The organism is Bauldia sp. (assembly GCA_037200845.1).
Classification (GTDB): domain Bacteria; phylum Pseudomonadota; class Alphaproteobacteria; order Rhizobiales; family Kaistiaceae; genus DASZQY01.
This window is the reverse complement of sequence record JBBCGQ010000001.1, coordinates 1140403-1591594: the sequence shown is the minus strand read 5'-3', so window position 1 is coordinate 1591594 and position 451192 is coordinate 1140403. Positions and strand designations below refer to the sequence as shown.

General features: G+C 67.0%; 423 protein-coding genes, 6 tRNA genes, 20 pseudogenes and 1 riboswitch (2 of these 450 running past the window's edge). Of the genes and pseudogenes, 191 read left to right on the top strand and 258 right to left on the bottom strand.

Annotated features, from left to right (window positions below):
* A pseudogene (gene radA, locus WDM94_07700) lies at positions 1 to 1212 on the top strand (DNA repair protein RadA); it begins 175 nt to the left of the window's first position.
* Positions 1213 to 1270: 58 nt separating this feature from the next.
* Complete coding sequence (locus tag WDM94_07695) at positions 1271 to 1615, top strand: hypothetical protein (GenBank protein ID MEJ0012495.1); 345 nt, start codon at positions 1271 to 1273, stop codon at positions 1613 to 1615.
* Here WDM94_07695 and WDM94_07690 read toward each other — a convergent pair.
* A complete protein-coding gene (locus tag WDM94_07690; GenBank protein ID MEJ0012494.1) occupies positions 1612 to 1968 on the bottom strand; it encodes a hypothetical protein in 357 nt (118 codons plus the stop codon). The genes WDM94_07695 and WDM94_07690 overlap by 4 nt on opposite strands.
* Before the next feature lie 211 nt (positions 1969 to 2179).
* Here WDM94_07690 and WDM94_07685 point away from each other — a divergent pair, with 211 nt between their 5' ends.
* From WDM94_07685 to WDM94_07675, 3 genes are read left to right on the top strand one after another with little or no spacing between them, the layout of a single operon-like run.
* Positions 2180 to 2824, top strand: a complete 645-nt coding sequence (locus WDM94_07685) for a CvpA family protein (GenBank protein ID MEJ0012493.1) — start codon at positions 2180 to 2182, stop codon at positions 2822 to 2824.
* Positions 2825 to 2837: 13 nt separating this feature from the next.
* A complete protein-coding gene (gene purF / locus WDM94_07680) occupies positions 2838 to 4313 on the top strand; it encodes an amidophosphoribosyltransferase (protein ID MEJ0012492.1) in 1476 nt (491 codons plus the stop codon).
* Between the two features lie 4 nt (positions 4314 to 4317).
* Positions 4318 to 5049: an SDR family NAD(P)-dependent oxidoreductase gene (locus WDM94_07675; protein ID MEJ0012491.1), complete on the top strand. Its 732-nt coding sequence runs from the start codon at positions 4318 to 4320 to the stop codon at positions 5047 to 5049.
* 45 nt (positions 5050 to 5094) lie between these two features.
* Here the strand turns inward: WDM94_07675 and der are convergent, their stop codons facing one another.
* The 3 genes from der to panB all read right to left on the bottom strand — a co-directional run bounded on the left by der (position 5095) and on the right by panB (position 8126).
* The gene (gene der, locus WDM94_07670; protein ID MEJ0012490.1) at positions 5095 to 6456 is read right to left on the bottom strand and encodes a ribosome biogenesis GTPase Der; all 1362 of its coding nucleotides are present in this window, start codon (positions 6454 to 6456) and stop codon (positions 5095 to 5097) included.
* A 53-nt stretch (positions 6457 to 6509) separates the two neighbouring features.
* Positions 6510 to 7241, bottom strand: a complete 732-nt coding sequence (locus WDM94_07665) for a tetratricopeptide repeat protein (GenBank protein ID MEJ0012489.1) — start codon at positions 7239 to 7241, stop codon at positions 6510 to 6512.
* Positions 7242 to 7307: 66 nt separating this feature from the next.
* Positions 7308 to 8126, bottom strand: coding sequence for a 3-methyl-2-oxobutanoate hydroxymethyltransferase (panB, locus tag WDM94_07660; GenBank protein MEJ0012488.1), 819 nt, complete (start codon positions 8124 to 8126; stop codon positions 7308 to 7310).
* A 198-nt stretch (positions 8127 to 8324) separates the two neighbouring features.
* Between panB and WDM94_07655 the strand changes: the two genes are divergently transcribed.
* Positions 8325 to 8747 carry a L,D-transpeptidase gene (locus WDM94_07655; protein ID MEJ0012487.1) on the top strand — a complete coding sequence of 141 codons (423 nt, stop codon included), beginning with the start codon at positions 8325 to 8327 and terminating at the stop codon, positions 8745 to 8747.
* 138 nt (positions 8748 to 8885) lie between these two features.
* Positions 8886 to 9226: pseudogene (locus tag WDM94_07650) on the top strand (L,D-transpeptidase).
* Positions 9227 to 9251: 25 nt separating this feature from the next.
* On the opposite strand, the gene WDM94_07645 reads toward WDM94_07650, so the two are convergent.
* From WDM94_07645 to WDM94_07635, 3 genes and pseudogenes are all read right to left on the bottom strand, one after another.
* On the bottom strand, positions 9252 to 9731 hold the full coding sequence (locus tag WDM94_07645; protein ID MEJ0012486.1) for a DUF2938 domain-containing protein: 480 nt from the start codon (positions 9729 to 9731) through the stop codon (positions 9252 to 9254).
* A 100-nt stretch (positions 9732 to 9831) separates the two neighbouring features.
* A pseudogene (guaA, locus tag WDM94_07640) lies at positions 9832 to 11388 on the bottom strand (glutamine-hydrolyzing GMP synthase).
* 49 nt (positions 11389 to 11437) lie between these two features.
* A pseudogene (locus WDM94_07635) lies at positions 11438 to 11956 on the bottom strand (cation transporter).
* Between the two features lie 37 nt (positions 11957 to 11993).
* Between WDM94_07635 and WDM94_07630 the strand changes: the two are divergent.
* Complete coding sequence (locus WDM94_07630) at positions 11994 to 12566, top strand: zinc-binding dehydrogenase (protein MEJ0012485.1); 573 nt, start codon at positions 11994 to 11996, stop codon at positions 12564 to 12566.
* Positions 12567 to 12569: 3 nt separating this feature from the next.
* On the opposite strand, the pseudogene WDM94_07625 reads toward WDM94_07630, so the two are convergent.
* The 4 genes and pseudogenes from WDM94_07625 to guaB form a co-directional block, all read right to left on the bottom strand.
* Positions 12570 to 12959, bottom strand: a pseudogene (locus tag WDM94_07625) (MAPEG family protein).
* A 26-nt stretch (positions 12960 to 12985) separates the two neighbouring features.
* Positions 12986 to 13165, bottom strand: coding sequence for an IMP dehydrogenase (locus WDM94_07620; GenBank protein ID MEJ0012484.1), 180 nt, complete (start codon positions 13163 to 13165; stop codon positions 12986 to 12988).
* Complete coding sequence (locus tag WDM94_07615; GenBank protein ID MEJ0012483.1) at positions 13102 to 13332, bottom strand: hypothetical protein; 231 nt, start codon at positions 13330 to 13332, stop codon at positions 13102 to 13104. The genes WDM94_07620 and WDM94_07615 overlap by 64 nt, the downstream gene beginning before the upstream one ends.
* Positions 13263 to 14467 (bottom strand): annotated as a pseudogene (gene guaB, locus WDM94_07610) (IMP dehydrogenase). The gene WDM94_07615 and the pseudogene guaB overlap by 70 nt, the downstream one beginning before the upstream one ends.
* Positions 14468 to 14790: 323 nt before the next feature.
* Here guaB and WDM94_07605 point away from each other — a divergent pair.
* From WDM94_07605 to WDM94_07595, 3 genes and pseudogenes are all read left to right on the top strand, one after another.
* Positions 14791 to 15099 (top strand): MFS transporter, encoded by a 309-nt coding sequence (locus WDM94_07605; GenBank protein MEJ0012482.1) that lies wholly within the window; start codon positions 14791 to 14793, stop codon positions 15097 to 15099.
* Positions 15087 to 15188 (top strand): annotated as a pseudogene (locus WDM94_07600) (hypothetical protein). The gene WDM94_07605 and the pseudogene WDM94_07600 overlap by 13 nt, the downstream one beginning before the upstream one ends.
* A 142-nt stretch (positions 15189 to 15330) precedes the next feature.
* Complete coding sequence (locus WDM94_07595; GenBank protein MEJ0012481.1) at positions 15331 to 16095, top strand: MFS transporter; 765 nt, start codon at positions 15331 to 15333, stop codon at positions 16093 to 16095.
* Here WDM94_07595 and WDM94_07590 read toward each other — a convergent pair.
* The 3 genes and pseudogenes from WDM94_07590 to WDM94_07580 form a co-directional block, all read right to left on the bottom strand.
* Positions 16092 to 16776 (bottom strand): annotated as a pseudogene (locus WDM94_07590) (RlmE family RNA methyltransferase). The gene WDM94_07595 and the pseudogene WDM94_07590 sit on opposite strands and share 4 nt — an antisense overlap.
* Positions 16769 to 17788, bottom strand: a pseudogene (locus WDM94_07585) (Ppx/GppA phosphatase family protein). Before WDM94_07585 ends, WDM94_07590 begins: the two co-directional pseudogenes overlap by 8 nt.
* A gap of 327 nt (positions 17789 to 18115) precedes the next feature.
* Positions 18116 to 19897 carry a hypothetical protein gene (locus WDM94_07580; GenBank protein ID MEJ0012480.1) on the bottom strand — a complete coding sequence of 594 codons (1782 nt, stop codon included), beginning with the start codon at positions 19895 to 19897 and terminating at the stop codon, positions 18116 to 18118.
* Positions 19898 to 20060: 163 nt separating this feature from the next.
* Between WDM94_07580 and WDM94_07575 the strand changes: the two genes are divergently transcribed.
* Positions 20061 to 20134, top strand: a tRNA-Gln gene (locus WDM94_07575).
* A 12-nt stretch (positions 20135 to 20146) separates the two neighbouring features.
* Here the strand turns inward: WDM94_07575 and WDM94_07570 are convergent.
* Positions 20147 to 21037, bottom strand: a complete 891-nt coding sequence (locus WDM94_07570; protein MEJ0012479.1) for a peptidase — start codon at positions 21035 to 21037, stop codon at positions 20147 to 20149.
* Between the two features lie 532 nt (positions 21038 to 21569).
* Between WDM94_07570 and WDM94_07565 the strand changes: the two genes are divergently transcribed.
* From WDM94_07565 to WDM94_07555, 3 genes are all read left to right on the top strand, one after another.
* A complete protein-coding gene (locus WDM94_07565; protein MEJ0012478.1) occupies positions 21570 to 27308 on the top strand; it encodes a hypothetical protein in 5739 nt (1912 codons plus the stop codon).
* A gap of 378 nt (positions 27309 to 27686) precedes the next feature.
* Positions 27687 to 31805: an autotransporter outer membrane beta-barrel domain-containing protein gene (locus WDM94_07560; protein ID MEJ0012477.1), complete on the top strand. Its 4119-nt coding sequence runs from the start codon at positions 27687 to 27689 to the stop codon at positions 31803 to 31805.
* A 186-nt stretch (positions 31806 to 31991) separates the two neighbouring features.
* Complete coding sequence (locus WDM94_07555; protein MEJ0012476.1) at positions 31992 to 32723, top strand: invasion associated locus B family protein; 732 nt, start codon at positions 31992 to 31994, stop codon at positions 32721 to 32723.
* Between the two features lie 3 nt (positions 32724 to 32726).
* On the opposite strand, the gene WDM94_07550 is transcribed toward WDM94_07555, so the two are convergent.
* The 6 genes from WDM94_07550 to WDM94_07525 form a co-directional block, all read right to left on the bottom strand.
* Positions 32727 to 33782, bottom strand: a complete 1056-nt coding sequence (locus tag WDM94_07550; protein MEJ0012475.1) for a hypothetical protein — start codon at positions 33780 to 33782, stop codon at positions 32727 to 32729.
* Positions 33783 to 34838: a hypothetical protein gene (locus tag WDM94_07545; GenBank protein MEJ0012474.1), complete on the bottom strand. Its 1056-nt coding sequence runs from the start codon at positions 34836 to 34838 to the stop codon at positions 33783 to 33785. It abuts the gene before it with no gap.
* Positions 34839 to 35037: 199 nt separating this feature from the next.
* The gene (locus WDM94_07540; protein MEJ0012473.1) at positions 35038 to 36111 is read right to left on the bottom strand and encodes an ABC transporter ATP-binding protein; all 1074 of its coding nucleotides are present in this window, start codon (positions 36109 to 36111) and stop codon (positions 35038 to 35040) included.
* A 5-nt stretch (positions 36112 to 36116) separates the two neighbouring features.
* Entirely contained in the window at positions 36117 to 36905 is a 789-nt protein-coding gene (locus WDM94_07535; GenBank protein ID MEJ0012472.1) for an ABC transporter permease subunit, read from the bottom strand.
* Positions 36902 to 37741: an ABC transporter permease subunit gene (locus WDM94_07530; protein ID MEJ0012471.1), complete on the bottom strand. Its 840-nt coding sequence runs from the start codon at positions 37739 to 37741 to the stop codon at positions 36902 to 36904. The genes WDM94_07535 and WDM94_07530 overlap by 4 nt, the downstream gene beginning before the upstream one ends.
* Before the next feature lie 94 nt (positions 37742 to 37835).
* Complete coding sequence (locus WDM94_07525; protein ID MEJ0012470.1) at positions 37836 to 38930, bottom strand: ABC transporter substrate-binding protein; 1095 nt, start codon at positions 38928 to 38930, stop codon at positions 37836 to 37838.
* A gap of 442 nt (positions 38931 to 39372) precedes the next feature.
* Between WDM94_07525 and WDM94_07520 the strand changes: the two genes are divergently transcribed.
* Both WDM94_07520 and WDM94_07515 read left to right on the top strand, forming a co-directional pair.
* Positions 39373 to 39672, top strand: a complete 300-nt coding sequence (locus tag WDM94_07520) for a PilZ domain-containing protein (GenBank protein ID MEJ0012469.1) — start codon at positions 39373 to 39375, stop codon at positions 39670 to 39672.
* A gap of 24 nt (positions 39673 to 39696) precedes the next feature.
* Positions 39697 to 40605: a dihydrodipicolinate synthase family protein gene (locus tag WDM94_07515; protein MEJ0012468.1), complete on the top strand. Its 909-nt coding sequence runs from the start codon at positions 39697 to 39699 to the stop codon at positions 40603 to 40605.
* On the opposite strand, the gene puuE is transcribed toward WDM94_07515, so the two are convergent.
* On the bottom strand, positions 40602 to 41516 hold the full coding sequence (puuE, locus tag WDM94_07510; protein ID MEJ0012467.1) for an allantoinase PuuE: 915 nt from the start codon (positions 41514 to 41516) through the stop codon (positions 40602 to 40604). The genes WDM94_07515 and puuE overlap by 4 nt on opposite strands.
* 131 nt (positions 41517 to 41647) lie before the next feature.
* Here puuE and WDM94_07505 point away from each other — a divergent pair, with 131 nt between their 5' ends.
* The gene (locus WDM94_07505) at positions 41648 to 41851 is read left to right on the top strand and encodes a hypothetical protein (protein ID MEJ0012466.1); all 204 of its coding nucleotides are present in this window, start codon (positions 41648 to 41650) and stop codon (positions 41849 to 41851) included.
* On the opposite strand, the gene WDM94_07500 is transcribed toward WDM94_07505, so the two are convergent.
* From WDM94_07500 to WDM94_07480, 5 genes are all read right to left on the bottom strand, one after another.
* Positions 41848 to 42558, bottom strand: coding sequence for a phosphatidylserine decarboxylase (locus WDM94_07500; protein MEJ0012465.1), 711 nt, complete (start codon positions 42556 to 42558; stop codon positions 41848 to 41850). The two genes, WDM94_07505 and WDM94_07500, sit on opposite strands and share 4 nt — an antisense overlap.
* Before the next feature lie 208 nt (positions 42559 to 42766).
* Complete coding sequence (locus WDM94_07495) at positions 42767 to 44674, bottom strand: ABC transporter ATP-binding protein/permease (GenBank protein ID MEJ0012464.1); 1908 nt, start codon at positions 44672 to 44674, stop codon at positions 42767 to 42769.
* A gap of 124 nt (positions 44675 to 44798) precedes the next feature.
* Complete coding sequence (locus tag WDM94_07490; GenBank protein MEJ0012463.1) at positions 44799 to 45626, bottom strand: glycosyltransferase family 25 protein; 828 nt, start codon at positions 45624 to 45626, stop codon at positions 44799 to 44801.
* Between the two features lie 134 nt (positions 45627 to 45760).
* Positions 45761 to 46132: a hypothetical protein gene (locus WDM94_07485; GenBank protein ID MEJ0012462.1), complete on the bottom strand. Its 372-nt coding sequence runs from the start codon at positions 46130 to 46132 to the stop codon at positions 45761 to 45763.
* 7 nt (positions 46133 to 46139) lie between these two features.
* Positions 46140 to 47609, bottom strand: a complete 1470-nt coding sequence (locus WDM94_07480; protein MEJ0012461.1) for a LysM peptidoglycan-binding domain-containing protein — start codon at positions 47607 to 47609, stop codon at positions 46140 to 46142.
* 159 nt (positions 47610 to 47768) lie between these two features.
* Here WDM94_07480 and WDM94_07475 point away from each other — a divergent pair, with 159 nt between their 5' ends.
* The gene (locus WDM94_07475) at positions 47769 to 48383 is read left to right on the top strand and encodes a TIGR00730 family Rossman fold protein (GenBank protein MEJ0012460.1); all 615 of its coding nucleotides are present in this window, start codon (positions 47769 to 47771) and stop codon (positions 48381 to 48383) included.
* A 193-nt stretch (positions 48384 to 48576) separates the two neighbouring features.
* Here the strand turns inward: WDM94_07475 and cimA are convergent, their stop codons facing one another.
* The 6 genes and pseudogenes from cimA to cysS form a co-directional block, all read right to left on the bottom strand.
* Positions 48577 to 50175 carry a citramalate synthase gene (gene cimA, locus WDM94_07470; GenBank protein ID MEJ0012459.1) on the bottom strand — a complete coding sequence of 533 codons (1599 nt, stop codon included), beginning with the start codon at positions 50173 to 50175 and terminating at the stop codon, positions 48577 to 48579.
* 133 nt (positions 50176 to 50308) lie between these two features.
* Complete coding sequence (locus tag WDM94_07465; protein ID MEJ0012458.1) at positions 50309 to 50797, bottom strand: GFA family protein; 489 nt, start codon at positions 50795 to 50797, stop codon at positions 50309 to 50311.
* Positions 50794 to 51273: a GFA family protein gene (locus tag WDM94_07460; protein MEJ0012457.1), complete on the bottom strand. Its 480-nt coding sequence runs from the start codon at positions 51271 to 51273 to the stop codon at positions 50794 to 50796. The genes WDM94_07465 and WDM94_07460 overlap by 4 nt, the downstream gene beginning before the upstream one ends.
* Positions 51274 to 51284: 11 nt before the next feature.
* On the bottom strand, positions 51285 to 51674 hold the full coding sequence (locus WDM94_07455; protein ID MEJ0012456.1) for a VOC family protein: 390 nt from the start codon (positions 51672 to 51674) through the stop codon (positions 51285 to 51287).
* A 74-nt stretch (positions 51675 to 51748) separates the two neighbouring features.
* A pseudogene (locus WDM94_07450) lies at positions 51749 to 52123 on the bottom strand (VOC family protein).
* Positions 52124 to 52450: 327 nt separating this feature from the next.
* Positions 52451 to 53926 carry a cysteine--tRNA ligase gene (gene cysS, locus WDM94_07445; GenBank protein MEJ0012455.1) on the bottom strand — a complete coding sequence of 492 codons (1476 nt, stop codon included), beginning with the start codon at positions 53924 to 53926 and terminating at the stop codon, positions 52451 to 52453.
* Positions 53927 to 54147: 221 nt separating this feature from the next.
* Between cysS and WDM94_07440 the strand changes: the two genes are divergently transcribed.
* The 8 genes from WDM94_07440 to WDM94_07405 all read left to right on the top strand — a co-directional run bounded on the left by WDM94_07440 (position 54148) and on the right by WDM94_07405 (position 61297).
* The gene (locus WDM94_07440; protein MEJ0012454.1) at positions 54148 to 54492 is read left to right on the top strand and encodes a hypothetical protein; all 345 of its coding nucleotides are present in this window, start codon (positions 54148 to 54150) and stop codon (positions 54490 to 54492) included.
* Complete coding sequence (locus WDM94_07435) at positions 54492 to 55724, top strand: lytic murein transglycosylase (GenBank protein ID MEJ0012453.1); 1233 nt, start codon at positions 54492 to 54494, stop codon at positions 55722 to 55724. The genes WDM94_07440 and WDM94_07435 overlap by 1 nt, the downstream gene beginning before the upstream one ends.
* 9 nt (positions 55725 to 55733) lie before the next feature.
* Positions 55734 to 56429, top strand: coding sequence for a VIT1/CCC1 transporter family protein (locus tag WDM94_07430; GenBank protein MEJ0012452.1), 696 nt, complete (start codon positions 55734 to 55736; stop codon positions 56427 to 56429).
* A 284-nt stretch (positions 56430 to 56713) separates the two neighbouring features.
* Entirely contained in the window at positions 56714 to 57583 is an 870-nt protein-coding gene (locus tag WDM94_07425) for a zinc ABC transporter substrate-binding protein (protein ID MEJ0012451.1), read from the top strand.
* Positions 57580 to 58389, top strand: coding sequence for an ATP-binding cassette domain-containing protein (locus tag WDM94_07420; protein ID MEJ0012450.1), 810 nt, complete (start codon positions 57580 to 57582; stop codon positions 58387 to 58389). Before WDM94_07425 ends, WDM94_07420 begins: the two co-directional genes overlap by 4 nt.
* Before the next feature lie 133 nt (positions 58390 to 58522).
* Positions 58523 to 59326, top strand: coding sequence for a metal ABC transporter permease (locus WDM94_07415; GenBank protein ID MEJ0012449.1), 804 nt, complete (start codon positions 58523 to 58525; stop codon positions 59324 to 59326).
* A gap of 111 nt (positions 59327 to 59437) precedes the next feature.
* Positions 59438 to 60487, top strand: a complete 1050-nt coding sequence (locus tag WDM94_07410; GenBank protein ID MEJ0012448.1) for a DUF2865 domain-containing protein — start codon at positions 59438 to 59440, stop codon at positions 60485 to 60487.
* Between the two features lie 84 nt (positions 60488 to 60571).
* A complete protein-coding gene (locus WDM94_07405; GenBank protein ID MEJ0012447.1) occupies positions 60572 to 61297 on the top strand; it encodes a L,D-transpeptidase in 726 nt (241 codons plus the stop codon).
* Positions 61298 to 61523: 226 nt separating this feature from the next.
* On the opposite strand, the gene WDM94_07400 is transcribed toward WDM94_07405, so the two are convergent.
* Positions 61524 to 62618 (bottom strand): AAA family ATPase, encoded by a 1095-nt coding sequence (locus tag WDM94_07400; protein MEJ0012446.1) that lies wholly within the window; start codon positions 62616 to 62618, stop codon positions 61524 to 61526.
* A gap of 44 nt (positions 62619 to 62662) precedes the next feature.
* Between WDM94_07400 and WDM94_07395 the strand changes: the two genes are divergently transcribed.
* Both WDM94_07395 and WDM94_07390 read left to right on the top strand, forming a co-directional pair.
* Positions 62663 to 62977, top strand: coding sequence for a BrnT family toxin (locus tag WDM94_07395; GenBank protein MEJ0012445.1), 315 nt, complete (start codon positions 62663 to 62665; stop codon positions 62975 to 62977).
* Positions 62978 to 63008: 31 nt separating this feature from the next.
* Positions 63009 to 63224: a CopG family antitoxin gene (locus WDM94_07390; GenBank protein ID MEJ0012444.1), complete on the top strand. Its 216-nt coding sequence runs from the start codon at positions 63009 to 63011 to the stop codon at positions 63222 to 63224.
* Here WDM94_07390 and WDM94_07385 read toward each other — a convergent pair.
* The 11 genes from WDM94_07385 to WDM94_07335 all read right to left on the bottom strand — a co-directional run bounded on the left by WDM94_07385 (position 63221) and on the right by WDM94_07335 (position 76332).
* Positions 63221 to 64888 carry an NAD+ synthase gene (locus WDM94_07385; GenBank protein MEJ0012443.1) on the bottom strand — a complete coding sequence of 556 codons (1668 nt, stop codon included), beginning with the start codon at positions 64886 to 64888 and terminating at the stop codon, positions 63221 to 63223. The two genes, WDM94_07390 and WDM94_07385, sit on opposite strands and share 4 nt — an antisense overlap.
* 36 nt (positions 64889 to 64924) lie before the next feature.
* The gene (locus WDM94_07380; protein MEJ0012442.1) at positions 64925 to 65602 is read right to left on the bottom strand and encodes a dienelactone hydrolase family protein; all 678 of its coding nucleotides are present in this window, start codon (positions 65600 to 65602) and stop codon (positions 64925 to 64927) included.
* A 69-nt stretch (positions 65603 to 65671) separates the two neighbouring features.
* A complete protein-coding gene (locus WDM94_07375) occupies positions 65672 to 66625 on the bottom strand; it encodes an ABC transporter permease subunit (GenBank protein MEJ0012441.1) in 954 nt (317 codons plus the stop codon).
* Positions 66615 to 67568: an ABC transporter ATP-binding protein gene (locus WDM94_07370; GenBank protein ID MEJ0012440.1), complete on the bottom strand. Its 954-nt coding sequence runs from the start codon at positions 67566 to 67568 to the stop codon at positions 66615 to 66617. The genes WDM94_07375 and WDM94_07370 overlap by 11 nt, the downstream gene beginning before the upstream one ends.
* Entirely contained in the window at positions 67565 to 68791 is a 1227-nt protein-coding gene (locus tag WDM94_07365; GenBank protein ID MEJ0012439.1) for an NEW3 domain-containing protein, read from the bottom strand. Before WDM94_07365 ends, WDM94_07370 begins: the two co-directional genes overlap by 4 nt.
* Before the next feature lie 186 nt (positions 68792 to 68977).
* On the bottom strand, positions 68978 to 70366 hold the full coding sequence (locus WDM94_07360; GenBank protein ID MEJ0012438.1) for a 3-deoxy-7-phosphoheptulonate synthase class II: 1389 nt from the start codon (positions 70364 to 70366) through the stop codon (positions 68978 to 68980).
* Positions 70367 to 70592: 226 nt separating this feature from the next.
* Complete coding sequence (gene gor / locus WDM94_07355; GenBank protein ID MEJ0012437.1) at positions 70593 to 71990, bottom strand: glutathione-disulfide reductase; 1398 nt, start codon at positions 71988 to 71990, stop codon at positions 70593 to 70595.
* A 14-nt stretch (positions 71991 to 72004) separates the two neighbouring features.
* The gene (locus WDM94_07350) at positions 72005 to 72508 is read right to left on the bottom strand and encodes a DUF2059 domain-containing protein (protein ID MEJ0012436.1); all 504 of its coding nucleotides are present in this window, start codon (positions 72506 to 72508) and stop codon (positions 72005 to 72007) included.
* 30 nt (positions 72509 to 72538) lie between these two features.
* On the bottom strand, positions 72539 to 73255 hold the full coding sequence (gene rpiA, locus WDM94_07345) for a ribose-5-phosphate isomerase RpiA (protein ID MEJ0012435.1): 717 nt from the start codon (positions 73253 to 73255) through the stop codon (positions 72539 to 72541).
* Positions 73252 to 74700, bottom strand: a complete 1449-nt coding sequence (locus WDM94_07340; protein MEJ0012434.1) for an NAD-dependent succinate-semialdehyde dehydrogenase — start codon at positions 74698 to 74700, stop codon at positions 73252 to 73254. Before WDM94_07340 ends, rpiA begins: the two co-directional genes overlap by 4 nt.
* 39 nt (positions 74701 to 74739) lie before the next feature.
* Positions 74740 to 76332, bottom strand: a complete 1593-nt coding sequence (locus WDM94_07335) for an alginate lyase family protein (GenBank protein MEJ0012433.1) — start codon at positions 76330 to 76332, stop codon at positions 74740 to 74742.
* Positions 76333 to 76344: 12 nt separating this feature from the next.
* Between WDM94_07335 and WDM94_07330 the strand changes: the two genes are divergently transcribed.
* From WDM94_07330 to WDM94_07315, 4 genes and pseudogenes are all read left to right on the top strand, one after another.
* A complete protein-coding gene (locus WDM94_07330; GenBank protein MEJ0012432.1) occupies positions 76345 to 76683 on the top strand; it encodes a hypothetical protein in 339 nt (112 codons plus the stop codon).
* Positions 76684 to 76798: 115 nt separating this feature from the next.
* Positions 76799 to 76921: pseudogene (locus WDM94_07325) on the top strand (DUF2214 domain-containing protein).
* A gap of 40 nt (positions 76922 to 76961) precedes the next feature.
* Positions 76962 to 77252 carry a DUF2214 family protein gene (locus WDM94_07320; protein ID MEJ0012431.1) on the top strand — a complete coding sequence of 97 codons (291 nt, stop codon included), beginning with the start codon at positions 76962 to 76964 and terminating at the stop codon, positions 77250 to 77252.
* A gap of 61 nt (positions 77253 to 77313) precedes the next feature.
* Positions 77314 to 77919 (top strand): HAD-IA family hydrolase, encoded by a 606-nt coding sequence (locus tag WDM94_07315; GenBank protein MEJ0012430.1) that lies wholly within the window; start codon positions 77314 to 77316, stop codon positions 77917 to 77919.
* Positions 77920 to 78095: 176 nt separating this feature from the next.
* Here the strand turns inward: WDM94_07315 and WDM94_07310 are convergent, their stop codons facing one another.
* Both WDM94_07310 and WDM94_07305 read right to left on the bottom strand, forming a co-directional pair.
* A complete protein-coding gene (locus WDM94_07310) occupies positions 78096 to 78533 on the bottom strand; it encodes a site-specific integrase (GenBank protein ID MEJ0012429.1) in 438 nt (145 codons plus the stop codon).
* A 99-nt stretch (positions 78534 to 78632) separates the two neighbouring features.
* A complete protein-coding gene (locus WDM94_07305; protein MEJ0012428.1) occupies positions 78633 to 79100 on the bottom strand; it encodes a hypothetical protein in 468 nt (155 codons plus the stop codon).
* Positions 79101 to 79612: 512 nt separating this feature from the next.
* On the opposite strand from WDM94_07305, the gene WDM94_07300 reads away from it, so the two are divergent.
* The 3 genes from WDM94_07300 (at position 79613) to WDM94_07290 (ending at position 81005) form a co-directional block, all read left to right on the top strand.
* Positions 79613 to 79753: a hypothetical protein gene (locus WDM94_07300; GenBank protein MEJ0012427.1), complete on the top strand. Its 141-nt coding sequence runs from the start codon at positions 79613 to 79615 to the stop codon at positions 79751 to 79753.
* 147 nt (positions 79754 to 79900) lie between these two features.
* Entirely contained in the window at positions 79901 to 80455 is a 555-nt protein-coding gene (locus WDM94_07295) for a hypothetical protein (protein ID MEJ0012426.1), read from the top strand.
* Positions 80445 to 81005 (top strand): MltR family transcriptional regulator, encoded by a 561-nt coding sequence (locus tag WDM94_07290; GenBank protein ID MEJ0012425.1) that lies wholly within the window; start codon positions 80445 to 80447, stop codon positions 81003 to 81005. The genes WDM94_07295 and WDM94_07290 overlap by 11 nt, the downstream gene beginning before the upstream one ends.
* Before the next feature lie 64 nt (positions 81006 to 81069).
* Here the strand turns inward: WDM94_07290 and WDM94_07285 are convergent, their stop codons facing one another.
* From WDM94_07285 to WDM94_07235, 11 genes are all read right to left on the bottom strand, one after another.
* Positions 81070 to 81255 (bottom strand): hypothetical protein, encoded by a 186-nt coding sequence (locus WDM94_07285; GenBank protein MEJ0012424.1) that lies wholly within the window; start codon positions 81253 to 81255, stop codon positions 81070 to 81072.
* A gap of 69 nt (positions 81256 to 81324) precedes the next feature.
* Positions 81325 to 81636: a hypothetical protein gene (locus WDM94_07280; protein ID MEJ0012423.1), complete on the bottom strand. Its 312-nt coding sequence runs from the start codon at positions 81634 to 81636 to the stop codon at positions 81325 to 81327.
* Positions 81636 to 81965 carry a hypothetical protein gene (locus tag WDM94_07275; GenBank protein ID MEJ0012422.1) on the bottom strand — a complete coding sequence of 110 codons (330 nt, stop codon included), beginning with the start codon at positions 81963 to 81965 and terminating at the stop codon, positions 81636 to 81638. The genes WDM94_07280 and WDM94_07275 overlap by 1 nt, the downstream gene beginning before the upstream one ends.
* A 6-nt stretch (positions 81966 to 81971) precedes the next feature.
* Positions 81972 to 82163 (bottom strand): hypothetical protein, encoded by a 192-nt coding sequence (locus tag WDM94_07270; protein MEJ0012421.1) that lies wholly within the window; start codon positions 82161 to 82163, stop codon positions 81972 to 81974.
* A 508-nt stretch (positions 82164 to 82671) separates the two neighbouring features.
* Positions 82672 to 83007: a recombinase family protein gene (locus WDM94_07265; GenBank protein MEJ0012420.1), complete on the bottom strand. Its 336-nt coding sequence runs from the start codon at positions 83005 to 83007 to the stop codon at positions 82672 to 82674.
* On the bottom strand, positions 82985 to 83365 hold the full coding sequence (locus WDM94_07260) for a recombinase family protein (protein MEJ0012419.1): 381 nt from the start codon (positions 83363 to 83365) through the stop codon (positions 82985 to 82987). The genes WDM94_07265 and WDM94_07260 overlap by 23 nt, the downstream gene beginning before the upstream one ends.
* A gap of 502 nt (positions 83366 to 83867) precedes the next feature.
* Positions 83868 to 84950, bottom strand: coding sequence for a hypothetical protein (locus tag WDM94_07255; GenBank protein MEJ0012418.1), 1083 nt, complete (start codon positions 84948 to 84950; stop codon positions 83868 to 83870).
* 79 nt (positions 84951 to 85029) lie between these two features.
* Entirely contained in the window at positions 85030 to 85791 is a 762-nt protein-coding gene (locus tag WDM94_07250) for a hypothetical protein (protein MEJ0012417.1), read from the bottom strand.
* 159 nt (positions 85792 to 85950) lie between these two features.
* A complete protein-coding gene (locus WDM94_07245; protein ID MEJ0012416.1) occupies positions 85951 to 86733 on the bottom strand; it encodes a hypothetical protein in 783 nt (260 codons plus the stop codon).
* Positions 86734 to 87063: 330 nt separating this feature from the next.
* The gene (locus WDM94_07240; GenBank protein ID MEJ0012415.1) at positions 87064 to 87483 is read right to left on the bottom strand and encodes a hypothetical protein; all 420 of its coding nucleotides are present in this window, start codon (positions 87481 to 87483) and stop codon (positions 87064 to 87066) included.
* A 165-nt stretch (positions 87484 to 87648) separates the two neighbouring features.
* Positions 87649 to 88095 carry a hypothetical protein gene (locus tag WDM94_07235; GenBank protein ID MEJ0012414.1) on the bottom strand — a complete coding sequence of 149 codons (447 nt, stop codon included), beginning with the start codon at positions 88093 to 88095 and terminating at the stop codon, positions 87649 to 87651.
* 97 nt (positions 88096 to 88192) lie between these two features.
* Here WDM94_07235 and WDM94_07230 point away from each other — a divergent pair, with 97 nt between their 5' ends.
* On the top strand, positions 88193 to 88537 hold the full coding sequence (locus tag WDM94_07230) for a hypothetical protein (GenBank protein MEJ0012413.1): 345 nt from the start codon (positions 88193 to 88195) through the stop codon (positions 88535 to 88537).
* Positions 88538 to 88559: 22 nt separating this feature from the next.
* Here the strand turns inward: WDM94_07230 and WDM94_07225 are convergent, their stop codons facing one another.
* Both WDM94_07225 and WDM94_07220 read right to left on the bottom strand, forming a co-directional pair.
* Positions 88560 to 88754, bottom strand: a complete 195-nt coding sequence (locus tag WDM94_07225) for a hypothetical protein (GenBank protein MEJ0012412.1) — start codon at positions 88752 to 88754, stop codon at positions 88560 to 88562.
* Positions 88738 to 88914 carry a hypothetical protein gene (locus WDM94_07220; GenBank protein ID MEJ0012411.1) on the bottom strand — a complete coding sequence of 59 codons (177 nt, stop codon included), beginning with the start codon at positions 88912 to 88914 and terminating at the stop codon, positions 88738 to 88740. The genes WDM94_07225 and WDM94_07220 overlap by 17 nt, the downstream gene beginning before the upstream one ends.
* Positions 88915 to 89674: 760 nt before the next feature.
* Between WDM94_07220 and WDM94_07215 the strand changes: the two genes are divergently transcribed.
* Both WDM94_07215 and WDM94_07210 read left to right on the top strand, forming a co-directional pair.
* A complete protein-coding gene (locus WDM94_07215) occupies positions 89675 to 90514 on the top strand; it encodes a tape measure protein (protein ID MEJ0012410.1) in 840 nt (279 codons plus the stop codon).
* Positions 90399 to 92897, top strand: a complete 2499-nt coding sequence (locus WDM94_07210) for a phage tail tip lysozyme (GenBank protein ID MEJ0012409.1) — start codon at positions 90399 to 90401, stop codon at positions 92895 to 92897. Before WDM94_07215 ends, WDM94_07210 begins: the two co-directional genes overlap by 116 nt.
* Positions 92898 to 93149: 252 nt before the next feature.
* On the opposite strand, the gene WDM94_07205 is transcribed toward WDM94_07210, so the two are convergent.
* Positions 93150 to 93224 (bottom strand) — tRNA-Val (locus WDM94_07205).
* 268 nt (positions 93225 to 93492) lie between these two features.
* Here WDM94_07205 and WDM94_07200 point away from each other — a divergent pair.
* From WDM94_07200 to WDM94_07175, 6 genes are all read left to right on the top strand, one after another.
* Positions 93493 to 94575 (top strand): acyltransferase, encoded by a 1083-nt coding sequence (locus tag WDM94_07200; protein MEJ0012408.1) that lies wholly within the window; start codon positions 93493 to 93495, stop codon positions 94573 to 94575.
* A gap of 132 nt (positions 94576 to 94707) precedes the next feature.
* Entirely contained in the window at positions 94708 to 96258 is a 1551-nt protein-coding gene (locus WDM94_07195) for a sugar ABC transporter ATP-binding protein (protein MEJ0012407.1), read from the top strand.
* Complete coding sequence (locus WDM94_07190) at positions 96255 to 97253, top strand: ABC transporter permease (protein MEJ0012406.1); 999 nt, start codon at positions 96255 to 96257, stop codon at positions 97251 to 97253. The genes WDM94_07195 and WDM94_07190 overlap by 4 nt, the downstream gene beginning before the upstream one ends.
* Before the next feature lie 72 nt (positions 97254 to 97325).
* A complete protein-coding gene (locus WDM94_07185) occupies positions 97326 to 98273 on the top strand; it encodes a substrate-binding domain-containing protein (protein MEJ0012405.1) in 948 nt (315 codons plus the stop codon).
* Between the two features lie 640 nt (positions 98274 to 98913).
* Positions 98914 to 99687 carry a ThuA domain-containing protein gene (locus WDM94_07180; GenBank protein ID MEJ0012404.1) on the top strand — a complete coding sequence of 258 codons (774 nt, stop codon included), beginning with the start codon at positions 98914 to 98916 and terminating at the stop codon, positions 99685 to 99687.
* 4 nt (positions 99688 to 99691) lie between these two features.
* The gene (locus tag WDM94_07175) at positions 99692 to 100738 is read left to right on the top strand and encodes a Gfo/Idh/MocA family oxidoreductase (GenBank protein MEJ0012403.1); all 1047 of its coding nucleotides are present in this window, start codon (positions 99692 to 99694) and stop codon (positions 100736 to 100738) included.
* A gap of 185 nt (positions 100739 to 100923) precedes the next feature.
* On the opposite strand, the gene WDM94_07170 is transcribed toward WDM94_07175, so the two are convergent.
* Positions 100924 to 101286, bottom strand: a complete 363-nt coding sequence (locus tag WDM94_07170) for a DUF971 domain-containing protein (protein MEJ0012402.1) — start codon at positions 101284 to 101286, stop codon at positions 100924 to 100926.
* A gap of 114 nt (positions 101287 to 101400) precedes the next feature.
* Here WDM94_07170 and WDM94_07165 point away from each other — a divergent pair, with 114 nt between their 5' ends.
* Complete coding sequence (locus tag WDM94_07165; GenBank protein ID MEJ0012401.1) at positions 101401 to 102852, top strand: peptidoglycan-binding protein; 1452 nt, start codon at positions 101401 to 101403, stop codon at positions 102850 to 102852.
* 134 nt (positions 102853 to 102986) lie between these two features.
* Entirely contained in the window at positions 102987 to 103895 is a 909-nt protein-coding gene (locus WDM94_07160) for a DMT family transporter (protein MEJ0012400.1), read from the top strand.
* A gap of 9 nt (positions 103896 to 103904) precedes the next feature.
* On the opposite strand, the gene WDM94_07155 is transcribed toward WDM94_07160, so the two are convergent.
* Both WDM94_07155 and WDM94_07150 read right to left on the bottom strand, forming a co-directional pair.
* Complete coding sequence (locus WDM94_07155) at positions 103905 to 105305, bottom strand: di-heme oxidoredictase family protein (GenBank protein MEJ0012399.1); 1401 nt, start codon at positions 105303 to 105305, stop codon at positions 103905 to 103907.
* Positions 105306 to 105317: 12 nt separating this feature from the next.
* Positions 105318 to 106619, bottom strand: a complete 1302-nt coding sequence (locus tag WDM94_07150; protein ID MEJ0012398.1) for an imelysin family protein — start codon at positions 106617 to 106619, stop codon at positions 105318 to 105320.
* Positions 106620 to 106799: 180 nt separating this feature from the next.
* Between WDM94_07150 and WDM94_07145 the strand changes: the two genes are divergently transcribed.
* On the top strand, positions 106800 to 107462 hold the full coding sequence (locus WDM94_07145; protein ID MEJ0012397.1) for a Fe2+-dependent dioxygenase: 663 nt from the start codon (positions 106800 to 106802) through the stop codon (positions 107460 to 107462).
* On the opposite strand, the gene WDM94_07140 is transcribed toward WDM94_07145, so the two are convergent.
* Positions 107459 to 108058: a carbonic anhydrase gene (locus WDM94_07140; GenBank protein ID MEJ0012396.1), complete on the bottom strand. Its 600-nt coding sequence runs from the start codon at positions 108056 to 108058 to the stop codon at positions 107459 to 107461. The genes WDM94_07145 and WDM94_07140 overlap by 4 nt on opposite strands.
* Before the next feature lie 6 nt (positions 108059 to 108064).
* The gene (locus WDM94_07135) at positions 108065 to 109228 is read right to left on the bottom strand and encodes an Mrp/NBP35 family ATP-binding protein (protein MEJ0012395.1); all 1164 of its coding nucleotides are present in this window, start codon (positions 109226 to 109228) and stop codon (positions 108065 to 108067) included.
* A 75-nt stretch (positions 109229 to 109303) separates the two neighbouring features.
* Between WDM94_07135 and WDM94_07130 the strand changes: the two genes are divergently transcribed.
* From WDM94_07130 to WDM94_07110, 5 genes and pseudogenes are all read left to right on the top strand, one after another.
* Positions 109304 to 109804, top strand: coding sequence for a TspO/MBR family protein (locus tag WDM94_07130; protein MEJ0012394.1), 501 nt, complete (start codon positions 109304 to 109306; stop codon positions 109802 to 109804).
* A 387-nt stretch (positions 109805 to 110191) separates the two neighbouring features.
* Complete coding sequence (locus WDM94_07125) at positions 110192 to 110974, top strand: transporter substrate-binding domain-containing protein (protein MEJ0012393.1); 783 nt, start codon at positions 110192 to 110194, stop codon at positions 110972 to 110974.
* A 79-nt stretch (positions 110975 to 111053) separates the two neighbouring features.
* Positions 111054 to 111773, top strand: coding sequence for an ABC transporter permease (locus WDM94_07120; GenBank protein MEJ0012392.1), 720 nt, complete (start codon positions 111054 to 111056; stop codon positions 111771 to 111773).
* Positions 111770 to 112597 (top strand): ABC transporter permease, encoded by an 828-nt coding sequence (locus WDM94_07115; GenBank protein MEJ0012391.1) that lies wholly within the window; start codon positions 111770 to 111772, stop codon positions 112595 to 112597. Before WDM94_07120 ends, WDM94_07115 begins: the two co-directional genes overlap by 4 nt.
* Before the next feature lie 42 nt (positions 112598 to 112639).
* Positions 112640 to 113518 (top strand): annotated as a pseudogene (locus WDM94_07110) (NAD(P)-dependent oxidoreductase).
* 5 nt (positions 113519 to 113523) lie between these two features.
* Here the strand turns inward: WDM94_07110 and WDM94_07105 are convergent.
* The gene (locus WDM94_07105) at positions 113524 to 114483 is read right to left on the bottom strand and encodes a hypothetical protein (GenBank protein ID MEJ0012390.1); all 960 of its coding nucleotides are present in this window, start codon (positions 114481 to 114483) and stop codon (positions 113524 to 113526) included.
* Positions 114484 to 114568: 85 nt separating this feature from the next.
* On the opposite strand from WDM94_07105, the gene WDM94_07100 reads away from it, so the two are divergent.
* Positions 114569 to 115267 (top strand): DNA alkylation repair protein, encoded by a 699-nt coding sequence (locus WDM94_07100; GenBank protein ID MEJ0012389.1) that lies wholly within the window; start codon positions 114569 to 114571, stop codon positions 115265 to 115267.
* On the opposite strand, the gene WDM94_07095 is transcribed toward WDM94_07100, so the two are convergent.
* The gene (locus WDM94_07095; GenBank protein MEJ0012388.1) at positions 115264 to 115761 is read right to left on the bottom strand and encodes an Lrp/AsnC family transcriptional regulator; all 498 of its coding nucleotides are present in this window, start codon (positions 115759 to 115761) and stop codon (positions 115264 to 115266) included. The genes WDM94_07100 and WDM94_07095 overlap by 4 nt on opposite strands.
* A gap of 169 nt (positions 115762 to 115930) precedes the next feature.
* Here WDM94_07095 and WDM94_07090 point away from each other — a divergent pair, with 169 nt between their 5' ends.
* Complete coding sequence (locus WDM94_07090; GenBank protein MEJ0012387.1) at positions 115931 to 117466, top strand: ATP-binding protein; 1536 nt, start codon at positions 115931 to 115933, stop codon at positions 117464 to 117466.
* Here WDM94_07090 and cobT read toward each other — a convergent pair.
* Positions 117463 to 118491, bottom strand: coding sequence for a nicotinate-nucleotide--dimethylbenzimidazole phosphoribosyltransferase (cobT, locus tag WDM94_07085; protein ID MEJ0012386.1), 1029 nt, complete (start codon positions 118489 to 118491; stop codon positions 117463 to 117465). The two genes, WDM94_07090 and cobT, sit on opposite strands and share 4 nt — an antisense overlap.
* A 105-nt stretch (positions 118492 to 118596) precedes the next feature.
* Here cobT and cobS point away from each other — a divergent pair, with 105 nt between their 5' ends.
* Genes cobS through WDM94_07070 form a run of 3 tightly spaced genes read left to right on the top strand, consistent with a single transcriptional unit; the run spans position 118597 to position 120316 of the window.
* Positions 118597 to 119397, top strand: a complete 801-nt coding sequence (gene cobS, locus WDM94_07080; GenBank protein MEJ0012385.1) for an adenosylcobinamide-GDP ribazoletransferase — start codon at positions 118597 to 118599, stop codon at positions 119395 to 119397.
* Between the two features lie 8 nt (positions 119398 to 119405).
* Entirely contained in the window at positions 119406 to 119585 is a 180-nt protein-coding gene (locus tag WDM94_07075; protein ID MEJ0012384.1) for a DUF1289 domain-containing protein, read from the top strand.
* Entirely contained in the window at positions 119582 to 120316 is a 735-nt protein-coding gene (locus WDM94_07070) for a TIGR02281 family clan AA aspartic protease (protein MEJ0012383.1), read from the top strand. The genes WDM94_07075 and WDM94_07070 overlap by 4 nt, the downstream gene beginning before the upstream one ends.
* Here the strand turns inward: WDM94_07070 and WDM94_07065 are convergent.
* The 4 genes from WDM94_07065 to WDM94_07050 are packed head-to-tail and all read right to left on the bottom strand — an operon-like array spanning position 120313 to position 125623.
* On the bottom strand, positions 120313 to 121134 hold the full coding sequence (locus WDM94_07065; protein ID MEJ0012382.1) for a sulfite exporter TauE/SafE family protein: 822 nt from the start codon (positions 121132 to 121134) through the stop codon (positions 120313 to 120315). The genes WDM94_07070 and WDM94_07065 overlap by 4 nt on opposite strands.
* On the bottom strand, positions 121134 to 122126 hold the full coding sequence (dusA, locus tag WDM94_07060; protein ID MEJ0012381.1) for a tRNA dihydrouridine(20/20a) synthase DusA: 993 nt from the start codon (positions 122124 to 122126) through the stop codon (positions 121134 to 121136). Before dusA ends, WDM94_07065 begins: the two co-directional genes overlap by 1 nt.
* 41 nt (positions 122127 to 122167) lie before the next feature.
* A complete protein-coding gene (locus WDM94_07055) occupies positions 122168 to 123397 on the bottom strand; it encodes a crosslink repair DNA glycosylase YcaQ family protein (protein ID MEJ0012380.1) in 1230 nt (409 codons plus the stop codon).
* Positions 123398 to 123442: 45 nt separating this feature from the next.
* Positions 123443 to 125623: a bifunctional diguanylate cyclase/phosphodiesterase gene (locus WDM94_07050; protein MEJ0012379.1), complete on the bottom strand. Its 2181-nt coding sequence runs from the start codon at positions 125621 to 125623 to the stop codon at positions 123443 to 123445.
* Between the two features lie 409 nt (positions 125624 to 126032).
* Here WDM94_07050 and WDM94_07045 point away from each other — a divergent pair, with 409 nt between their 5' ends.
* The 3 genes from WDM94_07045 to WDM94_07035 are packed head-to-tail and all read left to right on the top strand — an operon-like array spanning position 126033 to position 128875.
* Entirely contained in the window at positions 126033 to 127019 is a 987-nt protein-coding gene (locus WDM94_07045) for a hypothetical protein (protein ID MEJ0012378.1), read from the top strand.
* Positions 127000 to 127416, top strand: a complete 417-nt coding sequence (locus WDM94_07040) for an SET domain-containing protein (protein ID MEJ0012377.1) — start codon at positions 127000 to 127002, stop codon at positions 127414 to 127416. The genes WDM94_07045 and WDM94_07040 overlap by 20 nt, the downstream gene beginning before the upstream one ends.
* Before the next feature lie 10 nt (positions 127417 to 127426).
* A complete protein-coding gene (locus tag WDM94_07035; GenBank protein MEJ0012376.1) occupies positions 127427 to 128875 on the top strand; it encodes an MFS transporter in 1449 nt (482 codons plus the stop codon).
* Here WDM94_07035 and ade read toward each other — a convergent pair.
* The 7 genes from ade to WDM94_07000 all read right to left on the bottom strand — a co-directional run bounded on the left by ade (position 128872) and on the right by WDM94_07000 (position 140108).
* On the bottom strand, positions 128872 to 130584 hold the full coding sequence (ade, locus tag WDM94_07030) for an adenine deaminase (protein ID MEJ0012375.1): 1713 nt from the start codon (positions 130582 to 130584) through the stop codon (positions 128872 to 128874). The genes WDM94_07035 and ade overlap by 4 nt on opposite strands.
* A gap of 49 nt (positions 130585 to 130633) precedes the next feature.
* Positions 130634 to 133639, bottom strand: coding sequence for an L-glutamate gamma-semialdehyde dehydrogenase (locus tag WDM94_07025; GenBank protein ID MEJ0012374.1), 3006 nt, complete (start codon positions 133637 to 133639; stop codon positions 130634 to 130636).
* Positions 133640 to 133822: 183 nt separating this feature from the next.
* Positions 133823 to 134992 (bottom strand): Gfo/Idh/MocA family oxidoreductase, encoded by a 1170-nt coding sequence (locus WDM94_07020; GenBank protein ID MEJ0012373.1) that lies wholly within the window; start codon positions 134990 to 134992, stop codon positions 133823 to 133825.
* A gap of 22 nt (positions 134993 to 135014) precedes the next feature.
* Complete coding sequence (locus tag WDM94_07015) at positions 135015 to 136253, bottom strand: TIM barrel protein (GenBank protein ID MEJ0012372.1); 1239 nt, start codon at positions 136251 to 136253, stop codon at positions 135015 to 135017.
* A 39-nt stretch (positions 136254 to 136292) separates the two neighbouring features.
* Positions 136293 to 137606 carry a xylose isomerase gene (gene xylA, locus WDM94_07010; protein MEJ0012371.1) on the bottom strand — a complete coding sequence of 438 codons (1314 nt, stop codon included), beginning with the start codon at positions 137604 to 137606 and terminating at the stop codon, positions 136293 to 136295.
* Positions 137603 to 139060, bottom strand: a complete 1458-nt coding sequence (xylB, locus tag WDM94_07005; GenBank protein MEJ0012370.1) for a xylulokinase — start codon at positions 139058 to 139060, stop codon at positions 137603 to 137605. The genes xylA and xylB overlap by 4 nt, the downstream gene beginning before the upstream one ends.
* Positions 139061 to 139082: 22 nt before the next feature.
* Positions 139083 to 140108, bottom strand: coding sequence for a LacI family DNA-binding transcriptional regulator (locus tag WDM94_07000; GenBank protein ID MEJ0012369.1), 1026 nt, complete (start codon positions 140106 to 140108; stop codon positions 139083 to 139085).
* A 202-nt stretch (positions 140109 to 140310) separates the two neighbouring features.
* On the opposite strand from WDM94_07000, the gene pepN reads away from it, so the two are divergent.
* Complete coding sequence (pepN, locus tag WDM94_06995; GenBank protein MEJ0012368.1) at positions 140311 to 142941, top strand: aminopeptidase N; 2631 nt, start codon at positions 140311 to 140313, stop codon at positions 142939 to 142941.
* 4 nt (positions 142942 to 142945) lie between these two features.
* Here the strand turns inward: pepN and WDM94_06990 are convergent, their stop codons facing one another.
* Positions 142946 to 143122 (bottom strand): hypothetical protein, encoded by a 177-nt coding sequence (locus tag WDM94_06990; protein MEJ0012367.1) that lies wholly within the window; start codon positions 143120 to 143122, stop codon positions 142946 to 142948.
* Positions 143123 to 143229: 107 nt separating this feature from the next.
* Between WDM94_06990 and WDM94_06985 the strand changes: the two genes are divergently transcribed.
* Together WDM94_06985 and WDM94_06980 are read left to right on the top strand one after the other, a co-directional pair.
* Entirely contained in the window at positions 143230 to 144246 is a 1017-nt protein-coding gene (locus WDM94_06985) for a LysR substrate-binding domain-containing protein (GenBank protein ID MEJ0012366.1), read from the top strand.
* A gap of 105 nt (positions 144247 to 144351) precedes the next feature.
* A complete protein-coding gene (locus WDM94_06980) occupies positions 144352 to 146697 on the top strand; it encodes an ATP-binding protein (protein MEJ0012365.1) in 2346 nt (781 codons plus the stop codon).
* Between the two features lie 120 nt (positions 146698 to 146817).
* Here WDM94_06980 and WDM94_06975 read toward each other — a convergent pair whose 3' ends face one another.
* The 23 genes and pseudogenes from WDM94_06975 to WDM94_06865 form a co-directional block, all read right to left on the bottom strand.
* Positions 146818 to 149742, bottom strand: coding sequence for a bifunctional [glutamine synthetase] adenylyltransferase/[glutamine synthetase]-adenylyl-L-tyrosine phosphorylase (locus tag WDM94_06975; protein ID MEJ0012364.1), 2925 nt, complete (start codon positions 149740 to 149742; stop codon positions 146818 to 146820).
* Positions 149743 to 149746: 4 nt separating this feature from the next.
* A complete protein-coding gene (locus tag WDM94_06970) occupies positions 149747 to 151132 on the bottom strand; it encodes an ATP-binding protein (GenBank protein MEJ0012363.1) in 1386 nt (461 codons plus the stop codon).
* Positions 151129 to 151797 (bottom strand): response regulator transcription factor, encoded by a 669-nt coding sequence (locus tag WDM94_06965; protein ID MEJ0012362.1) that lies wholly within the window; start codon positions 151795 to 151797, stop codon positions 151129 to 151131. Before WDM94_06965 ends, WDM94_06970 begins: the two co-directional genes overlap by 4 nt.
* A gap of 121 nt (positions 151798 to 151918) precedes the next feature.
* Positions 151919 to 153448: a Do family serine endopeptidase gene (locus tag WDM94_06960; protein MEJ0012361.1), complete on the bottom strand. Its 1530-nt coding sequence runs from the start codon at positions 153446 to 153448 to the stop codon at positions 151919 to 151921.
* A 132-nt stretch (positions 153449 to 153580) separates the two neighbouring features.
* The gene (locus WDM94_06955) at positions 153581 to 154018 is read right to left on the bottom strand and encodes a cytochrome c-type biogenesis protein (GenBank protein MEJ0012360.1); all 438 of its coding nucleotides are present in this window, start codon (positions 154016 to 154018) and stop codon (positions 153581 to 153583) included.
* Positions 154019 to 154119: 101 nt separating this feature from the next.
* The gene (locus tag WDM94_06950; GenBank protein ID MEJ0012359.1) at positions 154120 to 156096 is read right to left on the bottom strand and encodes a heme lyase CcmF/NrfE family subunit; all 1977 of its coding nucleotides are present in this window, start codon (positions 156094 to 156096) and stop codon (positions 154120 to 154122) included.
* Between the two features lie 146 nt (positions 156097 to 156242).
* Complete coding sequence (ccmE, locus tag WDM94_06945; GenBank protein ID MEJ0012358.1) at positions 156243 to 156746, bottom strand: cytochrome c maturation protein CcmE; 504 nt, start codon at positions 156744 to 156746, stop codon at positions 156243 to 156245.
* Entirely contained in the window at positions 156743 to 157777 is a 1035-nt protein-coding gene (gene ccmI / locus WDM94_06940; protein MEJ0012357.1) for a c-type cytochrome biogenesis protein CcmI, read from the bottom strand. Before ccmI ends, ccmE begins: the two co-directional genes overlap by 4 nt.
* Before the next feature lie 89 nt (positions 157778 to 157866).
* Positions 157867 to 158328: a glycine zipper domain-containing protein gene (locus WDM94_06935; protein ID MEJ0012356.1), complete on the bottom strand. Its 462-nt coding sequence runs from the start codon at positions 158326 to 158328 to the stop codon at positions 157867 to 157869.
* Positions 158329 to 158407: 79 nt separating this feature from the next.
* Entirely contained in the window at positions 158408 to 158872 is a 465-nt protein-coding gene (locus tag WDM94_06930) for a type II toxin-antitoxin system HicB family antitoxin (GenBank protein MEJ0012355.1), read from the bottom strand.
* The gene (locus tag WDM94_06925; protein ID MEJ0012354.1) at positions 158873 to 159061 is read right to left on the bottom strand and encodes a type II toxin-antitoxin system HicA family toxin; all 189 of its coding nucleotides are present in this window, start codon (positions 159059 to 159061) and stop codon (positions 158873 to 158875) included.
* Positions 159062 to 159179: 118 nt separating this feature from the next.
* Complete coding sequence (locus tag WDM94_06920; GenBank protein MEJ0012353.1) at positions 159180 to 160550, bottom strand: ATP-binding protein; 1371 nt, start codon at positions 160548 to 160550, stop codon at positions 159180 to 159182.
* Positions 160540 to 161211, bottom strand: coding sequence for a response regulator transcription factor (locus tag WDM94_06915; protein ID MEJ0012352.1), 672 nt, complete (start codon positions 161209 to 161211; stop codon positions 160540 to 160542). Before WDM94_06915 ends, WDM94_06920 begins: the two co-directional genes overlap by 11 nt.
* A 13-nt stretch (positions 161212 to 161224) precedes the next feature.
* Entirely contained in the window at positions 161225 to 161512 is a 288-nt protein-coding gene (locus tag WDM94_06910) for a hypothetical protein (GenBank protein MEJ0012351.1), read from the bottom strand.
* A gap of 68 nt (positions 161513 to 161580) precedes the next feature.
* Complete coding sequence (locus tag WDM94_06905; GenBank protein MEJ0012350.1) at positions 161581 to 161994, bottom strand: hypothetical protein; 414 nt, start codon at positions 161992 to 161994, stop codon at positions 161581 to 161583.
* A complete protein-coding gene (locus tag WDM94_06900) occupies positions 161994 to 162203 on the bottom strand; it encodes a hypothetical protein (protein MEJ0012349.1) in 210 nt (69 codons plus the stop codon). The genes WDM94_06905 and WDM94_06900 overlap by 1 nt, the downstream gene beginning before the upstream one ends.
* Before the next feature lie 15 nt (positions 162204 to 162218).
* Entirely contained in the window at positions 162219 to 162452 is a 234-nt protein-coding gene (locus tag WDM94_06895; GenBank protein ID MEJ0012348.1) for a hypothetical protein, read from the bottom strand.
* A gap of 175 nt (positions 162453 to 162627) precedes the next feature.
* Positions 162628 to 162762 (bottom strand): hypothetical protein, encoded by a 135-nt coding sequence (locus WDM94_06890; protein ID MEJ0012347.1) that lies wholly within the window; start codon positions 162760 to 162762, stop codon positions 162628 to 162630.
* Positions 162763 to 162905: 143 nt separating this feature from the next.
* Complete coding sequence (locus WDM94_06885) at positions 162906 to 163091, bottom strand: hypothetical protein (protein MEJ0012346.1); 186 nt, start codon at positions 163089 to 163091, stop codon at positions 162906 to 162908.
* A 116-nt stretch (positions 163092 to 163207) separates the two neighbouring features.
* On the bottom strand, positions 163208 to 163717 hold the full coding sequence (locus WDM94_06880; protein MEJ0012345.1) for a hypothetical protein: 510 nt from the start codon (positions 163715 to 163717) through the stop codon (positions 163208 to 163210).
* Positions 163714 to 164514, bottom strand: coding sequence for a hypothetical protein (locus WDM94_06875; GenBank protein ID MEJ0012344.1), 801 nt, complete (start codon positions 164512 to 164514; stop codon positions 163714 to 163716). The genes WDM94_06880 and WDM94_06875 overlap by 4 nt, the downstream gene beginning before the upstream one ends.
* A 222-nt stretch (positions 164515 to 164736) precedes the next feature.
* Positions 164737 to 165045 (bottom strand): annotated as a pseudogene (locus tag WDM94_06870) (phage portal protein).
* 663 nt (positions 165046 to 165708) lie between these two features.
* Positions 165709 to 166915: pseudogene (locus WDM94_06865) on the bottom strand (phage portal protein).
* A 118-nt stretch (positions 166916 to 167033) separates the two neighbouring features.
* On the opposite strand from WDM94_06865, the gene WDM94_06860 reads away from it, so the two are divergent.
* A complete protein-coding gene (locus tag WDM94_06860) occupies positions 167034 to 167396 on the top strand; it encodes a DUF423 domain-containing protein (protein ID MEJ0012343.1) in 363 nt (120 codons plus the stop codon).
* Between the two features lie 55 nt (positions 167397 to 167451).
* Here WDM94_06860 and WDM94_06855 read toward each other — a convergent pair.
* The 5 genes and pseudogenes from WDM94_06855 to WDM94_06835 all read right to left on the bottom strand — a co-directional run bounded on the left by WDM94_06855 (position 167452) and on the right by WDM94_06835 (position 171633).
* Positions 167452 to 168432 (bottom strand): annotated as a pseudogene (locus WDM94_06855) (aldo/keto reductase).
* Between the two features lie 36 nt (positions 168433 to 168468).
* Positions 168469 to 169794 carry a terminase family protein gene (locus WDM94_06850; GenBank protein ID MEJ0012342.1) on the bottom strand — a complete coding sequence of 442 codons (1326 nt, stop codon included), beginning with the start codon at positions 169792 to 169794 and terminating at the stop codon, positions 168469 to 168471.
* Positions 169733 to 170284, bottom strand: coding sequence for a hypothetical protein (locus WDM94_06845; GenBank protein MEJ0012341.1), 552 nt, complete (start codon positions 170282 to 170284; stop codon positions 169733 to 169735). Before WDM94_06845 ends, WDM94_06850 begins: the two co-directional genes overlap by 62 nt.
* Before the next feature lie 228 nt (positions 170285 to 170512).
* Positions 170513 to 171202 (bottom strand): RES family NAD+ phosphorylase, encoded by a 690-nt coding sequence (locus WDM94_06840; GenBank protein MEJ0012340.1) that lies wholly within the window; start codon positions 171200 to 171202, stop codon positions 170513 to 170515.
* Positions 171199 to 171633 carry an MbcA/ParS/Xre antitoxin family protein gene (locus tag WDM94_06835; GenBank protein MEJ0012339.1) on the bottom strand — a complete coding sequence of 145 codons (435 nt, stop codon included), beginning with the start codon at positions 171631 to 171633 and terminating at the stop codon, positions 171199 to 171201. The genes WDM94_06840 and WDM94_06835 overlap by 4 nt, the downstream gene beginning before the upstream one ends.
* 140 nt (positions 171634 to 171773) lie before the next feature.
* On the opposite strand from WDM94_06835, the gene WDM94_06830 reads away from it, so the two are divergent.
* Positions 171774 to 171962: a hypothetical protein gene (locus WDM94_06830; GenBank protein ID MEJ0012338.1), complete on the top strand. Its 189-nt coding sequence runs from the start codon at positions 171774 to 171776 to the stop codon at positions 171960 to 171962.
* A gap of 627 nt (positions 171963 to 172589) precedes the next feature.
* Here the strand turns inward: WDM94_06830 and WDM94_06825 are convergent.
* From WDM94_06825 to WDM94_06810, 4 genes are all read right to left on the bottom strand, one after another.
* Positions 172590 to 172901 (bottom strand): SelT/SelW/SelH family protein, encoded by a 312-nt coding sequence (locus WDM94_06825; GenBank protein MEJ0012337.1) that lies wholly within the window; start codon positions 172899 to 172901, stop codon positions 172590 to 172592.
* A 40-nt stretch (positions 172902 to 172941) separates the two neighbouring features.
* A complete protein-coding gene (locus tag WDM94_06820; protein ID MEJ0012336.1) occupies positions 172942 to 175719 on the bottom strand; it encodes an EAL domain-containing protein in 2778 nt (925 codons plus the stop codon).
* 42 nt (positions 175720 to 175761) lie between these two features.
* Positions 175762 to 176718 carry a FecR family protein gene (locus WDM94_06815; protein ID MEJ0012335.1) on the bottom strand — a complete coding sequence of 319 codons (957 nt, stop codon included), beginning with the start codon at positions 176716 to 176718 and terminating at the stop codon, positions 175762 to 175764.
* Between the two features lie 196 nt (positions 176719 to 176914).
* Complete coding sequence (locus WDM94_06810) at positions 176915 to 177415, bottom strand: YcgN family cysteine cluster protein (GenBank protein ID MEJ0012334.1); 501 nt, start codon at positions 177413 to 177415, stop codon at positions 176915 to 176917.
* Between the two features lie 267 nt (positions 177416 to 177682).
* Between WDM94_06810 and WDM94_06805 the strand changes: the two genes are divergently transcribed.
* The 4 genes from WDM94_06805 to WDM94_06790 are packed head-to-tail and all read left to right on the top strand — an operon-like array spanning position 177683 to position 181468.
* Positions 177683 to 178186, top strand: coding sequence for a L,D-transpeptidase (locus tag WDM94_06805; GenBank protein MEJ0012333.1), 504 nt, complete (start codon positions 177683 to 177685; stop codon positions 178184 to 178186).
* Between the two features lie 21 nt (positions 178187 to 178207).
* Entirely contained in the window at positions 178208 to 180364 is a 2157-nt protein-coding gene (locus WDM94_06800) for a penicillin-binding protein 1A (GenBank protein ID MEJ0012332.1), read from the top strand.
* Positions 180348 to 180923, top strand: coding sequence for a DUF1214 domain-containing protein (locus WDM94_06795; protein ID MEJ0012331.1), 576 nt, complete (start codon positions 180348 to 180350; stop codon positions 180921 to 180923). Before WDM94_06800 ends, WDM94_06795 begins: the two co-directional genes overlap by 17 nt.
* Positions 180920 to 181468, top strand: a complete 549-nt coding sequence (locus WDM94_06790) for a DUF1254 domain-containing protein (protein ID MEJ0012330.1) — start codon at positions 180920 to 180922, stop codon at positions 181466 to 181468. The genes WDM94_06795 and WDM94_06790 overlap by 4 nt, the downstream gene beginning before the upstream one ends.
* A gap of 6 nt (positions 181469 to 181474) precedes the next feature.
* Here the strand turns inward: WDM94_06790 and WDM94_06785 are convergent, their stop codons facing one another.
* Complete coding sequence (locus WDM94_06785; protein MEJ0012329.1) at positions 181475 to 181687, bottom strand: hypothetical protein; 213 nt, start codon at positions 181685 to 181687, stop codon at positions 181475 to 181477.
* 152 nt (positions 181688 to 181839) lie between these two features.
* On the opposite strand from WDM94_06785, the gene WDM94_06780 reads away from it, so the two are divergent.
* Entirely contained in the window at positions 181840 to 182949 is a 1110-nt protein-coding gene (locus WDM94_06780; protein ID MEJ0012328.1) for a DUF2336 domain-containing protein, read from the top strand.
* A 45-nt stretch (positions 182950 to 182994) separates the two neighbouring features.
* Here WDM94_06780 and WDM94_06775 read toward each other — a convergent pair whose 3' ends face one another.
* Together WDM94_06775 and WDM94_06770 are read right to left on the bottom strand one after the other, a co-directional pair.
* Positions 182995 to 183345 carry a DUF1491 family protein gene (locus WDM94_06775; GenBank protein ID MEJ0012327.1) on the bottom strand — a complete coding sequence of 117 codons (351 nt, stop codon included), beginning with the start codon at positions 183343 to 183345 and terminating at the stop codon, positions 182995 to 182997.
* Positions 183346 to 183352: 7 nt separating this feature from the next.
* Positions 183353 to 184228, bottom strand: coding sequence for a peptidoglycan-binding domain-containing protein (locus WDM94_06770; protein MEJ0012326.1), 876 nt, complete (start codon positions 184226 to 184228; stop codon positions 183353 to 183355).
* 297 nt (positions 184229 to 184525) lie between these two features.
* On the opposite strand from WDM94_06770, the gene WDM94_06765 reads away from it, so the two are divergent.
* Both WDM94_06765 and WDM94_06760 read left to right on the top strand, forming a co-directional pair.
* Entirely contained in the window at positions 184526 to 184882 is a 357-nt protein-coding gene (locus WDM94_06765; GenBank protein ID MEJ0012325.1) for a DUF5330 domain-containing protein, read from the top strand.
* Between the two features lie 136 nt (positions 184883 to 185018).
* Positions 185019 to 185456, top strand: a complete 438-nt coding sequence (locus WDM94_06760; protein MEJ0012324.1) for a SufE family protein — start codon at positions 185019 to 185021, stop codon at positions 185454 to 185456.
* Here the strand turns inward: WDM94_06760 and WDM94_06755 are convergent.
* The gene (locus tag WDM94_06755) at positions 185435 to 186142 is read right to left on the bottom strand and encodes a DUF6456 domain-containing protein (protein MEJ0012323.1); all 708 of its coding nucleotides are present in this window, start codon (positions 186140 to 186142) and stop codon (positions 185435 to 185437) included. The genes WDM94_06760 and WDM94_06755 overlap by 22 nt on opposite strands.
* Positions 186139 to 186507 (bottom strand): helix-turn-helix domain-containing protein, encoded by a 369-nt coding sequence (locus WDM94_06750; protein MEJ0012322.1) that lies wholly within the window; start codon positions 186505 to 186507, stop codon positions 186139 to 186141. Before WDM94_06750 ends, WDM94_06755 begins: the two co-directional genes overlap by 4 nt.
* Positions 186508 to 186652: 145 nt before the next feature.
* Between WDM94_06750 and WDM94_06745 the strand changes: the two genes are divergently transcribed.
* Positions 186653 to 186967: a DUF6477 family protein gene (locus WDM94_06745; GenBank protein ID MEJ0012321.1), complete on the top strand. Its 315-nt coding sequence runs from the start codon at positions 186653 to 186655 to the stop codon at positions 186965 to 186967.
* A 4-nt stretch (positions 186968 to 186971) separates the two neighbouring features.
* On the opposite strand, the gene WDM94_06740 is transcribed toward WDM94_06745, so the two are convergent.
* The gene (locus WDM94_06740) at positions 186972 to 187385 is read right to left on the bottom strand and encodes a MucR family transcriptional regulator (GenBank protein MEJ0012320.1); all 414 of its coding nucleotides are present in this window, start codon (positions 187383 to 187385) and stop codon (positions 186972 to 186974) included.
* Between the two features lie 323 nt (positions 187386 to 187708).
* On the opposite strand from WDM94_06740, the gene WDM94_06735 reads away from it, so the two are divergent.
* Together WDM94_06735 and WDM94_06730 are read left to right on the top strand one after the other, a co-directional pair.
* Positions 187709 to 189829 carry a S9 family peptidase gene (locus WDM94_06735; protein ID MEJ0012319.1) on the top strand — a complete coding sequence of 707 codons (2121 nt, stop codon included), beginning with the start codon at positions 187709 to 187711 and terminating at the stop codon, positions 189827 to 189829.
* Between the two features lie 68 nt (positions 189830 to 189897).
* Entirely contained in the window at positions 189898 to 190236 is a 339-nt protein-coding gene (locus tag WDM94_06730; GenBank protein ID MEJ0012318.1) for a hypothetical protein, read from the top strand.
* A gap of 193 nt (positions 190237 to 190429) precedes the next feature.
* On the opposite strand, the gene WDM94_06725 is transcribed toward WDM94_06730, so the two are convergent.
* Positions 190430 to 191035 carry a superoxide dismutase gene (locus WDM94_06725; GenBank protein MEJ0012317.1) on the bottom strand — a complete coding sequence of 202 codons (606 nt, stop codon included), beginning with the start codon at positions 191033 to 191035 and terminating at the stop codon, positions 190430 to 190432.
* 192 nt (positions 191036 to 191227) lie between these two features.
* A complete protein-coding gene (locus tag WDM94_06720) occupies positions 191228 to 192850 on the bottom strand; it encodes a helicase HerA-like domain-containing protein (protein MEJ0012316.1) in 1623 nt (540 codons plus the stop codon).
* A gap of 134 nt (positions 192851 to 192984) precedes the next feature.
* Between WDM94_06720 and WDM94_06715 the strand changes: the two genes are divergently transcribed.
* A complete protein-coding gene (locus WDM94_06715) occupies positions 192985 to 193425 on the top strand; it encodes a cytochrome c (protein MEJ0012315.1) in 441 nt (146 codons plus the stop codon).
* A 3-nt stretch (positions 193426 to 193428) separates the two neighbouring features.
* Here WDM94_06715 and WDM94_06710 read toward each other — a convergent pair whose 3' ends face one another.
* Entirely contained in the window at positions 193429 to 194802 is a 1374-nt protein-coding gene (locus WDM94_06710) for a dipeptidase (protein ID MEJ0012314.1), read from the bottom strand.
* 47 nt (positions 194803 to 194849) lie between these two features.
* Between WDM94_06710 and WDM94_06705 the strand changes: the two genes are divergently transcribed.
* Positions 194850 to 195194, top strand: coding sequence for a DUF2267 domain-containing protein (locus tag WDM94_06705; GenBank protein ID MEJ0012313.1), 345 nt, complete (start codon positions 194850 to 194852; stop codon positions 195192 to 195194).
* Here the strand turns inward: WDM94_06705 and WDM94_06700 are convergent.
* Entirely contained in the window at positions 195191 to 195892 is a 702-nt protein-coding gene (locus WDM94_06700; protein MEJ0012312.1) for a helix-turn-helix transcriptional regulator, read from the bottom strand. The two genes, WDM94_06705 and WDM94_06700, sit on opposite strands and share 4 nt — an antisense overlap.
* A gap of 320 nt (positions 195893 to 196212) precedes the next feature.
* Here WDM94_06700 and WDM94_06695 point away from each other — a divergent pair, with 320 nt between their 5' ends.
* From WDM94_06695 to WDM94_06685, 3 genes are all read left to right on the top strand, one after another.
* Positions 196213 to 197466, top strand: coding sequence for a methylmalonyl-CoA mutase family protein (locus WDM94_06695; GenBank protein ID MEJ0012311.1), 1254 nt, complete (start codon positions 196213 to 196215; stop codon positions 197464 to 197466).
* Complete coding sequence (gene scpA / locus WDM94_06690; GenBank protein ID MEJ0012310.1) at positions 197463 to 199634, top strand: methylmalonyl-CoA mutase; 2172 nt, start codon at positions 197463 to 197465, stop codon at positions 199632 to 199634. The genes WDM94_06695 and scpA overlap by 4 nt, the downstream gene beginning before the upstream one ends.
* 93 nt (positions 199635 to 199727) lie before the next feature.
* Positions 199728 to 201086 (top strand): TIGR03808 family TAT-translocated repetitive protein, encoded by a 1359-nt coding sequence (locus WDM94_06685; GenBank protein MEJ0012309.1) that lies wholly within the window; start codon positions 199728 to 199730, stop codon positions 201084 to 201086.
* A gap of 153 nt (positions 201087 to 201239) precedes the next feature.
* On the opposite strand, the gene WDM94_06680 is transcribed toward WDM94_06685, so the two are convergent.
* The 5 genes from WDM94_06680 to WDM94_06660 form a co-directional block, all read right to left on the bottom strand.
* On the bottom strand, positions 201240 to 202265 hold the full coding sequence (locus WDM94_06680) for an asparaginase (GenBank protein MEJ0012308.1): 1026 nt from the start codon (positions 202263 to 202265) through the stop codon (positions 201240 to 201242).
* Positions 202250 to 203410 (bottom strand): aminotransferase, encoded by a 1161-nt coding sequence (locus tag WDM94_06675; GenBank protein ID MEJ0012307.1) that lies wholly within the window; start codon positions 203408 to 203410, stop codon positions 202250 to 202252. The genes WDM94_06680 and WDM94_06675 overlap by 16 nt, the downstream gene beginning before the upstream one ends.
* Positions 203411 to 203569: 159 nt before the next feature.
* Positions 203570 to 204145 carry a fasciclin domain-containing protein gene (locus WDM94_06670; protein MEJ0012306.1) on the bottom strand — a complete coding sequence of 192 codons (576 nt, stop codon included), beginning with the start codon at positions 204143 to 204145 and terminating at the stop codon, positions 203570 to 203572.
* A 182-nt stretch (positions 204146 to 204327) separates the two neighbouring features.
* A complete protein-coding gene (locus WDM94_06665) occupies positions 204328 to 205023 on the bottom strand; it encodes an anti-sigma factor (protein ID MEJ0012305.1) in 696 nt (231 codons plus the stop codon).
* Positions 205013 to 205564 carry a sigma-70 family RNA polymerase sigma factor gene (locus WDM94_06660; protein ID MEJ0012304.1) on the bottom strand — a complete coding sequence of 184 codons (552 nt, stop codon included), beginning with the start codon at positions 205562 to 205564 and terminating at the stop codon, positions 205013 to 205015. Before WDM94_06660 ends, WDM94_06665 begins: the two co-directional genes overlap by 11 nt.
* A gap of 286 nt (positions 205565 to 205850) precedes the next feature.
* Here WDM94_06660 and WDM94_06655 point away from each other — a divergent pair, with 286 nt between their 5' ends.
* The 3 genes from WDM94_06655 to WDM94_06645 all read left to right on the top strand — a co-directional run bounded on the left by WDM94_06655 (position 205851) and on the right by WDM94_06645 (position 211478).
* Positions 205851 to 206975, top strand: coding sequence for an efflux RND transporter periplasmic adaptor subunit (locus WDM94_06655; protein ID MEJ0012303.1), 1125 nt, complete (start codon positions 205851 to 205853; stop codon positions 206973 to 206975).
* Positions 206972 to 210136, top strand: coding sequence for an efflux RND transporter permease subunit (locus WDM94_06650; protein MEJ0012302.1), 3165 nt, complete (start codon positions 206972 to 206974; stop codon positions 210134 to 210136). Before WDM94_06655 ends, WDM94_06650 begins: the two co-directional genes overlap by 4 nt.
* Before the next feature lie 103 nt (positions 210137 to 210239).
* Positions 210240 to 211478: a multidrug effflux MFS transporter gene (locus tag WDM94_06645; GenBank protein ID MEJ0012301.1), complete on the top strand. Its 1239-nt coding sequence runs from the start codon at positions 210240 to 210242 to the stop codon at positions 211476 to 211478.
* On the opposite strand, the gene WDM94_06640 is transcribed toward WDM94_06645, so the two are convergent.
* Both WDM94_06640 and WDM94_06635 read right to left on the bottom strand, forming a co-directional pair.
* Positions 211479 to 214649: an efflux RND transporter permease subunit gene (locus WDM94_06640; GenBank protein ID MEJ0012300.1), complete on the bottom strand. Its 3171-nt coding sequence runs from the start codon at positions 214647 to 214649 to the stop codon at positions 211479 to 211481.
* Positions 214650 to 214664: 15 nt separating this feature from the next.
* A complete protein-coding gene (locus WDM94_06635) occupies positions 214665 to 215972 on the bottom strand; it encodes an efflux RND transporter periplasmic adaptor subunit (protein ID MEJ0012299.1) in 1308 nt (435 codons plus the stop codon).
* 266 nt (positions 215973 to 216238) lie between these two features.
* Between WDM94_06635 and WDM94_06630 the strand changes: the two genes are divergently transcribed.
* The gene (locus tag WDM94_06630; protein ID MEJ0012298.1) at positions 216239 to 217681 is read left to right on the top strand and encodes a bifunctional heptose 7-phosphate kinase/heptose 1-phosphate adenyltransferase; all 1443 of its coding nucleotides are present in this window, start codon (positions 216239 to 216241) and stop codon (positions 217679 to 217681) included.
* On the opposite strand, the gene WDM94_06625 is transcribed toward WDM94_06630, so the two are convergent.
* The gene (locus tag WDM94_06625; protein MEJ0012297.1) at positions 217678 to 218412 is read right to left on the bottom strand and encodes a FadR/GntR family transcriptional regulator; all 735 of its coding nucleotides are present in this window, start codon (positions 218410 to 218412) and stop codon (positions 217678 to 217680) included. The genes WDM94_06630 and WDM94_06625 overlap by 4 nt on opposite strands.
* 318 nt (positions 218413 to 218730) lie before the next feature.
* Here WDM94_06625 and WDM94_06620 point away from each other — a divergent pair, with 318 nt between their 5' ends.
* Together WDM94_06620 and WDM94_06615 are read left to right on the top strand one after the other, a co-directional pair.
* Entirely contained in the window at positions 218731 to 219639 is a 909-nt protein-coding gene (locus WDM94_06620) for a DUF3800 domain-containing protein (GenBank protein MEJ0012296.1), read from the top strand.
* A gap of 58 nt (positions 219640 to 219697) precedes the next feature.
* Positions 219698 to 220825: an FRG domain-containing protein gene (locus WDM94_06615; GenBank protein ID MEJ0012295.1), complete on the top strand. Its 1128-nt coding sequence runs from the start codon at positions 219698 to 219700 to the stop codon at positions 220823 to 220825.
* 53 nt (positions 220826 to 220878) lie between these two features.
* Here WDM94_06615 and WDM94_06610 read toward each other — a convergent pair whose 3' ends face one another.
* The 10 genes from WDM94_06610 to WDM94_06565 form a co-directional block, all read right to left on the bottom strand.
* On the bottom strand, positions 220879 to 221607 hold the full coding sequence (locus WDM94_06610; GenBank protein MEJ0012294.1) for a sigma-70 family RNA polymerase sigma factor: 729 nt from the start codon (positions 221605 to 221607) through the stop codon (positions 220879 to 220881).
* Between the two features lie 162 nt (positions 221608 to 221769).
* Complete coding sequence (locus tag WDM94_06605) at positions 221770 to 222114, bottom strand: capsid cement protein (GenBank protein ID MEJ0012293.1); 345 nt, start codon at positions 222112 to 222114, stop codon at positions 221770 to 221772.
* 58 nt (positions 222115 to 222172) lie between these two features.
* Positions 222173 to 224110, bottom strand: a complete 1938-nt coding sequence (locus WDM94_06600; protein MEJ0012292.1) for a head maturation protease, ClpP-related — start codon at positions 224108 to 224110, stop codon at positions 222173 to 222175.
* Positions 224110 to 224379: a hypothetical protein gene (locus WDM94_06595; GenBank protein MEJ0012291.1), complete on the bottom strand. Its 270-nt coding sequence runs from the start codon at positions 224377 to 224379 to the stop codon at positions 224110 to 224112. Before WDM94_06595 ends, WDM94_06600 begins: the two co-directional genes overlap by 1 nt.
* 583 nt (positions 224380 to 224962) lie before the next feature.
* Entirely contained in the window at positions 224963 to 226666 is a 1704-nt protein-coding gene (locus WDM94_06590) for a hypothetical protein (protein ID MEJ0012290.1), read from the bottom strand.
* Positions 226653 to 227591, bottom strand: a complete 939-nt coding sequence (locus WDM94_06585; GenBank protein ID MEJ0012289.1) for a bifunctional DNA primase/polymerase — start codon at positions 227589 to 227591, stop codon at positions 226653 to 226655. Before WDM94_06585 ends, WDM94_06590 begins: the two co-directional genes overlap by 14 nt.
* Positions 227588 to 227956 (bottom strand): hypothetical protein, encoded by a 369-nt coding sequence (locus WDM94_06580; protein MEJ0012288.1) that lies wholly within the window; start codon positions 227954 to 227956, stop codon positions 227588 to 227590. The genes WDM94_06585 and WDM94_06580 overlap by 4 nt, the downstream gene beginning before the upstream one ends.
* Positions 227956 to 228171 carry an AlpA family phage regulatory protein gene (locus WDM94_06575; GenBank protein MEJ0012287.1) on the bottom strand — a complete coding sequence of 72 codons (216 nt, stop codon included), beginning with the start codon at positions 228169 to 228171 and terminating at the stop codon, positions 227956 to 227958. Before WDM94_06575 ends, WDM94_06580 begins: the two co-directional genes overlap by 1 nt.
* Positions 228172 to 228484: 313 nt before the next feature.
* A complete protein-coding gene (locus WDM94_06570; GenBank protein MEJ0012286.1) occupies positions 228485 to 229654 on the bottom strand; it encodes an integrase arm-type DNA-binding domain-containing protein in 1170 nt (389 codons plus the stop codon).
* A 145-nt stretch (positions 229655 to 229799) separates the two neighbouring features.
* Positions 229800 to 229874, bottom strand: a tRNA-Gln gene (locus WDM94_06565).
* 105 nt (positions 229875 to 229979) lie between these two features.
* On the opposite strand from WDM94_06565, the gene WDM94_06560 reads away from it, so the two are divergent.
* Positions 229980 to 230056 (top strand) — tRNA-Pro (locus WDM94_06560).
* 84 nt (positions 230057 to 230140) lie between these two features.
* Here WDM94_06560 and WDM94_06555 read toward each other — a convergent pair.
* Complete coding sequence (locus WDM94_06555) at positions 230141 to 230923, bottom strand: DUF1499 domain-containing protein (protein ID MEJ0012285.1); 783 nt, start codon at positions 230921 to 230923, stop codon at positions 230141 to 230143.
* A gap of 168 nt (positions 230924 to 231091) precedes the next feature.
* Here WDM94_06555 and WDM94_06550 point away from each other — a divergent pair, with 168 nt between their 5' ends.
* Entirely contained in the window at positions 231092 to 231268 is a 177-nt protein-coding gene (locus WDM94_06550) for a hypothetical protein (protein ID MEJ0012284.1), read from the top strand.
* Here WDM94_06550 and WDM94_06545 read toward each other — a convergent pair.
* Both WDM94_06545 and WDM94_06540 read right to left on the bottom strand, forming a co-directional pair.
* On the bottom strand, positions 231265 to 231903 hold the full coding sequence (locus WDM94_06545; protein MEJ0012283.1) for a LysE/ArgO family amino acid transporter: 639 nt from the start codon (positions 231901 to 231903) through the stop codon (positions 231265 to 231267). The genes WDM94_06550 and WDM94_06545 overlap by 4 nt on opposite strands.
* Positions 231896 to 232576, bottom strand: a complete 681-nt coding sequence (locus WDM94_06540; GenBank protein MEJ0012282.1) for an SOS response-associated peptidase — start codon at positions 232574 to 232576, stop codon at positions 231896 to 231898. Before WDM94_06540 ends, WDM94_06545 begins: the two co-directional genes overlap by 8 nt.
* 48 nt (positions 232577 to 232624) lie before the next feature.
* Here WDM94_06540 and WDM94_06535 point away from each other — a divergent pair, with 48 nt between their 5' ends.
* The 4 genes from WDM94_06535 (at position 232625) to WDM94_06520 (ending at position 234676) form a co-directional block, all read left to right on the top strand.
* On the top strand, positions 232625 to 233020 hold the full coding sequence (locus tag WDM94_06535) for an NUDIX hydrolase (GenBank protein ID MEJ0012281.1): 396 nt from the start codon (positions 232625 to 232627) through the stop codon (positions 233018 to 233020).
* Positions 233013 to 233426 carry a TIGR02301 family protein gene (locus tag WDM94_06530; protein MEJ0012280.1) on the top strand — a complete coding sequence of 138 codons (414 nt, stop codon included), beginning with the start codon at positions 233013 to 233015 and terminating at the stop codon, positions 233424 to 233426. Before WDM94_06535 ends, WDM94_06530 begins: the two co-directional genes overlap by 8 nt.
* Positions 233427 to 233584: 158 nt before the next feature.
* The gene (locus WDM94_06525) at positions 233585 to 233854 is read left to right on the top strand and encodes a hypothetical protein (GenBank protein ID MEJ0012279.1); all 270 of its coding nucleotides are present in this window, start codon (positions 233585 to 233587) and stop codon (positions 233852 to 233854) included.
* 123 nt (positions 233855 to 233977) lie between these two features.
* On the top strand, positions 233978 to 234676 hold the full coding sequence (locus WDM94_06520) for a hypothetical protein (GenBank protein MEJ0012278.1): 699 nt from the start codon (positions 233978 to 233980) through the stop codon (positions 234674 to 234676).
* A gap of 180 nt (positions 234677 to 234856) precedes the next feature.
* On the opposite strand, the gene WDM94_06515 is transcribed toward WDM94_06520, so the two are convergent.
* Positions 234857 to 236197, bottom strand: coding sequence for a dihydroorotase (locus tag WDM94_06515; protein ID MEJ0012277.1), 1341 nt, complete (start codon positions 236195 to 236197; stop codon positions 234857 to 234859).
* Positions 236198 to 236270: 73 nt separating this feature from the next.
* Between WDM94_06515 and WDM94_06510 the strand changes: the two genes are divergently transcribed.
* From WDM94_06510 to WDM94_06495, 4 genes are read left to right on the top strand one after another with little or no spacing between them, the layout of a single operon-like run.
* Positions 236271 to 237143: a folate-binding protein gene (locus WDM94_06510; GenBank protein MEJ0012276.1), complete on the top strand. Its 873-nt coding sequence runs from the start codon at positions 236271 to 236273 to the stop codon at positions 237141 to 237143.
* Positions 237143 to 237763, top strand: coding sequence for an HD family hydrolase (locus WDM94_06505; protein MEJ0012275.1), 621 nt, complete (start codon positions 237143 to 237145; stop codon positions 237761 to 237763). Before WDM94_06510 ends, WDM94_06505 begins: the two co-directional genes overlap by 1 nt.
* 47 nt (positions 237764 to 237810) lie before the next feature.
* Positions 237811 to 238335, top strand: coding sequence for a tyrosine phosphatase family protein (locus WDM94_06500; protein MEJ0012274.1), 525 nt, complete (start codon positions 237811 to 237813; stop codon positions 238333 to 238335).
* Positions 238332 to 239285 (top strand): NAD regulator, encoded by a 954-nt coding sequence (locus tag WDM94_06495; protein MEJ0012273.1) that lies wholly within the window; start codon positions 238332 to 238334, stop codon positions 239283 to 239285. Before WDM94_06500 ends, WDM94_06495 begins: the two co-directional genes overlap by 4 nt.
* A gap of 191 nt (positions 239286 to 239476) precedes the next feature.
* Here WDM94_06495 and WDM94_06490 read toward each other — a convergent pair whose 3' ends face one another.
* Together WDM94_06490 and WDM94_06485 are read right to left on the bottom strand one after the other, a co-directional pair.
* Entirely contained in the window at positions 239477 to 240091 is a 615-nt protein-coding gene (locus WDM94_06490) for a cyclic nucleotide-binding domain-containing protein (protein ID MEJ0012272.1), read from the bottom strand.
* Between the two features lie 75 nt (positions 240092 to 240166).
* Positions 240167 to 240625, bottom strand: coding sequence for a hypothetical protein (locus tag WDM94_06485; protein ID MEJ0012271.1), 459 nt, complete (start codon positions 240623 to 240625; stop codon positions 240167 to 240169).
* Between the two features lie 482 nt (positions 240626 to 241107).
* On the opposite strand from WDM94_06485, the gene WDM94_06480 reads away from it, so the two are divergent.
* Entirely contained in the window at positions 241108 to 242142 is a 1035-nt protein-coding gene (locus WDM94_06480; GenBank protein MEJ0012270.1) for a cell wall hydrolase, read from the top strand.
* A 251-nt stretch (positions 242143 to 242393) separates the two neighbouring features.
* Entirely contained in the window at positions 242394 to 242627 is a 234-nt protein-coding gene (locus WDM94_06475) for a hypothetical protein (GenBank protein ID MEJ0012269.1), read from the top strand.
* Positions 242628 to 242636: 9 nt separating this feature from the next.
* Here the strand turns inward: WDM94_06475 and nadC are convergent, their stop codons facing one another.
* The 3 genes and pseudogenes from nadC to nadA form a co-directional block, all read right to left on the bottom strand.
* Positions 242637 to 243482 (bottom strand): carboxylating nicotinate-nucleotide diphosphorylase, encoded by an 846-nt coding sequence (gene nadC, locus WDM94_06470; protein MEJ0012268.1) that lies wholly within the window; start codon positions 243480 to 243482, stop codon positions 242637 to 242639.
* Positions 243479 to 245054 (bottom strand): annotated as a pseudogene (locus tag WDM94_06465) (L-aspartate oxidase). The gene nadC and the pseudogene WDM94_06465 overlap by 4 nt, the downstream one beginning before the upstream one ends.
* Positions 245055 to 245201: 147 nt before the next feature.
* The gene (nadA, locus tag WDM94_06460; GenBank protein ID MEJ0012267.1) at positions 245202 to 246269 is read right to left on the bottom strand and encodes a quinolinate synthase NadA; all 1068 of its coding nucleotides are present in this window, start codon (positions 246267 to 246269) and stop codon (positions 245202 to 245204) included.
* A 219-nt stretch (positions 246270 to 246488) separates the two neighbouring features.
* Between nadA and WDM94_06455 the strand changes: the two genes are divergently transcribed.
* Entirely contained in the window at positions 246489 to 247745 is a 1257-nt protein-coding gene (locus tag WDM94_06455; GenBank protein MEJ0012266.1) for an MFS transporter, read from the top strand.
* Between the two features lie 109 nt (positions 247746 to 247854).
* A complete protein-coding gene (locus tag WDM94_06450) occupies positions 247855 to 248847 on the top strand; it encodes an MDR family oxidoreductase (protein MEJ0012265.1) in 993 nt (330 codons plus the stop codon).
* On the opposite strand, the gene WDM94_06445 is transcribed toward WDM94_06450, so the two are convergent.
* Positions 248844 to 249008: a DUF3096 domain-containing protein gene (locus WDM94_06445; protein MEJ0012264.1), complete on the bottom strand. Its 165-nt coding sequence runs from the start codon at positions 249006 to 249008 to the stop codon at positions 248844 to 248846. The two genes, WDM94_06450 and WDM94_06445, sit on opposite strands and share 4 nt — an antisense overlap.
* Before the next feature lie 164 nt (positions 249009 to 249172).
* Between WDM94_06445 and WDM94_06440 the strand changes: the two genes are divergently transcribed.
* Positions 249173 to 249565: a PRC-barrel domain-containing protein gene (locus tag WDM94_06440; GenBank protein ID MEJ0012263.1), complete on the top strand. Its 393-nt coding sequence runs from the start codon at positions 249173 to 249175 to the stop codon at positions 249563 to 249565.
* A gap of 122 nt (positions 249566 to 249687) precedes the next feature.
* On the opposite strand, the gene WDM94_06435 is transcribed toward WDM94_06440, so the two are convergent.
* The 8 genes from WDM94_06435 to WDM94_06400 all read right to left on the bottom strand — a co-directional run bounded on the left by WDM94_06435 (position 249688) and on the right by WDM94_06400 (position 258882).
* Positions 249688 to 250086 carry a hypothetical protein gene (locus WDM94_06435; protein MEJ0012262.1) on the bottom strand — a complete coding sequence of 133 codons (399 nt, stop codon included), beginning with the start codon at positions 250084 to 250086 and terminating at the stop codon, positions 249688 to 249690.
* 52 nt (positions 250087 to 250138) lie between these two features.
* Entirely contained in the window at positions 250139 to 252370 is a 2232-nt protein-coding gene (gene glyS / locus WDM94_06430; GenBank protein ID MEJ0012261.1) for a glycine--tRNA ligase subunit beta, read from the bottom strand.
* Positions 252371 to 252554: 184 nt separating this feature from the next.
* A complete protein-coding gene (locus tag WDM94_06425) occupies positions 252555 to 254105 on the bottom strand; it encodes a hypothetical protein (protein MEJ0012260.1) in 1551 nt (516 codons plus the stop codon).
* Between the two features lie 39 nt (positions 254106 to 254144).
* Complete coding sequence (locus tag WDM94_06420) at positions 254145 to 254639, bottom strand: hypothetical protein (protein MEJ0012259.1); 495 nt, start codon at positions 254637 to 254639, stop codon at positions 254145 to 254147.
* Positions 254640 to 254641: 2 nt separating this feature from the next.
* Complete coding sequence (locus tag WDM94_06415; GenBank protein MEJ0012258.1) at positions 254642 to 255592, bottom strand: glycine--tRNA ligase subunit alpha; 951 nt, start codon at positions 255590 to 255592, stop codon at positions 254642 to 254644.
* Positions 255593 to 255597: 5 nt separating this feature from the next.
* A complete protein-coding gene (locus WDM94_06410; protein MEJ0012257.1) occupies positions 255598 to 255777 on the bottom strand; it encodes a hypothetical protein in 180 nt (59 codons plus the stop codon).
* A gap of 51 nt (positions 255778 to 255828) precedes the next feature.
* Complete coding sequence (locus tag WDM94_06405) at positions 255829 to 257604, bottom strand: autotransporter domain-containing protein (protein MEJ0012256.1); 1776 nt, start codon at positions 257602 to 257604, stop codon at positions 255829 to 255831.
* Between the two features lie 420 nt (positions 257605 to 258024).
* Positions 258025 to 258882 carry a S49 family peptidase gene (locus tag WDM94_06400; GenBank protein MEJ0012255.1) on the bottom strand — a complete coding sequence of 286 codons (858 nt, stop codon included), beginning with the start codon at positions 258880 to 258882 and terminating at the stop codon, positions 258025 to 258027.
* 171 nt (positions 258883 to 259053) lie between these two features.
* On the opposite strand from WDM94_06400, the gene WDM94_06395 reads away from it, so the two are divergent.
* Complete coding sequence (locus tag WDM94_06395) at positions 259054 to 259434, top strand: VOC family protein (protein ID MEJ0012254.1); 381 nt, start codon at positions 259054 to 259056, stop codon at positions 259432 to 259434.
* Between the two features lie 25 nt (positions 259435 to 259459).
* Here the strand turns inward: WDM94_06395 and WDM94_06390 are convergent, their stop codons facing one another.
* Both WDM94_06390 and WDM94_06385 read right to left on the bottom strand, forming a co-directional pair.
* On the bottom strand, positions 259460 to 260254 hold the full coding sequence (locus WDM94_06390; GenBank protein ID MEJ0012253.1) for a methyltransferase: 795 nt from the start codon (positions 260252 to 260254) through the stop codon (positions 259460 to 259462).
* The gene (locus WDM94_06385) at positions 260251 to 260487 is read right to left on the bottom strand and encodes a DUF2007 domain-containing protein (GenBank protein ID MEJ0012252.1); all 237 of its coding nucleotides are present in this window, start codon (positions 260485 to 260487) and stop codon (positions 260251 to 260253) included. The genes WDM94_06390 and WDM94_06385 overlap by 4 nt, the downstream gene beginning before the upstream one ends.
* A 285-nt stretch (positions 260488 to 260772) precedes the next feature.
* Between WDM94_06385 and WDM94_06380 the strand changes: the two genes are divergently transcribed.
* From WDM94_06380 to moaB, 4 genes are all read left to right on the top strand, one after another.
* On the top strand, positions 260773 to 261792 hold the full coding sequence (locus WDM94_06380) for a polyprenyl synthetase family protein (GenBank protein ID MEJ0012251.1): 1020 nt from the start codon (positions 260773 to 260775) through the stop codon (positions 261790 to 261792).
* 90 nt (positions 261793 to 261882) lie between these two features.
* Positions 261883 to 263751 (top strand): tetratricopeptide repeat protein, encoded by a 1869-nt coding sequence (locus WDM94_06375; protein MEJ0012250.1) that lies wholly within the window; start codon positions 261883 to 261885, stop codon positions 263749 to 263751.
* An 8-nt stretch (positions 263752 to 263759) separates the two neighbouring features.
* Positions 263760 to 264689 (top strand): 4-(cytidine 5'-diphospho)-2-C-methyl-D-erythritol kinase, encoded by a 930-nt coding sequence (locus tag WDM94_06370; GenBank protein ID MEJ0012249.1) that lies wholly within the window; start codon positions 263760 to 263762, stop codon positions 264687 to 264689.
* 197 nt (positions 264690 to 264886) lie between these two features.
* Complete coding sequence (gene moaB / locus WDM94_06365; GenBank protein MEJ0012248.1) at positions 264887 to 265459, top strand: molybdenum cofactor biosynthesis protein B; 573 nt, start codon at positions 264887 to 264889, stop codon at positions 265457 to 265459.
* Here the strand turns inward: moaB and WDM94_06360 are convergent.
* Positions 265392 to 265904 carry a glycosyltransferase gene (locus WDM94_06360; protein MEJ0012247.1) on the bottom strand — a complete coding sequence of 171 codons (513 nt, stop codon included), beginning with the start codon at positions 265902 to 265904 and terminating at the stop codon, positions 265392 to 265394. The two genes, moaB and WDM94_06360, sit on opposite strands and share 68 nt — an antisense overlap.
* Positions 265905 to 265993: 89 nt before the next feature.
* On the opposite strand from WDM94_06360, the gene WDM94_06355 reads away from it, so the two are divergent.
* From WDM94_06355 to WDM94_06345, 3 genes are all read left to right on the top strand, one after another.
* Positions 265994 to 267133, top strand: a complete 1140-nt coding sequence (locus WDM94_06355) for a PA0069 family radical SAM protein (GenBank protein MEJ0012246.1) — start codon at positions 265994 to 265996, stop codon at positions 267131 to 267133.
* Positions 267134 to 267429: 296 nt separating this feature from the next.
* Positions 267430 to 268068 carry a LysE family translocator gene (locus WDM94_06350; GenBank protein ID MEJ0012245.1) on the top strand — a complete coding sequence of 213 codons (639 nt, stop codon included), beginning with the start codon at positions 267430 to 267432 and terminating at the stop codon, positions 268066 to 268068.
* 39 nt (positions 268069 to 268107) lie between these two features.
* Complete coding sequence (locus WDM94_06345) at positions 268108 to 268764, top strand: ribonuclease HII (GenBank protein ID MEJ0012244.1); 657 nt, start codon at positions 268108 to 268110, stop codon at positions 268762 to 268764.
* Positions 268765 to 268956: 192 nt separating this feature from the next.
* Here the strand turns inward: WDM94_06345 and WDM94_06340 are convergent, their stop codons facing one another.
* The 5 genes from WDM94_06340 to WDM94_06320 are packed head-to-tail and all read right to left on the bottom strand — an operon-like array spanning position 268957 to position 271470.
* Positions 268957 to 269442 (bottom strand): F0F1 ATP synthase subunit B, encoded by a 486-nt coding sequence (locus tag WDM94_06340; protein ID MEJ0012243.1) that lies wholly within the window; start codon positions 269440 to 269442, stop codon positions 268957 to 268959.
* Between the two features lies 1 nt (position 269443).
* Positions 269444 to 270040 carry a F0F1 ATP synthase subunit B gene (locus tag WDM94_06335; GenBank protein ID MEJ0012242.1) on the bottom strand — a complete coding sequence of 199 codons (597 nt, stop codon included), beginning with the start codon at positions 270038 to 270040 and terminating at the stop codon, positions 269444 to 269446.
* 35 nt (positions 270041 to 270075) lie between these two features.
* Positions 270076 to 270300, bottom strand: a complete 225-nt coding sequence (locus tag WDM94_06330) for a F0F1 ATP synthase subunit C (GenBank protein MEJ0012241.1) — start codon at positions 270298 to 270300, stop codon at positions 270076 to 270078.
* A 28-nt stretch (positions 270301 to 270328) separates the two neighbouring features.
* Positions 270329 to 271075: a F0F1 ATP synthase subunit A gene (locus tag WDM94_06325; protein ID MEJ0012240.1), complete on the bottom strand. Its 747-nt coding sequence runs from the start codon at positions 271073 to 271075 to the stop codon at positions 270329 to 270331.
* Between the two features lie 11 nt (positions 271076 to 271086).
* A complete protein-coding gene (locus WDM94_06320; protein MEJ0012239.1) occupies positions 271087 to 271470 on the bottom strand; it encodes an AtpZ/AtpI family protein in 384 nt (127 codons plus the stop codon).
* Positions 271471 to 271671: 201 nt separating this feature from the next.
* Here WDM94_06320 and WDM94_06315 point away from each other — a divergent pair, with 201 nt between their 5' ends.
* From WDM94_06315 to WDM94_06295, 5 genes are all read left to right on the top strand, one after another.
* On the top strand, positions 271672 to 272175 hold the full coding sequence (locus WDM94_06315) for a DciA family protein (GenBank protein MEJ0012238.1): 504 nt from the start codon (positions 271672 to 271674) through the stop codon (positions 272173 to 272175).
* A 328-nt stretch (positions 272176 to 272503) separates the two neighbouring features.
* On the top strand, positions 272504 to 273175 hold the full coding sequence (locus WDM94_06310; protein MEJ0012237.1) for a DsbA family protein: 672 nt from the start codon (positions 272504 to 272506) through the stop codon (positions 273173 to 273175).
* A 45-nt stretch (positions 273176 to 273220) separates the two neighbouring features.
* Entirely contained in the window at positions 273221 to 276676 is a 3456-nt protein-coding gene (smc, locus tag WDM94_06305; GenBank protein ID MEJ0012236.1) for a chromosome segregation protein SMC, read from the top strand.
* 106 nt (positions 276677 to 276782) lie between these two features.
* Entirely contained in the window at positions 276783 to 277880 is a 1098-nt protein-coding gene (gene mutY, locus WDM94_06300; protein MEJ0012235.1) for an A/G-specific adenine glycosylase, read from the top strand.
* Complete coding sequence (locus WDM94_06295; protein ID MEJ0012234.1) at positions 277881 to 278492, top strand: HAD family phosphatase; 612 nt, start codon at positions 277881 to 277883, stop codon at positions 278490 to 278492. It begins immediately after the preceding gene.
* A gap of 6 nt (positions 278493 to 278498) precedes the next feature.
* Here WDM94_06295 and clpS read toward each other — a convergent pair whose 3' ends face one another.
* From clpS to WDM94_06280, 3 genes are all read right to left on the bottom strand, one after another.
* Positions 278499 to 278804, bottom strand: coding sequence for an ATP-dependent Clp protease adapter ClpS (gene clpS / locus WDM94_06290; GenBank protein ID MEJ0012233.1), 306 nt, complete (start codon positions 278802 to 278804; stop codon positions 278499 to 278501).
* Positions 278805 to 278978: 174 nt separating this feature from the next.
* A complete protein-coding gene (locus WDM94_06285) occupies positions 278979 to 279875 on the bottom strand; it encodes a CehA/McbA family metallohydrolase (GenBank protein ID MEJ0012232.1) in 897 nt (298 codons plus the stop codon).
* Positions 279876 to 280023: 148 nt separating this feature from the next.
* Positions 280024 to 281130, bottom strand: coding sequence for a site-specific DNA-methyltransferase (locus WDM94_06280; protein MEJ0012231.1), 1107 nt, complete (start codon positions 281128 to 281130; stop codon positions 280024 to 280026).
* Positions 281131 to 281305: 175 nt separating this feature from the next.
* Here WDM94_06280 and WDM94_06275 point away from each other — a divergent pair, with 175 nt between their 5' ends.
* On the top strand, positions 281306 to 281980 hold the full coding sequence (locus WDM94_06275; protein MEJ0012230.1) for an HAD-IA family hydrolase: 675 nt from the start codon (positions 281306 to 281308) through the stop codon (positions 281978 to 281980).
* A gap of 123 nt (positions 281981 to 282103) precedes the next feature.
* On the opposite strand, the gene gcvPB is transcribed toward WDM94_06275, so the two are convergent.
* The 5 genes from gcvPB to WDM94_06250 all read right to left on the bottom strand — a co-directional run bounded on the left by gcvPB (position 282104) and on the right by WDM94_06250 (position 287860).
* Positions 282104 to 283666, bottom strand: a complete 1563-nt coding sequence (gcvPB, locus tag WDM94_06270) for an aminomethyl-transferring glycine dehydrogenase subunit GcvPB (GenBank protein MEJ0012229.1) — start codon at positions 283664 to 283666, stop codon at positions 282104 to 282106.
* Between the two features lie 151 nt (positions 283667 to 283817).
* Positions 283818 to 285161: an aminomethyl-transferring glycine dehydrogenase subunit GcvPA gene (gene gcvPA, locus WDM94_06265; GenBank protein MEJ0012228.1), complete on the bottom strand. Its 1344-nt coding sequence runs from the start codon at positions 285159 to 285161 to the stop codon at positions 283818 to 283820.
* Positions 285162 to 285172: 11 nt separating this feature from the next.
* On the bottom strand, positions 285173 to 285550 hold the full coding sequence (gene gcvH / locus WDM94_06260) for a glycine cleavage system protein GcvH (protein MEJ0012227.1): 378 nt from the start codon (positions 285548 to 285550) through the stop codon (positions 285173 to 285175).
* A 106-nt stretch (positions 285551 to 285656) separates the two neighbouring features.
* A complete protein-coding gene (gene gcvT, locus WDM94_06255) occupies positions 285657 to 286832 on the bottom strand; it encodes a glycine cleavage system aminomethyltransferase GcvT (GenBank protein ID MEJ0012226.1) in 1176 nt (391 codons plus the stop codon).
* A 212-nt stretch (positions 286833 to 287044) separates the two neighbouring features.
* Positions 287045 to 287134: riboswitch (glycine riboswitch) on the bottom strand.
* A gap of 108 nt (positions 287135 to 287242) precedes the next feature.
* On the bottom strand, positions 287243 to 287860 hold the full coding sequence (locus WDM94_06250) for a hypothetical protein (GenBank protein ID MEJ0012225.1): 618 nt from the start codon (positions 287858 to 287860) through the stop codon (positions 287243 to 287245).
* A 163-nt stretch (positions 287861 to 288023) separates the two neighbouring features.
* On the opposite strand from WDM94_06250, the gene thrC reads away from it, so the two are divergent.
* From thrC to ispH, 5 genes are all read left to right on the top strand, one after another.
* The gene (thrC, locus tag WDM94_06245; protein MEJ0012224.1) at positions 288024 to 289430 is read left to right on the top strand and encodes a threonine synthase; all 1407 of its coding nucleotides are present in this window, start codon (positions 288024 to 288026) and stop codon (positions 289428 to 289430) included.
* Positions 289431 to 289435: 5 nt separating this feature from the next.
* Entirely contained in the window at positions 289436 to 290713 is a 1278-nt protein-coding gene (locus WDM94_06240) for a pitrilysin family protein (GenBank protein ID MEJ0012223.1), read from the top strand.
* A gap of 2 nt (positions 290714 to 290715) precedes the next feature.
* Complete coding sequence (locus WDM94_06235) at positions 290716 to 291303, top strand: GNAT family protein (protein ID MEJ0012222.1); 588 nt, start codon at positions 290716 to 290718, stop codon at positions 291301 to 291303.
* Between the two features lie 127 nt (positions 291304 to 291430).
* Entirely contained in the window at positions 291431 to 294316 is a 2886-nt protein-coding gene (locus tag WDM94_06230; GenBank protein ID MEJ0012221.1) for an EAL domain-containing protein, read from the top strand.
* Between the two features lie 38 nt (positions 294317 to 294354).
* Positions 294355 to 295317 carry a 4-hydroxy-3-methylbut-2-enyl diphosphate reductase gene (ispH, locus tag WDM94_06225; protein MEJ0012220.1) on the top strand — a complete coding sequence of 321 codons (963 nt, stop codon included), beginning with the start codon at positions 294355 to 294357 and terminating at the stop codon, positions 295315 to 295317.
* A gap of 57 nt (positions 295318 to 295374) precedes the next feature.
* Here ispH and WDM94_06220 read toward each other — a convergent pair whose 3' ends face one another.
* On the bottom strand, positions 295375 to 296268 hold the full coding sequence (locus WDM94_06220) for a DMT family transporter (protein MEJ0012219.1): 894 nt from the start codon (positions 296266 to 296268) through the stop codon (positions 295375 to 295377).
* A gap of 86 nt (positions 296269 to 296354) precedes the next feature.
* On the opposite strand from WDM94_06220, the gene WDM94_06215 reads away from it, so the two are divergent.
* Together WDM94_06215 and rnhA are read left to right on the top strand one after the other, a co-directional pair.
* Entirely contained in the window at positions 296355 to 297320 is a 966-nt protein-coding gene (locus WDM94_06215; GenBank protein MEJ0012218.1) for a homoserine kinase, read from the top strand.
* Positions 297317 to 297742 (top strand): annotated as a pseudogene (rnhA, locus tag WDM94_06210) (ribonuclease HI). The gene WDM94_06215 and the pseudogene rnhA overlap by 4 nt, the downstream one beginning before the upstream one ends.
* Positions 297743 to 298099: 357 nt before the next feature.
* On the opposite strand, the gene WDM94_06205 reads toward rnhA, so the two are convergent.
* Positions 298100 to 298582, bottom strand: a complete 483-nt coding sequence (locus WDM94_06205; GenBank protein ID MEJ0012217.1) for a peroxiredoxin — start codon at positions 298580 to 298582, stop codon at positions 298100 to 298102.
* A gap of 67 nt (positions 298583 to 298649) precedes the next feature.
* Entirely contained in the window at positions 298650 to 299411 is a 762-nt protein-coding gene (locus WDM94_06200) for a protein-disulfide reductase DsbD domain-containing protein (GenBank protein MEJ0012216.1), read from the bottom strand.
* A gap of 137 nt (positions 299412 to 299548) precedes the next feature.
* On the opposite strand from WDM94_06200, the gene WDM94_06195 reads away from it, so the two are divergent.
* Positions 299549 to 300169 carry a YqgE/AlgH family protein gene (locus tag WDM94_06195; protein MEJ0012215.1) on the top strand — a complete coding sequence of 207 codons (621 nt, stop codon included), beginning with the start codon at positions 299549 to 299551 and terminating at the stop codon, positions 300167 to 300169.
* On the opposite strand, the gene WDM94_06190 is transcribed toward WDM94_06195, so the two are convergent.
* From WDM94_06190 to coxB, 8 genes are all read right to left on the bottom strand, one after another.
* Positions 300160 to 301086 carry an SURF1 family cytochrome oxidase biogenesis protein gene (locus tag WDM94_06190; GenBank protein MEJ0012214.1) on the bottom strand — a complete coding sequence of 309 codons (927 nt, stop codon included), beginning with the start codon at positions 301084 to 301086 and terminating at the stop codon, positions 300160 to 300162. The two genes, WDM94_06195 and WDM94_06190, sit on opposite strands and share 10 nt — an antisense overlap.
* On the bottom strand, positions 301083 to 301466 hold the full coding sequence (locus WDM94_06185; GenBank protein ID MEJ0012213.1) for a DUF983 domain-containing protein: 384 nt from the start codon (positions 301464 to 301466) through the stop codon (positions 301083 to 301085). The genes WDM94_06190 and WDM94_06185 overlap by 4 nt, the downstream gene beginning before the upstream one ends.
* A 184-nt stretch (positions 301467 to 301650) precedes the next feature.
* Entirely contained in the window at positions 301651 to 302493 is an 843-nt protein-coding gene (locus WDM94_06180) for a cytochrome c oxidase subunit 3 (protein ID MEJ0012212.1), read from the bottom strand.
* An 18-nt stretch (positions 302494 to 302511) separates the two neighbouring features.
* Entirely contained in the window at positions 302512 to 303126 is a 615-nt protein-coding gene (locus tag WDM94_06175; protein MEJ0012211.1) for a cytochrome c oxidase assembly protein, read from the bottom strand.
* Entirely contained in the window at positions 303126 to 303290 is a 165-nt protein-coding gene (locus tag WDM94_06170) for a hypothetical protein (protein MEJ0012210.1), read from the bottom strand. The genes WDM94_06175 and WDM94_06170 overlap by 1 nt, the downstream gene beginning before the upstream one ends.
* Positions 303287 to 304219, bottom strand: coding sequence for a heme o synthase (locus WDM94_06165; protein ID MEJ0012209.1), 933 nt, complete (start codon positions 304217 to 304219; stop codon positions 303287 to 303289). Before WDM94_06165 ends, WDM94_06170 begins: the two co-directional genes overlap by 4 nt.
* Before the next feature lie 128 nt (positions 304220 to 304347).
* The gene (ctaD, locus tag WDM94_06160; protein MEJ0012208.1) at positions 304348 to 305955 is read right to left on the bottom strand and encodes a cytochrome c oxidase subunit I; all 1608 of its coding nucleotides are present in this window, start codon (positions 305953 to 305955) and stop codon (positions 304348 to 304350) included.
* Positions 305956 to 305998: 43 nt separating this feature from the next.
* On the bottom strand, positions 305999 to 306934 hold the full coding sequence (gene coxB, locus WDM94_06155; protein MEJ0012207.1) for a cytochrome c oxidase subunit II: 936 nt from the start codon (positions 306932 to 306934) through the stop codon (positions 305999 to 306001).
* Positions 306935 to 307264: 330 nt separating this feature from the next.
* On the opposite strand from coxB, the gene WDM94_06150 reads away from it, so the two are divergent.
* Positions 307265 to 307984 carry an invasion associated locus B family protein gene (locus WDM94_06150; GenBank protein MEJ0012206.1) on the top strand — a complete coding sequence of 240 codons (720 nt, stop codon included), beginning with the start codon at positions 307265 to 307267 and terminating at the stop codon, positions 307982 to 307984.
* A gap of 242 nt (positions 307985 to 308226) precedes the next feature.
* Positions 308227 to 309645, top strand: a complete 1419-nt coding sequence (tldD, locus tag WDM94_06145; GenBank protein ID MEJ0012205.1) for a metalloprotease TldD — start codon at positions 308227 to 308229, stop codon at positions 309643 to 309645.
* A 3-nt stretch (positions 309646 to 309648) separates the two neighbouring features.
* Here the strand turns inward: tldD and WDM94_06140 are convergent, their stop codons facing one another.
* Positions 309649 to 309945, bottom strand: coding sequence for a hypothetical protein (locus tag WDM94_06140; GenBank protein ID MEJ0012204.1), 297 nt, complete (start codon positions 309943 to 309945; stop codon positions 309649 to 309651).
* Positions 309946 to 310082: 137 nt separating this feature from the next.
* On the opposite strand from WDM94_06140, the gene WDM94_06135 reads away from it, so the two are divergent.
* Positions 310083 to 311933, top strand: a complete 1851-nt coding sequence (locus tag WDM94_06135; protein MEJ0012203.1) for a monovalent cation:proton antiporter-2 (CPA2) family protein — start codon at positions 310083 to 310085, stop codon at positions 311931 to 311933.
* On the opposite strand, the gene WDM94_06130 is transcribed toward WDM94_06135, so the two are convergent.
* Positions 311930 to 312925 carry an aldo/keto reductase gene (locus WDM94_06130; protein ID MEJ0012202.1) on the bottom strand — a complete coding sequence of 332 codons (996 nt, stop codon included), beginning with the start codon at positions 312923 to 312925 and terminating at the stop codon, positions 311930 to 311932. The two genes, WDM94_06135 and WDM94_06130, sit on opposite strands and share 4 nt — an antisense overlap.
* A gap of 23 nt (positions 312926 to 312948) precedes the next feature.
* Positions 312949 to 313542, bottom strand: coding sequence for a pyridoxamine 5'-phosphate oxidase (gene pdxH / locus WDM94_06125; protein ID MEJ0012201.1), 594 nt, complete (start codon positions 313540 to 313542; stop codon positions 312949 to 312951).
* A gap of 185 nt (positions 313543 to 313727) precedes the next feature.
* On the opposite strand from pdxH, the gene WDM94_06120 reads away from it, so the two are divergent.
* Complete coding sequence (locus WDM94_06120) at positions 313728 to 314051, top strand: RT0821/Lpp0805 family surface protein (protein ID MEJ0012200.1); 324 nt, start codon at positions 313728 to 313730, stop codon at positions 314049 to 314051.
* Positions 314052 to 314129: 78 nt separating this feature from the next.
* Positions 314130 to 315071, top strand: a complete 942-nt coding sequence (locus WDM94_06115) for a DnaJ C-terminal domain-containing protein (protein MEJ0012199.1) — start codon at positions 314130 to 314132, stop codon at positions 315069 to 315071.
* A 151-nt stretch (positions 315072 to 315222) separates the two neighbouring features.
* Here WDM94_06115 and WDM94_06110 read toward each other — a convergent pair whose 3' ends face one another.
* On the bottom strand, positions 315223 to 316176 hold the full coding sequence (locus tag WDM94_06110) for an L-threonylcarbamoyladenylate synthase (protein ID MEJ0012198.1): 954 nt from the start codon (positions 316174 to 316176) through the stop codon (positions 315223 to 315225).
* A 199-nt stretch (positions 316177 to 316375) separates the two neighbouring features.
* Between WDM94_06110 and WDM94_06105 the strand changes: the two genes are divergently transcribed.
* The 13 genes from WDM94_06105 to WDM94_06045 all read left to right on the top strand — a co-directional run bounded on the left by WDM94_06105 (position 316376) and on the right by WDM94_06045 (position 327751).
* Positions 316376 to 317125 carry an enoyl-CoA hydratase-related protein gene (locus WDM94_06105; GenBank protein ID MEJ0012197.1) on the top strand — a complete coding sequence of 250 codons (750 nt, stop codon included), beginning with the start codon at positions 316376 to 316378 and terminating at the stop codon, positions 317123 to 317125.
* A 47-nt stretch (positions 317126 to 317172) separates the two neighbouring features.
* On the top strand, positions 317173 to 318099 hold the full coding sequence (locus WDM94_06100; GenBank protein ID MEJ0012196.1) for a histone deacetylase family protein: 927 nt from the start codon (positions 317173 to 317175) through the stop codon (positions 318097 to 318099).
* An 8-nt stretch (positions 318100 to 318107) separates the two neighbouring features.
* Positions 318108 to 318359, top strand: a complete 252-nt coding sequence (locus tag WDM94_06095) for an exodeoxyribonuclease VII small subunit (protein ID MEJ0012195.1) — start codon at positions 318108 to 318110, stop codon at positions 318357 to 318359.
* Between the two features lie 26 nt (positions 318360 to 318385).
* Entirely contained in the window at positions 318386 to 319261 is an 876-nt protein-coding gene (locus tag WDM94_06090) for a glycosyltransferase family 25 protein (protein ID MEJ0012194.1), read from the top strand.
* 75 nt (positions 319262 to 319336) lie between these two features.
* A complete protein-coding gene (locus WDM94_06085; protein MEJ0012193.1) occupies positions 319337 to 320254 on the top strand; it encodes a pirin family protein in 918 nt (305 codons plus the stop codon).
* A 72-nt stretch (positions 320255 to 320326) separates the two neighbouring features.
* Entirely contained in the window at positions 320327 to 322249 is a 1923-nt protein-coding gene (gene dxs / locus WDM94_06080; protein MEJ0012192.1) for a 1-deoxy-D-xylulose-5-phosphate synthase, read from the top strand.
* 22 nt (positions 322250 to 322271) lie between these two features.
* Positions 322272 to 323558: an MFS transporter gene (locus WDM94_06075; protein MEJ0012191.1), complete on the top strand. Its 1287-nt coding sequence runs from the start codon at positions 322272 to 322274 to the stop codon at positions 323556 to 323558.
* Complete coding sequence (locus WDM94_06070) at positions 323555 to 324007, top strand: copper chaperone PCu(A)C (protein ID MEJ0012190.1); 453 nt, start codon at positions 323555 to 323557, stop codon at positions 324005 to 324007. The genes WDM94_06075 and WDM94_06070 overlap by 4 nt, the downstream gene beginning before the upstream one ends.
* A gap of 1 nt (position 324008) precedes the next feature.
* Complete coding sequence (locus WDM94_06065) at positions 324009 to 324599, top strand: SCO family protein (GenBank protein ID MEJ0012189.1); 591 nt, start codon at positions 324009 to 324011, stop codon at positions 324597 to 324599.
* Positions 324596 to 324754, top strand: coding sequence for a hypothetical protein (locus WDM94_06060; GenBank protein ID MEJ0012188.1), 159 nt, complete (start codon positions 324596 to 324598; stop codon positions 324752 to 324754). Before WDM94_06065 ends, WDM94_06060 begins: the two co-directional genes overlap by 4 nt.
* A gap of 4 nt (positions 324755 to 324758) precedes the next feature.
* Entirely contained in the window at positions 324759 to 325493 is a 735-nt protein-coding gene (locus WDM94_06055) for a TlyA family RNA methyltransferase (protein MEJ0012187.1), read from the top strand.
* Complete coding sequence (locus WDM94_06050; GenBank protein MEJ0012186.1) at positions 325486 to 326712, top strand: TRAM domain-containing protein; 1227 nt, start codon at positions 325486 to 325488, stop codon at positions 326710 to 326712. The genes WDM94_06055 and WDM94_06050 overlap by 8 nt, the downstream gene beginning before the upstream one ends.
* A 40-nt stretch (positions 326713 to 326752) precedes the next feature.
* Positions 326753 to 327751 carry a YbhN family protein gene (locus tag WDM94_06045; GenBank protein ID MEJ0012185.1) on the top strand — a complete coding sequence of 333 codons (999 nt, stop codon included), beginning with the start codon at positions 326753 to 326755 and terminating at the stop codon, positions 327749 to 327751.
* Here WDM94_06045 and ribB read toward each other — a convergent pair.
* From ribB to fabI, 5 genes are all read right to left on the bottom strand, one after another.
* Entirely contained in the window at positions 327697 to 328788 is a 1092-nt protein-coding gene (gene ribB / locus WDM94_06040; GenBank protein MEJ0012184.1) for a 3,4-dihydroxy-2-butanone-4-phosphate synthase, read from the bottom strand. The two genes, WDM94_06045 and ribB, sit on opposite strands and share 55 nt — an antisense overlap.
* A 175-nt stretch (positions 328789 to 328963) precedes the next feature.
* On the bottom strand, positions 328964 to 330049 hold the full coding sequence (gene aroC / locus WDM94_06035) for a chorismate synthase (protein ID MEJ0012183.1): 1086 nt from the start codon (positions 330047 to 330049) through the stop codon (positions 328964 to 328966).
* Between the two features lie 129 nt (positions 330050 to 330178).
* Positions 330179 to 330766 carry a histidine phosphatase family protein gene (locus WDM94_06030; protein MEJ0012182.1) on the bottom strand — a complete coding sequence of 196 codons (588 nt, stop codon included), beginning with the start codon at positions 330764 to 330766 and terminating at the stop codon, positions 330179 to 330181.
* A gap of 2 nt (positions 330767 to 330768) precedes the next feature.
* The gene (locus tag WDM94_06025) at positions 330769 to 331110 is read right to left on the bottom strand and encodes a helix-turn-helix transcriptional regulator (protein MEJ0012181.1); all 342 of its coding nucleotides are present in this window, start codon (positions 331108 to 331110) and stop codon (positions 330769 to 330771) included.
* A gap of 56 nt (positions 331111 to 331166) precedes the next feature.
* Positions 331167 to 331985 carry an enoyl-ACP reductase FabI gene (gene fabI / locus WDM94_06020; protein MEJ0012180.1) on the bottom strand — a complete coding sequence of 273 codons (819 nt, stop codon included), beginning with the start codon at positions 331983 to 331985 and terminating at the stop codon, positions 331167 to 331169.
* Between the two features lie 187 nt (positions 331986 to 332172).
* Here fabI and WDM94_06015 point away from each other — a divergent pair, with 187 nt between their 5' ends.
* The 3 genes from WDM94_06015 (at position 332173) to WDM94_06005 (ending at position 334795) form a co-directional block, all read left to right on the top strand.
* On the top strand, positions 332173 to 332580 hold the full coding sequence (locus WDM94_06015) for a hypothetical protein (protein ID MEJ0012179.1): 408 nt from the start codon (positions 332173 to 332175) through the stop codon (positions 332578 to 332580).
* A 103-nt stretch (positions 332581 to 332683) separates the two neighbouring features.
* On the top strand, positions 332684 to 334102 hold the full coding sequence (locus tag WDM94_06010) for an FAD-binding oxidoreductase (protein ID MEJ0012178.1): 1419 nt from the start codon (positions 332684 to 332686) through the stop codon (positions 334100 to 334102).
* A 153-nt stretch (positions 334103 to 334255) separates the two neighbouring features.
* Positions 334256 to 334795 (top strand): DUF6101 family protein, encoded by a 540-nt coding sequence (locus WDM94_06005; protein ID MEJ0012177.1) that lies wholly within the window; start codon positions 334256 to 334258, stop codon positions 334793 to 334795.
* A 190-nt stretch (positions 334796 to 334985) separates the two neighbouring features.
* On the opposite strand, the gene ubiA is transcribed toward WDM94_06005, so the two are convergent.
* Complete coding sequence (ubiA, locus tag WDM94_06000) at positions 334986 to 335921, bottom strand: 4-hydroxybenzoate octaprenyltransferase (protein MEJ0012176.1); 936 nt, start codon at positions 335919 to 335921, stop codon at positions 334986 to 334988.
* 43 nt (positions 335922 to 335964) lie between these two features.
* On the opposite strand from ubiA, the gene purD reads away from it, so the two are divergent.
* From purD to WDM94_05980, 4 genes are all read left to right on the top strand, one after another.
* A complete protein-coding gene (purD, locus tag WDM94_05995; protein ID MEJ0012175.1) occupies positions 335965 to 337221 on the top strand; it encodes a phosphoribosylamine--glycine ligase in 1257 nt (418 codons plus the stop codon).
* A 76-nt stretch (positions 337222 to 337297) separates the two neighbouring features.
* Positions 337298 to 337648, top strand: a complete 351-nt coding sequence (locus WDM94_05990) for a hypothetical protein (protein MEJ0012174.1) — start codon at positions 337298 to 337300, stop codon at positions 337646 to 337648.
* A 130-nt stretch (positions 337649 to 337778) separates the two neighbouring features.
* Entirely contained in the window at positions 337779 to 339530 is a 1752-nt protein-coding gene (gene mutL / locus WDM94_05985; protein MEJ0012173.1) for a DNA mismatch repair endonuclease MutL, read from the top strand.
* Positions 339531 to 339548: 18 nt separating this feature from the next.
* Complete coding sequence (locus WDM94_05980) at positions 339549 to 339770, top strand: DUF2093 domain-containing protein (protein MEJ0012172.1); 222 nt, start codon at positions 339549 to 339551, stop codon at positions 339768 to 339770.
* A 146-nt stretch (positions 339771 to 339916) separates the two neighbouring features.
* On the opposite strand, the gene lpxK is transcribed toward WDM94_05980, so the two are convergent.
* The 8 genes and pseudogenes from lpxK to WDM94_05940 all read right to left on the bottom strand — a co-directional run bounded on the left by lpxK (position 339917) and on the right by WDM94_05940 (position 347124).
* A complete protein-coding gene (gene lpxK / locus WDM94_05975; protein MEJ0012171.1) occupies positions 339917 to 340951 on the bottom strand; it encodes a tetraacyldisaccharide 4'-kinase in 1035 nt (344 codons plus the stop codon).
* Positions 340948 to 342240 (bottom strand): 3-deoxy-D-manno-octulosonic acid transferase, encoded by a 1293-nt coding sequence (locus WDM94_05970; protein ID MEJ0012170.1) that lies wholly within the window; start codon positions 342238 to 342240, stop codon positions 340948 to 340950. The genes lpxK and WDM94_05970 overlap by 4 nt, the downstream gene beginning before the upstream one ends.
* On the bottom strand, positions 342233 to 343045 hold the full coding sequence (locus WDM94_05965) for a lysophospholipid acyltransferase family protein (GenBank protein ID MEJ0012169.1): 813 nt from the start codon (positions 343043 to 343045) through the stop codon (positions 342233 to 342235). Before WDM94_05965 ends, WDM94_05970 begins: the two co-directional genes overlap by 8 nt.
* Positions 343046 to 343267: 222 nt before the next feature.
* Positions 343268 to 344008 (bottom strand): lysophospholipid acyltransferase family protein, encoded by a 741-nt coding sequence (locus WDM94_05960; protein ID MEJ0012168.1) that lies wholly within the window; start codon positions 344006 to 344008, stop codon positions 343268 to 343270.
* Positions 344001 to 344255 (bottom strand): DUF4170 domain-containing protein, encoded by a 255-nt coding sequence (locus WDM94_05955; GenBank protein ID MEJ0012167.1) that lies wholly within the window; start codon positions 344253 to 344255, stop codon positions 344001 to 344003. The genes WDM94_05960 and WDM94_05955 overlap by 8 nt, the downstream gene beginning before the upstream one ends.
* A 55-nt stretch (positions 344256 to 344310) precedes the next feature.
* Positions 344311 to 345654 (bottom strand): TldD/PmbA family protein, encoded by a 1344-nt coding sequence (locus WDM94_05950; protein MEJ0012166.1) that lies wholly within the window; start codon positions 345652 to 345654, stop codon positions 344311 to 344313.
* A gap of 29 nt (positions 345655 to 345683) precedes the next feature.
* Entirely contained in the window at positions 345684 to 346250 is a 567-nt protein-coding gene (rsmD, locus tag WDM94_05945) for a 16S rRNA (guanine(966)-N(2))-methyltransferase RsmD (GenBank protein ID MEJ0012165.1), read from the bottom strand.
* Between the two features lie 97 nt (positions 346251 to 346347).
* Positions 346348 to 347124, bottom strand: a pseudogene (locus tag WDM94_05940) (pseudouridine synthase).
* Between the two features lie 55 nt (positions 347125 to 347179).
* On the opposite strand from WDM94_05940, the gene WDM94_05935 reads away from it, so the two are divergent.
* Positions 347180 to 347608: a nucleoside deaminase gene (locus WDM94_05935; protein ID MEJ0012164.1), complete on the top strand. Its 429-nt coding sequence runs from the start codon at positions 347180 to 347182 to the stop codon at positions 347606 to 347608.
* Between the two features lie 9 nt (positions 347609 to 347617).
* On the opposite strand, the gene WDM94_05930 is transcribed toward WDM94_05935, so the two are convergent.
* The 3 genes from WDM94_05930 to WDM94_05920 form a co-directional block, all read right to left on the bottom strand.
* Positions 347618 to 348220, bottom strand: coding sequence for a hypothetical protein (locus tag WDM94_05930; GenBank protein ID MEJ0012163.1), 603 nt, complete (start codon positions 348218 to 348220; stop codon positions 347618 to 347620).
* A 138-nt stretch (positions 348221 to 348358) separates the two neighbouring features.
* Entirely contained in the window at positions 348359 to 349357 is a 999-nt protein-coding gene (locus WDM94_05925; GenBank protein ID MEJ0012162.1) for a bifunctional riboflavin kinase/FAD synthetase, read from the bottom strand.
* An 80-nt stretch (positions 349358 to 349437) separates the two neighbouring features.
* The gene (locus WDM94_05920; GenBank protein MEJ0012161.1) at positions 349438 to 350310 is read right to left on the bottom strand and encodes a TIGR01459 family HAD-type hydrolase; all 873 of its coding nucleotides are present in this window, start codon (positions 350308 to 350310) and stop codon (positions 349438 to 349440) included.
* A gap of 165 nt (positions 350311 to 350475) precedes the next feature.
* Between WDM94_05920 and WDM94_05915 the strand changes: the two genes are divergently transcribed.
* Positions 350476 to 351834: a sigma-54 dependent transcriptional regulator gene (locus WDM94_05915; protein MEJ0012160.1), complete on the top strand. Its 1359-nt coding sequence runs from the start codon at positions 350476 to 350478 to the stop codon at positions 351832 to 351834.
* A gap of 71 nt (positions 351835 to 351905) precedes the next feature.
* Positions 351906 to 352499: a hypothetical protein gene (locus WDM94_05910; protein ID MEJ0012159.1), complete on the top strand. Its 594-nt coding sequence runs from the start codon at positions 351906 to 351908 to the stop codon at positions 352497 to 352499.
* Between the two features lie 7 nt (positions 352500 to 352506).
* Here the strand turns inward: WDM94_05910 and WDM94_05905 are convergent, their stop codons facing one another.
* Positions 352507 to 355293, bottom strand: coding sequence for a pilus assembly protein TadG-related protein (locus WDM94_05905; GenBank protein MEJ0012158.1), 2787 nt, complete (start codon positions 355291 to 355293; stop codon positions 352507 to 352509).
* A gap of 299 nt (positions 355294 to 355592) precedes the next feature.
* Between WDM94_05905 and groES the strand changes: the two genes are divergently transcribed.
* The 3 genes from groES (at position 355593) to WDM94_05890 (ending at position 358191) form a co-directional block, all read left to right on the top strand.
* Positions 355593 to 355910 (top strand): co-chaperone GroES, encoded by a 318-nt coding sequence (groES, locus tag WDM94_05900; protein ID MEJ0012157.1) that lies wholly within the window; start codon positions 355593 to 355595, stop codon positions 355908 to 355910.
* Positions 355911 to 355954: 44 nt separating this feature from the next.
* A complete protein-coding gene (gene groL / locus WDM94_05895; GenBank protein MEJ0012156.1) occupies positions 355955 to 357595 on the top strand; it encodes a chaperonin GroEL in 1641 nt (546 codons plus the stop codon).
* A 215-nt stretch (positions 357596 to 357810) separates the two neighbouring features.
* Positions 357811 to 358191, top strand: coding sequence for a DoxX family protein (locus tag WDM94_05890; protein ID MEJ0012155.1), 381 nt, complete (start codon positions 357811 to 357813; stop codon positions 358189 to 358191).
* A gap of 3 nt (positions 358192 to 358194) precedes the next feature.
* Here WDM94_05890 and sbmA read toward each other — a convergent pair whose 3' ends face one another.
* The gene (sbmA, locus tag WDM94_05885; GenBank protein ID MEJ0012154.1) at positions 358195 to 359439 is read right to left on the bottom strand and encodes a peptide antibiotic transporter SbmA; all 1245 of its coding nucleotides are present in this window, start codon (positions 359437 to 359439) and stop codon (positions 358195 to 358197) included.
* A 183-nt stretch (positions 359440 to 359622) separates the two neighbouring features.
* Between sbmA and hisS the strand changes: the two genes are divergently transcribed.
* From hisS to hisG, 3 genes and pseudogenes are all read left to right on the top strand, one after another.
* Complete coding sequence (gene hisS, locus WDM94_05880; protein MEJ0012153.1) at positions 359623 to 361137, top strand: histidine--tRNA ligase; 1515 nt, start codon at positions 359623 to 359625, stop codon at positions 361135 to 361137.
* A gap of 112 nt (positions 361138 to 361249) precedes the next feature.
* The gene (locus WDM94_05875; protein ID MEJ0012152.1) at positions 361250 to 362407 is read left to right on the top strand and encodes an ATP phosphoribosyltransferase regulatory subunit; all 1158 of its coding nucleotides are present in this window, start codon (positions 361250 to 361252) and stop codon (positions 362405 to 362407) included.
* Positions 362404 to 363024: pseudogene (gene hisG / locus WDM94_05870) on the top strand (ATP phosphoribosyltransferase). Before WDM94_05875 ends, hisG begins: the two are co-directional and overlap by 4 nt.
* Before the next feature lie 115 nt (positions 363025 to 363139).
* Here the strand turns inward: hisG and WDM94_05865 are convergent.
* Positions 363140 to 363808 (bottom strand): DNA-3-methyladenine glycosylase I, encoded by a 669-nt coding sequence (locus WDM94_05865; GenBank protein MEJ0012151.1) that lies wholly within the window; start codon positions 363806 to 363808, stop codon positions 363140 to 363142.
* A 116-nt stretch (positions 363809 to 363924) separates the two neighbouring features.
* Here WDM94_05865 and WDM94_05860 point away from each other — a divergent pair, with 116 nt between their 5' ends.
* The 3 genes from WDM94_05860 to WDM94_05850 all read left to right on the top strand — a co-directional run bounded on the left by WDM94_05860 (position 363925) and on the right by WDM94_05850 (position 367031).
* Complete coding sequence (locus tag WDM94_05860) at positions 363925 to 364659, top strand: L,D-transpeptidase (GenBank protein ID MEJ0012150.1); 735 nt, start codon at positions 363925 to 363927, stop codon at positions 364657 to 364659.
* Between the two features lie 96 nt (positions 364660 to 364755).
* Entirely contained in the window at positions 364756 to 365403 is a 648-nt protein-coding gene (locus WDM94_05855) for a L,D-transpeptidase (GenBank protein ID MEJ0012149.1), read from the top strand.
* A 158-nt stretch (positions 365404 to 365561) separates the two neighbouring features.
* Positions 365562 to 367031, top strand: a complete 1470-nt coding sequence (locus tag WDM94_05850) for an MDR family MFS transporter (GenBank protein MEJ0012148.1) — start codon at positions 365562 to 365564, stop codon at positions 367029 to 367031.
* Positions 367032 to 367204: 173 nt separating this feature from the next.
* On the opposite strand, the gene aceB is transcribed toward WDM94_05850, so the two are convergent.
* Positions 367205 to 368806 carry a malate synthase A gene (aceB, locus tag WDM94_05845; GenBank protein ID MEJ0012147.1) on the bottom strand — a complete coding sequence of 534 codons (1602 nt, stop codon included), beginning with the start codon at positions 368804 to 368806 and terminating at the stop codon, positions 367205 to 367207.
* Positions 368807 to 368853: 47 nt separating this feature from the next.
* Positions 368854 to 370155: a glycolate oxidase subunit GlcF gene (gene glcF, locus WDM94_05840; protein MEJ0012146.1), complete on the bottom strand. Its 1302-nt coding sequence runs from the start codon at positions 370153 to 370155 to the stop codon at positions 368854 to 368856.
* 159 nt (positions 370156 to 370314) lie between these two features.
* On the opposite strand from glcF, the gene WDM94_05835 reads away from it, so the two are divergent.
* Positions 370315 to 370695, top strand: coding sequence for a hypothetical protein (locus WDM94_05835; protein ID MEJ0012145.1), 381 nt, complete (start codon positions 370315 to 370317; stop codon positions 370693 to 370695).
* A 283-nt stretch (positions 370696 to 370978) separates the two neighbouring features.
* Here the strand turns inward: WDM94_05835 and WDM94_05830 are convergent.
* Both WDM94_05830 and WDM94_05825 read right to left on the bottom strand, forming a co-directional pair.
* A pseudogene (locus tag WDM94_05830) lies at positions 370979 to 371290 on the bottom strand (FAD-binding protein).
* 56 nt (positions 371291 to 371346) lie between these two features.
* Positions 371347 to 372792, bottom strand: a complete 1446-nt coding sequence (locus tag WDM94_05825) for an FAD-linked oxidase C-terminal domain-containing protein (GenBank protein ID MEJ0012144.1) — start codon at positions 372790 to 372792, stop codon at positions 371347 to 371349.
* A 77-nt stretch (positions 372793 to 372869) separates the two neighbouring features.
* Here WDM94_05825 and WDM94_05820 point away from each other — a divergent pair, with 77 nt between their 5' ends.
* The 3 genes from WDM94_05820 to WDM94_05810 are packed head-to-tail and all read left to right on the top strand — an operon-like array spanning position 372870 to position 375744.
* Positions 372870 to 373649, top strand: coding sequence for a (Fe-S)-binding protein (locus WDM94_05820; GenBank protein MEJ0012143.1), 780 nt, complete (start codon positions 372870 to 372872; stop codon positions 373647 to 373649).
* Positions 373649 to 375076, top strand: a complete 1428-nt coding sequence (locus tag WDM94_05815; GenBank protein MEJ0012142.1) for a LutB/LldF family L-lactate oxidation iron-sulfur protein — start codon at positions 373649 to 373651, stop codon at positions 375074 to 375076. Before WDM94_05820 ends, WDM94_05815 begins: the two co-directional genes overlap by 1 nt.
* The gene (locus WDM94_05810) at positions 375073 to 375744 is read left to right on the top strand and encodes a lactate utilization protein (GenBank protein MEJ0012141.1); all 672 of its coding nucleotides are present in this window, start codon (positions 375073 to 375075) and stop codon (positions 375742 to 375744) included. The genes WDM94_05815 and WDM94_05810 overlap by 4 nt, the downstream gene beginning before the upstream one ends.
* Here WDM94_05810 and WDM94_05805 read toward each other — a convergent pair.
* The 3 genes from WDM94_05805 to WDM94_05795 are packed head-to-tail and all read right to left on the bottom strand — an operon-like array spanning position 375741 to position 378120.
* Complete coding sequence (locus WDM94_05805; protein MEJ0012140.1) at positions 375741 to 376556, bottom strand: amino acid ABC transporter permease; 816 nt, start codon at positions 376554 to 376556, stop codon at positions 375741 to 375743. The genes WDM94_05810 and WDM94_05805 overlap by 4 nt on opposite strands.
* 24 nt (positions 376557 to 376580) lie before the next feature.
* Positions 376581 to 377369: a transporter substrate-binding domain-containing protein gene (locus WDM94_05800; protein MEJ0012139.1), complete on the bottom strand. Its 789-nt coding sequence runs from the start codon at positions 377367 to 377369 to the stop codon at positions 376581 to 376583.
* 49 nt (positions 377370 to 377418) lie between these two features.
* Positions 377419 to 378120, bottom strand: a complete 702-nt coding sequence (locus WDM94_05795) for a type 1 glutamine amidotransferase (GenBank protein MEJ0012138.1) — start codon at positions 378118 to 378120, stop codon at positions 377419 to 377421.
* A 47-nt stretch (positions 378121 to 378167) separates the two neighbouring features.
* On the opposite strand from WDM94_05795, the gene WDM94_05790 reads away from it, so the two are divergent.
* Positions 378168 to 378881 carry a metallophosphoesterase gene (locus WDM94_05790; protein MEJ0012137.1) on the top strand — a complete coding sequence of 238 codons (714 nt, stop codon included), beginning with the start codon at positions 378168 to 378170 and terminating at the stop codon, positions 378879 to 378881.
* Between the two features lie 2058 nt (positions 378882 to 380939).
* Here the strand turns inward: WDM94_05790 and WDM94_05785 are convergent.
* Together WDM94_05785 and WDM94_05780 are read right to left on the bottom strand one after the other, a co-directional pair.
* Positions 380940 to 381602, bottom strand: coding sequence for a peroxiredoxin (locus WDM94_05785; protein ID MEJ0012136.1), 663 nt, complete (start codon positions 381600 to 381602; stop codon positions 380940 to 380942).
* Between the two features lie 476 nt (positions 381603 to 382078).
* A complete protein-coding gene (locus WDM94_05780) occupies positions 382079 to 382957 on the bottom strand; it encodes a LysR substrate-binding domain-containing protein (protein MEJ0012135.1) in 879 nt (292 codons plus the stop codon).
* Between the two features lie 183 nt (positions 382958 to 383140).
* Between WDM94_05780 and WDM94_05775 the strand changes: the two genes are divergently transcribed.
* Positions 383141 to 383437: a DUF1127 domain-containing protein gene (locus WDM94_05775; GenBank protein ID MEJ0012134.1), complete on the top strand. Its 297-nt coding sequence runs from the start codon at positions 383141 to 383143 to the stop codon at positions 383435 to 383437.
* Between the two features lie 310 nt (positions 383438 to 383747).
* Here WDM94_05775 and WDM94_05770 read toward each other — a convergent pair whose 3' ends face one another.
* Positions 383748 to 385118 carry a glutamate--cysteine ligase gene (locus tag WDM94_05770; protein MEJ0012133.1) on the bottom strand — a complete coding sequence of 457 codons (1371 nt, stop codon included), beginning with the start codon at positions 385116 to 385118 and terminating at the stop codon, positions 383748 to 383750.
* Positions 385119 to 385135: 17 nt separating this feature from the next.
* On the opposite strand from WDM94_05770, the gene WDM94_05765 reads away from it, so the two are divergent.
* Positions 385136 to 386005 (top strand): NAD(P)-binding domain-containing protein, encoded by an 870-nt coding sequence (locus WDM94_05765; protein ID MEJ0012132.1) that lies wholly within the window; start codon positions 385136 to 385138, stop codon positions 386003 to 386005.
* Between the two features lie 215 nt (positions 386006 to 386220).
* Here WDM94_05765 and WDM94_05760 read toward each other — a convergent pair whose 3' ends face one another.
* Positions 386221 to 386973, bottom strand: a complete 753-nt coding sequence (locus WDM94_05760; protein MEJ0012131.1) for a 16S rRNA (uracil(1498)-N(3))-methyltransferase — start codon at positions 386971 to 386973, stop codon at positions 386221 to 386223.
* Positions 386974 to 387236: 263 nt separating this feature from the next.
* Between WDM94_05760 and WDM94_05755 the strand changes: the two genes are divergently transcribed.
* Entirely contained in the window at positions 387237 to 387713 is a 477-nt protein-coding gene (locus WDM94_05755; GenBank protein MEJ0012130.1) for a c-type cytochrome, read from the top strand.
* 328 nt (positions 387714 to 388041) lie between these two features.
* On the top strand, positions 388042 to 389469 hold the full coding sequence (gene xseA, locus WDM94_05750; protein MEJ0012129.1) for an exodeoxyribonuclease VII large subunit: 1428 nt from the start codon (positions 388042 to 388044) through the stop codon (positions 389467 to 389469).
* A gap of 218 nt (positions 389470 to 389687) precedes the next feature.
* On the opposite strand, the gene WDM94_05745 is transcribed toward xseA, so the two are convergent.
* The 3 genes from WDM94_05745 to WDM94_05735 form a co-directional block, all read right to left on the bottom strand.
* Entirely contained in the window at positions 389688 to 390227 is a 540-nt protein-coding gene (locus WDM94_05745; GenBank protein MEJ0012128.1) for a GNAT family N-acetyltransferase, read from the bottom strand.
* A gap of 126 nt (positions 390228 to 390353) precedes the next feature.
* Positions 390354 to 392009, bottom strand: coding sequence for a thiamine pyrophosphate-binding protein (locus tag WDM94_05740; GenBank protein ID MEJ0012127.1), 1656 nt, complete (start codon positions 392007 to 392009; stop codon positions 390354 to 390356).
* A gap of 1 nt (position 392010) precedes the next feature.
* Positions 392011 to 392385 (bottom strand): hypothetical protein, encoded by a 375-nt coding sequence (locus WDM94_05735; GenBank protein MEJ0012126.1) that lies wholly within the window; start codon positions 392383 to 392385, stop codon positions 392011 to 392013.
* A 126-nt stretch (positions 392386 to 392511) separates the two neighbouring features.
* Here WDM94_05735 and WDM94_05730 point away from each other — a divergent pair, with 126 nt between their 5' ends.
* On the top strand, positions 392512 to 393441 hold the full coding sequence (locus WDM94_05730; GenBank protein MEJ0012125.1) for a hypothetical protein: 930 nt from the start codon (positions 392512 to 392514) through the stop codon (positions 393439 to 393441).
* On the opposite strand, the gene WDM94_05725 is transcribed toward WDM94_05730, so the two are convergent.
* The 5 genes from WDM94_05725 to WDM94_05705 all read right to left on the bottom strand — a co-directional run bounded on the left by WDM94_05725 (position 393438) and on the right by WDM94_05705 (position 398148).
* Complete coding sequence (locus tag WDM94_05725) at positions 393438 to 393572, bottom strand: hypothetical protein (GenBank protein MEJ0012124.1); 135 nt, start codon at positions 393570 to 393572, stop codon at positions 393438 to 393440. The genes WDM94_05730 and WDM94_05725 overlap by 4 nt on opposite strands.
* A 17-nt stretch (positions 393573 to 393589) precedes the next feature.
* Positions 393590 to 393736: a hypothetical protein gene (locus tag WDM94_05720; GenBank protein ID MEJ0012123.1), complete on the bottom strand. Its 147-nt coding sequence runs from the start codon at positions 393734 to 393736 to the stop codon at positions 393590 to 393592.
* Between the two features lie 240 nt (positions 393737 to 393976).
* Positions 393977 to 395710 carry an EAL domain-containing protein gene (locus WDM94_05715; GenBank protein ID MEJ0012122.1) on the bottom strand — a complete coding sequence of 578 codons (1734 nt, stop codon included), beginning with the start codon at positions 395708 to 395710 and terminating at the stop codon, positions 393977 to 393979.
* 45 nt (positions 395711 to 395755) lie between these two features.
* On the bottom strand, positions 395756 to 396181 hold the full coding sequence (locus tag WDM94_05710; GenBank protein ID MEJ0012121.1) for a response regulator: 426 nt from the start codon (positions 396179 to 396181) through the stop codon (positions 395756 to 395758).
* A gap of 2 nt (positions 396182 to 396183) precedes the next feature.
* A complete protein-coding gene (locus tag WDM94_05705) occupies positions 396184 to 398148 on the bottom strand; it encodes an ATP-binding protein (protein MEJ0012120.1) in 1965 nt (654 codons plus the stop codon).
* Between the two features lie 252 nt (positions 398149 to 398400).
* Between WDM94_05705 and WDM94_05700 the strand changes: the two genes are divergently transcribed.
* Entirely contained in the window at positions 398401 to 399027 is a 627-nt protein-coding gene (locus WDM94_05700; GenBank protein ID MEJ0012119.1) for a tRNA-uridine aminocarboxypropyltransferase, read from the top strand.
* An 18-nt stretch (positions 399028 to 399045) separates the two neighbouring features.
* Positions 399046 to 399999 (top strand): cytochrome c, encoded by a 954-nt coding sequence (locus WDM94_05695; protein ID MEJ0012118.1) that lies wholly within the window; start codon positions 399046 to 399048, stop codon positions 399997 to 399999.
* Here WDM94_05695 and WDM94_05690 read toward each other — a convergent pair.
* The gene (locus WDM94_05690; protein MEJ0012117.1) at positions 399996 to 400790 is read right to left on the bottom strand and encodes an RNA methyltransferase; all 795 of its coding nucleotides are present in this window, start codon (positions 400788 to 400790) and stop codon (positions 399996 to 399998) included. The genes WDM94_05695 and WDM94_05690 overlap by 4 nt on opposite strands.
* A 49-nt stretch (positions 400791 to 400839) precedes the next feature.
* Between WDM94_05690 and WDM94_05685 the strand changes: the two genes are divergently transcribed.
* Positions 400840 to 401634: a TIM barrel protein gene (locus tag WDM94_05685; protein MEJ0012116.1), complete on the top strand. Its 795-nt coding sequence runs from the start codon at positions 400840 to 400842 to the stop codon at positions 401632 to 401634.
* 9 nt (positions 401635 to 401643) lie between these two features.
* On the opposite strand, the gene WDM94_05680 is transcribed toward WDM94_05685, so the two are convergent.
* Positions 401644 to 401994 (bottom strand): RidA family protein, encoded by a 351-nt coding sequence (locus tag WDM94_05680; protein ID MEJ0012115.1) that lies wholly within the window; start codon positions 401992 to 401994, stop codon positions 401644 to 401646.
* Positions 401995 to 402129: 135 nt separating this feature from the next.
* Between WDM94_05680 and WDM94_05675 the strand changes: the two genes are divergently transcribed.
* Complete coding sequence (locus WDM94_05675) at positions 402130 to 403152, top strand: LLM class flavin-dependent oxidoreductase (protein MEJ0012114.1); 1023 nt, start codon at positions 402130 to 402132, stop codon at positions 403150 to 403152.
* Between the two features lie 135 nt (positions 403153 to 403287).
* The gene (locus WDM94_05670) at positions 403288 to 404598 is read left to right on the top strand and encodes a GGDEF domain-containing protein (GenBank protein ID MEJ0012113.1); all 1311 of its coding nucleotides are present in this window, start codon (positions 403288 to 403290) and stop codon (positions 404596 to 404598) included.
* A 73-nt stretch (positions 404599 to 404671) separates the two neighbouring features.
* Here the strand turns inward: WDM94_05670 and WDM94_05665 are convergent.
* Positions 404672 to 404747 (bottom strand) — tRNA-His (locus WDM94_05665).
* Between the two features lie 166 nt (positions 404748 to 404913).
* On the opposite strand from WDM94_05665, the gene WDM94_05660 reads away from it, so the two are divergent.
* Together WDM94_05660 and WDM94_05655 are read left to right on the top strand one after the other, a co-directional pair.
* On the top strand, positions 404914 to 405723 hold the full coding sequence (locus WDM94_05660; GenBank protein ID MEJ0012112.1) for a TIM barrel protein: 810 nt from the start codon (positions 404914 to 404916) through the stop codon (positions 405721 to 405723).
* A gap of 33 nt (positions 405724 to 405756) precedes the next feature.
* A complete protein-coding gene (locus WDM94_05655) occupies positions 405757 to 407613 on the top strand; it encodes an aldehyde dehydrogenase family protein (GenBank protein ID MEJ0012111.1) in 1857 nt (618 codons plus the stop codon).
* 80 nt (positions 407614 to 407693) lie between these two features.
* Here WDM94_05655 and WDM94_05650 read toward each other — a convergent pair whose 3' ends face one another.
* Entirely contained in the window at positions 407694 to 408341 is a 648-nt protein-coding gene (locus tag WDM94_05650; protein ID MEJ0012110.1) for an RraA family protein, read from the bottom strand.
* Positions 408342 to 408480: 139 nt separating this feature from the next.
* On the opposite strand from WDM94_05650, the gene WDM94_05645 reads away from it, so the two are divergent.
* Positions 408481 to 409446 (top strand): LysR family transcriptional regulator, encoded by a 966-nt coding sequence (locus WDM94_05645; GenBank protein ID MEJ0012109.1) that lies wholly within the window; start codon positions 408481 to 408483, stop codon positions 409444 to 409446.
* 54 nt (positions 409447 to 409500) lie between these two features.
* Here the strand turns inward: WDM94_05645 and WDM94_05640 are convergent, their stop codons facing one another.
* The 10 genes from WDM94_05640 to WDM94_05595 all read right to left on the bottom strand — a co-directional run bounded on the left by WDM94_05640 (position 409501) and on the right by WDM94_05595 (position 419758).
* Complete coding sequence (locus WDM94_05640) at positions 409501 to 410220, bottom strand: GntR family transcriptional regulator (GenBank protein ID MEJ0012108.1); 720 nt, start codon at positions 410218 to 410220, stop codon at positions 409501 to 409503.
* Positions 410221 to 410281: 61 nt separating this feature from the next.
* On the bottom strand, positions 410282 to 411136 hold the full coding sequence (locus WDM94_05635; protein ID MEJ0012107.1) for an amidohydrolase family protein: 855 nt from the start codon (positions 411134 to 411136) through the stop codon (positions 410282 to 410284).
* 90 nt (positions 411137 to 411226) lie between these two features.
* Entirely contained in the window at positions 411227 to 412096 is an 870-nt protein-coding gene (locus WDM94_05630) for a TauD/TfdA family dioxygenase (protein MEJ0012106.1), read from the bottom strand.
* Between the two features lie 77 nt (positions 412097 to 412173).
* The gene (locus WDM94_05625) at positions 412174 to 413916 is read right to left on the bottom strand and encodes an iron ABC transporter permease (protein MEJ0012105.1); all 1743 of its coding nucleotides are present in this window, start codon (positions 413914 to 413916) and stop codon (positions 412174 to 412176) included.
* Positions 413917 to 413921: 5 nt separating this feature from the next.
* Positions 413922 to 414959, bottom strand: a complete 1038-nt coding sequence (locus WDM94_05620) for an extracellular solute-binding protein (GenBank protein ID MEJ0012104.1) — start codon at positions 414957 to 414959, stop codon at positions 413922 to 413924.
* Positions 414960 to 415010: 51 nt separating this feature from the next.
* Positions 415011 to 416132 (bottom strand): ABC transporter ATP-binding protein, encoded by a 1122-nt coding sequence (locus WDM94_05615; GenBank protein ID MEJ0012103.1) that lies wholly within the window; start codon positions 416130 to 416132, stop codon positions 415011 to 415013.
* Positions 416133 to 416216: 84 nt separating this feature from the next.
* Positions 416217 to 417056, bottom strand: a complete 840-nt coding sequence (locus WDM94_05610) for an MBL fold metallo-hydrolase (GenBank protein MEJ0012102.1) — start codon at positions 417054 to 417056, stop codon at positions 416217 to 416219.
* The gene (locus tag WDM94_05605; GenBank protein ID MEJ0012101.1) at positions 417053 to 417907 is read right to left on the bottom strand and encodes a hypothetical protein; all 855 of its coding nucleotides are present in this window, start codon (positions 417905 to 417907) and stop codon (positions 417053 to 417055) included. The genes WDM94_05610 and WDM94_05605 overlap by 4 nt, the downstream gene beginning before the upstream one ends.
* An 84-nt stretch (positions 417908 to 417991) precedes the next feature.
* Positions 417992 to 419020 carry a phosphoglycerate dehydrogenase gene (locus tag WDM94_05600; GenBank protein ID MEJ0012100.1) on the bottom strand — a complete coding sequence of 343 codons (1029 nt, stop codon included), beginning with the start codon at positions 419018 to 419020 and terminating at the stop codon, positions 417992 to 417994.
* A 135-nt stretch (positions 419021 to 419155) separates the two neighbouring features.
* The gene (locus tag WDM94_05595) at positions 419156 to 419758 is read right to left on the bottom strand and encodes an HD domain-containing protein (protein ID MEJ0012099.1); all 603 of its coding nucleotides are present in this window, start codon (positions 419756 to 419758) and stop codon (positions 419156 to 419158) included.
* Positions 419759 to 419994: 236 nt separating this feature from the next.
* On the opposite strand from WDM94_05595, the gene WDM94_05590 reads away from it, so the two are divergent.
* Complete coding sequence (locus WDM94_05590; protein ID MEJ0012098.1) at positions 419995 to 421497, top strand: MFS transporter; 1503 nt, start codon at positions 419995 to 419997, stop codon at positions 421495 to 421497.
* Here WDM94_05590 and WDM94_05585 read toward each other — a convergent pair.
* The 5 genes from WDM94_05585 to WDM94_05565 all read right to left on the bottom strand — a co-directional run bounded on the left by WDM94_05585 (position 421494) and on the right by WDM94_05565 (position 427087).
* Positions 421494 to 422249 (bottom strand): aldolase/citrate lyase family protein, encoded by a 756-nt coding sequence (locus WDM94_05585; protein MEJ0012097.1) that lies wholly within the window; start codon positions 422247 to 422249, stop codon positions 421494 to 421496. The genes WDM94_05590 and WDM94_05585 overlap by 4 nt on opposite strands.
* Positions 422250 to 422464: 215 nt before the next feature.
* Positions 422465 to 423250, bottom strand: a complete 786-nt coding sequence (locus WDM94_05580; protein ID MEJ0012096.1) for a CoA ester lyase — start codon at positions 423248 to 423250, stop codon at positions 422465 to 422467.
* 37 nt (positions 423251 to 423287) lie between these two features.
* A complete protein-coding gene (locus tag WDM94_05575; GenBank protein MEJ0012095.1) occupies positions 423288 to 424154 on the bottom strand; it encodes a MaoC family dehydratase N-terminal domain-containing protein in 867 nt (288 codons plus the stop codon).
* Positions 424155 to 424199: 45 nt separating this feature from the next.
* The gene (locus WDM94_05570; GenBank protein MEJ0012094.1) at positions 424200 to 425861 is read right to left on the bottom strand and encodes an acyl-CoA dehydrogenase family protein; all 1662 of its coding nucleotides are present in this window, start codon (positions 425859 to 425861) and stop codon (positions 424200 to 424202) included.
* Positions 425858 to 427087 carry a CoA transferase gene (locus tag WDM94_05565; GenBank protein ID MEJ0012093.1) on the bottom strand — a complete coding sequence of 410 codons (1230 nt, stop codon included), beginning with the start codon at positions 427085 to 427087 and terminating at the stop codon, positions 425858 to 425860. The genes WDM94_05570 and WDM94_05565 overlap by 4 nt, the downstream gene beginning before the upstream one ends.
* Before the next feature lie 189 nt (positions 427088 to 427276).
* Here WDM94_05565 and WDM94_05560 point away from each other — a divergent pair, with 189 nt between their 5' ends.
* Positions 427277 to 429856, top strand: a complete 2580-nt coding sequence (locus tag WDM94_05560) for a 2-oxoglutarate dehydrogenase E1 component (protein ID MEJ0012092.1) — start codon at positions 427277 to 427279, stop codon at positions 429854 to 429856.
* Positions 429857 to 429860: 4 nt separating this feature from the next.
* On the opposite strand, the gene WDM94_05555 is transcribed toward WDM94_05560, so the two are convergent.
* The 4 genes from WDM94_05555 to WDM94_05540 form a co-directional block, all read right to left on the bottom strand.
* A complete protein-coding gene (locus WDM94_05555; GenBank protein ID MEJ0012091.1) occupies positions 429861 to 430643 on the bottom strand; it encodes an IclR family transcriptional regulator C-terminal domain-containing protein in 783 nt (260 codons plus the stop codon).
* Between the two features lie 99 nt (positions 430644 to 430742).
* Positions 430743 to 430824: transfer RNA gene (locus tag WDM94_05550), tRNA-Asp, on the bottom strand.
* 133 nt (positions 430825 to 430957) lie between these two features.
* Positions 430958 to 431455, bottom strand: a complete 498-nt coding sequence (locus WDM94_05545) for a phasin (protein MEJ0012090.1) — start codon at positions 431453 to 431455, stop codon at positions 430958 to 430960.
* A 252-nt stretch (positions 431456 to 431707) separates the two neighbouring features.
* Entirely contained in the window at positions 431708 to 432085 is a 378-nt protein-coding gene (locus tag WDM94_05540; GenBank protein ID MEJ0012089.1) for a phasin family protein, read from the bottom strand.
* A 210-nt stretch (positions 432086 to 432295) separates the two neighbouring features.
* Here WDM94_05540 and WDM94_05535 point away from each other — a divergent pair, with 210 nt between their 5' ends.
* On the top strand, positions 432296 to 435424 hold the full coding sequence (locus WDM94_05535) for an ATP-binding protein (protein MEJ0012088.1): 3129 nt from the start codon (positions 432296 to 432298) through the stop codon (positions 435422 to 435424).
* Positions 435425 to 435844: 420 nt separating this feature from the next.
* Here the strand turns inward: WDM94_05535 and WDM94_05530 are convergent, their stop codons facing one another.
* Positions 435845 to 437401: a TadE/TadG family type IV pilus assembly protein gene (locus WDM94_05530; GenBank protein MEJ0012087.1), complete on the bottom strand. Its 1557-nt coding sequence runs from the start codon at positions 437399 to 437401 to the stop codon at positions 435845 to 435847.
* A 201-nt stretch (positions 437402 to 437602) separates the two neighbouring features.
* Entirely contained in the window at positions 437603 to 439561 is a 1959-nt protein-coding gene (locus WDM94_05525; protein ID MEJ0012086.1) for an acetoacetate--CoA ligase, read from the bottom strand.
* A 115-nt stretch (positions 439562 to 439676) separates the two neighbouring features.
* On the opposite strand from WDM94_05525, the gene WDM94_05520 reads away from it, so the two are divergent.
* The 7 genes from WDM94_05520 (at position 439677) to WDM94_05490 (ending at position 445000) form a co-directional block, all read left to right on the top strand.
* Positions 439677 to 441488: an AsmA family protein gene (locus WDM94_05520; protein MEJ0012085.1), complete on the top strand. Its 1812-nt coding sequence runs from the start codon at positions 439677 to 439679 to the stop codon at positions 441486 to 441488.
* Between the two features lie 107 nt (positions 441489 to 441595).
* On the top strand, positions 441596 to 442183 hold the full coding sequence (locus WDM94_05515; protein ID MEJ0012084.1) for an EF-hand domain-containing protein: 588 nt from the start codon (positions 441596 to 441598) through the stop codon (positions 442181 to 442183).
* 42 nt (positions 442184 to 442225) lie between these two features.
* Positions 442226 to 442909, top strand: coding sequence for a sigma-70 family RNA polymerase sigma factor (locus tag WDM94_05510; GenBank protein ID MEJ0012083.1), 684 nt, complete (start codon positions 442226 to 442228; stop codon positions 442907 to 442909).
* On the top strand, positions 442906 to 443328 hold the full coding sequence (locus WDM94_05505) for a hypothetical protein (GenBank protein MEJ0012082.1): 423 nt from the start codon (positions 442906 to 442908) through the stop codon (positions 443326 to 443328). Before WDM94_05510 ends, WDM94_05505 begins: the two co-directional genes overlap by 4 nt.
* Entirely contained in the window at positions 443325 to 443765 is a 441-nt protein-coding gene (locus WDM94_05500) for a periplasmic heavy metal sensor (GenBank protein ID MEJ0012081.1), read from the top strand. The genes WDM94_05505 and WDM94_05500 overlap by 4 nt, the downstream gene beginning before the upstream one ends.
* A 379-nt stretch (positions 443766 to 444144) precedes the next feature.
* Positions 444145 to 444510 carry a metalloregulator ArsR/SmtB family transcription factor gene (locus WDM94_05495; protein MEJ0012080.1) on the top strand — a complete coding sequence of 122 codons (366 nt, stop codon included), beginning with the start codon at positions 444145 to 444147 and terminating at the stop codon, positions 444508 to 444510.
* A complete protein-coding gene (locus WDM94_05490) occupies positions 444488 to 445000 on the top strand; it encodes an SRPBCC family protein (protein ID MEJ0012079.1) in 513 nt (170 codons plus the stop codon). The genes WDM94_05495 and WDM94_05490 overlap by 23 nt, the downstream gene beginning before the upstream one ends.
* Positions 445001 to 445145: 145 nt before the next feature.
* Here the strand turns inward: WDM94_05490 and WDM94_05485 are convergent, their stop codons facing one another.
* The 4 genes from WDM94_05485 to WDM94_05470 form a co-directional block, all read right to left on the bottom strand.
* The gene (locus WDM94_05485) at positions 445146 to 445964 is read right to left on the bottom strand and encodes an ABC transporter permease subunit (GenBank protein ID MEJ0012078.1); all 819 of its coding nucleotides are present in this window, start codon (positions 445962 to 445964) and stop codon (positions 445146 to 445148) included.
* Positions 445965 to 446052: 88 nt separating this feature from the next.
* Positions 446053 to 446964 carry an ABC transporter permease subunit gene (locus tag WDM94_05480; protein ID MEJ0012077.1) on the bottom strand — a complete coding sequence of 304 codons (912 nt, stop codon included), beginning with the start codon at positions 446962 to 446964 and terminating at the stop codon, positions 446053 to 446055.
* Between the two features lie 12 nt (positions 446965 to 446976).
* Positions 446977 to 448131 carry an ABC transporter ATP-binding protein gene (locus WDM94_05475; protein MEJ0012076.1) on the bottom strand — a complete coding sequence of 385 codons (1155 nt, stop codon included), beginning with the start codon at positions 448129 to 448131 and terminating at the stop codon, positions 446977 to 446979.
* Between the two features lie 32 nt (positions 448132 to 448163).
* Positions 448164 to 449255, bottom strand: a complete 1092-nt coding sequence (locus tag WDM94_05470) for a polyamine ABC transporter substrate-binding protein (GenBank protein ID MEJ0012075.1) — start codon at positions 449253 to 449255, stop codon at positions 448164 to 448166.
* A gap of 224 nt (positions 449256 to 449479) precedes the next feature.
* Between WDM94_05470 and WDM94_05465 the strand changes: the two genes are divergently transcribed.
* Both WDM94_05465 and WDM94_05460 read left to right on the top strand, forming a co-directional pair.
* Positions 449480 to 450883, top strand: a complete 1404-nt coding sequence (locus tag WDM94_05465) for a glutamine synthetase family protein (GenBank protein MEJ0012074.1) — start codon at positions 449480 to 449482, stop codon at positions 450881 to 450883.
* Positions 450884 to 450987: 104 nt separating this feature from the next.
* A protein-coding gene (locus tag WDM94_05460; protein MEJ0012073.1) for a cupin domain-containing protein crosses the window boundary here: on the top strand, positions 450988 to 451192 show its start. 272 nt of this gene lie beyond the right edge of the window; 205 of the gene's 477 nt are visible here — the first part of the coding sequence; the start codon lies at positions 450988 to 450990; its stop codon lies beyond the right edge, outside the window.

Here is a 451192-nt window from a genome sequence, read left to right as displayed (position 1 = left end):
TCGTCGCCCTTACTTCCCTCACCGGCGCCAACGACGAAGCGCCGCGCACAAAGTCGGGCATCGCCGAGTTCGACCGCGTCACCGGCGGCGGCTTCGTCCGCGGCTCGACGCTGCTGGTCGGCGGCGATCCGGGCATCGGCAAGTCGACCCTGCTGCTGCAGGTCGCCGGCGCGCTCGCCAATTCGGGCGAGTCCGTCGTCTACATCTCCGGCGAGGAGGCCGCGGCGCAAATTCGCCTGCGCGCCGACCGCCTCGATCTCAGCGCCGCGCCGGTGCGGCTCGCGGCCGAGACCAGCGTCGAGAACGTGCTGGCGACGCTCGCCGCCGAGCGCCCGCCCGCGCTCCTGATCATCGATTCGATCCAGACGCTGTGGACCGACATGGTCGATTCGGCTCCCGGCACGGTTACGCAGGTGCGCAGTTCGGCGCAGGCGCTGATCCGCTACGCCAAGCAGTCGGGCACCTCGGTCGTCTTCGTCGGCCACGTCACCAAGGATGGCCAGATCGCCGGCCCGCGCGTCGTCGAGCACATGGTTGACGCGGTGCTCTACTTCGAGGGCGAAGGCGGCCACCATTTCCGCATCCTGCGCGCGGTGAAAAAACCGCTTCGGCCCGACCGACGAGATCGGCGTCTTCGAGATGACCGGCGCGGGGCTGACCGAGGTCGCCAACCCGTCCGAGCTGTTCCTCGGCGAGCGCAACGCCAACACGCCCGGCGCCGCCGTCTTCGCCGGCATGGAGGGCACGCGGCCGCTGCTGGTCGAGATCCAGGCGCTGGTCGCGCCGACCCCGCTCGGCACGCCGCGCCGTGCCGTCATCGGCTGGGATTCCTCGCGCCTCGCCATGGTGCTGGCGGTGCTGGAAGCCCATTGCGGCGTGCGGCTCGGCGACTGCGATGTCTATCTCAACGTCGCCGGCGGATTGCGCATCAACGAGCCGGCCGCCGATCTCGCGGTCGCCGCGGCGCTGGTCTCCTCGCGCCTCAACGTGCCCCTCCCCTCCGATACCGTCTATTTCGGCGAGGTCAGCCTGTCCGGCGCGGTCCGGCCCGTCGGCCACGCGCCGGCGCGGCTCCGCGAAGCGCAGAAGCTCGGCTTCGCCCGCGCCGTCATTCCCGCCGGCAAGGAGAGCGAGCCCGGTGCGGCCGCGATCGCCCAGCTTGCCGATCTGGTCGCCACCATCGCGGCGCGGGCGCGCAGCCGCGAGGATTGATTGCGACGCGGTCGCGGCGTTATTTTAGCCGCGAGGGCAAGGCCGGAGATCGTCGACCATGAACGGTTTTACGAAAATTGTCGCTGTCGCGCTTCTCGCTGCAACCACGGTTCCGCTGATCGCGGCGCCTTCCGAGGCGGCGACCGTGCGCCGTCATCTGCATTGTTCGATCGGCGCCAGCGTCTCGCTGCCCGGACTTTTCATCCTCGGCAACGTCACCGCAACCCCGTTCGTGGTGACCAACCAGTGGTCCTTCGCGATCCCGGCCAACACGACCTATACGCTCAGCGTCGGCAGCCATTCGTGGACGGTGAAGAACAAGAATGCGCTCGCTGCCGGCGCAAGCTTTGGCACCAACACCAACTATACCAGCGGCGCCTGCAACGTCTCGGTGCCGGGCTAGCGGAACAGACCGAGCGTCCACGGCAGGCGGCGATAGATGTTCGCCTCGGCGGCGGAGACTTCGCCGTCGTGGTTGGTATCCATCGCCGAAAATGTCGCGCCGTGGATCAGCGCGAATTCGTCCTCGCTGATGTTGCCGTCCTTGTCGCTGTCGAGCGCCGCAAACGTGCGGTCGCCGGCGACGTGCCACTCGGCCTGATCGACCGAGCCGTTTTCGTTGGAGTCGATGCCGGCGATCGACTGGGTGATCTGGTCGTTCACCGGGGTCGGCAGGGCGGCGGTGGCGGCGTGGGCCAGCGCGAGGCCGGCGGCAAGGGTGAGAGTGAGGCTCAGCAGGTTGGCTGTTTTGGCCATGTTTTCCTCCCTATGCCCCGACCATACGCCTTGCCGGTGAGTCGAGCGTTAGCGGCCGGAAAGCCGTTCCGCGCCAACGGCTTACCGCAGCCATCGTGGCGGCGAACGGGCCGCACCCGGCGGCTCGCACGCCGGTATCAGAATCGTGCTAGGAAACGGCCGCCGTGGCCGGCTTCGACCGGTCACTCCCAGCCAGGAATTCGCGCCGCGCATGCCGCTCACCATCCTCGACCTGATCGTCATCGTCGTCGTGCTGATTTCGGCGACGCTTGCCATGGTGCGCGGCTTCGTCCGCGAGGTCCTCTCGGTCGCCTCGTGGCTGGCCGCCGTCGCCGCAGCCTATTTCCTCTACAAGCCCCTGGTGCCGATGGTGAAATCGTACGTCACCAGCCCGACGGTGGCGACCATCATCGCGGCGGCGGTCATCTTCGTCGTCGCGCTGATCGTGGCGAGCTACGTCACCACCAAGATTTCCGACTTCGTCATCGACAGCCGCGTCGGCGCGCTCGATCGCGGCCTCGGCTTCCTGTTCGGCGCGGCGCGCGGCATCCTGCTTCTGGTCATCGCGCTGCTCTTCTTCTCGTGGCTGGTGCAGACGCCGCCGTCGTGGGTCGCCAACGCCAAGTCGAAGCCGCTGCTTTCCAATCTCGGCGAGAAGCTGATGGCGGCGCTGCCCGACGACGTCGAGGCGGCGCTGCTCAAGCGCTTCCGCAACAACGGCGCCGATGCGCCCGCCAACGGCACCGACACGCCGCCGGCCGACGACAGCGGGGCGGCAAATCCGCCGGCGGACACTACATACGGCAACGATACGCGGCAGAATCTCGATACGCTTATCCAGAACAGCGGCAACTGACGGCGCCGCCGACATGGAAGACGCGGCCATGCACGACCTGACGACCAACCCGTTCGCCGACGACAAGCTGCACGAGGAGTGCGGCGTGTTCGGCGTCTTCGCCCACACCGGCGCCGGCGCGCTCACCGCGCTCGGCCTGCACGCCCTGCAGCATCGCGGGCAGGAGGCGGGCGGCATCGTCTCCTTCGACGGCGACGGCTTCCATTCCGAGCGCCACGTCGGCCTGGTCGGCGACACCTTCACCAAGCGCTCGGTCATGGACCGGCTGACCGGCGACCGCGCCATCGGCCACGTGCGCTACGCCACGCACGGCGGCAGCGGCACGCGCAACATCCAGCCGCTGTTCGCGGAATTCTCCGGCGGCGGCTTCGCCATCGCCCACAACGGCAACCTCACCAACGCGCTGGCGCTGCAGACCCTGCTGCAGAAGCGCGGCTCGATCTTCCAGTCGACGTCGGATACCGAGGTAATCCTCCACCTCATCGCGACCAGCACGAAGACGCTGCTGGTCGACCGCGTCGTCGATGCCCTGAAGCGGGTCGAGGGCGCCTATTCGCTGGTGTGTCTCTCGACCAAGAAGATGATCGGCGTGCGCGATCCTCTCGGCGTGCGCCCGCTCGTCCTCGGCGACCTCGACGGCGCTGCGATCCTCGCCTCGGAGACCTGCGCGCTCGACATCATCGGCGCGCGCTTCGTGCGCGACATCAAGCCCGGCGAGATGATCGTCGTCACGCCTGAGGGGATCGAGAGCACGTTCCCGTTCCAGCAGGAGAAGCCGCGCTTCTGCGTCTTCGAGTACGTCTATTTCGCGCGGCCCGATTCCTCGGTCGAGGGGCGAGGCGTCTACGAGGTGCGCAAGCGCATCGGCGCCGAGCTCGCGCGCGAAGCGCCGGCCGATGCCGATCTCGTCGTGCCGGTGCCGGACTCGGGCACGCCGGCGGCGATCGGCTATGCCGCGGCCGCCGGCCTTACCTTCGATCTCGGCATCATCCGCAACCACTACATCGGCCGCACCTTCATCGAGCCGTCCGACGCGATCCGCCATATGGGCGTCCGCCTCAAGCACAACGCCAACCGCGACGTGCTCGCGGGCAAGCGCGTCGTGCTGGTCGATGACTCCATCGTGCGCGGCACGACCTCGCAGAAGATCGTGAAGATGATCCGCGATGCCGGCGCCAGCGAGGTGCACATGCGCATCGCCAGCCCGCCGACGATGCACTCGTGCTTCTACGGCGTCGATACGCCGGAGGAATCGCAACTGATCGCGCACCGCATGTCGATCGCCGACATGGCCAACTACATCCAGGTCGATAGCCTCGGCTTCCTGTCGATCGACGGGCTCTACCGGGCTGTCGGCGAGGCGCAGCGCGACAGCGGGCAGCCGCAGTTCTGCGACGCCTGCTTCACCGGTGCCTATCCGACGCGGCTGGTCGACCGCGAGGCGGCGAACAACGTGCGCGCCTTCCCCAAGCTCGCCGAGGCGCGCTAGCCGCATGGTCGATCTCTCCGGCCGCGTCGCGGTCGTCACCGGCGCCTCGCGCGGCATCGGCTACGCCGCCGCCCTCGGCCTCGCCACCGCCGGCGCGCACGTCGTGGCGGTAGCGCGCACCGTCGGCGGCCTCGAGGAACTCGACGACGCGATCAAGGCGAAGGGCGGCGCGGCGACGCTGGTGCCGCTCGATCTCACCGACTACGCCGGCATCGACCGGCTCGGCGCGGCGCTCCACCAGCGCTGGGGCAAGGTCGATATCGTTCTCGGCAATGCCGGCGTGCTCGGCGTGATAACGCCGCTGTCGCACCTCGACCCGAAGATTTTCGAGGCGACGATGGCGATCAACGTCACGGCCAACTGGCGCGTGATCCGCTCGCTCGACGTGCTGCTCCGCCAGTCCGATGCCGGCCGCGCGCTGTTCCTCACCTCCGGCATCACCAGGGCGTATCTGCCCTACTGGGGCGTCTACGCCGCGTCGAAGGCGGCGCTGGAGGCTCTGGTGCGCACCTACGCCGCCGAGATACGCATGACCAAGGCCACCGCCAATCTTTTCAACCCGGGCCCGATGCGGACGCGCATGCGGGCGCAGTCGGCGCCGGGCGAAGACCCGGCACGGCAGACGCCGCCCGAGGCGGCGGTGCCGGACATCCTGCGCATGGTTTCGCCGGACTACGTCGCCAACGGCGTGCTGTTCGATTTTCCGACGGACAGGACCGAGGCGCTGTTGCGGTAGCCATGCTCCGCTCTCCCGCGAACGCGGGGGAAGCGGTGGATCTGGCTACCTGATCCCCCGCCCCTTCTCGAACGGGTTGTCGCCCTTGCGCAAAATCAGCCGGATCGGCGTGCCGGGCAGATCGAAATCCTTGCGCAGCGCGTTGACCAGGTAGCGCTTGTAGGCGTCCGGCAGCACGTCCGGCCGCGAGCAGAACACCACGAACGTCGGCGGGCGCGACTTGGTCTGCGTCAGGTAGCGCAGCTTGAGGCGACGGCCGGCGACCGCGGGCGGCGGGTGGCGCTCGACCATTTCGCCGAGCCAGCGGTTCAGCTTCGCCGTCGAGGTGCGCCGGTTCCACACCGTGTGCGCCTTGACCACCGCCTGCATCAGCTTGTCGAGGCCCTCGCCGGTCACGCCCGACACCGGCACGAGTTGGACGCCGGCGATCTGCGGCAGCAGTCGCTCTGCCTTCTCGATCAGATCGGCGCGCGTCTTCTGGCGATCCTCGACGATGTCCCACTTGTCGAGGGCGATGACGATGGCGCGGCCTTCCTGCTCGACGAGGTCGGCGATCTGCAGGTCCTGCTTCTCGAAGGGCGCGGCGACGTCCACCACCAGCACGACGACCTCGGCGAACTGGATGGCGCGCAGCGCGTCGGCGACCGCAAGCTTCTCGACCTTGGCCTCGACGCGCGCCCGCCGGCGGAGGCCGGCGGTGTCGAACAGGCGGAAGGTGTGGTCGCGCCATTTCCAGTCGACGGCGATGGAGTCACGGGTGATGCCGGCTTCCGGTCCGGTCAGCATGCGCTCCTCGCCGATGAGGGCATTGACCAGCGTCGACTTGCCGGCGTTCGGCTGGCCGACGATCGCGACCTTCACCGACTTCGCGGTCTCGGCTTCCTCTTCCTCCTCCGCCAGCGGCGCGTACTCGGCGAGCGCGTCGTGGAGGTCGCCGAGGCCGGTGCCGTGCTCGGCGCTCAGCGCGATCGGCTCGCCGAGGCCCAGCGCAAACGCCTCGGTGACGCCGGCCTCCCCTGCCCGGCTCTCCGCCTTGTTGGCGACCAGCACGATCGGCTTGCCGGTGGTGCGCAGCATCGCGGCGAAGTGCTTGTCGAGCGGCGTCACGCCGGCGCGGGCGTCGATGATGAACACGGCGACGTCGGCGGAGCGCACCGCCGCGATGGTCTGTTCGCGCATACGCCCGGCGAGCGATTCCGGCGCCGCCTCGTCGAGGCCGGCGGTGTCGATGGCGGTGAATTCGAGGAAGGCGATGCGCGCGTCGCCCTCGCGGCGGTCGCGGGTGACGCCCGGCATGTCGTCGACCAGCGCCAGGCGCTTGCCGACGAGGCGGTTGAACAATGTCGATTTGCCGACGTTCGGGCGGCCGACGATGGCAACGCGAAGGGGGCGATGCGGCGACGGCATCGGGCGTGCTCCTCGGGGCAGTCGTCGCCGGACCCGCCGCGGGTCCGCCGGCGCTACGGCGTCGCGGGCGCCGGGGTGGCGTCCGGTGGCGTCGGCGTCGCCGGCGTGATCGAAGCGGCATCGGCGGGCGGCGTCACGCCCAGTTTCGCATCGATCAGCGCCAGCATCAGGCGGGCGCGCTGGTGGACCTCGTCGGGCGCATCGGTGTCGGCGTCGAGGTCCGAGTAGAATTTCTGGGCCGTCGTGTAGTCGCCGGTCCGCCACGCGGCGAGGCCGAGGATCTCGCGGGCGGTGTGGCGCCAGATATTGCCGGTGGTGGCAAGGTCGCCGACACGCGCGCTGAGGTCGGCGAAGCTGGCGGTATCGACCAGCAGGAAAGCAGCGCGCAGCCGCGCCATGTTCTTGATCTCGGCCGGCGCGTTGCCGGCGGCGATGGCGTCGAAGTCGGCGACGGCGCCGGCGTCGTCGCCCTTGGCGGCCTTCTCGCCGGCGATGCGGAACTGCGCCAGCACCGGATAGCCGCCGCTGCCGTCCTTGACGATCGCCTGCAGCGCGGCGATGGCATCGTCGTGCTTGCCGGCGGTGGCGAGCTGGATGGCGGTGGCGAAGCGGTCGCCCGAAGCCTGCGCCTGCCGCTCCTGCCAGTACTCCCAGCCGCGGTAGCCGGCGGTGACGAGGACGATGAGCACGGCGACGCCAAGGATGTAGGGCCCGAACCGGTCCCACAGCTTGTGGAGCTGCTCGCGGCGGATATCCTCGTCGACTTCCTTAAAGATATCAGACATTTCGCCTTCCAGAGGTCGCCTCAGGGTGGCAACGCGGGCGCACCATATAGACGCCGGGGTGGGGTTTCAACGCTTCGGCTTGTAGACGTTGGCCTCGCCCGGGAAGGCACGCGAGCGCACGTCCGCGGCGTAGGCGGCAACCGCCTCGGCGATATGGTCGGCGAGCTTGCCGTAGCTCTTGACGAACTTCGGCACGCGCGGCGAGAGGCCGAGCATGTCTTCCAGCACCAGCACCTGCCCGTCGCAGGCGGCCGATGCGCCGATGCCGATGGTCGGGATGGGCACAGCCGGCGTGATCTCGCGGGCCAGCGGCTCGACGATGGCTTCCAGCACGACGGCGAAGGCGCCGGCCTCGGCGACGGCGATGGCGTCGTGCTTGATCGCCTCGGCCGCGGCGGGATCGCGGCCCTGCACCCGGAAGCCGCCGATGGTGTTGACGCTCTGCGGCGTCAGCCCGACGTGGCCCATCACCGGGATGCCGCGCTCGGTGAGGAAGCGGATCGTATCCGCCATGCGCAGGCCGCCCTCGAGCTTGACGGCGCCACAGCCGGTTTCCTTCATCACGCGCGCGGCGCTACGGAAGGCGGCGGCCGGGCTCTCCTCGTAGCTGCCGAACGGCAGGTCGACCACGACCAGCGCGCGCTTCGAGCCACGCATCACCGCCTGCCCCTGCAGGATCATCATGTCGAGCGTCACCGGGATCGTGGTCTCGAAGCCGTGCATGACCATGCCGAGGGAGTCGCCGACGAGGATGAAGTCGACCAGCGGGTCGATCAGCGCCGCGGTGTGGGCATGGTACGAGGTCAGCGACACGATCGGGTCGCCGCCCTTCTTGGCGCGAATATCGTTTGCGGTCAGGCGTTGCGTGTCGACGGCTATGGACAAGGTTCTGCTCTGTCTCTCAAGTGGGCGTTCCGTCTAGCATTTTTTGCGGCGCGGCACGACCGCAGGCCTCCTCACGCAATTTTGCATGGCCGGCGCCGCTTACGCGTTGTTCACCCCGCCGTGGCTATGTAGGGTTCTTGCCGCGAGGAGGCTCGCGCGACCGCTTGGCGGCCGGTCGCAAGAGGGGGCTGGGTTTACATGAAGGCGATACTCATCGCGCTGGCGGCGGCTGCCCTGATGGCAGTTGCGCCGGCAAAGGCTTCTTCGATCCTCGCGCGGGTCGATCTTTCCGAACAGCGCATGCAGGTCTTCGTCAACGGCTGGCCGCGCTATTCGTGGCCGGTGTCGACCGCCCGCGCCGGCTACGTCACGCCGGTCGGCAACTACAAGGCGCAGCGGCTGGCCGTGATGTGGTACTCGCGCAAGTACGACAACTCGCCGATGCCGCACTCGATCTTCTTCAAGGGCGGCTACGCCATCCACGGCACCGGCTACATCAAGAATCTCGGCAAGCCGGCTTCGCACGGCTGCGTCCGCCTCCACCCCGACAACGCGACGACGCTCTTCTCCCTCGTCAAGGATAACGGGATGGAGAACATGCAGGTCGAAGTCGTCCAGTGACACGGCTCGGCATCGCACTCTTCGGGCTGGCGACGATCGCGGTCGCCGGCAATGCGCACGCCACCGAGGCGACCGCGCCGCTGCCCGTGCTCGCGACGGCCGTCGAGGCTGCGCCGACGACGTTCGTCTTCGCGCGCAATCGACATCTCCGATCAGACGATGACGGTCTACGTCGCCGACCGCATCACCTACACCTTCAAGGTCTCGACGGCGCGCGCCGGCTACATCACGCCGGCCGGCTTCTACGGCGTCGAGTGGCTGTCGCCGAAGCACCGCTCGCGCAAGTACGACAACGCGCCGATGCCGTGGGCCGTGTTCTTCCACGGCGGCTACGCCGTGCACGGCACGACCGAGATCCGCAACCTCGGCCGCCCCGCCTCGCACGCTGCGTCCGCCTCCACCCCGACAACGCCAAGGCGTTTTTCTCGCTGGTCAAGCAGGCGGGGATGGAGAACACGCAGATCGTCGTGGTGAACTAGGCGGGCTGCGTGACGGCTCAGCGGGTCAGCCGTGCCAGAATCCATGCGGCGACGAAAAGGCCGACACCGAATGCGGCGTGGGTGGCGAGCTGCGCAAGCGTGCGGCGCTCGGGTTTGGTGCCCGCGACGACGCGATACCGAGGCCCATGCCCGGCTGCATCAGCAGGAAGGGCGCCGCGACGGTGATAATGCCCAGCAGCAGCGCAGGAACTAGCGATGGATGACGGAGCCAGTCTTCGCCGCATATCACAACCAGCAGTGCCGCGAACACGATCCCCGTCGCATAGTGCGCGATCCATCCGATAATGCGCTCACCTTGAACCGGAGGCGCGGCCCGGATCGACGCATGGACGAAACGCCCGGCGGGCATGTAGCCGAGCCAGCGGCCGACCGTCGCGTAATCGGATAGCGGCACGCCGAACGCCACGTTGAGAAACACGCCCCACAGATCGAGCAACAGTGTTGCCCCGATCCCGATCGATACGGCGGCGGCAATCATTTCCATGCGCGAGCCTTCGGCAGCGGATTCACGCCGGTCGATAGATCTGCCGCGCGGCTTCTGCTCAGCGTGGTGCCGGCCCAACGACAGGCCAGATCCAATTCCCTCACTCCCACTCGATCGTGCCGGGCGGCTTCGAGGTCACGTCGTAGACGACGCGGTTGATGCCCTTGACCTCGTTGATGATGCGCGTCGCCGCCGCGCCGAGGAAGCCCATGTCGAAGGGGAAGAAATCCGCCGTCATGCCGTCGTTGGAGGTGACGGCGCGGAGCGCGCAGACGAAATCGTAGGTGCGGCCGTCGCCCATGACGCCCACCGTCTTCACCGGCAGCAGCACCGCGAACGCCTGCCAGATGGCATCGTACAAGCCGGCCTTGCGGATCTCGTCGAGGTAGATCGCGTCGGCCTTCCTGAGGATCGCGAGCTTGTCGCGCGTGATGTCGCCGGGAATGCGGATCGCGAGGCCGGGACCGGGGAAAGGATGGCGGCCGACGAAGGCTTCCGGCAGTCCGAGCTCGCGGCCGAGCGCGCGCACCTCGTCCTTGAACAATTCGCGCAAGGGCTCGACGCATCTTCATGCGCATGCGCTCGGGCAGGCCGCCGACGTTGTGGTGCGACTTGATGGTCACCGACTGGGCCGCCGAGCGCCGAGACGCTTTCGATGACGTCGGGATAGAGCGTGCCCTGCGCCAGGAAATCGGCGCCGCCGACTTTGTTCGCCTCGATCTCGAACGTCTCGACGAACAGGCGGCCGATGATCTTGCGTTTCTCTTCCGGGTCGGACTTGCCGGCGAGCGCGCCGAGGAAAACATCGGCGGCGTTTAACGTGGACCAGCGGAATGTTGTAGTGGCCGCGGAAAAGCGACACGACCTCGTCGGCCTCTGCCTCGCGCATCAGGCCGTGATCGACGAACACGCAGGTGAGCTGGTCGCCGATCGCCTCATGCAGCAGCAGCGCCGCGACGGATGAATCGACGCCGCCGGAAAGCCCGCAGATGACGCGGCCCTTGCCGACCTGCTCGCGATGCGCCGGATCGCCTCGACGCGGAAGGCCGCCATCGTCCAGTCGCCCTTCAGGCCGGCGACCTGTGGACGAAATTGGAGAGCAGCTTTGCGCCGTCCGGCGTGTGCACGACTTCCGGGTGGAACTGGATCGCGTAGAACTTGCGCTTCTCGTCGGCGATCATCGCGAAGGGCGCGCCGTCCGACTTGCCGACGATCTCGAAGCCGTCGGGGAGTTTCGTCACGCGGTCGCCGTGGCTCATCCACACCTGATGGCGCTCGCCCGGCTTCCCAGATGCCGTCGAACAGCGCCGCCTGACGCACGACCTCGACATAGGCGCGGCCGAATTCGCGATTGTGCTCGCTCTCGACCTTGCCGCCGAGCTGGTGGGCCATCGCCTGCTCGCCGTAGCAGATACCGAGGATGGGCACGCCGGCGTCGTAGATCGAGGGCGGCGGCAGCGGCGCGTCTTTATCGAGGACGCTCGCCGGGCTGCCCGAGAAGATCACCGCCTTCGGCTTCAGCCGGGCGACGGCTTCCTCGGCTTTGTTGTAAGGCGCGACCTCGGAATACACGCCCGCCTCGCGGACGCGCCGGGCGATCAGTTGCGTCACCTGGCTGCCCGAAATCGACGATCAGAACCGTGTCGGTGGCTGTCATGGCGAGGCCTTAAAGGCCCGGCCTCGATTCCGCAAGGTGGCGGAGCGCCCTAGTGGGCGTGCTCGTGGACGTGGCCGGGCGCGTGATCGTGGCCATGATGATCCTCGCCGCCGTGCCGATACTCCGCCCAGGCGTGGCGCAGTATCTTGATCGACGAATTGAAGAACAGGCCGCCGAGGATCGCCGCCACGATCAGGTCCGGCCAGCCGGTCATCGTGCCCCAGACGCCCAGCGCCGCGACCATCACGGCGACGTTGCCGATGGCGTCGTTGCGCGAGCAGATCCATACCGAGCGGACGTTGGCGTCGCCGTCCTTGTAGGCCATGAGGATGACGACGCTGGCGACATTGGCGGCGAGCGCCAGGAAGCCGACGGCGCCCATCACTTCGGCCGACGGCGTGCCCAGCACGAAGACGCGATAGATCGTGGACCCCAGCACCCACAGCGCCATCAGGAACAGGCTTCCGCCCTTAGCGAGCGCGACCAGCGAACGCGTGCGGAGCGCCATGCCGATGACGGCAAAGCTCGCAGCGTAGGTGACGCTGTCGGCGAAGAAGTCGAGCGCATCGGTGTACCGCATCGCCAAGCTGACGCCGGCCGACACGGTGCTGGTCACCGGCGCCAACGGCGGGCGTCGGCACGGCGATGCTGAACTCCTGCGCCTCAACGGCAACCGGACACTCGCGGCGGCCTCCTCTCGCGCTCACGATCTGGTGCGCTCGCTGGGCGCCACCGCCGTGGAAAGCCGGGCGCAGGCGATCGACGTCGGCGTGCACAAGATCATACCCGGCGGCGTCGACATCACCCTCGATAATCTCGGCGGTCCGTTCACGCCGGCGGTCATCCGCGCGACGCGCAAGGGCGGGCTTGTCGTCGGCATCGGCTTTTGCCGGAACCAAGAAACGATTTCTTTGCCGTGCCGCTGTCGCTCGGCCGCCTTTTCGGCGGCGCGATGCTGGCCGGGCGGAAGGCAAAATTCTTCGGTGTCACCCAGCTTTACAAGAAGGACCCGGCGCCGCTTCGCCAGGATCTCGCGACGCTCTTCCTGCTGGCCCCGCGACGGCAAGATCCATCCGCGCATCGCCGCGCGCCTGCCGCTGCTTGCGGCGCGCAAGGCGGCGGAGATGATGGAAAAGGGCGGCGTCGACGGGAAGATCGTCCACCTCGCCGGGCTGTGAGGCTCAGGCCAGCGCGACAGCGAGGGCGAACAGCACCCACATCAGCATGAGATCGGCGAGGCCGACGCAATAGGCGGCGAACCGCTGCGGCACGTTGTTGGTCGTGGCGTGGATCGCGGCGTGCACGATGCGCGACAGGACGAACAGCCACGCGAGGCCGATCAGGATCGCGGTGACGTGACCGGTGACCAGCACCAGCGCGACCAGCGCGTAGAACAGCACCGGCAGCTCGAACTGGTTTTCGTACGCGTTCTGGATGCGCGCGATTTCCGGCGGCCAGTTGGGCTCGCCGAGCGCCACGTCGCGGATGTTGAGCCGCTTCTCGCGCAGCGCCGCGATGCGCGCCCTGCCCATCCACAACAACAGTCCGAAGGTCAGCGCAATCTGGACAAAGACCGCCGCGAGGATGGCGGCGGGCACTACACCCCGCCCGGGTAGTTCGGGCTTTCGCGCGTGATCGTCACGTCGTGCACGTGGCTCTCGCGGAGCGCCGCCGACGAGATGCGCAGGAACTGCGCCTTCTCGCGCAGCTCCGTCAGGTTGGCGGCACCGACGTAGCCCATGGCGGCGCGCAGGCCACCGGCCAACTGGTGCAGCACGCCGGCGACCGGGCCCTTGTACGGCACCCTGCCCCTCGATGCCTTCCGGCACCAGCTTCAACTGATCGCGCACCTCGGCCTGGAAGTAGCGGTCGGCCCGAGCCGCGCGCCATGGCGCCGATCGAGCCCATGCCGCGGTAGGATTTGTACGAGCGGCCCTGGTGCAGATAGACCTCGCCGGGCTTTCGTCGGTGCCGGCGAGCAGCGAGCCGATCATCGCGCAGGCGGCGCCCGCGGCGAGCGCCTTGGCGAGGTCGCCGGAAAATTTGATGCCGCCATCGGCGATCGCCGGGATGCCGGCTTTGTCCGATGCCTCGACCACGTCCATGATCGCGGTGAGCTGCGGCACGCCGACGCCGGCGACGATACGCGTCGTGCAGATCGAGCCCGGGCCGATGCCGACCTTTACCGCGTCGGCTCCCGCATCGATCAGCGCCTTGGCGCCGTCGGCGGTGGCGACGTTGCCGGCGATGACCTCGACGCGGTTCGACAATTTTTTCACGCGCGTCACCGCGTCGAGCACGCGCTGCGAATGGCCATGCGCCGTGTCGATGACGACGAGATCGACGTCGGCGGCGATCAGGCGCTCGCTGCGCTCGAAGCCGTTGTCGCCGACGCTGGAGGCTGCGGCGACGCGCAGCGGCCCTGCTCGTCCTTCGTCGCGTTCGGATTCAGCCGGCTTTTCTCGATGTCCTTCACCGTGATCAGGCCGACGCAGCGGTAGACCTCGTCAACTACGATCAGCTTCTCGATGCGGTGCTGATGGAGCAGCCGCTTGGCTCCGTCCTGGTCGACGTTTTCGGTGACCGTGACCAGCTTCTCCTTCGTCATCAACTCGGCGACCTTCTGCGACGGATCGGTGGCAAAGCGCACGTCGCGGTTGGTCAGGATGCCGACGAGGCGCCCGCCGGTTTCGACCACCGGAATTCCCGAAATATTCGATCGCTTCATCAGCGCCAGCGCCTCGGCGAGCGTCGCGCCGGGATGGATAGTCACCGGGTTCACGACCATGCCGGACTCGAACTTCTTCACCTGGCGCACGGCCTCGGCCTGTTCGTCGGGCGTCAGGTTGCGGTGGATGACGCCGATGCCGCCGGCCTGGGCCATGGCGATCGCCAGGCGGGCTTCGGTGACGGTGTCCATGGCCGCCGAAATGATGGGGAGATTCAGCGATATCTGGCGGGTGAGCCGCGTCCCGACGTTGGCATCGCCGGGCAGCACGGCAGAGTAGGCCGGCGCCAGCAGCACGTCGTCAAAGGCGAGCGCTTCGCGCCCGGTGGAATGCTCGATAAGGCGCGCCATGCCAACCTCCGGAATAAAGCTAAAGCGCCGGCCGCCCCTCTGTCGGGGTGGCGGTGCCTGTCGCGGTGAATGAAGTTGACGCGGGTCAATATCACGCCACGGCGGATTCGCAAGTGCGACGCCAGTCCACGCAAGTCCGCCCTTGGCGGGGCGGCCGATAGGTCTATGTTGCGCAGGCACCCTTTCGACTCCCGCCGCCCCTCCCCATCCGATGCCCGACCGCATTCTGGTCCCCCTGATCGTCGCTTGCGCGCTGTTCATGGAGAACCTCGACTCGACCATCATTTCGACCCGCGCTGCCGACCATCGCGCGCGATTTCGGCGTGAGCCCGATCCACCTCAAGCTGGCGCTGACCAGCTACCTGCTCACCATCGCCGTCTTCCTGCCCGCCTCCGGCTGGCTCGCCGATCGCTTCGGCGCGCGCGTCATCTTCCGCCTCGCCATCGCCATCTTCACGATCGGCTCGATCCTCTGCGGCTTCTCCAACTCCATCCCGGCGATCGTGTTCGCGCGCGTGCTGCAGGGCATCGGCGGCGCCATGATGGTGCCGGTCGGGCGGCTGGTGATCCTGCGCACGGTGTCGAAGCAGGAACTGGTCGGCGCGCTCGCTGGTTCACCGTGCCGGCGCTGATCGGGCCGCTGATCGGCCCGCCGGTCGGCGGCTTCATCATCACCTACGTCGACTGGCCGTGGATCTTCTGGATCAACATTCCGGTCGGCGTGCTGGGCTTCATTCTCGCCACCCTCTACATTCCCGACGTGCGCGGCGAGGCTCGCGTCGTTTTCGACCGCTTCGGCTTCTGCTCTCCGGGCTGGGCCTTGCCACGTTCATGGCGGTGCGACGACGCTCGGCCTCGGCCTCTTGCCGCTGCCGCTGGTGCTGTCGCTGATCGTTTTCGGCGCCGCGCTCCTCATCGCCTTTGTGATGCACGGACGGCGGATTGCGAACCCGATCCTCGACCTGACGCTCCTGAAGATTCCGACCTTCCGCCACAGCCTGACCGGTGCGCTGCTCTTCCGCATCGGAATGGGCGCGACGCCGTTTCTGCTGCCGCTGCTGCTGCAGGTGGGCTTCGGCATGACGCCGTTTCAGTCGGGCCTCATCACTTTCGCCGCGGCGATCGGCGCCCTGGCGATGAAGTTTGTTGCGCCACCCGTGCTGCGCCGGTTCGGCTTCCGCAACGTGCTGCTGTGTAACACGGTCATCTCCGCAGGCTTCGTCGCCATGCCGGCGCTGTTCACGCCGGCGACGCCGGTGATGCTGATGACCGGCCTGCTGCTCATTGGCGGGTTCTTCCGCTCGCTGCAGTTTTCGTCGATCAACGCGCTGTCCTACGCCGACATCTCGGCGCTGCGCATGAGCCGCGCCACCACGCTGACCAGCGTGGCGCAGCAGTTGTCGCTCTCCGTGGGCGTGTCGACCGGGGCCCTCGTGCTGGAAGCCATGACGCGGATTTCCGGCAACGAAATCGTGGCCAGCGATTTCTGGGCTCCGTTCACGATTGTCGGGCTGATCTCGCTGTCGTCACTGATACCGTTCTGGCGCCTTGCCAAGGATGCCGGCGACGAAATGTCGGGGCGGCAGCGCGCCCTCCCCGATCCGGTCACGATCATGCGCGAGCGCTAGCCGCGGAAGCCTTTGGCGACCAGGTAGAGCTCGACCGACTCGGCGCGGCTCGCCGGCGGCTTGACGTGATGCACGACGGCGAAATCCCGCTTCAGCCGCGCCAGCAATTCGCCCTCGGTGCCGCCACGGAAAACCTTGGCGACGAAATCGCCGCCCGGTTTCAGGATCGTGCCGGCGAATTCCGCCGCCGCCTCGACCAGCGCGATGGTGCGCAGATGGTCCGTCTTGCGGTGGCCGGTCGTCGGCGCGGCGAGGTCGGAGATCACGACGTCGGCCTTGGCACCCAGCGCATCGCGGATGGCGTCGGGCGCGGCGGCGTCGAGAAAATCCTGCTGCAGCACGATCACGCCGGGCAGCGGATCCATGCCGAGATAGTCGATCGCGACGATCAGCGGCTTGCTGGACGTCGACTTCACCCGATCGACCGCAATCTGCGACCAGCCGCCGGGGGCGGCGCCGAGATCGACGACGCGCTTGCCGGGCGCCAGCAGCTTGTAGCGGTCGTCGAGCTCGACCAGCTTGAAGGCCGAGCGCGCGCGGTAGCCTTCGGCCTGGGCGCGGGGCGACATACGGATCGTTGAGCTGGCGCTCGAGCCAGCGCGTCGACGACGCCTTCCGCCGCTTCGCCGTCTTGACGTGGACCTTGAGCGAGCGCCGGCCCGAACCGCGTTTCTCAACCATGCAGCCGCTCCCCGGCGCGACGGCCCGAGCGCGAGCGCCAGACGCCGTCAGCCGCCATCATCTCGACCAGTACGCCTTCGCGCAGGCCGCGGTCGGCGACGCGCAGCCGCTCGCACGGCCAGCGCCGGCGGATGGCCTCGAGGATGGCGCAGCCGGCGATGACCAGATCGGCGCGCTCGCGCCCGATGCACGGGTTGGCGATGCGCTGATCGTAGTCCATCGCGACCAGCTCCTCGATCAGGGAGGCGACGCGCTCGCCGGCGAGCCAGACGCCATCGACCCGCCGGCGATCGTAGCGCGGGAGGCCTAGATGTATGCCGGCTAAGGTCGTCACCGTGCCCGAGGTGCCGAGCATGTGGACGCCGCCGCGCTTTACCGCCGCATCGAGCTCGGCGCCTTGCGGAAAGTCCGCGACCATCGCGGTCACCTCGTCGACCATCGCGGCAAACTGAGCCGGCGTAATATGCTTGCCGCCGTGGCGCTCGCTGACGTTGACGACGCCCACCGGCAGCGACATCCACGTGCGGATGCGGTCGGCCATGCGGCGCTTGCGCCCGTCGGGCGACGGCGCGAGGTCGATCCACACCAACTCCGACGAGCCGCCGCCGATGTCGAACAGGATGACGCCCGAGGCCCGCGTATCGACCAGCGAAGCGCAGCCGGCGACGGCAAGCCGCGCCTCGGCCTCGCGCGACACGATCTCGATAGCGAGCCCGGTCTCATCAAGGACGCGGGCGATGAACGCTTCGCCGTTCTCCGCCGCCCGGCAAGCCTCCGTCGCGATCATGCGGACGCGCGCGACGTTGCGCTCCGCAAGCTTGGCGCCGCAAATCTTCAGGGCCTCGATGGCGCGGGTCATCGCCGCTTCGCTGAGGCGTCCGTTGGCGCCGATGCCCTCGCCCAGCCGCACGATGCGCGAGAAGGCATCGACGACGCGGAAGCCGTGTTCGCGCGGCGTCGCGATCAGGAGGCGGCAGTTGTTGGTGCCGAGGTCGAGGGCGCCGTAGAACGGACCGACATGCTCCGCCGCCACGGCGGCCATCGGCGCGGGGGCAAGCGCGACCGGCAGCGAGGCCACGCCTTCGGGAGCGCGGGCATAGACCGGCCCGCGGCGCCGCCGACGGCGTCCCCGTCGCTGCGCCTTCGCAGTGCTGCCGCCGCCACGCGCAACGGCGGTGAGGTCCGCATCCTGCGGACCGTCGCCCGACGCCAAATGTCACCTCGACCGAGCGCGGCCAGCCGGCCCGTACTCAAGGGCAGCGGCGCGCTTCACTGGTTTCTTTTCGAGGCGCAGTCTAACAGCCGACGGCGGGGTTACAAGGCAACGCGGATTCCGGCGCTATCTGGCGACGGCGTCGATGTCGACCTTGTCGAGCAATGACGTCGGATCGTCCTGTGCGGCGCGCAGCGCATCGAACGACACGCCGGCCGGGTCCTTGGCAGCAACGGTGACCGACAGCGACTGCTTGCCCTTGATGAAGTCGGCGACGGCGGTGGCGACCTTCTCCGAATTCGCGGCCGAGCCGAGAAACAGGATGATGGTGCCCTGCGTCATCGAGGCAACCGCCGAGCGCAGCGCCGCGGCGTCCTTGTGGGCCTCCTCGGCCGCCGCGCGCAGGATGATGTCGGCGAGGCCGGCGTCCTTGATGTCGACCTTGACGCGCTTCAGCGTCAGGGCGAGCGAGGTCGCGAGCGCCACCGTCGGGTCGGCCGAGAACAGGTCGCGGGTCGCGCCGCCGATGACGCTTGCCGCCACGATCGAACCCATGTCGACGCCGGTCACCGAGAAGCGGTCGAGCCGCAGTTCCTGCGCCGCCTCATTCCAGTTGAGGCCGAGGTCGAAGCCGACGTCGAACTTGTCGATGCCGTAGTCGAGCAGCGCCTGGATCTGCCGGTCCGAAGTCTTGTCCGGCAGCGTGGCGACGATGTGCGACGCCGAGGTCGCGACATCGGTCGGGATGGCGTTGATCCAGTCTTTCAGCGTCAGGTCGAATTTCGCGATCTGCGCCTTGAAGCGTTCGCCGGGATTGTCCGGATCGGGAATATCCATCGCGAACTTCGCGAGGCTGGCGCCGTCGAAGGCCGGCACCAGCGCGCGGTAGTTCGCCTTGAACCAATCCTCGTCGATGTTGCCGGCCGCGGCCTTCAGCGTCGCCAGCGGGCCGGACATATCGAAGCCCTTGAAGCGGAACTCGCCGAGGCTCATCGACCCGTCGCCGGGCACATCGACCGCGAGGTCCTTGACGGTGAAATCGGGATAGCGGCCGCGTGCGAAGGCGCCGGCGGTGATCGAGCCAAGCTTGATCGCGATCGGCTTGCCGTCGTTGTCGATGCCGGTGCACGCGAAGCCGCCGAGCTTGACCGGCGAGACTTCGACCGCGTCGAAGATGTCGACGAAGAAATCGACCATCGTCGCGATGTCCTGCTTGGAAGGCTTGGTGTCCTTGTCTTCGCCGACCTTCTTCATCAGCGCAAACATGTCGACCAGCGATACCTTCAGCGGCCGCACGCTGACGCGCATGACACTGGAGGGACCGAGCGTACAGTCAGCCTTCGGCCCGCTCACCGTGCCGCCGTTGGTCCTGAGGTCGCGGTAGAGCGCCTTGCGCGGGCTTGTCGGATCGCCCTTCACCAGGCCAACGAAGGCGAGCAGCCCGCCGATGTCGAAATCCTCCGCCGATATCTTGCCGAATTTGGCGGTGGCGCCCTGGCTACTCGTGGTCTCGTAGCTGCCGATGATGATCGCCTGCGCGACGCCCTTGGCGACCTTGTTCAGCCGCACGTCGCGCAGCACCACGGAACCGGTCTCGGTGACGCCCTGCACCTCGGGCGTCGCATAGTCGATGCGGATTTCCGGCACGCGGATGCTCGCCGCCTTCAGCGCCGCCAGCTCGTCGGCGTGGCCGGCGACGTCGCCCATGAAAATCGAACGCAGGGTCGTTTCGTCGATCGACGAATTCACGACCTGCACGGTCGGTATGGAGAGCCCGACCTTCGGCGATGTCGCCGCGGACGCATGGCCGGCCGCACCGGCCGCGTCTTCGGCGCTCGCCGGCAGGCTAAGCGCCAGGCAGGTCGCCAGCGCCAGGGGAACAATTCGCACGACGGAGCCCCAGCGCATATTCGCCTCCTGACACGACACGGAACGATGCCCGATTAGTGCCATGCCGCGGCGGCGGAGCATAGCCCCGCGGTTGACGTTGCGAAGCGCGCTGCCTATAGCATCAGCCAAATTCCGGCGGGTTCCCAGGCGCGGCTTTCGGCCGGGAAACCACGGACGGGATTGGGGAATCGTTCAACGGTAGGACAGCGGACTCTGACTCCGTCAATCTAGGTTCAAATCCTAGTTCCCCAGCCACCCTCACCTTCATCAATGCGCCTTCAGGAATGCCTCGACGTAGGGCGCCCACGCGTCCGGGGCTGCGATGAGGGCGTGGCCCTCGCGCGGTATCGCCGGCACCAAGTGGTACTCGACGTTGCCGCCGGCGGTCCGGTACGCGTCGGCCATGCGGCCGGAAAGATCCGGCGGGAAGTATGTGTCGTTGGCGGCGTAGAGCCACAGCGCCGGCAACCGCGCGGTGGCGCCGAAGGTGCCGGCAGCGGCCACCAGGCGATCCGGTGCGCAGTTGTTGAGCTTGCGGCCGCCGTTGTGCCCGCCCCGCCCGCCGGCGAAATCAATGATGGCGCGCACGCCCTGCGGCTTGCGTGCCGTCAGCGCCAGCAGGCCCCACGCCCCGGCCGAGTTTCCGACCAGTACGACTCCCGTCGGCCTGACCGAGGGAAGCATGGGCACGTAGGCGAGAGCGGCGGCGATGGAATCGGCGGCGCCGTTTCCGGCCGCGACGTAGTCGGCGCCATCGCAGGAGCCCTGGTCCTCGAGATAGCGCCCGCCGGTCTTGCCGTGCCCGGGCCGCTCGGGAATCAGCACCGCGTATCCGTGCGCGAGGAACCACGCCGTCGCCGCGGGGAACGACGGCAGCGGCGCAAGCGCGCGCTGGTTGGCGTCCTGCTCGGAACCGTGGTTGATCAGCGCCAGCGGATAGGGCCCGGCACCCGACGGCCGGTAGAACGTCGCGCGCATCAGCAGGCCGGCCACCGGCGAGGGGATCAGCCAGAGCTCGCCGCCGTCGGGCGTCTTCTGTCCCTGCGGACCGGCGGCGGCTCCGACGAAGCCGACCCGGAGGTCCGGCTGTACGGAATTCGAGACGCAGGCGGACAGCGCCAGCGCCACGACAATCATGAGAAGGGAGAGCGCGCGCATCGCGGCGAGCCTACCGGGCGCGGCGCCGACTCGCCACGCGCCGTCCCCAGGAATCGCCGAATCGAAACGTGGCGTCGGTACAACCTTGGCGGCAATTTCCAGGCTGTGGCGGAAACGACACAAGTACAAGAATAGCGCGAGCCCGGCACCTGACACGCTTCGTCTCCGCAATCGTAACCATTTGATTAAATTGCGCTATTTGCTCAATTTCGTCGCCGGGGTGGGGCCGCTATCGCCTTGGTGCCACAGCGCTTTTCCGGCTTGCGGCCACAGCGCGCCGTGTCAGAGTGCGGATGGCACGATTCACTTGGGCCACAAGCGAATCGTGCGTCAAATGCGGCACACGGGCGGGAAACAGCGGTCCCGCCTACGAGGGGGTTACATGGCTATCGTGAAGGCTCGCGGAGCAATCCGCGCTGGACGTCGTTCTGAATCCAAGCGGCTGCTGATCAAGCCGGCCAAGTCCCGCAGGGGGCTACTCCTCGGATCATCGTTTGCCGGCGGCGCACTCATGGTGCTCGGGGCGACGTTGATGATGCCAAACGCGGCGCAAGCAGCGTGTACGCTCGATATCACCGGCAACCCGGACGTCCTCACCTGTACCGGCACGACCGTCGGCGGGAATACCCTCACCAACAACAACGTGAACGCCGATGACGCGTTGGTGAACGTGGGGAATTCTCCCGGTACCAACCTCACCGTTACCAGCACTGTCGGCGTTACGTTGAACGGCAATACCGCCACCAATGGCAGCGGCGGCATCGCCGTGAACGTCACCGGTGGCCCGACGAACACGGTGCTGATACAGCCGACTCTCACCAACACCGACGCGATTTCAATCACGGCGAGCGCCAACACCCGCTCCAAGGCGATCACCGTCAATACGAGCACCTATACGACGCTCGATACGCAGAACGGTTCGAGCAGCGTCGCGCGCGACGGCATCCGCGTGATGGTCACCGGCACGACCGCTGTCTCGAGCCCGGTCACGATCACTTCCGCCTCGACGATTTACGCCCGTCAGGATGGCGTGCACGTCGAAGAGCACGACGACGGTTCCTCCGGGAAGCTGACCGTTACAAGCACGGGCGCGATTACGGCAGGCTACGCCCCCTATACCAACACGGGCACGGCGACCGACGGGGCGGACTTCGCCGACTGGAACGGCATCTCCGTCGAGGGCTACGGCTCCAACGTTGAGATCAACACCTCCGGCGCTGGAACCATCACCATGCAGTCGGGCAACCAGGCGGCGATCTGGTCGAAGACCATCTCCGGCACGACGACAATTAACGTCGGGGCAAACATCACCGGCACGGCGCAGACCTCCGACGGAACATATGGCGCCGGCGTCATGGTCGTTTCGGGTGGTGTTGGCGCGATGGGCGGCGACGTGGCCGTTACGCTTAAAGACGGCGCAGCCATCAATACCGCGGGCAACGGCATCTTCGTCGGCCAGTACGTTACCAGCAGCCAGGTGGTCGATAACAAGATTGAAATTACCAGCTCCGGGGCGGTCACGAGCGTTCACGGCAACGGCATTCAGATCGCCGGCTTCGTCGGAACCACTACTGGCCCCGGAAACAACGCCGACGGCGCAAGCGTCTGGCACACATCGCAGATCACGGGCGCCGCTGCCGACTCCAACATCACCATCACGACCAAGGACGGCGGCACGATCACGGCTGACGGCACCGGCGGCATGGGCATCACTCTCAGCACCCGTGGCGGCGCGGACGATAACACTGCCGGCAAACGGGCCGACATCAAGGTCACCGTCGGCGACGCTGTTCACTCGGCCGGCAACGGCGTGGACCTCACAACCGTCAACGGCAACATCACCGTGGAGACGAAGGCGGCGGACCCGTCCAACCTGAACGCGTTGGCCGGCACCACAGGCGGCAAGATCACGTCGACGGCGGGCGATGCCATTCATATCGTCAACGGCACCGGCGCTACGACCGTCAATGCAAACGCCGACATCACCGCGACCAGCGGCGCGGGCGTGTTCGTGTCGGCAAACAACGCCGCCGCCAACAACGCGATCAACGTCACGACGCACGGCGCCATCTCGGCCAAGGGCGACGGCGTCCACGTCGAGGAAACGACTGCAGGCAGCACGGGCGCCGTCACGATCAAGCACTACGGCTCCAATGCCTCGGGCACCGGCGGCGGCATTAACGCCGACGATAACGGCATCTCGGTCGAGACTCGCGGCGGCAACATCTCGATCGAGACCAGCGAGTCGGGCACGATCGACATGGCCCACGGCGCGCAAGCCGCCATCTGGGCCAAGACCTTCACCGGCACTGCAACGGTCGATGTCGGCGCCAGCATCGGCACCTCCGGCGAGGACAACGGCGGCAGCGGCGTGATGGTGCTGACCGGCTCCGACGCGGGCCTGGGCGGCGCGGTGAACGTGACGCTGCACAAGGGCAGCAACATCTACGCGAACGCCGGCACTACCGGCGCCAGCGGCATTCTCGTCGGGCAGAACACGCAGGCGAGCGGCAGCGGCGTCCTGGATCCCGACGCGGCGATCAACATCACCAGCGCCGGCCTCATCCGCAGCGGCGGCAACGGCATCATGGTGGGCGGCTTCACAGGCAGCCCGTACGAGAGCGCGAACGTTACCGGTCTCGCGGCCGACTCGAACATCACGATCAAGACCATCGACGGCGGCAAGATCGATGCGACGTCATACTCGACGTTCGTGGGCGGCTACGGCATCAATGTTGCGACGCGCGGCGGCGGTTCGACCCGTGCCAACGCCAACATCACGCTGGGCGACTCGCTGACATCCGAGTCGGATGGCGTGCACGTCGTTTCGACATCGGGCAACGTCAGCCTGTTTACATATGCCGGGGATCTGAACACGAACTCCAGCGAGGGTGGCGACGACGCCAGCGAGTCCGGCGGCAGCATCATCTCGCTGAATGGATACGGCGCGTTCCTCAACGCCGGCGGCACGATCACCGTCACCAACAATAACCACATCGAAGGCGCGACCGGCGGTGTGATGGCGGAGAACGGTACGGCCGTCAGCATCACCAACAACAGCCTGCAGTCGATCCTCGCCAGCGGCACCGGCGCCATGGGCGTCGAGGCGGCGAACGACACTCAGGTCTACTTTGACAACACCGGGGCGCTGACCGCCGCGCTTGTGGGCACCGGCGCCTCCATCCACGATATCAGCGGCGCCAATTTCGACGTCACCGAGGGTGACGACACCGTGGATGTCGACAACTACGACGGCGGCGTCATCGCCGGCGCTCTCGACGGCCTTTCCATCGACCAGATCGGCGTGCCGAGCGAAGGCGGCGGCGACAGCGTCTATATCGACAACGCCGGCTACTGGCAGAGCGGCAAGCAGCCGGGCGGCCTCATCATCGGCCTGAGCGGCAAGGGCGTCGGCATCACCAACACCGAGGGCGATGTCTATATCGACAACAGCCTGACCCGTAACTGGGGCTTGAGCGACCTCGCGGCGATCGACGAACGGGTGTCGACGGAAGGCGGCCTGCTGGAGCAGGTGGTGACCGGTCTCTCCGAGGCCGATGTCGGCCTCGGCGGCGAGTTCGCCGAAGGCACGGGCATCTGGGGCGGCACGCATGGTGTCTACGGTGCGGACATCGACGGCCACTTCGGCCTCGACAACAGCCGCGGCATCATCGTCGGCATGCAGTCCGGCAGCTACGGCATCCAGCTCGATGGCGTCGGCAAGGGCGTGACCATCGACAACGCCGCGATCAACCTCGCGATCGCCGGCCAGACGAGCAAGTACAGCCTGATTCTCGGCAGCAAGTTCGGTGCCGGCATCAGCGACGTGAGCGGCGACGTCGACTACTACAACACCCTCGGCATCACGTACGGTCACGGCGACGACGGCCTCAAGATCGTGGGCGTGAGCGAGGGCGGCGTCAACATCACCAACGCGGCCGGCATCATCGAAAGCTATCTCGCCGACGCGGTCGCGATCGACAACGTCGAACGGCACGTGCAGATCGACAACAAGTGGAGCGAGGGCGGCGACTGGTACGGCGGCGACATCATCGGCGGCGGTTCGGCGATCGCCATTGGTGACAGCAGCGACAACTTCGGATCGGAGTCGGCCGAGATCAACAACGGCTCCTCCTGGTACGACTGGACCTCGCACTCCGTGCAGGGCGGCCTCATCGCGAGCCGCGGCGGCGCGGAAGGCACCCTGCCGGTCATCTTCCTCAACACGTCGGACGGCGAAAGTGGCGGCACCGTCATCAACAACAGCGGCATCATCGCCAGCCTCGGCGTGAACCCCTACCCGACCTTCACCGGCGACAATGAGAGCGATTCATTCGCCTCGAACCTCGACGGGATCGGCATTGTCGGGAGCCTGTCGCAGACCCCCGGCGACCTCAACCCGATCTACTGGGATGCGTGGCACATCGCGCAGGCGACGACCAACAGCGAAGACGGCAGCATCGCCAGCATCGAGGAATACCGGAAGGCGGCCGAGGCTCTCGCGGTGCAGGCGCCGAGTGAATCCGGCTCGGTGGTCATCAACAACAACAGCGGCTGGAGCGCCTACTCCGGCATCATCTTCGGTCGCCTCGATCTGCGCGGCGTCAACGAGGACGGTGAAGGCGACGACACCATCGGCAACGTGCTGCGGAATGACGGCAAGTGGTTCACCAGCGGTGACAACTACCTGACCTCGGCGGGTGTCGATGAGGTCCGCAACGACGGCCTCGTGCAGACTTCCTTCGGCAGCGAGAGCGGCGCGACCACCATCCACGTCGACGACTTCTACAACGACGGTGATTCCTCGCCCACGGTCGGCGTCCTGAGCATGCTGGACGATTTCACCGGCAGCCACACGACGATCGACGGCAAGTTCACAGGCCAGGCATCGGAAAGCGGCCTGAGCTACCTGTCGATCGACGCCTTCCTCAGCGGGGACGGCGGCGGCGCCGCGGGCGACCTGCTGACGATCACGGGCAAGACCTACGGCACCACCGGCATCATCGTTCACAACACCAATCCGGACCCCTCCACCACGTCGAACGCGCTGGGTATCTTGGTGGTCGAGGCCGAGGGCGGCGTGTTCGCCAAGGACGGTTACGGCGGCAACTGCACGACCTCCAGCGATGCGTATTGCCTCGCCGGCGATGCCTTCTTCATCGACCAGAGGACGGCCGGATACCAGGAGGTGCAGGGCTACGGCACGATCCGCGACGGCCTCTACTCGTGGTTCCTGCAGGAGCGGCCGGGCGACAGCGGCAGCGAAAGCGAAAACTTCTACCTCACGAGCCACTTCAACTCGGACAGCGCCGGGCTGGTCCCGACGACATCGATCATTCAGACGGTTTCGTACGAGGGCCTGGATTCGCCCGGAGAGAACAACTCGGGCAACGAGTACCCGCTTAACAAGCCGAACCAGAACAACGGCGGCGCCGATCCTTCCGGCGCGACGACAGGGCAGAGGGGCGCCCTCTGGGGCCGCATCAACGGCACCTGGGCACGCCGCACGACGAGCGTGACGGACGTCGTCACCTACGACACCAGCTCGAGCCAGAACGTCTACAGCATCATGGGCGGCCTGGAAGGGCGGCCACAGGGTGGCGACACCGGCTTGCGGCTGGGCATCTACGGCGGCTACGTTTCGACCTCGGCTACACTCGACGGCGTCGCTGGCGAGACCAAGGCGAGCGGCGGTTCGGTCGGCGGCTACGTCGCGTTCAACGACGACCGCGGCTGGTACGCCGATGGCGAGGTGAAGGCCGACTTCCTGGGGATCACCTACGCGTCCCCGACGACCTCGCTATCGACCCACGGCACCAACGTCGCGACGCAGTTCAACACCGGGTTCCGCATGGAGCAGGGTCGCGGCTTCTTCGAGCCGATTGCCTCCTTCACGTACGCGGTGACGTCCATCGCCGATGCCACCGACGGGGTATCGACCGTGACCTACGGCGAGGGCAAGAGCATCCGAGCCGGTCTCGGTGCCCGCACCGGCATCGAGCTCGGAAAGCCCGGCGGCGTGCAGGGCCAACTCGATATCCTCGGCAAGGTCTGGGACGAGTTCGGCGGTCCGAACACCGTCACGATCAACGACGGTGGCCCGGGCCTCACGGCCAGCGACAACATCGCCGGGATCTCGGGCGAAGTGGTCGGCCGGGCGACGATCTACAACGCGGAGCGCACGACCTCCGGCTTCGTGTCGGTCGGCGGCAAGTTCAGCTCCAACGCCAGCAGCATCAGCGCCAAGGCTGGCCTGCGCAAGAACTTCTAATTCTCTGACCTGACTGCCAACCTTGACGGGCCGGTCCTTGGACCGGCCCGTTTCTTTTTCAGGCGCCGTCTGGGGCGCCTGAGTCGCGCCATACTCCGGCCCTGCCGCGTTGCGGCAAAGGCACAGGCCACCGGTTTTGCCGCCGGAGGCACAGTACACCACCGTACAAAAGCGATAACTAGCTGAATTTACAGCGATTTCTCCTTGTCGCCGCGTGACCGCGCCCGGCGAGAACCTGTGCACCGCGGGTGGCCGACCCCTTGTGGGAGAAATGCGGTGTGTCAGAGTGCGTACGGACGGGAGTTGCCAGATGCGGTACTCCCGAGACGAAGGCGCACAAGGGCGGAGCAACGGCTCCTGCCCGCGAGGGGGTTTGCCATGACTATTACGAAGACTCGCGGCTCGATCCGTTTTTCGCGGCGTACCAATGCAGCGCGGCTGCTGCCGATGCCCTCCAGGTATCGCGCGCGGCTCCTGTCTGGAACGGCGATCGTGGGCGGCGCGCTGATCGCGGTTGGCACCCTTATCGTGATGCCGAGGCCGACGCTGGCCGAGACCATCACGGCGGCCTGCGGAAAGACAGGCAACAACTACACCTGCAACACCACTACCAACGATCCCATCGTGCTTGAGCCCGGCGGGCCCTTCAGTGTCAACATGGGTGGGGACCTGAACCTTCCATTAATCTGGAACGGCTCGAACGCGCTGCCGGCAGTAACGATCCACGCTGGCGGCTTCAGCACCTCCACCACCCCGCCGTTCACTTACGGGATTCACCTGAACCCCGGCTCCTCTATCACTAACGGCAGCGGCGAAGGGCTCTACGTCACCGACGTCGGCACCGTCGTGATCAATATCGATGCCGCAACCACGACGCCGGAAGCTCACACCGCCGCGAGCATCGCCGGCACGCAGGGCATCCACGTCGACGGCCAAGGCTTTAGCGAGGGGGGCGAAGGCGACGGGTCGATCGGCACTTCCGTCACCATCAACGTCAACGGGCACGTCAGCGGCTCAAGCGGCGCCGGTGTCGAAGTGACGAATGTCAGCACGGTCACCGTCAACAGCAAGACTTTCAAGTCGATACTGGGTAGCGGCAACCTCGCCGGCATCTACGCCCACGATGACGATCAGGTGTTCGTCTACAACGAAGACGGCCTGACCGCCGGCGTGCTCAGCACTACCGACGGTATCTGGATCACGGAAATCAGCGGCCTCGACAAGGGGTCCGGCAACGCCGTCTACATCGCAAACACCTCGGGACCGCTCAAGCACGGCGCGGTGATCGTAGGCGGATCAGACGGCGTGCGGGTCAGCGGCCTTTTCGGCGTTTCGTCGGAGGGCGACGCAAACGACCTGGCCATCGATAACTTCGCCATTCCGACCTTGGCCGGAGATGCGATCACCTGGGCGCCCGGCGGCCTGATCGCCGGCATGGGATCCGACGGCATCTACGCGGCCGATATAAACGGTAATACCACGATCGATAACCGCTTCACCCGGGAAGGCTCGATCGACTTCTCCACGCTCGATTCCGCAGTGTGGGGAAGCGAGGGAGATCTGCTTGGACCTACCGGTTCCAGCGTGCCGGGTACCACCGGGTTCAGCACCGGCATCTACGGCAGGCTGGACGGCATCATCGGAACCGGTATCGACAAGAAGGTGACCATCCGCAACCGGGATGGCCGGATCGCAGGCGCCACGGCCGACGGCATATTGCTTACCGACATTGGCGGCAGCGACGTCGCCATTCGCGGCGTCGAGGTCGACAACAGCGGCGGCAACATCCTTGACCTCGGCCGTTTCGCCTTCGGCGGCACCATCTGGGGCGCCAGGGACGGCGTCACCATCAGCAACGTCGACGGGGTATTCGTAACCGCCCTCGGCCTCTCGCCGGTAACTCCGTCGTTCACCTACGGCGTCGGCGTCTATAACGACGACGGAGGGTCGATCTTCGGCGGCGAAAGCGGCGTGAGCGTCACCCAGTCCTTGAGCAACGTCCTGGTGTCCAACTATGGCGGCATCATCGAAGGCTTCACCGAGGAAGGCGTCCATCTCTCCACCGCATACGACCACGGGGTCGTCGTCCTTAACGGCTACGGCAGGTTTAGCCAAACCTCGGCCAGCGAAGGCAGGATCATCGCAGACGACACCGCACTCAACCTGACGTCCGGCACGGCGTTCGTATGGAACGCGATGGGCGGGTCCGTCATCGGCAGCGGTGCGGATGTTGCGCCGGTGATCACCTTGAGCACCGACCCAGCCGTCTCCTTCGCCTCGGGCATTTCCGGCAACATCGTCGATGAAAATGAAGGTGGCGGCGAGCCCGTCGAATATCTCGATGAGCTTGCGCGGGTCGGCTCGCTGATCGTGAACGGTGGCGTGCTTACCAGCACGGAGAACCCGCATTTCGAACGCGGCGTTCTCAATGTCGCGTCGCAGGTCAACCAGTTGCCGAACGACACGGTCGCTACCCAGGCGATGTTCGACGACACCGCCCTGTTCGCCGACTACGCGGCGACAGGCGGCGCGTTCGGCAGCCTCAGCAACGGCTCGACCGATCTCAACGACTACGCCGCGACCGCCGAAGACCTGCTGATCCAGTCGGAGTCGGGCGCCGTGACGGTGTTCAACGGCGACATCCTCAGGGCGTTCCAAACCGAGAGCGACGTCGGTATCGCGGATGGGCTGATGTTCGGCCGCGTCAACCTGACCAGCTCGACCTTCGTGGACTACACCGACAGCGAGAGCCCCGACGGCACGGTCGGCAATACGCTGGTCAACCTCGGCAAGTGGTTCACGACAAACCGCGACGGCGAGTCCGGCAGTGAGTTCGGCAACGTGATGAACAGCGATGCCGGCGAGGACGCGATCTTCAACTTCGGCCTCGTGCAGACGGCGTTCCACGGCGAGAGCGGCGACACCACGACGTTTGTGCTGGACGATTTCTACAACGGCGATCCGCTGGGGGTCATCACCACCGAAGCTGCCGACGATACCGACAATACCTTCAGCGGCCTCGTCAGCATGATCGACGACGGCGCCGACGACCGGACGTTCATCTACGGCAACTTCCATGGCGCCGCGACGGGCTCGACGGCCAGAAGCTACCTCGGCATCGATGTCTTCTTCGCGGATCCGAACGAAGGTGGCGTCTCGGACACGCTGCAAATCGGCAGCGAGGGCGACTTGGTCGATGTCACCGGCACCACCGGCGTCATCGTGCACAAGCTAAACACGGCGACCGATGCGAGCACCAAGATCGGCGACCGCATTGTCGTCGTCTACGCCTACACCGGCGACCAGTTGGAAGATTTTACGTGCACCGCTACCTGGTGCCAGGACGGCGATTCGTTCTTCGTGTCCGACCATTCGCCGGACTACGTCCAGGTCAACGGCGCCGGCTTCGTCCGCGATGGCCTGTTCATGTGGGGCATGAAGCAGTTCGAGGTGCCGAACGACCCCCAGACCGACCTCGTGGCTACCTGGGGGCCGGATGCGGCGCAGCAATCCTCGCTCGGTCCGAGCCTGACGCGCCTGTGGAACGACACCGCCGGCCACGCCGAGGACAACGTCTACGGGCTTGTCTATCCGCAGACGAACACGGCTACCGGCGGCGCGGGCGCGGACCTTTCCGCGATCCCCGATACGATCGTGGCTCCGCCCGAGGCGACGCCGCAGAAGAGTGCCCTGTGGGGCCGGCTCACCGGGAGCTGGACGTCGCGTGACACGACGATCAGCCAGTCGGCACCGCCGTCGACGTTCAACAGCAGCCTCGACCAGAGCACGTACGGGTTGACCGCCGGCGTCGAGTTCCGTCCGAACGGCGGCGACAGCCAGAGCCGCTTCGGTCTCTACGGCGGGTACCTCGCCTCGAACCTCTCGTTCGACACCTTCACTGCCGCCTCGCATTCGAGCGGCGGTACGGTCGGTGGCTACGCCGCCCTCATCAAGGGCCCGTGGTACATCGATGCGGAGGTCAAGGCGGACTTCCTGTCGCTGGACTACACCTCGCCGTCGGTCTCGCTCAGCACCCACGGCACGAGCATCGGCGTGCTGGCCAACACCGGCTACCGGATGGAGAACGGCAAGTCGTTCTTCGAACCGATCGCCTCGTTCTCGTTCGTGAATTCGGCCATCGGCAACACCAGTGGCGGCGGTGGGTCGATCACCTACAGCGGCACCCAGAGCATCCGGGGTGGCCTCGGCGCGCGCGTGGGCGTGACGCTCGGCGCTGCCGGCGGCACGCAGACGGAACTCGACGTGCTCGGCAAGGTCTGGGACGAATTCGGGCCGGCGAGCACCGTGACGGTGAGCGACGGCGTGAATACCACGACCTTCACCGACAGTTTCTCGGGCATCAGCGGGGAAGTCGTCGGACGGGCCACGATCTATAACGCGGACCGCTCGAGTTCAGGCTTCGCCTCGGTCGGCGGCAAGTTCGGTACCGGCACGACCTCGGTCAGCGCCAAGGTTGGCGTGCGGAAGAACTTCTAGCCGCACCTGCAATTTCTGCCAGAACAGGCCGGTCCTCGACCGGCCTGTTTCTTTTTCGACAGTCGCCCTGCCCGCCGAAATCAAGCCGCATTTTCTGGGCAAACGGCCATCCGCCGTACGGATTCTACTGACCGCGCCGCCTGGCCGTTGTAGGGTCCCCACCAACGAGAACAGAGAGGCTAGCCGGTGAGCGACTGGGAACCGCATACAGACGATAGCGACCGCGAGCCGCCGCCGGTGGAACGCAAGAAGTCCGGACAGGGCATCATCCGCTTCCTGTGGGCGGTGATCGCGCTCCTGGTCGTGGTCAGCGCCGGGCTCGGCATCTCCTTCTTCACCGGCGCCATATCCATCGCCCAGCCGACGGCCGCCGTGCCGACGCCGACGCTGCGGCCTGCCGCGGTGCCGCCTGTCGCGCAAGGCGCCGCCGCGCCCGCGGCGCAGGGCGCTGCCGTCCAGGCGGCAGCCGAGCCGCCGAAGCCCATCGTCACCAAGACGCAGACCTACGGCGACTGGATCTACACCTGCGTGAAGCGGCTGGAGACCGACCCGACGGCGCAGTGCTCGATCGTGCAGCAGCTTTCCGATACGGAGACGAAGGCGCCGCTGTTCATGTGGCGCATCGCGGCCGCCGACAAGGGCGCGCTGGTCGGCGAATGGCAGACGCGTACCGGCATCATGGTCGATCGCGGCATCACGCTCGACGCCGGCACGGAGAAGCCGATCGTCATCCCGTTCCAGCTCTGCACGCCGACCGGCTGCCAGGCGGTCGCCAACCTGGCGCCTGACTTCATCGACACGCTGAGCAAGGCGCAGAAGGCGAGCGCCACGGTGTTCCCGATCGGCGCCAAGGGCATCCAGCTCACGCTGAGCGTCAAGGGCCTGCCCGATGCGCTGGCGGCGCTGAAGCAGCCCTAAGGGCTAGATCGCGTCGGCGTTGGTCTTGCGCACGTAGACGCGCGCCGCGGTGCGGAGCGCGTCGAACTGCGTCAGGCGCTTGTGCTCGAACTCGGCGCCGTTGGCGTCGCGGTTTCTCGCCTCGAACGACGACGAGAAGTGCCAGGTGTTGCCGCCGGCGTTCAGCTCGATGATGTAGAGCCGCCCGGTCTTGCCGTCGCGGACGATATCGACACCGGTCAGCGGTATCTCGGGCGTGGCGGCATGCGCCGCCCGCGCCAGCGCGACCTCCTCCGGAGCATCGACGATCTCGCGCTCGCGCGTCTCGGTGGTCAGCAACTGGTGCGCCACCGGCAGGTTCTCGATGGCGTCGTCGGGCAGCGTCAGATCGACGACAGGTTGCCGGCTGCGATTGCGGACGGCGTAGAGCGGCTCGCCGAACAGGGTTAGCACGCGGTAGACGCCGACGTGGCCGTCGTCGTTGATGTATTGCTGCACCAGCATCGGTCCGAGACGGCCGGGGTGGCCCGCGGGATAGTCCCGTGGCGCGATGTAGCGGACGCGCTCGGTGCGCATCAACTGGATGCCGGCGCCCTTCGACGACGTGCCGATGTCGGTCGGCTTGATGATGACGAACTCGCCCCACGCGGCCGGGTCGAGCTTCAGCTCCGGCGTCAGGATCTCGGTGCGCGGCACCGGCAGGCCGGCGAGCTCGAGCCGCCGTACTTCCTCGACCTTGGGGATAGGCCAGCCCTGGTAGACCTTGCCGCGCAGCGGCGTGAACGCCAGCATCCGCCCGTTCGAGACGACCAGCGTCGGGCGCGTCGCGGCCTCCTTGCGGCTCACCGTGTTGCGGTGGGTGGTCGGCATGATGAACGTGCGGATGGTCGGATCGAACTCGCGGACATGCGCGGCGATCGTGTTGAGGTCCTCGATCGACTGCCAGCCAGGGCGATAGGCGAGCACCAGGTGGCGGGCGAACGCGGAGGCGCGCGCCGGGACGGCCGCGCGCCCGCTGACGCTCGCGATGAAGCGCGCGTCGGTCGGCACGCCACGGATATTCAGGCCGGCGGCGGTCATCTAGACGGCCTCGGCCCGCGTCCTGGCGACGAGCACGCGGGCGGCGGTGCGGAAAGCGTCGAACTGGGCGTGGCGGCGCATCTCGAACTCGCGGCCGTTCAGCGCGCGCTCGCGGGCCTGCTGGCCGGACGAGAAATGCCAAGTGTTGCCGCCCATGTTCAGCTCAAGGACGTAGAGCTTGCCGCTGGCGGCTTCGCGGACGATGTCGATGCCCTTCAGCGGCGCCTCGGGCACCACGGCCGCGGCGGCGCGGGCGAGCGCAAGGATGCGCTCCTCCTGGACGAAGTAGCTCTCGTGCCGCACCGCCGCCTGACTGGCGATGACCGTCGCCTCGATCTCGGCGTCGGGCGCGGTCAGCGGCGCCCGCCGATCGGCGGCGCGGTCGACCATGGCGTAGAGCGGCTCGCCGAAGAAGGTGAGGACGCGGCAGACCGTGATGTTCTCGCCGGTGTCGATGAACTGCTGGACCAGCATCGGCGCGACGCGGCCGGGGTGGCCGGCGGGATATTCCTCCGGCGCACGGTAGGCGACGCGGGCGGTGCGCATCAGCGCGATGCCGGCGCCCCGCGAGGACGTCTTCCGGTCGGTCGGCTTGAGGATGACGAATTCGCCCCAATCGGCCGGATCGAGTTTCAGGTCCGGCGTCAGGAGGGCGGTGCGCGGCACCGGCAGGCCGGCGGCCTCGAGGCGCCGCACCTCCTCGATCTTGGGAATGACGATGCCCTGGTAGACGTGGCCGCGGAGCGGCGTGAACGCCGGCATCACGGCGTTCGAGACGACCAGCGTCGGCCGGGTCGCGGCCATCTTGCGGGTCACGCTGTTGCGCGACGTCGTCGGCACGATATAGGTCGCGATCGTCGGGTCCATCTCGCGGACATGGCGGGCGATCGCCTCGAGATCGGCAGGCGCCTGGAAGCCCGGCCGGAAGGCGAGGATGAGGTTGCGGGTCGCCCGGGTCGCGGCCGGCCGCGACGCCGCCTTTGCCGCCGCGCTCTGCGCCACGAGCAACTGGCCGCGCGCCCGGCCATGCCAGGTGGTGCCGATGGCCATCGTCATCAGGTTGTCTCCGCGCCGGTCGGCGCCAGGGCGGAAGAGAAATGCGGGGTATCGCCGCGACGGTTCAAAGCCCGGGCGTCACAGGTGCGGCCAGCGTGCGCCCCTGGCGCAGCTTCGGTCCGCAAACCCGCCGCGTTTATCGCCTCTGCCACCCATGCCTCCGCCGTCCGAGGCCGCCGTGGCCCGTTCCGGCTGGAGACTACCCCGCCCCTTCGAGCATGAGAACGTCTTCCGGCGCGAAACTCACTGTTGCTGCGTCGCCGCGGCGCGGCGGGGGGGTGTTCGGGCTGTTGAAGGTGTCGATGGAGACCGCGTTGTCGCGGAAGCGGACATGCACGCGCACGATGGCGCCGAGGAAGTTGACCTCCTCGATGGTGCCCTGGAGGTGGTTGCCCTGCCCGTTCGGCCGGTTGAGGGCGAGCGCCTCGGGGCGGAGCGCCAGCGGCCTGGTGTCGCCTTTGGTGGTGTTGGACACGCCGCGTGCCGCGATGATCTCCTGGCCGTCGATCGAGACGCGGCCGGCGGAGGGATCGACCACCGTGGCGTTGACGATGTTGAGGGTGCCGACGAAGGAGGCGACGAAGCGCGTCTTCGGGAAGTTGTAGACCTCGAACGGGGCGCCGACCTGCTCGACGTGACCGGCGCTCATGACCACGATGCGGTCCGACATCGACAGGGCTTCTTCCTGGTCGTGCGTCACGAAGATCGTGGTGATGCCCAGCTCGCGCTGGATGGCGCGGATTTCTTCGCGCAGCGACACGCGGATCTTGGCGTCGAGCGCCGACAGCGGCTCGTCGAGCAGCAGCATGCGCGGGCTCGGCGCAATGGCGCGGGCGAGTGCGACGCGCTGCTGCTGGCCGCCCGACAGCTCGAACGGGAAGCGGCTGCCGTAGCCCGGCAGGCCGATCAGCTTGAGCATCTCGTCGACGCGGGCGCGCGCCTGCTCGCGCGGCATGCCGGCAAGCTTGAGGCCGAAGCCGATGTTGCCGGCGACGTTCATGTTGGGGAACAGCGCGTAGGCCTGGAACACCATGCCGATCTTGCGCTTGTTGGGCGGCAGGCTGGTGATGTCGTTGCCCTCGACGAAGATCGAGCCGGAGCTCGGCTGCTCGAAGCCGGCGATCATGCGCAGGATCGTCGTCTTGCCGCAGCCGGACGGCCCGAGCAGCGTTACCAGTTCGCCCTTGCCGAAGGTGAGATTGGCACCCTTCACGACGGTGTTGCCGTTGAAGGTCTTCACCAGATTCTCGATGCGGAGGAACTCTTCGGCCACTTCGATCAGCTCCTTGCCGCGGTGCGTGGCGCGAAACGGGCGAGCAACTGGATCATGCCCATCGCGCCCCAGGTTATCACGAAGGCGATGATGGCGAGCGCCGCGGGCTCGTAAGACTTCACCATGCCGATGCGCTGAAGGTATGTGCCGAACACCGGGCGGGCCAAAAGGCTCGCGATGGTGAACTCGCCGATGACGATGGCGAAGGTGAGGAAGGCGCCGGAAAGGACCGCGACCAGGATATTCGGGAAGATGACGCGGGCAATAATGGTCACCTGGTTGGCGCCGAGAATGGTCGCCGCTTCGGTCAGCGTCTGCACGTCGATGGTGCGCAGGCCGGTATCGACCGCGCGGTACATGTAAGGCAGGCCGAGCGCCGCGTAGGCCAGGATCAGCAGGATGTTGGTGCCGAGCGTGCTGCCGGTCAGCGGCAGCCACGAACTCGTGTTGTACATGCGCAGGTAGCCGAACACGAGGATCAGCGGCGGGATGATGAGCGGCAGCAGCGTCACGAACTCGACGAAGGGACGAAGCTGCGGCAGGCGCAGGCGGACGAGATAGGCTGCCGGCACGACGATGACGGCGCCGACGACGATCGTTAGCAGGCTGACTATGAGCGAATAGATGAAGGTCGCGTGGAAGTCGGGGTCCTGGATGACCGACCAGTACGCATCGAGCGACAGGTAGTCCCGGCGAATGCGCAGCGAGAAGACGACGGTCGCGATGAGCGGGACCATGAAATAGACCACGGTCAGCGCGAAGATCAGCCACGCCCAGGGCTTGCCGCGGTTCATTTCAGCCACCTCTCCGCGCGCGTGCGCACGACGAGGTAGATGATGTTGGCCGATCCGGTGATGACCACCATGCCAAGGGCCAGCGCGGCGCCGAGGCCGGGGCTATGCAACACGTCGCCGCTGATCTGCGCGTAGAGAAGGATCGGCACGATGTTGAGCGAGGAGCCGGTCAGCGCGTAGGCGGTGGCGACGGCGCCGAAAGCATTGGCGAATAGCAACGACAGCGTGCCCAGGAGATTGGGCCACAGAACCGGCAAGCCGACATACCGCCAGAACTGGAACGGCGTGGCGCCAAGGGTGGAGGCCGCTTCGCTCCATTCGCGCTTCAGGCCGTCGACGGCCGGCGCGATGATCAGGATCATCAGCGGAATCTGGAAATAGAGATAGGTGACCGTGAGGCCCCAGAACGACAGCAGGTTGAAGCCGCTGCGATAGATGTCGACGCCGAGAAACTTGAACAGCAGCGTTATCATGCCGAGCCGGCCGAGGCTGGCGACGAAGGCGAACGCCAGCGGTATGCCGGCGAAGTTCGAGGCGACGCCCGAGAAGGTCATGAGCGAGGCGCGGATCCATTCCGGCAGGCGGCCGCGGATGACGGCGAGGACGATGATCAGGCCGATGACCGCGCCGAGCGCGGCGGAGGCCGCCGACACCTTGATGGAAACCCAGTAGGCCCTGAGGATCTGGGGCTGGCCGAGATCGACGATATTCTGGATCGTCAGGTGGCCGGTCTCGTCGAAGAAGGCGCTGACCACCAGGTTGATGGTCGGGACGATAAGAAACAGAACGGAAAAGACGATGAACGGCGCGATGCCGAGGATCTGACCGAGCGACATTTCCCGCCACCAGCGGCGGGGCGGCCCGAAGCTCGCCGTGGCCGACCCGGAAACCGGGTCGGCCATCGGCGCCATTTCGGCAGCGATAGGGCTGCTACTTGACATTCGCTCCCACGGTGCTGTCCCAGCCTTCGGAGATGGCCTTCTTGAAGACCGCCTGCTGGTCGAGCGTCGGGAAGACAGCCTTGGCGTAAAGCGCCGGGTCCGGCAGCTTGGCCAGGAGGTCGGCCGGGACGGCGTTGCGCTTCACGAGATCGTTGAAGCGGATCGGGTGGCAATAGCCGGCGAGGTAACCGATCTGGCCTTCGTCGGAGTAGAGGTACTCCATCCACAGCTTGGCCGCGTTCGGGTGCGGCGCGTAGGCGCTGATCGCCTGCACGTACACACCGGCAACGACGGCATCCGACGGCACGATGACCTGAGCCTTCGGGTTGCCCGCGAAGCCATCCTTCCAGGCAAGCGTGTTGTAGTCCCACGAGGCGATCACGCCGGCGGTGCCGGCCGCGATGTCCTTGGCGCGGGCGTTGACCGGCACGAAGTTGCCCTTGGCGTTCAACTGCTTGAAGTAGTCGAGACCGGCCTGGGCCGCCTTGGTGGCGTCACCGCCGGCAGCCGCGAGGCCAGCCGCGTAAACGCCGAGGATGCCGACGTTGTCCTTGCGCGGATCGCCGCCGAGGGCGAACTGCGGGGCGCCGTCCTTGAGCAGGTCGGCCCACGACGTCGGCGCATTCGGAACGAGGTCGTTGTTCACGAGGAACGCCAGCACGCCGTAATAGTCGCCGTACCAGAAGCCGTCGGCGTCCTTCGCCTCGTCGGGGATCGAATCCCAGGTCGAGACCTTGTAGGCCTGGATGATGCCATCGGCCTTCGAGGAGGGACCGAAGCCGAGGCCGACGTCGATGACGTCCGGCGCCTGCGGGCCGGTGTTGCCCTTGTTGGCCTTGACCGCCTCGACTTCGTCGGCCGAGCCGCCTTCCGGGTTCAGCTCGTTGATGGTGATGCCGTACTTGGCGGTAAACTTGGTGAGCAGGTCGCCGTAACCGCACCAGTAGTGCGGCAGCGCGATCGTGGTGAGCTGGCCTTCCTTCTTCGCCGCGTCGATCAGTTCCTGCGACGGCTCGGCGTAGGCAATCGTCGTCGATGCGGCAATCGCCAGCACCGAGACGGACAGCAGAAGTTGCTTGATCATTCTTGTTCCCCTTGTTGGGTCAATTTTGAAAATATTGCCGGCGCACTAATCGGCCGTCGGCCGCTGCTAGCACCGGTTCATAACGGTTCCATGTCAGGCGAGCCGGATCCCCCTCGCGCCGCATCTTGCCTCGGCGACCGGTCCGGCGACCGGCGACGCCCGAAGCGCAAGGTTAAGGCCAAACGCGCCGGCTCGCCAGCGCCCTCGGGCGATTTTCGAAAGGCGGCGGCGTTTCGCCTGCGGCAGATTATCCACAGCGAAAAGATGAGCCGGCTTAATGCCTTGGCCATGCGCCCACGAAACGAGCACGATTTTGTGACCGGCAACAACCCGTAATATGCGTCCGTAATTCCTACATTTGTGCGGATCGGCTTCACCAGCCGGAAAGAAGTGAAGCGCAGTTTGATGGGTCGAAGGGGCGCCTTCCCCTGAGGTTACGACCATGGAAGTTCAGGTTACACCAGCCACTGCCGCCGACGACCCGGCCAACCGGCGCGTCGCCCGGCGCATGCGTACGCTGAAGAAGGCCACCATCGTCATTCAGGGCGGCTACTCGGTGTTCGATTGCGTCATCCGCAACATCTCCGAGACCGGCGCCCTGCTGCAGGTCGGCGGGCTCGGCATCCCCAGCCATTTCGAGCTGAAGTACGACGCGCCTGTACCGCGCCATCCTTGCACGGTGCGGTGGCGGACCGAAAACGCCATGGGCGTCTCCTTCGACGACGTGCCGCAGGCCGCCTGAAATAAAATCTGATATTCAGGGGCAATGTCGCTCTCGCCCCTCACCGGCCTCTGGCCGCCTGCCGCCACGCCCTTCAACGAAACCGGAGCGGTAGATACCACGCGCCTCGTCGCGCACGGCCGCGCGATGATCGCCGACGGCGCGAAGGGCCTCGCCATCCTCGGCACCACCAGCGAAGCGAATTCCCTCGGCCTCGACGAGCGGCGGCGCGTCATCGACGCGTGCGTCGCCAGCGGCATCGCGGCATCACAGTTGTTGCCGGGCACCGGCTCCGCGTCGCTCGCCGATGCGATCGCGCTGACGCGCCATGCCGCGGCACTGGGCAGCGCCGGCGTGCTGCTGCTGCCGCCGTTCTACTACAAGGGCGTCACCGACGCGGGCGTCTTCGCCTTCATCGCCAAGCTGATCGAGGGATGCGGCGCGCAGGTGCCGCGCGTGCTGCTCTATCATATCCCGCAGCAGACGGCGGTCGGCTTCTCGCTCGAGCTGATCGCGAAACTGATCGCGGCGTTTCCGGGCGTCGTCGTCGGCATGAAAGATTCCTCCGGCGACTTCCCGCGCATCAAGGGCATCATCGAGGCGTTTCCCGGCTTCGCGGTTTTCCCGGGCGCGGAGACGCACGCGGTTGCCGCGATGGCGGCGGGCGCCGTCGGCTGCATCTCGGCGACCGCCAACATCAACGCGCGGGCGATCGCGACGCTGGTGCGCGAGTGGCAGGCACCGGACGCCGGACGCCGGCAGGACGACGTCAACGCCGTCCGCCGCGCCGCCGAGGCGCGCGGGCTGATCTCTTCGGTCAAGGTCGTGCTGGCGGAGCGCTATCGCGATCCGGCGTGGCGGAGCGTGCGGCCGCCGCTGCTGCCGCTCGACGAGGCGGGACGCGCGGCGCTGCTGGCCGATCCCGCCATCGCCGGACTGTTCGCCGCCGCCTAGGCCCTCGGCTTGTGGTGGGCGTGCCAGTGCCAGGCGATGTCGATGCGCCGCGGCAGCCAGACCTTTTCCTTCGACTGGACGTAGTCGATGAAGCGGGCGAGCGCCGCCGCCCTGCCCGGCCTTCCGACCAGGCGGCAGTGCAGGCCGACCGACATCATCTTCGGACTGCCGCGCTCGCCTTCGGCGTAGAGCGTGTCGAACGAGTCCTTGAGATAGGCGTAGAACTGGTCGCCTGAATTGAACCCCTGCGGCGTGGCGAAGCGCATGTCGTTGGCGTCGAGCGTGTAGGGGATGATCAGGAACGGACCGTTCGGCCCGGCGATCCAGTAGGGCAAATCGTCGGCGTAGGCGTCGGAGGAATAGACGAAGCCGCCCTCCTCCGCCGCCAGCCGGATCGAGTTGTTGGACGAGCGACCCTGGTACAATCCGAGCGGCCGCTGGCCCGTGATCTCGGTGTGGATGCGCACCGCCTCGGCGATGTCGCGGCGCTCCTCGGCCTCGGTCTTGTCCTTCATCTCGACCCACTTCAGGCCGTGGCTGGCGATCTCCCAGTCGGCTTCCTTCATCGCAACAACGACGTCGGGGTTGCGCGCCATGGCGGTGGCGACGCCGTACACCGTCACCGGCACCTGGCGCTCGGTGAACATGCGCCACAGCCGCCAGAAGCCGGCGCGCGAGCCGTACTCGTAGATCGACTCCATGTTGGCGTGGCGCATGCCGGGCCAGGCTTGAGCGCCCACAATCTCGGACAGGAACGCCTCCGACGCGGCGTCGCCGTGGAGGATGTTGTTCTCGCCGCCCTCTTCGTAGTTGACGACGAACTGCACCGCGACGCGCGCCTCGCCCGGCCACTTGGCGTCGGGCGGATTGCGCCCGTATCCGATCATGTCGCGCGGATATTTCTCAGCCATTTTCCCCTCTCCTTCGCACGCCTCATGATGGCCCAGAGGCGGCGCGGATGCGAAGCCCGTCTTTTAAGCGAACATTAACCGTAACCGCCCAAGCTGGCCCATGGGCTGGCTTGAGATTGGGACGTTGTGCCATGGGTAAACCCCACTTGCGGCTGACAACCGCCGACGACGAAAAAGTCAGCGAGCAGATCGACATCCAGATTGCGCGGCTCCGCCAGATTCTCGTGCTGATGGCGCCGGAGACGGGCTCGTCGGCGCTCGGAGCGATGCGCAAGGCGGCGCCGAACATTCCACTCGCCGACCGCGTCAAACTGCTCACCGAGTATCGCCGCTAGTCGATCCTGACGCGGCGGTCGGCATTGCCGCCGCCGAAGCGCGCGATCACCGTCTCGCCCGCGATCGCCGTCTGCCCCTCGGCAACGACGATGCCGGCGGCGACGGGCAAATACAGATCGACCTGCGAGCCGAAGCGGATGAGGCCGATGCGCTCGCCCTGCGCCAGCGGATCGCCGGCGGCACGGAAGCCGACGATGCGCCGCGCCACCAGCCCTGCGATCTGCACGACGCCGACGGGGCCGTTCGGCGTCTCGATGACGAAGCCGTTCCGCTCATTGCCGGGGCTCGCCCGGTCGATGTCGGCGCTGCCGCGCCGGCCCGACGTGTAGACGACGCGAAGGACGCGGCCGGCGACCGGCGAGCGGTTGACGTGGCAATCGAACAGACTCATCACGATGGAAACGCGCCGGCGCGTCTGCTCGCCCATCGCCAGTTCCTTCGGCGCGACGCCGAGCGATACCTCCACAATACGGCCGTCGGCAGGGCTGATCACCAGCGCCTCGTCCTGCGGCGTCACGCGCGCCGGGTCGCGGAAGAAATACGCGCACCAGAAGGCAAGGATCAGCCCTACCCACAGCACCGGCTGCCAGTACCAGCCGAAGAACAGCGCGACGACGGCGAGGATGGCGATGAACGGGTAGCCCTCGGGCCGCACCGGCACGAGCATCTTGCGGATCGAGACGATGATGGTTTCCGCGGTGGTCATGACGGGACGGAAGCACGGCGGCCGGTGGATGTGAAGGGAGGTGGCCGTCTCCCCTCTCCCGCGTCACCCCGGCGAAAGCCGGAGGTCCGGCGCTGGCATCAATCCCGGCCGCTAGTGGTGCGCTGGATTCCGGCTTTCGCCGGAATGACGAACGTGGGGAGGCGGCCCTGCAGGTCCGCCACCTCCGCTCATCCCTGCGGGAAGAGTGCTACTTCTCGAACGCCGCCTCGTCGATGAACGGCTTCGTCTCCTCAGGCCCGATAAGCCGGGCGGCGTCGCCGGCCGCCGTCTGCTGGAGGATGGCCGCCGCCTCGGCCGCCTGGCGCTGGCGGTTCCACATCGAGGCGTAGAGGCCGCTCTGGCCGAGCAGACCCTCGTGCGTGCCGCGCTCGACGATCTCGCCGTCGTCGAGCACGAGAATCTCGTCGGCGTTGACGATGGTCGACAGGCGATGCGCGATGACCAGCGTCGTGCGGTTGGCCGAGACGCGGTCCAGCGCCGCCTGGATCTCGCGCTCGGTATGGATATCGAGCGCCGACGTCGCCTCGTCGAGGATCAGGATCGCGGGACCTTTCAGCACCGTGCGCGCGATGGCGACACGCTGCTTCTCGCCGCCGGAAAGCTTCAGGCCGCGCTCGCCGACTTCGGTGGCGTATTTCTGCGGCAGCTCCTCGACGAACTCGGCGATCTGCGCCGTGGCCGCGGCGGCGACGATGTCGGCTTCGGTCGCGTCCGGGCGGCCGTAGCGGATGTTGTAGGCGATGGTGTCGTTGAACAGCACCGTGTCCTGCGGGACCATGCCGATGGCGGCGCGGAGCGACTCCTGCGTCACGTCGCGGATGTCCTGCCCGTCGATGGCGATGCGCCCGCCGGTGACGTCGTAGAAGCGGAACAGCAGCCGTGACAGGGTCGACTTGCCGGCGCCCGACGGGCCGACGATCGCCACCGTCTTGCCGGCCGGCACGCGGAAGGTGACGCCGCGCAGGATCTCGCGGTCCGGGTCGTAGTGGAACTTGACGTCCTCGAAGCGCACCTCGGCGCCGGCGACCTGCAGCGGCTTCGCGCCCGGCGCGTCGACGATCTCGGGCTTGACCTCGAGGAGATCGAACATCGCCTCGATGTCGATCAGCCCCTGCTTGATCTCGCGGTAGACCATGCCGATGAAGTTGAGCGGGATCGACAGTTGCAGCAGCAGGGCATTGATCAGCACGAAATCGCCGATGGTCTGCGTGCCGGCGGTCACCGCCTGCGCCGACATGACCATGCACACCGTGGTGCCGATCGAGAAGATCACGATCTGGCCGATGTTGAGCCACGCGATCGACGTCCAGATGCGGACGGCGGCCTTTTCGTAACGCTCCATGGCGCCGTCGTAGCGGCGCGCCTCGAGCTTCTCGTTGCCGAAGTATTTCACCGTCTCGAAGTTGAGCAGCGAGTCAATCGCCTTGGAATGCGCGTCCTGGTCGGACTCGTTCATGTCGCGGCGGATCTTGATGCGCCAGTCCGACACCTTCACCGTGAACCAGACGTAGACGATGATCGTGACGACCACGACGACGAGATATTTCCAGTCGAACTGGTAGGCGATGATGCCGGCGGCGAGCGCGAACTCGATGAAGGTCGGCAGCGTATTCAGGATCGTGAAGCGGACGATCGTCTCGATGCCGTTGACGCCGCGCTCGATGACACGCTGCAGGCCGCCGGTGCGGCGCTGCAGGTGATAGCGCAGCGACAGCTCGTGCATGTGGACGAAGGTGACGTAGGCGAGGTTGCGGACGGCGTGCTGGCCGACGCTGGCGAACAGCGCGTCGCGGAGGTTGTTGAAGACGTTGGCGAGGATGCGGCCGACGCCGTAGGCGATGACCAGCATCACCGGCACGGTGAGCAGCGTCGTGACGCTGACGGTGCCGTTCACCGGCTTGGCGGTCAGCGCGTCGGTCGTCCACTTGTAGATGTAGGGGACGAGCACCGTGATGATCTTGGCGGCGACGAGCACGCCGAGCGACCAGATCACGCGCATCTTGAGGTCGGGGCGCGAGGCCGGCCACATGTACGGCCACAGCCGCACCAGCGTCATCAGCATCGTTTCGCGCTTCAAGGGAACCGGCGCCGGCATAGGCACGTCGTCAACGGCGCTCATGAGCAGATATGGGGGTGAGTAAGGGGATCGGGGCGCATCGGTGCAGCCGAGATAGCCCTAAACTGGAAGAATTCAAGAAATCTGTCGCAGCCCTGCCCGTCTAGCGCGGCCGGAAGCGCGATGAAATGCAGAATTTCAGCAGGTCGGCGATGAAATCGAGCTGATCGTCGGCCGGCAGTTGCCCGCCCAGCCAGTTGCGTGCGGTCCGCGCCGCGGCCTTGAACTCGGCGTCAATGAAGAATGCGCGGCGCAACATGAGCATGACGCTGTCGGTCGCGCTTTGCGCCGATATGGTCGACGCCTCGTCCGCGACGGGGCACGTCACGAAGGGGAAGAGGCAGCCGGCCTTCAGCGCGCCGCGACTGACCTGTTCGCGGAGATAGATGTCGATGGGCACGGTCGGCCCGCGCGCCACCTCGCCGGCGAGCAGCGACGCGATCCGGCCGAGCGACTTCGGATTGACCAGATAGGACGTCGTGCCGCCCAGCGGAATTCCCTTGAGATCGATGAATTGCAGCCGGCCGTCGGCGAGAAACTTGTCGAACGATCCCTTCAGAAACCGAAGAAAATTGACGTTGTCCTGCAGGTATGTGTCGGTGAAAACGATGTCGTAGGCCTCGATCGCCTCGCTGCGAATGGCGGTCTTGAGCGCATCGGCGATGTGACGCGAGAGCATGACGTCGTCTTCGAGGATGTGCACGAAGCGACCGTCGCGCGGGGCAGCCTGCAGGGCGCCGGCGTGCGAGTGCCAGCACCCCAAAGCTCCGGCGCTGATCGAGCGCGAGGCGGGAAGCGCGGTTCCATCCACCGCAACGAACCGTCGATAGGGGGCGCCGAGGCAGGCGGCCGCCAGGCGCCGTTCCATGGCGCGACGCCGATTAGCCGACCGTTCGAGATTTATGTACGCGCCCGCCCACGAGACCTCCACGGTCCTGCACCCTGTCGCCCGCCCACGTAGCAGCCTCCAGCGGCAATATAACTACTGATTGTTGAAAAGCAAAAATACATGCAATAGTGGCAGCAACCGGCGATCATGCGCGTCCGGAAAACTGCGGGCGAGCCTCAAAGCTTCGCGATTTCGGCGGTCAGGTCGCGGACCAGCGCCTCGGCCTTCGCCTTGTCCAGGCCGTACCAGCGCAGCACGCGGTTGTCGCCGAGGCCGAGGCCCAGCGTCACGATCTTCTCGTTGTTGACCGTGGCCATGCCGATCTGGTGGCCGTCGGCGATCTCGACGCGCATCAGCCCGCCCGACCCGGACGCGCCGCCGCGCGACATGGTGAAGACGAGCTGCTCGAGCGCCGAGACAAGCTGATCCAGTTGTTCGGCCTTCGCCTGCAGCGCGACGTCGCCCTTGTTGGTGCGAATGGTGAGCGAGCCGGTGGCGCGATCGGCGAGCGCGGCGTCGCCGACACCGGTGACCTTGTAGGTGTTCATCGCGGGATCAATCGGTCCAGGTGACGCTGCCCTTGGGCATGATGAAAACCTGGCCGGGGTAGATCCAGTGCGGGTTGCGGATCTGGTCGGTGTTGGCCTGGTAGATCGTCGACCAGCGGATGCCCTTGCCCCAGGCGCCGCGCGCGATGTGCCAGAGGTTGTCGCCGCGCTTGATGATCACCGTCTCCATCTCCGGCATGGCGCCGGTGAGCGTGGCGCCGCCGGCGCCCGCGGCTGTTCCGGCTTGGCCGGTCGGCTTCAGGATGGCGACCTCGACCTCGCGCTCGAACGGCACCTCGGAGCGCGCGATGACCGCGCCGCTGGTGTCAACCTGATCGGCGCGCACCGTGTACTTGCCGGCCGGCAGGTCCTTCTTGGTCTCGATCAGCCACGTGCCCGACGGCGACGGCTGGGCCTCGCCGAGCGGCTTGTCGTCGAGGTAGACGCGCACCGTCTCTCCGGTCTTGGTCGTGCCGGCGATGTAGACCGAGCCCGAGGTATCGGCCTCGACGGCGGCGACGGCCACTTCCGGCTTCGGCGGCTCGGCCTTGGCGAGTTGCTGGTCGCCGGTCGCGATCGGCGGCTCGGCCTTGATCGGCGCGTCGGTGGTCACCGGCGCCTCGGCCGCAATCTGCGGCTCGCCGGCGATCGGCGCTTCGCCCGCAATCGGCGCCTCGGCGGCGACCGGCGGCTCGGCAGCGGCGACTTGCTCACCCGCGGACGGCGGAGGCGATGTCGTCGTGCCGGCGTCGCTGGCCGGCGGCGCCGCGGCGACCGCAGTCTGCGCGCCCGGCTCCTCGGTGGTGGTGGGCGATGCGTCGGCGGTGGCGCCCGGTGCGGGTTCCGTCGCAGACGGCGGGGCGGCAGCGACCTGTTCGCCACCGGCAACGGGTGCGCCGGGCGCGGCCGTGGCGGCGGGCACCTGCAGAATCTTGCTGGCCCCGTCCGGCGTATTCATCACGACCAGCACGTCCTTCGATCCCTTCTCGGGCACCGAGACGGTAACGCGCTGATCGGAAAGCGTCTGCGTCGCGCTGTCCTTCGAGGTCATGCGGACGGCGACGTCGTGCGTGCCGGGCGCCAGCGGCTTGTCGACCGCGATTGCCCATTCGCCGTTCTGGTCGGCCTCGGCGGTCGCGATCGGCGCGGTGCCGTCGAGCACCTCGACCTTCGACTGCGGCTCGGCCTGGCCGGCAATCACCGCCTCGCCGCTCGGCTCGACGCGAACGACGTCGAACGACGGCAGGGGCGGCGCGGCCTCGACGGCGGGAGCGCCCTTGCCGGGCGGCTGGACATCGGTCGGGTTGACCGCCGCAACTTCGGGCTTGGCCGGCGGTGTTGCGGCCGGCGGCTCAAGCTGCGCCGTGGCGCCTTCCTGGGAACGATGGATCGACGAGATTTCGTAGGCCGTCAGCCCGCCGACGAGAACGACGAACAGGACGATGCCAAGGAACCTCGCCGGACCACGGTCGTTCATCTACGCGCACCCGAATCCACGAATTTACCTCGTGATTTCAACTACTATACGCCGCCCGCGAAGGGCCACAAGCAATCGTCATCGTGGTTTCCTACTTCATGAGCGTGCAACTAGCGCGCCAAACTTGACGCCCGATCCCACCGAATGCCACATCAGATCATGGCCGAACTGAAAAGCCTCTGCGTCTATCTCGGTGCCAACAAGGGTGCCGCGCCCGTCTATGCCGACGCGGCGCGCGACCTCGGCACGTCGCTGGCGAAGAACGGCGTCCGCCTCGTCTACGGCGGCGGCGCCGTCGGCCTGATGGGCATCCTGGCGCGTGCCGTCATGGAAGGCGGCGGCGAGGTCACTGGCATCATCCCGCAGTTCCTCAAGGACCGCGAAGTGATGCTGCGCGAGGTCGACGACCTGATCGTCACCGCCGACATGCACGAGCGCAAGCGCATCATGTTCCAGCGCGCCGACGCCTTCGTGGCGCTGCCCGGCGGCATCGGCACGCTCGAGGAAGTCGTCGAGGTGATGACCTGGGCGCAGCTCGACCAGCACGCCAAGCCGGTACTGATCGTCAACATCAACGGCTTCTGGGATCCGCTCGTCGCGCTCTTTGAGCGCATGACGCAGGAAGGCTTCCTGCACAAGGCCTTCCTCGGCAACCACACGGACCTGCCGGTGAGCTTCGTCAACACGGTCGAGGAAGTGATCCCGACGATCCGCGCCAAGATCGCGGCCCTGCCAAGGGCGGAGCTGGACGAGCCGGTGGACGCCAGGCTTTAGCCACCGGCGGGGAGGACAGACACCACTCCCCAAAACGCCTTCGGCGTTTTGACCCTCCCACAAGGGGAGAGTTCATCCTTGTTGAAACTCCACGCTCCGACAAACTCCGCTTGAGCCCTCCCCTTGGGGGAGGGCCAAAATCGCGCAGCGGTTTTGGGGAGGGGTGTGCCTCAGAAGCGCAAGGCCGGGGAGGCTAGGCCGCCTTCGCCCCTGCCCTGAGCAGCTTGTACACGATGGCATCGTTCAGCGCCTCGAACGAGGCATCGACGATGTTCTCCGACACGCCCACCGTGAACCACGAGTCTCCCGACGCATCGGTCGACTCGATCAGCACGCGCGTCACCGCCTCGGTGCCGCCGTTCAGGATGCGCACCTTGTAGTCGATGAGCGCGAGGTCGGCGATGGCGTCGCGATAGGCGCCGAGGTCCTTGCGCAGCGCCTGGTCGAGCGCGTTGATCGGGCCGTTGCCCTCGCCGACGTTGAGCAGGCGCTCATTGCCGACGACGACCTTGACCACGGCCTCCGACACCGAGACGAGCACGCCCAGCGCGTTGTGGCGCTGCTCGGTGGTGACGTGGAAACCTTCGACGGCGAAGTATGCCGGCACGCCGCCGAGCAGCCGCCGCGCCAGCAGCTCGAACGAGGCGGCGGCGCCCTCGTAGGCGTAGCCGCGCGACTCGCGCTCCTTGACCTCGCGAAGCAGCGTGTCGAGGCGCTGGTCCTCCCTCGCCACCGTCAGGCCCATGCGCGACAGCTCGGCGATGAGGTTCGCCTTGCCGCCCTGATCCGACACCAGCACGTGGCGTCGGTTGCCGACCGTCTCGGGCGAGACGTGCTCGTAGGTCTTCGGGTCGCGCGCCAGGGCCGAGGCATGGATGCCGGCCTTGGTGGCGAAGGCGCTGGCGCCGACGTAGGCCGCCTGCCGGTTCGGCGCGCGGTTCACCAGTTCGTCGAAGCGATGCGACAGCGCGGTGAGGTTCGCCAGCCCCTCGGCGGTGACCCCGGTCTGGAAGCGGTCGGCATACGCCGGCTTCAGGAGCAGCGTCGGGATGATCGAGGTGAGGTTGGCGTTGCCGCAGCGCTCGCCGATGCCGTTCAGCGTGCCCTGGATATGGCGCACGCCGGCGCGCACGGCGGCCAGCGAATTCGCCACCGCCTGCTCGGTGTCGTCGTGGGCGTGGATGCCGAGGTGATCGCCGGGGATCGACTGCGCCACCTCGCGCACGATCGCCTCGATCTCTTCCGGCATGGTGCCGCCGTTGGTGTCGCAGAGCACGACCCAGCGCGCGCCGGATTCATATGTCGCCATGGCGCAGGCCAGCGCATACTGCGGGTTGGCCTTGTAGCCGTCGAAGAAATGCTCGCAGTCGAGCAGCACTTCCCTGCCCGCCTGGCGCGCCGCGGTCACCGACTGGCGGATGCCGTCGAGATTCTCGGCCTCGGTCGTCTGCAGCGCGACGCGCACCTGGTAGTCCCAGGTTTTGCCGACGAAGCAGATCGCGTCCGCCTCGGCGTCGAGCAGGACGCGGAGGCCGGAATCGTTAGACAGCGAAACGCCGGCGCGCTTGGTCATGCCGAAGGCGGTGAATTTTGCGCGGCTCGTCCGCTTGCCTTGGAAGAAGGCGGTGTCGGTCGGGTTGGCGCCGGGGTAGCCGCCCTCGACGTAGTCGACGCCGAGCTTGTCGAGCATGGCGGCGACCGCGATCTTGTCCTCCAGCGTGAAATCGACACCGCTCGTCTGCGCACCGTCGCGCAGAGTCGTGTCGAACAGGTAGAGGCGTTCCTTGGTCATTTCCGGCTCGTTTCGAGGGCGACACATGCCTCTGTGGTCGTGCCCGCGAAGGCGGGCATCCAGCACACACCGAAGGTGCAACGTTTACTGGGTCCCCGCCTGCGCGGGGACGACAGTGCGAGGAGGCACCTGTTCATTTCGTCACCCACGCTGTCGTGTCGTGGTCTGGATGCTGGTTGCTGCTTGCCTTGATGGCGGCGGCCCACGCCTCCGACTCCTGCTCGGTCGTCGTCTGTGTCTCGATTTCGTGGAGCGCGTTGAAATACGGCAAGCGACCCTCGATGCCGTCCTGCGCATGGGGCGGGAAGAGCGCGGGACGATCGAACGAGCCGATAGTCAGCGCGATGCGCTTGCTGTCGACGGCGTTGTAGAACAGCGGCGTGCCGCAATGGGCGCAGAAGCCGCGCTCGACGTTGGCCGAGCTGCGGAAGGTCGTCGGCTCGCCGCGCGTCCAGGTCAGCGCATCCTTCGGCACGCCGACCAGAGCCGCGAAAAAATTTCCGACCGCCTTCTGGCACATGCGGCAGTGGCAGATGTGGGCGTTGTCCATCGCCGCGGTGATGTGATAGCGCACCGCGCCGCACTGGCAGCCGCCGCTCGCCTCGATCGCGTATTGCCTCATGGCCGCGCCTCCGGCGGCCACACCGCGGTGTCGTGGTCCGGGTGCTGGTTGCTGATGACGCGCGCGTTGAAGGCGTCCTGCTTCGGGCTGTCGCCCGGCAGGCGCGTCGACAGCTTGTGCAGCGTGTCGGTAAACGGCTGCTTGTTGCCCGGGTTCACCTGCAGCACCGGCGCGGCCAGCACGGGATTGTCGAACGAACCGATGGCGAGCTCGTAGTTGCCGTCGATCTCCTGGTAGACCATCGGCGTGCCACAATCGGCACAGAAGCCGCGGCGGGCGAGATTGGAGCTCTGGAACCACTTCGGCTCGCCGCGCGTCCACGTCACCTCGAAGCTGGTGACGAACGGCGCATAGAAATGCCCGAACTGCTTCTGGCACATGCGGCAATGGCAGAGCGAGCCGCGCCCGAGGCGGCCGACGCGGAAGCGCACGGCGCCGCACTGGCACCCGCCGGTCAGTTCCTGCATCTCGCTCATGGCTCCGCTCCTCACGCCTTGCGGCAGACCGCTTCGATATTGTTGCCGTCGGGATCGAACACGAAGGCGGCGTAGTAATTCGGATTGTAGTGCGCGCGGATGCCGGGCGGGCCGTTGTCCCTGCCGCCTGCGGCCATCGCCGCGGCGTAAAAGGCATCGACCTCGGCGTGCGTGTCCGCTTTGAAGGCGACGTGGATGTGCGGCGTCGCCTTGCCGCCGCCGCCGATGACGAAGATCGAGCCCGCGGCGGTGCCGTAGAGCGCCACGTCGAAGTCGCCCGTCTGCGCCTTCGGGAACTCCGTGCGCATCGAAATGCCGAGCGGCTTCAGCGCAGCGTCGTAGAAGCGGCGCGCCGCCGCGTAGTCGGAGACGCTGAGGCCGGTGTGGTCGATGCCGCTCATTTGGGTTTCGTCTTTTTTACGGCGACCTTCTTTGCCGGCGCTGCTTTTTTCGTCGCCGCCGCCTTCTTCGCCGCCTCGGGCGTGTGCGTCACGGCCTCGATGTTGTGGCCGTCGGGGTCGAGCACGAAGGCGGCGTAGTAATTCTCGTGATACTCCGGTCTCAGACCCGGCTCGCCGTTGTCGCGCCCGCCCGCTTTCATCGCCGCCTTGTAGAAGGCGTCGACCGACGCGCGCGACTCCGACCCGAACGCGAAGTGGACGTGCGGCGCGGTCTTGCCGCCGGTGGAGATCCACAGGAAGGGCTTGCCGCCGGTGCCGTAGCCGGCCGTGCTGCCGCCGTCCCACTTGAACTCGCGCAGCCTCTTCCAGCCGAGCGGCTTCAACGCCGCCGTGTAGAACTTCACGCTGCGGTCGTAGTCGCTCACCTGCCAGCCGACGTGATCGATCACCGGACCCTGAGCCATCTCACTCTCCCGTTGCACCGGACTCTGGCGTCCCAACCCGGCTGTGCCGTGGCCCTCGCGCCTCATGCCCACACAACAAGACAGCGGGCATGGGTACAAGTGCGGTGGTGACCGGCGGTGGCAGGAGTGTGTTGGCGTTCACAGGCGGCGGGGAGGCGAGCGCGGTGTTGCCGCGAAGCGGGCGCGACGCGGCGCGAGCGTCAGGTCGTCCCTCGGTGTCATGCCCGCGCAGGCGGGCATCCAGTACGCGTCGATGCGTCGGCGGGTACTGAGTCCCCGCCTGCGCGGGGACGACAGCGTGGGGATGCGGGCTCACCGCTTCACCTCCCACGTCGTTACGAGTTCGCCGGAGTTGGGGTCCTTCGAGTCTTTCAGGACGATGCCCATCGCGTCGAGTTCCTTGCGGATGCGATCGGCCTCGGCGAAGTTTTTCGCGGCGCGCGCCGTCTTGCGGGCGTCGACGAGCAATTTGATTTGCTCCGATCTGCCAACGTTAACGCTGCTGATAGCCTTCAACTGCTGTTGATGTGCGTCGAGGTCCAATCCCACAAACTGACAGTCTGCAAGCAACTGAGCGGCTGCCGTCGCTGCCTCGGCAGTGGCCGAACCAATAGTATCGGCGGAGAGCCGGCTCGCTTTCGAGGCAAGACTAAAGAGATGCTTCAGCGCGGCCGAGGTGTTCAGGTCGTCACATAGCGCGGCCACCAACTCTGCTGAAGGTTTTGGCGGGTTTGCACTTGGGTCGACATATTCAGTGAGACGCATCCAGTCGTCGAGGCGGTCCTCCATCTCAAGCGACCTTTCAAAAGTCCAGTCGATCGGCTTCGTATAATGCGTGGTCATCATCGCGAGACGCACTGTGGGACCGGTCCACGCTCGTCCTCCAAAAGCCTTCGTTTGCAGAAGGTCATGGATCGTCACAAAATTCCCCGTGCTCTTCGACATCTTCTCTCCCTCCACCTGGAGGAAGCCGTTGTGCAGCCAGTAGTTGGCCATCACGTCGGTGCCGTGGGCGCAGCGCGATTGCGCGATCTCGTTTTCGTGGTGCGGGAAGATCAGATCGATACCGCCGCCGTGGATGTCGAAGGTGTCGCCGAGCAGTGCGCCGGCCATCGCCGAGCACTCGATGTGCCAGCCCGGGCGGCCCATGCCCCATGGCGACGACCATGCCGGCTCGCCCGGCTTCGACGGCTTCCACAAGACAAAATCCATCGGGTCGCGCTTGTAGGGCGCGACCTCGACGCGGGCGCCGGCGATCATGTCATCGAGCGTGCGGTTGGAGAGCTTGCCGTAGTCGGGCATCGAGGGCACGTCGAACAGGACGTGGCCCTCGGCGGCGTAGGCGTGGCCGTTGGCGATGAGGTCGGCGATGAGGCGCAGCATGTCGGTCGGCGCCCTCTCGCGCTCGACGTAGTCGGTGGCGCGCGGCTCGTGCGTCGGGCGCAGGCAGCCCAGCGCGTCGACGTCGGCGTGGAACTGCGCCGTGGTCTTCTCCGTCACCTGCCGGATGGCGTCGTTCAGCGGCAGCCGCGGATATTCCTCCGCCGCGCGCGCGTTGATCTTGTCGTCCACGTCCGTGATGTTGCGGACGTAAGTGACGTGCTTCTCGCCATAGAGATGGCGGAGCAGACGGAACAGCACGTCGAAGACGATCAGCGGCCGGGCGTTGCCGATGTGGGCGAAGTCGTAGACCGTCGGGCCGCAGACGTACATGCGCACGTTGGCAGCATCGATCGGGACGAAGTCCTGCTTCGTCCGTGTCAGCGTGTTGTGGAGCCTGAGGCCCATAGACAAAATCCCTCGCCCGCCGGCCGGGCGATCGTCTCGTCTTCAGATGGGCAAAGAGAGGACGGCCTCAGCCAGCGCGTTGCTAGCCGGTAATAATGTTCGCCGAGATACAAATCGTGCGACGTGCCGTCATGGGCACCCCAATCGCCGATTTGGCGACAAAGGTCAAGATTTCGACATTGGCTTGCGTGAATTGATCCTTAGCGGCCATCTTCGGCGTGATGAGCGAATACCGCACCGACCAGCAGCGATTCCTCGATCCCGGCATCCGGAAGTTCTGGCCGAACTTCGTGGTCGCCGCGGTGCTGACGCCGCTGATGTGGGTGCTGCTCGTCGGCCTCACCCTGCCCGACGATGCGATCGGCTTCTACATCGTGGTCATCATCGCCGTGCCGCTGGCGCTGGCGCTGGTGCTGCTGCCGGCCTGGCGGCTGATCCGCAGGGAAGCCAGCAATGCCATCCGCGTCGCCGTTGCCGTGCTGGCGCTGCCGGCGCTCGGCATCTTTTTGTGGGGCGCGTACTGCGCGCTGTTGCTCGTCTCTCTCATCCTGACGGGCGACCTCTGATGGCGGCGCGCCTCGCCGCCTTCCTGCTCGCGGCGCTGTTCGCGCTGCCCGCGTATGCGGCCGTGGATCGCGCGGCGGTCGAGGTGCAGTTCCAGAACTGGATCGTCGCCACCGCGTGGCCCGAGGCAAAGGCGGCGAAAGTCTCGCGCGCCACCTTCGACCGCGCGTTCGCCGGCGTTACGCTCGACTGGACGATGCCCGATCTCATCCCGCCCGGCACCGAGGCCAAGCCGCCGGCGGTGGAGTGGCAGAATGAGTTCCGGTCGCCCGGCAACTATTTCGGCGAAAAGAATCTCGCGTCGCTCGCCGCCGTCGGCAAGGCGCGGCTGGAGCAGTGGAAGGACACACTGGGAGGAATCGAGAAGCAGTACGGCGTGCCGCGCGCGATCCTGCTCGCGATCTGGGCGAAGGAGACCGGATATGGTGCGGAGGCCCTGCCCCGCCCCGCCGTCCGCGCGCTCGCGACGGAAGCCTTCATGGGCCGGCGCGCCGATTTCTTCCGCGCCGAGCTCATCGCGGCGCTCGTCATCCTCGAAAACGGCGACATCGGCGTTGCCGGCATGCGCTCGTCGATGGCCGGCGCGCTCGGCCAGCCGCAGTTCATGCCGTCGCAGTTCCTGAAATTCGCGGCGGACGGCGACGGCGACGGGCATCGCGATATCTGGAAATCGGTGCCCGACACGCTCGCCTCCATCGCCCGCTATCTCGCGGGCAACGGCTGGGAGGGCGGGCGCGGCTGGGGCCTCGAAGCGAAAGTGCCGGCAGGCGTCGCGTGCTCGCTCGAGGGGCCGGAACAGTTCAAGCCGATGTCGGCGTGGGCGAAGCTCGGCATTACGCAGGTCGATGGCGCGCCGCTGCCGCGTGGCGACAGGCCGGTCGGGTTGCTGATGCCGGCCGGCCGGTTCGGCCCGGCGTTCATCGTCACGCCGAATTTCTACGTGCTGAAGAGGTACAACAACTCCGACCTCTACGGCCTCTACATCGGCAACCTCGCCGACCGTATCGCGGGCGTCGGTGCGGCCTTCGTCGCGCCGTGGGGCAGGGTCGGCGGGTTCGAGCGCGGCGACGTCAAGGCCATGCAGGATGCGCTGGTGCGCGACGGTTACGACGTCGGCAACGCCGACGGCCTCGTCGGCTTCAAGACGCGCATTGCTATCGGCCTCTGGCAGGCGAAGCATGGCGAGGCCGAGACCTGCTTTCCCGACGCCAACCACGTAAAGAACATCCGGTAGGAGCGGAAGATGCCCGCCACACCCCACGCCGAATCCCATTTCGCCGGCTCCGAAAGCGTCCGCGACGTCGTCATCGGCATGGCCGACGGCCTGACGGTGCCCTTCGCGCTCGCCGCCGGCCTCACCGCCGCGGTCGCCTCGACGCAGATCATCGTCACCGCCGGCCTCGCCGAAGTCGCGGCCGGCGCCATCGCCATGGGCCTCGGCGGCTATCTCGCGGCGCGCACCGACCAGGAGCACTACGCCACCGAAGAGGCGCGCGAATATCGCGAGATCCGCGAGCTGCGCGAGCGCGAGATCGAGGAGACGCAGGATATTTTTCGGGCGTACGGGCTGGAGGGCGAGCCGCTGCGGAACGTCGTCGCCGCCATCGCCGCCGACGGCAAGCGCTGGGTGGATTTCATGATGCGCTTCGAGCTTGGACTGGAACGCCCGAACCCGCGCCGCGCGCCGATCAGCGCCGCCACCATCGCGGTATCGTACATCGTCGGCGGCCTCATCCCGCTGGCGCCGTATTTTTTCACCGACGCGATACGCGTGGCGCTCGGCTGGTCGATCGGGCTGACGGGCGTCGCGCTGGTCGTGTTCGGCGGGGTGAAGGGGCAGCTCACCGGGCAGAACATGATCAAGTCAGGCGCGCAGACGCTGCTGGTCGGAGGATTGGCGGCGGGTGCCGCGTTCTATCTCGCGTCGTTGTTCGGCTAGGACCTGCCGCTCCTCCCCTCATCGTCAATCCGGCGAAAGCCGGAATCCGGCGCAGCAGGCGCGGCACGCTTGAGGCTCGCGCTGGACCCCGGCTTTCGCCGGGGTGACGAGTGAAGCTGTCGCCGGAAGCATTCTGCCGCCGACCGGCGAAGGTTCTCCGTCGGCGAGTAGTGACGGCATTCCGCGGCGACCGAGGACGCTTCGCCGCATCCGCAGCCCTTTCACTCCCACGAAATGTAATGTTATAACATTGCGGCTCGGGGCACATCGGACAGGCCGCCAACATGCATCGCATCATTCCCGCACTCGCTTTCCTCGCCCTTTCGGCGCTCCCTGCCCTCGCGGCGGAGCCCATTTCCATAGTCGCCGCCGAGAATTTCTACGGCGAGGCGGCGGCGGCCATCGGCGGCGACGGCGTCAAGGTCAGCAGCGTCATCGTCCAGCAGGGCACCGACCCGCACGACTACGAGCCGACGCCGTCGGTCGCGACCTCGGTTGCCGACGCCGGCGTCGTGATCCTCAACGGCGCCGACTACGACCCGTGGATGGGCCGGCTGGTCGATGCCAGCGCCAACGACACGCGCAAGGTCATCGACGTGGCCGCGCTCATCGGCCACAAGCCCGGCGATAACCCGCATGTCTGGTATGACCCGAAGGCGATGCCGGCGCTGGCCGACGCCATCGCCGATACGCTCGGCGCGCTCGATCCCGCCGGCAAGGCCGGATACGACGCGCGCCGCGACCAGTACCTCGCCTCGCTCGCGCCGATCCAGCAGAAGGTCGACCAGCTTCGCGCCGCGTTTGCCGGCACGCCGGTGACGGCGACCGAGCCGGTGTTCGGCTACATGGCCGAGGCGCTCGGCTTCAAGATGCAGAACGACGCCTTCCAGACCGCAATCATGAACGAGACCGAACCGTCGGCGGCGGCGATCGCCTCGATGGAGGACGACATCAAGAACGGCCGCGTGAAGGTGCTGTTCTATAATTCGCAGGTCGAGGATCCGCTGACGCAGCATCTCTCCGAGACAGCCAAGGCCGCGGGCGTTCCGGTGGTCGGTGTCACCGAGACGCTGCCGGAGGGGCAGACGTTCACGCAGTGGATGCTCGGCGAACTCGACGCCACGGCGAAAGCGCTCGGCGCGCCGGCATCTTGAACGCCATCGAACTCGACAACGTTTCGCTTTCGGTCGGCGGCGCGCCGGTCCTCTCGCGGATCGGCCTTGCCGTCGCGGAGGGTGAATTCGTCGGCGTGCTCGGCGCCAACGGGGCCGGCAAGACGACGCTGTTCCGCGCGCTGCTCGGCCTCAACCGGCCGACCGAGGGAAGCATCACCGTCCTCGGCAAGCCGGCGACGCGCGGCAATCCGGCGGTCGGCTACCTGCCGCAGGTGCGCACCACGCCGCCGGCCGTGCGGCTCGCCGGCCGCGATTTCCTCGCCGCCTCGATCGACGGACACCGCTACGGCCTACCCTTCCCTTCGCGCGCGGCGCAGCGCGACATCGATCGCGTGCTCGACGTCGTCCATGCCCGCGAGCTTGCCGAGCGGCCGCTGTCGGCGATGTCGGGCGGCGAGCGGCAACGGCTGCTGATCGCCGAGGCGCTGATCGGCAATCCGAAGCTGCTGCTGCTCGACGAGCCGCTGATCGGGCTCGATCCGCGCCAGCAGCAGGTGGTGGTGGAGCTGGTCCGCGACCTCGCCCGCGAACTGAAGCTGACGGTTCTGTTCAGCGCGCACGAGCTGAACCAGTTGCTGGGCGCCATCGACCGCGTGCTTTACCTCGGCCGCGGGCACGCGGCGCTCGGCACCGTCGACGACGTCATCACGCCGGAGGTGCTGACGCCGCTCTACGGCGCGCCGATCGAGGTCGTGCGCGCCGGCGGGCATATCTTCGTCATGTCCAAGGGGCAGGACATCGAGCGCGGGCACGCCCACGATCATGACCATCATCATCATGCGTAGGCCGGCGCGCTTCCCGCTTCCCCCGCGATGGCGGGGGCGCAGGTCATGGACAGGCGGCACCGCCTGTTGCTTGCGTCGCGATCGCATCCTGCCCACCTGGATCCCCGCTTTCGCGGGGAAGGCGGAGTTGTAGATGGGCAGCCTGTTCACCTACGACTTCGTACTACGCGCCTTCGCGGCGTCCGGCATCGTCGCCGTCGTCGCCGGCACCGTCGGCTATTTCCTCGTGTTGCGCGGCCAGACCTTCGCCGGCCACGCCCTTTCCCACATCGGCTTCGCTGGCGCGACGGGCGCGGCGCTGATCGGCGTGTCGCCGCTCGCCGGCCTGATCGTTTTCGTCGTCGCGGCCGGCACCGGGATCGGCCTGCTCGGCGAGCGCGTCAGCGGGCGCGACGTCACCATCGGCATGGTGCTGTCGGTCTCGCTGGGCTTCGGCCTCCTGTTCCTGAGCCTCACCACCAGCCACGCCACCGCGGCGACGACGCTGTTGTTCGGCAACGTGCTGGCGGTGACGCCGTCGATGCTGGCGACGCTGGCGCTGCTCGGCATCGTGACGCTCGCGGCGCTCGGCTGGATCAGCCGGCCGCTGGTGTTCGTCACCCTCCAGCCGGAGCTGGCCGAAGCCAAGGGCGTATCGGCACGGGCGATCGGCACGCTGTTCCTGGCGCTGGTCGCGCTCGCCACCGCCCAGTCGATCCAGATCGTGGGCGTGCTGCTGGTGTTCACGCTGATGGTCGGGCCGCCGGCCGCCGCCCAGCTTCTCACCCGCCGCCTCGGCCTCGGTATCGCGCTGTCGGCGCTGCTCGCCCTGGCGCAGGCGTGGCTGGGCATCGTCATCGCGTTTTACACGAACTGGCCGACGTCGTTCTGGATCGCGGCGCTATCGACTCTGGTCTATGCCGGGGCGGCGGCAATGGCGCGCTTCCGCCAGAATTGACCCGATTCAGCGACGCGCTCATACTCCCACGCGGGCGGGGGTCCGTTTGGCCGGCGCGGCAAAGCGCCGGATGGCGAGCCTGAGATGGGACTTCTGCGATTCAGAGCGACGGTGGCGGCTTTCGCCTTGCTGGCGGCCGGGGCGACGGTCGCCGAGGCGCAGAGCAATGTCTGCGTCGATCTCGAGGCGCGGCTGATCCAGCTCGATCGCGGCGCGCAGGGCGACGGCGGCAACGCGCGCCAGTACGACGTGCCGATCGCCCAACAGAAAAGCGAGATCGACCGCGCCACCGCCGAAGCGCGCCGCGCCGGCTGCATGGGCGGCTTCCTCATCTTCCAGCCGACGCCCGAGGCCAAGTGCGGCAAGCTGATGGCGACCCTCAACAAGATGCAGGCCAACCTGCAACGACTGACGAGCGAGCGCGGCCAGTTCGACAACGACCCCTACAACATCGCGCGCGAGCGCAGCGCCGTGCTGCAGGGCCTGGCGCAGAACCGCTGCGGCCCGAGCTACGCCTCGAACGACGACAACAGCTTCCAGGCGCCGACCGGCGGCCTGTTCGCCAGCCTGTTCGGCCCGCGCGTGCGCACCTTCGACGACAATGCGCCGTTCTCGCAGGGCACCGGCCTCGGCACCTACCGGACGCTGTGCGTGCGCACCTGCGACGGCTTCTATTTCCCGATCAGCTTCTCTACCGTGCCCGGCCAGTTCCAGGCCGACGCATCGACCTGCCAGGCGATGTGCCCCGGCACGGAGACCGTGCTCTACACCCACCGCAATCCCGGCGAGGACACCGACCAGATGGTGTCGCTCTCCGGCGAGCCCTACACGTCGCTGCCGAATGCCTACAAATTCCGCACGTCGTACGACAAGGCCTGCACCTGCGGCTCGGTGGCATCGATAAGCAGCGAGGGATTCTCCGAATTCCCGTCGAACGGCACGCTCGACCCGATGGCGACGGCGCCCGCCGCCGCCTCGGCTCCCCTGCCGAACCTAAAGCCGGCGCTGGGCGAGGACCCCGAGACCATCGCCAACCGCGCCGGCGGCTTTGTTCCCAAGCCGATCGTGCCGTCCGATGCCACCGATTCGCAGACCACGGTCTCGGCGGACGGCTCGAAGAAGATCAGGATCGTCGGTCCGTCCTACTATTACGGCCAATAGGGCCGGGCTGCGGCAATTCAAGGCTTTCCCGCGGCGCCCGCGTCTGCCAGAAAGACCCGTCGAATCTGCGGAGCCTTTGAAGCGATGAACGGGACGATCCGGGCAGCTTTCCTTTCGCTCGCCGCCGGTGCGGCGCTTTCGGCGCTCGCCGGGTGCACCGACACGACCGCGCCGCTGCCGGTGCTCGACCCGCCGAAGGTCATGTACGGCGCGACGGTCGACGACGGCTTCAAGGTCAACGCGATCAACATCAAGCGGATCGACCCGCAGTATCTGCGCCAGGTGGTCGACACGCCCGAGTCGATCCCGAACGAGGAAGGCACGATCGTCGTCGATCCGGCGCACCGTTTCCTCTACCTCATCCTCGCCGGCGGCAAGTCGATGCGCTACGGCATCGGCGTCGGCCGCGACGGATTTGCCTGGTCGGGCACCGCCGTGATCAAGGACAAGCAGCACTGGCCGAAGTGGTTTCCGCCGAAGGAGATGGTCGCGCGCGACCCGCGCCTGAAGCCGGTCGCCGACGGACAGGACGGCGGCCCGCGCAATCCGCTCGGCGCCCGCGCGCTCTATCTCTGGCAGGGCAACGTCGACACGCTCTATCGCCTGCACGGCACCACCGACCCGTCGAGCATCGGCACGGCGGCTTCCTCGGGCTGCGTGCGCCTGTTCAACCAGGACATCATCGATCTCTACGAGCGCGTGCCGACCGGAACGAAGGTTGTGGTGTTGCCGGACCCGAGCGAGAGGCCGGCGGAGCCCAATCTCGTCACGGAGATTTTCGGCAAGCCGCTGCCGGCGTCGAAGATTTAGCGCACGATCCGCCTTCCCCGCGAAGGCGACAGCCCCCTCACCCTTCGCCTCTAGTTCGCTCCGCTCACAAGAGCCGAAGCCCTCTCCCACAAGAGGAGAGGGGACTATGCCGCGCTGCCCGTTGGTCCGCTCGCCCCTTGTGGGACAGGGCTCTCTCTTGGCAGGCAATCGAGCCTAGAGAAAGAGGGCGAGGGGCGCTTGGGTTCGGAGACGCGCGGAGGATCGATCACCGCACTACCGTTATCCGTGACGCCGCCCGCGTGATGCCGGTGTAGAGCCACCGCGCCCGGTGCTCCCGGAAGGCGAAGCTTTCATCGAACAGCACGATGTCGTCCCACTGCGAGCCCTGCGCCTTGTGGACCGTCAGGACGTAGCCGAAATCGAACTCGTCGGAGCGGCGGCGCTCGGCAAACGGCAGCGCGTCCGCGGTGCCGTCGAAGAAGGCCGGGTTGATAGACACCACCGCCTTGTCCTTGCCGGACTCCTCTTCCTCCGGCGTGAGCGTGTAGCGCAGCAGGCCCTTGCGCGGCTTGCGCACCTTGTCGACCGCCCACAGACTGCCGTTGAGCAGGCCGCGCTTCCGGTTGTTGCGCAGGCACACGAGGACGTCGCCGGCGACCGGCACGGGGCCGGTCTTCTCCATCAGCGCGCGGATGCGGCCGTTGTAGGCGCGGCGGGTGTTGTTCCTCCCGACCAGCACCTGATCGGCCGCCAGCACATCCTCCTGCTCGATGTCGTCGCGGCCGACGACGCGGCTGCCGCCGTAGGATCCCTCCTCCAGCTTGCCGCCCTCGCGGATCACCATCGACATGCGGATGATCGGATTCTCGGCCGCCTGGCGATGCACCTCGGTCAGCATCACATCCGGCTCGGCGGAGGTGAAGTAGCCGCCGCCGGCGACCGGCGGGAGTTGCGCCGGGTCGCCCAGCACCAGCACCGGCCGGCCGAACGACAGCAGATCGACGGCGAGCGGCTCGTCGACCATGGAGCATTCGTCGATGATGATCAGCCCGACCTTGCCGGCTTCGCTGTCGTTATTCAGCGCGAACGTCGGCCCGTTCTCGTCCTCGCCGCGCGAGCGATAGATCAGGCTGTGGATGGTGGAGGCGCCGACGCAGCCCTTGTTGCGCATCACGTGCGCCGCCTTGCCGGTGTAGGCGGCATAGGCGACGCCGCCGTCGGCGCTCTCGGCGATGTGCCGCGCCAGCGTCGTCTTGCCGGTGCCGGCATAGCCGAACAGGCGGAACACCTGCGGCTCGCCGGCCTTCAGCCACTCCGCCACGGCCTTCAGCGCGGCGTCCTGTTGCGGCGACCACTGCATCAGATCAAGGTTGACGTTTGTATGTACAAATGTACATTGCGCGAATGGAAGCTTTCGCCGGCTTCGACTGGGATGACGGCAATCGTGACAAGTGCACGAAACACGGCGTCTCGATTGACGAGATCGAGAGCGTGTTCGAAGCACCCACAGTCATCATTCCCGATCTGGCTCATTCGCTGGCGGAGCAGCGAAAGCGCATCATCGGCCGGGCGTACAGCGGCCGCCACGTCTTCGTTGTCTTCACATTGCGAAAGCGGCTGGGCGAAACTTACGTCCGCCCGATCAGCGCAAGGTACATGCATCGCAAAGAGGCCTCAAACTATGAAGAAGCGAACCCGGATATTGAAGCAGATTCCTAGCTTCAAGAGTGATGACGAAGCCGAGGAATTCGTGGCGACTGCGGACTTGTCGGAATACGACCTGCGCGGCGAAGTCGTCCGCTTCGAGTTCCAGCCTAAGTCGGCGCGGGTGAATATGCGCCTGCCGGAGACGCTGGTGAAGACGCTGAAGGAGCGCGCGAAAAAACAGGGCATTCCCTACCAGCGCTATACACGCGAGATGATCGAGCTCGGCCTGTCGGCGAGTTCGAAGCGCAAGGCCGGCTAGCCGCGATCGCGGAACTTGTTCGTGATCGGGTAGCGCCGGTCGCGGCCGAAGTTTCGGCGCGTGATCTTCACTCCGGGCGCGGCCTGGCGGCGCTTGTATTCGGCGAGGTAGAGCAGCCGCTCGACCTTGCGCACCGTCGCTTCGTCGTGGCCGCGGGTAACGACCTCGGCGATGCGCATTTCGCCTTCGACCAGGCACTCCAGGATATCGTCGAGCACCTCATAGGGCGGCAGCGAGTCCTGGTCGGTCTGGTTGGGGCGGAGTTCCGCCGTCGGGGGGCGGGTGATGACGTTCTCCGGAATGATGCGGCCGGCCGGCCCTAGCGCATCCTTCGGCTGATGCATATTGCGCCAGCGGGCGAGGTCGTAGACCTCGGTCTTGTACAGGTCCTTCACCGGATTGAAGCCGCCGTTCATGTCGCCGTAGAGCGTGGCGTAGCCGACCGACATCTCGGACTTGTTGCCGGTGGTGACGACCATCGAGCCCATCTTATTGGAGATCGCCATCAGGATGGTGCCGCGGGCGCGCGACTGGAGATTCTCTTCCGTGATGTCGGCCTTCGTGCCGGCGAAGATCGGGCCGAGCGCCTTGGTGAAGCCTTCCACCGGGGACTCGATCGGCACGATGTCGTAGCGGACGCCGAGCGTCTCGGCGATCGTCTGGGCGTCGCTGAGACTCTCGTTCGAGGTGTAGCGATAGGGCAGCATCACGCAGTGGACGCGATCCTTGCCGAGCGCATCGACGGCCATTGCGGCAACCACCGCGGAGTCGATGCCGCCTGAGAGGCCGAGGACGACGCCGGGGAAGCCGTTCTTGTTGACGTAGTCGCGCAGGCCCATGACGCAGGCGCGCCAGTTGGCTTCGTCGATGTCGGGAACCGGCGCTTTCGGCCCGTCGGTGCAGCGCCATTTGCCACCGGTTTTCTGCCACGTGGTGACCGCGATGCCGGCCTCGAGCTGCGGCATCTGGAAGGCCAGCGTGCGGTCGCCGTGGAAGCCGAAGGAGCCGCCATCGAAGACCAGCTCGTCCTGGCCGCCGCACTGGTTGACGTAGATCAGCGGCAGCCCGGTCTCGACGATGCGGGCGAGCGCCACCTGATGACGGACGTCCTCCTTACCCTGCCAGTAGGGCGAGCCGTTCGGGCTGATCAGTATCTCGGCGCCGGTTTCAGCCAAGCATTCCGGTACTTGCTCGAACCAGATGTCCTCGCAGATCGGCAGGCCGAGGCGCAGGCCGCGGAAGCCGACCGGACCGGGGAGCGGTCCAACGGCAAAGACCCGGAGCTCGTCGAAGACGCCGTAGTTGGGCAGCTCGACCTTGAAGCGGATGCCTTCGATCTTGCCGCCGTCGAGCAGCGCCACCGCGTTGTAGACCTTGCCGTCCTGCGGCCACGGAGAGCCGACGACGATGCCGGGGCCGCCATCGGCGGTATCGAGCGCCAGCGTCTCGACCGCGCGCTTGCAGGCATCCTGGAACGCCGGCTTCAGCACCAGATCCTCGGGCGGGTAGCCGGCGATGAACAGCTCGGACAGCACGAGCAGATCGGCGCCGGCGGCAGCGGCCTCGGCGCGCGCGGCGCGGGCCTTCCTGAGGTTGCCGTCGATGTCGCCGACGGTCGAATCGAGCTGGGCGACGGCGATCTTGATGGTGTCGGTCAGTGCCATGCGCGCGGTGTAGCGCGCGGCGCGTGGCCGGGCAAATCAGCCAACGGCCTCGGCCAATAGCTCCAGCGTCCGCGCGCGGGCGAGCCTGGCGCTGGCGGCCTCGTAGGCGTGGTTGCCTTCGCGGTTGAAGGCGTGGCCGGCGGCCGGGTAGGTGAAGACCTGCACCTTCTTCGGATCGGTCGCCGCGCGAATCTTCTCGACGTCGGATAGCGGGATGCCCTGGTCCTTCTCGCCGTAGTGCAGCATCACCGGGCACGGCGGCCGCTCGTCGAGGTGCTTCGACACCATGCCGCCGTAATACCCGATCGCGGCGGAGAGGCCCGGTACGCGGGCGCCGCCGATCCAGGCGAGCGAGCCGCCGTAGCAGTAGCCGACGATCGCGACCTTGCCCTCGCCCTTCAGCGCATCGACTGCGGCGGCGATGTCGAGGATCGTTTCTTCCAGCGGAATTTTGGCGCGGAGCGCGACGCCCTTGTCGATGTCGGGCTTGTCGTAGCTGAGCTGCGCATCGCGCTCGGCACGGTCGAAGATCGCCGGCGAGAGCACGCGGTAGCCGTCGGCGGCGTAGCCGTCGCAGACGTGCTGGATGTGCGCGTTGACGCCGAAGATTTCCTGGATGACGACGAGGCCGCCCCTCGCCTTCCCCGCCGGCTTCGCCTCGTACGCGCCCAGCGTAAAGCCGTCGGACGCCTTCAGCTTGATCATCGTGCCCATGGTCGTCTCCCTGTTTTTCGGGATGCTACGACCATGGGACAGATGCCGGAAGAGGCACCGTCGCCGCGGCTAGGCGCGTATCTCCTGTCGCTGGAAAGTGACGTAGGCGATGGTGAACACCACCAGCATCGTCGCGACCAATCCGGCAAGTTGCGGCCAGATGAGCAGCGCGCTTTGCGAGAACGGCAGCGGCGAACCCAGCACCGCGCCCTTCAACTGGCTTAGGAAGATGACACCGAAGGTGCGCGTGTTCGGGTTGAGCAGGCCGAGCGTCATCTCACCGTAAAGGGTATTCGGCGACAGGCGCGAGACGTTGCCGTCAAGCGTCAGGTTGGCGATCTGCGAGGCCTGATCGAGCAGGTTCACCGGCGCGAAGGCGTTGGCGACGAGCGGCGTGATCATCGACCAGAAGATCGAGAACAGCAGCCACAGCGTCAGCGCGGCCAGCGCCGATGTCGCCGGGGAACGGAACAGCGTCGAGAAAAGCAGCGCCACCGCCAGCCAGACGCCCGAGTAGACCAGCGACACGAACAGGAAGCTCAGGCCGCGCAGTACTTCCTCGCCGCTCGGCGGCAGGCCGAGGAAGAGGATGCCGAGGCCGGTCATCAGCAGCCACAGCGTGATCAGGCAGATGGCCAGCACGATGATGCCGCCGAGGAACTTTCCGGTGAGCACCGCGTCGCGATAGATCGGCTGTGCCAGGATGCGGCTCATGGTGCGGCGGCTATATTCGCCGTTGATCGCGTCGAAGGCGAGCGCGATGGCGACCAGCGGCAGCAGGAAGCCGAGGAAGGCGACGAACGAGGGCAGCGGGTCCTGCGCCGTGGTGAACAGGCGGAGGAACAGGAACTGATCCTGCGCCGTCGTATTCTTGATCTGGCCGATGGCGCCGTAGATGGCGCCGCCGGCGGTGAGCAGCACGAGCAGCATGACGAGATGCATGCGGATGCTGGTCAGGTGATCGGCGGCCTCCTTGAGGGCGACCGTCGCGAGCCCGGTAAAGGGCGAGCCTTCACGCCGCATTGGCCACTCCCTCACTCGCCGCCTGCTCGAAATAGCGCACGTAGACCTCGTCCAGCCCGGCGCGGCGGAGCGCCATGTTGCGGAGCTGGCCGCCGGCACCGATGACGCGGCGCGCGATCTCCGGCCGCAGGTCGCGGTCGGCGTCGACGCGCGAGACGGCGCCGGTCATCGCGGTAACGCCGCCGATGCCCTCGACGCCGGCGAGCGTCTGGCGGAGGTCGATGCCCTCGGCTTCGACCTCGACGATGAAGTCGCCGCCGAGCACCTGGCGGGCGAGGTCGCCGACCTTGCCGATGAGGCCGATCTTGCCTTTGCGAAACAACGCGACGCGATCGCAGATCGTCTCGACGAGGCCGAGAAGATGCGAGGAGAGCAGGATGGTGATGCCGTCGCGGCGCAACTCGCCGATCAGCGTCAGCAGCTCCTGCGTCGCCTGCGGGTCGAGGCCGTTGGTCGGCTCGTCGAGGATCGCGATCTGCGGCTCCTTGAGCAGCACCTCGGCGAGGCCGAGGCGCTGGCGCATGCCGTGCGAGTAGGTGTTGGTGCGGCGGTTGGCGACGTCGGCAAGGCCGACGCGGGCGAGCCCCGCCTCGATGCGCTTCTTCGCCTCGCCCGACTCGATGCCCGCGAGGCGGGCCGAATAGGCGAGATTCTCGCGCGCCGACAGGTTGTCGTAGAAGCCGACCGAGTCCGGCAGGTAACCGACGCGGCGCTTGACCTCGAGCGGATTGCGCAGCGGATCGAAGCCGACGACCTTGACGGTGCCGCCCGACGGTTCGGTCAGGCCGAGCAGCATCAGGATGGTCGTCGTCTTGCCCGAGCCGTTCGGCCCGAGCAGGCCGAACACCTCGCCGGCCTCGACCTGGAGGTCGATGCCATCGACGGCGACCGACTTGCCGTAGCGCTTGGTCAGCCCCGCCGTCTCGATGACGACGGCGCTCATCGACGGCCGTACCGGGTGACCGCGGCGGCGAGCACGATGACCGCCGCACCGATGATGCCGAGGCCGGCGACGCCCCAGAGCGTCGAGGTCAGCACGGTGACGCGGTAGCTGGTCGACTGGTAGGCGCCGCCGCCCGAGGCCGAGATGGCGACCATGTAGTCGCCGGCGATGGCGTTGTCCGGCGGCGTCATGTTGATCGACAGATCGACGTCCTGGCCGGCGTCGATGGTCGCCAGCTCCTTCGGCTCGAACTCGACCTTCCAGCCGGTCGGCGCGGTGGCGTTGAACTTGACGTCGGCGGCGGGCGCCGTGCCGGAGTTGTGCAGCGTCAGCTTGAAGGTGCTCTCCTTGCCGGCGGTGGCGTTGCCGGACAGGCGCCCTTCCGGCGCGTTGAGGTCGAAGGTCGGCTGGCCGGTGACGTCGAGGACGAGCGGCGTGGCGGCCTGCGCCTTCGGGCTCGCGGCCTGCACGGCCACCTGATACTGCCCGGCGGCGATATCCTGAGGCAGCTTGACGCTGACCTTCAGGCTCTTGGTCTCGCCGGCCTTGATCGGAATGCTGGTGAGCTGCTGGGTGCCGTACTGCTCGGCGAAGGTGACCTGGAAGCCCGCGGGGCCATCGGCGACGAGGTTGAAGGTCTGGTCGGCAGCGGAATCATTCTTCACATCGACGTCGAAGTCGAAGGCCGAGGTCGGCGTACCGCGGAGCGCCGGCAGTTTCGGGACGACCGTCACGGCGTCGGGCTTGGCTTCGAGGAACACGACCTGGATCGGCAAGGTCAGCGTGCCGGTGTCGGTCTTGCCGATGACCTGCAGGTCGTATGGCGTGTTCGTCTTGGTGTCGGCGGACGGCACCAGCTTCAGCGTCAGGGGCTGAGTGGAATCCGGGCTGACCATCGCGGCGCCGATGACGCTGCCGCCGCCGTCGATCTCGCGGCCCCAGCCGGCCGGCAGGTTGGCGACGGAGAGTTCGACGCGGGTCGGCGGCAGGCCGCGGTTCTGGAGCGTGAGATCGAGGTTGAGGGGATCGCCGACGCGAACGACGCGGAGCGGGAACGACGTCGTGAGCCACAGGCCCTGCAGCGCGGGACCGGAGGCGGGCGGCAGCGGCGCGGCGGCCGGTGCGGTGGTCGTGGTCGTATCCACCGACTGCGCAAACGCGCCGGGCGCGAAGGCCAGCGCCGCGAGAGCGGCGGCGACGAGAAGCGTGCGTGCACGAAGCATGGTCATTTCCCCTTGGGACAAGTCCATCGCGAGGGGAGAGTCACCTGCCGCCGATCGGCAGTCGGCTTCTCCCCCCGAAAAGCGGCTGAAAACTTGGTTCTGATTGTGGCGGGACTCCGGCCGAGTCAACCATTGCGTGGATTAAACGTTGGTAACAATCCGCGTCCTACGCCGTCTCAGCATGCCTCAGGCGTTGGCGACGAGCGCCTTGCGGCCGCTGTTCGCGATGCGGGTCTGCTTGAGCAACTCGGCGACCAGGAACGCAGCCTCGATCGCCTGCTCGGCGTTGAGGCGCGGGTCGCAGTAGGTGTGGTAGCGGTCGGAGAGGTCCATCTCGGTGATGGCGCGGGCGCCGCCGGTGCACTCGGTCACGTCCTTGCCGGTCATCTCGAGATGGATGCCGCCGGGCGTCGTGCTCTCGGCGGCGTGGACGGCGAAGAAGGTGCGGATCTCGCCCATGATGCGGTCGAAGGGCCGCGTCTTGTAGCTGTTGGCGGCCTTGATCGTATTGCCGTGCATCGGGTCGCACGACCAGACGATGTTGCGCCCTTCGCGCTTCACGGCGCGCACCAGCTTGGGCAACGCGTCGGCGGCCTTGTCGGAGCCGAAGCGGCAGATGAGCGTCAGGCGGCCGGGCTCGTCGTCCGGGTTCAGCACATCGATCAGGCGGATCAGGTCGTCGCCGGAGAGCGAAGGACCACACTTGAGGCCGATCGGATTCTTGATGCCGCGCGCGTATTCGATATGGGCGTGGTCGATCTGGCGCGTGCGGTCGCCGATCCAGACCATGTGGCCCGAGGTCGCGTACCAGTCGCCGGTGGTCGAATCGATGCGCGTCATGGCCTGTTCGAAGCCCAGCAGCAGCGCCTCGTGGCTGGTGTAGAAATCGGTCGTCCGCATTTCCGGGTGCGACTCCGGATCGATGCCGCAGGCGCGCATGAAGTCGAGCGCCTCGGTGATGCGGTTGGCGAGTTCCTCGTAGCGGCCGGCCTGCGGGCTGTCCTTGACGAAGCCCAGCATCCAGCGGTGCGCGTTCTCGAGGTTGGCGTAGCCGCCGGTGGCGAAGGCGCGGATGAGGTTCAGCGTCGCCGCCGACTGACGATAGGCCTGGAGCTGGCGCTCGGGATCGGGAATACGGGCTTCCGGCGTGAAGGCGATGTCGTTGACAATGTCGCCGCGATAGGACGGTAGCTCGACGCCGTTCTGCGCCTCCATGTCGGAAGAGCGTGGCTTGGCGAACTGGCCGGCGACGCGGCCGACCTTCACCACCGGCAAGGCGCCGGCGAAGGTCATCACCACCGCCATCTGCAGGAAGACGCGGAAGAAGTCGCGGATGTTGTCGGCGGAGTGCTCGGCGAAGCTCTCGGCGCAATCGCCGCCCTGGAGCAGGAACGACTCGCCGGCCGCGACGCTCGCCAGCGCCTTCTTCAGCTTGCGCGCCTCGCCGGCAAAGACCAGCGGCGGGAAGCCGGCCAACGTCGCCTCGACGGCGGCAAGTTTGGCGGCGTCCGGATATTTCGGCGCCTGCTCGATCGGCTTCTGCCGCCAGCTATCGGGGGTCCAACGCGAGGCCATGATGCGGTTCCATCAGCGAAATTTGGGCGGGTTATATACTGAACGCGCAACGGGATGCCAGTTCGGCACCCCTCCCCAAAATCGCTGCGCGATTTTGGCCCTCCCGCAAGGGGAGGGTTACGCGTTGGTTGACCCGCGCTCCCCTTGAACCCTCCCCTTGCGGGAGGGTCAAACCGCCGAAGGCGGTTTGGGGAGGGGTGCCGCCCTCTCCGCTTGCGCGATCGGCCTACTCCGCCGCCTCGCGGCGGATGCGTTCCGACGGCCGGCCCATGGTCACGATCTCTTCGGCGAGCGTCGGGTGGAGCGCGGTGGTGGCGTCGAAGTCAGCCTTGGTGGCGCCCATGCGGATCGCGATTGCAACAAGCTGGATCAGCTCCGACGCGCTCGGTCCGACGATGTGGCAGCCGACGATGCGGTCGGTGTCGCCGTCGACGATCAGCTTGATCAGCATGCGCTCGTCGCGGCCGGCGACGCGGTTGGGCAGCGGCTTGAAGTGCGAGCGATAGATGTCGAGCGAAGGATAGTGGGCGCGCGCCGCCTCCTCGGTCATGCCGACCGAGCCAACCTCCGGAGTTCCGAAGACGGCGACCGGCACGTTGTCGTAGTCGATGGCGGTCGGCTTGCCGCCGAAGACCGTGTCGACGAACGCCGAGCCTTCGCGGATCGCGATCGGCGTGAACTGCAGCCGGTTGGTGACATCGCCGACGGCGTAGATGTTGGCGACGTTGGTCCTGGAATACGCATCGACCGTGACGGCGCCCCAGCGGTCGATCGCGACGCCGGCGGCGTCGAGGCCGAAGCCGGTGGTGTTGGGCGTGCGGCCGACGGCGAGCAGGACGACGTCAACCGCGGTCTCCATGCCGGATTTGGTGACGGCGAGCAGCCCGTTCGCGGTCTTCTTTATCTCGGCCAGTTCCTCGCCGAGGCGGACGGTGATGCCGCGGCGCTCCAGCCCGGCGTGCAGCTCCTTGCGGACCTCGATGTCGAAGCCGCGCAGGATCTCGGTGCCGCGGTGGATGATCGTGGTGTCGGTGCCGAGCGCGACGAAGACCGAGGCGACCTCGACGGCGATATAACCGCCGCCGACGATCAGGACGCGCTTCGGCAGCTTGGGGAGGTGGAAGAATTCGTCCGAGGTGATGGCGAATTCGTTGCCGGGCATGCCGACGTCGCGGCGCGGCTTGCCGCCGGTGGCGATGAGGATGGTGCCGGCAGTGACGTCGCGATTCTCGGCGACGAGGTTGATCGTGTGCGCGTCCTTGAGGACGGCGCGCGTGTGCAGGATCTCGGCGCCGGCCTTCTCGAGGTTGCGGATGTACACGCTGGACAGCCACGAGACGTCGCCCTGGACGTTGGCGACCAGCGTCGGCCAGTCGAAGTGCAGGCCCTCGGCACGCCAGCCGAAGCCGACGGAATCCTCGAAGGCCTCGGCATAGTGCGAGGCGTGCACGAACAGCTTCTTCGGCACGCAGCCGCGCAGCACGCAGGTGCCGCCGACGCGATCCTGTTCGGCGACGGCGACGCGCTGGCCGAGTTCGGCCGCGCGCCGCGCCGCGCGCACGCCGGCCGAACCGGCCCCGATCACGAACAGGTCGTAGTCGTACGTGCGGGCCGGTACGGTCACGCCGCTGCCTCGCCTTAGAACTGGATGCCGGCGCTCTTTATCTCTTCGCGCGACTTGTCGAGCAGCTCGGCGCCGAGGCGATCCGACCAGTGGCTGACCGCGTCGAGAGTCTCGGCGTAGACCAGCGAGCCGACTTCGGCGAACTTCTGGCCGGCGGCAGTCTTGTAGAAGGCCGCGATCGTTTTCAGCTCGTCCTCGTCGAAGTGCTTGGCCCAGACGCGAGCGACGTCGTTGTCGAGATCGTTGCGGCGGGCGACGAGCTTCAGCGCGGCGGCTTCGACGGCCGTTGTGATTTCCTTGTGAAGGTCCGGGCGCAGGCGGATCAGGCGATCCTCGACCTGGCCGGCGAGCGTCGGCAGCACGTTGTCGAAGCCGCGCGAGGCCTTGGCGCTCTTCACGACATCGAGGGCGGCGGCGAGGTGCGAGGCGCTGATCTCCTGCGCCGAGGCGAACGACGGGGCAGCCAAAAGGGCAATGCCCACGAGGCCCGCGCGGACGAGATTAGCAAGGAATGACATGAGGGTTACGCTCCATATGGGAGTTGAAACTCAGGGGAACAGCCAGTCCACCCGGTCGCCGTCGGCGATGATGGCACTTGATGCGAGGCGAATGAAGAGGCCGTGCTCGACGACGCCCACGATCTGTTTCAAGGCCGCCGCCAGGGTATCGGGATCGGGGATCCGGCCAAAGGCCGCGTCGAGGATATGGTTTCCGCCATCGGTCACGTAAAGCCCGCCGCCCTTGGCCGGACGCGGCGTCAACGTCCCGGCGAGGCCCAGGCGCGCGGTCGCCCGCTCGATGGCGACGCGGGTTGCACCGAGCCCGAACGGCGCAACCTCGATCGGCAGCGCGAAGGCGCCCAGCACCTTCACGACCTTGGCGGCATCGGCGACGACGATCATCCGCTTTGCCGCGGAGGCGACGATCTTCTCGCGAAGCAACGCGCCGCCGCCGCCCTTGATCAGGCGCAGGCCGGGGCCAACCTCGTCGGCACCGTCGACGGCGAGATCGAGCATCGGGGTCTCGTCCAGCGTGGTCAGCGGCACGCCGACCGCGCGGGCCAGCGCTTCGGTCTGGCTCGATGTCGGCACGCCGACGACCTGCAGCCCCTCGGCCTTGATGCGCTGGGCGAGGCTCTGCACGAAATATTCCGCCGTCCGCCCGCTGCCGAGGCCGAGCTTCATGCCGGTCTTCACCTCGGCGGCGGCGATCTCGCCGGCCTTGCGGCGCGAGGCGTCGCCGGCGGGATTTTTCTCGACGCTCATCTGTCGAGCCCGCCCATCAGCATGTACTTGACCTCGACAAACTCCTCGACGCCGTAGTGGGAGCCTTCGCGGCCTAGGCCGGATTCCTTCATGCCGCCGAAGGGGGCAAGCTCGGTCGAGATGGCGCCGGAGTTGATGCCGATCATGCCGTATTCCAGCCCCTCGCCGACGCGCCAGACGCGGCCAAGATCGCGGGCGTAGAAATAGGCGGCGAGGCCGAACTCGGTATCGTTGGCAAGCCGGATCGCCTCCGCCTCCGTCTTGAAGCGATAGAGCGGGGCGACAGGCCCGAAGGTTTCCTCGTTCGTGATCAGCATGTCCTGCGACACGCCGGTCAGCACCGTCGGCTCGAAGAACGTGCCGCCGAGCTTGTGGCGATGGCCGCCGGCGGCAACCCTGGCGCCGCGGTCGACGGCGTCCTTGATGTGATGCTCGACCTTCTCGACCGCCGCCATGTTGATCAGCGGGCCCTGCATCACGCCCGGCTCGGTGCCGTTGCCGACCTTCAGCTTGTTCACGCCCTCGGTGAGCTTGGCGGCGAAGGCATCGTAGATGCCGTCCTGCACATAGATGCGGTTGGCGCAGATGCAGGTCTGGCCCATGTTGCGGAACTTGGAGAAGATCGCGCCCTCCACCGCCTCATCGACGTCGGCGTCGTCGAAGACGATGAAAGGCGCGTTGCCGCCGAGTTCCAGCGCCACCTTCTTCACCGTCGAGGCCGCCTGCCGCATGAGCAGCTTGCCAATCTCGGTCGAGCCGGTGAAGGCGATGCACTTGACCAGCGGCGACGACGTCAGCTCCTCGCCGATGGCCGACGCCTTGCCGGTAATGACGTTGAACACACCCGCCGGCACCCCTGCCCGCTCGGCCAGCACCGCCAGCGCCAGCGCGGTCAGCGGCGTCTCGCCGGCCGGCTTGCACACCACCGTGCAGCCCGCGGCGATCGCCGGGGCGCACTTGCGCGTGATCATGGCCGCCGGAAAATTCCACGGCGTGATCGCGCCGACCACGCCGATCGGCTGCTTGACCACGACGATGCGGGCGTCGTCGCGGTGGCTCTGGCTCACCTCGCCCTGGATACGCTTGGCCTCCTCGCCGTTGAACTCGACGAACGAGGCGGCGTAGTCGACCTCGCCCAGCGACTCGGCGAGCGGCTTGCCCTGCTCGGTGGTCATGATCAGGGCAATGTCTTCGCGGCTGGCGATGATCAGGTCGAACCAGGCGCGCAGAATCTTCGCCCGCGCCTTACCCGTCATTTTTGACCACGCGGGAAATGCTGCATCGGCGGCGGCGATGGCGTCTTTGGTTTCCGACGTGCCGAAATAGGGCACCTTGGCCACCAGTTTGCCCGTCGCCGGGTCGTTCACCGCCGTCGCCGGCGTGCCGATCCACCTGCCCCCGACGTAGCATTGCTCGCGCAGCAGGGACGGGTCGCGGAGCTCCATGGATTCCTCTGGCGATTGCTCGACGTTCGAGGCGGCTTGTTATACCCGCGGGGCGGCCAAGTCACCTACGCGACCGGCAGCTCCAGCGCCTTCACCGAGCGCGCGTTCTCCTCCTCCGTCGCCAGCAAAATCGGCCACAATGGGGCGAAGCCGTCGGCGGCCCCCAGGCGGCGGGGATCGGCGATCGACCGGCGCGGGATTGCGGCGATCGCCTCGACGTCCGCGGCGTCGTCCGGGATGGCCCGCAACGCCATCTCGATGCGATCGTCGAAGCGGGGCGCGATCGGCGGCGTAGTCGGAGAACATGGCGCGATTGGCGGCGATGAAATTCGCCGCCATCGGGATGCTGCGGTGGCCGGCGCCGGCGTAGCGCCACAGGTCGATGCCGCAGTTGCGCCCGAGCCAGGCCAGCGCGATCAGGCCCTGCAGCGCGAAGAGGGCGCGGTGCAGCGGGCGCGTTCCCGCCGCCTCTCCCGGCAGCCAGCCGCCCGGTTCGATCTGGCGGTGCAGGCGCAGCGGGGCGCGCGCGAGCACGCCCGCCAGTGCCGCCGTATCACCGCAGTACGCCGCCGCGCTGGCCACGGCGAGATCATGAAACACGCCGACGGCGTCCATCCGGCCGAACGCGCCGCCCCATTTTGCGAGCTGGGCGCGGACGGGCTCGAACCATGCCTTCAGGCCGGCGCTATCGGCTTCGGTAAGCATGCCACGCCGCTCAAGCAGCGTCAGCGCATCGCAGAGTGCCCAGACGTCGCGAAAGTCGACGACCCCCTCGGCGAGGTCCAGGCGCGGATTCACCCCGGCGCCCCCCCCGATGAGCCAGCGACGCGCAAGCGCTGCTGCGTGCTCGGCGTACACAACCTTCCGCGTGAACTCGGCTGCTATAGCGAGGACCGTGACCGAGTCGATCGCATTCCGCTGGCGGGTATGATCGTCACCGGCGACAGCGTCTGCGAGACCAGACGGAGCGGTCGCGAGGCGGTCCTCCGCCACCCTCACCAGAGCCATGGCGGCCGCCCTGCCCGGCGCGAGGTCTGCGAGGAATGGCTGGTAGCAGTTCAGCGCACTCTTCGCCCTGGCCGCCTCGATCAGCCGAGCGTCGAGACCGGCGCAATGGACGGCAATCCCGGCGTAGCGACCCACTTCCCGACCGCGGCCGGTCTCATCGACGTTTCTCGACGTTTCTGAAGCGAGCCTCGCGACCCAGCCGGCATACGCGTATTTGCCGGCGTCGCTGGCTGAGGGGTACTGCGCCTCCCACGGAGTCCGCGGCCACCTGTTCCAATCGCCGGGCAGGCCGATGCGTATCAGAAACTCAGCCTTGTTCATGTTGGCGTAGCGCAGCCGCTCGTCGAAGCGATCGCGCGCGTCGCGGCGAAAGATCACCTGTGGCTCTTCCACCGCCTTGATCGTGAAATCGGGGCGCAAGACAACGTGATTGTCAGTGAACCTCGCAATCGGCACCAGGAGGTAGCGGGCGTCGGGATTATTGGCGGCCGCCTCGAGTATCTCGCTGAATCCGGACCGGGTCAGGAAGCATTGGCCGTCCCACGGCATGACCCAGGTGGCACCCGTCTGGAATCCGTCTTCAATGGCCAGGTTGCGGGTGGCGTTGAGGTTGAACGCATACAAATTCTTCCAGCGATGAACCCACTCGAAAGCCAGCAATCCGAGGGCGCGCTTGCCCTGCGGAAACCTTCCCGACGCCGCCTCCATCGCGTTGAAAACGCCCGGCAGGCCGTCGGCGTCGAGAAATCGCCTGCCGTATTCGGCGAGATCGAACGGGATGTGCAGAAATTTCTGACCACGCTCGGTCAGCAGCCCGATGACTTCAGCCTCGCGGTCCGCATCGGCGATGCGATTGACGATCCAGCGCTTCTCGCAGCCGGGGAAATCCGGTTCGTGGTCGAGAATGAATCGGAGGCTGTTGGCAGTCTGCCGCGTGCCGTGGCGCGGCGGCAGATCGTTGCGAGGATGCGGTAGAGCGCGAACGTCTGGTCCATCTCGCGCCTACCATACAGACCGCCGTCGGCGGGCGACAACCCGGCGATTTCGCGATATGGGGACGGCGTTTTTGGCGATTTGAATCGAGGCGACCATGCTGACCGACCTGCTGCTCGCGATTGCGCACCACCTTCTCATCTTCTCCCTGTTCGGCATCCTGATCATGGAGATGGTCATGCTCAGACCGGACATGTCGCGCGCCACGCTCTTCCGCCTGGCGGGCATCGACGGCGCCTACGGCGTCATCGCGGTGCTGATTGTCATCGTCGGCCTTCAGCCGCGTGTACTACGGGCTGAAAGGACCGGAGTTCTATCTGCAGAACCCGGTGTTCTGGCTGAAGATCGCGGCGTTCGTGGCGGTCGGCCTCTTCTCTATCCTGCCGACGCTGCGCTTCATCCAGTGGCGGCGTGCGGCGGCGGCCGACCCGACCTTCATGCCCGATCGCGCGCTGGTGGTCGCGACCAAGCGGTTCGTCCACTACGAGGGCATCGCGTTCGCGCTGATCCCGATCTTCGCGGCCATGATGGCGCGCGGCGTCGGCCTGTGACGCGTCCCCACCATCGTCTTCGACCTCGACGGGCACGCTGGTCGATACCGCCCGCGATCTGGTGACGACGCTCAACGCGGTGCTGACCAGCGAAGGCATGACGCCGGTCTCGGTCGATACGCTGATCGGAATGGTGGGCAGCGGCGCGCGCGTGCTGCTGGAAGGTGCGTTCGCGGCCGAGGGGCGCGCGTTGACGCCGGAGAAACTCGACGGGCTGCTGCGCCTCTACATGACGATCTACGACGAGCACATTGCCGACACGAGCCGCCCCTACCCCGGCGCCGAGGCGATGCTCGACGCGTTCGCAGCGGACGGCTGGCGCCTCGCCGTGTGCACCAACAAGTACGAGGCGCCGGCGCGAAAACTCCTGACGCTGCTGGGGCTCGCCGATCGCTTCGCCGCCATCACCGGCCAGGACACCTTCGCCTTCCGCAAGCCCGACCCGCGCCACCTGACCGAGACGATCCGGCTCGCCGGCGGCGATCCCGCCGACGCGATAATGGTCGGCGACTCGGCCACCGACATCGACACGGCCAACGCTGCGGGCATTCCGGTGGTCGCGGTCACCTACGGCTACAGTCCGATCCCGGTCGCGAAGCTCGGCGCGACCCGCGTAGTCCCCGGGCTCGCGGAACTGGCCGCGGCGGTGGCCGATATTCGCCGGTAGGAAATGGTGGGCGCGACAGGGATTGAACCTGTGACCCCACCCGTGTGAACAGACGTGCCGGCCCGAAATGCACGATCTGTGCGCGTCTGTTCGCACCACGTTCGGTGCAGAATATGCGTTTCCGATCAGTCAGCGCAGTGCAACAGGTTCAAATGAACCTGCGAGCACACCTGTCGCTAAGTCACTGCCCGCACCTTTCCGAATTCGAGCGCTCCAGCGGCCTTGCGAAGGTAGTCGGGCGAGAACCGCGCATAGACGCGCTCGGTGACGCGGCTATCGGAGTGACCGAGATATTGCGCTATCTCCGCCATCGGCACTCCGTTCTCTGCCATCCACACCGCCGCAGTGTGGCGGAAGACGTGCGGTGTGACATCAGCGAGGTTCGCGCGTGTTGCAGCGGTCGCAATTCCCTTGCGTACCTTCTGCACGCGCTGGCCGGCCCATTCGATTACGTATGGTGTGCGGGCGCCCGTCTTCGCTTCCGACAGAACAGCGCGGGCCAGGTCATTCATAGGAACAACCGCGCGGCCTTTTCGCCGTGCCGTGACTTCATCGGCAGATAGATCGATCAAGCCACGCTCAAGGTCGCACCGCGCCCACGTCAATTCGAGCAATGCACTTGTCCCGCGCTGCCGTAGTGATGGCGAGCGCGATAAACGCCTTCACATGCGGCATGGTCGCAGCCGCGATCAGCCGTTCCGCTTCGTCGCGTGTCAGGTAGCGATTTTTCGGCTTGGGTTTCGAAGGCGCTCAATCTGCGGAACGTTTTCGATCAGCCGCGCCTTCATGGCCCAATTCAGAGCGGTGCGAAGGTGGCCTAGTTCCGTCCAAATAGTGCCGTCCTGAATTTCCGCTCCGCGCCGCTTAGCGGTGTACTTGCGACAATCGTCTACCGTGATCGACTCCGGTTCCATGTCGCCAAAATGCGCTAGCACGGCGCGAGCCTCGAAGCCCATTGCTTCCGCGATGCGCCGGCCTTCTGTTGCGTGGCGGAACCTCTCCCACACGTCGCGGACGGTGACGCGCTCCGGGCGATTTGCTTCCGCGACTATCCGGTCAAATTCCCGTCCTGCCTCGGCGTGGTCAGTCGCAAGAAGCTGACGGCGCGAGATACGTTGTCCGGCTTCGTAGGTGGCGATTGCAAATCCGCCTCTGAACTTCTGGAGCTTGTAGACGCGCACTCGAATTCCTCCACGGCAGCAAGCGAAACGCGCAACAACTTTCCGCCCAAGCGGAAGGCTTGCAGCTTGCCGCTAGAGATTAACCGCCGAACGTGCGCGGGGGAAACACTTCCAACGGGAGGCAATTTCTTCTGGAGTTAACACCATCGACCATTGCTCAACTAAAGCGCTGTTTTGCCCGCCTTTTTGTATTGTCGGGCTAGCACTCCGCCGCAGTGAACGCGATGAGAACTTAGGCAAAAACTGCCCCATTCGCCTTTTCGGACAAGGCGCGAGGGCGCCGCGCTTCATGTTGACGGCCGCATGTCCGGAATTGTGGATTTTATTCCTAGGCGCTAGAATCGCCGAATGGCAGAGCGAAGAGTCGGCCGCATCACACAACGGATGATCGACCGCAACCATCCGCATCAAGTTCAGGTGGTCCTCCAAGATATGCGAGGGCCATAATTATGAGCCGGTCCACGGGTTCGCCGAAGCCTTGCCGTCCTACTCACGGCATTTCGGTTCGTGGCATGTCGTCAACGATCAATGGGAAACTGCGCTTCGCCTTCGGCGATCCTGCCGACGCTGACAAATTCAGAGACCGCTTCGGCGGGCGACGGTTGACCCGTCCAAAAGATCAACGGGCGGTGGCGGGAGATTTCCTGCCGTGAGCGTTTCGACTATCGGCGAAGCGCTCAATGCTCATTTGGAAGGTGACGATCTACTGCCGCTCCGGAAAAGGCGACGGCATGAAAAAGCACCGCGAATGTGTAGGCTTGCGCGCCTGACCCTACGGGTCGCTCATAGGGATTTCCAAGATGTCTGACGATTGGAGTCGACCACCTCCGCCCGAGCACGGCGACAAGACGAATGTTAAAACGTTCGCAAGCGTTGGCCTCGCCCTCAGTGGATGGGAGTTAGTCGAAGCCCATCTATCCCTGTTGTTCTTTTATGCTGTCGGCGGCAGCACCGACGCCATGCGTCGCGCGTACGGTTCGGTTATCTCGTTTCAGGGGCGGCGAAGCATGGTCAAGGAAGCCGCTGTCGCATTCTTTTTGGCAAACCCAGACGAACAGCTAGCGAAGGATTTTTCCCAGTGTCTCACGGTGATGGATGCTGCCAGCCGGCGGCGAAATGATATCGCACACGGCATCGTTCAGCCGTACGTGAGACCGGGGACGGATGTCATCGACGGCTTCGCGCTGGTGCCGTCCTACGCCGCGACCAAGCACCGGAAAACAGACTGGTCCCCGGAATACTTTTATACCTCGACCCAGATCGACGCCTTCGCGGGGCGCTTCGACATGCTCGCCGGAACAACGCTTCAGATAGTCACGCGGATCATGGCCAAGGATCGAGCCAATGGGCGATGATGAAGGAAGCGCCGCAAACTCAGACAATCCTGTTTCTTCGTCGTACGAAAGCTACCTAAAGGCCAATCCTCACCTCAGGGAATTTTTGCCGTTCCTTGAACAACTGAACAAGGAGTCTCCGCGCGGCGCCGTGCTTATCTCAGCCGGCTATCTCGAAGAGCAACTTCGTCGGACGCTGTTGGCGTTCATGCGCGACGTACCGACAGCAGGCGAACTGACAGACGGCTCTAACGCGCCGCTCGGAACTCTCTCGGCCAGGATCGCAGCAGCGTTCGCACTTGGCCTGATCGATGATCGCGAACACCACGACCTGAATATTATTCGGAAAGTGCGCAACGAATTCGCGCATTCAATTCATGCGTCGTTTGACGATCAATCCATTTCGGATCGTTGCGCGAACCTTCTGTCGTCCGCGCACAACTACGGCACGGTGAAGATTGACGCCAACGGGCAATTCGTTACCGCTGCCACCGCGTTGATACTCAATCTCGTCAATCGGCCGCACTACGTGGGCCAGCAGCGACTTGAGGGAAAGCGTTGGACTATCTAGCGCCTCCGGATCGCGCTGCCGTTGCAACTCGACCGAACGCCACGCTCCAATCTGAAATCAACCCTCAGATTTTTTCGCGCCTGACTCCCTTAAACTTCGCGTTGTCGGCCTTCACGTCCATGAATTGGCCGGTCTCGCGCGACCGCTTCGTGAAGTGCGGCTCGGCGTCGGGAAGCGCGGTTTTCAATTGCGAGCGTTTGCGGACGGCGCCCTTTCGGGCGTTGTCGCCTACGGGCTTGTTCACGGCCATGTGGGTTCCCTTTCGATAGACATGGGCGAGCCCATAACGCGGAAGGAGCGCGAAGGTTGCGCTAAGGTTTTAGACGCCTCCGCTGCCGTCCCATCTGGCCAACGCATTAGACAGTTTGCGCAAGGACTCATTGGAAGCGTTGTCGCGCTGAAGGCTCAGCAGTGCGTCATGCAGGACAACCGCTTTTCGCCCATCGCGCCAGCCGGTGACGCCTCCTGCCTCGTTCTTTATCTCGGTCGATGCAGCGAGGTTGTTCACTGCACCGCGTAATTCGCCGAGCGACGCCGTAGCGATCTTTTTGCGAAAGGTAGCGAGTGCATCGTTGACAGCGGCGCGAAGGCGCACTCCTTCGCGGCGATCTTCCTCGTCAGCGTCGGTCACTAGGCGGTCCCCATCGGTTCGGCCGCAAAGAGACGACCCGGCAAAGGTTCCAGCATCGACTCCAACTGAGCGGTGTGCTGAGGGCAAAGCACGGTATCCCTGAGCATGTCCGAGGGGCGAATTTCCTCGAAGTTGAGCTTGGCCTTACCGCGATAGGCCAGCATGACCGTCCATCCGGCAGGCATCGGCTCTTTGGCGCCGGCATTGCTTGCGACCGAATGCGCGCAACCGCGCCACGCGCACTTACTCGGAAAGCGCGGCAAACTCGTCCGCACCCATGGTGGTGGTGAACATTTCAAACTCACGGTACCGCGCAGAGCGGCGTTCATGCCGGTTCATGTGCGCAGGAACTCCGCGATGTCGATCAGGTCGGCGTCATAGCGCGAGCCCAGCACGGCAAAATTGGTTTCCACATCGACCAGCATGTATTCGCCGGCATTGTCGAGACCGGCGCGCTTGCGCGATTTCGTTACCCTGTAGCCGGCCTTATCGGCGGCCCGGCGAACCGCACTCTCCGAATTCCACATTGTTCAAACTCCTAGAATACCCACCATAAAAAGACGGCCGCGCCGTCGCCTGTATCGTCGTGGTGGCACCGCTAGAGTCAAAGCAGCGGAAGTGACGCGTGCGCCGTCAAATTCGGACACGAGCCGAGCGCAGGAACGCGCCGTGGATTCGCTCGATGTCCGGAAATGTTTTTGATGTCCGAATTTGTGATTTGGACACGAGGGTCAAATTGGCGCGACCTGTCGTTGAAGCGGCGGCGGCTCTGACTTTCGCGTGACAGATTTTCAAGCAGCGATATGCGCTGCAAATTCGGACATGAGAGTCGGCAGGGTTGAGACCAGAGGCGACGCCTCCAGAAAGCTCCTAAAGTCCGGGCTTCAGCTTTAGTGTGCTCTCGTTGTGCGCGTCATTTCTGCAACTTTGGGTAATATACCCTTTGGTTCCATAGGGGGGGTTGTTTTCTGGCAAACGTATAAAGGCGCTGGCGTTCCGTCGCGTTCTGCAATCAACTTCGACTATTCTATTGCTTCAAAGCATCTTCGCAGCAGCGAGCGCCCGGCTTACTTGGCTGGCGGACCATGCACCGCCGCGTGGCGTCGGTATGCCCCGCGCGGTCAGTTCGCGAGCAATGCCCGAAAGTGAGGTTACGCCTGACTTTTTAAGCTCTTCAAGCGTCGGCCGAAGATCGTTTGCGCGAGCGGCCGTCCGCGCCGCCAGAGCGGCCTTGGATGCCTCGCGGGCCGCGTCGGTGGGGGGAACGCCACGATAGCCGCCTAGCGCCCTCCCACGGGCCTTGGCGGCGCCTAGCGCGGCCTTCGTACGTTCCGAAATGAGTCCCGCCTCAAGCTGGGCGACGTGCGCCATGACACCAATCATGAACTCGCCCGTTGCGCCTGCGATGTCGGGGAAAATCACAGAAGCGAAGGGGAACGCCGGCCTCGCGGAGCTTCGAGAGAAAGTCGGCATTGCGCGCCAGCCGGTCCAGCTTGGCGACCACAAGGGTAGCCTTGTGCAGACGCGCCAGCGCTACCGCCTTTGCCAGTTCAGGGCGCGCGCTCTTACGGCCGGACTCAACCTCAACGAATTCTTTGATCAGCCGCCAGTCACCGCCATTCAGAAATGCGGCGACGATCTGGCGTTGCGCCTCCAAACCGAGCCCGGAACGGCCCTGCTTATCGGTCGAAACCCGCAGATAGCTTACGAAATTTCCGGTATTTGCCATGGCTCTTGAGCAATCCTGACGACGACGGTTGTCAGGTTTGTAAGGAATAGCAGGCTGACGGTCAAGTAAGATGATTCCAGAAAAAATAGGTCCGATACAGGACTAATACAGTAGAAACCGCCCGGCAATTTGAACACTGTTCACACGGTCGCAGGGGCTTGCGATACGGGCTCAAAGTCTACTTTATTCCCGTCTGAAAACCCGGCCGTTTTTCTGGTCGGAAATCTGAAATTGGTATCTGCAATCATCCCTCGGCTCCGCACTCATCCGGCGCGCTCGCGCTCATCCCCGTGAGAGAGACCAAGCCAATCAGTGAAGGGATAAACAGGGGTAACCTTCAAAAACTTGGGAGGTGTGATTCTAAAACTTTAGATTCGTGGTGCGCGAGAATATGTAAAAGATTCTGGCGCTGGGGGTGCTTTCTTACCCCTTTTCCCGATTTATCCCCCACCAGCGCATGCGCGCATCGTGCAGCGCCGACAACTGGTCCCAATCGGCGATGTCATCCGGCAGCGAGGCCATTGCCTCTGCGATGTCGAACACTGCCGATGCACCGGCCGCGAAGCCAAGCACGCGCCCCCGCTCGAATTCCGTCAGCCGACTCCGCCCGCGTTCGATGCGATAGCGATACCCGTCCTTGCTCCCATCCGCACGAATGAACACGTCGCCGCTGAACCGGCGCCCATCCGGCAAAGTCGCGCCGTCGATGCGAACCGCCCGATCTTTGATTGCGAGGATACGCCTTTGCCAGCGAGCGAGCCCGGCCCGGCCCATCATGGCCGTGAATAGCGATGTCGATATCCCTGTCTTCGATCAGCGTCACCAAGCTGTCGGAGAATTCAGCATCGGGATTGCCGACGTGCCGCGCCTTATCGAACCCATCATTTTCAAGCCACGCGGTCGCAAACTGGCGGATGGCGATGCCCTCGGCGTTTGCTTCTCTGCGGGCAGCGGCAAGGTTCGACAGGAAGCCTTCAATGCCGGCCGCTTCCAAAATGCCGCCCACGATCGCCGCCCATTCGCCGAAGCCTTCGATAATTGAGCCATCGTAGGAAGGCTCGCCCTTGGCTATCCAATTGTTGACCAGCGTCAGAACCGCATGAATGAGCGAAGGGCGGTTTTCCTCCAGCCATCCCGAACGATCCGAGTGCCGAAATTCCTTGGCCGTGCGAGCGCCTAGCGCTATCGGCGCCCAACGCTGCGCAAGCTCATTTGAAAAGGCCAGGTTGACGCCGACGACCACAACGGACTCGCGTGGCTCGCCCTCAAATGACTCATTCGATCCAAGCAAACGGTCTTCCCAGATCGCTTCCGATACGCGGCGAGCGAGCGCGTTCGAGTCGATCAATGTGCCGTCGCGCACGTTGTCGATGAAAAGGGTCCGGAGGTTGCGCGCGCTTGTCGTGATCGCCTTGCGCTGTTCCTCGGCGTCGGCGGACCAGCCTTGATTGGCCGGGCTCGCACCGGTTGCGATCTTGAAAATGGTGTTGACGAGATAGCTGCCGCCGACGCGATTATCGAGCTTCGTCACGCCATAGAGCGGAGTCTTTCCGGATATGAGCGGACGAACGAATTGTTCGATCAACAAGGCGTATGCCGTCGCGCGGCTGCCAGCGTCGGCAAAAGGAAAATCGCAGAAGCACTCCGCCAGAAGCGCACGTGCATCATTGACCGCTTTCCATGTCGGCGACGGGCGCGGCTAAGGGGAGCGTGAGGTTGCCGGCGTCATAGTAGAAGCCGCTTGCCGCGTGATATCCCTTTTCACTGACAAGCTTCGCTCTGGAATCAACACGGACATAGAACGGTGCCCGGACCACGCCACTAAGAGTCGCAAGCTCGGTCGGATACGTTCCATCAAGCATCGACGTTGTGACGGCACGCGGCGCTTCAACACCGCGCACATACTCGCCGCGCACGTCGAGGAACTTCACGCGTTCCTCCAACGCAGCCGCAAAGCGGCCGGGCGTCATGGTGACAATCTTCAACCGCTCGGTTTCACGATCCACTTTAAGCCGAACAAGATTCATTCCCGCGACGTACAGAAAGCCGCCGTTACGGCTTAGCTCAATCGCGTGCTTCCATGTCGTCGCTTTGATGTCGTTGTGATCGGTGTCGAGGCGGACAACCTGAAAGCCGGCGGCAGCGGCAGCGGCCGTAGCGGCGTTTATAGCCGCCGTGCTGTCGTCACTGATTTCTTCCAGAATGTCTTTCAAATCGCCCTTGAGCGCTTGCACGCCGTCGCCGGTTGCCTTTGCGATCAGCTTCACCAGCCGCGAGCGCTCAGTCTTTGACAGCCTTGCTTCCGCAATCGCCGTCAGTATCTCGTTGGTGTTATCGCCAACGGCGAGTGTCTGCACTCTACCCGCAATCGACTGGTAGGACTCGCGTTCAGGCTTCTCGCGCTTCGGCCGCAATGCATTGGTCATTCAACGAACTCCCCAGCGCGCTCGACCGCATCCCCCTCAATGTCGATGGCGCTACAAATCAAAGTCAGAAAATCGGAAGCGCGAATGTCGCGGCAGTGCGCGTGCTGACAAGTGATTGCCGCGCTGCGCTGGCCGTCGCCGCTGAACGCCACGCATCCGTTATCGGGACCATCGCCCGGCTTCTTCGTATGCGCATCTTCGTTCGGACATTCGATGGTTGCTTTTCTCGCTTCCGCTCCATGAACGAATGGGCCAGCCGACATCATCCAGAAAGCCGCACACGTCGAAGCGCTCGCCGCCTTCTGCAAGCAAGCGGGCAAAACGAGTCCGCAAGGCTTCGTCTTCGAGGATGATTCCAGATTTCCGAACGGCGACAGTACGGCGCTCACGTTCGGGAGGAAGTTCGACCTGGGGTAAGAACAGCGGCCCGCCGATGTTGACGACGGTCCGGAACGGCGCGGCACGACGATGCGCGGGTGCGTAGAAGCTGCGATTCAAGTCCGCGCCGGTAGGATCGAAGGCAAGGCCAAGCTCACGTCCAACGGCCTCGTATCGCGCCCGCCATTCGGCCTTGCGCCGATCAAGAGGCGTGGCGCGATCCGGCCGATATGTTTCGGCAAGCGGAATGAGGACGCGAGCCTTATGATGCGTGTCGGAATGACTGTGCGTCGTCCACACGACAGCCGACTTGCCAGCGCCAGCAACACACGCCACCACTTCACCGAACGTTTGCCCGGCGTCGATGTCGAAGCCGATGGCGTCTAGCGCCTCTATATCTTCAGCGACGCGGCGGCGACCTGACAACGTGCCAAACAGGAGAAGCAGCCCGTCCTTCGACTCGCGCACGTAATGCGTCGCGAGGTTCGACAGAAGCTCGCGGCCTGTCGTCGGCCACGCCTTCCAACGCTTCGAACGGCGCGACGGTGCGAAGCTGATCGTCATCGGCCGATCTAATGACGTGTCGTCTGCGGCGCCGATAAGGATCGCATCTGAAAAGAAGTTGGCGGACGGCTCGGCTAAAAGCCGCCCGCCGGACACGCCCGGGCGTGGAGCGCGCCGCCGTGTCGTCGTTCGTGTTTGTTGAGACCATTTGAATGCTCCACGCTGAACAGAAACTAGCCGGCCACGACGTAGGTCGCCGGCCTCATCAACGCTAGAAAAAGTTAGGCAAATGTTTCGGGGAAGCCGACGACCGCGCCAAGGAAACGCGCGGTCGTCGCTCCCGGCTTGTCGTCCGGAAGATGCCGAACCAGACGACAAAGAGCTAAGAGTTTACGCGAAGCTTTCGGCGGCAGCGGCGGCGGCGTCCGCAATGCTGTCTAAGGCGACGGCCAGCACGTGCTCGGCGGCGGCGCTGTCGGCTGGCGATGCGTCGCCGAAGGGCCAGGATATGGAAATGCTCTCGGCAGTCGCTTCGATATCGATCTCGACAAGCAGGGTAACGTCATCGGTGGCGCGAGCGAGCACCGCCACAACGGCGCGCTCGGCCGTGCGTTCGTTTTCGGCGTCGAAGTCAGCCATGAAGCGCGCTTGCGCGTTGATGCCGTCTACCTCTGTCGCGCTCAGCACATCGCGGACAAACCAGACCCATGAACGCGTGAGCATGGTGGGCATGGTATCGACCCACTTGCCACCATAGTTCTCGACATGCCTGCGCTGTTGGTCACGGGCAACCTGTTCGACAAACGTCATGGCTCTACGCGTCCGATGTCAGCCCCTTCTCGCTCTCGTGCCGCGAGGTAGACGCGTTTCAGTTCTGTCGATAGGCCACGCCATTCGCGATCAAACGCATCAGGCGAAAGGGAACGCATGTAGGAAACGAACTTCGCGTAGCGGGTGGCTCGCTGTTCTGGGTTCTCAGCCATTTGCGATTTCCTCCAGCGAGGACAGCGCAAAGACGCGTGCTTGTAAGATTCCGGCGTCGGCGTATTTTTTCTCGGCGTCCAGTTGCAGGATCATTTCCCGCAGGCGGCGTATCTCGGCATGCCGGTCGAAGCCGGAACCGACGTTCGCGCCGCGCTTGCCGCCGAGGTCGCTGAACATGGCACGCAATTCGGCGCGCTGGGACGCGAAGTCGCTATCGGAAAGTTGCTCCATGTATCGCAGCCACTGCAAGTTCTCTGGCGTCGCGTTTTGACGCTTGGCATCTTGCGATGCTGGCGCGCCAACTTCAGGAGACGCGGGTTTCTTCAGAACGTCGGCGAGGGCAATGCGTTCTTGTGCGGTCAGCTTGTGTGCGCCAATCGCATTCCCCAGCGCGGCGCCACTTATGGCCGCGAAGCCGTTGGATTTCTGTCTCTCCAAGCTTCAATTCGAGATTACTCAAAGTCATGTCCTGCTCCTTTGCGTTGGCGCGCCAAGTGCTGTTGCCACTTGGCCCGTAGAATTGGGTTATCGTTGAGTGCTGCTTGTCGGCGGTTCCACCGGCAGCGCCTCCAATCGTTTCATGTTGCGCGCGGTGCGATGGCTTTGCGCCGCCACCGCGCGCCCACGCGTGCCGATGTCTGGTCGCGCTTGTCTCTGCGCGTTCTCTCTCGGCAGCGAGTCGGTCTTCTCGCTCGGCTTCATCCAATGCCTCGACGGTCCAGCACTCGGCATCGGTAAGCGCGGCAGGATCACGGCTGCGCAGTTCATCGACACGTCGCCGAATGGCGGCGACTTCACTCACCGTCTCGCGTTCACGCGGCGACCATTCGGCTTCGGCACGACGCCGGATCGAAAGTTCGCTCGCGAACTTTGCGACTAAGACTCGCCGGGCGCTCATACGATCACGGCTTCGCCTTGCGGCGCCCGCGCGCCTCGGCGAGTAGCTTGCTGGCAATCGTGTCACCGCCAAGCAGGATGGCGCGGTCGGCATGCGTCAGCGGTCGCCCTTCGGACATCAGCGACATGACGCGCGCGTGCGCCTCCAGCACTGCGACCGTTGCAGCGCTGATAGGGCGCTTCTTAGCTGACCGCGACATTCTTCTTCGCCAGTAATGCTTCGGCCAGCGGGAGCAGAATTCTCCGGCCCCACGCGCTGGCGCTTTCGTCGTTGTGCGCGGCGGCGAGTTTGATGGTGCGCAGTTCAGCCGGCGTCAGCCAAAAGCCATAGGCAACCGAGCGGAGCGGTTTCTTCTTCATCGCATTGTTTCCGAAATGGGGGGGGGTCGGCACACGTCCCCGACGTGGTGCCAATAACGCGCATGATAGAAGATGTTGGAAGGAAATGCAAGATTAGATGAGTGTCACGGCTCAAGAAGTTAGGCAAATACGCGCCACACACGCCGGCATAATCTGCTTTGGTGCCGATTTGCCTAAGTTCTATATCGAATAGATGGCCGCGCGTACTTATATCTAGGCTGCGATATAGCCTCCGTGCTATAATGTGTGCTTCTCCGACATCAGAACACACCGCGCCGGGCACGCTCGGCACGCTTCCCGTTGGCGCCCTCACGCGCACGGCCGGTGCCCTTTTCCTCTCGGAATTTCTTCGATGGCTGACGACCAACACGGAATTGCTATTGGGCGTAGACGCATCGCGTGCGGAGTCCGGGCTTGCCTCTCTTGACCGCGCGCTAGGTCGCTCGGCTGCATCGCTGGCGGCGTTCGACAGATCGGCGCAAGCGACATTCTCAGCGCTCGCTCGCACGGCTGCCTCAGCATCAGGCGCGAACCTGTCGAAAGCATTTAGTGTCGCCGGGCCAAGCAAGGCCGCCGTGTCGAATTTTTCCGCACTTGCAAGGCGCTTTCAAGCGCGCGCATCAATCCCAGCACAGGCGCCGCACTGGCATCGGTCACCACCGCCGCATCGGCGTTCCGAGCACCATCAATCGCGGCCGTCCGGAATCTTGGCACGCTGATAAGGACGCTAGAGACCGGATCGCCTTCACGCGTTGCCGCTATGGCGAACGCGCTCAATCGCCTTCGAGGATTTTCGGTCGGCAGCATCCGCACCGGCAATGTCGGCGGTAGTCGCGGTGGCGTAGCTACGGAAGCGGGAGCACTGACAGCGTTCAATGGCACGCTGGCGTCTACAAACCAGTTGCTCGGCCTATTCGGCGTGTCGATGGCCGCGTTTCAAGCGAGGCGCTTTATCAGCGGCATCACGGACGCGGGCGCCGCACTCTTCACATTTCAAAAGACCATTCTTGCCGTCGCCACATCCGCCGACGAATTCGCGTCTGACAAATCATTCATCAACACGCTAACGCGCGAACTGCCTATCGGGCTTGCCGACGCGCAAACGTCTTTCGGCAAGTTCGCCGTCTCGGCTCGGCTGTCTGGCGTCTCGGTCAAAGAGACTCAGGAAATCTTCCGTAGCTTCGCTACCGCCTTCAGCGTGCTCGGTCTCGACTCTGAGTCTCAATCCAAGGCGTTCTTGGCGATTGAGCAAATCTACAACAAGAATAGGGTTATGGCGGAAGAGCTTCGCCGTCAGTTGGCGCAGTACCTTCCCGGCGCCTTCGAACTCTTCGCGCAATCCATTGGCAAGAGCACCGCCGAACTCGACAAGCTGATGCGCGCCGGCAAGGTGCCATCGTCTTCCGTCTTGCCGTTTGCTCGTCTTGTCGCCGAAATTTTACGCCGGCCGCGTTCCAGCCGCTCTAGCGCAGTCGCGCGCTCAGATGCTCTTGCTCCAGAACGCTTTCACCGAATTCCAGCAGACGACATACGGCGCGGGCGTCAACTCCGGCATTGCCGCCTTCGCTCAGACGCTTCGCACGGCACTTCCCGCCAATGAACTTGACGGCCTAGCGCAGCGCATCGGCGGCGGCTTCCGGACAATCGCGGTGGCAGTTGCCGCGCTCGGGTCGGTCGCGCTCCAGCATGTAGACGGCATCCTGCGCTTCGGTGGCGCGCTCGCGTCGTTCCTGGCCCTGCAATCAGTGGCTTCGATCCTCTCGCGGCTGTCGCCATCGTTCCTGTTGCTTGGCGCATCGGCCGCGCTCGCTGCTTCGGCTGATCCGAAGTTCCGGACCCTTGCCGTTGGCGTCGGCGTGCTCACTGCCGGCTTCGTCGCGTTGAACGCTGAACTCGCGGCCACGTTGGCGCGCGTCCTGATTATCCCTGCCGCTGCCACGGCCGGCCTTCTTGTCGTCGGTGAAGGTCTAAAGAAGATCGGCGTGCCGGGCTTCGGCTTTGACGACTTCAAGAAAGTTGTCGGCGCCGCTGCCGATGCGCTCGATATCGGCGGCATCCTCAAGAAACTCAATGACGATATCAACGGCGCACTGTCTGCCGGCGCATCGAACTTGTCAGGCTTGCCCGGCGTCAAAGAAATCACTGATGCTTTTGCCGAAGCATCGAAGGCCGCTGACGCATTCGCGGCCAAGCAAGCCGACCTTGGCAGCCAATACGATGCCAACGCCGCCCGCGCCGCGCGTGCTGCCGCGTTGCAGGCAGACGCCGATGCGCTCACCACTAAGCAACAGTCATTGCTTGATCGCGCTGATCCAATTGGTAAGGCGACGAGAGCGTATCGTGAGCAGCTAGACCTTCTTCATCAACTTGTGGCGGCGAAACAAATCAGCGCGGACCAAGAGCGCGCAATTGCCGGCAGGCTCGCAGCTTCAACCCTCGCGGAGCGCGATCCGTTCGCAGCACTGGTTAAGTCGATGCGCGAGGAAGCGGACGTGCTTGCGCTGACGGGCGACAGCCGCGAAGTCGAGAACAAGCTACTCCAGCAAAAGAACGACCTTCTAAAAGCCGGCGTCGATCTTACCGCCGATCAGATTGCAGCACTGCGCCAGCTTGATGCGGCCATGCTCGACATGCAGCACGGCGGATCGAACGGCTTCGCTCAATGGTCCGCGTCGGCGAAGGATTTCAAAACCAGCATCAACGACGCCGAAAAGAACGGCGTTGAAGGATTGTCGAACGCACTCGCGGACGTGGTGACGAAGGGCAAAGCCGACTTCGCTAGCTTGGCGCAATCAATCCTGCACGATCTCGCGAAGGCAGTGATCCAATCGTGGCTGAAGGACGCGCTGGCAGGCTTTGGCGGCGGCGCCGCGAGCCTAACGGCTGCGTTAGCGAACGCCAGCCGCGTGAGCGCGGCAACGCCTCCAGTCGGCATCGTGCCAAACGCGATCAGCACGCCGGTTGTGAATGTGTATGCGGGCAGCGTCGCGTTTGCTGGCGGCATCGGCAGCGACTTCGCGGCGGCTGCGAATAGTGCCGGCGTAACGAAGATGATTCCGGGCAGCTACCCAATTGTTCCGTCCGGCTCTTTTTCCGGATCGTTCATGGACGCGTTTCCGGCGCTTAACGCCGCGTCCAATCTGACAGGTGCAAATGGGCGACTAAATCCTGCCGCCGCGTTCAGCTACCTCCGCAGCGCCGGGCTTAGCGACGTTGCCGCGTCCGCCGTATTGGGCAATCTGAAACAGGAATCTTCCTTCAATCCGAATATCTGGGGCGACGGCGGATCGTCGTTCGGCCTGGGGCAGTGGAACGGCGACCGGCTAGCGTCGCTTCGCGGCTTCGCCGGTAGCACAACGCCTGATGCGAAGTCGCAACTCGACTTCCTGCTTTCGGAATTGCGCGGCTCGGAGTCACGTGCCGGCAGCGCGCTCTTTGGCGCGAATGATCTTTCGTCCGCCAACTCGGCAATGAAGATGTTTGAGCGCTACGGCGATGCCAGCCAAGGCACGCGTCTGTCGTTCTCGCAGGATATCTTCAACCAGTTCAGCCAATCGACGGGCCAGCTTACCGGCGCCATGACTGCGGCAGCGAACGCCGCCCAACTGTCTGCGGGCGGCATGGGCTCGCTTGCCTCGACACTCACGCAATCCGCAATCCCAGCGCTATCGCAGATCGGCGCCGGCATGATCGGCGGCGGTGGCGGCGGCTTGTCGTCGTGGCTGGCCACGTTGCCGGCATTCGACACGGGCGGGCTTACCAAGGGCGCCGGCCCGGCCATGCTTCACGATAACGAGGCTGTTGTTCCGCTCACACGCGGCGGCGCTATCCCGGTTGAAGGCGGACGCAACGGCGGCAGCGGTCGCGCGATCATCAATATGCCGATCACGATCATGGCAACCGACGCGGCTTCTTTTGGCCGTTCACAAAAACAGATCGGTCGGAAGCTGCAAGAGCGCGTTCACCGCGCCGCGTATGAGTAAGGGAGTCGAAAATGAGCCGCAAAAGTCTTTTGGCAGCGCGTGAGAAATACAGCCGCGCTAGAGCGCGCGCACCCGTAGCTATGCCGCCGCGTGATGTTCCGTCGAAGGAAGACCTACGGCGCGACGCCGACGCGGCGTTTCATCGGTTCCAGTTGGAGGGACGCGAAGTAACAAAGTTGGCGCCCGGTGTGTCGGTGTGGCGGGAGCCATTCAATCCTTCAACGCGGTTCCCAAAGTCGGCCGCCTAGGGAATGGTGGGCGATACAGGGATTGAACCTGTGACCTTCCCCGTGTGAAGGGGACGCTCTCCCGCTGAGCTAATCGCCCGAAACCGTCAATGGGTTCATTTGAACCTATCACCCTACTACAAACCGTTGCCCTGAAAGGGAAGGGCTCTCCGGTGTGAAGGGTGTGCTCTCCCGCTGAGCTACGCGCCCTCGCGGCCTTGAAAGGCCGGAAGTGCGGCCAATTAAGGTACCGGCCGAACCCAAGTCAAGGCGCGGCCACGATGCTTTAACGATCCCGGCGGTATGCTTCGCGCCATCCGGGCATCGCTCAGCGTGCCTCTCGAGACGGCAGCCGCGAGGCGACGCAGATGCCCTATCGGTTCCAGAATATCCAGGCGCTGCGGGCGGTCGCCGCCTCACTCGTGCTCTTCGCACACGCGTGCAATTTCGCCGCGGGCGCCGAGCCGTCGCTTGCCTCCGCCATGTGGGCCATGCGCCACGTCGGACACATGGGCGTCGACATATTTTTCGTGATCAGCGGCTTCATCATGGTGGTGGTCGCCCGCCGCGGGCTGGAGAACGGACCGTCGCCCGCGCGTGTCGCCATCGATTTCCTGCGCCACCGCGCCGTGCGAATCTATCCGCTGTTCTGGATCACGCTCGCGGTGTTGCTCATCCTGCCGGCGGTACCCGGCGTTCCGCACGACTGGATGGCGGTGTTGCGCGACCCGACCCGGCTTCTGCTGCTCGTCGACCCGACCGAAGACGTCATCGCGTGGTCCCTGACCCGCGAAATCTATTTTTACGGCGCGGTCGCGTTGATCATGCTGTTCGGCCCTCGCCGGTTTGCGTCGGCGTTCGTCATCGCGGCCATCCTGTTCGTGCTTTTGCTGGTTGCGAAAGCGGTGACCGGCTTTGGCCGCGACGTATCCATGCTCGACCGGATCGCGCTGGAATTCATCATCGGCGCCGGCATCGCAGCGCTGATCGCATCCGGCGTTCGCGCCGGCTGGCGCACGGCCATCGTCGCCGGCGTCGCCCTGCTGGCCGCCTCGGCCGCGCTGTCGCCGGACGCGATACTCCTCTCGGGCACACGCTTCCTGGTCTGGGGAATTCCGGCCGGCCCTATCCTCTATGGCCTCGTCGCGGCGGAGCAGACGAACACGCTGCTGCTGCCGGCGTGGCTCCGCGACTTCGGCGACGCTTCCTACTCGCTCTACATGTGGCATACGCCGGTGCTGATCCTGCTCGCGGCGCTATGGCCGGCCATCGGCCTCTCCGGCAGCCTCGTTGGCGGCGTTACGGCGCTCGTCGCCGGCAATGTCCTGTCGATCCTCGTTGCCAGGCTCAGCTACACCTGGATCGAGACGCCGCTGATGGCGCGCGGCCTGGCAAAACGGGCTGGCGGCGAATCCGTCCCCGCCGTTCCGGCCGCGACCGCCCGATCCTGATTGGCATGCATATCCATGCCAGTGAAATCCTTGCCGGATTTTCGCCTCCGGGTACGTTCCTCAATTGCCGAACCGCCCTGCGGACGCTAGCTTCCCCGGCACGTCTAGGGATCGGGAAAACAAAAGACTGAAATGACGGAGTCAGCGGACGGCAGCGCGTCCTTTGTGCTGGAGGCGCGGCATCTTTCGAAATCCTTCGGGCCGGTCGAGGTTTTGAGCGACGTTTCCGTCGGCCTCAAGGCCGGCGAGGTGCACGCCGTGGTCGGCGAGAACGGCGCCGGCAAGTCGACGCTGATGAAGATTCTCGCCGGGCACCTGACGCCCAGCCGCGGGACCATCCTGCTCGACGGTCACGATGTCGTGTTCACGGGACCGGTCGATGCCGAAAAACGCGGCATCGTTCTGGTGCACCAGGAGATCCTGCTCGCGCCGCATCTCACCGTCGCGCAGAACATATTCATGGGCCGCGAGATCCGCGCCGCCGGCATCAGCCTCAACGACCGCGAGATGAACCGGCAGGCGCGCGAGGCCGTCGCGGCACTCGGCGCCGACATCGAGCCGACCACCGTCGTGTCGCGCCTGTCGATCGCGCAGCGGCAACTGGTGCAGATCGCCCGGGCGCTCCATGTGCCGCATCGCGTCGCCATCTTCGACGAACCGACGGCATCGCTGACGCCGTTCGAGACCGAGGCGCTGCTCAAGGTGATCCGCGAGCTGCGCGCCCGCGGCATCGCCGTCCTCTACATCTCGCACCGCCTCAACGAGGTCGCCGCGATCGCCGACCGCGTCACGGTGCTGCGCGACGGCAAGCACATCGCGACGCGCGAAGCCTCAACCTTGACGCCGATCGAGATGGCGCGGCTGATGGTCGGCCGCGACATGTCGCATCTTTATCCCGACCGCCCGCCGGAGGTGAGCGGCGAGCCGATCCTCGAGGTGCGCGCCGTCGATGTGCCGGGCTATGCCAGCGACGCTTCGTTCAGCATCAAGGCCGGCGAGATCCTGGGCTTCGCCGGGCTGATCGGCGCGGGGCGCACGGAGCTGCTCGAAGGCGTCGTCGGGCTGCGCCCGCATCGCGGCGAGATTCGCTTCAAGGGGCAGCCGGTGACGTTCCATACCGTGCGCGACTCGATGCGCGTCGGCATCGTCTACCTGTCGGAAGACCGCAAGGGCAAAGGCCTGCTGCTCGCGCGCGACCTGCCGACCAACCTGACGCTCGCCGCGCTCCAGCATTTCGTGCGCGGGCCGCTCATCGACCGCGGCAAGGAAGATTCGGCGCTGACCACCGCGATCGGCGAGTTCGACATCCGCGCCGGGCGGCGCGACATGCTCGCCGGGCAGCTTTCCGGCGGCAACCAGCAGAAGCTGCTGCTCGCCAAGATGATGCTGCTCGATCCCGAGGTGATCATCATCGACGAGCCGACGCGCGGCATCGACATCGGCACCAAGCAGCAGATCTACAAATTCATCGCCGAGCTCGCGGCCAAGGGCAAAGCCGTCATCGTCATCTCGTCGGAGATGCAGGAGCTGATCGGCATCTGCCATCGCATCCTGGTCATGCATCACGGCAGGATCGTCGGCGAAGTGAGCGGCGAGTCGATGACGGAAAACGAGATCGTGGTGTATGCCACGGGTGTGACGACGCAGGCGGGAACCGCCTTGGCTTTGACGGGGGCGGTATGAGCGAGACGACGCTGAAGGCGAAACCGGCACTGCCGCTGCGGCTGGACCTCGCGACTGTGGCGCCCTTCGCGGCGCTCGCCGTGCTCATCATCGTCGGGGTGTTCGTCAACGGCAACTTCTTCTCGACCAACAATCTGATCAACGTGGCGACGCGCAGCGCCTTCACCGCGATCATCGGCATCGGCGCGACCTTCGTCATCTCGGCCGGCGGTCTCGACCTGTCGGTCGGCTCGATGGTGGCGTTCGTGGCGAGCCTGTTGATCCTGTTCCTCAACGCCGGCGCGATCAGCGATCCGTTCACGCTGCTCGTCGCGGCGCTGGCGCTGACGGTGGTCATCGGCGCGGCCTGCGGCTTCGCCAACGGCCTCATCACCACGGTCGGGCGGATCGAGCCGTTCATCGCGACGCTCGGCACGATGGGCATCTTCCGCGGCCTGACGACGTGGCTGTCGCAGGGCGGCGCCATCACGTCGCGCAACGCCACGATCAACGACTACATGCACCCGTTTTACTACGGCAACGTGCTCGGCCTGCCGGTGCCGATCCTGGTGATCCTGCTCACCGGCATCGTCGGCGCCTTCATCCTTTACCGCACGCCCTACGGCCGGCACGTCATCGCGGTCGGCTCCAGCGAGGACGTCGCGCGCTATTCCGGCATTCCGGTTAACCGAGTCCGAACGATCACCTACGTCATCCAGGGGCTGTGCGTCGCGATCGCCGTCATTCTCTACGTTCCGCGGCTAGGCTCCGCCAACGCCACCACGGGCATCCTGTGGGAATTGCAGGCGATCACGGCGGTGGTGGTCGGCGGCACGGCGCTGCGCGGCGGCGTCGGGCGCATCTGGGGGACGGTGTGCGGCGCGCTCATCCTTGAGATCGTCGGAAACATCATGCTACTGTCGAACTTCATCAGCGAGTATCTGATCGGCGCCGTGCAAGGCGCCATCATCATCATCGCGATGCTCGTCCAACGTTCCCTGATGCGCAGAACCTGAATCACACCGGGTCAACTGGGTCGCCCGGTTTTTCTGAACTACAGGCCCATCGAAAACGTGAGGGAGAAAAGCATGCGTAAAGTAATCATGGGGGCAGCCGTTGCGATGGCTGCGCTCATCGGCGTGGCTCACGCCCAGGACACCAAGTACACCATCGGCGTTTCCATTCCTGCCGCTGACCACGGCTGGACCGGCGGCGTCGTGTTCCACGCCAACCGCGTGGCGAAGCTGCTGGAAGCGCAGCACCCGGGCCTGACCGTCATCGTCAAGACGTCGCCGGATCCGGCCTCGCAGGCCAACGCTCTGCAGGACCTCGAGACGCAGGGCATCAACGCTCTCGTCATCCTGCCGACCGATCCGGATCCGCTGGTCAACGCGATCAAGGAGATCAAGAACAAGGGCACGTTCGTGACGCTCGTCGACCGCGCCCCGTCGAACAACGACCTGTCGGTGCGTGATCTCTACGTCGCCGGCAACAACCCGGCCCTCGGCGCCACCGCGGGCGACTACATCAAGGCGACCACGCCGAACGCGCAGGTCGTCGTGATCCGCGGCCTGCCGATCCCGATCGACCAGCAGCGCCAGGACGGCTTCGACAAGGCGATCGAAGGCTCGGGCGTCAAGGTGCTCGAGAAGCAGTTCGGCAACTGGTCGCAGGACGACGCCTTCAAGGTGATGCAGGACTTCCTGACCAAGTATCCGAAGATCGACGTGGCGTGGGTGCAGGACGACGACATGGCGGTGGGCGCGCTCAAGGCCATCGACCAGGCCAAGCGTACCGACATCCAGTACATCATCGCAGGCGCCGGCTCCAAGGACATGGTCAAGCGCGTCATGGACGGCGACAAGCTGATCCCGGTCGACGTGCTCTACCCGCCGGCGATGATCGGCACCGCGCTGGAACTCACCGCTGCCAAGCTCTACGGCGGCGTTCCGGTCAACGGCTCGTACATCCTCGATGCGACGCTGATCACCAAGGACAACGCCAAGGACTTCTACTTCCCGGATTCGCCCTTCTAGAATTCGGACCATCATCGCGTTACGAGATGGGGCGCCCTCCGGCGCCCCATTTTCGTTCATGGTCAAAGAAGCGCGCACCATTCCCGTCCACGTCCTCGGCGACGAGCGCATTCATCTGGCGCCGCCGCATCTCGGGCGGCTGCGGCAGGGTCAACTGAAGACGCTGTGCGGGCTGGTCGCGGTGACCGCCCTCAGCCCATTCGTGATGGCCGAGGACGACAGGAAGCGGTGTCCCGTCTGCTTCGGGACCGCCAAGCCGAGGAAGGCGCCGGCTACTGCTGGATCTGGAGGTAAGGCACCGCCAAAAGGGCGGTCGTCAGTGCGCTCAGGGCGAAAAATACCGCGACGCGGATAACGATACTCATAACGCCCCCAAGCCGCCCTTCGCCCCCTCCCCACCTAACGCGGCGGGGCTTAATTCTTCATTTCAGCAATAATTTTCAATCGCAGTGATCGGTGTCACATGCAAGGGGATTTCGGCCCGCGTTTGGCGCTGCCAGACGCTTTCGGCGGCGGTGTGGCATCCAAAATTTTGGGCCGTGCAAGGCAGCGGCGGCTCTAGTATATGTGCCCGCCGTTGCTGCGGCGCAGAAGGCCGCCCGCCGGCGACAGCGATGCCAATCCGAGGGAGTTTCGAGCCATGCCGATCCGCGCCGTCGTCTACGGGGAGAACGTCCACGAGCGCAAGAACGCCGTCGTCGGCGGGCTTTACCCGAAGGGCATGCACGGGGCGATCGCCGATGCGCTGAACGCCGACCCGAACATCAAGGCGACCACCGTCACGCTCGACCAGATCGACATCGGCCTGTCGGCGGAGAAGCTGAAGGACGTCGACGTGCTCACTTGGTGGGGCCACGTCGCCCACGACCAGGTGCCCGACGCCGCGATCGACCGCATCTGCGAGCGCGTCTGGGAAGGCATGGGCCTCATCGTCCTCCACTCCGGCCATTTCTCGAAACTGTTCAAGAAGCTGATGGGCACCCCCTGCGCGCTGCAGTGGCGCGAGGCGGGCGAGAAGGAGCGCGTCTGGGTCGTCAACCGCACGCACCCGATCGCCGCCGGCCTGCCGCCGTCCTTCGTCGTGCCGGAGACCGAGATGTACGGCGAGCCCTTCTCGATTCCGGAGCCGAAGGAGACGGTGTTCATCTCCTGGTACGACGGCGGCAACGTCTTCCGCTCGGGCGTCACCTACCAGCGCGGCGGCGGTAACATCTTCTATTTCTCGCCGGGCCACGAGGTCTACCCGATCTACCACCAGCCCGAGGTGCAGACCGTCCTGCGCAACGCGGTCAAGTGGGCCTACAACCCGAACCGCTTTGCCGCCGACCAGTGGGAACAGAAGAACATCAAGGCGCACGAGCCGATCGTCGTGAAGGGTCCGGTGCTTTCCGCCGCCGAGCACCAGGGGCGCTAGTTCCATGAAGCTTCTCATCATCGGCACCGGCTCAATGGCCGCTGCCCACGCCAATAACTTCAAGAAGATCAAAGGCGTGAAGCTGGTCGCCGCGGTCGAGACCAACGCCGAGCGGCGCGCCGCCTTCGCCGCCGAGCACAAGATCGCCAACGTCTTTTCCGATCTCGACGCGGCCATCCAGTGGGGCGAATTCGACGCCGCCGCCAACGTGACGCCGGACGCCGTCCACTACCCGACGACGATGAAGCTGATCGCCGCCGGCAAGAACGTGTTCTGCGAGAAGCCGCTCGCCACCGACTACAAGCTCGCCAAGAAGATGACCGACGCGGCCGAGAAGGCCGGGCTGATCAACATGGTCAACCTGACTTACCGCGCCTCGCCCGCCGTGCACAAAGCGCGCGCGATGGCGACCAACGGCGAGCTCGGCACGGTGCGCCATTTCGAGGCGTCCTACCGGCAGAGCTGGCTGGTGTCGAAGGCGTGGGGCGACTGGAAGAGCGAGGATCGCTGGCTCTGGCGGCTGTCGACCGAGCACGGCTCCAAGGGCGTCGTCGGCGACGTCGGCATCCACATCATCGACTTCGCGACCTTCGCCGCCGGCAGCGACATCGCGGCGATGGCGCCGATGGTGCGCACCTTCCACAAGGCGCCCAAGGACAAGATCGGCAAGTACAAGCTCGACGCCAACGACTCCTTCGCCATGACGGCGGAGCTGAAGAACGGCGCCATGGGCTTCGTCCAGGCGACGCGCTTCGCCACGGGCTACCTCAACGACCTCGACGTCACGCTGTTCGGCGACAAGGGCGCGCTGAAGGTTCACACCGACGGCAAGGACTCCTCGCTCCTGGCCTGCCTCGGCGACGACATCGACACCGCGACGTGGCGGACAGTGAAGTGCCCGCCGGTGCCCACGACCTACCAGCGCTTCGCCGAAGCCGTCGCCTCCGGCGTCAACGGCGACCCAAGCTTCCGCCGCGCCGCCGACATCCAGAAGGTGCTGGATGCGCTGCTCAAGGCGGGCGAGTCGGGCAAGGGGCTGGTGAGGCTGTAAGGAGGCGCGGTTCGCTCCGTTCCTGCTTCTCGCCCCTCCTCCCCTCCACTGTCATCCTTCGGCGGCGCGCAGCGCCGACCGGAGGACCAGCTTCGGCACAGCGATTGTCGCGGCTGGTCCTCCGGTCGACGCCTCCGGCGTCGCCGAAGGATGACAGTGGAGTTTGGGTCGAGCGGGCGGGCCGGTTACCGCGACATCCCCTTCCCCGCCAGCTCCCGCTCATACGCCGCCATCAGCGCCTCGCGCTCGTCGCCCAGCTTGCGCAGATACCCCCACGTGAAGATGCCGGTGCTGTGGCCGTCGTCGAAGGTCAGCTTCACGGCGTAGTTGCCGATCGGATCGACGGCGACGATGGTCACGTCGCGCTTGCCGCCGACGGTGACGCGCTGCTCGGGGCTGTGGCCCTGCACCTCGGCCGAGGGCGAGAGGACGCGCAGCAGCTCGGCCGGCACGTCGTGGACGGCGCCGTCGTCGAAGGCGACGACCAGCGTGCGGCGGTCCTTCTTCAGCCGGATTTCGACCGGCCACGGAGACTGGATTTCATTCATTCTGGCATTCCCACGCGTTTGTTCCCGCTGAAGGGCACTACCCCGATAACGTCCATATCTTGCAAACAACCCTTGGTAGTGGCATGATTTCCATGGAGGCCGGTTGGGGGGTAGATGTTCCGGTATGCCGTCCGCCGAGTGGGAGCGCGCGTTTTAGTCGCCGACTTCGAGCGAGCTGAGAACCTATACGTCGCGCAACACGTTATCAGCGAAATCTCGTCGGAGATCCAAAAGGGCAAGCCGAAGCCGAATAACGGCGCGTTCCGCGCCCGCCTCCGCTACCTGGATGAGATTCTCGCGGGCCTCGGTCTCGCAGACAACGGCACGTACCACCCACAGATCGCCGCAATGCTCGACACCGGCGGTGTTGGCGACGTGGCCAGCTCGCTACGCGCGATTGCCGGATTGGTGCAGGACAACATCGCCCGGCATGTCCCACCTGGCTTCGCGACGTTCTTCGAGACCCTTCCCCCGCAGCCGCCGACTCTCTCTGCAGCCGATACGCCGCGCCCTCCTAGTTTCAAAGCCAAGCCTGGCTCCCCGACATTCGTGGCGACTGAGGCCGCGCTGTTTGGCTCTCTAACCGAGAAGTTCTACGGGTCGTGGGCGTTTCGTATCGCCGCCGGCACGTTGATCGTGGCGGCCGCGCTCGCCATCGGCGGCGGATTTGTCATCGGAAGTCAGGTGGTCGACGTCGGCAAAGCGTCACGCGACGCACAAAAGGCGATCGCGGATACTGCGGACAGGACGCAGGACCGCGCGACGCAGCTTTTGAACGCCGCCGTCGAGAGCATTACCAAAGATCGTTCCGGTCAACAAAGGATCGACGCCGCCGTGACCGCGGCGGTCACGGCAATTGAAGCTCGTCAAACGGTGGACATGGGGCAGCTCAAGACGATCGACGATGGCATCGCAGCGGTCACAAGCTCTGTCGCGGCAACGAAGCAGGCGGCGGGCGCAATCGACGGCCAATGGCTGGTTGATTTCGTGGCGCGTGCCAAATCGGCGGAAGTCGATCTCAGCAAGACCGACGGCCTTTTGCAGGACGCGCAGGCTTCCGCCGATCAGGCCAGGCTATCGGCATCGACTGCAAGAGAGGTTGCGAGTGCGGCGGTCGCCTCGCTTGATGCGGCGAACCAGCACGCCTTGGGCAGCATGCTGGCAAGCGGCAAGGTCGCCGAGAAACTCACTGCAGTCGAGGCAGAAGTGACGGAGGCGAGCGCCCGCCTGGCGTCGCTGAAGGCCGCCACGACCGCTGCACCCGGCCTCGAATTCGATGCCAAGGATGCGGCTGCGCGGCTCAAGAGCGTTCAGGACCGGCTTCGTCTCCTTGAAGCCGGACTCGCTCGCGCGACCATTCCGACGACCGGGCTCGCCGGTCTGTCGCGTTCGGACTGGCGGGCGGTGCAATCCGCGCTGCGGCAACGCGGATTTGATCCGGGCAAGATCGACGGTGTCTACGGTCGTCGAACGGCCGCGGCCCTGAAAGGCTATCAGCGTCGGATAGGCGACGCCGACACGGGCGTGCTTACATATCCAGAATTTCTTTCGCTTACAGGGCAGTAGCGACGCCGGCGACCGGGCGTGCCAAAATGGGCGAACGCTGCCGGAAGGTCCTACCAGAAGCTATGACGTGATCGGCGTCGCGATCGGTGGCATAGGTCGTGCCCCACCTCGTGACTTCGGCGACTCCCTCCAGCATGACAACCTTCAGCGAAAACCTTCGCGGCATCGCGTATCTCACGGCGTGCAACCTCGCGTTCCTGCTCAGCGACACGCTGATCAAGCTGATCGGCAGCGCGATACCGCTCGGGGAATTCATCGCCATCCGCGGCCTCGTCGTCACCATCGCGCTGGCGCCGATGGTCGCCGCAACCGGCGTCTGGCGCCAATTGCCGATGATCCGCAGCCGGGCGCTGTTCTGGCGCACGGTCGGCGAGGCGGCGTCGGCGTTCACCTACCTTGCGGCGCTGATGCACATGCCGATCGCCAACCTCAACACGATCCTGCAGATCGTGCCGCTGGCGATCACCGCCGCCGGCGCCCTGTTCCTCGGCGAGATGGTCGGGGCGCGGCGCTGGGCGGCGATCGCGGTCGGCTTCCTCGGCGTGCTGATCGTCGTGCGGCCCGGAGTGGAAGGCTTCAACGTGTACAGCCTGCTGGCGGTCGCCTCGGCGCTGCTGATCGCACTCCGCGACGTCAGCGGCCGCGTGATGCCGCGCGGCCTGCCCGCGCTGCTGGTCGCCTGGGTCACCGGCGCGTCGGTCGGGCTCTGCGGTCCGGTCTACGCGGTCGCCATCGGCGAAGCCTGGGTGATGCCGCCGCTCTGGGCGTTCGGCTATCTCTGCGCGTCGGTCGTGTTCCTCATCGGCGGCTACCTGCTGTCGGTCGCCTTCATGCGCCACGGCGATATCTCGGTGGTGGCGCCGTTCCGCTACCTCGCCATTATCTGGGCGATCATCCTCGGCTTCTTCGTCTTCGGCGACATTCCCGACTGGCCGGTCTACGCCGGCATGGCGATCATCGCGGCGTCCGGGATCTATACGTTCCAGCGCGAGCGCAACCGGGCGCGGCTGCTCGAGGAAGCGGCGGCGGGGGAAGGATTGTAGGGGGCTTCGCTACAGCGACTTCAGGAACGCCACCAGCGCATCGCGATCCGCCGCCGGCGCCGTGCGGAAGGCTTCGCGTGCCTTCGCCGCCTCGCCGCCGTGCCAGAGGATCGCCTCGGCGAAGCCGCGGGCGCGGCCGTCGTGCAGCAGGCGGTCGTGGCCGTTGGTCACCGGCACAAGGCCGAGGCCCCAGAGCGGCGGCGTGCGCCATTCGGTGCCGGTCGCCTCGTGGTCGGGGCGATGGTCGGCGAGGCCCTCGCCCATGTCGTGCAGCAGCAGATCGGTGAACGGGTGGAAGGTCTGGTTGGCGAGCTCCGGCAGCGGCGCCGCCGCGGTCTGCATCGTCGGCATGTGGCAGGCGGCGCAGCCCATCGCGGTGAAGGTGCGCAGGCCTTGCTGGAACGTGGCGTCGTCCACCGGCCGGGCGCGCGGCACGGCGAGCGTCTGCAGGTAGGTCACCATCCGGTCGAGGAACGAGTCGGAGAGTTCGGGATCGGCCTGCGCCGGCGCGTCGCTGCAGGTCGTCTGCACCGGCGGGCAGTTGGCGCGCGGATCGAGCGACGTCGTCAGGCCGATGTCGCCCAGCGCGGCGCCCGCCGCCTGCTCGCGGAGCGACGGCTCGTTCGCCTTCCAGCCGAAGCGGCCGGCGGCCGGGTTGCCGTCGTGGTCGGTGAGGTGGTTGACCCGGCCGGAGATGCCGTCGCCGTCCCTGTCGTCGGGATCGGCGAGCGCCTCAAGCGTCGCCTGCGGCACCGCCTCAAGCAGACCGAGGCCGATCACCTGCGGCGCGACGCGGGCGGAGAACAGGTCGCCGTCGAGCGAGCCATAGGCGAGGTCGGCGAAGCGCAGATGCGGCTCGGCCAGCGTGTAGGGCGTGCCGTCGCCATAGGTGCCGTGCACCTCGGTGTAGTCGATGATCGCCCTGCCCTCCGGCGTGACGTGGAGGTTGGCGTGGTCGTTGAGCTGGTCGCCGTAGCGCGGATCGGGCTTGCCGTCGGCGCCGGACAGGCGGACCAGCATCGTGTCCATCGGGTCGCCGACGTTTTCCGGCGGCCGGCCGCGGCCGTCAAAGGTGTGGCAGCCGGAGCAGGAGTTGCGGTTGAAGGTGGGGCCGAGGCCGTCGAAGGATTGGACGGAGGCCGGATACTCCGCCCACTTGGTGTTGAAGACGCGGTTGCCGAACGAGAAGACGCGCTGGCGCTCGGCCGGCGAGTTCGGCGCGACGAAGGTGAAGGCCTGGCTGCCCTCGACGACGCGGGTGGTGCCGCCGCCGAGATCGGGCGTCACCGGTGTCACCATCAGCTCGGCGCGCACGTCGGCCGCGCCCGTCAGCGCGCCGCCCGAGGTCAGGACAAGGGCGGACGCACCGGCGAGGATCGCGGCGACGACGACGAAAAGCGCACGGAGCATGGAGCTCCCGTTCTAGCCCCCGGTGGGGATCTGCACCAGCACGCCGAGCTTCTCGCCGGCGCGCTTGAAGCTGTCGGCGAGCACGCCCAGCGAGGCGACCGCGGCTTCGGCGTCCTTACGCGCCTGCGTGTCCGGCGCAGCGGCCAACACCTGGTCCCACGGGTCGCCGAGCTTGGCGATCTTGGCGGTGGTGTCGGCGAGCAGGCCGTCGATCTCTGTGGCGAGGCCGGCGTCAACCTTGGCCACGAGGTCGCGCACGCCCGGGCCGGTGTAGCCCGGATACTTGCCGGTCCACACGTTCTCGACACCCTTCACGTCGTAGACGAAATCCTGGTGGGTCGTGTCGGAGAAGCAGGAGTGCTCGTCCTCCTGATCGCCGGAATCGAGACCGACCGCCATGCGCTCGGACATCAGTTCCGAACCCGAAAGAATGGCGAGGCCGTTCAGGATGCGCCCGATCGCCTCGCGCGGCGGCAATGCCAGGAACGTCGTGGCGTAGTTGGTGGCGTCCGGCGCCCACGCCTCGGTGACCTGGGCGATATCGGCGACGAGACGGTCGGTGACGACCTTGAGGTAGGTGCGGCGGCGATCGTTGTTGCCCTGGCCGGGGATGAAATCGCTGACCGGGCGGTCACCGGGGCCGGTGGCGCTGAGGTCCTGGCCCCAGAGCAGGAACTCGATGGCGTGCCAGCCGAGCGTCACGTCGGACTCGTCGCTCGCCTGGTTGTTGAGGATCAGCTTGACCAGCGAAATCTCGGACTTCGGGTCGTTGATGATGCCGGCGTCGGGATTGCCGACGACGTAGTCGATGAAGGCTTCGTTCATCGGCCACGAGTTGATCTCGCCCTCGCGCGCCTCGATCGGGCCGTCGTAGAAGCGGTAGACCTCGGTGACCAGATACGACGGCCGCGCCGCGGTCCACGCCTTGCGCGCCGCCGCCAATGTTTCGACGGTCGGCTTGTCGAGCAGCGCGGCGATCGCGGTGGCGAGCGTCTTGGCGCCGTCGCTCGCGGCAGCGTAGCTGGCGTGGACGCCGGCCGCGTAGGCGGCGATCTCGGACGTCGCATCGTAGGTGTACTGGGCGGGGTCGCTGTTCGGCAGCAGGTAGCTTTCTACCGGGGCGCCGCCGCCCTCGCCGCCTTCCTCGCCGCCGGCGGCGAGCATCAGCGTCGGATCGAGCGCCAGCGGACCGGCACTGTGCCGGGCGGTCGCAACGTCGGGCGACGAGGATGCCAGCGTGGCGGCTACCGGCAGCGCGGTGCCCGCGATGGCAAACAGGCCAACCCCGATCCAAGTCTTGCGTCGTGTCGTCATATCACCCTCCTGCAGCGCGATCCCCGATCGCGGTATGCTTCCAACGATGGTTGGGAGGCATTGCAGACCGGGCCGCGATTGTCTAGACCGTCGAGGACAAATTCGCTATATATATCAATTACATATGGAACAGTTCCAAACTGCAGTCTGGCACTGGAATAACTCGAAGATCGGAACGGGATGATCACGGTTATCGCCGACGTCCTTGACGCTACTGAGACAACCGCGGCGCGCGAGACCCTCGGCAAGGTCGCCTTCGTCGATGGCCGCGCCACCGCCGGCTGGCACGCCAAGCTGGTCAAGAACAACCTGCAGGCCGCCTCGGCCGACGTCATCGTCCAGTCGCTGCGCGAGACGCTGTCGGCGAAGATCGGCAACCATCCCCTCTTCCGCCTGGTGACGCGGCCGAAGTCGCTGTCGCCGCTCGTCCTGTCGCGCTACGAGCCGGGCATGGCCTACGGCAGTCATGTGGACGACGCGCTGATGAACGGCATCCGCAGCGACGTGTCGTTCACGCTGTTCCTCTCCGATCCCGACACCTACGACGGCGGCGCGCTGGTCATCGAGACGTCGGCCGGCGAGGAGGACGTGAAGCTGCCGGCAGGATCGCTGGTCGCCTATCCTTCGACGACGCTGCACCACGTCGCCGAGGTGACGCGCGGCGCACGCCTCGCCGCAGTCGGCTGGGCCCGCAGCTTCATCCGCGACCAGTCGCGGCGCGAACTGCTGTTCGATCTCGACACGGCGCGGCAGTCGCTGTTCCAGAAGCAGGGCAAGACGGCGGAGTTCGACCTGCTGTCGAAGACCAGCGCGAATTTGCTGCGCATGTGGGCGGAGGACTAGGCCTCCGGCCCGTTCACCGTCACGTCGAGATCGTTGATCAGGCCGGTCGCCAGCGAATAGACCCAGCCGTGGACGTGGAGCTCCTGCCCGCGCGCCCATGCGTCCTGCACGAACACGTCCGACGCGACGTTTTGCACCTGCCGCTTCACGTTCAGCTCGCACAGCCGGTCGAGGCGCACGCGCATCTCGGGGATGGCGTCGAGCTCGGCCTTGTGGTCGTGGGCGCATTCGCGGATCGGGTGCAGCCAGTGATCGACCAGGCCGCGACGCTTGCCGTCAACCGCGGCAGCAACACCGCCACAGCCGTAGTGGCCGACGACCATGATGTGCTTGACCTTGATGACGTCGACGGCGAACTGGAGGACGGAGAGATAATTCGCGTCCTGCGGCGGCGCGAGGTTGGCGACGTTGCGGTGGACGAACAGCTCGCCCGGGTCAAGGTCGACGATTTCGTTAGCCGGCACACGGCTGTCCGAGCAGCCGATCCAGAGATACTCCGGCGCCTGCTGGCGCTCGAGGCGCTTGAAGAAATCCGCGTCGGTGGAGATCTTGCGCGCCGCCCACGCCCGGTTCTTCGCTTTCAGGTTATCGAGCATCGCCGTCTACTCCACCACGATCCGCGGCGCCGCCCGCCGCGTGCTCGCCTTTACACCTTCCCACGCCTTCGCCGCGATCTCGCGATAGACCTTGGCGTGCGGCCCGTCCGGTTCCGACACCACGATCGGCGTGCCGGCATCCGACGTCTCGCGGATCGCCATCACCAGCGGCACCTCGCCGAGGAAGGGAACCTCCAGCCGCGCCGCCTCGGCCTTCGCGCCGCCGTGGCCGAAGATGTCGTAGCGTTTGCCGGTATCGGGCGCGATGAAATAGCTCATGTTCTCCACGATGCCGAGCACCGGCACGTCGACGCGGCGGAACATCGCCAGGCCCTTGCGCGCATCGATCAGCGCCAGATCCTGCGGCGTCGAAACAATCACCACGCCGGCTAAGGGCACCTGCTGCGCCATGGTCAACTGCGCGTCGCCGGTGCCGGGCGGCATGTCGACGACGAGCACGTCGAGATCCCCCCACGCGACTTCGCGCAGCATCTGGGTCAGCGCCGAGACGACCATCGGCCCGCGCCAGATCATCGGCGTGTCCTCCTCGACGAGGAAGCCCATCGACATGACCGGGATGCCGTACGCCTCCATCGGCTTCAGCGTGCGGCCGCCGATCGCCTCCGGCCGGCCGGTGAGATGGAGCAGGCGCGGCATCGAGGGGCCGTAGATGTCGGCGTCGAGAATGCCGACGCGCAGACCGTTCGCCTTCATCGCCAGCGCGAGATTGACGGCGGTCGTAGATTTGCCGACGCCACCTTTGCCGCTCGCCACCGCGATGATCGCGCCGACGCCGGGCACCTCGGCCTTTGCCGGCTGGCGCGCCTGACGCTGCGGCGCGGGACTGTGCGCCGGCTGCTGCGGCGGCGCTGGCCGCGGCGGCGCGGCCGGGCGGGGAGCCGGAGCGCCGGCGCCGCCCTTCTTCTCGGCGGTGAGCACGACCATGGCGCCGGTGACGCCGGGCATCGCCTTCACGGCGGTCTCGGCGGCTTCGCGCATGGGCTCGAAGGCGGCGGCGCGCTCGGCCGGGACGGTCACCGAAAACATGACGCGGCCGTTGGCGATGACGATGTCGGACACCATGCCGCGGCGGACGATGTCGCGGTCGTCGTCCGGCCCGCGGATGCCACTTAGCCGCGCCAGAACGGCTTCCCTGTCGATGTCGGCCATCTATATGGAGCCTCGAGGAGAATCTCGGGCGGAACCTAGCCGCGCGCGGCGCGCGGTCAACCCGCGATCAGCAATATGGCCAATACGGCAACCTATCATCCGCGCTCGCGCCGCCAGGATTGGGCGGCGCTCGGCGCCTTCCTGGTGCTCGCCGCGCTCGCCGGCGGGCTCGGCTCGCTCGCCACCACGCCCAATATCCCGACCTGGTACGCCGCGCTGGCGAAGCCGTGGTTCAACCCGCCGAACGTGGTTTTCCCGCTGGTGTGGACCGCGCTCTATGTCCTCATCGCGGTTTCGGGCTGGCTGGCGTGGCGGGCGCCGGCGCGGACGGGGACGCGGGCGCTCACGCCGTACTTTCTGCAGTTTGCGCTGAACGTCGCGTGGTCGTTCGCGTTCTTCGCGGCGCACAGCCCGCTGGCAGGGCTGGTGGTCATCGCGCTGCTTGCCGTCGCGATCCTGTGGACCGTGGCCGCGTTCTGGCCGATCTCGCGGACGGGTGCGCTGCTGCTATTGCCGTACCTGCTGTGGGTCGCCTTCGCCACGGTGCTCAATGCGGCGATCTATGCGTTGAACTGACCGCCGTCGCTCGGGCGAAAGCCCGCGATCCGGCCGCGCAGCGGGGATGAGACACCCCTCCCCAAAACGCCTACGGCGTTTTGACCCTCCCGCAAGGGGAGGGTTCAAGTGGAGTCCGGGTCGGGCAGCAAGCCGAGCCCTCCCCTTGCGGGAGGGCCAAAACCGCCCTTCGCGGTTTTGGGGAGGGGGTGTCTCTCCGCAAACGCCGAAGCCGGACTGGCCCTTCCCGGCCCCGTTCACCCTCACGCAACGGTGCGATTCGTCACCATTGCCCGCCGGCCCGCTTGGTGGAATTATAATAAAATGCCGGCATCCGATTGATATATCGGCCGAAACCCTGCGGAACCCCGCAAGGTTGCCGCTCATCGTTTGGAGAAGAGCACCGCTATGCGCTTGCCCCGTCTGTTGATTGCCGCCGCCGCCCTCCTCGCGGCGACCGGCCTCGCCACGGCGAAGGACTGGACCAAAGAGACAATCCGCATCGGCACCGATGCGACCTACCCGCCTTTTGAATCGCAGGATGCGGCCGGCAAGATCGTCGGCTTCGACATCGAAATCGGCAACGCGGTCTGCGACGAGCTGAAGCTGAAGTGCGAGTTCCAGAACCAGGACTGGGACGGCATCATCCCGGCGCTGACCTCGAACAAGATCGACGCGATCCTCTCGTCGATGTCGATCACGCCGGAGCGGCTGCAGTCCATCGACTTCACCGACAAGGTCTACAACACGCCGCCGGCGATCGCCGTGCCGAAGGACAGCACCATCGCGAGCGTCGATCCGGCCGCCTTCGCCGGCAAGACGATCGGCGTGCAGTCGTCGACCACCCACGCCGCCTACGCCGAGAAGGTCTACACCGGCGCCGAGGTCAAATATTACAAGACCTCCGACGACTATAAGCTCGACCTCGCGGCGGGCCGCATCGACTCGGCCATGGACGACATCATCGTGCTGTCGGACTGGCTGGCATCGCCGGACGGCGATTGCTGCAAGCTGCTCGGCACCATCAAGCCCGACCCCGCCATTCACGGTGCCGGCGCCGGCATCGGCATCCGCAAGGAAGACACGGACCTCAAGGACCTGTTCAACAAGGGCCTCGCCGCGATCCGCGCCAACGGCAAGTACAAGGAAATCAACGACAAGTACTTCAAGTTCGATGCTTACGGCGGCTAGGACTTCGGCGTAGTGTTTTGAGGAGCGGCGCGGCCGGCATGGTCGCGCCGCACTCGTTTTTGCGGCCGAGCGCGACGACTTGCAGAACCTGATCGCCCTTCTCGCCTGGGGCCCCACCGGATGGGGCGACGAACTCGCCGCGGGCGCGGCGGTAACCATCGCCCTGTCGCTGGCGACGCTGCCCGGCGGGCTGATCGCCGGCTTCTTCATCGCGCTCGCCAAGCAGTCGCGCGACCCGCTCGTCCGCCTTTCGGCGCAGATCTACACCACCCTCTTCCGCAGCATGCCCGACCTCTTGACGCTGTTCGTCGTCTACTACGGCGCGCAGTTCGCCTTCTCGGCGATCAGCCACGCGACGTTCGGGGTCGATTTCAACTTCAGCCCGTTCGTTGCCGGCATGATCGCGCTGGGCTTCGTGCTGGCGAGCTATGTCAGCGAGGTGTTCCTCTCCGCCTTCCGCGCCATCCCGCACGGCCAGTACGAGGCGGCCGATGCGATGGGGCTCCGGCGCTGGCAGACGCTCCGCCTGATCATCCTGCCGCAACTGATCCGCCTGGCGCTGCCCGGCCTCTCCAATCTCTGGCTGTCGCTGATGAAGGACACGGCGCTGGTGTCGGTGATCACGCTCAACGATCTCCTGCGCCAGACGCAAGTCGCCGTCAGCTCGACCAAGCAGCCATTCTTCTTCTATCTCGTCGCCTGCCTCATCTATCTCTGCTTCTCGCTGATCTCGTCGGTCGGCATCCAGCGGATCGATACGTGGGCGGCACGGGGGGCGGCGCGGGGGGCGCGGCGATGACGCTCGCGATCAGCAGCGCGCCGCCGCGGCCCGGCCGCTTCGACAACATCACGACGACCGGCGTCGTCATGATCGCGGTGTGGCTGGTGATCATCGCGGCGATCCTGCTGGCGCTCCTCGACAGCATCGACAGCGCAAGGCTGGGCACCTACGGCGGCCGCGTGCTGCAGGGCTTTGGCGTGACGCTGAAACTCGTCGGCGTGTCGCTGTTCTTCGGCGCCATCCTGTCGCTGCCGGTCGCCTTCGGGCGGCTTTCGAACAACCGGTTCGTCGGCGCGCTCGCCTTCGGCTACACCTATTTCTTCCGCGGCACGCCGCTGATCGCGCAGGTGTTCCTGATCTACTACGGCGCCGGGCAGTTCTCGCCGCAGCTCCGCTCGATCGGCCTGTGGTGGTTCTTCCGCGACTCGTTCAACTGCGCCGTCCTGTCGTTCGCACTCAACACCGCCGCCTACCAGGCGGAGATTCTTTCCGGCGCGATCCGCAACGTGCCGCCGGGCCAGCGCGAGGCGGCGCGGGCGCTGGGCTTCCACATGGTCGCGGAACTGCGCAAGGTGGTGCTGCCGCAGGCCTTCATCAGCGCGCTCAGGCCCTACGGCAACGAAGTGATCCTGCTCACCAAGGCGTCGTCGCTGGCCTCGATCATCACGGTGCTCGACCTGATGGGCCAGACGCGCTTCGTCTTCTCCAAGACGTACGACCTGTCCTTCTATTTCTGGGCGGCGGCGATCTATCTGGTCGCGGTCGAAGTCTTCAGCCGCATCGTCAACGCCGTCGAGCGGCGTATAACGCGCCACCTCCATCTCCGGCAGGCGCCGCGGTAGTCCAACCGCCGGCGGTTCAAAAACGCAAAGCAGAAGGGTTGCCTCGTCATGGCAAAAGTCGCTTTTCTCGGCCTCGGCGTCATGGGTTTCCCCATGGCCGGCCATCTCGCCAAGCGCGGCGGGCACGACCTCACCGTCTACAACCGCAGCGCCGCCAAGGCCGAGGCGTGGGTCGCCAAGCACGGCGGCAAATCGGCGCCGACGCCCAGGGCGGCGGCGACCGGCGCGGAGTTCGTGTTCAGTTGCGTCGGCAATGACGACGACTTGCGCTCGGTCGTCTTCGGCAGCGATGGCGCGCTGGCCGGCACGAGCGCCGGCGCGATCCTGATCGACAACACGACGGCGTCGGCGACGGTGGCGCGCGAGATCGCGGCGGCGGCATCGGCGAAGGGCGTCGGCTTCCTCGATGCGCCGGTGTCGGGCGGCCAGGCCGGGGCGGAGAACGGTCAGCTCAGCGTCATGGTCGGCGGCGACGAGGCGACCTTCGGCAAGGCCAAGCCGGTGATCGATTCCTACGCCAAAATGGTCGGCCTCATGGGGCCGGTGGGCGCCGGGCAACTCACCAAGATGGTCAACCAGATCTGCATCGCCGGCGTCGTGCAGGGCCTGGCCGAGGGCATCCATTTCGCCAAGCGCGCCGGCCTCGACGTCGAGAAGGTGGTCAGCGTCGTCTCGAAGGGCGCCGCGCAATCCTGGCAGATGGAGAACCGCTACAAGACGATGGACGCCGGCAAGTTCGACTTCGGCTTTGCCGTCGACTGGATGCGCAAGGATCTCTCCATCGCGCTCGCAGAGGCGCGCACCAACGGCGCCAAGCTGCCGCTCAGTGCGCTGGTCGATCAGTTCTATGCCGAGGTGCAGGCGCTGGGCGGCAACCGGTGGGACACCTCAAGCCTGATCGCGCGGCTGGAGCGGAAGTAGCGGCGCTAGGGCTGCTTCAGCAGCTCGCGCAGGCGCGCGACGTGCTCATGATAGATCGCCTCATTCGGCACGTCGGCATTGAACGGATTGTCGCCGTTCAGCTTGAATTTATCGAGATTGCGATGAACGAATAGCGGCGCGCCCTGGCGGTCGCGCTGGACCATGACCGTGCCGCCGCCCCAGCGATGGCCCAAGTTGGGGCGGCCCATGTGGAACGGGCCGTAGGGCATGAAGCCGTAGGGGACCATGGCGGAATCGACCAGGTAGCCCTCCTGCGGCGGCGACTTCTTCCTGACCTGCGCCAGGTTCTGCCAGGCGAGGCGGAACATATCCTTGTCGCCGACGACGATGGCCGCGTAGGTCTTCTGGTCGGCGTTGAAGTGCAACGTCAGGCCGAGCTCCGCCCAGCACTTGTCCTTGTTGAGCAGGAGTTGCCCGGTCTCGAATTCCTCCGCGTCGTTCGGCGCGACGTTGAACAGCGGCCATACCGGCGACAGCGGATACCAGATCGTCGAACGATCGACGCCGGCAACGTCGCGCCAGAACATGGAGCCCTTGGCGACGTATTCGGGGTCTTCGAACAGAAACGCGGGATCGCGCAGCGGGAAACTGTCGCAGTCGATCCACATCACCTCCTGAAAGCTGCTCCGCCGGATTGCCACGGGCTTGATCGTCACGCCGCGGGCCGGCTCCGTCATCAGACGGAGGCGCAGGTCGATATCCAGGGTCTTCAGGAGCTCGGCATGACGCGGCGACAGTTCGTCGGCGTGGTGGAATGCCTCGACCGGCAGGTCGACCTTCAGCCGCGCCAGTTCGGAAAGCATCACCCAGGCGGACGCGATATGAGGATCGAAGACGCTGGTGACGATGCCGCGGCCGCTGTGGTCGCGGGGCTGACGCGCGAAATCGACGATCGCGCGTCGCTGTCTCTCGTGGAGTTCGTTGTAGGTTATCGGCGGCAGCATGGCTTCGGATATACAGAACCGGCGCGGGATACACTTGGCGGCATCGCTCCCCGCCAGCTTATGCGGGTGAAGGCGGTCACAGCAAATGCCGACGGTTGATGCAGCCGAGACTGTGCTGCGGGAGCTGCGAGCCCTGGGCTCCGAGTCCGGCCGCGCCGGCATGGCGCGTTTCGGCATCAACGTCGCGAGCGCGCTCGGCGTGTCGATGGCGGCGCAGCGGCCGCTGCAACGCAAATATCGTCGCGATCACGCGCTGGCCGTCGCGCTCTGGGCCTCCGGCATCCACGAGGCGCGGATCCTTGCGGCGCTGATCGACGATCCCAAGCTGGTGACGCCGAAGCAGATGGACTCGTGGGTCGGCGACTTCAATTCGTGGGACCTCTGCGACCAGGCCTGCATGAAGCTGTTTGCGCGGACGCCCTACGTCGCGGCGAAGGCGGCGAAGTGGGCGAAGGACAAGCGCGAGTTTGTCCGCCGGGCGGCGTTCGCGACGATCGCCGGCTATGCGGTCAGCGCGAAGAAGGCGCCGGACGCGGAGTTCGCCCCGTTCCTGGCGCTGATCGAGCAGTACGCCGACGACGAGCGCAACTTCGTCCGCAAGGCGGTGAACTGGGCGCTCCGCCAGATCGGCAAGCGGTCGCCGGGATTGCACCGCCGGGCGCTGGCGCTGGCCGAGAAACTCGCAGCATCGGAGGACAAGACCCGGCGCTGGATCGGCAAGGACGCCGTCCGGGAATTGACCGCCCCGGCGCAGTTGTCGCGGATCGCAAAGCGCGGCGGCTAGGCGGCCGGCGCCTTCGCCTTTTCCTTCTCGACCACGATGTAGTTCAGCGGCACCGCGGTGGTGTACTTGATCTGCTCCATGGCGAAGGTCGTGGAGACATCGGAAATGTCGATGCGGGCGATCAGCCGCTTGTAGAAGGCGTCGTACGCCTCGATGTCGGGCACCACGACGCGCAGCAGGTAATCCACCTGCCCGGCCATGCGGTAGAACTCGACGACCTCGGGGAGTTCCTGGATGACCTCGGCAAAACGCTTCAGCCATTCCTCGTTGTGCTGATTGGTGGTGACCGCGACAAACGCCGTCACGCGCGTGTTGACCTTGCGCGGATCGAGCAGCGCGACGCGGCCGACGATGACGCCGTCTTCCTCGAGCTTCTGGATGCGGCGCCAGCACGGCGTGGTCGACAGGCCGACGCGGCGGCCGATCTCGGCCACGGGAACGGTCGCATCCTCCTGCAGAATCTGCAGGATCTTGCGGTCCAGGCGATCGACCATCTTTCGGCTCCTCGGGCAATCTGATTTCAGAATGGGCGCAAATGCGGATTTGCCGTCCAATCTGCGGCCATTTCGCCGCGCTTGTAGAAATATTTTCTCCGAAAGTCAATGTGACGCCGTGCGCGGCATGGCAGGACGAAATTAACCGTGGACCGGCCAAGGTCGGACAATGATTTCCGCCGCCCCTGCCGAGAGCGACAAGACCGCCGCCAGCCGCGAGCGCGCCGAGCGCCGCCGCTCGGTGATCCGCACGGTGCGCGAGACGCGCGAGCGGCTGACGTCCGGCTCAGACATCCGGCCGGAGTTCGAATACGAGCTGACGCTGACCTACGCGCGCAATCGGATCAGCGCCGCATACGCCGTGCCGCTGCTGATCGTGATCGTCGCCGCCGCCTCGATGCTGTGGATCGACCTGCCGACCGCTGCGTTCTGGACCGCGGTGGCGCTCGCTTCGCACATCGGCATCATCGCGCTCTGCCGGCAATTCATGAGCATCCCCTCCGCCGAAATTTCGATGCGGCTCTGGCGGCGCCAGTTCATCGCGGCGGAGTGCCTGGGCGGCGTCGTCTGGGCCGGACTGATGGTACTGCTGCCGCGCACCACAGGCCTGGTCGCGGGCCTCGAAGTTTTCCAGTTCGCGACGCTGCTGATCTTCGTCTCGGTCATCACCTCGCTCGCCTCGACGCTGCTGCCCGCGGCCACCGCCGGCACGGTGCCGGTGACGCTCGTGGTCGCGATCCTGTTCGTCAGCCGCGGCGGCATCCTGTTCCCGGCGCTGGCGATCATGGGCATCGCGGCGCAGTTCTTCTTCCTCATCCTCGCCTCACGCCTCAATTCGGCGACGCAGGCGATGCTGGAATATCGCGCCGAGAAGGATCTGCTGATCGCCGAGCTCGGCACGGCGAAATCCATCTCCGACGAGTCGCGCCGCCGTGCCGAGGAGGCCAACCTCGCCAAGTCGCGCTTCCTCGCCACCATGAGCCACGAGCTGCGCACGCCGCTCAACGCCATCCTCGGCTTCTCGGAAATCATCAAGGGCGAGGTGCTGGGGCCGATCGGCAACGCCAACTACAAGGACTACGTCGGCGACATCCACACGTCCGGGCAGCACCTGCTGAACCTGATCAACGAGATCCTCGACCTGTCGCGCATCGAGGCCGGCCGCTACGAGCTGCATGAGGAGCCGGTCAACCTCGTCTACGTCGTCGAGGAATGCCACCACCTGATGCAGCTCAAGGCCAAGGCCAAGAACATCACGGTCACCGAAGACTACGTCCGCACCCTGCCCCGCCTGTGGGCGGACGAGCGCGCGGTGCGGCAGATCGCGCTCAACCTCATTTCCAACGCCGTGAAGTTCACGCCGAGCGGCGGCGAGATCGCGATCAAGGTCGGCTGGGCCCCCGATGGCGGCCAGTTCCTGTCGATCCGCGACAACGGTCCCGGCATTCCGGAGGAAGAGATTCCGATCGTGCTGTCGGCCTTCGGCCAGGGCTCGATCGCGATCAAGAGCGCCGAGCGGGGCGCCGGGCTCGGCCTGCCCATCGTGCAGGCGCTGATGCAGATGCACGACGGCAGCTTCGAGCTGAAATCGAAACTGCGGCAGGGCACGGAGGTGATCGCCACCTTCCCGCAGTCGCGCGTCATGGAGGCGCTGCCGCCGATCGACCGCGACCCGCCGCGCCGCGGCTGGCTGCGGACGGGCTAGCCTTCCTTCGTCGCGACGCCGGCCTGGGCGAACGTCGCCATGCCGGTGTGCATGCCGACAGCGGCCTTGACGATGCCGGCGGCGAGCGCCGCGCCCGTCCCCTCTCCCAGGCGCATGCCGAGATCGAGCAGCGGTGTCTTTTCCATCCGCGCCAGCGCCTTGCGGTGACCGGGCTCGGCCGACACGTGGCCGAACAGGCAATGGTCGAGCGCGGTCTTGTCCATCGCGTAGAGCACCGCCGCGGCGGACGTCGCGACGTAGCCATCGACGATCACCGGCACATGATTCATGCGTGCGGCGAGGATGGCGCCGGTCATCGCCGCGATCTCGCGGCCGCCGACGCGGCGCAGCACCTCGAGCGGATCGGCGAGGTGGCGGGCGTGGGTCGCCAGCGCGGCATCGACGGCGTCGCGCTTGCGCGCCAGACCCGCGTCGTCGACGCCGGTGCCGCGGCCGACCCAATCGGCGCCGGTGCCGCCGAACAGCGCGGCGAAGATCGCGGCGGCGACCGTGGTGTTGCCGATGCCCATCTCGCCGATGCACAGGAGATCGATCCCGCCGGCGATCGACTCCATGCCGAAGGCCATGGTCGCGGCGCAGGCGGCCTCGTCGAGCGCGGCGTCGCGCGCGATGTTGCCGGTCGGGATGTCGAGCGCGAGGTCGTAAACCTTCAGCGACAGGTCGAAGGCGAGGCAGATCTGGTTGATCGCCGCGCCGCCGGCGGCGAAATTCTCGACCATCTGCTGCGTCACCGCCGCGGGGAAAGCCGAGACGCCCTCTGCCGTCACGCCATGATTGCCGGCGAAGACCGCGACCAGCGGCCGCTGGACCGAGGGCGGCGCCTTGCCCTGCCAGGCGGCCAGCCACTCGACGATCTGCTCGAGGCGGCCGAGCGAGCCGGCCGGCTTGGTCAGCACCGAATCGCGGGCGCGGACCGCCGCCACGGCGGCTTCGCTGGGGCCGGGCATGGCGCGGACAAGGGCGCGGAAATCATCGAAAGGCAGGCCAGAGGAAGGGGCGACCACCGGCGAATCCCACGGATTCTTTGAAGGGAGGCGCCGAGGTTCTATAACCTTGCCTGCACCGTCGGCAAGCGAACCGCTGTCGCGGGCGGGCAACTGGAGACGGGGATGAGCGAGAGCCAGGTTCCGAGCGAGATCGGCATCGCGGTGGCGGAGTTGCGGAGCGCGTCGATCTTCCTGACGCGCGTGCCGCCCCGCTACCTCGGCGCGAGCGCCGCCGCCGTTCCGGATTTCCGGCACGCGGCGCGGGTGTTCCCGGTGGTCGGTGCGCTGGTCGGCCTCGTCGGCGGCGTCGTGCTGGTGGTCGCCGACCTGCTCAACATTCCGGCGATGGTCGGCGCCGCGCTGGCGGTCTCGGCAACCGTGATCCTCACCGGCGGGCTGCACGAAGACGGCCTCGCGGATGCCGCCGACAGCCTCGGCGGCTCCACGACCGAGAAGAAGCTGGCGATCATGGACGACAGCCGCGTCGGCACCTACGGCGCGCTGGCGCTCATTCTCTCGGTCGTGATCCGCATCACTGCGCTTGGCGCGCTGGCGGTCGTCGTCGGGTCGGTGCGCGCCGGGCTGGTGCTGATCGCGGCGGAGGCCGTGTCGCGCGCCTCCATGGTGCGGCTCTGGCACGACCTGCCCGCGGCGCGCATGGGCGGCCTCTCCAACGATACCGGCGCGCCAGACCAGAACGCGATGCTGATCGCCATCGCGGCCGCCGCGGCAATCGCAGTGATCGTCGCGCTGCCCGCCGTGGGACTATGGCCGACGATCCTCGCCGGCGCCTTCGCCGTCGTCGCGACGTACGTCGTGATCCGCGTTACGGCGCGCACGCTTGGCGGGCGGACCGGCGACACGCTCGGCGCCTGCCAGCAGGTGGCGGTCGCCGCCTTCCTCATCGGCGCATCGGTGGTCTAGCCTCCCTGATGATTTCCCCCTGCGTGCGCCTCTGTACCCTCGATCCCGATAGCGGCTTCTGCGTCGGCTGCGGGCGCACGCTCGCCGAGATCGGCCGCTGGATGCGCTATTCCGACGACGAGCGCTGCGCCATCATGGCGCTCTTGCCGGCGCGGCTTGAACGGCACCGGCCGAGCGGCCCCGGATGAGCGCGCCGCGGGTGCGGCGCCGGCCGCAATTCATCTTCTGGATCCTGCTCGCGGGCGTCGTTGCGCTGGCCGTGGCGCTCGCCGCGCGCGACGCCAATGGCACGACCTTCGGCCTCGACAACAAGGACCTGGCGCAGCTCGGCTATCTGGTCGTGATCCTGATCTTCGTCGGCTCAGCGCTGCTCGGGCGCGGGCTCGGTGCCGGCGAGATCGTGCGCGCCACGGCCGGTTGGCTGGCGGTGTTTCTGTTCCTGATCGGCGCGTATGCCTACCGCACCGAACTCACCGGCGTCGGCGCGCGCATGCTGGGCGTCCTGGCGCCGGGCGTGCCGATCTCCGGCCGGCTGGCAGGTGAGGCGGACAGCGCGGTGGTCATCGCGCGCGGGCTCGACGGGCATTTCGGCGTGCACGCCGAGGTGCAGGGCAAGCCGATGACCATGATGGTCGATACCGGCGCGAGCTTCGTGACGCTGACGCCCGCCGACGCCAAGGCCATCGGCATCGACACCAGCACGCTGCGCTTCAACATGACGATCCGCACCGCCAACGGCACGATCGAGGCTGCGCCCATCACCATCGCCAAGCTGGCGGTCGGCTCGATCGAGCGGCGCGAGATCGCGGCGCTGGTGGCGCCGCCAAATTCGCTGGATCAGAGCCTGCTCGGCATGAGCTTCCTCAACACGCTCGACGGCTACGCCATCTCCGGCGACCGCCTCGTGCTGACGCCCTAGAACAAACTCCAGGCGAAGCGCGCGGCGACGAACAGCAGGAAGCAGCCGAACGCGACCTCGAGCTTGCGCCGCGACAGCGCGTGCGCCAGCCGCACGCCATAAGGCGCGGCGAGCACCGACGTCGGGATGAGGATCAGCACTGCGGGGAAATTGACGAAGCCGGTGGACAGCGGCGGCAGGCCGCTCGCGCCCCAGCCGGCCCAGATGTAGCCGAGGATGCCGGGGATCGAGATGATGACGCCGACGCCGGACGACGTCGCTACCGCCTGATGCATGGAGCGGCCGTAGAGCGTCATGAACGTGTTGTTGAGCACGCCGCCGCCGATGCCCATCAGCGTCGACAGGAAGCCGATGACGACGCCAACCACCGAGCGCGCCGGCTGGCCGGGCAGATCGCTGCCGAGGCGCCACGATTCGCGATTGAAGATGAGGCGGATCGCGACCAGCAGCGCGACGACCGCGAAGATGGCGCGCAGCGCCCCGCCCGAGATGTAGGCCGCGACGATCGAGGCGGCGATGACGCCGACCGGCAGCGGGATCAGCCAATCCTTGAGCAGTTGCGTATCGACGGCGCCGCGCTTGCGGTGCGCCAGGAACGACTGGATCGCCGTCGGCACGATGATCGCGATCGAGGTGCCGACCGAGACCTGCATGCGCACGCCCTCATCGACGCCGATCAGCTCCAGCCCCTGATAGAGCACGGGCACCAGAACCGTGCCGCCGCCGATGCCGAACAGGCCGGCGAGCAGGCCGGAAATGGCGCCGGATACCAAGACGGCTACGGCGAGTTCAATTAGCTGGGTAACCGAAATATCCATCAGGCGACGGCGCGCTCGTCCGATGTTTCGCCGGCAAAATCGAGTGCCGCCAGCGCCTCGCGCACGACCTCGATGCCGGCGCCGGGCCTGACCGCGCCGACGGTCAGGATGCGCCGCCAGCTCCGCGCGCCGGGCTCGCCGTGGAACAGGCCGAGCATGTGGCGCGTGATGTGCGACAGACGCTCGCCGCGCGCCAGTTCGGATTCGATGTATGGGATCATCGCGTCCATGACGTCGCGATCCGCGGCCGGCTCGCCGTAGAACCGCGCATCGACGCCCGCGAGGATCGCCGGCGTGTGATAGGCGGCGCGGCCGAGCATGACGCCATCGACATGGCGGAGGTGCTCCGCCGCGTCATCGAGGGTGGCAATGCCGCCGTTGATGCCGACGAAGACGCCGGGCAGCCGCGCCTTCAGGCGATAGACGCGCGCGTAGTCGAGCGGCGGCACCTCGCGGTTTTCCTTCGGGCTGAGGCCCTGCAGCCACGCCTTGCGGGCGTGCACCCAGATCGCGTCCGCGCCCGCCGCGATGACTGCATCGGCGAGCGCGTCCAGCGCGATCTCGGTGTCCTGGTCGTCGACGCCGAGGCGGCACTTCACTGTCACGGGCACGGCGACTGCCGCCTTGATGGCGGCGATGCATTCGGCGACCAGTGCCGGCGTCCGCATCAGGCAGGCGCCGAAGGTGCCGGACTGCACGCGGTCGGACGGGCAGCCGACGTTGAGGTTGATCTCGTCGTAGCCCCGCTCCGCACTCACGGCGGCGGCGCGTGCCAGCTTCGCCGGGTCGGAGCCGCCGAGCTGGAGCGCGACCGGATGCTCCGCCGGCGAGAAGCTGAGCAGCCGGTGGAGGTCGCCGTGCAGGATCGCGTCGGCGGTGATCATCTCGGTGTGCAGCAGCGCCCGTCCGGTCAACTGCCGGTGGAAGAAGCGGCAGTGGCGGTCGGTCCAGTCCATCATCGGGGCGATGGCGATGGCGTGGGGCGCGGTCATGGTCGGCGTGAAATGGACCGGAGGCGGCGGAAAGTCCAGCGTCAGAGGTGCTTCGCCAACGCCGCGGCCAGGTCGCCGTTCGGGCTGACGCGGATTTCGGCGAGGCCCAGCCACGCCGCCATGCGGCGGAGTTCCGCGGCGAGGTCAGGGGCGATGGCGTCGCGGTCGGCGCCCGCCTCGGCGTGGGCGCCACGCACGGCAAGGGTGCCGGAGTCGCGCTCGGCTTTGAGGTCAACGCGCGCCCTGAGGCGGCCGCGGTGGAGGAACGGCAGCACGTAGTAGCCGAAGCGGCGCTTGGCCTGCGGCGTGTAGATCTCGATGCGGTAGTGGAAGTCGAACACGCGCTCGGTGCGCGGGCGGAACCAGACCAGCGGGTCGAACGGCGACAGCAGCGCGCTGGCCGTGACCCGGGCCGGCGTCTCGGCGTCCGCGGCGAGATACGCCGGCTTGTCCCAAGCTTCGACGGCGGCGGGGATCAGGGCGCCCTCCTCCGCGAGTTCCGCCAGCGCCTTCCTCGCTTCGGGTATCGGTAGGCGGAAATAGTCGCGGATGTCGGCTTCGGTGGCGACCCCGAAGGCGCGGGCGCCCATCAGCGCCAGCTCGCGGATGGCGTCCCTCTCCGATGGCGTCGGCACGGCGAGGATGTCGGCGGGGATGACGCGCTCGGGCAGATCGTAGACGCGCTCGAAGCCGCCGCGGCGGCCGGCCGAGGTAACCTCGCCGGTGTGGAACAGGCGCTCCAGCGCGCCCTTGCCCTTGTGCCAGCCCCACCAGGGACCGGAGCGCTCGCCGGGATCCTGCAGTTCGCTCGCCGCGATCGGCCCGCGCGCGGCGACCTCCTTGAGGATGGCGCGGTAGTAGGCGCGGAGTTCGCGGTGCGCCTTGGCGCGCGCCGGCGTGTGGTCGACTAGGCGGCGGGCGCGGTCCATGCGCCAGCGCAGCAGCGGCTGCAGGCGGAGCGGCAGGAGCGAGGCCTCGTGCGCCCAATACTCGAACAGCGTGCGCTCCTTGCCGGAAGCGAAGCCGCGCTTGTCGAGCGCGGCGCGGTCGTAGTCGCCGAGGCGTGAAAACACCGGCAGGTAGTGCGAGCGCACCAGCACGTTGACCGAGTCGAGCTGCAGCAGGCCGAGGCGGTCGATGGTCGCGGCAACGGCCGGCCACGGCGAGCGGCCGGCGGTCTTGCGATGGGCGAAGCCCTGCGCGGCGAGCGCGATGCGGCGGGCTTCGTCCGCGGTCAGCGATGTTTTCGGCGGCGGGAGATCGGCGGGCATTCGCCCGCCTTATGCCAAGCGCGGCAACGCCGCGCCAGTGGCGCGTCAGGCGCGGGCGGCGACGCGGCGGTCGGCGGGCAGCGCGCCGCGCTGCTTGCCGGCGAGCATCGTATCGATGTCGTCGGCCGGAACCGGGCGGCTGAAGAAGAAGCCCTGCACCTGCTGGCAGCGGGTCAGCCGCAGCAGCCGCAACTGATCCTCGGTCTCGATGCCTTCCGCGATGATCGACAGGCCGAGGGCATCGCCCAGCGAGACCAGCGACTGGAACAGCGCGTTGGCCTCGCCGTTCATGCCGATTTCCTTCACGAAGGAGCGGTCGACCTTCAGCGTGTTGAACGGGAACTGGCGGAGGTAGCCGATCGAGGAGAAGCCGGTGCCGAAATCGTCGAGCGACAGGTTGAAGCCGAATTCCTTCAGCTTGCGCAGCTTGCGCTCGGCGATCATCGGGTTGTTGACCAGGATGCCTTCGGTCAGTTCGAGGTCGAAGCGCGACGGGCTGTGGCCGTGGCTCTCGACGATCTGGCGGATCTCGTCGGCGAAGCCCGGATCGCGGAGCTGCACCGGCGAGACGTTGATCGCCATCTGCAGGCCCGGCCAGCGGTGCAGGTCGATGCAGGCGCGGGTGACGACGAGGCGGCCGATGTCGTGGATGAGGCCGGTTTCCTCGGCGACGGGAATGAACACCGCCGGCGACACGGCGCCGAATTCGGCCGAGGTCCAGCGCATCAGCGCCTCGAGGCCGACGATCTCGCCGTCGATGGCGCGTACGACCGGCTGGTAGAACACCTTAAGGTCGCCGTTTTCGATGGCGCGGCGCAAGCCGGTCTCGATCTGCTTCTTTTCCAGCGCGCCGGTTTCCATGGTCGCCTGGTAGGCGACCGGCTCGCGCTCGGCGCCGTTCTTGGCGTGATACATGGCGACGTCGGCGCGGCGGATGATCTCCGACGACTTCATGCCGATCTCGTTGGCGATGGCGTAGCCGACCGAGGCGGTGACGTGAAACTCGAAGCCCGAGATCGTGAACGGGCGGTCGATCGAATGGGCGATACGGCGCGCCGTCTCGAGCGCCAGGGTGCCATGGCCGTTGGTGAGCAGCGCGACGGCAAACTCGTCGCCGCCGATGCGGGCAAGCGTGCCGCCTTCCGGCATGACGCTGCCGATGCGGCTGGCGAGCAGGCGGACGAGTTCGTCGCCGCCGTGGTGGCCGATCGAGTCGTTGACCAGCTTGAAGCCGTTGACGTCGAGATAGATGACGGCGAGGTCGCCGACGCCGCAGGCGCCCTCGTAGTGCGGCGATTCCAGCATCTCGCTGAAGCCGGTGCGGTTCATGAGGCCCGTCATCGAGTCGGTGCGCGCGGCGGTGACGGCTTCCTTCTCGCTTTCGGTGAGCGCGATCGCCATGCGGCGGGCGCGGAACGCGGTGGTCGCGGCGACGACGCAGAAGAGCAGCAGCGCGACGCCGATCGGCAGGAGCACGCTGCGGAGCAGCGCGTCGCCCGGCTTCGGCGGCGTCCAGGCAAAGTAGCCCGTGGTCTTGCCGACAAGATTCACTACCGCCGGCTGGCCGTCGGGGGCGCTGTCGGCGCGGACGAAATGAAGGTCGTCGATCAGGAACGCCTTGCCGAGATCGATCAGGCGCTGGCTTTCGAGATACTGGCCGAAGACGATGATCGGCAGATCGGACGACTTGACCTCGCCGGCCTTCGACACCGGGCTGAGATGCTGGATCGAGATCATCATCGGCACCGACGGCGTGTCGATGTAGATGACGCTCTTGGCGGCGAAATTCTCGACCGGCAAAGTATCGGCGATCTTCTTGATCGCGGCGAGCTTGCCGGGCGTGATGATCTTTTCGATGGCGTCGGGCGCGCCGTCGATCAGCCACTCGTTGTCGGGGTCGAGCTTGCCGTCCGGCGAAGCGATGACCAGCATGTCGGCGATGTTGGTGTCGGTGATGCCGGTGCCGACGTTGGCGTCGATCCAGGTCTTGTCCTTGCGGACGTAGGCGTCGTAGGCCTCTTCCCACCAGCCGTAGTCGTTGGCGAGCGAGGCCAGGCGCTTGCCCATCGCCTCGACGCCGCCGGCAACCATGGTCTGAGTGCTGATCGCGGCCTGTTCGTTATGCTTGTGCGCCATCCACGAGATGGTGATGAGCACCGTGCCGACGGTAATGACGATACCGGCGATAAGGTTGGCGGTGATCCGCCCGGTAATTGCTCTGGCCATCGTGGTCTCGCCCACAGGTCCCCTGATAATGGCGAAGAGCTAGCAAATCGGACTTGCGATCTGTTTAAGAGCGCGGCAAGCCTTGGTTAAGCATAGAGCGCCAGAGGCACAGTTTTGCGCCGAATACGCCGCGCGTCGCATAGTCGGACACTAGGGTTTTCCAGTATTCGTCGGACCTTATTCTAGCCTGGGTTGTCGGCGAGCCGGGAGCTCGGCAGACACGCGGAGGCTGTGACGAAGATTACAGTCATGGTTAACGCTTAGTGAAATAAGGTGAATTTCCGCTGGCCTGCCTATTTTCCAGGCTCTCCGCCGGCCCCGAATAGTTGACAACTGGTTAATAGAGGCAGCTTAGTTGCGCCCGGCGGACAAGTATTAATGCGGTTGAGTTGCGTACGAGGAGGCGTTCATGAGTCTGGCGGATTTCGCGTCGGCGAATGTTTTCGCGCGGCAGGCGATGCCGGTTGCGGCTGAGGCCAAAGCCGCCGGCTGCCCCTACCACCAGAAAGCCGACAGCTTCAATGCGTGGCTCGAGGCGGGCCTGCAGTGCATGGCCGGCAAGCGCGAGTTCCGGCTCGGCCGCTACCACGTCGCCCGCTTTGCCAGCGGCGCGGAATACGCCGCGGCGCTCGCCGACTTCCGCCGCGAGGTCGCGGCCCATCGCAAGACCGGCTTTCTCGCCATCCTGGTCAGCGAAGAGCGCTGCCCGACGGTCGAGGACGAGCTCAACATCCTCGGCGCCGCGATGTACGACGCCGGGCTCACCGACGACCTTGAGGCGCTGATCGCCGGCAAGGCGCTGGCGCATTCCATCGAGGTGCCGTGCCCGGTCACCGGCCTCGACACGTTCTACGATTTCTTCTCGGTCGCCTTCTGCCGCAACGCCGCCAACCCACGCGATCCGCTCTACGATCCGTCGCTGTCGGCGCCCTTCACCGCGGTCAACACGACCTCGGACGCCTTTGCCTTCGCCCGCCTGGTCGACGACCAGGCCCGGCGCGCCTGGGGTCGGCCGGTGCACGCAATGACGCACGACCGAGACGCCGTCGAGCGGCTGTTCCAGCGCTGCGTCACGGCCTGGCAGAACATGTCGATCACCACCATCGGCAACTACAGCCGCGTCACCGAGGATCCCTCGCGCGGCGTCCACCTCAGCGAGGACCGCACGCGCTGGTTCGCGGCGCACAACGATCCGGTGTTCGCCGAGCTGAAGAAGTGCCCCTACCAGCACGAAATGCCGATTACCTATGCCGCGCGGCTGACGGCTAAATGGTCGGCTAACCTTTTCGATGGACAACCGTACGTGCCGACCCGCGACGGGCAATCGGGCGGCGTGGCGGTATCGGACGAAGTGTTCGAGGTCGAGGGGCTTTCCAGTGAGCTATTCCAATTTTGATTTCCTCGAGGTGCGCGCGATCAGCGCGGACCACAAGGCGATCTACGCGACCAAGCCGATCGCCAAGGACGAATTGATCGGCTTCTTCGACGGCAAGTCGATCATGGTCGACCTCGCCGACAAATCTTCGCTCGACGATTACTGGTGGCGCCAGTCGGTGCACCTCAGGCTGGAGGGCACCAAGCTGCTCTGCCTGCTGCCGATGTGGGAGCCGGAAGGCGTCGACTACCTCAACCATTCCTGCCACCCGAACGCCCGCGTCGAAGGCCAGCTCTACGTCTATGCGCTCCGCGACATCCAGCCGGGCGAGGAAATCACCGCTGACTACCGCACCTTCAACCTGGTGCCGGAAGGCAAGCAGTGCTGGTGCCAGACGGAAAACCGCTGCCAGATCTGAGTAGCCGCTCATGAAGACGTGGCGTGTCATCGGCGTACTCATCCTGATCGGTGCGGAGGCGCTGCTCTACGGCTATAGCTATCCGTTCTTCTCGCTGGCGCTGGAAAAGCGCGAGTTGGCGACCTGGCTGATCGGCCTTAACGCATCGCTCGCCGGCGCCGGCATCCTGATCGTCGGCCCGGTGCTGCCGTGGCTGATCGATAAATTCGGCCTCCGCCAACTGGTCACCGCCCTCTTCGCGCTGTCGCTCGCCTCGTTCGCAGCGATCCTGGCCGCCGATCATCTCGTGGTCTGGTTCGCGGCGCGCTTCGTCATGGGCGCCTGCTTCGCGGCGCTGTGGACGACGACCGAGATCTGGCTGAACGGCGTCGTCGATGACCGCCACCGCGGCCGCATCATCGGCGCGTCGGGCACGCTCTACGCGACGTGCCAATTCATCGGCCCGCTGGTGCTCGGCGGCGTCGGCGTCACCGGCTCGCTGCCGCTGATCGTGGCGATGGTGCCGCTCGCCGTCGGCGTCGCGGTGGCGGTTTCGATCACCTCGGCAAAGGGCGAGGTCGAAGAAGAAGAGAATCTCGGCGACACCAAGAGCCTGCGCTTGGCGCTGTCGGTCGCCGGCGCGCTGGTCGCTGCCGCCTTCCTCGGCGGCATCGGCGAGACCGCGATGCAGGCCCTGCTGCCGCTCTACGGCCTGGCGCACGGCGTCAGCGACGCCGGCGCGGCGCAACTGGTCGCGATCTTCAGCCTTGGCGAGGCGGTGCTGGTCGCCGTACTCGGCTGGATGGCCGACCGCTATGGCCGCAAGTTCACGCTGCTGACGTGTTCGATCCTGGCGACGATCACCAGCGCCCTCCTCCCCTTCGCGGTCGGCTCGCCGTTCGCGCTGTGGCCGGTGCTGTTCCTCGCCGGCGGCGCGATCTCCGGCATCTACACGCTGGGCGTCATCCTCATGGGCCAGGACTTCCGCGGCCAGACGCTCGCCTACGTGTCCACGGGCTTCGCCATGGCCTACGCCGCCGGCTCCATCGTCGGCTCGACGCCGGTCGGCTACCTGATCGATCTGTTCGGGCCCGAAGCCTTGCCAATCTCGATCGCGGTTGGCTTCCTCGGCCTCACCGCCTTCCTGCTCTGGCCCGTGCACAAGACCGGCGACGAAGGCCGCCGCGCCACGCCGCCGGCCGCGACCGACATCGACAATTTCCCCGAGATCAAGTTCGACCTGTCGTTCCTGTTCGAGCCGCCGCCGCCCGCGCTGCTCGGCCACGACGCGCCGCCGGTGGCGATGGAGATCGCGCCGGCACCCGCGGCCGCGCTGCCCGAGATCGAATTCGACCTGCCGTTCGTCTCGCCCGAGCGGACGCTGGAAGACTGGTTCCGCGAGCGCGCCAACGAAGTCGCCGAACGCGCCCGCGCCCGGCAAGCGACGGCCGATGCCTTCGGCGCCCGCCGCGCGAGCTAGGCCTGCTCGACCAGCGCGAATTTATCGACGTCGAACAGGCCAAAGTCGGTGATCTTCATGTGCGGGATCACGGGCAGCGGCAGGAACACCACCGTCAGCAGCGGCTCGGGCAAGGTGCAGCCGAGTTCCTCGTGGGTGGCGTCGCGCAGCTTCTTCAGCGCGACGCGCACCTCGTCGAACGGCTGCAGGCTGATCAGCCCGGCGACGGGCAGCGCGATCTCCGCCACCACCTCGCCGCCGGACGCCACGACATAGCCGCCGCCCAGCTCGCGCAGGCGGTTGACCGCGCCCGCCATGTCCTCGTCGTCCATGCCGATGACGCAGATGTTGTGGCTGTCGTGGCCGACGGATGATGCGATGGCGCCGCGCTGCAGGCCAAAGCCGGTGACGAAAGCGCGGGCGATGTTGCCGTTCTTGCCGTGACGCTCGATGACCGCCACCTTGGCGACGTCGCGGAGGACATCGGTCTGCCGTACGCCGTCGATACTCTCCACCCATTTCTGCACGCTGTCGGTCACGACGCGGCCGGGCGCGACGCCGATCATGGTCAGCTCGGCCGCCTCGCCGGGCACGCGGAAATCCGCCGCCGTGACCTCGCGCGACTTCATGCTATCGAGCCCGACCGGCGCGACCTTCTTCCGCGCCGCGAACAGATCGTCGCCGACGATGCGGCCGGCAGAGATCACGGTCCTGACGTCACATTCCTTCAGGTCGCCAACGAGCACAATGTCGGCACGCCTGCCGGGTGCGATCATGCCGCGGTCGCGGAGGCCGAAGGCGTTGGCCGCGGACCAGCTCGCGGCGCGATAGACATGATGCACTGGCCGGCCGAGGCCGATCAGCGTGCGGATCATGAAATCGAGGTGGCCTTCCTCGGCGATGTCGAGCGGGTTGCGGTCGTCGGTGCACAGGCAGCAGAAGCTTGACGTGTTCTCGTCGAGGATCTCGGCGAGCGCATGCAGGTCCTTGGTCACCGACCCCTCGCGGATCAGCACCTGCATCCCTTTCTTCAGCTTCTCGCGGCCGTCGCTGGCGATCGTCGTCTCGTGGTCGGTGCGGATGCCGGCGGCGAGGTAGCCGTTTAGGTCGTAGCCGCGCACCAGCGGCGCGTGGCCGTCGATGTGGCCATCCTGGAAGGCGACCAGCTTGTCGAGCACATCCGGCTCGCTGTGGAGAACGCCTGGGAAATTCATGAACTCCGCGAGGCCGATGACCTTCGGATGATTGCGTAGCGCGATCAGATCCTTCGCCTTTAGCGTCGCGCCCGATGTCTCAAACGCGGTTGCCGGCACGCACGACGATAGATTGACGCGCAGGTCCATCACCGTCGTCCCGGCCGAGTCGAGGAAATATTGGATACCCTCGGCGCCGAGCACATTGGCGATCTCGTGCGGATCGCAGATGGCGGTGGTGACGCCATGCGGCAGGACGCAGCGGTCGAATTCCTGCGGCGTCAGCAGCGAAGACTCGACGTGCAGGTGCGTGTCGATGAATCCCGGCACGGCGAACAGTCCCGTGCCGTCGATCTCGCGCGCGCCCTTGTACTTCTCGTATGTGCCGACGACGCGGTCGCCGGAGATGGCGATGTCGGTGACCGTGACGCCGCCGGAGACGATGTCGAGCAGGCCGACATTCTTGATCACGAGATCGGCAGGCGCGGCGCCGCGGCCCTGGTCGATGGCGCGCGAAAGGGAAGCTTTGTCGATCATGTCTCGGTCCTTTGGCTGCCGCCAGAATGGCAGAGCGCCGGTGGCCGATCTAGTCGTCGCCCATCGCGATCAGCGAAGCATTGCCGCCGGCCGCCGCGGTGTTCACCGACACCACCTGCTCGAGCGCGAAACGGCGAAGATAGTCCGGCCCGCCGGCCTTGGGCCCGGTGCCCGACAGGCCGGAGCCGCCGAAGGGCTGCGTGCCGACGACCGCGCCGATCATGTTGCGGTTGACGTAGACGTTGCCTGCCGGCAGCCGATCGATGACGTGGCGGGCGGTTTCGTCGATGCGCGAATGGACGCCGAGGGTGAGGCCGTAGCCGGTCGCGGCGATCGCGTCGATCAGAGCGTCGAGGTCGCGGGCCTTCCAGCGGACGACGTGGAGCACCGGGCCGAAGACTTCCCGGTCGAGACGTTGCGGCGCGTCCAGCTCGATGATGTGCGGGGGAACGAAGGTGCCGGCCGCCGGCGCACTGCCGGCGTAGACGATCTTCGCCCACGGCGCGGCGCGCATCTTCGCGATGTGGGCGTCGAGATTCTGCTTCGCCTCGGCGTCGATCACCGGGCCGACGTCGGTTTCCGGCAGGCGCGGATCGCCGACCGTCAGTTCAGCCGCCGCGCCCGCGATCATCGCGATCATGCGGTCGGCGATGTCGTCCTGCAGGCACAGCAGCCGCAGCGCCGAGCAGCGCTGGCCGGCCGAGCGGAACGCCGACGTGACGACGTCGTCGGCGACCTGCTCGGGCAATGCGGTAGCATCGACGATCATGGCGTTGATGCCACCGGTCTCGGCGACGAGCGGCACGATCGGCCCCTGCTTGGCGGCGAGCGCGCGGTTGATCGACCAGGCGACCTCGGTCGAGCCGGTGAAGGCGACGCCGGCGACCAGACGATGGGCGACCAGCGCGGCGCCAATCTTGCCGTAGCCGGGCGCGAGTTGCGCCGCCTCGGCCGGGATGCCGGCCCGGTGGAGCAGCGCCACGGCACGGGCGGCGGTGCGCGGCGTCTGTTCGGCCGGCTTGGCGACGACGGCATTGCCGGCGGCGAGCGCGGCGGTCACCTGGCCGAGGAAGATCGCCAGAGGGAAATTCCACGGCGAGATGCAGACGAAGACACCGCGTCCGCGGCGGACGAGGCGGTCGTTTTCGCCGGTCGGTCCGGGCATCGTTTCGCCGGCGAACAATCGCCGCGCTTCGGCGGCGTAGTAGCGGCAGAAGTCGGCGGCCTCGCGCACCTCGGAGATGCCGTCGACCGGCGTCTTGCCACCCTCGGCCGCCATCAGCGCGACGAGGCCGTCGCGGTCGGCCTCGAGCAAATCGGCGAGGCGATCCAGCGCCGCGGCGCGCTCGGTCGCAGGCACGCGCGACCACGACGCGAAGGCTGTCTGCGCCGCGGCCATGATGGCGTCGATGCCTTCCACCGGCGTGTCGAGCACCGGCTGCAGCGGCGCCTCCGCCTTGGCGACGCCAGCGACCAAGGCGCCGAGTTCGGCGGCGTTGCCGAATTCCATGCCGCGGGAATTTCGCCGGCTTGGCATATACATGTTAGCCGGCAACGGAATGCGGCTGTGGCGGACGCGCATGCCGCCTTCCAGCAATTCGGCGGGACGACGCAGCAAACTCGCCACCGGCACGTTCTTGTCGCCGACCACCGCGACGAACGACGAGTTCGCGCCATTCTCCAGCAGGCGGCGCACGAGATATGCCAGCAATTCGCGATGGCCGCCCACCGGCGCGTAGATGCGCCAGGCGACGCCGACGTTCTGCTTGGCGGTCGCCTCCTGCAGCGCCTCGCCCATGCCGTGCAGGCGCTGGAACTCGAAGCCCTCGACGCGGCCGGCCATCTCGACGATCGAGGCGACGGTCAGCGCGTTGTGGGTCGCGAATTGCGGATAGATGCGCTCCCGCGCATCAAGCAGGCGGCGCGCCGCAGCGAGGTAAGACTGGTCGGTCGCCGCCTTGCGGGTAAAGACGGGGTAGTCCGCCAGGCCGCGCTCCTGCGCGCGCTTCACCTCGCTGTCCCAGTAGGCGCCCTTCACCAGCCGCACCATGAAACGGCGGTCGAGGCTCGCGGCGAGGTCTGCCATCCACGCCACCACCGACGTGGCGCGCTTCTGGTAGGCCTGGATGGCGATGCCGAAGCCGTCCCATCCGGCGAGCGAGGCATCGGCGGCGACGGCGCCGACCACCGCCAGCGATAGTTCGAGCCGGTCTGCTTCTTCCGCATCGACGGTGAGGTTGAGGTCGTATTGCTTCGCCATGCGCGCCAGCGACAGCAGACGCGGCGCCAGTTCGCGCAGCACGCGCTCGTGCTTCACGGCCTCGTAGCGCGGGTGGAGCGCCGACAGCTTCACCGAGATGCCCGGCCGGTCGGGCAGTGATTTGCTCCCGGCGGCCTTGCCGATCTCGGTCAGCGCGCTTGCGTAGGCCTCGAGGTAGCGCTCGGCGTCGGGCGCCGTGCGGGCGCCCTCGCCCAACATGTCGTACGAATGGCGGCTGCCGCGGGCCTCCGCCGGTGCCGCGCGGCGGAGCGCGTCGCCGATGGTCTCGCCGAGCACGAAATGGTGGCCGAGCACGCGCATCGCCTGCTTGGTCGCGGCACGCACGGCCGGCTGGCCGAGGCGGCGGACCATGCCGGCGAAAATTCCCCGCGGCGTGTCGCCCGGCTCGACGATGCGGCTCGACAGGCCGAGCGCCCAGATCGAAGCGGCGACGAACAGCGTGTCGTGCTTGCCGGCGTGCTCCTCCCAGTCGCCGCCGCCGAGCTTCTCCTCGATCAGCTTGTCCTGCGTGGCGTTGTCGGGGATACGGAGCAGCGCCTCGGCGAGCACCATCAGCGCCAGCCCTTCCCGGGTCGACAGCGCGAACTCGCGGAGGAAATCTTCCAGCCCGCCGATCGAGCCGGCGCTGGCGCGGATCTGCTCGATCAGCGCCGTCGCCAGGCGATCGATGCGCGCCTCGCCGACGGCATCGAGTTTCGTCTCGGCGATGAAGCGGCGGATCAGGCTTTCGTCGTCAGGGGCGTAGGCGGCGGAGAACGGCGGGAGCGCGGTCATGGCAGCATACTAGCCGAGCCTGCGCGGCGGCCAATGGTGCGTGGCGAGGCTCATCGCCAGTTGGTCACCTCTCCCTGGAGGGAGAGGGGATAAACTGAGAGGCCAGCGGATAATCCTTGGTCCTTGCCTTCGCGGGAAACCGGAGAGGAGCCGCACGGTCTCCCTATCCTCTCGAGGTGTGGCCTACACCTTCACCCACGTCGCGCCCTTGGCGCTCGATTTCACTGCCGCCTCGATGAACTGCATGCCCTTGAGGCCGTCCTCGACCGTCGGGAAGGTCACCGCCGGGTCGAGCTTGGCGCCGGTGCGGGCCGCGACGATCGCCTTGGCGACCTCGGAGTAGATGTTGGCGAAGCCTTCGAGGTAGCCCTCCGGGTGGCCGGAAGGAACGCGCGTGAGGCGCGCCGCCTCGGGGCCGGCGCCGGCGCCGCCGCGGGTGATCTTGCGCGGCGGCTGGCCGAAGGGCGCGAACCAGAGGTAGTTCGGGTCCTCCTGCTTCCACGACAGGCCGCCCTTGGTGCCGTAGACGCGCAGCGTCAGCGCGTTCTCGTTGCCGGGCGCGACCTGGCTCGCCCAGAGCATGCCCTTGGCGCCGCCCTTGAAGCGGAGCAGCACATTGTCGTTGTCGTCAAGCTTGCGGCCCTTCACGAACGAGGTGAGGTCCGCCAGCAGTGAATCCAGCGTCAGGCCGGTAACGAAGCACGCGAGGTTATAGGCATGCGTGCCGATGTCGCCGAGCGCGCCGCCGGCGCCTGATTTTTTCGGGTCGGTGCGCCAGTCGGCCTGCTTGTTGCCCTTGCCCTCGGTGCTCTCGGTCAGCCAGTCCTGCGCGTACTCGGCCTGGACGATGCGGATCTCGCCGAGCTCGCCGGCGGCGATCATGGCGCGCGCCTGCCGGATCATCGGGTAGCCGGTGTAGTTATGCGTCACCGCGAAAATCTTGCCGGTCTTCCTGGTCAGCGCGACCAGTTCCTTCGCCTCCTTGGCGGAGAGCGCCAGCGGCTTGTCGCAGATGACGTGGATGCCGGCCTTGAGGAAAGCCTTTGCCGGCCCGGCGTGCATGTAGTTGGGCGTCACGATAGCGACGGCCTCGATGCCGTCGGCGCGCTTCGCCTCGGCCTTGGCCATCTCCTCGAAGCTGCCGTAGGCGCGGTCGCGAGCGATGCCGATCTCCAGCGCGGAGTCGATCGCCTTCTGCGGCGTCGAGGACAGCGCCCCGGCGACCAGCTCGTACCGGTCGTCGATGCGTGAGGCGATGCGGTGGACGGCACCGATGAAGGCGCCCTGCCCGCCGCCGACCATGCCGAGGCGGATGCGCCGGCCGGTGCTGGCGTCGCTTCTTGCTTCAACCATTGTCGCTCCCCCTCGTTCTTGCTTACGACCGGTAGGCCTGGCGGCCGACGCCCTGCACCGGAATGTTCTGGCTCTTCAGCACCTCGTGCTGGAGCGCGTACATCGCGGCGGCGGCCTCGTCGATGTAGCGGGTGAAGGCGATCGAGCCCTGCAGGATCGGCTTCAGTTTCTCGCGTTCCTGCACGCGCGCCGGACCGTATTCGTGCTCGACGACGATGTGCGTCTTGGCCGGATCGAGCGGCAGCAGTTCGCGCGCGGCAAGCTGGTGGTCGAGCCAATCCACGGTGCGGTTCTGCAGATAGGCGAGCGGATCGTGCCGTGCGGTGCCCGGCAGCTCGTGCTCGCTGAAGGCGACCTGCTTCTTCCAGGCGTTGCCCCAGTCGGCGGCATTGGTCGACGGCTTGCCGCCCTTCCAGTCGCCGCGTTCCATGGTCTGGCCGCCATAGCCCCAGGCGGCGATGCCCTTGGAGTCGATCACCTGGCCCTTCACGTGGAAGCCGGCGATCAGGAAGCCGTAGCCGGTGTCCTTGAGGTACTGGAAAATCGAGCGCGTATCCTGGCCCATCAGGATGGCATGCGACGGATCGTAGTGGATGCGGAACTGGTCGCCGACGCCGTGCTTCTCGGCGATGCGATGGAGGGCAATCCAGGCGCCGGGCGTGTAGGCGATATTGTTGTGCCAGTTGTCCTTAACGGTCCAGCCGGGCATCGGGCACTGCTCGACGCGATAGACGAGGCCGCGATCCTTGGCGGCCTTGAGCAGGGGAATGAAGGCCTCGACGAAGTCGTCGAGGTTCTGATCCATCGAGTGTTCCTGATTGCGGCCCACGAAGCCGCAGACCGCGTCGGTGCCGAGCAGCACCGCCGCGTCCATGGCGCGCACCATGAAGTCGGCCTTCTTCCTCCGGATGGCCGGATCGCCATGCAGCATGTTGTCGAAGTAGCCGATGTCCGACAGCGACACGCCCGTCGACTTCATCGCCGCGGCGACGCGCGTGGCGCGCGCTTTGTCGAACGGCTTCCGCAAATCGAGCGTGTTGGCGACCGGGTCGAGCATCGCCTCGGGCGGCACGTCCGACTCCGACGGGTGCAACGCCGCCGAAAGCTGGATGTATTTGACGCCAAGATCGTTGGCGAAATCCAGCCAGTCCTCGATCGCCTTGTCGGGATCGGGATCGCGAACCTTGCGCGGCGTCAGCTCCTGCAACGCCGCGGTCAGCACGCCGACCTTCATGAACTTCGGTTCGAATGCCTGCACCATTTTCGTTTCTCCCGGTCGCGCTCTGTTTGCCGGCGCTGGTCAGAGATAGTCGTTCATCAGCCCTTCGAGATATTCCTGCTTGCCGCTCTTCGGCTGCGGATCGAGCTTCTTTTTCAGCACATAGTCCGAGAGGTCGTCCAGCGAGCGCTTGCCGGCGAGGATGGCTTTCCCCTCCTTGCCGTCCCAGCCGGAATAACGGTCGGCGAGGAAGGCGTCGTGCTTGCCGTCCTCGATGATCTTCTCGGCGACGAGCAGGCCGCGGGCGCAGGCGTCCATCGAGTTGACGTGCGCGATGAGCAGATCGTCCGGGTCGATCGACTGGCGGCGGATCTTGGCGTCGAAGTTGTAGCCGCCGGTGCCGAGGCCGCCGGCCTTGAGAATGGCGAGCGCCGCCAGCGCCATCTCGGGAACGTTCATGGCGAACTGGTCGGTGTCCCAGCCCAGGAGATAGTCGCCGCGGTTGATGTCGATCGAGCCCAGGATCCCGAGCGCGCCGGCAAGCTGCAGCTCGTGCTCGAAGGTGTGGCCGGCGAGGATAGCGTGGTTCTGCTCGATGTTGATCTTGACCTGCTTCTCGAGGCCGAACTGCTTGAGCATGCCGAAGATGGTGCCGACGTCGTAGTCGTACTGGTGCTTGGTCGGCTCCTTCGGCTTCGGCTCGATCAGGACGGTGCCCTTGAAGCCGATCTTCTCCTTGTGCTCGACGACCAGCGTCAGGAAGCGGCCGAGCTGCGCCAGCTCGCGCTTGATGTCGGTGTTGAGCAGCGTCTCGTAGCCCTCGCGGCCGCCCCACAGGACGTAGTTGGCGCCGCCAAGCTCATGCGTCAGCTCGAGCACGTTCTTCACCTGCCCTGCGGCGTAGGCGAAGATTTCCGGGTCGGGGTTGGTCGCGGCGCCTGCCATGTAGCGGCGGTTGGAGAAGAGATTGGCGGTGCCCCAGAGGAGTTTTACGCCGGTCTTCTCCATCTTCTTCGCGAAGATCTCCCCGATCTGGCGGACCATCTTGTTGGATTCGGCCAGCGTCTCGCCTTCCGGCGCGATGTCGCGATCGTGGAACGAGAAGAACGGAACGCCGAGCAGGCGGAACATCTCGAAGGCGACATCGGCCTTCTGGCGCGCGCCTTCCATGGCGTCGTTGGTGTGCATCCACGGGCGGTTGAAAGTCTCGCCGCCGAAGGGATCGCCGCCCGGCCAGGTGAACGAGTGCCAATAGACGACGGCGAAGCGGAGATGATCCTCCATGCGCTTGCCGAGCACCTTCCGGTTCGGGTCGTACCAGCGGTAGGCAAGACCCTCGGCCTTCGGGCCCTTGTACTTGATTGGCTTCTCCTGGGTGAAGAAACGAGCACTCATCGGGGCATTGCCTCCTTGATGGCAGGATAGAGTCTCTTGTAGGTCGCGTAGGCCGCTGCATAAGCAGGCACGAGGTTCCGGTCGGGCTCGATCGTCTCGCGGATTTTCGGCTGCGTGCAGACCGCGAACGGATCAGCGCCGGTCGCCGCGATGAGGCCCAGTCGCGCGGCGCCCAAGCCCGCGCCGAAGTCGCCCTCCTCCGGAACGTCGATGGCGATGTCGAGCGTGCTGGCGATGATCTGCAGCCACGCGCGCGAGCGCGAGCCGCCGCCGACGGCCAGCGCGCGGTCGACATCGGCGCCGGCGGTGCTGAGTGCCCTGAGGCTGTCGGCGAAAGCGAAGGCGACGCCCTCCAGCACGGCGCGGGTCAGCGCCGTCTTGTCGGTGGCGTAGTTTAGGCCGGTGAAGCTGCCGCGGATCGCGGCGTCGTTGTGCGGCGTGCGCTCGCCGCCGAGATACGGCAGGAACATCACGTCGCCCGGGCCGCCCTTCTCGCCTTCCAGCGGCTTGGTCAGGTGCGCGGCATCGGTTGCGAAGACTCCGGCCAGCCATTCGAGCGCGCCGGCGGCGGAAAGAATGACGCCCATCTGGTGCCAGGTGTTGGGCACGGCGTGGCAGAAGGCGTGCACCGCCGTCGCCGGATCCGGCGAGAAGCGCGCGTTGGAAACGAACAGCACGCCGGAGGTGCCGAGCGACAGGAACGCGGTGCCCGGCTTGACCACGCCGACGCCGCAAGCCGACGCCGCGTTATCGCCGCCGCCACCGGCCACGACCGGCGCCGTCGCGATGCCCCAGCGCTTGGCGAGATCGGCGCGCAGTTTCCCGGTCGCCTGCGACCCTTCGTAAAGCTTCGGCATCTGCTTGCGGGCGAGCTTGGTCGCCGCAAGCAGCTCGTCGCTCCAGTCGCGTTTGCCGACGTCCAGCCACGACGTGCCGGCCGAGTCCGACATCTCGGAGGCGCGGTCGCCGGTGAGCTTCAGCCGGACGTAGTCCTTGGGCAGCAGGACCGTCGTGACCCTGGCGAAGATTTCCGGCTCGTGCTTCGCGACCCATACCAGCTTGGGCGCGGTGAAACCGGGGAACACGATGTTGCCGGTGAGGGCGCGGAAGATCGGGTTGCGGTCAAGCGCCGCGGCTTCGTCGGCGGAGCGCACATCGTTCCACAGGATGCAGGGCCGGAGCGGCTTGTCGTTCGCATCGAGGAGCGTCGCGCCGTGCATGTGGCCGGAGAGGCCGATGCCTTTGACGGCGCCCAGCTCACGCGCATGCGACTGCGCCAGGCGATCCATCACCGCCTCGCACGCCGTCCACCATGAGTCCGGGTCCTGTTCCGACCAGCCGGCATGCGGGCGCGACACCTCCAGCGGCGCCGTCTCGCTCGCGACGAGTTTCTGGTTCTCGTCGATGAGAACCGCCTTCACCGACGAGGTGCCGATATCCAGGCCGACGTACATTCAGAGCGCCTCCCCGCGCCGTCTACGGAACATTTTCGCGCAGGAAGATGTCGATGCGGATGCGCTCCTGGCCGGGGTAGATCGGCACGCCCTCGCGCTCGGCGAGCAGCAGCCGCACGGCGCTGCGTACCTCGTGGCCGGGATCCTGGTGGATGACGGCGTCGATGGCGCCGCGGATCAGGTACTTGCGATTGAAGGTGGTGAGATCGTGGGCGATGAAGACGATGTCGCGCTCGCGCCCGGCCGACTCCAGCGCCGTGACCACGCCCGAGGTGCCGGCGCCGATGTTGTAGACGCCAACCAGATCGGCATGGTCGCGCAGCAGGTCGCGGCACAGCGCCTCGGCGCGCTCGTCCTCGTCGCGCCCTTCGCGGATCGGCAGCACTTTGAGATGCGGAAAGTCGCGGCTCATCACCTGCTCGAAGCCGAGCTGGCGCTCGATATGATCGCGCAGCGCGACCGAGCCGGCGATCAGGCCGACCTTGCCCTCGCGGCCGGAGAGGAAACGGCCGAGCAGACTCGCGGCGGTGCGGCCGGCGGCGGAGTTGTCGATGCCGACGTAGTGGGCGCGGCCGGCGCGCGGCACGTCGGAGACCAGCGTCACCACCGTCACGCCTGCGGCGGCGAGATCGTCGATGGCTTCACGGACGCGCGGATGGTCGAGGGCGACGACCGCGATGCCGTCGACCTCGCCCTGCAACCCTTCGAGCGCGGTGGCGAGTACATCGCCGTCGAACACGTCGACGTGCGTGATGCCGATCTGCACGCGTTCCTCGGCAAAACGCTCGGCGGCGGACAGCGCCTCCTTCTCGAGCGTCTGCATAAAGGCGTTGTCGCCCGTCGGCAGCACGAAGCGGAAACGATGGTCGCGGCCGCGGGCGAGCCGCGCGGCGAGACGGTCCGGGCGATACTTGAGGAGATCGACCGCCGCCTGGACACGCTCCGCCGTATTCGCGTGAACGCCGGGACGCCGGTTCAACACACGATCAACTGTCGCCAGGCTGACGCCCGCCGTGCGGGCGACGTCCTCAAGCGTGGTACGCGGCATCAAAAACCCCTCCACACCGCTCCTTAACGTGGCCCGGAATGGATTGCAATTCGGCCAATGCGAGGCGAGAGGGGCGCACTTCAAATATGAACTAAATCCATCTGCCCGCGCACCCATGAAAGGCCGCGCATCCCTCAATTGCAGAGCGGCCCCGAATGCGCCAGAAAGGGCGAGCCACCTACCGAAAACAGCAGATTGCCCCATGAAGATCGAGACGGCGCCCGTTCGCCTGGAAGACTACCGCCCGCCGGATTTCTGGATCGACACGGTCGATCTGACCTTCCGGCTCGACCCGGAGGCGACGCGGGTAACCGCGATCCTGAAGCTCAGGCCGCGCGACGGAGCTAGCGACCTGGTGCTCATCGGCGACGAACTGAAGCTCGTGTCGGTCGCCCTCGACGGCACGGTGCTGCCCGCCAACCGCTACCATGCGACGCCGCAGCGGCTGACGGTGCGCGACGTGCCCGCCGGCCGCTTCACGCTGACCGTCGAGACCGAGATCAACCCGACCGCCAACACGAAGCTGATGGGGCTCTATCGCTCCAGCGGCACCTACTGCACGCAGTGCGAGGCGGAAGGCTTCCGCCGCATCACGTATTTCCTCGACCGGCCGGATGTGCTCGCGGTCTACACGACGCGCATCGAGGCGCCGAAAGCCGGCGCGCCGGTGCTGCTGTCGAACGGCAACCTGACGCAGTCCGGTGATCTTCCCGGCGGGCGCCACTTCGCCGTCTGGCACGATCCGTTTCCGAAGCCGGCGTATCTCTTCGCCATGGTCGCCGGCGACCTCGGGTCTATCCACGGCACGTTCAAGACGATGTCCGGCCGCAACGTCGCGCTCGGCATCTACTGCGAGCACGGCAAGGAGGATCGCTGTGCCTACGCGCTCGAGGCGCTGAAGCGATCGATGCGCTGGGACGAGACCGCCTTCGGCCGCGAGTACGATCTCGACGTCTTCAACATCGTCGCCGTGTCCGACTTCAACATGGGCGCGATGGAGAACAAGGGCCTCAACGTATTCAACGACAAGTACGTGCTGGCCGATCCCGACACCGCCACCGACGTCGACTTCGTCTTCGTCGAGGGCGTCATCGCGCACGAATACTTCCACAACTGGACGGGCGACCGCATCACCTGCCGCGACTGGTTCCAGCTCTGCCTGAAGGAAGGCCTGACCGTCTATCGCGACCAGGAATTTTCTTCCGACGTGCGCTCGCGGCCGGTCAAGCGCATCGCCGACGTACGCACCTTGCACGCGCGCCAGTTCCCGGAAGACGCCGGCCCCCTCGCCCATCCGGTGCGGCCCGAGGTCTATTCCGAGATCAACAACTTCTATACGCCGACGGTCTACGAGAAGGGCGCCGAGGTCGTGCGCATGCTGCAGACCGTGATCGGGCGCGACGGTTTTCGCGCCGGCATGGACCTCTACTTCCAGCGGCATGACGGCCAGGCGGTGACGATCGAGGATTTCCTCGCCGCCTTCGCCGATGCCAACCAGGTGGACCTGACGCAGTTCAAGCTCTGGTACAGCCAGGCCGGGACGCCCGAGGTCACCGCCAGCGGCGTCTATGATGCGCAGCAGAAGACCTACACGCTGACGCTGTCGCAGACGTGCCCGCCGACGCCTGGGCAGCCGCTGAAGAAGCCGATGGTCATTCCCGTCCGCTTCGGCCTCGTCGGCCAGAACGGCGCCGACCTCGCCTACGAGAGCACCACCGGCGGACGCGTCGAGGGCAACGTCATCCACCTCACCGAGGCGAGGCAGACGATCGTCTTCCGCGGCGTGTCGACCAAGCCGGTGCCGTCGTTGTTCCGCGGGTTCTCGGCGCCGGTGCGTCTGGTGATGGACACACCGCCGGCCGATCTTCTCTTCCTGCTGCGTACCGACGCCGATCCCTTCAACCGCTGGCAGGCAGCGCAGACGCTAATCGTGCGCGGGCTGATCGCGGGCGCCGCTGCCGTGGCCGCGAGGCGCTCCCTGTCCGCCGACGACAAGCTGATCGACGCGCTCGCCGAGGTCGCCGAGAACGACGACCTCGAGCCCGCCTTCCGCGCGCAGGTGCTGGTGCTGCCGGGCGAATCCGACATTGCGCGGGAGATCGGCCGCGACGTCGATCCGGAGGCGATCGCCACCGCGCGCAACAGCTTCCGTGCCGCGATCGGCGTTCGTGCCGGTGCGCGGCTGACCGCCGTCGCCGAGCGCATGACGACCGGCGGGACCTTCACCTCGGATGCCGCCTCGGCCGGCCGCCGGGCGCTCGCCAACGTCGCGCTCGATCTTGCCGCCGCGAATGGCGACGCCGATGCGGTTGCCCGCGTCGTGCGCCGCTACTATGAAGCCGACAACATGACCGACCGCTCGGCGGCGCTCAGCACTCTCGTCGCTGCGGCGCGGCCGGAACGCATCGCCGCGCTGGAAGATTTCCACCGCCGCTACGCGAACGATCCACTGGTGCTCGACAAGTGGCTGGGCTTCGAGGCGTCGGTGCCGGCGCCGGAGACGCTCGACCGCGTCCGCGCCCTCCTCGACGATCCGAGCTTCGCGGCCACCAACCCGAACCGTATCCGCGCGCTGGTCGGCAGTTTCGCCGGCGGCAACCAGACGCAGTTCAACCGCGCCGACGGAGCCGGCTACGACTTCCTCGCCGACTTCGTCATCGACCTCGACAGGCGCAATCCGCAGACCGCGGCGCGGCTGCTGGTCAGCTTCCGCTCCTGGCGCGCGCTCGAAGCCAGGCGGCGCGCGCTCGCCGAGAAGGCGCTGCGCAAGGTAGCGCAGGTTTCCGACCTTTCGTCGGACACGCGCGACATCGTCACGCGGACGCTCGCCTGACCGCTCAGGCGGTCAGCACGCCGACTGCGACAAACGCGATCAGGGCAACCGCGAGGACGACGTCCAGGCCGCGGATGGCGATGGGCCGGCGCGGCGCCTGCTGCCGGTAGAAGGCGTCCTCGCCCTGGCGGCGGGACTTGGCGAAGGCGGCGGCCTGACCGGCGACAATCATCGTTTCCATTTTCATCTTCCTCTTGTTTCGGCCGCTGTGGCCGTTGCGATGGGCAGACTTTGCCGTGCGACGCGGAATTTATGAAATGGATAGATTGTATATGATATATTCATGTCATGAATTGGCAGGCTCTCGATCTCAATCTCCTCCGCGTGCTTGAAGCGATGCTCGCCGAGCGCAGCACGGTGCGTGTCGGCGAGCGCGTCGGGCTCAGCCAGCCCGCCGTCAGCTCGGCGCTGAACCGCCTCCGCCATGCGCTCGGCGATCCGCTGTTCGTACGCGAGGGAAACCACATGGTGCCGACGGCCTTTGCCGAAACGCTCGACGCTCCGCTCCGCGACGCGCTTCAGCAGATCGAGAGCGCGCTGTCCGGCGGCGCCAAATTCGACCCGGCGAGATCGACGCGCACCTTCCGCATCGTCAGCGAAGATTTTCTGGCGGAGATGGTCCTGCCCGGCCTGCTGACGCTGATGTCCGAGCAGGCGCCGTCGATGCGGCTTCAGTTGCTGCCGCTCGGCCCGCAGTCTCTGGCAGCGCTTTTCGCCGACGGCACCGTCGACCTGGCGTTCTCCGAGAGCCAGGAGACGCCGGACTGGGTCGAGCACGTCGTCGCCGCGCGCGGCGCCTCGGCCGCGGTGGCCAGCCGCAGGAACCGGCAATTTGCGCGCGCCGGCCTCAAGGATGGCGACACGATCCCGATGGATCTGTACCTGCAGATGCGGCATATCCTTTTCGCGCCGAACGGCGTGATGTTCGGCAGCGAGGATGAGGCGCTGGCGAAGCTTGGCCTCAGGCGCAACGTGGTGGCGAGCGTGCCGCAATTCTTCGCCGTCGCGCGCATCGCGGCACAGAGCCAACTGGTCGGCAACGTGCCGCCGCCCTTCGCCCGCGCTCTCGCCGAGCGCCTTGAACTCAACGTCTACCGCAATCCGTTCGAGGTCGAACCCGTGACGCTGCAGTTGTTCTGGCACCGGCGCCACACCGGCGACCCCGAGCATCGCTGGCTGCGCGAGCGGCTGCTGGAACTGCTGACGCCGTTCGACTTGGCGCGCGATTCGGATTGGTACGCCTACCGGAGTCGCAAAAAGCCCGCGGAAACCTTGGCTCGGCGACGGCGACTGTCACATTCGTAAATACTTCATTTACGCTCTGGACAAGCCGATTCCCGTCGATTCAAATGACGGTGATTCGGTCGTGGCGTCTCCCGAAAATCATTTATCAAATCGAGAGGAGCGCGCATGGCGCGGGCCGAGGCGGCACAGCCGCCCGTGGCGAAGCGTTTGCCTTTTTCCGGTAACGGAGCGGCCGGGAAAACCGGCATTCCGGGGCACGCGAAGCTGCTCGCGCATCCCGCCTACCAGAAGCTGCTCGCGGCCGAGCCGGCGCTGCGCCGGGCGATCCCGATCCTGATCGTGATGTTTCTGGTGATGGTGGGCCTCGCCCGCTTCGTCGAACTCTACCAGCAGAAGGCCGACCACGAGACCAACGCGCGCCAGAGCGTCGCGATGATCGCCGCCGTCACCTCGGCCGCCTTCGCCGGGCAAGGCGCGACGCCGCTATCGACCGACGCGATCCTCAACATGCTCGCCGACGCCTTGCCGGCGGGCGCCACCGCCGACGACCGCCGCATCTACGTCACCAACGACGCCGGCATCATCGTCGCGACGGCGCCGCGCGCCACCGACATCGAGGGCAAGGCGCTCACCGACATCATCGGCGAGGCGCAGCCGCTCACCACGTTCGGCGCCCGCGCCGGCGTGCTCGAGATCAACCTCACCAACAACGACCCGGCGCTTGCCGCCGCCACCGAGATCGGCGCGCCGCTGGGCTTCGTCGCGGTCGTGCAGCCGGTCGCCGCAGTCTACGCCGGCTGGCGCCAGGCGGTGTCGCTCAACGTCACCATCTTCGTCGGCACCAGCGCCATCCTGCTGGTCATCCTCTACGGCTACTTCGCGCAGGTGTCGCGGGCGGCGGAAGCCGACCGCATCTACACCGAGACGCAGGCCCATTTCGAGACGGCGCTGATGCGCGGCCGCTGCGGGCTGTGGGACTGGGATCTCGCCAAGGGCCGCATGTTCTGGTCGCGCTCGATGTTCGAGCTGGTCGGGCTGGAGCCGCGCGACGCGCTGCTCGGCTACGGCGAGGTGGCGCGGCTGATGCACCCGGAGGACGGCGACCTGATGGCGCTCGCCGAATCGATGTACGGCAGCGCCGAGACCACGGTCGACCGAATGTTCCGCATGCGCCACGAGGACGGCCGCTGGGTGTGGCTGCGCGCCCGCGCCGAACTGGTCGACGGCGGCGGGGCCGAGCCGCACCTCATCGGCATCGCCGTCGATGTCACCGAGCAGATGCGGCTGGTGGAGCGCTCCAAGACCGCCGACATCCGCCTCCGCGACGCCATCGAGACGGTGTCGGAAGCCTTCGTGCTGTGGGATTCGGAAAACCGGCTGGTGATGTGCAACTCGAAATACCAGCAGCTCCACGGTATCCCCGACGCCGCCCTGCAGCCCGGCGCCGCCTATAACGAAGTCATCGCCGCCGGCCGCAAGCCGCTGGTGCGTTCGCAGGTCGTCGTCGATGGCAAGCCGGAAGACGGCGCGCGGAGCTTCGAGTTGCAGCTCGAGGATGGGCGCTGGCTGCAAATCAACGAGCGGCGCACCAAGGACGGCGGCTTCGTCTCGGTCGGCACCGACATCACCCAGCTCAAGCGCCACGAGAGCAAGCTGATCGACGGCGAGCGCCGGCTGATGGCGACCATCGCGGACCTCCGCCAATCCCGCCAGAAGCTGGAACAGCAGGCGCAGCAGATGGTCGAGCTTGCCGAGAAATACGCCGAGGAGAAGGACCGCGCCGAGGCGGCGAACCGGACGAAGTCCGAGTTCCTCGCCAACATCAGCCACGAGCTGCGCACCCCGCTCAACGCGATCATCGGCTTCTCGGAGATCATGGAGTCCGGGATGTTCGGCCCGCTCGGCTCCGCCAAGTACGTCGAGTACTGCCAGGACATCCACCAGAGCGGGACCTACCTGCTCGGCGTCATCAACGACGTGCTCGACATGTCGCGCATCGAGGCCGGCCGCATGATGCTGCACCCGGAGGACCTCGACCTCGACGAGCTGGTCGAGGAATCGATCCGCGTCGTCTCGACCATGGCGGCGGCGCAGCAGATCGAGGTGGTCCCCGAGATCGGCCACGGCCTCCACATGCGCGGCGACCGGCGCGCGCTGACGCAGATCATGCTCAATCTTCTGTCGAACGCGGTGAAGTTCACGCCGGCCGGCGGGCGCATCCGCGTGCGCGCCCGCGCCGTCGGCGGCGCCGCGACGTTCTCGGTCTCCGACTCCGGCATAGGCATCCCGCGCGAGGCGCTCAACAAGCTCGGCCGGCCGTTCGAGCAGGTGTCGAACCAGTTCACCAAGAACCATCGCGGTTCCGGCCTCGGCCTCGCCATCGCCTCGTCGCAGGCCTCGCTTCACGGCGGCACGATGCGCATCCGCTCGACGGAAGGCCGCGGTACGATCGTGTCGGTAAGGCTGCCGCTGGCGCCGCCCGTGCCGGAGCCGCATCGCTCGGCGGCGTAGGCGAGGCCAACCTTCCCTTGAGGGAGGTCGAAATCGCGAAGCGGTTTCGGGAGGGGTGCCCCCAAGGCAAAGCGGCCCTCCCCAAAACCGCTGTGCGGTTTTGCCCCCCTCGGGGGAGGATTAAGCGGAGCCCACCTTCCCCACCAGCCGCGTAAACACACCCCGCACCGCCCGCTCGGTCTCCCGCAAATGCGCATCGAGCGTAACAAAATCCGGAAGGTCCGCGGCCTTTGCCAGCCGCTCGAGAAATTCGCGTGGCGCCGCGGCCGGGTCGAAGACGCCATCGACGCACAGCCGCAGAATCTGGATCAGCGCCTGATAGAGCGACAACGCCGGCAGCAGCACCTCCGCATCCGCCGCCGATAGCAGCCCGGCCTTCGCCGCCGCGGCCAGCGCGACGTTGGTTTCCGTCGACACGATCTCCGGATGCTTCGCGGCGTGCACCAGTTGCAGCGTTTGCGCGATGAACTCGATATCGACCAGCCCGCCCGCGGCCTGCTTCAGGTCCCACGCGCCCTCGCCGCCCTTGGCGTCCTCGACCATGCCGCGCATCTCGGTTACGTCGGCGATGACCTTGGCCGGGTCGCGCGGCCTGGCGACGATCTTCGCGATCTCGGCGCGCGCCCGGGCGACCAGCTTGGCGTCGCCGGCGATGACGCGCGCCCGCGTCAGCGCCATGTGCTCCCACGTCCACGCCTCCTTCGCCTGGTAGACGGCGAAGCCGTCGATGTGCGTGGCGAGCGGACCGGCATTGCCGGAGGGGCGCAGGCGGAAGTCGACCGGATAGAGCGTCCCCTCCGCCGTCGGCGCCGAGACGGCGGCTACCAGCCGCTGCGTCAGGCGCGCGAAATACAGCGTGCCCTGCAGCGGCCGCTTGCCATCGGAGGCCGTTGCCTTCTCGTCGAAATCGTAAAGCAGCAGCAGATCGAGGTCGGAGGCCGCCGTCATCTCGCGCGCGCCGAGCCGGCCCATCGCCACCAGCGCCACCGCGCCGCCTTTCATGCGGCCATGCGCCGATGCGAATTCATCCTGCACGGCGGCGAGCAGCGAGGTCAGCAGCACCTCGGCGAGGTCGCTGTAGGCATAGCCGGCGCTGCGCACGCTGACCGTGCCCGCCAGCACGCGAACGCCGATGAGAAACGTCTGCTCCTGCCCGAAGATGCGGGCGCGATTGAGTACATCCTCGAACGACTCCGCCTCGGCGAGCGTCCCGGCAAGGCGCCGCTCCAATGTCTTGCGATCCGGCAGGTTGCCGAAGAACGCCGGCTCGATCAGCGCATCCAGCACATGCGGGCGCTGCGCGATCGTCTCGGCGAGCCGCGGCGCTGCGCCGAGGATCATCGCCAGCAGGCCGAGCAGGCCCTTGTTGGACTGGAGCAGCGCGAAGAGCTGCACGCCGGTCGGCACGCGCGCCAGGAACCGGTCGAAGGCGGCGAAGGCGGCGTCGCCATTCTCGTTGCCGCCGAGCGTCTCGATCAGCACCGGCACGAAATCGGTGAGCCGCTCACGCGCGCTCGCCGACCGGGTCGCCGGGTAACGGCCGTGATGCCAGCCGCGGACGGCGCGCGTCACATCCTCCGGCTTGCGGTAGCCAAGACGGCGGAGCGTCGCCAGCGTTTCGGGATCGTCCTCCTCGCCGGTGAAGACGAGGCTGCCGGCGGGCGATGTCAGCGTCGGCGCCGCCTCGAAGAGATGGGCGTAGCGGTCGCGGACTATGGTCAGCGTCGCGGTCAGCGCCTTGGCGAACGCGGCGGTGTCGCCGAAGCCCGCCATGCGCGCGATCGCCGCCAGACCGGCGTCGTCCTCGGGCAGCGTATGCGTCTGCTCGTCGCCGACCATCTGCAGGCAATGCTCGACTTCGCGGAGGAACAGGTACGCGCGCGTGAGGTCGTCGCGCGCCGCGGTGTCGATCCAGCCGCCGTCGGCGAGCGCCGCCAGCATCGCCAGTGTGCCGCGGCCGCGCAGCGCCGGGTCGCGCCCGCCGGCGATCAGTTGCTGCGTCTGAACGAAAAACTCGATCTCGCGGATGCCGCCGCGGCCGAGCTTGACGTTGTGGCCGGCGACCGCGATCTCCTGGTGGCCGCGGTGATCCTGTATCTGCCGCTTGATCGAATGGATATCGGCGATCGCGGCATAGTCGAGATACTTCCGCCAGATGTACGGCGTCAGCTCCGCCAGGAACACTTCGCCGGCATGGATGTCGCCAGCGACGGCGCGCGCCTTGATCAGCGCGGCACGCTCCCAGTTCTGGCCGAGGCTCTCGTAGTACTGCAGCGCCGCGTCGGTCGAGATCGCGATGCTGGTCGAGCTCGGATCCGGGCGCAGGCGAAGATCGATGCGGAAGACGTAGCCGTCGGCGGTGCGCTCATGCAGCAGCGCGACCAGGCGCTTGGTCAGCTTGACGAACACCTCGGCCGGAATTTTGTCGTCGGCGACCCGCACCTTCTCGGGATCGAACAGGACGATGAGATCGATGTCGCTGGAATAGTTGAGCTCGCCGGCGCCGAACTTGCCCATGGCGAGCACGATGAAGCCGGAGTTTTCGTCGGGCACTGAGTCATCGGCGATGGCGATGTCGCCGGACGATGCCGCCTGCGCCAGCAGGAAGCGGACCGCCGCGCCGACGGCGGCATCGGCGAACGCGGACAGCGCAGTCGTCACGGCCGTCACGTCCCACACGCCGCCGAGATCGGCCAGTGCGGCAAGCAACGCGACCTCATTTCGCGCCTTGCGGAGCGCCGCCATCAACTCGGCTTCGTTCGTATCGCGCCAAGCACCTGCGGTGGCAGTAGTGATCGCCTTCAGCCGCGCGTCCGGATCAGCGTCGAGAAGCGCGGCGAGCCGCTCCGGATCGTCGCGCATCAACTCGGCAAGGAAAGGCGAGCACTCCATCACCGCGGCAAGAAAAGGCGCGACCGCGGATGCCGGCGCCTTGGCCGGCTCCAGCTCCGCCATCCGCGCCTTCGTTGCCGCGGCCGTCGCCGGCCTGATGCGCGGCTTCAGCTTCGCGGCGAGCGATGATTTCGGCGGCGTCTTCGCGGGCATCCCGTCATTTCAGCGGCAAGCGCATGGTCACCACGAGGCCCGGGTTGCCGTCGCCCAGCTCGATGGTGCCATGGTGCAGGCGCGCGACCGCCGCGACAAGGCTCAATCCGAGGCCGCTGCCCGGCTGCGTCCGGCTTTTCTCCAGCCGCACGAATCGCTGCAGTGCGCGTTCGCGGTCCTCCGCCGGGATGCCCGGCCCGTTGTCGGCGACGCGCAGGATCAGCGTGTCGCCCTCGCGCGCCGAGCTGATCGCGATGCGCGGCTGGCCCGACTCCGGCGCGCCGTATTTGATGGCGTTGTCGATGAGGTTGGCGAGCGCCTGGCCGAGCAGCTCGCGGCTCGCCTTGATCACGATGGGCTGCGGCGCCGCATCGACGACGAGCTCGACGCCGGTTTCGTCGGCGACCGGTTCGTAGAGCTCGCCGACGTCGCGCACGATCGCCTCGACGTCGATCTCGGTCATGGCGCCGTCCGGCGACCCCGCCTCGATGCGCGCGATCATGAGCAGCGCGTTGAACGTCTTGATGAGCTGGTCGGACTCCTCGATCGTCGCCTCCAGCGTCGCGCGGTAGCGCTCGGCGTCGGCCGGGCCGGCGAGCGCCGCCTCGACGCGGTTGCGCAGCCGTGTCAGCGGCGTCTTCAGGTCGTGCGCGATGTTGTCGGAGACGTCCTTGACGCCGTAGAGCAGGTGCTCGATACGCGACAGCATGGCGTTGACGTTGTCGGCCAGCCGGTCGAACTCGTCGCCCGAACCGGTCACCTCCAGCCGCCCGGTGAGATCGCCCTCCATGATGCGGCGGCTCGAGGCGGAGAGGGAATCGATCCGGCGCAGGACGACGCGCGACACGAAGATATAAGACAGCGTCGCCAGCGCGATCATCAGGACCAGCGCCCAGAGCAGCGCGCGGCCGATGATCTGGCGAAACTGCTCGCGCTCGCCGACGTCGCGCCCGACGAGCAGCAGGAAGCCGCCCTGCAGGCGCACCACCTGCACCATCGCGGTGCGCTGCTCCGAGTCGCCGGTGTAGCGCTCGTACTGGACGAGGATCGGGTCGATGCCCGGCGAATTCAGCACGTCGTCCGCGACCTCGGCGACGTTGCCGGCGAGAATGCGGCCGGAAATATCGGTGACGAGATAGAGGCTGGCACCGGGCTGGTGGGCGCGCTGCTCGATCACATCGACGACGGCGGGCAGGCCGCCGATTTTGTACTGGTCGTTCAGCCCGAGCAGCTCGGTCGCAATGGTGTCGCGGAGCTGCTGGTTGAGCAGCACGTTGGTCGAATACGAAATGTAGAAGATGAAGAAGATCGAGAAGACGGAGAAGACGGCAATGTAGATCGCCGACAGCTTGAAGGCTGTGGTGCGGACGACCTTGCCGATGCGCGTCACTTGATCATGTACCCCGCGCCGCGCACGGTGTGGAGCAGCGGCTCGCGGAAGCCCTTGTCGATCTTGGCACGCAGCCGCGAGATGTGCACGTCGATGACGTTGGTCTGCGGATCGAAGTGATAGTCCCAGACATTTTCCAGCAGCATGGTGCGCGTGACCACCTGGCCGGCGTGCTTCATCAGATATTCGAGCAGGCGGAACTCGCGCGGCTGCAGCGGGATCGCCTGGCCGCTCCGCGCCACCGTGTGGCTCAGGCGATCGAGTTCCAGATCGCCGACGCGGAACACCGTCTCGGCCGCGTCGGGAATGCGCCGCCGCGCCAGCGCCTCGACGCGCGCCAGCAGCTCGGAAAATGCGTAAGGCTTCGGGAGATAATCGTCGCCGCCGGCGCGCAGGCCCGCGACGCGGTCGTCAACCTGGCCCAGCGCCGAGAGAATCAGCGCCGGCGTATGGTCGCCCTTGCCGCGCAGTTCCTCGATGACGGAGAGGCCGTCGCGCTTGGGCAGCATGCGGTCCACGACCAGCACGTCGTAGCCGCCGTCGGCGGCCATCGCGGCGCCCGAGTCCCCGTCCAGCGCGTGGTCCGGCACATGCCCCGCCTCGCGCAGCGCCTTGGAAAGGTAGGCCGCAGTCTCCTTGTCGTCCTCGATCAGCAGAATCCGCATGGGATGACCATACATTGCGAGCCGCCCAAAAGAGAACGGCAGGCCGGGGTTAGCCGGCCTGCCGTCCGCGTTGGCGAAAGCCTCGGGGCGACGATCGAGTACCTTCGCCGCTCGCAGGGGATCAGGTCGTCGCGAAAGTGAGTGCGACGAACTGAGTGGTGTCGCCGGACTTCACGCGCAGGCGGACGGCCTTGAGGCCATCCTTCTTCGCGGCCGCGATCTTGCTCTCGACGTCGGCCGGGGTGGAGACATCGCTGTCGCCGACCGAGAGGATCACGTCACCGGACTGCAGGCCGAGTTCGGCGGCCTGCCCATTGGGATCGACGTCGCTGACCACGACGCCGGTGTTGTCATCGCTCGGCGCAATGCTCAGGCCGAAGTCGGAGAGCATCGAGGTCGCCGGGGCTTCCTTGGACGACGGAGACTTGTCCTTCGGATTCGCGGCGGCGAGCTGTTCGTCGGTCGGGAAGGTGCCGATGGTCACGTCGACGTCATGGCTTGCGCCATCGCGCCAGTAGGTGACCTTGATCGTCTTGCCGGGCTCGAGCGCCGAGATGCGCAGCGCCAGGTCGCGCGAGTCCTTGACCGGCTTGCCGTCGACGGCGGTGATCGCGTCGCCGGCCTTGAAGCCGATCTTGGCGGCCGGGCTGCCGGCCGTGACGTCGTTGACCAGAGCGCCCGCAGCACTGTCGAGCTTCATCGAGTCGGCGAGGCCCTGCGAGATCGGCTGGATCTGCACGCCGAGCCAGCCGCGCGTGACCGAGCCATGCTGCTCGATCTGGTTGATGACGCCGGAGGCAGTGGACGCGGGGATCGCGAAGGCGATGCCGACGTTGCCGCCCGACGGCGAGAAGATCGCCGTGTTGACGCCAACCACTTCGCCATGGGCGTTGAAAGCCGGACCGCCAGAGTTACCGCGGTTCACCGCCGCGTCGATCTGCAGGAAGTCGTCGTAGGGACCGGCGCCGATCTGGCGGCCGTGGGCCGAGATGATGCCGGCGGTAACCGTGCCGCCGAGGCCGAACGGGTTGCCGACCGCTACCACCCAGTCGCCGACGCGCGGCTCGGCGTCCGAGAACTTCACGTAGGTGAACTTCTGGCCCTTGCCGTCGACCTTGAGAAGGGCGAGGTCGGTCTTGGTGTCGACGCCGATGACCTTGGCGTTGAGCTCCGTGCCGTCATCCATGATGACGGTGACCTGGGTCTCCTTGTCGACGACGTGATTGTTGGTCACGACGTAGCCGTCTTCCGAGATGAAGAAGCCGGAGCCGAGGCTGGTCTGCTGCCGCTGCGGACGCTGGGCGTTCGGGTTCTGCTGACGGAACTGCTTGAAGAAGCGGTCCATCGGCGTGCCCTGCGGGAAGTCGAAGAAGGGCGTGTCGCTGTCGTCTGCGCTGACGTCGTCGGCAGTCGACTTGACGCGGACGCTGACCACCGCCGGGCGAACCTTGTCGACGACGTCAGCGAAGCTCGCCGGCTCGACGCCCTGCACCGAGACGGCATCGGCGAGAGCCGCGTTCGGGCGCACTATTTCAAGCGAAGCACCGCCGATGACGGCGCCGCCCAGCACGAGCGCAAGCGCGGTGCCGGCGAGCGCCAGCGAACGGACGCTGCGCTTCTTGGGATTCTGATTGTTGATCTGGTCGTTCATGGGATGTCTCCGTAGGCCTCTCAGACACCGATCGGCGTCCGCAATCGGGCGTCATCAGTTGCCAGCGAATATGGGAGGGAGGACCTTACGGAGCACTGTCAGCCCCATTAAGATTCAGTAATGTTGCAGCCTTCAGGGGCCGCCGGAAGTGAGGCGCCGCAAGGCTTCTTGCTCGACCGGATCGAGCGGTACCGGCACCGAGACCGCCCGCCGGCGATAGGCAACGGCCGCGATCCCCGCCCCCAGAATCAGCACGCCGAACGGCGTGATCCAGAGCAGCGCCGTGTGCCAGTTGAACCGCGGCTTCAGAAGAATGAATTCACCATAGCGGGCGACGAGAAAATCGACGACCGCCGCATCCGAATCGCCGGCCACGATCCGCTCGCGCAGCAGCACGCGGATGTCGGCCGCCAGCGGTGCATCGGAATCGTCGATGGATTGATTCTGGCAGACCATGCAGCGCAGCTCAGCCGACAACGCCCGCGCCCGCGCCTCCAGCGCCGGGTCCGGCAGCATCTCGGATGGCTGCACAGCGTGCGCTGCGGTGGCGAAGAAAAACAGGAGCAGCATCACAACTCCGCTTCCCCCGCGAAGGCGGGGGCGCAGGAGCCTCACACCCAGTGCGCGGAAAAACCTGGACCCTCGCTTGCGCGGGGGAAGCGGGGCGCGGGTCACTCCGCCGCCGCCATCTGCCGCCGCGCCGCCTGCTTCGGCGCACCGACCCGCAGCCGCCGGTCGCTCAGCGACAGCAGCCCACCGGCCGCCATCACGATCGCCCCCAGCCAGATCAGCGTCACCAGCGGCTTCCAGAACACGCGCACCGTGACCGCGTTATCGACGATGTCGCCCAACGAGACGTAGAGCTGCGAGAAACCGAACGTGCGGATGCCGGCCTCGGTCGTCTCCGTCTGTCGCGTCGCGAACCGCCGCTTCGCCGGCTCCAGAACCGCGACAATCGTGCCGCCCTTACGCACCGAAAACTGCACCGCCGTCTCGTCATAGTCGGGGCTGGTGCGATCGACGAACCCGTTGAGCGTCACCGCGTAGCCCGACAGCTCGACCGTATCGCCCGGCCGCATCGTGCGGATCGCCTCCGTCGCCCAGGTCGTGGCGACGACGATGCCCAGCACCGTGACGCCGACGCCGGCATGCGCCAGCGCCGTACCGTAGGCGGAGCGCGGCAAGCCGCGCGCACGGCGCCAACTTTCGTCGAGCGGCGCCAGTCCGAGCTTCACGCGAAACGCGATCTCCGCGATCGCGCCGGCGATCAGCCAAAGCCCGAGCCAGACGCCGAGCAGCGGCAGCGTCGTGCCGACGCCCGCGAAATCCGCGCCAATGATCGTCGCGCCTAGTGTCAGGCCGAACGCCAGCATCAGCCGCTGCGCCGCCGCCTGGAGGTCGCCGCGCTTCCACGCCAGCATTGGCCCGAACGGCACGATCGCCAGCAGCGGCACGACCAGCGGCACAAACGTCAGATTGAAGAACGGCGCGCCGACCGAGATGCGTGTCCCCGTCAGCGCCTCCAGCGCCAGCGGGTAAAGCGTACCAACGATGACAGTCGCCGCCGCGGCCGACAGGAATATATTGTTGAGGACCAGCGCCCCCTCGCGGCTGATCGGCGCAAAGACGCCGCCCGGCGCGAGCGTGCCGGCACGGAACGCGAACAGTGCCAGTGCGCCGCCGATGAAGACGACGAGGATGCAGAGAATGAAGATGCCGCGCGTCGGATCCGACGCGAAGGCGTGCACCGAGGTCAGCACGCCGGAGCGGACGAGGAACGTACCGATCAGCGACAGCGAGAACGCAAGGATCGCGAGCAGCACCGTCCAAATCTTCAACGCGTCGCGCTTCTCCATCACGACCGCCGAGTGGAGCAGCGCGGTCGCCGCCAGCCACGGCATCAGCGACGCATTCTCGACCGGGTCCCAGAACCAGAAGCCACCCCAGCCGAGCTCGTAGTAGGCCCAGTACGAGCCCATCGCGATGCCGACCGTGAGGAACATCCACGCGGCCAGCGTCCACGGCCGCGCCCAGCGCGCCCACGCCGCGTCGATGCGCCCTTCGATCAGCGCCGCGACGGCGAAGGCAAACGAGATCGAGCAGCCGACGTAGCCGAGGTAGAGCAGCGGCGGATGGATCGCGAGGCCGATGTCCTGCAGCACCGGGTTGAGGTCGTTGCCTTCCAGCGGCGGATTGGCAAGACGCAGGAAGGGATTCGACGTCGTGAGGATGAAGAGAAGAAACGCCGCCGCGATCCAGCCTTGCACCGCCAGCACCAGCGCCTTGAGCCTGTCGGGGAGGTTGGCGCCGAAGGCCGCGACCAGCGCGCCGAACAGCGCGAGGATCAGGACCCACAGCAGCATCGAACCTTCGTGGTTCGACCACACGCCGGTGACCTTGTAGAGCAGCGGCTTGGCGGAATGCGAATTCTCGACGACGTTGGCGAGCGAGAAATCCGACACGACGTAGGCGTGAACGAGTGCCGCGAACGCCAGTCCGACAAACAGGAACTGCGTCAGCGCCGCGGGCGAGGCCACCGCCTGCAGCCGCGCATCGTTCCGCAGCGCGCCCACGAACGGCACGATGGACTGGACAAGCGCAAGGCCCAGCGCCAGTACCAGTGCGAAGTGGCCGAGTTCGGCGATCATGTCCCACACTCCGCTTGCCCCACGAAAGCGGGGGGTCCAGGAGTCACCGCGACTCCAGTGCCAGTGGGAGACACCTAGATCCCCGCTTTCGCGGGGAAGAGCAGGGGAAAAATCGCCGCTCACAAATTCCTTGGTAAGAGTGGTGCTCATTGCGTGCCCGGCTGCAGCGGCATCGGCGGACCGTTGGCCGCGCCCGCCGCGCCTTCGACAGTGCCCTGCCCCTCCTGCCACCGCCCGGCCTTCTTCAGCGCCTCGACCACCTCGGGCGGCATGTATCTCTCATCGTGCTTCGCCAGCACCGTATCCGCCGCAAATGAAAGATCGGGCGCGATCACGCCCTCGGCGACCACGCCCTGCCCCTCGCGAAACAGATCGGGCAGCAGGCCCTGATAGCTCACCGCAATCGACGTCCGCCCGTCGCTCACATCGAACCGCACATGCCCGTCGTCCCGCTTCACGAGCGAACCGTCGACCACCAGCCCGCCGAGGCGGATGCGCGTGCCGGCCGGGATCTGCTTGTCGACAATGTCGCTCGGCGAATTGAAAAACACGATGCGGTCCGACAGCGCGTAGAGCACCAGCCCCGCCGCGGCGACGAGCACGACGCCGGCAATCGCGATCAACGTCAGGCGCCGCTGCTTCCGCGTCATTGCGTCGCCTCCGCCAGACCCGCATCGCGCGCCGCCGCCTCGACGGCAGCGATCTTCGCCGCGTCGCCCGCCAGCGCCACCCGCGCGTCGGCGAGCGCCGCGCGCGCATCGACCGCGCGACCGAGCACCATATAGGAGCGGACGAGCTCCGCCCAACCGTCGGCGTCGCCGGGCTCGGTTTTCAACCGCGCGGCCAGCGCGGCGACCATGCCTTCCGGCCCGCCCTGCAGCGCGGCAAGCTGGTTGGCGGCGAGCGGCAGCCACGACGCATCCTTCGGCGCCGTCGCGATGAGATCGCGCCATGCGGCCGTCGCCGCATCCTTGTCGCCGGCCTGCGACAGCGCCAGCGCCAGATAGAACCGCGGCCGCGCATCGTCCTGCGCCAACGCATGCGCCTTCTCGAACGCGGCCTTGGCGTCCGGCGTGACGGCCCCGCCGCCAACAGCGACCAGCGTCTCGCCGAGGTTCGCCTGACGCACCGCCGTCGATCCGAGAAGATCGATCGCGCGTTGCCAGGCGTGCGCCGCATCGGCATCGCGGCCGAGCGCGGAATAAACCGGCGCGATTACCTCCCAACCCTTGCCGTCGTCAGGCGCCGCCGCGAGATGCGCCTCGATCTGCGCGACGCCGAGATTCAATTTCTGGAACTCGGCGACGTCAGGACGCGCGGCGAGCGGCAGGTCGGGATCGAGGGGGGAGCCGAGGAGAAGATAGAGCGCCAGCGCCGCGACCGGCATCGCGATGATCACCGCCGTCGCGACGCTGCGCCACCGGTCCGACGTCGCGGTGCCCTCCGCCGGCGCATCGCCGGCGCGGATCAGCCGGCGCGCGATCTCGGTCCGCGCGCCTTCCGCATCCGCCTCGCCTACGACGCCGCGCGCTACATCGCGTGAGACTTCGTCGAGCTGATCGCGATAGATCGCCACCGCCTGCGCCGATTGCGACGCACCGCGCGGCGGGCGTCCGAGCGCCACCAGGAGCGGGATTGAGGCCGCGGCGGCGAGCACCGCCATGGCGATCCAGAGAAGCATCGACGTTTCCAGGCCGGGGTCTTAGCCCTGCCGCCTACCGGCCGCCCGCTGACATAGTGTCGCGAAACCGGCCGAAGGCAACTGCGGGCCTAACCGACCACCTTCCAGGTGCCGTCCGGCTGCCTGCAGGCCGTGCCGCGCGCCGTCTCCGGCCGCCCGTCGATATAGATGGTGTGGGTGAAGTCGCGGCAGTTGTAGTCATTAACGCGGTAGGGCGAGCCCGCGACGACGTCGCCATAGCGCCCGCGTCCGCCGCGCCACTCAACCGGCGCACCGGTCCGCCCATACTCCAGCGCCTGATATTGCGCCGCCGCCGCCCGCCGCTGATCGGCCGCATCGAGCTCCGAGCCCAGCGCATTGCCGAGGAACCCGCCGACCACGGCGCCCGCCGCGACCGCGCCCAGACTTCCGTTGCCGAGCGACCCGCCAACGATCGCACCGGTCGCCGCGCCAAACAGCGTACCCACGTCCTGGTTAGGCCCATTGCCCATGCACCCGGCAAGCGGCAACACCACGACAGCAAGGGCACCGGCAAAAGCGATGCGGTTCATTTCACGTCTCCGGATGATTCGGGCGGCCCAACTCGAGACCGGCGAGATCACACGCGAGCGTGGCGAAAATGAGAAGCGGTCACGCCGCAGCGGGGAACGGGATGCCCACTGAAATAGAAACACCGAGCGCCTTTGCGGCAGCTTCGATCTGATCGATCTGTGACTTGTGATCGATCCGAAAAAGCCGGTCAACCTGTTCCCGGTGCACGCCCATACGGCGCGCTAATTCGGCGCGCGTTACACCGTCGCCGCGGCTGATCATATAAAGACCGGCCTTGAGGTACGTCAGCAACGGAAGTTCGACGAAACGGCCCTTGCCCTTCGTCTTCTCGAGCGGATGTGGCACGTCGTCAGCGTCGGCAATGCGAGAGGCGATTGCCTCTTCGATCGCCCGCAACGCGTTGCGCAGTGCCTCCTCTTGCGTCGAGCCAAACGTGGTCACTTCAGGAAAGTCAGGCACGGTTGCAACGAACGTGTCGTTGTCGTCCATGTCAAACTTCACCTCGTACCAGCGTCCGCCTTTTTCCTTCTCCGCGATCGCCATCTATTCGAGCTCCAAGTCTTTCAAGATTTTTTTTACGAGCTTTGTTCCAAGCTCTTTCGAGCCGCCGTGCATCGGCAGTTGTGTTTTTCGTTGGCCCCGCGTGACTGTGATATGACCGCTACCACCCCGATGGGTCGCGAATTTGCAGCCCTTTTTGGCAAGCAGTCGTCTGAGTTCACTGGCGTTCATGTCGCATATAGCGCACTCCACACTTCTGTTGAAGGCAACAGAAGTGTGGAAGATTGAGATTGTGGCAAATTTGCTCCGCAATCGAAAGTAGCTGCGATATGCGCAACAGGCAAATGACCTACGCCGCCGGCAACGCCACCACCGCCCTCAGCCCGCCCATCGGCGACCGATCCAGCCGGAACGTCCCCTGATAAAGCTGCACCAAGTCGGTCACGATCGACAGTCCCAGCCCAGACCCCGGCTTGGTCTCGTCGAGCCGCTTGCCGCGTGTCGTCGCCTGCGCCATCTGCTCAGCCGTGATGCCGGGGCCGTCGTCGTCGACGGTGATGGTCAGCCTCCCGGCGTTGGCGTCGTCGGGCGCGACGTATTCCGTCGCAACGGTGACGTTGGCCTTCGCCCACTTGCAGGCGTTGTCGACGAGATTGCCGACGATCTCCTCGAGGTCCTGCTGCTCGCCCTTGAAGCGCGCCGTCTCCGGTCCGGTCGCCGCAATCGCGATGCCGCGGTCGCTGTGGATGCGATTCATGGCGCGCACCAGCCGCGCCATCGCGGGGTTCACGTCGGTCACCGCGCCGATGACGTTGACCTGCGCCGCGATGCGCGCGCGGTCGAGATAATGATTGACCTGCTGGCGCATCGCTTCCGCCTGCTCGGCGACCTTGCTGCCGTAGGGCGTCCGGTTGGCGCGCGACTCGTTGATGATGACGGAGAGCGGCGTCTTCAGCGCGTGCGCCAGATTGCCGACCTGAGTGCGGGCGCGGTCGATGATTTCCTTGTTCGATTCGAGCAGCGCGTTCAGTTCCTTGACCAGCGGCTCGATCTCGGCGGGCAGGTTGCCCTCGTCGAAACGCGCCTGCTTGCCGCTTCTGAGATCGGAAAGGCCGCGGCGCACGCGGTCGAGCGGCCTGAGGCCCCAGCGCGTCTGGATGGTGGTGGCGAGGATGAGGCCGATGCCGAAGATCGCCAGCGTCGCCGCGACGTTTGCGCCAAAACCGGCGATCTGCGTCTCGAGGTCGCCGGCGTCGCCCGCGACCAGCACGTCGAACTTGCGGGCGGCGTCGAAGGTCACGGTCTGGCTGAGCACGCGCAGATGCTGCTTATCCGGGCCGACCAGCGCGCCCGAGGTGACGCCGTCGTTGGCCTCGGTGCCGGTCGCCTTGGCGATATCGAGCGTGTCGGAGAAGAGCGAGCGCGAGGATAGGACAATGGCGCCGCCGCCCGGCTGGCGCACCTGCCAGTACCAGCCGGAATAGAGGAGTTCGAAGCGCTGCTCGCCGAGGTTCCCGGGTTCGGCGAAGGGCGCGTCGGGATCCTGGCCGGCGAGGTTGCCGATCAGCGTCTTCAGATAGACGCCGAGGCGATCGTCGAAGGCGCGCTCGGCGTTGTGGCGATAGAGCGAGGTGAGGATGAAGCCGGCGACGATGAGTGCGATCGCGCTCCACAGGCCGGCGGCGACGATCAGGCGGAAGGCGAGCGAGTTAGTCCGCATTGCCGGGGACGACAAGGCGATAGCCCAGCCCGCGCACCGTCTCGATGATGTCGGCGGCGAGCTTCTTCCTCAGCCGTCCGACGAACACCTCGATGGTGTTGGAGTCGCGGTCGAAATCCTGATCGTAGAGATGCTCGATCAATTCGGTGCGCGAGACGACGCGGTCGCGATGATGCATGAGATACTCGAGCACGCGATATTCATGCGAGGTCAGCTTTACTGGATTGCCGTCGACGGTGACCTTGCCGGCCTTGGCGTCGAGCCGCACCGGCCCGATCTCGATCTCGTTGGTGGCGTGGCCGGCGGCGCGGCGCACCAGCGCTCGGACGCGCGCCAGCACCTCCTCGATGTGAAAGGGCTTGGCGACATAGTCGTCGGCGCCGGCGTCGATGCCCTGCACCTTGTCGCTCCAGCGGTCGCGCGCCGTCAGGATCAGCACCGGCATGGTGCGCCCGTCGCGCCGCCATTTCTCCAGCACGCTGATGCCGTCGAGCACCGGCAGGCCGATGTCGAGCACGACCGCATCGTAAGGCTCGGTGTCGCCGAGGAAGTGGCCCTCCTCGCCGTCCTTCGCGGAATCGACCACGTAGCCCGCTTCCTTCAGCGCGTCGCTGAGCTGCCGGTTCAGGTCGGCGTCGTCCTCCACCACCAGGATCCGCACGTTCGCCGCCTCCTCAGTACGTGATCTGGCCGCTCCGCGCGTCCACCTGCACGTGGATCACGTTGCCGTTCTGGAGCACATCGACGAGATAAACCAGCCGGCCGCCGACGTTGCACAGCAGCGCGTCCGACGAGACGATCTGCCCGATCGCCTTGATCTGGCCGAGCACGCCCGACAGCGGCACCGCCTGGCCCTGCTGCACCATCTGCCGCGTCTGCCCGGCCGAATAGCACTCGTCGGCCAGCGCCGGCGCGGCGAGGCCGGCGGTCAGCAGAGCGGCGATGGCGAGCGTCCTGAACATGGGTCGCTCAATAGGCGCCAAAACATGAACACCCGCTGAACACCTTGCGCTCCCTGGATTTCCGGCCATCACGCCTTGCGGCGATTGGCGATGGTGCGGGTGATGCGTTCGCCGCTCTCGGAGAGGAATATGGCGGAAATGATCCACCCACTCCAGTCGCCAATCGGCGATGGGAGGGCGGAGACGTTCCAGCGAAAATGCAGAAGGCTGTCGGCGATCACCGCCGCATAGTACACGGCGAGCGGATAGGCGAACGCCGGCCGCATCAGCGAGGTCACCAGCCGCCCCTGCTCCGCGACCAGCACATCGCGCTGCGCCTGCCGCCGCCCGAGCTCGGCGCGTATCTCCTCGATAGCGACGCCGGCGTCGATGCGCTCGCGCTCGACGTCGCTGGTCGAGCGTGCCTGCATCGCGGCCAGCGTCTTCTCGAGGATGCCGGAAGACGCCAGCCTGAGGATGAAGCCGGCGAGCGCGGCAAGCATCACTTCGTTCCGATCGGCGTATCTGTGAAAGTGCGTAGCACGGCAACCACGGCGCCGATGCCGAGCATGACCGGGCCGACCGCGCCGGGGCCGACGATGGTCGCCCAATCCGCGGTCTGCAGCACGCCGACTATTGCCAGCGTCAGAGAGACAACGAGGGTCCGCCAGCCCTTGGCCGCGGCCCAGAGCTTCGCAATCCGTGCAAGCATGGTGATCTTCCTTCGCTAGTCCTGAAGAATTTCCGGCCAGACCGCCTTCAGCGCGTCCGGAGTTTCCGCCGCGGCGATTGCCGGGTCCGCGGTCACGTCGCGGAGCGCCTGCTTCCGTGCCGCGACGGCCGCCTTGGCCGCCGCATCGCCGCTCTCGTCGGCGCGCTGATAGGCGATGTCGAGCGCCGCCAGCCGCGGCGCGCGCGCCGCGCGCATCCGGTCGCAGTGAATGGCGCGGGCCTTGTCCATGTCGTGGACGACGGCCCCGTCCCCTCGCCGTCATCCCCCGGCTTGACCGGGGGACCAGGAGAGGCGGGCACTACCGTCTTGTCATTCCGGCGAAAGCCGGAATCCAGCGCGGGCAACACGTCTCGCTCGCCGTAAGCGCTGGACCTGGCTTTCGCCGGGGATGACGGTGGAGCGCCTATCCCGCCACCGCACGAATCTTGGGCGCCGAGCGCCGGCGCATGACGCGCTCCAGCGACCGCGCAAACTCAGAAAACACGACGCGATAATCCGCGCCCGGCCCCGCGCCGAAGCGCGCCAGGATTCGTCTCATGACAAAATCTCCGTAGGTAAAACTCCATCCCTCCCCGCTCCGGGGAGGGGACCGCGCGCAACGCGGTGGGTGGGTCTTCTTGTTCAACCTCCCCCTTGAGGGGAGGTCGAAACCGGCATCGCCGGTTTCGGGAGGGGGTCGCGCTAGTCCCGATCGAAAAACCGGTTCAGCCGCGCAATCTCATTGACGAAATCATTGAACCGCCGATTGGAAGCCGCGAGCTCGCGCAGCGTCCACACCAGCAACCCACTCGCCCCGCTTGCCCACAAAAACAGGGCCAGATGCGCAAGATCGCCGCGCTCCGTGAAGGTGCGTGTGATGTCGTCCAAAACCATTTTCCTTCGGCGAAAGAACCGAGCGCAACCTGCGTGGAGGCATCCCAGTCACGACGCGACTACTTCGTGAGACGTCTCGTTGCATTCGTCTGTCTCCCCAGTTCCGCCCCTTACGGTCCGAAACGATCAGCAAGCAGCACGTGCATCCTCTTTAGGACCATCAACAGCGTCAGGAAAAAATGCACTGCCAAAAAAATGAAGAGGCACGACGCAACCCTAACGCCGACTTCGCCAGACAACAGGGTCACCCACAGCACAACGACGACGAGCAGAGAAACGAGAATTTCGTAGGAGATATTTGCAAAGGATTGTCGAAGAAGCGTGTCCTTGGTCTGCTTTTTTTCTTTTGCCTTTTCATCGTCGGTGGGCGCGTCGGACAAGCCATAGATGAGGACAAGAACGTTGAGCAGAAGCCCGGCGAAAATTGCAAAGACTCCAACGACGATCTCAACGGCGGCTTCATCGATTTTGTAGCCGAGAACGCCTGCTATTGCGGAGCATATGGCTGGCAGGACAAACATCGTGACCACGTCCGCTACACTGGTCTTTCCCGTCGCCTCGTCCTTGAGCGTCGCCAGATGATCTCTTACAACGACCAGCAGATTTATCTTGCTGCTCATAGCGAGATGCCCCCTCGCTTGGCTAAGTCGCCGACGATCGAGCTAAACTGAGAGGCTAAGGAACTCTCCAGCGGATATCCATTTGGCCCCAAGGCGACCTCCTCGGTTAGGTCAAAAGTAGAGGAGATGGTGTCTGGCTTCGTGAGGTTGAGGGTCTTCGCGTTTCCATTGATTTCGACAACGACCTTCACGGTGTCGAAGCCCGTGTCGCCGAAATCATAGACGTTCTCGAGTTTCTCGGTCCCCTTTGCGAAGGCTATGAGACCAGGCCTCTTCAACACCGAACGACTCTTGGGCTTGATTGAGTAAGAGAATACGCCTTCGAACGCCTTACGCTGGCCCATGAACTTGTCAGCTATATCTGAGGGTATCTCGGATTTCTCCACTATGATCTCTTGGACGAGCCCTTTCCCGATGTAGTGTTGAAGCGCGTCGCTTACTGTCAGTGGCCTTATGTGCAGACGAAGGTTCGGATAGTTGGCTTGGAACACAGATGAAATTACGTCTTGGAATAAGCTTTTTACCCCGGAGAGACCCCATTTTTGCATACAAAGTATGCCTCGATCCTCCTTCGAAGGCAGATGCAATTGAAAGTAAAACGGCGTTGGATCGGTTTCATTTTTCTTCTTTTTATAGCTGGCGCTGCCGGTGACAGTATTTATGATTTCGGATTCCGTCCCGTAGTCCCCCATTGATATAAATCCACTAATTGCATAGCCGTTCAGCTTAGACAGATCAATTTTGAACGATCTTTGCAGCAGCGGTATATTTGTATACTTGCTGTATTTCCCGATCAATTTTCTCAATACGGTCGCTAGGTCAGCGGTGCCGTCAAATTTTCCAAACGTGAGATTTGAGTTTTGCCGTCCATTTAGAGGTCGTACTTCAACCAAATAGGCTTCCGCCCCGCAGCGCCGCATAACGTTTTCCCCGCCTATGACCGGCGGTAAAGCTAATGAACTAACTCACGCTGTACAACCCTAAGGCGGCCTCGACGTGAGCTTCGGCGACGAGGCGCATCAAACGTTCCCTTCATCGTCCGCCGGTCTCTCGTTCACGGTGAGAAAATCCGCCGCCGCGACGCGCGCCCACAGCGCCTCGCGGTCGGCGCTGAGCGCATCGACCTGGTCGGCGTCGAACCACAGCCTGAGCTGATCGCCGAACGCCGGCGCCAGCCAGGCGCCGATCGCGCCGGCGATCTTCGCCGTCAGCGGCAGCACCGTGCCGCGCCAGAAGGCGGCGTTGGCTTCCTTGTAATTCGCATACGTGTTGTCGCCGGGGATGCCGAGCAACATCGGCGGCACGCCGAAGGCGAGCGCGATCTCGCGCGGCCCGCTACTTTCCCCCGCTCGTCGATCAGCGTGAAGAGTCGCGCCTGGTCGTCGAGCACATCCTCACTGCCCTCAAAGATGCTGTACTCGACGTGATCCTCGAAAAATTCGACCTCCAGCCGCACCCCAGGCATATCGATCTCGACCATGACTGCATCGTACCGACTGTAGTCGAGACGAAACCATGGAGCGCCCGATAAATCCCGCAGATGCTGAAGAAATGAGAGCAAGTCTTTTATGCCATTCAGCTGCATAGTTCTTTCCCGGCTATTTTCTGAAACGGTCTTGATTAAGAAGTTTAATGCAGCGCCGCGCTGCGCTGTCACCTGTGCTCGCCATTGCCATTACATCAGCAATCGTCATGTCGTAAAACTGACCAGGCAGAACGCGATTGATACTTGCGCCGCAATAGGCCGAGACGAAGTCTTGCTCCGTCATGCCCTGCTGACCGGGCTCAACGCCACCCGCCACCCGAAAGCCTGACGCGGCGCTATCGCGCGCGGCAGTGAGTGGCCTTGCTGCTGTGCCCGAACCGGGCGCACCCTCAGCTATTGTCCACTGCCCGCCCTCCGGGTCGCCTCTCGGCACGCGCGGCTGATCGGGGCTGTACTTCCAAGTGACATCCGCCCGCTTCGTCTCGTCGCCACCCGCCACAGCGTCATACCCAACCGCCGCGCGCTTCTCGTTCACCGTCAGGAAATCCGCCGCCGCCACCCGCGCCCATAATGCTTCGCGGTCGGCGCTGAGCGCATCGACCTGGTCGGCGTCGAACCACAGCCTGAGCTGATCGCCGAACGCCGGCGCCAGCCAGGCGCCGATTGCGCCGGCGATCTTCGCGGTCAGCGGCAGCACGGTGCCGCGCCAGAAGGCGGCGTTGGCTTCCTTGTAATTCGCATACGTGTTGTCGCCGGGGATGCCGAGCAGCATCGGCGGCACGCCGAAGGCGAGCGCGATCTCGCGCGCCGCGCTGTTCTTGGCTTCCAGAAAATCCATGTCCTTCGGCGAGAGGCTCATCGCCTTCCAGTCGAGCCCGCCTTCCAAGAGCAGCGGCCGCCCGGCGCGCGCCGCGCCGGTGAAGCCCGTCTCCAACTCCGCCTTCAGGCGCTCGTACTGTTCGGCGGAAAGGTTGCCGCCGTCCTTCGCCGTATAGACCAGCGCGCCGGAGGGCCGCGCCGAATTGTCGAGCAGCGCCTTGTTCCAGTTGCCGGCGGCGTTGTGCAGGTCGAGCGCCACGGCCGCGGCCTCGACCGGCGCGAAGCCGTAGTGATCGTCAAGCGGATGGAACAGCGATAGCTGCAGGATCGGCGATAGCGCGCCCTCGCCCGGATCGGTGAAGCGCACCGTGCGCCCGCCGGCGGTGTACTCGTATGCCTCCGGCCAGCCGTCGCTGCCCGGCACCACCTTCATGCGGTCGGGCCGCAGCGTGTGCAGCTCGCGCACCGTGACGTCGCCCGCGGCGGAGCCGCCAGAGTCCAGACTGACCGCCTCGATGTAGGCGTTGCCGGCGACCATCAGGTACCCCGGCAAGCGACTCGCGAAAGTCGGCGCCGGCCTGGCGCCGGTTCGGCCTGGCGAGCAGCGTCAGCAGCGGATGCTCGGTCAGCTCCGCGTCGCCCTCGTAGAGCAGCCACGGCACCGACGCCGTCGCCTCGGCAATCATGCGCACGCAGCGATAGACGATGGCGTTCTTCGCGAACCCCTCGCGCGCCAGTGCCGCATAGTCGCGCGGCGTCCACACCGCGCGGCCCTGCGACTGGAACGCGATCAGCGGCCCAACCCGCGACGCCTTCGCCTCGACGTCGGCATGCGGGCGCGCCGCCTCGGCCGCCGCGCGGGAGCCGCGCGCCGTCAGAAATGGAATGTGCATGTCGAACCAAACTCCGCTCATCCCCGCCAAAGCGGGGACCCAGGGGCCGTGGCGCTACGCCACCGCGTGTGGTGCTTGTCCTGTGTTACGAACGCCGCCAGATCAGATACAAAGTCTCATGACCCAAGACTGGTTCAGCCGCCTCACGATCGCCGTCGCGGGCATACTCGGCGCCATCGGCATCATCGCGGCGGCCGGCGCCAGTCACGCCGGCGACGAACGCATCCTCGGCGCCCTGTCGCTGATCGCCCTCACCCAGGCGCCGGCGCTCCTCGCGCTCGGCCTGCTCGCGCCGAAGCAACTGATCGCGCGCATCGCAACGACGCTGATCGCCCTCGGCGCCCTCATCTTCTGCGCTGACCTCGCGACGCGCCACTTCACCGGCGCCGCGTTGTTCCCGATGTCCGCGCCCATCGGCGGCAGCGCCATGATCCTCGGCTGGGCGCTACTCGTGCCCGCCGCGTTCCTGCTGCGCCGGTAGCGTCCCCTCCGCTCATCCCCGCGAAGGCGGGACCCGGGAGCCAGACCGCGCTCACCCACCGCGCATCAACCAACGGCGCAATCCGCCGCTGATAGATCTCCGCCACCGCCGCCATCGTCTTGTCCGATATCGCCGCGACATCGTCGGCGGCCGAGTTCGCCGCCGCCTGCGCGGCGTTCCGCGCACCGGGGATCACCGTGGTGACGCCGTCGTTCATCAATATCCAGCGGAGCGCAAACGCCGCCATAGTCACGCCCGCCGGCACCAGCGGCCTGAGCTCCTCGACCGCCGCCAGGCCCACGTCGAACGGCACGCCGGAGAACGTCTCGCCCTTATCGAACGAGGCTCCCTCGCGGTTGTATTCGCGGTGGTCGTCCGCCGCGAACGCCGTCTCCCTGGTCATCTTGCCCGAGAGCATGCCACTCGACAGCGGCACGCGCACGATCGTCGCGACGCCCTTGCGCTTCGCCTCGCGGAAGAAAAGCCGCGCCGGCCGCTGGCGGAAAATATTATAGATGATCTGCACCGAGGCGACGCCCGGATACTCGATCGCCTTCAGCCCCTCCTCGACCTTCTCGACGCTGACGCCATAGCGCCGCAACTTGCCGCTCGCCACGATCTCGTCGAGATACCCGAACACCTCGGGCATGTAGTAGACGGCGGTCGGCGGGCAGTGGAGCTGGATCAGGTCCAGCGCCTCGGCCTGCAGGCGGCGAAGACTCGCCTCCACCCAGCCGGCGAGATTCGCCTTGCTGTAACTCTCCGGCGTGTTCGTTCCGCCGCGCCCGCACTTGGTCGCGACGAACGGCCGGTGGCCGCCGCGCGCCTTCAGCACGCGCCCGATGATCTCCTCCGAGCGTCCGCCGCCATAAACGTCGGCGGTATCGACAAACGTCACGCCGCCATCGAGCGCCGCATTCAGCGCCGCGACCGCGTCGCTCTCGGCAACCGCGCCCCAGCTACCGCCGATCGCCCAGGCGCCGAACCCGATCTCCGAAACCTCGCGCCCCAGCCGCGCCGCATGCCGCGATTTCATCTCCGCCCTCCAGCGAATTTCTCTCGCTGCCTCATATCACATCCGCCGCACCTTCGGCTCGCCGCCCTCACCCAGCATCAGCGCGGTCAGCGCCCACACCAGCGCATCGAGCCGGTCCGGCGAGCGCCCGGCGGAAAGCCCGTCCGTGCCGAAGTCGCAGAGTTCGTCCTCCAGCTCCGGGAACGCGCCGGCGTGCCGCACCCGCCCCTGCGCATAAAGTGCCGCGACGGGCTCGGCGCGGAGGTACTTGCCGCGCGTCGCCCGCACTTCCTTCACCGGCACGCCGGCATCGACTTCGCGGATCACCGCCGCGACCATGTCGCCGCCCTGGTTGACCTCCGCGACCAGCGCGTCGGCGCCCAGCCGCCGGTAGAGCGCCACCGCACGCGCCGCCCATTCCGCCGGCCGCACTTCCCGCAGCGTCGCGTCGGCAAGCACATAGCCGATGCCGTCGCGGCCCACTCCCGCCGCGACGATGCCGCAGATGCCGGAGCGCCGCGTCGCCGGCGGATCGACCGCCACCACGATGCGCGCCAGGTCCGGTGCCCCATCGATGCGCGCCGTCTCGATATCGGCGCGCCGCCAGAGCGCGTCGCCGCGATCCTCGATCAGCTCGCCGTCTAGTTCCTGCCGGCCGAGCCGCGTGCCGCCGTACTGCGCCGCCATCCGCTCGAGGAAGCCGATCGCGAGGTGCGCCGCGTTGTCGGCGGTGCGCGCCCGCGTCACCACCGTGCCCTCGGCCTTCAGCAGCCGGCGCAAGATCGGCACCGGCCGCGGCGTCGTGGTCACCACCTGGCGCGGCCGGTCGCCGAGACGCAAACCGAACTGCAGCATGTCCCACGTCGCCTCGGCGTGTTTCCATTTGCCGAGCTCATCCCCCCAGGACGCTTCAAACTGCGGCCCGCGCAAACTCTCCGGATCTTCGGACGAGAACGCCTGCGCCCGCGCGCCATTGTTCCATTCGACCACGCGTCGAGCCGGCAGCCAGGTCGGCCGCTCGCCGCGGTCGTGCACGGCGAGAATTCCGGACACGCCCTCGATCATCACCTCGCGCACGTCGGCAAACGTTTCGCCGACCAGCGCGATGCGCCCGACCGGTGCTGCCGCAAAACCCTGCCGTCCGAGCGCCATCCCGCGCACCCACTCGGCGCCGGCGCGCGTCTTGCCGGCGCCGCGTCCGCCCACCAGCAGCCAGACAAGCCAGTCGCCGGCCGGCGGCCACTGGTCGTCGCGCGCCGTCGTGTCCCACAGCCTGAGCAGTTCGTCCTGCTCCGCGGGCGGCAGGCTCGCAAGTTTCGCCCTACCCTTCTTCGTCCTCCCTAAGGCCAGCCAGTCTCTGCGCAAGTCGGGCGCGGATTTCATCAGGATCGTAAGGCTCCGGTGCATCGGCCGGTGCGCCCTCGTCCCGCTCGCCCCCAGTCTCAAGCGCAATCAGCGTTCCAAGCGTCCGTGCAAGCGTGCCCAGCGTGCGGGCATCTTTCTCCTCAGTCATCGCTACGGCATCGGCCGCGCGCGATTCAACATCCTGAAGCTGGCGGTCGAAGACGCCATAGAGCCGCGCCAGCAGCCGCTGTCGCCGTTTGCCGTCGACGTCGAGATCGCGGCCGGCATTGTCGAGCACCGGCGGCAGCGGCGCGCCTTCGGGACGCACCCACCCGCCATCCCGCTTCCACGTCGAAAGCGTGCTCGGCGCGATCCGGAGTTGCTCGGCAATCGCCTGCTGCGAATAGGTCGTCCCCTCGACCAGCCGCCGCGCCTCGGCCTTCAGCGCCGAGTGATCCGGCCGGTGCGAGCCAAGCCCGTTCGCCCGCGCCGGCGCATCGCCACCATTCAAATGGGTCAACCGCGCCACCTCAGAAAAAGAAAAGCCCCCGAGGCTAAGCCGCGGAGGCCAAAACTCTATCGCGCCGCTCAGCGCCTATCGGACTCGCGAACGCCTCATCCTCCGAACCCTCCCCTTGCGGGAGGGTCAAAACCGCGAAGCGGTTTTGGGGAGGGGGTGCCGGCGCCCACTTCTGCGACGTTGACATAACAGTACGCGAGCAGCGTTGCGGTGTCAAGAATTTATTCCTATCTCCCGTCACGAAATTTTCGCCACATCCGGCACCGCCTTCCCCGCCCACGTCAGCCGCCACATCCCGCCCTGCCGCACATTCTGCACGACATAAGGATGAAACGCCGCCAGACACGTGCCGCCGGCGTGGCGCACCGAAGGATAGACGACGCCCAACGCCTGCTTTGCCGCGAGAATATCGGCAGCCGCCGCCTGCCCGGCCGGATAGCCGACGCGCGGATCCTCGTTGAGGCAGCGCGGCGACGGCTTGAGGCCGCGGAGATCGCGGAACTCGCCGTTGAAGTCGGCGTAGAGCTCCACGTATTCCGTCACGTTGTCGAAGCTGCCGTCGGCGTCCGCCAGCGCACGCGTCAGGTGGTAGGCGACCTCGGCGAGCGACGTTTCGACCGCGAAGCCGCAATACCACGCGCCGCGATCGGGCCGGTTGAAGCGGTTGCCGCCCGGCCGCGTATAGGCGAAGGCCGCGTTGATGAAGGTGAAGTTCGGCACGTTGAACACCATCTCGCGCGCGGCGAGGCCGCCCAGGCCCGACTCCTGCGCCCTCAGGCGGCCGTGGGTGGCGGACTCGAGTTGCACGAGCGCGTCGAATTCCTCCGCCGTGTCGGCAAGCGGCGCCAGCGCCGGTGCTTTCAGCCGCGCCGAGGGCAGCAGCCGCACGGTGTCGGCCTGGCGCAGCGCGACCGCCTTCCCGATCACAGGCCGCCGCGGAGCGCGTCGACGTAGCCGCGCACCTCCAGCATCTTCGGGATGCCGCCCTCGATCATCGCCGTCAGCGGCGTGCGCCCGCCGAAGATTGGATGTCGGTTCGGCTTCCTCACCCAGTCGTTCGACAGCGGCTCGGAGAACAGCAGCCGGAGGCCCTTGTAGATGCCGACCACGGCGCTGATCCGCGTCAGCATGTCCTGCCCCATCGCTTCGGCGGGGGCACTCTTCATGCGGTACCAGGTGCGCACGGAGATGCCGCCGAGCAGCCCGCCCGCTTGCTCGGGGCTGAGATTCCAGAAATCGGCGATGCGCAGCATCGCCTTGCCGGCGGCCGGCGAAAGCCGGGCCTGGTCCGCCGGATCGTTGAGATTGACCGGCGCAATGTCTTCGACAGTAGTTGCAGCACGCGAGGCTTTTGCCATTTGTCAGTTATATACATGACAATAGGCAGAGTTGCAACAACTCCGTCGGTTCAACTCCTTTCGCCATTCGTCCCTGCGTCCGAAGCATCGGGCTTCACGGTAGTGCCCACGACAGCGACAGACTGGTGTAGACCCTCCCCATGACCAAAGAAAAAATCCTCACCGCCCTCGACAAGCCGCGCTCCACCCTCTCGCTCCGCGCCATCCTCAATCCCGGCGGCTCGGTCGAGGCCGTGCAGATCCTGCTCATGCAGATGCGCGACGAAGGCCTGGTGAAATTCGACATCAAGAAGGGCCTGTGGCATCGCGCTCCCGCCGCGCCGGCGTAACGGCAGCCGACCCGCCTGAGTCGCGTCGTGCCGGCCGCGGCGCGTTTGTCCCCTTCCCTCTTTTCCAGAATCACCGCACCTTCGCCATCCTCGGACCAAAGGTTGCAGCCGGCTCGACCCGGTGCGGCGCGCGGTCCGGGTCCATGCCCCGGTCCGGCCGCCGCTCGCGCGTGAGAGGCGGGCACCGGCCGGGGGAGCGCACATGGGAAAGCCGCCGGCCTTTGGCCCAAGCGGCGACCGATCGCTCCCAACGGCGGCCACTCCGTTGGACAAGGCGCAGGTACCCGGACCCAACGCGGCCGGGCAGCGCGGTTCACCCGGTAACGGCATCGCTGCTGCGAAGCCGCAGAGTGTCATCCGGGCCGTTGTCCCAGACAGGGTAGGCGTCGTGTCCGCGAAACCCGGCACCCCTTTTTCGTGGGAAGGGGCGTGCGGCGCGACGTCCCTGCCGGACAGCATCAGGGGGGCGTCGGCGGCAAAGCCGCCGGCGTCTTCTTCTTTTATCTCTCTTCGCCGAGCCGCCGGGTCTCCGACCAACTTCGCTTCCTCCGCCCGGGAGTCGGACCCGCATGGCATCGTTGCGGCCGCAGTTGCCACCTGCTTTCCCCCTCGCGGGGAAAGCGGAAGCTAATCCCGAACGATCGCCGCCTTCTTCTCCGAATGCCCGAGCGGCTTGTCGGGCGCGGCGCGGTCGCGCACGCGCTGCTTCAATTCGGTGATCTCGGGGAAGCGGTCCTCGTCCTTCCGCGACCAGACGATGTCGCCGTCGACGCGGACGACGAAGATGCCGCCGGTGCCGGGGATCAGCGTCACGCCACCGAGTTCGTCCTCGAAGGTGGTAAGCAGTTCCTGCGCCATCCACGCGGCGCGGAGCAGCCAGCGGCATTGCCGGCAATACTGGATGGTGACGACCGGCAGCGGCGGCGGCGTTTCGCTCATGGCGCGGAGACTACGCCGGTTGCGGCGGCCGGCGAAAGCGTCAGGCGCGCAGCCGCGCGACGCCCTCGGTCGAAGGCTCGAGCGTGCCGATGATGTCCCTGGCCGGCGCCGGGCGGCCGTAGAGGTAGCCCTGCACTTCGTCGATGCCGTAGGCGTTGAGGAAGGCGACCTGCGCCACCATCTCGACGCCTTCGGCGTTGAGCTGCAGCTTCAGCTCACGCGCAAGACTCGCGACGGCGCGCACGATCGCAGCCGAGCCGGCATTGGCCGGCAAATCCGCAACGAACTGGCGATCCAGCTTGATCTTGGTGATCGGGAACTTCTGCAGGTAGCCCAGCGACGAGTAGCCGGTGCCGAAATCGTCGAGCGCGATGCCGACGCCCATCGAACGCAAACTGGTCAAAACGTCATGCAGCGTCGAGCTCGGCTGCAGGAACACCGACTCCGTGATTTCGAGGTCGAGCCGCGATGCCGGCAGGTTCCCCTTCTCCAGCGCCGACGCGACCAGCGCCGCCATGTCGCAGCGCGCGAACTGCGCCGACGATACGTTGACCGCCAGGCGCACGTCGGCCGGCCACGTCGCGACCTCGGCGCACGCCGTCTCCAGCACCCATTGGCCGAGTTCGTCGATCAGGCCGATCGCCTCGGCGACCGGAATGAAGTCGCCCGGCATCACCAGGCCGCGGTCGGGATGGCGCCAGCGCAGCAGCGCCTCGACGCCGGCGACGCGGCCGGTGCGCAGCTCGACTTGCGGCTGGTACCAGACCTCGAATTCCTCGCGCTCCAGAGCCTGCCAGAGATCCAGCTCAAGCTTCTGGCGTTCGACCACCGCCTCCAGCATCCGCCGCTCGAAAATGGCGACGCCGTTGCCGCCGTTCGCCTTGGCGCGCGACAGCGCGACGTCGGCGCGCTTCAGGATGTCGTCCGGTCCGCGGTCGCGGGCGTCGGCCAGTGCGACGCCGGCGCTGGCGCTGATCAGGATGCGGTGGCCGGCGATGTCGAAGGGCAGATTGACCTTGTGGACGGCGCGCGTCGCGAACTCGACCGCATCCTCGCTGGCGGTCTTGCCGGAGAAAATCGCCGCGAATTCGTCGCCGCCCAGCCGCGCGACCATCGCGCCATGCGGCAGGATCGCGGTTGCCTTCTGGGCCACCGCCTGCAGCAGCAGGTCGCCGGTCTGGTGGCCGAGGCTGTCGTTGACGTTCTTGAAGCCGTCGAGGTCGAGGCAGACCACGGCGCTGGCGCGCACCGCGGTATCCTTCGAGGCGAAGACATCTTCCAGCCGCTCGATCACCAGGTTGCGGTTGGGCAGCTCGGTCAGCGCGTCGAAGCGCGCCATGTAGGCGATCTGCGCCTCGGCGGCGCGCTGCTCGGTGACGTCGGTGAAGGTCACGGTCGCGACGCGCTGCCTGCGCAGCCCGCCGCCTTCGGCCGGCACGCTCTCCACCTCGGAGACCGTCGTGACGTGCTCGATGGCGCGCTCCTGGCCGTCGCGGCGGGTAAGCACCGTGACGCTCGGACGGCGGGAAACGCGGTCGAATTCCGGTACCGCCATGACCGCATCGATGCCGGCCATCAGTTCGGGCGGCAGCACCTCGCGTGCCGCGGCGCCGATCAGGCTGCGGCGCAGGTTGAGCAGCTCGGAGGCGCTGCGGCTGGCGGCGCGGACGATGCCGGTCTCGTCGACAACGACGACGCCGGCGAAATTGTCGGCGACGACCTTGGTCAGCAGCGCCTCGGCGTTCGAGGCGCGCAGCCGCCACATGTTTTGCAGCAGCTCGCGGATATCGATCTCGCTCACCAGCACCGCGATGGCGAAGGTCGCGAACGCGACATGCCATGGCGCCGTGTTGGTGGCGAAAGCGTATTCCTTCTGGATCATCGCCGCGGCGGCTTCGGTCAGCGCGGCGATGGCGATCAGCGCGGCGACCATGGTCGACCAGCGGACGCGGCCGATCGCCAAAACCGCGAGCGCGATCAGCATCAGGCCGGCGACCTCCACCCAGACGCTCGACGGCTCCAGCGCGCGGCCCTGCAGCAGCGTCTCGGTCGCCGCCGCCTGCAGCATCGCGCCCGAGATCGTGCCGGCCACCGGCACGTTGAAGAAGTCGCGGAGCTCGACCGCCTGCGCGCCGACGATCACCTTCTTGCCCGCCAGCCGCTGAGGATCGACGGTGCCGCGCAGCACGTCGATCAGCGAGATGCGGTCGATGGCGCGCGTGTCGATGCTGAAGTCGATGGAAAATTCACGCCCGGTGCGGCTGATGCCGCCGGCGAGGATCGACGGGATCGAGGGGATCACCTTGCCGTCGAGAATGAGGCCGTAGCCGAACTGGCGGACGATGCCGTCGGAGTCCTGGCGGACGTTGACGCTGCCCATCCACGCGTTCTTGGCAAAGCGCGCCAGCGGCCGGTTGAACGCCACCGCCGAATCCGCCCCCGTCGTCTGCTTCTGGACGAAGGCGGCGAGCGTGATCTTGCCGGCGGCGCGGGCGATCGCCGCCTCCAGCGCGGCGTCGTCGGTCGGGTTGGTCGCGGCGCTGAAGTCGATGTCGAAGGCGATGTCGGAGGCGCCGAGCTCGACCAGCCTGTCGATCAGCTCGGCATGCAGGCGGCGCGGCCACGGCCAACTGCCGATGGTGGCGATGCTCTTGGCATCGATGTCGACGACGACGACGTCGCCGGTCGGCTGCCGCGGCTCGGAATACATCCTGAGCGACGTCAGCGCATGGTTCAGCGGCCGGAGCAGGCCGCCCCAATGCGCCGCCAGCGCAACCAGAATGATCAGGGCGGCGGCGACGGCGCGGCGGAGCCTCATGTCATTTCCTTGCGGCGGTCAGGCCGGGCGACTGCCGCGACCTCAGGCGTTGCGGCGCACGTAAGCCCAGGCCAGCGCCAGCAGCGTCAGGAACGCCGCCGCGAGCGCGAAGGTGAGCGGGCTGACGCCCTGCTCCGGCGCCGGGTGCCGCTTGAAGGCGGCGTCGTTGCCGGTGTAGAGCGCAACGTTCTGCGCGCTGCCGCCGCCGCTCGGGCCGCCGGTGACGTCGCCGCCGGTGCCGCCGGTCGGGCCGCCGCCACCGTTGCCGCCGCCCGCCGCGATCGCGGCAAGGCCGGCGTTGTTGATATCGCCACCGGTGCTGTTCAGCGCCTGGGTCGAGTTGCCGCCACGCGCCTTGGTCTGCAACGCGCGCAGGCCGTCGGAAGACAGCGGCGCCACGAGCGGCGCGCGCGCTTCGCCCTGCGAGATGAGCGCCAGCAGGCCCGAGCCGGAAATGTTGAGCTTGGCACCCGGCCCGCTGACCGCGGCGCGCTGACCCGGGGCCGTATCGACCTTCTCGCCGGTGACGAGATCGGAGACCTCGACCAGGCCGCGGTCGACGGACACCGTCGCGGTGAAGGCGTCGACGTCGACCGTGAACATCGTGCCCTTCACGACCGCCGCGAGATACGGCGTCTCGACCGCGAAGTGCTGCACCTTCTGGCGATCGACGTCGAAAGTGACCTCGCCGGAGCGCTGCAGGATCGTGGTGATGCCGCCTTCGTCAGCGTCGGGAACCGTGACGACCGAGTTGGCGCCGATCAGCATCGTCTGCTCGCCGCGCACCAGCATCACGCGGGCGCCTTCGCCGGTGACGACGGTCTGGCCGCCGGGGATGTCGGTGCTGGAGCCCAGCGACACGAGTTGCGTCTGGTCGGAGCCGAACCACACCGGCCCGGTCGACTGGGTGATCTGCCAGGGCTCGGCGCTCGCGGCGCCAGCCAGTGTCAGGGAGAGAAGAGCGGCCCCGAAAAGGGTGCGCGAAAGATTGGTGAACAAAATCCGACTCCGTCCGGTCGTGGCATCGAACGGAAATGTCCTACTGAAAAGCCTCTGCCAATTTGCCAAAGGCTAGGCACGAATTCGCGTAAAACTTTACGCGATCATCAGGCGATTCTTGGTAAACGCGGCGACCGTAAGATTTTTCGCGCGCCGGCGTTGCAATACCTGTGTTGAGAGCGCGGCGGGACCGGTGCTACTTGCGGCGCTTGGCGGCGAGCGGCTCGCGCGCCTTCGCCGGGATCTCGCCCGGCCAGGCCACGACGTAGTCCTCGAAATCCTCGATCGTCATCTCGGCTTCGCTCTGCGTGCGGCCCTTCACCGAGATCCCTGCGGCGTGCACCGTATCCGGATCGCCGGAGACCAGCGGGTGCCACCAATAGAGGTCGCGGCCCTCGGCAACGAGGCGATAGCCGCAGCTCGGCGGCAGCCAGGTGAGGCCCGGCACGTTCTCCGGCGTCAGCGCCTGGCAATCCGGCACGCGGGCATGGCGGTTCGGATAGTCCGTGCAGCGGCAGGTGTCGCCGTCGAGCAGCTTGCACGCGACGTCGGTCCACGCGATCTCGCCGGTGTCCTCGTACATCAGCTTATTGAGACAGCAGCGGCCGCATCCATCGCAGAGCGACTCCCACTGGGCGTGACTCATCTCGGACAGCGCGAGGGTTTTCCAGAAGGGCAGCGCGGCGGGTTCGGACATGGCGGAGTACATAGCACAGGCACGCGATGCGTCATTGCCCACCGCGTCCGCTCTCCACTCTCTCCTGTCATCCTTCCTCCTGTCATCCTTCGGCGAGGCGAAGGCCTCGACCGGAGGACCACTCTCAACGGACAGAATGCCGCGGCTGGTCCTCCGGTCGGCGCTCCGCGCCGCCGAAGGAATGACAGGAGGAAAGAGCGAGCCCGTTCACCCTGAATCCGCATGGCTGCTGACTCCGGTGCGGTGCCGGTTTACACTTCATTCACCATGCGTATCGCGTTCCTCCTGGCGGCAACGGCCGCCCTCGCCCTGCCGTCCTTTGCCACCCAGGCGGCGCCCGCGACGGTCAGCCTCACGGCCCAATATTCGCCCGGCACGATCATCGTGCGCACCTCGGAGCGGCGGCTTTATCTCGTGCTCGGTTCCGGCAAGGCGCTGCGCTATCCCGTCGGCGTCGGGAAGGCCGGCAAGCAGTGGGCCGGGTCGGCGCGGATCGTGGCCAAGTTCATCAAGCCCGACTGGAGCCCGCCGGCCGAGGTCAAGCACGACAATCCCCGCCTGCCCGATCTCATCAAGGGCGGCACGCCGGCGAACCCGATGGGCGCGGCGGCCATGGTGCTCACCGGCGGCGAATACGCCATCCACGGCACCAACCGGCCGAACTCCATCGGCGGCTTCGTTTCGTACGGCTGCATACGCATGTTCAACGGGGATATCCTCGACCTTTATTCCCGCGTCTCGGTGGGCACTCCGGTAGTCGTTTCGCGCTGATTGGCGTATCGTCGCCGCCCGATGCGCGACCCGTTCCAGTCCAACAAGCCCAGGCGCCGCCTCACGCCGATCGAGGTCGACGCGTGGATCGATTCATCGATCTTCCGCGCCGGCCGGGCGATCGCGGGCGGCTTTGTCGCGGTGTCGCTGTTCCTGCGCCGTTTCCGCGCCACCGGCGTCACCCGCGTCGTGGTCGAAATTCTGGGCGACGGATTGACGCTCGCGGCCGGTGCGGCGGTGCTGATGCTGGCGCTGGCGCTGCCCGCCTTCCAGGCGACCAAGGGCGACTGGCGCTCCAAGGGCGACCTCGCCGTCACCTTCCTCGACCGCTACGGCAACGAGATCGGCAAGCGCGGGTTGAAGCAGAGCGACGCGGTGCCGCTGGAGGAAATGCCGGATCAGTTGATCAAGGCTGTGCTCGCCACCGAGGATCGGCGCTTCTTCGATCACTTCGGCATCGACGTGCCGGGGACGCTGCGCGCGCTGGTCGAGAACCTGCGCGCCAACGCTGTGATCCAGGGCGGCTCGTCGCTGTCGCAGCAGCTCGCAAAGAATCTCTTCCTGTCGAACGAGCGCACCATCGACCGCAAGATCAAGGAAGCCTTCCTCGCCGTCTGGCTCGAAGCCAACCTGTCAAAGCAGGAGATCCTGAAGCTCTACCTCGACCGCGCCTACATGGGCGGCGGCGCCTTCGGCGTCGAGGCGGCTTCGGAGTTCTACTATGGCAAGTCGGTGAAGGACGTCAGCCTCGCCGAAGCGGCGATGCTCGCCGGCCTGTTCAAGGCGCCGACGCGCTACGCCCCGCACATCAACCTGCCCGCCGCCCGCGCCCGCGCCAACGAGGTGCTGACCAACATGGTGCAGGCCGGCTTCATGACCGAGGGCCAGGTGGTCGGCGCCCGCCGCCATCCCGCCGACGTCATCGAGCACGCCGCCACGTCCGGCTCGCCCGACTACTTCCTCGACTGGGCCTTCGAGAAGGTGAAGGAGGCGAACATCGAGGGCGACCGCGTGCTGACGGTGCGCACCACCATCGACATGGGTGTGCAGAAGGCGGGCGAGGACGCGATCGAATCGACGCTGCGCCAGTACGGCAACTCCTATCGCGTGAAGCAGGGCGCGATGGTCGCGGTCGAGCCCGACGGCGCGGTGCGCGCCATGGTCGGCGGGCGCGACTACGGCGAAAGCCAGTTCAACCGCGCCACCGATGCGCTCCGCCAGCCGGGCTCGTCGTTCAAGCCGTTCGTCTACGCCACCGCGATGGCGAACGGCTTCACGCCCAAGAGCATCGTGCTCGACGCGCCGATCTGCCTCGGCAACTGGTGCCCGTCGAACTTTTCCGGCGGCTTCCTCGGGCCGATCACCATCACGACCGCGATCGTGAACTCGATCAACATCATTCCCGTCCGCCTCGCCGAGGCGATCGGGCGCGACAAGATCGTCGACACGGCGCACCGCATGGGCATCACCAGCGAGCTGCGCATCACGCGCTCGCTGCCGCTCGGCTCGTCGGAGGTGTCGGTGATCGACATGGCGGGGGCCTATGCCGCCTTCGCCAACGGCGGCTTCAAGGCGACGCCATACCCCTTCACGCAAATCATCAACAGCCAGGGCGAGGTGCTCTACGACCACAAGCGCGATGCGCCGCCGGCGGCACGCGTGCTCGACGACAAGGTCGTCGCCGAGATGAACGGCATGATGGTGCAGGTGCCGGAACGCGGCACCGGCAAGCGCGCCAAGCTCGACGGCATCCGGACCGCCGGCAAGACGGGCACGACGTCCGGCTTCCGCGACGCGTGGTTCGTCGGCTTCACCGGTAACTACGCGGCCGCAGTCTGGTTCGGCAACGACGACTTCACGCCTTCGCGCCGGCTGACCGGCGGCATCCTGCCGGCGATGGCGTGGAAGCAGGCCATGACCTACGCTCACCAGGGCATCGACCTGAAGCCGATCCCGTTTGTCGATCCGCCGTTCGAGCAGCCGCAGACGGTCGTCGCGAAAAGCGACACCCCGGCGGACGATGGCGCCCGCGCCTCGAGTTTGTCGGCCGCGACCAGCGAGCGGCTCGCCATCATCGAGGGGCTGATGCGCAATGCGCCGCGTCTCAAGCCGCTCGCCGCCCTCACCCCGCCGCAGGCAACGCTGACAGAGATGGCGGGCGGTGCGCTTCCTCATTGATCTCGGTGTTGCCCTCGCCGTTGCGATCATCGTCGGCGTGGGCAGCGCCTGGATAGCGATCGACCGCGGCACGATCTTCGGCGCGGTCACCGTCGGTGGCTGGACCGCGTGGCCGCTGGAAGGCACGCCCGAGGCGGATCCCTACACGCTGGCGATGCTGGCGCGCACCGGCGAGGTGCCGCTCGGCGGCGGCGAGGGCCTCTCCTTCACCGCCAGCAACGATGCCGCCGGCGAGCCGCTTGACGGGCGCTGCGACTACGACGTCGCCGGCGAGACGCCGGCGGCGCGGCTGTGGACGCTCACCGCGTACGACGACGACGGCGCGCTGATGGCGAACGTCGCGCGCCGCCCCGGCTTCCATTCGCGCGAGGTCGTGCGCGATGCCGACGGCGATTTCCATATCCGGCTGTCGCCGAACGTCGCGGCCGGCAACTGGCTGCCGATCGCACCGGTCAGCCGCTTCAAGCTGGAGCTGCGCCTCTACGATACGCCGCTCACCACCGGCAGCCAGCTCGCGGCGCTCACGATGCCGACGATACAGAAGGTCGCCTGCCCGTGAGGCGCACCCTGCTCTTCGCGCTGGGCGGCCTGCTCGTCGGCGGCGTCATCCACATCGCCATCGTCTTTCTCGTGCCGGCCTTCGCCGGCAAGGATGCGTGGGCGGCGATGGGCCGCTTCGGCGCCGACGGCCAGTTCCACACCATCCCGATGTCGGAGGCCGGCGCCGAGGCGATCCCCGATCTCGACCCGCGCATGATGACCGCCGTCTGCCGTTTCACGCTCGCCAACGGCCCGGTTCGGGTGAGCGCCAATCTGCCGGACGAGTTCTGGTCGGTCGCCGTCTTCGACCGGCGCGGGCGCAACGTCTACAGCCTCAACGACCGCGCCGCCGAGCGCTCGCATCTCGATCTCGCGATCCTCACGCCCGTGCAGATGGCGCAGACGCGGCAGAACCCGCCGGCGTCGCTGGAATCGGCGATCGTGCTGGAGCAGCCGCTCGACGTCGGCTTCCTGCTCATCCGCGCGTTCGTGCCGGACGATTCGATGCTACCGACGGTGACCGCGGCGCTCGCCTCGGCCGACTGCGCCGGCAAGATTCAGTAGCGCCGCTTACGAAGACTTCCGCGGCCGGCGACGCCCGCCGCCCAGCCCGTCGAAATCGTCGCCGGCCTTGCCGACGCGATGCGCGAGGTCGATGTCCGCCGTCTCGTGCCGCTCGATGCGGATGCCCGGAAAGATCACGATCTCGCATTCCGCGCCGTCGGAGAATGGCCGCCGCGGCTCCGCTCGTCCGAACGACTTGAACTGAAGCACCATGCTCATCGCGACCCCCAGCCCGAGATCGAATTCCCGGTCGGCGGCATGCCGACCGCGCGTCTCCATATAGGAACGGGCAAGGTTAACGGGACGCTAACGACTTAGCGCCAGAATGCCCCCGCTTGCCCTCGTACCAACGGTTCTGGCGCGGATACCCGATGCACCCGAAAGAGCTGACCGCCGGTCTTCCCAACGCCGCCCGCGTCAACGAGCAGAAGCGCGACTCGGCGCTGCTGCGCGCCACGACCGAACTGTTCGTGCTCGACGTCATCCACGACCGCGACGAGATCCGCCGCTTCGAGGAGATCGCCAGCCACTTCCTGCCCAAGGTGCCGGTCGCCGACCGTGTCTTCGTCGCCGAGTGCCTGGCGGCGTGCGGCGACGCGCCGTCCGCAATCATCCGCATGCTGGCGCGCGACGTCATCGAAGTCGCCGCGCCGGTGATCAAGCATTCCTCGGTGCTGGGGCCGATCGATCTGCTTGCCGTGATCGCCGCCGCCGGGCCTGAGCACCACCGCCTGATCGCGCGCCGCAGCTACCTGTCGCCCGAGGTGACGCGCGCGCTCCGCCTCACGGGCGATGCGACCGTCGCTGCGAAACTCGACAGCACATCCACCGTCGCCGCTTCGCGCGAAACGCCGGTCGAGCGGGCGATCGACACTTCCGCCGCGGCCTTGCCGCCGGCAGGCATCGTCTACCGCAGCAACCGCCTCGACCCGTGGCGCTTCCTGGCGCTCGACCGCCCGGCCCGCCTGAAACTCATCGCCGACATCGCATCGCGCCCGCCGACCATGCCCTACACCGCCAACTCCACGAAAATCGATCGCGCCTTCCGCTCGATCCTCTCCGCCGCGCAGATCGTCGGCTATGCCCGCAGCGGCCAGGTCGGCCCGATCGTCGCGGCGATCGCCGACGGACTCGGCCTGCCGGCGCCGCTGGTCACCGCCGCACTCAACGATCATAGCGGCGACCTCTTTGCCGTGATGCTGAAGGCGCTCCGCCTCGACGACGTGCAGGCGCAGCAGGTGCTGCTGCTGGTCGCGCCCAGCGGCCGCGACGTGCTGTCGTTCTTCCCGCTCTCCGATCTCTACGCCGGCATGGAGCCCGAGGTCGCCGAGACCCTGGTCGCCGCCTGGCGCAGCGCCGCGGCTTCGGCGAAGGAGACATACGAGCCGCACCTCGCCCCGAACGGCGACCGGCGGCCATCGGGCGTCGATGCGGCGCGACCGGCGGTCTCTACGCCGCAGGAGCAGGCGAAGCGGGCGTAGCTTCTCGGTTTCTAGGGAGGGGTGTGCCTCAGCAAAGCGCCGACGTCAGCGCGGCGCGTCCTCCGCCACCGTCTCGAACAAAACACGCCCGGCGCGATCCTCCACGGCGACCACCCAGAAGTCCGGATCGAACCGCCCTTCCCGCTCGAGCCGCGCGCTGATTTCCGCCTGCGCTGCCGCGCTCGCGATTTTCTGGAACAGCCGGTCGCTCCCGCTGTCCTCCACGGCCGACTGCGGCGCCGGGCCGTAAAGATCGACGACGCCGTCGAGCTTGTCGAGGATGATGAAGATCGCGCCGGCTTCCTCGGCGCCGCGGCGGACGACCACCGCGGTCAGTCCCTCGCCGTAGCAGCGGCGCACGAAGGCCCCGACCCACAGGGACGAGGTCACTCGCATGGCAGCGTCAGGTCGGCTTGATCGCGCCGATGGCGATCATGTGCTTGATCAGATCGTCGGTCGCCTCGCCGTCGAGCGGCAGGCCGTTGTCGAGCTCGAAGCGGCGGATGGCATCGGCGGTTTCGGTGCTTGCCTCGCCATCGACCATGATCGGGCCGTAGCCGATCCGGTTCAGCGCGCCCTGCACGATGCGATAATTCTGCTGCGTCTCGGTCTCGATGCGCGTCTGCTGTGCAGCGGCGATGCTGGCGGCGCGTTCGCGCTCGCGCTGGTCGAGCGCGGCGGCCTCGCCGATCGAGTCGGTCTGCGTCGTGGTGTCGACCGGCACGACCGGCAGCCGGACGGGCTGCGGATGCTTCATCGCGTCGAGCAGCTCCGGCGTCGGAATGCCGGTCACCGGTACGCCGGCGGCGCGTTCGTAGGCGGAGATAGCGGCGGCAGTACGCGGGCCCTGCTTGCCGTCGATGGCGCCCTGGTAGAGGCCGAGCCGGGCCAGCTCGCGCTGGATGCCGGTAGTCAACTGCGCCGCGACGTCGGCGGCGGAAGGCTGCGGCGGCGCGGGCGGAGCGTGGGCCGGCGAAAGCCGCGGCAACGGCACCAGCACGAGCGGCTGGACCTGCTGGATGGCGGACGGCGGATTGGCGGCGGGCAAAGGCTTCGCCGCCTGCCGCGTGATCGCGGGCCGCGTCGAGAAAAGCGGATCGGGATGGTGGCCGCTCTGGAGGAACATGGCGTTGGAGACGATAGCGGTGGCGGTCAGCGCGACAACCATCAGCCCGCCCGACGAGGCCGGGTTCTCGAACACGCGGTCGATCAGTTCGGCGACCATGCCGTCGCCCTGCGGCGCCGCTGCCTTGCGAGACTGACCAGACTTACGCGCCACGCCGGAACGCTCCTCACACAACCGGACGCCATCTCACCCGATACGCCTTAAGGAACGCTAAACCACATCCCCCCTCCTCACCCCGGCGAAAGCCCGGGGGCCCGGCAAGGCGCGCCGGCCTTCGTTGACCGGATCCCGGCTTTCGCAGGGAAGACGGGGGATCGCCGCCCGAAAAAACCCATAAAATTTGAACTAAATCCTCTCCGGCAAACGAACGTCGTTGCAAGCGGCCAGCGCTATGGTCGCCGACAAGATCGCGGAAAACCGCGGCGACAAACGACTTAAAAGGGCAGGCACATGTTTTTCCTCATTCGCGCAGCCTTCTGGCTGTCGCTGCTCATCATGCTGCTTCCGGCAGATGGCGAGACCGGCGACAAGGCACCCCGCGTCACCGCCTTCGAGACGATCTCGGCGGCGCAGGCGGCGGTTTCCGATCTCTCGCAGTTCTGCACGCGCAACCCGGACGTCTGCGTCACGGGCGGCAGCGCCTTGCAGGTCTTCTCCGACAAGGTGCGCTACGGCGCCAAGCTGATCTACGGCTACTTCGGCGACAAGAAGCCGGCGAAGGATCCGGCCGCCGGCGCCTCGACGCTCAGCCCCGACGACATGAAGCCGGCCTGGCACAGCCCGAAGAAGCCGGCTGGCGCGGCGTAAGTTTCCGCTCGACCGAAACCAACAGCCTCCGCGGCCGCTCGTGCCGCGAACCGCGAGCGGTTCACTGCCCTTATTCTCCGCTCGCGGTTCTTTCTTTTCCCTCGCCTCCCGGGATGCCCGCGCCTATATCGCTGCCATGACGCGCATCGACCAGATCATTGCGGACTTCGAGCTTCTCGACGACTGGGAGGATCGCTACCGCTACCTGATCGAGCTCGGCCGGGCGCTGCCGCCGCTCGCTGATGGCGAGAAGAACGACGCCAACAAGGTGCGCGGCTGTGCCAGCCAGGTGTGGCTGTCGACGCACAACGGCACCCGCAACGGCGAACCGATCCTGCATTTCGAAGGTGACAGCGACGCGCTGATCGTGCGCGGGCTCGTCGCCGTGGCGCTGGCGATCTTCGACGACAAGACGCCGTCGGAAATTCGCAGCCTCGACGCGGAGGCGATCTTCGACAAGCTCGACCTGCGCGCCCACCTCACGGCGCAGCGCTCCAACGGACTGCGCTCGCTGGTCGATCGCATCCGCCGCGAGGCGGAAGCCGCCGCCGTTCAGTCGAGCGTCGGCCGGTAATCTTCCGTTCCCCAGTGCACGATCTTCGCGGCGCGCTCGCGCCCACGCGCCTGCTGCGCCAGGCCGTAGTGGCGGGCGAGCGCCGACAGCGCCATGCGGAGCGCGACCTTGGCCGAACGCGCCGGCCAGCGCCGCTCGCGCTCGATCTCCTCCAGCCCTTTCAGGAAGCAGCAGAAATCGACGAGCAGGCCGCCGAGTTCCGGCCCGACGGTGGTCAGCGCCCGCTCGACGCGAAGCCGTGCTGCCAGCGCCACCTCGGTGATGTCGCTGGCGCCATCGCCGCGCGAGCGGCTGGCGACCGACGCCGACCAGTTCGCCGTTATGCGCGGCATGAGTTGGCCGCGGGTGTAGTCGGCGCGCAGCCGCTCGCCGGCGGCGAACTCGGCCGCATCGACCAGCGGCCGCCCGTCCCGATCGCGCCGCCGCCGCAGCCACGACAACGGACTCTCGTCGTGGTTCACGGTGACGGTGTCGTCGTCGATGCGGACGGGTGCGCGTTCCTGATGCTGCGCAGCGAAGTCGCCGGCGGCGAGCGAGCGGCGGAGATGCGCCCTGCCCGTCGCGGTGATGGCGTTGCCTTCGACCAGGCCGCGGGCCCGCGCTTCCGCCAGCGCCGGCGTCTCGTCCGCACCCGCGCCGCGCGTGGCAAGATGGCGGAGGGCGCGGAGTACGTCGCGCTCGCTCATGGTGCGTGCTCCGCCGGGCGCAGGTCGGGGCAAACCTCGATGGCGCGCTCGAGGAAATCGACGATCGCGTCGATTGCCGGATCCTCGCGCTTGTCCTCGACCGTATGGCAGGCGTGCGCGGCGGTCGTCCGGTCGCGGCCGAAGTAGGCGCCGGCCTCGGTGAAACTCAGCCCCAGCCGCGTGTGCGCCAGGTACATCGCGACCTGCCGCGCGAACGCCGCCGTGGCCCTCCCCCGTCGCGGATCGCGGATCGCGCCCGGCCCCAGCGCGAACGCCGACGCGACCATTGCCTCAACTTTGCGGGCCGCGGATTCGCCGCGCCGCGCCACCCTGCCGTCACTCGATTCGATGATGCCGAACGTCATCTGCCGCCTGCTCTGCCCGCTATTGGTGTAGGAATTAAGTCCTACACCAATTTAGACGCATTGCAGGCCGCGGGGATAACTTTCGCGCCAATCCCCGCTGTCGCGCGCGACCCGACACTCGCCGCCTCGTCAGCGGAGACGTGTCATGCGCATACCCATTCCGGTTGCATTCGATTCACGGCGCACGGGCCGGACCGTCGGCGCCATGGTCGCCCGCGGCATCGAGCCGTACGATCGCGCCCGGCACCTGCCGCGGATTCTGCCGGTCGGTCCGGACCACATTGCAGACACCAGCGCGGCCGGGCGGCGCGCCATCGTCCGGCGCCTGGCGCGGGCGCTGCGGGCCGAGCGCAATCGCGGTCGCGCCGGCCACTGGACCTACGACCTCAACCGGCACATCGCGCTGGCGCAAGCCTACGCGGCCGAACGCGCAGCGCTCGCCAGAATTACGGATGCTTGAAACGTTACTTGCGGCGCCGCTGCTGGCCGAGGCCCATTTTCTTGGCGAGCGCCGAGCGGGCAGCAGCATAATTCGGGGCGACCATCGGATAATCTGCCGGCAGGCCCCACTTGTCGCGATAATCTTCCGGCGAGAGATCGTAGTGCGTGCGCAGATGGCGCTTCAACGACTTGAATTTCTTGCCGTCTTCCAGACAGACGATGTAATCCGGGAACACCGATTTCTTCGGGTTCACCGCCGGCTTCAGCGGCTCCGGCTCGGGCTCTACGGCGCCGCCCATGGTGTTGTTCAGCGCGCGGTGAACATTGGCGATCAGGGCCGGAAGGTCGGAGGCCGGCACTGTATTGTTGCTGACGTAGGCGGAGACGATATCTGCTGCGAGATCAATCAGATCCACGCCGGAGTCTTTGTCGCTCATTCTGATCACCGTCGAAAATTGGGCGTTGTTCTAAGTTGAGGCCGGCTATAAGGCTTCGGCCGATACAAGACAAGGTAAAACAGGGCGATGACTTCGGTTTTGCCGCCGCTTTTCTTGTCAGATATTGGCATGATTTCGAATTCCTTGTCCAGCCATGATAAACCTATGGTTGAATTTGCTTCTATTCTAGGCTCGGTCTGTATTTTCGATCGCGCTTGCATGCCTGCCCGGCGGTCATTGAGGATGGGCCGGGGACGACCCATCTAAGGGGAGCCGAAGGCCGCCCGGGCCCTTGGTTTTCCAACAAAAAGACGGAGCGACAGATGGCGGCAACGCGGGAAGCAGGATTTCCGGGGGCGGGAGCTGGAGTTAGCCGAATTCCGGTCGCGGCGAAGCGGCCGGTGAAGACCAGCCACCACAACATCGCGCGGACTGACGACTACGCGTGGCTGAGGGCGGAAAACTGGCAGACCGTGATGCGCGATCCGGCTGCGCTCGCGCCGGAAATCCGGGCTTACCTCGAAGCTGAAAATGCGTACGCCGCCAATGAGATGGCAGATGTCGAAGGCCTGCGCTCGGCGCTGTTCGCGGAGATGCGCGGGCGGATAAAGGAAGACGATTCGTCGGTGCCGGCGCCCGACGGTCAGTTTGCCTACGCGACGCGCTACCAGCATGGCGCCGAGCACCCGCAGATCGTGCGGATGGACCGGGACAAGACCAACGAGAAGGTGCTGCTCGATGCCAACCGCATGGCGGCCGGCAAGGCATACTTCCGCCTCGGCGGCTTCGACCACAGTCCGGACCACAAGCTGATCGCCTACGCGGTCGACGAGAAGGGCAACGAATACTTCACGCTGCGGCTGCGTGACGCCGAGACCGGCGCCGACCTGCCCGACGTGATCGAGGAGACCGGCGGCGGGGTCGCCTGGGCGAACGACGGCAGGACGCTGTTCTACGTCTGGATCGACGCCAACCACCGGCCGGCCAAGATTTTCCGCCACGTCGTCGGAACCGACCCGAAGGACGATGTCGCGGTCTACAGCGAGAGCGACGCCGGCTTCTTCATCGCCGTCGGCAAGACGCAGTCGCGCAAGTACATCGTCATCGACGCGCACGACCACGAGACCTCGGAGGTGCGCGTCATCGACGCCGACGATCCGGCGTCGGCGCCGCGGCTGATCGCGCCGCGCGAGACGGGGCTCGAATATTCGCTCGGCCACAACGGCGGCGATTTCTACATCCTCACCAACGCCGGCGGCGCGGAAGACTTCAAGATCGTGACCGCGCCGGTCGCGAACGCCGACCGCGACCAGTGGAGCGATCTGGTTCCCCATGTCCCCGGGCGGCTGATCCTCGACTTCACGGTCTACCGCGATCATCTCGTGCGGCTGGAGCGCGAGTCGAGTTTGCCGCGCATCATCGTGCGCCAGCTCGCCACCGGCGAGGAGCACGCCATCGGCTTCGCCGAGGAAGCCTATTCGCTGGGCACGATGGACGGCCTGGAGTTCGACACGACGACGCTGCGCTTCAGCTACTCGTCGATGACGACGCCGTCGCGCGTCTACGACTACGACATGGCGACGCGGACGCGCCTGCTGCTGAAGGAGGACGAGGTCCCCTCCGGGCACAATCCCGACGACTACGTCACGCGCCGCGTGTTTGCGCCGGCGGCCGACGGCGAGCTCGTGCCGGTGTCGCTGCTCTATAAGAAAGGTACGCCGCTCGACGGCTCGGCGCCGCTGTTGCTCTACGGCTACGGCGCCTACGGCATCGCGATCCCCGCCGCGTTCGGGATCACGCGGCTGTCGCTGGTCGACCGCGGCTTCGTCTACGCCATCGCGCATATCCGCGGCGGCAAGGACAAGGGCTACCGCTGGTACGCCGATGGGCGGCGCGAGAACAAGCCGAACACGTTCTCCGATTTCGTCGCCGCGGCGCGCTACCTGATCGCCGAGAAGGTCACCAGCGCCGGCAGGATCGTCGGCTGGGGTGGCTCGGCCGGCGGGTTGCTGATCGGCGCGGTCGCCAACATGGCGCCGGAGCTGTTCGCGGGCCTCATCGCCGAGGTGCCGTTCGTCGACACGCTCAACACGATGCTCGACGCGACGCTGCCGCTGACGCCGCCGGAGTGGCCGGAGTGGGGCAATCCGCTGGCGAGCGCCGACGACTACCGCCTGATCGCGTCCTACTCGCCCTACGACAACGTCAGGGCGCAGGACTATCCGGCGATCCTCGCGCTCGGCGGCCTGTCCGATCCGCGGGTCACCTACTGGGAGCCGGCGAAGTGGGTGGCGAAGCTGCGTGCCACCAAGACGGACGACAACGTCATCGTCTTCCGCACCAACATGGACGCCGGGCACGGCGGCGCCTCGGGCCGGTTCGACCGGCTGCATGAGACGGCGTTCGCGACGGCCTTCGCGCTGAAGGCGGTCGGCAGGACGTGAGGCTTTCGCGGGGAACTGCCCTGCCCTAGCTTAGTTTGACAAAGGGCGAGGTCACGGGAGGATTTCCGATGCGCGCATTGTTTTCTTTCGCCGCTGCGGCGACGGTCGTGCTTGGTGTGGCGGCGGTGCCGTCGTTCGCCCAGGCGGCCGGGCCCTATCCGCCACCGCCGCCGCGCGTTCAGGGCATGAATTGCGCGGCCGTCGCCTCCAAGGTCGGCCGCGCCAAGACGTGGCAGGCGCTCTACTGGGGCTGGCGGCGCGACATCTTCGATCGCCACGACGAGCAGTTCCTGCAGGCGCCCTGCTTCACGACGCAGGCGTCATGCAAGGCGTGGCTCTACTGGGCGCAGATCGATTTTCCGAAAATGACGGTCATGAAGTTTTGCAAAACGGGGGCGCCGTACTAGCGGGCGCCGGTGGGAGGAGAGACACCCCTCCCCAAAAAACCGCTTTGCGGTTTTGGCCCTCCCACAAGGGGAGGGCTCAAGTGGTGTTCGTTGGCGCTTGGCGTTTCAACATGGATGAACCCTCCCCTTGTGGGAGGGTCAAACCGCCATCAGGCGGTTTGGGGAGGGGTGTCTCTCCTCCCCTCCGGCCGCGCTACTTGCCGGCGGCCTTCTCGTACGACTCGAGCACCGCATCCCAGTTGATGAGATTGTCGACGAACGCCTCGAGGTACTTCGGGCGGGCGTTGCGGTAGTCGATGTAATACGAGTGCTCCCAGACATCGACGCCGAGGATCGGCGTGGCGCCGTGGACGAGCGGGTTCTCGCCGTTGGGTGTCTTGGTGATCGACAGCTTGCCGTCGCGCACCGCGATCCACGCCCAGCCCGAACCGAACTGCGTGACGCCGGCCTGGATGAAATCGGTGCGGAACTTGTCGTAGCCGCCGAGGTCGGTGTCGATGGCGCGCTGGAGAGCGCCCGGCACCTTCTTGCCGCCGCCGCCCTTCTTCATCCACTTCCAGAAGTAGATGTGGTTGTAGTGCTGCGCGGCGTTGTTGAAGAGGCCGGCGTTCTTCGAGTAGCTCTGCTTGACGACGTCCTCGAGGCTCTTGTCCTCAAGGCCCGAGCCCTTCAGCAGGTTGTTGCCGTTGGTGACGTAGGCCTGATGATGCTTGTCGTGGTGAAACTCGAGGGTTTCTTTCGACATGTACGGCTGCAGCGCCTCGTAGTCGTAAGGCAGCGGGGGAAGTTCGAACGCCATGGCAGGCTCCTCTGGAGGGACCGTCGGTGGAACGCGCCGCGGGAGGCAGGGCGTCGGGGACGGCGAATAGAATTGCGCGGTGGGAAGATAGGCCGCGACCGGCGTCCCGGCAACGCCTCGCAGCGGTTGTCATGCCTGCGTCCGGGTCCGGCTTCGCCGGGCCCGTGGCGGGGACGACATCCGCGCTTGCGGCTACCCTCGCAGAATTCCACCAAGCACGCCGCGCACGATCGCGCGGCCGACGGAGCCGCCGAGCGAGCCGCCCATCTGGCGGCCAACCTCGGCGGCGATGCCGCCGGCGACGCGGTTGGTGACGGTGCGGGTCACCTCGCGGGTAACGCGCTGGGTCGTCGTCATGCGCTGCCCGCGTGTGCGGTTCATGCCGAACATGTCACCGATCATGCCGCCGAGTCCGCCGCCGGTCGGCGGCACGCTGCCGCGCGACGACGGCGGTTGCGGCGTGTCCGGTGTCTGCGGCGCGTCGGGCGTGGTCACCGTCGTCTCGACCTTGGTCTCGACGCGCACCGACAGCACCTCAAAGGCGGACTGGCGGTCGATCGGGTTGTCGTAGATCGTGCCGATCGGACTGGCGGCAATGACCTTGCGGCGCTCCTCGTCGGTGATGGCGCCGATGCGCGACGACGGCGGGCGCATCAGCGTCCGCTGTACGATCGACGGCGCGCCCCTGTCCTCCAGCGTCGAGACCAGCGCCTCGCCGGTGACGAGCTGGGTGATGACGTCGTAGGTGGAAAACGCCGGGTTGGGGCGAAAGGTGTCGGCGGCGGTCTTCACCGCCTTGGTCTCGCGCGGGGTGTAGGCGCGCAGCGCATGCTGCACGCGGTTGCCGAGCTGGGCGAGCACGATCTCCGGCACGTCGAGCGGGTTCTGCGTGATGAAATAGACGCCGACGCCCTTAGAGCGGATGAGGCGCACGACCTGCTCGATCTTTTCGAGCAGCGCCTTCGGTGCCTCGTTGAACAGGAGATGCGCCTCGTCGAAGAAGAAGACCAGGCGCGGCTTCTCCGGATCGCCGATCTCCTCGAGGTCCTCGAACAGCTCGGACAGCAGCCATAGCAGGAACGTGGCGTAGAGGCGCGGCGACTGCATCAGGGTCGCGGCGGCGAGGATGCTGACGATGCCGCGGCCGTCGGTGGTGGTGCGGATCAGTTGCTTGATGTCGAGGGCCGGCTCGCCGAAGAATTTCGCGCCGCCCTGCTCTTCCAGCACCAGCAGCGCGCGCTGCACCGTGCCGACGGTGGCCCTGGAGACGTTGCCGTAGCGCGTGGTCAGCTCGCTCGCCTTGTCGGCGACGTGCACCAGCAGCGCCTGCAGATCCTTGAGATCGAGGACGAGCAGCCCCTCCTCGTCGGCGAGGCGGAAGGCGATGTTGAGCACGCCCTCCTGCGTGTCGTTCAGGTCGAGCAGGCGCGAGAGGAGCAGCGGGCCCATCTCGGAGATGGTCGTGCGGATCGGGTGGCCGTCCTTGCCGAACAGGTCCCAGAAGACGACCGGGAACGCGGCCGGCTTGTATTCGGCGGTGAAGCCGATGTCGTCGTTGCGCTTGGCGATGAAGTCTTTCGCCTCGCCGATCTCGGCAAGGCCGGCGACGTCGCCTTTGATATCGGAACAGAAGACGGGCACGCCGGCGGCGGAGAAACCTTCCGCCATGCCCTGCAGCGACACCGTCTTGCCGGTGCCGGTGGCGCCGGTGATCAGGCCGTGGCGATTGGCGAGCGGCAGGTTGATGTATTGCGGCGCGCGTTCCGGCGCGGCGGTCGAGCCGAGATAGACTTTGCCCTGTTGCAATACGGTCATGATGTCGCCTCGCCTGCCTGCACTTTAGGCGACATCCACGCGCGTTCAAGCTTGCGTGACCGGACGACGTACCGCCTTGCCTCGCGTGTTCACTGCCTGCGAGGTTCCATCCCGAAAACAGGAGTGAGGTTCACATGCGGTTGGTTGCTGGCGTGACGCTTGCGGTGTCGCTGGTGCTCGTAGCGGGCGTCGCGCTCGCTCAGGACGATCCCGTCGGGGCGCGGCAGAAGCTGATGAAGATGAACAACGCTTCGATCCGCGCTGCTTTCGGACTGGCGACGGGCAAGGCGCCTTACGACGCGGCGAAGGCCGGCGACGCGATGAAGCAGATCATCACCGACATGGATCAGTTCCTGACGCTCTTCCCGGAGGGCAGCACCGGCGGGCAAACCGAAGCCTCACCCGACGTATGGACGCACATGGAAGACTTCGAGGCACTGGCCCTGAAGCTGCAGACCGATGCGCTTGCCGCGGCGAACATTGCACCAAGCGGGCCCGACGCCTTCAAGGCGGCGGTGCTCGCCGTCAACGCCGACTGCACGGCCTGCCACCAGAAGTATCGCGTCTCGGAGTAAAACTCAGTCGGCGAGCGCCGCGATGATCCGCACCCACGAGCGGATGCCGCGGCGGTAACTCTCGAGGTCGTACTTCTCGTTCGGCGAATGGATGTTGTCGTCGTCGAGGCCGAAGCCGACCATCACCGAGTCGAGGCCGAGAATTTCCTGGAAGTCGCCGACGACGGGGATCGAGCCGCCGCCGCCCATCAGCGCCGGCGCCTCGCCCCACTCGTCGGCCAGCGCCTTTGACGCGCGCTTCAGCCACGGACCATCGAGCGGCAGGCGGCGGGCCGGGCTGCCGGCGTGGGAGTGGAACGCGACCTTGCAGTCGGCCGGCACGCGGTCGCTGACGAATTTGCGGAAGGCGGCCGCAATCTTCTCCGGGTCCTGCGTACCGACGAGGCGGAAGGAAACCTTCGCCGAGGCTTCCGACGGGATCACGGTCTTGAAGCCGGGCTTGGTGTAGCCGCCGATGATGCCGTTGACCTCCAGCGTCGGGCGCGACCAAATCTGCTCCAGCACGCTGCGGCCCTTTTCGCCGGCGGGGATCGACAGGCCGACGTCGCCCAAAAATTCGCGCTCGTCGAAGCCAAGCTCGGCCCATTGCTTCTTCTGCGCGGGCGAAAGCTCCGTCACGCCGTCGTAGAAGCCGGGAACGGTGACGCGGCCGTCGTCGTCGTGGAGCGCCGCGAGGATCGCCGCCAGCACGTGGATCGGATTGCGCGCGGCGCCGCCGTACATGCCGGAGTGCAGGTCGCGGCTGGCGGCGGTGATGGTGATCTCCTCGGCGCCGAGGCCGCGGAGCGAGGTGGTGATGGCGGCGCGCGTCGGGCTCCACATGCCGGTGTCGCAGATGAGCGCGACGTCGGCCTTCAGCTCCTTCGCATTGGATTTCAGGAACGGCTTCAGATTGACGCTGCCCGATTCTTCCTCGCCCTCGAGCAGCATGGTGACGTTAACCGGCAGTTGCCGCGTGACCTTTTTCCAGGCGCGCACCGCCTCGAGGAACGTCATCAACTGGCCCTTGTCGTCGCCGGCGCCGCGGGCGGCGATCGCCTTGCGGCCGTCGGCGAGCGTCACGATGCTCGGCTCGAACGGCGGCGTCTTCCACAGGTCGATCGGATCGACCGGCTGCACGTCGTAGTGGGCGTAGAACAGAACGTGCGGCCCCTCGCCGTCGTGGTGGCCGACGACGATGGGATGGCCCGGCGTCTGGCGCGCCGAGGCGATGAAACCGATGCCCTGCAATTCGCTCACCAGCCAGGTCGCCGCCTTGCGGCACGATTCCTTGTAGGCGGGATCGGTCGAGATCGAATCGATGCGCAGCAGCGCGAAGAGCCGGTCGAGGCTCGCGGGCAGATTGTCATCGACGAACTTCAGAACGTCATCGAGCATCGGGCTGCTTTCTGTATTATCGGCGCCAGAACGGGAGAAGATTCCTCATGGAGACGATTGTCGAGGACGTTGCGGCGGCGGCCGGGGTCGATCACGCCGAGGCCGAGAAGGCGATCGGCATCATCGTCTCGTTCATTGCGCGGGAGGCGCCGGCCGACAAGGTCGCGGCGCTGTTCGACAAGCTGCCCGGCGCGCGCACGCTCGCCGATGCGCACCCGAACGGCGGCGACGGGCTGCTCGGCGTGTTCAACGATCTCGCCGGCGCCGGCCTCGGCATGAACGAGCTGCAGGCGGTGGTGACGACGTTCGTGAAGATCGCCAAGGCGGACGCCGGCGACGCGCCGGTCGATGCCGTGATCGCGGCGATCCCCGGCCTCAGCCAGTTTATCTAGACGGAAATCTGCCCGTAGCGCAGCGCCTCGACGACGGTGTGTGTCTTGTTGTGGGCGCCGAGCTTCTCGCTGGCGTTCTGCAGGTGGGCGTGAACGGTGCGCTGCGAGATTTCGAGGATGTCGGCGATCTCGTTGGCGGTCTTGCCGGAAGCCGACAGCTCGACGACGCGGCGCTCGCGTGCCGACAGGTCGCCCGGCCGCTCCATGCGCACGACGCCCAGCGCCATCAGGCGGCGGAAGCCTTCGACGACGACGTGATCGAGCACGAGCAGCGAGCGCGTATCGAGCATCAGCGTCGGGCCGGCGCTCAGCACGACGCCCTGGTAAGGCAAGAGCGAGCAGACCGGCACCGCGATCAGGCGCGTCGGGCCATCGCCGAGGGCGCCCAGCAGCGCCGACACATTGGTGACGCCGGGATGGTTCGTCTCGATCCACGAGAAGGGACGGTGCGTGTGGAAGACGCGATTGAGCACCGGGTCGTCGCTCTTCAGCGCGACCGCGCCGCCCTTGGCGTCGACCCACGTCATGCGCACGATCAGCGGCTCTATCGGGCGACCGGGAAGCGGAATTCCCGTAGCCAGAAAACTCGTCGCGCCAAACGATTGAAACAGTTTCTCGAGCGCATCGACGACCTGTGCGCCATTCGTCATGTCGCGAAAGCTTTCGCTCAGCGCGATCATGCTCGCTGCAATAGTCATTCTAACTTCCCCCGGCACCGAAGAGGTACGGACATGACTGCACCGCACGCAATTGTGGGTTTTGACAGAGACGCACGATTGTCGCCGTCATGCGTGCTCGACATGGCAGTGGCGTCGGTCATGCCCACCCTCCGGCATCGTGCCGCTCTGCCCGATCGCTATCTACGGCGGGCACCTTGGCTCGGCAAGCGAATGCCATGCCAAACCATTGTCCGCGCTGGCTTTTGCCGTGTGACGTTGCGACGATGGCACGCCCGCCCGGCGCACGGCCGGCGAATGGCGCGCGGCTATCGCGGCGCGTATAAACGGGCCGGCTTGCCATGACAGCGCCCACCCCCCTCGCCGACGTTTTCCCCCGCTTCACCGAGGCCGATTGGCAGCGGGCGGCGGCGCGCACGCGTCGCGGCGTGGCGGCCGGCCCTGAGTCGCCCGCGCTGTTTCCGCGTCGCGCGTCTGCACGCGCAATCACCGGATCGGTCGGAGGACAACCATGGGTAGTTGCCGGCCGTGTCGACGCGGTCGCGACGGAGGACGCGATCGCGGGAGCGCGTGCCGAATTGGAAGGCGGCGCCACCGCGATCGACGTCGCGACGACGGGAGGCAGCCATCCGCTGACGGCGCGATTGCCGCGGGATGCAGTCGCGGCGCTGCTTGCCGCGCTGCCGGAGGGGACGATCGTTCGCGTCGATATGGACGACGTCGCGCTCGCGGACATCGCCGTCGCTCGGAAGCTCGAATTGTTCGTGGCGGTCGACCCGGTGGCGCGGATCGCGTCGGGAGCGGCGACGGAGGTTGACGAGACAAGGATGGCGCAACTCGCCGAGCGCGGCGTCGCGGCTGCTGCGATTGCCGACGGGCGGCCGTGGCATGCCGGCGGGGCGAGCGACGAGCAGGAGCTCGGCGTGGCGCTCGCCACCTTCGTGCATCATCTCCGGCTGATCGGCGGCAAGGTCGATGTGGTGCTGGTCGCCGACGCCGATCAGTTCCGCACGATCGCGAAATTCCGCGCCATGCGGTTGCTGCTGGCGCGTGTCGGCGAGGTGGCCGGCATCGACATCGCGCCGCGCATCCACGCCGAGACGGCGTGGCGCAGCATGAGTGCGCGCGATCCGCAGATGAATATCCTGCGCGCGACCAGCGCCGCTTTCGGCGCGGCCGCCGGCGGCGCGGACTCGATCACGGTGCTGCCGTTCGACGTGCTCGCCGGCGGCGATGGGCACGGCCGGCGGCTGGCGCGCAACACGCAGATAATCCTCGCCGAGGAGGCGCAGATGTTTCGCGTCGCCGATCCGGCTGCGGGATCCGGCGCGATCGAGGCGATGACCGAGGCGCTCGCCGAGGCGGCGTGGGCGCGGTTCCAGCGCATCGAGGCGGTAGGCGGCATCGTGCCCGCGATCCTGCGCGGCGGATTGTTGCGCGAGGTCGCCGAGGCGCGCAAGGCGCGGCTGGCGGAGGTCGCGGCCGGGCTGGTGAAGATCGTCGGGGTCAACGCCGTTGCCGGCGCGCCGGCGCCGCGTTCCGACGAGTGCGGGCGCCTCGTCTATCGGCGCCTCGCCGAGGCGTACGAGACGTGAGCGCACGCACCCTGCCCGACTTTGCGCATGTGCCATGGCAGGCGCCATCGGGAAATTCCGCGCCGGCCAAACACGCGTGGACGACGCCGGAAGGCATCGCGATCCGCACGGCCTACGGGCCGGCCGACGTCGCCGAGCTCGATTTTCTGGACGGCTGGCCCGGACTCGCGCCATTCGTCCGCGGTCCCTACCCGACCATGTACCTCGACCAGCCGTGGACGATCCGGCAATACGCCGGCTTCTCGACCGCCGAGGAGTCGAACGCGTTCTACCGGCGCAATCTCGCCGCCGGGCAGAAGGGCCTGTCGGTCGCCTTCGACCTGCCGACCCACCGCGGCTACGACTCCGACGACCCGCGCATCGCCGGCGACGTCGGCATGGCGGGCGTCGCGGTCGACTCGATCTACGACATGCGCACGCTGTTCGACGGCATCCCGCTCGGTTCCACCAGCGTGTCGATGACGATGAACGGCGCGGTGCTGCCGGTGATGGCGCTCTACATCGCGGCGGCGGAGGAGCAGGGCGTGGCGCCGGCGGCGCTTGCCGGGACAATCCAGAACGACATCCTCAAGGAGTTCATGGTCCGCAACACGTACATCTATCCGCCCGGACCGTCGATGCGGATCGTCGCCGACATCATCGCCTACACGACGGCGCACATGCCGAAGTTCAACCCGATCTCGGTCAGCGGCTATCACATGCAGGAGGCCGGGGCGACGGCCGACCTCGAGCTCGGCTACACGCTCGCCGACGGGCTGGAATACGTGAACGCGGCGATGGGTGCGGGCTTGGCGGTCGATCAGTTCGCGCCGCGAATCTCGTTCTTCTTCGACATCGGCATGAATTTTTTCATGGAGGTGGCGAAGCTGCGCGCGGCGCGCCTGTTGTGGGCGCGGCTGATGAAGCAGCGCTTCGCGCCGAAGGACGAGCGCTCGCTGATGCTGCGCGTGCATTGCCAGACCTCGGGCTGGTCGCTGGCGGCGAGCGACCCGATGAATAATATCGTGCGCACCGCGATCGAGGCGATGGCGGCGACCGACGGCGGCACGCAGTCGCTGCACACCAACGCGCTCGACGAGGCCCTGGCCTTGCCGACCGACGCCTCGGCCCGCATCGCGCGCAACACGCAACTGTTCCTGCAGACCGAAGCCGGCACGACCCGCGTCATCGATCCGTGGGGCGGCTCGTTCTATGTCGAGCGCCTGACGTACGAGCTGGCGACGCGGGCGCTGGCGCACATCGCCGAGATCGATGCACTCGGCGGCATGGCGAAGGCGATCGAGGCCGGCGTGCCGCAGGAGCGCATCGAGCAGGCCGCGGCGCGGACGCAGGCGCGGCTCGACAACGGCACGCAGACCGTCGTCGGCGTGAACAAATATGCCGCAAGCGACGCGGCGCCGATCGAGACGCTGCGCGTCGACAACTCCGCGGTACGCGCAGCGCAGGTGGCGAAGCTGGCGCGGCTGCGCGCCGAGCGCGACGGTGCGGCCGTGGCGGCGACGCTCGCCGCCCTCACCCGCGCCGCTCAATCCAGCGACGGCAACCTGCTGGCGCTCGCGGTCGACGCGGCGCGGGCGCACGCCACCGTCGGCGAGATAAGCGCCGCGCTCGAAGTTGCCTTCGGGCGTCATCGCGGCGAGCAGCGCGCGGTGCGCGGCACCTACGGCCGCGAGATGGGCGACGACGACGCGGCGGTGCAGCGCGTTGCCGCGATGGTGCGCCAGTTCCGCCAGCGCGAGGGCGGGCCGCCGCGCATTCTCGTCGCCAAGGTCGGGCAGGACGGGCACGATCGCGGGCAGAAGGTGATCGCGTCGGCATTTGCCGATCTCGGCTTCGCCGTCGAGATGGGGCCGCTATTCCAGTCGCCGGAGGACGCGGCGGCGCTGGCGATGGCGAAGGACGTGCACATGGTCGGCATCTCGACGCTCGCCGCCGGACACCTGACGCTGGTGCCGGCGCTGAAGCGGGCGCTGGAGCAAGGCGGGCGGCCGGACATCATGGTGGTCGTCGGCGGCATCGTGCCCGAGCAGGATTTCGCCGCGCTTTACGAGGCGGGCGTCGCGGCGATCTTCACGCCCGGAACGGTGATCCCGGCCGCGGCCGAGCAACTCATCCGCGACCTCAACCGGCGGCTCGGATACGAGACGACCGACGGGGCGAATCTCTAGTATTTCCCGCGACTTGTGCCATTCCGGCACGAATTCCCCGGCACAAGACTTGAGTGACAGGCGACGGTTTCCTGTTTTCGGGAAGGGTTGCCCGTGGATCGCCGCACATTCCTCACCGCCGCCATCGGCGCGGCCGCCGCGACGCCGGCGCTGGCCGCTCTCGACGCGCCGGATTCGCCGATGCTGCGCGGCACGCTGTCGCCGGCCGAGCTCGGCACCGACCGCAACGCGGCGATCAGCCAGAGCGTGTCGCTGCAGCGGCTGCTCGATGCCGCCTCGAACGACGACCGCCAGGTGTTCCTGCCGGCCGGCACGTTCGTCGTCTCCGACCTCGTCCTGCCGCCGCGCACGCGGCTCGCCGGTGTCGCCGGCGCGACCAAGCTCGTCTACGGCGGCGGCAGCCACATGATCGTCGGCTCGCATGCCGAGGTGATCGAGATTCGCGACATCACCATCGACGGCGCCGGGCAGGCGCTGGAAGAATACGTGCCGGGCATCCTGCATCTCTCCGAGACGCCGAACGTCGTCATCGACAACGTCACCATCATCGGCTCGGCGAAATCGGGACTGGCGCTCGACCGTTGCGGCGGGCGCGTCGTGCAGTCGACCGTCCGCGGCGCCGGCGATGCCGGTATCCGCGCGATCGAGTCGACCGGCCTCGCGATCAGCGGCAACACGGTCGAGGATTGCGGCAACGCCGGCATCCTCGTCTATCGCTGGGCGGAGGGCGAGGACGGCACCATCGTCACCGGCAACCGCGTCGCGCGCATCGCCGCCAGGGACGGCGGCACCGGGCAGAACGGCAACGGCATAAACGTCTTCCGCGCGCACGGCGTCATCGTCGCGAACAACCGCATCGCCGATTGCGCCTTCACCGCGATCCGCGCCAACAGCGCCAATAACGTGCAGATCACCGGCAACAATACGGCGCGGAGCGGCGAGGTCGGCATCTACTCGGAGTTCGCCTTCGAGGGCGCGATGATCGCCAACAACATCGTCGATGGCGCCGCGACCGGCATCTGCGTGGTCAACTTCAATGAAGGCGGGCGGCTGGCGGTGGTGTCGGGCAACATCGTGCGCAACATCACCGGCAAGGGTCCCTATCAGCCGGACGCGCCGGGCTTCGGCATCGGCATCTCGATCGAGGCGGACGTCGCGGCGACCGGCAACGTCATCGACGGGGCGCCGCTGTTCGGCCTGCAACTCGGCTGGGGCCCCTATCTCCGCGACGTCGCCGCGACCGGCAACGTCATCCGCCGCGCGCCGCTCGGCGTCGTGGTCAGCGTCGTCGACGGCGCCGGCTCGGCGATCATCAGCGACAACCTGATCGCGGGCGCGACCAGCGGCGCCATCGTCGGCATGCGCTGGGCGGAGACCGTCACGGGCGACCTCGCGCTATCGGGCGCGGAGCGTTATCCGCAGCTTTTGGTCGAGCGTAATCGCATCAGCTAGCCGCGGCATCCGCTCCGCAGCGTAGGCCTGTCTTCCTCTCCGCTTTCCTCGCGAAGGCGGGGACCCAGGTGTTGAGGCCGGCGCGCAGGTTGGCAGTGCGGCTCAGCCTCGGCTCCTGGATCCCCGCCTTCGCGGGGAAAGCGGAGGGAGATTTCACCCGCGCAACATCGCCGCAAGTTCCGGCACCGGACGGACTTCGCCGACGACCGCGCCGGCGCGATTGTCGATCGGCGGGCGCAGGCGATGCGCGAACGCCGTCCGCTCCGCCTCCGTCGGCGGCAGGAACGCCTCGATCACCGCCGCCATCACCGTCTCCGGTCCGCGCTGGGCGCCGTCGTCGCATTTGATCGCGACACCGAGGCCGAGGTCCGGAAACGCGGCGCAGAAAACGCCCTCGGCGCCGCTCTTGATGAACAGGCGGCGGCCGAACAGCGTCAGCGCCTCGGTGTCGAAGCGGCCGGTGCCGGCGACCATGAACGGCTCGGCGGTCACTGCCTCGATCAGGCGACGCGCGGCCTCGGCGCGCGACAGCGACAGGCCTTCGCCGGTCGTTATCCTGGCGAAGGCCAGCGCCAGCTTGTCGAGCGGGATGGCGTAGGCGGGAACCGAGCAGCCGTCGACGGCGGGCTCGCCGAGATCGGCGCCGGTCACCTCCGTCAGTGCGGCGCTGATCTGGCGCTGGGCGGCATGATCGGGCCGCTCGTACCCTTGCGGATCGAGGCCGGTGCCGCAGGCGAAGCAGATCATGCCCGAGTGCTTGCCGCTGCAGTTGTCGTGGATGCGGCCGGGCTTCTTGCCGGCGCGCACCAGCGCATCGGCGGAGGCCTTGTCCATCGGCTCGTGGCCGCCGCAGGCGAGGTCGCCCTCCCCTCGCCCGGCCGCGGCCAGCATCCGCAGCGCGGTCGCGACATGGCGCGGCTCCGCGTTGTGCGAGGAGCACGCCAGCGCCAGTTCGGCGTTGCCGAAACCGTAGCGGTCGGCGGCGCCGGACTCGACCAGCGGCAGCGCCTGGATCGATTTCACGGCGGAGCGCGGGAAGACGCGGCGCTCGACATCGCCGACGGCGACGCGGCGCGTGCCCTCGGTATCGACGACGACGATCGCGCCGGTGTGGCGGGATTCGACGTAGCGGCCGCGGGTGACTTCGACCAGCGTCGGATCGATCATCGCTTCAACCACGTCTCCATCCGCGCGATCGCCTCGTCCAGAATCTCGTCGCGCTTGGAGAAGCAGAAGCGGAGGAAAGTTTTGGGCGCATCGGACTGGTAGAAGACCGAGACCGGCACGGCCGTGACCTTGGCTTCCACCGTCATCGTCTTGCACACCTCGACGTCGTCGCTGTTGAGGCGGAGCGGGGCGGCGTCGGCAGTGAGGAAGTACGTGCCCTGGCATGGTGCCACCGTAAAGCCCAGCCGCGTCAGGCCGGCGGCGAAGCGGTCGCGCTTCTTCTCGAGGTCGCCGGAGAGCGACGCGTAGTAGGCGTCGTCCTTGCCCAGACCGTAGGCGACGGCCTTCTGGAAATTCGGCGGCGTGGTGAAGGTGTTGAACTGGTGCGCCTTGGTGATCGGATCGAGCAGCTTCGGCGTCGCGCTGATGTAGCCGACCTTCCAGCCGGTGAGCGAAAAGGTCTTGCCGGCCGAGCCGATGCGGACGGCGCGCTCGCGCATGCCGGGCAGTGTCATCAGCGGGATGTGCTTGCGGCCATCGAACAGGATGTGCTCGTAGACCTCGTCGCAGATGGCGTAGGCGTCGTGCTCGACGCAAAGCTCGGCGATCAGCGCCAGCTCGTCGCGCGTGAAGACGCGGCCCGCGGGGTTCATCGGATTGTTGAGCAGGATCGCCTTGGTCTTCGGGCCGAAGGCGGCGGCGAGCTGCTCGCGGTCAAGCTTCCACTCGGGAGGCGTGATCCGCACCGGTTTCGGAATCGCGCCGGCGCGGCGGATCACCGGCAGGTAGGAATCGTAGAGCGGCTCGATGACGACGATCTCATCTCCCGGCTCGATCAGTGCGTTGAAGCAATCCGACAGCGCCTCGGTGGCGCCGGAGGTGACCAGCACCTCGCTCCTCCAGTCGATATCGAGATCGTAGAACCGCTTGGCCGAGGCGGCGACCGCCTGGCGGAGTTCCGGCAGGCCCATCATCGGCGGGTACTGGTTGAGCCCGGTGAGCAACTCGCGCGCGGCGACTTCCTTCACGTCGGCAGGGCCGTCGACATCGGGGAAGCCCTGGCCGAGGTTGATGGCGCCATTCTCGATGGCCAGACGCGACATGACCTCGAAGATGGTCATGGGCAGGCCGGTGTAGATCGGGCTGGTGGATTTCACAGGCGGGTCTCGACGACGGAGCGGCGAGACTAGGGGCGCGCCGATTGCCGCGCAACGCTGGCGGCCGCCGATCCCAAAATGCACACGGCCCCCGCCGATACTCTGGCGAGGGCCGTATGGTCCCGGACGCGCGGGGGGCGACTGTCCAGGCGCAGGGACCTACATCTTCGGCAGGAGGACCTTGTCGACGACGTGGATGACGCCGTTCGACTGGATCACGTCGGCGATGGTCACGTTGGCGACGCCGCCGGACTCATCGGTCACGGTCAGCTTCTTGCCGTCCGACTGGAGCCAGAGCTTGCAGCCACCGACCGTGGTGACTTCATGCTTGCCGCCGTCGTCCTTGATCATCTTCATGGCGACCGCCGAGGTGGCGTCGGCAGCGAGCACATGGCAGGTCAGGATCTTGACCAGCGTCGCCTTGTTCTCGGGCTTGAGCAGGTTGTCGACCGTGCCGGCCGGCAGAGCGGCGAAGGCTTCGTTGGTCGGCGCGAACACCGTGAACGGACCCTTGCCCGACAGCGTATCGACGAGGCCGGCGGCCTTCACCGCGGCGACGAGCGTGGTGTGATCCTTCGAGTTGACGGCGTTCTCGATGATGTTCTTGGACGGATACATCGGCGCGCCACCGACCTCGACGGTCATCTCGGCGGCAAAAGCGGGAGCGGCAATATAGGCGCCACTCGACATGAGCACGGCAACGGCGGCCGCGCGGGCGATGGAACGGAACTGCATGGGACTTCCTCCGGTTTGATCTCGGCTCCCGAGTGGGAACAGGAGCAGTTACGGAGGGAGGCGGAGGAAGGTTTCAGATCGCGGTGCGATTTATTCCCCGTTGGCACCACGGCGCGCGCATTGGCGAGCACGCGGGTACGTTCCCGTGGAATACGGTGCCCGAAAGATCAAATTCGACAGATCTATTGCTGAACGAGCGGTCCCGAGAAAACGACCGGGCCGGTCGGCGCGCCGGTCTTCGATCCGCCGGCGGGCTCGAGGCTCACCGCGAATACGAGGTCCTGCGGCTTGTAGGGCAGCGGCTGCGTATAGCTCGCCTGCTGGACCACGCCGAGCGACTTCGGATTCTGGCCAGGCTGAATGGCCCAGAGCTCATAGCTCTTGTCGGCGGGCGCGGAGTCGGCGACCTGGCGGATGGACATGGTGCTCTTCACCGTATCGACGGTGAGCACGAAGGCGGGCTTGCCGCCATCGGGCGTCAGCATCGCGACGAATTGCATCTGGCCGGGCGATGGGCCGCGGTTCACGTCGGTGACGACGACGGCGAGCAACGCGGCAGCCGCGGCAGTGGCGATGCCGGCGCCGATGCGCCAGGTGCGGACCTGACGGCGGAGCGCGACGACGTTGGAGGTGCGCGCGCCGGGCTTCGGCTCGCCGGCAACGCGCTCCTCGATGGCGGCGAAGATCGCCGGCGGCACGGCGACCGGCGCGACGTTGTCGGCGAGCGGCTGCAGGCGATTTTCCCACGCGGCGACGCTGGCGCGGAACGCCGGATCGGCGGATATGCGCGCTTCGGCCGCGCGCCGCTCGTTCACATCGAGCGTGCCCAGCACGAATTCGGCCGCAAGGGCCTCAAGATCGTCGGCGTCAATTGCCACCGAGGCATTCCTTCAACTGCACGAGGCTGCGCCTCAAGATGGTCTTCACGGTTGCCACCGGCCGCGCGAAGCGGCCGGCGAGTTCCTCGCGGCTGAGGCCATAGCAATACGCCATGACCACCATGCCGCGCCTGTCCTGCTCGAGCTTGCCGAGACAATCGGACAAGCGCGAGGCCGCCAGCGGATCGCCGCCGGTTTCAGGTGCGGCGAGGCGCTCTTCCATTTCCGTATCGATCGTGGCCGACTGCGCCGCGATCCGGGCTCCGCTCGAACGGGCCATGTCGATCGCAGCGTGACGGGCGATGGTCGTCATCCATGCGATCGGCGAGGCAATCGACGCATCGAAGTCGCCGGCGTGCCGCCAGATGCGGACGTAGGCTTCCTGGACTGCGTCTTCCGCTGCCGAACCAACGCTCAAGATACGGCGAACACTGGCGAAAAGTTTCGCGGAGGTGGCCGAATAGAGGCGGCCGAAGGCATCGCGGTCGCCGGCGGCGACGCGGGCCAGCGCCTCGACGAGGTCGCTCTGGCTACCGGCCACGGGCATCGCCTCGCAGCGTATTTGCAGGAATATCGCGCAACGGGGGCCTCATTTGCCAATGACCGTTGTTCCAATGGATGGCGATTGCCGTCAATCGTGCATCCGCGTCCAGACGCCACCGGGAATTGGCGATTGAAATGCAAGCCATTGATATAACTGGATAAAATTCCGACGCAGTTTTTTCGCACTGCAACCAGTTCAAATGCCGCCATGAAACCCTTATATGCACGGCGGCGTTACCGGAATCGGCGTCTTTCTTGCTTTCGACGGGCGGGTGATCAAATCCATGGCTTCACGAATCTTTCGGCCCAGCCGAATCGTAGCTGTCGTTCTCGTTATCGCCGCGGCGGCCTGGATATTCTCCGGCCACTTCGGCAACCGTGATGCGGCGGGCGAGAGCGGCGCGGCAACGCCCGTGCCGACCGATGCGTCGGCGCCCGTTCCCGTGCAGAAGGTCAGCGTCACCACCGCCACAACCGAGCGTCACCAGCGCGCGGTCGTTCTATCGTGCGTGACCAAGGCCGATCGGCGCGCGCAGGCGACGGCCCGTGGCGCCGGCGTTCTGGTCGAGCTTAACGTGACGCGCGGCAAGGTCGTGAAGGCGGGCGACGTCGTCGCCACCATCTCCGACGAAGGCCGGCAGGCGGCAGTGCAGCAGGCGCAGGCCCTGCTCGACCAGCGCCAGTCGGAATACGACGCGAACAAGAAGCTGATCGAGACCGGCGACGCGCCGCGCAACACCATCCAGGCGCTGGAGTCCGGCGTTAAGGGTGCGCAGGCGGCGCTGGCTTCGGCGCAGGCCGAGGCCGACCGCTCGCTGGTGCGCGCGCCCATCGACGGCGTGGTCGATACCGTACCGGTGCAGGTCGGACAGGCGATGCAGATCGGCGCCGACGTCGCCGAGATCGTCGATCCCGATCCGATGCTGGCGGTCGGCGCCGTGTCGGAATCGCGCCGCGCGAGCCTGCTCGTCGGGCAGAGCGCCGAGGTGCGCTTCATCGACGGGACCAAGGTTTCGGGCACGGTCGACTTCGTCGGCCTGAGTGCCGACAAGGCGACGCGCACGTATCCGGTCGAGGCGAAATTCCCGAACGGTACTGGCGGTGTCGCCGACGGCGTCACCTGCGAGATGACGGTGCTGCTGGCGCCGATCGATGCCACGCCGGTGCCGCGCTCGGCGCTGATCTTCTCCGACGACGGCCGCCTCGGCGTGCGCATCGCCGGCGACGACAACAAGGCGATGTTCAAGCCGATCGAGGTCGTCGAGGACGGCCGCGACAATGTCTGGGTGACCGGGCTCGCGAGTGAATCGCGCGTGATCGTGGTCGGCCAGGACTTCGTCAAGGACGGAGACACGATCGAGGCTGTGGCAGCGTCCGCGGCGCAGACAGAAACGGTGCCGCCCACATGATGCGTCGGATAGTCGATATCGCCGTCGGCCACGCCCGGCTGACCATCGCGATCCTCATCTTCCTGCTCGTCGCCGGCGCTCTCGCCTATCTCAACATCCCCAAGGAATCGCAGCCCGACGTCCAGATTCCGTACATCTACGTCCAGCTTTCCGAGCGCGGCATCTCGCCGGAAGATTCCGAGCGGCTGCTGCTGCGGCCGATGGAAACCGCGCTGAAGACGGTCACCAACGTCAAGACGATGCGCTCGGCGGCGTTCGAAGGCGGCGGCTACGTGCTGCTCGAATTCGACGCCGGCTTCAATTCGGACATCGCGGTGCAGGACGTGCGCGCCAAGGTCGACTCGGCCAAGCCGACGTTGCCGGGCGATGCCGACGAGCCGGGCGTGTTCGAAGTGAACCTCAGCCTGTTCCCGGTCATCAGCGTGGCGCTGTCCAGCGACCTGTCCGAGCGCACGATGGGCAAGATCGCGCGCGATCTGCAGAACGCGATCAAGGAAGCTCCCGGCGTGCTTTCGGCCGATCTCCGCGGCACGCGCGACGAGGTCGTCGAGATCATCGCCGAGCCGATGCTGCTCAAGAGCTACGGCGTCGATCTCGGCCAGTTCGCGCTCGCCGCCTCGCAGGGCAACAGCCTGGTCGCCGCCGGCGCGCTCGAGGGCAACCAGGGCTCGTTCAGCATCAAGGTGCCGGCGCTCATCGAGACGCCCGAGGACGTACTCAACATTCCGGTCGCCGCCTCCAACGCCGCGTCGGTGACGCTCGGCGACGTCGCCACGATCCTGCCGACGTTCAAGGACGCGACCTCGATCACGCGCGTCAACGGCAAGCCGGCGGTGGTGATCGACATCTCCAAGCGCTCCGGCGCCAACCTTATCGCCACCGTCGAGGGGGTGAAGAAGGTCGTTGCCGAGATGCAGAAGACGCTGCCGGCCAGCGTCCACGTTCAGTACATCGGCGACCAGTCCAAGTTCATCGAGGACATGCTGAGCGACCTGCAGAACAGCGTGACCACGGCGATCCTGCTGGTCGTGGTCGTGATCCTGTTCATCCTCGGCGGCCGCGCGTCCGTATTCATCGGCATCGCCCTGCCGTTCGCGTTCCTCACCGGCGTGCTCGGGCTCGACCTGTTCGGCGCGACGATGAACATCATCGTGCTGTTCTCGCTGATCCTCGCCGTCGGCATGCTGGTCGACGACGCCATCATTGTCTCCGAATTCGCCGAACGACGAATGAGCGAGGGCATGAAGCCGAAGGAGGCGTACTCCTACGCCGCCTCGCGCATGGCCGGCCCGGTGACGGCGGCGACGCTTACCCGCATCGCGGCGTTCTTCCCGCTGCTGCTGTGGCCGGGCATCGTCGGTCAGTTCATGAAGTTTCTGCCGATCACGCTGATCGCGACGCTGTCGGCCTCGCTGGTGGCGGCGCTGGTCTTCACGCCGACGCTCGGCGCGCTGATCGGGCGGCCGCACGAAGTGCAGCGCGACGCGGCGCCGCGCGAAGGCTTCTACATGCGCACGGTGCGGCTCGCGATCCATCATCCGTGGGCAGTGCTCACCATCGCGTTCGCGCTGCTCATCGCGGTGCCGACGATCTACGGCAAGGTCGGCAAGGGCGTGGAGTTCTTCCCCGACGTCGAGCCCGACACCGGCGTCGTGCTGGTGCACGCGCGCGGCAACCTTTCGCTGGCCGAGAAGGATAGGCTGGTCCGGACCGTCGAGTCGGTCGTTCTCAGCGAGAAGGGCCTGTCGACGGTCTACGCACGCTCCGGCGACATGGGCCGCGGCGGCTCGGCGGACGTTACCGAGGACGTGATCGGCCAGATTCAGTTCGAGTTCGTCAACTGGCGCGATCGGCCGTCGGCCAAGGTGATCATGACGGAGTTGCGCGCGCGCACCGCCGACATCCCCGGCATCAAGGTCGAGGTGACGGCGGCGCAGGCCGGCCCGCCGACCGGCAAGCCGATCCAGATCCAGCTTTCGAGCAACTATCCCGATGCGCTGACGGCGGCGGCCAAGCAGATAACCGCCGAGCTGGCGAAGTATCCGGAAGTCGTCGATCTCGACAGCGGCCTGCCGATGCCGGGCATCGACTGGGCGCTGCAGATCGACAAGCCGCAGGCGGCGCGTTACGGCATCGGCGTCGGTGCCGTCGGCGCCGTGGTGCAGCTCGTCACCAACGGGCTCAAGATTACCGACTACCGGCCGTCGGATGCCGACAAGCCGGTCGATATCATCGTGCGCGTGCCGGAGGACCGGCGCACGCTCGACCAGATCGACGAGCTGGAGATCAGCACGCCGGCCGGATCGGTGCCGATCTCGAACTTCGTCCAGCGCGTGCCGGAGGAGCGGGTCGGCCTGATCAACCGTGTCGACAGCGAACGCGTCGTCACGGTGACGTCCAACCTCAAGCCCGGCGTGCTCGCCTCCACCGTGCAGGACGCGATCACCAAGCAGCTCGAGGCGACCGACTTCAAGGGCCTGGTGTCATGGAAGCTGGTCGGCTCCGACGAGGAGCAGGCGAACGCGGAATCGTTCCTGCTCTCCGCCTTCGGTGCGGCGATCTTCCTGATCTTCGCGGTGCTGCTGGCGCAGTTCAACAAGCTGTCGAGCGTGGCGCTGGTGCTCTCCGCCGTGGTGCTCTCCACCATCGGCGTGTTCATCGGCCTGATCGTGATGGGCCAGGCGTTCGGCGTCGTCATGACCGGCGTCGGCATCATCGCGCTCGCCGGCATCGTGACCAACAACAACATCGTGCTGATCGACACGTACGACCGCCTGCGCAAGGAAGGCGTGCCGGTCGAAGAAGCGATTCTGCGGACCTGCCGCGAACGCGCGCGCCCGGTGCTGCTCACGGCGGTGACGGCGGTGCTTGGCGTGCTGCCGATCGCCTTCGGTCTCAACGTCGACTTCATCCACCGGGAGATCACCATCGGCGCGCCGTCGACGCAGTGGTGGATCCAGCTTTCGACCGCGATCGTGTTCGGCCTCACCTTCTCGACGGTGCTGACGCTGGTCGTCACGCCCTCGTCGCTGATGGCGCTGGCGCGCGGCCGGGCGGCGTGGGACCGGCTGTGGCGTTGGCGGCAGAAGACGCCGGCGGTGGCCGGCGGCGGCGCCCCGGCGCACGCCCGCGGCCCGGACGATACCGCCGGACAGTTCTGACGCGCCTACTATGGGAGGGCGTACGCGCCTTTCCCGCCTGTCGTGACAGCGACACGGCCGGCATGGTACCTGCGGTTCGGGTCTCTCCTTGAAAGTCGATTCCATGACTGAACGCACGCTTTCGCGTGTCGAATTCGTTGCGCTCATGGCCGGGCTCGGCTGTATCAACGCGGCCGCCATCGACGTCATGCTGCCGGCGCTGCCCAACATGGGCGACTGGTTCGGCGTCGCCAACGCCAACGACCGGTCGCTGGTGCTGACCGCGTTTCTGCTCGGCCTCGGCCTGCCGCAGCTTGTCTTCGGCCCGCTGATCGACCGCTTCGGCCGCCGCGTTCCCCTGCTCATCGGCGTCGCCCTGTATGCCGTCGCCGCGCTGCTGGCGCCGCTGGCGCCGAGCTTCGGCGTGCTGCTCGCGCTGCGCTTCGTTCAGGGCATGGGCTCGGCGGCGGTGTCGGTCGCCAGTCAATCCACGGTGCGCGATCTCTACAGCGGCCGCGCCATGGCCCAGATCATGTCGATGATCATGTCGGTTTTCATGATCGTGCCGATCATTGCGCCCAACGTCGGGCAGGTCATTCTGCTGACGGCGCCGTGGCAGGGCATCTTCTTCTTCATGGGCGCGGTCGGCGCCACGTTCGGCGCGTGGGCCTACCTGCGGCTCGCCGAAACGCTGGCGCCGGCGAACCGGCGGCCGCTGACGGTGGCGTCGGTCACGCAAGGCTTCGCCCTGGTGGTCGGCAACCGCCTGGCACTGTTCTACGGCCTCGCCGGCATCTTCCTGTTCGGTGCGGTGCTCGGCTTCGTCAATACGGCGCAGCAGATCTACGTCGGCATCTACGGTCTCGGTGCGCTGTTCCCGCTGGCGTTCGGCGTCGGCCCGGTCTTTTTCGCCATCGCCTTCCTGCTCAATTCGCGCCTCGTGTCGCGCTTCGGCATGCGGCGCCTGTCGCACGGCGCGATGCTGATCTACATCGCGATCACCGGCGCATGGCTGGCCTTCGCGCTCGCGGGCGTCATGCCGCTGTGGCTGTTCCTCGCCTTCCTCGCCGGGGCGACGCTGATGCAGGGCTTCGCGTGGGGCAATGTCGGCTCGCTGTCGATGGAGCCGCTCGGCGAGGTCGCCGGGACGGCGTCGTCGGTGTTCGGCATGCTGTCCACCGTCGGCGCGGCGATCCTCGGCTACTTCGTCGCGCAGGCGTTCGACGGGACGACCGTGCCGGTGATCGGCGCCTATTTCATCTTCGGTCTGCTGATCATCGGCTGCTTCCTGATCGCCGAACGCGGACGGCTTCTCCATCCGCACACGCCGGACGGGGCGGCGCCGTTCGTCCCGCTGCCGTAGCTACTCGGCGGCGGCGGGCAGCTCGGGCAGCTCGCCCTCTTCTTCCGGCGTCGGCTTGAACTCGCGCGGGCCGCCGGCTTCCTCCAGCTCGCGCTCGAGCCGCTGCTCCTCGGCAACGCGCGGCTTCGACAGGCGGGCGAGCAGGCTGAAGACGACCGGCGTCAGGAACAGCGTGGCGATCGTCGCGAAGCCGAGGCCGCCGACGATGATCCAGCCCAGCGCACGCCGCGCCTCGGCGCCGGCGCCGCCAGTGAGCAGCAGCGGCAAGCCGCCGAGCACCGTGGCGATCATGGTCATGACGATCGGGCGCAGCCGGATGAGCGCCGCGTTGCGGATCGCCTCCATCACCGACTGGCCCTGGTCGCGGAGCTGGTTGGCGAACTCGACCATCAGGATGCCGTTCTTCGACATCAGGCCGACGAGCATGACGAGGCCGATTTCGGAATAGATGTTGAGCGAGCCACCGGTGAGCACCATGGCGTACATCGCCGACGCTAGGCCGAACGGCACGGTCGCCATCAGGATAAGCGCCGAGACGAAGCTTTCGAACTGCGCCGCCAGCACGAGCACGACGACGAGCAGCGCGAAGCCGAACGTCTGGATGACGCCGCCGGACGCGGTGTTCAGCTCCTTCGCCTCGCCGGTGTAGACGAAGCCGTCGCCGGGCGGGAGATTCTTGGCGAGGATCGCCTCGAGGTGGTTCATCGCCTGGCGCATGTCGATGCCGGGCGCCAGCGTCGCCGACATCGGCATGGCGCGGTGCTGACTCTCGCGGGCGAGCGTCGGGGCGACCGCGCTTTCAGTGAACGTCACCAGCGATGACAGTGGGATCATCTTGCCGTCGCTGGAGCGGAGCTCGACGTTCTCCAGCCCTGTCGGGTCTTCGATGGCGCCGTCCGGAGCGCGAGCGTTGATGTCGATCGCCTGGTCGCCGATGTAGTAGGTGCCGAGGTCCTTGCCGGCGACCAGCGTCTGGATCGCGGCCGAGATGTTGCTGACCGAGACGCCGACGTCGGAAGCGCGGGCACGGTCGATGTTCACCGAAATCTGCGGCTGGGTGGTGTCGAAGTTGACGCGCGCGGTGGCGAAGACCGGATCGGCCTGGATGGCGTCGATCAGGGTATCGGCGGTGCCGGCGAGCTTGTCGTAGTCGGTGCCGGTGATCGAGAATTGCAGGCCCTGGCCGCCGCCGCGGATGCCGAGGCTGTTCGACGTAAAAGCGGAAACCTGGATGCCCGGGATCGCCTGAAGCTTGCGGTTGATCTCGTTGGAGATCTCGGCCTGACCGCGGCGCTGACCCCATGGCGCCAGCGTGGCGAACATGAAGCCGCCGCCGCCGCCGCCCTGGGCGGTGGCGAAGGTGTTCACGACCTCGCCGCTCTTGAGATAGGGCGCCATCACCTGCTCGACGCTGCGCATCTGGTCGGTGATGTAGTCGACGGTGGCGCCGGGCGGGCCGCGGATCGACAGCGTGATCTGGCCGCGATCCTCCGGCGGCGTCAGTTCCGAGGGCAGAAGCTGGAAGGCGAAATAGGCGCCGCCCGCGAAAATCACCGCGACGAGAATGACGATGGCCGGGGCGGCGAGCGCCGCATCCAGCAGCCGCGTGTAGATACGCACGAAGAATTCGCCGACGCGGCCGAGCATCGAGGAGAAGCGGTTGTGGTGCTCGTGCGCGGTGTCGCCGATGAGGCGCGAGGCGAGCATCGGCGACAGCGTCAGGGCGACGAAGGCCGACAGCACGACGGCGAAGGCGAGCACGAAGCCGAACTCGGAGAACAGGCGGCCGGCGACGCCGGGGAAGAACGAGATCGGGATGAACACCGCGGCGAGCGTCGCCGTCGTCGAGATGACGGCGAAGAACACCTGGCGGACGCCCAGCACCGCGGCGGCGCGCGGGCCCATGCCGAGGCTGCGCTGGCGCGAGATGTTTTCGATGACGACGATGGCGTCATCGACGACCATGCCGGTGGCGAGCACCAGCGCCAGCAGCGTCAGGATGTTGATCGAGAAGCCGGCCGCCCAGATCGCGGCGAAGGTGCCGGTGAGCGCGATCGGCACCGTGATCGCCGGGATGAAGGTGACGCGCAGCGAGCGCAGGAACAGGTACATGATCGCGACGACGATGCCGGTCGCCAGCAGCAGCGTCAGAATCACCTCGGTGATCGAGTCGCGGATGTAGGAAGCGTCGTCGGACGAGATCGTAAGCTGCACGTCCTTGGGCAGCGTCTGGCTCAATTCCGCGACAGCGGCGCGGATACCGGTCGAGATGTCGAGGGCGTTCGACTTGGCCTGGCGGACGATGGCGAGGCCAATGCCGTTCTGCCCGTTCATGCGCAGCGACGTGGTCTGGTCGGCCGGTCCGAAGATGACCTCGGCGACATCGCTGACCTTAACGCCGGGCGCCACCTGGATGGCGCTGATCTCGTCGGCCGACTTGGTAGAGGCGTCGGCGCGCAGCAGCAGCGACTGGTTGTCGTCGGCGACGCGGCCGGCGGGCGCGTCGAGCGTCACGGTCGACAGCGCGGTGAGGAGATCGTTGACGGTGAGATTGCGGGCGGCGAGCGCGTCCGAATTGATGAGGACGCGGACGAGCGGGTCACGGTCGCCGAACAATTGCACGTCGGCGACGCCGGAGACGGCGGCGAGGCGGTCGATGACCTGATCGTTGATCAGCGCGGTGAGCTGGTCGATCGACAGGTCGGGCGAGATGGCCGACAGGCGCATGATGGCGTCGGAGCCGGTGTCGGCCTTGACGATCTGCGGCGGGTCGGCGTCGTCGGGCAGGCCGCGGATGCCGCCAACCGCATCGCGGAGGTCGTTGGCGGCGACGTTGAGGTCGGTGGAAGAATCGAACTGGACGGTGACGCGGCTCTGGCCGGCGCTCGACTGCGACGAGATGCCGACGACGCCCGGCGTGCGCGCCACCGCACCTTCGATCGTGCCGGTGATTTCCTTGTCGATGGTCTCGGGCGTGGCGCCGGTGTAGCTGGTGCGGATGGTGATGACCGGCTGGTCGATGTTGGGCAGTTCGCGGACCTCGACGCCGGTGAAGGCAGCAACGCCGGCGACGACGATGAGCAGGTTGAGCACGATCGCCAGCACCGGGCGGCTGACGAACAGCGTGGCGACGCCAGCGCCCCCGCCCTGCTGCTTCTCGCGCTTTGCCATGGTCGCCGGTTCCTTTTAGCCGCCGGCCGCGGCGGGCGGAGTGGCACCGGCCGCGGGCGCTGTCGCAGCGCCCGGCTTGCCCTGGCCGCCGTTCTGGCCGCCGTTCTGGCCGTTCGGGCGACCGCCGCCCTGCTGGCCATTGGCGCCACCGCCCTGGCCGCCGGCGGCAACGGCGCCGGCCTCGGCGACCTGCACGCCCTCGCGGATGCGCAGCACGCCTTCGGTGACCACGGCGTCGCCTTCCTTAAGGTCGCCGGCGACGGTGACCACGCCGCTGCGGCGGGTAATGATCTGGATCGGCACGCGCTTGGCCTTGCCGTTGTCGACCTTCCAGACGTAGGAGCCCTCACGGTCCCACTGGATCGACAGCGACGATACCGAGGGGTGCGGCGCGCCCGGGAAATCGAGCACCAGGGTCAGCGCCATGCCCGGCTTCAGGGCGGCGCCTTCGTTGGGCACGCTTGCCTCGACATTCAGCGCGCGGGTGGTCGGGTCGACGCGGCTGTCGACGGCGATGACCTTGCCGGCAAAGGTCTGGCCGGCAAGCGCGTCGGTGGTGGCGGTGACGGCGTCGCCGATCTTGACCAGGCCGGAGGCGCGCTCGGGCACCGAGAAGGAGACGGTGACGGTCGTCATGTCGTCCAGCGAGGCGATCGCCTTCTGCGAGGAGACGAGGTCGCCGATGCTGAGGTCGGTGAGGCCGACGGTGCCGGCGAAGGGCGCCTTGACGGTGCGCTTGTCGAGATCGAGCTGGGCGCTACGCACGCCGATCTGGGCCTGCTCCAGCGCGTTCTTGGCGTCGGTGACGGCGACAGCGGTGACGTTGTTCGATTGAGCGAGCTGGGTGGCGCGGTCGTAGGCGGCCTGCGCGGTGGCTACCGCGAGCTTGGCCTTGTCGAGGGCGACCTGCTCGTCGGCGTCATCGAGCACCAGCAGCGGCTGGCCGGCGTCGACCTTGCTGCCCGGGGTAAAGGAGATGTCGGTGACGACCCCGGTCACCTGCGGGAAGAGTGTGACGTTCTTGGCGGAGGACACCGTGCCGACGGCGCGGACCTCGATGCCCGAGGAATCGATCTCGACCGGCTGGGTCACGACGATGACGGCGCCACCGCGGCCGCCAAAGCCGCCACCGCCGCCCTGCCCGCCATTGGCGCCGCCCTGGCGCTGGCGGTTGGCCTGCTGGCCACCGGCCGGAGCAACCTGCTGGGCGTTCGCGGCCTCGGAAGCGGCATGGCCGTACCAGCCGCGCTCGTAGCCGAACCATCCAACGGCGACGGCGACAACGAGGATGACAATGACGGCGATCTGTCTACTGGCGGCCATGACAAACCCTGTTGCGACGCAGCGTAGCCCGAATGCCTAGGCCTGCCGACTAAACATTCCGTAATAACGCCCGGGCGGCCCGGAACAAAAAGCCGCAGCCCGCCTCGCGTTTCCGCGAAGCGGGCCGCACGTACCCGGACATTTACGCAGGCCATGCGACATGCCTACGGCGAAATCGCGATTCACGCTTTCGCCGCGGTTTGCTTGCCGGGCGTCGACGGCGCCGATATAGCCGGGCACGACGTTTAGCCCGGATCGCCGCCGCCATGGACGCCAGCCTGATCGACCGCCTCGCCGACGCCGACGTGCTGGTCGTCGGCGACGTGCTGCTCGACCGGTTCATCGACGGCAAGGTGACGCGCATCTCGCGCGAGGCGCCGGTGCCGGTGCTGAAGTTCGGGCGCTCCCAGGCGCATCCGGGCGGCGCCTGCAACGTCGCCGCCAATATCCTCGCCACCGGCGGCGCGGTGACGCTGGTCGGTCTCATCGGAGACGATGCGGCCGGCGCCGAGCTGCTCGCGCTCTGCCGCAACTTCGAGCGCATGACGCCGCGGCTGATCACCGACGGCCAGCGCCAGACGACGGTCAAGACGCGCTACCTCAGCGGCTGGCAGCAGTTGCTGTGCATCGATTCGGAGGATAGTGCGCCGGCCGCGCACGAGGTGCGCGATACGCTGATCACGGCGGCGCTCCGCGCCATGCCTGCGGCGAAAGCGGTGGTGCTCTCCGACTACGGCCGCGGCGCGCTCGACGATACCGGCATCCGCGGACTGATCGCGGCGGCGCGGAAGGAAGGCAGGCCGGTGGTCGTCGACCCGCGCCGCTCTGATCCCGCCGTGTTCGCCGGCGCGACGCTGATCACGCCGAACATCGAGGAGATGATCGCCTTCAGCGGCATCCGCGCCGACAGCGACGACGCCGCCGTCGCCGCCTGCCGCAAGGTGCTCGACATGGTCGCCATCGACGCGATCCTGGTGACGCGTGGCGCCGGCGGCATGACGCTGGTGAAGCGCGACGGGACGCCGCCGCTGCACGTGCCGGCCGAGACGCACCGCGTTTTCGACGTGACGGGCGCCGGCGATACGGTGGTGGCGATGATCGCCTCGGCATTGGCCTCCGGCGCGCCGCTCGCCGATGCGGTGCGGCTGGCCAACACCGCCGCCGGCATCGTGGTGGCGAAGCCCGGCACGGCGACGGCGCTGCCGCAGGAGTTGCGGCAGGCGCTGGGTGCGGCACGCGGCGACGGCGTGACCGAGCGCAGCGAGGCGGCCGAGCATGTCCGGCTGTGGCAGAGTCTCGGGCTCAAGGTGGGCTTCACCAACGGCGTCTTCGACCTGCTGCACAAAGGGCACCTCCATTCGCTGGAGCAGGCCAAGCGGCGGGTCGACCGGCTGGTGGTCGGCGTCAACGCCGACGCCTCGGTCAAGCGGCTCAAGGGACCCGAGCGGCCGGTGCAGGACGAGAGCGCGCGGGCGGCGATCCTGGCGGCGCTGCGCACGGTCGATCTGGTCGTGATCTTCGCCGAGGACACGCCGGAGCAATTGATCCAGGCGCTGAAGCCGGATCTCCTGTTCAAGGGCGCGGACTACACCGGGCAGGATATCCCCGGCGCGGCGTTCGTCAGGGCAAACGGCGGCGCCGTCGAGTTCCTGCCGCTTCTGCCCGGCCACAGCACGACCGGCACCGTCGCGAAAGTGCGCGGCGACTAGCGCTGGCCGGCGGTGCGTGCGGCGATCGCCTGCACCTCGCGCGAGGCATCCGAGATCAAAAGCTCCATCTCGCGGCGCGCCTCGGAATGATCGCGGCGCGTGATGGCCTCGAAGATCGCCTGATGCGCGGGGATCACGTCCTCGGCGATCTGCATCCCACGCGCCACATCCTGCATGAAGAAGCTCGCCCGCAGCAGCGGCCCGAGAATATCGCTCAGGCGGTCAATCAGCTCGTTGCCGCTCGCCGCAAAGACGGCGACGTGAAAATCGGCGTCGGCGCGGCGAAACAATTCGGCGTCGCCCACGGCCGTGCGCATCGCGTCGAGGGCAGCGCCGATCGCGGCGATGGCCGCCGCGTCGCCGCGTTTGGCGGCATACTCGGCGGCGGCCGGCTCGATCAGGCGGCGCAGTTCGATCAGGTCGGTGAGCAGGCGCGGCGGCAGACGCGCCGGCAGGTGCCAGGCGAGGACATCGGGATCGAGCAGGTTCCATGACTTGCGCGGCAGCACGGTCGTGCCGCTGCGCCGGCGCGATTGCACCAGCCCTTTCGCGGCCAGCACCTTCAGCGCCTCGCGTACCGCCTGGCGGCTGACCGCGAACTGCTCGGCGAGCTGCGCCTCACGCGGCAGCAATGCGCCTTCGGCGATCTCGCCGGAAACGATCCGGCCGCCAATGGCATGTGCAACTTGTCCGTGTATTCCCCCGGACGGATAGAGACGTCTTTCGCTCAAGATGGAGGAACACAATCTCGGGTGGAGCCGCTACAACCGTAGCAAGGAATACGGAGGTGGTCCAGCTTGGCGCCGTCGCCGCCGGGCGTTTGCTGACTGGCTGGGGCGCCTTTATTATTCCAGCATTGATATTGCTAGTGTTTTTTATATTTTCTGAAATTTACCCACCTTTGTGCCCACCTTTCGACAACTGCGTTTGAACGGGCTTGTCAACGGGCGTTTAAACGCCTACGTTAGCGGCGCGTCTGGGAAGGGTCGCCAAGCGTCCCTCCTCAGGGCTGAGGCCCTGATAGCCCGGTCGCTTTTGCGCGGGGGCCGATGTATCTCTGCTACATCGACGAATCCGGCACCCCCGAAATTCCCGGCAATACTTCTCACTTTGTCTTGGCCGGCTTGTCGATGCCAATCTGGCATTGGCGGGCCGCCGACAATGATATTATCTCGATTCTGAATAAGTACGACCTCGCCACGGCGGAACTCCATACCGCTTGGATGATGCGTCGGTACTTGGAACAATCGAAAATTGCCGATTTTGAAAAGCTCTCCCGCGACGCTCGTCGAAAAGCGGTGGGCCAATGGCGCAACGCCGAACTGTTACGGCTACAGAAACTTCCAGATCCGGCGCCATACCGACAAGCCAAAAAGAATTTTCGGCACAGCGAAGCCTACATTCATCTGACGCACAACGAGCGAATGTCGGCCATACGGGACGTCGCCGATCTTGTAGGCGGGTGGGGCTTTGCGCGGCTTTTTGTCGAAGCCATCGACAAGATTCACTTCGATCCAACCCGCACGCACACGACAGTCGTTGAACAGGCGTTCGAACAAGTGGTGTCCCGTTACCATCAGTATCTCGTGCGCGAGGAGCACGGCGGTCTGAAGAACTACGGCTTGCTGGTCCACGACAACAACGAATCTGTCGCCAAGAAGCACACCGACCTAATGCGGAAGTTTCACAGTGCAGGAACGTTGTGGACAGAAATTGACCGGATCATTGAGACACCTCTGTTCGTAGACAGCCGGTTGACGCGGATGGTCCAACTTGCGGACCTTTGTAGTGTCGCGATGCGCCGATACGTCGAGAACAACGAATCGGATCTCTTTGATCGGATCTTTCCTCGTGGCGATCATGTCGGCGCCCGGGTGGTCGGTGTGAGGCACTACACCGACCGGAAGAAGTGTAGCTGCAAGATATGCACGGCCCACTCCGCTCCCATTGGACCCTGAAGGGGCCGGTCAATACGTACTCCGAGGGTCATTTTCGGCGTGCTGGGAGCAAGGTGAAATGCAAGGCCAATGGATAGGAAAGTATCAGGGCAGCAATTCTGGTACGGCGGTTGTTGATCTGGACGATTTTGGTGATCACCTCGAAGGCAACGCATACGTCTTTGACGATGATCCCAAACTGCCGGGCACTTTGGCCTTCGTCCGGACAGTGGATCAAAGCCCGAAGCAAACTCTTGAGCTTCGGCTGACGCCGCTACACCCGTTTACCGGCGACATACTTCCACGAGAGCAGCTGCCGGAAATCGCGCCCGGCGTCTTTCATCCCGAAACGGCCACGGCAACTTTTGAGATAAAAGGCAACACGCTCATAGTTTCGTGGACAACGTCTGTAGGCACTACCGGCGTCGCCGCGCTCGCTAAGAGCCGCAGTGCCGAGCCATCGGACTATGCCCCGGAGGATAGCGTCAAGAGTTGGGACCAGTTCAAGGCCCACGCCTCCTCAATTGAACCTGAACGTTTTGTCTTCCGCGGCCAAGGAACGACGCACCGTCTGAGGACTGCCTTTCATCGCTCAAAAAGAAAGGACCTCATACGATTCATGAATCAAGACATCCCCACGCTTCACCAGATTTTGTCTGCCAGAACCAAGCATCTGTTTAATCTCAACGATCCTCAGCACAACGCGGCGTTCTACAACCTCGTCCAGCACCACGGCTATCCGACTCCGTTGCTTGATTGGACGCGTTCTCCGTTCGTGGCCGCTTACTTTGCGTTCCGAACTGACCGGGTACCGCGAGATGCCAACGACGAGACCGTGCGGGTTTTCATGTTCGATTCCACTGCCTGGCGAAATGATTTCAATCAGATTTTGAAAGTTACCTTTGCTCGGCCGCATTTTTCTCTTCTGCATGCTCTCGCCATCGAAAATGACCGCGCGATCCCGCAGCAGGCTCTATCAAGTGTGACTAATCTCGATGACATAGAATCGTACATTCGACAGCGCGAGGCTGAGAACCAAAAGCGTTACCTGAGAGTGTTCGACATACCTCGCGCCGAGCGTGAAGCTGTTCTCCGGGATCTTCGGATGATGGGGATTACAGCAGGTTCGATGTTTCCCGGATTCGATGGAGCGTGTGAGGAAATTAGAACACGTCTCTTTGGTAATGATCGCGTCGCCGTCGCGTAACTTCAGCCGGGTCGCTACCAATAGGGTTCCGGTAGGTCGTGTCACCAAAGCACTTACCCGTGGGTCGCCAGCAGTGTTGCTGCACCTATGACTTGTTCGCTAGGCATGGGCGCCCGCGGCACGTTCTGACTCAGCTTGCGCACTGCCCGCCCGGTAACGACCGCTTCGCGCAGCCGCTTTAGCAGGCCCACCTCCAGCTGCTGCACCCGCTGATGCGTGATGCCCAGCTCCGTGGCCAACTCCGCCAACGTGGCGACGCGCCGCTCACGTTTGTTTTGGCTGTGACCCCGAGCATCTTCGTCATCTAAATAAAGGCGGGTGACAATGAGGCGCTCTCGCTCATCAAGCTGCGGCAGCAGCTTGGCGACGATGCGCTCGGCGCGCTCGCGCTCGTCTGCAGCGATTAGTGCTTCCTCGGGCGTCGGGGTGTTCGGATCGGCGGTGTGTTCGGCAAGGTCGAACTCCTCGCCATCTTCGTTCACCGCAAGAGATGGGAGGTTGATGCGGGCACGGCGGTGGCGCCGTTGCCACTCAAGCCAGAGCCTTGTTCGGATGACTTCGTGCGCGATCAAAAAGAAGGAACCGCGTTCGGCCTCCCATTTCTGTCCAGCCTCAACGAGCGCCGCCTGAGCGATGCTGAAAGCTTCGTCGAAGCCGAGCGTCCGCGAATATCTGTTTGCCCATTTGACCGCGAGACGCAGATAGTTCTCGACCTTCAGCTCCGCACGGGTGCGCGGCGCGTCGGCCGTTGCTGGTCGCAACAAGACTCGTGAGTTGTTCATCGATGTTTTCGGATTGGAAAAATGCGCCGCCCCCGGCTGTAGGGGACGAGGGCGGCGCAGTTTGCGCCCCGGGTGGAGGCCGGGGACTACCCTGCCGGGATGAACATGGAAGTCCCGGAGGGATTCAGGGTGCCGCCGCGCGTACGCAGCGGCCAGATTCGATTAGGCCGCGCCGTTGAGGCGCACGCGGCCAACGGTGGCGGTCGAGCCAGCGGCCGCGGTGGCGTGGCCGATCAGCGTGTTGCTGCCAACGGTCGTGGTGACGCGCTTGGTCGAGTTGTTCCAGTAAAGGCGTGCGCCTTGAGCCCACACCTCGGGCGTGGCCTTGGGCAGATCAAAGACTCCGGTGACCATGATTTCGACATCGCCACCGGCATCGAAGTCGGTTGCGGCAACGCCGAACAGATCGCCGACCAGAACGCCGTCGCCCGACACGCCGCCGTCATCGTCGGTGGACTCGGGCGCGGTGACGAGTAGCGTGTCGCCTTGCTGCACATAGTTACGCATGGGGAATTCCTTTCGCGAAAGGAGCGCGCGACCGAAGCCGCGCGCCTCTGTGATTACTTTAGTCGTCCGTGCCGCCGTTGCCGGTGTTCTTGACGATGGAGCGGAATTCCAAAGGCGCGGCGCCTACCGCGAACCAGACTCGGAACGCCGTTCCGAGGCGATCAAAACTCGCCGGGTCGGCAACTTCGAGTCGCGGCGTCGGCGTGCTAGTGAGCGTGGCTAGCTCGATGGCCGGCTGGATGCTGGCGTCAGCGGCGACGTACCACGCCCCGTTGTCGATAGCGTCCAATCGCGGATCGACCGCCACCTTCAGATTCGTAAACGGATTGACTTCGCTAACGCTCGTCGCCGCGATTGCGGCCGCGATGATTTCGGCCTGCGTCTCCAAGGCCGCCGGAACAAGAATCGTCGAAGGCGTCAAGCCAAGAACGGTCGTGCCGTCGAGAGATTTCTGGAGCCGCATCTTCGAGCGCATGGCCGACAACGCCGGCACGGAGGGCGCACCCTCATCGACCACATTGCCGTGATTGGCGTCGTCGATCAGCGTAAAGCCGTCCGACATAGTCGTGGTCGTCAATGCGTCGATGACCAATTTGGCGCGGAGGTTCTGGGTCGCGACGCTGATGTCGCGGATGGCGCGCTGCACACCTTGAAGACTGTCGTTCGTTAAGACCTCGATGCTGACCGCCACGGCCCGTGCGTAATTGGCTACGCGGATTTTCTCGCCGTGGTCGCTGATAGCCGACCATGTGATCTCACCCGCCTCCAAAACTTTTTCGAGGCTTGGAAAGGAAGTTGTCGCGACACGTTCTGCTTCGCGGTAGTCGCTAAGCTGACCAGCGCCAGCAATGGCAACCACGCCGGGTTCAGCGGCTGCGAACAGGCGCGTCAGCTCGCGGTTCATGCCGTCGCCCAACAGCGAGGACAGGTCGCTGGTAGTTTCAAAACCTGCCGACATGAAAGGCCGCCGGGCCTTGAATGCGGCGCCGAGGATGCTGGCCGGGTCGCGAGCGCGCAGCGAGATGCTGTGGGCCTTCAGGAATTCCTTGGCGAGGTCGAGGTTCGATGAACCGTTGAAGATCTTGCCGGCGCCGGTCGCGGGGCGGCCCTGAAGTTTCGCCTGAAACTGATCAGCCATTGCGTCAGCGAAGCCGGCTTCATCGCCGCCGGCATCCTCGCCCACGCGAATGCTGTGAGCGTGGCGCTGGTCCCCAGCGTTGGCGGCGACCTTGTCGATGATCAGATCACGCGCCTTGTCGAGCGAGCCCTTGGCCAGCAGGACGATTTCGGCAGCCTCCGCGGCGGACAGCTTAGCGGTTGCAGCGCGGTTGAGAATGTCGCCGGTCACATCGACAACGACTTCGTCGTCGTCATCGGCCGGCACGGTCGCGGGCTTCTTGGCCATGGGAGTTTTCCTTTTCGATTGCGGAGGGGAAAGCGCGAGCAGGGTCGCTGGCGCGTGTTTGAACATTCGGTAGTCGAAGGTCGGCGCGTTCGCGGTCGCGCGTTTGTCGGATGCCGCCGAGGCGAAGCCGAGATCGATCGCCTCGGATGAATCCATCCACGTCTCATCGAGCATCAGCGCCCGCGCCTCGTCTTCCGACTGGCCACTGCGCTGCGCGTAAATCTTGGCGAACTGGTCGCCCATCTTGTTCAGGACGTCGCGACTCTTTTCGTGCGCGGCCGCGGTCCCGATGGTGATGCCAGCAGGATCATGAATCATCATGAGCGAGCCTTCGCGCATGGTGATGCTATCGCCCGCCATCGCGATCAGGGACGCAGCGGAGGCCGCCAAGGCGTCGACTGTCACGTCAACGCGGCCGGCGTGGGCCTTGAGCAAATTGTAGATGGCCAGCCCTTCGGTCGCGATGCCGCCCGGGCTGTTGATCGCAACGGCAACCGGGCCGCCGGCCCGGAGGGCAGCGCGCACCTCAGCTGCGGTGTTGGCGCCCTCGCCGACAATTCCATCGAAACTGATCTTGATCTGCTTGGGCATCACTGCACCGTCACGACGTCGGTGGCGCCCGGCGCGCGCAGCGCAGTGAGCAGTGCGTCGACGAATGCCGGCGGCATGTTCACGCGGTTAGCAATCGTCTCGGCGTCGTGGCTAAGGCCGGCATCTAGCTCGTGCGAAATATCGCGGAAGGCGCGTTCCGTTTCCGGGTGCGCGGCGATGATCACCGCGGCGTCGGTCGCAGCAAGGGCGCCGCCGTTGGCGATGGCGCGGGCGCAGATGGCGATGTAGGCGGGGCAAAACGCTTGCACGGGCGGCGCTCGAACAGGCCGGGCCTTCGGTGCCCGGAAAACCGCGGGGCCGGTTGTGGCCCCTCTGTCTATGCCGGCGTGCCGGCCCTGTTTGGCGCCCAACGTGAGCGTGCTGTTTATGTGGCGTGAACGGGGCTCGAAAGCAAGATAACCTTCGGTTTGCAGATTCCGTCTAGTCGACCAAGCGCCGATTTATCATCGCTCAGTTCCAAGCGACGGAAATCGTGTCTCGATTCCGAAATGGTCTATGTCCCGCGCGAGAACGGTGGCTAAAAATGCGTCGACCACCGCTCTGCCCCTCATTACGTCCGGGCCTTCGAAGAACCTGAGCCGGGTGGGGGTGCCCTCCCGCCGCGCGCCGGCAGCACGTCCCACAGGGCCGATGCCCTCAGAGCGAATCCAAACCCCAGCGTTTCCGCCATTCCAAAATTCGCTGGCGGTGCAGGCGGTGCAGGCGGTGCTGGCCCCTCCCCCTTTGCCCTCAAAAGGGTAGAGGGAGGGAGAGGGTGGAGGGCTAATGGGGGCAAAGGGTACAGCCGCTGCACCGCCTGCACCGCCTGCACCGCCTGCACCGCCAGCCGGGCTACTCCGTGCTGTCGAGCCCTAGGCCGGCGTCGTTGGCCAGCGTCGCGCCCAGCTGGTCGGGCACGACCGCAGCCTTACCCATCAGCCCCAGCCCGCCATCGGCGTCGGCCAGCTCCATGACGCTGAGGGCGTCGGGCACCACCACCCCCTTGCCAAGTTTCAGGCGATAAACGCGGTTGTGCGTTTTCTTATCGACCTCGCTGGTGTGCCTCACACCTGCCGCGACCAGCAGCGGCTGTTTTGATTCAAGCGCATCGCCCAGGTATCGAGCGGCAACAGGCAACCATTGCCGGGCGTCGAACATTTCGGAATCGGTTACGCGCTTCTTCAGGGCATCGAGGATTGCCGATGGCGTGCCGATAAAGTCGCGGTCGGGTTTGTCATCGAGCCACTCGACGATAGCCTGCACGAGTTTGTCAGATTGCGCAGCATCGATCATGGCGTGCTGTTTGTGATCTTTGAACGCGGATTGGAACTCGCCGTCCTGCAATCCCAGCCCGAGGGCACCGGCCTCTACCCACGTCATCAGATCGGCAAGGGCAGGCAGATGCCCGCGCAGGCGTTTACGCGTCTCCTCGCGCCGCCGGATCGCGCAGGACACTCCTTCGAGCAGGTTGCCGAGGAACGCCGGCCGCATCAACCGGACCAGCTCCTTGACCTCCTGCCGCTCCAGTCGCTGCCCTGCGGGCGTGCTCTTGATGTGCAGGTTGATCGCGCGCCGCTGGAAGTCGTCGCGCGCGGTCGGCGGCTCAAGGCTGGTGATGATCAGCGGGCAGCATGCCTTGATTATGAAAACTTCGCCGCTGGTGTAGAGCTCGCGCTTCTCGGTACCGGCGCCCGTGGTCAATCGGCAGAAGGCATCCGACAAGGATTGATTCAGCGTCGACGCATTATCGATGGCCAGCACGTTGCGCGAGCTTGCCACCACCATCAAATCGTCCTCGGTCTTGGGCACGCCGGCTGTAGCCGGTTCGCGCGGATCCACGATGGCGATGATGGTTTCGGCCGCGGTTGTCTTGCTTGCGCCGGGCGGCCCCAGCAGGTTGAGGATGGCATGGTCGCCACCGGGCCGCAGGCAGTCGAACACGAATCCGACGAGTAAGCGGAATGCCTGCTTGGTTTGGGCGCGGTCGCCCGGCGTCATTACGCGCACGAGCGACAGCAGGTAGATCAGTGAATCATTCCGCAGGCGGCCGCCGTCAGGCAGCTCCGTAAAGGCGCTGATCGGTTCAGGCAGAGGTTGCTCGCGCCCAGAACGGCGAAACTTGATCGGTGGATTGTCGACCACTCGCCAGCCTGCCGCGTCGGTCTCAACGGCGCGCCAGTTATCATCGCCCAGGTCGAGGTAATGCTTTCCGTTGTCGCCCCAGCCGACGCGCAGCCATGTCGTCAGCCGCTTGTCGCTGTGCAGGGCGAGTGCCTCGGCGCGCGCGACTGCGTCCTTTAGCTTTTCGCGCGGCGGGGCACCGCGGGTTGCCTGCACGTAGCGGAAGATAAGCCATTCGCGAAAACTCTTGCCGGCGACGGCGTGGGTTTGGGTGTGGCCGTTCACGTTCACACTGGCAAAGGGCGTGCGGTCCTGATTCAGAAACAGCTCCGCCTCGTCGACCAGTTTGTTCAGCCGCGCGACGGCGGAGTCCTTGCCCTTGCCGCGAACCTTCGCGGCCGGAGCGGCGGCGACGTCGTTCTTAGTTATTGGCATTGTTGTCTCCTACAAATTTGTCGGTCAGCGCGACACGTTCGCGGTCGGTTTGAAATTCCATGTTGCTGGCGTCCTCGGCAGGGAACACTTCCTCGTCGTCGTATTTCAGCGATAGCCAGATCAGCTTGTCGGCGAGCGTGTCCTCGCCATCATCTCGAAGCGCCCGGATTAGGGTACCCACGGTGTTGCCGGGGCGCCGGCCGAGGCTGCGCCAGCGGCGGACCACCTCGCGGCTCAGGTGGGCGAAGGTTGTGTTGCCGGCGGACCACCGTACGAAAGCCTCCTCGGCCTTGCCCGCGGTGACGTGATGGCAAGCGCACATGATCGAGAACCAATCATCATGCTGGGCATGTGCCCGCGGATCGAGGCCGGCGAGGAACACTTCAAGCGCCTCCGCGTCCATCATGCCGGCATTGCTGATCGATGTGACGGTGCCCGCCGCGGCATTCAGCAGCCACGCGGGTGCAGGCGCCGGGCGGAAATGATTCAGACGCTCGTAGCGGCGCCCGTCGAACATCGACGGCGCCAGCAGGACGTAGCCCGCGGCTTTGATCTCGACGAATTGGGCCAGCTTGCCGGGGAAGCGGTGCCCCGCGGGCGCGGTGAAAATATAGTGGGTGCCGCCACGTCCCGAAACCTGAGCCCAGGTATCAGGCAGCTCCTTGCCGGCGATAAACGAGCTCCACTCGCAACCGTCTTTGTACGAATCGATGTCGAGCGCAACGAGGCCGCTCGGCGATAGGGCGAGTCCGATGTTAGCGGCCGGCCAGCGGCGCCACCAGCGCGCGACTACGGCCGCGTCGGCCGACGCGTTGAGAAAGCCGTTCGGTGTAAGCGGCTCCTTGCCGCCGGGCACGCATGGGAACACGCGATAACCCGCCGCGGCATAGAAGGCCGCGGCCTCACTAAGGCCGGGCGCCGTCATGTGGTCGCTTCCGCTTTCGGCTTATCTTCCGCCTTCGCTTTCACCGTGCGCAGGCGGTTGAAGGCAGCGATCACCCCAGCGTCGTCACCGGCCGCGAACGACTCGCCGGAACTGAAGTGGGTCGTGCCATCAGGCGCGCGCACGGCGGGGGAAACGTCATTGGTGCCTAGCGCCATCGCCGACACGTGGTGACCGCGCTTTATCGGTTGGGCCTTTTCGGGTCGGCTCCAGTACCACTGCACCTTGAGCAGCATCGCTGGGGCGAGCGAATAGCTTGTCACCTCACCGCTTGCCTGATCAAACTTCGGTACCAGAACGTTATGGCCGGGCGGCGCCGGATGATATTCTACAAACCAGTCGCTCATCACTTTCCTCCATTGGTTTGCGCATCGCGGTCGGCGATGCGTTCGGCTTGCCATTGCTCGATTGAATCCTCAGTCCAGATCGGCGTTCGAGTGCCGAACGGGAAAATTGCTCTTGGAAAAGTTGCATCGCGACGTCGCAGGTCGTCGAACGTGCTGTCAGCTTTGATGGCAACGCGACGCTTAACGTCGCTACGACGCAGGAAAACTATCGACACGGTTTCGCACCCACACGAAAGGGAGCGGCCGTCAGGTGGCCGTGTACCCCGCGGCGCACCGTGCAAAGCACGTTCAGCCAACGGACCTGTTCTGGGGTGCTGACGGCGCGAAGAAGCGCGCCGCCAAGCGGGCCTGACTCTGGCGGGTCAGGTGCTCGACGGCGCTGGTCCTGCTGGCGGCAGGGTAAGGTCAGCAATCGTCAGGAAAGGAATGCCAGAATCTGCGAGGGCCACCGCCAGTGGTTCCCTCAACGTGCCGGATTATGCCGATCTGAGAATCTTGGGCAAGAACACCTTTCTGGTGTCCGGGCACCTAGCTTTTGGAGGCGCAAAACTGATCCCAGCCAGCCATCAGCTCGCGGCGCTCGTCGAGGAAATCTTCGCGTTGATATGCCCGCACAGTTTTGTCGCCGACGAGGTGTGATAGCGCTGCCTCGGCAACTTCATGACGCGCCTTTGCGACCACCGTTGCCCAGCCGCGGAACGCGGCTCTGAAGCCGTGCACCGTCGCGCCCGGCTTTAGTTTCCAGATCAGCTTCAACATCGCCATGTTCGAAAGGCCCAGCGCGTACCGCGTCCCGACGAACACATATTCATTGCCAGCCTCGCGCGGCAGCTTGGACAAGATCGCCAGCGCGCGCGAGGAAAGCGGCACGCGATGCGGCTCGCCGTTTTTCATCCGCTCGGCGGGCACGGTCCATGTTTTCGTTTTAACGTCGATGTCGGGCCACCGGGCAAGGATGGTTTCATTCGTTCTGGCGGCAGTCAGGATTGTGAATTCGAGGGCGCGGCCGGCGATGGTGTGGCGCTGCCGCAGCGCCTTCATGAATTCAGGAACCGCTTTGTAGTCGAGCGCAGCGTGATGCTTTGGCTTGCGCACCTTCCCCTTGCGCGGGAACAGATGCTCCAGCGTGCCGGCCCAGCGGGCGGGGTTATCGCCGTGCCTGAGGTGCTTCGCCTTCGCGGCATCGAGTACGACAGCGATGTTGGTGCGTACGTGATCGGCCATCACCGGGATCGTCGACCAAATGGGCTCAAGTATTTTCACGAGGTGGTCGGTATTCACCTCGTGCACCGGCAGGTCGCCTATGGTGTCAAAGGCGTGGCGCTCCAACGTCTTGATGAATTGGGTGGCGGTTTTCGGATTCCGCCACCCGGCCCGTTGGCGCTTGACGAATTCCTTCGCGAATTCGCGGAAGGTTTTCGGCGCCACCTGTTGCCGCTCAATCCGCCGCTCGGTGATGGGGTCTTTGTTATCAGCCAGCAGCTGGCGGTAACGGTGCGCGTCCGCGTTGGCCTTTGCCAACGACACATCATCGAGGCGGCCTAAACCCATGTCCTGGGTTTTGCCATTGCGGGTGTAGCGGAAGATCCACGCCTTGGTCTTCGAACTGCTGATTTGCAGAAGCAGGTTGCGGCCGGCGCGATACTTCCCCGGCTCGGTCAGCGCCGCGATTTGTCGAACGGTCAGCGTCTTGGCCATGATGCCCCGCTACCCACCTTTCAACCCACCTTCGAGCGCCGGCTTTAGCCGGTACACGGCGGGTCACCCCGGCGGCACCATGATCAGAAACCCAATGATTTGCAAGGCTTTCGCGGGCCACGCCGGCTGACGGCGTCATCGGGACTGGCTGGGGCGCCTGGATTCGAACCAGGGAGTGGCGGAATCAAAATCCGCTGCCTTACCACTTGGCTACGCCCCAACGCGGCCCTGCATATCGCGCGACTCATGGGCAGGCAAACACGCGCTGCTCTGCGCTTGCCGCAGTCGGAGGCCGTCGCTATAAGACGCGCTCCCGCGAAAAGGCCGGAGTGTAGCGCAGCCTGGTAGCGCATCTGCTTCGGGAGCAGAGGGTCGCAGGTTCGAATCCTGCCACTCCGACCAACCTATTCTCCCGCCCGACCACCCTTCCCTCAAACCGCTTTGGGCGGTTTGACCCTCCCGCAGGGGAGGTTCAGCGGAGGAGAGCTATGACGTGCCGCTGACGCCTTCCAGCGCCGTGTCGAGATCGCCGAAGAAGCTGCGCACGCGGTCGGCGTCGGAGCCCAGATCGTGGGCGGCGTTGCGGGCGGCGGAGCGCATGTCGACGCGGGTGCCGTCGCCGTCGGGGACGATGCGGATGACGACGTCCTGCCGGAACGCGAAGATCAGCGTCTGGGCGACCGCCTCGATCGAGCCGGACGGGTTCTGCTCGGTCGGCTCCCGCGCGGCAAGCACCTGCCAGCCATTACGGTCGACGATGGCCTTGGCCTCGAGATAGACGCGCGCCGTCGATACCGGATAGTGGCGCGGGACGATGTCCGGGTAGGCCTCCTTCTGCGCCGCGGCCTCCGCCGGGCCGGGCTCGACGATGGTGGCGTCGGCGGGGCCGCGGTCGAAATAGGCGCGGTCGAAGCGTGGCGGATTGGCGAGGTCGGTGGAAATATCGGTGAGGCGCGGGTCGGTGACCACCTTCCAGGCGCCGACCGCCGGGATGATCAGCACCAGCAGGCCGACGAGGCAGCCGCGGACGGCGGTGCCCACGCCGCGCTTGCCCTCGCGCCAGATGGCGACGAAGGCGGCGAGCGCCGCCAGCACCGCGAGCATCGCCAGCGTGAAGCCCAGCGCGATGGCGCCGTATGTCGGCGTGGAGTCGAGCAGGCCGGCGCGGTGGCCGACGGCGGCGATGATCAGGACCGGGATCGACAAGGCGGCGAAATAGGAACTCCAGCCGGCAAGGCGCGACCGCTCCTGGTACATCCGCGCGCTCATCCCCGTCCGTCCCTCCCCGTGCCGTGCAGGCGTGGCGCCGCGGCCACACCCGGTTAAGAGATTCCTAACCGCCTTCCGGCTATCACGCTTATGCCCCAATGTGGCATCAAGCAGCCGCAGCCGGCGCCGATTCCCCTGATTTGCCGGCATAAAACAAGAGAAAACGCCGTGACCCGCCACGCCCAGCCGATCGACCACCGCCCCTTCCAGCCGAAGGCGAAGCTCGAGAATCAGCAGGAGCTGGTGTCGCGGTATGGCGCCATCGCCATCGCCGAGGTCGCCGACGCCCTCGTCCACATGAAGGCCGAGGACGAGCAGCGCGCCGCCGAGGCGAAGGCCGCCTAGCTTCCGCCGCCGCACAGAGCCTCCATCGCGAGGCTGGCGGCGATTGCCCACATCACGATCGCAATAAGCACGTCGAGTACGCGCCATGCCGACGGCCGCGCGAACACCGGCGCGAGCAGCCGCGCGCCGTAGGCGAGGCCGTAGAACCAGGCGACGGAAGCAATCGCCGCACCGATGCCGAAGGCGATGTTGGCCGGCGGGGCGTGGCGGGCCGACAGGCCGCCGACGAGCACGACAGTGTCGAGATAGACGTGCGGGTTGAAGACGGTGAGTGCCAGCGCGGTCGCGACCGTCGCGCCGAGGCTCGCACCTTCCGCATCGGACGGGCGGAGCGCGTCGGCCTGGAAGGCGCGACGGAGCGCCAGCGCGCCGTAGGCAAACAGGAACAGCGCACCGAGGACCGCGATCGCCGTCAGCAACGTCGGCTGCCTCCGGACCAGCGTGCCCAGCCCGGCGACTCCAGCGGCGATCAGCACGATGTCGCAGAGCGCGCACGCCGTCGCGACGGCGAAGACATGGCGGCGTTGCAGGCCCTGGCGCAGCACGAACGCATTCTGCGCGCCGATGGCGACGATCAGGCTGGCGCCGAGCAGCGCGCCCTCGACGGCGGCGGCGAGAAGGCCGGCGCTAGCCAAAGAGATCGGTCTTGATGTCGGCGACGGGCAGCAGCAGGCCGGGATCGTCGGCGTCGGCCTTGTTGACGCGGTCGCTCACCGGATGGGCCTCGAGCAGATCGTCCGGCGCCGGTGTCAGCAGCGCCATCGCCGCGTCCGTCTCCCCGGTCAGCCACAGGTCGAAATCTTCCGGCGCGATCGTCACCGGCATACGGGCGTGGATCGGCAGGACGGTGGCGTTGGCGGACGTCGTGATGATGCACGCCGAATCGATCTCGCCGCCGTCGCGGTCGGACCACGTTTCCCACAAGCCGGCGAAGCCGATGGGACCGCCGTCACGCGGCTTCACCCAGAACGGCTGCTTCGATTTCCCCTGCCGGCGCCATTCGTAGAAGCCGGAGGCCGGAACGAGGCAGCGTCGGTAGCGGATCGCGTTCTTGAAGGCGGGCTTGGTGGCAATGCCTTCGGTGCGGGCGTTGATCAGGAGCTGGAAGCGTTTGGGGTCCTCGACCCAGGCCGGCACCAGGCCCCAGCGGGCAAGCGCGAAGCGGCGGCGGTGATGCTCCTCGCGCACGATCGCGATCGGCTGGGTCGGCGCGATGTTGTAGCGCGGCGGGAAATCCTCCGCGTCGAGGTAGCCGAACAGGGCGGCGACCTCCTCCGCAGTCGCCGCCAGCGCAAAGCGTCCGCACATCTTCTTCGCCCTTCTGCGGTCTGAAGTTAGCAGATACGGTCCGCCGCCATGTCAATCAACCGGCCTGTCCTCGGGGTAAGCACGCTGGTCGTGGACCGCGGCCGCGTGCTGCTGGTCAAGCGCGGGAAGCCACCGCTGCTCGGTTACTGGAGCCTCCCCGGCGGGCATGTCGAGGGCGGCGAGACTTTGGCGGCTGCGGCGGCGCGCGAGGTGCTGGAGGAGACCGGCATCGCGGCGGGCGACTTGAAACAGATCGAGATCGTGGAGATCATCGGCGACGGTGGCGCGGCGCAGCACGTTGTGCTTGTGGTGTTCCGCGGGCATGGGAGCGGCACGCCGGTCGCGGGCGACGACGCGGCGGTGGCGCGGTGGGTGGCGCTCGGCGGGGTTCCGGCACTGCATATGGTTGAGGACACGAAGCAGTTGATCGCCACGCATGCGTAGCGCCGTCGCCGTTCTGATCCTGATGCTTGCCCTGCCGGGCGCGGCGCTCGCCGCCTCGGCGGCGCAGAAGGTGCCGCCGCCCCCTGCCCCGGCAGCGATCCAGGCGCCGCCGTACGAAGACGACCTGCTCCGCCTCTCCGAGATTCTGGGCGCCATGCACTACCTCCGCGAACTCTGCGGTGCGCAGGAAGGCGACCAGTGGCGCGACCAGATGCAGAAGCTGCTCGACACCGAACAGCCGGACGAGGCCGCCCGCGCCCGCATGGTCGACCGCTTCAACCGCGGCTACGACAGCTACAAGTCGGTCTACCTGTCGTGTACGCCGGCGGCGAGCGAGGCCAGCGACCGCTACCTCGACGAAGGCGCCAAGATCGCCGCCGAAATGACGGCGCGCTACGGTCGCTGATGGTTAAGCAACGGTTAAGGCGACCCCCGCGTTTTTTAACAGCCGGTTAACCTTTTCTTGACGACGCGGCTGCAGGAGCAGGAAACCCGTGATACCTTGACGATCGTTAACCCTGTTGGCGCCGCTCGCCACCGCACCTGTTCAAGGACACCAAACAAATGACAGCGGTAGACGAGACGATCGCGGCCGAGAGCACACTCACGATCGCGGAGAAGAAGCGCGTGGCGCTCGCCTATCTCGGCGAAGCCTGGGACGGCGCGCTCGCCGAGGGCGTCGATTCGGAAATCCTGGCGCATGCGGCGCTGTTCACCGCGCTCTGCGACCTTATCGCCACCTACGGCGAGGAGCCGGTGGCGGAACTCGCCAAGACTCTGCCCAAGCGTATCCGCGCCCGGGAATTCACGGTCGACGAGCGGACCATCCAGTAGTCAGCCGGCACCGGCTTTTTCCACGGATTTGCGCCCGCGGCCATAGTTAGGCCGGCGGCGATGCCCTAGACTATTGGCGTGAGGGACCGCGACCGGGCGGCCGGCCCTCTGGGGCATTCCCGCATGCGCGTGCTTCGCTGGTCGCTGATCGGACTGATGCTGGCCGTCGCGCCGGCCGCGACGCCATCCTTCGGCGCCGCGGTGCCGACCGAAACGATCACCGTGCCCGACAGCACAGGCGACAACACCGTGGTGCCGGCGGACCCGGCGCCGGACATGAACGCGACGCCCGACGACAGTGCGCCGGATACCGGCGCGCCGGCGGACGACACGGCGGCGCCCAATGCACCCACCGAGATCCCGCAGGTCGAGTACGATTTCAGCAAATTGCCACTGCCCGTGCAGCGGTTGCGCGAGCAGATCATCGCGGCGGCGACGACCGGCGACCCGGAAAAGCTCCGCACCATCATCGACGCGCAGGACGAGCCGCCGGATTTCGGGCCGAGCGACACCGGCGACCCGATCGGTTACCTCAAGCTGCAGTCGGGCGACGCCGAGGGCCGCGAGATCCTGGCGATCCTGATCGAGGTGCTTGAAGCCGGCTACGTCCATGTCGACGTCGGCACGCCGGACGAGGTCTATCTCTGGCCGTACTTCGCGCGCTACCCGATCGACAAGCTGTCGCCGCCGCAGCTCGTGCAGCTCTTCAAGCTGGTCTACGCCGGCGACTACGAGGACATGCTGTCGAACGGGGTCTACGACTATTTCCGCGCCGGGATTTCGCCGGACGGGCAGTGGCAGTTTTTCACGTCTGGGGACTGAGACCCCGCGGGCCATCCGTCATCCCCCCTGCTGTCATCCTTCGGCGAGGCCGAAGGCCTCGACCGGAGGACCCCGCAAGGCTCGCGCTGCCGAAAGTTGCGTGCGCTGAAGCTGGTCCTCCGGTCGGCGCTTCGCGCCGCCGAAGGATGACAGCAGAGGGGAGGAGCGGTCGCGCGACGCCTAGCTTCGCGCCTTCGGCAGCGCCTCGGAAAAACGCACCGGCCTGCCGCTTGACGGCACGACCAGCGCCCCTTCCCACATCACGCGGCGGCCGCGGATCACCGTGCCGACCGGCCAGCCGGTGACCGTCTCGCCGTCGTACGGCGTCCAGCCGGCGCGGCTGGCCATCATCGCGTCTGTGATCTGCTCGCGCCGCTTGAGATCGACCACGGTCAGGTCGGCGTCGTAGCCGGCGGCGATGCGGCCCTTGCCGGCGATCTGGAACAGGCGCGCGGGCCCATGGCTCGTCATGTCCACGAACCGCTCGATCGACAGGCGGCGCTGGGCGACGTGATTCAGCATCACAGCCACCAGCGTCTGCACGCCTGGCATGCCGGACGGAGACTCCGGGTAGGGCTTGGCCTTCTCCTCCAGCGTATGCGGCGCGTGGTCCGAGCCGAGGATGTCGGCGGTGCCATCGGCGACCGCCTGCCACAAGCGATCGCGGTGGCGCGCCTCGCGGACCGGCGGGTTCATCTGCAGGCGGGTGCCAAGCAGGAAATAGGACGAAGCGTCGAGGGTCAGGTGCTGCGGCGTCACCTCGATCGAGGCGACATCTTTCTCGGCGCGGAGATATTCAATCTCCTCGGCGGTGGAGATGTGCAGCACGTGGACGCGGGCGCCCTCCTCGCGCGCGATGCGCAGCAGCCGGCGCGTGGCGCGGAGCGCGGCGGTGACGTCGCGCCAGACGTGATGCGACGACGGATCGCCCTTGATGCGCTCGGCGAGCCGATCGCGGAGGCGCGGCTCGTCCTCGGAGTGGACCGAGACGCGGCGGCGGACGTTAGCGAGGATCGAGCGCAGGCCCTCATCGTCGCCGACCAGCAGGTCTCCGGTCGATGAGCCCATGAAAATCTTCATGCCGGCGGCGGCCGGCAGCCGCTCGAGCTCCGCCACATGCGGCGCGTTGAGGTGCGTGCCGCCGACGAAGAAGGCGAAGTCGCAGTGCATGCGGCCGGTGGCGCGGGCGACCTTGTCGGCCAGCGCCTCTTCGCTCACGGTCAGCGGATTGGTGTTCGGCATCTCGAAGACGGCGGTGACGCCGCCCATGACGGCGGCGCGCGACCCGGTCTCCAGGTCTTCCTTGTGGGTGGCGCCGGGCTCGCGGAAATGCACCTGCGTGTCGATGACGCCCGGCAGGATGTGCAGGCCGGTGCAGTCGATAACCTCGCCGGCCTGGGTGGGGTCGATGGTGCCCAGCGCTGCGATCTTGCCGTCCTTGACGCCGACGTCGCGTTTGCCGACCCCGTCGTGGTTGACGACGGTGCCGTTCCTGAAGACGCGGTCGTAGGTCTGTGGCAACGCCCTATATCCTTGCCCTGAAACCGGCTCCCGCTTACGTAAGCCGGAGGCATGTTGCAAGGCTCGAGGCACGATGGCTGACGGCAGGATCGCCGAACTTCCGCGACGCGGCGTCGTCGCCGTCGGCGGGGAAGACGCGGAAAAATTTCTCAACGACCTGATCACGGCCGATATGCCGAAGGCGGCCGGCACCGCCGCCTATGGCGGCCTGCTCACGCCGCAGGGGAAGATTCTGTTCGACGCAATCATCTTCCGCGAGGGCGAGCGGTTCCTGTTCGACCTGCCGCGGGCGCTGGCGGCGGATTTCGCCAGGCGGCTCGGGTTCTATCGCCTCCGGGCAAGGGTCGAGATCGCGGACCTGTCGGCGGAGCGCATCGCAGTTGCGGCATGGGGTAACGGTGCGCCGATCCTCGACGGGCCGGTTGCGCCGGACCCGCGGCTGACGGCCATCGGCTACCGCGCCATCGTCCCGGCCGGCGCGGACATGGCGCCGGATTTCGCCGAGGCGACGGAGGCCGAATACGACGCGCACCGTGTCGCGCTGGGCGTGCCGGAAGGCGGCATCGACTTTGCCTTCGGCGACGCCTTCCCGCACGACGCCGACATGGACCAGTTGCGCGGCGTCGATTTCACCAAGGGCTGCTACGTCGGGCAGGAGGTCGTGTCGCGCATGGAGCATCGCGGCACTGCGCGCCGTCGGTTCGTGCTGGCGACGGGCGCAGGCGCCCTGCCCGCGATCGGAACGCCGGTCACCGCCGGCGAACGCGCCATCGGCACGCTCGGCTCGTCGTCCGGCGATGCCGGGCTGGCGCTCGTACGGCTCGACCGGGCGAAGGAAGCCACCGACGCCGGCGCTCCGCTCAGCGCCGGCGGTGTGCCGCTGACGCTGACCATCCCACCGTGGGCGAAATTCACGTGGCCGGTCGCGGTCGCGGCGGACGACTGATGGCGAAGAAAGCGGTCCCCGGCGATCCGCGTGCCTGGCAGCGCATGCTGTCGGGGCGGCGGCTCGACCTCATCGACCCGTCGCCGCTCGACGTCGAGATCGACGACATTGCGCACGGCCTCGCGCGCGTCGCGCGCTGGAACGGGCAGACGACCGGGGCGCATGCCTTCTCGGTGGCGCAGCACACGCTGATCGTCGACGAGATCGCGGTGCAGGTGTCGCCGGAGATTGGCGCGCGCGGGCGGCTGGCGGTGATGCTGCACGACGCGCCGGAATACGTGATCGGCGACCTCATCTCGCCGTTCAAGGTACTGCTCGGCGGCGAATATCGCGCCGTCGAGGCGCGGCTCCTGTCGGCGATCCATCTGCGTTTCGGGCTGCCGGCCGTGCTGCCGGCGAAGCTGACCGCGGCGGTCAAGGCGGCGGACCGCATCTCCGCCTACCACGAGGCGGTGCGGCTCGCCGGTTTCGGCGCGGCCGAGGCGCTGCGCTTCTTCGGGCGGCCGGAGGGGGTCGACGGGTCGGCGCTCGACCTCGACCCCTGGCCGGCGCCGGCAGCGGAGAAGCGATTCCTCAAGCGATTTGCCGAGATCGAGAAGGCGGCGGCGAAGGAGGCGTGACGCCGGCGGGCGGGCGACATACATTCCGCTCGCCCGAAGGAACCGCCATGCCCGCCGTATACGTCTGTTCGCTGTCGCAAGTCGCCGCCACCGTCGCCTCGACCCGCGCCAGCCATCTCATGAGTCTCATCAACACCGGCACACCGGTCGTGCGGCCCGAAACGATCGCCGAAGCGAACCACCTGTTCGTCGGCATCAACGATATCGTAGAGGCGCAGGATGGGTTGGTGCTGCCCGGCGCGGAGCATGTGCGCCGCGTCATCGATTTTGCCGGCGGGTGGGACCGGACACAGCCGATGGTGGTCCACTGCTACGCCGGCATCAGCCGGTCGACCGCCGCCGCCTACATCACGCTCTGCGCGACGCGCCCCGAACGCGACGAGCGCGAGATCGCGCAGCGGCTGCGCGCCGCCTCGCGCTTCGCCACGCCGAACGCGCGGCTGGTGGCGCTTGCCGATGCGCTGCTCGGACGCGACGGCCGCATGATCGCGGCGATCGCCGAGATCGGCCGCGGCGAGGAGGCGGTCGAGGGCGTACCGTTCATCCTGCCGCTATCCGGCGGTAGCGGATGACGACCGCGCCGCGGCCGATCGAGATCGGGCTCAACGCGGCGATCGTCGCGGTCGCCGACGGCCAGCCGCTGATCCTCGTCGTCGCGGGCGACACCCTGCCCTTCGGTCCGTTCGATCCGCTCTCGCACCGCACCTTCGAGGCGGGTCTCCGCGACTGGGTGGCGGAGCAGACGGCGCTGAAGCTGGGCTACGCCGAGCAGCTCTACACCTTCGGCGACCGCGGGCGGCATTCGCTGCCGGGCGACGTCGGCCCGCATCTGGTCTCGGTCGGCTACCTCGCGTTGACGCGTATCGACGACGAGCCGTCGGACGCGCTGGCGCGCGCCGGCGCGACCTGGCGCCACTGGTACGATTTCTTCCCGTGGGAGGACTGGCGCGACGGCCGGCCGGCGATGCTCGACGAGACGCTGCTGCCGGCGCTGGGGCGCTGGGTGAAAGACGGCGGCGACAAAAGCGACGGCAAGCCGCTCGGCCGGCGCGAACGCGTGCGGCTCGCCTTCGGCATCGAGGGCGCGCCGTGGGATGAGGAGCGCGCTCTCGACCGCTACGAACTGCTCTACGAAGCCGGCATGGTGGCCGAGGCGGCGCGCGACGGGCGGATCGCCAAACCGACCGCCGCCGCGGGCGCGGCGATGCGCTTCGACCACCGGCGGATTCTGGCCACCGCCATCTCGCGGCTGCGGGCCAAGCTCAAATACCGGCCAGTGGTGTTCGAGCTGATGGCCGACGAATTCACGCTGACCGAGCTGCAGGTGACGGTCGAAGCGATCTCGGGCCGACACCTGCACAAGCAGAATTTCCGTCGCCTCGTGGAAGGCGCGGCACTGGTCGAACCGACCGGCGCGACGATGCAACGGCCGCGCGGGCGGCCAGCCGCTATGTTCCGCTTCCGGCGCGATATTCTGAAGGAGCGGCCGGCGCCGGGGTTTCGGCTGGGCGGGCGGGGGTAGCCTTACCCAAACTTGTCGACCCCGCATGCTCGATGTCGTCCCCGCGCAAGCGGGGACCCAGTAGACACCGGCGGCCGTTGCTCCGCGCGGTGATATCGAGCGACCCAACATCTTTCTACGTGTACTGGGTCCCCGCCTGCGCGGGGACGACAGTGAGGGGATGCGCGGTCCTACAGCGAGGGAATGCGACGCTACGGCTTCAGCGTGCCCGCGGCGGCGTCCTCGATCAGGCGGCGCGTGATCAGGTCGACGATGAAGAAGCCGAAATCCGGGTTCTGGTAGTAGAGCTCGCGCACCTTGTCGGCGCTGATGACCAGGAGCGAGGTGTCCTCCAGGGTCTTGGCGGTGGCGGTGCGGCGCTTGTCGTAGGAGAAGATGCCGATCTCGCCGAAGAGCGCGCCCTTGCCCATCTCGACGCCCAGTTCGTCGAAGCGGACGCGGCCGTGCGAGACGAAGTACATCGCGTCGGCCTCGGCGCCCTTGTGGAAGACGACGGCGCCGGAGGGCAGCGCCAATGTGCGCATGTAGGGAAGCAGCCAATCCATCGTGACCGGCGCGGCGCTGGCGGCCGTGGCGCCGCGGGTGGCGGTGCCCAGCATGCGCACCTCGTAGAGGCGCCAGGCGTTCACGGCGAGGATGACGAGCGCCAGCATCGCCAGCGGATACTGCTCGGTGAGCAGGGCGTAGACGACGAGCACGAGATTGGAGGCGATGGCGAGCGCGCGCAGCCAGAGGATCGTCTTCATCCAGGCGCTGGCCAGCAACAGCAGCAGCGCAATCAGCCCGATGACATCGGCAGTCGTCATTCTCGTCGTCGCCCCTCAGCCAGAAAGAAGAGCGGCACCGGCGGAGTGCCGCCGGCGCCGATTTCGTCGCGTCGGCTATTTCGCCGGCGCGGGAACCGCGATGACGATCTTGCCGCCATCTTCCGCGACATAGACCTCGCTATTGCTCGAAGCGGTCGTGTCGGCGGTCTTGGTGTCGATCTTCAGCACAAGCTTCTTGTAGGGCTTGGGCAGGAGCTGCATCTTGCCGGAGGGCATGTCCTGGACGGTCGCGGCCGCGGCCACATCGTCCGGACTAAGGTCCTTCAGCTCGATCGACGTCAGCGTGCCGTCGGCCATCTCGGCGGTCATCATCTGGCCGTAGAAGTCCATCGCCATCGGGTCGCCGCCGGAATAGAGCAGCGCCTGCAGCGCGGCAGCGTCCTTGGCTTCGAAGGCGGTTTTATAGGCGGCCACGAAAGCGGCTTCCTGGTCGGCAGTCGCGGCGGCGGCAATGCCGGCCACGGAGAACATGGCGCCAATGGCCACGGCAAGGGAAAGAACTAGGCGTCTCATCGGAGAACCTCGGTTGGTGGGCTTTTGTTACAACCCCCGTCCGGAGAATACCGCGACAATGTGACCGCGGGCTAGGCCGGACGAAGCGGGCGGAACATGGCCGATTCCGCCTGTCGGCGTGATGACGTGGGTCACATCCGCCACACGCAAGTGGGTTCCTCCCAGCCCAAGCCCAATTCCTCCGGTTTTCCCCTGCCATGATTGGACTGGGGACAGCCGGATGTTTCCTTGGGATAGCCATGCCCGCTCCCCGTTACAGCCCGATTCGGAACCGTCAATGTCCGGTGAACGAGGGGGCGGCGGTTTGCCGGCATTAACCTGACCTCAAGGTTAATCCCGCATCACTGACGTCTTCGGGGCGGCGTTGCCGAGGTCCGCTTAGCGGACGGATCGAAGCGACCCACGGGTGTCAGTGTTGCGTGGAGTAGTGCGTGGTCGTACGGGGGACTAAGCGGAAGCGATTCCGTCGCAAGGCGTGGTCCGTGCGTGCGCTCTGCGCCGTGCTGGCCGTCGTTGCGGGCACCGCCATGCTGTCGCGCCACGACGTCGCGGCAAGCGACGTGGCCGCCGCCATCGACATCACACCGACCGCATCCATCGCGCCGGCGACGCTGCTCGCCGTCAACGACGTCAACCGCATCGCCAAGACCGACATGATCGCGCCACCGAAGCGGGCGCTGACCTCGGGCTTCATTTCCACCGCCAGCCTTTTCGCGCCGGCCGCCGGCGGCGCCACCGAGATGCGCACGGCGTTCCTGCTGCCCGAGGCGAATGTCGCCACGGCGGCAGTTGCGGTTACCGCCAAGCGGGCGGTGTTCGCCGCTGCTGCGGTTCCTACGCCGGTGGCGAGGCCGAAGCCGGTCACGGCGTCGGTCGCCGCCGCGGCGATCGTCGCTCCGCCGGTGCCGAAGCCGGCGGTGGTTGCGGCTACTTTGGCGCCGCCGCCGGTGCTGCTCGCCTACGCCGGGCCTGACGCCTCCGACGCCATCGAGAAGCCGTTCGAGGCGGTGATGGGCGACAAGGTCAAGAACGCGCTGCTCGACCCGACCATCGATGCGGCGCACGCCTGGGTCAACGATCCGATCCCCGTAAACGCGCGCGCGGCGAGCGAAGTGAAGTGCCTCGCCACCGCCATCTATTTCGAGGCGCGCGGCGAGGCCGAGAAGGGCCAGATCGCGGTCGCCCAGGTCGTGCTCAACCGGCTCAAGAATCCGGCCTACCCGAAGACCATCTGCGACGTGGTCTACCAGAACAAGAACAAGCGCAACCGCTGCCAGTTCTCCTTCGCCTGCGACGGCATCGCCGACCGGATCGCCGACAAGCAGTCCTGGATTTCCAGCCAGCAACTGGCCCGGCGCGTGATCAACGACGACCGTAACCTCTATCTCGCCGACGTCGGCGCCTCGACCCACTACCACGCGACCTACGTCAAGCCGCGCTGGGCGCAGGGCATGAAAAAGATGCAGAAGATCGGCCGGCACGTCTTCTATAAGACCAAGAACGGCGGCTGGAGCTGATCGTTCGGCTGTTCGGCGCGAGCACCATCGACTGCCACCGCCTTCACATCCCCTCGGCCGTCACTCCGGCGAAGTGCGGAATCCTGCGCGGAGGGTTTTCCAAACACTCGTTGCCTGTGGATCCGGCGTCGCTGGACCCCGGCTTTCGCCGGGGTGACGAGGGTGTGTTCACCAACGAGGGGGCGAACGGGCGGAACAATTGCCGTCGCCCAGCGGTTATCCGGTCCCTAGCCTTCCCAGGAGGACGGACCATGAGCAGCACCGATCGCGCCCCGGACTACAAGGACAAGACCGACGAAGCGCCCTCGCCGCCGCCCGCGATGGCCGGCGGCATTGCGCCGGCGCTGGAGCCGAACGAGGCGCGCGGCGCCGCCACGCACCATAACGTCCGCTATGTGCTGGGCTTCGGCATCGTCGGCGTCGTCGCCGCGTTCGCCGTGGTCTACTTTGCTTTTTTCGGAGCCGGGGCGCCGCCTACCCCATAGTCAAAGCGGTCAGATCACCACGTCTAGCCCGAGATCTAGCGCTGGCGCGGAATGAGTTATCCAACCTGAGGAAATATAGTCGACGCCTGTCTCGGCGATTGGGCGGATAGTTTCCAGCGTGACGTTGCCGGACGCCTCCAGCTTGGCGCGCCCGGCAACGCGCGCGACGGCCTCGCGCATGTCGGCCAGCGTCATGTTGTCGAGCATCACGATGTCCGGATGCCCGGCCATCGCCTGATCGAGCTCGGCGAGCGAGGCGACCTCCACTTCCAGCTTCACGTTCGGCGCGTGGGCGCGCGCCCGGCGCACCGCTTCCGCGACACCGCCGGCGACCGCGATGTGGTTGTCCTTGATCAGGATCGCGTCGTAGAGGCCGAGGCGGTGGTTCTGTCCGCCGCCGCAGGCGACCGCGTATTTCTCGAACATGCGGAGGCCGGGCGTCGTCTTGCGCGTGTCGAGGATCACGGCGTGCGTGTGCTTCACTGCGGCGACCAGGGCTGCGGTCGCGGTGGCGATGCCGGAGAGCTGGCAGAGATAGTTGAGGGCGACGCGCTCACCGGCGAGCACGGCGCGGGCGTTGCCGGCGACGCGGGCCGCAACCGCGCCGGCGGCGATCCTGTCGCCGTCGTGGAGCGCGTACTCGAACTTCAGCGATGGATCGACGGCGCGGAATGCGGCCTCGGCGAGCGGCAGGCCGGCGAGGACGCCGGCCTTGCGCGCGCCGAAGGTGGCGGTCGCTGTCGCGGCGACGGGAACTGTCGCCGCCGACGTGATATCGCCGGCGGTGCCCAGGTCCTCGGCGAGCGCGGCACGGACCGCCGTCTCGACCAGCGCCGGGTCGAGCTTCGGGATCATCCCGCGACCGGTTCCGGCGTCGCGCCGATCGCCTCGGCTTCGGCCAGCGTCATGAAGGTGCGATGCTGCCAGGCGGGATCGGGCTCGGGGTAGTCGCTGCGATAATGGCCGCCGCGGCTTTCCGTCCGGTTCAGCGCGCCGGCGGCGATCATGCGCGCGGCGGTGAGCGAATTGCGGAAACGGGGCGACTTGGTCTTGCGCTCCAGCGTCGCGATGACGGCGAGCGCGCGCTCCATGCCGGCGCGGTTGCGGACGACGCCGACGTCGTCGGACATGGTGCGGCGGAGCAGCGCGACCTCGCCCGTCTCCGGCGTCGGCGCGTTGTCGGGAGGCAGGACGTGTGCCTCCATCAGCTTGGCCTGCCGCAGGTGCGCGGCGACGTCGGTGGCAACGCGGGGCGGCGAAGGCGACCGCCTCGAGCAGCGAGTTCGACGCCAGACGATTGGCGCCGTGGACGCCGGTGGGACGCGGTCTCGCCGCAGGCCCACAGGCCGTCAAGCGTGGTGCGGCCGTCGGCGTCGGTGAGCACGCCGCCCATGTGGTAGTGCTCGGCCGGCGCGATCGGCATCGGCTGCGTTATCGGGTCGATGCCGGCGTCGATGCAATAGCGGTAGACGGTCGGGAATTTTTCGGCGATCTCGGCGCCGATCGCCTGGCGCGTGTCGAGGAAGGCGCCGCGGCCGGACACGACCTCGTTGTGCACGGCGCGGGCGACGACGTCGCGCGGCGCGAGCTCGGCCAGCGGGTGAATGCCGACCATGAACCGCTCGCCGGCGCGGTTGATCAGCAGCGCGCCCTCGCCGCGCAGCGCCTCGCTCGCCAGCGGCGCGGGATCGCGACCGACGTCGAGCGCGGGTCGGATGAAACTGCACGAATTCGGCGTCCGCGATCACCGCGCCGGCACGCGCGGCCATGCCGAGGCCGCCGCCTTCGGATTCCGGCGGGTTGGTCGAGACGGCGAAGACGTGGCCGACGCCGCCCGAGGCAAGCACGATGCCGCGCGACGGAAACTCCACCGCCGGCCCGCCGCCGACGGGACGCGCGACGATGCCCACGACGCGGTCGCCACGCTTCATCAGCGCCTCGCCGATGTAACCCTCGACCAGGCGGATCGACGGCGTGTTGCGGATGGCCACGCCCAGCGCCTGCATGATCGCGGCGCCGGCCATGTCGCCCTTGACGTGGACGACGCGGCGCTCGGAGGTGCGCGGCCTCGCGCGACATGGCGAGGCGGCCCTCGAGGTCGCGGTCGAACGGGACGCCGTATTCGAGCAGGTCGTGCACGCGCGCCGGCGCATCGGCGACCATGATGCCGGCGATCTTCTCGTCGACGATGCCGTCGCCGGCAGCGACCGTATCGGCGAGGTGCTTCTCGATGGTGTCGCCGGGCGCCATAGCAGCGGCGATGCCGCCCTGCGCCATCGACGAGGAGCCGCCGCGGCCGACGGGCGTGCCGGTCAGCACCGTCACCGGGCGCGGCGCCAGGCGCAGCGCGGTGAACAGGCCGGCGAGGCCGCCGCCGACGATGATGACGTCGTCGGTCGGGAAGGTCGTTGAACCTGTCTCTGTCATACCCTCACCGCTTTCCCCGCGAAGGCGGGGATCCAGGTGCCGCGTTGATCTTGGCTGCTGCGATTCATCTCACTACCTGGGTCCCCGCCTTCGCGGGGAAAGCGGAAAAGGCGTGGGCCGCGCCTCGCCCTATCCAAGAAAACTGGGTCAGCTCTTCAAATTGATCATCCGCTCAACCGCCGCGCGTGCCTTGACGGCGACGAGTGGGTCGACGACGACCTCGTCTTTCAAGTAGACGAGGCTGTCGAGGATCTTCGGCAGCGTGATGCGCTTCATGTGCGGGCAGAGGTTGCACGGCTTGATGAAGTCGATGCCCGGCGCCTCGGCCGCAATGTTCGACGCCATCGAGCATTCCGTGACCAGCAGCACCTTGGCCGGGCGGTTCTTCAGCACCCAGTTGGTCATCTTCGACGTGGAGCCGGTGTAGTCGGCCTCGGCAATGACGTCGGGCGGGCACTCGGGGTGGGCCAGAATCTGGATGCCCGGGTTGGCCTCGCGGTACTCGCGGATCTCGGCACCGGTGAAACGCTCGTGGACCTCGCAGGCGCCGTGCCAGGCGATGATTTTCACCTTGGTCTGGGAGGCGACCCACTTCGCCAGATATTGATCCGGCAGGAAGATGACGCGGTCGGAGCCCATCGCCTCCACCACCTCGACGGCGTTGGACGATGTGCAGCAGACGTCGCTCTCGGCCTTCACGTCGGCGGAGGTGTTGACGTAGGTGACGACCGGCACGCCCGGATAGCGCTCGCGCATGAGGCGGACATCGGCGCCTGTGATCGAGGCGGCAAGGGAGCAGCCGGCGCGCGTGTCGGGGATGAGCACCAGCTTGTCGGGATTGAGCAGCTTGGACGTCTCGGCCATGAAGTGCACGCCGCACTGGACGATGATGTCGGCGTCGCTCTTCGCGGCAGCGATCGCGATCTGCAGCGAGTCGCCCTTCACATCGGCGACGCAGTGGAAGATTTCCGGCGTCTGGTAATTGTGCGCCAGGATGACGGCGTTGCGCTGTTTCTTGAGGTCGTTGATCGCCTTCACGTACGGCGCCATCACCGGCCACTCGATGGCCGGGATCACGTCCTTGACGCGCTCGTAAAGGTGCGCGGTCTCGCGCGCGACTTCGTCGGTGTATTCCAGCGAAGGCATCGGCAATTCGGCAAAGCGCCCGCGCGCCTCGCGTGCCCGCGTCTTCTCCGCCTGGTGGAGAGTGCCCATCGTCGCTCCTCCTAATATATACTCAACGTGAGTATATATCGACGCTGAAAAAGACCGGCTCGAACCTGGCCGGCTTGCGAAGATATAAGCACGCGCGGAGCAAAATTCCAACGCAGCGAGCATGATTCTTATGCAACGCTGGCATCAGCACATTTCATCAGACGGCGCGCCGCTTGCGCCCTAAATCATCCCTCCTTCGCTCCCACAGGGATTCGCGACATGGCGACGCAAGACACGACACGGCCGGCGATCGTCCGCTCGATTCCGCTCATCCTCGGCGCCGGCTCCCTCATCGCCGTGCTGTCGTTCGGGCCGCGCTCGACGATGGGCTTCTTCCTGACGCCGATGACGTCGGAATACGGCTGGAGCCGCGAGACCTTCGCGTTCGCCATCGCCCTGCAGAATCTGGTGTGGGGCATCGGCCAGCCGTTCGTCGGCATGGTCGCCGACAAGTTCGGCACGGCGCGCGTGCTTTCCGTCGGCGCGCTGTTCTATGCGCTGGGACTGGCGCTGATGTCGGTGACCACCGATCCGCTGGCGCTGCAATTCACCGCCGGCGTCCTCATCGGCCTCGGCATCGCCGGCTCTGCCTTCCTGCTCGTGCTGGCGGCATTCGCGCGGCTGCTGCCGCAGGAGACGCGGACACTCGGCTACGGCATCGGCACCGCCGCCGGCTCGGTCGGGCAGTTTATCTTCGCCCCGCTCGGCCAGGGATTCATTTCGGCCTACGGCTGGCACACCGCGCTCCTCCTCATGGCGCTGACGGTGCTGGCCATTCCGTTCCTTTCCTACGTCGTGCGCGGCAAGCCGGCGAGCAGCGCGCCGGCCGGGCAGCGCGAGCAGTCGATGATCGAGGCGCTGCGCGAGGCATTCGGCCACAACTCCTACCGCCTGCTGGTCGCCGGCTTCTTCGTCTGCGGCTTCCAGATCGCGTTCATCACCGTGCACCTGCCGCCGTATCTCTCCGACATCGGCATCCCGGCGATCTACGGCGCCTATGCCATCGGCCTGATCGGGCTGTTCAACATCTTCGGAGCGTTCACGTCGGGCTTTCTCACCGGCCGCGTGGCGCAGAAGCGGATGATCCTGGTGTGGCTCTATCTCGCGCGCGCCGCGGTGATCGCCGCGTTCATCCTTCTCCCGCCGAGCATCCCCTCGGTTCTGATCTTCTCCGCGCTGATGGGATTCATGTGGCTGTCGACCATCCCGCCGACGCAGCAGCTCGTCGTCGCGATGTTCGGTACGCGCTATCTCGCGACGCTGTTCGGCTTCGTCTTCTTTTCGCACCAGGTCGGGTCGTTCTTCGGGGTGTGGCTGGGCGGCGTGCTCTACGACCGCACCGGGTCGTACGACGTCGTCTGGTGGATATCGGTGGCGCTCGGCGTCTTCGCCGCGGCGGTCAACTTCCCGATCAGCGAGAAGGCGGTGGGACGGGGTGGCGACACGGCTGCGGCTCCCGCCGGTGGCGGGTATTAGTCTTCGCTTCCCCGCGAAAGCGGGGACCTAAGGTGTTCGCACCGGCTCACGGTCCGTGTAGCCTTCTGCCACCTGGATTCCCCCCTTCGCGGGGGAAAGCGGAGAGCCGATGGACACCTTCAAGGCGCTGCTGATCACGCGTGACGGGGCGACCAAGGCGCAGAGCGTCGGCGTCGCCACGCTGACGCCCGCCGACCTGATGCCCGGCGACGTCGACGTCCGCGTCGAATATTCGACGGTGAACTACAAGGACGGCCTCGCCATCACCGGCAAGCTGCCGGTGGTGCGCCGCTTTCCGATGATCCCCGGTGTCGATCTTGCCGGCGCGGTGATCGCCTCGCGCTCGGCCGAGTGGAAGGCAGGCGACCGCGTGCTGCTCAACGGCTGGGGCATCGGCGAGACGCACTACGGCGCCTACAGCCAGATGGCGCGCGTCGCCGGCGACTGGCTGATCCCCCTGCCCGACGGCCTCACCGGCGCCGAGGCGATGGCGATCGGCACCGCCGGCTACACTGCGATGCTGGCGGTGATGGCGCTGGAGAAGAACGGCGTGATGCCGGCGCGTGGGCCGGTGGTCGTCACCGGCGCGGCGGGCGGGCTTGGATCGATGGCGGTGACGCTGCTGGCGTCACGCGGCTACACGGTCGAAGCGGTGACCGGGCGGCCGCACGAGGCGGGATACCTCCGCGAACTCGGCGCCGGGACAATCGTCGATCGCGCCGAACTCACCGGCACGCCGAAGCCGCTTGCCAGGGAACGCTGGGCGGCCGGCATCGACTCGGTCGGCGGCGCGGTGCTCGCCAATCTTCTGGCGGCGACGCGCGAGTGGGGCACGGTTGCCGCGTGCGGCAACGCCGGCGGCATGGACCTGCCGGCGTTCGTGGCGCCGTTCATCCTGCGCGGCGTGACGCTCGCCGGGATCGAGTCGGTGCGGGCGCCGCGCGCGCTCCGCGTCGAGGCGTGGCGGCGGCTTGCCGCCGAACTCGACCGCGGCAGGCTGGCGCGGATGACGACCGCGATCGGCTTCGACGCACTCATACCGGCGGCGCACGATATCGTCGCCGGCAAGGTGCGCGGGCGGCTCGTGGTGACGATCGGCTAGGTTGCGCCGGTGCCGGTGAGCAGGTGCGGCCAGAGGCCGAATACGCCGACCAGGATGAGATAGATGGCGACGATATAGTTGAGCAGCCGCGGCGCCAGCAGGATGAGGATGCCGGCAATGAGGGCGACGATCGGCTGGATCGTCGGAATGTCGAGGGTCATGGGGGTTGCCTCCGGGGTCGGCCGCGGATATTCGCGACTCGCGTGCATCGTGAATTATGCACCCCATGGAACGCCGGGCATGGCTTCCGCGTTCCTTCTTGCGAGCGGCGTTTGCCCTATATCTTTCGCAGGGCGGACGTTCCCTGTAAGAACAGGAGATAGTCATGAGCATTAGCGAAGCACCTTACGAAGGTATCGCCATGCGCGATGAGAAACCGCACGACCTTATAGGCAGCGACCGCGTGCAGGGCACCGGCGTCTACCGCAGCTCCGGCCAGAAGATCGGCCATATCGTGCGCATCATGATCGACAAGCGCACCGGCCAGGCGGCCTATGCGGTGATGAATTTCGGCGGCTTCCTCGGCCTCGGCCAGGAATCCTATCCGCTGCCATGGTCGCTGCTCTCGTTCAACCAGAAGCTCGGCGGCTACGAGGTGAACGTCACCGACGATCAGCTCAAGGAAGCGCCGAAGTTCATGAACGACGAGAAGTTCGACATGGGCGAGCGCATGGCGGACATCTACGAGTATTACGGCGCGACGCCCTACTGGTTCTGATCGCCGCTAGTATTCGTCGTCGTCGTCAAACAGTTCCTGAGCGGTGCGCGCAGCGTTTGCGGCATCGCTCACGCTGTTGAATGGCGGTTCGTCCGTCGGCTCGCCCTTGGCGCAAATCCGCTTCAGCAAAGCTCATCGAATGAACCCGGACGGACGTCTCGCTTGACGGTCTTCGTGTTCGGATCGACGTCAAAGAGCATGGCGTCGTTGGCGTCGAGTAGCGCGATACCGTAGCTGTAGACGGTGTTGCCCTTGCAATCGCCGCCGAAATTTTCCCAATACGAACCGACCGGTTCGTCCGCGCCGTCGAGGGTCTTAGCCGGCGTAAAGACATTCAAGGCCCAGCCGCGGATGACTTTGCCGCTGCGGTGAAGATTGGCGAAATCGACATAGCCGACCTGCTCGTCGTTGGCGATGAAGTAAAGCAGGCGCACCGACTGCGGCGGGCTTTTGGCCTCAGCCGGGACGACAGAAAACAGCGCGGCGCTCGCGGCCAGGGCGAGCCCGATCGGCAACTTCATTGGAATGCGACCTCGGGTGAAAAAGACTCGGCGGGAACGGCGACGGAATAACCTAGCCGGCGATCTTTGAGAAGTCCGCAACGGCCAGCGTCGCTTCGCGCAGCCGGTTCAACAGCCGCAGCCGATTGGTGCGCACCGCCGCGTCGTCGGCATTGACGCGCACCTTCCCGAAGAAGGCATCCACCGGCGCGCGCAGTTGCGCCAGCGCCGTCATCGCGGCGGCGAAGTCTTCCTTAGCCACCGCCGCGGTCGCGGCAGGCACCGCGGCGTCCAGCGCGACGTCGAGGGATTTTTCCTCCGGCTCGGCGAGCAGCGCGGCGTTTACGGAGCCGGCGAAAGATTCGCCGGACTTCTTCTCCTCGTCGCGCAGGATGTTCGCGGCGCGCTTGTAGCCGGCGAGGAGATTCTTGCCGTCGTCGGTCTCCAGGAATTTTCCGAGGGCTTCGACGCGGCGGACGATCAGCAGCAGGTCGTCCTGGTTGCCGAGGGCGAAGACCGCGTCCACCAGATCATGACGGGCGCCCTGTTCGCGGAGCTGGACTTTCAGGCGGTCGGCGAAGAAGGAAGGCAGATCATGCAAATTTTCCGATGCGCGTGCCCCAAATGCCTTCGGATTGATCTGCTCCACCAACGCCTCTTGTAGGCCTTCTTGGCCCAAACGAGACACGAAACTCGGCAACGACGCGCGAGACTTATCGATGGTTTGCTTCGAATGAACCTGCGTCAGTGAATATACCGAATTGTAGACGGCCGCGTTCCATAGCTCGCTCGAGAATAATTTCACGCGGAGGGAACGATCGAGGATGATTCTAATCGCTCCCAGAGCAGCGCGACGTAGTGCATAGGGATCCTTACTGCTCGTGGGTTTTTCGTCCATTGCCCAGAAGCTAACCAGCGTGTCAATTTTGTCCGCCAGCGCGACCGCGATAGCGACGGGATCGGTCGGCACGCGATCGCTGGGTCCGAGCGGCTTGTAATGATCCTCGATCGCAATCGCGACGGACGCGTCCTCCTTCTGGGCCTGCGCATAGTACTTGCCCATCAGCCCCTGCAGCTCGGGGAACTCGCCGACCATCTCGGTGACGAGATCGGCCTTGGCGAGTCGTGCAGCACGCTCGGCCTTCGCCGGATCGGCGCCGACCAGCGGCGCGATTTCCTTCGCCAGCTTCGCGATGCGCTGCACGCGCTCGCCTTGCGTTCCGAGTCTCTCGTGGAACACGATCGCGTCGAGCTTCGGCAGCCGATCCTCGAGCTTCGTCTTGAGGTCGGTTTCCCAGAAATAACGCGCGTCCGACAGTCGCGCGCGGATGACGCGTTCGTTGCCGGCGACGATGGCTTCGCCGCCGTCGCTTGCCTCGATATTCGCGACCAGGATGAAGCGCGGCGCCAGATCACCATTCGCGTCCCGAAGGACAAAACATTTCTGATTCGCGCGGATGGTCGTGCGGATGACTTCCGGCGGGATCGCGAGGAACGCCGGATCGAAGCTGCCCATCAGCACCACCGGCCATTCGACGAGGCCGGCGACTTCCTCGAGCAGCGCCTCGTCCTCGACCAGCGTCAGGCCGGCGGCGAGCGCGCGGTCGCGCGCGTCGGCGAGGATCATCTGTTTGCGGCGGTCGGCGTCGAGCACCACCCTCGCCTTCTCGAGGCTCGACAGATAATCGTCGAAGCGGCGCACCGTGATCGGCGCCGGTGCGAGGAAGCGGTGGCCGCGCGTGACGTTGCCGGAGCGGATGCCGTCGATCTCGAATTCCACGATCTTGGTTTCGGAAGTCTCCGGGCCGAAGAGGCAGAGGATCGAGTGCAGCGGGCGCACCCAAGTCAGGCTGCCGGGCCTGGCCGAGGAGGCGCCCCAGCGCATCGACTTCGGCCACGGGAAACTGCGCACGATCTTCGGCACGACCTCAGCGATGACGTCCTCGGCGGCGCGGCCGTGCTTCTCGACGACGGCGACGTAGAAGTCGCCCTTCTTCTTGTCGTTCTGGATCTTGGCCTCGCCGATCGAGGCGAGGCCGGTCTTGCGCAGGAAGCCCTGGATCGCCGCGTCGGGCGCGCCGACCGGCGGTCCCTTGGTCTCTTCCTTCTGGTCGGGCGAATGGGCGGGCAGGCCGTGCACGGTCAGCGCCAGGCGGCGCGGCGTGGCGAAGGCCTTGGCGCCCTCGTAGGTGAGCCCCGCCTCGACCAGCGCGTCGGTCACCAGCTTCTGCAGATCGGCCGCGGCTTTCCGCTGCATGCGGGCGGGGATCTCCTCGGAGAAGAGTTCGAGCAGAAGGTCAGGCATTAACGCCTCCTGCCCCGCATGCGGTCACAAAGTTGTCCGTCCTCGCGCCTTCGGCGCTGCGGGCGAACGGGGCGGGCCGGAATCTCTTCGGAGAACAGTTCGAGCAGGAGGTCGGGCATGCCGGTTCTTCGGGCGGGAAAGCGCGGCGCTTTCTAGCACAGAACCGCGCCGCGGCTACCCCGCCTCAGCCGCGGAATTCATAGACGACGTAGGTGTCCAGAGTGCCTTTCACCACCGTCGCCGCGCGGTAGTGCTGCGCCAGGTAGTCCAGCGCCTGCCGGTAGCGCGCCGGCGTCTCGGCAAGGAGCCGCAGCGATGGGTCGGCGAGCACGATGAAACGCGGATTGGTCGCTAGCGCTTCGGCAAGCGGATCGGCCGAGGGCGTCCTGAACGGACTGAGGAGATGGGTCCCGTGGAAATATTTCGACGGCGGGCGGGCGCCGGTTTCGACATGGAGCGCGAGGCCGCGATTGAGGACCAGAAGCTTGTCCGCCGGTGCCAGACCGAGGTCACGGATCGCGTCGGCGGTACGGCTGACGAGGTCGTGCTCCGCCTGATACTTGGCGAAGTCGAACAACGTGCGGTGCTCGGCGTAGCCGAGCATCGCGATGCCGGCGAACACCGATGCCAGAAACGCGCGACCTGCCCGTTGCGGCCGGACGTCGAGGCCGTAGCAGTAGAAGGCGCCGGCCACGATCAGCAGTGGCGGCACGATCGTCAGCAGATAGTAGTCGCAGAGCAGCCGGCCGGCGGCCGCGCTGAGGAAGCCGGCGCCAAGCCAGAGGCCGGAGATCGCGAGCATGCGGGCGGGCACCGCGCGGCGGATCCGCGCCAGGCGCAGTACGGCGAAGAGCGCGCCGCCCCACAGGAAAATAACGGTCGCGGATCGCAGCAGGGCATTCTCCATCGCGCCGGGGAATGTCAGATAGCGCGCCATGTCAGGGCCGTAAGCCGAGGCGACACTGTCGTCGATCCGCTGCAAGGCGAGCACGACCACCGCCTGGAACATCTCGCCGAAATGCCCAACGGCGAGGAAGTATGTGCTGAAGACTGCCGCGGGCACCGCTGCGCCGGCGACGAACAGCGCGAGCATGCGGATGCGCATGCCGCGTTCGCCGAACAGGCAGATCGCCAGGAACACGGCGGCGGCTTCGAAGACCGCCGTCTGCTTGATCATGCCGGCGGCGCCGATCGCAAGGCCGGCGAGAAATGCGTAGCGCAAGCGGTCGGAGGCCGTGGCGACGTCGCGGACGGCCGACATGACGGCACCGAAGCTCAAGATTATCAGCGGCAGTTGCAGCAGCATATTGACGGCGGCGGCACCCTCGAATGCCAGCGTGTAGACGGGGTAGAGAATGGCGACCCAGATCGCCAGCCGGCGCGTCGCGAGTGTCTTCAGAGGCGCATAGAGTGCCCCGGCCCCGAGCGCCACGGCGACGATCTCCATGCCCTTGAAGGTGGCGTAGGAGGCGCCGAAAAATTCCTGCACGACCGCAAAGATCAGAAATAGGCCGGGCGGCTTGATGTCGAACGTCGCGACGTACGGCAGGCCGCCGTGCAGCCATTGATCGGCGATCACCGAGAAGAAATATTCGTCGCCGTTGGTCGCCGCATAAAAGGGAAGCCGGACGGCGGCAGTCCATAGGAGGAGCAGCGCCAGCGGCATGACAAGCGCAACCTGCTTCAGGCGAGGAGCCTGAAACGAATCCGGGCGGGCAACCTGATCGAGGGACATTGTCCCTCCATCGGATAGGCCTTCACGGTTAAGGCTGGGTTAGTTACCGGGCGCAAAATCGAGGCGGAAGCCGAACTCGGTCACCGGTTCGGTGGCCGCGGTGCCGACATCCAGCGCCGCCACGGTGCGAGCCCAGAAGATGAGTGCGGGGTCGGCCGCCTCCGGTCCCGTGCCGGTCACGAACACCTCGCGCAGAAGCGCCAGGTCGGCTTCGTCCACGTAAAGCGTGAAGGCGAGATTGCGGTTGAGCGAGGCCGGCGCGTAGCTGACGCGGTTGGCGATCTTGGCGCCCTTCTTCAGCGCCAGCGCGACGAAGCCGGTGGTACGCGTGCCGCCGCCCGCGGCGCTGGCATTCAGCGTCGCGGTGCCGCGAAGTTCCATGCGCTCGGTGCGGTCGCGGCCGTAGCCGACGGCAAGCGCCACGCCGGTGATGGCGATACGGTGCTCGGAGGCGACCGTTTCGGTCGCGCGCTTTCTCGGTGCGGGCTTTGCCGGCGGCTTCGGCGGGGGCCGCTTCTTGGGCTTGAACGCCACCCTCAGGCGCCCCCGCCCGCGGTGTGCAGCCACGCCTCGCCGCACGCCTTCGCCAATTCGCGGACGCGCAGGATGTAGCTCTGCCGCTCGGTCACCGCGACGACGCCGCGCGCATCGAGCAGGTTGAACGCGTGGCTTGCCTTGATGCACTGGTCGTAGGCCGGCAGGACCATCAGATGTCTTGCTTCCGTCCCGGTCGCGCCTGCGGCGCTCCTCGCCTCTTCTCCGGCGCGCTTGCCATCGTCGAGATACTTGCGGCACGCGCCTTCGGCCATCTTGAACTGCTCGAACAGCATCGCCGTGTCGGCGTATTCGAAATTGTGCCGCGAGTATTCCTGCTCGGCCTGGAGGAAGATGTCCCCGTAGGTGACCTTGTCGTTGTCGCCGCCGTTGAAGTTGAGGTCGTAGACGTTGTCGACGCCCTGCACGTACATCGCAAGGCGCTCGAGGCCGTAGGTCAGTTCACCCGACACGGGGACGCATTCCTGGCCCGCCACCTGCTGGAAGTAGGTGAACTGCGAGACCTCCATGCCGTCGCACCAGCATTCCCACCCGAGGCCCCAGGCTCCGAGCGTCGGGCTCTCCCAATCGTCCTCGACGAAGCGGACGTCGTGGAGCGCCATGTCGAGGCCGATCGCCTTGAGCGAAGCGAGGTAGAGCTCCTGCAGGTCGGGCGGCGACGGCTTTATGATCACCTGGAACTGATAGTAGTGCTGCAGGCGGTTGGGGTTCTCGCCGTAGCGCCCGTCTTTCGGGCGGCGCGAGGGCTGGACGTAGGCGGCGCGCCAGGGCTTGGGGCCGAGCGATCGCAGCGTGGTGGCGGGATGGAAAGTGCCGGCGCCCATCTCGACGTCGTAGGGCTGGAGGATGACGCAGCCTTGCGCCGCCCAGAATCGCTGGAGCGTCAGGATCAGGTCCTGAAAGGAACGGGTCGGCCGGAGATCGGTCGGCACCGTAGTTAACGCGGCTTGTTGTCGGCTGAGAGGTGGCGGGCGTAATCGCGCTGCTTCTCGTCGCGCTCCTTCACCAGCTTCTCATAAGCCTTTGCGGCTTCATCGGAAATCGTGATGCGCTTGACCGGCGGAGTCTTGCTGCGGCGGCTGGGCGCGCGTTTGTAACGCTCGTTTTCCTGGTCCAATGTGGCGGCTCCCCTGAACTGCGTGGGGGCGGATATAGCAGAACCGACCGGCTAGTGGAGGGGCAGAATAGCGCGGGCGCTCGCCGAGGCGCCGCTCGAGCCGGCGTTGGCGGCGACCTGCAGGGTGCCGCCGGAGTCCTGGAACAGCGGCAGATTGAGTTCCGCGCCGGCCTCGTAGCCATTGCCGCTGCCACTCTGGAAATATACGCCGGAAAGGGCGAGCCACGCCTGCGCCGCCCAATACAGCCGGAAACCGCCGCCTGCCCGATAGAGAATCTCCTCCGGCGATAGCGTCCATTCGAACCCGCCGCGAACGTATGGATGCAGCGTCAGAAGACGGGGAAAAGTCCGGAGCGCAAGTGAGTACGCGATCTCGTTTTCCGCGATGATTTTTGCGGCGGCCGAATGGGCGCCGGGGATGAGCGTCGCGGCGCTGTCGGTGTAGGACGCGCGCCACATCTCCTCGTACGAAACACCGAGGTGCGGGGTGAGACGCATCGCTCCGATCCAGGCCGAGCCGGACAGGTCGGCCGTCATCTTGAGGCGGTCCGAGGCGAAGGTGCCGGTGGCGGAGTCGACGGTGGCGGTGTTGTCGCCGCGCTCGTATTGCGCGCTGGCGCGGAGCGCGAGGCGGCCGCCAAGGGCGATGGCGGTGCGGACACCGACGCCATAGGCGGTGGTCCGCGTCACGGCGCCGTCGCCGTCGGCGGAGGAATAGCGCAATGTCGCGAACAGGCCGCCGCTGAGCGCGCCGCTCGCCGGCGCGTCGAACGACTGTGTGCCGGTGACGGTCCAGCCGCGCATGGCGTCGGCGCCGGTGTCGGTCATCTGGCGGTAGACGAGGCTCGTCTCTACGCCGGGCGACGGGCGCAGCTTCAGCGCCATGCCGTCGCCGTTCGCCATCATCGACGCGGCGCTTGCGGCCGGCGCGACCGAGGCCGTCGGCGCGGGATCGACCCATGGCATCGCCGCGGGCGGAGCGACCGGAGCGGGAGCGCCCCCCTGCCCCAGCTCGCGGCGGATGGCGGCGAGGCGGAGGCGGGCGTCGACGAGCTTGCCGGAAACCAGCGCGTCGGAGGGATCGACGGCGTAGAGCAGCTCGAGCGCGGTGACGCGGTTCTGGAACTGAGCTTCGCGGGTGACGAGGAAGTCGCGGCGGATGTCGGTGGCGATGGGCGATGTCGCGGTGGCGTCGTCGGCGGCGCCGAAGAGGCCGCCGGCGAGGAGGCGATCGACTCGCGCCGCGATGGCGGTGCCGTTGGGACCGGGATCCGGGTTGCCGGGGTCCGGATTGCCCGGGTCGGGGTTGCCGGGATCAGGGTTGCCGGGATCGGGATTTCCCGGGTCCGGATTTCCCGGGTCCGGATTGCCTGGATCGGGATTGCCGGGATCGGGATTGCCGGGATCGGGATTTCCGGGATCGGGGTTGCCCGGATCCGGGTTGCCGGGATCAGGCGGCGGCGCGGCGGTGCAGGTCACGGTCAGTGTCGCCGGGGCGATCGGCAGCGGCAGAAGCTGGCCGAGCGTGAGGGCGGTGACGAAGGCGTAGGTGCCGGTCGTCGGGATAGGGTAGTCGCCGCTATCCGCGCCGGTCCACGTCAGAATCTGGACCGAGGGAAGGCCGACGCGCAGCAAGGTGAACAGGCCGGCGTTGCCGGTGGTGGCGAAGCGGAGGCTATCGCCTGCGTCGAAGTCGCCACCCACATTGGCACCCAGCGCGACGATGCCGTTGAGGTCGAAGTCGCCGTTGTTGACGCTGGTGCAGCCCGTCGAGGCGAAGGCCGCCGGCGAGGCGAAGATTGCTGCCAGCGCTGCGGCGGCGCGCAATTCGTACAAGCCTCGGCGCGCGGACAAATGCGTTTCCTCGGTTTACCGATAGATATGCCATCGGTGTTTTTAACAGGATGCATTGGTATGGTTTCCGCAATCTTAACGGGAGGCGTGACCGGGATTGGCTTGCAACCCAGCGGAGTGCGACGGCCGCGTGAACGGCCACTCAGCCGATGAGGACGATCCGCCAACGATCCCGGCATCCCCGTGATGTCATGCCCGCGCAGGCGGGCATCCAGTACACGCTGCTGGTGCTGTGCTTACTGGGTCCCCGCCTTCGCGGGGACGACGAAGGAGGGCGTGCGATGCCAGTTTTTCGCCTCGCCCCTGAAAAAGAATCGTGAGGACGACGGACACCCTCCCCAAAACCGCGCCCTCCCGCAGGGGGAGGGCTCACGTGGAGCGCAAGTCGGGCACCTAGAGCCCGAAGCGGTTCCAGAGGAGGCGCTCCTCCACGATCGCGATGACGCGGTCGGCAATGGTCGAGATCAGGCTGGCGGACTCGTAGCTGCCGCTCATGCCGAGGCGGCGGCGGAGCCAGCCGGTCTTCTGCGTCGGGATGGCCAGCACGCGGACCCTGTCGCCGTATTTTTCGCGCAGCACCTGGCGGAGGTCGCCGACGCGATCGGCAAGGCCGAGCTCGACGGCGCGGGCGCCGGACCAGAAGGCGCCGGTGAAAAGATCGGGGTCGTCGATCAGTTGCGGGCGGCGGCTTTTCACCAGCGCGATGAAGCCCGCGTGGACGTCGGCCTGCATCGCCTTGAGGCGCGCGACGTCTTCTTCCTTCTCCGGACGGAAGGGATCGAGCATCGCCTTCGACTGGCCGGCGGTATGGACGCGGCGCTCGATGCCGAGCTTGTCGATCAGGCCGGTGAAGCCGAAGCCCGAGAACAGCACGCCGATCGAGCCGACGATGGAACTGGCGTCGACCACGATCTCGTCGCCGGCAGCGGCGATCATGTAGCCGCCGGAAGCGGCGACGTCCTCGACCGCGACGATGACCTTCTTGCCCTTCTCCTCGGCGAGCGCGCGGATGCGCTTGAAGATGAGATGTGACTGCACCGCGGCGCCGCCGGGCGAATTTATCAGCAGCGCGACGGCCGGGGCTTTCTTCACCGCGAAGGCTTTTGCCAGCGCCTGCTCGATGCCTGCGAGAGACAAGCCGCCTGAGCGCAGCCCCGACGAGGCGCCGATGGCGCCGCTCAGGCGCACGAGCGGGATGATCGGGGCGTCGTTCCGGAAGCGTTGCGGGATTAAATTGGCGAATATGGACATGGGTCACTCCCTTACGTCCGCCGCTATCTCAGCCAGAACGGATGGTCGTCGCCTGCCAGAGATAGTGCTGCCAACATTGCAGCGAAAGGCGCGATCGGGTTCGACGCTCGCGGCCTGCTGCCGGAAACTGACGGCCGTGCGGCCCAGGCTCGGTTCAACGGGAGATCCAAAATGAACCTCGCCTCAGTCAGACTTGTCACGAACAACGTCGACGGCCTTGCGTCCTTCTATTCCGTACTCACCGGAGTTCAGGCGACACGCCCAAGCCCGGAGTTCGCGGAATTTCGGTTCAGCGGCGCGGCGCTCGCCATATCGTCTGAGCGATTGGTCAAGCAGTTCAACGCCGGAGCGGCTGTTGCCGCCGCCAATCGTTCCGCGATGATCGAGTTCCAGGTCGATGACGTCGACGCGGTGCGGAGCAGGTTGGGGGACGCAACTATCGACTATGCCATGCCGCCGACTGACATGCCCTGGGGCAACCGCTCTATGTTGCTGCGTGATCCCGACGGCAACGTCGTCAATGTTTTCGCCCGGATGAAACGCGCTGCCTGATCGCCGACAATAGGGTTTCCGGCGCTCATAAGCTCCAGGAGGGATGCACGTCCGACAGGCTGGCGCCGTGGCGGAGCAGGCGTTCGGCTTCCGGCAGATAGGTGTTGCCGGTGTCGGTGTGAAGGGTGAGGCCCGGGAGGATGCGGCTTGGAGCGTTGCTGCCCTTCTCGGCGGCGACCAGGATGCGGCCGGCGGCGAGCGCGGCGCGCGGGTGGATCGGCAGGATCGCGACGGCGCCGAAGCGGCCGGCCAGCGCCGTGAGGATTTCGCCGAGGCCGTCGGCGCGGAAGATGATGACGATGTGGCCGCCGGGCTTCAGGGCCGAGGCGGCGGTGCGGACCCAGGCGTCGAGCGCGCCCTCCTCCAGCACGTGGGCGGCGCGGCGTTCGGCGTGCGGGGATTTCGTGCCGGCGTTCGGGTCGCGGAACGGCGGGTTCATCACGACGATATCGGCGAAGGCGCGGCCGAGGCCGGCGGCGATGCGTTCGGCTTCCGGAGCGGCGATGTCGGTGGCAACGATTGTCACGCGGGCGGCGAAGGCGGCGTTGCCGGGACGGGCCAGAGACTCGCGGGCGGCGGCGATGGCGGTGGCGTCGCGTTCGACCAGCGTCACCTCGGCGTGGGGGGCGCGGGCGGCGACGGCCATGCCGGCGATCCCTGCGCCCGCGCCGAGGTCGATCACGCTGCCGGCGAAATCCGACGGGACCGCGGCGGACAGCAGCATGGCCTCGAGGCCGGCGTGGTGGTGGCCTTCCGGCTGCAGCGCCTCGATACGCCCGCCGAGGAACGCATCGACGTGACGCGGCAGGTGGCCGCTCATTTCCTGGCCTTGGGCTTCTCCAGCTCGGCGCCGATGCCGGCGTCGGTGAGGACGCGGCGGGCCTGCGCGACGTCGTCGGCCGGGACCATGATGCGGCGGGGCAGCACGCCGAGGGAGCCCTCGATGATGCTCATGTTCTGGTCGGCGACCCACGGCTCGATGCCGGCGTCGCGAAGCAGCGCCTCGACGAAGGAGATGAGGACCAGATCGTTGGTGCGGAGGAGTTCTTCCATCCGGTGTTGGTACGATGTTGTGGGGGTGGTGGCAATTTTTCGGGTGCCGGCGAGGTCGGGAAGTCCTGGAGGATGAGAGACACCCCTCCCCAAACCGCGATGCGGTTTGGCCTCCCGCAAGGGGAGGGCTCAAGCGGATTTGTTGGCGCGTGGCGTTTCAACGGGGCGAACCCCTCCCCTTGCCGAAGGCGTTTTGGGGAGGGGTGTCTCTCCCGATCTACGGTGCTTGTCCCTTCGGTCCCGGGTCCCTAATCTCACGTCCAGAACAATCGTGGAGTGTGCTTCTTGGGCGTTGTGGTTCCACTCGAGGAAGGCAAGCGGAAGGCCGGGGCGAGCATTGAGCCGCTGGTCAGGCTGACGCGCGAGCCGATGGAGCGCGTCAACGAGATCATCCTCGCGCGCGCCGGGTCCAACGTCGAGCTCATCCCCGAGATTGCGCGGCACCTGATCGATAGCGGCGGCAAGCGGCTGCGGCCGATGCTGACCCTCGCGGCCGCCGGGATGTGCGGCTACGAGGGCGACGGCCGGGTGAAGCTCGCGGCGAGCGTCGAGTTCATGCACACCGCGACGCTGCTGCACGACGACGTGGTCGACGAAAGCGACCTCCGGCGCGGCAAGGCGGCGGCGCGCATGGTGTGGGGCAACCAGGCGAGCGTGCTGGTTGGCGACTTCCTGCTCGGGCAGGCGTTCAAGATGATGGTCGAGGTCGGCTCGCTCGACGCGCTGGAGATTCTGTCCAACGCCGCCTCGATCATCGCCGAGGGCGAGGTGATGCAGCTCGGCGCGGCCAAGAACACCGCCACGACCGAGGACGAATATCTGGCCGTGATCCAGGCCAAGACCGCGGCGCTTTTCTCCGCGGCAGCCGAGGTCGGGCCGGTGCTCGCCGGGCTCGGCCGGGCCGAGCGGGCGGCGTTCCGCTCATATGGCACCAACCTCGGGCTGGCGTTCCAGCTTGTCGACGATGCACTGGACTACGGCGGGTCGTCGTCGGACCTCGGCAAGCGCGTCGGCGACGATTTCCGCGAGGGCAAGATCACCCTGCCCGTCGTTCTCTCCTACCGCCGCGGCACCGATGCCGACCGGACGTTCTGGAAGAAGGCGCTGGAGAAGGGCGAGATCGGCGACGGCGACCTCGAGCGGGCGATCAAATTGATCCGCGGCAGCCGGGCGATCGACGACACAATCGAGCGGGCGCGGCATTTTGGCTCGGTGGCGCGGGATGCGCTCGCGCCCTTCCCCGATTCGGCACACAAGGCCGCGCTGCTCGAAGCCGTGGATTTCTGCATCGCCCGCGTCAGCTAGGGCTCGCGCGCGGCGCTTGCGACGGGCGCGTAAAATCGCCATCCTGCGGCTGTCTCTCGATTGTTTCTCGCGGAAGTTGGGAAGGTCCCCATGCGCATTTCGCACCGTTTCCGCCTCGTCCTCGCCGCAGCCGCCATCGCGCTGCCGGGCACGGCATTCGCCGCGCTGGGCGGCGGGATGCCGCCGACGTTCTCGGGCAGCTACCTCGCCGGGCGCAGCGCCGACCAGGCGCGCGACATCGGCGCGGCCGTCCACTTCTACAGCGACGCGCTGATCGCCGACCCGGACAATCCGGCGCTGACCGAGCGGCTGCTGCTGCTCAGCCTCGCCAACAACGATCTCGACCAAGCCTTCGCGCTGGCGTCGCGGCTGATCGGGGTCGATGAATCCAACCCGGCCGGGCGCCTGTCGCTGGCGGTCAAGGCGCTGAAGCAGGGCAAGAACGCGGACGCCGTCGACGTGATCAGGAAGATCGGGCCGGCGGAGCTCGCGACCATGACGTCCGGGCTGATCCAGGCGTGGGTGCAGTTCGGCGACGGCAAGGTCGATGACGCGGTGAAGACGGTCGCCAACCTCTCGGGGCCGGACTGGTACAAGATCTTCAAGGATTTCCACACGGCGCTGATCCTCGACGCGGCCGGCCGCACCAGCGAGGCGGCGGCTTCGATCAAGCAGGCGTACATCGACGACGCCTCGGCGTTGCGGATCGTGGTGGCCTATGCGCGCATCCTGTCGCGGAACGGCGAGCGCGACGAAGCGATCCGCGCGCTCAAGGCATTCGGCGGCGACACGCCGCGCCATCCGGAACTGCGCTACATCCTCGCCGACATCAAGGACGGCAAGTCGCTGCCGCCGCTGGTGACAAGCGTCAACTCCGGCGTCGCCGAGGCGCTTTACGGCCTCGGCTCCGCGATCGGCGTCGATGACGGCCCGGAACTGCCGGCAGCTTATCTGCGGCTCTCCGCCTACCTCGACGTCGGCGACTATCTTGCGGTCGAGGCCATCGGCGACATCTTCCAGTCGGTCAACCGCTGCGAGGATGCGATCAAGCTTTACGACCAGGTGCCGAAGACGGCGAACATCCGGCGCAACGCCGACATCCAGACGGGATCGTGCCTGGCGACGCTCGACAAGCCGGACGAAGGCGCGCGCGCGATCGAGCGCGTGGTCGCTGTCGACCCGGACGACATCGAGGCGTCGATCGAGCTCGGCAACATCTACCGCTCGAACAACCGCTTTGCCGACGCCGCTGACGCCTACACGCGCGGCATCAAGGCGGTCGGCACGCCGGAGAAGGCGGACTGGCGCATCTTTTATTATCGCGGCGTGGCGCTGGAGCGCTCCAAGCAGTGGCCGCAGGCGGAAGCCGACTTCAAGCAGGCGCTGGCGCTCAACCCCGACCAGCCGCAGGTGCTCAACTATCTCGGCTACTCGTGGGTCGACCGCGGCGAGAACCTCGACGAAGCGCTCGACATGATCAAGAAGGCGGTGTCGCTGTCGCCCAACGACGGCTACATCGTCGACAGCCTCGGCTGGGCCTATCACCGGCTGAAGCGCGACGGCGAGGCCGTCACGACGCTGGAGAACGCGATCGAGCTCAAGGGCGGCGACGCGACGATCAACGATCATCTCGGCGACGTCTACTGGTCGGTGGGGCGCAAGCGCGAGGCCTACTTCCAGTGGGCGCACGCGCGCGACTCCAGCCCCGAGAAGGAAGATCTGCCGAAAATTCTGCAGAAGCTCGAGCATGGGCTCGACAACGCATCGACGCTGTCGCCGATCTCGAGCGACGGCTCGATCAAGGTCGGCAAGGGCGAGAGCCTGTGGGCGATTGCACTGCGCGTGCTGGGCGACGGCGAACAGTACAATCGCCTCTACGAGGCCAACCGCCACCGCATCAACAACCCCGACATCATCTACCCCGGCATGACCCTGGACATGCCGGCGAGCGTTAACTGACGCTGCATTTGGACGCGCTCGCCAAGGCCATAGAAGACGCGATCAGCGAGGGGGCGCCCGGCAGCGAGCTGGCGTACGCCAAGATCAATCTGGCGCTGCACGTGCTTGGCCGGCGCACCGACGGCTACCATCAGATCGAGTCGCTGGTCGTGTTCGCCGACTATGCCGACATTGTCAGCACGCTGCCCTCCGACGACGGGCGCATGCATCTCAGCGTGCGCGGGCCGTTTGCCGCGAAGCTGAAGGAAGGAACGCCGCCGGCCGACAACCTCGCCATCCGCGCGGCGGCCGAACTGATGCGGGTCGCCGGCAGGCGCGCCCCGCCGCCGGCGTGGGTTACGCTGGTGAAGCGCATCCCCGTCGCGGCCGGGCTCGGCGGCGGCTCGGCCGACGCCGCGGCGACTATCCGTCTGCTGGCGCGCGAATGGAACCTCGGCATGAGCGAGGCCGACATGCAGCGCATCTGCCTGAGGCTCGGCGCCGACGTCGCCATGTGCCTCGCCTCGCGGCCGCTGGTGGCGCGCGGTATCGGCGAGCAGCTCACCCAGATGACCGGCATGCCGGCGCTGCCGATCGTCATCGCGCACCCGGGCGTCGCGGTCTCGACGCGCGACGTTTTCAACGCGCTCGCCGCGGCCGAACGGACACCGATGCCGCCGATGCCGGCGAAATTCACCTCGCTGCTCGAGGTGATCTTCTGGCTGCGGCAGGCGCGGAACGATCTCGCCGAGCCGGCGGCGGCGGTGAACAAGGCGGCAGCCTCGGCGGCCAAGGCCATCATGCGCGATCCGGACTGCCTGTTCGCACGCATGTCGGGCTCAGGCGCGGCGGCGTTCGGCATATTCGTGACGCTCGATGCGGCGGAGCGGGCGGCGGTGAGGCTGCGGGACGCGCGACCGAACTGGTTTGTTACGGCGGCGATGACGCTGGCGTCGTAGCGGTGGGGGCCAGCGACGTGGTGCCGCATACCCGCAAACGTCATCCTTCGGCGGCGCGAAGCCCCTACCGGAGGACCAGCTTCAGCAGGGCGATCGTTGCGGCTGGTCCTGCGGTCGATGCCTCCGGCCTCGCCGAAGGATGACAGGGGTTGGGAGGCTGCCTTCGCGGGGACGACATAGGTGGTAGAATGAAAGCCATGAACGACGCCCCTGCCCCCAAGCCTTTCGTGCCCGTCCGCTTCGCGGTGCTGGCGGTCTCAGACTCGCGCACGCTCGCCGACGACCGGTCGGGCGCGACGCTCGCCGAACGCATCACGGCGGCCGGGCATATCCTTGCCGACCGGGCGCTCACCACCGACGATGCGGCGAAGATCCGCAAGCAGGTGAAGAAGTGGCTGAAGGACAAGGATGTCGACGTCATCCTGACCACCGGCGGCACCGGCTTTACCGGCCGCGACGTGACGCCGGAGGCGATCGAGCCGCTGTTCGAGAAGCGGATGGATGGGTTCGAGGCGATCTTCCACAGGATCAGCTACGACAAGATCGGCACGTCGACGATCCAGTCGCGGGCGACGGCGGGGCTGGCCAAGGGCAAATTCGTTTTCGTGCTGCCCGGCTCTACCGGCGCCTGCAAGGACGCCTGGGACGGCATCCTGGTCCGCCAGTTCGACTACCGGCAGGAGCCGTGCAACTTCGTCGAGATCATGCCGCGCCTCGACGAGCACCTGAAACGGACGAAGGTGCGGAAAGCGGCGAAGAAGACGAAGTAGCCGCGAGGTACGCCGTCTTCGCGATCAGGCGGCCTTCGCCCTTCGAGACCAGCGCGCGGATCCTGCCCCACCAGCCCTGAGCCACGCCGCCGCCGCGAATGTGCGCGACGCGCGACTGCGCGCGGCCCGTGACCAGCGCTTGATCGATGAACGCCATCGCCTGCCCCTGCCAGCCCGGCGCGAGGCTCGCAAGCGGCGACAGGAACAGCAGCCAGTCGCCACGCGCGCCTTCGGCCGCGATATGGCGCGGATCGCCCGCCACTTTGGCGGCTTCGATGATGGTGCAGCCGGCGGTATCGGCGACGATCAGCGTGCCGTCGCTTGAACCGTGGTCGATCACCACCACCTGACGGACGACGCCCTCGGTCGCGGCCGGCACCAGCGCAGCCAGCGTGCGGGCCAGGCCGACCTCGTCGTTCCGTGTTTCGATGATCGCGGTGATCATGGCCGCCGATATAGGCCGGGCAAGGCCCGATGGGAAATCACGGGCATTTGTTCTTGCTTTGTTCCCGTCCGGCTGATAGGAATACATTCATGGAGACGCACAAGATCAGCGACTATCTGGAGCCCGGCGACGACTCGGTCGGCGTCCGCGTCGACCCCGACCGCATCCGCGGGCGGGGCGCGGAAAGCAACCGGTCCGGCCGTTTCGAGCCGCAGTCGCGGCACCTGGTCGATGACGGCTGGAACTCGCTCGACATCCTGCCGCCGTTCAAGACGGAGGTGCAGGAGGAGACGCCGCGCAAGATCATCACGCGGAACGAGTCTCCCGACATTTCCTTCGACCGGTCGATCAACCCGTATCGCGGCTGCGAGCACGGCTGCACCTACTGCTTCGCGCGGCCGACGCATGCCTACATGGGCCTGTCGCCGGCGCTCGATTTCGAAACAAAGCTGTTCGCCAAGCCGGGCGCGGCGAAGCTGCTCGAAAAAGAGCTGGCGGCGCCGGGCTACGAGGTGCGCACCATGGCGATCGGCACCAACACCGATCCCTATCAGCCGATCGAGCGGCGCTACCGCATCATGCGCGAAATTCTCGAGGTGCTCGACGCCACCAATCATCCGGTCGGCATCGTGACGAAATCGGCGCTGGTGACGCGCGACATCGACATTCTCTCGCGCATGGCATCGCGCGGGCTGGTCAAGGTGGCGCTGTCGGTGACCACGCTCGACCGCAGATTGGCGCGGGCGATGGAGCCGCGCGCGGCGACGCCGGACCGGCGGCTGGAGACGCTGCGGCTCTTATCGCAGGCTGGCGTGCCGACGACGATCATGGTGGCGCCGGTCATCCCGGCGCTCAACGAGCCGGAGATGGAACGCATCCTTGAAGCCGGCAAGGAGGCCGGCGTGAAGGAAGCCGGCTACGTGCTGCTCCGCCTGCCGCTCGAGGTGAAGGACGTGTTCAAGGAATTTCTCGAGCGGGAATATCCCGACCGGGCCAAGCACGTCATGACCATCATCAAGCAGATGCGCGGCGGCAAGGAATACGACGCCAAGTGGGGCGAGCGCATGACCGGCGCCGGGCCGTACGCCTGGCAGATCGGGCGGCGCTTCGAGATGACGGCCAAGCGGCTCGGGCTCAACGCGGAGAAGCGGCGGCTCAGGACGGATCTGTTTGTGCCGCCGGTTTTGGCCGGGGATCAGTTGGATTTGTTCGGGCGGGCGGCGGCTTAGAACGCGGGTGTTGCCTGCAGTGGGGAGGAGAGACACCCCTCCCCAAAACCGCTTTGCGGTTTTGGCCCTCCCACAAGGGGAGGGCTCAAGCGGAGTGCGGTTGCGCAACAGGGATGAACCCTCCCCTTGTGGGAGGGTCAAAACGCCGGAGGCGTTTTGGGGGGTGTCTCAACGAGCACGACGAGCGTTTGTCACCTCTCCCTCAGGGAGAGGTGAATCATTGGCGGCGGCGGATTGCGCTTTCTTGGGCCTGCCCGGCCGTGGCATCTTCGCGGAAATATCCGCGGAGCCCAGTCGTGTCCCTCGCCATCCTGCTGTCCGCCGCGATTGCCGGCGGCACCTACACCATCATCCCCGGGCCGGCGTTTCTGGCACTGCTCGGCATCGGCGCCAGCCGCGGGCGCCAGGCCGCCGCGGGGTTTCTGGTCGGGCATTTTGCCGGCGACGTGCTGTGGGCCTCGCTGTCGCTCGCCGCGATCATCGGCGCGCACTCGGTCGGGCGGACGTTCTTCGACGCGCTCGGCATCGTCTGCGGCCTTTATCTCTGCTGGCTCGGGTTCACGTCGCTGCGTGCCAAGCGCGATGCTGCGGGCAAGCTGGTCGCCGAGCCGAAGCGGCCGCTGCTCCGCGGGCTGGCGTTCGGGCTGACCAATCCGAAGGGATATCCGGTGGCTATCGCGATGTTTACGGCGCTCCTGTCGGGCTCGGCCGAGACACTGACCTGGGCGGCGTTTCCCGGGTTGCTGGCAGCGGCGTGCGTCGGGTTCGTTCTGGCCGACGTTCTGGTGGTGCTGTTCGTCGGCGCGGGGTGGGTACGGCGGCTCTATGCGCGCTACGACATCTGGATCGCGCGCGCGTCGGGGCTGATTTTCATCGGCTTCGGGCTGCACGCGATCTACGAGGCTACCCCCGGTATCCTCGGGCGGCGGAGCTGACGCTTGCGCGAGGAAGATGCGGCGGCCACGCTCGCTGCCATGGCCAAGGATAGTGATTCGCCTCCCGCTCCGCCGCCGGAGCCGCCCTCCGACCGCTTCGAGCGGCGGGCACGGCGGAAGGGTGCGCGGCTGGTTGCCGGTGTCGACGAGGCGGGACGTGGGCCGCTCGCCGGGCCGGTGGTCACGGCGGCGGTGGTTTTCACGCGCGGCTATCCCGACGGGCTCGACGATTCCAAGCGGCTGACGGCGCTGCAGCGGCAGGCGTTGTTCGAGCTGATCCTCGCGAAAGGCACTGTGTCGATCGCCATCGCCAGCCGGGCTCGGATCGACCGGATGAACATCCTGCGCGCCTCGTTATGGGCGATGAGCCGGGCGATCGGCGGGCTGTCGTGCGGCGTCGATCACGTGCTGGTCGATGGCAACATGCTGCCGCCCGACCTGCCCTGCCGGGCCGAGGCGATCGTCGACGGCGACGCGCTGTCAGTGTCGATCGCGGCGGCCTCGATCGTCGCCAAGGTGACGCGCGACCGCCTGATGGCGAACGTCGGCCGGGCGTACCCGAACTACGGTTTCGAGCGGCACATGGGCTATTCGACGCCGGAGCATTTCGAGGCGCTGCGCGAGCACGGACCGTGCGCCCAGCACCGGCAGAGTTTTGCGCCGGTGCGCGAGCAGCAACTGGTGCTGGGGCTCTAGGCGCGGTAGCGCCGCACTCGCCTTCGGCAATCACACTCGCTCAATCGTCATCACCCGGCTTGACCGGGTGATCCATGCCATTACTGCGAAGCATCGCTTAACGCCGAGAGTGGCTGCGGCGGGACGGCGTGGGGATGGCCGGGTCACGCCCGGCCATGACGGAGAGAGGGAGAGCAGTCGCGCGAAGCGGCGCTAGTTCAGCTTCGACTTCACGTCGCCGATCGACCGCGCGATCAGCGAGTCGCCAGCACTGCCGCGGACGCGGGCGGCAAGGATCTTTTCGGCGGCGGCCACCGCGACCTCGGCGGAGAGGGCGCGGACTTCCTGCACCGCCTGCGCCTCGGCCTGGGCGATCTTCTGTTCGGCCAGCTTGGTGCGGCTGGCGACGTATTCCTCGGTGCGCTTGCGGGCTTCCGAGGACAGCGCGGCGGCCTCGCGCTTCGCCTGCTCGATGATCTCGCCGGCTTCGGCTTCCGCGGCCTTGGCCTTGCGCTGGTATTCGACCAGCAGCGCCTCTGCCTCGGTGCGCAGCTTCTTCGCCTGCTCGAGCTCGTTGCTGATCGCGTCGGCGCGCTTGTCGAGGCTGCCGGCGATGGTGCGCGGCACCTTCATGTAGATGACGACGGCGAAAAACAGGACCAGCGAGACGAGGGCCCAGAACGGGGCGTCGAATTCCATCTCAGGCTCCTGCCTTCATGGCATCGGCGACCGCGGCGTCGACGTCGGCCTTGGGGGCGTCGGCGTCGATCAGCGCCTTGACGATCGCGGTCGTCGCTTCGCCGGCGATGGCGCCGACTTCCGACAGCGCGCGCTGCTTGATGCCGGCGATGTTGGCCTCGGCGGCCGCGAGCTTCTTGGCGAGGTCGGCCTCGATGACGGCGCGCTCGGCGTTGGCGGCCGTCTTGGACTCGTTGCGGGCGCCTTCGGCGATCGTGTTGGCGTTGGCGCGGGCGGCGGCCAGCGCCTTCTCGTAGGCGGCGACGGCGGCTTCCGACGTTGCCTTCGCCTGCTGCGCCTTCTCGATGTCGCCGGCGATACGCCTGGCGCGATCGGTCAGGATGCCGCCGATCTGCGGGATGGCGACGCGGGCGAGCAGGAAGTAGAGGGCGACGAAGGTGATCGCCAGCCACAGAAGCTGCGAGGCGAACGTCGAGGAATCGAACGGCGGGAACACCTCGTGCTCCGCCGCCGGATGCTCGACGGCCGTGCCGGTCGCGGTATCGGCCGGAGCCGGCACCGCCTCGGTTGCCTGTGCGATCAGGTACTCAGCAGCCATCTGCTACTTCCCATCCGTCCCGTTCCAAGTCCGGCTCAGGTGAAGAGCAGGATGAGCGCGACGAGCAGCGAGAAGATGCCCAGAGCTTCGGTAACGGCGAAGCCGAAGATCAGGCGGCCGAACTGGCCGTCGGCGGCGGCCGGATTGCGGATCGCGCCGGCAAGGTAGTTGCCGAAGATGTGGCCGAGGCCGATGCCGGCCGTGCCCATGCCGATGCAGGCGATGCCGGCGCCGAGGAACTTTGCTGCTTCCGCTTCCATGATCGTAGTGCTCCGGTTTGAAAAGAAACTAGTGGCCCGGGTGGAGGGCGTCGTTGAGATAAAGGCTGGTCAGGATGGCGAACACATAAGCCTGCAGCGCCGCGACCAGGAACTCCAGCGCGGTGAGCGCGATGGTGCCGAGCAGCGGCAGGATCGCAAGCGGCGCGAGGAAGCCGGCAGTGCCCAGCAGCGTCACGAAGCCGGCGAAGACCTTCAGCGTGATGTGGCCGGCGAGCATGTTGGCGAAGAGGCGGATCGACAGGCTGATCGGCCGCGAGATGAACGACAGCACCTCGATCACCACGATGAACGGCAGGATGACCTTGGGCACGCCGCTTGGCACGAACAGCTTGAAGAAGCGCAGGCCGTTCTTGGCGAAGCCGTAGACGATGACCGTCAGGATGACGGCGATGGCGAGCGCGGCGGTGACGATGATGTGCGAGGTGACGGTGAAGAAGTAGGGGAACATGCCCCACAGGTTCGCCACCAGGATGAACATGAACAGCGTGAAGACGAACGGGAAGAATTTCATGCCGCCGGAGCCGGCGGAATCCCGCAGCGTTTTTTCCACGAACTCGTAGGTGAGCTCGGCGGCGGACTGCCAGCGGCCGGGGACGACCTTGCGCGGGCTGGTCGGGATCAGCAGGAAGGCGGCGGCGCCGAGCACCGTCAGCACCATGAACAGCGAGGAATTGGTGAAGGAGAAATCGTAGCCGCCGATGTGAATCGGGACGATCGGCTCGATGACGAACTGATGGATCGGGTTATAGGCCAATGCTCGTCCCGCTACCTTTTTGTGCCGGGGATGTCGTCAGCGCCCGAAGGACCCTGTTTGACCAACCCCGCCGACCGCAACACGCTCAGGATTCCGGCGACGAAACCCAGAAGCAGAAAAACAATCAGACCCCAGGGCGACGTGCCGAACAGCCGGTCGATGCCCCACCCGATCGCGGCGCCGACGACGATGCCGGCAACGAAATCGGCCCCGAGCCGCATCGCCAGGCCATAACCCTGACGCGGCGGCTCCAGCGGCGAGCGCTCATTCGCCGCGCGCGCCGCATGACTTTCGTCAAGCCGCCGTTCGAGATCACGCATCCTGTCGGAAAGCGCACGCTCTTCGGCAGATTGACCCGCGGGACGGTCGTCCGGCTTGCCGTCGCGACCAATCATCCCACGCTCCGCTTGAAGAGAGGAAACCCCAGAGAATCCGCCCGTCCCAACCAAAGCGCGGCGCACATTAGTTGTGGGTTCCGGGAGTGTCAAGGAAGGGACAATAAGGCTTACCTTGTTGATCTTGCTTGTATTTCGGCCTGCCTTCCCGCCCCGCTAGTGGCGCTTTCCCCGCCTCATGCTGCCGTGCGAGAAGAAGGCATGGCCGAATCCCAGCAACCCAACCGCCGTCGCGGCGCGATCTCGATCGCCGAGCTGGTCGGCAAGGTCATCGACCCGGTGACCAAGCGGCGCGGGTTCGCGACCACCGACCTGATCGCGGCGTGGCCGCAGATCGTCGGCCCGCGCTATGCCGACTGCTCGCGGCCGGAGAAGATCCTGTGGCCGAAGGGCGAGGACATGGAGGGCGCCCCTGCCCTGCTGGTGCTGCGCGTCGACGGGCCGCGGGCCATCTTCGTCCAGCACGAGGCCGGGCAGATCATCGAGCGCGTCAATGCTTTTCTGGGGTACGGGGCGATCGGGCATCTCAGGATCATCCAGGCGCCGGTGAGCAGCGGTGTGCCGCCCGCGGCGGTAGTGCCGAAGGCGGTCGATCCGGCGGAGGCGGCGCGGGTCGAGGCTGCGGTTTCCGGCGTCGGCAGCGACCGGCTGCGCGAGGCGCTCGGGCGGCTGGGGCGCGGAGTTTTGCGCGACAAAGCGCGGTAGGAGTTTGTGGAGACGAGCCCCACCCACCATGCTTCGCATGGTCCCCCCTCCCCGGAAACGGGGAGGGATGGAGTATGCCGCCTGGACGGAGCTCCGCTTATCCCTCCCCATTTCGGGGAGGGGGCCGCGCGTAAGCGCGGTGGGTGGGGTTCCGGCGTTCATTGCAGGAGCGCGGCCCCTCCGCAAAACCGCTTCGCGGTTTTGACCCTCCCGCAAGGGGAGGGTTGGTCTCACTGGCGCAGTAACGCCACATTGACTGTGCACGGCACGGGACTTACGGCAGAATCCCTTGTATTCGTGGCGGCTCCGATCCTTTGAGGAAACATCCGTGAAGTTCAATTCTCGCGCACTGCTCGGCATCGTCGCCGTTGTCGTGGTCATCGCCGCTGCGGCGATCTGGTATTTCGCCGGCCGCCAGAACACGGTCGCGCTCGATGCGACGGCGGCCGACGCTGCGCCCACGGTTGCCGGCGGCGCGCTGATGCAGCCCGGGCCGCTCGGCGACATGACGCTCGGCGATCCGAAGGCGCCGAACGTCGTCATCGAATATGCCTCGATGACGTGCTCGCACTGCCAGCGCTTCCACGCCGAGGTCTATCGTCCGTTCAAGGCGAAATACATCGACACCGGCAAGGTCTATTTCATCTTCCGCGACTTCCCGCTCGATCCGCTCGCCAAGGCGGCCATCGTGATCGCGCATTGCGCGCCGAAGGAGCGCTTCTTCCCGCTCGTCGACCTGATGTTCGACCACCAGGACGAATGGGCCTTCGTCAACGACCCGGCGAACGCGCTGCTCAATCTCGTCAAGCAGGCGGGTTTCACCCAGGAGTCGTTCAACGCGTGCTTGACGAATCAGCAGCTTGCCGACGGAGTGCAGGCGGTGCACGACCGCGCGGAAAACGAATTCGGCGTCGGCTCGACACCGACCTTTTTCGTCAACGGCAAGAAGCTGACCGGTGAACAGACGCTCGCAGATCTCGACACCGCGCTCGGCGGCTGACCATCGCAACGCGGCAGCCGCTGACTTTATGACAGGGGCTGCCGCTTGAAATTCACGCGTCTACGCGTCCTCGGCTTCAAGTCGTTCGTCGAGCCGACCGAATTCGTCATCGAACCGGGCCTGACCGGCGTCGTTGGGCCGAACGGCTGCGGCAAGTCGAATCTCGTCGAGGCGCTGCGCTGGGTGATGGGCGAAAGCTCATACAAGGCCATGCGCGCCTCCGGCATGGACGACGTCATTTTCCAGGGCAGCCTCAACCGCCCTGCCCGCAATACGGCCGAGGTATCGTTGGCGGTCGACAATTCCGACCGCACGGCGCCGGTCGCCTTCAACGATTCCGAGCAGATCGAGATCACACGGCGGATCGAGCGCGAGGCGGGCTCTGTCTATCGTATCAACGGACGCGATGTGCGGGCGCGCGACGTGCAGTTGCTGTTCGCCGATGCTTCGACCGGCGCGCATTCGCCGGCGATCGTCGGGCAAGGCAAGATCGGCGAGCTGATCGCGGCGAAGCCGGTCGACCGGCGCGCGCTGCTGGAAGAAGCCGCCGGCATCTCGGGTTTGCATAACCGCCGGCACGAGGCGGAACTACGCCTGCGCGCGGCCGAGCAGAACCTGGCGCGCGTCGACGACGTCATCGCCGAGATCGAGCAGCAGGTCGACACGCTGAAGCGGCAGGCGCGCCAGGCGACGCGCTACCGCAACCTCACCACGGAAATCCGGAGGGCCGAGGCGACGGTGCTGCACTTGCGCTGGCAGGGCGCGACGGCCGCCGTCGGCGATGCGGAGACGCAGCTCGGCGAGGCGGTGACGGCAGCGACGATGCGCGGCGAGGAGCAGGCGGTGACGGCGCGCGTGCAGGCGGAAGCCGCGGCGGCTCTGCCAGAGCTACGCGATGCGGCGGCGCGGGCGGGCGCGGCGCTGCAGCGACTGAAGCTTGCCGGCGAGACGCTCGATCAGGAGGAGCAACGCATCACGGCGCGGCTCGATGAACTCGACCGGCGCCTCAAGCAGCTCGGCGACGACATAGAGCGCGAGGAGCGCATGGTCGCGGACAACACCGCGATCCTGGCGCGGCTCGACGAAGAGGAACACGGACTGACGGCGCTCGACGCTGCCTCGGCCTCGCGGCAGGCGGAAGCGGCCGCGCGGCGGCAGGCGGCGGAAGTTGGACTCGCCGAAAGCGAGGCGGTGCTGGCGGATCTGACGCAGCAGCACGCGATGGTGACCGCAAACCGCAGCCAGCACGAGAAGACGATCGCCGATGCGGAAGCGCGCGGCGCGCGTCTGGCGGCGGAGCTGGCCTCGGTCACGGCGGAACTCGCCACGCTGGCGAAGCTTGGCGATGTCGCCGCGGTGACGGCGGCGGCGCGGGCGGCGGTGGCCGAGGCGAACGCCGAACGCGACCGGCGCGACGCGGCAACTGCGGCGGCGGACCAGAAGCTGGTAGCGGCACGCGACGCGGCGACCGGCGCGCGAGCGGCGCTGACCGAGGCCGAGCGCGCGCTGGAGCGCATCGAGACCGAGGCGGCGACGCTCGCCGCAGTGCTCGCCTCCGACGGCGACGGCAAGGCGCCGGTGGTCGATGCGATCAGCGTCGATCAGGGCTACGAGGCGGCGCTCGCCGCTGCGTTCGGCGACGATCTTTCGGCTCCCGCCGACGACGCGGCCGCGGCGCATTGGCGCGAAGTATCGTACGGGAACGACGACGCGACGCTGCCCAACGGCGCGGTGCCGCTGGCGCGGCATGTGCGGACACCGGACGTATTGCACCGGCGCCTGGCGCAGACGGGAATCGTGGCGCGGGCGGACGGGGTGGCGAAGCAATCGCAGTTGCGGCCGGGGCAGCGGCTGGTCAGCGTCGAGGGCGACCTGTGGCGCTGGGACGGCTACGTCTCCACGGCCGACGCGCCGCGTTCGGCGGCGCAGCGGCTGGCGCGGCGCAACCGGCTGGCGACGCTCGATGCGTCTCTCGCACCGGAGCGGGAGAAGGCCGCCGGGCTGCGCGGCGAATTGGCGGCGGCGGACGCGGCGGTGACCGCGGCGACGGACGCCGACCGCGCGGCACGCGAGACGCTGCGGCTGGCGCGAAAGGCGCTCGACGAGGCGCAGACGGCGCTGGTCGCGGCCGAGCGCGAGGAGAACCGGACGGCGGCGCGGCGCACCGCACTCGATGCTGCCGCGGCGCGCATCAATGCCGACGTCGGCGAGACGGACGCCGCGGCGAATGCAGCGCGGACGGCACTCGCGGCGATGAGTGGCATCGAGATTCTGGCAAACGAGATGGCGGCGCAGCGGACGCGCGTCGAAGGCGACCGCGGCGGCGCGGCGGAAGCGCGGGCGGCGCACGAGGGCATGGCGCGCGAAGCCGCACTCCGGGCCAAGCGGCTGGGCGCGATCGCGGCGGAGCGGCAGGATTGGCGGCAGCGGGTCGCCAACGCCCAAACGCACATCGCGACGCTATCGACGCGGCGCGATGAATCGGCGGCCGAACGCGAGAAGCTCGCCGGCGAGCCGGAGAAGATCGCCGCCAAACGGTCGGCGCTGCTGTCGGAGATCGTGATCGCCGATGCCAAGCGTGCCGATGCGGCGGACAAGCTCGCAGTCGGCGACAAGGCGCTCGCCGATGCCGACAAGGCGGCGCGGCTGGCGCTTGACCGACATGCCGAGGCGCGGGAACTCCGCGGCCGTTCCGAGGAGCGCGTCGTGGCGGCGCGGCAGCGGCTGAGCGAAGCCGAGGAACGCATCCGCGAGGCGCTCGACTGCGCGCCGGAAGAAGCGGCGGCGGTGGCGGAGCTGGATGCCAATGCGCCGCACCCCGACCTCGCCGAGATCGAGGCGCGGCTGGAGCGGCACAAGCAGGAGCGCGAGCGGCTCGGCGCAGTCAATCTTCGTGCCGACGAGGAAGCGCGCGAGATCGCGGCACGGCGCGATGCGCTGGTCGGCGAGCGCAACGATCTGGTCGAGGCGATCGCGCGGCTCAGGCAGGGCATCGGCTCGCTCAACCGCGAGGGCCGCGAGCGGCTGATCGCGGCGTTCGAGACGGTGAACGCGCACTTCAAGCGGCTGTTCACGCATCTCTTCGGCGGCGGGCAGGCGGAGCTGCAGCTCACCGACAGCGACGATCCGCTCGAGGCCGGGCTGGAGATCGTGGCGCGACCGCCGGGCAAGAAGCCGCAGATCATGACGCTGCTTTCGGGCGGCGAGCAGGCGCTGACGGCGCTGTCGCTGATCTTCGCGGTGTTCCTTACCAACCCGGCGCCGATCTGCGTGCTCGACGAAGTCGACGCGCCGCTCGACGACGCCAACGTCGTGCGCTTCTGCAACCTGCTCGAGGAGATGGCGCGCACGACCGACACGCGCTTCATCACGATCACGCACAACCCGATCACCATGGCGCGGATGAACCGCCTGTTCGGCGTGACGATGGCGGAGCGCGGGGTGTCGCAGTTGGTCTCGGTGGACCTTGAAACGGCCGAGCGCTTCCGCGAAGCGGGATAGGGTGGCGCGCGGTGATCCGGCGGCCTCGCCCCTCCCTCGCCGTCATTCCCGCGCAGGCGGGAATCCAGTAACTACCGACGGCGCAGCATTGAACTCTCCGCGTGTACTGGGTCCCCGCCTTCGCGAGGACGACAGCGGTGTGGCTGGGCGACTCCTCGCTTGGTACGACCGGCACGCGCGCACGTTGCCGTGGCGCATCTCACCGAAGGCGCGGGCGCGCGGGATCAAGCCCGATCCGTATCGCGTGTGGCTGTCCGAAGTGATGCTGCAGCAGACCGGCGTCACGACGGTGAAGCCGTATTTCGACGATTTCGTTTCGCGCTGGCCGACGGTTGGCAACCTTGCCGCGGCCTCGCGCGACGATGTGCTGAAGGCGTGGGCGGGGCTTGGGTACTACGCGCGGGCGCGGAACCTCAAGGCGTGCGCCGAGGTCGTGGCGCGGGAGCACGGCGGCGTCTTCCCGGACACCATCGAGGGACTGCGCGCGCTCCCGGGGATTGGCGAGTACACGGCCGCGGCGATCGGCGCGATCGCGTTCGACATTCCGGCGGCCGTTGTTGACGCTAATGTCGAACGGGTGGTGGCGCGGCTCTATGCGATACGCGAGCCGCTACCGGCGGCGAAGAAGACGATCCGGGCGCGGCAGGCGGAACTGACGCCCAAGGTGCGGGCCGGCGACTATGCGCAGGCGATGATGGATCTCGGCTCCGCGATCTGCACGCCGAAGAAGCCGGCGTGCGTGCTCTGCCCGATCAACGCAGATTGCGCGGCATTCGCGGAGGGGCGGCAGGAAGACTATCCGGTGCGCGGCGAGAAGGCGGAGCGCCCCCTCCGGCGCGGGGCGGCGTTTGTCGCGGTGCGCGAGGATGGCGCGGTGTTGCTGAGGACACGCGCCGACGCCGGATTGCTCGGCGGGATGACCGAGGTGCCCGGATCGGCGTGGGGCGAGGAGGCAGGGTCGGTGGCGGACGCGCCCTTCCCTGCCGACTGGCGGACGGCAGGCCCGGTCGTGCACGTCTTCACGCATTTCCGGCTGGAATTATCCGTGTATTGCGCGCGTCATGTCGGCGTGGCGAAAGTGCCCCCAGGCTTCTGGTGGTCGGCGCCCGCCTCGCTTCCCGGCGAGGCGCTGCCGAGCGTCATGAAGAAGGCGATCGAGGCGGCGCTTCCCGGCGCCACGAAGAAGGCAAAGCGGGCGGCGTGAGTGAGCGACATCAAGCATATCGTTTTCGATCTTGGGCAGGTGCTGATCGCCTACGACATGGAGGCGCCGTACCGGCGGCTGGTGCCCGACGAGGAATCGCGGCGGAAATTTTTCGCCGACACCGCCATCCACAACTGGAACCTCGAGCAGGACCGCGGCCGCACGTGGGGCGATGCGGAGGCGGCGCTGATCGCGAAACATCCGCACCACGCCGATCTCATCCGAGCCTTCCGCGCCAACTGGTGGGAGATGATCCCCGGGCCGCTCGACGCCAATATCGCGATCGTCGAGGACCTGATCGAGCGCGGGCTCGACGTCACGGCGCTGACCAACTGGGCGCCGGACACGTTCGCCGAGGCCGAGGCGAAGTTTCCCATCCTGCAGCGGTTTCGCGGCATCACGGTCTCGGGGCGCGTCGGGCTGATCAAGCCGGATGCGGAGATCTACGACCTGCATGCGCGCACCTTCGGGCTGACGCCGGGCGCGACGCTGTTCTTCGACGACAATCCGCTGAACGTCGATGGCGCGCGGGCGCGCGGCTGGCAGGCGGAGGTTTATGTTTCGACCGATACGCTGATGTCGGACCTGCGCCGGTACGGGGTGGCGCCGTAGCCTCGGCTACTCCTCCGGCTCGGTCGTGAACATGAGCGGGAAGCCGGCTTCCTTGGCGAGGTCGATCGCCTCCGTTGCCTTGGTCTCGGCGACATCCTTGGTAAAGACGGCGACGACGCAAGCGCCCTTTTGGTGGGCGGTGATCATGATGCGGTGGGCCTGGTCCTCGCTTGTGCGGAACACTGCCTTCAGCACGACGACCACGAACTCGCGCGGCGTGTAGTCGTCGTTGATCAGGATGACCTTGTGGAGCTTCGGGCGCTCCACCTTGATCTCGACCTTGGTGCGGAGCTTGGTGTCGATCTCGGGCATGGCGGCAGAAATAGCGCTCCCGCATGGCGGCGCAAGGCGATTTTCCGGCTTCTCTATTTCCGTCATGGCCGGCTTGTCCCGGCCATCCACGTCTACCGTCGCGTCAAGATAGGTCGTGGATGCCCGGGACACGCCCGGGCATGACGGAGTTTGGTCGCCAGTCCCGACGCAAACCTACAGCCACACCGGATTCGACCACGCCGATTTGCCGGCGGCGTCGGTGACCACCAGGCGGAACCAGTCGCCGGCGAATTTTTCGATCGGCAAGACCGCGCCGGTCTGCTGGCGGCCGATCTTGTGGGCGACGCGCGTGCCGCGGCCGACCAGCGCGACGTTGGCGGCGGGCGAGCAGGCGATGTGCGCCTCGCCGCCCTCGATGGCGAAGTCGCGGATCTCGGGGCCCTGGCTCGAATAGAACAGGCCGGCCTTCATCGCGTCGAGCAGGGCCTCGGGCTCGTTCGCCTCGGCCTTGACCATCATCCAGCCGCCGAAGCCGTCGTCGTATTTGAAATGCGCGTCGTCGGCGGCATAGGCGGTCAGGCGGCGGCCCTCGTCGAGCAACTGGTCGAGCAGATAGGCGCCGTCACCGCGGCCAGATTCGAGCAGGCAGGTGTTGTTGAAAATTTCCACCGCATGCGCGGCTCCGGCCATGGCGCGGCCGTCCTCGATGGTGAGGCCGGACCACGCCGGATGCGCGATGCCGACGAAGGCGCCGGCGGCACGGGCGCGCGCGGCGAGCGCCACGCCGGATTCGTCCGCCGCGGTGTGCCCGAAATCGGCCGGCAGGCCGGCGGCGAGGATGTGCCAGACCTCGCCGTGGCTGTTCGCCGGCGCATGGATCTCGGCGCCAAGGATCGTCGTGAAGCTGTTGGTGCGGAAGGGCATCGTATCGACGATCGGGAAGCCGTACTTGGGCACGAAGTGATCCGACAGGCAGAGAAAATCGTAGCCGGAGTCGCGATAGAGGCGGCAGACTTCCTCCGGCTCGAACGCACCGTCGGAGCGGGTGGAGTGGGTGTGGATGTTGCCGCGGTAGAAGCGGCCGGGGGATGCGAATGCGGCTGTGCCCATGCGCGCGGTCTTAACGCGATTCCTGTGGCGGAGCGATGACGGAAAGCCCGTGAACTTACGGTTCGGCCTCTGCCGGGAGACACCCCTCCCCCAAAACCGCGATGCGGTTTTGGCCCTCCCACAAGGGGAGGGCTCAAGCGGAGTTCCGTCAGGCGCCCGCCGCCGCCATGTCGCGTCTCGCGATCGTGCGCAACGCGTCGATCGGGGCGTTGGCGTAGTGCCAGTAGGTCCAGCCGTTGCAGGCTTCCAGCCCCTGGACCAGCGCACCGACGCGGTGGATGGAGCCGACGTGATCGCCGGCGCGGAGAGTCCCGTCGGCGCGGACTTCGGCGCGGTGGCTGGCGCTGGAGTCGGTGAGGATCGCGCCCGGGGCGATGAGGCCGGTCTCGACCAGCGTGCCGAAGGCGACACGGGGCTCGCCGCGTTTGCCGGCCGAGATTTCGATGGCCGCGTCGGAGCTCGGCGTGACGGCAGCGATGCGGCGCGTCGCAGCTTCGATGTAGACGTCCTCGCGCTCGATGCCGATGAAGTGGCGGCCGAGGCGCTTCGCCACCGCGCCGGTGGTGCCGGTGCCGAAGAACGGATCGAGGATGACGTCGCCGGGCTTCGACGAGGCGAGCAGGATGCGGTGGAGCAGTGCCTCCGGCTTCTGTGTCGGATGGACCTTGCGCCCCTCCCCGCCCTTCAGCCGCTCGTTGCCGGTGCAGATCGGGAACAGCCAGTCGGAGCGCATCTGCAGCTCGTCGTTGGCGGCCTTCAGCGCATCGTAGTTGAAGGTGTAGCCCTTGCCCTCGGGATCGCGACTCGCCCAGATCATCGTCTCGTGGGCGTTGGTGAATCTGCGGCCGCGGAAATTTGGCATCGGGTTGGTCTTGCGCCAGACGATGTCGTTGAGGATCCAGAAGCCGAGATCCTGCAGCGCAGTGCCGACGCGGAAGATGTTGTGATACGAGCCGATGACCCAGAGGGTGCCGTTCGGCTTCAGCACGCGGCGGGCGGCGAGCAGCCAGGCGCGGGTGAAGTCATCGTAGGCGGAGAAGGACGCGAACTTGTCCCAGTCGTCGGTGACCGCATCGACCTCGGACTGGTCCGGGCGGTTCAGCTTGCCTTCGAGCTGAAGATTGTAGGGCGGATCGGCAAAGACGAGATCGACGCTTGCCGCCGGCAGCTTCGCCATCTCGGCGATGCAGTCGCCCTTGAGGATGGTGTCGAGATGGGCCGCACTGCCCGCCTCTTTCCGCGCCAACCGACCCATGGATACGCCCCGCAAACGCAACCCGAACGAAGCGCGGAGCCTGACGGAACAAGGTGAATCCGGGGTTAGGAGGCATGGTTAAGCGGCGGTGAACGGGCGCCCTTCCCGTCGGCGCCCGGCGCGTCTACATAGACGCCGCCGGCCTCCCCCGGCGCCAGCCAGGAACTTTCCGCCAATGCTCTATGCGTTCGACTGCGACGGCGTGCTCGTCGATTCAGAAGTGATCGCCTCGCAGGTCGATGCCGAGATGCTGACCTCGGTCGGCTTCAAGATCGCGCCCGAGGAAGTGACGGTGCGCTTCGCCGGGCTGACCAGCGTCGCCATCCACGACATCGTCGAAAAGGAGATCGGCCGGAAGCTGCCGGGCGATTTCCTGCCGAAGCAGAAGGAGGCGCTCGACCGGCGGCTGGCGCGCGACCTGAAGATTGTCGAGGGCGCGAAGGAGATGCTCTACCGGCTCGAGGGGCCGCGCTGCATCTGCTCCAATTCGACGACCGAGCGGCTGACGATCGAGCTCAACAAGGTCGGGCTCGCGGATCGCTTCACGCACGTGTTCTCGGCGGTGGAGGTCGGCGACCTGCAGCCGAAGCCGTCGCCCAACGTCTACGCGTTCGCGGCGAAGTCGTTCGGCGTGAACCCGCGCGAGATGATCGTGCTGGAGGATTCGGTGTTCGGCGTGACGGCGGCGAAGGCGGCAGGCGCGCGCGTCATCGGCTTCACCGGCGGGGCGCATACCTGGCTCGGCCACGCCGACCTGCTGGTCGAGGCCGGAGCGGAGACGGTGATCCACCGGTTTTCGGAGTTTGCGAAGGTGGCCGAGGCGGTGATGAGCTGGGAAGGGATGGAGTAGGCGCCCCGCTCCTCCTCTCTGTCGTTCCCGCGAAGGCGGGAACCCAGTACACGCGGTCGGCGCGTGCGAGCAATCAACGTCAACGTTTACTGGGTCCCCGCCTTCGCGGGACGACAGTTGTGTTTATTCCGCAGCCTCGGAATACGGCTGCGGCCTTTCCCATTTCAGCTTCGGCGACCTTGCCGCCCGCGTCTCATCCAGCCGGCGGCGCGGGGCGAACTGCGGCGCCTGGTGGAAGGCTTCCGCCTCGCCATTCTTCGCCCGCATCACCAGATCGCGCAGCGTGGCGACGAACAGATCGAGCGACGCTTTCGATTCCGATTCGGTCGGCTCGATGAGCAGCGCGCCGTGGACGACCAGCGGGAAATACATCGTCATCGGGTGGAAGCCTTCGTCGATCATCGCCTTGGCGAAGTCGAGCGTGGTGACGCCGGTGCCGTCGAGGAAATGATCGTCGAACAGCGCCTCGTGCATGCAGGCGCGGTTACCGAAGGGCTGGCTCATCACGTCGGCGAGGCCGGCGCGGATGTAGTTGGCGTTGAGCACGGCATCCTCCGACGCCTGCTTCATGCCGTCGGCGCCGTGGGCGAGCATGTAGGAGAGCGCGCGGACGAACATGCCCATCTGGCCGTGGAAGGCGGTCATGCGGCCGAAGGATTTTTCCGCGCCTTCCTCGCGACGGGTCTCGATGAACGTCGCCTTGCCGGCGGCAACGTGGACGTAAGGCACCGGCGCGTAAGGCGCGAGCGCCGCGGAGAAGACGACAGGGCCGGCGCCCGGGCCACCGCCGCCGTGCGGCGTCGAGAAGGTCTTGTGCAGGTTGATGTGCATCGCATCGACGCCGAGGTCGCCCGGCTTCACCTTGCCGACGATGGCGTTGAAGTTAGCGCCGTCGGCGTAGAAGAACGCGCCGGCGGCGTGAACGGCATCGGCGATGGCCGCGACGTCGCGCTCGAACAGGCCGCAGGTATTGGGATTGGTCAGCATGATCGCCGCGACCTCGGGCGACAAGCGCTTCTTCACCTCCTCGGGATCGACGGTGCCGTCCTCGCGGGCCGGCACATCGACGACCTTGTAGCCGAGCAGCGCGGCGGTCGCCGGGTTGGTGCCGTGAGCGGACTCCGGCACCAGCACGATGCTGCGCCGATCGCCGCGCGCCTCCAGCGCCGCCTTTATCGCCATCATGCCGCAAAGCTCGCCGTGCGCGCCGGCCTTGGGACTGACGGCGACCGTGTGCAGGCCGGTGAGCTCGAGCAGCCAGCGGCCCATCTCGGCAATCAGCTCGACGGCGCCGGGGACGGTCGAGATCGGCTGCAGCGGGTGGATGTCGGCGAAACCGGGAAGCCGCGCCATCTTCTCGTTGAGGCGCGGGTTGTGCTTCATCGTGCAGGAACCCAGCGGATAGATGCCGGCGTCGATGGCGTAGTTCTTCTGGCTGAGGCGGACGTAGTGGCGCATCGTTTCCGGCTCGGACAGTGCCGGAAGGTCAATGGCGGTTTTGCGGGCGAAGGCTCCCAGCTTTGATCCAGTTTTGGGAGACTCGGGCAGATCGACGCCCGTGACGTCGCGGCGGCCGATTTCGAACAGCAGCGGCTCTTCGATCTGGAGGGCGCGGTTCGAGGTGAAGGTTTTGGCGGGCGCGGCGTTCGGCGCGGTGGGCTGGGTCGGGCGGCCTTCGGTCAGCATTGGCTCGTGTCCTGTTTACGCAAGGCGAGGTGCGCGCCCTCCACCGTGCTTCGCACGGTCCCCCTCCCGCGCTTCGCGAGGGAGGACCCGCGCGGTTGTGGTGCTCCCCCGTTTACGGGGGAGCTGTCGGCGAAGCCGACTGAGGGGGCCATCACAGAACCTCCTTCAGCGCCTGGGCATACGCAGCGCGATCAGCTTCGGTGTTGATCTCCGTGGCGGCGACCACGATGAGGTCGCGGAGCGCCGGGTTATCGTGTTCGAGGCGTGAGACTGGGACGCCGCCGAGGACTCCCCTCGCCGCGAGTTTCTCGATCACGATCGCTGCGTCGCCGGGGATGCGGATCGTGAATTCGTTGAAGAACGCCTCGTTGAGGACGGTTACGCCGGGAACCTCGGAAAGAGATTCGGCCAGCGCCACCGCGTTGGCGTGGTTGAGCGCGGCCAGGCGCGAGAGGCCGAGTTCGCCGAGCAGCGTCATGTGGATCGTGAAGGCGAGCGCGCAGAGACCGGAGTTGGTGCAGATGTTGGAGGTCGCCTTGTCGCGGCGGATGTGCTGCTCGCGCGTCGACAGCGTCAGCACGAAGCCGCGCTTGCCTTCGGCGTCGACCGTCTCGCCACACAGGCGGCCCGGCATCTGGCGGACGAATTTCTGGCGCGTGGCGAAGAGGCCGACGTAGGGGCCGCCGAAGGTCAGCGGGTTGCCGATCGACTGGCCCTCGCCGACGACGATGTCGGCGCCCTGCGCGCCCGGCGGCTCGATGGCGCCCAGCGCCACCACCTCGGTGAAGACCGCGACGAGCAGCGCGCCGACGCTGTGCGCCTTCTCGGCGATCGGGCGGAGGTCGATCAGGTGGCCGTAGAAGGACGGCGACTGGACGACGACGCAGCTCGTGTCGGCGTCGATCGAGGCGAGGATGTCCTCGGTGTTGCCGGGATCGGCGGGGAGCGGGACGATCGCGTCGCCGGCCATGCGCGACACCGTCTCGACGACGCTGCGGTATTGCGGATGCAGGCCGCCCGACAGCACCGCCTTGCGGCGCTTGGTCAGGCGGTGGGCCATGAGCACCGCCTCGGCTGTCGCGGTCGAGCCGTCGTACATCGAGGCGTTGGCGACCTCCATCGCGGTGAGGTTCGCGACCTGGGTCTGGAACTCGAACAGGTATTGCAGCGTGCCCTGCGCGATCTCGGGCTGGTACGGCGTGTAGGACGTCAGGAACTCGGACCGCTGGATCAGGTGATCGACGCTCGCCGGGACGTGGTGGCGGTAGGCGCCGGCGCCGACGAAGAACGGGACACTCGCGGCGGCGGTGTTCTTCGCCGCCATCTTGCCCAGCGTGCGCTCGACCTCGATCTCGCTTTTCGTCGTCGGCAGATCGACGAGGCCCTTGAGGCGCCTGGCGGCGGGGATGTCGGCGAACAGATCGTCGATCGACGGGACGCCGATCTTCGCCAGCATCGCGGCGCGGTCTTCGTCGGTGTTCGGCAGGTAGCGCATATGCGTTTTTCCTAGTCCTCGACGGTCTCGAGGAAGGCGGCGTAGGCCTCGCCGTCCATGAGCGCGTCGAAGTCCTTCGTGTCGGCGATCTTCAGCTTGAAGAACCAGCCCGCGCCTTCGGGATGCGTGTTGACGCTGCCCGGCGCGTCGGCGAGTGCGGCGTTGATCTCGGTGACCTCGCCGGCGACAGGCGAGAAGATTTCGCTCGCGGCCTTCACCGACTCGACGACCGCGGCCTCGTCGCCCTTGGCGAATTTCTTGCCGACGGCGGGGAGCTCGACGAAGACGATGTCGCCGAGCTGCTCCTGCGCGTACTCGCTGATGCCGACCGTTGCGGTGTTGCCTTCCAGGCGTATCCATTCGTGGTCGCGGGTGTAGCGAGTGGTCATGCGGCGGTCTCCGAAGTAATGGCGTGGGAAAGAGCCCGACCCTCACCCGAAATCGCTTTGCGATTTCGACCTCCCCGCAACGGGGAGGTAAGACAAAGGCGGGTGGTCATGGCGATCCTTTGCGGAAGTAGCGGTGAGGAACGAACGGGAGCGGCGCAACCGTCGCGGCCTGGGTGCGGCCGCGGACGCTGACGCCGAGTTTGGTGCCCGGCGCGGCGTGTGCCGGCGGGACGTAGCCCATGGCGATGGGGCGGTTGAGGCTCGGCGCGAAGCCGCCGCTGGTGACGATGCCGATCCTGGTGCCGGCGGCGTCGGTGATATCGGCGCCGTCGCGGGCGGGGGCGCCTTCGACCAGCAGGCCGACGCGAATGCGGCTGGGGCCGTTGGCGACTTCGGCAAGGATGCGCTCGGCGCCCAGAAAATCGCGGGCCTCGCGGCGGCGCTTCGATACGGCGAAGGCGAGGTTGCCCTCGATCGGGCTTGTCGTCTTGTCGAGGTCGTGGCCGTAGAGCGGCAGGCCGGCTTCCAGCCGCAGCGAGTCACGGGCGCCGAGGCCGACCGGCCTGACGCGGGAATCGGCGGCGAGAAGGTTCCAGAATTCGACGGCGTGCCCCGGGGCGACGAGGAATTCGTAGCCGTCCTCGCCGGTGTAGCCGGAGCGCGAGAAGACGACGCGGCCGCCTTTGTAGGCGAACGAGCCGCAGCCCATGAAACCGACGTCGGCGAGCTCCGGCGCCAGCAGGTCGCGCGCGACGGCGGCGGCTTCGGGGCCCTGCAGCGCGATCAGCCCGGAGATGTCGCTGCGGTTGAGCGTGCCGCGATCGGCGACCGCGACGGCGATGCGGGCGAAGTCGTTATCCTTGGTGTCGGCGTTGACGACGACGTAGAGCATCCCCGACAGAGCGGGATCGCGCGGGCGGCCGATCATCAGATCGTCGACGATGCCGCCCTCGTCGTTAAGCAGCAGCGTGTAGCGCATCTGGCCGAGCTTGAGGCCGCGGATGTCGCCGGAGACCAGCGGCTCGATCAGCGCCGCGACGGCAGCATGGTCCTTGTCAGGGTCGCCGGACTTCTTGCCGAGGATGAGAAACGACGGGCCCATATGCGACACGTCGAACAGGCCGGCGTGCTCGCGGGTCCATTTGTGCTCGGCGATGATGCCCGTCGGGTATTGCACCGGCATCGAATAGCCGGCGAACGGCACCATGCGCGCGCCCAGCGCGCGATGCGTCGCGGCGAGCAATGTCTCGCGCAGATCGGAATGGGGCGCAGGTTCGGCCAACGGCGATCCTCGGCAGTGACGGGTTCGCGATACCGGGCGACCCTGCCCGACTCGCGCCCCCTCTGTCCGAGGACCTGAGAGATTTCCCGCGCGAATTCTTTCTGGTCGCTCTGCCGGACGGAAAGGTGGTTCACGCCTTTCCTGGCAGCGCTCCAGTCGCGCGGTTACTCCTTCGGTGAGCAGGCAACGCGCCTGCCGCTTTCCAGAGTGTCGCCGACCGTCCGGTCCTTTTGCCTGAGAGTTTCCGGGGCGGTTGCTCCTTCGGCGCCGAGCACTTGCTCGGTCTCTCCCGGCGGTCGTGGCAGTCTGCCGGGATGCGACTCCTACCTCCCGGCGGAGGTCACAATAAGTGGGGCGGCGGTTGAGTCAATCGCGGCATGTGCAGGGTTGTCATGCCCGCGCAGCCGGGATCAGCCCGTCGGCGTCGGTGTCTTGGGCTTCGGCGTGCCCTCGTCGTAGCCGACGTAGATGATCAGGTCGCGGTCCTGGGGGCCGACCTCGAAGCTGATGTTGTCGACGACCGCGGTGAAGTCCGAGGCGTATTGCGGGGCCGAGATCGTGACCGGGACCTTGGTCACGTCGGAATAGAAGATGTGGTTGTCTTCCTGCTTGATGATCGCAACGCGCAGCGGCAGGACAAAGTTGCCCGGCTTGCCGAGCGGGCCGGCGGTCAGGCGGCCGGCGATGCCGACCTTGATGAGCAGCGCGCTGCCGGCGTAGTGGCATTCGCGGGCGAGCTTGGTGAGCGAGGCCTGGTAGCGGGCGAAGTTCTGGTCGTCCTCGTGGCCCTTCTCGTAGATCGCCAGCGTCTCCGTGCCGGTGCGTATCTGGACCGGCGGGCAATAGCCCTGGCTGAGGTAAGCCTCGAAATTCGCCTGGTCGGAGCCCGGGGCGGCGGTCGAATTTATCGTGCCGCCGCTTATGACCACGGCCGCGGCGGACGGCCGGCCCGGGCCGCCCGACTGGCAGCCGGCCAGGAAGGCGAGGCCGAGGGCGGCGAGGAGCAGGCGAGAATCGACGGAGGGCATGAAGGCAATTCCCCAGAGTATTGCGGCCTTTCTATAGCAGCGGCGATTGCCTAAAGCGACGGCAGTCGGCGGCAATCCCCTGCCCGGCGTGCTTGCATTCGAGGCGCGGCGGTGGCTAGGGTCGGACAAGTCTAAGGCGCGGCGGAAGGCGTTGTTTGCGCTCATGGAATACGTAAGCACCCGCGGGCAGGCGCCCACGCTTTCCTTTTCCGACGTATTGATGGCCGGGCTTGCCACCGACGGCGGGCTCTACGTGCCGGCCTCGTGGCCGCAGATTTCGCGCGCCGCAATCGCGGGCTTTGCCGGGCGGTCCTACCCCGACGTCGCTTTCGACATCGTCCAGCCGTTCGTCGGCGCCGACATCGGCGAAGCCGACCTGCGGCGGATGATCCGCACCGCCTATGCCGGCTTCGGCGACAAGGCGGTGGCGCCGCTTCGCGAGATCGCGCCCAATTCGTATGTGCTGGAGCTGTTCCACGGCCCGACGCTCGCCTTCAAGGACGTGGCGATGCAGCTCCTGGCGCAGCTTATGGACCATGTGCTGGCCAAGCGCGGCAACCGCATCACCATCGTGGGAGCGACATCGGGCGATACCGGCGCGGCGGCGATCGAGGCGTTCCGCGGGCACGCCAACATCGACGTGTTCATTCTTTTCCCGGAGGGACGCGTTTCGCCCTTCCAGCAGCGGCAGATGACGACGACGGGGGCCGCCAACGTCCACCCGATCGCGATCAAGGGCACGTTCGACGACTGCCAGGCGATCCTCAAGGCGCTGTTCAACAAGCGCGACTTCCGCGAGGCGGTGTCGCTGTCGGGCGTCAACTCGATCAACTGGGCGCGGATACTCGGACAGATCGTCTACTACTTCACCGCCGCGGCAGCACTTGGCGCGCCGGAGAAGCGCGTGTCCTTCACGGTGCCGACCGGCAACTTCGGCGATATCTTCGCCGGCTACGTCGCCAAGAAGATGGGGCTGCCGATCGAGACGCTGGTGATCGCCACCAACGTCAACGATATCCTGGCGCGGACGATCGCGACCGGGCGCTACGAGGTGCGCGGCGTCAATGCGACGACCTCGCCGTCGATGGACATTCAGGTGTCGTCGAATTTCGAGCGGCTGCTGTTCGAGGCTTATGGGCGGGACGCCGCCGCGGTCCGCGCCCTGATGGCGGACCTTGCCGCCTCCGGCTCGTTCGCGATCGCGCCGCATGCCCTCGGCCTGATCCGGGCAGATTTTGCCGCCGGCAGTGCGGACGAGGCCGAGGTCGCCGAGACCATCGCGCGGACGCTGAATGCCAGCGGTTTCCTGCCCGATCCGCACACCGCCGTAGGCCTCGCCGTGGCGCGGCGGTTCGCGCTGCCGCACGTGCCGATGGTGACGCTTGCCACCGCGCACGCGGCAAAATTTGCCGACGCAGTAAAGGCGGCAGCCGGCGTAGAACCGGCGCTTCCCGTGGGCTTTGCCCCTGTCATGGCGAAGGCGGAGCGCTACGTGACACTTGCCAACTCCGGCCAAGCGGTCGAAGACCATATCCGTGCGGCGAGCCGCGCGACTGCCGAGAAAGTATAGAGCCGATGACCGTTCGCCTGTCGCGTCTGCCTTCTGGTCTCAGCGTCGTTTCCCATCCCATGGACCATCTGGAGAGCACCGCGCTCGGGATATGGGTCGGCACCGGATCGCGCGGCGAACGCGACAACGAGCACGGGCTTTCGCATCTGCTCGAGCACATGGCCTTCAAGGGCACGCGCAAGCGCTCGGCCATCGAGATTGCCGAGGAGATCGAGGCGGTCGGCGGCGAGGTGAACGCCGCGACCAGCGTCGAGACGACCTCGTACTACGCCCGCATCCTCAAGGACGACGTCGGCCTGGCGGTCGACATCCTCGCCGACATCCTGCGCAACTCGGTCTTCGATCCAGGCGAGTTGGAGCGCGAGCAGCACGTCATCGTGCAGGAGATCGGCGCGGCGCAGGATACGCCGGACGACAAGGTCTACGACCTGTTCACCGAAGCCGCCTTCCCCAACCAGCCGATCGGGCGCTCGATCCTCGGCACGCCGGAGACAGTGGAAGCGACGCGACCGGCGATGCTCGACGAATATCTCGGGCGGCACTATCGCGGGCCGAACATGGTGCTCGCCGCGGCCGGCGCGGTCGATCACGACCTGCTGGTGAAGCTTGCCACCGAGAAGCTCGCCGATCTTTCTCCTCTTGCCGGCCCCAAGCCGCCGAAGGCGACCTATCGCGGCGGCGACCTCCGCGAGACGCGCGACCATCTGCAGGAAACGCAGGTGATGGTCGGCTTCGAAGGCCGGCCGTACACCGCGGATTCCTACTACACGGCGCAGCTTCTGGCGGCGGTGATCGGCGGCGGGATGTCGTCGCGCCTGTTCCAGGAAGTGCGCGAGAAGCGCGGCCTCTGCTACTCGATCTACGCCTTCCACTGGGGCTTCTCGGACACCGGCATGTTCGGCGTGCACGCCGCGACCGGGCCGGACGACGTCGCCGAGCTGCTGCCGGTGATGCTCGGCGAGCTGGAGCGGGCGGCACACGATATCGACCAGCGGGAACTCGACCGGGCGCGGGCGCAGCTCCGCGCCGGCCTGCTGATGACGCTGGAGTCGCCCACCGGCCGGGCCGGGCAACTGGCGCGGCAGATATTGCTGTTCGGCCGGCATATCCCGACCACGGAACTCGTCGCCAAGGTGAACGCGATCAGCGTCGCCGACGTGCGCAAGCTTGCCGGCGATATCTTTACCGGCTCGCGCCCGACGGTCGCGGCGGTCGGCGCGCTCGGCGGCATGATGGATCATGACGCGATCGCGCGCCGGTTCGGTGCGCACGCGACGGTGTAGCGATGGCGTTCCTCCGCTCCATCACCAACAACGCCACGCACCCGACGCTGCGCGGCGACCGCGTCGTGCTGCGCACGCCGGGCATCGCCGACTTCCCCCAATGGGCGAAGCTCAGGGAGGAGAGCCGCGCGTTCCTGGCGCCGTGGGAGCCCGTGTGGCCGAGCGACGACCTCACCAAGCTCGCCTTCCGCCGGCGGCTCCGGCGCTACCAGCGCGAGATTCGCAACGGCACCGGATACCCGTTTTTCGTGTTTGCCGCCGACGGCGAGACGCTGGTCGGCGGGCTGACCATGGGCCAAGTGCAGCGCGGCGTCGCGCAGACGGTGACGCTCGGCTACTGGATGGGCAAGCCGTACGCCGGCAAGGGGCTGATGACCTCGGCGGTGCGCGCGGTGGTCAACTTCGCCTTCGAGACGCTGCATCTTAACCGTGTCGAGGCGGCCTGCCTGCCGCACAACGCCGCGTCCATCCGCCTCCTCGAAAAGGTCGGATTCCAGCGCGAGGGCTACGCCCGCAAATACCTCTGCATCGACGGGCGCTGGCAGGATCACGTGCTTTATGGGCTGGTGCGCGACGACCCCCGGACCTGAGCTGCGTCCGCTCTCCCCAGGGTTTGCTGCATGGCTAACGATTGCCCTGTCGCGCCCCGGCCATCCGCATAGTAGAGTTTCGAATCGCCCGAGGGATCCGGAGGATCGTTTGTCGTTCGCGCGTCGGATCGCGGCTTTTCTGCTCCTTCTTCTGGCGTTCGGCGTCTCGAGTCTCCCGGCCTTTGCGCTCGAGGCGGCATCGGTTCCGCTGGACGGGAAGACGCTCGACCTGACGAAGGCGGTGCAGCTCTTCCGCCAGCCGGACGACCGCATCCAGATTTCGACGGCACCGGGCTCCGACGGCATCGTGCGGCGCATCGAAGTGCGGGCGCGGGAAAACCCGGGCGGGGCTTCCAACTGGGCGGTGTTCGCGCTGACCAACGGCGGCGACCAGCAGATCGACCGGCTGCTGGTGGCGCCGCACTTCCGCCTCTCCGGCTCCGGACTGTTCTGGCCCGACCTCGGCGCGGCGCGCATCGCGGCAATCACGCCCTCGCAGGGCTTCGCGCCGGACAAGCAGGACAGCCAGGACGCCGACGTCTTCCGCATCACGCTCGACCCCGGCGCGGTCGTCACCTTCGTCGCGGAACTGCGCACGCCCGAATTGCCGCAGCTCTATCTCTGGGACAGCGACGCCTACAAGGACTCGGTCAACAGCTACACGCTCTATCGCGGCATCGTGCTCGGCATCGGCGGCCTGCTCGCGCTGTTCATGACCATCGTGTTCGTAGTGCGCGGCACCGCCATGTTCCCGGCGACCGCGGCGCTCGCCTGGGCAGTGCTCGTCTACCTCTGCGTCGATTTCGGCTTCTGGAACCGCGTCATCAACATCGCGCCGGGCGCCGACCAGTCGTGGCGCGGCGGCGCCGAGGTGTTCCTCGCCGCGTCGCTGGTCATCTTCACGTACACCTACCTCAACCTCAACCGCTGGCATGTGCGCTATCGCGACGTGACCATCGGCTGGCTGATCGGGCTTGCCGTGCTGCTCGGTGTCGCCGTGATCGAGCCGTCGGTCGCTGCCGGCATCGCGCGCTTCTCCATCGGCCTGACGGGCATCCTCGGCTTCGCGGTCATCGTCTATCTCGCCACCCATAAGTACGACCGCGCGATCATGCTGATCCCGACGTGGGTGCTGCTGCTGGTGTGGACCTTCGCGGCGTGGCTGACGGTTACCGGCAGCCTCGCCAACGACGTGGTGCAGCCGGCGCTTGCCGGCGGGCTGGTGCTGATCGTGCTCCTCATCGGATTCACGGTGCTGCAGCATGCCTTCGCCGGCGGCGTCATCACGCACGGGCCGCTCGGCGAGACGGAGCGGAAGGCGCTGGCGCTGACCGGCGCCGGCGACGTGGTCTGGGACTGGGACGTGGCCCGCGACCGCATCTACACCGGCCCCGAAGCCGAGGATCTGCTGGGCCGCAAGCGCGGGACGCTGGAGGGACCGGCGCGCGACTGGCTGGAGATACTGCACCCCGGCGACCGCGACCGCTTCAAGACGACGCTGGATACGGCCGTGGAGCTTCGCCGCGGGCGCATCGCGCAGGACTTCCGCCTGCGCGCCGAGGACGGGCACTATCGCTGGTTCCATCTCCGCGCGCGGCCGATGCTCGGCACCGACGGCGAGGTGCTGCGCTGCGTTGGCACGCTGCTCGACGTGACCGAGGAGCGGAACGCCGAGGAGCGGCTGCTGCACGACGCGGTGCACGACAACCTCACCGGCCTGCCCAACCGTCAACTATTCCTCGACCGCCTCGGCTCGGCGATCACGCGCGCCACCGCCGAGAACACGACGCGGCCGTCGGTGTTCATTCTCGACATCGACCGGTTCAAGCAGGTGAACGACGGCTTCGGCATCGCGGTTGGCGATTCGATCCTGCTCACCATCGCGCGGCGCCTCGCCCGCCTGCTCAAGCAGCAGGACACCCTCGCCCGGCTTTCCGGCGACCAGTTCGCGTTCCTGCTCATCTCGGAAAACCAGCCGGAGCGGATCGCGGCCTTCGCCGAATCCGTGCGCCGGACGCTGCGCGCGCCGATCACGCTCGGCGAGAAGGAAATTTTCCTCACCGCCTCGATCGGCATCGCCATGCACGACGGCAAGCAGAACGAGCCGGAGGAGGTGATCCGCGATGCTGAGATGGGGACGTATCACGCCAAGCGGCTGGGCGGCGACCGCATCGAGGCGTTCCGCCCTGCCCTTCGCCAGCACGGCAGCGACCTCGCCACGCTGGAATCGGATCTCCGCCGCGCGCTCGGGCGCGAGGAGATCAAGGTGCTCTACCAGCCCATCGTGCGGCTGGAGGACAAGACAATCGCCGGCTTCGAAGCGCTGGTGCGCTGGGATCATCCGAAGCTCGGGCGCATCCCGCCCTCGGATTTCGTGCCGCTCGCCGAGCGCACGGGGCTGATCATCCCGCTCGGCCTGTTCGTGCTCGATCGCGCAGCGAAGCAGCTCGCCGACTGGCAGGAGGGCCTCGGGCGCAACACGTCGCTGTTCGCATCGGTCAACGTCTCCAGCCGCCAGCTTCTGCGACACGACCTGATCAACGACGTGAAGGCCGTGCTGGTGCGCTCCAACCTCAAGCGCGGATCGCTGAAGCTGGAGGTGACCGAAAGCCTGGTGATGGAGAATCCGGAATACGCGGCACAGGTGTTGTCGCGCGTCCGCGAACTCGGCGCCGGGCTATCACTCGACGATTTCGGCACCGGGTATTCGTCGCTGTCCTACCTGCAGCGCTTCCCGTTCGACACGATCAAGATCGACCAGACCTTCGTGCGCGGCCAGGGGCTCGGCGACCGCCGCGTCATCCTGCGCTCGATCATCACGCTGGCGCACGATCTCGGCATGGACGTCGTGGCGGAGGGGGCGGAGTCGGAGGCGGATGCCGACGAGCTGCTCGAGCTCGGCTGCGAGTTCGTGCAGGGCTTCCTCTACGGCCAACCGATGACGGCGGCCGAGGCCAGCCGCCTGATCTTCCGCAAGGCCGACGTCGACGAGGACGAGGCGATCGGGGCCTAACCTTGACAGCGACGGGGCTGGAGCCCAATTCAGCCGCCATGGCCGCCAAGCCGCATCTCGACGTCCTGCTCTGTAGCCCGCGCGGATTCTGCGCCGGCGTCGACCGCGCCATCCAGATCGTCGAGCTGGCGCTCGAGAAATACGGCGCGCCGGTCTATGTGCGCCACGAGATCGTGCACAACCGCTATGTCGTCGATGGGCTGAAGGCGAAGGGCGCGGTGTTCGTCGAGCATCTCGCCGAGATCCCGGAGACGACGCAGCCGGTGATCTTCTCGGCGCACGGCGTCGCCAAGGCGGTGCCGGACGAGGCGCGGCTGCGCAATCTCTTCCATCTCGATGCGACCTGCCCGCTGGTCACCAAGGTGCACCGCGAGGCGGAGATTCATTTCAAGCGCGGACGCGAGATCGTGCTGATCGGGCACGCCGGGCATCCGGAGGTCGCCGGCACCATGGGGCAGTTGCCGGAGGGCGCGATCACGCTGATCGAGACCGAGGCGGATGCACGCGCCTTCCAGCCGAAGTCGGCGAAGCAACTGGCGTTCATCACGCAGACGACGCTGTCGGTCGACGACACCGCCGCGATCGTCGCGATCCTGTCGGCCCGCTTCCCGGAGATGGTGGCGCCGCACAAGGAAGACATCTGCTACGCCACGACCAACCGGCAGGAAGCGGTGAAGCGTATCGCCTCGAGCATCGATGCGATGATCGTGATCGGCGCGCCGAACTCGTCCAACTCGCAGCGGCTGCGCGAAGTGGCGGAACGGGCCGGATGCCCAGTATCGCTGCTGGTGCAGCGGGCATCGGAGATCGACTGGACGCGGCTGGGCAATATCCGGCGCGTCGGCATCACCGCCGGGGCGTCGGCGCCGGAGGTGCTGGTCGAGGAAGTGATCGACGCGTTTGCGGCGCGCTTCGACGTCAAGGTCGAGGCGGTCACCGCCGCCGAGGAGTCGGTGACCTTCAACCTGCCGCGGGCGTTGCGGGAGCCGACTGCGGCATAGTTCAGCGCGTGGGGATCGTCCCGGGTCCCGCTTTCGCGGAGACGAGCGGAGCAGGCGTCAGCTATCGAACAGCAACGCGATGCCGACGATGACCAGCGCCATGCCGGCGAGGTCGCGGCCACTCAGCTTCTGCGTGAACAGGCGGCGCGAGATGGCGCCGGCGATCAGGATCTCGACCAGCCCCAGCGTGCGGACGCGCGCCGGCGACTGGATGGCGAACGCCAGGAACCACATCTCCGAAGCGAAGGCGCCGAGGAAGCCGGCCGGCAGCGATGGGCGCCAGGCGCGGAGCACGCCTCGCAGCACGTCCGGATCGCGGAACCAGAGCCACGCCGACAGCAGCACGGTCTGGATTGCCAGCGACAACGCGAGCGTGACGGTCGCCGCCGGGATGTAGTCGGCGTTGAGCGCGCCGATGCCGCCGCGGAACGCGACCGCGGCGAACGCGAACAGGCCGCCCGAGACGATGCCGAGGATCGCCGGGCGCCACGAGAAGATTTCCCCGCCGGCCTTTGACGGCCACGACAGCGCCAGCACACCGGCGGTGGCGACGAGGATCGCGGCGGCAAGCACCGGCGTCACCTGCTCGCCGAGGAAGACGACCGCGAACAGCGCGACCTGCACCGGCTCGGTCTTGGTGTAGGCCGTGGTGACCACGAACGAGCGCTCGCGCATCGCTGCCAGCATCAGCGCGGTGGCAACGATCTGGCTGACGGCGCCGAGCGCGGTCCACGTCACGGTCGCCATGGTCAGCGCCGGCAACGGCCCGGCGAACACGGCGACGATCGCCAGCGCCAGCAGCCCGAACGGCAGGCCGAACAGGAAGCGGATATGGGTCGCGCCGGCGGTGCCCAGCGTCTCGGTCAGGCTGCGCTGGGTGGCGTTGCGGAAGGTCTGGGCGGTCGCGGCGATGAGCGTGAATACGACCCAGGCCCATGCGGGGGCGGTCATTGCGGCAAACTTTCGGGGACGGCGTTTGGACGGGCGTTGCCTAGCACGGCGCGGCGTGGGATCAAACGCGCCGGAGTGTCCTGGCAATGGCCGTCTACACCGAAATCCCCGACGAGGCGTTCGACGCCTTCATGGCGAAGTACGACCTCGGCGCCGTGCTGTCGCTGAAGGGGATCGCCGAGGGCGTCGAGAACTCGAACTATCTTCTCTCGACCGAGCAGGGGCAGTTCATCCTCACGCTCTATGAGAAGCGGGTCGACCCGGCCGACCTGCCGTTCTTCATCGGGCTGATGGAGTATCTCGCCGGGCGCGGCATCTCGTGTCCCCTGCCCGTCCGCGACAGGAGCGGCATGGCGCTCGGCATGCTTGCCGGACGGCCGGCCGCGATCGTGACGTTTCTTTCCGGGCTCGGCGTGCGGCGGCCGACCGCGCAGCATTGCGGCGCCGTCGGCGAGGCGCTGGCGCGGCTGCATCTTGCCGGCGACGGATTCGCGCTGAAGCGGAAGAATGCGCTTTCGGTCGAAGGCTGGCGGCCGCTGTTCGAGATGTGCACCGGGCGCGCCGATACCGTGCAGATGGGGCTTGGCGCGGAGATCAGCGACGAACTCGGCTTCCTCGAGACGCATTGGCCGAGCGGACTGCCGAGCGGCGTGATCCACGCTGACCTCTTCCGCGACAACGTCTTCTTCCTCGCCGGCAAGCTGTCGGGGATCATCGACTTCTATTTCGCGTGCAACGACATGCTCGCGTACGACGTCGCGATCTGCCTCAACGCGTGGTGCTTCGAGGTGGACGGATCGCTGAACGTGACCAAGGCGCGGGCGCTCCTCGGCGGCTATCAGGCGGTGCGTAAATTCGACGCCGATGAAATCGCGGCGCTGCCGCTTCTGGCGCGCGGATCGGCGCTGCGCTTCCTGCTGACGCGGCTCTACGACTGGCTCGAGGTGCCCGAGGGCGCGCTGGTCGTGCCCAAGGATCCGCTCGAATATTACCGCAAGCTCCGCTTCCACCGCAGCGTGACGGACGCCAGCGCCTACGGGCTGACGGCGTGAGCGATAAGAAGCGCGTCGAGATCTGGAGCGACGGCGCCTGCTCGGGCAATCCCGGGCCGGGCGGCTGGGGCGCCGTGCTGATGTGGGACGGGCACGAGAAGGACCTCAAGGGCGGCGAGGCGCTGACCACCAACAACCGCATGGAGCTGACCGCGGCGATCGAGGCGCTGTCGGCGCTCAAGGGCCCGACGGCGGTCGATTTCTACACCGACTCGCAATACGTGCGCGGCGGCGTCATGGGCTGGGTGGCGGGCTGGAAAAGGAACGGCTGGAAGACGAGCGATCGTAAGCCGGTGAAGAATGTCGACCTGTGGCAGAAGCTCGATGCTTTGGCGGCCAAGCATGACGTGAAGTGGCACTGGGTGAAAGGGCATGCGGGCACGCACGGCAACGAGCGGGCGGACGTGCTGGCAAACGAGGGATGGCGCCGTTCAAGCCGGCGAAGCGGAAGTAGCTTCTGCTCTGTGCCGCTGTCGGCCTCGCCACCCGCGCTGCCGCCCGGGCGATGGCGGCTCCGCCGCCACCTCCCCACCACTGTCATCCTTCGGCGCGGCGGAGCCGCGACCGGAGGACCTATCGCGGCATAATCATTATTGGAGCGATATGCTGAAGCTGGTCCTCCGGTCGGCGCTGCGCGCCGCCGAAGGATGACAGCGGGGGGCTGATGGCGTCGTTGAACTACACGCTGCTGTCATGCCGGGCAGGCGGGCATCCGGTAAGCAACGAACGGTCAATGTGTACTGGGTCCCCGCCTTCGCGGGGACGACAGTCAGTGGATTTTAAAGCTGCCCCAGAATCGTCGCCGCGCCCGTCGTCTGGATGCCCTTGCCGCCGTCCGGCTCGAAGTTCAGCGTCTTGACGACGCCGTCTTCCACCAGCGCCGAGAACCGGCGGACGCGGGTGCCCATGCCGGGGATCTTGATGGCGAGGCCCAGCGCGCCGGCGTAGACGGCGTCGCCGTCGGCGACGAAGTCGATCTTGCCGTGGCCGCCGAGCGACTCGCTCCAGGTCTTCATGACGTGATGGTCGTTGACGGCCATGACGACGATGCGGTCGACGCCCTTGGCTTTCAGCTCGCCGGCGTGGGTGACGAACTGCGGGATGTGCGCCTTGTGGCAGGTCGAGGTGAAGGCGCCGGGGACGCCGACGAACACCACCTTCTGGCCCTTGAAGAGATCGGAGACCGGCACTTCCTTCACCGAGTCGTCGTCCTGCTTTACCCGGAACGTGCCTTCCGGAAGGCGATCGCCCACCTTGATCATGTCGCTGCTGCCTGTTGCTAGTTGAGGGTGAGAGTCTGGTCTATCGCCTTGGCGCCGGACTGGATAGTCAGCCGGAATTTCGCGCCGGCGATCGGCGTCTTGGCGCCGGTGCGGGAGAACGCGACATCCCACGCGGGCTTGTCGCCCGGGACAAACTCGGGCGTGTAGGGCGCCCAGTCATCCGGACCTTCGACGAAAACGACGGCGTTCTCCGCATCCGGCACCGTGCCGGTGAAGCGGAAGATGGGCCGCGGTCGGTGCCGCCGTTGCGCGTCACGGTATCCAGCGCAAATGCGCCGGGCTGCGTGGCGCCGGGAACGCGGGCTCGGGCGGCGGAGATTTCCTTGTCCGCCGCCGCGTCCCTTTCGCCGGCCGGAACGGCGAGCGTCACCGAGACGTCCTCCGGCACGCAGACCTGCTGACAGACGCCGAGGTGCAGCGTGAGGCCGACATCGATCGGCCGGGACGGATCGGGGATCGCTATCGACACCGGGAAGACGACGCTGCCGACGTAGACGTTGGTCACCGTGTCGGCACCGTCATCCTGGCGCGTCGGAACAGGATAGGCGATTTCCGTCGCGCCAACGTTCTGCGACGCCCTGAAATCGAACAGCGGCGCGATGCCGGCATCGCCCGGGTTGCGCCAGTAGGTCGTCCAGCCGTCGGGCAGTGCGATCTCGACGCCGGCGGCGAGCTTGCCGTCCGCGCCGATGCCGGAGGCGAGCAGCCGCACCTCGGCGCGCTGGCCCTTGACCCAGTCGCCGACGGCGGCATGGGCGGCGATGCTGGGCAGCGTTAACAGCGCGGCGAGGATGACGGCGGATTTCATGGCGCGGAACATAGCGGCAGCGGCGCTGGTGGAACAACAACCATGGCTCATTTGTTCGTGACCGCGCAGCTTCCCGGCGTGCGCTGCGACTGCGGCGCACTTTCCTTTTGACTCCGGCGTGGTAGCTTTTTCCGGCAATGGCCAGGCTTCCTCTCGTCAGTGCGCGAGGCACGTCCGGTCGGGGCTATCTCGACGGCCAGTTCCTCATTGCCATGCCCTCGATCAGCGAGGGGCCGTTCGCGCGCACCGTCGTCTACGTGTGCGCCCATTCGGCTGAGGGCGCGATGGGCATCACGATCAACCAGCTGGCGCAGAAGATCACGTTCCGCGATCTGCTGGTGCAGCTCGACATCATCCCCGAGGGGCCCGAGATACGCCTGCCGGGGCCGGCGGGGCGGATGCAGGTGCACCGCGGCGGGCCGGTCGAGACCGGGCGCGGGTTCGTGCTGCACTCGTCGGACTACTACGTCGAGAATTCGACGCTGCCGATCGACGAGCGCGTGTCGCTGACGGCGACGCTGGAGATCCTGAAGGCGATAGCGGCGGGCAACGGGCCGGAGCGCGCGATGCTGGCGCTCGGCTACGCCGGATGGTCGCCGGGGCAGCTCGACAGCGAGATCCAGGCGAACGGGTGGCTGCATTGCCCAGCGCTCCCCGAGCTGATCTTCGATCCGGACCTCGAGACGAAATACGGGCGGGCGCTATCGACGATGGGTGTCGATCTCGGGCGGCTCTCGGGCGAAGCCGGTCACGCGTAGCGCCATCGAAGGCGGTCCCCCACCCGTCCGGCTTCGCCGGCCACCCTCCCCGCAAGGGGGAGGGAAAGCGGAGTTTGTGTTCGCCGGCGGCGCCGCACACTCCTACCTCCCCCTTGCGGGGGAGGTCGAAATCGCGAGGCGATTTCGGGTGGGGGATCGCGTTTTGTCAGCTTTCGCGCTGACGCAGCCTTCCAACGGCGAACGCGATGAACACGCCCGCGCAGCACGCCGCCAGCCCGAACCACGTAATCGCGTAACCCGAGATGACTGTTCGGGAAGTCGACGATCGTTTCCCCCGCCTTGCGGAATACCGCCCGGCAAAGACGGATCGTAGTTCGCGTCGATGATATACGGCGCCGGCGGCGGGAGCGCCGCGGCGGCGGCGAACAGCGCGGGATCGCGCGAGAACCATTCGTTCTTGGCGACGTCGTCGCCGGGCATGAACCAGGCGCGGTCGGCCGGGCGGCGCAAAAGCCGGTCACCGCCGTCTCGCCTTCGATCTGGCCTGCGGCGCGGGTCGCGGGATCGCGCTTCTCGTTCGGCACGAAGCCGCGGTTGACGTAGACGGTCCAGCCGGCGTCGGTCGTGAGCGGCGTCATCACCTCGTAGCCGACGCCGCCGACCGGGCCCTTGGGCGAGGTCAGCGTGTAGATGACATGAGCCTCGTGGGCGTTGTCGAATTTTCCGCTGACGGTGACCGGCTGGTATTCGAGCGCGTCGATGTCGAGGGTCGGCCACGACACGGGGCCGGGCGCCGCGACCGGCGCGGCGGTCATGCGCGCCGAGACTTGCGCGATCAGATTTTCCTTCCAGGCGAGGCGCTCGACCTGCCAGACGCCGAGGCCGATCAGGATGGCGCAGGCGATGACGTGGCGATCGCGGGGGCGATGAGTTTGCGCAAGGCGGGCGCGGTTCATCCTTGGTCGAGCTGACCGAGCTCGGCCTTGTGCTTGTATTGCTGCGCGATCATCAGGCCCTTGAGCGGGCGGAGCAGGCCAATCGACAGCCCGAGGATCAGCGGGACCCACAGCACGGCGTGCAGCCAGTACGGCGGGTGGAAGGTAAACTCGACGAATAGCGCCAGGCCGACGACGATGAAGCCGACGATCATCATGATGAAGACGGCGGGTCCGTCGCCGGAGTCGGCGAAGGAGAAATCGAGGCCGCAGTTGGAGCAGCGCGGCGCGACCGTCAGGAAGCCTTCGAACAGGCGGCCTTCGCCGCAGCGCGGGCAGCGGCCGCTCCAGCCGATCGAGGCGGGCAACGGCGGGTAGATGGCTTTGTCTTCGGGGTGCATCGTTTCACTTATATAGGGCGCGCCCGACGGACGTGGTTCCCCACCCACCACGCTTCGCGCGGTCCCCCCTCCCCGGAATGGGGAGGGATAAGCAGAATTTGCCGAGGCGCCTTCCGGCCCTCGCTTACGCTCGTGCGTTCGTCACTCGAAACATGCCACCGGCATGTTTCGCCCGGACCGTTCCTCACCCCTTGTGGATGACCGCGCCCCAGCCGCCCCAGATGTAGATCGAGAAGAAGAGGAACAGCCAGACCACGTCGACGAAGTGCCAGTACCACGCGGCGGCCTCGAAGCCGAAGTGCTGCTGCGGCGTGAACTCGCCGCGATAGGCGCGCACCAGGCAGACGATCAGGAAGATCGTGCCGACGATGACGTGGAAGCCGTGGAAGCCCGTCGCCATGAAAAACGTGGCGCCGTAGATGCTGCCGCCGAAGGAGAAGGCGGCGTGCGAATATTCGTAGGCCTGCACGCTGGTGAAGATGAGGCCGAGGATGACGGTGATAGTCAGGCCCCAGATGAGGCCCTTGCGGTCGCCGTGAATCAGCGAATGGTGAGCCCAGGTGACCGTCGTGCCCGAGGTCAGCAGGATCAGCGTGTTGAGGAGCGGCAGGTGCCACGGGTCGAACACCTCGATGCCGGTGGGCGGCCAGTGGCCGCCGGTGAAAGTGACCTTGGTCACCTGGATGGCGTCATCGACGGTCAGGCTCGAGTCGAAGAAGGCCCAGAACCAGGCGACGAAGAACATCACCTCGGAGGCGATGAACAGGATCATGCCGTAGCGCAGGCCGATCTGGACGACGCGGGTGTGGAAGCCCTCGTTCGATTCCTTGATGACGTCGCTCCACCACGCCAGCATCGTGTAGAGCACGCCGAGGAAGCCCGGCAGCACCAGCCAGACCGAGCCGCCGTGCATGTAGTTGATCAGGCCGAGCGCCATCACGAACGCCGAGATGGCGCCGATCACCGGCCATGGGCTGGGGTCGACCAGGTGGTAGGGATGCTGCTTGGTGGCGTGCGTGTCAGCCATCGGACTGGCTCCGGGTCATCATAGCGGGTTGGTGGCGGATACCGGCGCGGCGTTGCTCGCGACGGGCTTCGGCGCCGCGGGTGCGGCGGGGTAGAACGTATAGGACAGCGTGATCGTGTCGATGTTGCTCATGTCGAGGTCGTGCAACATCGCCGGATCGACGAAGAAGGTGACCGGCAGTTCCTGCGGCTTATGCGGGTCGAGCGTCTGCTCGGTGAAGCAGAAGCAGGCGAGCTTGTTGAAGTAGGCGCCGGCGACGTCCGGCGAGACGTTGAACACCGCCGAGCCGGTCGATGTTGTGTCCATGATGTTTTCGGCGCGGAAGTTCATCGTGCCTATCTCGCCGAGCTTCAAACGAACCGAGCGCTGGTCGGGGCGGAAGCTCCAGCCGAGGCCGTTGCCGACGTTGGCGTCGAAGCGGACGGTGACGTACTGATCGACGATCTTGTCCGGCGCCTTCTCGGCGCGCTGGACGGTGCCGTTGTAGCCGGTCGCCTGGCAGAAGATGCGGTAGAGCGGCACGGCGGCGAAGGACGCGCCGACCATCGCCACCACAAACACCGCGCAGGCGGCGGCGGTGACGCCGAAGTTCACGCGGCGGCGGGGCTCCGGGGTTTTGGGGGCCTCGGTCATCAGCCGCCACCCGCGGCGATGTTGCCGCCGATCTTGGCGATGGTGACGACGTAGAAGATCGCGACGAAGGCGAACAGCGCCAGCGCGATCGCGACCGAGCGGGCGCGGCGGCGCTTCAACTGCGCGGCGGTCAGGCGGACGCCCTCTTCCGCGACTTCGGTCACGCGAGCCTCCCGAAGCCGTCCTCGACCAGAAGGATGGCGAAGAGGAGGAACAGGTAGAGCATCGAATAGGCGAACAGGCGGCGGGCCGGCTTCATCTCGATGTCCGTCTCCGGCATGCGGTAGACGGTCCAGGCGAGGTAGACGAACAGCGCGCCGAGCAATGCCGCGACGACGCCGTAAGCCGGCGTGGCGAAATGGAGCAGCGGCGGGACGATCGCGGCGGTGAGCGTCAGCACGACCGAGTAGATCAGGATCTGCAGCTTGGTGGTCGCGGCGCCGGAGACGACCGGCAGCATCGGCACGCCGGCCTTGGCGTAGTCGTCGCTGCGATAGAGCGACAGCGCCCAGAAGTGCGGCGGCGTCCACAGGAAGATGATCAGGAAAAGAATCAGCGGCTCGATCGAGACGGAGTTGGTGACCACCGCCCAGCCGATGACCGGCGGCAGCGCGCCGGCGGCGCCGCCGATGACGATGTTCTGCGGCGTCAGCCGCTTCAGCCACATCGTGTAGACGACGACGTAGAAGAAGATTGTGAAGGCGAGCAGCGCCGCGGCAAGCGTGTTCGTGGCGAGGCCGAGGAAGGTGACCGAGGCGACCGCCAGCGTCAGGCCGAAGCCCAGCGCGTCGCCGGGCTGCAGGCGGCCGGCGGGGATCGGGCGCGGCGCGGTGCGGCGCATCAGGCGGTCGATATCGGCATCGAACCACATGTTGAGGGCGCCGGCGGCCCCTGCCCCGACCGCGATTGCCGCGAGCGCGGCGGCGCCGATGATCGGGTTGACGTGGCCGGGCGCGATGGCCATGCCGACCAGCGCCGTGAAGACGACCAGCGACATGACGCGCGGCTTGAGCAGCGCGACGTAGTCACGGACGTTGCCGAGGCCGATGTCGGCCTCGAGCGTGGCGTCGTCGGATGTCTCGTTCAGCGCCATCACGCACGCTCCGCTGTCACGCCCGCGAACGCGGGCGTCCAGTACACGCCGACGGAGCGGCGATTACTGGGTCCCCGCCTGCGCGGGGACGACATCTTGCGTGTGTTGAAAGCGGCTTGCACAAATCCTCACTTAATTCTCGGCAGCACGTCCCACTGGTGGAACGGCGGCGGCGAGGAGAGCATCCACTCCAGCGTCGTGGCGCCCGGGCCCCATGGATTGTTGCCGGCCAGGCGCTTCTTCGAGAACGTGTCGTAGAGCATGTAGAGGAAGATGAAGACGCCGACGGCTGAGATGTACGAGCCGACCGAGGAGATGAAGTTCCAGCCGGCAAAGGCATCGGGATAGTCGACGTAGCGGCGCGGCATGCCGGCGAGGCCGAGGAAATGCTGCGGGAAGAACACCAGGTTGACGCCGATGAACGTGACCCAGAAGTGCAGCTTGCCGATGGTCTCGTTGTACATGTAGCCGCTCATCTTCGGGAACCAGTAGTAGAAGCCGCCGAAGATCGTGAACACCGCGCCGAGCGACAGCACGTAGTGGAAGTGGGCGACGACGAAGTAGGTGTCGTGCAGCACGTAGTCGAGGCCGGCGTTGGCGAGCTGGACGCCGGTGACGCCGCCAACGGTGAACAGGAAGATGAAGCCGATCGCCCAGAGCATCGGCGTCTTGAACTCGATCGAGCCGCCCCACATCGTCGCAATCCACGAGAAGATCTTCACGCCGGTCGGCACCGCGATGACCATGGTGGCGGTGACGAAGTAGGCCTGCGTGTTGAGCGACAGGCCAACGGTGTACATGTGGTGCGCCCACACGACGAAGCCGATGAAGCCGATCGCGACCATGGCGTAGGCCATGCCCATGTAGCCGAACACCGGCTTCTTGGAGAAGGTCGAGATGATCTGGCTGGTCATGCCGAAGCCCGGCAGGATCAGGATGTAGACCTCGGGGTGGCCGAAGAACCAGAACAGATGCTGGAACAAGATCGGGTCGCCGCCGCCTTCGGGCGCGAAGAACGTCGTGCCGAAGTTGCGGTCGGTGAGCAGCATGGTGATGGCGCCGGCGAGCACCGGCAGCGCCAGGAGCAGCAGGAACGTCGTCACCAGGATCGACCACACGAACAGCGGCATCTTGTGCAGCGTCATGCCCGGCGCGCGCATGTTGAAGATGGTGGTGATGAAGTTGATGGCGCCGAGGATCGACGAGGCGCCGGCGAGATGCAGCGCCAGGATGGCGTAGTCGACGGCGGGGCCCGGCTGGCCGGAGGTCGAGAGCGGCGGGTAGATCGTCCAGCCGCCGCCGACGCCGTGCGAGCCCGGCGCACTCGGCATGAACAGCGACAGGATGAGCAGCGTGATCGCCGGCACGAGCAGCCAGAACGAGATGTTGTTCATGCGCGGGAAGGCCATGTCGGGTGCGCCGATCATGATCGGCACGAACCAGTTGCCGAAGCCGCCGATCATCGCCGGCATGACCATGAAGAAGATCATGATCAGGCCGTGCGCCGTCGTGAAGACGTTGAACAGTTCCGGGTTGGAGAAGATCTGGAGGCCCGGCGACTGCAGCTCCATGCGCATGCCGACGGAGAGCGCGCCGCCGAGTATGCCGGCGCAGATCGCGAACACCAGGTACATCGTGCCGATGTCCTTGTGGTTCGTCGAAAAGAGCCAGCGGCGCCAGCCGGTCGGGTGACCGTGCTCCGCAGCGTGCGCGCCGTATCCTGCGCCAGTAGCCATCAACGTCTCCTTCGATCGATCCGTGCGGTCGTTGCCGGCGGACCTATTTCACTGCGGCGGCGACTTTCACCGACGCGTCACCGCCATTGGCGGCGAGAAGCTTGTAGGCGCCCGGCAGGTCCGTCGCGGCCTGCTTGGCCCAGGCGGCGAACTTGTCGGGCGAAACGGCGCGTACCACGATCGGCATGAAGGCGTGGCCGTGCAGGTCGTTGCCGTCGGTCGCCGGCGCCTGGCCGCAGAGCTCGGAGCACTGGCCGTAGTAGACGCCCTCGCGATCGACGCGGAACCAGGTCTCGTTGAGGCGGCCGGGGACGGCGTCGATCTTGACGCCGAACGAGGGCACCGCGAACGAGTGAATGACGTCGTTGCCGATGACCAGCATGCGCACGACGGCGCCGACCGGCACGATCATCTCGTTGTCGACGGCGAGCAGGCGCGGCTGGTTGGCCGGATCGGTGCGCTGGTTCTCCTGCAGCATGTACGAGTCGAAGGAGAAGTCGCCGTTGTCCGGATAATTGTACGACCAGTACCACTGGTTGCCGGTCGCCTTGATGGTCATCGTCGCGTCCTTGGCCGGATCGTAGCCGGGGATGGCGCGGGCGGGATCGTGCTCGGCGAAGAGCAGCGCGAAGGACGGCACGGCGATGCCGACCAGGATGAGGATGGGGACGACCGTCCACACGACCTCGATCAGCGTGTTGTGCGTGGTGCGCGACGGCACCGGGTTGGTGCGCGCGTTGAAGCGGACGATGCAATAGAGCAGCAGCGCCAGAACGAACACGACGATCAGGCCCATGACGATGAGCACGCCGAAATTGAAGTTGTGAATCATCTCCATGATCGGCGTCGCCGCCGGCTGAAGATTGAACTCCCACGGCTCGGGCTGGGTGGCGCCGGCAACGCCGGGCAGGCCGATAGCGGCCAGAGCAAAGAAAGCCGCTCCGGCAGGTCCAGTCCGCTTCAGGCTGTTCGTCACCATTCCGCTCCCTTGTCCGGTCGCCGCCGATTCGGGCGAAGCGTCGGTTTCGCAAACGACCGGTAGCATAAGGGCTTACACCCCGGCCAGCATGCGACGATTGCCAGTCTTTGGAACCGTGCCAGAGAGAAACCACAAGCGGTTTTGAGCCGCAACGCCCTTCCCCCGCCTTTTATGCGGCAAATCGCGCGTTTGCCTTGATTGGTGCGGGTTCTCCGGGGGCGCCGGAATTCTCCGCCGCCGTCGATTGTTGGCGCGGGGGGACTTCTGCGGCGCGCGATTCGGCGCTATTCCCTTGCAGCACTTTTTGAAACGGGCCGAGCGAGCTGCCGCATGGGAATGTACGACGACGAAACTCCGAGGCGGCGCCGGTCGATCGTTCCGATCCTGGCCATCGTCGCCGCGATCCTGGCGGTTGCCGTCGGCATCGCGGTCGTGCTCTTCGCCCTCGGCTATTTCGACCGGCCGGGCGGATCGAGCAGCCAGCAGGCGGCGGCCACCGGAGCGGACACGACACCGCCGGCCTCCACCAACGGCGCGCAGTCGCTCGACGACACGACGCCGTCCACCGGGCAGACCGACGTGCCGAAGGCCGTCGTTTCCGTCGCACCGCCCGGACAGGGCGAGCCCCCGGTGCGCTCGACGCACGGCGACTGGCAGGTGCGCTGCGATACGCCGGCCGGCGCGCAGGGCGAGCAGTGCGTGCTGATGCAATTCGTCACCGCCGAGGACCGCGACAACGTCGGCCTGACGGTGATCATCCTCAAGACGGCGGACAAGAAGGCGCGGATCATGCGCATCCTGGCGCCGCTCGGCGTGCTGCTGCCCTCCGGCCTCGGCCTCAAGATCGACGCCACCGACATGGGCCGCGCCGGGTTCGTCCGCTGCCTGCCGAACGGGTGCGTCGCGGAGGTGATTCTGGAGGACAAGCTGCTGACCGCGCTCCGCTCCGGTTCCACGGCGACGTTCATCATCTTCCAGACGCCGGAAGAGGGCATCGGCATCCCGATCTCGCTGAATGGTTTCGGGCCGGGGTACGACGCGCTGCCGTAGGGCTTGGCCGTCGGCGCTTGATGCTTGGTCCGATCGCCTCCCGCCCTCCCCCTTTCAGGGGGAGGTGGTTGAGCGGTGTCGCATAGGCGAAAAGCCGCCAAAGTCAGCCGCAGACAGACTCCTCCCCCTGAAAGGGGGAGGGCGGAAGGGGGTCGATGCGAACGCCGACCCCAATTGCGGTCCCCCCTTTCCGCGCCCTATCTCTGCCGCTGAGCCACCTCCACGACCCCCGAGTATCCGCCATGACCGACAAATCCGTTCTCGACCGCGTTGGCCTTGATCCCGACCGCGCGCAGAAGATGGTCGCCGACGCGCTAGTCGGGGCCGATGACGGCGAGCTTTACGTCCAGTTCTCCCAGTCGGAAGGCTTGATGTTCGACAACGGCCGGCTGAAGTCGGCCTCGTTCGATACCAATCAGGGCTTTGGCCTGCGGGCGGTTGCCGGCGAGGCGGCCGGGTATGCGCATTCGGGCGAGATTTCGGAGCCCGCGATCAAGCGGGCCGCCGATGCGGTGCAGGCCGTGAAGGCCGGGCACAAGGGCACCTACGCCGAGCCGCCGCGCGGGACCAATGCGCGGCTCTACACCGACGAGAGCCCGATCGGGTCGCCGTCCTTTGCCGAGAAGGTGAAGCTGCTCGAGACGATCGACGCGACGGCGCGCGCCAAGGATCCGCGCGTGCGGCAGGTGACGGCGTCGCTCGCCGGGTCGTACGAGGAGATCGAGATCGTGCGCGCCGATGGCGTGCGCGTGCGCGATGCGCGGCCGCTGGTGCGGCTCAACGTTTCGGTCGTCGTCGGCCAGGGCGACAAGCAGGAGACCGGCTCGTTCGGCACCGGCGGGCGCGAGGGCTTCCAGCGTTTCGTCGCCGAGGACCAGTGGAATTTCGCCATCGACGAGGCGGTGCGGCAGGCGCTGGTCAATCTCGACGCGGTGCCGGCGCCGGCGGGCACGTTCGACGTGGTGCTCGGACCCGGCTGGCCGGGCATCCTGCTGCACGAGGCCGTGGGCCATGGCCTCGAGGGCGATTTCAACCGCAAGGGCGAGTCGGCGTTCGCCGGCCTGATGGGGCAGCGGGTTGCCTCGCCCGGCGTCACCGTCGTCGATGACGGCACCATCGCCTCGCGGCGCGGGTCGCTGACCGTCGACGACGAAGGCACGCCCACGCAGGCGACGACGCTGATCGATGACGGCATCCTCGTCGGCTACATGCAGGACCGGCAGAACGCGCGCCTGATGGGCATGAAGCCGACCGGCAACGGACGGCGGCAGTCCTACGCCCACATCCCGATGCCGCGCATGACCAACACCATCATGCTTTCCGGCAAGGACGATCCGGCCGAGATCCTGAAGTCGGTGAAGAGCGGCATCTATGCCGTCTCGTTCAGCGGCGGGCAGGTCGACATCACCTCGGGCAAATTCGTGTTCGCCTGCACGGAAGCCTACAAAATCGAGAACGGCGTTCTCGGGCCGGCGCTCAAGGGCGCCATGCTGATCGGCAGCGGGCCGGAGGCGCTGACGCGCGTCAAGATGATCGGCAACGACATGAAGCTCGATCCGGGCATCGGCACGTGCGGCAAGAACGGTCAGGGCGTGCCGGTCGGCGTCGGCCAGCCGACGCTGCGTATCGACCAGATCACGGTGGGTGGGACGGCGACTTAGCCGTCAGACTTTGGACCGACGCCAGCCGGCTGCGAGGGCTTCCGCCTCAGAGCAGAACCAGCGCTCGCCGGCGGTGACGTCGATCCGCGTGGCGCCGTAGTACTCCTGTCCGGGGACATGATAGATGCGCTCGCCGGTGTCCATGCTGATGTTGCCCTTGATCATGCAGTTGGGCGTAGGCAGCAGCGTATGAAGGTCAGACAAGGATGTGCCTGTGGCTGCAAAGCCTAGCGTTCCCGCGAACGCCAAACCCGCGGCGACGGTTACTTGCCCGACAAATGGCAGTCTGCGCTTGCGCATTTCGTGGACCGATCCTCGATAGCGAAAATGTTGTTGCGTGGGCTGGCGAGGGCAACGAAAACCCGCAAGAACGGTAAACTGAAGGTTGGCGCTTTTCTTGCGATCGTCTGCAAAACGAAGCGTGCAGTGGGGCGGCGATGGCGGTTGATACGCAAAGCTCGGAACTGATCAGCGCGGTGGCGCTGCTGGGCTCGGCCGTTGTGGCGGTGCCGATCTTCAAGCGGCTGGGGCTGGGCTCGGTCATCGGCTACCTGGTCGCCGGGCTGGTCATCGGGCCGTCCGTCCTGGGGCTCTTCCGCGATCCGGAAGCCATTCTCGGCGTCGCCGAGTTCGGCGTCGTGCTGCTGCTGTTCGTCATCGGGCTGGAATTGAAGCCGTCGCGCCTGTGGTCGCTCCGGCGCGATATCTTCGGGCTGGGGCTCGCCCAGGTTCTGGTGTGCGGCGCGCTGCTGATGGCGGGCGGCATCTGGCTTTTCGGCGCACCGCCCGCGGTGGCGTTCGTCGCGGCCTCCGGCCTCGCCATGTCGTCGACGGCGATCGTGCTGTCGATCCTGGAGGAGCGCGGCGAGTCGACCGAGCCGCACGGGCAGCGCATCTTCTCCGTGCTGCTGTTCCAGGATCTCGCCATCGTGCCGATCCTCGCCGTGCTGGCGGTGCTGGCGCCGATCAAGGAGGAGAGCGGCTCCAACGTCCCCAAGGTGCTGATTGCGGTCGTCGCCATCGTCGGCGTCATCGCCGTCGGCCGCTATCTGCTCAACCCGATCTTCCGCTTCCTCGCCAATTCCCGCGCCCGCGAGATCATGACCGCGGCGGCGCTGCTAGTCGTGCTCGGCGCGGCGCTGGCGCTGCAGGCCGGCGGCCTGTCGATGGCGATGGGCGCCTTCATCGCCGGCGTCATCCTTTCGGAATCGACCTTCCGCCACGAGCTGGAAGCCGACATCGAGCCGTTCCGCGGCCTGCTGCTCGGCCTGTTCTTCCTCGGCGTCGGCATGTCGATCGACCTGACGCTGATCGCGCGCGACTGGCCGCTGATCCTCGGCATGGTCGTGCTGTTCATGGCGATCAAGATCGTCGGCGTCTACGGCGTGGCGCGCGTCTTCCGTATCGCGCACCCCGATTCCCTCCGCCTCGCGCTCTATCTCGCGCAGGGCGGCGAATTCGCCTTCGTCATCTATTCCACGGCGCTCGGCACCGCGCTGCTCGACGCGGTGATGGCGGCACGGCTCAACGCCGCGGTCATCGTGTCGATGGCGCTGACGCCGCTGGCGCCGCTCGTCCTCAAGTGGGTCCTGCCGAAGCCGCAGCAATCGTTCGATGGCGTCGACCTCGCCGACGGGCTGACCGGGACGGTGCTGATCATCGGCTTCGGCCGCTTCGGCCAGGTGGTGTCGCAGGCGCTGCTGTCGCGCGGCATCGACGTGTCGATCATCGACGCCGATACCGACATGATCAGGGCCGCGGCGCGGTTCGGCTTCAAGATTTACTACGGCGACGGTACGCGGCTCGACGTGCTCCGCGCCGCCGGCGCCACCGACGCCAAGATCGTCGCGATCTGCGTCGACGACCGCGAGGCGGCCGACAAGATCGTCGCCATCGTCAAGTCGGAGTTTCCGATCGCCAAGGTGCTGGCGCGCTCGTTCGACCGCGGCCACACGCTCGACCTGATCGCGGCGGGCGTCGACTACGAGATCCGCGAGACGTTCGAATCGGCGATGAAGTTCGGCGAGGCGGCACTGGTGGCGCTGGGCATCCCCGCCGCCGAGGTGGCCGAAACGATCGAAGCGGTCCGAACCCGGGACGCCGAGCGGCTGCAATTGCAGATCGCGGGCGGAGTTGCCGCAGGCGGCAGCTTCCTGCCGACCGGCCCGGTCCGCAACGAGCCGCAGCCGACGCCACTCGTGCCGCCGAAGCGCGAGGCGCGGCCGCTCAACGAGGAAACCGCGGTGGTGGCAGACAGTCCGGAAGACGAGCCGGTGCCGCCGGGCTAGCGTTCGCTGTCGAGCGTCGCCATCGCCTGCGCCGGGTAGCGTTCGCCCGAGCCGGCGCCTTCAGGAATGGCGGCGTCGATGCGGGCGAGATCGGCCGCGGTCAGGGCAAAGTCCAGCGTCGCCAGCGCCGATGCGATCTGGGCGCGGGTGCGCGAGCCGATCACCGGGATGATGTCGTCCCCGCGCGACAGCACCCACGCAATTGCCGCCTGGGCCGGTGTCATTTTGTGGCCGGCCGCTACTTCGCGCAGCGTATCCGCCAGCGCCATGTTGCGGGCGAGATGCTCGCCGCCGAAGCGCGGATGATGGACACGGCTGTCGCCGCTCGCCACGGCCTTGTCGCGCGACCAGTTGCCGGAAAGCAGGCCGCGCGTCAGGACGCCGTAGGCGGTGATGCCGATGCCGAGGTCGCGGCAGGCGGGCAGGATCGCCTTCTCGATGCCACGCGCCAGGAGCGAATATTCGATCTGCAGATCGACGATCGGGTGAACGGCGGCGGCGCGGCGGATGGTGTCGACACCGACCTCGGACAAGCCGACATGGCGGACGTAGCCGGCCTTGATCATGTCGGCGACGGCGCCGACCGTGTCTTCGATCGGCACGTTCGGGTCGAGACGGGCCGGGCGATAGACGTCGATGTAGTCGACGTTCAGGCGGCGCAGCGAATAGTTCAGGAAATTTTTCACGGCGGCGGGTCGCGAATCGTAGCCGACGAAGGCGCCGCGCGGATCGCGCATGGCGCCGAACTTGACGCTGATCAGGACGTCTTCTCGGCGGCGGCCTTTCAGCGCCTCGGCGATGAGCATCTCGTTGTGGCCGTTGGCGTAGAAGTCGCCGGTATCGATGAGATTCACCCCGGCGTCGATGGCGGCGTGGATTGTGGCGATCGATTCGGCGCGGTCGGCAGGGCCGTAGGCATCGGACATGCCCATGCAGCCGAGGCCGATCGCCGACACCGCGGGACCGGCGGTGCCGAGCTTGCGCATCTTCATGGAGCTAACTCCGGTAGGCGGCTCTAGGGATAGAGGCGCTGCCTGTCCCAACTATCGCCCATTCGCCGGAAGACAACGCGATCATGCAGGCGGTAGTTGCCGTCCTGCCAGAACTCGATTTCCTGGAGGCCGATGCGGAAGCCGCGCCAATGCGGCGGGCGCGGGACCTGGCCCGGGTATCTGGCGGCGTATTCGGCCGCCGCGGCTTCCAGCTTGGCGCGCGATTCGAGGGGGCGCGATTGCTGGCTCGCCCACGCACCTAACTGGCTGCCGCGCGAGCGGGTGGCGAAATAGGCGTCGGCCTCGGCAGCGGTGACCTCGGTCACAGGGCCCCTCGCCCGTACCTGACGGCGCAGGCTCTTCCAGTGGAAGACGGCGGCGGCCTTCTTCTGGGCGAGCAGCTCGCGCGCCTTGGTGCTTTCGAAATTCGTGAAGAAAACGAGGCCCTTGGCGTCGTAGCCCTTCATCAGGACCATGCGCACGTCGGGCAGGCCGTCGGCATCGACCGAGGCCAGCGCCATGGCGTTGGCGTCGTTCGGCTCGGACGCTGCGGCCTGCTCAAGCCACTCGCCAAACAGACGAATCGGATCCGTGCTTTGAGTGAAGTCACCGTTCATTAAGGAAAGCCACCCATTGTCGGCACCAAGGGGAGTGCTGAGTGGAGTTACCTATAATGCCCGGTCGCGCGCACACAACAGGCGTGAGGCTAGCGCGTGGGGCGGCGATCGCCCTGGTCGCGCTTTCGCTCGGTGGCTGCGCCGGGATTGGCCTCCCCTTCGGCGAACGGGGCACCACCGGCCGCATGGCTTCGGCCGGCGCCGTCGTCCAGCCGATCCTGGCTTCCGCCACCATCACCGACCAGCTCGATCCGACGGACTGGGAAACCATCCGCCGTACCGTCGAAGGCGCGCCCAAGGCAGCCGCGCGCATCGACTGGAGCAACGCGCTTACCGGCTCGGTCGGGTCGATCGTGGTTGCCGCCGACAGCCGCGACGGCTGCCGGATGTTTGCGGCCACGATCAACGACCTGCACGGCATCCGCCGGTATCGCGGCGGCGCCTGCGCCATGCCGGGCGGGCGGCTGCAGCTCCGCGGCATAGTGGCGGACGACGCGACCCTGCTTTAGGCCAGCGTTAGGGCCCCTTTCGCCAAGGTGTGACGCTTCCCATATTGCGGGGCACCAACCCCTGCTAGTCTTGTCACCATGCGCGATCCCTACGAAGTGCTCGGCGTAAGCCGGACGGCCAGCGAAGCTGAAATCAAGTCGGCCTTCCGGAAGCTCGCCAAGAAGCACCACCCCGATACGAACAGCGACCCCAAGTCGAAGGAACGCTTCAACGAGGCGAACGCCGCCTATGAGATCATCGGCGACAAGGCCAAGCGGAAGCAGTTCGACAAGGGCGAGATCGGCGCCGACGGCAAGCCACGCTTCCAGCAGGCGCCGGGGCCCGGTTTCGGCGGCTTCGAGGGATTCGGCCAGCGTGGCGCGCCTCCGGGCGCCGGCGGGCGCACGTTCCGCTGGCAGACCGGCGGCGAAGGCGCCGACCCGTTCGGCGGCGACGACATACTGTCCGACATCCTCGGCGGCTTCGGCCGAGCCCGGCAGCGGACGCATACGCAGCCGGCGCAGGACGTGACCGCAACGGTCGCGGTGACGCTCGAGCAGGTGATGCACGGCGACAAGGTGCGCGTCGACCTGCCGACCGGACGCACGGTCGAGGTGGCGATCCCCGCCGGCACGCGTTCCGGCCAAACGATCCGGCTCAAGGGACAGGGCCGCGGCTCGCCGCCGGCCGACGCGCTGGTCACGGTCGAATTCGTGCCGCACCCGGTCTTCCGGGTCGAGGGCGATACGCTGCGCCGCGATGTTTCGGTGACGCTCGACGAGGCGGTGCTCGGCGCCAAGGTGCGCGTGCCCACCCTCGACGGGCCGGTGACGCTGACCGTGCCGCCGAATTCTTCCGGCGGGCGGGCGCTCAGGCTCAAGGGCAAGGGCCTGCCGCGTACCGGCGGCGACCATGGCGACCTGCTGGTCAGCCTGCGCATTGTGCTGCCCGAGGGCGGCGACGCCGACCTTGAGGCGCTGATGCAGAAGTGGCGCGGGGCGCACCGGTATCAGGCGCGGGATGAGGAAGACGCGGGGTAGGCCCGCTTCGGTTCCGGCGCGTTAGCGCTCTGCTCGCTGAGAGACACCCCTCCCCAAAATCGCGCTCGCGATTTTGACCCTCCCGCAAGGGGAGGGTTCAACAACAGGCAAACCGCCCTCTCATCTCGTCATTCCGGCGGCGGAGCGGATGTCACGAACGCGGCGCGGCGGCGCGGGCCAGGCGGTCGTTGATCGCCTCGCCGAGGCCGTGGTTGGGGATCGGGGCCACGGCTATCACCGGGGCCAAGCCGTCGAGCGTGCGCAGCGCGGCGAAAAGATTCGCCGCGGCTTCCTTCAGGTCTCTTGTTGCGCTGAGATTCACCGTCGCGATGGCGCCCGGCAGCGGCTGGCCGAAGGCGAGCAGCGTTTCGCCCGGGCGGATCGAGGTCGCGTTGAGGCGGAGCGTGGCGGCCGGGGCGTAGTGCGAGGCGAGCATCCCCGGCGCGTCGATGGCACCGGGTGTCGGGGCGGCGAGTGTCGCGCCGAGCGCGGCTTCGATCTGTGCGCGATCGACCCCACCGGCGCGGAGCAGCGTCGGCCTGCCCGCCAGGCCGACGATGGTGGACTCGATGCCGACCGTCGCGGGGCCGGCGTCGAGGATCAGAGCGACGTCGCTGCCGAGATCGGCCGCGACGTGGGCGGCGGCGGTGGCGCTGACATGGCCCGAGCGGTTGGCGCTGGGCGCCGCCAGCGGACCGCCGAACGCCACCAGCAAAGCGCGGGCGACGGGATGGGACGGGATGCGGATCGCGATCGTCGGCAGGCCGGCGGTTGCGAGTTCCGCGATCGGGCTATCGTCGCGCTTGGGCAGGACCAGCGTCAGCGGGCCCGGCCAGAACGCGACGGCGAGGCGCTCGGCTTCCGGCGACAGAATCGCGATGGCGCGGGCGGCGTCCAGATTCGCGACGTGCACGATCAGCGGATTGAACCGCGGCCGGCCCTTGGCGGCGAAGATACCGGCGACGGCGCGCGGATTGGCGGCGTCGGCGGCAAGGCCGTAGACCGTCTCCGTCGGCATCGCGACCAGCGCGCCGGCGCGCAACGCCTCGACGGCGGCGGGAATCGCGGTCGGGTCGGAGGCGGGAAGGATGCGGGCGGCGTTCATCGGCGTCCCAATGGGCCGGGGTGCCGTCGGCGTCAAGCGCCGGGCGCGGCCGGAAAGCATGATGCGCGATGACGGGTTGTCACATACCGGGCGTAGGGCTTACCAAAGGCGGCGCGAGGAAAATATCTTCGGTTAAACCGAAGGTTACGGGTACATACGGGGACCGAGTGCTCACGGGCTCCCGGGGGAACGTGCCGGAATGATCGACCAGCTCAGCGCCGAAGTTCATGACGGCGTGCAGACCATCCGCTTCGACCGCGTCGAACACGAGAACATGCTGACCTCGGCGATGCTCGAGGCTGCGGCCGACGCGATCCATTTCGGCGAGAGCTCCTCGCGCGTCCGCGCCATCCTGATCACCGGCGGGCCGGGCATCTTCACCGCCGGCCACGACCCGGTCGAGCTCCAGATTTTCACCGAGGAGGGCATGATCAGCGAAGGCGTGATCCGCCTTTCCAAGACTCTGGCGACCATCGACAAGCCGGTGATCGCCGCGGTCGACGGGCCCGTGTTCGGGTTCGGGACGACGCTGCTGTTCCTCTGCGACTATGTCGTCGCCTCGGAATGGGCGAGCTTTGCCGCGCCGTTCGTCGATATCGGACTGCCTCCCGACGGCGGATCGTCGCTGCTGGCGGCACGGCTGATGGGCTACCACCGCGCCTTCGCCATGCTGGTGATGGGCGACCAGTTTGACATCCAGCAGGCGCGCGAGGCCGGGCTGGTCAACCGCGTGGTGCCGCCGGGAGACGTGGAAAGTGCCGGGCGCGAGGCGGCGCGGACGCTGGCGGCCAAGCCGCCGGAGGCGGTGCGGGCGGCGCGGCGGCTGATGCGCGGCGAGCGGCGCGACATCGCGCAGCGCATCGACCAGGAGGCGGCGGCCTTCACGGAACTGTTGAAGTCGCCGGCGGCGCGCGACGCTTTGCAAGCTTATCTCGACAAGCGGCGCTAGACTGCGCGCCGGCGGGCGGCGATCCGCGGCAAGCGAGGCGTTTCAGTTTGGCCACTCTGCTCATCCAGGACCCGGTATTCCTGCGCCATCTCGTGCCCAAAGGGCATCCGGAGCGGCCGGAGCGTATCGCGGCGGTGAGCGAGGCGCTCGCCGATGCGCGCTTCGACGCGCTGGTGCGCACGTCGGCGCCGGAGGCGGGCCTCGATCGCGTGCTACTCGCCCATGACGGCGGTTATGTCGAGGAACTGGAACGGGCGCTGCCGGAAAGCGGCGTCGTGCAGATCGAGGCTGACTCCTACCTCAGCCCGGAAAGTTTCGCGGTAGCGCGCTATGCCGTCGGCGGTGCCTGCCTGGCGGTCGATACCGTGATCGGCGGCGGCGCCACCAACGCCTTCGCCGCGGCGCGCCCGCCCGGTCACCACGCCGAGGCCGACCGGCCGATGGGCTTCTGCCTGTTCAACAACGCGGCGATTGCGGCGCGCCATGCGCAGAAGCAGCACGGCGTCGGCCGCGTCGCGATCATCGACTGGGACGTGCACCACGGCAACGGCACGCAGGCGATCGTCTGGGACGATCCCTCCATCCTCTACGCCTCGACGCACCAGATGCCGCTCTATCCGGGCACCGGCGCGGCATCCGAAACCGGCGCCGGCAACGTCTTCAACGCGCCGCTGTCGGAGGGCGACGAGGGCGAGGAGTTCCGCGAGGCGATGAACGAGCGGGTGTTCCCGGCGGTCGAGAAATTCGCGCCGGACCTGATAATTATTTCCGCCGGGTTCGACGCGCACTGGCGCGATCCGCTCGCCGGGGTGAACCTGCGCGAGGAAGATTTCGGCTGGGCGACCGAGGCGATCATGGGCCTCGCCGACAAGCATTGCGCCGGGCGGATCGTCAGTTTGCTGGAAGGCGGCTATGATCTTACGGGACTTGCGGATTCCGTCGCGGCGCACGTCGCGACGCTGATGAAGGCGTGAAGGACAACATGGCCGAGACGAAGCTGGCGGTGATCGAGGAACTGACCTTCGAAAAGGCGCTGGCCGAGCTCGAGCAGATCGTCTCGCGGCTAGAGCGCGGCGACGTGCCGCTTGCCGAATCCATCGCGATCTACGAGCGCGGCGAGGCACTGAAGCAGCGCTGCGCGGCGCTGCTCAAGGAAGCCGAGGCGCGAGTGGAGAAGATCCGGCTGTCGCCGGGCGGCAAGCCGGCCGGGACCGAGCCTCTGGACGTCGAGTAGCCCGCGCGGGCCGACGGAACGCATCGATGCCCCACCTCTACGACGGCATCTACATCAACCTCGACAGGTCGGCGGACCGCCGCGCCAGAATGGAGCAGCAGTTCGCGGCGCTCGGGCTGAGCGGGCTCTACCGGCGCCTTCCCGCGGTCGATGGCGCGACGCTGCCGCCGCGACCCGGGGCGACGCCCGGCGAGCGCGGCGTTTTCCGTTCGCATATCGCGGCGATCGGATTGGCAGCCGAAAGCGGCGGCCCGCTCCACGTGCTCGAGGACGATGCGGTGTTGTCGCCGGCGACCGCTCCGGCGATCGACTTCTGCATCCAGTCCAGCGCGCTCGGCAGCTTCGACATCATGTTCACCGAGACTCTCGTGTCACAGGACGTGCGCGCCCTCAAGGCATTCAAGGCGCTGTTCGACAAGGCAACGGGTGGCGGCGCCAACTTCGATATCCGCCGCCTGCAGATCATCGACCTCACGGCAGTCCGCTTCGCCTGCACCAGTTCGTACGTGGTCAACCCGAAGAGCGCGGAGCGGCTGCTCGACCGGCTGAAGGTCGGCTGGGACAAGGGGCCGATCCAGCCGATCGACTTCGTCCTCCGCGACGAGGTCAATAACGGACGCCTGCGCGCCGCTTGCATGTTCCCGTTCGTCACGACGATCGACCCGGCCAGCATCGTCTCCTCGACCACGGGACGGTCGGCGGGATCGGCCGACGACACGGCATCGACGCTGGTCCTCGCGGTCCTGCGGCATTCGTTCTTCGTCGGGCGCGATCTGGCATGGGCGCACGCGCGGCTGGCCGAGATACTGGCGCGGACCGTAGACCGGCGGCCGGACAGCCACCGGCTGTTGCTGGAAAAGGCCATGGGGTTCGTGCTTTCGGATCATTTTCAGGCGTTCTGACAGCGACACGTATCGGGGTGTCGTTGCGGCCGGCCGCTGCCTATATCTTTGGGCGAATAACTGAGGGACCCAGCCATGCGCCGTTTGCCCCTGCCCGATCCCATGCTCGGCGAAGTCGCCGCGGCCGATGCCATCGAGACGATCATCGTGCCGCGGCTGCGCGATATCGGCGCGTTCATGGTCAAGCGGGCGCTGCCGGCGGCGCAGCGGCAGATGGTCGGGCCGTTCATCTTTCTCGATGCGTTCGGCCCCGGCGAGGCGATCTCGGGCGAGAAGTTCGACGTGCGGCCGCATCCGCATATCGGGCTCGCCACGGTGAGCTACCTGCTGGAAGGTTCGATCATGCATCGCGACTCGGTCGGCAGCGAGCAGATCATCGTGCCGGGCGACGTGAACTGGATGACCGCCGGCAAGGGCATCGCGCATTCGGAACGCGCGCCGAAGGAGAACATCGGCAAGCCGGTACGGGTGCACGGCTTCCAGACCTGGGTGGCGCTGCCGAAGGTGAGCGAGGAAGCGGCGCCGACGTTCTTCCATCACGGCAAGGACGCGCTGCCGACGATCGTCGGCGACGGCGCGACCGTGCGGCTGGCGGTCGGGTCGCTCTATGGTGAGCGGGCGCCGGTGTCGACGTTCAGCGAGATGTTCTTTGCCGACGTCGTGCTCGAAGCCGGCGCCACGCTGCCGCTCGACGCCGCGCACGAGGAACGCGCGGCGTATCTTTCGGAAGGCACGGTGGAGATCGGCGGCGATACGTTCACGCCGGACCGGCTGATCGTGTTCAAGCCGGGTGAAGGCATGACCATCCGCGCGGTGACCCCTGCCCGGCTGATCCTGCTCGGCGGCGAGCCGATGGACGGGCCGCGGCACATCTGGTGGAACTTCGTCTCCTCGACCAAAGAGCGCATCGACCAGGCCAAGGCCGACTGGAAGGCCGGGCGGTTCGACAAGGTTTTCGGCGACGAGAAAGACTTCATTCCCCTACCGGAATAAGCGCGTTTGCGTCGCCCGGGCGAAGGTGTAAGGGTGCGCCCTGGCCCTCGCTTTCCGGCGGATTCTGTGACGTTGACCGGCGAACTCGCGACCCCATTGCTCGACCGGATCAAGACGCCGGATGACCTCAGGCGGCTGCCGGAATCCGACCTGAAGCAGGTCGCCGACGAGTTGCGGCGCGAGACCGTCTCCGCCGTCTCGGTGACCGGCGGCCACCTCGGCGCCGGACTGGGCGTCGTCGAGCTGACCGTAGCGCTCCACTATGTCTTCGATACGCCGCGCGACCGGCTGGTCTGGGACGTCGGCCATCAGGCCTATCCGCACAAGATCCTGACCGGGCGGCGCCCGCGCATCCGGACGCTCCGCGCGCCCGGTGGCCTTTCCGGTTTCACCCGGCGGGCGGAGAGCGAGTACGACCCGTTCGGCGCGGCGCACTCGTCAACCTCGATTTCGGCGGCGCTCGGCATGGCGGTGGCGCGCGATCTGAGCCACGGCGAGAATAACGTCATCGCCGTGATCGGCGACGGCGCGATGTCGGCGGGCATGGCCTATGAGGCGATGAACAACGCCGGGCACCTCAAGTCGCGGCTGATCGTCATCCTCAACGACAACGACATGTCGATCGCGCCACCGGTCGGCGCCATGTCGGCGCATCTCGCACGGCTGGTTTCGGGGCGCACGTATCGCAGCTTCCGCCAGATGATGAAGCGGATCGCCAGCCGGCTGCCGCGCTTCTTCCGCGACAAGGCGCGGCTGACCGAGGAATTCGTGCGCAGCTACTGGACCGGCGGCACGATGTTCGAGGAACTCGGCTTCTACTACGTCGGGCCGATCGACGGCCACAATCTCGATCACCTGCTGCCGGTGCTGAAGAACGTGCGCGACACGCGCAACGGGCCGATCCTCGTCCACGTCGTGACGCAGAAGGGCAAGGGCTACGCGCCGGCCGAGCAGTCCGACGACAAGTATCACGGCGTGGCGAAGTTCGACGTCGTCACCGGCAAACAGGCGAAGGCCGCGACCAATGCGCCGGCCTACACCCGGGTGTTCGCCAACGCGCTGATCAAGGAAGCGGAGAAGGACGACAGGATCGTCGCCATCACCGCGGCCATGCCCGCCGGGACAGGTCTCGATCTTTTCGGCGAACGATTCCCGGCGCGGACGTTCGATGTCGGCATTGCCGAGCAGCATGCGGTGACGTTCGCGGCGGGCCTGGCGTCCGAGGGCTACAAGCCGTTCGCGGCGATCTACTCGACCTTCCTGCAGCGCGCCTACGATCAGGTCGTGCATGACGTCGCGATCCAGTCGCTGCCGGTGCGCTTCGCCATCGACCGCGCCGGCTTTGTCGGCGCCGACGGGCCGACGCACGCGGGATCGTTCGACACGACGTATCTCGCCGCCCTGCCCGGCTTCGTCGTCATGGCGCCGGCGGACGAAGCGGAGCTGGTGCACATGGTGGCGACGGCGGTCGCGATCGACGACCGGCCGTCGTCGTTCCGCTATCCGCGCGGCGACGGCGTCGGTGTCGACATGCCGGAGGTCGGCGTGGCGCTCGACGTCGGCAAAGGCCGCATCCTGCGCGAGGGCGGCAAGGTCGCGATCCTCTCGTACGGCACGCGGCTTGCCGATGCGCTGAAGGCGGCGGAGGAACTCGACACGTTCGGCCTGCCGACCACGGTCGCCGACGCCCGCTTCGCTAAGCCGCTGGACACGGCGCTTATCGACCGGCTGGTCGCCAACCACGAGGTGCTGATCACCGTCGAGGAAGGCGCCGTCGGCGGCTTCGGCTCGCATGTGCTGGCGCATCTCGCCAGGACCGGCGCGCTCGATCGCGGCCTCAAGATTCGCACGCTGGCGATGCCCGACCGTTTCGTCGACCAGAACAAGCCGGAGGCGATGGTTGCCGCCGCCGGCCTCGATTCCGCCGGGATCGTCGGAGCAGTGTTCGCCGCGCTCGGCCGGACACTCGCGCCGGCCGCTTCCCGCCTCGCTTAGCTCTCCTTTTCTCAAGGCGACGATGTACACGACGCTGCGCCCGATCTTCTCGCTGCTGCTCGGGCTGTTCTTCCTGATCGTCGGGCACGGGCTGCAGCTCACGCTGGTGCCGCTGCGCGCCGAGGCCGAGGGGTGGAGCTCGTTCCAGATCGGCGCCATCGGCTCGGCGTACTACGTCGGCTTCCTCATCGGCTGCATCGCGACGCCCTACCTGATCCTGCGCGCCGGGCACATCCGCGCCTTCATGGCGCTGGCCGCCGGGCTCGCGGCGGCGATGGTGGCGCATCCCTTGTGGGTCGCCTTTGGCCCGTGGCTGGTGCTGCGCCTGATCATCGGCGCCTCGCTCGCCGGGCTCTACATGATCATCGAAAGCTGGCTCAACGACCGCGCCTCCAACCAGAACCGCGGCCTGATCATGTCGATCTACATCATGGTCAACTACGCGGCGCTCGCGCTCGGGCAATTCCTGGTGACGCAGGCCTCGCCGATGACGTTCACGCTGTTCGCGGTGGCGACGTTCGCGATGGCGATCGCGTCGATCCCGCTGGCGCTGACGCGGCAGCAGCAGCCGGCGCCGGTGGCGCTGGTGCGCTTCCGGCCGCAGGCGGTTTATCGCGCCGCGCCGGTCGGGCTGGTCGGCGTGTTCGGCTCGGGGCTGGCCAACGGCGCATACTGGTCGCTCGGCGCCGTCGCCGCGGTCGGGCACGGGATGTCGTCGTCGCAGGCGGCGGTGTTCCTCACCATCGCGACGCTGGCCGGCACGTTCGCGCAGTGGCCGGTGGGGCGCGCATCGGACCGCATGGACCGGCGCTTCGTCCTTGCCGTGCTGCTCGGCATGGCGACGTTCTTCGCGCTGATCCTGGCGTTCGTGCCGCTGACGACGCTTGGCTGGTACATCATCGCCGTGCCCTACGGCTTCGCGATCGCGCCGATCTATTCCATCGCCGCGGCGCATGCCTACGACCGCGTCGCCAAGGGCACGATGGTGGAGACGGCGGCGAGCCTTTTCCTCGCCAGCGCGCTCGGCTCCATCGTCGGGCCGCTGGTTGCCTCGACGATGATGGGGCATTTCGGCGGCGCGGCGCTGTTCCAGTACACGGCGGTGATCTACGTGGTGCTCGGCGCCTATGTCTTCGTCCGGCTGCGGCAGCGCCCGCCGGAGCAGCCGGAGATGAAGACGGAGATACGCCGTGGCGCCGCGGTGCCGGGCGGCAGCACGATCGGGCCGGAGCCGCTCGATCCGAACGACCCCAATGTCGCGACGCCGTCGGCCTCGGTCGAGCCCGGGGCGGAAGGGAAGGCAGCATGAGACTCGGCGGCGCACTGATCGCGCTTGTGCTGATCGCGGCGCCGGCGCTTGCCGCGCCGGTCACGGTCGGCAGCCTGACGCTCGATGCGATGTGGACGCGGGCGACGCCGCCGGGGGCGCCCAGCGCCGGCGGATACCTCACCATCACCAACACCGGCAGCGAAGCGGATACGCTGGTGTCGGTCGCCTCGCCGGTCGCCGGCATGGCGGACATGCACGTGATGGAAATGAAGGACGGCGTCATGACCATGCACGGGCTGGACGGCGGCCTGCCGATACCGGCCGGGCAGACGGTAACCCTTGCTCCCGACGGATTCCACATCATGTTCATGGGGCTGACGGCGGCGCTGAAGCAGGGCGAGACGCTGCCGGTGACGCTGACGTTCGCCAAGGCCGGCAAGATCGAGACGGCGTTCCCGATCCTGCCGATCGGCGCCAGGGGACCGTGACATGAATGCGCTGAAGGCGGTGCGGTATCTGCTCTGGGCGGTCGTCATAGTGGCCGCCGCCGCCATTGCGTGGGCGGTGCTCGCGCCGCGCGGCGGGGCGCTCGCCACGGCCGACATCGGCGGGCCGTTCACGCTGACCGACCAGACCGGCGCGACGGTGACCGAGGCGGCGCTGCAGGGGCACCCGTCGGCGCTGTTCTTCGGCTACACCTTCTGCCCCGACGTGTGCCCGACGACGCTCGCCGACATGACGCTGTGGCTGCAGGACCTCGGCGCCGGCGGCGACAGGCTCAAGGTTTATTTCGTCACCGTCGATCCGGAGCGCGACACGCAGGCAGCGATGGCGTCCTATCTGCAGGCGTTCGACCCGCGCATCAAGGGCCTCACCGGCCCGCGGCCCGCGATCGACGCGATGCTCAAGGAATTCCGCGTCTATTCGCGCAAGGTGGACGGCAAGGACGGCGCGCCCTACACGATGGACCACACCGCCGGCGTCTATCTCTTGAATGACAAGGCGCAGTTCGTCGGCACCGTCGATTACCAGGAGAAGCCGGAAGTGGCGCTCGCCAAATTGAAACGGCTGGTCGGATGAACCAGGTTGCCGCGCGCAGGTCGGGGTTCCCCAAGACCGGCCTCGCGATCGGCGGGCTGGTGCTCGTCGCGCTCGGCGTCGTGCTGTGGGCGAAGTTCGGCGCGCTGGTCTATTTCGATACGCTGGCGTCGGCGTTCATCGGGTGCTTCATCTGAGGCGATGAGCAAACGTCTCGACATGGCGCTGGTCGAGCGCGGACTGGCGCCGACGCGAGCACGGGCGCGCGACGCGATCCTGCGCGGGCACGTTACCGTTGCCGGGCAGGTCGCGGCGAAGCCGGCGCAGACGGTCGACGACGGCGCCGAGATCGGCATCGACGATCCGGCGGTGGCCTACGTCTCGCGGGCGGCGCTGAAGCTGATCGCGGGGCTGGATCGTTTCGGCTTCTCGCCGAACGGCAAGGTCGCGCTGGATATTGGCGCATCGACCGGCGGCTTCACGCAGGTGCTGTTGGAACGCGGCGCGCGGCAGGTGTTCGCCGTCGATGTCGGGCATGGGCAGCTCGATCCTACGTTGGCGGCCGATCCGCGCGTGGTGTCGCGCGAGGGGCTGAATGCGCGCGACCTCACCGCTGACGATGTCGGCGAGGCGCCGCAGGTGATCGTCGCCGACGTGAGTTTCATTTCGCTCCGCCTCGTGCTGCCGCCGGCGCTGAAGCTGGCGGCGCCCGGCGCGTGGGGCGTGTTCCTGGTCAAGCCGCAGTTCGAGGCCGGGCGCGACGCGGTCGGCAAGGGCGGCATCGTGCGCGACGCGCAACTCGGCGAGCGCACCGCCGCCGATCTCGCCGTCTGGCTCGAGGTCGAGATGGGCTGGCGGACCGCCGGCGTCATCCTCTCGCCGATCGAAGGCGGCGACGGCAACCGCGAGTTCCTGCTCGGCGCCGAGCGTGGCTGAGACCGTCACGATCACGGCCCTCGGCCACGGCGGCGACGGCATCGCCGAAGCCGGCGGCGGGCGCGTCTTCGTGCCCTACACGCTGCCCGGCGAGGAAGTCGAGATCGAGCGCGACGGCGAGCGCGGGACGCTCGTTGGCATCGTGACACCGAGCGCCGACCGGGTGGCGCCGGCCTGCCCCAACTTCACGCGCTGCGGGATTTGTGCGCTGGAGCACATGGCACGGCCGGCGTATCTCGCGTGGAAGCGCGAGCAGGTGGTGGCGGCGCTGGCGCAGCGCGGCGTCGAGACGGAGGTGGCGCCGATCGTACCGATCGGCGTTGGCAGCCGGCGGCGGGCGATCTTCTCGGCGGTGTGCTCGGCCAAGGGCGTCGTGCTCGGGTTCCACGCGCGCGGGTCGGAGACCATCGTCGATATCGACACGTGCGTCGTGCTGGCGCCGACGATCGTGGCGAAGCTCCCTGCCCTGAAGGCGATCGCGGGCGTGGCGCTGTCGCGCTGGAAGCCGGCGCGGATGACGGTGTTCCTCGCCGACAACGGCCTCGACATCGCGCTCGCCGGGGCCGGCAAGCCCGACCAGACGATGATGACCAAGCTCGGCGACTTCGGCCGCGACGCGGATATCGCGCGGCTGACGATCGACGGCGTCGAGGTATTCCGCAACCGCGCACCGGAATTCGCGGCCGGGCCGGCGATGCTGCTGCCGGTGCCGGGCGGCTTTACGCAGGCCGCGAAGGCGGCCGAGCAGGCGCTGTCCGATGTCGTCGTGGCGCACGTCGGCGACGCGGCGGCGGCGGCCGATCTTTTCGCCGGCATCGGCACGTTCACGTTCCGCCTCGCCAAGCGCGCGGCGGTCACCGCGTTCGAGGGCGAGGCGACGCTGGTGGCCGCGATCACGGCGGCGGCGAACCGGGCGAAGGGCGTGAAGAAAGTCACCGCGCGGCGGCGCGATCTTTTCGGCAACCCGCTGGCGCCGGTGGAACTCGACAAGTTCGACGCCGTGGTCTTCGACCCGCCGGCGGCGGGCGCCAAGGCGCAGTCCGAGACGCTGGCGAAATCCAAGGTCGCCCGGATCGTCGCCGTCTCATGCAATCCGGCGACGCTGGCGCGCGATGCGCGCATCCTGATCGACGGCGGCTACCGCCTGACGCGCGTCGTGCCGGTCGACCAGTTCCTGTTCTCGGCCGAGATCGAAGCTGTGGCGACATTCACACGATGAGCGGTCGCGCGGCCTCCGGCGATATGCGAGTGTCGCGGCCATGAACTCCAGATTCAGTCACGTGCTGTGGCCGCTGGTTGGCCTCGCGGTCGCCGCGCTCTGCGTTTTCCTGCTCGTCCGCGAATTGTGGTCGCTATCGTGGGCCGACGTCTGGACCAGCCTCCGCCACGTCAGCGCGCTGCACTGGCTGGGCGCGATCGGCGGCGTGGCGCTCGCCTATTCGGCGCTCGCCGGCTACGACCGCATCGCCCTCCAGCACATCAACCGGCACCTGTCGTGGCCGTTCATCGCGCTGGCCTCGTTCGTGTCGTATGCGCTGTCGCACAACATCGGCGCCGCCGTGCTGTCGGGCGCGGTGGTGCGCTACCGCATCTATTCGACCAAGGGGCTGAGCGTCGGCGAGATCGGCGTGCTGGTCGGCTTCTGCGCCTTTACCTTCGGGCTCGGCGTCACCATCCTCGGCGGCTTCCTGCTCACCATCCATCCGGAGCTGGCGCAGCGCTTCATCAACCTGCCCGAGCCGCTGGCGCGGCTCGCCGGCTACGGCATGCTGATCGCCGTGGCGCTCTACGTCACCGGCTCGCTGCTCAAGATGAAGCCGCTGGTGCTGTGGGGCTTCTCGATCTTCTACCCGCGGCCGGGGATCGTGCTGCGCCAGCTCGTCATCGGGCCGATGGAGCTGATCGGCGCGGCCTCAATCATCTATTTCTGCCTGCCGGAAGCCGGCAACCCCGGCTTCATCATCGTGCTCGGCATCTTCCTCGCCTCGTTCTCGCTGGCGATCTTCTCGCACGCGCCGGGCGGCATCGGCGTGCTCGAGCTGCTGTTCGTGTCCGGCCTCAAGGACATGCCGGCGGCCAACGTGCTGGCGGCGCTGATCGTTTTCCGCCTGTTCTATCTCGTGCTGCCGCTGGCGATCTCGCTGATCGCGGTGCTGTTCTTCGAGCGCCACCAGATGATGCTGAGACGCCAGGCCGAGGAAGGTCAGGCGATCTCGGTCGAATCGATCTCGATGCCGAAACCGTCGAGCCCGACGTAGCGGCGCTCGCGGCTGGCGATCAGCTTTATCGACTTGACGCCGAGGTCGCGCAGGATCTGCGCGCCGACGCCGACCTCGCGCCATTCCTCGCCGCGGGCGGCCGACGAGTCGGCGCCCTTCACCGCATCGCGAGCGCGGCGGCTGGCCTCGGCGACGCCCACCGAATTTTCGCGGAGATAGACGACGACACCGCGGCCGTTCCCGGCCAGGCGGGCGATCATCGCATCAAGCGCGGTGTGGGTGCCGAACACATCTTCGACCACGGCCTCGCGGTGCAGACGAACCGGGACGCCCCTGCCCTCGCCGATGTCGCCGAAGACGATGGCGAGATGCTGGGTGGCGTCGAAGGGCGTGCGGTAGGCGTACGCATGCGCCGGACCCGCGGCGGTCTGCACAGCGAATTCGCCGACACGCTCAATGAGCTTTTCGCTGCGCTGGCGCCACGCGATCAGGTCGGCGACCGAGACGCGCTGCAGATTGTGCTGCTGGGCGAAGGCGGCGACCTGGGCGCCGCGCATGACCGAGCCGTTGTCGTTGACCAGCTCGGCCAGCACGCCGACCGGCTCGAGCTGCGCCATGCGACACAAGTCGACCGCCGCCTCTGTATGGCCGGAGCGCATGAGGACGCCGCCGTCCTGCGCGATCAACGGGAAAATGTGACCGGGGCGGACGAATTCGGCCGGGCCGGAATTCGGATTGGCGAGCGCGCGCACCGTGTTGCAGCGCTCCTCGGCCGAGATGCCGGTGGTCAGGCCGTGGCGGAAATCGACCGAGACGGTGAAGGCGGTGCCGAGCGGCGCCTCGTTCTCGGCGACCATCGGCGGAAGCTGGAGGCGATGGGCGGTGGCGCGCGGCATCGGCGCGCAGACGATGCCGGTGGTGTGGCGGACGATGAAGCCGAGCTTCTCCGGCGTCGCGTGGACGGCGGCCAGGATCAGGTCGCCCTCGTTCTCGCGGTCGTCATCGTCGGTGACGACGACGATCTCGCCGGAGCGGAATGCGGCAATGGCGGCGGCGACGCGCTCGTGGTCGGTCATGCGGCGGACATGGAGGCGATGGACGAGATTTCCAGAGCAACGCAACGCGGCGTTGGACCCCCTGCCGCCCTGCCCCTTTCAGGGGGAGGAGTGAAGCGGCGGCGATCGTCGAGCCCCTGCCCCTGAAAGGGGGAGGCTGGGACGAGGTAAACCCAAACGCGGGACGCGAAGATCATCACTCGCCCACCTGCCCGCGATGGCGGAGGAACTGGTCGGCGAGCACGATCGCCAGCATCGCCTCGCCGATCGGCACGGCGCGGATGCCGACGCAGGGATCGTGGCGGCCCTTGGTCGAGACGTCGACCTCGGCGCCCTGCTGGTTGACGGTGCGGCGCGGATTGAGGATCGACGACGTCGGCTTGACGGCGAAGCGGACGACGACCGGCTGGCCGGTCGAGATGCCGCCGAGGATGCCGCCGGCGTGGTTGGACAGGAACGTCGGCTTGCCGTCGTTGCCCATACGCATCTCGTCGGCGTTCTCCTCGCCGTACAGCGCGGCGGCAGCGAAGCCCTCGCCGATCTCGACGCCCTTGACCGCGTTGATCGACATCATCGCCGAGGCGATCTCCTGGTCGAGCTTGGCGTAGACCGGCGCGCCCCAGCCGGGCGACACACCTTCGGCCACGACCTCGATGACGGCGCCGACCGAGGAACCGCGCTTGCGCACGTCGTCGAGATATTCCGTCCAGACGGCGGCGGCCTTGAAGTCGGGCGAGAAGAACGGGTTGTTATCGACCTCGCCCCAGTTCCAGTTGGCGCGATCGATCTTGTGCGGGCCGATCTGGATGAGCGCGCCGCGGATCGTCACGCCGGGGATAACTTTCCGCGCTATCGCGCCGGCGGCGACGCGACTTGCCGTCTCGCGCGCGGAGGCCCGCCCTGAGCCGCGCCAGTCGCGGATGCCGTATTTCTGCTGGTAGCTGAAATCGGCGTGGCCGGGGCGGTACTTGTCGGCGATGTCGCCGTAGTCCTTGGAGCGGGCGTCGACGTTCTGGATTTCCAGCGCGATCGGCGTTCCGGTGGTGAGCAGTTGCCCGCCCTCCTCGAAGACGCCAGATAGAATCTTCACCTCGTCCGGCTCGCGCCGCTGCGTGGTGAAGCGCGACTGGCCGGGGCGGCGCTTGTCCATGTATTCCTGAATCTCGGCCTCGCTAATGGCGATCCGCGGCGGGCAGCCGTCAACGACGCAGCCGATCGCCGGCCCGTGGCTTTCGCCCCAGGTGGTGACGCGGAAAAGATGGCCGAAGGTATTGTGGGACATGGAAATTTTTTCGCCGCCGCCGGTTCGGGCTGTGTTCTAGGCGGCGGGATTGGGGGCGTCAAATTTCCCGGTCAGCCCCCGGTTTGTCGTCCCGCGAGGGCGGGGGCGACGGCGGGAACTGCTTGCCGGCTACAACCACTCGCCGGTGCCGTCGCGCCACAGGAATATGCGGTCCTGCGGGAAGTCTTCGGAGACGGTGGCGAGCTTGTCGAGGCCGAGCAGGTGGGCGCGGAGCACGCGGCCGACGCCGCCGTGTGCGACGACCACGGCCGGGCGCTCCAGCGTCTCGACCCAGCCGATGATGCGCACGGAGAGCATGTGGTAGCTCTCGCCGCCGGGCGGCAGGTAGTTCCACTTGTCGGCGTGGCGGGCGCGCGACCAGCCGGGCTGGCGCTCCTCGATGTCGCGGTAGGTGAAGCCTTCCAGTTCGCCGAACGTGATCTCGAGCAGGCGCGAGTCGACCTCGTAGGCCGCCGGGTCGAGACCCATGGCCGCGCGGAGAATCTCCATCGTCTCGCGGGTGCGCGACAACGGGCTGGAGATGAAATCGAACGTCGCCGCTTCCGGGATCAATTCGCGGATGGTCTCGCCGTTGCGCTTCGCCTGGCCGCGTCCCCGGGCGTTCAGCGGAATGTCGCGCTGGCCCTGCAGCCGGCCTTCGACGTTCCAGTCGGTCTCGCCGTGGCGCACGAAGACGAGGGTCGGGACGGGAGTCATGGCTACAAACGTATGTCTGGAAGAGGCAGGTGGTCTACGCCCAAGGCACGTTGCAGCGCCTTGATCGCCTTAGCCGTAGGCATCTGTTTCTCGCGTTCGATCGCGGAAATATACGACTGACTCAAACCGGACTTTTTCGCGAGTTCTGGCTGGGTTAGGCCCGCGCGTCGGCGGTAAATTCGAAGCACACTTTCACCGCCGTTTAGTCTGTCTTCGAAATCATTCCACTCAGCATTTTGTCGAGTTTGAATCTGATGCTGAAAACTTAGGAGGCGGCTGTACGTTTCACGAGTTATCAGAACCAGCTCATCGCCGCAGTCCGTTCTAATGAAACGAGGTTTCATCACTGCCGTCCTTGATGATATTTTACTACAATAAATATCACCATGCGAACGGTCAATCAGTCCTTCACGGTCGAAATATCCGGCGCGTCCACCGCCTTCATGCCGACGACGTGGTAGCCGGCGTCGACGTGCAGGACCTCGCCGGTGACGGCACGCGACAGGTCGGAGACGAGGTAGAGCGCGGTCGAACCGACCTCGTCCGGGGTGACCGTGCGGCGGAGCGGCGCGTTGTACTCGTTCCACTTGAGGATGTAGCGGAAGTCGTCGATGCCGGAGGCGGCCAGCGTCTTGATCGGGCCGGCGGAGATGGCGTTGACGCGGATCTTCTGCTTGCCGAGATCGACGGCGAGGTAGCGGACGCTGGCCTCCAGTGCCGCCTTGGCGACGCCCATGACGTTATAGTTGGGCATGACCTTCTCGGCGCCGTAGTAGGTGAGCGTCACGATAGATCCGCCGTCGGTCATCAGCTTCTCGGCGCGCTGGGCGATCGCAGCCAGCGAGTAGCACGAGATGTTCATGGTCATGGCGAAGTTCGCCGGGCTGGTGTCGAGGTAGCGGCCGGTCAGCTCCTTCTTGTCGGAGAAGGCGACGGCGTGGACGACGAAATCGAGCTTGTCCCAATGCTTCGCCGTCTCGGCAAAGACCGCGTCGATGGTGGCGAAGTCGGACACGTCGCAATGGCCGACGACGCGGCCGCCGATTTCGGCCGCCAGCGGCTCGACGCGCTTCTTGAGCTGGTCGCCCTGGTAGGTGAAGGCGAGCTCCGCGCCTTGCGCGGCGCAGGCCTTGGCGATGCCCCAGGCAATCGAATGATTGTTGGCGAGGCCAAAGATCAGGCCGCGCTTGCCCGCCAGCAATCCCGCACCATCCGCCATTTTTGAGGCTCTCCAACTTAGGCGGGCGCTCTATCGCATAGCCCCTCCCCCGCTTCAAGCGAACGGCGCCACAGAGCGGCCTTACGGGGGACAAGAATAAATCCGCCAATGGGGTGTTCACGATGCGGGAGGCCGGCGCCCCGCCGGCCCGCCCAGTGAAACACCCGCAACAGGGAGCGACTCCCCCATGAAACGCATGATTCTCGGCCTCTCGGCCGCCCTCTTCCTCACCGGCGCCGCCATCAGCGGCGCCTTCGCAGCCGATCCCGCCCAGACGGCGGATACGACGGCCGGCAAGGTCTGGGTCGGCGAAAAGGGCATGACCCTCTACATCTTCGACAAGGACACCAAGGGCGCCATGACCTCGGCCTGCACCGGCAAGTGCATTGCCGCCTGGCCGCCGTTCCTGGCCGCGGCCGACGCCAAGGCGGACGGCGACTGGACGATCGTCGACGGCACCGACGCCGACGGCAAGCCGATCAAGCTCTGGGCCTACGACGGCCTGCCGCTCTACTACTACGTCAAGGACGCGGCGCCGGGCGACGTGACCGGCGACGGCGTTGGCGGTGTCTGGCACGTCGCCAAGGCCGACTAACCTCTCCCTCGGCGCGGGCGGAAGGCTTCCCCCTACTTGCCCGCTCGATAAGCCGGGCGGCGCGCGTCTCGACGCTCGCCGTCCGGTGACCTAAGTTCCGGCGATGAACGCGCCGGCCACCCCCCTCCTTGACCAGTTCGCGGCCATTGTCGGCGCGCCTTACGCGCTCCGCGACCAGGCGGCGATCGCGCCCTACCTGATCGAGCCGCGCGACAAATTCGGCGGGCGCACCGCGCTGGTGCTCCGGCCCGGGTCGGTGGCCGAAGTTTCCGCGATCCTGAAACTCGCCAACGAGACGTTTACCGCGATCGTGCCGCAGGGCGGCAACACCGGCGTCGTCGGCGGGCAGTCGCCGTCGGCAGCCGGCAACGAGATCATGGTTTCCCTGTCGCGGCTCAACAAGGTGCGCGCCGTCGATCCGGCCAACAACACCATGACCGTCGATGCGGGCGTGATCCTCGCCGATGCGCAGGCGGCGGCCGAGGCTGCGGACCGGCTGTTCCCGCTGTCGCTCGCCTCGGAAGGCTCGTGCCAGATCGGCGGCAATCTCTCCACCAACGCCGGCGGCACGGCTGTCCTGTCCTATGGATCGACGCGCGATCTGGTGCTGGGCATCGAAGCGGTGCTGCCCGACGGCGAGATCTGGAACGGGCTCCGGACTCTGCGCAAGGACAACACGGGCTACGACCTCAAGGATATCTTCATCGGCGCCGAGGGCACGCTCGGCATCATCACCGGCGCGGTGCTGAAACTGTTTCCGCGGCCGCGCGGGGTGAACGTGGCGATTGTCGGCGTCGCCAGTCCCGAGGCGGCGCTGGCGCTGTTCAACATCGCGCGCGCCGTCGCGGCGCAGTCGCTGACGGCGGCGGAGCTGATGCCGCGCCTCGCCGTCGAGACGGTGCTCCAGTTCATCCCCGGCACGCGCGATCCGCTCGGCACGCCGCACGCGTGGTACCTGCTGCTCGAGGTTTCGTCCGGCCGCTCGCAGGAAGACGCGGAGTCGACCATCGAGACGATCTTCGCCGCCGGCATGGATGCCGGCGTGGTCGAGGATGGCGTGCGGGCGCAATCGATCGAGCAGTCGGATTCGTTCTGGCGCATCCGCCACGCGCTGTCCGAGGTGCAGAAGCATCTCGGCGGGTCGATCAAGCATGACGTCGCGGTGCCGGTCGGCAAGGTGCCGGAGCTGCTGGCGCGGGCGGACGCGGCGGCGAAGGCGCTGATCCCCGGATGCCGCCCCTTCCCCTTCGGCCACGTCGGCGACGGCAACATCCATCTCAACATCAGCCAACCGCAAGGCACGGACAAAAAGGCGTATCTCGACCGCTGGGCCGACATGAACACGACCATCCATGCGATCGTGACCGAGCTCGGCGGCACGATCTCGGCCGAGCATGGCATCGGGCGACTGAAGCGCGACCTGCTGCCGCTGGTGAAGAGCCCGGTGGAGCTTGCCACCATGCGGCGGATCAAGGCGGCGCTTGACCCGAACGGCATCATGAATCCCGGCAAGGTCCTCTAAACCTTGTTTGGTGGCGGGGTGCTAACCCTCTCGGAAATCACTCAAATTTAACCCAACCGCTTAAGCCGACGCTGTCTTTCCAATGGCATAGTGACGCTCACAAACGAGGTCCAAAACAAACGGGCCCGTGGGAGCGTTTAGAGGCGTCAGACAGTGGCCGGCGGAGCAACCGTCGGGTCGGGCCGGGCATACCGGCTCGACCCGCACACGTTGCCGGCCCGCGGCTCGCCCATCGGCGGGAGCGCGGCGGCGACGTTCGTCATCGCAGCCGACCGCACGATCGTGCGGCGCGCGGGCACGGCCGTTGCCGTGCCGCTCGGCGAGTACCGCGGCGTTGCGGTGCGCATGGAGCCGATCGGCAACGACGGCACGGTGCGCGGCTTCGTCGAGCTGCTGCACAACGATGCGGAGCTGACGCTCCCGCTCGCCATCAACGACGATCCCAATTCCATCTCCAGCGACTGGCAGGCCTGGGGCCGCGCGCTCCATCTGCCGCTGCTCATCATCGGGCAGGACGGCTCGGTCGGCGAGCCGCTGCGCGACACCGGCGGCGTCCACATGGGCCCGCCCAAGCCGCGCCGCCGGCATTCGTTTTTCGCCAAGCGGCGCCCGCGATTCCTGACGCGGCGCAAGGTCGGCCGGCTCGACGCGGTGCGCGTCGTGTTCGGGGATGAGATTTTCGGGCGGGACTAGCTTCCCGCTTGGCGAGCGAGACCTCGCACCCCTTCCGCTTTCCCCGCGAAAGCGGGGATCCAGGTTTCAACCCTGTTCATTTTCCCCAAGAAGAACGCCGCAGCCTCAGCTCGACGCGCGCACTCGCTTTGACACCTGGATCCCCGCTTTCGCGGGGAAAGCGGAGTTGGGTGATGCCGCGGTGGGGAGGCTAGGTCAGTCCCCGCTGCAAGGCATCCGCCGCCAGCCCGGCGAATATGATCAGCCCGTAGTCGCGGTTCGAGCGGAACACCATCAGGCACGATTCCGGGTCGTCGATCTTCAGCGTACGCGTCTGCCAGACGAGGTGGATGCCGCCGAGCGTCAGGCCCGCGAAGGCGATGATGCCGGCGCCGGCAACCACGAAAGCCGCGACGAACAGAATCGTCGCGCCGGCGAAGAACAGGCGGATGATCGGCACCGAGTTTTCGCCGAACAGCCGCGCGGTCGAGCGGACGCCGATCAGCGCGTCATCTTCCTTGTCCTGATGGGCGTATATCGTGTCGTAGCCGATGGTCCACAGGATGGCGCCGGCGTAGAGCAGCACGGGCGCCCAGCCGAGGCTGCCGTAGATCGCCGACCAGCCCATCAGCGCGCCCCACGAAAAGGCGAGACCGAGACCGACCTGCGGCCACCACGTGATCCGCTTCAGGAACGGATAGACCGCGACGGTGACCAGCGACGCCGCGCCCAGAACAATGGTGAAGGGGTTGAACTGGGTGAGGACGAACAGCCCGACCAGCGCCTCCAGCACGAGAAACAGCCAGGCGGCCTGCACGCTGACCTGGCCGCTGGGAATCGGCCGCGTGCGCGTGCGTGCCACCGCCGCGTCGAGGTCACGGTCGACGATGTCGTTGTAGGTGCAGCCGGCGCCGCGCATGGCGATGGCGCCGACGACAAACAGCGCGAGATGACGCGGATTGGGCGCGAGGCCCAGCGAATCGGAAGCGAGCGCCGACGACCACCAGCACGGGATGAGCAGCAGCCACCAGCCGATCGGCCGCTCCAGCCGCGCCAGCCGCGCGTAAGGCCGCGCCGGCGGCGACAGCACGCGCTCGACCCAGTGGCCGCGGACGGCGTCGGGGATGATGTTGTTTTTATCGTCCACCGACGTTGCTTTAGTCGAACAAGGTCGCGCATTAAAGCGACACATGAAGGTTCTTCTCATCGGATCGGGCGGGCGGGAGCACGCGCTGGCGTGGAAGCTGGCGCAGTCGCCGACTTTGACGCGGCTCTATGCGGCGCCGGGCAATCCCGGGATCGCGGAGCACGCGGAGATTCTTGCCCTCGATGTTGCCGACCATGCGGCGGTGATCGCGGCGTGTCGCGCCAACGGAATCACGTTCGTCGTGGTCGGGCCGGAGGGGCCGCTGGTCGCGGGCCTTGCCGACGATCTCACGGCTGCAGGCATCGGCGTGTTCGGCCCGTCGAAGGCAGCGGCGCGGCTGGAAGGCTCCAAGGGCTTTACCAAGGCGCTGTGCGACGAAGCCGGGATGCCGACGGCGGCGTATCGCCGGTTCACGTCGGCCGGGCCGTCGCGGGAATATGTCCGCGCACAGGGCGCGCCGATCGTCGTCAAGGCAGACGGGCTCGCTGCCGGCAAGGGCGTCACCGTCGCGGCGACGATTAACGAGGCAATCGCCGCGATCGATGCGTGCTTCGCCGGCGTCCATGGCGCGGAGGTCGTCGTGGAGGAATTCCTCGCCGGCGAGGAGGCGAGTTTCTTCGCACTGACCGACGGCGTGAACGTCGTGCCGCTGACCACGGCGCAGGACCACAAGCGCGTCGGCGACGGCGACACCGGGCCGAACACCGGCGGCATGGGGGCCTATTCCCCTGCCCCGATCATGACCGAGGCACTGATCGCGCGGACGATGGACACCATCGTGAAGCCGACGGTGGCGGCGATGGCGAGGCGCGGGACGCCGTTTCGCGGCGTACTCTATGCCGGCCTCATGCTCACGGCGGAGGGGCCAAAGCTGATCGAGTACAACGTGCGCTTCGGCGATCCGGAGACGCAGGCGATGATGCTGCGGCTCGACGGCGACTTGCTGGCGCTGCTGGTCGCCACGGCCGAGGGGCGGCTGGCGGGCGCCGCCCCTCGGTGGAGCAGCGACGCAGCGCTGACGGTGGTGATGGCGGCGCGCGGGTATCCTGGCGCGTACGCCAAGGGCGGCGTGATTTCCGGGATCGACACGGCGAACGCGATGCCCGGCGTGAAGGTGTTCCAGGCGGGCACGGCGATGGCCGGCGGCACGCTCGTCGCGGCTGGCGGACGTGTGCTGAATGTGACAGCGCGCGGCGCCACGATCGCGGAAGCTCAGGCGCGTGCGTATGCGGCCGTCGAAGCCATCGACTGGGCGGATGGATTTTTCCGCAGCGACATCGGCAAGCGCGCGCTCGCGTAGTCGTGCACGGGTGCAGCTACAGGCGTGCTAGGGTGCAACGCGGCGGGATTTCTCCTGCCGCCGGGAGGAATTCCAAATGGCAGTTTCAGAATCGCTGCGGCCGGCCCTGCTCGGCGCGGTTGCCGGCGCGGTGATCGTGGCGCTCGCCGGCTTCACGGTCGGCGGCTGGGTGACCAAGGGCAGCGCGGCGGCGATGGCGAAGACGACGTCGGACGAGGCCGTGATCGTGGCGCTCGCCGACATCTGCGTCCACCAGTTCAACGGCCAGCCGGACGCGGCGGGAAAGCTTGCCGAGCTCAAGGCGCAATCGCCCTACCAGCAGTCGATGGCGCTCGAAACCGCCGGCTTTGCGACGGTGCCGGGGCAGGACAAGCCGCTGATGGGCGTCGGGCTCGCGTGCGCCAACAAGCTGAGCGCCGCCAGCTAGGCATCCCGCCTGGGCGACGCTTTGGCGGCGTCCGGGCTGGCTGATTTCGGATACCTGGGTTCCCGCTTTCGCGGGGATGGACGGGCTTGGCGGCCTTTATTCGGCCCGCCGAATCCGACAGAATCGCGCCATGCCGATCCGCCGTCTCTCCGAGGACATGGTCAACCGCATCGCCGCCGGCGAGGTGGTCGAGCGGCCGGCGTCCGTGGTCAAGGAACTGGTCGAGAACGCGCTCGATGCCGGCGCCTCGCGCATCGAGGTCGTGACGGCGGCGGGCGGCGTTGCGCTGGTGCGCGTCAGCGACGACGGCAGCGGCATCGGGCGCGATGACCTGACGCTGGCGGTCGAGCGGCACTGCACGTCGAAGCTCGACGGCGGGCTGGACGACATCCGTTCGCTCGGTTTCCGCGGCGAGGCGCTTGCGGCGATCGGCGCCGCGGCGCGGCTCACCGTCACGTCGCGGCGGAAGGATGCCGGCGAGGCCTTCGCGATCTCGGTCGAGGGCGGCGTTGCGTCCGGCGTGAAACCGGCGGCGCTCGGCGAAGGCACGCGGGTCGAGGTGCGCGACCTTTTCTTCGCGACGCCGGCGCGGCTCAAGTTTCTGAAGTCGGAGAGGGCGGAGGCGACGGCGGTTGCCGACGTCGTCAAGCGGCTGGCGCTGGCTCATCCGCAGGTGCGCTTCGCGCTGTCGGGCGGCGCTGAATATGCGGCAACGGACTCCCTGCTGACGCGCATTGCGCAAGTGATGGGCGATGATTTTGCGAAGAATGCGATCGCGGTCGATGCCGTGCGCGAGGGCGTGCGGCTGTCGGGCTATATCGGGTTGCCGACCTTCAGCCGCGGCAACGGGCTGTCGCAGTATTTCTTCGTCAACGGACGACCGGTGAAGGACAAGCAGTTGCTCGGCGCGCTGCGTGCTGCCTACGCCGACGTGATGAAGCGCGAGCGGCATCCGGTGGCGGCGCTGTTCGTCTCGCTCGATCCGGGCCAAGTGGACGTGAACGTGCATCCGACCAAGGCGGAGGTGCGTTTCCGCGATCCGGGTCTGGTGCGCGGGTTGATCGTCGGCGGCTTGCGCGAGGCGCTCGGCGTTTCCGGCGTGCGGTCGTCGACGGAAGCCGCGGGCGCGACCATCGCGGCATTCCGGCCGGGTCCGCCGCGGCCGCAACGGCCGATGACCTACAACTGGCGTTCCGAGGGAAACGCGGCGGTCGCCGGCTTTGCCGAGGCGGCGCAGGAGGCGTTCGCGGCATTCGCGCCGTCGGCAGTCGCAACTCCGGCGCCCGATCCGGCGCTGGTGGCGCGGCCGCTCGGCGCGGCGCGGGCGCAGGTGCACGAGACGTACATCGTCGCGCAGACCGAGGACGGCATCGTCATCGTCGATCAGCATGCGGCGCACGAGCGGCTGGTCTACGAGCGGCTCAAGCGGTCGCTGACCGAGCGCGGCGTGGCGCGGCAGATTTTGCTCATCCCCGAGGTGGTCGATCTCGACCCGGCCGACGCCGAGCGGATCGGCGAGCGCGCGGCGGAACTCGCCGAGGTCGGGCTGGTGGTCGAGCCGTTCGGGCCGGGCGCCGTGGCGGTCCGCGAGACGCCGTCAATGCTGGGCGCCATCGACGCCGGCGCGCTGGTGCGCGACCTCGCCGACGAGATCGCCGAGTGGGAGCGGAGCGCCACCGTCAAGGAGCGGCTGGACCGGGTGGCCTCGACCATGGCCTGCCACGGCTCGGTCCGGGCCGGCCGGGTGCTGAAGCCGGCGGAGATGGACGCCCTGCTCCGCGAAATGGAGGCGACGCCAAATTCCAACGTATGCAATCACGGCCGGCCGACCTATATCGAACTGAAGCTCGCCGATATCGAAAGGCTGTTCGGGCGGCGCTGATTTTTCTGGTAGGTTTCGATGATGAACCGGATGGACAGGCATGGGCGGGGCGGCGAGGCGCGCATCCGCTATCTCGACGGCGATTTCCAGGTTCTGGTGCCCGGCGCCTATGTGCGCTGCGCGGTGACCGGAGTCGAGATCCCGCTCGACGATCTCAAGTACTGGAGCGTGAAGCGGCAGGAGGCCTATGCCGACGCTTCGGTGGCGCTCCGGCGGTTTCAGGAACTGGGCAGCATCTAGCCGCGGCGGTCGCCTTCCCCGGGTGCCATCCCCGCGAAGGCTGGGACCCAGTAGACACCGACGTCGAAGTATCCGCGCCGCCGCTGCCCACTCACTGTCAGCGTTTACTGGGTCCCCGCCTGCGCGGGGACGACAGCGGAGTTGGATCAGGCATCCCGCGGCTGCGCCAGCGATGCCTTGCGCACGGCCTCGTCGAGCATCTCGCTGACCGCCACCGGATTGTCGAACTCCAGGATGACGTGGAACGGCTCGATGCGCTCGCGCAGTTTCGCCAGCGCTCCGGTTTTGCCGCCTAAGCGGACCATGTCCTTCTCGGTGGTGACGAGCCGGAGCTTCTCGGCGTCGGCGATCTCGAGCAGTTTCACGGCGTCGACCTCGCCGTAGCTGTAGTGGTCCGGGAAGCTCAGGGTGCGGGCGACGGGGGCGTGCGCCTCCTTCAGGGTGGCGAAGAATTTTTCCGGGTGGCCGATGCCGGCGAAGGCGAGGATCGGGTCCTTGCGCCATTCCTTGACGCGCGTCGGGCGGATGCGGGCGCGGAGCGTCGCGGTGCCGGCCCGGGCGGCAGCGCGGACCAGCGGATCGGCGGCCTCGCCCTCGCCGATGACGAGCAGCGCATCGGCGCGGCGGATCTGCGGCTTCAGCGGCGCGCGCAGCGGCCCGGCGGGAATGACGCGGCCGTTGCCGATGCCCATGGCGGCATCGACGGCGACGATCGCCAGATCGTGGACCAGCGATGGATTCTGGAAGCCGTCGTCCATGATGATGATGTCGACGTTTTCCTCGACCAGGCGCTTGGCGCCGGCGGCGCGGTCGCGCGACACCACGGTCGGCGCGACGGCGGCGAGGAGCAGCGCCTCGTCGCCGACCTGGTCGGCGGTGTGGGCGGCCGGGTCGATCAGGATCGGCGCGGTGGCGGCGCCGCCGTAGCCGGAGGCGAGCAGGCCGGGGCGGAGGCCCCTGCCCCGTGCCATGCGGGCGAGCGCGATGGCGGTGGGCGTCTTGCCGGCGCCGCCGACGACGAAGTTGCCGATGCAGACGACGGCGACCGGCGGGCGGTAGCCGCCGGCTTTGTTCATCCGCCAGGCGGCGGCGGCACCCCAGATGCGGGCGGCCGGCCATAGCGCCAGCGCGGCGGCGGTCGGTTCGGGCCGCCACCAGAAGTCGGGGGCGGAACGCCTCATGGAGAATAGTACTTGCCGGCCATGTAGGGACGGAGCGCCAGCATCGTGGCATCGAGGGCGCCGGTGAGCGGCGTCAGCGCCTTGGCCGCCGCGGCGGCGAGATCGGCGGCGGTGCGCGGGGCGTTGAGCAGCGCGACGACGGCGCCGGCGAGGCTTCCGGCATCCGACAGCGCCGGTGTCGGGGCGGCCTTGTCGAGGACGGCGTAGATGTCGGCGAAGTTGAAGACGTGCGGCCCGTGGAGCACGGCGGTGACGAGCTTCGCCGGCTCGATCGGATTCTGGCCGCCCTTCGGCACCAGCGAGCCGCCGAGGAAGGCGACCGGGGCGGCGCGATAGAACAGGCCGAGCTCGCCCAAGGTATCGGCGAGGTAGACGTCGATCTCGCGCAGCAGCGGCTCGCCGCGGCTTCTCTGCGCGACCGACAGGCGACGGCCGGCGAGCACCTCGCGGACGGCGCCGCCGCGCTCGGGATGGCGCGGGACGAGCACGGTGAGGACGTCGGGGATGCGCTCGCGGATCAGGCGATGGGCGTCGGCGACCATCGCCTCCTCGCCGTCATGGGTCGAGGCCGCGACCCAGACCGGGCGCTGGGCGATGGCCGATTGCAGGCGGTCGAATTCGTCCGCATCGGCGGTGAGCGGCGGGGAATCGAACTTGAGGTTGCCGGTGACCAGCACTTTCTCGGCGCCGAGCGAACGGAAACGGGCGCCGTCTTCTTCCGATTGCGCCAGCACGAGGCCGATGCGCTGGAAGAGATAGTGCGCGATGGCGCTCACCCGCCGCCAGCCGCGATAGGAGCGCTCGGACAGGCGGCCGTTGACGACCACCAGCGGCACGACGTTTTCCTCCAGCCGCGTAATGATGGTCGGCCACAGCTCGGACTCGACGAAGATCACGAACTCGGGCCGCCAGTGGTTGAGGAACCGATCGACATAGGGCGCGATGTCGAGCGGGCCGAACTGGTGGATGGCGGTCGGCGGCAGGCGCTGCGCGGCGATGTTGGCCGAGGTCACGGTGGTCGAGGTGAACAGCACGCGGAAGCCGGCGGTAGACAGGCGCTGGATCAGCGGCATGACGGCGTTGGTTTCGCCGACGCTCGCGGCGTGGACCCAGATGACGCGGCCGTCGGGACGCTTGATGCTGCTGCGGCCGTAGCGCTCGCCGGCGCGGCTGCGGACTTCCTTGCCGCGGGCGGCGCGGATCGCCAGCGCCAGCGGCACCAGCGGACGGGCGGCAAGACCGATGGCGCGATAGGCGGCGAAGACGAAGCGCGCCAGCCAATCAGCCACGGCGCTTGTCCACGATGGCGTAGGCGCGCTCGGTGGCGGCGTTCAGCGCATTCTCGACCTCAAGGCGCTTCGCCTCGAGCAGCGCGTCGTCGGCGTTGGCCGGCACGGTGATCGCGGGCGCGAAGACGCAGGCGGTGCGGCCGAAGGGCAGGCTGATGGTGATGCTGTCCCACGACGACATCTCGTAGCGGCGGCTGGAGGCGAACGCCGTCGGCACTATCGGCCGGCCGCTGACGCGGGCGAGCGTGACGATGCCGGGACTGACCTTGCGGCGGGCGTGGCGCAGAAAATCGGCGGTGGCGGCGACGGTGCGGCCTTCGTCCAGCGACGTCTTCATGGCGCGGAAGCCGGCGACGGCGCCCTTCTCGAACATGCGGGCGGGATCGTGGACGCCGGAGCCGCGGATGATGCCGCAGCCCAGGCGCGTCAGCAGGTTGGCGATGAGGTCGGCGTCGCTGTTGCGCGAGACCAGGACGTCGGCGGGCTCTGCGGCCGGGCGCATGAACGGCAGCATGAAAGCCTGGCCGTGCCAGACGGTGGCGATGAACGGCGAGTGGCGGGCGAAGATTTCTTCGCTGGTGACGGGATCGAAGGTCAGCCGGTTGGTGGCGTTGACGAAGCGCAGCCCGACGGCGAAAGCGTTGGCCAGGAAGTTTTCGCCGAATTCGGAATACTTGAAGCGTGCGCCGAGGCTGACATTGCCGCGCCGCCCGCGCGCCAGCGGTTCTCCGTCATCTTCGTTCACCGGCACCGGCAACTCCGGCTTCGAGGGCCGGGAGCTGCGGCGCGGATTGGACGGAACCATCGCGGCCACCCCCATCCGTGGGTGAAAATCGGGCTCAGGCCAGCGGGAGCCGCCCGTTTCACCAACTGTCCCAACGTATCCGCCTCAACTATCGGCCATCCGCCGCGATTTTCACGAGCTTATGGCCAAACCAAAGCGGAACGGAATCCCGCACGAAGCCGCCCCTAGGTTTGGTGCCCCAAAATGGCGAAGGCCGCAAGCCTCGGCCTTGCCGCGCCCCGGCTACCACTTGCGTTTTTTACCTACGATTTCGTAGGCGCGATCGACGGCGGCGTTGATCCGGCGCTCGACCTCCTGGCGCTTTTCCTCGAGCAGCGTGGCGTCGGCGTCACGCGGCACCTCGACCGGCTCGGCGACGACGGCAGCGCCGCGGCTGAACGGCAGGTGGATCGTCGCCTTGTCCCACGTGTTCATCGCGTACCAGCGGCTGGTGGCGAAGCCCATGCACACGATCGGGCGGCCCGAGGCGCGGGCAAGCGCGATGACGCCGTCGCCGCAGCGGCGGGCGACGGTGTTGGAGATGTCGGCGATGGTGGCGATCGAGACGCCGTCGTCGAGGCTGCGCTTCATCTGCAGCAGGGCGCGGGCGCCGCCTTTCTCCACCGTGTATTTGCGGTCGCGGCCGCCGGAGCCGCGGATCGCCTCGATACCGAAGCTGCCCATGAAGTTGGCGCTGATGTCGCCGTCGCGGCTTTTCGAAACGAGCGCGCGCGCACGATCGCCGCGGCGCATGAGCAGCGTCACCATCAGGTGCTGGCCATGCCAGCCGGTGAGGATGAAGGGCGCGCGGTCGGCGTAGATCTCGAACGGATTGCCGGGCTCGAAGACGATCGGCGTCGTGGCGCGCACGAGGCGCATGTAGCCGGCGGCGGTCTTGCCGGCGGCGACGAACGGCCAGTCCCAGTCGCGGGCGCGGCGGATGGCGCCGCGCACGGCACTGCGCACGATTCCGGCGTCAGCCATTCGGGGCGGTCTCGTCCGGCTCCAGCAATCGGTGGAGGTGGACGATAAAGTAGCGGACGCGGGCGTTATCGACGCTCTGCTGCGCCTTCGCCTGCCACGCCTGATGGGCGGCGCGGTAATTCGGGAAGATGCCGACGATGTCGAGGTGGGCGAGGTCGGCGAAGCGGATGCCATCGACGTTCTCCAGCTCGCCGCCGAAGACGAGATGGAGGAGTTGGTCGTTCGGCCCGGCCGGTTTCTTGGTCATGGGATCAATGTGAGGTGAAACCGGCCGGCGCTGCAAGCCGTCGGCGTGCCCGACGTTAACGGCCGGCGATGGTGAGGCCCGGAACGGCGACGGTCGGCGCGTTGGTGCCGAAGCGATAGACCAGGTCGTTGGCCGGGCGCATCTCGCGGAAGATATCACCGAGGTTGCCGGCGATGGTGATCTCGCTCACCGGCGGGCCGATCTCGCCGTTTTCGATCAGGAAGCCGGCGGCGCCGCGGCTGTAGTCGCCGGTGACGATCGAGGCGCCGTGACCGATCAGCTCGGTGACGTAGAGGCCGGAGCCGATCTCGCGGATCATGTCTTCCGGCGACTGCTCGCCCGGGTGGAGCGTCAGGTTGGTCGTGCCCGGATGCGGATTGCCGCCGCCGCGCGAGGCGCGGCCGTTTGTCTCAAGGCCGAGTTCGCGAGCGGTGGCCGAGTCGAGCACCCAGGTCTGGAGGACGCCGTCCTTGACGATGTCGAGCGGGGCGTTGGCGACGCCCTCGCCGTCGAACGACGAAGAGCCCAAGCCGCGCTTGCGGGTCGGGTCGTCGCTGATGCGGATCGAGGAACCGAAAATCTGCTGGCCGAGCTTGTCGCGCAGGAAGCTCGTTTTGCGGGCGATGCTGGAGCCATTCACGGCGCCGGCGAGATGGCCGACGAGGCCGGTGGCAATGCGCGCGTCGTAGACGACGGTGGCGCGGCCGGACGGCATCTGGCGCGGGTTGAGGCGGCGGACGGCGCGATGGCCGGCATTGCGGCCGATCGATTCCGGATCGTCGAGATCGGCACGGTAGACCTTGTTGTCGAAGTCGTAGTCGCGCTCCATGCCGGTGCCCGTGCCCGCGATCGCGGAGGCCGAGAAGCCGTGGCGCGAGGTGAGATACTGGCCGGCGAAGCCATCGGAGGTCGCGAGCACCAAGCCGCCCAGCGACCAGCCGGCGGAGCCGCCACCGGAGTTGGTGACGCCCGGCACGGCGCGGGCGGCGTCTTCGACCGCCAATGCGAGCTCGGTCAGTTCCTTGGCGGTCGGGATCGTGGTGTCGAGCAGATCGCGATCCGGGAAGCTGGTGGCGAGGCGATCCTTCGGTGGGAGCCCGGCGAATTTGTCTTCCGGCGCGACCTTGGCCATCGCGACAGCACGGACGGCGAGTTCGTTCGGGTCAGTAAGGACGTTCGCCGACACAGTGGCGGAACGCTTGCCGACGAAGACGCGAAGGTTGAAGTCGTTGCCCTCGGAGCGGCCGGTCTCCTCGACCTTGCCGAGGCGGACCTCGACCGACAGCGAGATGCCGCGCACGCACACCGCGTCGGCGGAGTCGGCGCCGGCGCGCTTGGCAGCGGCGACGAGGCGCTGGGCCTTTTCGGTCAGGTCGCTCTGGTCGAGGATTTCACTCATGGCGGGGACTCCGGGGCGGGTGCCCTGATTTATGGTCGATGAGGCCGAACGGCAAGGAAATGGATGGCGGTGTCCCCGAGGGCGCGGGTTTCCACGAGATCGAGGCCCGGGATTGCGGCGATTTTGGCGGCAACGGTCTCTTCCAGCACCACCGTCGCCTCGGCGGTGAGCCAGCCGCCCGCGACCGCGGCGGCAAGCGCGCGCTCGCCGAGGCCCTGGCCGTAGGGCGGATCGGCGAAGGCCAGCGTGAACGGCGGCACCGTGCCGGCCTCTCCCAGGCGGGTGGCGTCGCGGCGGAAGATGCGGGTGCAGCCGGTCAGGCCGAACGTCTCGACGTTGGTGCGGATGAGGCCCCTCGCCTCGGCGCCGTCGTCGACGAACAGGACGCTGGCGGCGCCGCGCGATATCGCCTCGATGCCGAAGGCGCCGGTGCCGGCGAACAGGTCGAGCACGCGGGCGCCGGCGACGGGGTTGCCGTAGGAATGCGTCAGGATGTCGAAGACGGTCTGGCGGACGCGGTCGGCGGTCGGGCGGATGTCCCTGCCCGCCGGCGTGACCAGCGGGCGGCCGCGGAACTCACCGGCGACGATGCGCACTGCGACCCTTCGCGCGTTCGACGTGCGAGCGCGGCTCGCCGCGGTCCTTGCGCGGCGGCGCGGCGGCGGCGGGCTTGGGCGGCGCCGGCGGCGGGCGCACCGGCGCCTCGAAATCGGCGCCGGATTCCTCCGCCAGTTTGACGCCGAGCTGGTCGCGCAGGATGCGGCCGCGGATCTCGCGCGCCTCGCCGGGCTTGAGGTCGCCGATCTGGAACGGGCCGTAGGAGACGCGGATGAGGCGGTTGGTGTCGAGACCGATGTGGGCGAGCAGCTTCTTGACCTCGCGGTTCTTGCCTTCGCGCAGCCCCAGCGTCAGCCAGACGTTGCTGCCCTGGACGCGGTCGATGGTCGCCTCGACGGCGCCGTACATGATGCCGTCGATGGTGACGCCGTTCGCCAGCGTCTCCAGCGCCGCCGGCGCGACCGTGCCGTGGGCGCGGACACGATAGCGGCGCAGCCAGCCGGTCGCCGGCAATTCCAGCACGCGGGCGAGGCCGCCGTCGTTGGTGAGCAGCAGCAGCCCCTCGGTGTTGATGTCGAGGCGGCCGACAGCGACGACGCGCGGCAGGTCCTTGGGCAGCGCGGCGAACACGGTCGGGCGGCCTTCCGGGTCGCGGGCGGTCGTGACCAGGCCGCGCGGCTTGTGGTAGAGCCAGAGGCGCGTCCGTTCCTTCTCGGGCAGCGGCTCGCCATCGACGGCGATGCGGTCGCCCGGGGTCACGTTGAGGGCCGGCGAGGTGATCACCCGGCCGTTGACCGCGATGCGGCCCTCGGCAATCCAGCGCTCGGCGTCGCGGCGCGAGCAGAGGCCGGCGCGGGCGAGCACCTTGGCGATGCGCTCGCCTTCGGGCGTTGGTTCTTTCTTACGGTCCATTGGCGCGGTGATTAGCAGAGCGAGGGGGGCGGCGGTAGCGGTGACGGTCGACGGCATGGCGATTGCGATGGAGGAGGCCCGGGCTGCGGAGGCGCGGGGCGAGGTGCCGATCGGCGCCGCCATCGTGCTCGACGGCGCGGTCGTGGCGCGGGCCGGCAACCGCACCATCGCCGACGACGACCCGACGGCGCATGCCGAGATGGCGGCAATACGGAGCGCCGCCGCCGCCCTTGGGTCGCAGCGGCTGGCCGGCGCCGACCTGTACGTCACGCTGGAGCCTTGCGCGATGTGCGCCGCGGCGATCTCATTCGCGCGCATCCGGCGGCTCTATTTCGGGGCGCGGGACCCGAAAGGCGGTGCGGTGGAAAGCGGCGCGCGCTTCTTCACGCAGCCGACGTGTCACCACGCGCCGGAGGTCTATGGAGGGATCGGGGAAAGCGAGGCGGGAGCGATGCTGACCGCGTTTTTCAAGGCGCGGCGCTAGGCGGTCAGCCTAGTTCTGCCACCACCACTTCCACTTTTTCGGCTTCGGCTTGCCTTCCTCGGCGACCGTGACCGGCGCGTTCGGGTCGGGCAAGCGATAATCGACCGGCGGATCGGTCAGGTATTTGCGGGTCGGGTTGCCGTTGGCATCGACCGACATGCCGCCCTTGGCGGCGGCCATCTGGCGGAGCATCTCGTCGTGCTCGGCCTTGGTCAGCGTGTGCTCGCCCGTGGCGCCGGCGGAAGCCACCACGCCCTGCGGCAGGCGAATGTCGCCGGCCTTGCCGGAGGCGGCGCGCGCCTCGGCATCGGCCTTCACCTTGGCCTTCAGCTCATCGGGGTCGTTCGGCCAGTTGGCGGCGGTCACCGAATCGTCGCCCGGGGGCGGCAAGGCGGCGATCGCCGGCGGCGCAACGATCTTGGGGCGCGGCGCGTAGTCGATCGCCTCTTTGTCCGCGCCACCGCCCGTGGCAAGGCCGGTGAGGTCCTTGACGGTCTGCATCGCCGGCGTGGTGCCGGTGCCGTAGGTCATGGAGTTGCAACCGGCGAGGGCGACGCCGGCCGCGGCGATCGCAACCAGGCGCACCGGGACGCGGCGCGATGTCTTAGCCAAACCCGTCATCCGATTCGCCGGTCCCCAGAGACAAATGCCCGCTCCGCGGGCTGAACGGCGCAGCTTTCGGCCCCAAACTGGGCGAAAATCCGGCCGAGCCGCCGCCATAGGTATCCGAATCCCCAACCCCCGACAACCTCACGCCAGGCCGGTCAGCGCCTTATCCAGCGGCGTTCCCGGACCGGCGTCGGCGAGCAACAGCTTGGCGATCTCGACGTCGCGGTCGATGGCCGCGACCAACGCCTCGACCGAGGCAAATTTCAGCTCGGGCCGGATCCAGTTGATGAAGGAGACCGCGACCTCCTCGCCGTAGAGGTCGCCGGAAAAATTGAACAGGAAGACTTCGAGCAGCGGCGCGCCATCGTCGAAGGTCGGGCGGCGGCCGTAGCTCGCGACGCCGTCGAGGATCGTGCCGTCGGCGCGCTGCACGCGCACAGCGTAGATGCCGTGGCGCAGGCGGCAATCGGCGGAGAGGCGGATGTTGGCGGTGGGGTAGCCGAGCTCGCGGCCGCGGTGGTCGCCGTGGATCACGGTGCCGACGACGAACCAGCGGTAGCCGAGGTGGGCGTTTGCCTGGGCGACGTCACCGCGGGCGAGGTCGTCGCGGATGGCCGAGGATGAAACCGGGTCGCCGCTCACCTCGCAGACCTGATCGACGACGGTGACCGAGAAGCCGTCGCGGGCGCCGGCCGCCTGCAGCAGTGCGGCGTTGCCCAGCCGCATGTTGCCGAAGCGGAAGTTGAAGCCGACGACGGCGCCGGCGATGCCGAGGCGGCCAACCAGAATCTCGCGGATGAAGGCGTCGGCGAGCATGGCGGCGAGCGCCGGGTTGAAATCGGCGACGACGAGGCCATCGACACCCAGCGCGGCCAGCAGGCGCGCCTTGGCGGCGAGCGGCGTCAGGCGGAACACCGGTGAATTGGGGCGGAAGACGGTACGCGGATGCGGCTCGAAGGTGAGCACCAGCGCGGGAACGCCGCGGCGGGTCGCCTCCTGGCGCGCCAGATCGAGCAGCGCGCGGTGGCCGCCGTGCAGACCGTCGAAGTTGCCGACCGCGACGACGCCGCCGGCAAGCGCCGGCGGGACCTGGTCGATCGGGTATGGGACGAGCGCCTTCGGGCGGGCGCCGGAGCGCATGGGCAAGACGATTTCCGTCAGGTTCGGGAGCGGGCGAAGCTGACGCCCGCGGCGTGCCGGGTCAAGGGCTCACCGTCGGCTCACCAGGCGAGCTGCGTCACCAGTGCGCGGGCGCCGAGGCCGGCGGTGGCGAGGAAGGCGTGGACCTTGGCGAGATCGGGATTGTCCTTCGGGCCGAAGACGCCGGCATGGATGCCGCCGGTGGCGAAGAGCACGTCGATCCCCTGCCCGACGGCGCCGCGCACGTCGGTGTCGATGCCGTCGCCGATGGCCAGCACCGACGCCTTGTCGATGGGCTTGCCGGCGAGCTCGCCGAGGCGGGCGAGCGCGGTGTCGTAGATCGGCGCGTAGGGCTTGCCGACGACGATGGTCTGGCCGTTCATCTCGCGGTAGCGCTCGGCGAGCGCGCCGGCGCACCAGACGAGCCGGTTGCCGCGCTCGACGACGATGTCGGGATTGACGCAGAGCATCGGCACGCCGCGCTCCTGCCAGTCGGTCATGCTGTCGAGGTAGTCGTCCGGCGTCTCGCTCTCGTCGTCGAACAGGCCGGTGCACGAGATCATCTCGCAGTCGTCCTCGTCGCCGAACTCGAGCTGCAGGCCGAAGTAGATTGGCAGGTCGCGCTCGGGGCCGACGTGATGGATGCGGATGCCGGGCCGCGCCGCCAGCACGTGGCGCGCCGACTCGCCGGAGGTGACGATGTCGTCATAGGCGGCGCGCGGCACGCCGAGGCGATCGAGCTGCTCGACGACGTCGGCCTTCGGCCGCGGCGCGTTGGTAATGAGGACGACCTTGCCGCCTTCGCGGCGGTAGCGCACCAGCGCCTCGCCGGCGCGGGAATGGGCCGCGGCGCCGTCGTGCACGACACCCCAGATGTCGCAGAGCAGCGCGCGATAGGTCGGCGCGAGTTCGGCAAGACCGCCGACCAGAGCGGGGGTGGCTGTGTTTGTCATGGGACCGCCGTAGGGAATCGCCTCGTCGCGGTCAAGATACACCAGGCGGCGCGCCAAATCGGGACGAGCGGCGGTGCGCCGCGACACGCTTTCTTTACCGTGACGGGCGGATAGTCGGCAAAGCAATCGCGAAAAGTTGGCCGGAAGGGCGGGGTCGCTCGGTTCATGGCTTCAGTTGCTCCCCTGCCGTCGCAGGATCGCGTCCGGCCGCATCCGATCAACGTCGTCATCCTCGATGCCGACGCCGCGCAACGCCGCAACCTCGCCGGCATGATCGCCGAGCGGAGCGGCGGGCGCTTCCGCGCCACCGCCTGCGCCAGCGCCGCGGAAGCACGCGCCGCGGTGCGGGCCGAGCCCGGCGCCATCGTCATCGCCGACGTCGACACGATCGGCGGCGTCGCGCACCTCACCGAACTCGACGCGCCCACCATCGCCACCAGCGCCAACGTCTCGCTCGCCAACGCGGTCGCCGCGATGCGCAGCGGGGCGCGCGACTTCTTGCCGAAGCCGATCGGGGCGAAGATTCTGATCGAGCGGCTGGAGGCGAGCCTCGCCGACCGGCGCACGCCGGAAGCGCCAAAGACGATCCGCGCCGACTTTGCCGGGTTCGTCGGCCGCTCGCCGCACATGCTCGCGGTCTACGATCAGATCCGGCGCATGGCGCCGTCGAAGGCGCCGGTGTTCATCACCGGCGAAAGCGGCACGGGCAAGGAACTCGTCGCCGACGCGATCCACGCGCACGCCGGCGATGGCGAGCGACCGTTCGTGGCGATCAACTGCAGCGCCATCCCGCGCGACCTCATGGAAAGCGAGATTTTCGGCCATGTGCGCGGCGCCTTCACCGGCGCCGCCGACGGCCGGATCGGGGCGGCGGAGTTCGCCGACGGCGGCACGCTGTTTCTCGACGAACTGGCCGAGATGGATTTCGCGCTGCAGGCGAAGCTGCTGCGCTTCGTGCAGACCGGGACCTTCCGGCGGGTCGGCGGCAGCGAGGTGACGCGCGTGGCGGTGCGCATCGTCTCGGCGACCAACCGCGATCCGCTCACCGAAGTCGGCGCCGGGCGGCTGCGCGCCGATCTGTTCTACCGGCTGCACGTCCTGCCCATCCATCTCGCGCCGCTCCGGGAGCGCGCCGAAGACATCGCGCCGCTGGCGGAAGCGTTCCTCGCCCGGTTCGCGGCCGAGGAAGGTCGCCGGTTCACGGGCTTCGACAACGATGCGATGCGGCTGCTGCAGGACTACGGCTGGCCGGGCAACGTGCGCGAACTTGCCAACGTCATCCGCCGCATCGTCGTGCTCGATGACGGCGACGTCGTGACCGCCGCGATGCTGCCGGAGGCCGTACGGAGTGCCGCGCCGGCGAGCGGCGGGACGGCGGTGGTGCCGTATGCCGCGCAGGAGCGCGCCATCATCGAGGGGGCGCTCAGCGCGTTCGGCGGCAACATTGCGCGCGCCGCGGAGGCACTCGAAATCCACCCCTCGACGATCTACCGCAAGCTGCAAAGCTGGCCAGCGGCAGGCTAAATCCGGCTCGCTACTTGCATCTCCCCCGGTAAGAATCGATCATCGCGCGATCTGGCCTGGGGGCTTGGTAAATGTTGGCAGGAAATTTCCGGCGAAATCTCGCCCGCGTTGCGGCTGCGGGCGCGTTGCTGTCGCTGACGTCGATGGCCTACGGCGGGCCGATCGCCGACAACGCGGCCGATGCCGAAGCGCGCGCCGCGGCGGGCGACGGCGCCGGTGCGGTCGCGGCGTTCGATGCGGCGGCCGACGCTTTCTTCGATGCGACCCCCCTCACCTTCCGCGTGGCGACCTTCGCGGACTCGGTTGCCGGCTTCGGCAGGTACGCGCCGCACGCCGAGGGGACGGCGTTCAAGGCAGGCGACGCGGTCACGGTATATCTCGAACCGGTCGGCTACGGCTTCACGCGCGACGGCGACGGCTATCGCGTCAGCTACGGGACGGGGCTGGAGATACGCACGCCCGGCGGCCTCATCCTCGGCAAGACGGACGACTTCGGCACGCTGTCGTGGAGCGGGCGCGGCAAGAGCCTCGAGGTGCAGGCGGTGGTCGGCATCACGCTGCCGTCGGCGCTGAAGCCCGGCGACTACGAGTTGCTGCTGACGCTCAAGGACGACGCCTCGCAGAAGAGCGCGACGGTGACGCTGCCCTTCGCCATCGCCGAATAGGCGCCGCCTACATCGACAGGCGGAGCAGCGAGATGTCGTCGCCGATCGCGGTGAACGCCTTCTCCAGCGCCGCCTCGTTCTGCGCGTCGTAGTACTTCAGCGGGTCGGACGCGCAGCCCTCGAGCAGCGCCAGGGCAGTAGCGGGATCGCTCGACGTCTGGGCGTTGATTTCGAAGCCGACGGTGTAGATCGTGATGCCGTCGGCCTTGGCGGCCTGGCATGCGGCCGCGGTCTTGGCGTTCAACTTGACGAACACGTCGGACGAGGTCGTCGAATTCGTGCCGAGGTGATTGAGCTGCGTGTAGCTCCACGCGCCGTAAGCGGATTTGACGAACTTGCCGGCGTAGCTCGAGCTGCCGGGGTTCTGAAACTTGTCGAGATACGGATTGTAGGTGTTTTCGCCGTCGGTCATCAGCACGATGATCTTCTTGTTGTCGGTGACGGTCTTTTCCCGGCCCTCGGCAAACGGAACCCCATGCGACAGCGAGCGCCACGCCCACATCAACCCTTCGGTGATGTTGGTGTAGCCGTTCGCCTGCATCGCCGTGATGGCGTCGGTCACCGTCGTCTTGGTCGTCGTCAGCGGCGTGATCGGGGTGGTAGTGCACATGAAGTTCGGACCGCCCTTGCCCGTTCCGGTCAAGTTGGCGACCGTGACGTTGGACATCGTCGCCTTGCTGCCCGTGGTGCCGTACTTGTTCTGCGGGTTGCCGACGTTCATGCCGCCGAGCGCCTGCTCCTCCGAAGCACCGTTGCCGGTGCCGCCGCAACCGGCGTCGCCGCTCTGGCAGGTCCAGGCGCTGGGGACGGCGTAGCTGTGCGTTCCCGACTGGCTGCCGGTGGTGGCCACGAGCTTGACGAAGCTCAGCGTTCCCGAAGACGAGCCGGTGATGGTGACGCCGGTACCGCCCGACGTCGTGGAGAGCTGGAAGGTGTTCGTCGACTTGTTGACCACGTAGTAGACGGTGGCCGACGACAGCGGCGTCGGCAGGGAGACGGTCGACGCCACGGCGACGGCGTCGCCGTTGTTCAGGCCGTGGTTCGAACTCGAGAACAGCGACGGCGAACCGACCACCGCGTAGCTGTGCGTGCCGTTGCCGCCACTCGTCGTCTTCTGCAGGACGACATAGCTGAGGGTCCCGTTGCCGCCGCTCAGGCTGACGGCGGAGCCGCTGGTGGTCGTCGAGACTTTGAATGTGTTGGTCGTAAGGTTGCTCGACCCGCTCAGCACGTAGTAGGTCGTGTTCGCGTTCAGCGGGCTCGGCAGTGTGTTCGTTGTCTTGAAGGCGATCGCCGTGCCGGCCGTCAGGCCGTGGCTATTGCGGGTGATGGTGCTGCCCGAGAAGGTGACCGAGGTTCCGGCCGTCGCCGTGGTGACCGTGAACGTGCTCGTGCTCGGCACCGTCGCAACATAGTAATTCGTCGAGTTGTTGAGGCCGCCCGGCAGGGTGTTGGTCGTCGTCAGGGTGATGTTGGTGCCGATGGTCAGGCCGTGCCCGGTCGCGGTGAAGACCGCCGGGGTCGCGTTGGTGATCGTGACGCCTGTGTATTGCGGGCCCACCGTGTAGGTCGTGCCGGAAGACGCCGCGGTGAGCGTGAAGGAGTTCGTCGCCAGATTGGCCGTGCTCACGTAGTAGGTCGAGCCCGCGGTCAGGCCCGTGTAGAGGGATCCGGTGGTGTACACGATGACGGAATCACCCGACGAAAGTCCGTGCCCGTTCGAGGTCACAACAGCAGGCGTCGCCTTGCTCACGGTGAACGTCGTGTTGACCACGTCGGGCAGATAGTTGTTGTAGGTCTGCGTTCCGGACGGCGCCCCGCGGTAGCGGCGATTGGAGTTCTGCGTGCCGACATCGTCGCAGGTGCTGGTCGTGCAGGTCCAGTTGTCCGGCTCGTCCGGCGCGACCATGGGCTCGAACATGGCGAGCGCCTCGTCGGTGGTCGGACTGGTGACCGTGCTCAACGGCGGGGGCACGTCGTTGATGTCGTTCGGCGACGTACGCGTCTCGACACAGCCGCCCCACGTCACATCATTGCCGCTGCTGTCCTTCAGCGTCGAAAATACCGAAAACGGGATGAACGACGCGGGCGCCGCGTTGGCGGCGCCGAGCAGGCCGGTGTCGCGCATGGCGTTTTTGGTGCCGAGGCCGAGCTTGTCGATCCAGGTGACGCTCGGGCCAACGTTGACCGACCCGGCGAAAGGAACGACGGAGACCTTCACGGGCTCCGGCTTGGTGCTGGTTGCGGCGAGGCCGTAGAGGGTCCCGACCAGGCTCTTGGCCGCCTTTTTCAGCGTGCCGATCTTGGTGCTGTCGTTGTTCTGGTCGGCGGCGCTGCAACTGAGACACATCGAGGTCGAATTATCGAGCGCGAGCGCGACTTCGATCGTGCCCATCGCCTGCGTCGACTGCGCCACCAGATTGAAGGTGAACTGCTTGATGCCGATGAGGCCCAGGAAATACGTCGGCACCTGGAGGGCCGTATGCAGGGTCAGCGTCGGCTGGCCGGCGGTGATGTCCGGCTTCATCTCCGGAATGACGTCGACCTTGTTGCCGACGTTGGCGCCGTAGAAATCCTGAGCCAATTGCTTGACGTCGTCGTCCTTGATAATGCCGAGTTGCTTGCCGGCGGCGAGCGCGGCGGCATCAAGCGAGTCCTGCACGACGGTGCGCTGGCGGAAGGCGCGCGAAAAGTCGATCGCGGCGCCGGTCGCGACCAGCATCGGCAGCAGCGCGACCGCAAAGATTGGCGCGACGGAGGCGCGCCGGTCGCGCAGAAACTGGATCCACATCATGGCATCGGCCTTTAAGCGTGCCGCCCCGGCTCGCGAATTGGCCGAAATCCTAGGGCCGGGCCTGTTTACGTCGCGTTAATTCGCGAGGGTAAAAGCCGCGGGGTTGTGGGAGCGCGCCGGTAACACTGCCCGGCAGGCAAAATGGCCGTCCGGCTACGGGCGCGCTTGACTCGCCCGGCGTTCATTCCTAAATGCAGCCACGCCTTTGGCACTCGTTAATAGCGAGTGCTAACAGGGGCATCAGCGACATTCCGCCGGCTCGAGGTCGGGCCGGCAGTCTCAAGAGGAAACCAGAACCCATGAAATTCCGCCCACTCCACGACCGCGTGGTCGTTCGCCGGGTCGAGTCTGAAGCCAAGACCGCCGGTGGGATCATCATTCCGGACACCGCCAAGGAGAAGCCGCAGGAAGGCGAAATCATCGCCGTCGGCCCGGGCGCCCGCGATGAATCGGGCAAGCTCATCCCGCTCGACGTCAAGGCCGGCGACCGCATCCTGTTCGGCAAGTGGTCGGGCACGGAAGTGAAGATCGACGGCGAGGATCTCCTGATCATGAAGGAATCCGACGTCATGGGCATCGTCGAGGGTGGCAAGGCCGCCGGTCGTAAGGCCGCCTAAGCCTCCACCTCCTGCCCCCAATCCAAGATAAGGACTGAATTCACATGGCTGCCAAAGACGTAAGATTTTCCACTGACGCGCGCGACAAGATGCTGCGCGGCGTCGACATCCTCGCCAACGCTGTCAAGGTGACGCTCGGCCCCAAGGGCCGCAACGTCGTCCTCGACAAGTCGTTCGGCGCTCCGCGCATCACCAAGGACGGCGTCACCGTCGCCAAGGAGATCGAGCTCGAGGATAAGTTCGAGAACATGGGCGCCCAGATGGTGCGCGAAGTGGCCTCGAAGACCAACGACATCTCGGGTGACGGCACCACCACCGCCACCGTGCTTGCCCAGGCGATCGTGCGCGAAGGCGCCAAGTCGGTCGCCGCCGGCATGAACCCGATGGACCTCAAGCGCGGCATCGACCTCGCCGTGATCGAGGCCGTCAACGACCTGCAGAAGCGTTCGAAGAAGATCAAGACCTCGCAGGAAATCGCGCAGGTCGGCACGATCTCGGCGAACGGCGCCACTGAAATCGGCGACATGATCGCCAGCGCGATGCAGAAGGTCGGCAACGAAGGCGTCATCACCGTCGAAGAGGCGAAGGCTCTGGAGACCGAGCTGGAAGTCGTCGAGGGTATGCAGTTCGACCGCGGCTACCTGTCGCCGTACTTCATCACCAACGCCGAGAAGATGGTCACGGAACTCGAAGATCCGTTCATCCTGCTCCACGAGAAGAAGCTGTCGAACCTGCAGGCGATGCTCCCCGTCCTCGAGGCGGTGGTTCAGAGCGGCAAGCCGCTGCTGATTATCGCGGAAGACGTCGAGGGCGAGGCTCTCGCCACGCTCGTCGTCAACAAGCTCCGCGGCGGCCTCAAGGTCGCGGCCGTCAAGGCGCCGGGCTTCGGCGATCGCCGCAAGGCGATGCTGGAAGACATCGCGGTTCTGACCCAGGGTCAGGTCATCTCGGAAGAGCTCGGCATCAAGCTCGAGAGCGTCACGCTCGCGATGCTCGGTCGCGCCAAGAAGGTGACCATCTCGAAGGAGAACACCACGATCGTCGACGGTGCCGGCAAGAAGAAGGAAATCGAAGGCCGCATCAACCAGATCAAGGCGCAGATCGAGGAGACCACCTCGGACTACGACAAGGAGAAGCTGCAGGAGCGGCTGGCGAAGCTCGCCGGCGGCGTCGCGGTCATCCGCGTCGGCGGTGCGACCGAGATCGAGGTGAAGGAAAAGAAGGATCGCGTCGATGACGCGCTCAACGCCACCCGCGCCGCGGTCGAGGAAGGAATCGTCCCGGGCGGCGGCGTCGCTCTGCTGCGTTCCAAGCGGGCCGTCGAGAAGCTGAAGTCGGACAACCCCGACACGCAGGCCGGCATCAACATCGTGCTGCGTGCGCTCGAGGCGCCGATCCGTCAGATCGTCGAGAACGCGGGCGTCGAGGGTTCGATCGTCGTCGGCAAGCTGCTCGAGAGCAAGTCGGAGAACTTCGGCTTCGACGCGCAGGCGGAGGAGTACAAGGACATGGTCGCGGCCGGCATCATCGACCCGACCAAGGTCATCCGTACGGCGCTCCAGCACGCCGCTTCGGTGGCGGGCCTGCTCGTCACGACCGAGGCGATGATCGCCGAGCACCCGAAGAAGGACAGCCCGATGCCGATGCCCGGTGGCGGCGGCGGCATGGGCGGCATGGACTTCTAGTCCACGCTTCTCAGGATACGAACTTGGAAAGGCCGTCCTTCGGGGCGGCCTTTCTTTTTTGGCCCTGCGTGACCTTGCCGGCTAACTACCTGCGCTGCCTCGCTAATTTTAACGCTGCGCGCCGGTCTCCCCTTCCCTTTTTTGGCTTTCGCGTGTTGGATGGCGCCCAGCGGCTTGGCCTGTGGGGGGTGATGCCCATGCATTCGTTACGGAATTTGGCGCTCCTTCTGGGGCGCCTGATGATTGCCGCGCTGTTCATCTTCGACTCGACGATCATGGCGCGCGGGCTCGACAATACCGCGGCGATGATCTCCAGCGTCGGCCTGCCCTACCCGAGCTACCTCGCCATTGCCGCGGCGGTCGGGCAGTTCGCCGGCGGCATCATGGTCGCGGTCGGGCTGTGGACGCGGCTCGCCGCGCTGCTGTTCGCGATCTTCTGCGCGGCGACGCTGGTGCTCTTCCACCACAACCTGACCACCAACGCCGAGACGATCCAGACGCTGAAGGATCTCGCGATCGCCGGCGGCTTCCTGTTCCTGTTCGCGTCCGGACCGGGGCGGTGGTCGATGGACGCGCGCCGGCGGAGCGACGTCTAGCGGCTAGCTCGTCTGGGCGATCGGCTCCTTCTCGATCGGCCCGAGCGGCTCGTTGTCGAGCGTCGCCTCGAAGGCCTTGAGGCGCTTGTAGATCGAGATCAGCTCGATGATCGTGCCCCACGAGTTGACGAGATACTGGAACGAGCTCGTCACCTGGCTGAAGGCGGTGAGCACCTGCTGGTAGATGCCGAAGGTAATCTTGCCGGCGGCGACCGTGGGCACGAGGAGAAGCGTCGCGAAGACGTTGTCGGTCTGCAGGTAGAGGTAGCGCACGACGTCGAAATAGACGTAGTGGAAATAGAGCGTGAAATAGCTCCGGCGCACGGCACTGAACAGCTCGGCCAGCGTCGGCGGCTGGGCGCGGGCGGCGTCGTCCTCGCCATAGACCAGCTCCTTGCGGAACGCCGCCTCGACGCGCTGATTGCGGAACTCCAGGCCCGGCAGCTTGATGCCGACCAGCGGGAACAGAATGCTGCCGAATATTGCCCAGGCGATCGCCGCGAACATCAGCGGATAGGGAATGACGCCGATCAGCGGCAACGCGGTGACGTGGGACGAGAGGGCGGCGAGCACCGGCAGAAACGCGATCAGCGTCATGACCGAATCGACGAAGCTGACGCCGAGATCTTCCATCGTGCTCGAGAAGCGCATGGTGTCTTCCTGGACGCGCTGCGAGGCGCCTTCGACGGTGCGCAGCCGCGGCCAGTTGGCGACGTAGTAGTCGTTCATCGCGGTGCGCCAACGGAAGATGTAGTGGCGCAGAAAAAATATGTTCAGCACCGTGACCGTGATGGCGATGAGCGCGATCGACAGAAACTGCGCAACGCCGAGATAGAGCTGCCCGGCCGTCACCGAGCCCGCCGTGGTCAGCGCCTGCTGGATCAGATCGTAGAAGACGCCGCGCCAGTCGTTCAGTGCGACGCTGACCTGTACGTTGAAGTTCACCACGAAGACGATGAGGCCGGAGCCGAGGATCGACCAGTTCTGCCAGCGGTGCGGCGCGTACCACGACCAGAAGGCGTAGAAGATCAGGATCGCCGCGGCGAAATAGAGATAGAACCAGGCGTACTCGGGCATCAGGAAGCGCGAGGGCCAGATGACCGGCGGCGCATCGGGCGGCGGCGGGCCCATCCCCAGCGCGGCGCCGAGCTGCTGGCCGCCGAAGAACCACAGCAAAACGACGACCAACGTCCACGCTAGCGCCGAAGGGAAAAATATCTTCGGTTGGGGAAAGAAAGACGTAAACATCGGGCTTCCTCTATGGCTTCGGCGAAGAGTCGCTCCCGCCCGGGAGGATGGGGGAAGGCCAGAGCCGGCGCAATCGGCGTTTGCGACGCGGGCATGACGGCGCCGCCGTCCTTGTCGGGCCAGACCCGATACGCTAGGAAGCCCGCGATTTTCATGCCCCGCCCCACCCCGGAATCCTGAACCATGGCGGACAAGGACAAGACGCTGAAGGCGCGCGCGCCGCGCGGCTTCGCCGACCGTTCCGCCGCCGACATCCGCGCGACGGACTGGATGGTCGCGCGCATCCGCCGCGTCTACGAGCGCTATGGCTTCGAGCCGGGCGAGACACCGCTGGTCGAATACACGGAGTCGCTCGGCAAGTTTCTCCCCGACCTCGACCGGCCGAACGAGGGCGTGTTCTCGTTCCGCGACGAAGGCGACGACGAGACATCGGAGTGGCTGTCGCTGCGCTACGACCTGACGGCGCCGCTGGCCCGCTATGTCGCCGAGAATTACGAGCGGCTGCCGAAGCCCTATCGCAGCTATCGCTTCGGCTGGGTCTTCCGCAACGAGAAGCCGGGGCCGGGACGCTTCCGCCAGTTCATGCAGTTCGATGCAGACACAGTCGGGGCGAGCACGCCGGCTGCCGACGCCGAGATGTGCATGATGGCGGCGGACGCGCTGGAGGAACTCGGCATCCCGCGTGGGCAGTATGTGATCAAGGTGAATTCGCGGAAGATACTCGACGGCATCATGGAGGTTGTCGGCGTCAGCGATGAGAGACAGAAACTCTCCGTGTTGCGCGCCATCGACAAGTATGACCGGCTTGGCCATCCCGGCGTTCGAGACTTGCTTGGCGCCGGAAGAGAGGACGAAAGCGGTGATTACACAAAGGGAGCGAACCTATCGTCCGAAGCCACGGACGCCGTTCTATCCCTGTTCGTGTGGAGTGGGTTGATTGATGTCGTCGATAACACCAACCGTCCGATTCTCGATCTGTTCGAACAATCAAAATTTGCCCTGAACGCAACGTTCCAACTTGGAATTCAGAGTCTTACCGCGATCTCTCGTGCGCTGGAGAATAGCGGCTACTCCACAGATAGAATCCAGATCGAACCGTCAGTCGTTCGCGGTCTGGAGTATTACACCGGCACCGTCTTCGAAGCCGAACTGCTGGCGCAGATCCCGAACGAGAAGGGCCAGCCGGTCGTGTTCGGATCGGTCGGCGGCGGGGGGCGCTATGATGGTCTCGTCGGGCGGTTCATGAAGGACAATGTGCCGGCCGTCGGCTTCTCCATCGGCGTGTCGCGACTGCAGGCGGCGCTGTCGGCGCTGGGCAAGCTTGGCGACAATGGCGCCGGCGGGCCGGTGGTCGTGCTGGTGATGGATAAGGATCGCGTCGGCGACTACCAGAAGATGGTCGCCGACCTTCGCCGCGCCGACATTCCGGCCGAGCTTTATCTCGGCGCGGGCGGCATGAAGGCGCAGATGAAATATGCCGACCGGCGCGATGCGCCGCTCGCCGTCATCCAGGGCGGCGATGAGAAGGCCAAGGGCATAGTCCAGATCAAGGACATGCGCGTCGGCAAGGAGATCGCCGCCGGCATGGCCGACCACGACGCGTATCGCGAGGCGCGGCCGGGGCAGGAGGAAGTCGCCGAGGCCGATCTTGTCGAAGCGGTGAACCGCATGCTCGGGCGCGGCGAGCGGCGGCCGTGACCGCCCTCCCGGTCATTCCGGCGAAAGCCGGAATCCCGCGCGAATATCACAGCGCGTGTTGGCGGTTGCGCTGGGCCCCGGCTTTCGCCGGGGTGACGATTTTGGGGCGGGCATGAACGAGTACATCAAGCTCCGCGCGCTGCTTTCCAACGCCGGCTACGGATTTGTCGAGCCGCCGGTAGTGCATCCGGCAAGCGTATTCGTGGAACTCGCCGGCGAAGAGCTGCGGCGGCGGCTTTATCTGACGAGCGCCGAGGACGGCGAGGAGTTGGCGCTGCGGCCCGACTACACGATTCCGGTCTGTCTGCATCACCTCGCCACCGGCGTGGCGAAGCGGAAGGCGAATTACGCCTACCTCGGGCCGGTGTTCCGCATGCGGCCGGGGGAGAGCGGCGAGTTCCGGCAGGCGGGCATCGAGTCGCTTGGGCGGACGGACCGGGTTGCGGCCGATGCCGACGTGCTGAAGCTGGCGTTCGCGGTCGCCGACCTGCTTGGCGCCAAGCGCGCGAAGGTGCGCATCGGCGACTCGGCGCTGTTCGCGTCGCTGCTCGACCAGCTTGAATTGAACGAGCCGTGGCGGCGGCGGCTGGCGCGCGCCTTTGGCGACACGCGCCGGCTCAAGGGATTCATCGCGAGGGCCAACGGGCGGGCGAAAACCTCCCCGCCCCGCTCCGAACTCGAAGGCGCCGGCATCGCGGCGGTGCGCGCCGCGGTCGAGGATCATTTCTTGCAGACGGGTCTCGGTGCGGCCGGCGGACGCTCGGCCGACGAGATCGCGGAGCGGTTCGTCGAGAAGGCGGCGCTCGCCGAAGGCATCCCGAAGAAAGCGGCGGCGGCCCTTTCGGCTTTTCTGGCGATCGCCGGTACGCCGGCTAAGGCTTCGGCCGCGCTTCGTTCGCTGGCGAAGCGCGAGAAGGTCGATCTCGGCAAGGCGATCGACCGGTTCGAGAAGCGCGCCGAGGCTTTCGATGCACAGGGCATCGATCTCGCGCGGCTGACGTTCGCCGCCGACTTCGGGCGGCGGCTCGATTATTACACCGGCTTCGTTTTCGAGTTTCAGGCGAAGGCGGGCAGCGAGCCGGTCATCGGCGGCGGCCGCTATGATCGCATGACGGCGCTGATCGGCGATGCCAAGGAAGCGGTGCCGGCGGTCGGCTTCTCGGTGTGGCTCGACCGGGTCGCCCCCTCACCCTCCGCGCCTAGTTCGCGGCGCTCACAAGGCGCGAAGCCCTCTCCCACAAGGGGAGAGGGGAAAAAGGTGGCGTCGTGAGCGCGCTGATCCTCGCAATCCCGTCCAAGGGCCGTCTGCAGGCGGACAGCGAGGCGCTGTTTGCGCGCGCCGGCCTTGCGATCACGCCGGGCGGCAAGCGCAGCTACCGCGGGCGGATCGCGGGTATTGCCGGTGTTGAGGTGGCGTACCTTTCGGCGCCAGAGATCGCGCGCGAGATCGCGGCGGGCACGGTGCACGCCGGCGTTACCGGGCGCGACCAGGTGGCGGAGTCGGTGGCCGATGCTTCGCGGGCGGAGCTGTCGCTGGCGCTCGGCTTCGGACGCTGCGACGTGGTCGTGGCGGTGCCGGAGCCGTGGGTCGACGTCGAGACGATGGAGGATCTTGACGACGTCGCCGCCGAGTTCCGGCCGCGGCACGGGCGGCGGCTGACGGTCGCGACCAAGTACATCAACATCACGCGGCATTTCTTCGCCGGGCACGGCATCGCGGATTACCGCATCGTCGAAAGCCTCGGCGCGACGGAAGGGGCGCCGGCTTCGGGCGCGGCGGATCTCATCGTCGACATCACCTCCACGGGCTCGACGTTGCGCGCCAACGGGCTGAAGGTTTTGTCCGACGGCGTCATCCTGCGGTCCGAGGCGCATCTGGTCGCCAGCAAGGCGGTGCGGTGGGATGCGGCGCAGAAGCGGGCGTATGCCAGCGTCGTTGCGAAGCTCAAGGCGGCGACGAAGTAGCTGCCGGTTGTTGCGCCTCTCCTTTAGAGAGAGGTGACTAACTACGGCTGGCGGGTCGTTTGAAATCCCGGCGCATCTTTTCTATTCCCGCGCGGCAGTAGCAGCCTTCGAGGTGGTCGTTGACCAGGCCCATCGCCTGCATGAAGGCGTAGACCGTGGTCGGGCCGACGAAGCTCCAGCCGCGCTTCTTCAGGTCCTTCGACAAGGCGACGGACGCTGCCGAGGTCGGCATGGCGCGGAGGGTGGCGAGGTCGATCTTCTTCGGGCGGTCCTTCTTCGCCGGCTCATGACTCCAGAAGTAGGCGGCGAGGCTGCCGTATTCTTCTCGTAGTTCCCTCGCCCGCTTGGCGTTGTTGATGGTCGACTCGATCTTGCCGCGGTGGCGGACGATGCCGGCATCTTTCAGGAGACGCGTCACGTCGCGGGCGGTGAACTTCGCGACCTTGTCGATATCGAAGCCGGCGAAGGCGGCGCGGAAATTTTCGCGCTTCCTGAGGATCGTCAGCCACGAGAGGCCGGACTGGAATCCTTCGAGGCAGATCTTCTCGAACAGGCGCGCGTCGTCGGTGACCGGGCGGCCCCATTCGTTGTCGTGGTAGGGCACGTAGTCGGGCGACGAGGCGCCCCACATGCAGCGGCGCTTGCCGTCCTCGCCGACGATCAGACCATCGTTCACGCGTGCCCTCCGTAACCCTTCGTTAGCCATGCCGAAAAATCGGTGACGTTCGATTCACCATTCGGTTGGAAACCTCAGCCTAGTGTCGGCGCGCCGCAAAAGCGGCAGCAGTCGCTTCCCGCGCCATCCCAGTTTCGAGTAGGCCGATGAACCGTATCCTGACAACCGCCTTTGCGGGCTTCGCGTCTTTCGCCGCGATCAGCGCCGCCCATGCCGCTTCCATCTATGACCGCCCGCCCTCTGTGCTCAGCCCCGACGTTACCGATCCCTGGCTGCTCCAGCTCAGGGCCGGCACGCAGAAGCCGGTGCTGGCCATGCCTGTCGCCGCCCAGCGCACGCTCTTCTCCTCCTCGACCATCGGCACGGCCGATACGCAGTCGCAGCCGGTCGTGATGCGCATTCCCGGTGAGCCGGACATCGCGCGCAACTATCGCCTCGACCCGGAATTCCTGCCGGCGGTGATCCCCTACCCGAGCAGCGAGAAGTCCGGGACGATCATCATCGATACCGAGGGCCGCCATCTCTACCTGATCATGGGCAACAACCAGGCGCTCCGCTACGGCGTCGGCGTCGGCCGGCCGGGGTTCGAGTGGGCCGGCGTGCATCACGTCACCCGCATGGCCGAGTGGCCGGACTGGACGCCGCCGCCGGAGATGCTGAAGCGCAAGCCGGAACTGCCGCGCCATATGGCCGGCGGCCCGGACAACCCGCTCGGCGCCCGCGCCCTCTATCTTGGTTCGACTCTGTACCGAATTCACGGCTCGAACGAGCCGTGGACCATCGGGACCAAGGTTTCCTCCGGTTGCATCCGCATGCGCAACGAGGACGTTTCCGACCTTTACCAGCGCGTCAGCGTCGGGGCGAAGGTCATCGTCCTGTAACACCTCACCAAGCCGTGACCGCCGGGCGCTTGCCCGGCGGGCGGCGGATTCGGTACGGTTTGCCGGATCTGGGACAATCTGGCGGAGCTGAGACACATGCGCGGTAGCAGGCTCATATTTGCGGCGGCGATGACCGCCGCCCTCGCGATCAGCGGAACGGCGCGGGCCGAGGACAATTTCTTCGAGGCGCTCGGCAAGATCTTCTCGGGCAACGGCGATACCGAATACAGCGGCCAGGTGCTCTACCCCGAGGACGTGTCGCGCAGCCGCGTCGTGCCGTTCGAGTTTCGCCGGCAGGTCGTCGGCTACAACACCACCGAGGCGCCGGGCACGATCATCATCGATACCGGCCGGCACTATCTCTATTTCGTCACCGGGTTCGGCCAGGCGATCCGCTACGGCGTCGGCGTCGGGCGCACCGGCATGGGCTGGAAGGGCACGGTCAAGATCGGCAACAAGGCCGAGTGGCCGACGTGGCATCCGCCGAAGGAGATGATCGCGCGCGAGGCAAAGCGCGGCCACCGGCTGCCGGTCGTCATGGCGGGCGGCAAGGGCAATCCGCTCGGCGCGCGCGCCATGTATCTTTATGGCAAGGGCGGCGACACCGGCTTCCGCATCCACGGCACGAGCGAGCCGTGGACGATCGGTCTCAACGTCTCCTCGGGCTGCATCCGCCTGGTCAACGACGACGTCATCGACCTCTATTCGCGGGCCCGCGTCGGCGCCAAAGTCATCGTGATGTAGGCTTTTGGGCCTTTCCCCGTCGCGCTCAGGGCGCTCCACGGTCTTTTGTCGCCGCATCACAGGATTTTGCAGGGCCGCCCCACCGGGCGGCCCTTTGTTTTTGGGGGCGATGGGTCTATCAGGTGGCCCTCCTCCCCACCTCTCCCGCCGGCCAAGCCATGAACGAATCCGCTCCCCCGCGCGTCGCCAACGCGACCCCGCTCGATCCTGCCTCCATCCGGCGCATCATCATCGGCGTCATCCTCGCCATGCTGCTCGCGGCGATCGACCAGACGATCGTGGCGACGGCGCTGCCGACCATCGGCAACGAGCTCAAGGATCTCGAGCACCTGCCGTGGGTGGTGACGGCCTACCTGCTGTCGGCCACGGCGGTGACGCCGTTCTACGGCAAGCTTGCCGATATCGTCGGGCGGCGGACGATGCTGCTCACCGGCATCAGCATATTTCTCTTCGGGTCGATCCTGTGCGCGCTGGCGCCCTCGATGTGGATCCTGATCGGCGCGCGCTTCGTGCAGGGTCTGGGCGGCGGCGGCCTGATTGCTCTGGCGCAGACCATCGTCGCCGACATCGTCGCGCCGAAGGAGCGCATGCGCTACCAGGCGTATTTCGCGTCGGTGTTCGTGACCTCATCGATCGCCGGCCCGATTCTTGGCGGCTTCTTTGCCGAGCGGCTGCACTGGTCGTTCATTTTCTGGATCAACATTCCGCTCGGACTGCTGGCACTCGGCATGACCAACGGCGCCCTCAAGCGGCTGCCGCGCCACGAGAGGCGGCACAAGCTCGACATCATCGGCGCGGTGCTGATGGTCGCGGCGACGGTCGCGCTGCTGCTCGCCTTGTCATGGGGCGGTGGCCTCTATCCGTGGAGTTCCTTCGAAATTCTCGGGCTGATCGCCGTATCGGCGGTCGCGTGGGTACTGTTCGTCTGGCGACTGACCACGGCGCCGGAGCCGTTCGTGCCGCTGGCGGTGATGTTCAACCCCGTGGTGGCGGCGGGCACGGCATCCAATTTCTTCGTCGTCGGCACCGTCGTGGCACTCACGATCTACCTGCCGATCTATTTCGAAGCGGTCATTGGCCTGTCGGCGTCGCAGTCCGGCCTTGCGCTGATTGCGTTTGCCGGCGGTACGGTCGTCGGCGCCCAGATCGCCGGGCGGATCATAGCGTGGACGACGCACTACAAGCGCGGACCGTTCGTCGGCCTGCTGGTCGGCATCGTAGCGACGATCGTGCTGGCATTCACGGCGACGCGGCAGACGCTGCTGTCGGTGGAGATACTGCTCGCCATCGCCGGCATCGGCATGGGCACGATCTTCCCGACGACGACGGTCGCGGTGCAGAACGCGGTCGAGCCGCACCAGCTCGGCACCGCGACGGCGAGCTTCAACTTCTTCCGCTCGCTGGGCAGCGCGATCCTGGTCGCGGTGTTCGGCGCGATCTTCCTCGGCGGGCTGGGACTCGGCGGCACCGCGATCGGGTCGCTCGACCAGCTCGTGGCGGCGGCCGCCGCGAACGGCACGGCGGTGGCGCCGGTGTTCCAGTATGTGTTCGGCGCCGCGGCGGCGGTGCTGGTGCTCGGCTTCTTCTGCTTTGCGGCGATGAAGGAATTGCCGCTGAGGGGCAGGTAGGCCCTTCGTTCAAAACGGCGGCGGAGCCACCCCCCCCTCGGCCTCCCCTCGCTGTCATCCCCGCGAAGGCGGGGATCCAGTGAACGTCGGCGCTGCGTTCAGTCTTCGACGTCAGCGTCTACTGGGTCCCCGCCTTCGCGGGGACGACAATCGTGGTTGGGTTGGCGCCGCGGCTAGACGATCAGGCGATAGGCCGGCACTGTCAGGAACGCCGCCAGCGTGTCGGCCGTCGATAGCTTGCGGAACAGGTCGATCGCCTGCGGGAAGCGGCCCTTGGCGTAGTTGTCGGCGCCGATTTCCGTTTTCACCTTTTCCATTTCCTCGGTCAGGCACTTTTCGAACAGCGCCTTGGTCGCCTTCGCGCCGCCTTCCAGCGGCGCTTCGAAATGCAGCTCCTGCCAGATCTGGCTGCGGCTGATCTCGGCGGTCGCGGCGTCCTCCATCAGGTTGTAGAGCGGCACGGCGCCCCTGCCCCTGAGCCACGCCTCGATGTACTGGACGCCGACGCGGATGTTGTCGCGCATGCCCTGCTCCGTGCGCGTGCCCTCGTGGACCTCGAGCATGTCCCTCTGCGTGGCGGTGACGTCGGTGCGGAGCTTGTCGAGCTGGTTCGGCTGCGGCATCAGCTTGTCGAAGATTTCCTGCGCGACCGGCACAAGATCGGGGTGCGCCACCCAGGTGCCGTCGTGGCCGGCTTTCGCCTCGCGCTCCTTGTCGGCGCGGACCTTGGCGAAGGCGGCCTCGTTGACGGCGGCGTTCTTGCGGTCCGGAATCTGTGCCGCCATGCCGCCCATGGCGAAGGCGCCGCGGCGGTGACACGTCTTGATCAGCAGCTCGGAGTAGGCCTTGAGGAACGCCTTGCCCATGACGACCTGGCCGCGATCGGGCACGAGGAATTCCGGCTTGGCGCGCAGCGTCTTGATGAACGAGAAGATGTAATCCCAGCGGCCGCAGTTCAGCCCCGCCATGTGGTCGCGGAGCTCGTAGATGATCTCGTCCATCTCGAAGGCGGCGGGCAGCGTCTCGATCAGCACCGTCGCCTTGACGGTGCCGTTCGGGATGCCGAGTTCCTTCTCGGCGTGGACGAAGACTTCGTTCCACAGCCGCGCCTCGAGGTGGCTCTCCATCTTCGGCAGATAGAAATACGGCCCGGAGCCGGCGGCGAGCGCCGCCTTGGCGCAGGTGAAGAAATAGAGGCCGAAGTCGAACAGCGAGCCGGACATCGGCGCGCCGTCGATGACGACGTGCTCCTCCGGCAGATGCCAGCCGCGCGGACGGATGAGCAGGACGGCCGGCTTCGGCTTCAGCTTGTATTCCTTGCCGGTCGACGGCTCGGTGAAATCGATCTTCCCCGCCCAGCGGTCCTTGAGGTTGATCTGGCCCTCGATGAGGTTCGCCCAGGTCGGCGAGGTCGCGTCCTCGAAATCGGCCATGAAGACTTTGGCGCCGGAGTTCAGCGCGTTGACGATCATCTTGCGGTCGACGGGACCGGTGATCTCGACGCGGCGGTCGAGGAGATCGGCCGGGATCGGCGCGACTTTCCAGTCGCCGTCGCGCACGCTCTTCGTCTCGGGCAGGAAATCGGGCAGTGCGCCGGCGTCGAACTCGGCCTGGCGCTCGTCGCGGCGCGCGAGCAGGCGCAGGCGCGACGGGTTGAACTTGCGCTGCAGGCCAGCGAGGAACGCCAGCGCGGCCGGGGTAAGCACCTCGTCGTAGCGCTCGCCCCACACGCCCCTGATCTCGACGCCCGGTAGCGTCGGCTTGCCGTCAGCCATGATGTTCTCCGTCCCTGTTCCGGCTGGTTATGCCACAGCGCCCGGCGCTAGTGGAGCGCGGCGGGTTTCGGGCCGCCGTATGCCCAGTCGAGCAACTCGACCGTGTGGACCACGGGCTTCCTGGTCGCGCCGCCGATCTGGGTCAGGCAGCCGATGTTGCCGGCGGCGATAATCTCGGCGCCGGTCGCCTCGATATTGGCGACCTTGCGATCGCGGAGGCGCCGGGCAATCTCCGGCTGCAGGATGTTGTAGGTGCCCGCCGAGCCGCAGCAGAGGTGACCCTCGGCGACCTCGCTGACCTTGAAGCCGGCCTTCGCCAGCAGCGCCTTGGGCGTGAGCTTGATCTGTTGGCCGTGCTGGAGGGAGCAGGCGGCGTGGTAGGCAACGGTCGGGCGCACCTCGCGCGACGGTTCGCCGAGGTCGAGGGTTTCGAGATACTCCGAGATGTCGCGGGCGAGCGCCGATACGCGCTTCGCCTTCTCGGCGTAGGCGGGGTCGGTGCGGAACATGAAGCCGTAGTCCTTCACCGTGGTGCCGCAGCCCGACGTCGTGACCAGGATGGCGTCGAGCCCCTGCCCTTCGATCTCGCGCGTCCACGCGTCGATGTTCTGCCTGGCGGCTTCATGCGAATCGTGGGTGCGGCCCATATGGTGGGTGAGCGCGCCGCAGCAGCCTTCGCCGGCGGTGCGCACCACGTCGATGCCCTTGCGGTTGAGCAGGCGAATGGCGGCCTCGTTGATACCGGGGTCGAGGACGGACTGGGCGCAGCCGCGCAGGATGGCAACGCGCGCCGTGCGCTTGCCGTAGGCGCGTGAGACGCCGGAGCGGTTGGTCTCCGATACGCCGGGAAATTCGCGCGGCGCCAGATCGAGCATCGCGGCAAAGCGCGACAGGCCGGGGACGCGGCGGAGCACCGGCGCCAGCGGCTTGGCGAAGAAGCCGACGATGACGGCGGTGCGGAAGCGCGCCGGATAGGGCAGCAGCGCGGCGAGCAGGCGGCGCGTCAGGCGATCGCCGAGCGGCCGCGTGCACGTCTTCTCGATGTGCTGGCGGGCGTGGTCGACGAGATGCATGTAGTCGACGCCGGACGGGCACGTCGTCATGCACGACAGGCACGACAGGCAGCGATCGACGTGGGTGACGACCTCCTCGGTCGCCGCCTTGCCGCTCTCCAGCATGTCCTTGATCAGGTAGATGCGGCCGCGCGGGCTGTCGAGTTCGTCGCCGAGCAGCACGTAGGTCGGGCACGTCGCCGTGCAGAAGCCGCAGTGGACGCAGGTGCGCAGGATCTTCTCCGACACGGCGGTGTCGGGATCGGCAAGCTGGGCGAGCGTGAAGTTGGTCTGCATGATTCGTCAGATGCCAGCGTACATCCGGCCGGGGTTGAGGATACCGGCGGGGTCGAAGGTCGCCTTGAGCTTGCACGTCAGGTCCATGATCGGCGCCGGCTGCGGCTGGAAGACGTCGACGGCGTTGCGGATGCTTTCGTCGGCGCGGACCAGCGTTGCGTGGCCGCCGACTTTGGCGACCGCGGCGCGGATGACGGCGGCGCCGGCGTCCGGCCCTTCGCCGCCGGCGATCCAGACGAGGCCGCCGCCCCAGTCGTAGAGGATGCGCGCCGGAAAGACGGCGCGGGCGGCGTCGGCGATGGCGGGGCCGTCGCCGGGCTTGACCGAAACGCGCCAGATCGGCGTGGCGAAGGGTGCGGAGAGGCCGTCGAGGTCGAGGATCGTCAGCCACAGACTGCGCGAGGTCTGCGCAGCGAGGATGTCGGCCGGGCCGAAATCGGCGAGCAGCGTGCGCAGGCGTTCGGCACGATCGGCGACCGAGGCGGCGAAGCCGTCGATGCGGATGTAGGTGCGCGCCGGCTCGCTTTCGTCGGCCGGTGAGTGCGCGGCGCCGGTGACGAAAAAACGGCGAGCCGAGCGCGGCCGACATCGCGGCGATCGCCTGTGCGTCGCGGAGGCCGGTGACGGCGAGCGTCGCCTCGGTCTCGGGCGCCGGCTGGACCTTGAAGGTGACCTCGCTCATGACGCCCAGGGTGCCGAGCGAGCCGGCGAGAAACTTCACCAGATCGTAGCCGGTGACGTTCTTCATCACGCGGCCGCCCGACTTCACGACGATGCCGGCACCGGTGACGGCGCGGACGCCGATGAGGCTGTCGCGCGCGGCGCCGGCCTGGATGCGGCGCGGGCCGGAGAGATTGGCGGCGGCGACGGCGCCGATGGTCGGCTCGCCGGTGGAACCGAAGATGCCGCGGTGGTCGATGGGCTCGAAGGCGAGGCGCTGGCCCTTGGTCGCGAGCAGCGCCTCGACCTCGGCGAGCGTGGTGCCCGACCTCGCCGATATTACCAGTTCGGCCGGCTCGTAGAGCGTGATGCCGGTGAGCTTGGCCGTCGACAGCGTCGCCGCGGTCTGCATCGGGCGGCCGAGGCCCGTGCGCGTGCCGCCGCCGACGACCGCCAGCGGCGTCTTCTTCGCCATCGCGCCGGCGACGACGTCGGCAAGCTCGGCTTCGTCGGCGGGAATGAACGAGTCGCTCATGCGGCGGGTATCGGCCGACCCTCGAGCGGGAAGACTTTCGCCGGGTTCATCAGCCACGACGGATCGAAGACGCTTTTGACGGCCATCTGCAGGTTCAGGTCGGCGGGCGTGAACTGATAGGTCATCAGGTCGCGCTTCTCGATGCCGACGCCGTGCTCGCCGGTCAGGCAGCCGCCGGTCTCGACGCACAGCTTCAGGATATCGGCGCCGGCCATCTCGGCACGGGCCAGTTCGTCCGGGTCGTTGGGGTTGAACAGGATGAGCGGGTGGAGGTTGCCGTCGCCGGCGTGGAAGACGTTCGACACGCCGACACGGTGGCCGGCGCAGATCGCGGCGACTTTGGTCAGCACCTCGGGCAGCTTGCCGGTCGGGATGACGCCGTCCATGCAGAGATAGGCGTCGGCCTTCTGGCCCATGGCGCCGAAGGCGGCCTTGCGCCCCTTCCAGATCGCGGCGCTTTCGGCTTCCGATTTCGACACGCGGATGCCGCGCGGGCCGAAGGGCGCGGCGATGGCGTTGATGCGCGCGAGCAGGTCGTCGATCTCGGCGTTGGATCCTTCGACCTCGATGATCAGCATCGCCTCGACATCAAGCGGGTAGCCGGCGCGGGCGAAGGCCTCGCAGGCCTCGATGCACGGCTTGTCCATGTACTCGATGGCGACCGGGATGATGCCCGACGCCATGATCGCGGCGACACAGCCGCCGGCCGCCTCGGCGGTGTCGAAGCCCATCAGCATCGGGCGGGCACCCTCCGCGGCGCGCAGGATGCGGACCGTCGCCTCGGTGACGATGCCGAGCTGGCCCTCGGAGCCGATGAGGAGGCCCATCAGGTCATAGCCGGGCGCGTCGAGGTAGCTACCGCCGATGTCGACGATGGTGCCGTCGATCATCACCATGCGCAGGCCGAGGATGTTGTTGGTGGTGACGCCGTACTTGAGACAATGCGCGCCGCCCGAGTTCATCGCGATGTTGCCGGCGATGGTGCAGGCAAGCTGGCTCGACGGATCGGGAGCGTAGAAGAAGCCGCGGGCGGCGACGGCATTAGTGATGTTGATGTTGGTGACGCCGGCTTCAACGCGCGCGGTTCGGTTGTCGTAGTCGACGGCGAGGATGCGGTTCATCTTCGACAGGCCGACGACGACGCAATCGGCACTCGGGATGGCGCCGCCGGACAGCGACGTGCCGGCGCCGCGGGCAACTACCTTGACGCGGTGCTGGCCGAGGAACTTGAGGATCGCCGAAACCTGCCCGGTCGAGGTCGGGAGGACGACCGCCAGCGGGACGACGCGATAGGCGGTCAGCGCGTCGGTCTCGAAGGCGCGGCGCTCGTCGTGCGACGTGATGACGCCATCCTTGCCGAGGATCGCGGCCAGCCCGGCCACAATCTCGTCGCGCGCCGCGAGAATGCGCGCATCCGGCAGGGGCATGGCGATCGCTGACATATGCTTCCCTTATCCCGGCGTTGCCGCTTCGCTCAAGCCGAATATAGTGCAGACGAAGCAGCAGAAGCGAGGCAGGCGTGGCGGTAGAAGGCATTGGGGCGGGACGGCCGAGCGTCGGGCTGTTCGTGACGTGCCTTGTCGACCTGTTCCGGCCAAGCGTCGGGTTCGCCGCCGTGAAGCTGATCGAGGCGGCCGGATGCCGGGTTTCGGTGCCGGCGGACCAGACGTGCTGCGGCCAGCCGGCCTACAACTCGGGCGACCGCCGGGATGCCATCGCCATCGCCAGGCAGGTGGTCGATGCATTCGAGCCGTACGACTATGTCGTGGCGCCGTCCGGCTCGTGCGCCGGCATGCTCAAGGTGCACTATGCCGATCTGCTCGGCGACGATCCGGCGTGGAGCGCGCGGGTGGCGGCGTTTTCGGCGAAGACGTACGAGCTGATCTCGTTTCTGGTCGATGTGCGCGGGATGACCGGGGTCGATGCGGCGTTCGACGGATCGGTGACCTACCACGACTCGTGCTCGGGGCTGCGCGAGCTCGGCATCCGCAACCAGCCGCGCAAGCTGCTCAAGTCGGTCGACGGGCTGAAGCTGACCGAGCTCAAGGACGCCGACATCTGCTGCGGCTTCGGCGGGACGTTCTGCGTCAAGTATCCCGACGTCTCCAATGCCATCGTCGAGCGCAAGACGAAGGAGATCGCGGCGTCGGGCGCCGGCACGCTGCTCGCGGGCGATCTCGGCTGCCTGCTCAACATGGCCGGCAAGATGCAGCGCGAGGGCCGGCCGATCCGCACGCGCCACGTCGCCGAGGTGCTCGCCGGCATGACCGATACGCCGCCGATCGGCGAGGCGGGCTGATGCACATCACCTCGCCGAACTTCAAGGCGAACGCGCGGGCGGCGCTCGCCGATCCGCAACTGCAGGAGGCGCTTGGCCACGTCAAGACGGGCTTCATCGCCAAGCGCGCGGCGGCGGTCGAGGCGCTGCCCGAGTTCGAGCAGCTCCGCAACAGCGGCCGCGACATCAAGAACCACACGCTCGAGCACCTCGACCTCTACCTCGAGGCCTACGAGGAAAAGGTCGCCGAAAGCGGCGGCCACGTGCACTACGCCGAGACGGCGGACGAGGCGCGCGAGCTGATCCTCGGCATCTGCCGGCAGGCGGGCGCACGCACGGTCACCAAAGGCAAGACGATGATCGCCGAGGAGATCGAGCTCAACGAATACCTCGAGGCGAACGGCGTGCTGCCGATCGAGACCGACCTCGGCGAATACATCATCCAGCTCCGCCACGAGGCGCCGAGCCACATCATCGCGCCGGCGATCCACCTGACCAAGGAGCAGGTCGAGGCGGATTTCCGGCGCGTGCACACAGATCTGCCGGCGGCGCGCGACCTGTCGGAGCCGGCGTCGCTGCTGAACGAGGCGCGCGGCATCCTGCGCGACCGGTTCCTCAAGGCAGACGTCGGCATCACCGGAGCGAATTTCCTGATCGCAGAGACCGGCACGTCGATCATCGTCACCAACGAGGGCAATGGCGACCTGACGCAGACATTGCCGCGGGTCCACATCGTGCTGGCATCGATCGAGAAGGTCGTGCCGACGCTGGAGGACGTCAGCCAGATTCTCCGGCTGCTGGCGCGCTCGGCGACCGGACAGGAGATGTCGGTCTACACTACGTTCTCGACCGGGCCACGGCGCCCCGACGATCCCGACGGGCCGGACGAGTATCACGTCGTGATACTCGACAACGGCCGTACGGGCATGCTCGGCTCGCAGTTCCAGGACATGCTGCGCTGCATCCGCTGCGCGGCCTGCATGAACCACTGCCCTGTCTATCAGGAGATCGGCGGCCACGCGTACGGCTGGGTCTATCCGGGGCCGATGGGCGCCGTGCTGACGCCGGCGCTGGTCGGCATCGACAAGGCCGGGCACCTGCCCAACGCCTCGACCTTCTGCGGGCGCTGCGAGGCGGTGTGCCCGATGAAGATTCCGCTGCCGAACATGATGCGGCATTGGCGCGAGAAGGAATACGAGCGGCATCTGTCGCCGACGACGTTCCGCTGGGGGCTCGGCGTCTGGGCCTTCTTCGCCCGGCGGCCGCGCCTCTATCAGTTCGCGACCGGCATCGCGATGCGCGTGCTGGGCAACCTCGGCGGGCGCAAGGGCCGCTTCCACCGCGTGCCGCTCGCCGGCGGCTGGACCAAGGACCGCGACCTCCCCGCGCCTTCCGGCCGCACGTTCCAGCAGATGTGGGTCGAGCAGCAGCGGGCGGCGGCGCCATGAGCTCGCGCGACGCGGTGCTCGGCAAGATACGGCGGGCGCTGGGCGTCACGGGGCAGGAGTCGCGTCGCAATGCGACGGTCGACGAGCGACTGGCGCGGGCGCCAAAGGGCGTGATCCCGGCGCGCGGTCAGTTGCCGGCCGGGGAGCGGGTGCGGCTGTTCGCGGCGATGGTCGAGAAGGCCGGCGCGACGGTGAAACGGGTCGGAGATGATGGTGCTGTCCCGGCTGCGGTCGCGGAATATCTCCGCGGGCGCAATTTACCGGCAAAGATACGGATCGGCGACGATGCGCTGCTCAACAATCTCGGCTGGTCGCGGACGCAGATCGAGGTGAAGCACGGCGCCTCGGACGGGTACGATCCGGTCGGCGTGACGCACGCGGCTGCCGGAGTCGCCGAGACCGGCACGCTGGTGCTGACGTCGGGCGGCGACAATCCGACGACGCTGAATTTTCTCCCCGATACCTCCATCGTCGTGGTCAAGGCGGCCGACATCGCCGGCGACTACGAGACGGTGTGGGCCGAGATACGCGGCAAGTACGGCAAGGGCGCGATGCCGCGGACGGTCAACTATGTCACCGGCCCTTCCCGCTCGGCCGACATCGAGCAGACGATCCTGCTCGGCGCGCATGGGCCGCGGCGGCTGCACGTCGTCATCGTCGACGGCTAGCTGCCGGTCCAGCCCTGGCGTTTGAGCCGGCGTTCCAACGCGCGCACCAGCAGCGACAGCGTCACCGTCATCACCAGATAGAGATAGGCGACGACGTTGTAGGTTTCGAAAAACAGGAACGTCGAGGACGAGTAGATGCGGCCGAGTTGGGTGATGTCCTGGACGCCCAGCGATGAGACCAGCGCCGAGTCCTTGATCATGGCGACGAAGTCGTTGCCGAGCGGCGGCAGGACTACCCGGATCGCCTGCGGCAAGACGACGTTGCGCAGGATCGCGTAGCGCGACAGGCCCAATGCGGCGGCGCCTTCCACCTGAATTTTCGGGACCGACTCAATCCCGGCGCGGAAGATTTCCGACAGGAACGCGCTGTAGCTGACGGTCAGCGCGAAGACGGCGCGCCAGGCGAGATCGAAGCCGCGGATGGTGAGCGGCGGGAAGAAGCCCCACGCGATCGGGCCGGTGAGCAGCCAGTTCCACGCGACGACGATCGCCGGGGCGCCGACGAAGGCGACGTAGAACAGGAGAACCAGCGCGGGGACGCCGCGCACGATCTCGACGTAGAACGTGGCGACCTCGCGGACGATCCGCAAGCGGGCGCGGCGGGCGACGGCGACCAGCAGGCCGAGGGCGCAGGCGAGCGCGAAGGCGACGACCGAGACCCAGAGCGTGGTGCCGACGCCGCGCAGCAACGCAACGAAGATGACGCGGTAGTTGCCGTCGACCGCGATCATCCACGCGAACAGGACCGCGATGAGGACCGCCGCGAGCAGCCAGAAGGGAAACTCGCGGCGGGGTGTTGCGGGCGCGGCCACGGCGGGCCGGCGAAGGGTTCGGGGCTATCTGTTGTTGTAGTCGTAGAACCACTTCTTGCTCAGCGCGTCCAAGGTGCCGTCGGCCTTCATCGATGCGATGGCGGCGTTGAACGGCGCGACGAGATCGGAGCCTTTCTTGAGGATCAGCCCAAACTCGTCGTTGCCGATCGGGTCGCCGACGATCTTGAAGGCGTTCGGCGAGGCGCCCATGTAGCCGGCGGCCGAGGCGTTATCCATGAAGACGGCGTCGACGTCGCCGGCCTTCAATGCCGCGACCGTCGCGCCGAAGGTGTCGAACAACTTGATCTTGGGGCTCGGGTTCTTGTCGTCGGTGCCGGTCACGTTGAGCGCGGTGTAGAAATTCGTCGTGCCGGTCTGCGCGCCGATCAGGAAATCGCCGGCGCCGAGAGACTTGGCATCGGTGAAGCGCGTCTCGTCGGCGCGGACGAGCAGGAACTGCTGCGACAGCAGGTAGGGATCGGTGAAGTCGATCTGCTGCTTGCGCTCGTCGGTGATCGAGATGCCGTCCATGCCGACGTCGAACAGGCCCTGGCGGACGCTTTCGATCATCGTGTCCCACGAGCCCTTCTTCCAGTCGATCTTGGCATTCAGCCGCTTGCCGATCTCGTTGACGAGATCGTACTCGAGGCCAATGCCCTTGCCGCTGGCGTCCTCGAACTGGAGGGGCGTGTAGTCGTCGGCGGCGACTGCGACGACGGTGCGGCCCTTCAGGTCGGGCAGCGCATCGGCGGCGTGGGCGACGCCGGCCAGAGCGAAGGTGGCGACAAGCGCGGCGGCGAGACGTTTCATCATGGAACGGAACTCCTTGCGTTTCGGCGGTTGGCCGCGATTGTAGCGGGGGTCAGCGGATGAGGCCAACCCAGGCGCGGGCGATGGCCGCGCCGGTGGCATCGGACTGGGCCCCAAGGCGGGCGGCATCCAGCGGCCGCCGCTTCTCCCAGTCCGGCGCGTATTCAGCGATAACCGAGGCAAAGTCCGTGCTCCAGCTATCGACCAGCGGCCGGTCGGCCTCGAAATGAAACTGAATGCCATAGGTGGCGCGGCCGACGCGAAAAGCTTGCTGCTCGGTCGCGGCGCTGGTGGCGAGATGCACGGCGCCGGGCGGCAGCGTGAAGGTGTCGAGGTGCCAGTGGAAAATCGGCGAGGCGTCGCCGAGGGCGGCGATGACCGGATCGGCCCTGCCCGCCGCGGTCGGGCGGACCTCGTGCCAGCCGAACTCGATCGGGCGGCCGAGGATGTTTTTGGCGCCGGCGCCGCGGGCGACGATCTGGGCGCCGAGGCATACGCCGAGCACGGCCTTGTCGGCTTCGCCGAACATGCGGGTGAGGTTCGCCAGGTGCGGCAGGTACGGGTAGTCGGCGTCGTCGATGGCGCTTTGCTCGCCGCCCAGCACGACGATGGCGTTGTAGCCAGCGTCGGTGGCCGGGATGGCGTCGCCCCGCCACGCCTGGCGGAGGTCGATTTCGGCGCCGGCTTCGGCGAGCGCCGGGCCGATCTGGCCGAGCGGCGTGCCGACGAAATTTTCAACGACGAGGACGCGCATTCGGCCGATGTGGTAGCACGGCGCGCTTTGGCGGACGAGATGGGCAGATGCTGACGGGCGAGGCAAAGGCGCCGGACGGGTTGCGGCTCTACGCGATCGGCGACATCCACGGCATGGACGACAAGCTGGCCGCGGTGCACGCCGCGATCGCCGCCGACCTTGCGGCGCGCCCCGCCCCGGATCACCGCATCATCCACCTCGGCGACTACGGCGACCGCGGGCCGAACTCGGCCGGCGTCGTCACGCGGCTGATCGGCATGGCGGGCGACCCACGCGTCATGTTCCTGCGCGGTAACCACGACCAGTTGTGGCTCGATTTTCTCGCCGAGCCCGATCGACACGGCGGAGTGTTCCTGAAATTCGGCGGCAAGGAGACGCTGCGCTCGTACGGCGTGGGCAACCGGGCGCGCAACTACGCGCAGCTCGCCCAGATGTTCGCGGCGGCGCTGCCGGCTGAGCATCGCGCGTTTCTCGAGGGCCTCCGGACGTCCGTGCAGTTCGGCGATTTTTTCTTCGCGCATGCGGGCGTTCGTCCGGGCGTGCCGCTCTCCCAGCAGGCGGCGCAGGATCTCGTCTGGATCCGCGAGGATTTTATCGGCGACACGCGCGACCACGGCGCGGTGATCGTGCACGGCCACACGGTGACGCCGACGATGACGCCCGAGGTGTGGCCGAACCGGATCGCGATCGATACGGGCGCGGTGTTCGGCGGGCCGCTGACGTGCGTTGCGATCGAGGGGCGCGAGGTGCGGTTTTTGTAGCTGCGTCGGCGCCTCCATATCCCCTCCCCCCGACGGGGAGGGCTTCGGCCCTTGTGAGCGAAGCGAACTAGAGACGAAGGGTGAGGGTCTGCGGCCTCGCGTGAACAACTCCGGTCGGTAGTCTCCCCTCCCGGCCGTTGCTTACGCTCGGGCGTTCATCGCTCGAAACATGCCACCGGCATGTTTCGTTCGCTGCGCGAACCGCTCTTCACCCCCATTCGCCTAACTCGCTGCGCTCCTAAGGCTCATGGCCCTCTCCCCTCCGGGGAGAGGGGAAATCTGAGTGTGCCTCGTCGTTCTCGCGACACCTTTCCGCGCGAGTCTTCTTCTCCTTCCATTCCTTCGATCCCCCGAAGGGGTGGCGGTCGCTCGTTCGAGTGCCGTCCGATATTTTGTGGGCGCTCGAATGAGCGCCCGCCGCGGCGATTTCGCGGGCCGCTGGCCAGGAACTTCGTTCCGTCGCGCCTGCCGGAATTGCTCCCGGCACGCCCTCCCCGCCGAACGGGAAAGGCATCAGGGCGGCGGACCTTAAGCCAGGTGACAAGGCAGACGGCGGTGAGCCGACGGCCCGGCCAGGGGTCGTCCCTTCCGTATGGCTGCGAGCCACACGGCGGGCACCACGTCCGACGGCACCGTGCCGCCATCTCTCACCGAGATCCGCTCCGCAAACTGGTCGCCACCGGTTGGCGCCCCTTCGTCGAGCGAGGACGCGGGGATTATCGGGGAGGTTTGGGAAGCGGGGATAAGCTATTTTCGAGCAGAGACGACGCCGCGACCAGCGGCGGCGACCGCCGACGTTGCCCCAAGGTAAGCTAGGCAAGGCGCAGCCCGGCCCGTTGGGATCGCCGGACGATGCGGAATACAGATCCGCTGTTCCGCGCTACGAGCTGCAAGCTGAATCGCTTCGAACGTGCGACGGCTCGACCTTAGTCAGAGCCGCGTTTTGCGGCGTCATACCTCGGATTGTCGAAGAAGGAACTTGAGTCACTCTCGAAGAGTTCAGCAACCCTTCGCAGAAGAGCGCGACTTTGGAGAGGATTCCAAGTCGCAGCTCTACAGTCGGGACACAACCACCCACTGCGAGGTGATCCGGTCAGATCATCAATGCTCGATCCGACATAGCAAGCAACTAATCCAATGCTTGGCGGAGCCGCCGCGTTCAACCGACCTATCGATCGTAACATTAGATCGATCGGCAACCAATCTGCTTCAACTGGATTCAAGAGTTCGACCCGTCCATGTCGATCTAAGACGCGAGCGACGCCCATCGGACGCCACGCTGACCGTGGGCTTTTGTCTGACACTATTAAGTGAGCTACGGCCACGTAAGGAAAACCGAGCTTCATGAGCGCTGCGGCCTGAGAGAAGCCGAATTCATTCGGGGACTTTCCTTGCTTACGGAAGGTCGCCCGAACCACCTTAATTTCTAACGCAATCGTTCGATGGAGAACGAGTTCATCGCCGTCGTATGGAACAATGAGAAGATCGACATCGCCGGGAAACGAGGCGTCTGGCGCTAGTCGTTTTGTGGGAACAAGCGGACGGCAATAGACCCCGCTTTTTCGCGACATCCGATGAAAATAGTCGGGTTGCAGGCCGCGGTACGCCTGGCCAAATCGTTCCCGGCCCGTGATAAATGCGATGGTTGCCGCGATTTCGTGTCGAGAATCGACTAATTTTTTAGCAACGTAAAAAGCAGGCTCGCCAGAAGAGAACGCGCGGGGCCTATTGGTCGAACGATATCGAAACTTACGCTGATCCATCGGCCTTTATAATCGACCCAACAACGCCGGTCCTGCCCACGCATCCATAGCGAGCGTCGTGAACTTATTAGGGCGGGGTTAGCGTCGGCTGGCGGGTCGGACGGCGGACAAGGGTCGTCGAAGGGTTGGTGTGGTTGGCGCATTGGCGGCGCGGGGTGTTGGCGCAGTCGCGGACTGCGCCTACCGGCGCTGCCGTTTTATCACCTCGCAACTAGCCACACGGCAAAAGGAGGACTCGCCCATTCCTTAGGACACGCCTCCTAAATCGGCTTCGAATAGCAATGACCGCCCTGCTCTACCCCCGCGGCTGCGGCACAATCCGGATGTATGGCTTCGGGGACTTCCAGCCGTTGGGATACGTCTTCTTCGCGTCCTCGTCCGAGACAGATCCCGCGATGATGACGTCGCCGCCTTCCTTCCAGTTCGCGGGCGTCGCGACCTTGAACTTGGCGGTGAGCTGGAGGGAGTCCACGACGCGCAGGATCTCGTCGAAGTTGCGGCCCGTGGTCATCGGGTAGGAGAGCGACAGCTTGATCTTCTTGTCGGGGCCGATGACGTAGACGGTGCGGACGGTCTGGTTGTCGGCGGCGGTGCGGCCTTCCGAGGTTTCGCCGGCGGCGGCGGGGAGCATGTCGTAGAGCTTGGAGATCTTCAGCTCGGGGTCGCCGATCATCGGGAAGTCCGGCGCGGTGCCCTGCGTCTCGGCGATGTCCTTCGCCCAGCCGGCGTGCTTATCGACCGGATCGACGCTGAGGCCGATGACCTTGACGTTGCGCTTCTTGAAGTCAGGGCTGAGCTTGGCCATGGCGCCGAGCTCGGTCGTGCAGACGGGCGTGAAATCCTTGGGGTGCGAGAAGAGGATGCCCCAGCTGTCGCCCAGCCACTGGTGGAACTTGATCGGGCCTTGGGTGGTGTTGGCCTCGAAATCGGGCGCGACGTCGCCGATGCGCAGGGACATGGGGATTCTCCTCGTGGAATTTTTTTCTGGTGGAGATTGATGTAGGCGCGCGCCGGGTGGGGCTCAAGGAATGCGCGTTTGGTGCGGGGGTGTTGCGGCGGAATGGGAGTGCGCGGCGACGCGGTACAGCGCATTGAATTTTCTGTGGCGGTGCGCGGTCTGGCATGACCCCCTCCCGCCCTCCCCCTTTTCAGGGAGGTGGTCACGGGCGGTGAGGTGGCAACAGGTGAAGAGCGCAACTCGGTTTTGCCTCTCCCCCTGAAAGGGGGAGGTTGGGAGGGGGTTCCTTCCACACGATGACGGTCATGGTGGGTGAGGCTTTCCCCCACCCGCCTCGCTTTGCTCGGCACCCTCCCCGCAAGGGGGAGGGAGAAGCAGCGGCGGCGTGTGCTGGCCCCCCTCTAGCCTTGCTAGGTCCGCTGACGCGGACCGAGCGCGGCTATCTCCCCCGCAAGGGGGGAGATCAACAAAACAAACTAGGCCGCGACGGCGGGGACCGAGAGGTTGTCGAGGGAGGAGACGATGTGCTCGGCGAGCTTGTCGACGATGGGCGAGTTCGGCTTGTTCCATGAGCGGATGATGCCGATCTCGCAGGAGGGGAGACGCGGGAAGCCTTCCTGCTCGGAGAGGACTCGCATGCCGGGGCGGAGTGCGGACTCGGCGACGACCGTGACGGCGAGGCCGGCCAGCACCGCGGCGCTGATCGCGGTCGAGTTGCCACTGGTGTAGCGGACGCGGTACTTGCGGCCGATGCGGGTGAGGCCGTCGAGGCCGGCGGTGCGCCACATGCACGGCGCCTTCGACAGCGCCAGCGGCACGATCTCCTCCTGCTCGGTGTGGTGCGCGGCGCTGGTCACCCAGAGCAGCGGCTCCTGGCGGATGACTTCCGTCTCGACATCGCCGCAGGCGGTGACGATGGCGAGGTCGATGTCGGCGGTGCGCGACAGTTCCATCAGCACCTGCGACGGCTCGCAGACGACGGAGACTTCGACGCGCGGATTGGAGCGCGCGAAGCGGGCGAGAATCTCGGGCAGGAAGCGATCGGCGTAGTCGTCCGGCGTGCCGAGGCGGACCGAGCCGGTCAACTCGGTCTCGTCGAAGGCGGCGATGGTTTCGTTGGACAGCGAGACCATGCGGCGGGCGTAACCCAGCAGGCGCTCGCCGTCGTCCGAGAGCTTCGACATGCGGCCGTCGCGGGTGAAAATCGGCTTGCCGATCCGCTCCTCCAGCCGGCGCATCTGCATCGACACGGCGGACTGAGTCTTGTGCACGGCCTCGGCCGCGCGGGTGAAGGATCCGCTCTCCGCAATCGCCACGAACGTGCGGAGCTGATCGAGGTCCAATGTCGCGGTCATGTCACGAAAACTCCCGTGTTTCTGCCGTTTCAATGATCAACCAAACAGATGGACCATATTAGAAACATTCGTTGGAATGATCAATGGGGATCAGGCAAATAGTCAGCGTCCCCGGAGCAAACAACCCCTCACACCGACCCGAAGCGGGCGGCATTCACCGGGCACCTCTGAAGGAGAACGACCATGGCCACCACCGAATTTTCCCACAGCGAGTCGTATGGCTTGCGGCAGTTCGTCGAGGCAGGTTTCGCCCGCGTCGCCGCCGTGTGGACCGCGGTGAAGAATCGCCGTTCGGTCAACAACCTTCTCTACTGGGACGACCGCATGCTGAGCGACATCGGGCTCACGTCGTGCGACGTCCGCGGGGCGCTGGCCGCGCGGATGAGCGAGGACCCGTCGCAGCAGTTGCGCTCGTTCTCGCAGGAGCGGCGCGAGGCGGTGCGGGCGCACAGCCGCGCGCTCTACACCTTCGACGACTAGGTCTCGAGGCGCAGACGAATTTTCGGAGCTCCTGGTCCCCTGGGAGCTTCGGTAGACTGGCCCGCCGGTTACTCGGCGGGCCATTTTCGTTTTCGGGTACGGGTGGCGCGCGGCGAAGTGGGCCCTCCCCAGGCTGTCATCCTTCGGCGGCGCGCAGCGCCGACCGGAGGACCGCTCTCCTCACTTCAACCGACGGTGTGCGTGCTGGGCGTGGTCCTCCGGTCGAGGCCTGCGGCCTCGCCGAAGGATGACAGCGGTGGGGAGGCGAAGGCGCCGCCGAGCAGGTGGAGGGAGAGGGGACAGCGGGCGGCTAGTAGGCGTGCGTGGTGAAAATCTTGTCGATGTCGCCGTTCCAGTCGTTCTCGTATTCGTCGAGGACGCGGTCGGCCGGCGTCTTGCCGGAGGCCAGAGTCTCCTCGACCGGGGCGAGGTAGATCGACTCGTCGTTGCCTTCGCGATCCTTGTTGGCGCGGCGGACGAGGCCGGCCTTCGCCAACGCCACGACCTCGTTGGCGATGTCGCGGACGGTGCGGTTGCGGAACGGGGTGTCGAGGGCGGTCAAGGGCACGGCGTTCCGCATCTGCTGGCGCTCGCCCTCGGTCCAGTCCTGCACGATCTGCCACGCGGCATCGAGCGCGAGGGAATCGTACATGAGGCCGACCCACAACGCGGGAACGGCGGAGATCACGCTGCCCTCGCCGCCGTCGGCGCCGCGCATCTCGAGATATTTCTTGAGGCGCACCTCGGGGAACAGCGTCGACAGGTGGTTCATCCAGTCGGACAACGTGGCGTGCTCGCCGGGAAGCTCGGCGAGCTTGCCGGCCATGAGGTCGCGGAAGGAGGCGCCGGCGACGTCGTGGTAGTGGTCGCCGCGCTTGACGAAATACATCGGCACGTCGAGCGCCCAGTCGACGTACTGCTCGAAGCCGAAGCCGCGCTCGAAGGCGAAGGGCAGCATGCCGGTGCGGTCACGATCGGTGTCGAGCCAGATCTCGGAGCGATAGGACTGGTAGCCGTTGGGCTTGCCCTCGGTGAACGGCGAGTTGGCGAAGAGCGCCGTGACCACCGGCTGGAGCGCCAGGCCGACGCGCATCTTCCTGACCATGTCGGCCTCGTCGGCGAAGTCGAGGTTAGCCTGGATGGTGCAGGTGCGGAACATCATGTCGAGGCCCTTGCCGCCGACCTTGGGCATGTAGCGCGCCATGATGGCGTAGCGCGACTTCGGCATCACGGGCGTTTCGGCGCGCGTCCAGCGCGGCGAGAAGCCGGCGCCGAGGAAGCCGATGCCGAGCGGCGTTGCGCATTCGCGCACCTGCGCCAGATGCGCGTTCACCTCACGGGCCGTCTGGTGGATGGTGGCGAGCGGGGCGCCGGACAACTCGAACTGGCCGCCGGGCTCCAGCGATATGGCGCCCTGCCCGGTCGGGTCGGTCAGGCCGATGACGTGCGCGCCATCGACGATCGGCTGCCAGCCGAGCAGGCCTTCCATGGCTTCGAGCAGGCGGCGGATGCCGCGGTCGCCCTCGTAAGGCACCGGCGCATGATCGGCGAGGTAGAAGCCGAATTTCTCGTGCTCCGTGCCGACGCGCCACGCCGCCTTCGGCTTGCCGCCTGAGGCAATCGCTTCAACGAGCTGGTCGCGGGATTCTATCGGCGTCGCGTCGGAGACGTCGCGGGCCATGTGGGAACAACTTTCCGGTGAATGGGGCGCGGAGATTAGCGGGGAGACAGGAGGCGGGCAATCGGCGGGACGTTCTGCCTCAATCTGGGGCGGGCGCGCAACTTTGCCACTTCGTTTTCGCCGCCTCTCGACGAGCGAGGCGGACGCGGTATGTGCCTTGGCACCCCCTCAACCAGCGAGGCGAGGAACCCATGAAGATCGGCATCATCGGCGCCGGAAATATCGGCGGCACCCTGGCGCGGCGGCTGCGGACGCTCGGCCATCAGGTGAAGGTCGCAAACTCGCGCGGGCCGGATACGCTGCGTGCGCTCGCCGCGGAGACCGGCGCCACGGCGGTGACGGTTGAGGACGCGGTACGCGACGTCGATCTGATCGTGGTCACGATTCCGGAAGCGAAGATCGCGAAGCTGCCGGCCGGGCTTTTCGCCAACGTGCCGAAGCATGTGCCGGTCGTCGACACGGGCAACTATTATCCGCGCCAGCGCGACGGCCGCATCGAGGGCATCGAAGCGGGTCTGACGGAAAGCCGCTGGGTCGAACAGCAGATCGGCCATCCGGTCACCAAGGCGTTCAACAACATCTTCTCGCGCTCGCTGGCAGAACGCGGCAAGCCGAAGGGCACGCCGGGGCGGATCGCGCTGCCGGTCGCCGGCGACGATGCGGCGGCGAAGGCGATCGTGCTCAAGCTTGTCGACGATCTCGGCTTCGACCCGATCGATGCCGGCGGGCTCGACGAGTCGTGGCGGCAGCAGCCGCACTCGCCGGTCTATACCAAGGACCACGACGCGGAAGCCGTGCGGCGCGGCTTGGCGGAAGCAAAGCGGGAACGGCTGCCGGAGCTTAGCGGGACTGCGAACAGTCCGGGAAGTTTTGCTTCGCCGGCGTGAGGCGGGCGGACCCCTCGCTTATAACTCCTGTCCCTAACCCCTCACCCTTCCTCCCCAGGCTCGCTCACGCTCGCCAAGTTCGGAAGCCCTCTCCCTCTGGGAGAGGTGACTGATGAAGGGTGGCGCTCAGGTTTTCCGGTCGCCTGGAGGGCGGCGCTCGCGGCACCCCTCCCCAAACCGCCTTCGGCGGTTTGACCCTCCCGCAAGGGGAGGGTTCAAGCGGAGCTTCGCCAATCGCCGAGTATGGCTTGCACTATGGCGAGCGCGGCAACTGCCGCTGTGTCGGCGCGGAGGATGCGGGGGCCGAGGCTGATCGCGGTGACGAACGGCAGCCGGCGGAGCAGCGCGCGTTCGTCTTCGGCGAAGCCGCCTTCGGGGCCGATCAGCACAGCCAGCGGCGATGGCGGCAGCGCCTTCAGCACCGCGATGGGGTCGCCCTCGGCCGACTCGTCGCAGAAGACGATGCGGCGGGTGCTCTCTTCCTTCGGCCATTGATCGAGCAGCGCAGGCAATGCGACGGGGTCGTCGATCGCCGGCAGCGAGAGGATGCCGCATTGCTCGGCGGCCTCGATCGCGTTGGCTTCCATGCGCTCGCGGTTCACGCGCGTCGCCTGGGTGTGCTGCGTCAGCACCGGGCGGAGACGCCCGGCGCCCATCTCCACCGCCTTCTCGACCATGTAGTCGAGGCGGGCGTGCTTCAGGGGCGCGAAGATGTAGTGGAGGTCGGGCGCGGCGGGCTGCGGGCGGGTCTGTTCGGTCGCGGCGAGGCGCCAGCTTTTCCTGCCTGACGCCGACAGCTCGGCGCGCCACTCGCCATCGCTGCCGTTGAACACGAGGACCGATTCGCCGGGGCGGAGGCGGAGCACGTTGACCAGGTAGTTCGACTGTTTCGGGTCGAGGTCGATGGTGGCGTCCGCCGCGAGCTCGGCGCGGACGTGGAGGCGGGTGGAGGTGAAGTCGCGGATCATCTCGGGCGGAGTGTACGGGGCGGCCGGTCCTTCGGTCGAGGCCTCCGGCCGCGCCGAAGGATGTCAGGGAAGAAAGTTGCCCCCGCCCGAAGGTGGCGCGCCTGGCGCGGCACCTTCGGCCTCCCCCGCAAGGGGAGGCAAGCGGAGCGTGGCCTCCCGGCGACAGCAACGAGATTTTCACCGCAGTTTCGAATTGTTCCGATGCAGGCTTCTGCCAACTGTGCGAAAATTTCTGTGCCCAGCCATTTGCCACGGAGGCTTCCATGTTTCGACTGATTTCAGCGGCCGCATTTCTGGTGGCCGGCGCCACTGCGGCGCTTGCGGCAGAGCCGTCGGCGCCCAGCGCGGACTACGGCAAGACCGTCTCGATCATCGGCGGATGCCACGACTGCCACACCGCCGACTACGGCGAGAAGGGCGGCGTCATCAATCCGGACATCGCGCTGAAGGGCAACCCGGTCGGATACAACGGGCCGTGGGGCACGACCTACGCGGCCAACCTGCGCATCGTTGCCGGCAAGCTCAGCGAGGACGACTGGGTGAAGTTCCTGCAGACGTTCGAGGTGCGGCCGCCGATGCCGTTCTACAATGTGCACGCGCTGGACGAGGTGCAGATGCGCTCGCTGCACCAGTACATTCTCTCGCTCGGCGCGCCGGGCGATCCGGCGCCCGACTATGTGCCGCCGGGGCAGAAGCCGAAGACGCCGTATCTGGTGTTTGCGCCGCCGGTGATGCCGTAGGCATCCCTCTGCTCGGAGACCGTTATCGGTCACGAGACTGCGACGGTGCTCCCCCGTTTACGGGGGAGCTGTCGGCAAAGCCGACTGAGGGGGCCAACGGAGATCGTTGGGATGCGCCCCCTCCACCATGCTTCGCATGGTCCCCCTCCCCCGCTACGCAGGGGAGGATCAACAAGATCGCAGCGTCGGGGTGAGTTGGGGGATTGCTGCCCCTACCCGAACGTGGCGCGTTGCGCGCGGCACTTTCGGCCTCCCCCGCAAGGAGGAGGCTAAGGGGAGTTTTGGTCTGCAGCTTGACCAAATCGGATAACGGCGGCACGTCTCGCTCATGACGGATTTCATCGCGGCGCCGCCCAAGGCCAATGTCGGCGAGTATACGGTTTCGGAAATCTCGAACGCGCTCCGCAAGACCGTCGAGGACACCTACGGCTATGTGCGCGTGCGCGGCGAGATTTCCGGGTTCAAGGGGGCGCACACCTCGGGCCACTCGTACTTCTCGCTGAAGGACGACAAGGCGCGCATCGAGGCCGTCGTCTGGCGGCTGACGCTGCCCAAGCTGCGCTTCCGGCCGCAGGAGGGCGTCGAGGTCATTGCCACGGGGAAGCTGACGACCTTCCCGGGGCAGTCGAAGTATCAGCTCGTGATCGACGCGATGGAGCCGGCGGGCGTCGGCGCGCTGATGGCGCTGCTCGATGCGCGGCGGAAGGCGCTCGCCGCCGAGGGGCTGTTCGCGGAGGGGCGTAAGAAGCCCCTGCCCTACCTGCCGCGCGTCATCGGCGTCGTCACCTCGCCGACCGGCGCCGTCATCCGCGACATTCTCCACCGGCTGTCGGACCGGTTCCCGACGCGCGTCATCGTCTGGCCGGTGCGCGTGCAGGGCGAGACGTCGGCGGCGGAAGTCGCGGCGGCGATCGCGGGCTTCAACGCGTTCGCCGCCGGCGGGCGCTATCCGCGGCCGGACGTCATCATCGTGGCGCGCGGCGGCGGCAGCCTCGAGGACCTGTGGGCGTTCAACGAGGAGATCGTGGTGCGCGCCGCGGCGGCCTCCGCGATCCCGCTGATCTCCGCGGTCGGGCACGAGACGGATTTCACGCTGATCGACATGGCCGCCGACCGGCGCGCGCCGACGCCGACGGCCGCCGCCGAGATGGCGGTGCCGGTGCGTTCGGAGCTGGTCGCGGCGGTCGAGGGATTCTCGGCGCGGCTCGCCGGTGGTGCGCTCAGGCGCGTCGAGGCCGGGCGACGCGACTTGCGGGCGGCGGCGCGGGCTTTGCCGAAGCCGGAGGATCTTCTGGCGAATGCGCGGCGGGCGGTCGACGATCTCGCCAGCCGTATCGGGCTGGCGCTCACCGCCAACGCGCGCGTGCATCGCGGCGCGTTCGAGCGGGCGAGCGGGCGGCTATCGCTCGCCGGCGTGCAGCGGATGATGGCGACATGCGGCGAGCGGCTTGCCGCGCTGGTATCGCGCAAGCAGGTGGCGCTGGCGCGGCGGATGGAGCGGCTTGGCGCGAAGCTGGCCGCAGCAGAGAAGCTGCTGGAGGTGGTGTCGTATCGCTCCGTGCTGGCGCGGGGGTTTGCGCTCGTGTCGGCGGATGGCGAGCCGGTGCGCTCGGCCGCGGCGGTGCCGCGCGGCAAGGCGCTCAGCATCGAGTTTCACGATGGGCATGTCGCGGCGGTTTCCAACGGCATCACCGCGGCGCCGCGGCGCAAGCGGCGCGATGGCGGCGATGGCGGGGCGCAGGGGAGTTTGTTGTAGGGGCGTATGGGACTCAATGTTCGTTTGTCACCTCTCCCTGAGGGAGAGGGCTTCGGCTCTTGTGAGCGGAGCGAACTAGAGACGAAGGGTGAGGGGTTAGGGACCCGTCGCTTACAACTCCTGTCCCTAACCCCTCACCCTTTTCGCCTAGGCTCACTTCGTTCGCCAAGGCTCAAAGCCCTCTCCCTCAGGGAGAGGTGACTAACCAAGACTTGCGCTCAGACCTCCAACCGCATGACGTGGCGGCGGATGCCGGCCATGCCTTCGTCGGTGAAGCCCGCGTCGGCGAACACCGGGATGAAGCCCATGAAGCGATAGCTCGGGGCGTCGGGTGGGACTGGGTAGGCTTCCACGATCGTGGCGCCCTCGCGCTTGGCGTGGGCGATGGCGCCTTGGATGAGGCGGCGGACGGTGCCTTTGCCGCGGCGGCTTCTCGGGACGTAGAAGCAGGCGATCGACCAGATGTTCTCGCCGGGGCTCGCGGGCGGGCCGCCGAGGTTGCGGTAGGTTTCACGCGGCGCGACGGAGACCCAGCCGGCGGGCTCGGCGCCGTCGCGGGCGATGAGGCCGATCGGCGTGCCGGCAGCGATGCGTTGCTTCATCTGGCGCTTGCGGTCGGCCGGGGTGTGGTCGTGCGACTCGGCCGTGGAGCGGCGCCAGACCATGCACCAGCAGTGCTTTGGCGCGCCGCGGGCGGCGAAGAAGGCTTCGAAGTCGGCGAGGTTTGCCTGGGTGACGGGGGTGAAGGCGAGCGGCATGGGCCTGACTTTATCAGGTGGGGGTGCGGAGGAGAGACACCCCTCCCCGAAACCGCTTTGCGGTTTCGGCCCTCCCGCAAGGGGAGGGCTCAAGCGGAGCTTCGGTCATTCCTCGGGACGGAAAGGCTAGCGCCTGCCCTTCCCTCTGATCTCGGACAGCGTCGCCGTCGGCGCGATGATTTCGGGATCGAGTTTTATTTCGATGATCGCGGGTTTGCCGCTGGCTTCGGCGCGGGCGAAGGCTGGGGCGAAGTCGGCCGTTGCCAGCACTGTCTCGCCATGGCCGCCGTGGGCCTTTGCCAGCGCGGCGAAGTCGGGGCTAGTGATGTCGGTGGCGATGGCGCGCGCCGGGTAGTGGCGCTCCTGGTGCATGCGGATGGTGCCGTGGATGCCGTTGTTCACTACGACCACGATGACGGCGGCGTCGTACTGCACCGCGGTCTGGAATTCGTTGGCGGTCATCTGGAAGTCGCCGTCGCCGGCGAAGCAGACGACGGTGCGCTCGGGGAATTTGAGTTTCGCGGCGATCGCGGCGGGCAGGCCGTAGCCCATCGAGCCGGAGGTCGGGGCGACCTGGGTGTGGTAGCGGCGGAAGCGGAAGTAGCGGTGGATCCAGGTGGCGTAGTTGCCGGCGCCGTTGGCGATGATGGCGTCGTCGGCGAGATGCCCGCGGAGCCACGCGACGATCTCGTACATCTGCACCGGGCCGGGCGATTTCACCGGCGCGGTCCACGCCTCGAAGGAGGCGCGGGCGGCTTTGGTCTCCGCGCTCCACGGGATTTCGCGGTGCGGCGGATGCACCGATTCCAGCGCCGCGACGAAGGCCGCCGGGCTGGCGTTGATGGCAAGCGCCGGGCGATAGACGCGGCCGAGTTCCTCGGCGCCGGGGTGGACGTGGACGAGCTGCTGCCGCGGCTCGGGGATGGCGAGCAGCGTGTAGCCCTGCGACGGATTTTCGCTGAGGCGGCCGCCGACCAGCAGCACGAGATCGGCGTTGCTGATGCGCTGGATCAGCGCCGGGTTGGGGCCGAGGCCGACGTCGCCGGCGTAGTTCGGGTGATCGTGGTTGAACAGATGCTGGCGGCGGAAGGAGACGCCGACCGGCAGATCGAAACGCTCGGCGAAGCGCTGCATGCCGGCGACGGAAGCTTCGTTCCAGCGCGAGCCGCCGAGGATGACGAACGGATTTTTCGCCGCCCACAGCATCTTCTGGAGATGCGCCATCTGGGTGAGGCCGGGGTGGGTGTGGACCTGCGTCGCCGGTTCCGGATTGGTGGCGTCGGTTTCGTCGCGGAGCATGTCTTCGGGCAGCGCCAGCACGACCGGGCCGGGGCGACCGCTGACCGCGACGTGGAAGGCGCGCGAGACGAACTCGGGCACGCGGCCGGCGTCGTCGATCTCGTCGGCCCATTTCGCCAGCGGTGCGAAGGCGGCGCGCATGTCAACTTCCTGGAAGGCTTCGCGGCCGCGCATGGAACGCGCGATCTGGCCGACGAACATGATGAGCGGCGTCGAGTCCTGGCGGGCGACGTGGATGCCGGCGCTGGCGTTAGTGGCGCCGGGGCCGCGCGTCACCATGACGATGCCGGGATGGCCGGTCAGCTTGCCCCAGGCTTCCGCCGCCATCGCCGCGGCGCCCTCGTGGCGGAAGACGGTGACGGCGATGTTCGTGTCGTAGAGCGCGTCGAGCAGCGCCAGGTAGCTTTCGCCCGGCACGCAGAAGATGCGCTCGACATGGTTCGCGACCAGCGCCTCGGCGATGAGGCGCGCCGCCGTCTTCATCTCAGGCATCGATGACGGACGCCACCCAGAAGGTCTGTTCCTTGCCGTCGTCGTCGCGGATGGTGACGTACTCGCCGAGCGTGAACTTGTGGCTGCCGAGGCGGTAGCCCGACTCATCGCCGTCGTCACCCTCGATGTCGTAGGTGAAGCCCCACGAGCCGCCCGGGCGGTGGATCAGGTGGCCGATGTCTTCCTCGACGCCGCCCCAGGAGCGGACGACGCGGCACTTGTCGCGGTTCTTCTTCCAGCCTTCCGGATCGAGGTGACCGTCGGCGGTGAGCGGCGCGGTGAAACGGTAAAAATGCTGGTCGCTGCCTTCCGGATGCTCCGGCGTGCGGGCGAGATTGAGCCGGATGGTCTTGAGGAAACTGGGCATGGGAGCGGCTCCGGTGGCGGGACGTCGTGCGGCAAACTAGCAGAGCGGTACGGGGCGCGGCCAGTTCGTCATTGCCCCGGGCGGCGGCAAGGCTAATCTGTCGCCCCTGCCCTTCTGGAGGAATGCGTGGCCGATCTCAGATCGTGGATACTTGGATCGATGGCGGCGCTGGCGCTGGGGCTGACGCTTGCCGGCGCAGTGCAGGCGCAGGATGTCGTTCCGGGCGACGACGATCCGGATGCGGTGAAGCCGGCGTTCCCGACCTCGGAATTCGCGGAAGACGCCAAGACCGCGACGGTGACCGCCGCCGGCATCACGGCGACCATCACGATGCTGACGCGGCCCGACCTCGACCCGGACAACGATACGCCGATGCTCACCGTCACCATCGACGGCAAGCAGGTGCTGGAGGCGCCGGGGACCGCCGGCGACGTCGACGAGCCGGCGGCGGAGGCGAGCATCGCCGAGATGGACCCCGACAACCAGCACCAGGAGGTCTACTTCCAGAGCTACTCGGGCGGCTGCTGCTCGACCGTGATCATCGCCGAGCAGGTCGGCCAGCAGTGGGTGTCGGTGCCGGTCGGCGATTTCGACGGCGACGGCGGCTACCTGCAGGACCTCGACGGCGACGGCGTCGCCGAAATCGCGACCGTCGACATCAACTTCATCAACCGGTTCGACTGCACGGCGTGCAGCGCGGCGCCGCGCGTCATCTACACGGTACGCGACGGCAAGGTGATCGACCTCACCACCGACACGCGCTTCCTCGGCGCGCACCGGGCGTGGCTGAAGGAGCTGGAAGACTCGATCGAGCCCGATGCGCGCTGGAAGTCGCCGGGGTTCCTCGCCGGCTGGCTCGGCGAGAAGATCCGCCTCGGCGAAGGCGCCGACGCCTGGCAGCAGATCAACACGCACTGGGACGCGGCGCACGACGAGGGCGAGGAAGTCTGCCCGAACGGTGACGACCCCGACAATTGCGCGGCGAAGGACCGCAAGGTTCTGAAGTTTCCCGAGCGGCTCAGGCTGTTCCTCAACGCCAACGGCTACAAGTTCTAGAAGAACAGAAGCCAGATCGCGTAAAGCACGACGGCGGCGTCGACCCCCCGGATGACGTGGTCGAGAGTCTTGTCGCGGACGGTGTTGTTGAAGGTGACGGTCAGGCCGATCGGGCCGAGGGCGGCGAGCACCAGCGTCGCCCACAGGGCTAGGGCACGGCGACGAACAGCGCCAGCGTGAGCAGGACGTAGACGACGGTGAAGGCGGCGAACGGCTCATTGCCCTTGATGCCGAAGCGATAGGCGAGCGTGCAGGATGGCGTCCAGCACTGCCGTTTGGCGGCCTCGGCCCTCACCCTGTTTCTCCAGGCTCGCTGCGCTCGCCAAGAGAAACAGCCCTCTCCCCTTCGGGTAGAGGGGACGAACCGATGGTGAGGCGTTCCCCCCTCCCCAACGGGGAGAGCCGAAGGGTGAGGGCAGCAACCGGCAACCCTGCGGAGGAGGCACACCCCTCCCCGAAACCGCTCTCGCGGTTTCGGCCCTCCCACAAGGGGAGGGCTCGGATTGTTCAAGCGTGGAGCTTCTGACGCGCGCGATCAGGCGACCAGGTACGCTTCGCTTTTCTGCAGCCAGCCGGCGAGCTGGGCGCCCGGCACCGGCTTGGAGAAGTAGTAGCCCTGGAGGCCGTTGACGCCCATGTCGCGGAGCGCGGCGACCTGGTCCTCGGTCTCGACGCCCTCGGCGATGGTCTGGAAGCCGAGCTTCCTGGCGAGGTCGACGACCGCCTGCACGATCAGCTCGGAGCCGGCAACCTTGCCGATGTCGCGGACGAAGCTGCGGTCGATTTTGACGGCGGAGAGCGGCAGGTCGCGGAGCAGCGACAGCGACGAGTAGCCGGTGCCGAAGTCGTCGATGTGGACGCCGACGCCGTAGGTCTTGAGCATGTCGAGGTTCTTCTGGATGACCTCGATGTTCTTGAAGATGGTCGACTCGGTCATCTCGATGTTGATGAGATTGGAGGGGACCTCGAGGCGCTCCATGGTCGCGATCAGCCGCGTCGCGAAGCCGGGATCGCGGCACTGCATCGGCGAGATGTTCATCGAGATCGGCACCAGCGCCTTCTGCATGTCGGCCCAGGCGCGGATCTGGGCGCAGGCTTCTTCCAGCAGGCGGTTGCCGAGGTTGGCGATCGAGCCGGACTCCTCGGCGATCGGGATGAACTCGGTCGGCGTGATGATCTTGTTCTCGAGGTCGCGCCAGCGGGCGAGGCCCTCGGCGCCGATCAGGCGGCGGGTGGTGGCGTCCACGATCGGTTGGAACAGCAGGTAGAAGCGGCCGGCGAGGATGTCCTCGGGCATCGAGCGCTTGAGGGCGTGGCGCGCCTTGACGACGGCGTCCATGCGCGCGTCGAAGAAGTTGATCGAGCCCTTCTTGCTGGCCTTCGACTTGTACATCGCGAGGTCGGCGTGGGAGACGAGGACGTCGGCGCTGGAATCATCGTTCGGGAAGACGGAGATGCCGACGCTGATCGAGACGTCGAGGCGCATGTCTTCCAGCTCGGTGATGCCGCTCACGGCGCGCGAGACCTTCTCGGCGATCTCCATGGCGGAGCCTTCCGAGCGCAGGTTGGTGGCGAGGATGGCGAACTCGTCGCCGCCGATGCGGGCGATGGTATCGGTCTCGCGGAGCTGCTCGCGCAGGCGCCGGGTGACCTCGATCAGGACGTTGTCGCCGGTCTTGTGGCCGAAGACGTCGTTGATCTCCTTGAAGCGGTCGACATCGAACAGGATCACCGCGCAGGGCAGCTCGTTGCGGCGCGACTGGATGAGGGCGGCGTCGAGCTGCTCGAAGAAGGCGCGGCGGTTGAGCAGGCCGGTCAGCGAATCCGTGCGGGCGAGACGGAGCAGCTCAGTCTCGCTCTTCTTGCGCTCGATGGCGTAGCGGATGGCGCGCAGCAGCGTGCGCGGCTGGATCTCGCCCTTCTCGAGGTAATCCCCTGCCCCGTTCTTCAACGCCTCGCCGGCGATCTTGAGATCGGACAGGCCGGTCAAGACGATGATCGGCACATGGGCGGCGGCGCCGCGCATGGAGCGCAGTCCGTCGAGGCCGAGGGCGTCGGGCAGATCGAGATCGAGCAGGATGGCATCGACGGCGCCTTTCACCTGCTCGAGGTGGGCGAGCGCGGCGGCGAGCGAGTCGACGGCGGCGACCGTGCACACGACCTCGGCGTCGCGCCCGGCATCCTGGAGCGCGAACTCGGTCAGCCGCCGGTCGCCGGGGTTATCCTCGACCAGCAGTACGGACAGCGAATGGGTGATGACCTCGTCCATGACACCTTCACACAGGCACGCCAAATTCCCGGATCAGTTGCATCGTCACGGTAGTCTCACAACAGTAAACCAAAAGTGTTCGATCGAGCGGATTACCTTCGTAAATCCATCAAAGTCGATGGGTTTTGAAATAAAGCAGTTGGCGTGAGCCTCGTATGACTTGATGATGTCTGATTCAGCCTCGGAAGATGTAATAATTACGACCGGAATTATCTTGAGTTGTGGGTCTTCCTTGATGTGGATGAGCACGGAACGGCCGTCGATGCCCGGGAGATTGAGGTCGAGCAGCACGAGATCCGGCCGGACGGCGTCACCGTATCTGCCGCGCCGCTGCAGGTAGTCGATGGCGCTCTGACCGTCCATGACGGCGTTGAGGTTGTTGGCGATGCGGGCCTCCTTGAGGCCCTCGATGGTCAGGCGGACCTCGGCGGGGTTGTCCTCGACCAGCAGAATTTCGATGGGCTTCGCCATGCTCAAGCCGCCTTCGTGTCGGGGATCGTGAAATAGAAGATCGAGCCGCCGTCCGGCGCGGGCTCGACCCAGATGCGGCCGCCGTGGCGCTCGACCACCAGCTTCGACACGGCGAGGCCGATGCCGGTGCCGGAGTAGCGGTCGCGGCCGTGCAGGCGCTTGAATATCTCGAAAATCTTGTCCTTGAAGACGGGATCGATGCCGATGCCGTTGTCGGCGACGGCGAAACGGATGGCGCCATCGACGCGGCGGGCGTCGATGCGGATCACCGGCTTCTTGTCGGAGCGGTACTTCAACGCGTTCTCGATGAGGTTCTGGAAGACGCGGGAGAATTGCACCGGGTCGACGCGGATCTTCGGCAGCCGGCCGACCTGGACGTCGGCCCCGGTCTCGGCGACATGCAGGGCGAGCTGGGCGAGCACGGTCTGGACGACGTCGCGGGCCTCGACGGTCTCGAGCTTCAGCGGCGCGTTGCCGGCGCGCGAGTAGCCGAGGAGGTCGTTGATCAGGCGCTTCATGCGCGTGGCACCATCGACGGCGAAGCCGATGAACTCCTGCGCCTCGTCGTCGAGCTTGCCCTCGTAGCGACGGGAGAGCAGCTCGAGGTAGCTGCCGACCATGCGCAGCGGCTCCTGCAGGTCGTGCGAGGCGACGTAGGCGAACTGCGCCAGCTCCTGGTTGGAGCGCGTCAGTTCGTCGGTCTGCGCCGTCAGGCGGTCCTCGCGCTCGCCGATCTCCTTCATCATCAGCGCCAGCGCGCGCGACAGTTCGCCGGTCTCGTCGCGGCGCTTCAGCGTCCGGCTGAAATCGACGTCGCGGCGGCCGGCGGTGATCGCCGCGGCGTCGGCGGTGAGGGAGCGCAGCGGCCGCACGATCAGCCGCGACAGGAACACGGCGATGGCGACGCCGAAGGCGATCATCAGCGAGGCGACGAGCACCGTCATGTCGCGGACGCCGTTGGTGCGGGCGAGCAGCGCGTCGTTGGACAGCACCGCGGCGACGGCGAGGAAGCGGGCGGGGTCGGCCGGATCGAACGGGACGCGATCGGCAACGGCGAGGTAGGTGCCGGCCGGGCGCGTCACCGTGCCGGAGAAGGTCGCGTCGCCGCCGGCGAGGAGCGGGGCGAACTCGGGATAGTCGTCCTGCAGGCGATAGCGCGTGGCGAGGTCGAAGCCGAAGGTCTTCTCGTTCAGCGGATTGGCGAGGTAGTCGCCGGCCTGGTTGGTGATGAAATTCTGGCTCTCGCGGCCGAGCGTCCGCTCGACGACGTCGAACAGACTTTTCAGCTCGAGATTGAGCACGATGACGCCGGCGAGGCGGCCGGTGGCGTCGTGGAGCGGCGTCGCGACGTGCGCCGTCGGCCGGTAAGGAAGCTCGATGCGGCCGTGCTCCTGGTTGAGCTCGACGTCGGAGATGAGGACGGCGCCGGGCGCCGCACCCGCGGCAGCGATGAAATAGGGCCGCGCGCTCTTGTCCTGGAGGTCGGCCGCCGCGGTGCGGCTGATGACGCCGGTAGCGGTGCGATTGACGCGGACGATCTCGCTACCCGACGCGTCGAGGAACAGCGCATCGAAATATCCCGGGCGGGCATCGAGCAGCGCGCTGAAGATGACGGCGACACGGTCGAGCGAGGTGGCGATCGGCTCGCCCTCAGCCGGCGCTATGGCGCCGTTGGAGACGGCGGCGACGAGGTCGCTGACGGCGGGCGTCCGGGCCATGAACACGGCGTCGCGCTCGGCCGAATCGAAGCGGGTGGAGATGCGCGAGGCGGCGAGATCGAGCGAAGCGGTCAGCGTCTGCTGCTGGCGCTCCATCAGGATCGCGACGTTGCCCCGGTAGAGGAAGAAGGACACAGTGGCGGCGGTGATCGTGCCGAGGACGATGGCCCACAGCGCAATCTGCGACGCGAGGCCAAAGCGGACCGTACGCAGGCGCGTGAGCGGCGCTTCCGGCGACGCGTCGTTCACCCGGTGCCCACCCGGCGGGGCGGTGTCCAGTGCGGCCATAGGGGACCCAGAGTCACAACCCGAATCAATCCGCGCAGTTTCCGGCGCCGCAAGTTAAGAATTGCGGAATTCCGGGCAAGAATCGCCGGCAACGCCGAGGCCAAATGTCAGAATATTCGCGAAGTGTCTCATGGTGCGAACTTAAATCACAAAAGCGTGTGGGCGGCGTGAAACCTGCAAATGCACCGGCACGCGACGAAGGTTGTCATCCCCATGGTTGATGCGGCACTTGCGAACTCAGGAAACGACGACGCCGTCACGCCGATCGAGAACCGCATCGCGTTGCTGATCCTTCAGCATCCGCAGGAGCAGGACAACATACTCGGCACGGCGAAGCTCGCGGCAGCGAGCCTGACCAACGCGACGTTCAAGATCGGGCTGTCGTGGGCGAGCCTCGGCAAGGCGCTCGGACGCGCGGCCGACCCGAAGCGATGGGCGATATTGCATCTGGGCTCCGCGCATGCCGCCGATTTTCCGAAAGGGCGCGAGGTCGTCGTGCTCGACAAGAAGGGCGTGGCGCTGCCCGACCAAGAGCAGGAGCTGGCGCACATCCAGGGCGTCGTCGTCTTCGACGGAACCTGGAGCCAGGCGAAGACCTTGTGGTGGCGGAACGCGTGGGTGCTGAAGGGCAAGCGCGTGGCGCTCAACCCGAAGCGGCCGTCGCTCTACGGGAATCTCCGGCGCGAGCCGCGGCGCGAGGGGCTGTCGACCATCGAGGCGGCCGGGCTGTTGCTTAGCCGGCTAGAGAAACGGCCGGAGATCGAAACCCGGCTCAACGAAAATTTTCAGCGCATGCTCGATAGAATCCGCGCCTCGGGTGTTCACGTCGGTAAGGGCTGAAACTCGGAGATCGTACGGATGGCGCTGCGCGGCTGGCTTACCGGACTGGCTGTCGTCATCGTGGCCGGCGGTGCGGCGTTCTGGATACTGACCGAGCCGCGGCCGCTGGCGGCTTCCGTCGTGCCGACGACGCCCGGCGATGCAACGCGCGGCGAGTTGCTGTTCTGGGCGGGCGGGTGCGTCTCGTGCCATCTCTCCGCCGGCGCCAGCGTAGCGGACGCGAAGCCGATGCTCGGCGGCGGCAGGCCGCTGACCTCAAAATTCGGCACGTTCTATCCGCCGAACATTTCGCCGGACCCCGACACCGGCATCGGCAAGTGGACGACGCTCGACTTCGTCAATGCGATGAAGCGCGGCATCGCGCCGGACGGGACGCATCTCTATCCATCGTTCCCGTACACGTCGTACCAGCGGATGCCGGTCGCCGACATCGTCGACCTCAAGGCATTCCTCGACACGCTGCCGCCGGTGAAGGCGGAGAACAAGGCGGACGCCCTGCCCTTCCCGCTCAACATCCGGGGCGGGCTGGGGCTGTGGCAGCTCATGTTCCTCGACGGCAAGGAATTTGTGCCCGATCCGGTGAAGTCGGCCGAGGTCAACCGCGGCGCCTATCTCGTCGAGGGGCCGGGGCACTGCAACGAGTGCCACACGCCGCGCACGCTGTTCGATCTCGGCGGTCTCGACTACACGCACGCGTTTGCCGGGGCGCCCAATCTTTCCGGCCGCGGACGGGCGCCAAACCTGACGCCCGGCAAGGGCGGCATCGGCGACACGTCGGCGGACGATCTGCTGTTCGACCTTGAGATGGGGCAGGATTTCAACGGCATCATGCTCGAGGTGCAGCAGAACCTGGCGCACCTGCCGGAGAGCGACCTCGCGGCGATCGTGGCGTATCTCAAGCAACTGCCGCCGCAGGACAGTCCGCCGCGACCGCAGCGGCCGGCGGGGGCGCCGGCGCCGCCGGCGTCTTAGCTCCTCGACGCGAGGCGGTGGAGCACTATGCCGCTGGCGGTGGCGACGTTCAGCGAATCCATCGCGCCGGGCATCTCGATGCGCACGGTCTCGGCGCGGGCCATGATTTCGTCCGGCAGGCCGGGGCCTTCGGTGCCGAAGAGCGCGGCGACGCGTGGCGGCGGCCGGAGCTCGGACAGCGCCGTCGCGCCGCGCGGGCTGAGCGCCAGCGGCGTGAAGTTTTGCGAGCGGAGGAGCGCGATGGCGTCGTCGCCCGATGCGAGGCGGGCGAAGGGGACGGTCAGCGCGGCGCCGACCGAGACGCGGATCGCCTTGCGGTAGAGCGGGTCGCAGCAGGCGGCGTCGAGGATCACCGCGTCGGCGCCGAAGGCGGCGGCGTTGCGGAAGATGCCGCCCATATTGTCGTGGTTGGCGATGGCGAACAGGACGACGACAGTGGCGCGCGGCGGCAGCGAGGCCAGCAACGACGCGGCGGCGACCGCGGGATTGGCGCGGCCGAGCGCGAGGATGCCGCGGTGGAGATGGAAGCCGGCGATGGCGTCCAGTATCGGCTGGGCGGCGACGAACACCGGCAGGTCCGGCGGGACGATGTCGGCCAATGTCGCGATGCGCTTTTCCGAGATGAGCAGGGACACCGGGCGGTAGAGCGAGCGCGTCAGCAGCACGCGGACGACGACCTCGCCCTCGGCGACGAACAAGCCGTCGCGGCCGACGAGATCGCGCTCGCGGATGTCGCGGTAGGCGGCGATGCGCGAGTCCAGTGGATCGTCGATCGGGATGAGCGCGGGCATATTTTGACTTGTGGCGGGCGCGGCGCCGGCTGAATAGCATGCGCGCAGGATGGCGGCGAATTCCTCCCTCAGCGCGATCAGGCTTTCGGCAAACCTCGGGTTCCTGTGGAGCGATCTCACGCTGCTCGACCGCATCGCGGCGGCGGGGCGCGCGGGATTTCGCGGCGTCGAGTTTCACCTGCCCTATGCGACGCCGGCGTCGGCGCTGAAGGCGGCGTGCGCGGCGGCGGACGTTGCGGTCATCGGCATCAACATGCCGTACGGCGATCGCGCGGGCGAGTTCGGCGTCGGCGCGCTCCCCGGCCGCGAGGCCGATTTTCTGCGGCTGTTCGAGACGGCGGCGACGTATGCCGATGCGGTCGGGGCGAGCGCGATCCACGTGCTGGCGGGCATGGTGCCTGCCGCGGAACGTGCGGCGGCGACGGCGACGTTCGTGCGCAACCTCGAGCGCGCATCGCGCATCGCTCCGGACGGCGTCACCCTGCTGCTCGAGGCGATGAACCGGCAGGAGCGGCCGGACTATCTGCTGCTGACGACGGCCGAGGCCGATGCGGTACGTGCGGCGACCGGCGCAGCGAACGTGAAGCTGATGTTCGACGCGTATCACGTCGGGCGCGACGGGCGGGACGCGGCGGCGGAGTTTGCGCGATATCTGCCGCAGATCGGGCACGTGCAGATCGCGGCGGTGCCTTCGCGCGCGGAACCCGACGAGGGGACGCTCGATTACGGCGCCCTCTTCCGCACCATCGCGGCGAGCGGCTACCGCGGCTGGGTCGGGGCGGAATATGAGCCGCGGGCGGCGACCGACGCCGGGCTCGGCTGGCGGACGACGCTCGGCGTGTGACCTCGCGGGCTAGGCTTTGGCCGCGATCACCGCGATCTCGACAAGATATTTCGGCGCCGCGAGGAGCGCCTGCACGGTGGCGCGGGCGGGCGTGTTGCCGGGCGACACCCAGGCGTCCCAGAGCGCGTTCATCTCGCCGAACGTTGATATGTCGGCGAGGTAGATGGTCGCCGACAGCAGCTTCGACTTGTCGGAGCCGGCCGCCGCCAGCAGCCGATCGATCCGCGCCAGTATCTGTCGCGTCTGCTCGCCGACCGAGGGGACGGGATCGTCGGCGACCTGGCCGGCAAGATAAACAGTGTCGCCGTGCACGACGGCCTGACTCATGCGCGGGCCGGTCTCGAAACGCTGGGTGGTCACCTTTTTCTCTCCGTCATTTTGCGATGCTGCCGCTCGTAGCGGTAGCGGCCGCTTGCCGCAACACATTCCGCGGCGTCGCAGGAGCCATGCAAAACAGCCGTTGTGAAATGCGGGCCGCACTGCCACATGTGGCGCATGAAGAAGATCGGGTTTCTCTCGTTCGGGCACTGGTCGCCCTCGCGCCAGTCAGAGACGCGGACCGCGGCGGACGCGCTGCTGCAATCCATCGACCTCGCGGTCGCGGCGGAGGAAATCGGCGCCGATGGCGCGTATTTCCGCGTCCACCATTTCGCGCGGCAGCTCGGCTCGCCCTTCCCGCTGCTCGCGGCGGCCGGGGCCAAGACCAAGCGCATCGAGATCGGCACCGCGGTGATCGACATGCGCTACGAGAACCCGCTCTACATGGCCGAGGACGCCGGCGCCGCCGACCTGATCGCCGGCGGGCGGCTGCAGCTCGGCATCAGCCGCGGGTCGCCCGAGCAGGTGATCGACGGATGGCGCTACTTCGGCTACGCGCCGGCCGAGGGGCAGACCGACGCCGACATGGCGCGCAAGCACGCGGAAGTTTTCCTCGACGTGCTGCGCGGCCAGGGATTCGCGCAGCCCAATCCGCGGCCGATGTTCGCCAACCCGCCCGGGCTGCTGCGCCTCGAGCCGTACTCGGAGGGCCTGCGCGACCGCATCTGGTGGGGCGCGGCGACCACTCAGACCGCGCAATGGGCCGGCAAGCTCGGCACGAACCTGCAGAGCTCCACGCTCGTCATGGCGGAGTCGACCAAGCCGTTTCACGTGCAGCAGGCCGAGCAGATCGCTGCCTATCGCCAGGCCTTCGCCGAGGCCGGCCACAAGCGCACGCCGCGCGTCTCGGTCAGCCGATCGATCTTCGCCCTCGTTGATGAGCGCGACCGCGCGTACTTCGGCGGCGAGGGCAAGAGCGAGGACCAGTTCGGCTACATTGAGCCCGGCAAGCAGGCGGTCTTCGGCCGCTCCTACGCTGCCGAACCCGACAAGCTGATCGAGGAACTTCGCGAGGACACGGCGATCGCGGCGGCCGATACGCTGCTGCTCACCGTGCCGAACCAGCTCGGCGTGGCGTACAATGCGCACGTCATCGAGTCGATCCTGAAGCACGTCGCGCCGGCGCTTGGCTGGCGATAGGGCCACGAAACCCAAGCCGGCCGGCCGGCTACAAGTCGATACAACTCGTTAACCGGATCGGTTGTAGGTTCGCTTCTGGCTGCCATTGGTTGCGATACCGCATCCGGTTTCGCACCGCTGCCTTGGGAGGCGCGGATGAACTTCTACGGCCTGCCTGAGTTCATTTCCTATGCGATCCTGGTCGGTATCGCGTGCGTCCTGATCAGACAGAAGCGGGACGCACAATTGCGTTTCTGGCTGGCTGGCTGGATCCTCATCCTCGTACATGCCGGCATCTTCATGCTGCTGCCCGCCGAGTACCCATTCGACGTGGTGGCGCGCGGCACCCTCACCGTCGCCGGGCAGATCTTTATTCTGGCCGCCTACGGAGAGGGCGTCGGCGGGCGCCTGTCGCAGCTCCCGTGGCGCGTCGGCCTGTTCGGATTGCTAAACTTGATATTTGCGGTCGCCAGCACGGCCTATGGCGATGTGAGCCCCGGCGATCAGCAACCTACGGCCCTCTACGCGCTGATCGGTCTTTGCGCCGCAAGCGGGGTGTGGCTCGTGAGCGGCGTCGCCCGCGAGCGCACCGGCGGATTCTGGATCGCGATCGGGCTCATGCTGCTCGTCTATGCGACGCAGGCGGCTGCCCTCGGCGTCTACGGCGTCACCATGGCCAGCCAGTGGCTGATGTGCTGGACCTATCTGGCGGCGGCGTATTTCTTCATAAGGAAGGCGCGCACCGTGACCATGGGCGCGGCCTTCACTGCGCTCGCGTTCGTGCTCTGGGGATTGGTTTTCCCGGTCTATTCCCTGCTGATGCTCTACGCGCCCGACGTCCTGCAGAATATCCAGTCGCAAGTGTGGAACCTGCCGAAATTCCTGGCGGCGGCGAGCATGATCCTGCTGCTGCTGGAAGAGAAGGTGGCGAGCGCGACGCATCTTGCCACGCACGACGAGCTCACCGGGCTCCCCAACCGGCGCCTCTATGCGGACCGCTTCAGCCAGGCGGTCGATCGCTCGATCCGGACCGGAGTGGGTTTCGGATTCCTGGTCATCGACCTCAATCGGTTCAAGATCGTCAACGATACGCTGGGCCACGGGGCGGGCGACGAACTGCTGCGTTCCGTCAGCGCACGGTTCCGCTCGGTGCTGCGCCGTGTCGACACCATCGCACGCACCGGCGGCGACGAATTCACGATCATCCTGGAAGAAGTCGGCAGCCGCGTCGAAGTCGAAATCATCGTCGAAAGCCTTCGCAGATCACTCGAGATGCCGATCGTTCTGCCCGACGGATTTCGGCTGACTGCCAGCGCCAGCATCGGCGCTGCGCTCTATCCCGACGACGGCAATACCCAGACGCGCCTGCAGGCTGTCGCCGACCAGCGCATGTACGCCCGCAAGGAAAAATCCCGCGCCGAGCACGTCGCTCCCGGGCTCCTCCCTGCCGCGGCGCTGGTCTATTGAACAGATACGCGCGCCGGACGCCTTAGCGCGGCTAGCCTCGTAGCGGCGGAAGAGATGTTCGCACGGGGAAGACTGGTACAGCTGGTTGGGCTTGAACCAACGACCTACGGATCCACAATCCGCCGCTCTACCAACTGAGCTACAGCTGCACTGCTTGGCGGGCGGAAACTAGGCGGATCGCGCGCGGCGTTCAAGCCCAAGAAGACGGTCGCGCCGGCGTGGCTGGACCTCTCGGGCGATCGTGTATACTGATGTCTTCGCAGTGTATATCAGCGCGATGAAATCCGCTATTTCCTTGCCTTTCAAGCCATCATCATGACTGGACGAGCGCGGCGTCTGTCGGCCCATATCGGCTATCTGTTCAACGACATCGCGCTGAAGGAGCGCCCGGCGGCGGCGCGGCGTGCCGGCTTCGATGCGGTTGAGCATCCGCAGCCTTTCGCGGTTCCGGCGGTTGAGATGGCGGCGATCATCAAGGGCGAAGGCCTGACGTTCGCGCAACTCGCTGCCGGCAACGGCGACGCCGCCAAGGGCGAAAAGGGCATCGCCGCCCTGCCCGGCCGAGAAGCCGAGTTCCGCGAGTCTTTCCTGCGCTCGATCGACTACGCCGAGACAGTCGGCGCGCCGTACGTGCACCCGATGGCCGGCGTCGCGCCGAAGGACGCCGATGCGGCGACGGTCAGCGCGACGTACCTCGCCAACCTCGCCTTCGCGGTTGAAGCCTGCCGCGGCCGGGACTGCTCGGTGCTGGTCGAAGCGATCAGCGGCGCCGCGGTGCCGGGCTATCACATCGCAACGCTCAGCGACGTGCTGAAGGCCGCCGACGCGGTGGCTCCCTCGGAAATATTTGTTCTTCTCGATACGTTCCACGCATCCTGCAACGGCGAAGATCCTGCCGACTTCGCCAGCGCCAATGTGGCGCGTATCGGCCACGTCCATATCGCCGACCATCCCGGCCGCCACGAGCCCGGGACCGGCACGCTGCAGTTCGTGCCGTTTCTCGCCACACTGATCGCCCAGGACTACAGCGGCGCGATCGGCTTCGAATATATTCCCACGGCGGGAACCGAGGCCGGTCTCGGCTGGATGCCGAGCTGGCAGAAGCAGCTCGGCCAAGATCAATAGAGAAGTCACCGCCTCCCTTCGCGAGAGACCAGCATGCCCCAGATTTCGATCAATCCCACCACCGGCATAGAGACCGCCCGCTTCGATTTCGCCACGCCCGCCGAGGTCGATGCCGCGCTGGACGCCGCGGTATCGGCGCAGGCTTCCTGGCGCGAGGTGCCGGTCGAAAAGCGGGCCGGGCTGCTGCGCCAGATCGCCGCCGAGCTTCGCGCCGGCAAGAGCCGCTATGCCGGCCTCATCACCGCGGAGATGGGCAAGCCGATCGTCGAGGCCGAGGGCGAGGTCGAGAAATGCGCGTGGACGCTCGACTATTATAGCGACGCGGCCCCGGGCTTCCTCGCCGCCGAAAACTATCCGTCGAGCGCCACGGAAAGCGGCGTCGTGTTCGATCCGCTCGGTGTCATCCTCGGCATCATGCCGTGGAACTTTCCCTTCTGGCAGTACTTCCGCTTTGCCGCGCCGGCGCTGGCGGCGGGGAACGGCATCATCCTGAAACACGCCGGCAACGTGCCGCAATGCGCGCTTGCGATCGGCGAAATCATGCAGAAGGCGGGCGTGCCGGCGGGGCTTGCGGGCACGCTGCTGATCGAGGCAAAGGCCGTGGCGCCGTTGATCGCCGACGCGCGCATTGCCGCCGTCTCTCTCACCGGCTCGACCAGCGTCGGCAGCATCGTCGCCGCCGAAGCGGCGAAGGCGCTGAAGAAGCAGGTGCTGGAACTCGGCGGCTCCGACCCGTTCATCGTGCTTGCCGATGCGGACATCACGGAAGCGGCGGCGGTCGCGGTCAAGGCGCGCTATACCAACGGCGGACAAAGCTGCGTCAACGCCAAGCGCTTCATCGTCGAGGCGCAGGTGGCCGACCAATTCGTGGCGGCCTTCGTCGCCAACGTCGCAAAGCTGAAGGTGGGCGACCCGACGAAGCGCGATACCGACATCGGACCCATGGCGCGGCGCGACCTGCGCGACGACCTGCATCGCCAGGTCGAGCGCAGCGTCGCCGCGGGCGCCACGCTGCGCATCGGTGGCGAGCCGTTGGCCGGGCCGGGCTACTACTATGCGCCGACCGTGCTCGACAACGTCACCCCCGAGATGGCGGCCTTCTCGGAGGAGACCTTTGGGCCGGTAGCGGCGGTCATTCGCGTCGCCAGCGTAGATGAAGCGATCCGCCTGGCGAACCAGACCGAGTTCGGGCTGGGCGCCGCCTTGTGGACACGCGACATCGCGCGCGCCCGCGGCCTCGCGCGCCGGATCGAAGCCGGCGCGGTGTTCATCAACGGGCTGGTGGCTTCCGATGCACGCCTGCCCTTCGGCGGGATCAAGAAGTCCGGCTACGGGCGCGAGCTCGGCGTCTACGGCATCCGGGAGTTCGTCAACATCAAGACGATCTGGATCGGGCCGGCGGTCGCCGCTGCAACCAGGCAGGACAACAAGCCGTCGACGGCCGCCGCGGTGGCCAAGCTCCAGGCGGCGATCCTGTCGCCCGAGAAGATTCCGGCGCGCGAGCGCGGCGGCGGCGCCAGGACCGTGCCGCTCGTCACCCGCAGCGTCGGCGCAACCGGCTTCATCAACGGTATCACCATCTTCGAGCCGAACGCTGCGATTGCGCTGCATAAGCACAATTGCGACGAAAGCGTCGTGCTGCTCGAGGGCAACGCGATCGCCGAGATCGACGGCGTGCAGCACGAGCTCAAGGCGCTCGACACGACGTTCATCCCCGCCAACCTGCCGCATCGCTTCATCAATCGCTCGGCCAGCGAGCCGATGAAAATTCTGTGGATCTATGGATCGGTCGATGCGACCCGCACCAACATCGCCACCGGCGAGACGCGCGCGGTCGACGACGAACACAAGGCCGCGATCGTCGGGACAGGCACCGGCAAGCGGGCCTGAAGATTTCGCTGACGCGAGGCCGGGTCGTGGGCGGTCCTGTGGCGGCGCCGGTGGAAAAATCCGGTCGCGACGCCGCCGCGCTACAGGAAGCTCGCCCGCTTCGCCGCCTCGGCAAACGAGAGGCCGGACTTCAGTGCCTGATCGAGCTTCATATCGATCTCGGACATCTGCCGCGCATGCGCGAGCGCGCGCAGGGCGAGATCGGGACGCATGACGAGAATGCCGGTGTCGTCGCCGAGGACGATGTCACCGGCATGCACATTGACGCCGCCGACCACTACCGGCTCGCCTATCGACTCGATGCGGACGCGCGTCCTGCCGGTAAGCGGCGTGAGATGACGGCTGCCGACCCACAGGCCGGTGGCGGCTATCTCGTCGATGTCGCGGCAACCGCCGTCGATGATCACCGCGGCGGCGCCGTTGCGCTTTGCCACGGTGGCGGCGTTGCCGCCCATGGTCGAGATTTCGGCGCCACCCATGTCGACGACGAGCACGTCGCCCGGCTTCAGCCCGTCGAACATGCGGGCGACGGCGAAGTCTTCCTTGGCGTATGCGCCGAGCGGGCCGACGGTGTGCCGGACGGTAACGGCGCGGCCGACGAACGAGCCCTGCCCGGCGCGGCGCGGGATGCCGCTCATCACGCCTTTGACGGCGAGGGTATCGAGAACGTCGGACCAGTTGCTTACCGCGATGGCGCCGCACTGGCCCAGGAACTCTGCGTCGATCACGGGTGTCTCTCGGTTCGTTCTGTCGAGACGGCGATCATATGCAGCCGGGGCGAAACGCGAATATCGCCAGTGCCAATCTGGCAGCTATGCCGGATTTGCCATAGTCATTAAACCTTAGCTCGCACAACCGGAATCAGGGATGGAACTTCGTCAACTTCAGCATTTTCTGGCGATCGCCGACACCACCAGCCTGTCGAAAGCGTCGAGCATTCTCGGCATCGCCCAGCCGGCTCTCAGCCGCCACCTGCGACTGCTCGAGAAGGAGCTCGGCGTCGCACTTTTCTACCGCAACGGCCGCGGCATCACGATCACCGAGGAGGGCGAGCGCTTCCGTCAGATCATCGAGCCGCTGATGCGCGACCTGCAGCAGGCAAAGATCGAGATCAGCTCGCTCGCCCTGTCGCCGGTCGGCCCGGTGAGCTGCGGCATGCCACCCTCGATCAGCGCCGTATTCGGTGCACGGCTGGTGATGACGTTTCTCGAGCGCTTCCCGAACGCGACGCTGCATCTCGTCGACGGCTTCAGCGGGTACGTCAACGAGTGGCTGGTCAACGGGCGGCTCGACATGGCCGTGATCAACAGCGCGCGGCGCTCGCCGCACCTCCACATGGACCCGTTGATGCAGGTCGATCTTTTTCATGTCGCCAACCGCAAGAGCGTGCCGCCGGCCGAACGGAAGGACACCTCGATCCCGTTCGCCAAGGTGGCGGAGAAGCGCTTGATCCTGCCCGGCCGCCACCACGGGCTGCGCCGCGAACTCGAAGCGGCGGCGAGCGAGCGGCGGCTCAAGCTCGACGTCTTCGTCGAGATAGATGCGCTGAATGCCGCCAAGGAACTGGTGCAGAACGACGTCGGCACGACGGTGCTGCCGCATGGGGCGGTGATCAACGAACTCAACGATTCGCGGCTGGTCGTGCGCCGCATCGTCGAGCCGCGCGTCACCAACCAGTACATGATCGCCTACGCCGGCCACCGGCCGCTGACGCTGGCCATGACGCAACTGGCGAACACGCTGAAAAGCGAGGTGCGCTCCGCCATCGCCGACGGGCGGCTGGTCGGGGAACTGCCCGCCGCCGGCGAGACGTATCAGGCACGGCACGGCTGAAGGCATCCGTCGCCCGACAGGACGGCGCGGCCTGCCGCGCTTCCGCTCCGGCGTCTAGCGCGGGAACCAGCGCCCGAGATTTTCCGTCTGCATGATGTTGCCCAGGCGGCGCTTGCGCGACTGGCGGATGTGTTCGCGCGCCTGCCGCTCCGCCTCGACCGAATCACGGTTGCGGATGGCCGCCAGGATCTGCACGTGGCCCTCGTGCTGGCTGGTGGCGCGGGCAACGTCGGGCGGCAACACCGGCAGCAGGGAGAAATTCGCGGCGGTATGCTCGTAGCTGTGCAGGAGATAGCGATTGCGCGCGGCCAGGAAGATGAGCGCGTGAATCTTCTGGTTCTGCCGCGACAGCGCCTTCTGGTCGTCGAAGTACTGCGGCTCCTCGCTGACGAACTCGGCCAGCGTCTCGATCTCCACACCCGATGCATATTGCGCCGCAAGCCCGGCGGCCGTGCCCTCCAGCGTCTCCAGCATGATGTACAGCTCGAGGATCATCTGGTGGTCAGGCTGGGTCACCGCGATGCCTTTTCGCGGCTGATGGGTCAGCAGTCCCTCGGACTCGAGCCGGTGGATCGCTTCGCGAATCGGCGTCCGCGACATGTTGAGCTGCGAGCTGAGTTCGGTCTCGGTAATGCGCGTGCCCGAGGGAATCATGCCGTTGCGAATGGCCTGCTTCAATTCGATGTACGCCTCGGTCGACAGGTCGTGGACGACTATCTCCCGCCGCGGCTCCTTGGCCGATTTCTTCCGTGTGGAGGACGGGCGCAGGCGCATCAAAAGGACCCGATTTGGTTTCGACGTTGGAGGTTCTACCGGAAAGTCCATGGCAGCGCACCTATCGGGAGTTGGAGACGGCTGGCAAGGGCCAACCGAGCCAAGCCTGAATACCACGTCCCATCACCCAGTCGAGGTCTTCGCCGCGCAGCCACGGCAACTCCTCGGTAAACATCGAAATCGCCTGGGAATACGTGCACGGAAGCTGCGTAACGTCGCTTCCCCAGAACATGCGGCGCGGGCCGAAAACATCAAAGGCGCGCTGGAGGGTGGGGTGCATGTCGCGGAAGGGGTAGCCTTCCAGAGAATAGGCGGGCAGCGCCGAGGCCTTGACGGCGACATTCGGCCGCTTGGCCATCGCGAGGACGTCGGGGACGTGGTCGAAGAGCTTCCCGGCGTCGCGTGCCGGCCTTGAAAAAGCGAGATGATCTATAATCATGCGGAGCCTTGGATGGCGCCCGGCAATGGCATCCAGCTCCTTCACGCCGAAGGGCGCGTAGACCATCACGGGGATCGCGGCCTCCTCGGCGGCCTCCCACAGCCAGTCGATGGCGTCATCGTGGATGAGGGCGCGCTCGCTTTCGCGCAGGAACGTCAGGCGAATGCCGAGCATGCCCGGCTGCTGCAGCCAGGTCTTCAACTCGCCGCGCCGAGCCTTGCTGCTGGTGACCGGAAAGCGGCCCATGACGGCAAAACGATCCGGCTCCGCGGTCGCGGCGGACAGGGCGAGGTCGTTGCGGTCGCCTTCGAGGAAAGGCGGCACCAGGATGGCGCGACGGACGCCGGCGGCGTCCATCTCGCGACGCAACTCGTCGACATCGAAGGGGGTCGGGCGATGTGCCTTGACGCCCGGCGGCCAAGGCCGATCAGGCGTGTTGGCGGCCCAAATGTGAACCTGGGCGTCGACGATCAGCACACCAGCCTCCGGATCGGCCGCCCGGACGAGCGGGTCGCGAGGAGGAGCGCGACCCGTTCGACACGGGCTTGTAGTAGACGCTTCGGGCGCCTACGCGACCCGCTGGGCCTGAGCCGGCACGTCCTTGGTCGTGACGCGACGCAGATCCCGCGGGAACGATTCGTCATACGGCCGGCCGCGGTGAAGGGTAACGCGGTTGTCCCAGATGACGAGATCGCCGACACGCCACTTGTGGCTGTAGATGAACTGGCGCTGGGTGGCGTGAGCCGTCAGGTCGTGCAGCAGGAGACGGCCATCCGGCACGAACCAGTCGACGATGTGGGAGGCGTGGGCGCCGAGATAGAGCGACTTGCGGCCCGAGACGTGCCTGGTGACCAGGGGATGCTGGACCGGCGGCAGCGCCTTGGTCTCGTCCTCGGTGACCTCCGGGAAGCCCATCTGCGAGCGCGAGTGCGCGTAGATGTGCTCGGCGCGCAGGTTGTCGATCTTGTCCTTCATGTCCTGGGGCAGCGCGTCGTAGGCGCCGCGCAGGTCGGCGAACTCGGTCTCGCCGCCAGTCGGCGTCACGGCGTAGGCAAACAGCATGGAAAGCGCACCGCGTTCCGCCCGGAACGAGCGGTCGGAGTGCCACACCATGTTGGAGATCATCTCCAGACGACGGCGGTCGTCCTTCTGGCGGGTGTTGTTGTTCTCGTCGAGGTTGGAGACGTCGATGATGACGCTCGACTTGATGCGATGCTTGTTGTCCTTGCGGAGCATGCGCACCGACTCGTCGAGGTCGCCAAAGCGGCGGGCGAAGTCGGCCTGCGTATCGTTGTCGAGCTTCTGGTCGCGGATAACGACAACGCCGTACTTGTAGATGGCGGTTTCGATCTCCTTGAAGGTCTTGTCGTCGATGGTGCGCAGGTCGACATCGGTGATCTCGCCTGCGAAGGCATTGGGTATCTGGCGAATCTGCATTTGCTTCACTCCCTCTTTTGTCCGCCCAAAGTGGGCGCTTTTGTCCAGTGTGCTGGCGGCGGCTACGTTTCTCCCAACTATCCGTGCATCCGGACGGGTCTCGCTCCGCGCGAGAACCTGTTGACCGGGCCGTAGACGATGAGCAGAGCGACGGCGAGCACGAACACCGAAAGAATGTTGAGCACGGCGACCGGTCCGTATTGGCCGATCTCCCAGAACTGGAAGATTTCAGTAGGCAGCAGCGGCGTTCCCGGCGGAACCAGGAGCGCGATGGCGCCGAGCTCGCGGAAGCTGAAGGCGAAGACCAGCGCGAAGCTGCCGATGAGTGCCGGTGTAAGCAGCGGCACCAGAATCAGCCGGAACGTGCGTCCCGCGCTGGCGCCGGCGATGCGCGAAGCTTCCTCCATCGAGGTGTGTACCTGGATGATCGCACCGACAAGCACGCGCGTGGCGAACGGCAGGAACACGACCGCGTCGGCGATGAGCAGCGGCGTCACCGTGTTGTAGAAGGCGCGCGCGCCCGGCAACGAGAGCAGGCTCAGCAGGATCGCCACCGAGAAGACCAGCGGCGGGACGGCGATCGGGAACGTGGCGATCGCCTCCAGCACACGGCGTCCGCGGAAGCGGGCACGGATCGACACGAAACTCAGCAGGGTCGCCGCGACCACCACCAGCGTCGACACGATGAGACCGACCCACAGGCTGTTCCATATGGCCCGGCCGACCTGGCCGGACTGCATGGCGTCCGTGTAGTTCACCGTCGAGAAGATGAAGACGAGCGTGTTCTTGGTGACGCTGAAGAACGAGACGAAAGAGACGAACAGCGTCGCGGCGACAAGCTGGATGGCGGCAAACAGCAGGTAGACCAGCAAGAAGGCGAACAGCGACCAGCGGCCCCAGGTGCCGAAGCGAACGCGGGCGGTGATCGACTGGCCGGAGACGACCGCGTACTTGCGCTCGACGCGGGTGAGATGGAGGTAGAGCCAAAGCACCGCCAGCGTGAAGACGAGATACGCGGTGCACTCTGCCGCGGCCAGATTGTAGTCGGGCACCGCAGTCGAGTTGAGGGCGGCGAAGATGACCGAGATGTAGGTGCGCACGCCGCCCGGCTGGCCGATCAGCACCGGAGTCTCGAAGGCGCTGGCGATCATGATGCCGAGAAGGGCCGCGGCAGAAAGCACGGCCGGGGTAAGCACCGGAATGGTGACGCGACGCAGAGTCAGCCAGGCGCTGGCGCCGGCGACCCGCGAGGCTTCCACCAGCGTGTGGTTCAGCGATGAAAGCGGCGAGGCGAGCACGACGTAGGCGATCGGCGCCATGCCGAAGATCGCGACCAGAGTCATGCCGGTCAGGCTGTGAATGTTGAAGGGCGAGTTTTCGAGACCGAAGAAGCCTCTAAGCCCGACGTTCACCAGGCCGGTGTTCGGCCGATAAAGGATGATCCAGGCGAAGTCCTTCATGAACGGCGGCAGAAGCAGCGGTATCAACGGTATGAGATAGGCGAACCGCGGCATCGGGACGTTGGTCGAGGTCGTGACCCACGCCATGAAGCCACCCAGCGCGGTGCCGCCGGCGGCGACGCTGACCGTGAAGACGGCGGTCGTCCACAGCAACGGCAACATCGACTTGTTGGTGAACAGGAACAGGAAATTCGACAGCGTGAAGAATCCGCCCCTGCCCAGGGACGATGACCAGAAAGCAAGCTGCAGGGTCACCAGAATGGGCAGCAAGACCGCGGCAACCGCCACGGCCAGGAAGATTCCCACTGCCAGGCGGCCACCCCCGGCAATCAGAGTGGCCGCCTTCGACGTTTCGTTCATGATATCTACGCTGGCCAATATTCGTTGAAGACCTTGAGGTATTCGTCGGCGTGAGCCCAGTAGTCCTCGAGCTGCTTGGTATCGAGCAAGCTGTTGCCCGGCGGGACCACCGAGGCGACCGACAGCGGCAGATCCGGCGAGTTGAGAACCGGCGAGCGGCCGGACTCAGCCATGATCCGCTGACCGTCCATCGACTGGAGGAAGTTGATGAGCAGCACCGCAAGGTTCGGCGACTTCGCCGCGCGGGTGACGCCCAGCCAGTACGGATAGACGGTGAGGTTGTCGTAGAAGCCAGCCTTGACCGGCACATCCGGCGGCTGCGCCGCGACGTCGGAGTAGGCGTTCACGGCGATGGCACGCTCGCCGACCTTGGCGGCCTCGTAGGCCGAGCCCGCGTCAGCGGTGAGCAGCGGGTTGTTGGCCTGCAGACCGGCCAGCCACTTGCGCCACTTGTCTTCGCCGAACAGAGCGCGACGGCCGGCGAGGAAGGTCGCCGAGGCGCCGAGGTTCTGCGGCCGGTCGAACGCGATCTTGCCGTTGAACTTCGGATCGGCGAGATCGAAGAGATCCTTCGGCGTGCTGTCGATCAGGTTGGTGTTGTAGCAAAGGACCTGAATGACCTGGTACTGGCCGTGGAAGATCGGATCCTGGAAATACGCAGGCAGAGCCGCCTGGTTCGGGATGTTGACCGGAGCGAAGGCATCGGCGTTGAGGTAGCCGATGCGGCCGCCGCCGCCGAGCTGGACAACGTCAGCGGTCGGAGCGCCGCCGGCGATTTCGGCGAGCGCCTTGGCCTGCGTCTGGCCGGGCGAACCGGTGAACGACGACACCGTCGCCCAGGGGTAGCGCTTCTGGAACTCGTTGATCGACGGGGTCAGCCAGCCACCGCCGGTGCTGTACATCACGACCTGAGTTTCAGCCTTCGCGGCTGCCTCGATGTCGGCGAGAGTGGCGTCCGCCGCGAAGGCGGCCGTCGAGCTCTTGCCGAGCAGGCCGGTACCGAGCAACCCGGTGGCGGCAAGCGCGCCTCCTGTGCCCTGCAAGAATTTGCGTCGCGAGATGTTATGCATTCTGTATTCCTCCCATTGGACCGGCTAGCTCGCGGAACCCGACATCGGGATCAGCGAAACTGCCATCGTCTCTAGTTTGAAGTTCACCACCTGGCCGATCTGGACCGGCAGGTAACTGTTCGCCCTGAGCCTCACCCGGCCGAACTCCGCAGCCACCACCACCTCGGTGTAGTGCCCGAGATAGGAGATCGACACGACCTTGCCGGAGGCCTGGGCCTCCGATGCGTCGCTGATGCGAATCTCTTCCGACTTGACCGACAGCCAGACCTTGTCGCCCGGGCGGGTGTCCGGACCGGCAAGCGACGTCGGCACCTTCAGCACCGTCGAGGTATCGCCGACGCTGATCACGAACATGCCATCCTCGACCGACTTGACGGCGCCCTTGAAGAGGTTGCCGCCGCGCATCAGCGAGGCCGTCTGCACGTTCTGCGGCCGCTCGTAGAGCTCGCGCGGCGAGCCCATCTCGACGAGCTTGCCGGCCTCCATGACGACAATCTGAGTCGACAGCGACAGAGCATCGTTCTTGTCGTGCGTGACGCAGACGATCGCCAGCTTCAGCTCGTTCTGCAGTTCCTGCAGGTCGGCGCGGAGACGCAAACGGAGCTCCGCATCGAGGTTGCTGAACGGCTCGTCGAGCAGAAGGATGCGCGGCCGAGCCGCCAGGGCGCGCGCCAGCGCGACGCGCTGCTGCTGACCGCCCGAGAGTTCCGACGGATAGCGCTTGTCGAGACCGGCAAGGCCGACAAGCTTGAGGGCCGCGGCGACGCGGTCCGGAATGCCGTCCTTTACCTTGCGCGCCTTCAGCGGGTAGGCGACGTGCTCGAACACCGAAAGGTGCGGCCACAGCGCGTACGACTGGAAGACGAAGCCGATCTCGCGCCGCTCGGGCGGCAACGACATCGACGGCTTGGCCGAACTGACCAGGTGGTCGTTCAGCCAGATCTCGCCCTCGTCGGCACGCTCGAGGCCGGCGATCATGCGCAGCGTCGTCGACTTGCCGCAGCCGCTCGGTCCCAGAATGCTGACGATCGAGTTGGCCGCGACCTGGAACGACACACCGTCGACGGCGACTACGCCCTCGAAGCGCTTGCCGAGGTTGCGTATGTCGATCGCAATGGACGCATCCGCGGGTTCGCTAGCGGCCATGCTCAACCCGGCCCCTGCGGGTCTTGGTTGCAGCATTGCATCCATATCTCACCTTCCCTGCTCTTCAAGTCTTGGTTTCATCATCTAAGCTTTGCTGCGAGCGCGTTCGGTTTCGTACGCGCTGGTGTATGCCGCACGCATGATCGGCATGATCTCGTCGAGATTATCGATCACGTTACCGTGGGTCGGCGCAATCAACTTCGACGGGTAGCGCTCGATCATCTTGCGGACGGTATTCAGAAACACGTTGGCGTCCATGAAGCCGGTCCAGGCGAGCGCGCTGCGGGTGAGGAACGCGGCCTGATAGACCTCGGGCAGCTTGGGCAGCTCGGTGGTCAGCAGTCGGCATTCACCCGGCTTGTGCAGCGGATTCTCGTCGTCCGGGGCGGCGCGATGCAGATACCCGAAGGCGTCGGAGACGAACATCACCTGCTCGCGCCCCTCGTAGCCCCAGGTCGTGCTGACCAGATCCTTGATCGGAGCCTCGAGCACCGTGAACTCCATGCCGCCGCCCAGCGGAAGCGGCTTGTGCTGCGGCCAGAAATCGAAGCGGTCGGCGTACTGCGGATAGAAGAGGCGGTAGTCGCGGTCATCGCCGATGGCGCGCAGCTTCGGATACTTGTCGAACAGCTTCGGCATGTTGCCGGAGTGCGGCAGCTCGGGATGCGACGGCACGACATAGTCAAGCTGGCGGCCGGCGAGGATCTCGTCCATGCCCTGGCGGATCAGCGGGTAGTGGATCGGAGCGCCGGTGTCGACGAGGAGCGTCTTCTCGTCGCCCATGAGCAGGAACGTCGAGGCGGAGCTGTGCAGGATCTCGCCGCTCGGCTCCAGGCGCTCGCCGCAACCGCCCAGCCAATGAATGCCGGGAGCGATTTCGCGCTTGATCGGATAATTGTCGGTAACGCTGAGTTTCAGGCTCATGCCGAAACCCTCCTCTTGCTTTCCTGGCTGACGGTCGGCGTCAGCAACTGACGGATGAACTGTATGTGGCGCTGAACGAGCACCGGACCAGAGACGACGGAGCCGTGGGTCGGAGCGATCCGCGAAATCTTGTACTGGGCCACCAGCGCCTCGAAGCGCTCGAGCAGCACCGCCGGATTGATGTGGTCGAGCCACCAGTAGCGGGCACGCACCGCGTCGGCGACCGATTCAGCGGTCGACTTGTCGTCGGCCTCGGTGGCAACCGGATGGTAGGCCTCCTCCGGCCAGATGTGCTGACCGAACATGTCGGAGGTGAACATCGTCTCGGTCGCGGCGTCGTAGCCCCAATAGGCCGTGAGCATCTTGAAGGGCGCGGTGATGACCTCAAGCGTGCGCCCGTTCTTGCCGATTTCGAGGACGTTCCCCGCCTTGACGCGCGAGACACGGTCCTCGACCGCGCCGCGATCCTCACCAATGGAGCTGATCTGGTCGAAGCCGTCGAACGGGTTGAAGACGCCGCCGGTGTAGAGATGCGAGATGCCGAACTTCATGGCGATCGGCCCGACGTTGCCGACGCAATCCATTTCGTAGCGCGTCAGGTAAATCGACAGATCGTAGCCCTGCGGAAGGACCTGGCCGAGCTGATCGAGGACCTGGGCCTCGTGATAGGGCAGACCAGTGTCGATGAGCAGCGCGTACCTGTCCTCGAGGAGCAGATAGGAATTCATCGGCTGGAAGCCGCGCGCGGCCGCCGGCACCCACGACACCTTGCCGTCGAGCGGGACCATGCCTCCAATAGCGTAGAGGCGCCTGGGGATCAGCTCCACCGGCTTGTCGAACGGCCGCCTCATCATCGTACCTCCACTATTCTCGTCAGGTTGCAGGACAGACTGCGGTCGACGCGGCCTTAGCTAGATTTCGCAGGACAAGAGCGGTCATGCCCGAGATCCGGCGCCAAGCTCGGGATGGCGCTCATAAACGGCGGGGTTCGTCACCTTCGGCGGCCGACGTCCCTGAAGCACATCGAGCAGATTGGTGGTCGCCGCGTCGAGCATCGCGACCTTGGCGTCGCTGCTCACGCCGGCGACGTGCGGCGTGCCGATGAAACCGCGCTTGAGGGTGAACAGCGGACTGTCCGTTGCCGGCGGCTCGCTTTCATAGACGTCGAGGGCGCCACCGGCGATGACGCCGTCGCGTATGGCGCGATACAGGGCGTCTTCGTTGACCACGCCGCCGCGCGAGGTGTTCACCAGAACGGCGGTGCGCTTCATGAGGCGGAACTGCGCCTCGTCGATCATGTGGTGCGTATTGGGATTGAGCGCGACGTGCAACGACACGACGTCCGCCTGCTTGAGCAGCTCTTCGCGGGTGACGAAGGTCGCGTTGTAGGCGGCTTCGGCCTCCGGAATGCGGCGGATGTCGGTGTAGATGATCTTCATGCCGAGGCCCCTCGCCTGTCCGGCAAGGGCCTGGCCGATAGCGCCGAAGCCGATGATGCCCAGCGTGCGGCCGAGCGTCGTGCCGGGGCTGGCGTTGCCCCGGTCGGCCCAGTTGCCGCTCCGCAGGACGTCGGCCGCGCCGGGGATGTCGCGCACGACGGCGAGGATGAGAGCCAGCGTAAACTCGGCGACCGCGCCGGCATTCACGCCGAAGGCATTGGTGACGACGATGCCGTGCTCGGTGCAGTAGTCGAGATCGATGCTTTCGAAGCCGGCGCCGTGGCGCGAGATGGCGCGGAGCTTGTTGGTGGTGCCGAGCGCCTTGGCCGTGAAGCGGTGGCTGCCGGCGATGACGCCCACGGTATTCGGGAGGATGCCGATGACTTCGGCTTCGTTCAAGTTACGCGGCGTGGGATGGACATAGGCTTCGAATCCGGCACGGCGCACACGCTCCATCGAAAGAGCGGCCTGCTCGGGAACACTATCCAGCCAATTGACGGCGTAGACGACGCGGCCTTCCGGCATCTTGCACTTCCTCCCTGATGGACCGGCTCTGTGCCGGCCCCCTCCCCCGCCGCGGGCTCTTCTGGCCCGTCGGCGTCTGCCAACTTCCACGCCGCCGGCCTCTCCCGGCCCGCGGCGTCCCCTTCAGCGCCTCGACTAGTCGAGCTGGAAGAAGCGCTTCTGGAACTCGAGGTGCGTCGCCTTGCCCTCGACGAAGAACAGCGTGTCGACCGCCGCCAGGTCCGCCCACGTCAGAATGACGAACTCGAGGTACTGCGGCTTGACGTGAATATGCGGCGGCGTGAACGGATGCAGCGTCACCATGTGCGCCACCTTGGCGGGCAGCCCGTATTCGAGGCAACGGACACCGGCGAGCTGGGCATGCAGCAGGGCCTTGCCGAGTTCGGTCTTGGAGCCGTTCGGCCCCTCGCGCTCGACCATCTTGGATGCGTCGTGGCAGAGGGCGGCGGCGATGAGAGCGTCGCGATCGCAGTCGATCTTCCAGAAATCGCGCGTCGTGTTGGCGAGGTGGATCGAATTGACCGTGACCTGACGGGTGTGACCGGCGAGGTCGTACTTCGGCATGCCCGGCAGGGCGATACAATCGCCAACGCGCTTATAGCTGCTTTCGCGAACGAAGCTCACCCATAGCGCTATGACCTTGTCGCGCATATCTGCGGACGAAATCAGATCGATTTCAGGAAGCTCACCGCGGATCGAATCAACTTCCGCCGACGTCGGCGTAATGACCTGTGACACTTGGAATTCCCCTCCCACGCAAGCGACGCCAGTCGCCGTTTTTTCTTGGGTACAGCCGGATACCGGTGTATACGTTCGTCACTGTATACAAAAGTTCTAATCGGTCAACGCCAAAAGAAAAAAACGCGTGTGACGGCGCTTTTTCCGCTGATTCACAACGGTTTATGGCATAGCCGAGATGGCTAGGGAGGCGCTGTTCGTGGATGTATACCACGTGACAGCGAAGTGACATGAACATGCTCGAAAGATCCCCCGAACAGCGCCCGGCCGACACGCCGCAGGCGTCAAGCCTCAAGCTTTTTCTGGCGCTGTTTCCCTCGATAATGCTGCCGATGTTCCTGGCGATCGTCGATCAGACGATCGTCTCCGCGGCGCTGCCGGCCATAGCCGGCGAACTCGGCCAGCCCGACCGCGTCTCGTGGATCGTCGTCTCCTATCTCGTCACGGCGACCGTGCTTGCGCCGGTTTACGGCCGCGTCGGCGACGTCATCGGCAGGAAGCCGTTGATGATCCTGGCGCTCGCGATTTTCATCGGCGCCTCGATCGTGTGCGCGCTTTCGACCAGCATGATCATGCTCACCGCCGGGCGCGTCCTGCAGGGACTTGGCGGCGGTGGACTGATGACGCTGTCGCACGCGCTGATCGGCGATACCGTGCCGCCGCGCGACCGCGCGCGCTATCAGGGCTTCCTCGCGGCGATCGCCGTTTCGTCGAGCACCTTCGGCCCCGTCGCCGGCGGCTTCCTGACGGAGCATTTCGGCTGGCGCTCGATCTTCATCGTCAACCTTCCGATCGGGCTTCTCGCCTTGGCGCTGACGCTGCGCCTGCCCAAGCGCGCGCGCACCGACCAGCCGTTCCGATTCGATGCACTGGGGCTGTTCCTTTTCGCCGCCTTCATCATCTCGACTCTGACGATGCTGAGCACGCTGCAGCGATTCTCATCGGACACGGTGCTGCCGGTCGTCGGCCTCCTCGTTCTCAGCCTCGCCACGGTGGCGGCGCTCGTCTTTCACGAACGGCGTGTCCGCGATCCGCTCTTGCCGCTCGCCCTGCTGCGCCAGCCCTCCATCTGGCGGACCGACGTGCTGGTCATCTGCCACTGGGCGAACCTGGTTTCGCTCCTGACGTTCCTGCCGATTTTCTATCGCGTCGTGCATGGCGGGACGCCCTCGCAGATCGGCCTCCTGCTTTTGCCGATGACGGCGGGCGTCGGTGTCGGCTCGGTGGTGACCGGCTGGCTGGTCGGCCGCACGGGACGAACAACGCTGGTCCCCGGGGTCGGACTGGTCGTCGTGTTCGTCCTCGTCCTGACCCTCGGACTGCTGGCGCCCTACCTTGCGGCGTCGCAGGTCGCATTGTTGCTCGGCTGCGCGGCCGTCTTCATGGGCACGGTGATGAGCGTGGCGCAGGTCATCGTGCAGACCTCGGCCGGACCAAGCATGATCGGGGCGGCAAGCGCGTCGGTGCAGATCGCGCGCACGCTCGGCGCGGCGCTCGGCACCGGACTCGTCGGCGCGGTGTTCTTCGGAACGCTCGCGGCGACGAGCGGCGACGCCGCCCACTATTTCGGGCTGATGCTGCAACAGGGACCGGGGGTGCTCGACACCCTGTCGGCGGCGCAGCATGCGCTGATCGAAGGACAGATCGCGGGCGCGTTCCGCAACGCCTTCCTCACCAACGCCGCCTTTGTCGCGATCGGCGTAGTGCTCGTCTGGTCGATCCCGCTCCGCCGGATCTAGGCGGCGCGGATCGCCTTGGTGCGGGCCGAGGCGGCGCTCGTCATGTAGGCGATGTCGGAGCCGGTGGTGATGAAGCGCACGCCCTTCGCGACCCACTCGCGTTGACGCTCGGCATCGCGCTCGCCACCGACACCGGCGACCTTGTTGTGCTTGGCACAGGCGGCGATCAGCTTGTCGATGGCGGCAACGATCTCCGGATCGCCGTACTGCCCCGATTTGCCCATGTCGTTCAGCATGTCGTTGCAGCCGATGTGGACGACGTCGACGCCCTCGACGGCGGCGATCGCATCGACGTTGGCGAGGCCGGCGCGGGTCTCGATCATGCAGACGACGAGCATGCTCGCCTCGAGCGCGGCGACGGCGGTCGGCGTATCGACCGCCTTGTAGCCGAGCGAGGGATAGCCCGAGGAGACCGAGCGCTTGCCCAACGGCGCGAAGCGGCACAGCTCCATCGCGTGGCGAGCCTGATCGGCGGTGTCGATGTCGGGAAAGATGATGCCTAGCGCGCCGCCGTCGAGATGGCGCGACGCGGAGGCATCGTCGCGGGTCGCGACGCGCACCAGAGGTGCCACGCCGACGCCGATGGCGACATGGGCGATCCGGGCGGCATCGTCGAACCCCATGGTGCCGTGCTGCAGATCGAGGAAGAGGAAATCGTGGCCGCTGTTGGCGGCGATCATCGCCACCTCGCCGCTGCGCTGCGAACGCACGACGAGACCGAGGGCAGGTTCACCGGCGCGGATACGGTCCATCGCGGCATTGCGTGGCGGAAAGGGAAGCACGGGCACCTCACTGGGAGAGATCATCGGGGCAAAGTCGGCGGCGGCGTCTTACGTCGCCGACGAACGCTGATGCAAGGCCGGCTGACCATGCACCGCCGACATAACAGGATGTGCCAAACCAGACTAGCTGACGGAAGGCAACTGCACGGCGCGTGCGCCGGTCGATCGGACTCGCGCAGCTTTCTCTAGGAACGACGGCGTTCGTTTCGCAGGATGCGCCGGGCGCGCTCGATGATGGGAGCGTCGATCATGGCGCCCGCGACCTTCGCCAGGCTCGATTGCTCGGCGGCAGCGACAACCTCGCGCGCCCACGCGAGCGTGGCGGCATCGGGACGAAAAGCGGCTTCGATCACCGATACCTGCGCCGGATGGATCGCCATCTTGCCGCTGAAGCCCGCAAATGCGGCCCGGTCGGCTTCTTCCTTCAGAACCGACAGGTCGCGGAACTCGGCGGACGGACTGTCCCACGGTCCCGCTTTTTCCGCGGCGCGGGATCGCCACACGAGTTCTCCGCGAGCGACGATCAGGGAGTCCCACACGGGACGACATCCTATATCGAGGGCGAAGTCGAAGGCGCCGAAAGCGACCCGGGCAACGCTGCCGCGCTCCAGGATCTGCGGCAAGGCAAGCAAGCCGCGGGCGCTTTCGATGAGCGGGATGACGGCCATGCCGCCGAACAACGCATCGACCTGGTCGATTTCTTCGCCGCTTTCGCATTTCGCCAGCATCAATGCCGCGACGCGTGCCCGGCGGAGAGCCTGAAGATCCGCGCCGCGAAAGCCGCTCGCCGGCGCATTGATCCTGACGACGACCGGGACGTCGCTGATCGCATGGGCGGAGACGGCTTGCCGTGCGGCGTCCTTGTTACCAACGGCCACCGCGTCCTCGAGGTCGAGGATGACGGCGTCGGCGCCGCTTGCGGCCGCCTTGGCAAAACGCTGCGGCTGGTCGCCGGGCACGAACAGCGGCACCCGCGCCTCGGCCAGCGCCGACCGATCGATGCTTGCGTCATTCATCGTGTCGATCCCACGTGGCCCGCGCTTCCATCGTCATGTTCCCCGCGGCGTCGCACACGCAACAGTCGATCCCGGCCGCGGATCGAGCCGCCCGCAGTTCCGCCGGGTCGCCCGCGATGAGCGGTGAGGTGGCACGATAGCGAAATGTCCGCAGCCGTTGACCTGCCAGCTTCGCCGCCAGATGCGCCAGCAGCGTCGCCTGCAGCGGCCCGTGCACGACCAGACCCGGATAGCTCTCGACTTCCCGCGCATAGGGGAAGTCGTAGTGGATCCGGTGGCTGTTGAAGGTCATGGCGGAGTAGCGGAACAGCCGCACGGTGGACGTGCCCACCTGTTCGACGCGCGCCGCCGATTCCTTGGCTACGGTCGGAACGCTCGGCGATGCGGTCGATGCGCCCGCCTCCCGATAGACGATGGTCTGCGTTTCCTGAATCATCGGGCCGACGGCGTTGGCGGTGCCATGGGATACGTCGATCAGCCAGAGGTTTCCCGAACGCCCGGCCTTGCGGACGATGCTGCGGATCGTCGACGTGCGCGTGACTTCGTCGCCTACCCGCAAGTCGCCGTGGAACGTGACCTCGCCGCCGGCCCACATGCGCCGCGGCAGCGTGATCGGCGGCAGGAAGCCGCCGCGCTGCGGATGTCCGTCCGCCGTCAATCCGGCTTCTTCGACCGCTTCCGGAGTGAGGCACCAGTGGGCCAGCAGCGGCAGAACGCCGGCGTCGTGGTCGGCCAGGTGCGGTGCGAAGGTCGCGTGAAACTCGCGGACCAGTCGTTCCGAGACGCGCCCGGACACCTGCTCGGTTCGACCTATCCACGGCGCGAAATCGTCTGCGGAAGTCGATGCCGTGTCGTTCACTTTCGCTTCCTCCAGACGTCGCCAGGGACGACTACGGACACGCTGCTAGTTGCGCTGGGATAGCAGGCCGCGAGCGATCACGTGGGCCTGTATTTCGCCGGCACCCTCGAAAATATTGAGGATGCGAGCGTCGCAGAGAACGCGACTGATCTCAAATTCGAGTGCGTATCCGTTGCCGCCGTGAATTTGCAGGCTCGCATCGGCGTTGCTCCAAGCGACCCGCGCGGCAAGCAGCTTCGCCATGCCTGCCTCGACGTCGCAGCGCCGCCCGCTGTCCTTGACGCGGGCGGCCGCGTAGGTGAGCTCCCGCGCCATCACGGTTTCAGCAAGGCTCAACGCGAGCTTGTCGGAGACGCGCGGAAACTCGACGATGGATTTCCGGAACTGCTTGCGGTTGCGCGCGTACTCGAGGCCGAGATCAAAGGCCCGCCAGGCAACGCCCACGGCACGCGCTGCCGTTTGAATGCGGGCGCTTTCAAACGTCTGCATCAACTGTTTGAAGCCATCGCCCTCGACGCCGCCAAGCAGGCCATCAGCGGGCACCTCGAAGCCGTCGAAACTCAGCACGTATTCGCGCATGCCGCGATAGCCGAGGACCTCGATCTCGCTACCCGCCATTCCCTTCGCCGGGAAAGGATCGGCCTCGGTGCCGCGCGGCTTCGGCGCAAGAAACATCGAGAGACCGCCGTGGCCCTTCACGGAGGGATTGGTGCGGGCAAGTATCGCCATCAAGTCGCTGCGACTGGCGTGCGTGATCCAGGTCTTGCTGCCATTAATGCGCCAGGTGCCGTCCGGTTCGCGCGTCGCCCGGGTGCTGAGACTGCCGAGGTCGGAACCGACGTCAGGCTCGGTGAAGACGGCGGTCGGCAAGACCGATCCGCTGGCAATGGCGGGGAGCCATGTCGCCTTCTGGCTGTCCGTGCCGGCGAGGCCGATCAGCTCGGCAGCGATCTCGGACCGTGTGCTCAGGGAACCGGCGGCAATCCAGCCGCGGCTCAATTCTTCCGTCACGACGCACATCGTGATCTTGCCGAGCCCGAGGCCGCCGAACTGCGGATCGATGGTGAGGCCGAAGACGCCAAGCCCGGCCATCTCGTTGACGACCTCGTCGGGGATCAGCGCGTTTTTCAGGTGCCATTGATGGGCATCTGGAATGATCCGCTCGGTGGTGAACCGGCGAAACTGATCGCGGATCAGATCGAGCGTGTCGTCGTCGACGCGTTCGTCGATGCCGCCCCCCTCGCCCAGATATGCGATGAGCGCCGCGCGATTGCGCGCCGAGTTGCCGCTCGCCAGCAGCGCCGCGACGGCGGGGTTGCCGGCGAGCTGGCGGGCAGCATCCTCCGTGCCGATCTCGAGCGGGCGCACGATCTCGTTCTGGCTCATCGCGATGCCGCCGACGAGTTGCGCGAGATATTCGCCAAAGCCGATCTGCAGCACCAGCGCTTCGCCCGCGCCAAGCCGGCCTTGCTCGCGGAGCCGGGCCCCCCACGCCGCAGTCTGCTTCAGGGCTTCGACGGTCGTGGCAATCCAGGCAAAGCCATGGGCAAGGCGCTGCTCGCGCTCCATGAGCGCGGAGTCCAACTGGCCATCCGCCATCAAGCGAGCCGCAACGTGCGCGCGCACGGCGTTCAAGTAGCGCTCAGCCGCTTCTACCGCTTCTGCAAGCTGTTCCGGCAGGCCCTCGCCCGATGCATTGCCGGTCATGGTTTTTCTCCCGGGCCGGCGACAATTTTCCGGTCGTGAAGCGTGCCGATCTCCCGGGCGGAGAGGCCAAGATGCGTCGCCAGGATCTCGTCGGTGTGCTCGCCCAGCCGCGGCGCCGCTGCCGGCGCCTGACGCGGCATACCCGTGAACGAGGCCATGGCGCCGGGCGTCAGATAGCGATGACCGCTGGGGTGGTCGATCGTCGCGAAAACCGGATTTTGCTCCGAGAAATCGGGGTCGTCGGCGAGGGCTTCGCGCACCGTGCGATACGGTCCCCAGCAGGCGCCGTGCTTCTGGAAATCGGCGATCAGGTCCGCATAGTCGCGACCGGCGACGGCCTTCTCAACGATCGCATTGATGCGATCGCGATGCTCGAAGCGGTGCCCCTCGTCACGCGCGAAGGAGACGCCCGCCGCCGCCTCGGCGGCAGCTATTTCCGCCGCGATGTTCAGCGCCTCGACCAGCCCGGACCACTGCCGCGCGGTGATCGCCACGAGCATGATGCGCGCCCGATCGCGCGTCAGGAAATCGCGACCGAATGCGCCGAAGAGATCGTTGCCGAACCGCGGGCGGTCGCGAGCCGACAGGCTCACTTCAGCGACCTGGCCAATGTTGCCGAGGCTTGCCATGGCGACGTCGCTCAGCGCGATGCGAACCTCCTCGCCGCCGCCGCCGAACTGGCGGTGGCGTTCGGCCGCCAGCAGCGCGAATGCGGCGTAGGCCCCCGTGGTCAAATCCCACGCCGGCAAGACGTGATTGACCGGCCCCTCGGCGTTCGCCGGGCCCGTCATATACGGAACACCCACGGCCGCGTTCACGGTGTAGTCGACGGCGGCCTCGCCATCGGGGCGGCCCATGACCCGCAGGACGATCATATCCGCGCGACGCTTGGCGAGCCGGTCGTAGGCAAGGAAGCCGGTTGCCGGGAAGTTGGTCAAAAAGATGCCGCGCCCCGGGCCGGGCGCGGTCGCGAGCGCCACCGCGAGCTCGCGGCCCTCGGGGCGATCCAGCGCTATGGCGACGGATTTCTTGCCCTTGTTCAGGCCTTCCCAATAGAGGCTGTGTCCGGCCTCGTCTTTCGGCCAGCGGCCGAAATCGGGGCCGCCTCCGATCATGTCGAACCGGATGACCTCGGCGCCGAGCTGCGCGAAATAGAGGCCGCACGACGGCGCCGCGATGAACGACGCGCCTTCCACAATCGTCAGGTTGCGAAGAAGCTGATACATGCGCACCTGAAGATACGACGGCGGCCAAATCTCCGCACGCCGCGTATCGCGATATTCACGTGGTGAATATATCTTTCAAAATTCGATGTATCCAACTAGCATGGCACTGTCAATTTCGATCCCGTCCCGCGGGCTCGTCGACAAGAAACCCTGCACGGCGAAAGAAAGCGTCCAGCGCGGTAGCGAAGAATGACATCACAACTGCGCCAGCGAGATTTCCTGGGAGCCGGCGATCCGGGTTTTCTGGACGATCTCTATCGACGGTTCATCGACGATCCGCATGCGGTTCCGCGCGACGTCGCAAAAGAATTCGCGGCGTTGCTGGAGGAATTCGCGCGCGCCGGCACGGACAAGGCGACGTTCTGGAGGACGCACGGGCATCGCTTCGCTCTGCTGAGGTCCTTTGCCGGCCCGCCGGAGCCACCGCCGGCCGGACAGGACCATCCGCTGGCGGCCGCCTATTCCGGCTCGATCGGATGGGAGTTCATGCATGTCGAGGATGCGCAGCGCCGCACATGGATCGCGCTGCAGGCGGAAAGCCTGCGCGGAGGTCCGAGCGGGGCGGAGCAGGCATTCATTCTCGATCTCCTGACGCGGGCGGAGAAATTCGAGCGCGGGCTGCAACTGCGCTTTCCCGGCGAAAAACGCTTCGGGCTGGAAGGCGCGGAAGGCTATCTCGTCCTCTGCGAGACAATCGTTCGCACGTCGGCATCGCTGGGCGTCGGAAACGTCGTCATCGGCGGCATGCATCGCGGACGGCTGAACATCCTCGCTCACCTGATGATGAAGCCCGTGAGGGAGATCATCGCCGAGCTGACCGGTCAAACGCTGCAGGCGTTCGACGGCTTGCCGTTTGCCGCGGACGTTCCCTACCACAACGGATATTCCACCGATCGGCTTATCGACGGGCGAAGAGTCCATCTTTCCATCCTTCCCCATCCGTCACACCTATCCATCGTTGCCCCCGTCGCCTTGGGAAAGACGCGGGGCCTGCAGGACCGGCTGGCGAAGGAAGCCGACGCCGTGCTGCCGCTCGTCATGCACACCGACGCAGCGTTTGCCGGACAGGGCGTCATCTCGGAAATGCTCCAGCTATCGGCGCTGCCGCCGTTCACCGTGGGCGGCGCCATACACCTCGTGCTCAACAACAACATCGGTTTCACGACCGATCCGGACGAAGGGCGCTCAACGCATTACTGCACGGATATCGCCAAGGCGTACGGCATCCCGGTAATCCACGTAAACGGCGACGACCCCGATGCCGTATTCAGGGCGGCAAACGTCGCGGCCGAATACAGGGCCAGGTTTCGCAGCGATATCGTCGTCGATTTCCAGACGTATCGAAGGCGCGGGCACAACGAACTCGACGAGCCCCGCTTCACGCAGCCGCTCCTCTATGCGGCGGTCGACCAGCGGGCGTCGGTCGCAACCTTGTACGCAGAACACGTTGCAAAAGACGGTCGCGTCGAGGGACTTTCCGACCGGTCAGGCGACTATGCCGAGCACATCGCTGAGGAGGCCAAGGCGGCGGCTGCGGGGGTAAGCAACACGGTCACCGCCTTCGCCGACCATTGGAGCGGCTTCCATCGCGGCAGCGAGAAGGAGCTGACGTCTTTCACGCCGACGGGCGTTTCTCTCGCCGCGCTTCGGGAAGCCGGCCGATCGCTCACGACATTGCCCGATGGTTTCGCGATTGACCCGAAAGTCGTGCGCTTCCTCGAGGATCGCCGCCAAAGCATCGAGCAGGGCCGCGGCATCACGTGGGCGACTGCGGAAGCACTGGCCTTTGCCACGCTCGCCGATGAAGGTTTCTCGGTCCGGCTTGGCGGGCAGGACACGGTGCGTGGTGCTTTCGCCCACCGCCATTTCGTCGTGCACGACCAGAACAACGGCAGGCGACATCCCGTCTTGCCTCCATCGCAAGACGGCCGGGGCGAGGTCGGCGTCTTCAACACGCCGCTGGCGGAATATTCCGTCGTTGCCTTCGAGTACGGCTATTCGCTGGCCTCGCCGAATACGCTGGTGTGCTGGGAAGCGCAGTTCGGCGACTTCCTGAATATCGCCCAGGCGGTGATGGATCAGTTCATCGCCTGCGGCGAGGAGCGATGGCTGCGCTCATCCGGCCTCGTGCTGCTGCTGCCGCACGGGCTCGACGGGGGCGGTCCGGATCATTCGACGGCCCGGCCGGAGCGGCTGCTGAACGCCTGCGCCAACGGCAACATGGAGGTCATCAACGCCTCCACGCCGGCGCAGTACTTCCACCTTCTGCGCCGGCAAATGCTGCGTCGGTTTCGCAAGCCTCTGGCACTGCTCGCACCGAAAATGCTGCTGCGATCGAGAAGCTGCGTATCGACGCTCGAGGAACTCGGCCCCGGCACCGGCTTTCGCAGCGTGCTCGCCGAAAATGTCACCGGCGCGCGCCGCGTGATCCTCTGCTCGGGGAAGATATATTTCGAACTATGGGAAGAGCGCGGGCGCCGAGAATTGCAAAACGAGATCGCCCTCGTGCGCGTCGAGCAACTCTATCCGCTCGCCGGTGACGACGTCCGGGCCGCAATTGCGCCGCATCCGGGAGCGGAGCTTTTGTGGTGCGAGGAAGAGCCCGCCAACATGGGCGCGTTTTTGGTTCTGAGAAGCGCGCTCGAAAGCGCGGTCGGCCGGCAAATCCGGCATGTCGGACGTCCGGCAGCGGGCTCGCCCGCCGTCGGCGACCACGCCCGGCACGAACAGGAACGCCACAGGCTCCTTGCCGAAGCTTTGACTCTTTAGCCGACTAAACTTCGGCGCCGAGCTGCGACGCAATTTTGGAGGCGGTCTTGCGGAGCTCGGGAAGAATCGTGGTCAGCACCTCTTCCCGGTCGCCCACGGAATGCAGAACGAGGCTGCTGATACCGGCGACGAACTTTCCGTCGACGAGGATGGGAACGGCCACTGCCCAGATCTGCGACTGATACACCGTATCCAGGTAGCCTTCGTCGGCGAGAGCGTATCCGTTGCGCCGGACCTGACGCAGGGTCGCCTGAATAGAACTGTGGAGGTCGCGCCGGTTGTCCCAGCGATCCTTGGACTTTCGCAGCCGGGCGAGAAGCGCTTCGAGCTCCGGCGCGCCCAGTCCGGCGAGATAGACCCGGCCGACGCCGGTCGCCAGAAGCGGAATGCGCGCCCCGAGGCGGCTCGGAATGGAGAAGCCGTGCAGGCTACGGTTGGTGAACGTGATGGTCATGGCGTCGCGCTCGAACGTGGCGAGGTTCGAGGGCCATCCGATGCGCGTGCGCAGATCCTCGATGAGCGGCTCGGCGATCTGCACGAGGCGCGACTTCGCGTCGTAGCCGCTGCTCAGCGCCTTTGCCCGGGCCGCAACACCGAACATCGAAGTCTCGGGGATTTTGTAAACGTATCCGGCCGCGACCAGCGTCTCGAGAATCCGGATCACCGTCGGCTGCGGCAGCGAGACGTGCTTGACGATGCTGGCGACCGGCAACGGGCCGCGCTCGCTCACGATGCGCAGGACCTCGAAGCCACGAAGGATTGCCCGCACCGGCTCAAAGGACGGCATCAAGCCCCTTCGCCAATTTTCCGAGGCGGCTCACCGCTCCGACCTTTGCGGAAACTTGCATCGCGGCAACCAAAGAAATGCGGTTCGCAGGGGCGAGACTGGCAAAGCTGATTGGACCGACCAACGACCTGCGGATCGACAATCCGCCGCTCTACCAACTGAGCTAAAGCTGCACTGCTTTGGCGGGCGGAAACTAGGCGGATCGCGCGCAGCGTTCAAGCCCCGCCCGACTGCCCCTTCGGTGGCCCAAGCAAAAGAAAAGGCCCGGAACGCTGGCGCGCCGGGCCTTTAAGTTTCTCTCGGGAGGAAGCGGGTTAGGCGACCTTCATTTCCTTGAAGGTCTTCTGGACCTTGTCGGTCACCGGCTTGGTGGTGTCGGTGACGAGCTTCTCGGTCAGCGCCTGGAATTCGCGGAACTGCGTGGTGAAGGCATCGAACTGCTTGCGGGCAAAGGTGCTCTGCAGCTCGATCACATCGGTCATCGACTTCGCGCCGAACAACTCGCGGGCAAAGGAGAACGAGGCGTCGCTGTTCGACTTGGCGGCATCGACGGCCTTCATGCCGATGGCATAAGTGCCGGCGCGGGCGGTCTCGACCGTCTTCTCGACGAGGGCGGTGGCTTCATCGGCCGAAGTCTTGAGGGTGGCGTACGCGTCGCGGGCCTGGGTCACCGACTTCTCGGCGAACTCGCGGACGGCGGCGGGGACCTCGAAGGTCGGGGTCGGGAAGCCGAAAGCATCGAACGCGGTGCCATTCGTGAACGGGGCAGTCGCGGCCTTGGCGGCCTTCTTGGTGCTGGCGGTTGTGGTCATGACAATCCTCAAACGGAAGGCAGGCGGACCGCCTGCGCGATTTCTATGAGGAGGATATAGGCGAGCAAATGGTGCGTTGCAACATTTATTTTGCGTTGCACCATTTTGCGGGGATTTGAGCGGATTTGAGTGCGGCCAACTCCGCGTTCCCCGCGCAAGCGAGGCTCAAGTGCCGAGTGCCAACGACGTGCTGGATGAGACTCCGGGGTCCCCGCCTGCGCGGGGAAAGCGGAACGGAGGGTGACGCCGGTGCTACTTCCTTGGCTTCTTCACTGTCTCTGTCGCCACGCGGCTGGCCATTGTGCCCAGCGTCTTCGACTGTTCGGCGGCGGCCATCATCTGGCGCTGGACGAATTCCTGCTGGAGGGCCGTGACTTCTTCCAGCGTCCGCGCCTGGGCCAGGCGCCGGGCGAGATCGAAGGAGGCGGCGATGTTTTCCTCGAGATAGGCCAGCGACTGGCGGGAGAGATCGGCGGCGCCTTCGCCCAGCGTGAACGGGGAGTCGGCGGCCTGGGCGACCGCCTTCTGGGTCGCGTCCAGCACCTGCTCGAAGGCGCTGCGGGCCTGCTCGACGGTTTTCTCGGCAAGGTCGCGCATTTGCTGGGGGATTTCGAAGCGTGTCGGCTGCATGGCGGTCGGCCTCCCTGTACGATCTGATAACCCCCGCAGGAGCATAGCCCTTCGGCGGTTAACCGTGCATGGAAATGGCTGGCGGCAGGCGCGTGGACCCGGCCGGGGGCACACTGTATCTCTTGGGACAGGGATGAGGGGCCGCCGCCGTTCCCCGCCTTCGCCGGTCAAGCGAAGGCGGACAGACGGACATATTGGGACGGCGTGGGCATGGACGGGAAGACCACATCCTATCTCGACATCACCGCCCTCCCCGCGGTCGGCGAAACTTTGCTCGATCCGCGGCCGGCGTTCGTCTTCGCCGCCGACGGCACGCAGCTGCTCTATGCCAACGCCGCCGGCGCGGCGCTGATCGGGGCGCGCGGCATCGGCGATGCGCTCAAGGTGCGGTTCTCCGATCTCAATCCGCTGACGGCGCAGATGGCGCGGCTGTCGCGGCTGCTGCCCAGCGACACGGCGCGGCTCGAGATGCTGCGGTTTGGGCAAGGCGTCAGCGTCGCGACGATTGCCGCGGCGTGCCGGCGGCTCAATCTCGCCGACGGATCGCGGGCGGTGCTGGCGGTGGCGATGGGCGGCGGCGCGGGCGGCTCGCTCGGCGCGCGGGCGGAGCGGCTCGCCGACGCGATCGCGGCGAACGATTGTCTTGCGGCGGTGGTGACGGCGGAGCGGAAGGTTGTCGCCGGGTCCGATGGGATCGAGGCGCTGTCGCTCGACGCGGTGATCGACGCGGCGCGTGGCGGCGAAGTTGCGCGGCGGGACATCGACGTGCGCGGCGGGGCGCGCCACACGGGGGCGGTGCGGTTCGTTGCCGATGGGCGGACGTTGTTTCTCGTCATCACGGGGCCGCTGGAGTCGGCGCGGGCCGGAATGGCTCCGGTTGTCGCGGCGGAGTTGCCGGCTCCGGCGGAGGTTATGGCCGCGGCGCCGGCCGATGCCGCGGGGGCGGAGGCATCGGCGGAGCTGATGTTTCCGGAGGAGGATTTTTCGGTTGCCGCTCGAGATGAGGTCGCGGCCGAGCCGTCGGCGGATACCTCCGACCTGGGTCCCCGCTTTCGCGGGGATGAGCGAGAGGCAGAGCCGACTGCGGTTACTTCCGTTGAGCCGGAGACGACGGCGCCGGCCGCGGAGCCGGAGGCTCCGGTGGTTGCCCCGCGCGTGGTGCAGTTCGTGTTCGAGGCGGATCTGGAGGAGCGGTTCACGTTTGTTTCGCCGGAGTTCGCCTCGGTCGTCGGCGTGGAGAACGGCGCTGTCGTCGGACATCGGTGGAGCGACGTCGCCCGGGCTTTCGGGTTTGCGCCCGCGGCGCCGTTCAGCGGCACCGTGGCGTGGCCGGCCGGTGGCGGCGAGACGGTGGCGGTGACGCTGGCGGCCTCGCGCTCCGCCAAAGGGTATCGCGGGTTCGGGGCGATACGGCCGGATCAGCGGGCGCCGGACACACGGGCCGACAAGGCCGGGCTGGCGGTGCCTGTTCAGGTGCCCGCCCCTGCCCCGGTTGAGCCGGCGACGCCGGCGGAGATTGTTGAAGACGCGCGCGCTGCCGCGGCCGAGCTGGAACACCCGCGGGCGCAGCACGATCCGGACGAGGCGGCACAGCATTCCATCGAGCGCGGGCATGTGCATCGGAGGTCGCGCGGCGCGCCGGCCGTCGAGCGGGCGCCGCCCGCGCCGGCCTCCAACATCGTGCGGCTGCCGGGCGCGGCGGCGGGGCGCGGGCCGGTGGAGCGGCTGACGGGGACCGAGCGCGATGCGTTCCGGCGGATCGCCGAGGCGCTCGGCGTGCGCCATGCCGAGGAGATCGCGGCGGCGGAGGAAGCAGCGGCCGCGGCCCCTGCCCGCAAGGAAATCCAGAAGGCGCCGGCGAGCGACATCGATACGCGGCTGCTGGACAAGCTGCCGGTCGGCATCGCGGTGTTCCGCGATCGCAAGACGCTGTTCGCCAACCGGACGCTGCTCGACCTGCTCGGCTACGACTCGTACGACGCGTTCGTCGCGGCGGGCGGCGCGGACGCGATCTTTCCCGGCAGCAGCGGCATGGCCGGCAGCATCGCGGAGGCCGGCGGCAAGCTGAAGGCGCGGCGGCGCGACGGGGCAACGGTGCCGGTGACGGCGTGGCTGCACGCGGTGACGTGGGGCGGCGCGACGGCGCTGATGCTGTCGCTCGGCACCGTGCCGGCGCGCGCGACGCCGGACGAGGACGCGCTGACGCTCGAGCTGGCGCGCAGCGAGGCGCGGGCGGACGAACTATCGGCGATCCTCGACACTGCCACCGATGGCGTCATCGTCATCGACGCACACGGGCGGATCGGGAGCCTCAACCGCGCGGCGGAGGCGCTGTTTGGCATCGAGGCCAGCGACTACGCCGGGCGCTACTTCACCGACCTCATCGCCGACGAAAGCCAGAAAGCGGCGCTCGACTATCTCGACGGGCTTGCGCAGAACGGCGTCGCCAGCGTGCTCAACGACGGGCGCGACGTCATCGGCCGCGTGCCGGCGGGCGGGCTGATCCCGCTGTTCATGACGATGGGGCGGATCGGCGGGTCGGACAAATTCGCGGCGGTGCTCCGCGACATGACGCATTGGAAGAACGTCGAGGCGGAATTGATCCAGGCGCGGCGCGGGGCGGAAGCGGCCAACGCGCAGAAATCGGATTTCCTCGCCAAGATCAGCCACGAAATCCGCACGCCGCTCAACGCCATCATCGGCTTCTCGGAAGTGATGATGGGCGAGAAGTTCGGGCCGATCGGTAACGAGCGCTATCGCTCGTACCTGCACGACATCCACGTGTCGGGCGACCATCTGCTCAGCCTCATCAACGACCTCCTCGACCTTTCCAAGATCGAGGCGGGCAAGGTCGACCTGACGTTCGAGTCGGTGCCGGTCAACGCCGCGATCCAGGAATGCGTCGCGCTGATGCAGCCGCAGGCGAACCGCGAGCGCATCATCATCCGCACCTCGCTCGGCGCCGACGTGCCGAACGTGGTCGCCGACCAGCGCTCGTTCCGCCAGATCCTGCTCAACGTGATGTCGAACGCGGTGAAGTTCACGCGCGCCGGCGGTCAGGTGATCGTATCGTCGTCGCTGGAGGCGACCGGCGAGGTGACGGTGCGCGTGCGCGACACCGGCATCGGCATGAGCGAGAAGGACATCGAGACGGCGATGAAGCCGTTCCGCCAGGTGTCGGCCGCGAAGGAGGACCGCGATCATGGCACCGGGCTGGGCCTGCCGCTGACCAAGGCGCTGGTCGAGGCGAACCGGGCGACATTCGCGATCGACTCGGCGGTCAATCAGGGGACGCTGGTCAGGATCACGTTTCCGACGACGCGGGTTCTGGCGGGGTAGCGCCTCCCCTCCTCTGTCATCCTTCGGCGAGGCTGAAGGCCTCGACCGGAGGACCGGTCGCAGCTAGTGCGCCGCCAAAAGCGAGACGTGAACATCGAGAGTGGTCCTCCGGTCGGCGCTTCGCGCCGCCGAAGGATGACAGCTGGTGGGGAGGAGAGACACCCCTCCCCAAAATCGCTTCGCGATTTTGACCCTCCCACAGGGGGAGGGTTCAACAAGCGGAGTCCAGCTCGTGCAACGAAGTGAACCCTCCCCTTGTGGGAGGGTCAAACGGCCGAAGGCCGTTTGGGGAGGGGTGTTTCTCCTCCGCACGTTTCCGGGAGGCTAGCCGCGCTGAAGCGCACCCCTCCCCAAAACCGCTTTGCGGTTTTGGCCCTGCCGCATGGGGAGGGCTCAAGCGGAGCGGAGGTGGCCCCTCCCCTACATCGCGATGCGCAGCTTCTGGATCGAGCCGCCGATGTCCTGGAAGACCGAGACGAGCTGGTTGACGTTCTGGACGTCGTAGAACTTCTTCGCGTCGCTGGCGCACTTCTGCAGCACCTGGCTCGAGCCGTTCTTCACCTCGACGCGGATCGTGTAGATCGTGACGTTGTCCGTGTCTCGCGGGTCGGTCTTGCCGGCGCCCTTGATGTTGGCGCAGAGCGCGGCGAGGCGGTCGTCGCGGAGCTTGGTGCGCGTCGGCTTGTCGGCCGCCGTCACGCCCATACGGCCCTGCCAGATGTAGCCGGCGCCCGAGTAATAGGACTGGTCGTTCGAGTTGCCTTCGTTGTTCTCGTTGTTGCCGTCGGTCATCAGCACGACGACCTTGGTCCACTCGCCGTCGCCGTAGGGCTTGCCGTCGGCGAAGGGACCGGTCGGCGACAGCACGTTCCAGCCCCACTCGAGGCCGGCGGGAATGTCGGTGTTGCCCTGCGCGATCATGGCGTTGATCGCCTTCTTGACCGCGCCGGTGTCGGAGGTCAGGCGCTGGAGCGGCGCGATCTCGCAGCCGGAGTTCGGGCCGTACTGGTAGCCGAAGCTGGTCTTGCCGGTCTGCTGCGCGCCGCCGGCGGCGTATTTCAGGACGTCGCCCTGCTGGTACTTCCATTCGTCTTTCTTGAGGATCGCGACATTCAGCGACTTGGCGATCGCGGCAACGGCGGTGTCGTTGATGTAGCTATTGCTGTAGGGCGCGACGCCGCGGTTGCCGGGCTCGTCGGGCGCGAAGTACGGCACGTAGAGCGAGTCGGGAACCCCGGTGTCGTAGGTCTCGGTCGCCTCGTAGGGCATGGCGCGCGTCTCGACGCAGCCGCCCCAGGTCTTGCCGAGCTTCTTGAACAGATCGAAGCGGTTGACCGTCTGGCCGAGGAACAGGCTCTTCGCCGAAGCGGACTTGCCGGCGGCGTCGAGCCACGGGGCGTTCTGATAGGTCGGGCCGACGCTGACGGTCTGCGAGAACGGCACGAGGCCGATGCGCAGGCTGGCCGGGTCCTTGGCGGCGGCGGAGAGCGAGTCGACCAGCTTGTTGGCGGCGGTGATCAGCGTCGCGATCTTGGTGCCGGCCATCGAGCCGGTGTTGTCGAGCACCATCACCAGCTCGACCTTGCCGAGCGTGCGCTCCACCTGACTGACAACGTCGGCGGTCAGGTGGTCGACGCCGAGGACGTGCGACAGCGTCATCGGTACGTCGACATGGGCCTTGCCGGTGACCCCCTCGCCGTTCTGCACCACCGAATCGAGCACGTAGGGATCGGATTTCATGTGCGCGGCGATCCAGCCGTTGACGGTGTCGAAGGCCTGGGTGTCGCTCATCTTGGGCTGGCTGCCCACCGCGAGGACGGCGGCGTCGAGGGCGTCGCCCAATCGGGTACGCTCCTGGGCAAACCGGCTGTAGTCGATGGCCATGCCGACCGAGCCGATGAGCGGGATGATCGCGACGGCGAACAGCGTCGCCACGTTGGCGCGCTGGTCGCGCAGGAATCGGTTGAACAACGCCATGAGACTGCCGCTCCGCAAAGTCGCGCCAGAGTTGGCGCCGTCGATGCTGCAGGTTTGATGCGAACTCGCGTCAAACCGGGTTAAGCGGAGAATAACAACGTCGCGGCAATTGTTCTAAGATGATCTGTAATATTGGCTAATACGGCCTGGTTTATACGGTTGCCTTTACCATCTGTTTACCATTAATACTTGGCCGGGTAACTAATCGGCGAGCGCCGTGAGGTTGCGGAAATGCTCGAGCGCCGAGGGGTTGGCGAGCGCCTCGACGTTCTTCACCGGGCGGCCGTGGACGACCTCGCGCACCGCCAGTTCGACGATCTTGCCGGACTTGGTGCGCGGGATATCGGCGACGGCGATGACCTTGGCCGGCACGTGCCGCGGGCTGGCGCCGGTGCGGATCTTGGTCTTGATCCTGCCGAGCAGCGCGGCGTCGAGGATGGCGCCCGCCGCCAGACGCACGAACAGCACGATGCGCACGTCGCCGCCGAAATCCTGGCCGATGGCCAGCGCCTCGACGACCTCGGGAATCTGCTCGACCTGGCGATAGATCTCGCCGGTGCCGATGCGGACGCCGCCGGGATTCAGCGTCGCGTCGGAGCGGCCGTGGATGACGATGCCGCCGTGCGACGTCCATTCGGCGAAGTCGCCATGGCACCAGATGCCGGGGAAGCGTTCGAAGTAGGCGGCGCGGTACTTGGCGCCGTCGGCGTCGTTCCAGAAGGACACCGGCATCGACGGGAAGCTCCGCGTGCAGACCAGCTCGCCCTTGTCGCCGTGGATCGGCCTGCCGTCGCTGTCGTAGACGTCGATGGCCATGCCGAGACCCGGACCCTGGATCTCGCCGCGCCACACCGGCAGCGTCGGGACGCCGAGGACGAAGCAGGAGACGATGTCGGTGCCGCCCGAGATCGAGGCGAGATGCACGTCGCGCTTGATGGCGTCGTAGACGAAATCGAAACTCTCGGCGGCGAGCGGCGAGCCGGTCGAGGCGATGGTGCGCAGCTTCGCCAGGTCGTGGCGATCGGCCGGGCGGTAGTTCTCCTTCTTCACCGCGTCGATGTATTTCGCCGAGGTGCCGAAGAAGGTGCACTGCTCGTCGGCGGCGTACTGGAACAGCGTCTCGGGGCCGGGGTGGAAGGGCGAGCCGTCGTAGAGCATCAGGGTGGCGCCGGAGGCCAGCGCCGTCGCCAGCCAGTTCCACATCATCCAGCCGAGGGTCGTGAAATAGAAGACGCGGTCGCCTTCCCCGATCGAAGAATGCAGGCGGTGCTCCTTGAGGTGCTGGAGCAGCGTGCCGCCGGCGGAGTGGACGATGCACTTCGGGATGCCGGTGGTGCCTGACGAGAACAGGATGAACAGCGGATGCGCAAACGGCAGGCGCGTGAAGGCGACGGGCTTCGGCGCGAACGGCGCCAGCGCATTCTCCCAGGTCAGCGCCTCGGGCAGCGCGGCGGCGAGCGCATCGGCGCGGCCGAGCAGCGGCACGACGATGGTGCGGGTCACGCCGCCTAACCTCGGGACGATGGCGCGGACCTTGTCGGCGAGGTCGATCTCCTTGCCGGCATAGCGGTAGCCATCGACGGCGATGAAAACTTTCGGCTGGATTTGGCCAAAGCGATCGACGACGCCATCGACGCCGAAATCGGGCGAGGCCGACGACCAGACGGCGCCGAGCGAGGCGGTCGCCAGCATCGCGACGATGGCTTCCGGGATGTTGGGCAGGTAGGCGGCGACGCGGTCGCCGGCGCCAACGCCGGCGTTGGCCAGCGACTGCTGCAGGCGCGACACCTGCTCATGAAGCTGGCGCCACGACAGGCGGCGGGTGAGGCCGTCCTCGCCGCGGAAGACGATCGCCTCGCTCTCGTCGCGGCGGCGCAGGCAATTCTCGGCGTAGTTCAGCTTGGCGTCGGGGAAGAATTGCGCGCCGGGCATCTTGTCGCCATCGACTAGGCGGCGCTCGCCCTTGTCGCCGATGACGCCGGCGAAATCCCAGACGAGGTCCCAGAACCCTGCCCGGTCGTCCACCGACCAGGCGTGGAGGGCGGCATAGCCGGGCAAGGCGCGGCCGGCGCGTTTCGCCGCCTCGGCGGCAAACGCCGTCAGCGGAAGTTTCGCCACGACAGCGGGCGCGGGGCGCCACAGGGGTTCGTCCGGTCTCATCGGGTCTTCAGGGGCCTCGTCTCTCCACGTTCTTTTCGAATAGCGTCCCGGCGCGTCCCTGTCACCGCCGCCCCGCCTCCGATAGTGTCGCGGCGGGGCAAAGACGGGAGACCGATTGAAGCGGCTTGCCATCATCCTGGCGGTGATCATTGCCGTCGCGGCGATTGCCGTGGCGGCGGCGCCGTTCGTCATCCCGTCCGAGTTCCTCAAGCAGCGGGTGGCCGAGCGGATCGCGGCGCTGACCGGGCGAACGGTCACGCTCTCCGGCGCCACAACCCTCTCCATCTATCCGCATGTCGCGATCGGGGTCGACGGGCTGGCAATCGCCAACCCCGACGGCATGGGCGACGACGCCGTGATCCAGGCGCCGCGGCTCGATACGCGTCTGCGGCTGCTGCCGCTGCTCTTCGGACGGGTCGAGTTCGACGAGTTCCAGTTGACCAATCCGGTGATCCATCTGGTCGTCGACAACGAGGGGCGGCGGAACTGGACGCTTGCCGGCAGCGCCGTCGCGGCGCGGGCGATGGCGACGCCGCCGCGGTCGAACGATCCGCTGGCCATCGCCCTCGATCTGCAGGTCGGGCATCTCATCGTCAGCAACGGCACGCTGCTCTACGACAACCTCGCCTCGGACACGCGCGAGCAGATGACCGAGGTGGATCTCGACATCGACTGGCCGAGCGTCAGCGCGACGGCATCCGGGCGCGGCAAGATGATGTGGCGCGGCGAGCCGATGGAGTTCACCGGGCTCATCGCGGCGCCGCTGCAACTGATGCGCGGCGGCACGTCGGCAGCGCGCTTCGCGCTGGCCTCGACGCCGCTGCGCGCGTCGTTCTCAGGCCGCGCCACCGACAACGACGGCACCATCCATCTCGACGGCGACGGCTCGGTGTCGACGCCGTCGATGCGGCGCACCATCGAGTGGCTGGGGACGCCGATGGGGACCGGGCCGATACTGGGCGCCGCCTCGGTGCGCGGCACGGTCGCGATCGCCGGGCCGAGCATCGATTTCACCGCGGCCAGCCTGGAGCTCGACGGCAACAGCGCGGAGGGCTCGCTCGGCGTTTCGTTCGCCGGCGTGCGCCCGGCGATCGCCGGGCGGCTGACGACGCAGCGGCTCGACCTTTCCGCGTACGCCGAGGCGATCCGCGCCGACCTGCTGACGACGGGATCGTGGCTGATCGCGCCGGCGCGAATGCCGTTCGCCGAGGCGGTGGACGCCGAGGTCAGCTTCACGATGGGCCAGGTGACGATGGGGGCGACCGAGATCGGCGACACGTGGGCGACGGTCTCGATCAAGGACGGCAATGTCGATGCGCAGTTGCAGGGCGCGAATTTCTACGCCGGGCAGATCGGCGCTCATCTCAGGATGGCGAGCGCCGGCGGCGTGCTGTCGGCCGACGCGCATCTCGACATCAAAGGCGTGCCGGCGACGCCGGCGCTCGCCAATCTAGCCGGCGTCACGGCGCTCGACGGCAACGTCACCGGGGCGCTCGACCTCAACGCGTCCGGGCGCGGCTGGGGCGAATTTGTCAACAGCGTCGCCGGCAAAGGTCGGCTCGCGATCGGCGAAGGCAAGCTTTCCGGCGTCGATCTCGCCGCGGTGGCGGACCAGCTCGACAATCCGTTTGCCGGGCCGATCGTGGCGGGGCGCGGCGAGACGCGCTTTCGTCAGGTCGACGCCGACTTCGCGGTGGCGAGCGGCGCGCTCAGCACGAGCAACCTGTTCATGGAGGGCGACGATTTCCGCCTGGCGCTCTCCGGGCAAGGCTCGCTGCTTTCCGGCGCGACCGAAGCGCGGGCGACGCTGACCAACGCGACCGAGACGATCCCGCTCTCCATCGCCGGCACGTGGCGGCAGCCGGCGATCGCGCGGGCATCGCTGCGCCCTGCCCCGGAAACGCCGGCGGCGCCGGGCGGCGGATGAAGATTAATTAAGGTTGGTTTGGCGTAGGGGATTGCCATCTTCGGGCGTGAACATGAGTGAAGAGGGGCCGATTACCGGTCCCCAACGCCCCAAGGAAGCAGAACCCCATGTCCCCCAAGCTTTTGTTCGCGGCCGCGGCCGCTTTTGCAGCGAGCGCTGCCTCGCTTCCGGCGATCGCGGCCCCCGGCGATGCCGCGCCGCAGTCGCGCCCGGCGCCGCTGCGCGCGCAGATCATGTTCAACCTGATCGACACCAACGGCGACGGCGCCATCGACGCGACCGAAGCCGCGGCGCTGCAGAAGGCGATCTTCGGCGCACTCGACGCCAACAAGGACGGCAAGCTGACGCCGGACGAATTCCGCAAGGTCGCCGCCGACTTCGGCGGGCGTGACGGCGGCCAGCGCTTCGGCCGGCCGGGCGTGCGCGGTCCGGGCATATTCCACCCCGGCTTCCCGCGTCCGGGCTTCCATCGCCCCGGACCCGACGGCCAGCGCCAGGGCGCCCTGCCCGGCGACCAGCAGGGCGGTCCGCGGGACCAGCTCGGCCAGAACGACGCCGCCCAGCCGGGCGACGACGCGACGCCGCCGCAGCCGCGCAACTTCGCCAGCCTCGACAAGAATGGCGACGGCGTCGTGACGGCGGACGAGTTCACCGCCGGCGCGCTGCCGATGCCGGGTGTCGACCAGACCAAGTAAGCGACGGAAAGTAAGCCGCATGACCAACGCCGGGGCGAGACCGTGAGCTTCGCGCTTGCCCCGGCCGCAATGCGGCCCATGATGGTGCCGCCGGCCGATGCCGGTGCTCATGACGGCATTGCGACCGGCGGACCATCTTTGACGATTGCGAGCGCGGCAGAGGAATCGGACGAGGCGCTGGCGCTGCGTGTTGCCGCCGGCGACCAGCGCGCGCTGCGCGAGATCGTACGGCGCCACGGCGGCAGGCTACGCGCGCTGGCGCATCGCTTCACCGGCGGCGCGTCGGAGGCCGACGACATCGTGCAGGAGACGTTCCTGTCGTTCTGGAAGGCGGCGCAGCGCTGGCAGCCGGGCGGACCGCCGCTCGGCGCGTACCTGACGCGAATCGCCGTCAATCGCGCGATCGATAGCGAGCGGCGGCGGCGGGTGCGGCGATTTTTCGGGCTGGAAGATGCCGCGACGGTGTCCGATCCGGCGAGCACGGCCGAGCAGCGCTTAGCCGGCAAAGATCAACTTGCGGCGGTAGCACGGCACATTGCAACGCTGCCGGCGCGGCAGCGGGCGGCGATTCTGCTGGCGGCGGATAGTGAGCGGTCTAATGCCGAAATCGGTGAAGCCATGGGGCTTTCCGTCGGCGCCGTAGAACAATTGCTCGTCCGGGCGCGGCGAACGTTACGAATGCGACTTGCCGAAAACGATCTGGAATACGAAAGTCTGGGTGAATGACCATGGGCGACCTGCAACTTTCTCTCGACCGATACGGCAGCGACTTCGCGCGCTGGCCGACGGCGGAGCGCGCGCAGGCGGAGGCGATCTTCGCCGCCAACCCGCACGCGGCGACGCTGCTCGCCACGGCGCGGCGGCTCGACCGCGCGCTGGCGGCGACGATGAAGCCGATGGAGCTCGACGCGGCGTTCGTCGGCCGCGTCGTCACGCACGTCGGCGAGCGGGCGCATCACGACGTCGCCGTGCAGCCGACGCCGCGGTTTGCGGCGTGGGTGGGCGTGGTGGCGGTCGCTTTCCTGGTGACGGGATTTGCCGCCGGCCTGGCGCTGCCCGCCAGCCAGGACGACGACGCTTTCGCCAGCCTGATGTTCGGCGGCCCGGGGGATAGTGCAGCTACGGACTCCGGGAGCGTGCTTTGATAATTCGCGGCCCGCTCGCGGTCGTGTTGCTGCTGGCACTTCTGGTTTCGATCGCAGTCAACCTCACGATCGCCGGTTTCGCCTTCGCGCACTTCGCCGGTCCGCGGCCGGGCGGCGAGGTCGAGCGCATCGTCGCGATCGGCATCCGCGCCTTCCCGCCGGAGATCCAGAAGGCGATCGCCGACGGCTCGAAGGCCAAGCGCGACGAGATGAAGGCGAAGCTCGACGCCGTGCAGGACGCGCGGCGGCGGATGTTCGACGCGATGCGCGCCGATCCGTTCGACCCGGCGGCGCTCGATGCCGCCTATGCCGATCTGCGGGCGCGGACGACGGACCTGCAGCTTGTCGGGCAAGGCGTCGTCGCCGACGCGCTGGCGCATGCGCCAGCCGACGTGCGGGCGCGGATCAGGCCGCCACCTCCGTCGCGCGGGCCGTAACGCCGGCGGCATAACTCGCCGCCGTCTTCTTCGGCGAAGCGGCAGGATCGGCGCCGGAGCGCCTTGGGCGCCGGCATTTGCTGAAGCACACCCGCCCCAAAACGCCTACGGCGTTTTGACCCTCCCACAAGGGGAGGGTTCACTTTGCTGAAACACCCCGCGTCATCAAACTCCACTTGAGCCCTCCCCTTGTGGGAGGGCCAAAACCGCGAAAGCGGCTTGGGGAGGGGTGCGTCTCGGCGAATGAGCGAGCGCCAGCCGCCTGCGCCGCCACGCGTTCGCGCTGGAGTTCGACCCTCGCGGTGACGGCGGGAAAGCCGGCGCGTGCTCGGCCTTTTTTGCCTTGCGTCCGCCAATCGACGTGCTAATACTGAACTATATGGTTCAGTATTTGCAACCCCGCCTGGATGCCTCGTTCGCCGCGCTTTCGGACGCCACCCGACGCGGCGTTCTGGAACAGCTTGGGCGTCAAGACGCTTCAATCACGGACCTCGCCGAAAAATTCCACATGACCCTGACGGGCATGAAGAAGCATGTCGGCGTGCTGGAACAGGCGGGGCTGGTCACGACCGAGAAGATCGGGCGCGTGCGGACCTGCAGGCTCGGCCTGCGGCGGCTCGAGGAAGAGGTGGAGTGGATCGAGAGGTATCGCCAGCTCTGGGCCGCGCGCTTTGACGAACTGGACAAGGTTGTCGAGGAAATGACACGGAAGGAGAAGGTCGATGGACGCAAGAAAAGAAGGTGAGCCCGCCTCTGCCAAGAACCGCACGACGGTGGAACGAAAGTCCGATCGTGAGATGGTGGTGAGGCGGACGTTCAATGGCCCGGCGCGCATCGTGTTCCAGGCGTGGACCAAGCCCGAACTGTTCAGGCGGTGGTGGACGCCGAAGTCGCTAGGCACGACGCTGCTTGCCTGCGAAATGGATGTTCGGGCCGGCGGCGGCTATCGGCTGGAGTTCGGCCGTGAGGGTTCAGATCAATCCATGGCGTTCTTCGGCAAGTACGTCGAAGTGACGCCGCCCTCGCGCCTCGTCTGGACCAACGACGAAGGTGGCGACGGAGGGTCCGTCACCACCGTGACCTTCGAGGAAAAAGGCGGCAAGACGCTGCTGGTCGTGCACGAACTCTATCCCTCGAAGGAAGCTCTCGACGCGTCCGGCGGGGCGGCGGATGCGATGCCCGAGCAGTTCGAGCAGTTGGACGCTTTGCTTGTTGATCTGGGTGCGGGCGTCTGACGTCAGGAGACCGAGCCGACCGCCCGGCGTGACCTCTTCGGCGGGGTCGCAGCATCTGTGCTCACTGAAGCACACCCCCTCCCCAAAACCGCTTTGCGGTTTTGGCCCTCCCGCAAGGGAGGGCTCAAGCGGAGTTTGGGTGGCGCTACGGCGCCTGCGCGGCAAGGCGTTCGGCGCGCTGGCGTTCGACTTCGCGGCGCTTGGTGACGATCGAGGCGGCGAGGACGCCGACGGCGACGATGCCGACCAGAATCGACGAGACGGCGTTGATTTCCGGCGTCACGCCCAAGCGCACCTGACTGTAAATCTTCATCGGCAGCGTGGTGGCGCCGGGGCCGGTGGCGAAGCTTGCCAGCACCAGATCGTCGAGCGACAGCGTGAAGGCGAGCATCCAGCCGGCGACGATGGCCGGCGCGATGATCGGCAGCGTGATCAGCCAGAAGACTTTCAGCGGTGGGCAGCCGAGATCCTCGGCGGCTTCCTCGAGGCTGCGGTCGAAGGTGACCAGGCGCGACTGCACGACGACGGCGACGAAGCACATCGACAGCGTGATGTGGGCGAGGACCACGGTCCAGAAGCCGCGCGCCAGACCCATCGCCACGAAGAGCAGCAGCAGCGACAGGCCGGAGATCACGTCGGGCATGACCAGCGGGGCGTAGATCATGCCGGAGAAAAGCGTGCGGCCCTTGAAGCGGCCGAAGCGGACGAGCGTCACCGCCGCGAGCGTGCCCAGCACCGTCGCAACCGACGCCGAGATGAAGGCGACGCGGAGCGTCACCCACGCGGCCTCCTTCAGCGGCTCGTCGTCGAGGAGCGCGGTGTACCAGCGCGTCGAGAAGCCGCCCCAGACCGTGACCAGCTTGGAGTCGTTGAACGAATAGATGACCAGTAGAAGGATCGGGATGTAGAGGAAGACGAGGCCGAAGACGACCGAAACGATGTTGAAGCGCGAGGTGCGGATCATGCGGCACCGTCCGCGTTGCACGAAGTGACCCCCTCCCGCCCTCCCCCTTCCAGGGGGAGGAGTGCGCAGATGATGAGGCCTTCCGCGATCACTTGTTCGCCTCCGTCGCGCGCTGTTGCTGGTTCTGGAAGATGACGATGGGGATGACGAGGATCAGCAGCAGGATCACCGCCACCGCGGAAGAGAGCGGCCAGTCGCGGTTGTTGAAGAATTCCGACCACAGCGTCTTGCCGATCATCAGCGTGTCGGAGCCGCCGAGGAGATCGGGGATGACGAATTCGCCGGTGACCGGGATGAAGACGAGGAAGCAGCCGGCGATGATGCCGGGGACGGCGAGCGGGAAGGTGATCTGCCAGAACGCCTTCACCGGCGGCGAGCCGAGATCGGAGGCGGCCTCGAGCAGCGTGTTGTCGAGGCGCTCAAGCGTGGCGTAGAGCGGCAGCACCATGAACGGCAGGTAGGAATAGACGATGCCGATGTAGACCGCCCAGTTGGTGTTGAGGATGGTCAGCGGCTGATCGATGATGTGCGCCCAGATCAGGAATTCGTTGAGCAGGCCCTCCTTCTTGAGGATGCCGATCCAGGCGTAGACGCGGATCAGGAACGACGTCCAGAACGGCAGGATGACCAGCATGACCAGCGTCGGCTGCCAGGAGCGCGGGGCGCGCGCCATGCCGTAGGCCATCGGGAAGCCAACGATGAGGACGAGGAACGTCGAGACCACCGCGATGACGATCGAGGAGACGTAGGAGCGCCAGTAGAGCGAATCCTGTGTCAGCCAGACGTAGTTGTCGAAGGTGAACTGGCGGATGCCGTCCCAGAGGTCGCCCAGCGAATTGAACACCGGCGTGTAGGGCGGCTGCGCGATCGCCGAGGTCGAGAAGGAAATCTTGAAGACGATCAGGAACGGGATGAGGAAGAAGACCAGCGACCAGACGTAGGGAATGATGACGACGAACCACCGGAGCCAACTACGCCCGCCTGCTTCGCCCTCGTTCATCCCGCCCCTCGCCTACTTCGTCAGCACGACGCCGGAATCCGGCGCCCACGTCAGCCAGACCCTGTCTTCCCAGGTGATCGGCCGCTCGACCAGGCGCGTCCGGTTGGTCAGCGTTGCCCTGACCATCGTGCCGCTCGGCAGGCGCACGTGATAAACCGAGATGTCGCCGAGGTAGCCGATGTCGATGACCTCGCCGGACATGGCGTTGACCGAGGGATCGGCCGGCTGGTCGAGCGAGACGGAGAGTTTCTCCGGGCGGACAGCGAACCAGGCCGTGCTGCCCGGCGTTGTCGCGACCTCCTGCTGCTCCACGGCGATAGTGGCGCCGGTGCCGGTGCCTTCCATGCGGATCGCGCCGTTGCCGGCGGACTGCACCTTGCCCTCGAGCAGATTGATGTTGCCGATGAAGTCGGCGACGTACTTCGAATTGGGCTGCTCGTAGATTTCGGCCGGCGTGCCGATCTGGATGATCTTGCCATGGTCCATGACCGCGATGCGGTCGGCCAAGGTCATCGCCTCTTCCTGGTCGTGCGTGACGATGACGAAGGTGAGGCCGAGGTCCATCTGCAGGTCGGTCAGCTCGAACTGGGTTTCCTCGCGGAGCTTCTTGTCGAGGGCGCCGAGCGGCTCGTCGAGCAGCAGCACCTTCGGCTTCTTGGCGAGCGAGCGGGCGAGCGCGACACGCTGGCGCTGGCCGCCGGACAACTGGTGCGGCTTGCGCTTGGCGAAGGGCGTCAGCTTGACCAGCTTCAGCATCTCCTCAACGCGCTGGGCGATCTGGTCCTTCGGCATGCCCTCCTGCTTGAGGCCGAAGGCGATGTTCGTCTCGACGTTCATATGCGGGAAGAGCGCGTAGGACTGGAACATCATGTTGGTTGGGCGGCGATAAGGCGGGACGCCGGCGAGATCCTTGCCGTCCAGCATGACGCGGCCGCTCGTCGGCTCCTCGAAGCCGGCGACCATGCGCATCAGCGTGGTCTTGCCGCAGCCGGAGGGGCCGAGGAGCGCGAAAAATTCACGCTCGTAGATGCCGAGGGAGATGTTGTCTACGGCGGTGAAGTCGCCGAAGCGCTTAGTGACATTGTCAAAAGAGATGAAGGGTTTCTGGGAGGGGTCGTTCCACGGCGCGAACTTCCGCCGGACCGGACCGACCGCGTTCTTCGCCATGGGCTTCGCCCCTCCCCGATTCCTTTCGCAGGCTAACTCCCGCTCTTAACGTTCGTCCAGACGCGTGTGACGATCTTCTGGATTTTCGCGTCGTAAGGCGTCGTCGTGTAGAGGCGGCCGAGCGTCGCTTCGTCGGGGTAGATCGCCGGATCCTCGAAGATTTCCTTGTCGACCAGCGGCTGCGAATCCTTGTTGCCGTTGGCGTAAAAGACGTAGTTCGAGTTCGCGGCAGCGACTTCCGGCGTCAGCATGAAGTTAATGAAGGCGTAGCCGGCGTCGGGGTGCGGCGCGTCCTTCGGAATGATGAACGAATCGAACCACATGCCGGCGCCTTCCTTCGGGATCACGTAGTTGATCTCGACCCCCGCCTTGGCTTCCTCGGCGCGGTTCTTGGCGATGAAGACGTCGCCCGAGTAACCGACGGCGAGGCAGATATCGCCGTTGGCAAGCGCGTCGATGTAGTCCGAAGAATGGAACTTGAGGATGTTCGGCTTGATTGAGGCGAGCAGGTCGCCGGCCTTCTGGATATCGGCCGGGTCCTTCGAGTCGGGATTGAGTTTCAGGTAATTCAGCGCCGCAGGGATCAGCTCCTCCGGCGTGTCGAGCACCTCGATGCCGCAATCCTTGAACTTCGACACGACCTCGGGCTTGAAGATCATGTCCCACGAGTCGGTCGGCGCGTCGGGCATCGCGGCCTTGATCTTGGCGACGTTATAGCCAATGCCGGTGGTGCCCCACATGTAGTTGACGGCGTACTGGTTGCCGGGGTCGTAAGTCTCCAGCCGCTTGGCGATGACGTCCCACTGGTGCGACAGGTTCGGGATCTTCGACTTGTCGAGCTTGGTCAACGTGCCGGCCTGGATCTGGCGCGAGATGTTGGGGCCGGACGGGACGACGACGTCGTACCCGGAGCCGCCGGAGAGCAGCTTGGTCTCGACGATCTCGTTGTTGTCATAGTTGTCGTAGACGACCTTGATGCCGGTCTCGGCCGTGAACTTCTCGAGGTTCGCGGGGTCGATGTAGTCAGACCAGTTGTAGATGTTGACGACCTTGTCCTCGGCGGAGGCGGCACTCACCAGGCCGATAAGCGCCAGCGGCGCCAACTTCAGAACCAACGCGCGCATAAAGCTTCCCTCTCTCAGCAATTCCCTGCCGCCCTCACGGATGTGGACTATCGAAGCCCACACCCTTCCTTGCATTGTGACTACCACGTTAAGGTTGATCCTACGCCGCGACAACCTGAACCGGCCGCAAACGTGCTAAACTCTCCGCGATAGCGACCTTTGACCCATGAAAACAGCCGGAACCGCAAGGTTTCCGGCGTTCCCGGTTTGTGAACAGGTGACCCTTGGCTAGGAAGAAGAAGGCCTCCGCCGCCCCCGTCGTGGAACGGAAACGCGGGGTCGGCTCGCTCGACGAAGCGCGGGCGTGGTTGTCGGAACGGCGCATCGAGGAGATCGAGTGCGTGGTGCCCGACCAGGCGGGCGTGGCGCGCGGCAAGATCATGCCGGTGGCAAAATTCCTCGCCGCGCCGACCATGTCGATGCCGGGCTCGATCTTCACCCAGACCATCGCCGGCGACTGGCCGGCGGACGACGAATCCTTCGACAACGACAAGTCGGACTCCGACGTGCTGCTCGAGCCGGACTTCTCGACGCTCTCCGTCGTGCCGTGGGAAACCGACCCGACGGCGCAGCTCATCCACGACGCCTACCATGCCGACGGGCGGCCGCTGGAGATCGCGCCGCGCCAGGTGCTGCGCCGCATCGTGGAGCTTTACTCGAACCGCGGCTGGCGGCCGGTGGTGGCGCCGGAGATCGAGTTTTACCTGGTGAAGCCGAACAAGGATCCGGACTATCCGCTGGAGCCGCCGAGCGGGCGCTCGGGCCGGCCGGAGTCGGCGCGCCAGTCGTACTCGATCGCGGCGGTCAACGAGTTCGACGATCTGTTCGACGACATCTACAAATTCTCGGAGCAGCAGGACCTCGAGATCGACACGCTGATCCACGAGGAAGGCGCGGCGCAGATGGAGATCAACCTGCGCCACGGCGACCCGCTGATGCTGGCCGACCAGGTGTTCCAGTTCAAGCGCACGATCCGTGAAGCGGCACTCCGGCACGACATGTACGCGACGTTCATGGCCAAGCCGATGACGCGCGAGCCGGGCTCGGCGATGCACATCCACCAGTCGGTGATCGACGCCAAAAGCGGCGCCAACATCTTCTCCGACAAATCGGGCGACCCGACGCCGGAGTTCTTCGCCTTCATCGGCGGCTCGCAGAAGTACCTGCCGGCGGCGACGTGCATGCTGGCGCCGTACGTCAATTCGTACCGGCGGCTGATCCGCTCGGGCTCGGCGCCGGTCAACACGATGTGGGGTTATGACAACCGCACCGTGGGCTTGCGCGTCCCGAACTCGAGCGCGTCCAACCGGCGCGTGGAAAACCGCATCCCCTCCTCCGACGCCAACCCGTATCTCGCGATCGCGGCGTCGCTCGCCTGCGGCTACCTCGGCATGGTCGAGGGGCTGATGGTTTCCGATCCGGTGACGGGCGCCGCCAACGAGGCGGAGATCGCGCTGCCGCGCGGCTTGCTCGAGGCGGTGGCGCTGTTCGAGGAATCGGAGGAACTGGTCGAGATTTTCGGCCGGCGCTTCGTCTCGACCTATCGCGCGATCAAGCAGGCGGAGTTCGAAACGTTCATGCAGGTGATCAGCCCATGGGAACGGGAGTACCTGCTGCTCAACGTCTGATGCATTCCTGAAGCCGGCAGCAAGACCGGAGGAATGTCACTGTCAGGGGACACCATCGCTATCGCAACGCCGGCACGAAGGGCCGGACAGACATGGAGTCCCTGATGACCAAGAAGATCGATCTCGCCACGGCGCCGCGGCGCGACGGCACGCTCTATCCGCCGCCGTTCGACCAGCCCTGCCGCGGCCGGCGGCGCGTGCGCGTCGGCGATGCCGCCGGGCTGACGCAGTTCGGCGTCAACCTCTGCACCATCCCGCCGGGAAGCTGGTCGAGCCAGCGCCACTGGCACGCCAGGGAAGACGAACTGA

What these genes read in the sequence shown, in the direction of transcription:
- WDM94_07695 (MEJ0012495.1), top strand. Translation starts at nt 1,271, where the DNA reads ATGAACGGTTTTACGAAAATTGTCGCTGTCGCGCTTCTCGCTGCAACC.
- WDM94_07690 (MEJ0012494.1), bottom strand. Translation starts at nt 1,968, where the DNA reads ATGGCCAAAACAGCCAACCTGCTGAGCCTCACTCTCACCCTTGCCGCC.
- WDM94_07685 (MEJ0012493.1), top strand. Translation starts at nt 2,180, where the DNA reads ATGCCGCTCACCATCCTCGACCTGATCGTCATCGTCGTCGTGCTGATT.
- purF (MEJ0012492.1), top strand. Translation starts at nt 2,838, where the DNA reads ATGGAAGACGCGGCCATGCACGACCTGACGACCAACCCGTTCGCCGAC.
- WDM94_07675 (MEJ0012491.1), top strand. Translation starts at nt 4,318, where the DNA reads ATGGTCGATCTCTCCGGCCGCGTCGCGGTCGTCACCGGCGCCTCGCGC.
- der (MEJ0012490.1), bottom strand. Translation starts at nt 6,456, where the DNA reads ATGCCGTCGCCGCATCGCCCCCTTCGCGTTGCCATCGTCGGCCGCCCG.
- WDM94_07665 (MEJ0012489.1), bottom strand. Translation starts at nt 7,241, where the DNA reads ATGTCTGATATCTTTAAGGAAGTCGACGAGGATATCCGCCGCGAGCAG.
- WDM94_07655 (MEJ0012487.1), top strand. Translation starts at nt 8,325, where the DNA reads ATGAAGGCGATACTCATCGCGCTGGCGGCGGCTGCCCTGATGGCAGTT.
- WDM94_07645 (MEJ0012486.1), bottom strand. Translation starts at nt 9,731, where the DNA reads ATGGAAATGATTGCCGCCGCCGTATCGATCGGGATCGGGGCAACACTG.
- WDM94_07580 (MEJ0012480.1), bottom strand. Translation starts at nt 19,897, where the DNA reads ATGCGCTGGGGCTCCGTCGTGCGAATTGTTCCCCTGGCGCTGGCGACC.
- WDM94_07570 (MEJ0012479.1), bottom strand. Translation starts at nt 21,037, where the DNA reads ATGCGCGCGCTCTCCCTTCTCATGATTGTCGTGGCGCTGGCGCTGTCC.
- WDM94_07565 (MEJ0012478.1), top strand. Translation starts at nt 21,570, where the DNA reads ATGATGCCAAACGCGGCGCAAGCAGCGTGTACGCTCGATATCACCGGC.
- WDM94_07560 (MEJ0012477.1), top strand. Translation starts at nt 27,687, where the DNA reads ATGACTATTACGAAGACTCGCGGCTCGATCCGTTTTTCGCGGCGTACC.
- WDM94_07550 (MEJ0012475.1), bottom strand. Translation starts at nt 33,782, where the DNA reads ATGACCGCCGCCGGCCTGAATATCCGTGGCGTGCCGACCGACGCGCGC.
- WDM94_07545 (MEJ0012474.1), bottom strand. Translation starts at nt 34,838, where the DNA reads ATGACGATGGCCATCGGCACCACCTGGCATGGCCGGGCGCGCGGCCAG.
- WDM94_07535 (MEJ0012472.1), bottom strand. Translation starts at nt 36,905, where the DNA reads ATGAACCGCGGCAAGCCCTGGGCGTGGCTGATCTTCGCGCTGACCGTG.
- WDM94_07530 (MEJ0012471.1), bottom strand. Translation starts at nt 37,741, where the DNA reads ATGTCGCTCGGTCAGATCCTCGGCATCGCGCCGTTCATCGTCTTTTCC.
- WDM94_07525 (MEJ0012470.1), bottom strand. Translation starts at nt 38,930, where the DNA reads ATGATCAAGCAACTTCTGCTGTCCGTCTCGGTGCTGGCGATTGCCGCA.
- WDM94_07520 (MEJ0012469.1), top strand. Translation starts at nt 39,373, where the DNA reads ATGGAAGTTCAGGTTACACCAGCCACTGCCGCCGACGACCCGGCCAAC.
- WDM94_07515 (MEJ0012468.1), top strand. Translation starts at nt 39,697, where the DNA reads ATGTCGCTCTCGCCCCTCACCGGCCTCTGGCCGCCTGCCGCCACGCCC.
- puuE (MEJ0012467.1), bottom strand. Translation starts at nt 41,516, where the DNA reads ATGGCTGAGAAATATCCGCGCGACATGATCGGATACGGGCGCAATCCG.
- WDM94_07505 (MEJ0012466.1), top strand. Translation starts at nt 41,648, where the DNA reads ATGGGTAAACCCCACTTGCGGCTGACAACCGCCGACGACGAAAAAGTC.
- WDM94_07500 (MEJ0012465.1), bottom strand. Translation starts at nt 42,558, where the DNA reads ATGACCACCGCGGAAACCATCATCGTCTCGATCCGCAAGATGCTCGTG.
- WDM94_07495 (MEJ0012464.1), bottom strand. Translation starts at nt 44,674, where the DNA reads ATGCCGGCGCCGGTTCCCTTGAAGCGCGAAACGATGCTGATGACGCTG.
- WDM94_07485 (MEJ0012462.1), bottom strand. Translation starts at nt 46,132, where the DNA reads ATGAACACCTACAAGGTCACCGGTGTCGGCGACGCCGCGCTCGCCGAT.
- WDM94_07480 (MEJ0012461.1), bottom strand. Translation starts at nt 47,609, where the DNA reads ATGAACGACCGTGGTCCGGCGAGGTTCCTTGGCATCGTCCTGTTCGTC.
- WDM94_07475 (MEJ0012460.1), top strand. Translation starts at nt 47,769, where the DNA reads ATGGCCGAACTGAAAAGCCTCTGCGTCTATCTCGGTGCCAACAAGGGT.
- cimA (MEJ0012459.1), bottom strand. Translation starts at nt 50,175, where the DNA reads ATGACCAAGGAACGCCTCTACCTGTTCGACACGACTCTGCGCGACGGT.
- WDM94_07465 (MEJ0012458.1), bottom strand. Translation starts at nt 50,797, where the DNA reads ATGAGGCAATACGCGATCGAGGCGAGCGGCGGCTGCCAGTGCGGCGCG.
- WDM94_07460 (MEJ0012457.1), bottom strand. Translation starts at nt 51,273, where the DNA reads ATGAGCGAGATGCAGGAACTGACCGGCGGGTGCCAGTGCGGCGCCGTG.
- WDM94_07455 (MEJ0012456.1), bottom strand. Translation starts at nt 51,674, where the DNA reads ATGAGCGGCATCGACCACACCGGCCTCAGCGTCTCCGACTACGCGGCG.
- cysS (MEJ0012455.1), bottom strand. Translation starts at nt 53,926, where the DNA reads ATGGGCCTCAGGCTCCACAACACGCTGACACGGACGAAGCAGGACTTC.
- WDM94_07440 (MEJ0012454.1), top strand. Translation starts at nt 54,148, where the DNA reads ATGAGCGAATACCGCACCGACCAGCAGCGATTCCTCGATCCCGGCATC.
- WDM94_07435 (MEJ0012453.1), top strand. Translation starts at nt 54,492, where the DNA reads ATGGCGGCGCGCCTCGCCGCCTTCCTGCTCGCGGCGCTGTTCGCGCTG.
- WDM94_07430 (MEJ0012452.1), top strand. Translation starts at nt 55,734, where the DNA reads ATGCCCGCCACACCCCACGCCGAATCCCATTTCGCCGGCTCCGAAAGC.
- WDM94_07425 (MEJ0012451.1), top strand. Translation starts at nt 56,714, where the DNA reads ATGCATCGCATCATTCCCGCACTCGCTTTCCTCGCCCTTTCGGCGCTC.
- WDM94_07415 (MEJ0012449.1), top strand. Translation starts at nt 58,523, where the DNA reads ATGGGCAGCCTGTTCACCTACGACTTCGTACTACGCGCCTTCGCGGCG.
- WDM94_07405 (MEJ0012447.1), top strand. Translation starts at nt 60,572, where the DNA reads ATGAACGGGACGATCCGGGCAGCTTTCCTTTCGCTCGCCGCCGGTGCG.
- WDM94_07400 (MEJ0012446.1), bottom strand. Translation starts at nt 62,618, where the DNA reads ATGCAGTGGTCGCCGCAACAGGACGCCGCGCTGAAGGCCGTGGCGGAG.
- WDM94_07395 (MEJ0012445.1), top strand. Translation starts at nt 62,663, where the DNA reads ATGGAAGCTTTCGCCGGCTTCGACTGGGATGACGGCAATCGTGACAAG.
- WDM94_07385 (MEJ0012443.1), bottom strand. Translation starts at nt 64,888, where the DNA reads ATGGCACTGACCGACACCATCAAGATCGCCGTCGCCCAGCTCGATTCG.
- WDM94_07380 (MEJ0012442.1), bottom strand. Translation starts at nt 65,602, where the DNA reads ATGGGCACGATGATCAAGCTGAAGGCGTCCGACGGCTTTACGCTGGGC.
- WDM94_07375 (MEJ0012441.1), bottom strand. Translation starts at nt 66,625, where the DNA reads ATGCGGCGTGAAGGCTCGCCCTTTACCGGGCTCGCGACGGTCGCCCTC.
- WDM94_07370 (MEJ0012440.1), bottom strand. Translation starts at nt 67,568, where the DNA reads ATGAGCGCCGTCGTCATCGAGACGGCGGGGCTGACCAAGCGCTACGGC.
- WDM94_07365 (MEJ0012439.1), bottom strand. Translation starts at nt 68,791, where the DNA reads ATGCTTCGTGCACGCACGCTTCTCGTCGCCGCCGCTCTCGCGGCGCTG.
- WDM94_07360 (MEJ0012438.1), bottom strand. Translation starts at nt 70,366, where the DNA reads ATGGCCTCGCGTTGGACCCCCGATAGCTGGCGGCAGAAGCCGATCGAG.
- WDM94_07350 (MEJ0012436.1), bottom strand. Translation starts at nt 72,508, where the DNA reads ATGTCATTCCTTGCTAATCTCGTCCGCGCGGGCCTCGTGGGCATTGCC.
- rpiA (MEJ0012435.1), bottom strand. Translation starts at nt 73,255, where the DNA reads ATGAGCGTCGAGAAAAATCCCGCCGGCGACGCCTCGCGCCGCAAGGCC.
- WDM94_07340 (MEJ0012434.1), bottom strand. Translation starts at nt 74,700, where the DNA reads ATGGAGCTCCGCGACCCGTCCCTGCTGCGCGAGCAATGCTACGTCGGG.
- WDM94_07330 (MEJ0012432.1), top strand. Translation starts at nt 76,345, where the DNA reads ATGAACCCACTCGAAAGCCAGCAATCCGAGGGCGCGCTTGCCCTGCGG.
- WDM94_07300 (MEJ0012427.1), top strand. Translation starts at nt 79,613, where the DNA reads ATGTCGTCAACGATCAATGGGAAACTGCGCTTCGCCTTCGGCGATCCT.
- WDM94_07295 (MEJ0012426.1), top strand. Translation starts at nt 79,901, where the DNA reads ATGTCTGACGATTGGAGTCGACCACCTCCGCCCGAGCACGGCGACAAG.
- WDM94_07290 (MEJ0012425.1), top strand. Translation starts at nt 80,445, where the DNA reads ATGGGCGATGATGAAGGAAGCGCCGCAAACTCAGACAATCCTGTTTCT.
- WDM94_07285 (MEJ0012424.1), bottom strand. Translation starts at nt 81,255, where the DNA reads ATGGCCGTGAACAAGCCCGTAGGCGACAACGCCCGAAAGGGCGCCGTC.
- WDM94_07275 (MEJ0012422.1), bottom strand. Translation starts at nt 81,965, where the DNA reads ATGAACGCCGCTCTGCGCGGTACCGTGAGTTTGAAATGTTCACCACCA.
- WDM94_07270 (MEJ0012421.1), bottom strand. Translation starts at nt 82,163, where the DNA reads ATGTGGAATTCGGAGAGTGCGGTTCGCCGGGCCGCCGATAAGGCCGGC.
- WDM94_07265 (MEJ0012420.1), bottom strand. Translation starts at nt 83,007, where the DNA reads ATGGCGCACGTCGCCCAGCTTGAGGCGGGACTCATTTCGGAACGTACG.
- WDM94_07260 (MEJ0012419.1), bottom strand. Translation starts at nt 83,365, where the DNA reads ATGGCAAATACCGGAAATTTCGTAAGCTATCTGCGGGTTTCGACCGAT.
- WDM94_07250 (MEJ0012417.1), bottom strand. Translation starts at nt 85,791, where the DNA reads ATGACCAATGCATTGCGGCCGAAGCGCGAGAAGCCTGAACGCGAGTCC.
- WDM94_07245 (MEJ0012416.1), bottom strand. Translation starts at nt 86,733, where the DNA reads ATGACGATCAGCTTCGCACCGTCGCGCCGTTCGAAGCGTTGGAAGGCG.
- WDM94_07240 (MEJ0012415.1), bottom strand. Translation starts at nt 87,483, where the DNA reads ATGACGTTTGTCGAACAGGTTGCCCGTGACCAACAGCGCAGGCATGTC.
- WDM94_07225 (MEJ0012412.1), bottom strand. Translation starts at nt 88,754, where the DNA reads ATGTCGCGGTCAGCTAAGAAGCGCCCTATCAGCGCTGCAACGGTCGCA.
- WDM94_07220 (MEJ0012411.1), bottom strand. Translation starts at nt 88,914, where the DNA reads ATGAAGAAGAAACCGCTCCGCTCGGTTGCCTATGGCTTTTGGCTGACG.
- WDM94_07215 (MEJ0012410.1), top strand. Translation starts at nt 89,675, where the DNA reads ATGGCGAACGCGCTCAATCGCCTTCGAGGATTTTCGGTCGGCAGCATC.
- WDM94_07210 (MEJ0012409.1), top strand. Translation starts at nt 90,399, where the DNA reads ATGCTCTTGCTCCAGAACGCTTTCACCGAATTCCAGCAGACGACATAC.
- WDM94_07200 (MEJ0012408.1), top strand. Translation starts at nt 93,493, where the DNA reads ATGCCCTATCGGTTCCAGAATATCCAGGCGCTGCGGGCGGTCGCCGCC.
- WDM94_07195 (MEJ0012407.1), top strand. Translation starts at nt 94,708, where the DNA reads ATGACGGAGTCAGCGGACGGCAGCGCGTCCTTTGTGCTGGAGGCGCGG.
- WDM94_07190 (MEJ0012406.1), top strand. Translation starts at nt 96,255, where the DNA reads ATGAGCGAGACGACGCTGAAGGCGAAACCGGCACTGCCGCTGCGGCTG.
- WDM94_07185 (MEJ0012405.1), top strand. Translation starts at nt 97,326, where the DNA reads ATGCGTAAAGTAATCATGGGGGCAGCCGTTGCGATGGCTGCGCTCATC.
- WDM94_07180 (MEJ0012404.1), top strand. Translation starts at nt 98,914, where the DNA reads ATGCCGATCCGCGCCGTCGTCTACGGGGAGAACGTCCACGAGCGCAAG.
- WDM94_07175 (MEJ0012403.1), top strand. Translation starts at nt 99,692, where the DNA reads ATGAAGCTTCTCATCATCGGCACCGGCTCAATGGCCGCTGCCCACGCC.
- WDM94_07170 (MEJ0012402.1), bottom strand. Translation starts at nt 101,286, where the DNA reads ATGAATGAAATCCAGTCTCCGTGGCCGGTCGAAATCCGGCTGAAGAAG.
- WDM94_07165 (MEJ0012401.1), top strand. Translation starts at nt 101,401, where the DNA reads ATGTTCCGGTATGCCGTCCGCCGAGTGGGAGCGCGCGTTTTAGTCGCC.
- WDM94_07160 (MEJ0012400.1), top strand. Translation starts at nt 102,987, where the DNA reads ATGACAACCTTCAGCGAAAACCTTCGCGGCATCGCGTATCTCACGGCG.
- WDM94_07155 (MEJ0012399.1), bottom strand. Translation starts at nt 105,305, where the DNA reads ATGCTCCGTGCGCTTTTCGTCGTCGTCGCCGCGATCCTCGCCGGTGCG.
- WDM94_07150 (MEJ0012398.1), bottom strand. Translation starts at nt 106,619, where the DNA reads ATGACGACACGACGCAAGACTTGGATCGGGGTTGGCCTGTTTGCCATC.
- WDM94_07145 (MEJ0012397.1), top strand. Translation starts at nt 106,800, where the DNA reads ATGATCACGGTTATCGCCGACGTCCTTGACGCTACTGAGACAACCGCG.
- WDM94_07140 (MEJ0012396.1), bottom strand. Translation starts at nt 108,058, where the DNA reads ATGCTCGATAACCTGAAAGCGAAGAACCGGGCGTGGGCGGCGCGCAAG.
- WDM94_07135 (MEJ0012395.1), bottom strand. Translation starts at nt 109,228, where the DNA reads ATGGCCGACATCGACAGGGAAGCCGTTCTGGCGCGGCTAAGTGGCATC.
- WDM94_07130 (MEJ0012394.1), top strand. Translation starts at nt 109,304, where the DNA reads ATGGCCAATACGGCAACCTATCATCCGCGCTCGCGCCGCCAGGATTGG.
- WDM94_07125 (MEJ0012393.1), top strand. Translation starts at nt 110,192, where the DNA reads ATGCGCTTGCCCCGTCTGTTGATTGCCGCCGCCGCCCTCCTCGCGGCG.
- WDM94_07115 (MEJ0012391.1), top strand. Translation starts at nt 111,770, where the DNA reads ATGACGCTCGCGATCAGCAGCGCGCCGCCGCGGCCCGGCCGCTTCGAC.
- WDM94_07105 (MEJ0012390.1), bottom strand. Translation starts at nt 114,483, where the DNA reads ATGCTGCCGCCGATAACCTACAACGAACTCCACGAGAGACAGCGACGC.
- WDM94_07100 (MEJ0012389.1), top strand. Translation starts at nt 114,569, where the DNA reads ATGCCGACGGTTGATGCAGCCGAGACTGTGCTGCGGGAGCTGCGAGCC.
- WDM94_07095 (MEJ0012388.1), bottom strand. Translation starts at nt 115,761, where the DNA reads ATGGTCGATCGCCTGGACCGCAAGATCCTGCAGATTCTGCAGGAGGAT.
- WDM94_07090 (MEJ0012387.1), top strand. Translation starts at nt 115,931, where the DNA reads ATGATTTCCGCCGCCCCTGCCGAGAGCGACAAGACCGCCGCCAGCCGC.
- cobS (MEJ0012385.1), top strand. Translation starts at nt 118,597, where the DNA reads ATGAGCGAGAGCCAGGTTCCGAGCGAGATCGGCATCGCGGTGGCGGAG.
- WDM94_07075 (MEJ0012384.1), top strand. Translation starts at nt 119,406, where the DNA reads ATGATTTCCCCCTGCGTGCGCCTCTGTACCCTCGATCCCGATAGCGGC.
- WDM94_07070 (MEJ0012383.1), top strand. Translation starts at nt 119,582, where the DNA reads ATGAGCGCGCCGCGGGTGCGGCGCCGGCCGCAATTCATCTTCTGGATC.
- WDM94_07065 (MEJ0012382.1), bottom strand. Translation starts at nt 121,134, where the DNA reads ATGGATATTTCGGTTACCCAGCTAATTGAACTCGCCGTAGCCGTCTTG.
- dusA (MEJ0012381.1), bottom strand. Translation starts at nt 122,126, where the DNA reads ATGACCGCGCCCCACGCCATCGCCATCGCCCCGATGATGGACTGGACC.
- WDM94_07055 (MEJ0012380.1), bottom strand. Translation starts at nt 123,397, where the DNA reads ATGCCCGCCGATCTCCCGCCGCCGAAAACATCGCTGACCGCGGACGAA.
- WDM94_07050 (MEJ0012379.1), bottom strand. Translation starts at nt 125,623, where the DNA reads ATGGCCAGAGCAATTACCGGGCGGATCACCGCCAACCTTATCGCCGGT.
- WDM94_07045 (MEJ0012378.1), top strand. Translation starts at nt 126,033, where the DNA reads ATGAGTCTGGCGGATTTCGCGTCGGCGAATGTTTTCGCGCGGCAGGCG.
- WDM94_07035 (MEJ0012376.1), top strand. Translation starts at nt 127,427, where the DNA reads ATGAAGACGTGGCGTGTCATCGGCGTACTCATCCTGATCGGTGCGGAG.
- ade (MEJ0012375.1), bottom strand. Translation starts at nt 130,584, where the DNA reads ATGATCGACAAAGCTTCCCTTTCGCGCGCCATCGACCAGGGCCGCGGC.
- WDM94_07025 (MEJ0012374.1), bottom strand. Translation starts at nt 133,639, where the DNA reads ATGACCGCGCTCCCGCCGTTCTCCGCCGCCTACGCCCCTGACGACGAA.
- WDM94_07020 (MEJ0012373.1), bottom strand. Translation starts at nt 134,992, where the DNA reads ATGGTTGAAGCAAGAAGCGACGCCAGCACCGGCCGGCGCATCCGCCTC.
- WDM94_07015 (MEJ0012372.1), bottom strand. Translation starts at nt 136,253, where the DNA reads ATGGTGCAGGCATTCGAACCGAAGTTCATGAAGGTCGGCGTGCTGACC.
- xylA (MEJ0012371.1), bottom strand. Translation starts at nt 137,606, where the DNA reads ATGAGTGCTCGTTTCTTCACCCAGGAGAAGCCAATCAAGTACAAGGGC.
- xylB (MEJ0012370.1), bottom strand. Translation starts at nt 139,060, where the DNA reads ATGTACGTCGGCCTGGATATCGGCACCTCGTCGGTGAAGGCGGTTCTC.
- WDM94_07000 (MEJ0012369.1), bottom strand. Translation starts at nt 140,108, where the DNA reads ATGCCGCGTACCACGCTTGAGGACGTCGCCCGCACGGCGGGCGTCAGC.
- pepN (MEJ0012368.1), top strand. Translation starts at nt 140,311, where the DNA reads ATGAAGATCGAGACGGCGCCCGTTCGCCTGGAAGACTACCGCCCGCCG.
- WDM94_06990 (MEJ0012367.1), bottom strand. Translation starts at nt 143,122, where the DNA reads ATGGAAACGATGATTGTCGCCGGTCAGGCCGCCGCCTTCGCCAAGTCC.
- WDM94_06985 (MEJ0012366.1), top strand. Translation starts at nt 143,230, where the DNA reads ATGAATTGGCAGGCTCTCGATCTCAATCTCCTCCGCGTGCTTGAAGCG.
- WDM94_06980 (MEJ0012365.1), top strand. Translation starts at nt 144,352, where the DNA reads ATGGCGCGGGCCGAGGCGGCACAGCCGCCCGTGGCGAAGCGTTTGCCT.
- WDM94_06975 (MEJ0012364.1), bottom strand. Translation starts at nt 149,742, where the DNA reads ATGCCCGCGAAGACGCCGCCGAAATCATCGCTCGCCGCGAAGCTGAAG.
- WDM94_06965 (MEJ0012362.1), bottom strand. Translation starts at nt 151,797, where the DNA reads ATGCGGATTCTGCTGATCGAGGACGACAAGGAGACTGCGGCCTACCTT.
- WDM94_06960 (MEJ0012361.1), bottom strand. Translation starts at nt 153,448, where the DNA reads ATGAACGACCAGATCAACAATCAGAATCCCAAGAAGCGCAGCGTCCGT.
- WDM94_06955 (MEJ0012360.1), bottom strand. Translation starts at nt 154,018, where the DNA reads ATGCTGCTCCTGTTTTTCTTCGCCACCGCAGCGCACGCTGTGCAGCCA.
- WDM94_06950 (MEJ0012359.1), bottom strand. Translation starts at nt 156,096, where the DNA reads ATGATCGCCGAACTCGGCCACTTCGCACTGGTACTGGCGCTGGGCCTT.
- ccmE (MEJ0012358.1), bottom strand. Translation starts at nt 156,746, where the DNA reads ATGACGCGGAAGCAGCGGCGCCTGACGTTGATCGCGATTGCCGGCGTC.
- ccmI (MEJ0012357.1), bottom strand. Translation starts at nt 157,777, where the DNA reads ATGCTTCTCTGGATCGCCATGGCGGTGCTCGCCGCCGCGGCCTCAATC.
- WDM94_06935 (MEJ0012356.1), bottom strand. Translation starts at nt 158,328, where the DNA reads ATGAACCGCATCGCTTTTGCCGGTGCCCTTGCTGTCGTGGTGTTGCCG.
- WDM94_06930 (MEJ0012355.1), bottom strand. Translation starts at nt 158,872, where the DNA reads ATGGCGATCGCGGAGAAGGAAAAAGGCGGACGCTGGTACGAGGTGAAG.
- WDM94_06925 (MEJ0012354.1), bottom strand. Translation starts at nt 159,061, where the DNA reads ATGAACGCCAGTGAACTCAGACGACTGCTTGCCAAAAAGGGCTGCAAA.
- WDM94_06920 (MEJ0012353.1), bottom strand. Translation starts at nt 160,550, where the DNA reads ATGCGGACTAACTCGCTCGCCTTCCGCCTGATCGTCGCCGCCGGCCTG.
- WDM94_06910 (MEJ0012351.1), bottom strand. Translation starts at nt 161,512, where the DNA reads ATGTTCAGGACGCTCGCCATCGCCGCTCTGCTGACCGCCGGCCTCGCC.
- WDM94_06905 (MEJ0012350.1), bottom strand. Translation starts at nt 161,994, where the DNA reads ATGCTTGCCGCGCTCGCCGGCTTCATCCTCAGGCTGGCGTCTTCCGGC.
- WDM94_06900 (MEJ0012349.1), bottom strand. Translation starts at nt 162,203, where the DNA reads ATGCTTGCACGGATTGCGAAGCTCTGGGCCGCGGCCAAGGGCTGGCGG.
- WDM94_06895 (MEJ0012348.1), bottom strand. Translation starts at nt 162,452, where the DNA reads ATGGACAAGGCCCGCGCCATTCACTGCGACCGGATGCGCGCGGCGCGC.
- WDM94_06890 (MEJ0012347.1), bottom strand. Translation starts at nt 162,762, where the DNA reads ATGAGACGAATCCTGGCGCGCTTCGGCGCGGGGCCGGGCGCGGATTAT.
- WDM94_06880 (MEJ0012345.1), bottom strand. Translation starts at nt 163,717, where the DNA reads ATGAGCAGCAAGATAAATCTGCTGGTCGTTGTAAGAGATCATCTGGCG.
- WDM94_06860 (MEJ0012343.1), top strand. Translation starts at nt 167,034, where the DNA reads ATGACCCAAGACTGGTTCAGCCGCCTCACGATCGCCGTCGCGGGCATA.
- WDM94_06850 (MEJ0012342.1), bottom strand. Translation starts at nt 169,794, where the DNA reads ATGAAATCCGCGCCCGACTTGCGCAGAGACTGGCTGGCCTTAGGGAGG.
- WDM94_06835 (MEJ0012339.1), bottom strand. Translation starts at nt 171,633, where the DNA reads ATGGCAAAAGCCTCGCGTGCTGCAACTACTGTCGAAGACATTGCGCCG.
- WDM94_06830 (MEJ0012338.1), top strand. Translation starts at nt 171,774, where the DNA reads ATGACCAAAGAAAAAATCCTCACCGCCCTCGACAAGCCGCGCTCCACC.
- WDM94_06825 (MEJ0012337.1), bottom strand. Translation starts at nt 172,901, where the DNA reads ATGAGCGAAACGCCGCCGCCGCTGCCGGTCGTCACCATCCAGTATTGC.
- WDM94_06820 (MEJ0012336.1), bottom strand. Translation starts at nt 175,719, where the DNA reads ATGAGGCTCCGCCGCGCCGTCGCCGCCGCCCTGATCATTCTGGTTGCG.
- WDM94_06810 (MEJ0012334.1), bottom strand. Translation starts at nt 177,415, where the DNA reads ATGTCCGAACCCGCCGCGCTGCCCTTCTGGAAAACCCTCGCGCTGTCC.
- WDM94_06805 (MEJ0012333.1), top strand. Translation starts at nt 177,683, where the DNA reads ATGCGTATCGCGTTCCTCCTGGCGGCAACGGCCGCCCTCGCCCTGCCG.
- WDM94_06800 (MEJ0012332.1), top strand. Translation starts at nt 178,208, where the DNA reads ATGCGCGACCCGTTCCAGTCCAACAAGCCCAGGCGCCGCCTCACGCCG.
- WDM94_06785 (MEJ0012329.1), bottom strand. Translation starts at nt 181,687, where the DNA reads ATGAGCATGGTGCTTCAGTTCAAGTCGTTCGGACGAGCGGAGCCGCGG.
- WDM94_06780 (MEJ0012328.1), top strand. Translation starts at nt 181,840, where the DNA reads ATGCACCCGAAAGAGCTGACCGCCGGTCTTCCCAACGCCGCCCGCGTC.
- WDM94_06775 (MEJ0012327.1), bottom strand. Translation starts at nt 183,345, where the DNA reads ATGCGAGTGACCTCGTCCCTGTGGGTCGGGGCCTTCGTGCGCCGCTGC.
- WDM94_06765 (MEJ0012325.1), top strand. Translation starts at nt 184,526, where the DNA reads ATGTTTTTCCTCATTCGCGCAGCCTTCTGGCTGTCGCTGCTCATCATG.
- WDM94_06760 (MEJ0012324.1), top strand. Translation starts at nt 185,019, where the DNA reads ATGACGCGCATCGACCAGATCATTGCGGACTTCGAGCTTCTCGACGAC.
- WDM94_06755 (MEJ0012323.1), bottom strand. Translation starts at nt 186,142, where the DNA reads ATGAGCGAGCGCGACGTACTCCGCGCCCTCCGCCATCTTGCCACGCGC.
- WDM94_06750 (MEJ0012322.1), bottom strand. Translation starts at nt 186,507, where the DNA reads ATGACGTTCGGCATCATCGAATCGAGTGACGGCAGGGTGGCGCGGCGC.
- WDM94_06745 (MEJ0012321.1), top strand. Translation starts at nt 186,653, where the DNA reads ATGCGCATACCCATTCCGGTTGCATTCGATTCACGGCGCACGGGCCGG.
- WDM94_06740 (MEJ0012320.1), bottom strand. Translation starts at nt 187,385, where the DNA reads ATGAGCGACAAAGACTCCGGCGTGGATCTGATTGATCTCGCAGCAGAT.
- WDM94_06735 (MEJ0012319.1), top strand. Translation starts at nt 187,709, where the DNA reads ATGGCGGCAACGCGGGAAGCAGGATTTCCGGGGGCGGGAGCTGGAGTT.
- WDM94_06730 (MEJ0012318.1), top strand. Translation starts at nt 189,898, where the DNA reads ATGCGCGCATTGTTTTCTTTCGCCGCTGCGGCGACGGTCGTGCTTGGT.
- WDM94_06725 (MEJ0012317.1), bottom strand. Translation starts at nt 191,035, where the DNA reads ATGGCGTTCGAACTTCCCCCGCTGCCTTACGACTACGAGGCGCTGCAG.
- WDM94_06720 (MEJ0012316.1), bottom strand. Translation starts at nt 192,850, where the DNA reads ATGACCGTATTGCAACAGGGCAAAGTCTATCTCGGCTCGACCGCCGCG.
- WDM94_06715 (MEJ0012315.1), top strand. Translation starts at nt 192,985, where the DNA reads ATGCGGTTGGTTGCTGGCGTGACGCTTGCGGTGTCGCTGGTGCTCGTA.
- WDM94_06710 (MEJ0012314.1), bottom strand. Translation starts at nt 194,802, where the DNA reads ATGCTCGATGACGTTCTGAAGTTCGTCGATGACAATCTGCCCGCGAGC.
- WDM94_06705 (MEJ0012313.1), top strand. Translation starts at nt 194,850, where the DNA reads ATGGAGACGATTGTCGAGGACGTTGCGGCGGCGGCCGGGGTCGATCAC.
- WDM94_06700 (MEJ0012312.1), bottom strand. Translation starts at nt 195,892, where the DNA reads ATGACTATTGCAGCGAGCATGATCGCGCTGAGCGAAAGCTTTCGCGAC.
- WDM94_06695 (MEJ0012311.1), top strand. Translation starts at nt 196,213, where the DNA reads ATGACAGCGCCCACCCCCCTCGCCGACGTTTTCCCCCGCTTCACCGAG.
- WDM94_06670 (MEJ0012306.1), bottom strand. Translation starts at nt 204,145, where the DNA reads ATGCAGTTCCGTTCCATCGCCCGCGCGGCCGCCGTTGCCGTGCTCATG.
- WDM94_06655 (MEJ0012303.1), top strand. Translation starts at nt 205,851, where the DNA reads ATGGCTTCACGAATCTTTCGGCCCAGCCGAATCGTAGCTGTCGTTCTC.
- WDM94_06650 (MEJ0012302.1), top strand. Translation starts at nt 206,972, where the DNA reads ATGATGCGTCGGATAGTCGATATCGCCGTCGGCCACGCCCGGCTGACC.
- WDM94_06645 (MEJ0012301.1), top strand. Translation starts at nt 210,240, where the DNA reads ATGACTGAACGCACGCTTTCGCGTGTCGAATTCGTTGCGCTCATGGCC.
- WDM94_06640 (MEJ0012300.1), bottom strand. Translation starts at nt 214,649, where the DNA reads ATGGCAAAGCGCGAGAAGCAGCAGGGCGGGGGCGCTGGCGTCGCCACG.
- WDM94_06635 (MEJ0012299.1), bottom strand. Translation starts at nt 215,972, where the DNA reads ATGGCCGCCAGTAGACAGATCGCCGTCATTGTCATCCTCGTTGTCGCC.
- WDM94_06630 (MEJ0012298.1), top strand. Translation starts at nt 216,239, where the DNA reads ATGGACGCCAGCCTGATCGACCGCCTCGCCGACGCCGACGTGCTGGTC.
- WDM94_06620 (MEJ0012296.1), top strand. Translation starts at nt 218,731, where the DNA reads ATGTATCTCTGCTACATCGACGAATCCGGCACCCCCGAAATTCCCGGC.
- WDM94_06615 (MEJ0012295.1), top strand. Translation starts at nt 219,698, where the DNA reads ATGCAAGGCCAATGGATAGGAAAGTATCAGGGCAGCAATTCTGGTACG.
- WDM94_06610 (MEJ0012294.1), bottom strand. Translation starts at nt 221,607, where the DNA reads ATGAACAACTCACGAGTCTTGTTGCGACCAGCAACGGCCGACGCGCCG.
- WDM94_06605 (MEJ0012293.1), bottom strand. Translation starts at nt 222,114, where the DNA reads ATGCGTAACTATGTGCAGCAAGGCGACACGCTACTCGTCACCGCGCCC.
- WDM94_06600 (MEJ0012292.1), bottom strand. Translation starts at nt 224,110, where the DNA reads ATGCCCAAGCAGATCAAGATCAGTTTCGATGGAATTGTCGGCGAGGGC.
- WDM94_06590 (MEJ0012290.1), bottom strand. Translation starts at nt 226,666, where the DNA reads ATGCCAATAACTAAGAACGACGTCGCCGCCGCTCCGGCCGCGAAGGTT.
- WDM94_06585 (MEJ0012289.1), bottom strand. Translation starts at nt 227,591, where the DNA reads ATGACGGCGCCCGGCCTTAGTGAGGCCGCGGCCTTCTATGCCGCGGCG.
- WDM94_06580 (MEJ0012288.1), bottom strand. Translation starts at nt 227,956, where the DNA reads ATGAGCGACTGGTTTGTAGAATATCATCCGGCGCCGCCCGGCCATAAC.
- WDM94_06570 (MEJ0012286.1), bottom strand. Translation starts at nt 229,654, where the DNA reads ATGGCCAAGACGCTGACCGTTCGACAAATCGCGGCGCTGACCGAGCCG.
- WDM94_06555 (MEJ0012285.1), bottom strand. Translation starts at nt 230,923, where the DNA reads ATGAGCGCGCGGATGTACCAGGAGCGGTCGCGCCTTGCCGGCTGGAGT.
- WDM94_06540 (MEJ0012282.1), bottom strand. Translation starts at nt 232,576, where the DNA reads ATGTGCGGACGCTTTGCGCTGGCGGCGACTGCGGAGGAGGTCGCCGCC.
- WDM94_06535 (MEJ0012281.1), top strand. Translation starts at nt 232,625, where the DNA reads ATGTCAATCAACCGGCCTGTCCTCGGGGTAAGCACGCTGGTCGTGGAC.
- WDM94_06530 (MEJ0012280.1), top strand. Translation starts at nt 233,013, where the DNA reads ATGCGTAGCGCCGTCGCCGTTCTGATCCTGATGCTTGCCCTGCCGGGC.
- WDM94_06525 (MEJ0012279.1), top strand. Translation starts at nt 233,585, where the DNA reads ATGACAGCGGTAGACGAGACGATCGCGGCCGAGAGCACACTCACGATC.
- WDM94_06520 (MEJ0012278.1), top strand. Translation starts at nt 233,978, where the DNA reads ATGCGCGTGCTTCGCTGGTCGCTGATCGGACTGATGCTGGCCGTCGCG.
- WDM94_06510 (MEJ0012276.1), top strand. Translation starts at nt 236,271, where the DNA reads ATGGCTGACGGCAGGATCGCCGAACTTCCGCGACGCGGCGTCGTCGCC.
- WDM94_06505 (MEJ0012275.1), top strand. Translation starts at nt 237,143, where the DNA reads ATGGCGAAGAAAGCGGTCCCCGGCGATCCGCGTGCCTGGCAGCGCATG.
- WDM94_06500 (MEJ0012274.1), top strand. Translation starts at nt 237,811, where the DNA reads ATGCCCGCCGTATACGTCTGTTCGCTGTCGCAAGTCGCCGCCACCGTC.
- WDM94_06495 (MEJ0012273.1), top strand. Translation starts at nt 238,332, where the DNA reads ATGACGACCGCGCCGCGGCCGATCGAGATCGGGCTCAACGCGGCGATC.
- WDM94_06490 (MEJ0012272.1), bottom strand. Translation starts at nt 240,091, where the DNA reads ATGACGACTGCCGATGTCATCGGGCTGATTGCGCTGCTGCTGTTGCTG.
- WDM94_06485 (MEJ0012271.1), bottom strand. Translation starts at nt 240,625, where the DNA reads ATGAGACGCCTAGTTCTTTCCCTTGCCGTGGCCATTGGCGCCATGTTC.
- WDM94_06475 (MEJ0012269.1), top strand. Translation starts at nt 242,394, where the DNA reads ATGAGCAGCACCGATCGCGCCCCGGACTACAAGGACAAGACCGACGAA.
- nadC (MEJ0012268.1), bottom strand. Translation starts at nt 243,482, where the DNA reads ATGATCCCGAAGCTCGACCCGGCGCTGGTCGAGACGGCGGTCCGTGCC.
- nadA (MEJ0012267.1), bottom strand. Translation starts at nt 246,269, where the DNA reads ATGGGCACTCTCCACCAGGCGGAGAAGACGCGGGCACGCGAGGCGCGC.
- WDM94_06455 (MEJ0012266.1), top strand. Translation starts at nt 246,489, where the DNA reads ATGGCGACGCAAGACACGACACGGCCGGCGATCGTCCGCTCGATTCCG.
- WDM94_06450 (MEJ0012265.1), top strand. Translation starts at nt 247,855, where the DNA reads ATGGACACCTTCAAGGCGCTGCTGATCACGCGTGACGGGGCGACCAAG.
- WDM94_06445 (MEJ0012264.1), bottom strand. Translation starts at nt 249,008, where the DNA reads ATGACCCTCGACATTCCGACGATCCAGCCGATCGTCGCCCTCATTGCC.
- WDM94_06440 (MEJ0012263.1), top strand. Translation starts at nt 249,173, where the DNA reads ATGAGCATTAGCGAAGCACCTTACGAAGGTATCGCCATGCGCGATGAG.
- WDM94_06435 (MEJ0012262.1), bottom strand. Translation starts at nt 250,086, where the DNA reads ATGAAGTTGCCGATCGGGCTCGCCCTGGCCGCGAGCGCCGCGCTGTTT.
- glyS (MEJ0012261.1), bottom strand. Translation starts at nt 252,370, where the DNA reads ATGCCTGACCTTCTGCTCGAACTCTTCTCCGAGGAGATCCCCGCCCGC.
- WDM94_06425 (MEJ0012260.1), bottom strand. Translation starts at nt 254,105, where the DNA reads ATGTCCCTCGATCAGGTTGCCCGCCCGGATTCGTTTCAGGCTCCTCGC.
- WDM94_06400 (MEJ0012255.1), bottom strand. Translation starts at nt 258,882, where the DNA reads ATGTCCATATTCGCCAATTTAATCCCGCAACGCTTCCGGAACGACGCC.
- WDM94_06395 (MEJ0012254.1), top strand. Translation starts at nt 259,054, where the DNA reads ATGAACCTCGCCTCAGTCAGACTTGTCACGAACAACGTCGACGGCCTT.
- WDM94_06390 (MEJ0012253.1), bottom strand. Translation starts at nt 260,254, where the DNA reads ATGAGCGGCCACCTGCCGCGTCACGTCGATGCGTTCCTCGGCGGGCGT.
- WDM94_06385 (MEJ0012252.1), bottom strand. Translation starts at nt 260,487, where the DNA reads ATGGAAGAACTCCTCCGCACCAACGATCTGGTCCTCATCTCCTTCGTC.
- WDM94_06375 (MEJ0012250.1), top strand. Translation starts at nt 261,883, where the DNA reads ATGCGCATTTCGCACCGTTTCCGCCTCGTCCTCGCCGCAGCCGCCATC.
- moaB (MEJ0012248.1), top strand. Translation starts at nt 264,887, where the DNA reads ATGAACGACGCCCCTGCCCCCAAGCCTTTCGTGCCCGTCCGCTTCGCG.
- WDM94_06360 (MEJ0012247.1), bottom strand. Translation starts at nt 265,904, where the DNA reads ATGATCACCGCGATCATCGAAACACGGAACGACGAGGTCGGCCTGGCC.
- WDM94_06355 (MEJ0012246.1), top strand. Translation starts at nt 265,994, where the DNA reads ATGGAGACGCACAAGATCAGCGACTATCTGGAGCCCGGCGACGACTCG.
- WDM94_06345 (MEJ0012244.1), top strand. Translation starts at nt 268,108, where the DNA reads ATGGCCAAGGATAGTGATTCGCCTCCCGCTCCGCCGCCGGAGCCGCCC.
- WDM94_06340 (MEJ0012243.1), bottom strand. Translation starts at nt 269,442, where the DNA reads ATGGAATTCGACGCCCCGTTCTGGGCCCTCGTCTCGCTGGTCCTGTTT.
- WDM94_06335 (MEJ0012242.1), bottom strand. Translation starts at nt 270,040, where the DNA reads ATGGCTGCTGAGTACCTGATCGCACAGGCAACCGAGGCGGTGCCGGCT.
- WDM94_06330 (MEJ0012241.1), bottom strand. Translation starts at nt 270,300, where the DNA reads ATGGAAGCGGAAGCAGCAAAGTTCCTCGGCGCCGGCATCGCCTGCATC.
- WDM94_06320 (MEJ0012239.1), bottom strand. Translation starts at nt 271,470, where the DNA reads ATGATTGGTCGCGACGGCAAGCCGGACGACCGTCCCGCGGGTCAATCT.
- WDM94_06315 (MEJ0012238.1), top strand. Translation starts at nt 271,672, where the DNA reads ATGGCCGAATCCCAGCAACCCAACCGCCGTCGCGGCGCGATCTCGATC.
- clpS (MEJ0012233.1), bottom strand. Translation starts at nt 278,804, where the DNA reads ATGCCCGAGATCGACACCAAGCTCCGCACCAAGGTCGAGATCAAGGTG.
- WDM94_06285 (MEJ0012232.1), bottom strand. Translation starts at nt 279,875, where the DNA reads ATGGGCACAGCCGCATTCGCATCCCCCGGCCGCTTCTACCGCGGCAAC.
- WDM94_06280 (MEJ0012231.1), bottom strand. Translation starts at nt 281,130, where the DNA reads ATGGGTCGGTTGGCGCGGAAAGAGGCGGGCAGTGCGGCCCATCTCGAC.
- WDM94_06275 (MEJ0012230.1), top strand. Translation starts at nt 281,306, where the DNA reads ATGCTCTATGCGTTCGACTGCGACGGCGTGCTCGTCGATTCAGAAGTG.
- gcvPB (MEJ0012229.1), bottom strand. Translation starts at nt 283,666, where the DNA reads ATGCTGACCGAAGGCCGCCCGACCCAGCCCACCGCGCCGAACGCCGCG.
- gcvPA (MEJ0012228.1), bottom strand. Translation starts at nt 285,161, where the DNA reads ATGCGCTACCTGCCGAACACCGACGAAGACCGCGCCGCGATGCTGGCG.
- gcvH (MEJ0012227.1), bottom strand. Translation starts at nt 285,550, where the DNA reads ATGACCACTCGCTACACCCGCGACCACGAATGGATACGCCTGGAAGGC.
- WDM94_06250 (MEJ0012225.1), bottom strand. Translation starts at nt 287,860, where the DNA reads ATGCCCTCCGTCGATTCTCGCCTGCTCCTCGCCGCCCTCGGCCTCGCC.
- thrC (MEJ0012224.1), top strand. Translation starts at nt 288,024, where the DNA reads ATGGAATACGTAAGCACCCGCGGGCAGGCGCCCACGCTTTCCTTTTCC.
- WDM94_06240 (MEJ0012223.1), top strand. Translation starts at nt 289,436, where the DNA reads ATGACCGTTCGCCTGTCGCGTCTGCCTTCTGGTCTCAGCGTCGTTTCC.
- WDM94_06235 (MEJ0012222.1), top strand. Translation starts at nt 290,716, where the DNA reads ATGGCGTTCCTCCGCTCCATCACCAACAACGCCACGCACCCGACGCTG.
- ispH (MEJ0012220.1), top strand. Translation starts at nt 294,355, where the DNA reads ATGGCCGCCAAGCCGCATCTCGACGTCCTGCTCTGTAGCCCGCGCGGA.
- WDM94_06220 (MEJ0012219.1), bottom strand. Translation starts at nt 296,268, where the DNA reads ATGACCGCCCCCGCATGGGCCTGGGTCGTATTCACGCTCATCGCCGCG.
- WDM94_06215 (MEJ0012218.1), top strand. Translation starts at nt 296,355, where the DNA reads ATGGCCGTCTACACCGAAATCCCCGACGAGGCGTTCGACGCCTTCATG.
- WDM94_06205 (MEJ0012217.1), bottom strand. Translation starts at nt 298,582, where the DNA reads ATGATCAAGGTGGGCGATCGCCTTCCGGAAGGCACGTTCCGGGTAAAG.
- WDM94_06200 (MEJ0012216.1), bottom strand. Translation starts at nt 299,411, where the DNA reads ATGAAATCCGCCGTCATCCTCGCCGCGCTGTTAACGCTGCCCAGCATC.
- WDM94_06195 (MEJ0012215.1), top strand. Translation starts at nt 299,549, where the DNA reads ATGGCCAGGCTTCCTCTCGTCAGTGCGCGAGGCACGTCCGGTCGGGGC.
- WDM94_06190 (MEJ0012214.1), bottom strand. Translation starts at nt 301,086, where the DNA reads ATGAACCGCGCCCGCCTTGCGCAAACTCATCGCCCCCGCGATCGCCAC.
- WDM94_06185 (MEJ0012213.1), bottom strand. Translation starts at nt 301,466, where the DNA reads ATGCACCCCGAAGACAAAGCCATCTACCCGCCGTTGCCCGCCTCGATC.
- WDM94_06180 (MEJ0012212.1), bottom strand. Translation starts at nt 302,493, where the DNA reads ATGGCTGACACGCACGCCACCAAGCAGCATCCCTACCACCTGGTCGAC.
- WDM94_06175 (MEJ0012211.1), bottom strand. Translation starts at nt 303,126, where the DNA reads ATGACCGAGGCCCCCAAAACCCCGGAGCCCCGCCGCCGCGTGAACTTC.
- WDM94_06165 (MEJ0012209.1), bottom strand. Translation starts at nt 304,219, where the DNA reads ATGGCGCTGAACGAGACATCCGACGACGCCACGCTCGAGGCCGACATC.
- ctaD (MEJ0012208.1), bottom strand. Translation starts at nt 305,955, where the DNA reads ATGGCTACTGGCGCAGGATACGGCGCGCACGCTGCGGAGCACGGTCAC.
- coxB (MEJ0012207.1), bottom strand. Translation starts at nt 306,934, where the DNA reads ATGGTGACGAACAGCCTGAAGCGGACTGGACCTGCCGGAGCGGCTTTC.
- WDM94_06150 (MEJ0012206.1), top strand. Translation starts at nt 307,265, where the DNA reads ATGGGAATGTACGACGACGAAACTCCGAGGCGGCGCCGGTCGATCGTT.
- tldD (MEJ0012205.1), top strand. Translation starts at nt 308,227, where the DNA reads ATGACCGACAAATCCGTTCTCGACCGCGTTGGCCTTGATCCCGACCGC.
- WDM94_06140 (MEJ0012204.1), bottom strand. Translation starts at nt 309,945, where the DNA reads ATGCGCAAGCGCAGACTGCCATTTGTCGGGCAAGTAACCGTCGCCGCG.
- WDM94_06135 (MEJ0012203.1), top strand. Translation starts at nt 310,083, where the DNA reads ATGGCGGTTGATACGCAAAGCTCGGAACTGATCAGCGCGGTGGCGCTG.
- WDM94_06130 (MEJ0012202.1), bottom strand. Translation starts at nt 312,925, where the DNA reads ATGAAGATGCGCAAGCTCGGCACCGCCGGTCCCGCGGTGTCGGCGATC.
- pdxH (MEJ0012201.1), bottom strand. Translation starts at nt 313,542, where the DNA reads ATGAACGGTGACTTCACTCAAAGCACGGATCCGATTCGTCTGTTTGGC.
- WDM94_06120 (MEJ0012200.1), top strand. Translation starts at nt 313,728, where the DNA reads ATGGCTTCGGCCGGCGCCGTCGTCCAGCCGATCCTGGCTTCCGCCACC.
- WDM94_06115 (MEJ0012199.1), top strand. Translation starts at nt 314,130, where the DNA reads ATGCGCGATCCCTACGAAGTGCTCGGCGTAAGCCGGACGGCCAGCGAA.
- WDM94_06110 (MEJ0012198.1), bottom strand. Translation starts at nt 316,176, where the DNA reads ATGAACGCCGCCCGCATCCTTCCCGCCTCCGACCCGACCGCGATTCCC.
- WDM94_06105 (MEJ0012197.1), top strand. Translation starts at nt 316,376, where the DNA reads ATGATCGACCAGCTCAGCGCCGAAGTTCATGACGGCGTGCAGACCATC.
- WDM94_06095 (MEJ0012195.1), top strand. Translation starts at nt 318,108, where the DNA reads ATGGCCGAGACGAAGCTGGCGGTGATCGAGGAACTGACCTTCGAAAAG.
- WDM94_06090 (MEJ0012194.1), top strand. Translation starts at nt 318,386, where the DNA reads ATGCCCCACCTCTACGACGGCATCTACATCAACCTCGACAGGTCGGCG.
- WDM94_06085 (MEJ0012193.1), top strand. Translation starts at nt 319,337, where the DNA reads ATGCGCCGTTTGCCCCTGCCCGATCCCATGCTCGGCGAAGTCGCCGCG.
- WDM94_06075 (MEJ0012191.1), top strand. Translation starts at nt 322,272, where the DNA reads ATGTACACGACGCTGCGCCCGATCTTCTCGCTGCTGCTCGGGCTGTTC.
- WDM94_06070 (MEJ0012190.1), top strand. Translation starts at nt 323,555, where the DNA reads ATGAGACTCGGCGGCGCACTGATCGCGCTTGTGCTGATCGCGGCGCCG.
- WDM94_06065 (MEJ0012189.1), top strand. Translation starts at nt 324,009, where the DNA reads ATGAATGCGCTGAAGGCGGTGCGGTATCTGCTCTGGGCGGTCGTCATA.
- WDM94_06060 (MEJ0012188.1), top strand. Translation starts at nt 324,596, where the DNA reads ATGAACCAGGTTGCCGCGCGCAGGTCGGGGTTCCCCAAGACCGGCCTC.
- WDM94_06055 (MEJ0012187.1), top strand. Translation starts at nt 324,759, where the DNA reads ATGAGCAAACGTCTCGACATGGCGCTGGTCGAGCGCGGACTGGCGCCG.
- WDM94_06045 (MEJ0012185.1), top strand. Translation starts at nt 326,753, where the DNA reads ATGAACTCCAGATTCAGTCACGTGCTGTGGCCGCTGGTTGGCCTCGCG.
- ribB (MEJ0012184.1), bottom strand. Translation starts at nt 328,788, where the DNA reads ATGACCGACCACGAGCGCGTCGCCGCCGCCATTGCCGCATTCCGCTCC.
- aroC (MEJ0012183.1), bottom strand. Translation starts at nt 330,049, where the DNA reads ATGTCCCACAATACCTTCGGCCATCTTTTCCGCGTCACCACCTGGGGC.
- WDM94_06030 (MEJ0012182.1), bottom strand. Translation starts at nt 330,766, where the DNA reads ATGACTCCCGTCCCGACCCTCGTCTTCGTGCGCCACGGCGAGACCGAC.
- WDM94_06025 (MEJ0012181.1), bottom strand. Translation starts at nt 331,110, where the DNA reads ATGAAACCTCGTTTCATTAGAACGGACTGCGGCGATGAGCTGGTTCTG.
- fabI (MEJ0012180.1), bottom strand. Translation starts at nt 331,985, where the DNA reads ATGGCGGATGGTGCGGGATTGCTGGCGGGCAAGCGCGGCCTGATCTTT.
- WDM94_06015 (MEJ0012179.1), top strand. Translation starts at nt 332,173, where the DNA reads ATGAAACGCATGATTCTCGGCCTCTCGGCCGCCCTCTTCCTCACCGGC.
- WDM94_06010 (MEJ0012178.1), top strand. Translation starts at nt 332,684, where the DNA reads ATGAACGCGCCGGCCACCCCCCTCCTTGACCAGTTCGCGGCCATTGTC.
- purD (MEJ0012175.1), top strand. Translation starts at nt 335,965, where the DNA reads ATGAAGGTTCTTCTCATCGGATCGGGCGGGCGGGAGCACGCGCTGGCG.
- WDM94_05990 (MEJ0012174.1), top strand. Translation starts at nt 337,298, where the DNA reads ATGGCAGTTTCAGAATCGCTGCGGCCGGCCCTGCTCGGCGCGGTTGCC.
- mutL (MEJ0012173.1), top strand. Translation starts at nt 337,779, where the DNA reads ATGCCGATCCGCCGTCTCTCCGAGGACATGGTCAACCGCATCGCCGCC.
- WDM94_05980 (MEJ0012172.1), top strand. Translation starts at nt 339,549, where the DNA reads ATGATGAACCGGATGGACAGGCATGGGCGGGGCGGCGAGGCGCGCATC.
- lpxK (MEJ0012171.1), bottom strand. Translation starts at nt 340,951, where the DNA reads ATGAGGCGTTCCGCCCCCGACTTCTGGTGGCGGCCCGAACCGACCGCC.
- WDM94_05965 (MEJ0012169.1), bottom strand. Translation starts at nt 343,045, where the DNA reads ATGGTTCCGTCCAATCCGCGCCGCAGCTCCCGGCCCTCGAAGCCGGAG.
- WDM94_05960 (MEJ0012168.1), bottom strand. Translation starts at nt 344,008, where the DNA reads ATGGCTGACGCCGGAATCGTGCGCAGTGCCGTGCGCGGCGCCATCCGC.
- WDM94_05955 (MEJ0012167.1), bottom strand. Translation starts at nt 344,255, where the DNA reads ATGACCAAGAAACCGGCCGGGCCGAACGACCAACTCCTCCATCTCGTC.
- WDM94_05950 (MEJ0012166.1), bottom strand. Translation starts at nt 345,654, where the DNA reads ATGAGTGAAATCCTCGACCAGAGCGACCTGACCGAAAAGGCCCAGCGC.
- WDM94_05935 (MEJ0012164.1), top strand. Translation starts at nt 347,180, where the DNA reads ATGGCGATTGCGATGGAGGAGGCCCGGGCTGCGGAGGCGCGGGGCGAG.
- WDM94_05925 (MEJ0012162.1), bottom strand. Translation starts at nt 349,357, where the DNA reads ATGCGCTCCGGCGCCCGCCCGAAGGCGCTCGTCCCATACCCGATCGAC.
- WDM94_05920 (MEJ0012161.1), bottom strand. Translation starts at nt 350,310, where the DNA reads ATGACAAACACAGCCACCCCCGCTCTGGTCGGCGGTCTTGCCGAACTC.
- WDM94_05915 (MEJ0012160.1), top strand. Translation starts at nt 350,476, where the DNA reads ATGGCTTCAGTTGCTCCCCTGCCGTCGCAGGATCGCGTCCGGCCGCAT.
- WDM94_05910 (MEJ0012159.1), top strand. Translation starts at nt 351,906, where the DNA reads ATGTTGGCAGGAAATTTCCGGCGAAATCTCGCCCGCGTTGCGGCTGCG.
- WDM94_05905 (MEJ0012158.1), bottom strand. Translation starts at nt 355,293, where the DNA reads ATGATGTGGATCCAGTTTCTGCGCGACCGGCGCGCCTCCGTCGCGCCA.
- groES (MEJ0012157.1), top strand. Translation starts at nt 355,593, where the DNA reads ATGAAATTCCGCCCACTCCACGACCGCGTGGTCGTTCGCCGGGTCGAG.
- groL (MEJ0012156.1), top strand. Translation starts at nt 355,955, where the DNA reads ATGGCTGCCAAAGACGTAAGATTTTCCACTGACGCGCGCGACAAGATG.
- sbmA (MEJ0012154.1), bottom strand. Translation starts at nt 359,439, where the DNA reads ATGTTTACGTCTTTCTTTCCCCAACCGAAGATATTTTTCCCTTCGGCG.
- hisS (MEJ0012153.1), top strand. Translation starts at nt 359,623, where the DNA reads ATGGCGGACAAGGACAAGACGCTGAAGGCGCGCGCGCCGCGCGGCTTC.
- WDM94_05875 (MEJ0012152.1), top strand. Translation starts at nt 361,250, where the DNA reads ATGAACGAGTACATCAAGCTCCGCGCGCTGCTTTCCAACGCCGGCTAC.
- WDM94_05865 (MEJ0012151.1), bottom strand. Translation starts at nt 363,808, where the DNA reads ATGGCTAACGAAGGGTTACGGAGGGCACGCGTGAACGATGGTCTGATC.
- WDM94_05860 (MEJ0012150.1), top strand. Translation starts at nt 363,925, where the DNA reads ATGAACCGTATCCTGACAACCGCCTTTGCGGGCTTCGCGTCTTTCGCC.
- WDM94_05855 (MEJ0012149.1), top strand. Translation starts at nt 364,756, where the DNA reads ATGCGCGGTAGCAGGCTCATATTTGCGGCGGCGATGACCGCCGCCCTC.
- WDM94_05850 (MEJ0012148.1), top strand. Translation starts at nt 365,562, where the DNA reads ATGAACGAATCCGCTCCCCCGCGCGTCGCCAACGCGACCCCGCTCGAT.
- aceB (MEJ0012147.1), bottom strand. Translation starts at nt 368,806, where the DNA reads ATGGCTGACGGCAAGCCGACGCTACCGGGCGTCGAGATCAGGGGCGTG.
- glcF (MEJ0012146.1), bottom strand. Translation starts at nt 370,155, where the DNA reads ATGCAGACCAACTTCACGCTCGCCCAGCTTGCCGATCCCGACACCGCC.
- WDM94_05825 (MEJ0012144.1), bottom strand. Translation starts at nt 372,792, where the DNA reads ATGTCAGCGATCGCCATGCCCCTGCCGGATGCGCGCATTCTCGCGGCG.
- WDM94_05815 (MEJ0012142.1), top strand. Translation starts at nt 373,649, where the DNA reads ATGCACATCACCTCGCCGAACTTCAAGGCGAACGCGCGGGCGGCGCTC.
- WDM94_05810 (MEJ0012141.1), top strand. Translation starts at nt 375,073, where the DNA reads ATGAGCTCGCGCGACGCGGTGCTCGGCAAGATACGGCGGGCGCTGGGC.
- WDM94_05800 (MEJ0012139.1), bottom strand. Translation starts at nt 377,369, where the DNA reads ATGATGAAACGTCTCGCCGCCGCGCTTGTCGCCACCTTCGCTCTGGCC.
- WDM94_05795 (MEJ0012138.1), bottom strand. Translation starts at nt 378,120, where the DNA reads ATGCGCGTCCTCGTCGTTGAAAATTTCGTCGGCACGCCGCTCGGCCAG.
- WDM94_05790 (MEJ0012137.1), top strand. Translation starts at nt 378,168, where the DNA reads ATGCTGACGGGCGAGGCAAAGGCGCCGGACGGGTTGCGGCTCTACGCG.
- WDM94_05785 (MEJ0012136.1), bottom strand. Translation starts at nt 381,602, where the DNA reads ATGTCCCTGCGCATCGGCGACGTCGCGCCCGATTTCGAGGCCAACACC.
- WDM94_05780 (MEJ0012135.1), bottom strand. Translation starts at nt 382,957, where the DNA reads ATGACCGCGACATTGGACCTCGATCAGCTCCGCACGTTCGTGGCGATT.
- WDM94_05775 (MEJ0012134.1), top strand. Translation starts at nt 383,141, where the DNA reads ATGGCCACCACCGAATTTTCCCACAGCGAGTCGTATGGCTTGCGGCAG.
- WDM94_05770 (MEJ0012133.1), bottom strand. Translation starts at nt 385,118, where the DNA reads ATGGCCCGCGACGTCTCCGACGCGACGCCGATAGAATCCCGCGACCAG.
- WDM94_05760 (MEJ0012131.1), bottom strand. Translation starts at nt 386,973, where the DNA reads ATGATCCGCGACTTCACCTCCACCCGCCTCCACGTCCGCGCCGAGCTC.
- WDM94_05755 (MEJ0012130.1), top strand. Translation starts at nt 387,237, where the DNA reads ATGTTTCGACTGATTTCAGCGGCCGCATTTCTGGTGGCCGGCGCCACT.
- xseA (MEJ0012129.1), top strand. Translation starts at nt 388,042, where the DNA reads ATGACGGATTTCATCGCGGCGCCGCCCAAGGCCAATGTCGGCGAGTAT.
- WDM94_05745 (MEJ0012128.1), bottom strand. Translation starts at nt 390,227, where the DNA reads ATGCCGCTCGCCTTCACCCCCGTCACCCAGGCAAACCTCGCCGACTTC.
- WDM94_05740 (MEJ0012127.1), bottom strand. Translation starts at nt 392,009, where the DNA reads ATGAAGACGGCGGCGCGCCTCATCGCCGAGGCGCTGGTCGCGAACCAT.
- WDM94_05735 (MEJ0012126.1), bottom strand. Translation starts at nt 392,385, where the DNA reads ATGCCCAGTTTCCTCAAGACCATCCGGCTCAATCTCGCCCGCACGCCG.
- WDM94_05715 (MEJ0012122.1), bottom strand. Translation starts at nt 395,710, where the DNA reads ATGGACGAGGTCATCACCCATTCGCTGTCCGTACTGCTGGTCGAGGAT.
- WDM94_05710 (MEJ0012121.1), bottom strand. Translation starts at nt 396,181, where the DNA reads ATGGCGAAGCCCATCGAAATTCTGCTGGTCGAGGACAACCCCGCCGAG.
- WDM94_05700 (MEJ0012119.1), top strand. Translation starts at nt 398,401, where the DNA reads ATGGTTGATGCGGCACTTGCGAACTCAGGAAACGACGACGCCGTCACG.
- WDM94_05695 (MEJ0012118.1), top strand. Translation starts at nt 399,046, where the DNA reads ATGGCGCTGCGCGGCTGGCTTACCGGACTGGCTGTCGTCATCGTGGCC.
- WDM94_05690 (MEJ0012117.1), bottom strand. Translation starts at nt 400,790, where the DNA reads ATGCCCGCGCTCATCCCGATCGACGATCCACTGGACTCGCGCATCGCC.
- WDM94_05685 (MEJ0012116.1), top strand. Translation starts at nt 400,840, where the DNA reads ATGGCGGCGAATTCCTCCCTCAGCGCGATCAGGCTTTCGGCAAACCTC.
- WDM94_05675 (MEJ0012114.1), top strand. Translation starts at nt 402,130, where the DNA reads ATGAAGAAGATCGGGTTTCTCTCGTTCGGGCACTGGTCGCCCTCGCGC.
- WDM94_05670 (MEJ0012113.1), top strand. Translation starts at nt 403,288, where the DNA reads ATGAACTTCTACGGCCTGCCTGAGTTCATTTCCTATGCGATCCTGGTC.
- WDM94_05660 (MEJ0012112.1), top strand. Translation starts at nt 404,914, where the DNA reads ATGACTGGACGAGCGCGGCGTCTGTCGGCCCATATCGGCTATCTGTTC.
- WDM94_05655 (MEJ0012111.1), top strand. Translation starts at nt 405,757, where the DNA reads ATGCCCCAGATTTCGATCAATCCCACCACCGGCATAGAGACCGCCCGC.
- WDM94_05645 (MEJ0012109.1), top strand. Translation starts at nt 408,481, where the DNA reads ATGGAACTTCGTCAACTTCAGCATTTTCTGGCGATCGCCGACACCACC.
- WDM94_05640 (MEJ0012108.1), bottom strand. Translation starts at nt 410,220, where the DNA reads ATGCGCCTGCGCCCGTCCTCCACACGGAAGAAATCGGCCAAGGAGCCG.
- WDM94_05630 (MEJ0012106.1), bottom strand. Translation starts at nt 412,096, where the DNA reads ATGCAGATTCGCCAGATACCCAATGCCTTCGCAGGCGAGATCACCGAT.
- WDM94_05625 (MEJ0012105.1), bottom strand. Translation starts at nt 413,916, where the DNA reads ATGAACGAAACGTCGAAGGCGGCCACTCTGATTGCCGGGGGTGGCCGC.
- WDM94_05615 (MEJ0012103.1), bottom strand. Translation starts at nt 416,132, where the DNA reads ATGGCCGCTAGCGAACCCGCGGATGCGTCCATTGCGATCGACATACGC.
- WDM94_05610 (MEJ0012102.1), bottom strand. Translation starts at nt 417,056, where the DNA reads ATGAGCCTGAAACTCAGCGTTACCGACAATTATCCGATCAAGCGCGAA.
- WDM94_05605 (MEJ0012101.1), bottom strand. Translation starts at nt 417,907, where the DNA reads ATGAGGCGGCCGTTCGACAAGCCGGTGGAGCTGATCCCCAGGCGCCTC.
- WDM94_05600 (MEJ0012100.1), bottom strand. Translation starts at nt 419,020, where the DNA reads ATGCCGGAAGGCCGCGTCGTCTACGCCGTCAATTGGCTGGATAGTGTT.
- WDM94_05590 (MEJ0012098.1), top strand. Translation starts at nt 419,995, where the DNA reads ATGCTCGAAAGATCCCCCGAACAGCGCCCGGCCGACACGCCGCAGGCG.
- WDM94_05585 (MEJ0012097.1), bottom strand. Translation starts at nt 422,249, where the DNA reads ATGGACCGTATCCGCGCCGGTGAACCTGCCCTCGGTCTCGTCGTGCGT.
- WDM94_05570 (MEJ0012094.1), bottom strand. Translation starts at nt 425,861, where the DNA reads ATGACCGGCAATGCATCGGGCGAGGGCCTGCCGGAACAGCTTGCAGAA.
- WDM94_05565 (MEJ0012093.1), bottom strand. Translation starts at nt 427,087, where the DNA reads ATGTATCAGCTTCTTCGCAACCTGACGATTGTGGAAGGCGCGTCGTTC.
- WDM94_05560 (MEJ0012092.1), top strand. Translation starts at nt 427,277, where the DNA reads ATGACATCACAACTGCGCCAGCGAGATTTCCTGGGAGCCGGCGATCCG.
- WDM94_05555 (MEJ0012091.1), bottom strand. Translation starts at nt 430,643, where the DNA reads ATGCCGTCCTTTGAGCCGGTGCGGGCAATCCTTCGTGGCTTCGAGGTC.
- WDM94_05545 (MEJ0012090.1), bottom strand. Translation starts at nt 431,455, where the DNA reads ATGACCACAACCGCCAGCACCAAGAAGGCCGCCAAGGCCGCGACTGCC.
- WDM94_05540 (MEJ0012089.1), bottom strand. Translation starts at nt 432,085, where the DNA reads ATGCAGCCGACACGCTTCGAAATCCCCCAGCAAATGCGCGACCTTGCC.
- WDM94_05535 (MEJ0012088.1), top strand. Translation starts at nt 432,296, where the DNA reads ATGGACGGGAAGACCACATCCTATCTCGACATCACCGCCCTCCCCGCG.
- WDM94_05530 (MEJ0012087.1), bottom strand. Translation starts at nt 437,401, where the DNA reads ATGGCGTTGTTCAACCGATTCCTGCGCGACCAGCGCGCCAACGTGGCG.
- WDM94_05525 (MEJ0012086.1), bottom strand. Translation starts at nt 439,561, where the DNA reads ATGAGACCGGACGAACCCCTGTGGCGCCCCGCGCCCGCTGTCGTGGCG.
- WDM94_05515 (MEJ0012084.1), top strand. Translation starts at nt 441,596, where the DNA reads ATGTCCCCCAAGCTTTTGTTCGCGGCCGCGGCCGCTTTTGCAGCGAGC.
- WDM94_05505 (MEJ0012082.1), top strand. Translation starts at nt 442,906, where the DNA reads ATGACCATGGGCGACCTGCAACTTTCTCTCGACCGATACGGCAGCGAC.
- WDM94_05495 (MEJ0012080.1), top strand. Translation starts at nt 444,145, where the DNA reads ATGGTTCAGTATTTGCAACCCCGCCTGGATGCCTCGTTCGCCGCGCTT.
- WDM94_05490 (MEJ0012079.1), top strand. Translation starts at nt 444,488, where the DNA reads ATGGACGCAAGAAAAGAAGGTGAGCCCGCCTCTGCCAAGAACCGCACG.
- WDM94_05485 (MEJ0012078.1), bottom strand. Translation starts at nt 445,964, where the DNA reads ATGATCCGCACCTCGCGCTTCAACATCGTTTCGGTCGTCTTCGGCCTC.
- WDM94_05480 (MEJ0012077.1), bottom strand. Translation starts at nt 446,964, where the DNA reads ATGAACGAGGGCGAAGCAGGCGGGCGTAGTTGGCTCCGGTGGTTCGTC.
- WDM94_05475 (MEJ0012076.1), bottom strand. Translation starts at nt 448,131, where the DNA reads ATGGCGAAGAACGCGGTCGGTCCGGTCCGGCGGAAGTTCGCGCCGTGG.
- WDM94_05470 (MEJ0012075.1), bottom strand. Translation starts at nt 449,255, where the DNA reads ATGCGCGCGTTGGTTCTGAAGTTGGCGCCGCTGGCGCTTATCGGCCTG.